Source organism: Nonlabens sp. Hel1_33_55 (assembly GCF_900101765.1).
Classification (GTDB): domain Bacteria; phylum Bacteroidota; class Bacteroidia; order Flavobacteriales; family Flavobacteriaceae; genus Nonlabens.
The window spans coordinates 2,135,172-2,596,544 of sequence record NZ_LT627735.1; the positions used below are offsets into that span (position 1 = coordinate 2,135,172).

A 461,373-nucleotide genomic window follows, 5' to 3' on the forward strand; every position below is an offset into this window, starting at 1 on the left:
CATGTGATGATAGTATTGATCGTATTTATCTAAGTCAATAGACTTATTTGTTCCTTCTCCTATCTGTCTGAAAGTAATCTCACGCAGTCGCCCTAGTTCCCTTAGAATGTTGGGGATTTTATCTGCCTTAGCAAGAAAGATTTCATAGTTTTTTGAAACTAGAAGTCTTTTTTCATCGGCGCGCAGTTGATCAACTTCTTTGATCATTTTAGAAGCATCACCAGTATCTATAATTTTTTTAGGTGGCGCTTTAGGTAATTTTATGTTTTTGGGAAGATCCCTTAAACTCACAGTTTCCTTATCGTATGCCTTTGATAATAAGTAGGTTTTCTTTCTTAGAAATTCTGTAAACTCATCCAACGTAGGATGCTCTTTTTGGGAAGCTACATTGATGGGATTACCTATACGAACGATGATAGTTCGGTTTTTTTGAGTGAGAAGTTCTGATGGTAATTTTGCTGTTCTGAACGTGTCAGAGATCTTAGCAAGCCTATAAAATAATTTACTATTCTTTGCATGAAAGTAAATAGGTATGATCGGCACCTCAGCTCGTTGTATCAATTTCATCGCACTTGGTTCCCATGGTTTATCTACCACCAGTTTTCCGTCGCGATAGGTAGACACTTCGCCAGCAGGAAATACTCCAAGTGGTAAATCACTTTTCAAATGGCGCATCGCCTGCATGAATCCAGCCGTGGAAGATTTTGCGTCCTTATGATCTTCAAAGGGATTCACTGGCATCACATAGGGCTTCAAAGGCTCAATGCGATGCAACAGAAAGTTTGCTATGATTTTAAAGTCCGGCCGTCTGTCCAGTAACAGCTTCAATAATAATATTCCATCCACACCACCCAGCGGATGGTTTGATATAGTTACAAAACCTCCAGTTTTAGGTATACGTTTGAGGTCATCCTCAGGAATTTCAAAATCAATTTTGAGATCGTCAAGAATTGCATCCAGGAATGCCGTTCCCTGTTTATCCTTGTTGCGGTTGTAGATTTTATTGAGCGTGGAAATACGTAGCAACTTCATGAGTGACCAGCCACCCAATCGTCCCAGCATTCCATATTTGTCAATATGGATTGCCTTTGCTACTTCATTTGCATTTACCAGACTCATAAATTAATTGCTAGGTTCTCGAACAAATATAACACAACGCAAATGCATCATTCACTAACGACCAGTTGGAGCGTTTCCTGGGTACGTTGTTTCAAAAGAACATTCTTGCCATCTTCCATTTCTTTGATGGTGTCACCTGCATAGTGACGAATTGTGTAAAGCGACACACCACTAACGTGGCTTACCTTAAAGTCTTTTTGAAGACCTTCCAGTAGCTCTTCAATCTTGGCATATTTATCCTCAACACAAAGGGAAAAACTAATCGCACTATTCTGCAATAAGCCTACTTGAATCTTGTTCTCGCTTAGTTCATCAAATATCTTAGAGATGCTTTTCTCACCTATAAAACTAAAATCCCTAGAGGCGATACGTAAGAACACCATGTTTTTCCGTACGATAAAACAAGGCGTTGTAGGTACAAGACTCTCGCTGGAAGTAATGGTGGATCCATCTGCTTTGGGATCAATAAATGACTTAACGTTGAGCGGTATGTTTTTTTCCTGCAACGGTTGCAGCGTTTTAGGGTGAATAACGCTGGCACCATAAAAGGCCAATTCAATAGCCTCATCATATGGTATTTGTGACAACAAAACCGTGTCTTTGAACACACGTGGATCTGCGTTGAGAACACCAGGCACGTCCTTCCAGATCGTGACCTCGCTGGCGTTGAGACTATAAGCAAGAATCGCAGCCGTGTAGTCACTACCTTCTCGACCTAAAGTCGTGGTAAAGCCATTCTCATCAGATCCTATAAAACCTTGAGTGATAAAAAGCTCATGGCTACATTCTTTTTTGATCTGCTCTTCAGTATGTTCCCAGTCGACGGTGGCATCACGATATTTGTTATCAGTCATAATGAGCTGGCGCGCATCCTTCCATATCACAGGTATATCGCAAGCGTTGAGGTATGCAGCAACAATTTTGGTGGACATCAATTCACCATGGCTCACCACTTGATCATAAAGAAAACTATAATTGCGGCTTTTGTTGCGCAGCATCTCGCCTTTCAAAGATTCTATAATTGCTTTGAGGTCTTTTTTGATATCGCTTTCGCGAAAGCGAACTACCCAACCATCATCAACTCCATCAACCTTCTTTTCTAGATCTTCAATAATCTCCAGGTGCTGTTCCTGCAAGTGATCGATAAGATTGAGGTATTTGTTGTCGTGTGATTCATAACTAGCAATCACGGCTTCTAGCGCATTGGTGGTTTTCCCCATCGCCGAAACTACAATTCCCAGGTTTTGCGTTCCCATAGTTTTCAAAACCTTGGTCACGTTGCGCACTCCATCAGCATCTTTGACTGATGCTCCTCCAAATTTGTAAATTCTCATTTTCCTAAATATTCTGCTAGTGATCGTCCGTCCATTTGTGCGAGATGCCATCCAGGCACGATCGTGGCACCGGTACTCTCATAAAATTCTACGGCATTCTTATTCCATTCCAGTACAACCCATTCTACTCTTCTAACTTTTTGTTCTTGAGCGTGCGTCAGTACACGGTCGTACAGCGCTTTGCCTAAACCTTTGCCACGCATCTTTTCTGTAACGATTAAATCTTCCAGGTGGATTGTTTTGCCTTTCCATGTAGAAAATCGCGGATAGCACAAGGCAATACCTTCTATCTTACCATCGTATTCTCCAACAAAGCAATTGAACAACGGCGGATTTGATGCTGCGTGTTTTTGTAATTCTTCAACGGTAACTTCAACGGCATCTGGTTCTTTTTCAAAAACGGCTAATTCTGTGATGAGCTCTAAAACTCTGAGATAATCATCACTTCTGGCTGGGCGTACATGTATCATGACCACAAAGAAAAGTCAAAATTTATTAGAGGCCTTAACCTCAACGCAAAAAGTAACATACGATAACGTTATAGTGACCGCTAGCCTATATATTTGTGGAAACCAAAATCTTTCATGGCACGTATCAACCAATCCCTAGGAGAATTCATCATTGAAAATCAAGGTGAGTTTGCCTATAGCAGCGGTGAGCTTTCCAGACTTATAAATTCCATACGCCTAGCGGCAAAAATGGTTAATCATGAGGTCAACAAAGCTGGACTTGTAGATATCACGGGTAGTGCTGGTGAAATCAACACTCAAGGTGAAGACCAGCAAAAGCTTGATGTTTTTGCCAATAATGTATTCATACAAACACTTACCAATCGAGAGATTGTTTGTGGTATTGCTAGTGAAGAAAATGAAGATTTTATAACTATTGCCGGGAGCAATAGTGATCATAAAAATAAATATGTGGTGTTGATCGATCCATTGGACGGCAGCTCTAACATTGATGTGAATGTTTCAGTAGGTACTATTTTTTCTATATACCGTCGAGTTACGCCATTAGGAACACCAGTTACCGTCGATGATTTCCTGCAGCCTGGAAATTTACAGGTCGCTGCTGGTTACATCGTTTATGGAACTTCTACCATGTTAGTTTATACGACTGGCCATGGAGTTAATGGGTTTACACTTAATCCAGCGCTAGGAACGTACTATCTATCACATCCCAACATGAAGTTTCCTGAAGAAGGCCACATTTATAGTGTCAATGAAGGGAACTACGTTCATTTCCCACAAGGTATTAAGGATTACATCAAATATTGCCAGAAGGAAGAAGGTGACAGGCCGTATACTAGCCGTTACATAGGTAGCCTGGTAAGTGACATTCACCGCAACATGATCAAAGGCGGCATTTATATGTATCCCAAAAGTTCCAAAGCAGCAAAAGGGAAACTTAGATTACTTTATGAATGCAATCCTATGGCATTCATCGTGGAGCAAGCTGGCGGAAAAGCCAGTGATGGAAAAACACGCATTATGGAGTTAAAACCAACTGAACTGCACGAACGCGTCCCATTTATTTGCGGCAGCCGTAAAATGGTAGAAAAAGCTGAAGAATTTATCGCGAAAGCAAATCAATAAGACTTGCAATAAGCAAAAACAAAAAGAGCTTTTCCAGTTGAAAAAGCTCTTTTCGTTTTTAATAGGATGGTGTGATTATCGGTTTTTGTTCAAGAGATATCTATAGTCCTCAAGGTTGAGGTGACCGCTAAAGATTTCTATAGAACGTTCCACAAGATATTCTGCATCTGCCTCGTTGAAACCTATAGCCGTTGCGTACTTGCGTAATAATTTGTGCTCTGCTTCATCTAATTGATTATCTGCAAAAACGATTTTGAACAAGTCGTGCAACCACTGGATGCGCTCTTCACTAGTATTAGGTGGCGTCACAGGATAACTATGAGGATTCTTCATTATTTCCTCATAATTAGAATCAGAAATGTCAAGCACACTCTTGAATCGCAGTAACATGACTTTTTCTTCTTCCTTCAATCCAGCAGACTGAGCTAGCGATACGATCGTTGCAAAATGACTTTTATTTCTGGCGCTTTCTCCAGATTCAAATAATGATGAAAATGACATAATTGTAATTTAATAAGAAGGTGTAAATATAATAATATGGTATTGGGTTCGCGCTTTTCTAGGATAGATGTTCCAGCATTTCGCTAACGGTAGCCTCGAGATCATAAGCTGCTTTCCAGTTCCAGTCCTCAAGTGCTGGAGTATCATCTATAGAGCTAGGCCAGCTATCTGCAATTTGTTGTCTTGAATCAGGCTCGTAATTTATAGTGAATTCTGGAATGTGCTGAATTATAGCATCAGCTATATCTTGTGGTGTAAAACTCATACCGCTCAAATTGTAAGAAGAACGCTCCTTTATTTGACTTGCCGGTGCATCCATCAAATCAACCGTCGCTCTAATAGCATCATGCATATACATCATGGGCAAGGCAGTACCTGCAGATAAGAAACAGGTGTAACTTTTATGTTCAATAGCTTTATGAAAGATGTCCACTGCATAATCTGTCGTACCGCCACCTGGTAAAGTCTTCCAGGAAATTAAGCCTGGATAGCGTATGCTGCGCACGTCAACTCCATATTTTTTATGATAGTACTCGCACCAGCGCTCACCGGTTTGTTTACTGATTCCATAAACCGTGGTGGGTTCCATGATCGTATGCTGCGGCGTATTGATCTTAGGAGTTGTTGGGCCAAAAACAGCAATACTCGATGGCCAGAAAATCCTTTGAATAACTTTTTCTTTGGCAAGATCCAGAACAATGAACAATGAATCCATGTTTAGCTTCCAGGCCTTGTCCGGGAATCTTTCCCCAGTGGCACTCAACATCGCCGCCATTAGATAAACGTCTTGTATATCTCGAGTCCTACAAACTTCACCCACTTTTTCTCTGTCTGTGGCGTCAAGAATCTCGAACGGTCCAGACTTAGTTAGTTCCTCACTTCCTTCTCTGATATCTGCAGCAATCACATTCTCACTGCCGTGAATAGACCGCAACTTCATGGTGAGCTCTGCACCTATCTGCCCGCTGGCACCTATGACTAGAATTTTTCCCGACATTCGGTAAGATTAGTTTATTGCAAATATAGTGGACACTAACAAGCCTGCTGTCTATGTTGTGAAGATCCTTTGATATTTCGCTTTCGCGAAAGCGAGAACACATCAAACATCATAACATCCAGTATTAACTTAATTATTCATGATTATATAAATTAAAAGTATAATTCATTAATAATAATTTATGTATTTAACATTTGAAAGTAAAGTACTTTTGGCCTTTCCATTATTAAAAGGAATAATTATGAAAAAGCAAATTTTCATCATGGCTCTAGCTGCAACAGCATTAATAGCCTGTAAAGAGGAAAAGAAAGACATGGATGATGTCATGGATGAAAACGCCATGGAGACAGAAACCGTTGTTGAGGTTGAGGAAGAGCAGCCCATGACCAGAACTGTTTCATACAGTCAGGAAGATGCAGGAACCATGCAGCGTGACTTTGAAGAATCTGTGACTGTCGATCAGGATGGTAATGTTACCAATATTAAAGGCTGGACAGTTTATTCTACAGTTGATAAAGACATTACTTCTCTTGAAAATGCGAATACTGCAAACAAGATGACAGCAGTTCAGAAATTAAGAACTGACTTTAACTCGCTCAAAAACTCGATTCCTGATTACCTGAACTTGAGAAGAGTACGCAGAGCTGTGGATGATGTAGACAGAGAGATAAGTGATTTTGAAGAATTATCTACTGAATCTAATGTGAGCGATAGAAAAATGAATCGTTACTTAAATAACATAGGTGAAGCTTATGATGATCTGGCAGATGAAGTTGCAAGAGCTCGCAAGAAATATGTAGAAAATAAGGAAGACGCCATCGAGGAATATCTTGAAGAAGTGAACGACCTAGACAGTGGCAAAACCACTGAAGAGCGTTACCGCGATGCCCGTGAAGAATACGATGAAGAAATGGATCAAAAATAATATCCCTAGTACACCCTAGAGAACACCGCTGTAAAGCGGTGTTTTTTTGTTTAATTTTGGCTGGTATATGCGTTACTTCATTTTCTTGTTGCTTAGTGTTCTTTTGATTTCCTGTCAGGAAGAAGAACGCAGTGCGCCTGATCAGGAAAAAGTCAAAGTTTCAGAAATTCAGTTTGCAGAAACAGAGATCGCCTTAATAGGTGATGCTCAAAGGCTGGCGTCAGAATGGGAAGCCTACACCACTTTTCAAACAGCATTTGAAAATTACGATCACAGCGTTGAAGCTACCCAGCGATTAGCAACTCTCGCTCATAATTTACGCGAGAATATGAGTCCAGAATTTGACAACCAACCTATTCGCTCAAGAATTTTGGTACTGGAAACCAGATTAAATCGCTATGCGTCCTTTTTAGGTTACACAAACAAACCAGAAGAACTGTACACAGAATATTATGGCGATATCATAAGAGCATTTGATGACCTTAACGGCCAGCTCAATGAAAAGTCTTATGTCGACGATCTTCAAGAGCAATTGATAGAAGAATTAAAGTCAGACCTGCGCGATCTTGACGGTGTTCCCAACGATTCTATTGCACTATAAACTTGTCTTAAACGGTCGGTGAATTCGCACATGCTCCCTAATTTTAGGAAATGAGCAAACCTCTTTTACAATTCACGGACAATGGTATTTATTGTGATGCGGCAGGCGTCTATCTCGATCCTTGGAAACCTGTGGACAAAGCACTCATAACGCATGGCCATGCAGATCATAGCCGCTGGGGACATAAAAAATACATCACGCATCACGACAATGTTCCTATTATTTCTCATCGATTGGGAGATATAAATGTGAGTGGTATCGCTCATGGCGAAAGCTTGCTCATCAACAACGTCAAGTTCTCATTCCATCCTGCGGGACATATACCAGGATCCTGCCAGATTAGAGTGGAACACAAAAACGAAGTTTGGGTATTCACAGGAGATTATAAAACGGAAGATGATGGGATTTCCGTGCCCTACGAACCCATCAAGTGCGACACATTTATAACCGAATGCACCTTTGGATTACCGGCATTCAAATGGCGACCACAAAGCGAAGTGATGCACGATGTCAATGAATGGTGCGCACAAAACCATACAGAAGGAAAAACTTCCATCCTATTTGCCTATTCACTTGGAAAAGCACAACGGCTTATAAAACATCTAGACACAAGCCAAATGAAAATTTACTGTCATGGAGCCGTCTTCAAAATGACCGAGGTGCTGCGTGAACTTATAGATTTCCCACCAACGCATTTAGTAACACGAGAAACTACCAAAGAAGAATTGAAAGGAAATATTGTTGTTGCGCCGCCCAGCGCTCATGGATCTGCATGGATGCGCAAGTTTGTTCCTTATGCTACGGCAAGCGCCAGCGGCTGGATGACCTTTAGAGGCGCACGCCGCAGAAGAGCCATCGACAAAGGCTTTGTATTGTCAGACCATTGCGATTGGGATGGATTGTTAGAAAGCATTGAAGCTACAGGTTGTGAAAATGTGATCACTACGCACGGCTACCAAGATATTTTTGCCAGGTACCTGCGAGAAGAAAAAGGCTTGAACGCTATTAGCGAGCGCACTCAATATGAAGGTGAAACTTTAAATGAATCAGAGCCTGAAACAGATGATGAAACTAAAAAGGAAGCGAGCTAATGGGGATTCTTAAAAACAATGACGACCAATTGGAAGATGAGAATCTCACCTTCTTTTTTGATGGTTCCAGAAAGCTAAATGAGTTTGTGCTCAATAAGAACAAGAGTCATCCACTATCCAGCCGATGTGCTGAGCCTGTCGAAGCAGAAAATCGAGATGTGATTAATACAGATAAAAGTAATCCAGTATCGAGCGACAGTCGAGATATGGATGGTGTAGCTAGCAACAATCCCGTTAGCGAAAACGAGATCCTGAAACAAGTTCAGGATGACAATGGAAAAATGGAAAACGAGAATAGCGAGCCTGACGAGCTTTCCCCTTTAGGGAAATGTCCGTCTCGCACTGAGAATGGCCGGAGTGAGGACAATGGGACTTCAAATTCAAGCGAAGCGCTATGAAACAGTTTGCAGAACTTATTAGAACCATAGACGGCACCAACAAGACAAATCTAAAGGTCGCAGCACTAACCGAATACTTCAACACGGCACCTCAAGAAGATAAATTGTGGACCATTGCCATACTTTCCCATCGCAGACCCAAGCGACCGGTCAACACAACATTGATGCGAGAATGGGCAACCGACATTAGCGGTATTCCCATGTGGTTGTTTGAAGAATCCTACCATATCGTTGGCGATCTTGCAGAGACAATAGCATTAATTCTGCCTACCACCAGCGAACCGTCAGATAAATCATTATCGCAAATCATTCACGAATTGATTGCCTTGCGCAAAAAGACGGATGAAGAGAAGAAAAATTACCTGCAAGAAAACTGGTTGAAGCTTAATTACTACGAGCGATTTGTATTCAATAAAATCATGACAGGTGGTTTTAGAATTGGTGTTTCTCAAAAATTAATGACCCGTGCACTAGCTGCCTCGACAGGAATTGATCAGGACGTATTGGCTCATAAACTCATGGGAAGCTGGACCGGCGAGAATACTACTTTTCAAGAATTGGTTTTTGAAGACAATGAAGTTGCCATGCGCGGTAAACCGTATCCGTTTTATCTAGCCTATGCAGTTGAAGGTGATGTAGCCGATTTGGGCGATGTCAGCAATTGGAGTGCAGAACATAAATGGGACGGCATTAGATCCCAAACCATCATCAGGGCTGGCGAACTTTTCGTCTGGTCTCGCGGTGAAGAGTTGGTAACTGACAAATACCCAGAATTTCAAAAGTTCCTCGATGTGATTCCAAACGGTACTGTAATCGATGGCGAAATTCTACCCTACAAAGACGGCGAAATCATGAATTTCAATGATCTCCAAACCAGAATAGGAAGAAAAACAGTTGGTAAAAAATTACTCGCAGATGTTCCTGTAGTTGTGGTAGCTTATGATTTATTGGAATGGCAAGGAAAGGATATTCGCGACATGGCTTTTATAGAGCGCAGGAAATTGTTGGAGGAATTAGTGGAAGCTGTGAAGGATGGAGTTCCTTTTAATCAATACAATGATAATCCGATATCGAGCGACAGTCGAGATACGGATGGTGAATCAAGCAAAAATTCCGATAGTGATAAGCAGATCCTGAAACAAGTTCAGGATGACAAAGAGAAAGTTTCCCCTTTGGGGAAATCTCCGCAGGAGAATGGGGCTGTTCCCTTAATGCTTTCAGAAACCATGCATTTCAATTCTTGGGAAGAAGTGGCAGCAGAACGCAACAAAGCCGAAGAACGTCGATCAGAAGGATTGATGCTCAAAAAGAAAGACAGTCCATACCTCGTGGGTCGTAAAAAAGGCGATTGGTGGAAATGGAAAGTAGATCCATTCTCCGTTGATGCGGTATTGACCTATGCTATGCGCGGTCATGGTAGAAGAGCCAATCTTTTTACTGACTATACTTTCGGATTGTGGCAAGATGGTGAGTTGGTGACTTTCGCGAAAGCGTACTCTGGACTCACCGATGCAGAATTCAGAAAAGTCGATGCATGGATTAAAAAGAACACCTTAGAACGATTCGGACCCGTTAGATCTGTAACTCCGCATCATGTATTTGAAATTGCCTTTGAAGGTATAGCACCCAGTAAACGACACAAATCTGGAGTTGCTACACGTTTCCCACGAATTGTTAGATGGAGACAAGACAAACCCATTGAAGAGGCCAACACGCTGGATGATTTAAAAGCGCTGATTCCAACGGATGGTGAATTTTTGTAATTCAGAATTCTGAATTGTTGCAAATTCAATCCAGTATCGAGCCGCGGTACTGAGCCTGTCGAAGTTGGTAGTCGAGATATGGTTGGTTTATGTATTAAAACGACCAATAGATCCTGAAACGAGTTCAGGATGACAAGAAATACAGATCTCGCGTCAAGCGCGAGACTATGATGAACAAAAAAGAACTCTTCCATATCGCCGAGGATTTTTTCCAACAACAAGGTTGGGAAGCGTTCCCTTTTCAGAAAAAGACTTGGGAAGCTTTTCTGGCAGGTAAGCATGGACTGCTCAACGCACCTACAGGTAGCGGGAAAACCTATGCGCTTTGGGTGGCGATTGTTCTTAACTACATCAAAAACAATCCAGATTATAAAACTAAACCAACAAAGGGTTTAAAGGCGATATGGATCACGCCGCTGCGTTCTCTTTCTAATGAAATTGCGCAAACTTCCCAACGATTTGTTGACGGCATAGGTTTGCCTTTCACGGTTGGAATTCGCTCTGGAGACACACCTACTAAAGAGCGCGCGGCACAAATGAAAAACATGCCAGACCTGCTCATCACGACTCCTGAAAGTCTGCATTTGTTGCTGGCGTCAAAGGACCATCAAAAGTTTTTCGGTAATCTCAATGCTATTGTTGTGGATGAATGGCACGAACTGCTGGGCACCAAGCGTGGCGTGCAAATGGAACTTGGGATTTCGCGGTTGTTAGGTTTGAGCAAAGAACTTCGGGTTTGGGGAATCAGTGCGACGATTGGCAATCTAGAACAAGCCCGTCAGGTGTTGCTGGGAGTTGATGAAACACGCTTTCGCGAAAGCGTACTTATCAAAGCAAATCTGAAAAAAGAAATTGAAGTCAAGTCGATTATTCCTGAATCCATGGACAAATTCCCGTGGCGTGGACACTTGGGATTGCACTTGATGAAAGAAGTTGTCGAAATCATCAACAGCAGTAAATCCACACTCATTTTCACCAACACGAGAGCGCAATGTGAGCTTTGGTTTCAAGGCCTGATGACTAATTTTCCTGAACTCGCTGGCGAGGTTGCCATGCATCACGGTTCTATCAATAAGGAAACGAGAATATGGGTCGAGAATGCGATTCGCAATGAGAGTTTAAAGGCATGTGTTTGTACTTCTTCCTTAGATCTGGGCGTTGATTTTGCGCCAGTAGAAACCATTATACAAGTTGGCGGACCAAAAGGTGTCGCCAGATTCTTGCAACGTGCCGGTCGTTCTGGTCATAGACCTGGCGAGACGAGTGTGATTCATTTTTTACCTACCCATGCACTGGAATTAATTGAAGCTAGCGCGCTTCAAAAAGCAGTTTCCACACAAGCTGTGGAAGATCGACTGCCCTACATTTTGTGCTTTGATGTCCTCATACAGTATTTATGTACGCTGGCAGTATCAGGCGCATTCTATCCTAAAGAAATTTATCCTGAAGTCAAAAACACTTTTTGCTATGCCAGCATTACAGAGGACGAATGGGACTGGTGTTTGAGATTGATCGTGCATGGTAGTTCATCGCTGCAGTCATATGATGAGTACAAACGCGTAACTGTTGAAGAAGATGGAAAATACGTCATTACAGATCGTAAAGTAGCCATGCGTCACCGCCTGCAAATGGGTACCATTGTCACTGCCACAGATGTCACTGTAAAATATGTAACTGGCGGTTACATAGGTTCTATTGAAGAATATTTTATAAGCAAGCTATCGCGTGGTGATGTTTTTGTATTTGCTGGTAGAACGTTAGAGTTTATAAGATTGAAAGGAATGGTAGCTCAAGTACGCAACTCTTCCCGCAAGCGAGCTCAAGTGTCCAACTGGCAAGGTAGTAAGTTACCATTGAGCGCCCAATTGGGCGAATTGCTACGGGAAGAAATGATCAATTTCCAGACGGGTAAAAAGCGAACTCCAGAGGTAAAGGCACTGCGTGACATTATTATTAGGCAGCAGCGAGAAAGCATCATCCCGCAGCGTGATCAATTCTTAATTGAAACTTTTAAAACCCGCGAAGGTTACCATGCGGTATTTTATCCGTTTGAAGGCCGGTTTGTTCACGAGGCGATGGCTGGCGTGATTGCCTATCGTATTAGTTTATTGAAACCAATCACGTTCTCATTAGCATTCAACGATTATGGTTTTGAAATCTTGAGTGATCAGGAATTTGATATGCAGGAAGTGCTGGACAATAATTTACTCACTCCAGAAATGCTGTCGCAAGACTTGCAATCCAGCATGAATGCTACTGAAATGGCGCGAAGGAAATTCCGGGATATTGCGGTGATTTCTGGTTTGGTATTTACGGGTTATCCCAACAAGCTGATCAAGACCAAACACCTTCAAAACAGCAGCCAGTTGTTGTTTGAAGTATTCCGCGACAATGAACCAGAGAACTTACTGTTCCGTCAGGCGTATACAGAGACGTTTGAACAGGCCATTGAAGAATACCGATTATTTGATGCTTTGGAACGTATCCAGAATCAAGAAATCGTCTGGAAAGCATGTCAAAAACCTACGCCGTTTTCGTTTCCTATTATCACGGATCGATTAAGGGAAAAACTAAGTAGCGAAAAGCTCGCCGACCGTATCAAACGGATGCAGCTGCAATGGGAATGAGCCGCAAAGCGGCAAATACCAAAACACTAAGTTTCAAATCCCAATTGGAATTATGAAAATGCTTGAATGAAAATTTGCGTTAGGGATTGAAATGGAAATCCTTTTATCACGCCAGTAGCGTGATTAGAGATTGAAATGGAAAGCCCGACCATGCCGCTTTTGGCGGGATGGGAATGCCCAGAAAATACGCTCAAAATCAATTGCGATCACTATCACACTCAAAATCTACAATTCATTAATTTATAGTTAATTAGGAATTTGTATGAATTATCCTAAGATATATTTGAGGACTTAAATCACCCATGGAAAATTCCAAACATTTTTACGCAAATCTGAAAGCAGAAAACGCTGCGGTTAGAAAAATACTAAGACGTGAAAGCGCTTTTGTGAATGTGCCTAACGACTGGCACGTGGTGGTAGCAGATGTTCAAAATAGTACGGCTGCGGTAAACAAAGGGTTGCATAACAACGTGAACCTTGCGGCGACCGGTAGTGTAGCTACCGTTATGAATATTGCAAAAGTGAAATTGAAGGATGAGGAAATCCCCTATTTCTTTGGCGGTGATGGCGTGACTTTTTTGACCCATCAAGATATTGTCGAGACTGTTATTACGGCACTTAAAACCTATAAAACACACGTCAAGGAAAACCTACATCTCATTTTGAAAGTAGGAAGTATGCCTGTTTCAGAAATTTATGAAGCTCGCAATAAAATTAGCATTGCAAAATGCGAAATCAATGATTTTCTCAATATTCCGGTACTTATTGGAAATGGACTCAAGTTTGCAGAGCGCCAGATCAAGGATAATTTTGAAACTCTACAGGGTAACACAGATTACCTAAAGAATATTGATTTAAAAGGCATGGAATGCCGCTGGGAAGAAATAGCACCCAGAAATAAAGAAAATCAAGTGGTTTGCCTACTGGCATTATGTTCTGATGAAGCACAACAGGCAACGACCTATGCAGAGATCATGGACATCATTCATTTGGTTTTTGGAGATCTCAAAGAACGCCAGCCCATCACCACTACCCGATTGAAATTGAACGCAACCGTCGATAAAATCAGGAAAGAAATGATGGCACGATTGGGCAAGGAAGATATGGGTTACCTCATGAAAAACTGGTTGATTACCTATTTTGGCACGTTCTACTTCAAGTTTTTCAAAGAAGGAAAACAATACCTGTCTAAAGTGAGCCAGTTATCTGACACCATCATGTTTGACGGTACACTCAACACCGTGATGGAAGGAAGCCCTAGCCAGATCGAATCCCTGCGCAACTATCTGGATATGATGGAGAGAGAAGGTCGCATCACTTATGGGATTCACACAACCTATGCATCTGTAATGAGCTGCTACGTGCAGGATCGCAAGAACAATCACGTTCATTTTGTGGACGGTACTGAAGGTGGTTACACATCTGCCGCGGTGATTTTCAAGAATAAATTGGGTCTAAGCGGCCTGACACCTGCTATAGGCTAGATTTGTAGTGGTATCGCTTTCGCGAAAGCATAATACTCACAATCTCTTACACCACAAACTGTCCTAGCGATAGCAATACATTTCAATTAAAAACTTCCCTTTTTTCCTTACTTTTGCCAGCCTTAAAACAGTGGTGAAATGAGTACTAAATTCAAGGAATACAAAGGGTTGAACCTACCAGAAGTTGATGAACGCATCAAGGCATTTTGGAAGGAAAACGATATTTTCAATAAGTCGGTAACGACTCGTGAGGGAAATGAGCCTTTTATTTTCTTTGAAGGACCACCATCTGCTAACGGCCTTCCTGGTATTCACCACGTAATGGGTCGAACGATTAAGGATCTCTTTTGCCGTTTTAAAACCCAGCAAGGATATCAAGTCAACCGCAAGGCCGGTTGGGATACACACGGTCTTCCTGTAGAATTAGGCGTTGAAAAAGCGCTGGGAATTACTAAGGAAGATATAGGCACTAAAATTAGTGTTGAAGAGTACAACGAGGAATGTAAAAAAGCCGTCCTCAAATACACGGACATCTGGAGCAAACTCACTGATGATATGGGCTACTGGGTAGATATGGAAGATCCATACATTACCTACAAGTCCAAATATATGGAGTCTGTCTGGTGGTTGTTGAAAGAGATCTATTCCAAGGATTTGATCTATAAAGGCTACACGATCCAGCCGTATTCGCCAGCTGCAGGAACAGGTTTGAGTTCGCATGAGTTGAATCAACCTGGAACCTATCAAGATGTTACCGATACTACGGTGACCGCCCAATTTAAAGTCGTGGATCTGTCAACATTACCGTTTGCAGCAAGTGGTGAAGTCTTTTTCCTAGCCTGGACCACAACGCCATGGACGCTGCCTTCTAACGTTGCCTTGACTGTTGGCCCTAAGATTGACTACGTTCTTGTAGAAACTTTCAATCAATATACTGGAGAACCTATGCAGGTCATTCTTGCAGAAAAGCTGGTAAGTTATCAATTCGGTAAGAAATATCACAATGTTGAGGATGAGTCCGCTTTCGCGAAAGCGAAACAAGCCTACCAACTTTCTGATAAGAAAATACCATACAGAATCCTTGGAAGCTGCAAAGGAACTGACCTCATCAACGTGCGCTACGAGCAATTGTTGACCTATGCATTGCCTTATGAAAACGCCCATGATGCCTTTAGAGTCATCGCCGGAGACTTTGTAACTACAGAGGACGGAACTGGAATCGTGCATACCGCGCCAACTTTTGGAGCAGATGATGCGCTGGTTTCCAAGCAAGCAAACCCACCAATACCGCCATTGTTGGTTTTGGATGAATATAAAAACCCAGTGCCGCTGGTAACGCTTCAAGGGAAATTCCGTGATGAGTTGCCGTTTATAGGTGGGAAATATGTGAAGAATGAATATTTCGCAGAAGGTGAAGCTCCAGAGCGATCTGTAGATGTGGATATTGCCATCAAATTAAAAGAGGACAATCGTGCTTTTAAGGTCGAGAAATACGTGCACAGTTACCCACATTGTTGGAGGACTGACAAACCTGTATTATACTATCCGCTGGACAGCTGGTTTATTAAAGTGACCGAGTTCAAGGACCGAATGCACGAGCTGAACAAGTCCATCAACTGGAAGCCTAAATCTACTGGAGAAGGACGTTTTGGCAACTGGCTTGCAAATGCCAATGACTGGAATCTTTCCAGGTCCAGATTCTGGGGAATCCCTTTGCCTATCTGGAGAAATGAGACAGGTACTGAGGTAACGATCATTGGTTCCATTGAAGAATTGATGGCTGAAATCGAGAAATCTATTGCCGCTGGTTTTATGACTGAGAATCCGTTTGAGGGATTCAAGTCTGGTGATATGAGCGAGGCCAATTATGATCTTGTTGACCTGCACAAAAATGTGGTCGATGCGATTTATCTTGTTGGAAAGAATGGAGAAAAACTGACTCGTGAAGCAGATCTGATTGATGTTTGGTTTGACTCTGGTTCAATGCCCTATTCCCAATGGCACTATCCATTCGAGAATAAAGAAGATGTTGAAAACCAACTAAGAAAAGCAGACTTCATTGCTGAAGGTGTGGATCAAACACGCGGCTGGTTCTATACTCTGCATGCCATCGCCACCATGATCAGTGATGATGTGGCTTATAAAAATGTAGTATCCAACGGTCTTGTACTTGACAAAAATGGACAGAAAATGTCTAAACGTCTAGGCAACGCCGCAGATCCTTTTAAGACATTAGGGAAATACGGTGCAGATGCCACGAGATGGTATATGGTGAGCAATGCCAATCCTTGGGACAATCTCAAGTTTGACCTTGATGGAATCACTGAGGTACAGCGCAAGTTCTTCGGGACGCTTTATAATACCTACAGCTTCTTTGCTTTGTACGCTAATGTTGATGGGTTCAGCTTTCGCGAAAGCGAAATACCTCTAGCAGATCGTCCAGAGATTGATCGTTGGGTTCTCTCAGAATTGAACACGTTAATCAAGGACACAACGGCTTTCTACGAAGATTATGAACCCACGAAAGCTGCAAGAGCGATCACGACTTTTGTTACTGAAAACTTGAGCAACTGGTACGTACGTTTGTGTAGAAGGAGATTTTGGAAAGGCGATTATCAGCAGGATAAAATCGCCGCTTACCAAACTCTTTATACTTGTTTGAAAACGGTAGCTCAATTGGGTGCGCCTATTGCACCTTTCTTTATGGATCAATTATATCGAGATCTTACAATTGTTTGTGAAACAGATGCTAGCGAAAGTGTTCATTTATCGAAATTTCCTACATTTGATGAAAATGCTATCGATCCAGAACTAGAAGAAAAGATGCACAAGGCACAAATTATATCAAGCTTGACGCTTTCCCTACGTAAAAAGGAAAGTATTAAAGTGCGTCAACCTTTGCAACGTATCATGATACCAGTTCTGGCACAACACGATAAAGAGCAAATTGAAGCTATTGCAGATCTTGTAAAAAGTGAGGTGAACGTGAAAGAAATTGAACTGATCGATGACGCCAGTGGTATACTTGTCAAAGAGATCAAGCCCAACTTTAAGGCATTGGGGCCGCGATTTGGGAAAGACATGAAACTGGTTGCTGGGTTGATAAATAGTTTTCAACAAGAGGACATCGCTTTGTTAGAAAAAACAGGCGAAAAATCAATTGATGTTGATGGAAAACAAATTACTTTGGGCCTTGATGATGTGGAGATAACCTCCAAGGATATAGAAGGATGGCTCGTGGCAAATCAATCTGGAATCACGGTAGCGCTAGACGTTTCCATATCTCCAGAACTTAAAAAAGAAGGGATTTCCAGAGAGCTGGTCAACAGGATCCAAAACATTAGAAAAGATTCTGGACTTGAGGTTACTGATCGCATCACCATTGAATTACAAGCGCAGGATGAAATTGATGCTGCCGTGCAGAGTAATGAGCAGTATATTAAAGATGAAACGCTTGCAGATAGTATTGAAATAATCAACCAACTTGATAACGGTACGGAAATTGATTTTGACGAATTAACTACGGTTATCCGAATTAAAAAAATATAAATATGAGCAGCTCTACTGACGAAAAAGTAAGATATAGCGATAAAGATCTAGCCTATTTCAAAGAAATAGTCAAGACTAAAATTGCAGAGGCCACTGAACAATATGAATTGATCAAAAGTGCATATATGAACGATGCAGACAATGGTACTGATGATACAGCGCCACAATTCAAAGCATTTGATGAAGGTAGCGCCGTAATGAGTAAAGAGGCCAACAGCGCTCTTGCCATACGTCAGGAAAAATTCATCCGTGATTTAAAAAATGCATTGATTCGCATTGAAAATAAATCATATGGCGTTTGTAGAGTTACTGGTAAACTTATTGCCAAAGCTAGACTAGAATTAGTACCTCACGCAACGCTTAGCATTGAAGCTAAGAATATGCAGGATTAATCCTAATGAAATCAACTAATAGCATCATTAGAACACTTTTTATGTGTTTTATGATGCTATTTACTTTTTTCAGCTATTCACAGAATGATGCAACTACTTTCCATACTGTAGTGGTTGAAATGGTCAACTTTGTGGATTTGCAAATAGATGCAAGCAACGAATCAGATTCGTATTCCATCAATGAAAAGCAATCTGGAGAATACAGTGAAGCTGTAGTTTTCAAATCATACGTTGCTAATGACACTTTATTTTTTGAGGACTCCATCAGTCCGGTGTTTGAATTACCGCAAGACAAGCTTAGTGCTCATAAAATCACAGATTCAAAAGCTCACATCAAGATACCTGCAAATAAGTCCGTTTTCATAAGTATGGATCATACTAACGCTTTGATCACTGGTAGTTTTGAGCAGCTAAGAGTAAATGTTAGGAATGGTGCAATAACCTTTGATTCAATTACTGGAAATACAGAGGTGGTCACCATCAATGCTAATGTATCTGGTGTCAATTTCAAGAATTATAAAGTAAGTGCTACCACCAGAAATGGAGTTGTCGTTTCAAGACACAAAAAAGGCCTTTCACGGTACACGTTTGATGTTGAAAGCGTCAACGGCAATATTGAAATTCAATGACATTTTTAAGTATCTTGCCCCAAAACAGTCCCTATTAATGAAGTTATATAAAGCAATTCTTATCATTGTAGCTGTTCTATTTATAGATCAAGCAAGTAAGATTTACATCAAGTTGAATTATATGCTTCGGGATTCTAGAAATCCTATACTAGATTGGGACAAATTCCAGCTTTTATTTTATGAAAACCCAGGTGCTGCTTGGGGTTTTGAGCTACCAGGAGATTATGGTAAAATAATACTTACTGTTTTTAGAATTTTTGCGATTTGTGGAATAGGGTATTGGCTTTGGAAAAGCGTTAGAGATAAAAGTCATTCTATTCTTATTGTGTGTATCGCTCTCATCTTTGCAGGTGCTTTTGGAAATATCATCGACAGTGTTTTCTATGGTAAAATATTTTCTAGCAGCATGAACAGCGTTGCCACGTTTCTACCAGAAAATGGAGGCTATGGCTCATGGTTTCACGGTGAGGTGGTAGATATGTTGTATTTCCCATTATTTGACGGCACATGGCCTCAATGGGTGCCTAGTGTTGGAGGTCAACAATTCACATTCTTCAATGCAGTATTCAATGTCGCTGATAGCGCCATAACCGTTGGTGTGATATTGCTAATTCTTTTTAGCAAAAAAGCTTTTCCTGATAAGAAGTAATAGCTGAAGAAACTAGTTTAAGAAAGCGCTAGCGATAGCATCTTTTGAAATAGGCTTGGTAATAAAGTTATGGACAATGTCGTGGTTTTCGGCGCGATTGACCTCATCTGGATTGATAGTGGAACTAACTACATTAAGCTTGATATTACGCTCCAACATTTTATTAGCGTAAGGTTCCATTTTCTTTAAAAATTCCCATCCATTCATAATAGGCATATTAAGATCCAATAAAATGATGGTTGGTAAGGTTTCATTAGGATCATCGATGGCTTTTGCAAAATAATCTAGGGCATCCCTACCATTTTGAAATACCAAAAGCTCCTCTGCAAATGAATTTTTTTTGATCATCATGGATACCAGGCTCACATAAAGACGGTCATCATCAATGATACAGACTTTGGGAACTAGTGACTTATTCATACTTACAGTTTGATGGTAAATTTAGCACCTTTATCCTTCTTACTCTTGACAACTATATCACCACCTAGCGCCTCTACTTGATTTTTTGCTAGAAACAGTCCCAATCCTTTCGTTTTACCGTTGGGATGTTCTTTATGATCTATTTTAAATAACTGCGATTGAATGCTATTTATATCCATACCGCAACCATTATCTTTTATCATCAAAAGCTTTTTGCCATCGGTGATTTTTGTACAGATCTTTATTATTAATGGACGATCCTGAGATCGGTTTTCAATGGCATTAGAGATTAATGTATCTAAGATTCCCTGTAAGAAAGATGAAACATATTCTATTGAATTGAAGGCTGTAAAATCTAATTGAACTTCTGCATCAATCCTTTCCAATTCTAGACTGTAGTTTTCTAGAACCTTTTTTACGCATTCATTAATATCGACAAACTTACGATTCGTGGCCTGCGAGTTGAGAGTGACTACTTGATTTAAGTGTTTAAGCGTTGTACTCAGACTAATCGATATTTCCTCTAGATAAGAATAGAAAACGGCAGATCTTTCGTCCTGCTTGATATCATTGAATAGTTCCAAAGTTAAGGCTAGGTTACTACTTTGGGATCGCAAATTGTGGGAGACTATATGTGCAAAGTGTAGTAATCGTTCGTTCTGTGCTTTGATGATCTCACTATGTTGCTTTACCTTTTCTTGATTCCTAATGTATTTATCAATGCTGGTGAAAATACCTCTAACAGCTACAATTTGTCTTGCTCGATTGTACTTAGGCTTTGCGGTAAAACGCATCCATATTTTTTCTTGATTGAAAGAGTTTAGAGCAATATCTGCTTCAAATGGTTTACCACTTAGACAAGTATCTAACATTTCAACAAAATCTTGTTTATTGAAAAATAATTTGGAGGCCTCACTTATGGATGGATTGATTTGGTCGGGAACGTTCAATATGGAACGTCCTATGGCATCCATATAAAACTTATCCTGTTTGAAGTAAATACTGTATACACCGGTTTTAGTTGCTGCCGCAACCTCTTCTAAAAAATAGGACTTATCGTCACGACTTAATTTGAAATAATTAGGGTCTTGTAACATCTTATAGGGAAGTATGTTAGTATAACATTAAGGGTTGTTATGTGAAAATAAGCTAAAATTTACGATTAAAAGACCACTAAGAAAGAATGTCAATTATTTCAATGAATAAATGATTAGAAACTTATGATTCCAGATGGAGTAACTAACTGATTCATAGAAACATCTGATGGATCTGTAGATATTTCAAAATCAATAGGTTCAAATAGTGACACACCAACTTTAACGATGTCTGGTCTGCACTGACTTAAAAACCTATCGTAAAAGCCTTTACCGTATCCTACTCTATTACCTTTTTTATCAATTGCTAAAAGAGGCACAAAAACGACGTCGATATCTTTTGGGCTGACTTCAAACTGATTTCCTTCGGGTTCTGGAATTCCGTAAGTATTGACTTTTATAACTGTTTGATCTGTCAATAAAAAATGAAGCATTTCCATGGTTTGGAAATTGCTTCGGGATAAAATAATGTTCTTATCTCTACCTTGAAGAACATGCATGATATAATCTGTATCAACTTCCTTCTTTCCTTTGATTGATAAGAACAAATGAAAATTTTGCTTTGACCAAACATCCAGTTTGAGAAGATTATTAGCGATTTCAAGACTCATATCTTGAATTTGTTCATCGCTCAAAAGATCTCTTCTTTTTTGGAATTCTCTACGCAGGTTTCTTTTGCTTTGCATCTTTACTGATATGAAATATAGCGTCACCTTGATAAACCAAAGGGCTGTGATTCACATTGAGTATAAAACCCGAATTAGGCGATTTGACCTTGTGACGCATGGTGCCATATGGATCTGTAATTACAGCAAGAAATTCACCTTTTTCGACGCGCTTTCCATGACTGACTTTAGGATGTAGCAATCCGCTGTATTTTGCCCTGAGCCATTTAGATTCCTTAATAACATTCACAGGAAAATCAGGCTCAATCAATAAATCAGGTTGTGAGAGCATTCCCAGGTGATTTAAAACTCTAATAGCTCCATTGACCGCAACTCCTGTGATATTTTTATCACTCTGCTGGGATTTACCACCTTCGAACAAAAGATATTTTTTCCCAAGTTTACCGCAAGTCTCTCTAAACGTCTTATTGATGTTTCTACTATGCACCAAAAAGGGCGGATGAAATATCCTCGCAAGTTCAAGACTTTCCAACTCCATGGGATCTACTCTCATTTGTGGAGCATTGAAACGTTGAGCACCACCAGTATGGAAATCCATAATTAAATCCACGTGTGGCAATATGTTGTTAGTTACTTGATAAGCAAACCTACTGGCTAGTGAGCCGTTTTTAGTTCCAGGAAAAACCCTATTGAGATCACGCCCATCGGGAAATTCCCGTTGCATGTTCAGGAATCCAAAAATATTTACCACAGGCATCGCTATGATCATTCCTTTCTTGGGCTTAGCTACCTTTTTAGATATCAATTGACGTACTGCCTCGACACCATTAAATTCATCGCCGTGAACGCCTCCAGTCAATAAGACTACAGGACCATCTACTTTTGCTCTATGAATGATTACTGGCACATCAACCACCGTTGTGGTATAAAGTCGCGCCATATTAAAATTGAGCGTATGACTGGATCCAGGTTTGATAACCGTATCCAGAATGACAATCTCTTTTTTCATGTTAGGTGCTTTTTTCAATGTACTTGATTATCTCTTTTGCAATGTTATGCTGCGTTGCAGCCTCAATACCTTCTAGACCTGGTGAGCTATTCACTTCAAGAATCAATGGACCACGACTGCTTTGTAATAAGTCTACTCCACAAACACCTAATCCTAAAGATTTTGCTGCTGCTATCGCTGTATATTCTTCTTCTTTTGAAAGCTTGATTTTTGTGGCCGTGCCGCCACGGTGTAGGTTGGATCTAAACTCGCCTTTTTGAGCTTGTCGCTTCATGGCACCCACGACTTTATCGCCTACAACAAAGGCTCTCAAGTCAGCGCCACCAGCTTCCTTAATAAATTCTTGAACGATAACTCTAGATTCTAATGTGTTATAAGCTTCCAGAATAGCCTCAGCATTTTCATAATCTTCTGCGAGATTGACGCCTATACCTTGTGTACCTTCCAATACCTTGATGATACATGGTGGTCCATCGACCATTTGCAGAATGGTAGAAGTATGCTTGCCAAAATTTGTGAATACCGTCTTAGGCATTCCAACTCCAGAGCTGCTCAGTCGTTGCAGACTTTGCAATTTGTCCCGACTGCGCACTAATGCTTGCGAGCTTACCGTGGTAAAACAATGCATCGCCTCGAATTGCCTCACAATCGCCGTCCCATAAAACGTAATGCTGGCACCTATTCTAGGAACAATTGCATCTGGTTTGTCCAGACGCTCGCCCTTATAATAAACAGTGGGTTTTTGTTTTTCAAGTTTGATATCGCATTTAAGTGGGTCAATCACTCTTACCACATGTCCAGCCTTTGCGGCTTCTTCTACCATGCGGGCAGTGCTATAAATATTCTTACTTCTTGAAAGAATGTCAATCTTCATGTTGTGTCTGTAAAAAGGAGATGTCCTGGAGCTCAGGATCTACTATAAATTTTTTGGATAGAAACTTACGTCCCAATAATACCGGGAACCTCATATCTTCCCTATTGTTGAGTGTTAGTGAGATCTTGTAGAGCTTGGTAAAAAGTCTAATGTTGGACTGTACCTCATAACGCTGGTCAAGAATCCCATTACTGCTGCGTACCGTGGTCACCTCATAATCTGAAAATTCGAGTCTCTGGCCGTGAAATTGAGGGTGCGATTCGTCTAGAAAAATAGCGCAGAGTGTACCATCTTTTTCTTCAATATCCTTACAATGAATGCTGGAAGTGTACGCACCTGTATCGATCTTAATATCGATACCTTCAAAGTTGAGCTTGGGAAAATCGGCTTTATCTGTGCGGCCTATGATCGTTTTTTTGCTTTTGATTGCTCTTGTTTTAGAGCCGCAATTTACAAAGGTTTAACGTGCAAGACTGCCTATGTACTATTAAAAGGGATGATGTTTATATCGCTTTCGCGAAAGCGAACTCATTCAAAATCTCATAATAACAACTAGCTTATTTATCTTGAGTTCAAGAAAATGAATACTATTCATCCATGAAATCCCTAACCTCCTGAAATCTATCATTCCATGGCCAGAATAGCTGTGATACCATGGGAATATGCGACTTGTCCAACCATTGAATGCTGACATCTGGCTGGAATTTATTCAATTTTGCCACAAACCTCTCGTTGCTGGTGATGATGGATTTATAGGTTTCACGACCTGTATATATTTTTATTTTGGGAGTTTCACTATCAATGTAATTTATGGGCGAAGTGCTTTTCCAGACCTCTGGATTGTTGGTCCATGTAGCGATATAATCCTGACCTGAAGTTGGCGGGTTGGTCTTAAAATAGGTTTCCATATCCAGTCCAGCCGCATCGTTAAGAATGATTCCCTTAACCTCATCTGGCTGAATTCCATAGTCCGGATTCATCGCAGCTAGGGCGACAAGATGCGCACCAGCGCTGTGTCCAGTGAGATAAATCCTATCTGGATCACCTCCATAATCCTCAATATTGTTGAGTACCCATTTTATACTGGTAGCGATTTGCATTGTCATGGTTTCCACATCCACAATAGGACTTTTTGTGTAATCTGGTAAGACCGTCACCATATCATGTTTAGCAAAGTTCCTTCCTACATAATTATACAAACCTTTTCTACCGCTATTCCAATTGCCGCCATAGACAAATACAAGAACGGGTAATAGTTCATCGCTTGCCTTAGTGCTGGTAAAAACGTTTAGTTTTGGAGTATCTTCTACATTACCGACGTGACTACCGTAATCAATGTTTGAATGCTTTTTTACAGAGCAGGAAGTCATCCCTAAAAACAATATGGAGATCATAGGATAGAGGATCAGGTAACTAAATTTGGGATTCATTAAATATTATTTGTCGACTATCTACGCTTTTAACCGCTGATTGGTTTTGTTCGTATTTAAAGATACCTATAATTATGATGTCATAACCCTTGTTAACTCTGCCTTCACTTAAATAATCTTCATATTAATTACTTTTATCATATGTCATTTTTAACCTCTACATGGAGTTATCTTCCATTTGCAAATTTTAAGGTAGAACCAGCGTTGCTGGAACCATATCTTCCTAAAGGAACTGAACTCGATTTGCGTGGCGCATGTGCAGATATCAGCCTTGTAGGATTGCGTTTTGAAAATACTCGCATCCTAAACCTGCCAGTTCCATTCCATATTAATTTTAGCGAGATAAATCTGCGTTTCTATGTACGGCAGCCAGGTAGTAATCGCCGTGGCGTTGTTTTTATAAAAGAAATTGTGGACAAACCACTAATTACACTGGTTGCCAATAAGCTATACAATGAGCGCTATGAAACTATGCCGCTTGATTTTGCACTCAAAGAGAATGATCAATCCAATAAAGTTACCTACCGGTGGAAACCTAAGGAATGGCAGCAATTAAGTGCCTCATACCTGCCAAAAGCGTTGCCTATTGAACAAGGAAGCAACGAGCAATTTATACTGGAGCGTTACTACGGTTACTCATCCTATGATGCGCAAACTACCTATGAATATGAAGTGTGTCACGCCAGCTGGAAACACTATAAAGTAACCGATTTCGAACTAAGCGTGAATTTTGAACAAACCTATGGAAGTGCTTTTGCCGTTCTGGACACCTTGCAACCAGACAGTGTGATGATGGCACACGGCTCCAGAATTTCCATAGAAAACAAAAGAAAGTTGTAATTAGAAATTGAATGTTATCGCTTTAGCGAAAGCGAAATTTCCCAAAAACAAAAGGCAACATTTAAAAATGTTGCCTTTCAAATTTCAATCATTTATATCTCTACAGATCATACTTCACTTGCAGATACACATATCTAGGTAACACAAAGTTTTGTGTGGTGCTGGAAACTATGAAACCACCGCCAGCAGAAGCACTTACAATAGCCTGCGTATTTGTCAAGTTAGTCGCTGCAACTTTATATTCCCATTTAGAATCTGGTTTATTGTAGTATAAGCTCGTTTCCAAGAAATCATAATTTTGATTTGTCAGGTCACCACTAAATAGATTCAGATCATATTCTGCAACTAATTGTAATGCCTCGCCTATCTGCCAGTCAGCGTCGATAGAAAAAGTATTGGTTGTAAAATTAGTGACCTGTAAACCTTGATCGACATTCTGTAAATTGAGGCTGTAGTTCAGGTCAAAATTGACTCCATCATCCCAGTTACTGCGTAACCCAGCAGAATACGTTTGTGTGAAGTTTTTCAACTCTTGGTTTTGGCCTCTATTGACGTTGTTGAAAGATGAAAAATTCATACTGGCACCTACGCTAGCATTAATTTTACCAAACTCGCGACTGAATCTACCGTTCCCACCAAATGATTCTTGCGCAAACTGTGAATTGATGGGCGTTGATATCTGGTTGATCCCATCTGGTGTGAAGCTGTTCTGAATTGCATCACGTTGCTTTGTATAATTCAAGCCGCCAAAAATGGTGGTGTAATTAAACATATTGAAGTTTCTATAATTAATTCTGAATGCATCATTTATAGCTCCTTCCAATTGATTGTTACCACTACTCAAAGAGTTGTAATTACCAAAAACTAAAGCTTGCGCATAATTATTCACATCTGAGAATGTCAAGGTTTCATTGTAATTGAAGGATAAGCTTTCAGAAGATTTCAAGTCAAATCTTATATCTAAATCAGGTAATATTCTATTGGTTTTGATTTCATTAGTTGAGCCATTCTGCTCATCCTTTGTAGAAATGCTATGATAATTAAAACCTGGAGTAATTGTGAATTTACCGGTGATGACTTTATAGTGCAGGCCGGCATAAACATCATTGTAGTTGTATTGAACATCATTCACCAGATCAGAATCTGTTAGATCATTTCTAGACTGATTGTCTAGAATTTGAAAGATGCTGGAGTTATAATCTTGCTGGGCAAAAATTCCACCAACAGTAACATTAAGATTGCTGATCTTATTTAGGATATACCAATAGTCAACCTTAGCATCAAGTCTGCTGGTTTGAACTAGATTGTTTTGATTGATGTTATAAGGATCTGCTTGAGTAAGACCTAAACGTCCATTAAATGGCTCTGGATCCTGCTGATTTTGAATATCTCTAATGGCGTTATAAAAAGGATCTTCTTCTTGATTGATGTATCGGCTTTCTAAAGAGAAGATACTGCGATCACCTGCGGTATAATAACCATTCAAGCTTTGATCGATCACTACTGGACGCTGAGAGTCAAGTTGACCAATGTTTTCTACTACATTTTCAGTGCCTCCATTTTCAACTGGTTCTATACGAGAAGAGACAAAATTTGAAGTCTCTGTGACATCAGTGATGTTTATCTGACCGTTATAATCTAAAGTAAGGTTTGAATTAGGCTTATAATCTGCCCCTAATTTAAAAATGGCCAGATCGTTTTCTTGAAAAGATACATCCCTGATATCTTCTTGAATACCACCTTCTAGACCATCATCCGGAACATCTGCATACAAGCGATTTTGGATTGTACTATCATCGGTACGAGTTTTAGAGAAAATTGCAAATCCGCTAATGTCTAGACTTTCACTTGCTTTAAAGGCTGCATTAAAGGCCGCAAACTTACTCTCAATGTTGACTGCCTGATTCTGACGGAAGGTTGTAAAACCAGAAGTACCTACACCAGTACCAACATTGGAACCTGCGTCTGAGGTGTTGCTAAAACTTCTTCCAGTAAAACGAGCATAATCTCTAAAGCTAAATGCTGGGATTCCTAAATTATTAAAGTCCGTCAGGATATTAACTGATAAGTCAGGACTGTAGTAAAAAGCTTTTGGTTTGACTTGATATCTTACATCATCATTACCATAACCACCTGCTGCTGTAATCTCACCAAACCAGAATTTCTCTTTTCCTTCTTTTAATCTAATGTTGATGGCAACCCTATCCTGATCATTTCCCACACCTTTGAGCTGGCTCACATTATTGAAGTTTTTGAGAACCTCAACTTTTGAAATAGCATCTGCAGGGATGTTTTTAGTTGCAAGTCGTGTATCTCCTTCAAAGAACTCTTTCCCGTTGATGAAGACACGTTCAACGGCTTTCCCTTCTACCTGGACATCGCCATCTTCGCTGACTTCCATACCAGGTAATTTTTTGAGTACATCTTCTAATCTTCTTTCGGTTCCATTGGTAAAACTATCGGAGTTATAAACGATGGTATCTCCTTTAATGGTAACCGGCATCTCGTATACGATACTTATAGCGTCCAATTGATCTGCTCCATCCAACATGATAAAGTTTTTAGTCATGTCTGACTGTATCTTAGTCACGGTCTCTTCTATAGGTTTTAAACCTAAAAAAGAAACTTTAAGAACGTAAGTGCTGTCTTGTTTAAGATTAAGGAGTTGGTAGCGACCTTCTGTATTTGTGATTCCAAAGGCTCCCAAGGTATTGTTGGATCCATAGGCAATTACATTTGCCATAGGTACTGGTGTGCCTAAACTATCGACAACAACTCCAGTAATTTTTACAGATTGAGCGTTTGCAGCAATAGCCATCAAAAACATTCCTGTAATGAGAAGTAATATTTTATTCATCAGTTTGATTAGTTAGTTAGGTATTAAAAAGCGAGGATATCAATCCTCGCTCATTCTGTTGTTTTATTTGAAACTAATTTTAGTTTCTACCACGACCACCTCTACCACGGAAACGTTGAGCCATCTCTTCCATCTTTTGTTGAAACGTTGTATTGTATTCTTCCAGTTTGATCTCTTCACCTTTCGTGGCTGGTTCAATATCACTACGGCTATCAGGATTGAGAGCGATTTTTGTACATAACATAGTGGTGTTGTTAGCATTCAACTCAAGAATCAATCCTGGCAATCCGCCATATTCAGCTGGGCCGTGTTGCACTGGTATTTGAGGGGTGAACCACGCCGTTACAGTCGTGTTCTCATCCTTTTCAATCATATCAGTCAAACTGGTCTCACCATCTTCTTCTTTCTTCTTCTCATTATCATTACCACGTCTTCTTCTAAAGGCGCTCATATCAAGCGCATCATTCTTTTTCACCGCTGTAGCTTTGATAGCTGTGTAGTTTCCTATTTGCCTGGTTTCACCAGTAATTTGCCAATCCAGTACAGGCAGATCATCTTTTATCAAGAATGTTTTTCCCATCATGTCGCGTTGCTCTGTAAAAGTATTAGAGGTGATGTCCTTATATTTTTCTCCACCCATTGCAGATCCCATAAAATTTCCCCAACCGCCTCTACCTTGACTAGGTGCAGCTAGAGCCACTTCTTCAATCCAAACCGATTCACTTCTATTAAACTTCAAGACAAACGTTTTTTCACTCGCTTTTTTGAGGTTTTCTTCAATACGCTTGCGTTGTTCTGGATTGATGTCCCGATTTCCTTCTAGAAAACTTTTATCAATAGCAGCTTTTGAGAAATAGGTCGCCTCACCATAGATGTCTTGTGCCTGAGCTGTAATTCCCGCAACTAGCAGTATAATTAATCCTAATATCTTATTCATAATGTAGCCTTTTTAATAGTTCAATCGACACGATTGCTTTATAACTATTCTAGGACACACAAAAGCTCCTTAAGTTTCAGGATAGATAGTTTATTAACTTTTTTATAACACTTGAAGCTGAAAGCCAAAATTTAGTTACTCCGTGTTTCAGTTATGAAGAAACCCTTTCCGCCGTTCTTTTTCATACGCTCTTCCATTTTTTTGTCCCGTAGCTCGTCAAAGTCTTTTTCATTGATCTCTTTGCCTGATTTAGGCTGTTTGATATTGAGATCTTCTTCTGGATTGATCTCAATTTTGGTACATAATAAAATTGTATTTGCCTCTTTGACTTCTAAGATCATTCCTGGTAAACCTTGGTACTCTCCAGGACCGTTACTGATAGGTATTTCTGGTGTCCACCACGCTGTAATGGTTTTATCTTCTTCAGGTATCAAAGCAAATAGACTGCCCTCTTTAGCGTCCTTTTCTTTTTTTTCCTTCTCCGTTTGTTCTTCCTCGGTAATTTCAGGAGTGTAGGTCGCCTTATAACAAGTGTAGTTTCCTATTTTTTTACTCTCTTGAGTCAACTGCCAGTCATAAGTTTTCACATCATCAATGATAAGGAACTCCTTACCCATAATCTGATCTTCTCGATAGAACTTTCCTTCCTTCAAGTCTTTATAAACGGTATTGGTTGAGCCATTATTCACCTGAAAACTGACACTTATACCACCAGAAGGTTTTTTGGGTTTTGCTAGTTCGATTACCTTCTCATAGGAGGATTCTGTAGGTGTAAACTTCATGGTATATTCCTGCTTGCTACCTGCAGCTAATGCCGCTTTAATTTGGGCGGTTATTTCGGCTCTGCGTGGGTCTTCAGCGACTTCTTTTGCATCCGTGGAGTCTTCCTTTACATCAAACTTGCTTTGGGCGATGTAGTGTGCGATGGCTTTAAAATCCTGCTGTGCTTGTAGGGAGTTCGCTTTCGCGAAAGCGAGAAAAACAACTACCGCGGCAATCCATTTAAAATTTTTCATGATATTGATTTTTAGTTCGTCCCAAAGATGGGATGATTTTACAGTGATCTGAGTTAACGAGCGTTAACGTGTGTTAACCGATTTTTTATTGCTACCTAAATACAGCACCTTTACCTTATGAATGGGAAAAGATATACGTTAATCCTCATAATGATCAGTGCCGTGGTATTCATCACGATTAGCATTCAATTCTATTGGGTGTTCAAGAATTATGAAGAAAGTGAAAGACAGCTAGAGCGCGATATCAACACATCTTTTGACCTCGCAGTTGAAGATTATTTTACGAATGAATCCAAACGCAATACACTTGGTTTTTATAGCAAGGATGGTGATTTTCCCAAAAGCAAAATGGATAGCATCCTGACCAATATAGGCAAGGTTATTAAAAGTGAAAATGAAGCTCTCAAATTTCCAGAAAAGGAACAAGGAAGTGACAGCTTGAATAATAAGGATTTAAATATAAGCGGAATCCAAGTTTTTAAAGGTCTGGATCGAGATACCGCTGCATTTGAAAAAGAATTAAAAACTCCTTTCAACAGGTTATTCATTGCAAAGGATAGCAGTAAAACAGGAAAAGCCACCATTTCAAACTTAAGGTTTACAGATGATCAAATATCAGGATCAGTCAGAGAGGTTAGTGATCGCATCGTGATTTCTTTTGCTACCAACCAGATGGATCTTGAAAAGGTAGACAGTCTGATGAGCGCGTCGCTAGAATCATATGGTATTAACATTGATCATGGTTTTCTATACAATGATGGTGATGACGATTTTACTCAAGGTACGATTAATGGGACTCAAATTATAGAAAGTGATAGCCCGCAACTGTACCAAAACACAAACCTGAAATTGATCTACTCTGGTGGACAATCTACCCTTCTTAAACGCAATCTAACTAGCATATCTTTGTCTTTCCTACTTATATGTGGAGTTATTTTTTGCCTATTCTATATGCTGTGGATCATTCGCAAACAGAAAGAATTGAGCACCATCAAAAATGATCTAATCTCTAACATTACCCATGAGTTTAAAACACCTATCGCTACAGCAAGCGCTGCACTTGAAGGTGTTCAGAATTTCACAACTACGGGTGACATAGAAAAATCAACACGTTATTTAGGTATAGGAAGAGAACAGCTGGCAAAACTCAACTTAATGGTAGAAAAGCTATTGGAAACAGCTACGATCGACAGCGATAAACTGGCTTTGCAAAAAACCAAGTTTTCATTGAGCGATTCCATCGAGGGTTCTGTCAATCGCTATAAAGATCTTACCCATAAGTCTATCGAACTGATTGTCCCAGATAAAGAAGTTGAATTTTACGGTGATGAATTCCATCTCGAGAATGCCATTAACAATCTTATTGATAATGCGATTAAATATGGCGGCGATGCCATAACTATAAAACTAGAAAAAATCACTTCTAAAATTCATCTGGAAGTAAAGGATGACGGCAGTTTGCTTGAGAAAAAAGACGCCAAATTACTTTTTGACAAGTTCTATCGAGTACCTAGCGGCGATCGTCATACCGTCAAGGGTCACGGTATTGGATTATTTTATACTAAAGCAATCATTGAAAAACATGGCGGTAGCATTTTTCTAGACGTGAAACCAACGACCTTCAAAATAGAATTGCCTTATGAATAAGAAAAAGACTCGCGTACTATTTGCAGAAGACGAGCCAGCACTGGCGATGATTGTAAAGGAAAGCCTGGAAACCAGAGGATTTGACGTTACTCATTGTGCTGATGGTCAAAAAGCGTTGGATACTTTTATCAACAATGAATTTGATATTTTGGTTTTGGATGTGATGATGCCTTTACTTGACGGCTTTGAGTTAGCCAGTAAAGTGCGTGAAAACAATAATGCAATTCCCATTGTCTTCCTTACCGCAAAATCACAAACAGAGGACGTACTCAAAGGTTTTCACGTAGGAGGAAATGATTATCTCAAAAAACCATTTTCCATCGAAGAGCTGATCGTGCGAATGAAAAATCTGCTGGAACGTAAACAAGTACAACAGTCTGCAGATATGTATCAACTTGGGCAATATTCTTTCAATTTCCCACAGCAAAAATTATCATTTAAGGAAAACGACCCAGTAAAACTGACACACCGGGAATCCCATTTGTTGTATCACTTATTACAGAACAAAAATAAGGTTCTCGATCGCAGTTACATTCTACAGAAATTATGGGGCAGCGATGATTTTTTCACGGGAAGAAGCATGGATGTGTTTATCACAAAACTGCGCAAAAAGCTATCTCAAGACGACCAGATAGAAATTGTAAATGTGAGAGGTTATGGGTACAAGCTTTTAACTCCTTAGCTTCAAAATGTAGCGCTATAGCGTATTTGTTGATGTGATCTCGCTTTCGCGAAAGCGGAATCAAAATTTACACGTCTAACCTACTTTGTAACCTCAACACCCTTCCAAAAAGCAACGTGATCCTGAATTTCTTTGGCAGCGTTCTTTGGGTCTGGATAATACCAAGCAGCATCCTGATTCTTCTCACCATCTACTTCTAGCGTGTAATAACTCGCTTTACCTTTCCATGGGCAACCAGTGGTTTTATCGCTCTCCTTGAAAAATTCCTGCTTGATAGCAGTCTTTGGGAAATAGTGATTGTTTTCTACAACGACCGTTTGGTCGCTTTCGGCGATGACTTGATTGTTCCAGATTGCTTTCATGATATTCATTTTCCACTAAATTAACTCGTTGAATGAGGATTCCTCTTGAATTTTTGAAACATTTAAACAGAATCATGTATTTCATCGAATTGATCTTTACAATTGTTAAAGCTTTCCTAACAATTTATGTACATTGAGGCAAACATTTAAAATCTAACTAATGAAAAAAGTAATTTTATCCCTATTTGCTACTGCCCTAATCCTATCATGTAGTGAAAACAGTGAATTTCAAGAAGACCCAATCAATAATGACGGTATTCAAACAGCCGAGCTGCGCAAATGTTATGCAGCAGAAAATTTTGACAAAATGATGCTCAACCCAGAGTTTGCTTTAAACGCAGCAGCTATTGAAGCAAAGGCTAATCAATTTGCTCAAGCGGCATTTGAAAAAGCAAGAAAAAAACCAAGAGGTGGTGGCAATGATGGTGGAGACACTGGTGGCACAGATCCTGGAGATAATATAGGTGTTGTAAACATTCCTGTGATTGTCCATGTTCTTTATAATAATAATTCAGAAAATATTAGCGATGCGCAGATCAACTCACAAATCGCAGTGCTTAACAACGACTTCAGAAAAACAAATAGTGATGCAGGATCAGTTCCATCGGAATTTGCAGGTCTGGCAGCAGATAGCGAAATAACTTTTACTCTTTCCAGCATCACACGCACGTCCTCTACTAGAACTTCTTGGGGAACTAACGACGCGATGAAAAGTTCGGCAAACGGTGGCGTTGATGCAGTAGACCCTGCAAATAATCTTAATATTTGGGTTTGTAATATTGGTGGTGGAATTTTAGGATATGCTCAATTCCCTGGAGGACCAGCTTCCACAGATGGTGTAGTTGTAGCTCCACAATATTTCGGAACAATTGGAAGTGCAACTGCTCCTTTTGATGGCGGTCGTACGGCTACTCATGAAGTAGGTCACTATTTGAACCTAAGACATATTTGGGGAGATGGAAGATGTAACAGAGATGATTTTGTTGCAGATACTCCATCTTCAGATAGAGCAAACTACGGTTGTCCATCATACCCTACGTCTCACTGTCGTTCAAATGATATGACAATGAACTACATGGATTACGTAAATGATGATTGTATGTATATGTTCAGTGCAGGACAAAAAACTCGTATGAGATCCTTATTTGCCGCTGGTGGTGCGAGAGAATCACTTATCAAATAAATTGAATTACCACTAAATATAAAACCCGAGCTTGTGGCTCGGGTTTTTTTATGATAGAGGTGAAATAATAAATGCTTCATTTAGAGTTTAGAACTAAATCGGAGAATTTTTTCAATATCAAAAGATCTAAAACACAAGTTTTTTCCCATCAAATCAGTTAAGAGTGAGCTTCTTGAATTAAGGCATTCCACAAAGGACGCCACCATTACGGCTACTTCCTGCAATCACTTCAAAATCTCCAAATATTGCACCTGGGCCAATTGGTTGAGAGCAGCTGGTATGTATTTCTTCTACTCTACGACCATCAACACTTATAAACACCTTGCTAGATAACGTCTGCTGGTTATCTTGACCTACCAATTGGATCACATCTCCTGGATCCACAGACTGATTGAATATTTCTCCTCCACGTTGTTGTTCCACTTTAACGTCTACCGTTTGTGAACCATTGTACACCAAACTTAAAGAGGTAACCTTTCCATCACAAGTATTGCAAGGCTCTGGTATGTCTGATTCGTCTAGGTCACAAAGTGGACCTCCATTTCTGCTTTCTCCAGCTACAATAATAAAGTCAGAAACCGCATAGCCGATCCCGATTGGAATACTACAACTCGTATGTATTTTGGCCACCTGAGCACCGTCGATAGACATATATATTTCTGTGCTAAGAGTTCCTTTTCTATCTGTACCATCAATAGAGAACTGTTCCTGTGGAGTGACGACTCTGTCAAAAACAATTCCACCTCTTTTTTGTTCAACGGTAATTCTAGCACTTTCAGTTCCCTCATATATAAAAGATAATGCTGTTACTTTTCCATCACAAGGACCACAAGGTATTGGCGGGTTATTCAACCCAATATTTCCTGCTGCGATGATGGTAGACATATCATCCATACTATAGTGTGGACCTACATAATATTCATGATTCTCTGTTAAGTCATAGTAGTCAGTAGAAGTTCCATCATCCTTTTTATCGAAAAAAGTTCTTCCTATTCCAGTATCTCCATCTATAGGGTTTAGAGTGATAACTCTATCACCATTATTCCCAAAAAGGCCTTCGTGAATATGGACTGGGTGCATGATTCCTGGTATCGTATTTTCTAGCTTCATGAAAGATTCCACTCCCATGATACCGGCATCTCGAATAGTTATAAAACCTTGTATACCTTGTACATCGGCCTCAATAAGCTTATAGGTTACTTGATCAGCATTTTGCGGTAATACGGTAAAAAGTTGCTGAGCGTTTTCTGGCGCAGTAATATCGATTCGATTTTCAAGTGAATCATCACATGAGGCTAGTAAAACCGCTAATGCAGTCAATACTAGATATTTGAATTTGTTCATAATGGGATGTGCTATGTTTAAGAAATAAAGTTAGGTTAAGCCATCGCCAACAAATTACCTTTTCGTCATATGGCCAATATATTAGACCAAAAATTATTAGTGTTAAACGAATGCCAACAGAACCTTGAAGTTCTAAGTAAGTAACGCGAACTTGTAAAGCCCTATTACTTAACTTTAAAAAGGTAATCTTTATAAAACTCCCGATCATCCTCATAAAATTTGATGATTTCTAAACCCGCCTTCTGCGCAAGCCACTCCACGATGTCATCATCATATTTCTGACTGATCTCAGTATGGATAGTCTCCCATTTTTTAAAATCTACTTTAAGATCCAGTGCATTGATTTGAACTGTGCAGTCCTTGGTTGCCAGTAAATAGCTTTTGGCAGTTCCCGTTTCTGGATCGTATGCTTCCCAGTGTTCAAAATCCTCAACAGGAAAGTCGGCCTGCATTTCTTTGTTGATCCTGTGTAGCAAATTTCTATTGAATTCCTGCGTCACACCTTGTGGATCAGCATATGCAGTTTGAATCGTCAATGGATCTTTTTTCTGATCAAAACCCATGAACAACAAATCCCGCGGACTCATAATATCCTTAAGCTTTCCTAAAAAGTCAATCGCTTCAGGATGATTTAAATTACCAATGTTTGATCCCAATACTAGAATGACTTTGGGACGCTTATCGTACTGCGCGAGTTCTTGCAATACCTTAAAGTAAGTTCCCTGTTCACCTTGAGCGTCTAGATTGGGAAACAAATCCAAAAGATCCTTTATCAAATAGTCAATCGAGTTTTGACTGATGTCAATTGGCTTATAGGTGAAATCAACGTTGTTATCAACCAGTTCCTTAAGAAGGACTTTTGTTTTTTTACCATCACCAGCGCCCAATTCAATTAGATCAAAATCATTTTCATTAGAAAAAGTTTCTCTCAAATCTTCTTTATAGGTATCAATGATATTGTACTCACAGTCGGTTAAGTAATACTCTGGTAATGCCATGATTTGTTGAAAAAGCTTATCGCCTTTTTCATCATAGATATATTTGGAACTTAGGAATTTGGGATGTGAAGTCAGTCCTTCTTTTACGTGATCCTCAAATTCCTTTTGGAAGGTTTCTTTTTTGGTCATAAAGATTTGGCTAGTCTCAAACCGGTAAATTGCCATCTCAAATAAGGATGGAAAAAGTTGCGGTAAGTTGGTCTGGCGTGATTTGATGCAGTGGCAATGGAGCTACCTCTCAGCACTTTTTGATTCACCATGAATTTCCCATTGTATTCACCTAGGGCTCCGTCAGCTTTTAGGTAATTGGGATATGGTAAATAAGCGCTTTCTGTCCATTCCCAGCGTTTGCCCCATTTAAATTTCTCTTGAGCAATTTCCCATTCAAATTCAGTAGGTAAGCGCATTCCTTTCCATTGTGCGTAGGCAAACGCCTCGTAGTAACAAATGTGGGTTACAGCAGCTTTTGGGTCAATTGTTTTAGATCCTGAAAGTAAATACTGTGTCCACTCGCCATCATCATTGAACCAGTACATAGGTGCATTGATATTATTTTTCTGAACCCAATCCCAACCTTCGGTATGCCAAATCAGCACATTTTCATAACCGCCATCTTCCATAAATTCCATCCACTCGCCATTGGTCACTAACTTATTGGAAATGGAATAAGGCTCTACAAAAACACGGTGTTTAGGCTCCTCATTATCATAACAAAAATCATCAGAATCATGACCTATATGATAGATCCCTTCTTTAATAGGAAGCATTTCAGCCATATGCGACTCTACGAAAACTTCATTTTCTTTGTTCCCGTAAACTGGCTGCAATGGATTGTTACCCAGGATATATTTAATGTCAGTTAGCAGCAATTCTTGATGCTGCTTCTCGTGGTGAATTCCTATCTCAACTACGGCACGCGTTTGTTCATCTAATTCTTCACTTAACAACTTTGTCATTGCGTTTGTTACATGTTCTCGATAGCTGTAAACATCTGCAACGCTAGGTCTGGAAAGGTTGCCACGATCTGTACGTACAACACGTTTTCCCATACTTTCATAATAACTATTGAAAACATAGGCATAACGCTCATCATAGCGTTTATAACCGTCTAAAAATTGAGCAAGTAGAAATTCCTCAAAAAACCAGGTAGTATGGCCCAGATGCCATTTGGGCGGTGATACATCCACTATAGGTTGTACCACATAATCCTCTATGGCAAGCGGCTTGCAAATGGTTTCCGAGTCTGCTCGAGTTTGCTTGAAAAGCTCTAGTAATGATTGGTCTTGATTCACTTCTCAAATTTAAGGTGTTTTTGTAGGAAGAAGATTCACCCACAAGTTAACTTCAAGTTAAACAGCCCAGTAGTAAATCCAAGCTTGAATCGCGACTAAAATTCAAAGATGTCTAGCAGATAGTTGATTATATCGCTTTCGCGAAAGCGTAATAGAATCAAATCTCAAGAACAACAGATTATAATTCCAAGGTATTTCGTGGGTAGTTCGCTTTCGCGAAAGCGGAAACAAAACGCCACTCAAACAATGTAATCTGAATTTAATTACACGGCAACTGCTGCCTTAATCGCAGGATATGGATCGTAATTTTCCAACGTAAAATCCTCAAAATCAAAATCAAATATATCCTTGATTTCAGGATTCAACTTCATGGTAGGTAATTGTCGAGGCGTTCTGGAAAGCTGCAGATCAATCTGCTCGCGGTGGTTGGAATAGATGTGCACATCGCCAAAAGTGTGAACAAAATCACCGTATTGCAATCCGCAAACTTGCGCCATCATCATCGTTAGCAATGCATAGCTCGCGATATTGAACGGCACGCCCAGGAAGACATCTGCGCTGCGCTGGTATAGCTGGCAGCTCAATTTCCCGTCAGTAACATAGAATTGGAAAAAGGCGTGACATGGTGGTAAAGCCGCTTTGCCATTTGCCACATTTTCTGAAAAGCTCTTGCTTGTATCTGGCATCACGCTGGGATTCCAGGCGGTAACCATCATTCTCCTACTATTGGGATTTGTTTTAATAGTATGGATGACATCCTTGATCTGGTCAATGCCTTCACTATTCCAGTTGCGCCACTGATGGCCGTAAACAGGACCTAAATCACCGTTCTCATCTGGCCATTCATTCCAAATGCGCACATTATTGTCTTTTAGGTAGGCAATATTAGTATCACCTTTGAGCAGCCACAACAATTCATAAATAATGCTTTTTAAATGCACCTTCTTGGTAGTCACGAGCGGAAATCCCTCGGCAAGATCAAACCTCATCTGGTAGCCAAAAACACTGCGCGTGCCCGTACCTGTTCGATCACCTTTGTCATTACCGTTATCCAGAATATGTTGTAGAAGCTCGTGGTACTGTTTCATATAATTGCTGACTTTGAATCTTAAGCCATATCGTCAATGACCCAAGATGGAAAAATAAGAAATACTGTATGTAGCAAGGATGAAACAGATGACTGATCCAATTAATTTTTCAACTGCTTATTAAAATCAGTTATCATGCTCAGTTACGAAAGATTGTGCCCATGAGACAGCGCTTTCAATAGAATTAAAGACTCCAAAAGAACCTTTGTAAACCTCTTGTTCCTTAGCTGCCTTTACGACGATTTCTTCTCGTTTACTTGAAACGATAGCGATAGCCACCATTTTTTTGGAATTGACCAATTTATAAATGGAAACATCGACGTCATATCCAAATTCCCTATTGGAAATATAAACCATCTTCTTATTGCCAAAATGGTCTTTCACGGATGTAAGAATAGTTTTGGCGATGGAAGTGGTAACTTGAGTGTTAGGTAAAATACTACTGATAACATAGTTATCGTAATATTCTAATTTACCAAAATCAAATTGTTGTACTTCAACTGGAGACATGTTTTCCTTTTACAAAATTTTAAGTAAATGTATAACGTAAACTTAAATAATGGTTAAAGAGATTCGGTTTTTTAGATCAAAAGCAAATAGACAAGTGATTCAACTAGATAAACACCTTATCCGAAAAGCATACCGGCTATCGTGGCCGTAAGTAATGCCGCACAAGTACCGCCTATCAAGGCTTTAATTCCAAACTTAGCAAGCACGCCACGTTGCGATGGAGCAAGTACGCCAATACCACCAATTTGTATCCCGATGGAGGCAAAATTTGCAAACCCACAAAGTGCGTAAGTAGCAATTACAATGGATCTATAATTGACTAATACACCTGTGTTTTTAAGCGTACTTAACGAGGCATAAGCAAAGAATTCATTAAGAATTGTCTTCTCTCCTAGTAGTTGTCCCACCGCAATGATATCCTCATAAGGAACTCCTATCAACCATGCTACCGGTGCAAATAAATTCCCTAAAATATATTGCATGGAAAAAGATTGATACCTGCCATCAGTCCATTGGACGATCTTATCATTAAGACCCGTAGGATCACCTATCAAATCTCCAAGCATCCAATTCACTACCGCCATGATGGCTGTGAATACTAAAAGCATGGCTCCAACATTCACGGCTAGTTTTAAACCGTCAGTAGTACCTCGTGAAATGGCATCCAGTACGTTAGATCCTATTTTTTCTTGAGAGATATCTAAGTCCGTATTGATATCATCTTTGTTTTCTTCTGGGAAAAGGATTTTAGCAATAATGATTGCGGCCGGCGCACTCATGATCGATGCGGTCAGCAAGTGTTTTGTAAAAATGATCTTTTCTGCATCGCTATCACCACCTAAAAATGCTATAAAAGCCGCAAGAACGCCACCAGCAATAGTCGCCATTCCTCCAACCATAAGGCACAACATCTCAGACTTGGTCATTTTATCTAGGTATGGTTTTACCACCAAAGGAGCCTCAGTCTGACCTATGAAAATATTTGCAGCTGCAGCAAGAGATTCAGAACCACTCAAGCGCATTGTTTTGCTCATCACCCACGCAAATCCATAAACGATCTTCTGAAGAATTCCCAGATAGTAAAGCAGTGAAGTAAAAGCCGAAAAGAACACAATTGTAGGCAACACCTTAAAAGCAAAAATGTACCCTAAACTAGAATTGACATCAATCAATCCGCCAAAAACAAAGTCTGCACCAGCTTCAGAAACATTTAGAAAGTCTACTACTTTATTTGAAATCCAGTCAAAAACGAATGCCACTGCCGGAACCTTCAATACCAGAACTGCAAACAAAACCTGTAATCCTAATCCGGTAGCTACCAGCTTCCAATCGATCTTTCTTTTATTGGCACTTAGAATAAAACACAATCCAATAATGAACACAATCCCTATCAAACCACGATAGAAGCTTGTAAACGTAAAACCAAATCCTTTTGATGGATCCACCGCAAAATCCTGCTCGGCAGGAGTTTCTTCGAGCGTGTCTAACGGTTCCGTAGTTCTGGTAAAATCAAATGATTCCGTAGCGTTGGAATAAACCAGTAGATCGTTTGTCAAATTGTCTAACGTATAACGTTTAGCGTCTGCTGTTGGTTCTACAAAATATAACGTGAGTTCGTTCTGGTCGTAAAAATAATTTCCAGCTACCTGGTCGAGTGAATCTGTCGATATGTAATAGGTAAAATTACTCTTCCCAAATACCACAGAATCTATCGCAGCGCCTTGAAAGGTTGATTGTTTGTAATTCTGGTCTGCACTATTAATATTCCAGGTTCCTTCCAGAGAGATCTGGTCAGTCTGTGCGCTGGATATAGAAGTTATAAATAAAGAGATGAAAAGTAAAATACCGGTCAGTGCAGGACTAAAAATCTTCATGTGGAATGCTGGATTATCTTTTTGATATCTCATCTCTAATACTGGCAGCCAGCTCATAATTCTCATTACTAACGGCTTCCTTAAGCATCTTGTTCAGCTCGTCCATGGATAGGTTGCTGTAATCATTTTGTTCGTCTAGTGGTGTGTTGATCAACTCTTCAATCAGGTCATCACTATCATCGTCTTCATCCACGAGATCCTTATCTGAGGTAATCTGCTGCTGGATTCCAGCTTCATCCAGAATATTCTCATAAGTAAAAACTGGCGCCTTGAATCGTACAGCAAGAGCAATAGCATCGCTGGTGCGAGCATCAATTATTTCTTCAATTTTATCCTTTTCACAAATCAAACTGCTATAAAAAACACCATCAACCAATTTATGAATGATGACCTGTTTAACAACAATTCCATAACGCTCTGCAAAGCTTTTGAAAAGATCATGGGTCAACGGTCGCGGTGGACTAATCTCTTTTTCAAGGGCGATGGCAATACTTTGAGCCTCAAACGCACCAATAACAATGGGCAATTGCCTATTGCCTCCAGATTCTTTAAGAATCAAAGCATACGCACCATTTTGAGTCTGGCTGTAAGAAATTCCGCGAATGTTAAGTCGTTTTAGACTCATTGTGTAGGGTGAACTTGTAATGAAAAAGGCTGTGCAAAAATGAGCATTTTCTCATATTGCACAGCCTTAAATTTAATATTTCTTTGGGTTTTAGGCGTTAGCTGCCTTGAAAGCCTTTAATTTCTCTATAAGAGCAGGCACAACTTCAAAAGCATCACCTACCACTCCATAGTCTGCAGCCTTGAAAAAAGGCGCTTCTGGATCTGTATTGATTACTACTTTTATTTTGGAAGAATTGATACCAGCAAGGTGTTGGATCGCTCCAGAAATTCCAATAGCAATGTATAGGTTGGACGCTACTGGCTTTCCTGTTTGACCTACGTGCTCGCCGTGAGGTCTCCATCCCATATCACTAACAGGTTTGGAACAAGCGGTTGCTGCACCTAGTACATCTGCCAGTTCTTCAATCATTCCCCAGTTTTCTGGTCCTTTCATACCACGACCGGCACTGACAACGATCTCTGCATCTGCGATGGTTACCTTATCGGTTGCCTTGTCGACAGACTGTACTTCTACTTTGAAATCGTCATCATTCAATGAAGGTGCAAAATCTGCAACGGTACAATCGGTTGGGTTTTCTTTTAAGCCGTAGGCGTTTTTAGACAATCCAATTAACTTGCGATCTGTTGAAATCTGCGTGTTACTAAATGCTTTGTTTGTAAAGACAGATCTTTTTACCGTGAATGGATCTGCGCTGGATGGTAATGCTACCACGTTAGAAACATAACCTGCATCTAAATGTACACTCACTAGAGATCCCAGATATTTAGAATCTGCACTAGAGCTAATTACGATCACCTTTGCATCTTCTGCCTTGGCTGCTTGAGCGATGGCATCTGCATAGGCACCTGCGTTGAATTTATCTAATTTGGCGTCCTTGACATTGTGTAGTTTACTGACGCCATAGGTTCCCAATTCACCAGCATCTGCCGCGTGAAATGCAATCGCTGCGACATCTGTTCCTAGCATGTCTGCAATTCCCTTGGCATAACTCGCCACTTCATAAGCCGTCTTTTTGAAGGCTCCGTTTTCTGATTCTGTATATACTAAAACTGACATAGTCTTTTAATTTTTGATGTGAACCTAATCATTGAAAGATCCACTGATGTTGTTGTTATCTCGCTTTCGCGAAAGCGAAATTCTTATTAATCAATCTACTATCGACAATCCCTAGATCGCCTTTGCCTCATTGTGCAAGAGATCGATTAGTTTATCAAGATTATCTGCATCTACTAAAGTTACGGCACCTTTAGGCGCTGGCTTTTCAAAAGATACGGCGCTTGTCTCACTATTTGCACCAACAGAGGCTTTGACATCCAGCGGCTTTTTACGAGCCATCATGATCCCACGCATATTGGGGATTCTCAAATCGCTTTCTTCCACGAGGCCTTTTTGACCACCTATAACTAGTGGCAAACTTGCCTTCACAGTTTCCTTACCGCCATCAATCTCACGTGTCGCAGTGGCACTATCACCATCTACTTCAAGAGAAATACAAGTGTTTACAAAACTAGCTCCTATCATGGCAGCCACCATTCCTGGTACCATTCCACCATTGTAGTCAATGGATTCACGACCAGCGATAACTAAATCATAACCGCCGTTTTTCACAACGTCTGCAAGTTCTTTTGCAACAGCATAACCGTCCACTGCTGGAGTGTCTACTCGTATCGCCTGGTCTGCACCTATGGCAAGAGCTTTTCTAAGTGTAGGCTCTACCTCTGCACCACCAACGGTGACTACGTCAACGCTAGCGTTTTGTTTTTCCTTAAACCACATCGCTCTGGTGAGTCCAAACTCATCATTGGGATTGATCACGAACTGTACGCCATTTGTATCAAACTGCGTGTCATTGTCTGTGAAGTTGATTTTTGAGGTTGTATCTGGCACATGGCTGATGCAAACTAATATCTTCATTTTATGAGGTGTTTTATTATCAATAATTCAATGTCCACGAAATTAATTAAAAATCACACAATAAGCTATGCGTGCATAATAAAATTTTGTTAGACTTTTTGAGCAGATAGTTCTTTAAGACCTATTTTTGTTCGAAGTACAACATCACTATTTTATGAAGACAATACAATTCCGCGAGGCAATTTGCGAGGCGATGAGTGAAGAAATGAGACGCGATGAGTCTGTCTATTTGATGGGTGAAGAAGTGGCCGAATACAATGGAGCTTACAAGGCCTCTAAAGGTATGCTGGATGAATTTGGCGCTAAAAGGGTTATCGACACTCCTATTTCTGAGCTTGGATTTGCTGGTGTTGCCATAGGTTCTACCATGACTGGTAACAGACCTATCGTTGAATACATGACTTTCAACTTCTCACTAGTTGGGATTGACCAAATCATAAACAACGCGGCGAAAATTCGTCAAATGAGTGGTGGACAATTGAAGTGTCCTATTGTATTTAGAGGACCTACCGGTAGTGCTGGTCAACTGGCCGCAACACACTCGCAAGCTTTTGAAAGCTGGTTTGCAAACACACCTGGACTTAAAGTAATTGTACCGTCAAATCCATATGATGCAAAAGGATTGCTTAAAGCAGCCATAAGAGATGATGATCCCGTTATTTTCATGGAATCTGAGCAAATGTATGGTGATAAAGGTGAAGTGCCAGAAGATGAGTACATCCTACCTATAGGTGTTGCCGAACTTAAAAGAGAAGGTGACGATGTTACTATCGTTTCCTTTGGAAAAATTATCAAGGAAGCCTACAAGGCCGCCGAAGAATTAGAAAAAGAAGGTATCTCTTGTGAGATCATCGATTTAAGAACGGTACGTCCTTATGATAAGGAAGCGATTTTGAAATCGGTTAAGAAAACGAATAGATTGGTGATTCTGGAAGAAGCATGGCCATTTGGTAATGTATCTACTGAAATCTCACACATGGTACAGGCAGAAGCTTTTGACTATCTTGATGCTCCTATCTACAAAATCAACACCGCAGATACTCCAGCACCTTATTCTCCAGTGTTATTGGAAGAATGGTTGCCTAACAGTAAAGATGTGGTGGAAGGTGTAAAGAAAGTGATGTATAGAAAGTAAAAAACTTTCAATTTTAATATTTAAAATCCCAACTCTCGCGAGTTGGAATTTTTGTTTTAAAGGTTTCTGAAGAAATAAATCATACGCTTCAGCACGTATATAGAGAAAATGCTAAGACTAAAAATTAGTGTCACTATTACTTTGATAGGAAATGAAATAACAAATACTGGACAGGATTTTAATTAGTTACCGTACAGTATATTTTAGTTCACTCAGGATTCTATATCAATTCTTTTTAAGAAAAAAAGGGTCCAATAATTTGTAGAATGTTCTTTTAAATCGAAGTTCCAACGCGTAACAAAACTGCATAGCCAATAAATACGTTTGTTACTTTACTAATCAGGTTTTAAGTCTGATTAATAATCGGGTTGGCTCTTAGGGAAGTTGGCTCGATTTTTTGTTTTCATAACATAATCTTAGTAGCAGTCGTTATATCTTCGGCGCTTGTAATTTTCACAATGACAGATAATTCCAGTGTATATCATTTGAGGTCGATTCTTTCGGCTTTTGCTTTGATATTTATTTCCATCATTTCAACCGCTCAGACTAAAGTAGGTGGAGTTGTTTATGATAGCGATGGCGTGACAGTTCCTTTCGCAAATGTTGTTTTCCCAGGTACTTATGAAGGTACCATCACTAATGATGATGGGCGTTTTTATTTACAATCTGATGAAAATTATAACCAGATTGAAATCTCATTTGTTGGCTACAAAACAAAAACCATTGATCTAGAAGGTCGTGTTAAACTTGACTTCAACATCACCTTAGAAAGCGATGAGGCACAACTTGATGCTGTTGTGGTTTACACCGGTAAGACATCTAAGAAAAACAATCCGGCACTGGATATTTTACGCAAGGTCTGGGAAAATCGCCGCAAGAATGGACTCCAACAATTTGATCAATATCAATACGAGAAGTACGAAAAACTAGAATTTGACCTCAACACTATAGATAGTTCCATGATCAATTCCAACCTTTTTGAAGGAATGGAATTCATATTTGACTACACAGACACAAGTGCTGTAACTGGTAAGACCTATCTACCCATATTTATTAATGAAGCGCTCTCTACCGTTTATGGCGATAATACCATCAACAAAGAAAAGCAGAACGTAAAGGCAAATAAAAACTCTGGATTTTCTGACAATCAAACCCTTATTGCTTTAGTAAAGGATTTATATACAGACATTGACATCTATGATAGGCACCTTAAATTCTTTGACAAGAGTTTTGTAAGTCCCATAGGTAGAGCTGGAATTGACACTTATAACTACGTACTGCGTGATACAGCAGATGTAGATGGAACACGATCCTTCAATATTGTTTACTATCCGCGTCGTGTAGGTGGTCTTACGTTTAAGGGAGATTTCTGGGTGGCAGACTCCACTTATGCTATCAAGCAAATCAACATGCAGGCTACTAAAAGTGCCAATGTAAACTGGGTTAAGGATATTTATATTGAGCAGGAATATCAAGTGCTGGGTGATAGCCTATTCCTGATTACAAGAGACTTTTTTCAGAGTGATTTTTCCCTGCGTAAAAAGGAAGAAGCTAGCGGCGTTTATGGTAAGCGCACCACTTTGTTTGCAGACTATCAATTTGACATAGAAAAGCCAGAGGATTTTTACCGTCGTCGCGTTAATGACTATGATCCAGATACCTATAATCGTAGCGAGGAATATTGGGATGAGAACCGACTGGAAAAACTTAACGAGGATGAGAAGCAGATTTACACCATGCTCGACACACTCAAGCAGAATAAAAAATTCAAACGACTATATAATATAGGAACCATTTTATCATCTGGTTATTATGAGGTAGACAACTTTGATATAGGACCCGTTTTTTCCATATTCGGATTTAATGATGTTGAGGGATTGCGATTGCGTGGTGGTGGACGTACTTATTTCACCGCAAACGATCCTTGGCGACTGGAAGGCTATCTAGCCTATGGTTTCAGGGATGATCAGGTCAAATATGGTATATCAGGGAAATATCTATTGGACAAGCGCAGCCGCTTGACTATTCAGGCAGGAAACCGTCGAGATATTGAACAGCTTGCTGCCAGCTTGACGAATACTAATGATGTTTTGGGTCGTAGTCTTGCGTCTAGCGCCTTGATCAGTACTGGAAATAATGGCCGACTGTCTTCCATCAACCTTTCCACGGTAAGCCTCAGTTTTGAGCCGCTTTACAATTTGGAATTCCGTTTGGGAGGAAGTTATAGAACCATCAAATCTGCAAACCCAGATTTCTTCAGTTTGGATTATCTCGCAGATGACGGAACAATCAATAGCCAGCTGAATCAGAGCGATATAGGTTTATCGATGACATTCACGCCAGGTCGTAAAACTGCCAACTATGGTGTGGATAGAACGATTATTAACTCTTACCAATATCCGATTCTCTACGCTAATTATACCAGAGGCTTAGAAGGCGTTCTCAATGCCGAATTTGATTACGACAAGTTCCAGTTTTACTATGAGCATCCGCTGCAGATAGGTGGATTTGGGAGGTTGCGTGCTCGTGTTGAAGCAGGAAAAACCTTTGGCGAGGTCCCACTGGCATTGCTTAATGTGGTTCCAGGAAACCAGACCCTATTCAACATCGCTGGATCTTTCAACACCATGAATTTCTATGAATTTGTGACTGATGAATACGTCACGCTACACCTGGATCACAATTTTAATGGCCGCATCTTTTCCCGTATTCCTGGATTACAGCAATTGGACTTGCGTGAACTGGTTGGTTTCAAGGCAGTTTATGGAACCATAAGTGATCAAAATATTGCCATTAACCGCAGTAATATTGATTATCTCGCTCCAGAGGATGTCTACTATGAGTACAGCTTTGGCGTTGGTAACATCTTCCGCATTTTGAGGATCGATGCTAGTTTTAGAGGGAACTACCGAGATTTACCTGACGCGCGCACCTTTGCAATTACGGGAAGCTTCGGTTTTAGTTTTTAGACTCATCGTGCAACTTGGATCTTGACTTGTTACGCTTTCGCGAAAGCGAACTACAAAATCATCTACTTTACATCCAGCTGCATATCAACTACTAAATAGCTGAATTACAACATACCACCGAATTATATAATGGAGACTTTATTAAGGACTCCGATTACAGTATTCCCATTTTTTATAGATAAAAAGCACCATTTTTCCAGAATCCTCTGTACATAATTATCGTTAACAGAATTTTATTACTTTAGCGACACTTTAAAATCAATTGAAAAAAACATGGAAGAATTAGTTATTTATCTGCCACTCGTACTGGCAGCTTTGGGGTTTGTATTTATGCTGACCAAAAGATCGTGGGTAATGAAGCAAGATGCTGGCGACGGTAAAATGAAGGAGATTGCAGACCACATCTATGAAGGAGCCCTAGCGTTCTTGAAAGCAGAATATAAACTACTTACCATATTTGTTATCGTTGTAGCGGTGTTGTTGGGAATCGTATCTCTTGTAGTACCTACCACGCACTGGATGATCTTGATCGCGTTTATTTTTGGAGCATTGTTCTCTGCCTATGCAGGAAACATCGGGATGAAAATTGCTACACAAACCAATGTTAGAACCACTCAAGCTGCAAAAACCAGTTTGCCAAAAGCCCTGAAGGTTTCCTTTGGCGGTGGAACGGTAATGGGATTAGGTGTTGCGGTACTTGCCGTATTGGGACTGACGTTGTTCTTTATTATTTTCTTCCATTTATTCATGAATGGTGAATGGGCTCCAGCCGAATTCGGCGGAGTGATGAAAACTCCAGGTGAGTTAATGACGATCGTTCTTGAAACGCTTGCCGGTTTCTCCCTAGGAGCAGAGAGTATTGCACTTTTTGCGAGAGTTGGTGGTGGTATTTACACTAAAGCTGCCGATGTAGGCGCTGACCTTGTAGGTAAAGTAGAAGCTGGAATCCCAGAAGATGATCCTCGCAACCCTGCAACCATTGCAGATAACGTAGGTGATAACGTAGGTGATGTTGCCGGTATGGGCGCTGACTTGTTCGGCTCTTATGTGGCGACCGTTCTAGCGGCCATGGTATTGGGTAACTATGTGATACGTGATATGGGTGGTGATATCATCAACCAAGGTTTTGGCGGGATAGGTCCTATCCTATTGCCTATGTCCATTGCTGGAGTTGGAATCATCATATCTGTCATAGGAACATTATTGGTAAAAATTAGCAGCAATGACGCCAAGGAATCTCAAGTTATGGGAGCGCTCAACGTGGGTAACTGGACATCAATTGTTCTTGTGGCACTTTCTTGTTTTGGATTGTGTTACTGGTTATTACCGGACACGATGACTATGAGCTTTTACGGTGAAGGAATGATTACAATTTCTTGGATCAATGTTTTCTACGCAACGCTAGTAGGTCTTGTAGTAGGAGCAGTCATCTCATCCGTAACGGAATACTATACAGGATTGGGTAAAAAACCTATTCTTAAAATTGTACAACAATCCTCTACTGGTGCAGGAACAAATATTATTGCCGGTCTTGCTACAGGTATGATATCAACTTTCCCATCTGTAATTCTTTTTGCTGCCGCGATCTGGGCATCCTATGCTTTTGCAGGATTCTATGGTGTGGCGCTTGCTGCAAGTGCGATGATGGCTACTACAGCTATGCAATTAGCGATTGACGCGTTTGGACCTATATCTGATAATGCCGGTGGTATTGCAGAGATGAGTGAACAAGAACCTATCGTACGTGAGCGTACGGATATTCTGGATTCTGTTGGAAACACGACGGCAGCAACTGGTAAAGGATTTGCCATCGCATCTGCAGCATTGACTTCGCTAGCACTTTTTGCAGCTTATGTAACGTTTACTGGAATTGACGGTATCAACATTTTCAAAGCGCCAGTACTGGCAATGCTATTCATTGGTGGAATGGTTCCCGTTGTATTTAGCGCACTTGCGATGAATGCTGTTGGTAAAGCTGCTATGGAAATGGTACAGGAAGTAAGAAGACAATTCCGTGAAATTCCAGGAATTATGGAAGGAACCGGAAAGCCAGAATACGATAAGTGTGTGGATATTTCTACCAAGGCATCGCTGAAAGAAATGATGTTGCCTGGAGTATTGACCATTGGATTCCCATTGGTGATTGCTTTTGTTCCAATGATTTTTGGAATGGATTCATTAGCCATTGCAGAAATGTTAGGTGGTTATATGGCTGGAGTTACCGTTAGTGGTGTTCTATGGGCGATCTTCCAGAACAATGCTGGTGGCGCCTGGGATAATGCCAAAAAGTCCTTTGAAGCTGGTGTGATGATCAACGGTGAAATGACTTATAAAGGTAGTGACGCTCATAAAGCAGCGGTTACCGGTGATACGGTTGGTGATCCATTCAAGGATACTTCTGGTCCATCCATGAATATCTTGATCAAATTGACTTGTTTGATAGGTCTAGTGATAGCTCCAATTCTAGGTGGTCACAGCGAGGAAGTTGGTACAGCCACAATCCCAACTGAGATCATCATTGAGTCTGAAACAGAAACAGAAACTGCACAAAACGAAGAGCTTTTAGTTGCTTGTGATGCTGGAATGTATTATTTCAAACCTGCAAATGCAGCAGAACGCGCTCTTAATCCTTTGGCAGAGAGATAAATTCAAAACCTAAAAATGCAACAAAGCCGTTCTATAAACAGAACGGCTTTTCTATTTTAAGATATTGATTCATGGGATGATTTTGATAGATTGTATCTTTCAGATTCAATCTAATAAATGGGAATTTTCAAGCGCGATCCGTGGATCATCGATGTCTTTAGAACCTACAGCGGCGAGTTTCATTTGTATGTGCGTGGACGCGCCTTACAGGACCAGCCGTTAAAGCTGTACGAGCATCAAACCATCTACCAGACGTTGCGCAATACCTGGCGCACCTTCCAGACAGATGAGATCAGACGCATACCAGTAGTACTCACCTTGCCTAACGGCGAGCAATACAAATCGGTTACTGATAGTGAAGGCTACTTTCTCTTTGACATAGATACCAAACACGACTTGCAAAACCTCGCAGATGAAGAAGGTTATTTGCCTATCACGATTTCTTTTGATGAGAACAATCCCGCTTCCCATTCGACAGGCTCAGGACGCGTCGCGAAAGCGAAATCACAACAACGCATCTCATTAAACAAATTCACTGGCGAGACACTCGTGCCACCTACCACAACCGCTTACGGGATTATTAGCGACATTGACGACACCATCATGAAAACCGGAGTGACCAGCTTTCTCAAGTTGCGTGTAGCTTTCAATACGTTTTTTAGAAACTACGACCGTAGGATACCATTTAAAAATGCGGCCAACTTCTATCAATTGCTACATCGCGGCGCTTCAGGAAAAGATCAAAACCCGATGTTCTATTTGAGCAACAGCCCATGGAATTTGTACCGTTATCTAGAGAAGTTTGTGGATTTTCATGGCTTTCCAAAAGGACCTATTCTTTTGCGCGATTTTCCAACACCATGGGATCGCACGCCCAAACGAGAGCGACCGCACAAGGAACACGAACTCATCAATATTTTAAAGCACTATCCAGATCAGAAATTCATCTTGATAGGCGATGCTGGAGAACACGACACCACCTATTATACGAATGCAGCCACATTATATCCAGAGCGCATCAAAGCGATCTATATAAGAGCTGTAAACCACCGCAAAAAAGAAGCCGCCATCAAAGAAATGGCAGATGCTTTTAAGGTATGTCCAGTTTTACTAGTCAAAGAATCACGAGAAGCGATCGAGCATGCAAGGGAAATGGGTTGGATTGTTTAAAAAACCAATCGACTAGATATATGTAACCTTTTGTCGAGCAGAACCAAGCCAGACTGCTTTAAGGTTTGTAAATAAATAGAGCATTGAAAATGCAATCTATTTGAATATCAGTATACTCTCAATACTTCCTTTTATATATTAGTAAAGCCTTTAAGCAACACACATATGAATAGAATCCTAATTTTAGCATGCTTAATCCTTATCGTTGGTTGCAAAAAAGATCAAGAACCAATTGAAGAAAACCTATTGGACCTCAACCTATACTTGACTACTGAAGAAAAAATTGACAGTGTCTGGATAAATGATATTACTCAAAACCGAGAAAGACTTTCCATGGTATATAGTGATACCATGCGCTTCAAGTTTAAAGACAGCATCAATGATTTGTATAATATTTGGTTTTGGAGAAACGGAGAAATCGTATCGAGTCCCAATCCAGATTCTCAATTGTGGTTAAAAGGGGATAAAATTCAAATAAAAGGGAAAATTGAAAAAAAACTTATTGTCGATACGTTATTAAATTCTCCCATGTATTACTCTTCCAAAGATTTTAGGCAGGAGTATCGGGAACTTTTTAAAAATGAGACCAGTGCTGGAGAAAAAAATAAGTTTATTATTCAGCAGATTAAGGATAATAAAAACGGTGCTCTTTCTCTTGAAATGGCAGGCTACTATTATAGATTGAATGAAAACAATCCCGAAAACCTGAGAATCTTAAATCAGATTTTACTCCAGCAGAATGTTACTTTACGGAATCATCCTACATTCAATGTGTTTGAACAAGTAAATACGAAACTAAATGACTACCCTATAGACCTTTCGAAATATTCATTTCTTGATGTAGAGAATAAGCCAATTGAATTAAACCTTGATGCAAGTGATAAATATTTGATTGATGCTTGGTTTGTAGCTTGCCCACCATGTGTGACTGACCATAAGATAATGGCTGAAGAACTAGAGCTTTTAGAATCTAAAGGAGTAAAAGTTATAGGAATCTCTATTGATCAGGAATATGATGTCTGGAAAGAATATCTAGTAAAAAATAAATATAATTGGCAGAACTATAGGGTCAATCCAGATAAGCCAAGAGATGAACTGGATAAGGATCTTAGGCTTGGCGCCTACCCAAATTATTTCCTTTTGAATGGAAACAGAAATATTCTAATCTCAACCAATTCATATGATGAGATCAAAGAATATTTAAAAATCAATAGCTAATTACTTGTAAAAGGATTTTGAGTAAAATTTCTTTATGAAATAAGTTTATTCTTGAGAGACAATAATAAGATCATCTTAGATTACCTATTTAGTACTCGTGGAAAATAGAATGGTATATAGCATAACTCAAAAACTACATCTTTACAGTCACATAATATTTAGTTGAACCTATACCCTACCGATAGTTGGATAATTGTATTTCTCGGTTTAAATCCATCTGAGCTCTGTGTTTCTTCTAACTCAATTAAGGTGGCAAAACCTTGTTGAATGTTAAGCTCTGTAAAGAAGTTCTGAATATTAAAGCCTACTCCCAGATTAAAGCCATAATCAACTTTACTTTCTAATTCTCCAAAATCTTGATTGTACCTTTCCTCACTTATTACAAAACCAGCATAAGGTCCTGCGATCAAATACGGTTGATTGAAAAATTTAAATTGTAGCGGAATATTTAAATAGTCCAGCTTATACCTAAAATCAACCGACGAAAAGGAACCATTATCTCTGCGATCTTTTTCGGCATCAGATTTTGTGGTGCCTTGCTGAGAATAGGCAATTCTTGGACTGAATATTATAGCATTTGTAATTGGTAAATCATAACTGAGCCCTAGATGTATACCAATACCATTTTGTGATCCTTAAAATGGATAATTCTCTGCTTCGGTTACATTTATATGATTGATCCCGCCAAAAAAAGCAAGGCTTTTTTGAGCATGACAAGCAAATAGACATAATAGTAAAGTGGAACAAAAAAGAAAATACTTCATTCGTGAATCAAATTTAAGTCAGTATGATACTATAAAACCTTAAAGAAATTACGCCTCTAGAACTCGAATGTAAATTCAAACAAATTTCTTAAGCAAACAACCCAGTCATCTCTGCATCAATCCTATTGATGATGTCTCCTAGATCTTCTGGATTATTGACAAAGTCGATGTTGTCCACGTCGATGATAAGCATATTGCCTTTATCGTAACCATGAACCCAGGCTTCATAACGCTCGTTCAACCGGCTGAGGTAGTCGATGGAGATGGTGTTCTCATAATCACGACCGCGTTTGTGGATCTGGTTCACGAGATTAGGGATAGAACTGCGCAGATAGATCAATAGATCTGGAGCTGCTACTAGTTTTTCCATCAGGTTAAAGAGTCTACTGTAATTATCAAAGTCTCGTTGTGATAGCAATCCCATCGCATGTAAGTTAGGTGCAAAAATGCTAGCGTCCTCATAGATCGTACGATCCTGAATGATTTTCTTACCGCTTTCACGTATTTCCAGCACTTGGCTAAATCTTGAATTCAAGAAATACACCTGCAAATTAAACGACCATCGCTCCATGTCCTGATAAAAATCTTCTAGGTATGGGTTTTCAAGAACGTCCTCAAATTGTGGCGTCCATTTGTAGTGTTTGGCGAGTAGTTTGGTTAAGGTTGTCTTTCCTGCTCCTATGTTTCCGGCGACGGCAATGTGCATGTTAGTTCTTGTTCTGGTTAGTCGTGTAGGCGCTCAATCCAGCGCGGCTGTAAATATAGAGTTTTCCATTCTTTAGGTAAAGGGATTTTGGCGGGTCTTGAGTATCAACTTCAAGATCATTTTCAACCTCTACAAATTGGTAATCCTTTGTAAAACGATATTTTTTGTAGGCGGAATCCTGCTTTATAATAAGTTGTTCAAAATCATAATCGGCTAGTTGGATGTTAGTTAGTGGCAGCTCGCTGGTCTTGCTGGCATAGTTATTATAACTCGCGACTCCGCGATCAGTCACCAGATGGCTGTAGTTATAATCAGTTAGCATTTTTGTAACTCGGTCTTTGATGACTGGCGATGCTACGACCAGTTTATCATTGATATAATCATACAACTCTAACCGCTGTAAATCGATGTTATACAACCACAAACGTCGCTCACCGGCAAGACCGGCAAACTCAAAATAGCGATAAGGTTTAAGCAAATCCAATTCAAACCGCTGGGTTTCATTTAGCCTGTTATCCAGCAGCACAACCGTTTGTGTGTCTTTATAGAATAGCAAGATCTTTAATGGATTGATCAAATCGACGCTTGTCAAATCGCCCAACTGCACGTCGTAGAATTGAAGGACGTTCGATTTAGATTCCAACGTGCCTCTATAAAATACATTTTCCTTACCGTAATATATATTGTTGAAATCATCCACACCATAGAAAGCATCTGCTACCAACTTTGATGGCTGGTTGCTGGATGGTTGTGGTGATTGCGCTTTCGCGAAAGCGAAAAAACAAATACATCCCAACAAGGTAAAAATCAACTTCATAGTATCCCTATATTTGCAGCCGTTATTGCAATGCTTTAAAAATACGACTTCCCGAAGTCGTGGGTATCATGCCACCTGTAAATAAGTTGTGTAAAATTATTTGCTAGGGCTTGTCAATCAAATTTTTAATAGTACATTTGCAGCCCGATTTTAGTTAGTAAAATCGTCAAAGAAATTAAAACTATTTCACAGTGAATACTTTAAGTTATAAAACCGTATCAGCTAACAGCGCTACCGTAAACAAGGAATGGGTACTGATAGATGCTGCTGATCAACCGTTAGGCCGTATGGCTTCCATCGCTGCTAAATTCCTAAGAGGAAAGTATAAAACTAACTTTACTCCACACGTTGACTGTGGTGATAATGTTATTATTATCAATGCTGCTGGAGTACAATTGAGCGGTAACAAGTGGGATGATAAGAGTTACATACGCCACACGGGCTACCCAGGTGGACAACGTAGTCTTACCGCAAGAGAGCTTTATGACAAAGATCCTGCAAGAGTAGTAGAGAATGCCGTAAAAGGTATGTTGCCTAAAAACAAATTAGGTGCTACTATCTATCGCAATCTTAAAGTATATGCTGGAGCTGAGCATGAGCAAGGCGCACAACAACCTAGAACAATCAATCTTAACGAGGTAAAGTAAACCTATGGAGACAGTACACAAAATAGGTAGAAGAAAAACTGCCGTAGCTCGAGTATACCTTACAGAAGGTAAAGGAGAAGTAACGATCAACAATAAACCACTAGATAAGTATTTCACAACTGGAATGCTTCAATACAAAGTGAAGCAGCCGTTTATGTTGACTGACGATGTAGATGGTTATGATGTTAGAGTTAATGTTTTTGGTGGTGGTATCACTGGCCAGGCAGAAGCTGTACGTTTAGCGATCTCAAGAGCACTTGTTGAAATCGATGCAGACAAGAAAACATTATTGAAAGCTGAAGGTCTTATGACTCGTGACCCTAGAATGGTTGAGCGTAAGAAATTTGGTCAAAAGAAAGCGAGAAAGAAATTCCAATTCTCAAAACGTTAATACAATACAATCCTTATCGTCCCGCAATCGCGGGACGGTATTTTTGTTCTTTATTTATTATTTTAATTTGCTGTCAACTCGATTGCCGTCGAGTGCTAGTTTAGCATCTAAATGGGTCAGGCGCGTCACGATCATCGGGACAACCACTAATCCATTGCTATCTGACAGAACGTAAACTATTTAAGAAATGGCAAATACAATTGAAGTCAAGGATCTACTTGACGCTGGTGTACACTTTGGACACCTAACCCGCAAATGGGATCCCAACATGGCACCATATATCTATATGGAGCGCAACGGGATTCACATCATCAACCTTTACAAAACCAGTGCAAAACTGGATGAAGCTAACGCTGCATTGCGCAAAATCGCTGCATCTGGACGCAAGATCCTTTTTGTTGCTACTAAGAAGCAAGCTAAAGACATCGTCGCAGAACATGCAAAAGATGCTGGCATGCCTTACATCACAGAAAGATGGCCTGGTGGAATGTTGACCAACTTTGTAACTATCCGTAAGGCAGTTAAGAAGATGGCTACTGTTGACCGTATGAAAAAAGATGGTCGTTATGAAACTCTTTCTAAGAAAGAACGTCTTCAAGTTGACCGTATGCGTGCAAAGTTAGAAAAGAACTTAGGTTCTATCTCTGACATGTCTCGTATGCCTGCTGCCCTTTTTATCGTTGACACGGTACGTGAGCACATCGCCGTTGCAGAAGCATTGAATCTAGGAATACCAATCTTTGGTATGATTGATACTAATGCAAATCCACGTGATATCGATTATGTGATTCCATCTAATGATGATGCATCCAGATCTATCGAGATCATCATCAAGTCTGTTACTGATGCTGTTAAAGCTGGACTGGAAGATCGCAAGACTGAAAAGTCAGAAGATGATCAACCTAAGCCAAAGAAAGCTGCAAAAGCTGACAAGAAGGATGACAAGCCTAAAAAGGCCGCAGCTAAGAAAGCTGACAAATCTGAAGAAGAAGAATAAATAACTCTGTAAATACAGAATTAAAAAACGTACAAAATGGCAAAAATAACCGCCGCTGAAGTAGGTAAACTAAGAAACACCACCGGTGCTGGTATGATGGACTGTAAAAAGGCCCTTGTAGAAGCAGAAGGTGATTTCGATAAAGCAATTGAAATCCTTAGAAAGAAAGGTCAAAAGGTAGCTGCAAAGCGCGCCGACCGTGATTCTTCTGAAGGTGTTGTTGTTGCAAAGATCAATGATGATGAAACTAGAGGTATTCTTCTTTCATTGAATTGTGAAACTGACTTTGTAGCTAAGAACGATTCTTACGTAGAGCTTGCAAACAAGGTTGCAGACATTGCACTTGATAAAAATTCTAAGGAGGAAGTTCTTGCAGCAGACTTTGACGGTATGACCGTTGAAGAAAAACTAGTAGAGCAAACTGGAGTTATAGGTGAGAAACTAGAAATAGGTGGCTTTGAAGTATTTGAAGCTCCATTTGTAGGCGCTTATGTACATGGTGGAAAAATTGGTGCGTTGACTGGTCTTTCAACTGAAAGTAAGAACAAGGAAGAAGTAGCAAAATCTGTAAGTATGCAAGTAGCTTCCATGGGAGCAACAACGCTTTCTTATAAAGACTTCACTCCAGAATTCGTACAATCAGAAACTGAAGCTCGTATCGCTGTGATCGAGAAGGACAATATTGAATTAGGACGTTTAGGCAAGCCGCTTAAAAATATTCCTAAGTTCATCTCAAGATCACAAGTAACTGATGAAGCTCTTGCAGATGCAAAAGCTGAATATGAAGCTGAATTGAAAGAGCAAGGCAAACCAGAAGCTATTTGGGATAAAATCATCCCAGGTAAACTAGAGCGTTTCATCTCTGACAACGTTTCTCTTGATAAAGAATTGGCTCTATTGGACCAGAACTTTATCATGGATGACAAACTTACCGTTGCAGAATATGTAAGTTCAAAAGACGCTGATGTTGTAGGATTCAAGAGAGTTTCTCTAGCCTAATCAACACTTTTCAAATATTAAGAATCCCGTTCCATTAATTTGGAACGGGATTTTTTATTTCTTGCTTTTTAAGCTTTGGAGTTAAATTAACATGGGTTGTGATTCGTCATTATATATTGCGGCATGATCTACAAAACATTCCTTTTTATTGCTCTAGTGGCTAGTTGTGAGTCTGGTGATCAAGCCACAGAAACTGTCGCAGAACAGATTTTTGAGATCAATACAATCGCCGGTCTCGACCCAAGCATTACAGAATCCTCTGGAATCATCGCCATCGACGGTTCCTTATATACACATAGCGATATGAGAGGTAAGGCAGAGCTTCTGGAAATTGATCTAGATGGCTCTATAAAAAACACTCAAGAATTCCAGAATATTGAAATTCGAGATTGGGAAGATATCACCGCTGACGACAACTCCTTATACATAGGTGATATAGGAAACAACCTTGGTAACAAAACAGATCTTAAGGTTTTTAAGATCAGTAAAGACGCGATTAACACGTCCAATCCTGATGTTGAAACCATTACGTTTTCATTTGCAGATCAAACTGACTTTGACAATACAGAACTCAACCAGACCAGCTATGACGTCGAGGCACTCGTCTCTAGAGGCAACGACCTGTTTGTGCTTACTAAAGACTGGCTCAATCTCAACAGTAATATTTATAGATTGAATAAGCAGCCTGGAACCTATGCGTTGGAGCCTTTGGCAACCTTAAATATTGGAGGATTGGTGACCGGTGCTACCAGCAGTCCTGAAGGTGATATCATCATTTGTGGTTACAGCCCTACCTTATCGCCGTTTGTAGCTCGTATCAAGTTCAATGAAGGAGTTCCGATTTTGGATCGCAAGGTAGATCTTGGTAGTTTAATCGGTAATGGTTCCCAGATTGAGGGAATCACATATTTTGACATCATTGATGGAGCCGCGACCTACTACCTTACCAGTGAGAAATTCACCAGAAATTTTGCTGGCAACGAGATTGTATTGCCTGCAAATCTTTATGAATTGAAATGGAATGAGTAGGATAAGCAGGCTTTCGCGGAAGCGTAACACACTAAATCATCACAACAAATCAACGAATCCATATTCATGAGAAACTTTTTACAACTTAAGATTTCCATTCTACTTATATTGCTCACCACTGCATCGTGTGTGACGCAACGACAAGTTCCAAAAATCCCTAGAAACGCAACGATTTTAAAAGGTTTTAAAGTGATTGCTGATCTTGATCTTGAAATCACAGAAACTTCTGGACTTGAAACCTATAAGGGTCAACTTATCACCCATAATGACAGTGATGCAAAACCTATCATTTACATCATGGGGACTGACGGCAACATAACCGCTCAAACCGAATTCAAGAACATGAACAATGTGGATTGGGAAGACATTGCAAAGAGTGAAACCGATCTATTTATTGCAGATATAGGTAACAATTACGGTGATCGTACAGATTTGAAACTTTATAAAATTCCGTTGGATCAAATCTACAATTCTCAAGTACGACCTGATCTTATAGAATTGGAATATGGAGCTCAAAAGAGTTTCAAACGACAGAATCAAAAACACTCTTTTGATGGCGAGGCCATCGTTTATGCAAAAGACAGGTTGCTTTTGTTTTCTAAAGATTGGAGCAATTTTAATACAGATGTTTACGAACTGGCCTTAACAAATGAAAAGCAAAAGCTTTTGAGTATTCAAAATATAGGAATCAATGGTCTAGTTACTGGTGCGACATTCAATGGGAAAAATCGTATTGTGCTTTGTGGATACAACAGCGCGCTTCAACCTTTTGCTGCTGTTCTTAAACTGAACAACAATGGAGATATCGCATTAGTGGAAAGAATAACATTACCAATCGATAATGGAGCTCAAATTGAAGCTATTACCTATTTTGAAACCGTAAATAATCAAGAAGTCTATTACTTATCCAGCGAAGCTGTGAATTTGAGGTTAGGCGAAGATGAAGCCAAAACCAATGGACAACTTTACAAGATGACTCTAAAAATTGAATAAGCTCAGGTAGATTTGATTCTGCTTGATTAAATTATATTTGCAGCGCACACAACACATTCTATGAAATACAAACGCATATTACTCAAATTATCTGGAGAAGCCCTGATGGGAAATCGCCAATACGGGATCGATCCAGAACGCCTCGCAGACTATGCCAGTGAGATCAAAGAAGTGGTCGATCAAGGTGTCGAGGTAGCGATAGTAATAGGTGGTGGTAATATTTTTAGAGGTGTTGCAGGAGCAAGCAATGGCATGGATCGCGTTCAAGGTGATCATATGGGAATGCTAGCTACAGTAATTAACGGTCTCGCTTTACAAAGTGCCTGTGAGGATGCTGGTATACCAACAAGATTGCAGACAGCTATTCAGATTAATGAAGTGGCAGAGCCTTTCATTAGAAGAAAAGCGATGCGTCATCTTGAAAAGGGACGTGTAGTAATCTTTGGCGGCGGAACAGGTAATCCGTATTTCACCACAGATAGCGCAGCGGTATTGAGAGCCATAGAAATTGAGGCAGATGTCATACTTAAAGGAACACGTGTAGATGGTATCTACACGGCAGATCCAGAAAAAGACAGCTCTGCAACTAAATTTGATTTCATATCCTTTGATGATGTATTGACCAAAGGTCTAAAAGTTATGGATACCACAGCGTTTACGTTGAGTCAGGAAAATGAGTTGCCAATTATAGTATTTGACATGAATACACCAGGTAACCTTATCAAGCTGATCAAGGGCGAATCCATAGGAACTAAAGTACAGATGTAAAATTGGCAAGCGATTTGCCACAGGTTTTTTAAAAAGAATAACATGAACGAAGAAGTAGATTTTGTTTTAGATAGCGCCAAAGAAGACATGGATAAAGCTATCGCTCACTTAGAAAAATCATTATTGAATATACGTGCCGGTAAAGCTAGTCCAGCAATGCTGGGTGGCGTTATGGTTGATTACTATGGTAGTCAGACACCTTTGACAAGAGTAGCAAATGTCAACACACCAGATGCACGCACGATCACTGTCCAACCTTGGGAGAAAGGATTGATTCCAGAAATTGAAAAAGGGATCATGATTGCCAACTTAGGATTGAATCCCATGAATAATGGCGAAAGTGTCATTATCAACGTTCCCGTGTTAACTGAAGAACGACGCGTCCAACTTGCAAAGCAAGCCAAAGCAGAAAGCGAAGAAGCAAAAATAGGTGTACGCAACGATCGCAAAGTGGCCATGAATGAACTTAAGAAATTGGATATATCTGAGGATCTTCTTAAAAATGCCGAGGATGATGTTCAACAACTAACTGATAAGTACATTGCTCAGGTGGAAGAAATGTTTGTCGCTAAAGAAAAAGAGATCATGACCGTGTGATCTTCAAATTTGAAACTAGAAAAGCTGGCTATCGCCAGCTTTTTTTTGGCCCGTTCACATCACAATATCTTCCTATAATAAGCGACTGATTCTTAACGTTTAATTAGCTTTGGCAACATTTCTACATTTCCCTATGAGGTTCCTTTTTTTATTCTACATTTTTCTAGCGAGCTTTTTTGGTTATGGTCAACAAGATTCTATTTCAAATTCTGAGACCCAACTTGTAAATGATATTATCAAAGCGGAAGCATCGAATAATCCGCAGTTGAAATTTTCTCAATTTGAATATGAAAGTTACGAAAACTTAAAAATTACTGGAGACCCAGAAGCCATTACTGGTCCAGGCTACAAAAAAACCGAGTTGCGCAAAACCATCAAGCAAACACAGGTTTTCTATGCAGAAAAGACGTCCAACTACATTTATTCTGACCAATACGGCTTAAAAGAACAAATCACAGCTGCAGATATGCCTGGCTTTAACGAACCTGTATATCCTATTTATAACATCAATTTCCAGTCTTCCAGCGCCTATCAATCGCCCTACATTATTTTTGATAACAAATACATCAACCCTGTCTCAATGCAGGGTTTGAATAATTATTTATACGCAAAAGGAGCAGATTCATTGATCAATGGACGCGAGGTGGTCAAGCTCAATTTCATGCCAATTAAGGAGAATAATCCAGCAGCGTTGGAAGGTCAACTATTCATAGATAAGGAAACCCTGGCTATTGCAAGAGCTGTTTACACAACTACCGGTGATTTAAATGTGCAGGCCATACATAATTTTGAGTATCAAGATGAATTAGACATCTGGTTCAATACAGAACGATTTCTTTCCATTAAAAAGGAAAAAGATAAAAAGGAACTGGAGCTGTTTGGTGCTAGGTTCCAAGTTGGTATTGAGAAAACAGATAAGAAGAAAACGACTAATGAAGATCTTTATGTATTTCTGAAGGCTATCAATTACAACTTTACAGATAACTTAAAAACAGAATACGGTCGTCGCGGTCTCACAAAAGAAGTCCTCGATGAAGCCATTAAAAAACCTGCGGAATATTGGGAACCTTACAGAACAAGGTCTAACAATACAGACGACGAGTTTGCGTCTTACAAGAATATTGATAGCGTCGTCGTTGCTACCAATATCACCAAAAAACTGGAAACTCTGGACAAATTCAAAGTGGGTTATTATCCTGTCGGGTTCTTTGATATTGACCTGAAATATTTGATCAAGTACAATAACTACGAGGCATTCAGATTGGGAATAGGCGGTACTACAAATGAGAAATTATCTGAACATTACCGGTTAGGTGGTTACGTTGCTTATGGAACTAAAGACCGTAAATTGAAATACAATGTAAACGCTGGTTACAGACTCAATAAAGAAAAAAACACATGGCTCAATGTTTATCACACAGATGATATCAATGAATTTGCTGCAGAATCCTTCTTGACTGACGCTCGAGTTTATTCCCTCTTTGAACCTCGTTTGGTCAATATCCCAACATTTTATTTGTACCGCGAGTATGGTCTATCACTCCAGGAACGACTGGTACCATCAGTGATTAGTGAAGTTTCGCTTTCGCGAAAGCGAATTGATCAAACAACACCTTACATATTTCAATTAGGTGATACCTCTTATTCAGATTACGTTTTAACCGAGCTGAAACTAGGTGTTAGATGGAGCCCATACAGCGAGTTTATGCGCACACCAAATGGGTATGAAGAAAGTATCAAGGGTTTTCCTGTCTTAAGCGCACAACTTACCAAAGGGTTTAGTGATGTAATAGATTCTGACTTTAACTATGTCAAAGTCTCTGCAAAAGCATCTTACACGAGACTGCATTCCAACAAATCAAGCACAGAATTTTCTTTAGAAGGTCATTATGCAAGTGGTGAGGTTCCTTTAACACATTTATTTCATGCCTATCCCAATGCTCCTAATAAGGACAGAGTTTTACAACGCTTTTCTGTAGCAGGTCGTCGCAGTTTTGAAACCATGTACTTTAATGAGTTTTTCTCTGATAAGATAGCCGTAGGTCAAGTGAAGCATGAGTTTGCGCCCTTTATAATTGCACCTTATCTACAACCAGAATTGGTTTTAATCACTAGATATGCCTTAGGCGATCTAGATGATCAACAGCAACACCTCAATATTGAATTTGACACCTTGGACAAAGGTTACCTAGAAAGTGGTTTTGAACTTAACAAATTAATCTATGGGTTTGGCTTAAGCGCTGCTTACAGATATGGTGCCTATCATTTACCGCAGTTCGAAGATAACCTTTCCATCAAATTTACTTTTTACCTAGAGCTCTAGTAGTAATTGGAAGCCTCATAAATATAGCAGTACCTTTGCATACTGTTTGACCTTATGCATAAGTTATTGAGCTTTGATTTTTGGAATTATGTTGCGCGATTGATCCTGCGCAATAGAGTTTTGATCTTGATCGTATTGGCGCTAGCCACTATCGCCCTAGCCACACAATGGAAAAATTTACAATTCACTCACACAGAAGCTAATCTACTACCAGACGATCATCCTGTAAATGTTGAATACAATAGGTTCCTGGACCAATTTGGTGAAGAAGGTAACTTGATCATATTGGGAATTGAGGATTCTCAACTCGATACCTATGGGAAATTTAATGCTTGGAATAAACTAGCAGATAGCATTGCTACTTTTCCAGAGATTGATCTGGTACTTTCCACTGCAAATCTTCCAGAACTGATAAAATCTGAAGATGGTTCCGTATTTGAAATCAAGCCTTTTGTAGAGCGTGAAATCGCTTCCAATCAGGAGTTGGACACCATTAAAAAGAGGTTGTACAGCGATTTACCGTTTTACAAAAACCTTATTTATTCAGAAAAGGATAGCGTACTAAGAACTGCGATCTATTTAAAGAAGGATATTGTAAACACACAGGCTCGCAAAGATTTCGTACTTAACAATCTACAGCCACTCATAGATTCTCAAGATCTTGACATCAAGGTCTCGGGAATGCCCTACATACGCACGCTGAATGCTAAAAATATTGTCGATGAAATAGGCATCTTTTTGCTGGCTGCGCTTCTAATCACTTCGGGTATTTTTTTCTTTTTCTTTAGATCATGGCGCGCGACGTTTATTTCCATTGTAACCGTGGTCATTGGGGTAATGTGGGCATTTGGGATTCTAGGTCTGTTTGAATATGAAATTACGGTACTTACAGCTTTGATTCCGCCGTTGATTATTGTGATCGGTATTCCCAACTGTATATTCTTGATCAATAAGTACCAGCAGGAAATAAAGAAACACGGTAATCAAGCCAAATCACTACAAAGAGTTATTACCAAAATTGGTAATGCTACCCTGATGACCAACATCACGACAGCCAGTGGTTTTGCCACATTCATTTTTACAGAAAGTACACTTCTCAAAGAATTTGGTATTGTCGCATCTATTTGCATCATTTCCATTTTCCTGATCAGTTTGATGTTGATTCCCATCATCTACAGCTACCTACCATTACCTAAAGAGCGTCACCTGGAGCATCTTAGAAAAAGATGGATAGGCGCCTTTGTGAACTGGATGGAAAACATGGTGCGCAACCATAGAATCGCTATTTATATTTCTAGTGTGGTTGTTTTGATCGCCAGTTTTATAGGAATGTATCAAATACGTATTTCGGGTAGTTTGATTGAGGACATGCCCAAGGGCGCTCAATTTTACAAAGACATCAAGTTTTTTGAAGAAAGTTTTGACGGGATAATGCCTGTAGAAATTCTGGTAGATATGAAGTCTAAAGAAGGCGTCACTAAATCCAAAAACCTCAAGAGACTAGAACGCCTGGAAGAACATATTATCGAGACCCCAGAACTTTCAAGACCACTTTCAGTAGTGAGTCTAGTCAAATATTCCAAGCAGGCATTTTATGGTGGTGATCCAGAGTTCTACGATCTACCTACTAGTAATGAGCGCATGTTTATGGCGCCATTGATGCAAAATAGCGGTACCGACATAGGCTTGATGTCCAGCTATGTGGATAGTACAGGCCAGATTGCTAGAGTCACAACTTTCATGAAAGACATGGGAACCGACCGCATGGAACGTGTGGAAGAGAATCTGATCGCTCAGGTAAACACCATTTTCCCAGCAGAGAATTATGACACGCTGGTAACAGGAAAAGCACTGGTCTTTCAAAAGGGAACCAACTATTTGATCAATAATCTGATCATCTCGCTGTCATTAGCCATCATTTTGATTGCCATATTCATGGCGTTTATGTTCCGCTCTTATAAGATGATTCTGGTATCACTTATTCCCAACTTATTACCATTACTTATTACAGCTGGATTGATGGGCTTCATTGGCGTTCCCATAAAACCATCTACGATTCTGGTATTTTCTATCGCCTTCGGGATATCTGTGGATGATACGATCCACTTTCTGGCCAAATACCGTCAGGAACTCATAGCAAACGATTGGAAGATCAAGAAATCTGTTTATGGTGCGCTGCGGGAAACTGGCGTGAGCATGTTTTACACATCCATCGTGCTGTTTTTTGGATTTAGCACGTTTACTATATCCAGTTTTGGCGGTACGGTCGCGCTGGGAGCACTCGTGAGTGCCACGCTCCTATTTGCCATGCTTGCAAATCTTCTGCTACTTCCTAGCATGTTGTTGTCGTTTGAAGGTGAATTTACCAATAAGGAAACCATTAAGAAACCGGCGTTTCCTATTATCGCAAAAGATATTGATGAAGAAGAGTAGATTATAGTTTAGTTCGCTTTCGCGAAAGCGAATACATGAATAACCTTAGAACTACCAAACATCGTAAAGGATTTATTTCCATCTTCATTGATAATAGCTTTCATAAAATTTATATTTGTCGGCACGAGAAAAACCAACCATGAAGAGAATAGACGCGCTACTTAAATCAGATCCATCATTGCACGAGACCACCGTAAAAGGTTGGGTGCGCAGTTTTAGAAACGATCGTTTCATTGCATTAAATGACGGTTCTTGTCTGGCAAATCTTCAATGTGTGATTGAACCAGAGAATTTTGACAGAGAATTGCTGGATCAGATCAATATTGCCGCTGCTGTTGAAGTGACTGGAACCTTAGTAGAAAGTGCTGGTAGTGGTCAAAAAGTAGAGCTGCAAACCACTAAAGTGAAAGTTCTCGCACCTGCAGATCCAGAGGATGTAAAGAAAACAGTGCTCTCGCCAAAACGCCACAATCTAGAAACATTGCGTGAGCAGGCGCACTTGAGAGTCCGCACCAATACCTTTGGCGCCGTGATGCGCGTGCGTGCAGCATTATCTTTTGCTGTTCATAGATACTTTCAGGAAAAAGGATTCTATCAGGCACACACACCTATTCTAACTGGTAGTGATGCAGAAGGTGCTGGTGAGATGTTTCGTGTGTCTACTCTAGATCCTAAAAACATACCGCTTACAGAAGATGGCAAAGTGGATTATAAGAAAGACTTTTTTGGCAAGGAATCTAATCTTACAGTTTCTGGACAACTAGAGGCTGAGACTTATGCCATAGGTTTGGGTCAAGTTTATACATTCGGACCAACATTTAGAGCTGAAAACTCAAACACCTCTCGTCACCTCGCCGAATTCTGGATGATTGAACCAGAGGTTGCCTTCAATGATCTAAACGATAACATGGATCTTGCCGAAGAGTTCATCAAAGATGTGATCGAGTATACCATGAAAAATTGTGCTGAGGATATTGAGTTTTTAGAAAACCGATTGACTCAGGAAGAAAAGTCAAAACCAGAAGCAGATCGCAGCCCAATGCCACTGCGCGAAAAACTAGAATTTGTTCTAAAGAATAATTTCAAACGAGTCTCTTACACAGAGGCGATTGAGATATTGAAAAGCTCTAAGCCTAATAAAAAGAAAAAATTCCAATACCTCATTGAAGAATGGGGCGCAGACCTACAGTCAGAACATGAGCGTTTTCTAGTAGAGAAGCACTTCAAATGTCCTGTCATTTTATTTGATTACCCTGCTAAAATCAAAGCGTTTTATATGCGCTTGAATGAAAAGGATAAAGATGGTCGTGAGACTGTACGCGCGATGGATATCCTTTTCCCAGGAATAGGTGAAATCGTTGGTGGATCGCAGCGTGAAGAGCGTTATGATGTACTAAAACAAAAGATGGAAACCATGGGAATCCCAGAAGAGGAACTGTGGTGGTACCTAGAGATGCGCAAATTTGGTAGTGTAACACACAGTGGTTTTGGGCTTGGGTTTGAGAGACTGGTATTGTTTGTTACAGGTATGACCAACATTAGAGACGTGATTCCTTATCCGCGTACGCCTGGTAGTGCGGCTTTTTAAAAAGTCATCGCCATCATAATTAATTAAAAAGCCTGTTCATTGACAGGCTTTTTCTATGCTGTGCGATTCTTGAAATGCGTTAAGCCGTCATTGTTGGAGAACATTTATAATTTCAATGGCAGTATAACTGTTGGCTTTTTCTATTTTTACTTGACAAGTTAAATTATCATGCTTAAACAGTCGTTAAATTTCAAGCTTTCGCAAAAGCTATCGCCGCAACAGATTCAGCTCATGAAGTTGATCCAGTTGCCCACGCAGGCTTTTGAACAGCGCGTCAAATCAGAGCTGGAAGAGAATCCAGCACTTGATAATGGCAAAGAAAAAAGCGAAGATGACTACGACGAATTCAGCAATGAAGATGACTATGATGATGCACCAGAACCAGATATCAATGTAGATGATTATTTGAGTGACGACGAAATACCGGAATATCGCACGAGAGCTAATAATTACAGCGCTGACGATGAAGAAACCAGTATTCCATATGCTTCTGGAAAATCATTTACTCAATCCTTAAAGGATCAACTCAACACGAGAAGATTGACTGAAGAAGATCAAGGAATAGCTGAATTTCTTGTGGGAAGCATTGACAGCAGCGGTTACATCAGGAGAAGTCTTGAAGACATCACGGACGATCTTGCCTTTACCATGAATATATACACCACGGTGGAACAGGTCAAAAAGGTACTCAAGATTGTACACCAGCTAGATCCTGCCGGTGTAGGTGCGAGAGATTTGCAAGAGTGTCTGGTAATTCAGCTTTCGCGAAAGCGTAACAACCCTTCTACAGAACTTGCTCTTAAAATCGTACGGGATTCCTTTGATGCATTTAGCAAGAAACACTACAAAAAGCTGATCGCAAAATATCATATTACAGAGGATGACTTGCGTGATGTGATTGATGAGGTGAGCCATTTAAATCCCAAGCCTGGAAGTTCCTATGCTGGCGGTTCCACTCGTATTGTTGAACAGGTAGTTCCTGACTTTACAATACGCATAAAGGATGGTGAACTGGAACTGACCTTAAACGGTCGCAATACACCAGAACTACACGTGAGCCGTGATTATTCGAACATGCTCAAGGGTTACAAAGAAGCAAAAGAAAAAACCAAATCCCAAAAGGATGCGGTGATGTTTATCAAGCAGAAACTGGATGGTGCCAAATGGTTTATAGAAGCCATTAAACAGCGCCAGGAAACGCTATTCATGACCATGTCGTCGATAATGAATTATCAGAAGGAATATTTCATTACTGGCGATGAGCGAAACTTGCGCCCAATGATCCTGAAAGATATTGCTGACGAGATCCAGATGGATGTATCAACCGTTTCTCGCGTAGCAAATAGCAAGTATGTCGATACACCTTACGGTACGAAGCTGATCAAAGTCTTCTTCTCTGAATCTATGACTAATACTGATGGTGAAGAAGTTTCTACTAGAGAGATTAAAAAAATCCTAGAAACTGTTATTCAAAACGAGAGCAAGAAGAAACCTCAAACGGATCAAAAACTAGCGGAAATCCTTAAGGAAAAAGGATATCCTATCGCACGTAGAACGGTTGCTAAATATCGTGAGCAACTTGATATTCCCGTAGCAAGATTGCGCAAACAAATCTAATTACCAATGAATGTATTCTTGAGGATATGGAGCTTCATTTCAAGTCCATTACTGGTTCCTCTTGCGATTTCTCTTTGGTTTTTGAGCTATGCTGGTAACTTTTCAGATCCTATTATTCGTTTGAAAATATATGTCATCGCGTTGTTGACTGTAGGCGTTCCATTGCTCATGTATGCAGTTTTATACACCTTCAAATTAGCTGACAGCATTCATTTGTCGACGACTAAAGAACGTCTGATTCCGTTGATGGTTTATGGACTATTTATAATTGCCATCATTAGGCTAGCATTTGATGATGGAATGTTCATGCCGTTGTACTTCTTCTTCATTGGCATACTGATGTCCACTATTATTGCTTTAATCCTAGCATTGTTTCAGTTTAAAATAAGTCTGCACATGATGAGCATCGCTGGCGCGCTCTCATTCGTGATACTACTAGGCTTTTATCTCAATGTAGATTTAATTTATTACGTAATAGGATTATCTATAGCGACTGGCCTTACTGCGACATCTAGGTTATCTATGAAGGCTCACACACCTGCAGAATTGATTTTTGGCACTGTAATGGGAATTGCGGTTCAAGTAGTTGTGGCCGCCTATTATATTTAGAGAAAATAGAACTCGATCCCGAATTTGATAGGCTGTAAACCTATTTCGTCACCATCTACAGTTACTGCATTTTGGTCAAACAAGCTATTTAAGCTATAATTAACAAAAGCATTGAAACTTCCATTACCAATGGATAGAGTGGCGTTATAACGTAGCCTGTTGAGTTCAGGAAGATCCGTTTGCTTTACGGATATATCTCCATCCCTAAAGGTCGATCTAAAAAGGTATATGTAACCCACTTTAAATCCCGGATAGATACGCCAGAAATTAAAGGTTGTAGGTGTAGATGTTCTCCACCTGAACTGTATAGGTAGTTCTACCAAATTCGTACTAAATCGGTTGGTATCTGAATTGTCTTGAATGTCTTCAATGATTCTAAAAACGGTTTGATTATCATTGCTTTCACCTATAAACAGGTTGGAATTATAAGTGTTTGAGGATAAACCGAGCCCTACACCTAATGCAACATTTCGTCTTTGATTCACTGGCATATCACGAATAAATCCGAACTGTAAACCTCCAGAAAATCCATTTTGCGAAAAGTCAGAAGGTTGATTTACTATCAAATTGAAGGACAATCCCAAATAGAACTGATCCTCTCGATAAAGACTGTCAACTACCTCAGGAATTGCGTTCTCATCGCTTGGTAGATCTGCTGGCTGAGACCATAAAGGAATAGTCAAAAGAAAGGCTATTAAAAATAATACGGTCTTCATGATCTAAAGATAGGTTATGTAAAATGTAGATAAAACAAAAAACCATCCTGAAAAGTCAGGATGGTTTTAAATAATATAGTTTGAAAATTACTTCTTAACGTTACGCATTGGATCACCATTTTTAGCAGTGTAGTTAATCTTCAAGGCCATTGCCTCACGTAACTCTTGCTTAACATCAGTAAGAGCACCTACTTTTGAACCGCTATCTACTTTAAGAGACACCATCATTTCATCTTGAATATCCTCAGGCATGTCATTACGTTTTGTATTGACATACGTCTGAACTTCTTCAACAGTTGAAATCTTATCTCCTAATTGAATAACATCAGTAACACCGTAAGTCTTCTGATATTGAGCACTAGGCTTACCAATATAGATGTAAATCAACTTATTCTTGCTTTCCAATTTTTCAACCTGGTTAGCATTAGGTAATTTATTTTCAATCTTAAGCTCATCTTCCCTCATCACGGTTGCTACCATGAAAAAGAACAAAAGCATAAAAACGATATCTGGCAACGATGCTGTTGAGATCGCTGGTAAATCACCACTCTTTTGTTTTTTAAACTTTGACATAATTAAGATTCTTGAGGTTCAGCTTCAGACAACTTCAAAGGATATAAATCGCGAACTAGATTCACTTGCTCTTCAAGTTTTTCGTATTCTGGAGTTTCCTTCTCTGTTTCTGGCCATTCCTTGTATCGCAAATACATATCTTCATAAGATTCATTGTATCTCTTATTGGATTCACGATTACGCAGAATAGTATAAGCTCTAACTAGTTCGTTATAAACAGTAACGTAATAATTGTAAGTAGCCTGACGGTCATTTACAAGAGATATTACAGCTTTATCTGGATTGTCAGAACTTTCTGGATCACGAGCGCCTTCACAATAAGCACATCCAGCAGGTCCTTCACCACCACCGTTATCCAAGAAAGCAATAGCAGCTTCAGTCAAATCTGAAATAACCATGTCTTCGTTTTCAACTAAAAGGCGGTTATCCTGATTCACTAGAACCTGAAATATATTCTTCTGCTTAATCTTAGGCGGCTGAACATCATCTGGCACTGGCGGCGGCAATTTACTTTGAATACCACTATCAACTTCAATGGTTGTAGTAACCAGGAAGAATATCAATAGAAGGAATGCTATATCTGCCATAGATCCAGCATTAACTTCAGGTGCAGATCTTTTAGCCATAATTTATTTCTTTATAAGTTTAGATGCTCCAGCCCATAATATGGATAGTATCGAAAGGATACCAACAATATAGAACGTCCAAAGCGCGGCACCAATCCATTGTGAATCAGCTGCTGTTAGTGCTTCACCATCATCCAACATTACTTGTTGACCAGTAGCTGGATCAAGTGTGCTGTTATCAGCAAAGACAAAGTATGCCAACAATATGATAACAAGCATTATGCCAACTGAAACGGCTGCACTCTTAAGAGCTCCAGGTTTTGTAAATAGATTAATAACTACAAACACCAATACAAGCCCTAGTATAATAGCCATTATAGCATAGGCAATGTACATCATTGGAACAACAGTCATACCTTGAATGCCATCTTCATCCATTTGAATGGGATCATCACCTACACTAAGAGCGTAGATAAAGAATATGGCTGCGATAAGACACAGACCCATTACTAAATATTTTAATACTTTATGTGCAATCATGATTAAGTATTGATTTAAGGGTTAATTACAGCTTACCATTCTTGTAGTCTACAAGAATATCGATAAGAGTAATAGAAGCATCTTCCATATCGTTCACGATACTATCGATCTTAGCAACGATATAGTTATAGAAAATCTGCAGAATGATCGCAACGATCAAACCAAATACAGTTGTCAAAAGTGCTACCTTAATACCAGTTGCAACAAGAGCTGGCTCCATTGTTCCAGCCTCTGCAATACTATCAAAAGACTTGATCATACCTATTACTGTTCCCATAAACCCAAGCATAGGAGCAAGAGCGATAAATAAGGAAACCCATGATACGTTCTTCTCCAATTGTCCCATTTGAACACCACCATAAGCAACGACTGCTTTTTCAGCAGCTTCTACGCTTTCGTCGGCTCTATCAAGACCTTGGTAGTAGATAGAAGCAACAGGACCTTTTGTATTACGACAAACATCCTTTGCAGCTTCAATACCACCACTTTTAAGAGCTTCTTCTACATCTGCAGCAAGCTTCTTAGAGTTTGTAGTAGAAAGGTTTAAGTAAATAATTCTTTCTATTGCGATTGCAAGACCTAAAATCAAACAAACTAGTACGATAGACATAAATAATGGTCCACCTTCTATAAATCGTTTTTTAAGTTCTTGATGAAAACTAACTGTTTCCACAGTTTCTGGTTCATCCTGAGCAGCTACGAGTGCAGTAACCGTCGTGTTAGTTGTTGTAGTTGCCGTTGCAGTAGTTGACATTCCTAATATCATTACAACTGCCATGAACAAAATTGAAAGTGATCGTTTCATTTGAAGATTTATTGATTATGTGATTTTTCTAATAAAGGGCTAAATATATAATTTATTGCGGTAAAACCGAACCTCAAACCTATTTCTATAAGATTTTAACCAATATTTATTTTGACCGCCAACTTCCTAGAGGGATACCAAGAAATGCTTATAAACTTACTAATACATCAATCCTGAATTACCAAACGATCATAGATGGCTACATATCAATCCGTAATGAGCCTAGCTGTAATTTTGTTTATTAGGTTTGAAACTGTTTCGCTTTCGCGAAAGCGTACTCCATACAATCCCATTACATTAAAAGTAAAGGTGATTTAAAAAATATGATATCACTATTTATGACAGAAGTGAACTCAATTTTGATTTCTCACAACTATCTAAAGCGACCCTATTTCAATTCTGATGTTAATCCAATAGACCTAGAGATGAGATTGAATAGTGTAAAATCAATTAGAAAACATGTTATAGATTATCCATAATTTTCCATGTGGACTTTTGAATGCTCTCTAGCTGTTGCGCTATTTTCAAAATAGCAATTTGGCACGCCCTTAGATGTAATCTCGCTCAACAAGGATTCTACATTACTTTTAGGAGAGCCTCCAACTTGACGTAGATATACTGCTAGAATCCGATTGGGAAATTGTTTTGTAATATCTCTATAAATAAAAGGATCCTGCTGTGTATCATCTCCCAGCAATACAAAAAATCGATCAGGATAAAATTCCAATATTTCTTGAATTCTATGAAGCTTATGATCATGATTGCCTCCACCAGATGCGAGCAGGTCAAACACGCCACTCTTTATTGATTTGAGAAAAAAAACGGCTTTGGGAAACTGGTGTAGAATGGTGAATTTTTCAATGAAATTATAAAGGTTCCATTCACTACTGGAAACATAGAAAAACAGCGCGGGTTGTAACTCAGGTCGATCTACATGTGCTAGCTCTCTATAATGCTGGACGACATCATGAAAGATTTTGCGTTTATTGATGTTTCTGGTAAGCAGGATGTAGATTTTTTTTAAGATGCTAGAAGAATGTGAGACTAAAAAAGTATCATCAATGTCTGATATGATACCATAGCCTGATGCCGCTTTTAATAGCGATCCTTTCTCCATTACTTGATCAGAATCCTTCACAACGGTGCACGTCAACTCATGCCATCCTGATTCAATTTGCAGCTCATGTTCCAATTCAAATTTGAAAAACCCATTTTCATCAGTCACTACGGTTTCTTGCAAGTCCCTAAACTTTAAATTTACGGCAACACCAGGCAGTGTTTTGATACTAAATGTGCGCCACATATAGTAGGCATACCTTAACCAGCTATTCTCAAGATTAAAATTCGAAGGATCTGTTTTTTTAAAGACATGCCCACTTATATATAGACGATGATCACTCGCAAAACCTCTATATACTTTAAGCTTTAATTTCATTCTGGATGGTTTATAATATCTAATTTTAAATATAAGTACTCTTCAAATGAACACTCTTTCCTCTAACGATAAATTATTAATGGTTGTCAACCCTATCGCTGGCGGTACCAATAAAGATCCATATGTCGATCAAGTAAAGAAAGCTGCAAATGATAATTATCAGCTTAAAACCTACTTTACCACTGGTGAGAATGACGAACAGTCTATCAAAGATTCTATAGATGAGTTCGAGCCAGATCGTATTCTAGTTATGGGTGGTGATGGTACGATAAAGTTAGTAGCAGGGATCGTTTCCAACAAAATCCCTATAGCTGTTTTACCAGCAGGATCTGCTAATGGTCTTGCCACAGATTTAGAAATTCCAATGAAAGAAAGTGAAGCTATTGAAGTAGCAATTGGAACTAATTCTATGTTGATCGATACTCTATTTATTAATGGTGAACTAGGCCTGCACATCAGCGATATAGGACTCAATGCAGAATTGATAAGAGAATATGATGGTGGCACTATTCGAGGTCATTTGGGATATGCGATCAAAGTGATTCCTACCTTATGGAAGAGCGACACACCATGTAAATTTAATATTACAACCACAGAGAAAACGCAAGAGATTGAAGCTGTGATGGTAGCTTTTGCTAACAGTAAAAAGTTTGGCACAGGCGTTACGGTAAATCCCGATGGTGAAATGAACGATGGGTATTTTGAAGTAATTATCTTCAAAAATCTAAACGCTATTGATGTAGTAAAAACATTAATGGGTAGCATACCACTAGATTCCGAATTTGTCGAAATTATCAAAACCCAAGAAGTGATCGTCAAAGCAGATCGACCCGTTAGCTTTCAAATTGACGGTGAATATTGTGATCAACAAAGCGAAGTGAAAGCTTCTATACTTCCAGACAACTTGTGTATTGTAGTGCCATAAAACTATCTCCTTTTATACCAAAAAGAAAATCCTTTGCACTGTTTGCATAGGGTTCGTGCTTTAAACAGTGGAAACGGAATAAATGCTTTGATCCCGAATTAGAATCCAGCGCGAGCATGGAAATCCCCTTATGCTGTGCTTGAGTGAATTTTTATTTTTAGGCCCTACAATTCTGCCTAATCAACGATAAAGAAACAAAAATTCCCGCAACTCTCGTTGCGGGAATTTCTTTTGCAGTGAGGAAGGGATTCGAACCCTCGAAACGTTGCCGTTTACACGCTTTCCAGGCGTGCGCCTTCGACCGCTCGGCCACCTCACTAATTTAGGATTGCAAGATTACGACTTTATGTCGCTTCTTGCAAGAAGCTTTTATATCGATAATTCGCCTCGCAATGATTTCTCAAAATAGTATTTGAAATCTTCCAGGGTATTAGTATAGTTGAGCAGATACATCATTTTGGCCAGCGCAGATTCTGTGGTAATATCCTTGCCAGACACCATTCCAATAGACTTAAGTTGGATACTGGTTTCATATTTACCCATATCTACAGCACCACCACGACATTGGGTAACATTAACGATGTAAACGCCGCGATCAAGAGTCTTTTTCAAAATTTCTATAAACCATGACTCGCTAGGTGCATTCCCGCTACCATAGGTTTCTAATACGATACCACGCAAACCTTGGATAGAGCAAATGGCCTCCACAACTTCCTTTGTTATGGCAGGAAACAGTTTGAGAACCACCACTTCCTTGACAAAATCTGGCCGGTAGTTCATACGCTGGATCGTTGCAATTTGATTCGATTTTTTCGCTTTCGCGAAAGCGTGCTTATCATCCATCACCGCGGCAAACTCATCATAATCATGGTGCCACAACAGATTCTGTTCGATTTTCAAGTGCACTCCACTCACCGCTAGAGGCGGATAATTAGGCGAAGTGAAAGCCTCAAAGCGATCTGCACTTACCTTAACCGTACGGTTAGCGCGATACAACTGGTATTCAAAATAGATACAAACTTCTTGAATAATAGGTCTACCAGCATTCCTTTGAGCGGCCAGTTCTATTGTGGTAATAAGATTCTCCTTAGCATCTGTACGTAAATCACCGATGGGTAATTGCGAGCCGGTCAAGATAATGGGTTTAGTAAGATGTTCAAACATAAAACTAAGAGCACTACCGGTATAGGCCATGGTATCACTACCGTGTAGGATTACAAAGCCATCATAGTTGTCGTAATTCTCATTGATCGTACTACCCATTTCCTGCCAGTGGGATAAATTCATATTTGATGAATCTATGGGACTATCGTAGGATAGCGTTGTAATCTCACACTCTAGGTGACGTAGCTCTGGAATATGTAGTAATAGTTCCTTGAAGTTGAAAGCCTTAAGCGCTTTGGTGGCTGGGTCTTTGATCATCCCAATGGTACCACCAGTATAAATAAGAAGTATTTTAGGCTTCATAAGCAAGCTCGAGTTGTTCCTTATTGATGACCGGTCTGGCATACATACTCAGGAAACTCTTTAACGCTTCAGGATCTTTGATATCCACACGCAGGCGTAATCTACGCTCAAACTGTGCCTGATCTTTTTTACTGTAGAACTTCTCATATTCTCTAGTCTCATGCAAAAGGTCGTAGGCAATGTAATTGGTAGGCCACAACTTATAATTGCGCTGGATAATAGCATTTAGCTGTGTAACCAATTGTTGAAGCACGTGATTAGTTGCTTCATCACTGCATTCATCAAGTGACAATGGCTTGGAAGCGGTGATATGGATGTGTTTTTTCTGTCCCAAAGCTCCTTTCAAAATGCTATTGAAGTCTTCGTTCTCAGATTTGATGTATTCTGTTTGCGCTTTTTTGGCAAGAAGCTCTGGAACTTTAAGTATATCCGTAGGGTCGTATTCGTAAGATATGGAAACGGGTACGATTTTGAGTGAGTTCAAATATTCACCAACAGATCTTTTCCCAGCGGCAAGCGCGATCATTTTGAGAACGCCTTGTTCCGTCACATCATTTCCATCTTTAGTACGTCCCTGACGCTGGGCAATCCATACGCTTCGATCTTGTTCTTTGAGTAGGTATTCTATGTACTCGCTCAAGGTTTTACTACTCATTAAGGTTTCCCGTGGTGTGCCACCGCGCTTCACAATAAAATTGCGGGTCAATTTACTTAATGCATTTACAAACGGTCGCTGCACCAGATTATCACCTATCGCACTAGCGGTTCGAATCAGATCATGTTTGAATAAGGTCAAATTGATCAAGCAGGTATCCAGGACAATATCTCGATGGTTTGAGATGTATAAATAGGTCTGCGCACTGTCAAGATCTTCAAATCCTGACGTGGTTAAACCAGCACTCGTTTCATCCAGTATACGCTCCACAGTAACTGATATTACATCACGCTGGAAGTCATTGATAGAATTACAGGACAGCACTATTTCCTTAATCTCCTCTTCAGACTTATCTGGAAAAGTATATTTGAAAAGAGTTTTTATCATAGGATGACGCACTGCACTTTGCAGCGCAATGGAAACCTCTTCATCATTGAAAAATCGTATGTCGTCGTAAATCGCCAAATCTCAGAATTCTAGTATTTCAAAAATAAGCATCTTCTCCACTAGACACCGAACACTTCACACGAATTTGACGTTGTGACCTCTGCTATTTCAGCTAGGGTCTTGTCATATATAGTGGCCACCTTTTCGGCTACCAATTTCAAATAGGCACTCTCATTACGTTTGCCGCGATATGGCGTGGGCGATAAGTAAGGCGCATCTGTTTCAAGAACAATATGTTTTAGGTCAATTTCATGCAGGAATTGATCAATCTTACCATTTTTGAAGGTAACGACTCCGCCTATTCCAAGTTTCATTCCGCATTTAATGGCGCGTTGCGCCTGTTCTAAAGTTCCTGTAAAGCAATGGAATATTCCTTTTAGACCTTGACCGTCAAATCGTTCCAAAACCTCAAAAACCTCGTCAAAAGCATCTCTGCAGTGAATTACAATAGGCAAATCACGCTCCAGTGCCCATTCAATCTGCTCATGAAATGCCTGCATCTGGATCTCTTTAGTAGACTTATCCCAATAAAGGTCTACTCCTATCTCACCTATAGCGACATAGTTTCCATTTTCCAAAAGCTGGGCTACATGATCTAATTCTTCTCGATAATTTTCCTTGACATGAGTAGGATGCAGTCCTGCCATCAAATGAATATGATCTGGAAATTCACGCTGCAGTTGCACCATGGCATCCGTAGTTTCAGAATCAATCGCGGGCAGGAAAAACCGCTTCACACCAGCATCCATCGCTCGCTGGACCATTGCCGTGCGATCTTCATCAAATTGGTCGCTATATAAATGAGTATGTGTATCTGTCAAAATCATGAGGCAAAGGTAGCAAGCTCATTATTAAAATGATTGTGGTTTTGTTTCCGTGGTATATAAATGAGTTTAAACTTCTTTTTCATTTCGCTTTCGCGAAAGCAAAACAAAGCAAACTTATCTTTGAACCCTTAAATATCTACATGGCATCAATCAAGAAAATACTTTTGGAACAAGGTTACATTGCGCATCGCTTGCGCTTGTCAAAAAAAAGTGGCCACATTGTTACCAAAGTTTTGTTGAATGGATATTCTGGGAGATTTATCATCGATACTGGCGCCAGCGCAACCTGTGTGGATCAAGAACTCTATAAGGAGTTCCAACTTACCACAGAGTTTATGGATAAGCAAATAGGAACTGCCAGCGGTTCTTTGCGGCCAAGAATATCTCACAAAAATACGTTGGAGTTGGGTGAATGGAATGATGAGGATATCACCGTGCTTTCTATGGATATGAGCTTTGTCAATAGTGCCCTAAAGGCAGAAAACATGCGCTCTATTCAAGGATTATTAGGCGCAGATTTCCTAATCGCCAGCAACGCTATTATTGATTATCGAGGGAAGTGGATCTTTTTGAAACTATAGCGTTACGGTGAACGAACCTTGGGTGACGGTAATGTTAGATGGTGGTCCCGTCTCAAAACTAAAAATACCACTGTACTGACCTCTAGCCGCATTTACAATTGTAATATCCATAGTGCCAGTAATAGCATCTGCTGTAGTTCCATTATTGCTGATACTTGCGCGATAATTACCAGTAGGCGTAATATCATAACTTCCAACGGCAACATCTTGAGGGAAACTCAACAATAACGTAGTATTGGAATTGTTAGCATTTATGATCACAACATCAGATCCAGCGTTAGTAGTAACGGTTGTTGGATTTAGTGCCGTACCATTAATCATCGCGCGTACCGTATTGACAAAATCAGAACCTACCTCAGTACCAAAAGGGACTTGATAAATAACTCCTTTGCGCATCGTCAATGTATCCTGAGCATTAGGAGTGTAACTCACAAAACTAAAATCTCCAGTAACGGTTCCTTCAGGTGTGTTTGCAGACAATACTACGGTTCCATTACTATCACCTGTTCTAGTGCTGAATTGCTGTTGGTTATTGAATGTATAAACAGCTTCGTTAGGTGATCCTTGACCTAATTCATAAATACCAGGATTGGAAGATGTGAGCACAAATCGCAACTTCTCTAGCGGATTCTCACCTGCTATCGTTACCGTACCATCCGTATTGTTGGTAACGCTCACTTGATCACTTCCAAAAAACTCTCCATTGCGTGATGCCTGCAATGCTGGGACATTGTCCCTATCCAGATTTTCCTCACAGGAAATAAATAGACCCAAAGCCATCATCAATAATAGGTACGTTTTTCTCATAGCTCTCCACGTGTTGTTCAAGGTAATAACTCAAAAGTAAATAAAATAGTACGCCTCGTTGCTGATAATTAAAATAATAGTATTTTTGCAACCTCAAATTAATAATCAGGGTCGGGAACCCACAAATTTAATGTTATGCCTGTAAAAATCAGACTTCAAAGACACGGTAAGAAAGGAAAACCTTTTTACTGGATCGTCGCTGCAGATTCACGTTCAAAAAGAGATGGTAAATATCTTGACAAATTAGGAACGTACAACCCTAATACTAACCCTGCAACTATCAACCTAGATGTTGATGGCGCTGTACAGTGGTTGGAAAATGGTGCTCAACCTACAGACACTGCTCGTGCTATCCTAGGGTACAAAGGAGTAATGATGAAGAAACACCTTAAAGGTGGTGTGAAGAAAGGTGCTTTCACTGAAGAGCAGATGGAAGAGAAATTCAACGCATGGATGGAAGAGAAAGAAGGAAAGATTGCTGCAAAAGCATCTGGTCTTTCTAAAGAAGAAGAAAAGAAAGCTGCTGAAGCGCTTGCTGCAGAAAAAGCTGTTAACGAGGCTCGTATCGCTGCAAATGCTCCAGAACCAGAAGCGGTTGAAGAGCCAGCTGCTGAGGAGGCTCCAGCTACTGATGCTGATGCTTCTAAAGAAGAGGAATAAATCGTTGAGCCATGCGTAAAGAAGATTGTTTCTACGTAGGCACGATTGTCAATAAATTTAGTTTCAAGGGTGAACTGTTAGTCAAACTAGACACAGATGAACCGGAACTTTTTCTAGAAATGGAATCAGTTTTTATCGAAATCGGTAAAAACTTGGTTCCATTTTTTGTGGAACGTAGTCAGCTTCATAAATCACTTTTATTGCGCGTTAAGTTTGAAGATGTAGATGATGAGCCTATGGCAGACAGCTTGATGAAAAGAGAGTTGTATTTACCGTTGACTGTTCTACCTAAATTGGAAGGCACTCAGTTCTACTTTCATGAAGTTGTAGGTTATGAGATCATAGACACAGAATATGGAAGCGTTGGCACCATCACAGGTGTAAACGACACCACCTCACAAGCCTTATTTGAAGTTGATCATAATGGCGATGAAGTTCTTATTCCCATCAATGACGAGTTTATTGAAAAGGTAGATCGTGAGAATAAAATCATTACCGTCAATACACCTGAGGGATTGATTGACCTTTACATTTCCTAAATTCTATCGTAATTATGAGCACCTTTAAATTCAAGCAATTTGAAGTCGCTCAAGATCAATGTGCACAAAAAATAGGCACTGATGCTGTATTGCTGGGCGCATGGACAGATCCAAATGAAAAGCCTTATTCCATACTTGACATAGGAACAGGAACTGGTGTGATTGCGCTCATGATGGCACAGCGATTTTCTAATGCTCAGGTTGACGCCATTGAGATTGATGATGCAGCTTTTGAGCAAGCGACGGCGAATTTTGAGAATAGTCCTTATGGTGATCGTTTATTCTGTTATCATGCTGCCTTTCAGGAATTCTATAAGGAGGTTGAAGATCGTTATGATTTAATCGTTTCAAACCCACCATTTTTTGATGGCCGGCTTGAAAGAGATGATGATTTAGTGGATGAAAAGCGGCAACAAGCTCGCTTTGATGATGCGCTACCATTTGAAGAGTTGGTCTATGGCGTTTATCAATTACTGGAAACTGACGGGACTTTTGCTTGTGTCATCCCTTCAAATCGTGAAGAAAAGTTCTTGAAAATTACAGATCACTTTCAGCTAACACCAGTCCGCAAAACCTATGTACGTGGTATTGCAGATAGTCCTGTAAAAAGAGTTTTGATGGAGTTCCGCTTTCGCGAAAGCGATATCTCAACAGCCACTTCTACAAATAACCCTGTCGCTGATTGTAAAGTCGAACATCTTGTAATAGAAAAATCGCGTCACGACTACACTAAGGAGTACATTGAACTTACTAAGGATTTCTATCTGAAAATGTAGCAGGAGTTTTAAGGAGCTGCATAGGAATCTTATATTTACAGAGGTCTGCACTTTGCGACCATCGCTAAAAAAACACCTATGAAACCTGACTTATTTGAAGCACCGGATTATTATCAGTTAGACGATTTGCTGACTGAGGAGCACAAGATGATACGTGATGCGGCACGTGAATGGGTAAAGCGTGATGTGTCTCCTATTATTGAAGAGGCAGCGCAAAAAGCCGAATTTCCTAAAAGTATTATTCCTGGGCTGGCATCTATAGGCGCTTTTGGCCCTTATATTCCAGAAGAATATGGCGGTCCTGGACTGGATCAGATTTCTTACGGATTGATCATGCAGGAACTGGAACGCGGTGATAGCGGTGTACGTTCCACGGCATCTGTTCAATCCTCATTGGTGATGTATCCTATCTGGAAATATGGTAGCGAGGAGCAGAAAACCAAGTTCTTACCTAAGCTTGCCAGCGGCGAATTTATGGGATCCTTTGGGTTGACTGAACCTGATCACGGTTCTGATCCTGGAAGCATGGTTACCCGATTCAAAGATGCTGGCGATCACGTGATTTTAAATGGTGCAAAGCTTTGGATCTCGAACAGTCCGTTTTGTGATGTGGCTGTGGTCTGGGCAAAAGATGAAAACAACCGTATCCATGGAGTGATCGTGGAGCGTGGCATGGAAGGATTTACTACTCCAGAAACGCATAACAAATGGTCGTTGCGTGCAAGTGCTACCGGCGAACTGATTTTTCAGGATGTAAAAGTTCCCAAGGCTAATATTCTGCCGGGTCGCTCTGGATTGGGAGCGCCGTTGAGCTGTTTGGACAGCGCTCGTTTTGGTATTGCTTGGGGCGCGATAGGTGCTGCCATGGATTGCTATGATACGGCGTTGCGGTATGCTAAGGAAAGAAAGCAATTTGGCAAACCCATTGCTGGATTCCAGCTACAACAAAAAAAACTAGCCGAGATGATTACCGAAATCACCAAAGCACAACTGCTCGCATGGCGATTAGGTGTATTGCGTGAAGAAGGTAAAGCCACCAGTGCACAAATCTCCATGGCTAAAAGAAACAACGTTGAAATTGCGATCAACATCGCTCGCGAAGCCCGACAGATTCTAGGCGGCATGGGAATAACTGGTGAGTACAGCATTATGCGCCACAGCATGAATCTTGAAAGTGTTATTACCTATGAAGGAACGCACGATATTCATTTATTGATTACTGGTCTGGATATCACCGGTGAGAATGCTTTTAATTAAGACTTTGCCTTAAATTTTTTTAATACTCACAAATCCCTTTCTTTATTTAAAGGGATTTTATGTTTATTTGAAAATCTAAAAACACTACATGAAAAATTTGAAAGTATTTGGTCTAGTAATTCTATCCTTATTTATATTCTCGTGCACAGAGGAAGATGATGATGGTGGGACTACAGATCCCAATGAATTGACTATGGCAAACCTAGCAGGCACATATAATGTGACTGCCTTGAGTGCGAGTGGTTCAGAGACCGATACATTTAATGGTCAAACGACGGTTGAAACATTTACTCTTGATGGTAGTGATTTCAACAATGTTACCATTTCATTTACAGAGGATGGTCGTATTTCCTCAAGTGGGACATTTACAACCACTGCAGTATATACTGAGAATGGCACAATGTATACAGAAGTTGAAACATCTGACCTGGATATTAGCGGTCGTTATTCTATTGATGGAAGCTCCTTAATTTTATCCGAAAGTGATGGTGCGGTAACCACAATTAATAACTTCTCCAGCAACGGGTTTGATTTGTTTTTTGAAATAATTGAAGCCGAAACAGACTACCGCTATGAGGCACAAGGAACTTATACGTTAGAACGCCAATAAATCTAGTATTTCTAGATCCTCAGCTGATTCAAATGAATCAGCTTTTTGACTTTCCTAGAATAGTTCAAGATAATCCTTCAGCAAAGGCATCATGTTTGATGAGAATTCTGTCAACCAAACAAATTTCTCAATGAAATCTATAATTATTCCAGCGATAGCAATAATGCTATCCACAATTTCCTTTGCACAAGATCTAGATCAAAACCTTTCAAGATCTGATTTTCAAGATGAGACTATTTATCGGTTGCAAATTTTACCGCTAGGTATAGAGGTTGAGAAAGACGTTTATAAAGATCTTTCAGTTTTGGCAAACCTTGGTGGTGTTCCACTATACTTGGGTAGAGAAACAGAATTCAATAGTGGAACAAGCGGTTTCACAGTGATTCCATTCATAGACCTCCAAGCCAGATACTATACCAACTTCAAAAGAAGATTGGAATTAGGGAAATCAATTAAGTATAATAGCGGCAATTTCATTGGGATAAAAACTACTCAATATTTCAGTGATTTTGGTAATTTAAATAGTAATGAGGCCAACTTAACTGGATTCATATATGGACTGCAACGTACTTATGGTGATCATTGGCACCTTAATTTTGAAGCTGGAATATTTTATGGTAAAAATGAATTCGATCAAGAATTCGTATTGCCATTACCTACATTTCAAATAGGCTACACGTTCTAGTTAATCCTATCCTAAACGATATTTTAGATCGCTCTTTCTTGCAACCAGCGATTATTTTTGCAAAAAAGAATCATGCAAGAGACATTGAATGAGGCGATCTCGCTTTCGCGAAAGCGGTTACTTCAACATCCACTTTATACGTCCATAAAAAATACAGAGCATTTACAGGCGTTTATGCAATCGCACGTCTATGCTGTATGGGATTTTATGTCTCTCCTTAAGGCTTTGCAGCAACAACTGACTTGTACAACACTACCTTGGCAACCGGTTGGGAACACGCAGTTGAGATACTTGATTAATGAAATAGTACTCGCCGAAGAAACCGACCAAGATGCAGATGGTGATCGCATGAGCCATTACGAAATGTATCTGGATGCCATGCAAGCCGCTGGAATTGACACTAAAGATGTAGAACAGCAAATCAATAGTTGGGCTTCCATAGGCAAGGTTCTAGCGATTACAAAAACTGATCAGTTGTCTGCTCACGTTAGCCAGTTTCTTGCCACTACTTTTGAGGTCATTCAGCGTGGTAAGTCTCACGAAATTGCGGCTGCGTTCACCTATGGTCGTGAGGACCTGATTCCAGAAATGTTTACAGAAATCATTGGCGGATTAGAAAAATCTGAAGTATCCATCGACTTGTCTAAAATCAAATATTATTTTGATCGACATATCGAGCTGGATGGTGATGAGCATGGACCCATGGCCCACAAAATGGTCGCTCTTTTATGTGGCGATGATGAAAAGAAATGGAATGAAGCTACCACTGTAAGTAAACAAGCACTTGAAAGCAGATACAAATTATTTACTGGTATTTTGGAAGAGCTAGCTTAGTAAAAAGGCTACTAATTTTGTGTGTCGATGTGATCGCGGTAATCTTCTTTTTCTACCATATTAGATATATCAACCACCGTTTTGATTTGGGGTGCGTGTTTTTTAACCGTTAATTCCACTCCAGATTTGAGTGTCATCTGGTTCACGTGACAACCTACACAAGTTCCCAATAACCGAACCTTCACATCAGTCCCATTCTCGATGGAAACCAATTCTATATCACCACCATCACGCTGGAGAAATGGTCTGATTTCCTCAAGTCCTGCTTCTACTGCTGCTTTTAATTCGGTATCGTTCATTATTGTTTTTTATTAACGGGACTACAACCTGCCATTGTTGTGATTTTGACAGCCTCAGTAGGTGGCATTTGGTCGTTGCGTCGCACGGTTTCTGTCACCACATTTCTGGTAATATCGATAAAGGATTTCTCTATCTCAGTTCCATCCTGTAATGCTGCTGGTCTACCAACATCGCCAGCTTCACGTATGCTCTGGATCAAAGGAAGTTCTCCTAAAAATGGTATGTCAAGATCTTCCGCAAGGTGTTTTGCACCATGTTGACCGAAGATATGGTATTTTTTTTCTGGTAATTCTGGTGGCGTGAAATATGCCATGTTCTCAATAATTCCCAACACAGGTACATTGATGCTTTCCTGCTGGAACATCGCAACACCCTTGCGAGCATCTGCCAGTGCAACGGTTTGTGGTGTACTGACTACAACAGCTCCAGTCAATGGCAATGCCTGCATAATGCTCAAGTGAATATCTCCAGTTCCTGGAGGTAGATCTACTAGCAAGAAGTCAAGTTTTCCCCAATCTGCATCAAATATCATTTGGTTCAAGGCTTTGCTAGCCATCGGTCCACGCCATACAACGGCTTGATCCAATTTTGTAAAAAAGCCAATGCTAAGAACTTTTACACCATAGCTTTCTACGGGTTTCATTTTTGACTTGCCATCAACATTAACAGACAACGGTCTCTCATTGACTACATCAAACATAATCGTAGCAGATGGGCCATAAATATCTGCATCCAGCAAACCTACTTTGAAACCCATTTTTGCAAGAGTCACAGCTAGATTTGCGGTAACCGTAGATTTCCCAACGCCACCTTTTCCAGAAGCGATAGCGATAATATTGTCAATCCCTGGAATAGGTTTTCCTTTAATTTCTGGGGCATTGTTGGCCTTTACTGGTGCCTCAACTTTCAAGTTCACCTTGACCTGAGCCTTATCAGAAATATTCTCTTTAATAACTTGTTGAATGGAGCTTTCCGTTTTCTTTTTTGCCTGTAATGCAGGGTTGGTAATGGTAATATCAACAATGACCTCATCGCCAAAAACCAGTACATTTTTCACCGCACCACTCTCTACCATATTTTGACCTTCGCCAGGTACGCTTATGGTTTCTAACACTTTAAGGACGGCACTTTTTTCTATCTTCATATCTCGTTTCAATTACTACAAATATAAGGTGTGCAGCGACGTATTGAAAATGATTCTAAATTATAATCAAGACCGATTGTTGTAGATAATTTGTGTGGTTATTGCGCTTTCGCGAAAGCGAACTCCTTAAAATCTATCCTAATAAAAAAGAGATAACGTAATTATTTTACAATATGTCTACAAATTTCTTAACTTACTGGTTCTGTTTTTAAACAATTCGTTATGGGTATCAAAAGTTTTATGGGCCGCAGGTCTGAGGTTAAAGAAGATAAAAGGGAATCCATACGTGTAAAGGATTATATGAAGCGCAAGCTTATCACGTTTTCTCCAGACCAGAGTATCAATGAAGTGATGGAAATCATTCTTAAACAAAGGATTACTGGTGGTCCCGTGACAGATGAAGCTGGCAACCTTATAGGTATCATTAGCGATACAGATTTGATGCAGGTGATAGGCGATAGTCGTTACCACAATATGCCGGTAGGCGATAAAACGGTTCAAGATTATATGAGCAGCCAGGTCGCTACCATAGATGCAGAAGCTGATATATTTGACGCCGCTGGCCGATTCTTAAAATCAGGTCACCGTCGCTTTCCAGTTATTGAAAACGGTAAATTGATAGGTCAGATCTCGAGAATGGATGTCATTATCGCCGCTACTAATTTGAAGAAAAATCACTGGAGGTAACTGATCTCCAGCACCTCTAATTTTCTGACTTCATTCCCTAGTTTGAAATCTACAACCTCGCTTTTATGAGCTCCTGCCAGTGCGCGAGCAATAGGTGTGTTAAATGCTATTTTACCTTGTGAAACATCTGCTTCATCTACTCCAACAATGGTGATTGTTTGCTTGGATTTTAACGCTTGATTTTTAAACACTACTGTTGCGCCAAATCTAACTTCGTCTTGAGCCTGATCTTCTGGTTTCAAGATTCTAACGCTAGCGATCCTTTCTTTTAGTAATTTAATTTTACCATGAATCAAGGTTTGGGATCTGCGCAGATCAGTTTCATTTTCATTGCTTAATTCGCCCAATTCCTTTTCCAATTCTTCCAGCTCATTTGATAGTTGCTCATAGCCTTGAGGTGTTACATAATTAATTACACCATCAGGCAGGATCGCTCTTTGTGGTATAACTACTGGTTCTTCCTGATCGCCTTCTTTTACAAATCCGCGGCTCATTCTGCATAGGTTTTAAGGACGTGAATATTTGTGTATTCCAATGCTTTTTCATCCGTTGCATCTAGATCAATTAGCGGTGCAACACCAGCTTTTTCTGCCTCTAGCCAGCGGCTTATACACAGACACCATTTATCGTCAGGTTTCAATCCCGGAAATCGATATTCGGGAATGGGTGTGGAAAGATCGTTGCCTTTGGATTTAGTATATTCCAAAAATTCTTTAGTCATTATAGCGCAAACCACGTGTGTGCCAGTATCGGCATTTGAGGTTCTACAATAACCATCTCTATAAAATCCCGTCATTGGATCTGTACAACAACCCATCAACGGTTTCCCGAAAACATTCTTTTTACCATTCATAATTATGCGTTTTGAATCTGGTGTCTCAAATCACTAATGGGCTGGACACCACCGCCACGCCAGACTTGCTTGCCATTCTTAAATATCAAAAAGGCAGGAACGCCACGTACATTAAATTGTGTCGCTAGTGGTTTGTTTTTATCTACATCAACTTTGATAATCTTGACCTCATCGCCCAGTTCTTTTTTGAGTTGTTCCAATACCGGCATCATGGTCTGACATGGACCACACCAGGTTGCAAAAAAGTCTACAAGTACCGGTACTTCATCATTTACTATTTCGCTAAACTTTGCCATCTTTTCCATTTTACTCTAAAATACGATAAGGGATTTTCAAGGCACAACAACTCACATTTCTTTAAGAATCCTGACGTCATAAGATGAAGAATCAATCGTATTTGCAGTCATTGAATTAGGAAATCCTTTAAAAAGCAATCCACTTTAATCAATACCTTTACATTGCTATGGAAGTACCACCATTAGAGGTTCAAATAAAAACACTGCCACTCTCGCCAGGCGTCTATCTCTATTTTGATAAAACCGACAGATTGCTCTATGTAGGAAAGGCCAAAAAGATCAAGAAAAGAGTCTCCTCCTATTTTACCAAAAGTCATGATAGTTTCCGCATCAGGACTATGGTCAAGAAGATTGCACGAATCGAACACATCGTCGTGCAAACGGAAACAGATGCGCTCTTACTTGAAAACAGTCTTATAAAATCCAGAAATCCCAAGTTCAATATCATGCTTAGGGATGATAAGACGTATCCATGGTTATGCATTAAAAATGAGCGATTCCCGCGTATTTTTCTAACTCGAAAAATGATTAAGGATGGTAGCGAATATTATGGGCCATACACGAGCGTAAGGACAGTGCGAACACTCATGGAGTTGGTTAAAAGTCTATACCCGATAAGAACTTGTAAATACGATTTGCAGGAAGATAAGATTCAGGCTGGCAAGTACAAATTGTGCCTTGAATATCACATAGGCAACTGCAAAGGTCCATGTGTAGGACTGCAAAGTGAAGCAGCTTACAACAGAAATATTGAAGCCATACGCAACATAGTCAAGGGAGATTTCAAGGATGCCGTGAATCATTTTCACAATTCCATGAAAGAACATGCAGAAAAAATGGAGTTTGAAGATGCCCAGCGTATCAAAGATAAATTGGACATTCTCACCAGATACCAGACAAAATCCACCGTAGTAAATCCCAACATTTCCAATGTCGATATTTTTACCATCGTGAGTGATGAGGCTGCTGGCTATGTTAATTACCTGCAGATCAACCATGGTTCCATCACCAGATCACATACTATGGAACTCAAAAAACAACTGGACGAGACTGATAAAGAATTACTGGAGCTCGCTATTGTAGAATTACGCACACGATTTGATTCCCAGAGCAACGAAATTTACGCGCAGTTTCCTGTGGATTTAGGTGATTTGATAAAGGTCACGGTACCCAAACTGGGCGATAAAAAACGAGTGGTTGAATTATCAGAACGCAACGCAAAATTCTTCCGTCAGGAACAATTCAAGACGATTAAGATTGTTGATCCAGACCGCCATGTGAACAGATTAATGGCACAAATGAAAGCCGATTTGCGTCTGGATGAAGAACCTAGACACATGGAATGCTTTGACAATTCAAACATACAGGGAACCAATCCTGTTGCAGCTTGCGTGGTTTTCAAGAACGGCAAACCCAGCAAAAATGATTACCGCCATTTCAACATAAAAACGGTTGATGGTCCAGATGATTTTGCCAGTATGGAAGAGGTTGTTTATCGGCGCTACCGCAGACTGCTGGAAGAAGATGAACCATTGCCGCAATTGGTAATAGTGGATGGTGGTAAAGGTCAATTATCCAGCGGTGTGACCGCACTAGAACGATTGGGATTGAGAGGTAAAGTTCCTATCATAGGTATTGCAAAACGACTGGAAGAGCTGTTTTATCCCAACGATCCCGTACCTTTATATCTGGACAAACGCTCTGAAACCTTGAAGGTTATACAACAAATGCGTAATGAGGCGCACCGTTTTGGGATCAATCATCACAGGAATAAACGCAGTAAGCAGGCCATAGAAACAGAGTTGGATGAAATCCCTGGAATTGGTGAAAAAACCACGGTAGAATTATTGAGGCACTTTAGATCTGTAAAACGCGTTAAGGAAGCGACTAAACAAGAGCTGGAATCTATTGTAGGCACCAGCAGGGCACAAAAAATAATTGACTTCTATAGTGAAGAAGAATAGGATATTGGTGGTGTTGATGGTTCTCGCTTTCGCGAAAGCGAACTACTTACAAGCGCAACAATCCCAACTTCCCAAAAAACAAAAAATAGGCGTCGTGCTATCTGGTGGTGGCGCAAAAGGTCTTGCCCACATTGGAGCCTTAAAAGTCATTGATTCATTGGGAATCAAAGTGGATTACATTGCTGGCACCAGCATGGGTGCGATCATAGGATCGCTTTATGCGAGTGGTTATACCGGTCATCAAATCGACTCCATTTTTGAGGTGACCAATTTTAACCAGCTCATTGTAGACGAGATACCTCGCAGTGCCAAAACCTACTACGAACGCAAACAAAATGAGCGCTATGCGGTGACTCTACCATTTAAGGATTTTAAGGTAAGTCTGCCCAGCTCGCTCAGTAAAGGTCAAAATGTTTACAATCTGATGTCTCAATTACTATCACATGTAAATGACGTCGAGGATTTTTCTGAATTGCCTATTCCTTTCTTTTGTATTGCAACAAATATTGCAAACGGCGAAGAAGTGGTCCTAGATTCCGGTTACCTGCCCAGAGCAGTCAATGCTAGCGGTGCTCTTCCTTCATTGCTGGGACCAGTCCAAATAGGCGATATGATATTGATTGATGGCGGCGTGACTGATAATTATCCAGTAGAGAAATTAAGAGCCAAAGGCATGGACATCATCATAGGCGTCGATGTTCAGGATGATCTAAAATCACTCGATGAACTCAATAGCGCTTTTGGGATTCTAACACAGATCAATAATTTTAGGACGATCAACGATATGAAGATTAAAGCTCCTAAAACAGATATCTACATCACGCCTAAAATTGATGATTATAGCGTGATATCATTTGACCAAGGCGCCGGTATTATTGAAGAAGGTGCTATCGCCACCAGAAAATTTAGTGATAGCATAGTAAATTATGCGACGGACGATTATCAGCGACCGCCGCTTAAAGTACAATCACAGGATCGATTGTATTTATCTGGAATTACCATTGAGGGAAATGAACGATACAGTAGATCTTTTATCATAGGCAAATTCAAGCTGACGACGCCAGGATTTACTACTTATGAGAATATTAAAAATGGAGTGAACAACTTACAGGCGACCAATAATTTCTCTAAAATTAATTATGAATTAAAACCAGGTGAAAACGGTATACAACTAGATGTTAGTGTTGAAGAATCTACAGTGCGCAATTACTTGCGATTTGGTCTACACTATGATGAATTGTTACGTAGTGCCGCGCTCGTCAACCTGAGCCGTAAGAGTATTCTATTCAATAATGATCAGGTGTCGTTTGATGTGATTCTAGGTGACAATGTGAGGTATGCTGCAGATTATTATATCGATAAAGGAAACTACTGGTCCATAGGACTGCACAGTGAATTTACCCAATTTGAAAAAGCGATTCCCACCAGCTTCCTGCGCGCTATAGGTGGCACTTTTCCGCCAAATATTAATAGTTTAGAGCTGGAGTATGATGACTGGACCCAGCAATTCTATTTACAAACCAGGCTGGATCGTGGCTTTAATGTTACTGCTGGAGCAGAACTCAAATCTCTTGATATTTTTACCAACACGCTTACCACTGAAGATGCACTGACCACGCGCACTGATTTTGAAAACAGTACTACCGGTAGCGTTTACGGAAAGTTATTGCTGGATACCTATGACAATGCATTCTTCCCATCATCTGGATGGTATGTGGATGGCGACTTTCACCTTTATCTATATAATGATGTTTTCCAGGAAAATTTTGATGAATACTCTATCGCACAGTTGCAGGTAGGACATGCAAGATCCTTTGGAAAGTTGAGCCTTCAGGCGCTGGCTCATGTAGGTGTATCCATTGGGAACCCGCAGACTTCTTCACTGGATTTTGTACTAGGTGGTTATGGCGCAAAACGCATCAATAACATTTTACCTTTTTACGGTTATGATTTTATTAGTTTGAGCGGCAATACGATGATCAGGACTGTCTTTGATGTCGATTATGAGATATTCCGTAAGAATCATGTAAACTTCAGTGCCAACTTTGCCAGTATTGATGATGATCTGTTTGAGTTGGATGACTGGTTTAGTAACGCCAGATATTCTGGGTTTGCGGTAGGATACGGTATTGAAACCTTTTTAGGTCCTGTGGAGCTCAAATACAGCTTTAGCCCGCAACAGGATGATGGAGAATTTTACGTGAGACTAGGTTTTGATTTTTGATATTTTGTAGCTGTTACGCTTTCGCGAAAGCGATATACTTCAAATCATCGTAACAATTCAAAGAATTTTGCATCTTATTAGCAGTAATTTCTATGGAATGGTCTGTGGAATTTCCGAAATTTACGAGTAAAACAATATTCTATGCCTTTCTATCACAAAATGGGATCCATACCGCACAAGCGCCACACGGTTTTTAGAAAGCCAGATGGATCGCTATATTATGAGCAGCTTTTTGGAACCATAGGATTTGATGGAATGTACACCAACTCCTATCACGAGGATCGTCCAACGATGGTTAAGGAAATTCAAGGAAGTTATTCTGTAAAGCCAGAAATCGCACTGGAAAACCATCTCAAATCCTACCGATTAAAAGGCTTTCAAGTGCCACCACAACCCGATTATCTGGATAGTAGAACTTGTATCTTGATGAACAGCGATGTCCAGATATTACTCGCTGCACCACAGGAATCATTACGCGATTACTTCTACAAAAATGCAGATAGTGATGAACTGCTATTTGTTCATCAAGGGTCTGGCGTGTTGCGCACACACTTAGGGAATCTTAAATTTTCCTATGGCGATTACCTTTTGATACCTCGTGGTGTGATTTATCAAATTGATTTTGACACGGCCGTGAATCGGTTATTTATTGTTGAAAGTCGCAGACCTATTTACACGCCTAAGCGTTATCGCAACTGGTTCGGGCAATTGTTGGAGCATTCTCCGTTTTGTGAGCGCGACTTGCGCAGGCCAGAAGAATTGGAAACCCATGATGAAAAAGGAGAGTTTCTGATAAAAATCAAAAAACAAGATGAGATTTTCAATATGGTTTATGCCTCGCATCCTTTTGATGTAGTAGGATATGATGGATATAATTATCCATATGCTTTTTCAATCCATGATTTTGAACCCATAACAGGACGCATTCACCAGCCGCCACCAGTACATCAGACTTTTGAAACGGATGCGTTTGTAGTATGTAGTTTTGTTCCCAGAAAATACGATTACCATCCGGACAGTATACCAGCGCCGTATAATCACAGTAATATTGACAGTGATGAAGTGTTATATTATGTAGATGGAGATTTTATGAGCCGCAACGACATTGAGAAAGGCCATATTTCTTTACATCCTGCAGGAATACCACATGGACCACACCCAGGAGCCGTTGAACGCAGCATAGGTCAGACGGAAACTGAGGAGCTTGCCGTAATGGTTGACACTTTCAAACCGTTAAAAGTGACTAAAGCAGGTCTAGCAATCGCAGATGATACCTACCATAAGAGTTGGTTGGATCATTAAAAGACTAAACGATTAACCAAACAACAAACCAACCCGAAAATATAATGGAAGAAAACTTACACAATACTTCAGTTAACCAGACGATAAGTAAACTATCAGCAGATCCAGGAGCATTAGTTATAGGTATTATATCAGTTGTCGTTGTGATCACTGGATGCTGTTGCGGTGTTCTTGCGATACCGGTATTGATCTTGAGTCTAATTGGGTGGATTTGGGCAGCAAAAAGTAAGAAAGCCTACCTAAATAACCCTGAAGCATATCTCGCTAAAAGTTATAGCAATGTAAATACCGGTCTAATAATGAATATGATTTGTACTATTCTGGTGGGTATTTTATTGATTATAGGCCTATTTATATTTGGAGCGAGTCTGTTCAATCCAGAAACTTATTTTGACGAGTGGGAAAAAAGGCAAATAGAACAATTTGAAAACGAAGATGCAATGGATTCTTCTGACGAAATAGACACTTGGAAATATGAAGATGCAGTGGACAGCACAGCCACTGGTGATCAAGTTATTGAAGTCGAAGAATACGATCAATACAACGATTCAATTTAACGCTTGATTTATATGAAAGAAATTCTTTTTGTTCACGGTAGAGCGATGTGGTAATGTGATAATGATATTCTGGCCAGTTTAACCACATGTTGAAAACAAGACCAGAATAGTCTAGCGTTAGGGATAGAAATGAAGATCCTTTTTAATGCCGCAACAGGCGCTATTAAAAAGATCGTAATGAATAGCCCGACCGAGGCCTAAGCCGAGGAAACGCCCAAATGCTTATCATCAATCTCACGACCTTAATTATCAAAAAAGAAAATTCATTATGCCAGCAGAAATAAAAAACCTCAAAGACCTAGGAAATACAGAATACAGCCTAAAAAAACTATTCAAGGAAGCCGAAGATTTTCTGCCGCTTCTGGGAACTGACTACGTGGAATTATACGTTGGGAATGCAAAACAGGCAGCTCATTTTTACAAAACGGCTTTTGGCTTTCAATCGCTTGCCTATGCAGGTCTTGAAACTGGAATCAAGGATAGAGTTTCCTATGTGTTGCAACAGGGAAAAATAAGATTGGTTTTGACCACGCCGCTGCAAAAAGGTGGCGACATCAATCGACACATTGATGAGCATGGTGATGGTGTAAAGTTCGTAGCATTATGGGTAGAAGATGCAACCAAAGCATTTGAAGAAACCACCAAACGTGGCGCAAAGCCCTATCAAGAACCAACAAAAGAAACCGATGAGCACGGCGAGGTAATTAGATCTGGAATCTATACCTACGGTGAGACGGTTCATATGTTTGTTGAACGTAAAAACTACAATGGCACCTTTTTGCCAGGTTTCAAAAAATGGGAAAGTCACTACAATCCAGAACCAGTTGGTCTGAAATTCATTGACCACATGGTGGGTAATGTAGGTTGGGATGAAATGAATACCTGGTGTAAATTTTATGGCGAGGTGATGGGGTTTGCCCAAATCATCTCTTTTGCAGACGACGATATTGCTACTGAGTACACGGCGTTGATGAGCAAGGTGATGAGCAACGGCAATGGCCGTGTCAAATTTCCCATCAATGAACCTGCTAAAGGAAAAAAGAAATCACAGATAGAAGAATACCTTGACTTTTATAATGGTCCTGGAGTGCAGCATATCGCTGTGGCCACAGACGATATTGTAAAAACGGTAAGCGCTATGCGTGATCGTGGTGTTGAATTTCTCTACGTTCCTGATGAGTACTATGATGACTTGTTGGATCGCGTGGGCGAGATTGATGAAGATGTTGAAGTACTTAAAAAACATGGCATTTTGATCGACCGCGATGAAGAAGGCTACCTACTTCAATTATTTACCAAAACCATCGTGGATCGTCCAACCATGTTCTTTGAGGTCATACAGAGAAAGGGAGCACAGTCATTTGGCGTTGGGAATTTCAAAGCATTGTTTGAGGCAATCGAACGCGAGCAGGCATTACGTGGCACGTTGTAATCATTTTGGAATGGCATTTGTAATTGATAACTTGTAACACCATAAATGGTTAGTTGCAAAAAACGATGAAGAAACTAATACTCTTATTGCTAGCAGTCACTTTAGTGAGTGTTGCTTACATACCGCCTACTTCAAATACAAAAATTGAACAGGCTTATAAATCTGGTGAATGGTTCAAATTTCGTATTCATTATGGTATGTTCAATGCCAGTTATGCAACGCTGCAGGTTGAGGATAAAAAACTCAATGGCAAGGATGTGTATCATTTAAAGGGAAAAGGTGAATCTACAGGTTTAATGCATCTTTTCTTTAAGGTGGATGATCGCTATGAAAGTTACGTAGATCGCAAATCAGGAAAACCGTATAGATTCATTCGCGATATTGATGAAGGTGGACATACCAAGGATATCCAGATTGATTTTAACCACGATACAGGCAAGGCCGTGGTTAACAATAAAAAGAAAAATAGAGTGAATACCATGGACATCAAACCTGGTACTCAGGATATGATTTCTTCATTTTATCACCTTCGAAATATCGTTGATCATAACAATCTTCAAAATGGAGATGAATTCATTTTACCTATGTTTTTTGACAATGAGAACTATGATTTCAAAATGAAGTTTTTGGAACGCGAGATCGTGAAGACGAAATTTGGCAAAATCAAAGCATTGAAATTCAGACCCTATGTTCAATCTGGTCGTGTGTTTGAAGAAGAAGAGAGTCTCACCGTATGGATTAGTGATGACGAAAATAAAATACCATTGAAAATTGAGGCAAAACTTGCTGTTGGATCCTTGACAGCTGACCTTGATGCTTTTAAAGGTTTGAGTCACTCCTTCATGAAAATCGCCGAATAACATTAACAGCTTCAAAATTCACGATTAAACGACAACTTATGGACCCAAATCCCATAGGTTGTTTACATTTGCTAGCTTACAATGCCCCTAAATGCCGGAAAAGATCTCTCCAGAAATCGCAGAACGCATCCAACTGCTAGAAAAAAAGTTCAAAAATTCAGGGCAGGACATGCTTTCCTATCTTGATGGCCTTCTTTACGATCAATACATTACTTATTGGGATTACATTAGGCTAGATACTTTGTTGAGCCTGCAGGTTCCATCAACCTCTTTTCCTGATGAGATGATTTTCATAGGATATCATCAAATTACAGAGCTTTATTTCAAGCTGGTGATTCATGAGCAAATGCAAGTTATTGAGCAAGAGCAATTGACAGGAACCTATTTTTTAGAAAAGATCAAGCGCATCAACCGCTATTTTACGGTCATGATCAACAGTTTTGAGGTCATGATAAAAGGCATGGAGCGCGAGCAATTTCTCAAATTTAGAATGTCTTTGTTGCCAGCAAGTGGTTTCCAGAGTGCGCAGTTCCGTATGATAGAATTGTATGCTACAAATGTGGAACATTTAGTGAATTATGATGATCGAACGCGCTTTCGCGAAAGCGAAACATCGACCACCATACCTGATCTTTTCCAACATATTTACTGGAAAAAAGGCGGGATTGATAAATCTACTGGTGAAAAAACACTTACACTAAAACAGTTTGAAAAACGTTACACACCTAGGTTCCTTAGAATTGCTGAGCAAGTTGAGCATAGCAATATCTATCAACGTTACCTAGGACTTCCAGATTCTGAAAAATTACCAGAATTGAAGGAAGAGTTACGTAAAATGGACCAAAACGTCAATATTAATTGGTTACTCATGCATATGGGAGCAGCGCACCGCTATCTGCGTAAGGAAGGCGGTACGGTTCAAGCTACCGGCGGGACCAACTGGAAAGAGTTTTTACCACCTAGTTTCCAGCGTATCTCATTTTTCCCAAAGCTATGGTCTCAAGAAGAGCATGCCAACTGGGGCAAACAATGGGTTGACCACACTTTTAATACCTCTACTATAGAATGAATAAATTAATTGCTCTAGTAACCGCTTGTATTTGCCTACTTTCTTGTACTCAGGATAATCAAAATGTAGAATTGGCTATCGCTACGCCTATCAAAATCGTTCCTAAGATTTTATACGGCTATGACTTGAACAACTATACTGTAATAGAAGATACTGTACAATCTGGAGATACATTCAACGACCTTATTGCATCGCATTTGGTTCAAGGTCAAAGTGCCTATGAAGCTGCGATGACTATGGATAGTATTTATGAGTTACGTAAGATTCAGGCTGGAAAGCCATTTAAAATATTAAAGCGTAAAGACGTAGCAAACACTCCTGCAGCCTTCATCTATGAACCTAACCGTGAAGACTTTATCATTTTAAAGTTAACCGACGGTATGAGCGCTTTCAAAGATGCTCATCCAGTTACCATAAAGCGTAAAACCGCTACAGGTGTGGTAAATTCTACTTTATCAGAAGCAATGGAAGAAGAAGGTCTTGGAATGAGCGCTATCTGGGAATTAAGCGATATCTACAAATGGACGATTGACTTTTTCAAATTACAGCAAGGCGACAGATTCAAAATGATTTATCAGGAACGTTTTATCAATGACACCATATATGATGGGATTGAGAAAATTGACGTTGCCATTTTTGAAACTAGAGGAAAGCCTTACTATGCTTTTGACTATGTAACTGATTCTATTAAAGGAGTACACGATTATTATGATGATGAAGGGAAAACTTTACGTAATTTCTTCTTGAAAGCTCCCGTAAATTATACCCGTATATCCAGTAGATATAGCGGCAATAGATTTCATCCAGTTCAAAAACGATGGAAAGCACATTTAGGAACAGATTATGCCGCAGGTTATGGAACACCTATCGTATCCACTGCAAACGGAGTTGTGACTAAATCTGGATACACACGTGGTAATGGTAATTATGTAAAGGTGCGTCACAATGCTACCTATGAAACCCAATATTTACACATGACCAAAAGATTGGTCAAGGTTGGTCAACGAGTGGATCAAGGGCAAACCATTGGTACCGTAGGAAGTACTGGACTGGCAACTGGCCCACATGTATGTTATAGATTTTGGGTAAATGGAAAGCAGGTAGATCCTTATGGTCAAAAGCTTCCTAGCGCAGATCCATTACCTAAAGATCAAATGGGTATGTATCAAGATTATATCGCTCCCTTAAAAACTGAAATCGACAACCTGCCCTACAAAGAAGAATCCGTTTTATGAAAAACATCAATCCAACCACAACCTCTGCCTGGAAGATCCTTGAAGAACATTATAAAAACCTCAAAGATTTTGACCTAAAGGATTCTTTCAATAAAAATCCAACAAGGGCAGAGAACTTTACTATTATTGATGATGATTTTTATGTGGATATGTCAAAGAACCTTTTGACTCGCGCCACAAAAGACGCATTGACGCAGCTAGCCAGAGAGTGTGAGTTAGAAGCAGCAATTTCTTCTTATTATAGTAGTGAATGCATCAACTTTACTGAGGATCGTGAGGTACTTCATACCGCATTACGCACACCTCTTGAAAAGGCAACGGGTAGTGTAAAGCCATATGTCAAAGATGCACTTGCCAGTAAAAAATTAATGTTTGAGTACGTTGACAAAATTGTCGACGGTACATTAACTACTCACAGTGGAGAAGCTTTTGACACTGTTGTAAGTATAGGAATAGGCGGTAGCGATCTGGGACCTACCATGGTATATCAAGCGCTAGAAGCATATCATAATCATATTAAGGTCCATTACATTTCTAATGTAGATGGGGACCATGTGTATGAAAGCCTGAAAAAGATAAATCCTGCAACGACGTTATTTGTTATTGTATCAAAGTCGTTTACCACACAAGAAACGCTTACAAATTCTACCACCATTAGGAAATGGTTCGTGGATAAATTTTCTGAAGAAGCGGTAGGTAAGCATTTCATTGCTGTAAGCAGTAATATTGATAAGGCTGTAGAATTTGGCGTAGAGAAAGAGAACATTTTTCCCATGTTTGATTGGGTAGGCGGTCGCTTTTCACTTTGGAGCACCGTTGGAATCTCTGTTGCATTAGGAATAGGTACTTCAAATTTTCAATCCTTGCTCGATGGCGCCCATGAGATGGATGAACATTTCAGGCACACACCTCTGGATAATAATATCCCAGTGCAGTTGGCTTTACTTACGACATGGTACAATAACTTTTTTGACGCTCAAAGCGAGGCGATCATTCCATACACTCAATACCTACAAAAACTACCATCCTACCTGCAGCAGGCCATGATGGAAAGTAATGGTAAAGGTGTCGATAGAAATGGAGAACTTGTAGATTATCAGACTGGCAATATCATTTGGGGAGAACCTGGAACCAACTCGCAACATGCTTTTTTCCAATTATTCCATCAGGGAACTAAACTGATACCTATATATTTTATCGCTTTCGCGAAAGCGAAACACAACCTACCAGAACACCATCAAAAGCTCATGGCAAATTTCTTTGCACAGACCGAAGCTTTAATGAATGGCAAGTCTGCAGAAGAAGTTCAAGCAGATCTGGATAAAAGCAACATGAGCACTGAAGAAAAGAAAAAACTGAAACCTTTCAAGGTATTTCAGGGCAATCGTCCCTCAACAACCTTACTTATCGACGAGCTTACCCCAAGAAGTTTAGGTAAACTAATCGCTATGTTTGAGCACAAGATATTTGTAGAAGGTGTGATCTGGAATATTTATAGCTATGACCAATGGGGTGTTCAACTGGGAAAAGTTCTTGCAGATCGCATACTCGACGACTTAAAAACCAAAAGGTTTAATGAACATGACGCCTCGACTACAGCACTTCTTAAACGTTTTGATTCTAAATTAATGTAACTTCAAGTTTATCAACATGTTAAGGTTGATAAGTTATTGAATTCTTAATGTTAGCTTAATATTGGAAATGTTTTAATCGGATTACTTTTGCCGCATCTAAACTAAAACGTTTCAATAATGAACAAATCTTTACAGATTTTCCTTTTTCTAGGAATTATTTTAAGCTCGCTGGCCTCCATGGGACAAGGTGTAACCACATCTTCCATTAATGGTCGCGTTCTTGAAGGAGAAAACGAACCTCTTTTGGGAGCCACTATCGTTGCAATACATACACCTACAGGTACTACCTATGGGTCTGTAACAGACATTGAAGGATATTACCGCATCAACAACATGCGTGTAGGTGGTCCTTACAACATCACAATTACCTATGTAGGTAAGCAAGATCTTGCACTAACTAATATTTTCCTACAATTAGGAGAATCAGAGCAAATCAACGCAAACCTAGCTGACTCAACTAACGCTCTTGATGAGATCGTTATTCAAGCACAGCGTAACGGTATTTTTGATAGTGGTAAGACTGGTCCAGAGACTAATATCTCAACTCGTGAGATCAACACCCTTCCAACTACTACTCGTAACATAGCTGACCTTTTGAGAAAAACTCCTGAGGCAGATGTTAGTGAAGGTGGAGCTATTACTCTTGCTGGTCAAAACAACAGATATAACTCTTTCTATATCGACGGTACAGTACAGAATGATGCATTTGGTCTTTCCGGAAGCGGAACCAATGGTGGTCAAGTAGGTGTAAACCCTATTTCACTGGATGCTATTGAATCTTTCTCTGTAAACTTAGCACCATTTGACGTACGTCAATCTGGTTTTGCAGGTGGAACGATAAATGCCATCACAAGATCAGGAACAAACGAATTTTCAGGTAGTGCTTATGGTTACTACCGTAATGAAAATCTAGCTGGTAAAACACCAGGAGGTTTTGACGTTGATGACCGTGAAAAACTTGATGAGTTCACTGCTACTTTAGTAGGAGCTAGAATTGGTGGTCCAATTATCGAAAACAAGTTGTTCTTCTTTGTAAACTATGAAAGACAAGACGAAGAAACTCCTAGATTCTTTAATTTTGACGACTACCTAGGAAACGCTACACTAGCTGATATTCAAGGACTACGTCAAGGTTTGATCAATACTTATGGTTATGATCCAGGAACTTTTGGTAATAGTTCAGAAACATTGACATCTGACAAATTCACGATCCGTCTTGACTTTAACCTTGATGACCAAAATACTTTTACACTAAAGCATAATTATGTAAACGCAGAAAACGCAAGCCCAAGCCTGAGTAGCCCGCGTGGTATTAACTTTAGTAACGCTGGTATTTTCTTCCCATCAGAAACTAATTCTTCAACTCTTGAATGGAGAACTACTAACGGTTCTAATCTGTCTAATAACTTGGTTATTGGTTATACTACAGTTAATGACAACCGTGATCCACTTGGAAACCCATTCCCACGTGTATCGTTAGGTGACGGACCTGGAGGAATCACCTTTGGTTCTGAGGCTTTCTCAACTGGTAACATTCTTGAACAAGAAGTATTTACAGTAACCAACAATTTTGAAATTCAGTCAGGTGCTCACAACATTACCTTAGGAGCTAACTTTGAAAACTTTGATGTACGTAACGTATTCGTTCGTCAAAACTTTGGACAATATAACTTTAGAAGTTTAGCAGACTTCAACACTTATCTGGATGGAACTCCAGGAAATGAGGTAGATGCTAGATTCTATGACTACAGTTACTCTTTCCTTGATCCTGTAGGAACTTCTGGTGATGATATTCAGGCCGCTGCAGCAGCCTTTAATTATTCTCAAATAGGTGTTTACGCACAAGATGCATGGAGTTTGACTGATAACTTTACCATGACTTACGGAGTTCGTTTTGATGTACCATTCTTCTCTGATGGAACAGTTAACGAAGACTTCAATAATAATTCAGTAGCTGTACTTGAAGCTGCTGGAAAAGACTTGCAAGGCGCTAGAGTAGGTAAACCAATTAAGAGCCAAATACACGTAGCTCCTCGTTTAGGAATCAACTGGGATGTTAATGGAGATAGATCAACGCAAATACGTGGTGGAATTGGAGTGTTTACTTCAAGAATACCTTTAGTATGGCCAGGTGGAACTTACAACAACAATGGTGTTTCTATTGGAGGTGTTGATGAAAGAAATTTCCCAGGTGGTGTACAATTTGTAGGAGATCCTGCAAACCAGCCTATCGGTAACGGCGCAGCTCCAGGTAGTGGTGAGCTAGGTGGTCAGATTGACCTCTTCGCTCCAGATTTCAAACTACCTCAAGTATTAAAATACAATCTTGGAGTTGATCAAGAGTTAGGTGTTTGGGGATTGATTGCATCTGCAGACTTCTTGTATAACGATGTTTTGAGCAACGTACAATATGAAAACGTCAACATAGGTGCGCCAGTTGGTACACTAAATGGTGCCGACAATCGTCCATTCTACAGCCGAAATAGAATTGTTGGAGATTATACAGCAATCTACCTAGGAACTAATACGAATAAGGGTTATTCCTATAACGCTACATTTACTTTGACTAAACCAGTACAAAATGGTTTCGGAGCTAGTGCGGCTTATACTTATGGAGATGGTAAGGAGTTGTTTGACAACACTTCTTCTCAAAACTCAAGCCAGTGGAGAAACTTGGTTACCGTAAATGGTAAAAATCAAGCGAGCCTTACAAATTCTCAATTTGCAACAGGTCACCGTATAACTGCAAGTGCCACTTATGAGCTAGATTGGAATGAGAATATCCGTACTCAATTTGGACTGTTCTATACAGGACAGAATGGAGCTCGTATCTCTTACATCTATGATCAAGAAAACACTTTATTGCTAGGTGATGACTCTAGAGATAATGCTTCAATTTACGTTCCTGCAAATGCAAGTGAGATAAATTTAGTTCCATTGGTATCTGGTGGTCAATTATTCACAGCAGCAGATCAATATGCTGCGCTTGATGCATTCATTGAAAATGATGAATATTTGAGAGGACGTCGTGGTCAGTACGCAGAACGTAACGGTAGCCGTGCTTCATGGAATCACTCTATTGACCTGAAAGTTTTACAAGACTTCTCTATCTATACTGGAGCAAACAGAGAAAAGAGAAACACTTTACAACTTTCTGTTGACATTTTTAACGTAGCAAACTTGATCAACAAAGATTGGGGCGAGATTACTCAAGTACCTAACTTTAATGAGGTTGAGTTGATCAGAACTGAATCTGGAGGTCCTAACCCAACGTTTACATTCGATCCTAATATCACAAATAATGATGTTGAGCAGATCGATGACTTTGGTACAAGATCTTCAAGATGGCAAATGCAAATAGGTGCTAGATATATTTTCAACTAGTAGCTATTTCAAATAAAAGTTTGGAACCCGATGCTCACGCATCGGGTTCTTTGTTTTTGGACTATTTTTGTGGCTTCAAATTCTATTTATGTATAACATTCTCAAGGCAGCTCACTCAGGTTGGGCGTATTTATTATTACTGGTCCTATTTATTGCTACTGTCAATGCGCTGATTGGATATTTCGGTAAAAGGGAATTTGGCAATAGGGACTTTAGTTTTGCTCTTGTTGGACTTATCGTTACACACATCCAGCTTTTGATAGGGTTAACTTTATGGGCTTTATCTCCTTATTCAAGTGCTCTTTTTTCAAATACTTCTGAAGTTATGAGCAATCCAGAGTTGCGTTTACTTGCTCTAGAGCATCCTTTAATGATGATTATCGCGGTCGCGCTATTAACCATAGGTTATTCTAAACACAAAAAGAAAATCGTAAGCCATGGCAAGTTCAAAATGCTATCTATATTTTACACATTGGCTTTTATCGTTGTCCTGAGCAGGTTGCCGTGGAGCCAGTGGATGTAAGCATCTAGGTATAATTTTATAAATCAACATCAAAAGGTGCGGAATTGCTTCCGCACCTTTTTATGTTTATAATGATTGTTGTTTGTTATGCTTTCGCGAAAGCGAGATCCTCTAAAATCTATTCCTGCTCCACAGCAGGTTCCTCTAGCGGTAGGACTTCGTTCATGATCTGGAAAGCTTTATCAACACTATTGATATGTTCCATTTTAAGGAGCAACCTCAAACCAGATCGGGTTTGTTTTTCTTTCATCTGCATCTTACTACCGCGCTGGCTCATGGATTGGATCAAATAATTGAACGTATCGCTTTGGTAGAATTTGCTTTGTTGATCTGCAATAAAATAACCGACAAATTTCCCTTGCTTCATGACGATTTTCTCAAGACCCATGCGGCTTGCGATCCATTTGAGCTTGATACTGGTCAATAGATCTTCTGCCGGATCAGGCAGCTCGCCAAAACGGTCTACCAGCTCCTTTCTAAACACATCGAGTCCTGCTTGATCTTCCACATCGTTGAGTTTAGAATACAATGCCAATCGCTCTGTAACGCTATTGATATAGTCATCAGGGAATAACAATTCAAAATCGGTATCGATGGTCACATCACTCACGTGTTTCTTATTGATCACGTCTGTATTATAAAGGTCAGAAAACTCATTTTCCTTGAGCTCTTCTATGGCCTCGCTCAGGATTTTTTGGTACGTATCAAAACCTATCTCGTTGATGAATCCGCTTTGCTCGCCACCTAGAATATCTCCGGCACCACGTATCTCCAGATCCTTCATGGCAATGTTGAAACCGCTACCCAATTCAGAAAAACTCTCGATGGCCTGCATTCTCTTTCTAGCATCGTCCGTCATCATATCGTAGGGTGGCGTGATGAAATAACAAAACGCCTTTTTATTGCTACGTCCTACCCGACCACGCATCTGGTGCAAGTCTGATAGACCAAAATTATTGGCGTTATTAATGAAAATGGTATTGGCATTGGGAACATCGAGTCCACTTTCTATAATAGTCGTACTCACTAAAACATCAAACTCTCCATTCATAAAGGCAAGCATCAATTCTTCAAGCTTCTTACCATCCATCTGTCCGTGACCTATTCCAACACGCGCATCAGGAATGGATCGCTGGATCATCCCAGCAACTTCTTTAATGTTTTCAATGCGATTGTGGACAAAAAATACCTGACCACCACGTGAGATCTCATAGCTAATCGCATCCCTAATAGTCTCTTCAGAAAAGCGAACGATTTGTGTTTCTATGGGATGCCTGTTGGGTGGTGCCGTTTTTATGACACTTAAATCACGAGCGGCCATGAGCGAGAATTGCAGCGTTCGCGGTATAGGTGTCGCCGTCAGCGTCAATGTATCGATATTTTCTTTAAGCGTTTTGAGTTTGTCCTTTACCGCCACACCAAATTTCTGTTCCTCATCAATAATCAACAATCCAATATCCTTGAACTTTACAGACTTGTTGACCAATTGGTGCGTCCCAATAACAATATCAATCGAACCATCTGCAAGTCCTTCTAATACACCACGGCGTTCTTTAGCCGTGCGGAAACGGTTCAAATAATCCACTTTCACCGGCATATCTGCCAGTCGTTCTTTAAAGGTTTTGGCGTGTTGAAATGCCAGTATGGTTGTTGGCACTAACACAGCTACCTGTTTACCGTTTACGGCCGCTTTGAACGCGGCACGAATGGCGACTTCAGTCTTTCCAAATCCTACATCACCACAAACCAGTCGATCCATGGGTCGCTCGCTTTCCATGTCATTTTTCACATCCTGCGTCGCTGTACTTTGATCTGGCGTGTCTTCGTATATAAAACTTGCCTCTAACTCATTCTGTAAATAGCCATCTGGTGCATATTGAAACCCTTTATTAGCTCTACGTTTTGCGTATAACTTGATTAGGTCAAATGCAATTTGCTTGACTCTTGTTTTGGTTTTTGCCTTAAGTTTTTTCCAGGCTGGACTTCCCAGTTTATAGATTTTGGGAGTTTTCCCATCTTTAGCGGAATAACGCGTGATCTTGTGCAGCGAGTGAATGGAAACGTATAAAATGTCTCTTTCACCATAAAACAGCTTGATGGCTTCTTGCATCTTACCGTTCACATCAATCTTTTGTAATCCACCAAATTTCCCTATTCCATGATCGATGTGCGTTACATAATCACCTTTCTCCAGTGTATTTAATTCCTTGAGCGTGATGGCCTGCTTTTTAGCATAGCCATTCTTCAGTTGGAATTTATGGTAACGATCAAAAATCTCATGATCGGTATAACAGGCGATGCGTAGGTCGTGATCAATAAAACCACGATACAAGGTCATGATGACGGTTTCATAGGCGACATTTGCGCCCATATCGTCAAAGATATCCTTGAATCTTTTGGCCTGCTGTGCCGTACTACAGAACAAATAGGTCTTGTATCCATCAGCTTCATTCTGCTTCAGGTTTTCAATCAGCAATTCAAACTGCTTATTGAAAGACGGCTGTGGTACTGTCTTGAAGGTAATATCTGCATTATTGCCAGATAGCTCCACCAGATTGAAATCGGCTAGTTGTTCTTTTAAGAGCGCCGACTTGCTAAAAATATCTTCAGGTTCCAATTGCTTTATTTCTCCCTGCAATTCGTTGTAGGCTTGTTCCGCTTTCGCGAAAAGCGAATCTATTCTACCATACATCATCTCGACATTCCTCGCGATCACAACGGTCTTGGATGACAAATACTTTAAGAAACTCTCACGCTTCTCTGAAGATTGCTTGTTCTCAACATTGGGAATGATAGACAGCTTTTTGATCTGGTCTTTTGAAAGCTGAGTCTCCACATCAAACACACGGATCGAATCAATCTCGTTGCCAAAAAACTCAATGCGATATGGCTCATCATTAGAAAATGAAAAGACATCCAGAATACCACCACGAACCGAAAACTCGCCAGGCTCTGTTACAAAATCAACTCTTTTGAAGGCGTATTCAAAAAGCACCTCATTTGCAAAATCAATAGAGATCTGATCACCAACGCTAATCTTAAGCGTATTGCGATCCAGTTCTTTTTTGGTGACGACTTTTTCAAAAAGTGCGTCTGGATAGGTAACAATTACTGCAGGTTTTTTGCGAGAGTTTATACGATTGAGAACCTCTGCACGCAACAATATATTTGCGTTGTCTGTCTTTTCAATCTGGTAAGGTCTGCGATAACTGCCGGGATAAAATAATACATGGTCCTCACCTATCATTTTTTCCAGATCGTTCAAATAGTAGGCAGCTTCTTCCTTATCGTTGAGTACAAATAGAACTGGCTTATTGATCGCCTCAAACGCGTTAGTCAGAACCATGGAAAGGGCACTACCCAGCAGGCCTTTGACCTCGCAACGGCCTTGAGATAGCAACATATGTTCCCGAAGTTTTTCGGAAGCACTTGTTTTACTATAAGATTCTAAAATTTGTGGGTAGGACACACGCAATGTAGTTAGCTGCAAAGATAGACCGCGACAGTATCTGTTCCCAAATATTGAGAATTCTTTCACAGCCTCAAGATTCAAACCACTTACTTTTAGAACATGGAGAAATATGATGTTTTTGTTTTGGGAACCGGAACTGCTGGAAAATTGGTTGCCAATAGATGTAAGGATGCAGGTTTGAAAGTTGGAATCATAGATAATAGAGAATATGGAGGCACCTGTTCCCAACGTGGATGTGACCCCAAGAAACTACTGCTTGCCAGTAGCGAGGCCGTGGATTTTGCCAGAAATATGAAAGGTGATGGTTTTGAAGGCGATGCAAATATCAATTGGAGAGATGCCTACAATTATATAAGACGATACACTCAGAACATTCCAGACAATACAGAAAAAAGTCTGAAGAAGAATAACATCGACTGTTATCATGGAGATGGAAAATTCATCGATGAAAAGACGTTTACGTTTGATGACACCACAATCACGGCAGACATTTTTGTAATTGCAACAGGTATGCAGCCTAGACCATTGTCTATTCCAGGAGCAGATCACATGCTTACTAGCGAGGACTTTTTCAAAATGAAGGATCTACCAGAAAAAATGGTGTTTGCCGGCGGCGGCTACATAGGGATGGAATTTAGCCATATGATGGCTCGGGCAGGAGTCAAGGTCACCGTGATTGAACAGAGCAACCAAATCTTATCACCATTTGAAAAGTACGTTGCTGACTATTTGATGGAAGATTCCATCAAGCTAGGAATTGATATAAAATTAGACTCTACCTTATCCTCTGTAGAGAAAAATGGAGATCGATTTGTGGTTCATTATGGTCATGAAGGTTCCGTTCATCAAGTCACAACTGATATGGTGTACAATACCACTGGCCGTGTTCCATCCACTAAAACGTTGGATCTTGACAAGGCTGGCGTCGTTACAGATGGCGGTAGTGTCGTAGTGAACGATTGTTTACAAAGTACCACAAACAAAAGGTTCTACGCTTGCGGTGATGTTTCCAGCATGAATTTACCACTAACACCATTAAGTGGACTAGAAGCAAACATTGCAGCAAAAAATATAACTGAAGGTAAACACCCGATGGTTCCCATTGATATTCCCAGTGTGGCATTCACCATTCCACAGGTGGCCAGCATAGGTTTAACTGAAGAACAGGCTACAGAACAAAACAAAAAGTTCAAGGTCTTAAAGGATGACGCCAGTGGCTGGTTCAACACTAGACGTATGAACGCGGGTGCCTATGCCTATAAAGTCATAATCGAAGAAGAAACAGGAATGGTATTAGGCGCTCATATCGTCTCTCATGAGGCTGGAGAAACCATCAATCTATTTTCTGTAGCGATGAATCATAACATCACATTCCAGCATTTACAGCAAACGATTTTTACCTATCCCAGCTGGGCAAATGACCTTAAAAGTTTTTAGGCCTTACTCGCTCGCCACTGCTTGAATTTGAGCATGGGATTGGTAGCTCTATTTTGATAACCATGTACCATGGTATTTAAAAACAAGACTATAGCTGCGCCTAAAGCGAGGTATGCTATATCATCCATCGTTCCCGTATGGCGCACATATATTGCAACAAGCGCCCATACAGCGACTGCAGCATATTCACGCATATTACGGTACCAGATCATCAATAAATTAATAACTGTAGCAATCACGATCAAGCATATGGTCGCAAGAATCTGCTGGTTTTCTGGTATTTCAAACATACCATTCAAAAAACTGGCGACGTTAGCAATGATCGCCACACTTATCCATCCAGAATAGAGACACAAAGGCCACCATACAAAAGCGATCACGGGAAATGGAGCGTCCCATAATTCCATATCCAGTTGCTTAATACACATTAATAAACAAGCTAGAATCCCTACCATACACATTACTGAAGCGCCTATCATTTCTTGCAACCACAAGGCAACCCAGACGGAGCAAAAGATATTTGCCAGTAAAAAATAAGGGAAAGTCGATACGACAAAGTTGGTTCTATAGCTGCGAGGTTGTAGTGATTTCGCTTTCGCGAAAGCAGCATACACACCATATCCAGCAAACACCAACAACATCAGGAAAATCAATCCCCAAATGGAAAATGCATAACTCGCTGGCGTGAAAAGATTGTTGTACTCTGCACTTAGATCACCAACAGTTTTGCCGTTAAAATTACCAGTGTTTGCGTAACCGTTCCAGGCGATGAGAATGATGACGATCAATAGGTTAAGAATGCTGATCAAACGTTTATACATGGGTGGTTTTTGTGGGAATAAATATACAGTAGTTTTAGGATAACTCTAGTACCTCATTCTCAACACAAACAAATATACGGTTGCCTTTTTGTGGCTTCATCGCATATGTTCCCGTGAAATCGCCAAAAGCTGGTAAGATCATCCCATAATCCGTACAAAAGAAGCAGGGCATTTTCAAACGTTGCCTACCTACACCCGTCAATTTAACTGATGGATGGATATGTCCCGCAATATTGAAAATCCCGTCTTTCTCTAAAGGATGATGCGTTAATAGGACATCACCCATCTGTATGTGCTGTATCGTTTTTATTCCCAGCATATTGAAATAGTTGCTGGAAATAAGGTCATGGTTGCCCATTACCAATGATATTTCTACGGTTTGCATGCGCGACCACTGTTCAAAGAAATGCCACTCGGCATTTTTATAGGAATGAAATAAATCTCCCAAGAACCAAAGCCTCGACGGCTCAAAATCTGCAATAACCGCATTGAGTTTATCGTACTCAAAATCATCTGCCTGAGAAGGAACCGCCATTCCATGCTTTCTAAAATGGGCACTTTTACCAAGGTGAACATCTGCTAGGAGAACGACGTCTTGTTCTTCCCAATAGCAGGCGCCAGTGGCATGTAAATAAAATGTCTGGTTGTGAAGTTTTACTTTAAGACTCAAAGCTTTTTATTTATCCAGGTAACAGTTGGCGTTTGAGATTTTTCCCGTGAAGCCTGACGATTTCATTTTCTATAAATTTTAATACCTCAGGACAATTGCGTTTAAAATCTTCTGACTGCACACTCTTTTTACGGCCCTTATAATCTACGGTGACTTTAAGAAAACTATTGTCTGATGTAGGACTTTTATAAGCATCTCTAAGTTCAAAAAACCCTTTATCTATGATCTGTTTGAAAAGCATGTCATGCTCTTTCTGTGAAATTCTGGTTTGAGAGGCCACGGTGTATTGAGGAAATTCTTCTATAATGGCATTGTCAGAAGGAACAAATTCAACAATAGAATCTTGCAGTACAAATGTATCGTTATGAAATGCGCCACGTTCTACGATGATTTTAGAAACTGAATGATCAGAATGTTCTACACGCTGTGCTTCTTTATTTTCCTTGCAAGAAATACTGAAAACAGCTAAAATTAATAACAAACAAATCGACCTATTCTTCATGACCAATTTTAAAATGAATAATTGAGTGCCAGTATCAAATTGCGGCCTGCAGCAGCGATACCTGAAGAATAAGTTCTATAACGCTGGTCGGTTATATTTTCAAGAGTGGCGATACCACTTAGGCTGTCTGTAAATTGATATTGAGACCTCAAGTTAATCGTATACCATGATGGAGAAAACGGATTTCCGTTTTCATCAATTGCATATAAATAGTCACGATCCTGTTGCTCTGGAGCCAGCTCATCAAAATCAAATTGGCCATTAAATAAAGTAAACGCATCCAGCTTCAACTTACCTTGATTATAAACTAAATGAGCATCACCAAATGCTGGTGCCACATGCCTTACAGCAACCTCACTGCCATCTTCTTCTTCCTGCTTCCCATCTAACCAAGTGTAATGTCCATAGAGTTTGAAACGATCAGATATTTTATAATCCAGACCTATTTCAACACCATAAACCTTAGAGGTTTCAGCATTTTGAATAGCTTGTACTTGACTCAATTCACCTTGATATACGATCATATCTTCACCATTGAGTGTAAAATCCCTAGCCACTAATGCATCGTTGAGAATAGTATAATAGCCAGCGACATCTATGGTAAGGTCGCTTGTAATTCTTTTCTTGAAACCAACTTCGGCATTATAGGAATATTCAGACTCGATATCAGGATTGGGAACAATTACTGTTTCTGGACTAGGATCAAAAATCTTCCCGATGTCATCAATATTGGGAGCTCTAAAAGCCGTACTTAAATTGGCTCGCAATTCCAGCGTTGGATCTGGTAAATACGTTGCGCCCAATCCTCCAGTAAGTGCTCCAGTATTTACTGTGGCAGTTTCAAAAGGAAAATTGAAAAAGGTATTGTCGAATGTGGCATCCAACCAAATGTGGTTGTATCTGGCTCCGGACTGAATGGTAAAGTTGGAGGCAACCTTCCATTGATAGCTTATATATGCTGCAAGCGACTGCCATGTAGAACCATCAGGATATCTCGTGGCAGCATCTTCACGCTCACCAGTTTCAATATCAAAAATACTGCCTGTGGACTTCACCTTATTGTGAACATATTCTGCGCCATAGAATAAGATATTATCCTCACGATTACGACGTTCAAAATCAATCGCCGTACTCCACGCATCTACCTGTTCATCATTCTCAAACAAATCTGGTGATTGAAAATCCCGCACATTACGGCTTTCATCAAATCGCTGGAACGCTTGTGTGATAATTACCTTATCGTACCACTTTCCATTACCACGATGTTGCGCTTTGGCATTGAGCATCAACCACTTCTGCGGCCCGTAATGCCACTCAGAATTTCTTGGGTTTCCGCTTTCGCGAAAGCGATCTAAAGCATCATAACGACTGTAATCTGAAGTTGCCGTATAAATCAAGCCTAGGTCAAACTTCCAATTCATGCTGGGTTTATAGCTGAATTTTTGAAGCAGATTGATCTGGTCAAAACCGGTAGGCACCTGTACTTCTGGATCATCATTTTGCAATACGACGTCCTCACCATTGCGTCTCGCGGCATATTGTTCTCGCAAATAATCATCAGGCCCGTGAGAACCCATTTTTAAATCGTCAAAAGAATTGATGCTTATACTGGTCGTACTTGCAAAATTGGTGGTCCCATAATTGAAATCTACGTGACCCGTTTTTTCATTATTGGCGGTTGAATAACGCAGAATGCTGTTTCCATTAAAGCTTTCACCTTCATCAGAAAATTGTGGTGATAACGTGAAAAAATTCATTACTCCACCTATCGCATCACTACCATAAACGACGCTACCAGGACCTAGAATGACCTCAGTACGCTCCACACTAAGCGGATCAATGGAAATAATATTCTGAAGATTACCTCCACGAAAAATGGCCGTGTTCATACGTACTCCATCAACAGTAAGCAGCAACCTATTTGTTGAAAAACCCCTAATCAGTGGACTGCCGCCACCTTGCTGAGATTTTTGAACATACACTTGACCGGTCTGTTGCAGTAAGTCTGCACTGGTCTGCGGATTTTGAAATAGAATTTCCTTTTTACTGGTGCTGACAATTGATTGCGGAATATCCTGTTGCCGTTGCTGGAATTTAGAAACAGAAAGCACGACTGGATTCATCGCCTCTGAATTAGGCTTTAATTTTACTATTGAACCTCCAGCAATAACTTGTTGCCTGGTGGTTTTGATTGTATTAAATGCAAAGCTTTGGAAATAAATACGCTCTGTATTACCAAACTTTTCAAGACTGGCTTTACCGTCAAAGTCAGTGATCACAGATTTTTGCTTATCCTTATTGTAGATCGCAACACTTGCTACAGGCTCACCAGAAACAGCATCCAACACTTGAATTTGTTGTGCAGTAAGAGTAAAAAAGGTTCCAAGACAAAATAAAATGAGTAAGGTAAATTTTCTCACGAATCGAAAAGCTGTTTCAGGATATCCAAAGAATTAGGTTTTTTAAATGTGTGCAGGTGGATTTTAAAATAATCCAACACTAAATTTAAAAGCGCCGTACGTTGGTTTCGGTTAATCTTAATGGTGTGGATAGCATCAATTTTTGTACCAATGAACGCCTTCATCAAAGAACTTTCCTCTTGATTTAGATGATGTGGTTGCAAGCCATTATTATCAAAACTACCATCCAACATATTTAAATACGGAAAACCAATCGTTGATTTATCGATACCAAAACCCATTAATTCGCTCATATCCAATAGCGCTTTGAGCGTAAAGTTTGCGGTATGATCTGTCTGATCAAGGTATTCAAATATGGTACTTAGGTAATCATAGAGCTGTTCGTCCGGTTGCTGTTCAGTCAGCAATTGGGATAGTACCTCACCAAAGAAAAGCGCCACGCAACTTTTTGCAATATCCACAGGTATATTGACATAAGTGAAGCTAGTGGTAGCTTCTTTAATATACTCTAGTGATCCTTTGCCTTTATGCTGTGTCTGTATCTCTAATTGCGTCAAAGGTTGGAACAAAGAAACTCGCAATTTTCCCTTACGCGACTTACGTATGCCTTTGAGCATATAACTTTGCGTACCCAACTTCTTAGTGTAGATTCTGGCAATAAGATCTGCCTCACCATATTTGATGGTAGACAGCACGATGGCTGGCGTATTAACGATCATTTAGCGTATGATCATTATTTTGGAAACTGTGGTTTCTACATTATCATCAGTAGAAATGAGCAGCATGTAAACACCAGATGAAACCCTGCTACCACTAAAATTGGTAGTATCCCATTGAACGCTTCCACCTTGAGACACGACTTCAAAAACCAAGTTCCCTTCTATATCGGTAATTTTAATACGAGCACGATCTGTCAGTCCGTCGATGGTTACATTTCCATCAAATTCTGGTTTAACAGGGTTTGGGAAAGCAAACACATTTTCTAAATCTTCAGAAGGTGGACTTGAGCGATCACCTTGGAAAGCAACAATTCCATTATTTGTAGCAAAATAAACTTGTCCTGTAGTATTGTCAATAGCGATATCATTCACCCCATTTGAAGGCAGCGGCGAATTATCCTTAGTAAATTGAAAGATTGTTTCCTGACCAGAAGGTGAGAAAAGAAATGCACCAGAACTTGCCGTCGCTATCCATTTTCTATTATTACCATCTACCTCAATATCCAAAATAGCTTCGTCCTTTAATAACTCTCTGGGAATTCCATTTTGATCCTCAATAATTATTGCTCTAGCATCGTTTGGATTTTCTGAAAGGATGCTATTGGCATTAAAGAAAACGCGTAAGCCTCTATTACTTCCTATCCACAACTGCTCGTTCTGATCTAAGGTTACCTCACTAACATAATTACCGGTAAGATTTCCTTCTTGGATCTCTTCTCTAAGATTTCCAAACCTGTTTTCATTGGGATCAAAAGCTATCACGCCGTTATCAACTGTACCAAAAATGATATTCCCTGCATTAGTGATAGCCAATTTTGTCGTGCTTGATCCATCGATAGTAGGAATGAATTCTGACACATCAAATGAGGTCCATTGTCCAGCAGGTGTCCTGCGATTGATAGGATCTTCCACCAGACTACTTAATACCCAAAGATTTCCTTGTCTATCAAACTCACTTGCAGGAATACGCACAAAATCTGGACCTGTGTAACCAGGCACATCAATCTGTGATAGAGAACTATTATCGATTCCGTATAAAGTTTCTGCGATTCCATCCACAAATTCCAATACTCCATTGTGCATACTATTCAAGTAAACCTCATCTGTAATATCTGGATTAATTGCGATACTTGAAATACTGTTGATATTCAGAACATCATCTGGAGTAAAATTGGTCCACTCATCTTCAATCAATCTGCTAACACCAAACTGCTCTAATGGAAACGGGTTATACAAAAGGCTGTAATCACCGTATCCAACCCATAATGTGTTGGGTGCGGTCGTTAGCGAAAAGGCGCGATTTCTAGTTGGACCATCTGCAACAATGAATTCTGGAGTCACAGTATTCTGTCTATTCAATCGTATCATTCCATTTTCTAAAGTACCTACATAAATACTGTTAGAATTAGAATTGCCCGCGGTAAACCTATAAGGACCTCCATCAATGTTTCTAATGTCATTCAGAAGATTTTCATTAGCATCTAAAATTTGTAAGTAACCAGCTCCTGTAACGCTTAGCTCGTTTCCTGATACAGTTGCATCCACAGTTCTGGATGGAAATCTATATCCTGTGTTTGTAAAGATGTCTCCTGTTAGTCTAAATAACGTACCACCAGTATCAATTGCAAATATTTGAGTTTCTAGTGCCGTTACCTCATCATAGGCGCCCATATTAAGTTGGTTCCAGTTTGTAAAATCGATAAGGAATGGGTCTGAAATATCTGCTCTTCTAATACCAGCATCATTTGTTGCGGCATATAAAAATCCATCAAAAATCTCAATTGATCGCACGCGTAACTGCGCACCATTTTCACCTATAAAATAAGTGTCGTTAAACTCCAACCTATCCAAATCATATATCGCAATACCAAAATCTGTTGCGATATACAAAAGCTCACCATTAGCCTTAAATTCATTAATGCGTTTACGGTCAGGATCAATAACTTGTTTATCTCTTATCGCCACTACATCTAGCACCTCGTCATCCTGAACGATTTGCAGCAAACCGTTTTCATAACCTATCACTAACTGGTCATCGCTTTCTCGATAAATTATTTGTGAGATCTCATCACCACTTAAACCGTTGACTGTTGTGATAGTGTTGAAAGTGCGAGATGCTATTTCATAGACAAACACGGCATTTTCACTAGCTGCATAGATTCGTTGATCTGTTTGCTCTATGTCAATAATTTGATTGAATGAGAAAAGCCCAGTCCACTGATTGGTGAAATCTTGAGCATTTGCCATTCCTGCTATCAATAAAAATAAAATGAGTTTGAACTTCATAAAATGATAACGCAAATTTCTCGAGTATCTGATAAAGATGCAAAAATAGGTGGAATAACGTGATATTAAAAAAGCCTCTGAATTTGATCAGAGGCTTTCGTTTTGTGACGCTTTCGCGAAAGCGAAATAATTATAATCTATATGCTACTAGACGATTCCTTGTGCAAGCATGGCATCTGCAACCTTTACAAATCCAGCAATATTGGCACCTTTCACATAGTCAGTAAATCCATCTTCATCAGTTCCATATTTTACACAAGCCTCGTGAATGTCGTTCATGATGCTGTGTAGTCTGTTGTCAACCTCTTCTGCAGTCCAGCTGTATCTCAATGAATTTTGAGACATTTCAAGTCCTGAGGTAGCCACACCACCAGCATTACTCGCCTTTCCTGGGCTAAACAAGATTTTCTTATCAAGGAAGTGCTCGATGGCCTCTGGTGTACATGGCATGTTTGCGCCTTCTCCTACACACATACATCCATTATCTAAAAGAGTTTTTGCCTCTTCACCATTGAGTTCGTTTTGAGTAGCACATGGCAATGCGATATCACATTTAATGGACCATGGTCGCTCGTCTGCATGAAATTTAGCATCTGGATATTTATCAAGATATTCTTTGATACGTCCACGTTGCTCATTTTTGATATACATAATATGAGCAAGCTTGTCTGCATCTATTCCAGCCTCGTCATAGATAAAACCATCAGAATCAGACATGGTAACTACTTTACCACCTTTCTGTATAATTTTTTCTGCAGCATACTGGGCTACATTTCCAGATCCTGAAATGACCACCGTTTTACCTTCAATGGTTTCATCCTTGGTCTTGAGCATATTCTCTGTGAAATACACATTTCCATATCCAGTAGCTTCTGGACGTATCAATGAGCCACCATAGGATCTACCTTTACCGGTAAGAATTCCAGTGAACTCATTTCTGATTTTTTTGTATTGACCAAAAAGATATCCTATCTCACGACCACCTACACCTATATCACCTGCAGGAACATCTGTATCTGGACCTATAATGCGTTGTAGTTCTGTCATAAATGACTGGCAAAAACGCATTACCTCGCGATCAGATTTTCCTTTAGGATTGAAATCAGATCCACCTTTACCACCACCCATTGGCAATGTCGTCAAACTGTTCTTGAAGGTTTGTTCAAAGGCTAAGAACTTAAGAATACTCAAGTTAACAGATGGGTGAAAACGCAATCCACCTTTATAAGGTCCTATAGCGCTATTCATTTGTATACGGTATCCACGGTTCACGTGAACCTCGTTGTTATCGTCTGTCCACGGCACTCTAAACATGGTAACGCGTTCTGGTTCTGCGATGCGTTCCAGTAATTTGTCTTCACCGTATTCTGGATTTTCTTTAATGAAAGGGATAACCACTTCTGCCACTTCTGTGACGGCCTGAATGAATTCTGGCTCGTTAGGATTCCTCTTTTCTACTAAATCGATAAAATCTTGGATGTTTTTTTCCATTATCTATAAAATAAGCGTTTCAAAAAACGTTTTTGTTAAGGCTGCAAAGATAAAATTATCCCATGCACTTAACTTTTAATTACCAATAATTTAAGGATGAGGAATAATCAAATAGTCTTGATGCCGTTAAAAGGTAGACTAAATCTGATTTTTGTGCGTTTCATCGTAGCGCTGCATGGGTATTTCGTTATATTTGGCGGTGCATCAAAGTACATTTGAATGAATAGCAGGATTGCTGGATTTTTATTTTGGATCTTTTTAGGCGCGAGTTTAAATTTATCGCAGGCGCAGCTAGGCTTCTCTCATGAAGTAGGCGTTATCACAGGTCCAGTGGCTTTTCAAAGCGACTATGGTGAACGCTATGATTTTGATACCAATAAGGGAAATGTAGGAATAGGTATAGGTATTATTCATTATATAAATTTTGCCTATCGTGCAGACTGTAACTGTTACAGTCGCGATACCTATTGGAACGACCATTTTAAAATACGCTCACAATTAGCTTATCACGTAACGACTCTCAATCATTTGAGCGAGCTGGCGGAACGTAATAGTATAGGTGGCCTTCAATTAAGGTCAATGGAAGGAAAAGCCAAGGTTCTCGAACTGGGAGCGCATCTAGAGTATTACCCTTTAAGCATACGCGATTTCCAGAATGGCGGAAGTAAATGGGCACCATATATTGGGTTAGGCTTACATTACGTAAATTATAAACCAGAAGCCGAAAGTTCTTTAGGGCCGCTAGGAAATTCAGTTACCACCTTTCCCACATTTATTGATCGTATTGATACGGATAGAGGCAGCACACTTGCTTACGTTGCAGATCTAGGAGTGCGTTATAAATTAACGCCTTTGAGTGATCTTCTAGTATCGTCTACATGGCATTATTACAATGACAATTATGTAGATGGATTGAGTCCTAACAATGTCAACAATCGTAATGATGACTGGATCTGGTGGTTCAATGTTGGTTTCATCTATTATTTATAGACAGGACTTGTAGTTTTCTTTGATAATTCCGCTTTCGCGAAAGCGAGATCAAAAACAACATTTCAACACATCAAGATACCCGATCAAATCAAGGCTTGCTCTAGGTCTGCGATCAAATCATCGATATCCTCAATACCAACCGATAAACGTATCAAGGAGTCGACGACACCTGTTTTCTCGCGCTCTTCTTTGGGAATGCTTGCGTGTGTCATGGTTGCTGGATGACCAGCGAGAGATTCCACACCGCCGAGGCTTTCTGCCAGTGTGAATACCTTTAATCTTTCCACAACATTCACGGCGCTGTCCATAGTACCCTTTTTTGTAGTGAAAGAAACCATTCCACCATAATCAGTCATTTGTTTCGTGGCTATTTGATGGCTGGGATGGTCATCAAAACCAGGCCAATAAACACGCTCAACGTTTGCATGAGATTTGAGAAAATGGGCAATGGATTTCCCATTCTCACAGTGTCGCTGCATCCTTACGTGTAAGGTCTTGACGCCTCGCAAAGCCAAGAAACAATCTTGCGGTCCAGGAACAGCGCCACTGGCATTTTGAATGAAGTATAATTTTTTAGCAAGTGATTCTTCCTTTACAACAAGCGCACCCATCACAACATCGCTGTGGCCGCCTAAGTATTTAGTAGCGCTGTGCATGACGATATCAGCGCCTAGACCGAGTGGCCTTTGTAAATAGGGAGTTGCAAAAGTGTTGTCTACCGCAAGTAAAATTTTGTGGCTCTTAGAAATCCCAGCTACAGCTTGAACATCAATGATATTCATCATTGGGTTCGTAGGCGTCTCTACCCAGATGAGCTTCGTATCCTCATTGATATATTGCTCAATTTTTGCAGCTTCACTCATATCTATGAACCGAAACTTGATTCCAAAATCCTCGTAGATTTTTGTGAATAGCCGGTATGAGCCGCCATATAAATCACTGGTACAAACAACCTCATCACCAGGTTTTAATAATTTGAGTACCGCATCAATAGCTGCAAGTCCAGAACCGAAAGCGAGTCCGTAAGTACCATTTTCCAAGCTAGCGATGGATTTTTCAAAGGCAGCTCTTGTTGGGTTACCGCTACGGGAATATTCAAATTCTGGATGGTTTCCTATTTTATCCTGTTTAAAGGTACTGGTCTGATAAATAGGTGGCATAACGCTATTGTATGCTGGATCAATATTCTCTTGACCACCATGAATCGCCTTTGTGTTGAATTTCATTTTCTTGTTGTCCATAAAATAAATCTGAATCTAAGGTGTACTATTGCTATTTACAGGACTGCTTTTCTCAATGCCATCGAATATCCCAAATGGATACCTTCATGAATATTAACCAAGCTTATGGAGTCTTCTATCGAGGTAAGCTCATAACCTGTACTTGTGGTGTATTCCTTGAAATCGGTAAAGCTTCCAGATTCATAATCTTTAGATGCCGTTTCAATCATGGGCAATAATTGATTTTTAAAATCTGAGATTTCTTTATCACTTAGATCTCGCTCTGGTCTGGTTCCATGTTTGTACTGTAAAATGGTTTCCTTAGATAGCAATTGCTCCTTACCAGCCAGCCCATACATAAGACCTTGCTGAGTCACCATGCAGTGAATGATATTCCAAATGATGTTATTTGAAAAGCCATCAGGTATTTTGTTGAGCTGCTCCGTACTCAAATTCTCGATGAGAGATATAAAATGTTTACGCGTGGTAATAAGGTGTTCAAATCGTTGATCCATGGGATTCGTTTTTATAAAGGTATCATTTAAGGATGTGCTGTCGTAATTTTGCGATATGGAAAATCTATTTATCTATCTGGACAGTTGCAATACGTGCCAGCGTATTTTAAAAGAACTGGAATTACCAGAATCTGTCAAGCTTCAAAATACTAAGGAAGATCCTGTAACTATCAAGCAGATTGAATATTTGAAAGAGCAAAGCGGTTCCTATGAATCACTTTTCAATCGACGCGCCCAGCTGTATCGCGGTCGCAATCTGCATGAAAAAGATCTCAATGAGGATGATTACAAAGAATTGTTGCTGGATCATTATACCTTTCTAAAGCGACCAATTTTAATTTACAAGGATCAAGCCTATATAGGTAATTCAAAAAAGGTGGTTGCCGCTGCTAAAAGTGCGCTAGCAAATGACTAAGCGGCAAGTAGCGCTCATCTGTGCTACATTTGTCGCCTTATTTTATGCGATCAACTTCTCGTCTGCAAAAGAAGTAACACCAGAACATATAGGGCCATTCGGTTTGACCTGGTATCGCGTGGTGTTTACCTGTGCTATATTTTGGATTATTTCAATATTTGCTGGCCCTAAAGAAAAAGTACCTTTCAAAGAATTACCGCTCATAGCGCTGGCAGCTTTTTGTGGTGTGGGCTTCAATATGATCACCTTTATGTGGGGTTTGTCACTAACAACTCCAATTACAGCATCTGTTTTAATGGTTACCACACCGATTATAGTAGCCGTTTTGAGCGCTATATTTCTCAAAGAACGTCTCCATTTTTGGAAGGTCTTAGGTATAGGTCTTGGTTTTAGCGGAGCCGCATTTTTAATATTACTTTCCTCAAATCCCAATCAGGTAGGTGCAGATCCTTTGATGGGAAATATCTTGATTTTCTTAAACGCGTTGTCCTATTCGTTTTACATATTGTTAGCTAAAAAGCTAACGGCAAAATACCATGTTTTCACTTTAATGAAGTGGCTCTATTTTTTTGGAGTACTATTCATAACACCATTTGGCATACAACAAGGACTAGGTTTTGATGTGGCAAACGCCTCCAGTCACGTCATTCTCAATATTGCTTATGTTGTTATTTTTGCGACGTTCGGGACCTATATGCTCAACATCATCGCAATACGAACACTTAAACCTAGCGTTGTTGCTGTATTTGTTTATCTGCAACCTTTGCTGGCCGCATTGATCGCCGTTGGTTTGGGCACTGACCAAATGACTTGGGTTAAAGCTGGCGCAGGAATGGTGATATTTTTGGGAGTTTATCTAGCTGGGAAAAAGTCAAAAAAAGAACTAGCTAGAATAGAGTCTTCTAAGTAAAAGGTATTTCGCGATTTGGCTTTTATCTCAAAATTAAGCACATATGAAAGAAAAATGGGTTCTGAATGTTGAGGATCTCTAGATCACAACATCAACTTTGCTTGAGTCATAGCAGTCCACTTGACAGCTTCTTCAAGAGTATTTACAGATTTAAAATTGATAGGTACAAATCTTGATTCCAATAAGGCCGTTCTCAATCCACTTTTAGAATCATCTACAACGCAGTAACCGCAAAGGTATTTAAGAGCAAGGTGTCTTAATCGTATCCACTCTACAGGTTTGACAGAATATTTTTCAGTACGATTTGCGATCCATACTCGTTTTTTGACCACATCGTGCTCTTCATAATATTCCAAGGCTTTTTCCAGGACTTGATAAACCTCTTCTGCACCGCCCACGACTCCTTTATTGAGTTCAGAAACGAAAGAGTCTTCCAGTAAAAAGATATTACCAAAATCAAACTCAAGCTTTTTCAAAATAAGAGGCCGAAATGAGGAGTTTTCTATGGAGGTCATGGATAATATGAGATAAGGAAGGTCACCTACCAGAATAATTTAAAAATAGTTATTTAATAGGTTATTCAACTTTTGACAACAACTATGCCCCATTATTATTTAGTTCTTTATTCCAATCAAATGCCTCATCTAGACTTTTGACATTTTTAAAGTTTACAGGAACAAATTTTGATTCCAATAAAGCATTTACCAATCCTGATGGTGTGTCGTCAACTACACAAAATCCAGTAAAATATTCTAGCGCAACCGCTCTTAATTGTATCCATCCTATGAGTTTAGTAGAATAGATTTCTGTCTTGTTTGCTATCCAAAGACGTTTTTTAATCACATGATTGACTTCATAGAAATTCAACACTTCTTCCAAAGCAATTAGTGCTTTATCTGTATCTAAAACTTCTCCACGATAAAGCTCTGATAAAATGATATCCTCTAAAAGATATACCACACCAAAATCAAATACCAGCTTCTCTAATATCAGATCCTTGTAAACAGAATGCTCTATCGAAATCATAATATAAATGTAACAAATGATAAGTAAACTATAGAAAAAACAATTTCTATTTTTTTTACCTATGATAGATCGAACATTATGATTTAGAGCTCTCTGCCCATGAAATAGCATCTTCTAGCGTAGTAACTGATTTGAAACCAATTGGGACAAATTTTGATTCTAAAATGGCGCTCATAAGCCCATGTTTTGAATCATCCACTACGCAATAACCGTATAGATACTTGCGCAAATGTCCAAACTTAAGCCAGCCTGTAGGCTTGACAGAATACTTATTGATACAGTTAGCGATGTAGAGTTTTTTATGGTTCATTTCCATTTTCTCGTAATACGCCACGGCTTCATCCACCACTTGACTAGCTTCTTCCACACCAAAAACCCGATCCTCAAAAACTTCTGACACGATAAAATCCTTGCACAAATAAAACTCTCCAAAGTGAAAGTCGAGCTTCTTTAAAATCTTATTGCGATATAGGGAATCAGCGATGGAGATCATGAAATACTATTTACGAGATAATTACGAATTAAGATTTTCTGGTCTCTGACCATGCGATCTGGTCTCGCTCAAATGAATCTCCTTAAAATCGTCAGACTTAGGTAAATCCTCAATCATCTTGTAAAGATCCTCATGCAAGGCAGTTATGCGTCGTTCCTTTAGGTTCATCCAGGCGCCGGTCATCACACCTCGTGCAAGATTCCTACCTTCATGATCATAAAAATTATGTCTAAAACTAAATAGGCTACCATCATCGCTCGTACCGGTTAATTCACAGCTAACGGTAATGGGATGACCTTGATGAATCTCTTTGAAATAGTAAATATTCTCATTGAAAATTACAGGTCCAGTTTGATATTCCTGCATCTGCTCCTGGCCAAAACCGTTTTCTATCAAATACGCCATACGCGTGTGGCTCATAAAATTCTGGTAGGCACTGTTTGCCATGTGACGGTTGGCATCCAGATCACTCCATCGCACGTCAAATTTTTTAGTATACATAAAAATAAATAATAGCGCAATTTAGAGAAGCAGATTCTATGAAGCCGTTACTTTTAAATAAGCTTATGATAATTACGCTTTCGCGAAAGCGAACTAACATCCATCTTAAACCTCTTGATTAGGCATATCCTTTTCAGGAGCATCGTACAATTTTTGCATGGCCTTCCATAAGAAATAGGCAGTCACGATCGTACTGGAAACATCTGCAATGGGAAAGCTGATCCAGACGCCATCGATTCCATAAAAATGACTAAGCACCAACAATAGCGGTATCAAAATGATTCCTGTGCGCAGTGTAGTTAACAGCAACGCTGGCAATGCTCTACCTATGGCCTGATAATATGCAGCACCTATGAGTTGAATCGCGATAATGGGAACTGCAAAGAACACGATGCGTATGGCAACAGCGGTCTGGTCAATGACAGCCTGGTTATCGATAAATACATCTGCGATTTCGCTGGCGAAAACATACAATAAAACGAAAATGACAACCCCAAGTATGCACGCATATTTGATAGATGTAAAGATAACTTCACGCACGCGTTTCCATTGTTGAGCGCCATAATTGTAACCCGCAATAGGCAAGAAACCTTGTGTGATACCTAAAACTGGAAAGATCGCAAACATCATCAATCGACCAATAATACCAAAAGCAGATACACTATCCTCACCGCCCAATTCAAATAGAATATTATTCAGTATTAGATACAAAACACTGGTGGTGGCTTGTCTACCTAAGGTCACAAATCCCAGACTTCCTATTTCCTTTAAGATTATCCAATCCGGCAATAATTGCTTTAGTGAAGGCATCAACTCACTGCGTCCAGATAGAAAGAACCATGCGATATACAGGAAACACAAGCCATAACTAATGGTCGTCGCCCATGCGGCACCTTCCATTCCCATGTCCATCTGATTGATCAAAATGTAATCCAATACCAAGTTTCCTACGGACGGAATCAACATCGCGATCATGGCATGTTTGGGAGAACCTTCGGCTCTTATCACGTTGTTTCCCATCATACATAGCGCTAGAATGGGAACACCATAGAGGACGATGCGGTAATAGATTTTGGCTGGTTCAAAAATGTCTCCTTTCCCACCAAAAGCTGGAACCAATTCATTGATAAAGATCAATCCTAAAATCACCATGACAACGGTGATCATAACAGTCAACGATAGCTGATTCCCAAACGTTCGCTTAGCTTTAGCATGATCGTTTGCGCCTAGCGCTCTAGAGATAATACTTGCGCCACCTATTCCTATCGCCATACCTAGAGCAGCGATAAAAAAAGAAACAGGCAATACCACATTGATCGCAGCAATGGCAACTGCTCCTATCCAGTTACCCACAAAAATGGTGTCTACTAAGATATTGAGTGACATCACTAGGATGCCTATCGATGCTGGAACGGCTTGTTTAATCAATAAACTGGGAATGGATTCTGTTCCCAGCAGCGCGCTTTTTTCTCTAGAAAGATTTTGTTTTGCCAACGCCTGATGCTTTCCACAAATCTAATTACAAATACTACAGCAAATAAGGATTAACGCTTCTTTAAAAAGAGTGCTTTTCAAAAATCAATACCTTGAAAATAAAAACATGAAAAATAAAAGCGAGCTACAGGGAATTCAACTTACCTATGAATATAATGACAAGGAATATGTAGGCTATCTATCGTTACCTGACGATCCTGTAGCGCCAAAACCTGGTATTATGTTGTGCCCAGAATTCTGGGGAATGACAGATTATATCAAATGGCGGGCAGATGAATATGCAGCCCTAGGATATGCGGCATTAGTAGTTGATTTCTACGGAGATGGAATGGTTGCAAAAAATGCAGAACAAGCCACAAACCTATCAGGTAATGTAAAAGATAAACCTCAACACGCCGTTGGTGTTTTTCAGGCAGCGATGGATGCTTTTCATAGAGAATCCATAGTCGATGCAGCAAATACTGCTGCCGTAGGCTATTGTTTTGGAGGTGCGCTGGCACTAAGTATGGCAAATGCAGGATTACCGCTCAAAGCAGTAATGGCATTTCATTCCCAAGTGGAACTTCCCATCATGCCCAATGAAAAATGTACCGCCAAAATCGTGGTAGCAAATGGCGATGAAGATCCATTTGTATCAAAAGAGAGTATTGAGACGTGGACTAATGCTATGGATGCGATAGATGTGAGCTATGAATACGTTACTTATCCTGGAGTAAAACACGCCTACACCAATAAAAACGCAAATGCCAAAGCAGAAAAGTATGACCTGCCTCTAGATTATGATGCAGAAGCAGACAAAGATTCCTGGAACCGAGTTCAAGATTTATTAGCCGAGGTTTTTTCTAAGAATTAAACCGCAGCCATCTCGCTCATTGCCCATTCATCGATCCAGCGGCTTAGGACTTTTACCCAATCCTCGCGTGTGTTCAAACATGGAATAACGTGGAATTCCTTACCGCCTACTTCATGAAAGATTTCCTCGCCTTCCATAGCGATTTCTTCCAGGGTTTCAAGGCAATCACTTACAAAGGCTGGCGTTACAATCGCCAGCTTTTTAGTACCGCCTAGTCCCATACGCTCGATGGTACGGTCTGTGTAAGGCGTTAACCAAGGATCAAAACCTAATCTAGATTGAAACGAGGTAGAAAAAGTACCATCTTCCATTTCTAGATATTCACCTACTAATCTTGTGACTTCTTTGCACTGGTGGCTGTAACAAAATTGATGTGCTGGTGATGGCGTGGCACAACATTTACCGTCCATTTTACAGTGGCCGTTGGTAATATCACTCTTTCTAATATGTCTTTTGGGAACGCCGTGATAGGAAAACAGCAAGTGCTCATAATCCTTTCCTTCCAGCGATTCTTTGATAGATTCTGACAAAACTCGTATGTAGTCGGGATGATTGTAAAATGGTGGCATCTGAGTGAAACTCATGTGCGGGAATTTCTCTTGGCGCAACTCATCTGCTTTCACGACGATAGTTTCAGTAGTAGCCATGGCAAATTGAGGATATAACGGCACCAGCAAAACCTCGGTCACACCTTTATCGCTCAATTCCTGCATGCCTTTTTCAATGGTCATGCTTCCGTAACGCATCGCCAGCGCAATTGGCACACTGGTGAATTCATCAATCTTCTCCTGCAATCGTTCTGATAAGACGATAAGTGGGCTTCCTTCATCCCACCAGATTTTTTGATAGGCTTCTGCACTTTTTTTGGGTCTTGTATTGAGAACAATTCCTTTAACTAATATCGCTCTCAATATATAAGGCAGATCAATCACACGCTCATCCATCAGGAATTCATCCAGATAGGTTTTTACATCTTTGGGCTGTGGCGTTTCTGGCGATCCTAGATTGACGAGAAGAACTCCTTTTTTCATTGAGAAATATTTGTGCAAAAATAACGGTTTTATAGTCGACGATTTTTGGGATTCATTACCTTGAAACTATACAGATATTGGTTGTTGTTATCGCTTTCGCGAAAGCGGAATCTAAATTCTCATAATCACAGTCTAAGTCTCTGATTGTATTTTCAAACTGAAAATCAAATTCAATTCAATTTTTATAAAAAGAGATTTGGAGAGAATTTCTACAGTATAAATCTATAACCCCAAATCTGATTTTGTCAGAATTATTTTTCTTGGAATTTGGAACTTGAGATTTGGGTTTTGAGCGTCAGCGCCTATCCATTTACAAATAGTTACCTACTTTTAGCAAAACACAAAGCAATGGCCGTAAGGAAATGTCCAGAATGTGGTGATGAGGTACGCGGTCGTGCTGACAAGCGCTTTTGCAGCGACTACTGCCGTAATTTGGCCAACAATAAGCTCAACCGTGATAGCAGCGCGTTGATGCGCAACATCAATAACAGGTTGAGGAAAAACTGGCGGGTTCTCAATGGCTTGAATCCTTCTGGAAAAACGAAAATCACGCGCAACAAACTCCTTTCCAAAGGCTTTGATTTCAATTTCTTTACCAGCATTTACACTACCAAAAAAGGTGCGGTCTACTACTTTATCTACGACCAAGGCTACCTGCCTATGGATGATGATAATTACCTGATTGTTAAGCGAGACACCTAAAACCTACCTGATACTATGAGAGCTAAATCCCATGTGACTTCTGCTTTTTCCTTTTTGATATTAATAGCCATGATCTGGTACGCGTTTGAAAGCCAGACGCCCAGCAGCAGTGTCAAGAATAACCTGCCTGAAAATGAATGGTCCACAGCGAGAGCCTTAACTCACGTGAGAGAGCTTTCCAAAGAACCACATTATGTAGGTAGCCCAACTCATGAAACCAACCGAATCTACATCAAACGTGAGCTTGAAAAAATGGGCCTCAAAGTAGAAATCCAGACAGGTTTCACCATAGATGAGTATGGCAACCTGGCACGACCCAGCAATATCATTTCCCGCATTCCAGGTACTGGAAACACAGGTAATGCTATTGCTCTAATGACGCACTATGATAGTGATCCGCATAGCTCGTTGGGTGCTAGTGATGCGGCATCTGGAGTGGCAACTATATTAGAAGGAGTTCGCGCATACCTAACCGATAATAAGCCTGTCAACGATATCATCATCCTTATCACAGATGCAGAGGAAATAGGCCTAAACGGCGCCGATTATTTTGTCAACAATCATCGCTATACAGACGATATCAAAATGATTCTCAATTTTGAATCTCGCGGTAGTGGTGGTCCTAGTTATATGCTGGTAGAAACCAATGGCGGCAACCGGGAGATTATAAATGCTTTCAAAGAGGCAGATGTTGATTATCCAGTAGCCAACTCGCTCGCTTACAGCATCTACAAAAAACTGCCTAATGACACAGATCTTACTGTGATGCGTGAAGATGGCGATATCAACGGTCTCAACTTTGCATTCATAGGCGATCATATTGATTACCATACTCAACTGGATAATTACGAAAATCTGGACCGTAATACACTTGCCCATCAAGGCAGTTATTTGATGCCATTACTAAGTTATTTCGCAAGCACAGATTTATCAGACGGTTATAAAACAGAAGTAGGTACAGACGATATTTATTTCCCTTTACCTATTCTTGGAATGGTCAGTTATCCTTTTAGTTGGATGTCGATCCTAATCATTGTTAGTGGCATCGTTTTACTTGCTCTGATTATTTATGGGTTTGTAAAAAAACGCATTTCGGTAGGGCAAATGTTACTAGGATTTGTACCATTTCTGGGCAGTTTGGCACTAGCTTATTTGGTTCCTACGTTTACTTGGCAGACACTTAGAACGCTCCCATTTTATTTGGAACAACCCAATGTTTTTCCAGCCACCGGCTATTTATGGATTGCAGCTGCTGCCTTTTTCGGCATAGCCGTGGCTTTTTTACTCTATCATTTATTTTATAAAAAGACCCGAGTTGCGAGTCATAGCGTGGCACCGTTGATTCTGCTATGGATCATTTGTTTGATCGTTGCTTTTCCCGTGGGAGATTCTGGATTGATTCCCGCGGCCTACCTTCCAGGTGCAGGATTTTTCATCGTTCCGTTAATTTCTGGCTTGTTTTTATTGTGGCTCAACATCTATCAAAAACGTCCCAGCTACATCATCATGCTGCTCCTCGCCATTCCCGTTATCTTTATTTTTGTCCCTTTTATTGCGGCCTTTCCGGTTGCTCTAGGAATGAATATTCTTTTTGTAGCAGCAGTATTGACCGTGCTTGTCTTTGGGTTGCTTGTACCTATTTTGGGACATTATCGCAAGAAGAATGTGCTGGCATTCCTGTCTTTCATTCTGTGCGGAGTTTTTGTTGTTCTCGCTTTCACGAAAGCGGAATTCTCTACAACATCACCACAAAAAACGAGCTTAGTCTATCTATTTGATGCCGATTCACAAACGGCACAATGGGCAACCTACGACAACAATTTAAGCGACTGGACCAAACAAAAACTAGGCGACAAACCACAAACCGCCGATGAGGTCAACGAGAATACAGTGGACTCAAAATATAACGGCAGGTTTACCTATGTCAACAGAGCTCAACCAGTAAATCTACCAGAAATAGAAAACCAGATCACGGCAGATTCCACCGTTAACGGTTTGAGGACGATTAAGTTATTGATACGCAGCGATAGAAAAGTGGAGCGTTGGGAAGTATTTCGCGATCCAAAATTCCAATTTACCAACGCCATAGTCAATGGTGTTGAAGTTCCCAAAGATGAAAATGGAGTGCCGTTCTCAAACCGTCGCAACAGTAGGATCATATCTTATTATGTATCTAATAAATCTCCATTGGTCATGGAACTTACTTTTGACGCCTCACAATCTCCAGAATTTGATGTCTATGCAGCAAGTTTTGATCTTTTGGAACAACCGGCATTTGGAGTATCGGCTAGACCAGAAAATGCGATGCCTATGCCATTTGTATTGAATGACGCTGTTGTAGTTCAAAAACATATCACCACAAACCCAACATTTAATGAGTAATACCATAGGCATTATGGGCTGCGGCTGGTTGGGAAAACCACTCGCCGTCCAGCTTTTAAAACACGGATTCAATATCAAGGGCACCACGACCCAGATCTCTAAACTAAATGAACTGCGCAAAGCTGGAATCGATCCATATGTGGTTGAACTGCAAGAGAACTTTATCGATGGCGGTATTGAGGAGTTTTTGGAAGGGCTTAATATGTTAGTGCTGAACATACCGCCAGGGTTGAGGTCAAATCCGCAAAGTGATTATGAGGGTCGTATTAAGTTATTGATGAGAAATGTAGAAGCACATTCCAATATTGAGCAGCTTATCTACATCTCAACCACATCAGTTTTTGAAGATACCGGCGACATCCCAACCTATACAGAAAACGACCTGCCTAACGCAACAGATACTAAAGGCAAAAAACTCATCGCTGCAGAAGAGGCTATTAAAAATGCTAACGCAAAAACTACCATAATACGTCCCGGAGGATTGATAGGCATCGATCGTCATCCTGTAAAATATCTCGCTGGAAAGAAAGATTTATCAAATCCCGATGCTCCCGTAAATCTCACAAGTCGAGACTATTTGATTGAAACTATATCTGGTGTGATTGCAGGACATATTGACAAGCCTATAATCCATGCGATAAGCGAGCCGCATAAATCACGTAAAACCTATTACGTTCAAAAAGCCAGAGAAATGGATCTTGAGCTGCCTAAATTTGAAAGCGGGAATTCTGTTGGGAAGAGGATTGTTTCGACCATTATTTAAAGCTGATAGCCTAAAGTTGCTGTTAAAACAGAATGTCTAAAGTTATCAAATGAGAATGTACGTCCAGCATCCTGCGGGAACTGTTCGTCCTTAAATATGTCATATAAACCAACTTCATACTGAGCTTTAATGAAGAAGTTGCTATATAAAAAAGCTTTAGCCCCTAAGGTTATGGATAAGTACGATTTTTGAATGTTCTCTGGTTCAAGTTCAAAATTTTGACCTGTCGTACCAAAAGCATCCTCAACCAATTCATATTTCTCTGAATTATCAATTAAAAACCCAACTTGCGGACCTAGAAATATAGAATAGTTAGGAATAACCTCATATTCTACTAATAGAGGAACCACTAAATAGTCAAGCTGTAAAGTTGCTTCATAATCTATATTGGGACCGTCTGCAGGATTAGGAAAAGACCCATTTCTTTTAGCTCCTAGCTGAGAATAGGATAGACCGGTTGTAAAACTAAATTTTGGATTTGAAAATTTGAAGGAAGCAAGAAGTGCCGCATTCATTCCAATTCTATTTTGAAAGTCTTGGCCTTCGGTAAGATTTGCTAGGTTGATTCCCGCTTGAACTGAAAAATTAGTTGTTTGTTCAGTCGTCCTATAGTCATATGGCAGTGATTGTTCTTGAGCAGCCACGAGGGTTATACTCGTTAAAAACAATAAGGATACCAGTAAATTTTTCATAATAGCGTTGATTAGTTTTAACTAGATGCTCCAAGCTGCAAAAGGTTGCGTGGATAAGTATGAATTATAATACCTTACATCACCAGTAACTTCATCACCTAGCCATTCTGGCTTCTCAAAAGCTTCATCTTCAGACTTTAGCTCAACCTCTGCGATGATGAGACCTTTGTTTTCGCCTTCAAAAATGTCTACTTCAAAAGTGTGATCACCTGAGGCAATTTCATATCGGGTTTTCTCAATAACACCAGGAAGACACAACTTAAGAAGTTCTTCAGCTTCTTTAACATCAATTTCTTTTTCCCATTCAAATCGGCTTAAACCTGATTCGTTAGACATTCCTTTTATAGTTATAAACGCCAGGTCGCCTTTGATGCGAACTCGTACATTACGCTTTGGGTCGTTGCTCAAATAGCCCTGAACGATTTTAAAGCCATTCATATCCTCAAGGAATTCTGTATTCTTGATTAAGAATTTGCGTTCTATTTCTTGCATCATTTTTTAAATAAATCCTTTTCACCAGCTTCATAACCTTCATCAACTAAATGATTTTCTTTATTCTTTGCAGCATATACCGCGAGCTGGTCACAACGCTCATTTTGAGGATGATCATTGTGGCCTTTGATCCAGACAAATCTAGCTGGTGCTTTATTAAAAGCTTTTATAAAACGTTTCCATAGATCAACGTTCTTAACATTTTTCCATTTGCGACGTATCCAGCCGTCAATCCATTTTTTATTGACCGCATCACTTACATATTTACTGTCGGTAAAAACAGTGATAGGAATTTCTGGTTTCTTTATTTTCTCTAGTGCAACAATGACTGCGAGTAATTCCATACGGTTATTGGTCGTTTTGCGGTAACCTTGGGCAAACTCCTTTTTGAAATTTTTGCCTACCTGTTCCATCACAATCCCATAACCTCCAGGTCCTGGATTGCCTCGTGAGCTGCCGTCCGTATATATATGCACTTGATCCATCAGCTTAAAAGACTTTCTATGATTTTAGGGAAATGCTCGTGCTCTAACTGCAATACTTTGCGGGCTACGTCTTCTGCAGTATCAGTAGTATTCAGCTTGCGACTGACTTGGTGGATGACACCACCTTCATCATAATTTTCATTCACGTAGTGGATGGTAATGCCGCTTTCTTGCTCTCCATTTTCCACCACGGCTTTATGAACATTCATACCGTACATTCCTTTACCTCCATATTTAGGTAATAATGCGGGATGGATATTGATGATCTTGTTTGGGAAATCTGCGATCAAGAAATCTGGAAACTTCCATAAAAATCCAGCGAGGACGATCAGGTCTGGATCTATACTTTTAAGGAGATGATGAATGGAGTTCGCTTTCGCGAAAGCGTACTTGTTAAAACTCATCCCAGCAACACCAGCTTTCTTTACACGTTCCAACACTCCTGCATTAGCGTTATTTGTTAAAATCAACACTACAGAAATATTTACGGAATCCTCAAAATAATCAAGGATTGCTTGAGCATTACTGCCACCACCACTTGCAAAAATCACTATTTTCTTCATAAATCAAATATAACCATGCACTATCCACGACTTGTCATAAACCCCAAAATCATCTTCACATAAATTTAATAAATGCGGTTTTGTCGCAAAGTTTGTTATTTTTGCCATTCATTAAAAATTAAAACAAGATTATTATGTCTGACATTGCATCAAGAGTAAAAGCGATTATCGTTGACAAACTAGGCGTTGACGAGAATGAGGTGGTAACTGAAGCGAGCTTCACAAATGACCTGGGCGCTGACTCACTTGACACCGTTGAGCTAATCATGGAATTTGAAAAGGAATTTGATATTCAAATCCCAGATGATCAAGCAGAAAACATCGCTACTGTAGGTCAAGCTGTTTCCTATATAGAAGAAGCAAAAGCTTAAACAAGAGTACATGGAATTAAAGCGAGTTGTCATTACAGGAATGGGCGCCCTAACACCTATAGGTAATAACCTAGAGGAGTACTGGGAAGCATTGAAAGCAGGAAAGAGCGGCTGTGCCGATATTACCTATTTTGATACGGAACATTTCAAGACAAAATTCGCTTGTGAACTCAAAGACTTCAAAGTCGAAGATTTCATAGACCGTAAGGAAGCTAGACGCATGGACCGGTTTGCACAGTACGCTGTGGTTGCTGGTGACGAGGCGATAGCTGACTCCGGACTTGATACCGACTCTATTGATAAGAATAGAGTCGGTGTTATCTGGGGCGCCGGTATAGGCGGCCTGGAAACTTTTCAGGAAGAGGTTAAGGCGTTTGCCAACGGTAACGGTACGCCGCGATTCAACCCTTTCTTTATACCTAAAATGATTGCAGACATCGCGCCGGCTCATATTTCCATCAAGTATGGTTTTATGGGACCTAACTATACGACGGTTTCTGCCTGTGCATCGAGTGCAAATGCGATGCTCGACGCCATGAATTATATACGCTTGGGACACTGTGATGTTATTGTCACTGGTGGTTCTGAAGCTGCGGTAACTCAAGCTGGAATGGGTGGTTTCAACGCCATGCATGCGCTTTCTACCCGCAACGAGAGTCCAGAAACTGCAAGTAGACCTTTTGACGCAACCAGAGACGGTTTTGTTCTAGGTGAAGGTGCAGGAGCGCTGGTTCTTGAAAGTTATGAATACGCAAAAGCTCGCGGAGCAAGAATCTATGCCGAAGTTATAGGCGGTGGATTCTCCAGCGATGCATACCACATTACCGCTCCAGATCCAGAAGGAAAAGGAGTCATTGCAGTAATGAAAAACACATTGGAGAATTCTGGAATCAATCCCGAAGATGTAGATCACATCAATACTCACGGTACCTCAACACCACTGGGTGATGTTGCAGAACTTAAAGCGATTAAAGCCGTTTTTGGTGATCACGCTCCCAACATTAGTATCAACTCCACAAAATCCATGACCGGTCACCTTTTAGGTGCTGCCGGCGCCATTGAATCTATTGCTAGTGTAATGGCTATTAATCATGGAATAGTACCACCAACCATCAACCACTCCACAGTAGACGAAAACATTGACCCTAGTTTGCATCTTGTTTTAAACAATGCAGAAAAACGTGAGGTCAAAGTTGCTTTGAGCAACACCTTCGGTTTTGGAGGTCACAACTGCTGTATAGCCTTTAGAAAAATCTAGATTCTGAAAATGATCAGATGAATAGAATCAAAAGCCTTTTCTCCTCTCGCAAGCCATCATCGTTAGAAGTAGATTCAGAGGTATTGCTTAAAGGCATGAAAGCGATTACTGGGCTTACTCCCAAGAATATCAACATTTATCACACGGCATTTACACACAAGTCCATGGGACTTAAATGTGAAGATGGCAATGTAATTAGTTATGAGCGCCTAGAATTTTTAGGCGATGCCATTCTAGGAGCCATCATTGCGGAATATATCTACAATGAAGTACCCAGCGGCGATGAAGGATATTTGACTAAGATGCGTTCAAAAATTGTTAGTCGGGAACACCTTAATGAGTTGGGTCAAGATTTTGGACTGCTCAACTTTGCTAAAACTCAAGTGCCGCCTCAACATTTTGGTAATAATATCTACGGGAATCTTTTTGAAGCACTAGTTGGAGCTGTATATCTCGATAGAGGTTATTCAGCTTGTAAAAAATTCATTTGTAGCAAAGTCGTTGAGCCTTACGTGGACATTCAAAAACTGGAAGGAAAAGTTATTTCCTATAAGAGTTTATTGATCGAGTGGTGTCAAAAAAACAAGAAGGTCTTTGATTTTGATGTTTATGAGGACACTGGTTTCAATGAGGTGAGACATTTTGCTGTGAAGTTTTCCATTGATAAAAAGGTAATTGCAAAAGCTCGTGCTACATCAAAGAAAAAGGCAGAGGAGAAAGCGAGTAAACGTGCGTTTTTTGCATTGCAGGATAAAATTTCTTCAAAAGCGTAATCTATAGTTGTGTTTAGGATGGTCGTTTATTTCGCTTTCGCGAAAGCGAAAACCTTATAAATCAGTACTTAATTATCAACGATAACGTTTGCGTAAATAAACTTGTAGCCTTCAAACACTGCTCAACAAACAGTAGTAGGTTACTTTTGTAGATTGATTTCTTATGGGTGTTCATAAATTAGTAGACTGGGATATGGAAGAAGAGCCATTTGTGCTCATAGGAATCCATTCCACAACAGAACCCTATAGAATGGCTTATTTTATAAATAAGTATCTCAAGGTTTGCTTTAAACGACAGTTAAAGGATCAAGACATTACTTTGCAGGATTATATTGCCAGGTATCCTGTTTATCATTATAGGGATGTTGATCAAAATGCTTCATTATATTTGATTCCCAATCATTGCAAAGCGCAAATCAAATCGATCTCAAGCGCTGGTTTGTTTGCCACCAATCAAGTAGATGAAATCAAATCAACTTTAATAAAAGAATATCGCACAGTGGATTATTTCTTGAAAATCGAGAAGGATCCAGAACATTTCCCGCTCAAAAAATTATTGAGCGATTTAAACCAAATACCGCAGGTGATATCTGTATATCAAACAGATACTGCCACTATAAAAAATACGGATTATTTAATTTTTGAATAATGAATAGCAATCTTAAGAAGACCAAAATAGTTGCCACTCTAGGGCCGGCAACATCAACAAAAGAAGTTTTACTAGAAATGATACGCGCAGGTGTGAATGTTTTTAGAATCAACTTTTCGCATGCAGATCACGAGGCTGTAAAAGAACGCGTTCAGATGATACGTGATCTCAATAAAGAACATGGCTTTGCTACTGGTATCCTAGGAGACCTTCAAGGCCCTAAGCTGCGTGTAGGAGTGATGTCTGAAGAGGTTGTCGTAAAACCTGGTGATCAGATCACATTTTCTACCGGTAAACCATTCAAGGGAACGGCAGAGCGTGTTTATATGAACTACGATCAATTTCCTAAAGACGTACAAGCCGGTGAGCGCATATTATTGGATGACGGTAAACTTATGTTTGAGGTCATCTCTACAGATCGTGAGAGTAATGTTGTGACTAAAGTTATTCAAGGTGGTCCACTACGTTCTAAAAAAGGAGTGAACTTGCCACAGACTAACGTTTCTCTTCCTGCATTGACTGAAAAGGATATCGTTGATGCAAAATTTGCCTGTGAATTGCAGGTAGATTGGATGGCACTTTCTTTTGTGCGCCACAGTCGTGATTTGATCCAATTGCAAGATTTGATTAAAGAACATTCTGAGCACAAGATTCCTATCGTTGCTAAAATCGAAAAACCAGAAGCAGTTAGAAACATCGACAAGATTGTGGCTTATTGTGATGGTCTTATGGTCGCTCGTGGTGATCTAGGTGTTGAAATCCCTGCGCATGAAGTTCCATTGATTCAAAAGCAACTGGTACTTAAAGCTAAAAACGCAAGAATTCCAGTGATCATCGCAACGCAAATGATGGAAACGATGATTACCAGCCTTACTCCTACCAGAGCAGAAGTGAATGATGTAGCCAACTCCGTTATGGATGGTGCCGATGCTGTGATGCTTTCAGGAGAAACATCTGTGGGACAATACCCAGTTCAGGTGATTGAGAAAATGGCGAGTATTTGCCGTGCTGTTGAGGACAGTGAATTGATCAAAGTACCTCACGATGCACCGCATATCAAAACCAAACGTTACATCACAAAATCAATTTGTTACCACGCTGCAAAAATGGCTGATGAGATCAATGCCAAGGCGATTACCACAATGACTAATTCTGGTTATACCGCGTTCCAGATAAGCGCCTGGAGACCAGCTGCCCATATCTTGACATTTACAAGCAATAGCCGCATATTGACACAACTTAGTTTGCTTTGGGGTGTTCAAGCATTCAACTACGATCGTTTTGTGAGTACAGATGAGACGATTGAAGACGTAAATAAATTTGCAAAAGACAAGAAGTTTGTAGAAAAAGGAGATTTCCTTATTAATCTAGCTGCTATGCCAGTAACTGAAAAAGGGATGGTAAATACCCTAAGAGTTAGCGAGGTAGATTAGATTACAAATTTTTGAATAATAGCAAAGCTGGAAAATCATGAAGTGTTTTCCAGCTTTTTTAGTTTGCACTGACAGCAATCAAAACTCAAACTCTAGTTGCACTTCGACAGGTTCTTCCTCTTCTTTGTCCTCTGTATTTAAATTGCTCAGTGAAAGTCCCAGAAGACGCACACTTTCGCGAAAGGATTCCTGACGTACCAGCTCTGTAGCGATTTCTAGGATTTCTTCTTTTTTGTTGATGTAATTCGCAATGGTTTTACTGCGCGTCTGCATCTTGAAATCACTGTATTTAATTTTGAGAGTGACCGTTTTCCCAGCGACATTATTTTTTGCGAGTCGGCGTTCGATTTCTTCGGCGATCTGGTTGAGTCGCTCCATCATGAAAATCTCACTGGAGATGTTGTCAGAGAACGTACGCTCTGCTCCCAGCGATTTTCGAATTCGGTCAGGTTTTACGGCGCTTTTGTGAATACCTCGTACAATGTTGTAATAGTGCAAACCGCTTTTGCCATAGTGCTCTGCGAGAAATTCTTTGGTTTTTAGTTTTAAGTCGGCGCCATTGAAGATACCGTGCTGATACATTTTCTCAGCGGTTACTTTTCCTATTCCGTGAAATTTCCGGATTTCCAGCTCTTCCAAAAACTCGAGAACCTCATCTGGAGTGATGGTTTTTTGGCCGTTAGGTTTGTTGTAATCGCTGGCAACCTTTGCAATAAACTTGTTGACGGAAATCCCGGCGCTAGCGGTAAGTCCTGTGGTTTCATAGATCCTGCGCCTAATATCGTAAGCGATGATGGTAGCGCTGGGATAATTAAGCTTGTTTTCAGTGACATCTAGATACGCCTCGTCAAGAGATAACGGCTCGACCAGATCTGTATAGTCCAAGAAGATTTCTCTGATTTGTTGTGAAACCTCTCGATATCTCTCAAATCGTGCTTTGACAAAAATCAAATCGGGACACAGTCGAGCTGCAGTAACACTAGGCATTGCACTGCGTACACCATATTTTCTAGCTTCATAACTCGCTGCCGCCACAACGCCACGCTTGCTGCTACCACCAACGGCAAGTGGTTTCCCTTTTAATTCTGGAGCATCCAGCTGTTCAACAGATGCATAAAAGGCATCCATATCCACATGTATGATTTTGCGATCTTCCAGATTCATGGTGCAAAATTAGTCGTTTGACAGAAGGTGTTCTCTTAAAATCTTGGCTAAAATCTAAGAAACAAATCCTAAGATCTGTGCTAATTTGCAACAATGAAAAAACAAGGATTGAAAGCCATTATCATAGGTGCAACAGGACTTACTGGATCTACATTGTTACAACAATTGCTGGAAGATAGCAGGTATAATGTGGTGATTACGCTTTCGCGAAAGCGAGTTCAAAAACAGCATTCCAAGCTACTAAGTTTTGAAGCAGACCTTTTCAAACCAGTGACTTTTGAGCATCACTTAAAGGGTGATCACTTATTTATTTGTACGGGAACAACTAAAGCGAAAACTCCTGATCCAAAGGAGTACTATCGCATCGAGCACGACTTACCAATAACCGTGGCAAGAGTTGCCCTTAAGAATGGCGTCAACACGATGGTAGCAGTATCTGCACTGGGCGCAGACCCAGATAGCAGATTCTCCTACAATAAAGGAAAAGGTGAAATGGAGCGCGATCTAGAACAACTAGGATTTGAGAACGCCTATTTTGTACAACCTGCGCTAATAGGTGGCGAGCGCGATGAAAAACGCACATTTGAAGCATTATGGAAGAAATTCCAAAAATTAATTGATCCACTACTAGTCGGCGGTCTTAAAAAATATCGAACTATTGAGCCCGAAGTTATTTCCCAAGCTATGATTGAGGTTGCGGTAAATGGTTACTCGAAGTCCCGAATCGAAAGTGATGAGTTGAAGCAAATTGTTGCCAACAAGTCATAAATCCTTATGATTAGCGCACTAAATATTGCCAACTAAATGGCGTATTTTTGCATCAAAATTGATCTTCATGAGTAAGTTGGTAGTAGTAGGAACTGTTGCATTTGATGCCATTGAAACACCTTTTGGCAAGACCGATAAAATTCTAGGTGGCGCCGCGACCTTTATAGGACTGGCCGCATCCCATTTTAATACTGAAGTTGGACTGGTAAGCGTCGTTGGTGGCGATTTTCCCGATAACTATTTAACCATGTTAAAAGATCGTGGTATGAACATAGAAGGAATAGAGATCGTTGCAGACGGCAAGACCTTTTTCTGGAGTGGTAAATACCATAATGACATGAACACTCGTGACACGCTCGCGACTGAATTGAATGTTCTTGCAGATTTTAATCCAGTGGTACCTGAGCATTTCAAGGATGCTAATGTAGTAATGTTGGGTAACCTTCATCCAGGTGTACAGTTGGGCGTTATCGAACAAACTAAAGATGCAGACTTGCATATTCTGGATACGATGAATTTCTGGATGGACAGTGCCTTAGACATGTTGAAAGATGTCATTGCTAAAGTTGACGTTATCACTATTAACGATGAAGAAGCACGTCAGCTTTCTGGAGAATACAGCCTTGTTGCCGCAGCTAGAAAGATCCATGAAATGGGTCCTAAGTATGTTGTGATCAAAAAAGGAGAACATGGCGCACTATTGTTCCACAATGAAGAAATCTTCTTTGCACCGGCATTGCCTCTTGAAGAAGTTTTTGATCCAACTGGTGCCGGAGACACCTTTGCAGGTGGCTTTGCAGGCTTTTTAGCAGCAAGCCGTGATTACAGTTTTGAAAATATGAAACGCGCGATCATCTATGGATCCAACTTTGCTTCCTTTGCTGTGGAGAAATTCGGAACCGAGAGAATGCAAACCGTTACCAACGATGAGATAAGCAAACGACTAGAGCAATTTAAAGCGCTCACAAAATTTGAACTAACTAACTAAAACATAACGCCCGGGAAATTCTCGGGCTTTTTTTATACCCATTTTGCCCTAGAAATAATATGAGCGACCAGTTAAAACATGAGTGTGGAATTGCCTTGATCAGGTTATTGAAGCCGTTGGAATATTATAAGGAAAAGTATGGTACCGCTTTTTATGGTATCAACAAAATGTACCTTATGATGGAAAAGCAGCACAACCGTGGTCAGGACGGCGCTGGTTTTGCCAGTATCAAACTAGATGTAAAACCAGGTCAGCGTTACATCTCAAGAGTACGTAGCAATGCGGCACAGCCCATTCAAGACATCTTTGCACAAATCAACAGTCGCATCAATGAAGAAATGGCTGCCAATCCTAAACTCAAAGATGATGTTGCCGGTCAAAAGACTAGCATTCCCTATGTAGGTGAACTATTGATGGGTCACGTGCGTTATGGAACTTTTGGAAAGAATTCCATTGAATCTGTTCACCCTTTCTTACGTCAAAACAACTGGATGCACCGTAACCTGATTATGGCTGGGAATTTCAATATGACCAACGTATTCAAGCTTTTCAATAAGCTGGTAGAGTTAGGTCAGCATCCTAAGGACATGGCAGACACCGTCACGGTCATGGAAAAAGTAGGTCATTTCCAAGATAACGAGGTGCGTAAACTATACAAGAAGTTTAAAAACGCAGGGCTTTCCAAAATGGAGGCCTCACCTAAGATTGCTGCAGAAATAAATGTCGCAAAAATCTTGCGCAAAAGTGCTCGCGACTGGGATGGTGGTTACGCGATGGGAGGTTTGATGGGTCATGGTGATGCCTTTTTACTGCGCGATCCGGCCGGAATACGCCCAGCTTATTACTATCAGGATGATGAAGTAGTTGTAGTAGCGAGCGAGCGACCTGTAATCCAGACAGCATTCAATGCAAAGTTTGAAGATGTACATGAGTTGGATCCTGGTAAAGCGATCATCATCAAGAAAAACGGTAGCGTTTCTTTAGAGCAGATAAGCGAGCCATTGGAGCGCAAAGCCTGCTCTTTTGAGCGCATCTATTTCTCTCGTGGTAGCGACGCAGAAATTTATCAAGAGCGCAAGATGCTGGGAAGATTATTGTTCCCTAAGATCATGGAAAAGATCGATAACGACATCGACAATAGCGTTTTCTCTTACATCCCAAACACCGCTGAAACCTCATTCTACGGAATGATTGAAGCTGCGCATCAGGTTTTGAACGAGCAAAAAAGAGATGCCATCATCGCAGGTGAAGGCAATCTAACTGCAGAGCAAGTGGAGCAAACGCTTTCGCGAAAGCTGCGTACCGAAAAGATAGCGATCAAAGATGCCAAATTGAGAACCTTCATCACTGAGGATTCCTCACGCGACGATCTTGTAGCGCACGTATATGATGTAACCTACGGTGTTGTAAAACCTACCGACCATTTAGTGATTATCGACGATTCCATCGTACGTGGTACAACACTGAAAAAATCTATTCTGAAAATGATGGATCGGTTGAATCCTAAAAGTATTGTGGTCGTCTCTAGCGCACCGCAAATACGTTATCCAGATTGTTATGGAATCGACATGGCAAGACTGGAAGGATTGATTGCATTTCAAGCAGCACTTCATCTACACAAAGATCGCGGCACCGAAAAGATCATTAAAGATATTTATGAAAAGTGCAAACTTCAATTAGAATATGAAGATCGCGATGTCATCAATTACGTTCAAGAATTCTACGCGCCATTTACAGATGAAGAGATCTCTGATAAAATAGCAGAATTACTTTCTGAAGAAGGCCTCAACGCCAAAGTAGAAATCATCTACCAAAAAGTAGAAGACCTTCATAAAGCATGTCCTAAAAATCTTGGCGACTGGTATTTTACAGGTGATTACCCAACAGATGGTGGTAACCGTGTTGTTAATCGCGCCTTTATCAATTTCTATGAAGGAAATGATGAGAGGGCTTATTAAAGTTCAATTATGTTATTTTTTGCTATTTATCTATTAGAATCAATTCTTAAAAGGAACTGAAAAACTGTATCTGACATTGGATCAATAATTGATGAAGACTAGTTAATCATCGCAATTATGAAAAACTATTTACCACTCATATTTCTTTTCTTTTCATTTTTTTCTACTGCCTGCAGCTGTGTTGTACCAACTATTACAACGAAATATGCTCAATCTGACTTTGTTGCAAACATTACAATTATTAAAAAGTATCCAAATACAGGAAGTGAGGAATTTTACAGAGCAGATGTAAGAATCAAGGAGCTATTTAAAGGAGAAAAGGTAAAATCGATTTACGTATCTGGAAGAAGCGACGGGAAAATTGGATCTTCTTGTAGTATTTACATACCAGAAGGCACTAATCTTATTGCTTACTCTCAGAGAAACAAAGGTGGATTTCTTAAAATTGGTATGTGCTCTGGCTTACTTTATCTAGATAAGGCAAGCAAATCTGATAGAGAAATTGAAATTTTAGAAGAGTTTAAGGCAAAAAATATAAGCTTCATAGATAAAATTAATTACCGTGAGAAATCTGATTTGAGAGGAAAGTTAAAGCAATTTGATGGTATCGAATTGGACAAAAAATTTGGGCTATTTCAGATTATATTGAATTCTAATTTATCTATTAAATCAGTAGAAGAAATCCATGGTTTCGCAAACACAATAGATGATGAACTAATTGTTGTTCTCAAGGAATCGAAGTGGATTGATGCCAGAAATCGGTCAAGAATTAATATCGCCCAAGACAGTAAAATATTGGTTGGATTTTACTATCATCCTAAAGCAAATGACAAATCTAGCTTTCTAACCTACTTTTAAATTGTACAAAAAATCCCTTCAACTAACGTTGAAGGGATTTTCAAATTTTATAAAGCTACAGACTACTTATTCTGAGCATATAATTTAGAAACTTCTTCCCAATTGATCACATTGAAGAATGCTTCAACATAATCTGGTCTTCTGTTTTGGTAATTTAGGTAGTAAGCGTGTTCCCATACATCTAATCCTAAAATAGGAGTTCCACCGCAGCCAGTATTTGGCATCAATGGGTTGTCTTGATTAGGACAGCCGCATACATCTAGTTTTCCACCTTCATGCACACATAAAAATGCCCATCCTGAACCAAATTGTCCTTTGGCAGTTTCAGAGAATTTTGTTTTGAAATCTGCAAAACTTCCAAATTTCTTGTCAATCGCGGTTGCTAGCTCGCCAGATGGCTCGCCACCACCATTTGGAGACATGATATTCCAGAACAATTTGTGATTATAGAAACCACCACCGTTATTTCTAACTGCTTTGTTTTCCATATCCAGTGAATTCAGGATATTCTCGATAGTTTTTCCTTCATGATCCGTGCCTTTGATGGCATTGTTCAATTTATCGGTATATCCTTGGTGATGCTTTGTATGGTGTATTTCCATAGTTTTAGCATCTATATGTGGTTCTAATGCATCGTATGCATAATCTAACTTCGGTAATTCAAAAGCCATTATATTAAGTTTTTAGTTAGTAATTCAGTAAGTCATAAAGTTAGTGTAGGAATGGGCTGCAATAAAATCGCGCGTGTTATAATATACTTAAAGATGAGCCTATGAATATACATCATAAGGTGCGGAATTAATTCCGTACCTTATGATGTGGCGATCAATATGGGTTTTTTAAAACGACTCTAATAAGTTCGCTTTCGCGAAAGCGAGATAGCTACCATCATCACGCATATCAAAGCCATTTTGCTAACTTTGAGCATGGCACATCAACCCACCACATTTTATAGTGCGAGCGCAGGCTCTGGCAAAACCTACACGCTGGCAAGAGATTACCTGACGCTGCTTTTCAAAAGCGATTTCAACAATGGTTACCGAGAGATTCTCGCCATTACGTTTACCAACAAAGCTGTTGCAGAAATGAAACAGCGCATCCTAGAAAACCTACACGCTTTCACACAGGTAGATCTCCCACAAAACCTAATTGCAATTAGGGACCATATCAAAGCAGAAACTGGTCTGGACAACGCCGGCATTCAAAAAAAGGCAAGAAAGATCGAGCAGAAGCTGCTCCACGATTATGCCGCATTTGATATTGTTACCATTGATAGCTTTAATCACAGGATCCTTAGAACTTTTGCGCGTGAGGTAGAATTACCCGATGGTTTTGAGATTGAGTTGGACAGTGGCCGCCTGATTTCTAAAGCCATACACAACCTTATCGCAAGAGCTGGAAAGGAAAAACAACTCACTGATTTACTGGTTGACTTTTCACTCTCGAAAATTGATGACGGCAAAAGCTGGGACATCGAGTTCGATCTGCACAACATCGCCGTACTCATATTGAGCGAATCACACTACAACTACATCCAGCAACTCAAGGAAAAATCAATTGAAGATTTTCTTGAACTGCGCAAGCAACTACGTTCCTACATCAAAACTGCCCAAACCGATATCATTTCAAAAGGCAAGAAGCTACTCGACTATTATACTTCAAATGGCTTGACTCAAAACGATTTCTCAGGAAAATCTCGTGGGATTTATGGCTGGATTCAAAAGATAGGAACGGGCAATATCCCAGCAAATGGCCAACAAAAATATCTAGAAAAAGCCCTTACAGATTCCATTGCAGGATCGACCAGTGCCGGCAACCAATCAACTATAGATGCCGTTCAAAGTGACCTTGTAGACTTGATTCAGACATTTCAAGAGAACTCTGGAACCATCGCGCTTCATCAAAATGCTCTTTCTTCCATAACCGCATTATCACTACTTAATGAATTAATGCATGAGGTGGACAACATCAAACAGGACGAGCAGATCGTTCCCATCTATGAATTCAATGGGATTCTTTCCAAACAGATCAAGGATCAACCAGCACCGTTTATTTATGAGCGGTTGGGTGAACGATACCGTCATTATTTTATAGATGAGTTTCAGGATACCAGCAAGATGCAATGGGAAAACTTGATGCCATTGATTGAGAATCCGTTGGTGCAGATGCGGGATGATGGAACTAAAGGTAGTTTGATGCTGGTAGGCGATGCTAAACAATCCATTTATCGCTGGCGCGGCGGTGATGCAGATCAGTTTTTGGGGATTTTAGGAAGTGGTCAATTGTTCCTTCAAGAAAAACAAAACGAGACCCTGGATACCAACTGGCGCAGTTTTGACACGATTATCAAGTTCAACAATGAGCTTTTCAAACATTACGGCAGCTATTTGAACAGTGATTTATATAAAGAACTATACGAGAACTTCCTGCATCAGGAATCCACCGATAAAACAGGTGGTTATGTCCAGATCGACTTTTTGGATAGTGATGAAAACGAAAATTTAGAGGCCGATCTTGAACTAAATAGCGTCTATCCTATTCACGTCAAGCGCCAGATTGATCAGGCGCTGACAAATGGTTTTGGGCCTAGCGAGATTTGTGTTTTAGTGCGTAAGAAAAAACAGGGCGATGAGATCGCGCGCTATCTGGTGCGTCAGGACATGAGTGTCGTGTCTGCAGACAGTTTGTTGGTCGCTGCATCGCCACGCGTGCAGTTGCTGGTGCAGTTTATGCACATGTGCATGTATACAGAGCAGCAACAGCCACGCTATGAGTTTTTGTTGCAATATGCTGTTCTCAAAAACCAACCGCTCATCCATCAATTCATTCAGTCACACTTGCAGTCTGACATTGATGTGTTGACTAGAGATCTTTTAAGCGGTGATGATGATGTGTATCTCGCTTTCGCGAAAGCGCCATTATTTCAAGCCACAGAAAAAGCAGCGGACGCATTGGGACTTTTTGAAGATCATGACATGAGGCTGCAGGCGTTTTTAGAACACGTATTTGAATTTGGAACTGGCTACGATAAAACAGCATCAGGATTTCTGGAATCGTGGGAAAACAAACAAACTGGCTTGAGCGTACCAGCCGCAGAGGATCCTAGCGCCATACAGATCATGACCATACACAAATCCAAAGGATTGGAATTTCCCGTGGTCATCGTTCCCTACTGTGATGTTTTATTAGAAGAAATGCGAGATGCAGCAGGATGGATGCCCATAAATGCTGAGAATTACTTAGGATTTGAACATTTATACATATCACTTAAAAAAGAGTGCTTGCTCTATCCAGAACCAGCGCCAGCGATGTACAATGAGCAGCTTGCCAAAGCGCAAATGGATCAGATCAACACCTTATATGTAGCATTTACAAGAGCCAAAGAACAGTTGTTTATAAGCTGTTTTGAGAATAAAAAGGAAAAAAATAATTACAGCAAAGTCCTCATGGAGTTTGTGGAAAATTCAAAATGGAGTTTAGAACAGAAAACAGAATACAAAACAAGTAATCATGGATCTCCAGCAAGAATTACAGAAGCTGAAGCAACTACAGCAAGTATCTTGATGGAGGATTATTTTGTTAGCGAACGAGTGGATCGTATTGATATTTCTACCAGAAAGGGAATGTTATGGGCCAGTGAAGCCATGGAAGCCATTGATGCGGGAACGCAATTGCACGATTACTTATCGATGATTCAAGATGTAAATGATCTTGATCGTGTTGAAAAGGCTATAGGTCTGGACAGGTCTCTGGATGATAATGAAGGAAAAAAACTATATGAAAAAATTCAAAGGATAGTAAGTGATTCAAAACTTGCTGAATATTATAAAGATGGTATTCAAGCAATTAATGAGCGAGCTATTCTTACTAGCGATGGCAGCAAATCCATTCCGGACAGACTGGTTTTTGATGATAAAAAGGTTACGGTGATTGACTACAAAACTGGAAACGAAAGTCCAAAACATAAAACTCAAGTAAATCGTTATGCAGATTTACTTTCATCAATGGGTTACAGCATTGAACATAAAATACTGATCTATACGGACGATCTGCACATCGTCAAGTGGAGCTAGAACCTACAGAGTTCTTACCTTTGAGAAAAAGAAGAAAACTATGTACGGAGCAATAGGAGATTATCTAAAAAAAGAACTTGAAGAAATCAAAGATGCAGGACTTTATAAAAAGGAACGCATTATTACATCACCACAAGATGCAGTCATCACATTAGATGATGGTAGTGAGGTGATTAACTTCTGTGCTAATAATTATTTAGGATTAAGCTCGCATCCTGAAGTTATTCAAGCCGCAAAAGATACGTTGGACTCTCATGGTTTTGGAATGAGTTCGGTTCGCTTTATATGTGGAACTCAAGACATCCATAAAGAATTGGAACAAAAACTCGCCGAATTCTATGGTATGGAAGACACCATACTATATGCGGCATGTTTTGATGCGAATGGTGGCGTTTTTGAACCGTTATTAGGTAAAGAGGATGCAATTATTTCTGATTCCTTAAATCATGCTTCTATCATTGATGGTGTTCGTTTGTGTAAAGCAATGCGTTACCGATATGCCAGCGCAGACATGGCAGATTTAGAGAAGCAGTTGCAAAAAGCCAATGACGACGGAGCCAGACATAAAGTGATTGTAACCGATGGTGTTTTCTCCATGGATGGAATTTTGGCACCATTAGACAAAATCTGTGATCTCGCAGATAAGTATGATGCATTAGTTATGGTAGATGAATGCCATGCCGCAGGATTTCTAGGCGACACTGGTCGCGGATCTTTAGAAGCAAAAGGTGTTTTAGGTAGAATAGATATCGTTACAGGAACTTTAGGAAAAGCATTAGGCGGCGCCATGGGCGGTTACACTTGTGCAAAGAAAGAAGTTATTGAAATATTGCGTCAGCGTTCAAGGCCTTACTTGTTTTCCAATTCCCTAGCGCCTTCGATTGTTGGCGCCTCGATAAAGGCGTTAGAATTGATAGATTCTAGTACAGACTTGATTGAGAAAGTACAGTCTAACACGGCATACTTTAAAAAAGGAATGAAAGAATTAGGCTTTGATTTTATTGATGGCGAGAGTGCTATTGTACCAGTCATGTTATATGAAGCAAAACTGTCTCAGCAGATGGCAGATATGCTTTTAGAAGAAGGAATTTATGTCATTGGATTCTTTTTTCCTGTTGTTCCAAAGGAAAAAGCAAGAATAAGAGTGCAATTAAGTGCGGCACATTCTCAAAAATATTTAGATAAAGCTATAAAAGCCTTTGAAAAAGTAGGGAAATCATTAGGAATTATCAAAAATTAACATTTAATTCAAGCTTGAATTGACGTATTAGGATAATTTTATTGTTTAAGCCTTGCAAATGTTTAAGAACCAATTAATTTTGCGACGTTGTAAATCTAAAAAACCCAACATGAAAAACTTTATTAAAATCTTTATTGCCAGTGCAGTTTTACTTTCTGCTTCATTGGTACAAGCACAAGACGAGACCAATCGATGGTCTGTTGCATTAGGAATTAACGCTATTGACTTTTATTCAATCGACGGTGGAGATGATAACCTTGGAGGATATTTCGAGGAACTTGTTGATGTAAGTGATTACAATATTTTACCTGCTCCATCAAGACTAGAGATAGGTTACTATGTAGGTGATGGAATTGTTGCTACCATCGCAGGTTCTGCTAACTCTATAGACAATGTTTATGAAATGGACGTTGAGGATTTATTTTACGTTAGCGTTGATGGAGGATTGAGATATAACTTAAGAGAAATCTATAACGGTAGCGATTTTTTCAATCCTTACTTAGGTATAGGTGGATCATATCAATTCATTGAAGACATTTCTTTTGGTACATTTAATGGAACTATAGGTTTCGACGTCAAAGTTGCTGAGAATATTTATTTTAATCTTCAGACTACTTACAAGCATCCTTTTGAGGATCAAAATGGTGTATTTGCAGCTGAAGGTCCAAGACACTTCCAACATGTTGCGGGTGTGAAATTTGTATGGGGAGCTGTTGATACTGATGGTGACGGAATTCCAGATAGTAAAGATGATTGTCCAGAGACTCCAGGTCTTGAGCAATTTAACGGTTGTCCAGATTCTGATGGTGATGGTATTAAAGACAGTGAAGACGAATGTCCTTACGTAGCAGGCCCAGCAGAAACCAATGGTTGTCCAGATTCTGACGGTGATACTGTTCTTGACAAAGATGACAAATGTCCAGAGACTCCAGGTCTTGTTGCTTTGATGGGTTGTCCTGATAGCGACGGTGACGGTATTGCAGATGGTGATGATGAGTGTCCTAATGAGGCTGGTCTAGCTAAATTCAATGGATGTCCTGATACTGACGGTGATGGTATTGCTGATAAAGATGATGAATGTCCAAATGAGGCTGGTGTAGCTGAATTAAACGGATGTCCTCGTCCTGCAGTTCCAACTGTACAAGAACAAGAGCAATTGAATGCTTATGCTAAAACAATATTGTTTGAATTGAACAAATCAGACATTCAAGCTCAATCAGCTCAAACTTTATCTGATATCATTGATATCTTGAAAAAATATCCAGAGTCTGAATTCTCTATCGATGGTCATACTGATAGTCAAGGTTCTGAAGCTTACAACCAAAAACTTTCTGAGGAAAGAGCTAACTCTGTACTTAGGTACTTAGTGAATGGTGGAATTGAAGCTAATAGATTATCTGCAGAAGGTTTTGGAGAATCTAAGCCTATCGCTACTAACAGCACTGCCGCAGGTAGACAACAAAACAGACGTACTGAAATCAACTTGAAAAAGTAATTGATTAACGTCTTTCTAAATAGAAACGTCATCCATACGGATGGCGTTTTTTTATGCCTTATTTTTAATAGTCTCAAACCATACCCATGCAGGAAACCTTTATCGGCAAAACACTTGATAGCCTTGTTTCTAAAGGATTTCATTTAGATGAGCTAAGCTATATCGTTCCTAGTAGAAGGGTTGGTGTTTTTCTAAATAAAGAAATATCACAGCGCTATAACAAGCCTATTCTAGCGCCTGTCACACTTAGTATAGAAGACTACATTCAAGAACTTTCTGGACTTCACATCCTGTCCGACCTTGATACCTTACCCTATTTCTACCAAGCATATTGTAATATTGAGCCCATTGAAAAGAGAGACAGTTTTGACGCTTTCATTGGTTGGGCACCTACAATTTTGAAGGATTTTAATGAGGTAGACCGGTATTTAGTCGACCCAGAGCAGTTTTTTGAATACTTGGGTAACTATAAAGCGTTAGATACAGATAGGCATTGGTCCCTAGAGGCCAATCCTACACAAATGGTTACCCAATATCTTGATTTTTGGAAGAAGCTTTTTCTTTATTATAAAGCGCTTCACAAGGTATTGGAACAAAATGAAGTTGCATATCAGGGAATGGCGTATCAAATCGCTTTCGCGAAAGCGAACTCATCGAAATCCATTTCAAAACCAAAAAATCCATTGGTATTTTTAGGCCTCAATGCACTGAATACCGCAGAGTCTAAAATCATCCAGCAATTATTGGAGAATGACGGCGCAGTGATTTATTGGGATACCGATAGCTACTTCTTAGAAAACTCCTACCACGAGGCGGGAAAGTTTATAAGAAATCATCAAGAGGAATGGAAATACTATCAAGATCGAAAAATCGATATTATAGGATCGGGTTACAGGCAAAGTAAATCCATAGAAATAATAAGTGCTACTGGAAATTTAGGCATGGTTCAAGCGGCACGCAAGTATCTTACTAAGATTAGTGAGGAAGATCTGCTGGATACCGCTGTAATTCTAGCAGATGAACAATTGCTTTTACCGCTGTTAAATGCCTTGCCGGATAACATTGATGCTTTCAATGTGACTATGGGATTGAGCTTGGACCAGTTACCTATCAGTTCCTTCTTCATGGATCTGTTTCAGTTACACAAGGAATCTACTGATGGTACTTTTTACTACAAGAATGTAACAAAACTACTAGAATCATCGATTGTCAACCTTATCGCTCCAGATGAATCAATAAAAGCGTTGCAACAGATAAGGGAACATAATCTTATTCAAATCAAACCTAATGATTTTACAGGTAGAACATTTCCTTTTTTAAATAGTGTTTTACTAAATATAAAGCAACCTAACGAAATCGTTGAACTCTCCAACAAACTACTAAAACAACTGAAAGATGTTCTTATAAAAAAACGGGATAGTCGTCTTGAACTAGAACAGTTGCTGGGAATGACAGAGGTCATCGACGAACTTTCTGATCTTATACGGGATAATTCAAGTATAAAAGATTTAAGGACTTTGGAATATCTACTCAGACAACTATTACCACTTAAAAAGCTAGATTTTATAGGCGAGCCTGTTCAGGGATTACAGATTATGGGTTTGCTGGAAACGAGAGCGCTGGATTTCAAGAACATACTTATGCTGTCTGTCAACGAAGGTACGCTACCGGCAGGAAAGTCATTTGGTTCGTACATACCTCATGAAATGAAAAGGGCTTTTGATTTGCCTACTTATACCGAGAAGGACAGCATTTACGCTTATCACTTTTATCGCCTATTACATCGTTGCGAGAACGCCACTTTTATATACAATGCCGAATCGGATACATTAGGTGGCGGCGAAAAAAGTCGTTTTCTTTTGCAGCTGGAACGCGATGAAAACATCCAGCACAAATTGACGCATACCAGTTATTACCACAAAATAAATGCCGTCACAAACGAATTGCTGGAGATCAAAAAAGAGCTCATCTACTTTGACCGATTAATAGAAATAGCCTCCAAAGGATTTTCACCATCTGCATTGACCAGTTATGTGCGCAATCCCATAGATTTCTTCTCCAGTAAAATCTTACGCATTTCAGATTTAGAAGATGTAGAAGAAGACATTGCTCTCAATACGATGGGATCCATTATTCACGAGGCGCTTGATAAATTATATCAGCCCTACCAGAATAAGATTCTGATAACAGAAGATTATAAAAAGATTGAAAGCCAGATAAAAACAGAACTGGATCTTGCGTACGCTAGCTGCTACACTTCTGCTTCAAACCCATTGGGAAAGAATAAGATCATTTACGAAGTCTCGCATCACTACATAAAGAAGATGATTGCCTTTGACAAAAAAACCGTACAGCAGTCAGATGAGTTTATTATCAAAAGCGTTGAGCAGGACCTATCAACTATTGTTAAAGTACCCAACATTGGCAATGTGAAATTTCACGGAAAAGTGGATCGCGTTGATATTGTCAATGGCGTCCTAAGAATCATTGACTATAAAACTGGAAGCGTATCAAAAGGCAACGTAGGTATTGAAGTGGATGGCTATGAGGCTATCATTACAGACTACCAAAAATCAAAGGCTTTTCAAGTCCTCATGTACGCATATCTATACATGAAGAATAACCCATTGGTCACACTACAAGCTGGTATTATAAGTTTTAAAAACTTTGGTGAAGGTTTTATCTCATTCGGGATTAAGAATGGTCGCAGTTACGAGCCAGTTGTTATTGATCTGGATATCTTGGAGCAATTTGAAATCCAACTTGTCGACCTAATAACCGAACTATTTGATCCAGAAATTCCGTTAAAAGAAAAGGAAGTATGAAAAAGAGTAACATTCAAATACCCGCCGAAAATAATAAAGTAATACTATTGGACTATGAGTTCATTGATGGCGCCTCCAATCTACCTGTGGTAATATTTTGTCATGGGCTCAAAGGATTCAAAGATTGGGGCGCGTGGGATTTGATGGGTTCCGCTTTCGCGAAAGCGAACTACCTATTCATCAAATTCAACTTCTCACACAATGGCGGCACACCTGAAGAGCCCATCGATTTTCCTGATCTAGAAGCTTTTGGAAATAACAATTATAGTCTCGAAGTAAGAGACCTAAAGCGAGTGTTGGACTGGTTAGAAACTTCTGACCTACCAGCAGATCTTTCAAACATCAATCTTATGGGTCATTCCAGAGCTGGCGGAATCACAACCATCACATCAGCAAAAGATCAGCGCATAACTCGATTAATCACCATGGCTGGAGTAGCGGATTATGAAGAGCGATTCCCTACAGGTAAAAAATTAGAGCAATGGAAAAAGGACGGCGTCTATTATGTGAAAAATGGACGCACCCATCAGGACATGCCTTTCTATTACCAGCTATATGAAGACTTTCAGGAAAGCAGGGACGACCTCCACATTTTAAGCGCTGCAGCTCAACTCAGCATCCCTCATTTGATTGTTCATGGAACTTCAGACCCTACGGTTGATGTTCAGGATGCCCATCGATTAAAAAACAAAAGCACGCACAGTCAACTTGCTTTGATACGAGGAGCTGACCACGTTTTTGGAGCATCCCATCCATGGAAATCTGACCTAATGCCTAATGATTTGCGACAGGTGGTGCAGTGTTGCGTTAATTTTTTGAATGCATGTCCTGCCTGAACGGTTTAAAATTTGAGGATCACCATAAACGAAAAAACGCAACCTAACAAGGTTGCGTTCTTCAGTGGAGAATACCGGATTCGAACCGGTCACCTCTTGCCTGCCAGGCAAGCGCTCTAGCCAAATGAGCTAATCCCCCAAAAATTGTGACGGCAAATATACACTTTCCAGCCTTTTCATTGCGATAAATCAAATTCTTAACCAGTAAGTTTGCAGCGTGAAACCTGTCGTCAACATATCTACTAACGATATTCTCAAACTCGCCTTTCCAGCGATTATTGCGGGAATAGCAGAGCCCGTTATCAGCATCACAGATATTGCTATCATAGGCAATATGGAGAACAATAGTGTGGATGCACTGGCAGCAGTAGGACTTGCGGGCGCCTTCTTGAGCACCATTATCTGGACACTCGCACAAACCAAAACCTCTATCTCCAGCATCGTTTCAAATGCTTTGGGAAATAAGTCACTGGAAAAAATCAATGATCTCATCCCACAAGTCATATGGATCAATATAGTATTGGGATTCCTTATTTATGCCATTACTGCTCCGCTCGCGTCCTTCATTTTTGATCTTTACAGCGCACAAGGTGAAGTCCTCAACCTCACGGCTTCCTACTACCAGATACGCGCTTTAGGCTTTCCATTGACGCTCAGTGCTTTTGCAATATTCGGAATATTTAGGGGTCTTCAAAATACAAGTTGGGCGATGATTGCCAGCATCTCTGGTGCGATCGTGAATATTGGATTGGACTATCTTTTGGTTTACGGTGTTGATGGATGGTTTGATGGCTTGGGACTGACCGGCGCCGCCATTGCGAGCCTAGTGGCACAAACAACGATGCTTATCATTGCCTTGTTTTACTTTTTTACCAAAACACCATTCAGGATTTTCATCAATCAGTGGAAACCTCATTTCCTATTGGGTCAACACATCAAACTGACTGCAAACTTTTTCCTGCGCACGCTAGCCATCAACGTGTGCATCTATCTATCCTACCGCTATGCAAATAGTTATGGCGTTGAAGAAGCTGCGACCCACGCCATTCTTATGAACATCTGGCTGTTCTTTTCCTTCTTTATCGATGGTTTTGCAAATGCAGGAAATGCCATAGGCGGCAAACTACTGGGTGCTCGAGATCGTGAATCTCTCAAGTATCTAGCGCTTAAAACAAATACGTTCGGTATAGGTGTTTCCATTGCGCTGGCCTTGATCTGTGCGCTGTTTTACAACTATATAGGTGGCTGGTTTACAGACGATTCACAGGTTGATCTGCTCTTCATCAACACCTTTTTTATCATTCTTCTCATGCAGCCCATCAACGCCGTGGCGTTCGTTTATGACGGTATTTTCAAAGGCTGGGGCGAGGCACCTTACCTGCGCAACCTGCTACTAGTCGTGACCTTAGCTTTTTTCATTCCAGTGCTGCTGGTATTGGATTATTTCGGTTTTGAACTCAAGGCCATCTGGCTGGCATTTTTTGCATGGATGATAGGTAGAGCCGTCTTATTGCACCTAAAATTCAGGAAAAGGCTGGAGAAAATGGTTTGATGATTTTGGGACTTTATGCTTTCGCGAAAGCGAACTAATATCTCATTTTTCACATTTGGACGTTGCCTGCGGCCGCGCTATCCGTTGCAATCTTTTTATGCTGCTCGCGCATCGATAAAAAGGATTTCCACTTCTATCCCTAACGCGACCTCTGTGCTAGACAATTGGTATCTTTGCATCAAACTTACAGGCATGCTTGCTCTACTTCAAGAAGAAAACTGGTTTATCCAACTTTCCCGATTCATGGGTGGCGTTGGGATCTTTCTAGTGATTGGGATTATTCTCATAGTCGTGGTTGTTTACAAGAAATTTTTTAAGAATCGCTAATGGGAAGTGTGCGCATTACTAAGGAGTTCACGTTTGAAACCGGTCATGCCTTATACGGTTATGACGGCAAATGTCGCAATGTTCACGGGCATAGTTATAAGCTGGCGGTGACGGTTATAGGCGAACCCATCATGGATTCTGACAACGTGAAATATGGGATGGTGATCGATTTTGGCGATTTGAAGAAAATAGTCAAAGAGGAAATTGTGGATCCATTTGATCACGCGACCGTTTTCAATAAGAACTCGCCACATGTGGAACTCGCCAAAGAACTTGAATCCCGCGGTCACGAAGTCATCCTAGCCGATTACCAACCTACCAGCGAAATGATGATTCAGGACTTCGCAAAAAAAATAGGCGACCGCTTACCTAAAAACATCAAACTATTCTCCCTACGACTACGCGAGACCGAAACCAGCTATGCAGAATGGTTTGCGAGTGATAATAATTAGTGGAGTTAGGAGTTAGGAGTTAGGAGTTAGGAAAATGCTTATTCCAATCCGATCTAGCGCTATATCTAAGCGAGAAATCAATTTTTTATCTCTAAAATTTCGCAGAAATAAGTCTGGTAGCCGGACTTTGAAAAGACTGTACACCTTTGATTTACCAATAGTTGACCTTGCTTATTTAAAAAATAAATTTTTTAATAATTCAACAATTGGCAATTTTGGAACTTGGACTCTGAACTCTGAACTCTGAACTCTGAACTCAAAAATTAACGATTAACTCATAATCCAATCCCGCGGGTTCTCCAACACCTCAACTAATTCGGCTTCTTTGGATCCAGGTTCTGGATGATGGTCGTATTTCCATTGGACTATTGGTGGTAGACTCATTAATATACTCTCAATACGTCCATTAGTCCTCAAGCCGAATAGCGTTCCCTTATCATGAACAAGGTTGAACTCTACGTAGCGACCGCGGCGTATTTCTTGCCATTCTATGTTTTCTGTAGAAAATGGTAGATCCTTTCTTTTGTTTACAATTGGTACATAAGCATCTAGGAAATGGGAAGCCATATCCTTCTGGAATTCTAGCCAGTCTGCCATAGAGTGATTTTCATCTGCACGGCAATAGTCGTAGAAAAGACCACCTATGCCTCGCGCTTCATTCCTGTGCGCGTTATGAAAGTAGGTATCGCATCTTTCCTTGAAATTTTGATAATCTGCAACATCATGTCTATCACAGGCATCCTTACAAACCTGATGGAAATGTCGAGCATCTTCTTCAAAAAGATAATACGGCGTTAGATCCAGACCACCACCAAACCAACAGTCGACAAGTGATCCAGTTTTATCATACATTTCAAAATACCTGAAGTTGGCATGGACGGTAGGTACCATTGGGTTGACTGGATGAATCACGAGACTGATTCCAGTTGCATAGAAATCGGCATCCTGAACGTTGAAATACTTTTGCATGGCCAGCGGCAAAGCTCCATGGACCGCACTAATGTTCACACCACCTTTTGCAAAAACATCGCCATCCTGAATAATTCGGGAAAAACCGCCGCCACCTTCCTCACGATGCCATTCGTCTTCTTGGAATTTGGAGTTGCCGTCCAGACTTTCGAGTTTAGATGTAATGATGTTTTGGAGTTCTTTGATAAAAGAAAAGAAAGCGTCTTTTTGGGAATCCATAAGGTTAAAGTCTACTTACAAAGGTACTTTATATAGCAGCGTCAATCGAAGAGTCTGAAAGCAATTTTTGACCGCGTAGCAACTCTAAAGTGGTTTTGCTGGCAGCGGTAACGGATACCGGCAGCACCAAAATAATTCCCACAATAGGTATCAATAACATGGCATTGAAAACAATCCCGTTACCTATAGCGCAACCACGATGGCTTTTTACAAAATCAATGCTTTGGCGGTATTTGTAGTGACGTTCCAGCGTGTAGTCCATATTCCCAAATCCAGCATAATAGGATTGTACCAAAAATCCGATCACCCAGAATAGAATCCCAACTACTGGAATTAGACTTAATATCAATAACGGTATGGTAAGCAGCAATTCAAAAAACAAATTGCGCACGTTAATGCGTATGCCGCGAGAAAGTTGAGAGGCATTTGAGGTGTTTCTGTGAGTGATGGCCTCGTGAATTTCTGGATACAAATGCTTTTCAATCTTTTCAGATACCGGAGACATGAATGGTGCGCTCAACGCCATTACAAAGTGTTTATACACCAGCAATCCTAATATGACTATAATGATAGCGCTAAGAACTTCCGCGAAAGCGAAAAAAGTCTCTGCTCCAGTTTCCCAGACCCAAAGCCTAGTCAGTGGTCCGGCAAGATTGTCTGACAATCCGTAGGCTGCAAAACCTATGGTGATAGCAAACAATATACTGATCGCCATGGGAACCATGAAATATTTCCACAAGCCCAGTTGCGACATTAATTTGAAGCTACCAGCGTAATCTTTTAAGGCTTTTAAAATGTTTTTGATCATAACTATACGGCTATATCTTCTTCAATAACGTGGCCGTTATCAATATAGGTTTTACTTATGGCAAGCCCAAATGTCAATACGCCCAACCTACCAATAAACATCAAACAAATAATTACGATTTTACCGAACATCGTCAAACTTCCCGTAATTCCCATCGATAAGCCGACTGTTCCCAAGGCAGATAATACTTCAAATGAGATCATTTCCAAAGAGATGGTTTCAGAAAATGTCAGGAGAAAAATACCTGCAAAACTGAGCATGAAATAGAAGATAAAAGTGGATACAGCTACACTAACGCGCTCATCAGGAATTTGTCTGTTGAAGAACATCACTTCTACCGAGTTTTTTAATTTACTGCGCAAATAGGCCACCGTGGCGACAAAAGTGGTGATCTTCAAACCACCAGAGGTTCCTGATGGTGAAGCTCCTATGTACATTAAAAGGATAGTTACCATTGCTGTTGGTAATATGAATCCGCCGAAATCTATGGTGTTGAATCCCACAGTTGTCATAGCACTCATACTTTGAAAGAAAGCAGCATAAAATCGTGGCGCTCCATCAAGAGATATAATTTCAGGCTCTGCAAAGTATAGTGTAGTCGTTCCTGCGGTAAGTAATATCAAAAAGCCAGACATAATGAGCTTTGAAGTAAAACTTACACGATGGCCTTTCTTAGTTAGCTTAAGCCAGAAATCTGTGAACACTATAAAACCTAGTGATCCCGCTATGGCCAGAAACGAAATGGTGAAGTTGATCCAGCCATCGCTCACATAGTCCGTAAATCCAGAGTTGAAAAGGCTAAAACCTGCGGTACAGAATGCGCTGACACTATGGAATAAACTGTTCCACAACCGTTCCCAGAATCCCCAATCTTCATCAGCAAAACCAATAAAGAAAAATATAGTCCCTATTATTTCAAATAGGACGGTATAAATAATAACCGACTTTAAGAAAGGTCTTAATTTGAGCGTGTCTGGTATGGAGAATGCAGCGCTCAATATACGTTCCCGCCATTGTGAAGCGCGCCGGCTGGTGTTCAATAGTATATATGTGGTAAAGGTCATGTAACCTATACCACCTATCTGAAATAGCAACATGATTACCAGCTGACCAAAAAAGGTAAAGTCATCTGACATACTCAACGTCAACAACCCTGTGGTTGATATTGCAGATGTTGAAGCAAACAGAGCATCGATAATGGAAAGATCACTTTTACGCGCAAACGGCAGGCATAGCAATAAAAATCCAATCAGATTGTACATGAAAAACCCATAGACCAGATTGCGTTGTGGCGATTGGGTTAACAAGAACCGATTGTACTTGCGTAAAAATGTTTTCACATTAGTATTCCTTAACGGCATCCACAAATGCCTGTGCGTTTTCTACTGGGATATTAGGTAAAATTCCATGACCCAGATTAGCCACAAATTTATCTTTACCGAATTCATCAATCATCTGCTTTACCATTTTTTTAATGGTGGCTGGTGGTGAGAATAACCTAGATGGATCAAAGTTTCCCTGAAGGGTAATATTACCACCAGAAAGGTAGCGTGCATTACGCGCACTGCAGGTCCAGTCAACACCTAGCGCAGCAGCACCACTTTTTGACATTTCATTCAAGGCAAACCAACATCCTTTTCCAAAAACGATAACTTCTGTCACTGGTCTCAAGGAATTGATAATTTGCTGTATGTATTTCCAAGAAAATTCCTGATAATCTACCGGTGAAAGCATGCCGCCCCAAGAGTCAAATACCTGCACAGCATTGACACCGTGTTTTACTTTTTTATGCAAGTAAGCAATGGTGGTATCTGTAATGCGTTGCAAAAGTTCATGAGCAGCTTCTGGTTGTGTGAAACAAAACTCTTTTGCCTTGTCAAAATTCTTGCTTCCCTGACCTTGTACGCAATAACATAAAATGGTCCATGGCGACCCAGCAAAACCTATGAGCGGCACACGGTTAGCAAGAGCATCCTTAGTCATATCAATAGCTTCCATGACATAACTTAGTGAATCCGCAACGTCTGGAACCACTACCCTATTGAGGTCTGCGGCAGATCTAATGGGATTAGGCAGCCATGGTCCTACACCTGGCTTCATTTCTACCTCGATATTCATAGCTTGTGGAATTACCAAAATATCTGAAAATAAAATCGCAGCATCTGGTCCTATCTGATCGATGGGCATTACTGTAATTTCTGTAGCTAGTTCTGGCGTCTGGCAACGCGTGAAGAAATCATATTTAGCTTTGAGCTTCATAAAGTCTGGTAGGTATCTTCCTGCCTGACGCATCATCCATACTGGTGGACGCTCCACGGTTTCTCCTCTTAAAGCTCTAAGAAATAAGTCATTTTTTATCATCTCGCAATATTTTTATCGCTGTAACCAGCACATTTTCAATTGTTTGTTTGTTAGCTACATGAACGTTCTCAAAATGTTCCTTTGCAGCCGCTGCAGTAGTCTCACCTATACAAATGGAGCATTTAGGTTGATGTTTGTTCGCTTTCGCGAAAGCGTAAACACCACGAGGACTGTAAAACAAAACCGCTTCAAAAATACGATCAAAGCTTTTGTGCACGATGGAAGACTCATAAACAATCACCTCATTTAACGAGACCTTATGGCTTTTGAATATATCAGGCAACTCGTCACGGCGGTTGTCGCTACATAAATATGTGAATTTCTTATCTGGAAACCGAGCCACAAGTTGCAAAGCCAGCTCCCGTGCATTTTTGGCAATAATTTTTGGTTCAAATTCCAACTCTTTCAAAGCATCAGCGGTGACGGAGCCTACACAGTAAATGGATTTGATTTGCTCTTTATAATCTGTGATAGGATGCGTCGCATTTTTACTGGTTATAATCACATGCTCTAATGGATAAGAGCTAAGATCAGCCTTTAAGTTATCTGTTCTTAGAATGTCATAATGCACCAATCCTATATCGCTATTCAAAACCAATTGCTGTTGAGGCAAAGTCAATAGTTTAGTAGATAATAAGGTGGCTGACATTCTCAAAATTGTAGGTAAAGTTACAAAGCTATCGCGTTAATGAGATACTAATTAGAAGCACTACCTGAGAATCATCTATCTGACCTAAATCATCACCAATTTATTGATAGGCAATTTGAGTAATAACACATGAGTGTTTTTCCTACAAAAATTAGGTTTAGAGCGCCTTTTTCAGGATAATAAAGGGTTGATTAACAACTAAAAAATTACTTATATCGTAGATAATACACCTCAATTACGAAAATTTAATAGGCCGAATCTATTGGCTATTTGGAAAATCGAAGCTTCTTATTGAAACTACCAGTATAGAAATGTGAAAATTATCATTAAATGCCTCGTTTTGTTGCATATACATCAATGAATTACGATCTTTACCTTGAAAAGAGTAACAAAATGGAGCTACCAGAATTCCTACACGATTTAACTGGTGGTGGCGATAGGCCATCACTGAAGTATGCTAGTGAGATATTTAGCATGCTTGAAGTTATTAAAGTCAAGAAAAAGCAAGTGCTTCTTCATTTAGGCGAGGTGTGCGACAATATTTATTTTATAAAATCAGGAATTGTCAAGGGTTCCATTATCGATGAATACGGTGACCTTCATACCATCAGATTTGTTGCAGAAAATGATGTAATGACCTCAATGTACAGTTTTGTGGATCAGACACCTTCAAACATTCAATTACAATGTGTTGAAGCAGGTGAAGTCATGTGCTTTAACCATCAGGATTTTATGTACATCAATAAACTTTATCCAGGTCTGCTACCAGCGTTTCAAAAACTTATGTTGAAACGTTATCATGATCAGCTTGATGAAAAGTCACGTATGATTACAAACGATGCAACCACGCGTTATTTGAAATTTATGGAGCGCTATAAAAACATTGAGGAACGCTTACCTCTAAAAGACATAGCATCCTATCTAGGAATTAGACAACAATCCTTAAGTCGTTTACGTAGTAAAATGGATCCTGAGAGTGTTGACATGCACTGAGCATTTTCATTCGTTATCTTTGCCAGCCTAAAACGAGCTCATGATTATTTCCATGACAGGATATGGCAAATCTGTCCAGCAATTACCTCAACGAAAGATTACTGTTGAAATACGCACTTTAAACAGCAAAAATCTAGATCTTAATCTAAGAATTCCCAGCGCTTATCGTGAGAAGGAATTGGATATTAGAAAAATTGCAGCTGCTCAATTATCAAGAGGTAAAATAGATCTAGCGCTTCACGTAGAAAACACCAGCGGCAAAACTGGGCAAAAACTTAATATTGATCAAATAGAGCAATATATAGATCAACTTTCCCAAATCCAAAATCTAGATGCTAGCGACAAGTTAAAGCTAGTTGAAATAGCAACTTCATTTCCCGATGTATTTCAAAATATTGAAGAGGAAATTGAAGATTCAGAATTTCAAATAGTTCTGAAAACTGTTAATGAAGCTCTTGATGCGGTAAATGATTACCGTGAAACAGAAGGTTCCATTCTCCAAGAAGAATTTACAAACCGCATTAATAACATTGCTCAACTTCTCGATGATGTTATCGTTGATGATAAAAATAGACTTGATGGGATAAGAACTAGACTTGAAAAAGCGGTAGCCGACTTAAAAGAAAAAGTTGATGAGAATAGATTTGAACAAGAATTGATCTATTACCTAGAGAAATACGACATTACGGAAGAAAAAGTGCGTCTCAATAATCACCTCAACTATTTTAAGCAAACGATGAGCGCTTCTACCTCTCAAGGTAAAAAGTTAGCCTTTATCTCCCAAGAAATAGGTCGTGAAATCAATACCATTGGTAGTAAGGCAAACCATGCAGCAATGCAGCAAAAGGTGGTACAGATGAAGGATGAGTTGGAAAAGATCAAAGAACAAATGCTGAACGTATTGTAATGAAGATTGAGCCAAAATTAATCGTATTTAGTGCGCCATCTGGAGCAGGTAAAACAACACTTGTCCGGCATCTCTTAAAGCAAAAAGAATTGAACCTAGCCTTTTCCATAAGTGCCGCTTCCAGAGATCCTCGGGACGGTGAGATTGACGGGAAAGATTACTATTTTTTAGGAGTTAAAGAATTCAAGAATAGAATAAGACACGAGGATTTTCTTGAGTTTGAAGAAGTTTACAGAGACCAGTTCTATGGAACTCTCAAAGCCGAAGTCGAGCGCATTTGGGCATTAGGCAAACACGTAATCTTTGATATAGACGTGGTAGGAGGTTTGAGACTCAAGAAAAAATTCCCAGAACATACGCTTGCCATATTTGTTAAACCACCTTCCATAAACGAGTTACAAATACGTCTCAAAAAGCGCAAAACAGAAACTCCAGAAAAAATCGCAATGCGCGTGGCAAAAGCCAGCACTGAAATGGCAACCGCTCCACAATTTGATGTCATCATTAAAAATGATGATCTAGCACTTGCAAAGGCACGCGCCATTCAAGTAGTCAAAGACTTCATTAGTCAACCAGTACCTCGAGATGAAGAAGAATAAAGTTGGGCTCTATTTTGGAACCTTTAATCCTATTCACATAGGTCATCTTGCCATTGCAAACTATCTTGTAGAAAACAGCGATCTCAAAGAAATCTGGATGGTGGTCACGCCACACAACCCACTGAAGAAGAAAAATACGCTGTTAGAAGATTACCAGCGTTTGCATATGGTGCATCTTGCAACTGATGATTATCCAAAAATCAAACCCAGCAACGTCGAATTTTCTTTGCCACAGCCCAATTATACAGTTAACACACTTGCGCATCTCAAGGAAAAACATCCTGAAACAGATTTTGTTCTGATCATGGGAGAAGACAATTTAAAAAGTCTGCCTAAGTGGAAAAATTATCAGGTACTATTGGAAGAGTATGAAATTATAGTATATCCTCGAATCTCTGCTGGCGAGGTTCCGTTAGAATTAGTGAATCATTCCAGCATCACAAAAATTGAGGCACCTATCATGGAGATTTCCTCTACCATGATTAGAAATGGGATCTCACAAGGCAAGGACCTTAGATACTTTCTTCATCAAGATGTGAATACGTATCTGACTGAAATGAATTTCTACAAGTAAAAAACCGCCTGCAACCATTTATAGGTGTACAAGCGGCTTCCAACCAACCAAATCTTAAGTTTCTTCATCAGAAACTATAATGTCTATTTTCTTGCTCTCTCCACGTCCAGCATTCTGGATTTTGAAGTAGTCGTACTTTTCAGCTGGATAAAATTTCTACCCTTGAATTCGTAGGTAGTTCCAGATGACACATGATACAGTTCAATTGTCGCATCATCAATAACGTAAAGGTCGAAATAATCATTGCCTAAAAAATCATAATCGAGCGTTAAATGCTTGTTAAGTGAACCAGGAGACGCATCTTCTACCCAATATTCTCCAGTATAATCCCAATAAAGGCTGCCTGTACTCAAACCATTACGGTCTTGTGAGCTTTGGAAGATATCGGCATCTGTTGCAGGTCTAAATCTTAGGTGATTTTCAGCATCAAATTCATTGATCGCACCTTCATTACTGGTATAGACTTTTTCCCATGCACCATACTCCTGTAAAAAATACTGGATGTTGTTATAAAACAATTGATCATAGTCAAAACCATTGATGCTATATCCATCAAGAAAGTAACGGTCACCATTAAAAGTATCCCTAAGTTCTATACGTCTAAAACTATGTACAATTACGTCAAACTCATGAACGCCATCAATATCATGATTGATCGTAACGGTATCAAAAAATGTATCATAGCTTCCCACATCGATCCCTATTCCAGAACCAGCACGACCTATACCCACTAAGTTGTTATTGGCATAAAGAGTTCCAAAATCAAATGACATCGTAAATGCTCGAGTCATGAACGGCACATCCAGATTACCTTGAGAACTATTCAAGTCCAGATACCAGACATCGTGAGATGAAAGAACCTCATTCAATGTAGGTTCCACTATTGGATCGCCTATAATAATTTCTGCATCACAACTAACAAGAGTGATGGCAAGGGCAAATCCGCCTAAGAGAGTAGTTATTGATTTCATATCGGTATCATTTAAAGTTCACTACAACGTTTTCGAAAATCGTGCCATTTTTGTAACGCGCTAAATTATAGTTAGTTATGAATATTTGTTACGCTTTCGCGAAAGCGAACTCATCAAAAGTCATCGTGCAACCATATGACTTAACATATTCTCAAAAAAACGTACTATCAAAAATGGTATCTTTACAAATACACTCTATTCTATGGAAAAAACACTCAAAATAGCCGTCCTAGGTGGTGGTAGCTGGGCTACCGCAATTGTAAAAATGCTTGCTGAAAGCATGGATGAAGTTGGGTGGTACATGCGTAGTGTTTATGCCATTGAGCACATTAAGCGTAATGATCACAATCCAAGCTATCTAAGTAGTGTAGAATTTGATGTAAGCAAGCTCAAATTATCAAACGATATCAATGAAATAGTAGCGTATGCAGATGTCTGTATTTTTGCTATTCCCAGTGCATTTCTTCATTCAGAGTTGTCTGCATTGACGGTTTCTTTTGATGGTAAGCGAGTGGTATCTGCCATAAAGGGAATCGTTCCTGAAACGGGTTTGATCGTTGGTGAATACTTCAATCAGCACTACAATGTGGCTATGGAAGATATAGGTGTGTTAACCGGTCCATGCCATGCAGAAGAAGTGGCTTTAGAGCGTCTCTCCTATCTTACCGTAGCTTTTGCAGATGAGCAAAAAGCAAAAGAACTCGCTGAATATTTTGAAAATGATTACATCAATTGTAAAATAAGTGATGACATCATAGGTACAGAATATGCTGCCGTTCTCAAGAACATTTACGCAATTGCAGCTGGAATCGCCCATGGATTGGGTTACGGTGATAACTTCCAGAGCGTCTTGATGTCAAACGCGATAAGAGAAATGAAGCGTTATATCAAAAAAGTCCACAAGATGAAGCGCAACATCAATGATAGCGCCTATCTGGGTGACTTATTGGTAACTGGATATTCCGTCTTTTCACGTAACCGATTATTCGGTAATATGCTGGGTAAAGGTTACACGGTACGTAGTGCCCAACTAGAAATGAGCATGATTGCCGAAGGTTATTATGCCACTAAAAGTGCCTTTGAACTGAATCAAAAACAAGGCGCTAAAACTCCTATTCTCGATGCAGTTTACGCAGTGCTTTACGAGAATAAGAACCCAAAAAAAATCTTTCAAAAACTAGCTGAAAAGCTGGATTAATTTTTAAATCATAGTACATGTCACACATAGCCAAAGATTTTGGTATAGATGAAGCGCTCCAACAATTGGGTGTTTCAAAAAATAATAAAGGAACTTCAACTGGAAACAACCATTTTGGAAGCGGTGAAGAAATCATTTCTTCCTCGCCAGTTGATGGTGCTGAAATAGCATCTGTTTCTACAACAACTGCCGCTGATTATGACAAAGTAGTCACTACGGCGCAAAAAGCCTTCAAGGACTGGAGATTGAAGCCTGCACCATTGCGTGGCGAGATCGTAAGGCAGTTTGGAGATGAACTACGCAGATTGAAGGAACCGCTAGGAAAGCTGGTTTCTTACGAAATGGGTAAGTCTTATCAAGAAGGTCTTGGCGAGGTTCAAGAGATGATAGACATATGCGATTTTGCAGTTGGTCTTTCCAGACAATTGCATGGACTTACCATGCATAGTGAGCGTCCTGGACATAGAATGTATGAGCAATATCATCCTTTAGGAATTGTAGGTATTATCAGTGCTTTTAATTTTCCCGTTGCGGTTTGGGCTTGGAATACAGCACTCGCTTGGGTTTGTGGAGACGTTTGTATTTGGAAACCAAGTGAAAAAACTCCTATCACTGGAATCGCCTGTCAAAATATCATCGCCAAAGTCCTCAAAGACAACAACCTTCCAGAAGGTATTTCTTGTCTAGTAAACGGCGATTACAAGGTAGGCGAGATAATGACTACTGATAAGCGCGTGCCGTTAATCAGCGCGACTGGTTCAACTCGTATGGGTAAGATCGTTGCAAGCAAAGTTGGTGAGCGATTAGGTAAATCATTATTGGAGTTAGGTGGTAATAATGCCATCATTGTAACTCCAGATGCCGATATTAAAATGACTGTGATTGGTGCTGTTTTTGGCGCAGTAGGAACGGCTGGACAGCGTTGTACCTCAACGCGTCGTTTGATCATTCATGAATCCATGTATGATAAAGTGAAAAATGCAGTCGTCGATGCTTACAAGCAATTGAAAATTGGGAATCCGCTGGATGAGAATAATCATGTGGGTCCATTGATTGATAAAGATGCTGTAAAAGGCTATCAAAATGCTTTGACTAAAGTGGTCGAAGAAGGTGGTAAAATCATCGTTGAAGGTGGCGTCTTAGAAGGTAAAGGCTACGAAAGTGGTTGCTATGTAAAACCAGCCATCGCCGAAGCCGAAAACTCTTTTGAAATCGTGCAGCACGAGACTTTTGCTCCTGTTCTGTATTTACTGAAATACAGCGGTGATGTAGAAAATGCTTTAGAACTTCAAAATGGCGTTAATCAAGGATTGTCCAGCGCAATCATGACAAACAACCTACGTGAGGCAGAACGTTTCTTGAGCGTGGCTGGATCTGATTGCGGTATTGCAAATGTGAATATAGGAACCAGTGGAGCCGAAATAGGCGGCGCCTTTGGTGGAGAAAAGGACACTGGCGGCGGCCGTGAATCTGGTAGTGATGCTTGGAAAGTTTATATGAGAAGACAAACGAACACGATTAACTACACGACGGAATTACCACTCGCGCAGGGAATCAAATTTGATTTGTAATCAAGTAGAGTTTATAAATAAAAACCGCCTCGTTGAGGCGGTTTTTTTGTGTGATGATTTTTGAAGTTATTACGCTTTCGCGAAAGCGAACTCATTCCATCATTGCTGCAAATTCACAAAATATACAATGATTGCAATTAGGATCAATCCTGCGAGAATTGCCAAAAATATCTTCCAAAACGAGTACGGTCGATCGCCGTAGATGGTTCCAGTCTGACCATTAACGTAGAAGTTGTATCGCTTGCCATTATAATTATAAGAACTGATATAAAGCGGCAATAAAATTTGCTTAAACGTCTCGTCACTCAGGTTCATATCCATGTTACTGATGCGTTGCTCATCACCACCTATGTCACGACGTATCCAGTTTTTAGCTATTTCCTCTGCCTTGTCAGTAGCTTTTAAGTGACCATCTTTAAGTGGAATAGTATATTTTTCTGTCACGTAACCCGCTAGATAACTGGTATCAAAAGTTTTGAGACCTTCTAATTTCCAGCTGGCAATGGAAATTGGAATTTTTATCTTTTGATTATTGGTTCCCTTTACTAAGGTATCATCCACAAAGCCACTCACATTTCCCGAAGCATTAGACCATCTGGTACGGCGTTCTTGCACGGTACGCTTGTTTTTACCAGAACCTCGCGTGACCGTGACATAATAATAGTCGCCTCGCTCACCAGAATAACTGGATTCCAATTGTGCATCAAAGGTCCAATAGGGAACATACAAACCTTTAGTATACTCAGGACTTAAACTAGCACGCTGTAGATTGTTGGGCGCCCACCACAATCCATCGACCCATTTCTTAAAGATCTGGTGCGCCTTATCTACCTTAAAAGAAAACGGTAACACCGCACCTGGCAAAATCCACTCTTCTTTATATTGATCTTCTATAATCAATGGCATCGTACAATACACACAATGCAGCGATTTGTAGTTATCCTCTACATGTTGAGTAGCGCCACAATTATCGCACTGCAACATGGTCAATTCCATCGAGTGCGATTGCGCACCCATAGACTCTAGATATTTATGTAATTCCAGTTCCTGAAACGGCTGGACTTCTTGATCAATCTGTTCTACATGACCACAATAATCACACGTGATCGTGTCTGTGCCTGGTTCATAAGTAAGCTCTGCACCGCAATTGACACAGGATTTTTTTCTTTCTGAATTAGTGGTTGGGTTCAATTGTAGTTAGTCATTAGATTCTTTTACCAATTCCTGATTTGCGTCGCAAATCATAATTACCAATTGCCCATTTGATTCTGCAGCGCCAAAATGGATTGCCTATTAAAATGCTCGTACTTTAATTATTTTAATGACTCTAAAATTATAATTGGCAATCGGCAATCGGCAATACGAGATTTGCGCAGCAAATCGAGAATAAGCAATAATTTGAAGAGCTTTTAGGTTATCGCGATAGTTCTCGACTGCACTCAAACAAGCATTTCATTGCAATTTAGAGCGCAGCGACAAAATTATGGCAACGGTGGTGGTGTGTTACCGCCTAAAAAGGTTTTCAGCTCTTCAATTTCATTGAGTGGTTTCCAGGTTTCCATTCCGCTTTTCCAGATGAGCGTATCGCGGTTTACGGTTCTTCCTGCAAATAAGGCGCGTAATTGTTCAAACGGAACTGGTCCTGTCTGCGATCCATTACTTGCATAGAAATATTGAACGGCTTGAGGCATAGGTGGCGGCATTGCTGCGGCCTGATTTTGGGGCGCAGCTTGCTGTCCGCCCATTTGAGGTGTCATCATGCCGCCCATTTGCTGTGCCAGCACAAATCCCATACCCATTCCCATTCCTGCACCAGCAGTTCCACCTTCATTTTTAGCTGCTGCTTCAATGGCTTTGGCAGTTTTGAATTTGGTTAATTTGTCTAGGTCGATCTTGTCAATACGACTGTATTCAAAAATCTCTTTCTTGAGATCTTCTGGCATCGATACATTCTCGATGTAAAATTTCTCTAGCGAAATCCCAACACTTAAGAATTCTGGCTTCATCACTTCCTGACAAGTCTCGGAAAGTTCTGAAGTATTTGCCGCATACAATTCAATAGGCAAATTTGCCTCACCTACGGTATCTGTAAATCGTGTTGCGATAAGGCTTTTGAGATGTTCATTGATCTCAAAGTTGGTGAAGTTATTGTCGGTTCCAACGATGTCCACGATGAATTTACCGGCATCGGCTATTTTGAAGGCGTAGGTTCCGAAGGCTCGTATTTCTACCAATCCAAAACGTTCATCGCTTAGTGTAATTGGGTTTTTGGTTCCCCATTTCTCGTCTGTAAATAAGTGGGTATTGACAAAATAAACCTCTGCTTTGAATGGCGAGTTGAACCCGTATTTCCATCCTTTCAATGTGGAAAGAATTGGAAGATTTTGAGTCGTTAAGTCGTAAGTCCCAGGTTTGAACACATCTGCCAGCTGGCCTTCATTGACAAAAACAGCCGTCTGCCCTTCACGAACAATGAGTTTTGCACCGTTTTTGATTTCGTTTTGATAACGCTCAAATCGGTGAGCAATGGTGTCATCTGTATAGTCCAGCCACTCAACGATGTCGATAAATTCATGACTGAGCTTTTCTTTTATTTTATCAAAGATTCCCATAATGGTTGATTTTTAGGATTGTACAATTCAATTTACATTTGTTAGTAGAAAATTATAAGAAAGTGTTACGCTTTCGCGAAAGCGTAATTATTTGAAGCCCATTAATTGCGACCATCCTCATCTGGATACAAATCAACTAATGGATCGCTTTGCCAGATTTCTTTGGTCTCTACGCAAAGCGCCGTCAGCGGTCCTGTGAAGGCCGCGCCGGTGTCGACATTCCAGATATTGGCAGCATGAATAGGTTTTGTGGAGTCCAGCCGTGTGGTAGGTGTGTGACCTATAAAAATTTCTTTGTAGAGTTTAAGTCTATTGGGAAATCTAGGGTTGTCTTGTGAAAGGTTTGGATCTATGCATAAAGCCATTTCCCATAACGATCGATCCCAATACGGTAGGTTTTTGTAATACTCGTGATGCGGCCCATTAAGGTTGTGGAAACCGGCATGGAAAAAACCGTTACCATCCAATTCCAAAAAGTCAACCAAATTCTCAGTAAAAAATTTAATATGTCTCGCAATATCGTCTTTTGACTTTCCCTCATAACTCTCGACGGTACTGGAACCACCGTGATACAACCATTGCTCGTTCCGTTGATCTTTGACCAGAAAGTTGAGTACGAGCTCGTCGTGATTACCTCTTAGATAGATAGGTGCAGTATGATTGTTTTGTTTACGCTTTCGCGCAAGCGATATCAATTCTTCTATGACCTCATAGCTTTCTGACCATCCATCTACATAATCTCCCAGAAAGATAAGTTGGTCCTGTGGTTGTGGATCGACTCGATCCAGTAATTGTGTTAGTGCCTTGTGGCCGCCGTGTATATCGCCTATTGCTAATGTTCTCAAGAGTTGTATTTTACTTTTCTCAAGATACGCAACGACTCTTTATAAGCCTTATAGGTGTCAGGAAAATTTTTAAGATGGGTGCGTGCAGCCTTCATTTTTTCTATGGGTTCACCCACGTTGTTGAAATGGCAAATAAGCATGGTTTCTGGCAGATTGCGCAGGTCGATCAGTGCTTGTTCCTTAAGTTTTATGCCATTGCTGATCCTGTGTAAAAGCGACAGATTTGCGTTATAAATATGGTGTAGCGTACGCCTATCGTAAAATGGTGGGTTGAACAAGATCTTATTTTCCAATTTGTAGGTACCATTAGGAAAAAACCGAAACGTTTGCCGCTCCAACGGATGATAAGCGTGTCTATCGCCCAATCCCAGTTCCACAAATTCCAGAATGCTAAAGCTGTCCTCATCATAGGAAATCTGTACCTCATCCAGTGCGCTGTAAAATAGCCGCACCTGCTCGTTGACCATTTCAATATCGACTCGATAATAGTATTCCTGATTCTTTTTGCGCTTTACTTTTCCTGACCAGCATATCACAAACTGCTCTTTGAAAACTTTATAAAATGATTCTAAACCATTCTCGCGACGGTTCATAAAGTCCTGCACGCGGTCCAGCGTCAGTTCAATATTGTTGCTTGCATTTTTCTCGATCTCATTGACTATAGGCGAATTGACATCGTCCGTTCTTATACCAAAATCCTTAGGCATAGAAATACTACCATCCCTGAAAAAAACGGCACCGCCATAATATTTCCAGATATTTTTGCGCAACGCAACAATGCCATTCTGGGCACGAATGGTAACCAGGCCTACTACCTTATCAATAGGTAAATGCGGGAACGGTACATTTTCATACATCACCAGCGGTGCATTATCCAGATAGGCGTTGATCAAATTTTGCAGTTTTGAATCATCAAAAAAATCCACGCCTACGATCTCGTTCTTACGGTCATCGACGCCCACAACGATGTAGCTATTGTTTGCGGGATTCGAATTGGAAAGTGCGCAAATGTGCTTGAGAAACTTCGCTTTTCCTTCTTTATTCGATAAATCCACGCGCAACTTTTTGTCATAAAAGCTGTTCTCATCGTTGTGTGCGAGCAGATTTTTAACAAGAAGCCGTTTATTGATCATGGACTTAAAGGTACGCAATCAGTATGCAGTCACAGCAACAGTTTGAAGCCGCAGTCTTAGTTTGTTTTACGCTTTCGCGAAAGCGAATTCACTATAATCCAAATTGCAATTTAAATCGAACCTGAAATTTGTAAATGACTTCAAAATTATATCCAACAACAGCTGAACTGTACGTCAATAGTAATAGAACATTAACCGAAATTGAGACTGCAAACTGACAACTGATACCTGAATCATTATCTTTGAACCCATGCAGATTCCCGAAGGCAAAAAAATCTATTTTTCCAGTGACAATCACCTAGGTGCGCCTACGGCAGAGCTTAGCAAACCGCGCGAGAAAAAATTCTTGCGATGGCTGGACATGGTCAAGGAAGATGCCGCAGCTATTTTCCTGCTGGGCGATTTATTTGATTTCTGGTTTGAGTACAAAACCGTGGTACCTAAAGGACAGGTGCGCGTACTGGGCAAACTTGCCGAAATACGTGACAGTGGTATTCCCATCTACTTTTTTGTAGGCAATCATGATTTATGGATGTTTGGCTACTTTGAAGATGAGCTGGACATTCCCGTTTATCACGAGCCCAAGATGTTCGAATTCAGCGGTAAGAAATTCTTTATTGGACACGGCGATGGAAAAGGTCCCGGCGACAAAGGCTATAAGCGAATGAAGAAGGTTTTTACAAATCCTTTTTTTCAGTGGTGCTTCAAGTGGATCCATCCAGATCTAGGCGTGCGGCTAGCGCGGCATTTATCGGTCAAGAACAAATTAATTTCTGGTGATGAGGATGCTATTTATTTAGGCGAGGAACAAGAATGGCTGGCCCAATATTCCAAGCGCAAGCTGGAAGATCTACATTATGATTACTTCATTTTTGGTCATCGCCATTTGCCGATGAAAATCGACATTAATCCAGAATCGACGTACTACAACTTAGGCGACTGGATAACTCACTACACCTACGGTGTTTACGACGGGAACTCTTTTACACTTATGAAATTTGAGGAATAGATCATCGACGAAATACACTTGTTAACTTTAAATTAACTCTTTTCGTCGGTTTTATTTACCTTTAGTCTAATAAATAGTAGTGAGCATCGTATGAAGACATCTCTCACCATCATAAACTCGTAATTTTATTAGTCCCTAAAGAGTTGCTCATGGATCGATCCCTACAAAAAAACCCTATTTACCAAGCCCCAATAGCCATTGCGTATCTAGATACTGATCTTAAATATGTGGCTCATTCAAAAAAGTGGTGTACCGATTATGGTTTAGAGTGCCTTGATTTGGTAGGTAAACATCATTACGATGTTTTTCCAGCGGTAGAAGCGGCATATGGTGAGCAACATCAAAGAATTTTAAAGGAAGGTCTTGAAGAATCCCACGACGCAGAAAAGTTCGTACGTGAAGATGGAACGGTTCACTGGCTCAAATGGAGCCACGGTCCTACAAGAGATGAGAACAATACTATCACCGGTATTGTAATGATGACTGAGGATGTCTCAGAGAGTATTAATAAAAGGTCCAAACTGGATCGCGAGCACCAACTATTGCTTGATGCTGCAAATAAGGCGAAAATAGGGTCGTGGGAAATGAATCATTTAACTAATGAACTCTACTGGTCGAGAGTCACTAAGAAAATCCACCAAGTCAGTGAAGATTTTATTCCAGATGTAGCCACTGGTATCAATTTTTATAAACCAGGAGTCAATCAAGAAATTGTTACCGATCTATTCACCAGATCCTATGAAACAGGAGAACGCTTGGAAGCTGAACTCCAAATTATAACTGCAAAAGGAAAAGAACGTTGGGTACGCAGCGTGATGAAAGCAGAAATTGTTGACGGTAGATGCATACGACAGTACGGTACTTTTGAAGACATTACTGAGAAGGTAGAGTCTGAGATGAATTACAAACTCGCTCTACGTAAATTTCACGACGTATTTGAAGCGTCTGGAATAGGTAAAATTGTAGTTGATCCTATTGATCTAAGTATTACAGAGGTAAATCCCAAGATGTGTGAATTGCTCAACTATGAGGCAAGTCACGTCAAAACTTCATCCCTGGAAAAATATGTATTGAAATCTGATTTCCCCAGACTTTTCAATGCGGTAACTGATCTTTTAAATAAGAAGATTGAAGGTATAGACATTACTATTAATCTTAAAAAATCCACTGGAAGATTCATTATTTGTTCGGTCATTGGTACTTTGATAGAAGATGATAATGGAGATCCTGTAGATCTTGTAATCCAGGTAATTGATATTTCTGCTATCAAAAAGAAAGAAGATGAGGTTAACGCATTTACAAAGTATGTAGAGCAACAGAATGAAAGACTGCTAAATTTTGCCCACATTGTCTCTCATAACTTAAGATCCCATTCCAGTAATTTTGAGGTGTTACTCAATTTGTATAAACAGGAGACTGAAGTCGAGGACCAACAAAATATTATCAAACTACTCTCATCATCCAGTTCCCAACTTGCGGAAACTATAGGCCATTTAAATGACGTTGTAGCGGTAAATACCCAAAAAATAGAGTTGACCAATATCTACTTGAAGGAAAATATCTTTAAGGTAATGGAGAACATTTCTTCACAAATCAAAGAATACCATATTAATGTACATGTAGAAATAGACGATGATTTTACTGTGGCTGCATCACCTGCTTATCTGGAAAGCATACTACTCAACTTACTTACCAATAGTATTAAGTATAGGAAAAAAGAGGAGCCTACCAAGATCACAATTAAGGCTTTCAAACATGAAGGAAAGTCCAGGATTATTTTTGAAGACAACGGTATAGGAATCGACATGAAACTTAATGGCCATAAGATTTTTGGCATGTATAAAACATTTCATGGGAATAAGGATGCACGTGGCATAGGTCTTTACATGACCAAGAATCAAGTGGAAGCCATGGGTGGTACCATCAGAGTGGAGAGCGAGAAAAACGTTGGTACAAAATTTAAAATTACCTTATAGGATATGACATTAGATTATACTTGGATTATTGACGATGATGCCATATTTACTTTCACGGTAAAAAAGATGCTGCAGTTACATAACCTGACGCATAGGATAGACACGTTTCCAAACGGAATGGAAGCCAAACTACAATTAGATAATCTTAGAGAACATAAACTTTCTTATCCTAATGTAATTCTTCTTGACATCAACATGCCCATTCTTGATGGTTGGCAGTTTATGGATGAGTTTGCTCAGTTTCCTGATAAAGAAAACATCATTGTCTATTTAGTGAGTTCTTCAATTGATCCCAATGATAGGCTCAAAGCTGATAGATATGAAGATATTGAAGATTTTGTAGTGAAACCAGTGACGCTTAAAGCCTTATCAAGTTTAATATCTGATGCTAGAACTTTAATGGATATCTCTTAACCTAAGCTGTAAACTTGTCTGATTATTCCAGGTATTCTCATCTATGGAATAAGCAATATCAAACGATTGGTCGTTATTGATAGAATTCAATTTATCTCCCATATTAAAACCAATCGCGTTGAATCGATCCGTGGAAGTTTTATCTGAGGTAATGCATGCTTTAAGATGTTTATCATCCTGTCCTACTGGTCTAGCATAACCAGTATCTACAACGTTTTTAGTTAAAAATATGGGTGACATATTTCCAGGTCCAAAAGGTTCCATTTGCTTTAAAATCCTGTAGAATTTAGGAGAAATGGAGTTCAATGGCAGCTGTAGATCGATTGTAATTTCTTCCGTTCGATCTTGATTTTTTATGGTAGCGCAGACGACTTCTTCAAATCGGTTTTTGAAGGATTCATAATTCTCTTCTTTCAGAGTGAGTCCAGCAGCATATTTGTGGCCACCATATTGCTCAATAAACTCAGAACATTGTTCAATGGCATTGTACACATCAAAGCCTTTAACACTGCGTACACTTGCCGCTAGTTTGTCACCGCTTTTTGTAAAAACAACCGTTGGCCTGTAATAGGTTTCAATTAACCTAGAGGCAACGATCCCAATGACTCCTTTATGCCATTCTGGATCATAGACAACAGTTGAAAATCCTTCTACCTCATCATTGCAAATAATCTGTTCCAGCGCCGCATCTGTAATCCATTTGTCGGTCTCTTTACGGTCCGTGTTGTTTTGTTCAATGGCTTTGGCGAGTGTGACTGCCGTTTCAAGATCTTCTGCCGTTAACAATTCGACAGCATATAAGCCGTGCTTCATTCTTCCTGCCGCATTGATACGAGGTGCGATGGTAAAAACTACATCTGTAGAAGTTAGACTAGGTTTATTAAGCTGTGAGATAATCGCTTGAAATCCTGGTCGCGGGCACGTATTGATTACATGAAGGCCGTGATAGGCCAGTATCCTATTCTCATCCACCATGGGAACAATATCTGCACCTATGGCAGTTGCAACAAGATCCAAATATGGAATCAACACCTCAAAATCCCAGCCTTTAGTTATAGTGATGGCCTGACACAGTTTGAAGCCTACACCACAACCACACAACTCGTCAAATGGGTAGTCGCAGTCAAGCCTTTTAGGGTCTAAAACCGCAACGGCATCTGGTAGATGTTTTCCTGGTCTGTGGTGATCACATATGATGAAATCGATTCCTTTTTCATTTGCATAGGCCACCTTATCAATAGCCTTGACACCACAATCCAATGCTATGATCAGGGAAAAATCATTGTCTGCCGCATAGTCGATCCCTTGAAAACTCACCCCATAACCTTCTTCATAACGGTCTGGTATATAAGTAGAAACCTGAGGATAAAAACTCTTCAAGAAGGTTGACATTAATGCCACACTGGTAGTGCCATCTACATCATAATCACCGTAGACTAAGATGTTTTCGCCGTGCTCCACAGCTTTCAAAATACGTTCTACGGCCACTTGCATGTCTGCCATTAAGAATGGATCGTGAAGTTCTTTTAGAGATGGCCTGAAGAAGGATTTCGCTTTCGCGAAAGCGTCAATACCACGTTGCACCAACAAACCAGCCAGCACCGGATCTATATTAAGATCTGCTGCAAGTTGCTGCTGTTTGTTACTATCAGGAATTGGTTTAAGAGTCCAGCGCAAAGATTAGTTTTTAAAATTTTGATTCTGATCAGCCTGCGATCCATCATCCTTTTTTGAATCTTTTTCATTCAACTCAATCCTGGTTCTAGAGAAACTATCGGGATAATTTGCCTGTATAAATGTGATCATCTTTTCACGCACAAGAACGCGCAAATCCCAAGCTGTTGGCGAATTAATAGCGCTAACAAGAATCCTGGATTCCACAGAAAATTCCTTGGAATCAGTCACCTGTAGAACGTTTACTTTTCCATCCCATAAATCGGTAGATTCAAGCACTCTAGTCAATTCTGAACGCAATTCTTCAAACGGAATACTATAATCTGTATAAAGAAAAACGGTTCCTATAATGTCTGAGCTATTCTTAGTCCAGTTCTGGAATGGTTTCTCAAGAAAATAACTAGAAGGTAATACCAGACGTCTTTTATCCCAGATTCTGACCACTACATATGTCAGATTGATTTCTTCAATCCAGCCCCATTCGCCTTCAACCACAACGGCATCACCTAATCTAAAAGGCTGCGTTATCGCAATCTGAATTCCTGCGAGTAGCGCACCAACCATTTTTTGGGCAGAAAGGCCTATGATTATTCCAGCAACACCAGCTGATGCAAACAATCCAATACCTATGTCCCTTATACTTTCAAATGAGATAAGAATTAATCCTGTGGCAACAAGAAACGTGACAAAAATCAAGATCTTTTCAAGGATCGCGACTTGAGTGTGGACTTTTCGTGCTCTTAGATTATCGTCTTCAGTGACATCAAATCTCTTCAAAAAGCGTCGTTTGAGTTTCCTGATAACGAATATGAACAGAAAGGCCAGACCAACGATTATAAAGTTCCTGCTTTGGGAGGCAAGAAAAGAAATGTCATTCTCAAAAAAGGAGTTGAGCCAGGCAATGATAGGCTTGATCAATATTCCTATAATAAAAAAGAACAAGCCAGCTGTTAGGGCTAGACGGTTGCGCATAGATAATTTTTAAAAAGTATAAAGATAACAGACCTATAAGGAAACCTATAATTTATCTAACTTTCAATAATTCAATATGCCAAAAATATGCCTTTAGTAACACCATTATCGCCTGAACACGATCCAGAAACCAAAGAACTTGCAGCGTTCTTTAATGAAACGTTGGGCTTTTGCCCTAACTCTGTTCTTACCATGCAACGCAGGCCAGCCATTTCAAAAGCTTTTATCAACCTGAACAAAGCTGTGATGGCAAATGAAGGTCGTGTTACAAGTGCACTTAAAAGAATGATCGCATGGGTTTCCAGTAATGCTACTGGTTGTAGGTATTGTCAGGCACATGCGATAAGAGCTGCAGAACGCTATGGCGCAGAACAAGAACAATTAGATAATATCTGGGAATACAGAACGCATCCCGCATTTTCTGAGGCAGAGCGTGCCGCGCTGGATTTTTCTCTAGCCGCAAGTCAGGTTCCTAATGCTGTTGATGATTCCATCAAAAAACGCCTACACCAATATTGGGATGAAGGTGAGATCGTAGAAATGTTGGGAGTTATTTCTCTTTTCGGCTATTTAAATAGATGGAATGATAGCATGGCAACTACTCTGGAAGATGATGCTATTCATAGTGGCAATCAGTTTCTAGGTAAACATGGCTTTGAAGTTGGGAAGCATCAGTAGTTATTTAGTCATCACTACACGCTGGGTGCTACCATTAACATCATACTCAATGATAAAATTCTCACCTTCAACAAACCCTATTCCAGTGAAAGAATCTGTAGTGATTAGATAAACACCCGCGGCCGTTTTACGACCAGTACCTATTAAAACTTCTTCTTTAAAAATTTCAAAGTTATCTTTTGAATCATCAAACTTTAGAGCGTATCCTGTACTTGAAGTGTCTTTGAAGTCTATATCTGTTTTAGATTCTGGTAAAGAGTTTGAAGATCCTTTTAGATCATCTGTAGTTATTTCTATGCTCTCCTCTATTATTTCATTCGTTGAATCTATATCAGTCTCGACACCAATGTTTTTTGATACATTCGATTCTTTAACTTTATTCTTTTTTTCCAATTCTCGTTCCTGCGCGATCGTCAATAATTGTGTAGGAAACTCTTCTTCATCACTATCACCATTGTACTTATAATTGAGATTTTCAAAGGATTTAAAAGCTTCTCTCACTCCGCTGAAGTAAGCCTTATCAAAAGTTTTTTGTCTTGCTCTTGCAACCTCAGTTGTAAACAATACTTGTCCACTACAGTTTTCCAGTCTTGCTTCAATATCTGTCCATAGCATTCCCGATTTATCAACCTTTAATTGCAAGGCATTACAACTACCTCTATTAAGATCAGCCGGTAAGCGCTCAGAATTTCTATAAGCATTGAAACCATACTTTTTCAATTCAAATACCATTAACTCGTTTAATCTAAATTCATTAGCGTCATTTTGAAAGTCATATTGATTATTTACAATAACATATTTATAATCATTTACAGACTGTGCCCCTGAAAAGTAGAAACAGGATAACACAACCAACAGAATATATTTTTTCATAATGAGTTTTATAATAAAGGATTAAAGATAATAGATAACGGTTCACCAGTTATCAGAAGTCGGATAAACCAATCTTCAATTTTTGTGCCGTTTGACTACCTTTATATCTTTGCCTTCCAGCAACGCCATTTTTACTAATTCACGCCATGAAAAAACTACAATTACTCAAAAAGCATTTTGGGTACGACAGCTTTAGACCTCTACAGGAACAAATAATTGACCAAGTTCTTGAGGGTAAGGACCTGATGGTCGTGATGCCTACTGGCGGTGGTAAATCCATGTGTTTTCAATTACCATCACTCATTCTTCCAGGAGTCACGTTGGTCATTTCGCCGCTTATCGCTTTAATGAAAGATCAAGTTGATGCTTTGAATGCTAATGGGATCTCTGCTGGGTTTTTCAATAGCTCACAAGAGACGGCAGACCAGAATCATTTGATTCGCAAATTGCAGAGTAACGAACTACAATTACTCTACGTCGCTCCAGAAAGTATATCACTTTTACAAAACCATTTGAGCGAGATCAAAGTCTCTCTCATCGCGGTGGACGAGGCGCATTGTATCTCCACTTGGGGACATGATTTTAGACCTGCCTACACCCAACTTTCCTATCTTAAGAATTCCTTCCCTGATGCCAGTTTGATTGCGCTAACAGCAACAGCTGACCGTGCCACGCGAGCCGATATTAAAAAACAACTCTCGATCGTTCATGCAGAGGAGTTCGTCGCTTCATTTGATAGGCCCAATATAATGTTGGAAGTCCGACCAGGCACCAACCGAATGACTCAGGTTTTTCGTTTTTTGAATAAGCATAAGGACAGTTCTGGAATCATCTATTGTTTGAGCCGCAAGAGCTGTGAAAACATTGCAGCAAAATTGAAAGGACAAGGATACTCTGCCGCTGCTTACCATGCTGGATTGGAAAACCGCTTTCGCGAAAGCGTACAAGAACAATTCATCAAAGATGAGATCAAGATTGTGGTGGCCACCATCGCTTTTGGAATGGGGATCGACAAGTCAAATGTGCGTTTTGTGATCCATTACAACATGCCTAAAAATGTTGAGGGTTATTATCAAGAAATAGGTCGTGCCGGTCGTGATGGGATGGAATCGCAAGCACTGCTGTTCCACAGTTATGCGGACGTGATCCAGCTGCGAAAGTTTGCAGAAGGTAGCGGCAATAGTGAGGTGCAGATTGCAAAACTCGAGCGCATGAAACAGTTTGCAGAGGCACTGACTTGCCGCAGACGCATGCTACTTTCCTATTTTAATGAGTTCCTCCCAGAAGATTGCGGCAATTGTGATGTTTGCCTGAACAAGCCAGACTTTATGGACGGTACACGTCTTGCCCAGATGGCTTTGAGTGCCGTCTATCGCATGGATCAACGCGCACCGCTCAATCTATTGGTAGATGTGTTGCGCGGAGCCAATAATGCTGGTGTTATGGAAAGTGGTTATGATAGCATCAAAACTTATGGTGCTGGACGCGAAACTTCCTGGAATGATTGGCAACAATATATTATCCAGCTTATCAATCAAGGTTTGCTGGAAATTGCCTTTCATGAAAACAACCAACTGAAATTGACCGCAGAGTCAGAAAAAGTGTTGTTTGAAAATAAACCGGTACGTCTAGCTATCATCCCAAAACCTGAGGAAAGAGCCGCTGCGGCGCAATTACAAGAACTTCCTGAAGAGGTGAATAAGGATTTATTCAAAGAGTTGAAAGAGCTGCGCTTGAGCCTTGCTAAAGAGGAAAATCTTGCTCCTTACATGGTCTTTAGCGATGCGACGCTTAAAGATATTTCTGCACGCATACCGCTGGACGATAATGAGTTTGCAGATATTAGTGGTGTAGGCGTTCATAAACATGATAAATATGGTCAGCAATTTTTGAAGGTCGTTGAATCGTACAAGGAAACGAGACCCGATGGTTTTGTATATCGCACTGCCACAAAAAAGAAAAAAAAGAAACGCTCTAAAATCAGCGGCCTATCAGATACAGTGATGGAGAGCGTTGAGGCTTTCTGGGATGGAAAAACCATTGAAGAAATAGCAGAGGATCGTTCTCTCAAAGCAGATACTATCCTATCGCATTTAGGAAAAAGATATGCCTCTCACCGTGATGTTGAAGTGGATCCTTTGTTAGATGGTGTGGATCTACAAAAGCTGGAAAATATGCTTCCCAACTTCAAAAAAGACCGATCCATGAAACCGGTTTTTGATCATTTTGATGGGAAAATAGGATATGGTAAACTACATCTAGGAATGGCTGTAGTGGAAACAAGAATGATGGCTCAATAAATTGAATGGACTCCTTAGAAAATAACTTTTTTGGAATTGGGATCGAGAATGGAAAGACTCCTGAAAATCTGGGTGTCCTATGGCGCAGCGCGCAGAATTTTGGTGCTAGTTTTATTTTTACCATTGGCAATCGATATGCAAAACAGGCCAGTGATACCCATAATGCCGTGAACTCCATTCCCTATTTTCACTATAAAACTTTTGATGAATTTTACAAACATCTACCTAAAGGCGCGATGCTCATAGGCATCGAACTTTCACCTGAAGCTACATTGCTTAGCGACTTTCAGCATCCACGTAATGCCGTTTATTTACTGGGTGCAGAAGATCATGGTTTGAGCAAAAAAGCGGTGGATAAGTCACATCATTTAGTGAAGTTTGAGACCCCAAGGAGCCTTAATGTATCTGTCGCCGGCAGCATCGTTATGTACGACCGAAGTGTCAAAGGAACAACGATTTACATTGACGGCGCACCAAAAAATACATCCTAAAAGCCCGTCATTACTGAAAAAATTAAATTAATTAAGTTATTAACAATTTGGTTAACTGAAACTTATTATTTTTGAAACTTAATTATTACAATTTATTACAATGAAAGAAGGTACCGTAAAATTTTTCAATGAATCAAAAGGCTTCGGTTTTATCGTTGAAGATGGAACAAATCAAGACTGCTTCGTGCACGTAACTGGACTAATCGATGAGGTTAGAGAAGGTGACAAAGTGGAATACGAAGAAAAAGAAGGAAAAAAAGGAATGAACGCTGTAAACGTTAGAGTAATACAGTAATTCATATTTATAATTCTTACTAACTAGAGCCTGTTCATTTTGAACAGGCTTTTTTATTTACTCACCTTTTTAGATCGTTGTTGTTTTTGTTGTGGAGTTACCATCCCGCTATTTGCGCGATGGTCGGGCTTTACGTTACAATTCCTCGTCCCGCTTGTGGCGGTCCTGTGGGATTTTCACTGCAATCCCTAACTCAAATAACCCATACAACTCAAAAAGTTCTGTAATTACCGACATTACATACATAAAGACTCTTAACTATTCTAGAGAGACATTTTGAAACGCGTTAGGGATTGTAGTGTAAATCATATTTGAGCCTGTTGGGTCTCCAGCTTTGGCTCAAATAGATTGTAGCGCAAAGCCTGACCTCGCCTTAAGCGAGGGAACGCCCACACAAGAAAAATAATAAAAATAATCTAGTGACAACCACAGTCGCCGTCACCGCAATTTTTTGAATTATATCTGGAAGGAAACAGTCGTTTTCTAAATAACCAGCCTATCGCGGTAATCACTATTACCGCAACAATGATATATTGAATAAGAATCGTGAAGTCCATTTATTGAAGAATTTGAAAGGCTCCTAGTGCGGCAAAATAAGCAATAAGCGTCATCGCACCGAATTGTACCGCAGGCCACTTCCAACCATTGGTTTCTCGTTTGACGATCGCCAGCGTACTCATACATTGCATCGCAAAAGCATAGAATAGCAACAACGATATACCACTGGCAAAGGTAAATAATGGACCGCCCAAAATCGGATTCGTCTCTGCCTGCATTCGGTTTTTGATGGTTTCTTCCTCGCTGCTTTCCACACTGTAAATCGTCGCCAGGGTACCAACAAATACCTCGCGGGCTGCAAATGAACTTACTATCGCAATACCTATTTTCCAGTCATATCCCAAAGGTCGCACTGCAGGCTCGATGGCTTTACCTAGGTATCCTATAAAGCTATGCTCCAATTGGTGCGACGCTATTTTTTGGTCGAGTTCGGTTTGTGTGAGATCTTGATTTGCATATTGCTCGGTGACAATTTCTTCTGCATTGGTGAATTGGTCTCCCAATCCATAACTGGCCAGCACCCATAGAACGATACTAATCGCCATGATGATTTTACCAGCACCTAGCACAAAACTTTTGGTTTTTTCAATCACCGTAATGGCTACATTCTTACCCATTGGCAATTTGTAGGCAGGCATTTCCATGACAAAAAATGTCTTTCTATTTATTGGAAGTATTTTGTTGAGCACCCATGCAGAAAAAATTGCGGCGCCAAATCCCAAAAGGTATAAAAGCATTAACGTCAATCCTTGCAAATTAAAAATCCACCATAGATCTTGATCTGGAATGACTAAAGCAATGATGATTAGATATACAGGCAATCTGGCACTACAGGTCGTAAATGGTACCACCAATATGGTAATCAATCGCTCTTTCCAGTCCTCAATATTACGTGTTGCCATAACTGCTGGAATGGCACAGGCCGTTCCTGAAACTAGAGGTACAACACTCTTACCACTTAAACCAAACTTTTTCATGATGTGATCCATGAGAAATACCACACGACTCATATAACCGCTTTCTTCCAATAACGAAATGAAGAAAAACAGAAATGCAATTTGTGGTATAAAAATGACTATACCACCTAATCCTGGAATGATACCTTCCGCGATCAAGCTAGTTAGCGGTCCTTCTGGTAGACTTGATGCAGTAATAGAACTAAGTGAGGCAAACATTTGATCTATCCAGTCCATAGGATACGATGACCAGTCATAAATCGCTTGAAAAATAACTAACAGAATCACAAAGAAGATGAGGTAACCCCAAACCTTGTGCAGTAATACGCGATCCAACTTGCTGCGCAAATCCTTGGCATTAGTTTGGTCGACATGAAGTACTTTTTTGAGTAATCCGTTAATAAATTGATATCTAACCACAGTCTCCTTATGCTGCAAACGTTTCAAATCTTCTTCTGACTTGATATCAAAGGTTCCTGTTTTGAGTTTTTCAAAATCACGGTTGCGCTCTACCTTACCAAAGTTGACGTCTTGGGTGATAACCAACCATAACTTATAAACCAACTGTTGCGGATACGCCTTGCGCAGTCGTTCAAAATATTCAGGATCGATGACACTTGCGTTTACGCAAGGATCTACCTTAAGCGTTTTGTATTGAGTGATAGCCTCCTTTAAATTATCAATCCCGATATTTTTGCGAGCACTAATCAATACTACCTTGGTATTGAGCTCTTCTTCCATCATTTCAATGTCCAGAGTGATAGCCTTACGTTCCATACGATCTGCCATGTTGATGACCAGGATCGTTGGTATTTCAAGATTTTTAATCTGTGTAAAAAGTAGAAGGTTGCGCTTTATATTTTCAATATCACTAACGACAACTGCTACATCAGGAAAATCTCTTGAGTTTCTATTGAGTAAGGTTTCTACCACTACACTCTCATCCAGTGATGAAGTGTTGAGACTATAGGTTCCTGGCAAATCAAGAATATGAGCCTTTAAGCCACGGTCTAGCTTGCAAACACCTTCTTTTTTCTCAACCGTAATTCCAGGGTAGTTACCTACTTTTTGGTTAAGTCCTGTTAACCTATTGAATAACGAAGTCTTTCCCGTGTTTGGGTTTCCTATAAGGGCAACATTGATCGATCTAGACATAAGGATCGACATTTATTTTAGAAGCTGTTTCCCTGCGTATGGCAAGGTGCGTTCCATTAATATTCAAATAAATAGGATCTTGAAAAGGAGCACTTTGCATCATAGTCACCAGATTTCCAGGCAGGCAACCCATTTCTAATAACTTCAAAGGAACATCGGTTTCCTTGAAGTTCTTGATAACAGCAACTTCTCCTCGCTTTAAATGTGCAATCGTCTTTTCCAACCCTTATTTAGAATTATTTTGAATAAGCAAAAGTACTACGCAACAAGGGAATAGGAAAGTATTAACCGCTAAATCTTGAGTTTCCAAGTGTTAAACGTTGACCTGCATCTCTAGCAATTCATCTAAGTAGATTCTAGTATTGGAAAGTCTAGGTATTTTATGCTGACCGCCTAATTTACCTTTCGATTTTAGCCAATTGTAAAACAAATCTTCTTGAGCAAAATGGATGCTGGGTTCACGCAAGGTGGTGTTGAGATATCGCTTTGCAGCATAATCACTATTCACTTCTTGTAAATGCTTATCTAGCAGCTCTTTGAAGGTTTCCTTATTCTCAGGTTCTTGTTCAAACTCAATGAGCCATTCGTGAGCACCTTTTTCTTTGTCTTTCATGAATATAGGTGCTACTGTATAATCCTTAATAACGCAAGGTATTTTCTGAATCGTTTTCTTAAGGGCTTGTTCAGCATTTTCTATGATCAATTCCTCACCAAAGACATTAATATGATGCTTGGTACGACCCGTTACTTTGATGCGATAAGGCGAGGTGCTGGTAAACCTGACCGTGTCTCCTATTTTATGTCGCCACAATCCAGCATTAGTAGTAATGATAATGGCATAATTCTCACCCATTTTAACCTGTTCCAATGGTATCGCCATCTCATCTGGTGTTCCATAGGTTTTCATGGGAATGAACTCGTAGAAAATCCCATAATCCAGCATCAGTAATAATTCTTTGCTGTCATTGCGATCTTGAATGGCAAAAAATCCTTCGCTGGCATTATAGGTCTCGTAGTATTTGATGTCGCTGCTGGGTAATAACTTCTTGAATGGTTCTTGATAAGGTTCAAAGCTAACGCCACCATGAAAAAATACCTCCATATGTGGCCAGACTTCAAGAATATTGTTTTTACCTGTTTTTTCTAGTACGTTATTCAGCAGTACCATCATCCATGAAGGAACACCAGCTAGACTGGTGACATCTTCATGAATCGTTTCGGCAACGATGGCCGGCATTTTAGTTTCCCAATCTGCCATTAAAGCAACTTCATTAGTCGGTGTGGAACTATAATCTGCCCAGAAAGGCATGTTATCAATCAAGATAGAACTTAAATCACCTGCAGAAGTTCCTGAACTTTTATCCAACGTCTTACTACCGCCCAATCGCAAACCACGTCCTGTAAAAAGTCTAGATTCTGGGTTGTTATTGAGGTACATGCAAAGCAAATCCTTTGCTGCGGCATAATGACAATCCTGTAACGATTGCTGACTTACCGGTATGTATTTACTGCGTGAGCTTGTTGTACCACTAGACATGGCAAAAAATTTAATTTCTTCTGGCCAGAAGATATTGCTCTCACCGCGACGTGTGCGCTCTAGATCTTCCTGAACGTCACTATAATCTGTAATGGGTACTTGATCCCTAAATCTCTCGTAGGTTGTGATAGAGCCAAAACCATATTTCCTACCTACTTCAGTATTTTTAGCTTGTTGCAGCAGTTCCAATAATAGATTACTCTGCATTTCCTGCGGGTACCGCATGAACAATTCCATATCGTGGATGCGCTTCTTTAAGAACCAAGAAACTACAGAATTGACTAAAGGGATGGCCACGCTCTACTGGGTTTAGGGTATTTTTGGGGCAATATAATTCAATTTATCTCAATAAAACCCCAAAATGATAGTAAGCGGCACCATACGTAAAATGCAAACTGAACTTCAGGAAACCGTTCAATACTACATGGTTTTCAGGGATGAATTTGTACATGCCAACCAACTACTTAACCACACCATCACGCTCAAACACGTTGCAAATGAGTGTCTCAATTGCGGCCTGGATAAAAAGATATGGCGTCAGGGTTTTTGTTACGATTGCTTTTCCAGCATACCGCAGGCTGGCGACTGGATCATGAAACCAGAGTTGAGTCGTGCACATCTAGATGAAGAAGATCGCGATCTGGAATATGAAAAGCGTGTACAGCTCAAACCACACATCGTTTATCTGGCTAATTCCAGCAACGTCAAAGTAGGTGTGACCCGTCAAACCCAAATCCCAACCCGGTGGATTGATCAAGGTGCACACGAGGCTGTTGCCATTCTTGAAGCGCCTAATCGCTACCTAGCAGGAATTACGGAAGTCGCCCTAAAAGAGAAGGTTGCAGACAAGACCAATTGGAGAAAGATGCTCACTAATGATATTGAGGATGTTGATTTGTTACGCTTTCGCGAAAGCGTACTCGACCTCATCCCAGAAGAAGCCAAGGAATTCGTTCTACCTGTAAAAGATGAAACGCATATCAATTTCCCTGTACTACAATATCCAAAAAAAGTAACCAGCGTCAATCTTGCCAAAACTCCCGAACACACAGGAAAACTGATGGGAATTAAAGGTCAATACTTCCTATTTGAGGATGGAAAAGTCATGAATATACGCAGCCATGAAGGTCTTGTTGTAGAACTCAAGGTGGATTGATGCATCGCAAAGTGATCACATTTAAATGACGCCAGAGATTCTGATTAATTAATACTATTGTATTGAAAATCAAAAGTTCAACTAGTTGGTGATGCCTTTTTTTATCCAAACTCAAGTAAAAACGACGCTCCTGTTCCCAAATATCTATATTAAAGATATTTACATCTAATATATGGCTGATCAAGCAGCCATCTGGTTTATTCTATTTAACTTGCTATCAGCTCATTAACGCTCGCTCATAATTATTTATTTAAGGCTCATTTGTATGGAAACTACACTAACCACTAAATATTTTATTTATGAAAAGCAATCACGGACTACACAGTTTCTACGGCAAGAACAAACTGTGCACACTTGCATCCTACGACGTTGAATCCATCGGCAAATTTGGGAGAATGTTTAGAGATGTCTCACCTCTTTACAATAATCCACAAGAACTCAATAAACTAGGAGCTAAAGGTGGACCCATGGACATCAACGGTTCACCACAATTTACTTCAAACGTACCGCTAGGCATGATCTTTTTTGGTCAATTCATTGATCATGATATCACTTTTGATACGACCACTAGTTTTACAAGTATTAACGATCCATCCAACGTTGAGAATACCCGTACGGCCACACTGGATCTTGACAGCATATTTGGTGGCGGTCCAGAGGATGAGCCTTTTCTATATGACAAACCTAATGGTAGAGGACTTTACCTATTAACTGGAAAAACAAACCAAAACCAAGGTCAAGGAGCCGCTCTTGAAAAGCACGACCTAGCTAGAACAGGAACCGAAACAGCCATTATTGGGGATCCTAGGAATGATGAGAATAGGGTCATCTCGCAAATGCAGCTTGCCTTTATAAGGTTCTACAATGCGCTGTATGATGAAAAAAAGCAGGCAGATCCACACAAATCGGCAGCTGAAATTTATGAAGAGGCAAGAGAAGAGGTAACTCTACACTACCAGTGGATTGTCGTGAATGAATTTTTACCACTTATGTGTGGCTCAAAGATCGTGAACGAAGTCTTAGGCTCTGGTCGCAAGTTCTACAAACCATGCCATCAGGCATTCATACCAGTAGAGTTTTCAGTGGCGGCATATCGTTTTGGCCATTCCATGATCAATCAAGACATGAAGTTGCAACCCAGCGGGACCATGCGCAATATTTTTTCTAAGGAGTTCGGTCGTGGATTTGAAAAAATAAAGAATCAAGGACAAGTTATTGAATGGGAAACCCTATTTGACTTTGATGGCAGCTATCAAAGGTCTGAGACGCTGGATACAAAAATGGCTTCCATCCTACTCGAATTGCCCTTCATACAATCAAGCAATCCAGCAGATAAATCCCTAGCAACTAGAAACCTTAGAAGAGGCCAGAGTTTCCTACTTCCATCTGGAGAAACTATTGCAAAATGTATGGAACGTGACGCTGCAGAAGTTGACAATGTCAAAAACCTTATTGAGAATCTGGCAAACAATCATTCCATCGGTCTTGATAACGGCACACCGCTATGGTTTTATATACTTGCAGAGGCAGAAGTGATAGGCCGTATGGATAAAAACAACAACCTGCCAGGTGAAGGTCTAGGACCTGTAGGCGCCACCATCGTTGCAGAAACGATCATTGGAATTCTAGAAATGGACGAGAGGTCTTATTTGGGTAGCAATAGAGATTGGGCACCACATTTAGGAACCAATGGTGTCTTCACCATGAAAGATTTATTAAATATCGCAGATACGGCGGTAGAGCTATAACATAAAACCGCCTTAGGAATATCTTGAGGCGGCTTTAATTATCTTCTATAAATTGATTCGTTTTCCGCTTTCGCGAAAGCGTAGTCGACCTCATCCCAGAAGAGGCTAAGGAGATCGTTCTTACTGTAAAGGATGAATTACATATCAACTTACCAAAAACCTTAAATACTTTGGCAAGCTGATGGTGGATTAAATGTAAGGTTAATTGGTTTCTAGTAGTAACTATATGTCATCGTTTCACTTCCATCTGTTCTAGATGTTGCATACCCATCACTATCGTAAGTATAGGCGAAATTACTAGTTGAAACGTTATTATTATTAGAAGGATTTCTTGAAACTTCGGAAGTAATATTATTTTGAAATGATTTGAAATCATCTATCAAAACGATGTTTGGTTCAAAATTATTCAACGGGTTTTTCTTGTCATCATATGAATATGTTACTACTACGTCAGAATTAGAATTATTGACATTATTGATGGTTTGAGCAGTAAGATTTTGATTAGCGTTATATTCCAAGAGAATTCTCCTTGAAAAAGATGTTTCATTGAATCCAAAATATCTTATTTCGCCAACGACACCGTTAGAAAATTCATATTCATATTTTTCATCTAGAGTGGTATTATTAAAGTAATCCTCTCTGCCAACCAGCTCTCCATTCTCATAAATAAACCTTTCAACGGTACCGTTTGAAACACCATTTATATCTTGAAACTCGGCACGATCAATATTACCATTCTGATAAAAAAACTGCTTGATAAAATCATCACCCGTACCAGAGCTTTGAATTCGGTCAATTGTTTTATCTAAATTATAGAAAAAAGTTAGAGAATAGCTAGAGCTTCCAGAAAATGAGATTGTTCTCAGTAATTTATCAGATTGTGGTACAACTTGGTCACCATCATCAGATGTACAGGATAAAATCAGAATAGGTATTGATAGAAAAGCAATCAGTTTTTTCATAGCAGAGGAATTATGGATTTTAAAAGCAAAAGAAGTGCAAAATAACTCTCAAGTCTCAAAAAACATTGATGACATGATTAATTATGACCTAGTCGTGTCCTTCTTTTTCTTTAATAATCCATTCAAAAGATTTCTTGCGGTTTCTTTAGCTTGATCTTTAACTACTGGCTTTGTAACAGAATCAGCTGGTTTTTTAATCGCTGTAGTATCCGTAGTTGTTGGTTTTTTACCAGACAATACATCCTTAATTCCAATAAGTGGGTTTTTACCTGAGGTAATGTCGTTGATCGCTCCACCTAGGGCATCTTCACCACGATCTTTTAGTTTCTGCTTTTGAATCTCAACGATTTGATTGGTAAGGTTTGTCACTGCAGATTCCAAGTTTACCTGAACATTAGGCGCCGCAAAGGATCCTGAAAAACGTACAGGAACCGGCACAGTCAAATTTGCTATCTCACTATCTTGAAGTTTTGACAGCAACGCAGCACCTTCTTTACCTAGATATCTAGCAGGAACTTTTAAGTCCATGGTGTAATCCATTTCGTTAGTTAAACTGTGTCGTCCACTAGCAGTTACCACAATATCCTTAATCTTAAAGTCAAATGGACTGACTTGAACTGCCCCATCTTGGAATTTGAGTTTGGTTTTGAGATCACTTAGATCAATATCCTTCAAGCTTATGAAACTCAACTTTTCATCGAGCTTAGCCAGCAATGGTGCTGCATTTGGTGATATTTCCTTAGTCAACAATTCAGCTAGAGCGTCACCGTTGATAGAAGTCAATATAGGCGACAGGTCATCAGTTAAATTTCCTTTGATGTCGATGTTGGTATTGATCTTTCCTTGTAGTGCCTGAATGATAGGCACGTATTGCTGGAACATTTCAAAACCTTGGAAAGATTGTGCAATATCAAGATTTGCCATATTTAGATTCATGTTGAATTGTGGCGTGGCTCCTTTGGTACTTACTGATCCAGAGACTCCAATGGCACCTCCAAAAATGTCCGTACTCGTATTGTTCAACGTCAACGTCTCATCGCGTACCAACGCTATTCCTTTTACATTCTTAAGTGTAAGGCCATCGTAACGAACCTGTCCTAAATTGAAATCCAATTGCGCATCAAGAAAAGCCGGGATTTTTACAGCCTCGCTGGTAGAAGCTGTTGAAGTCTGATTGGAACTCGCCACTTCAGTAGTTTCTTCCATGAAATCTGCTACATCAAAGTTATTGGATCTCAAATTGAAATTTCCTTTGAGACCTTGGTCTTGCAATAAGAAACCTATCAAGTTATTGATGGTTCCTGTGGCGTTGATATCAGTATTTCCAGTAATCGCATCAAAAGCATTAAGCTTTATGGTTGAAGTATTCAAATCAAGGTCTGCACGATTGATTAAAAACGGATTCTCAAAAGCGGTTCCTATATATTTGAAGTCAGTTAGTGACGCGGTTCCATTAGTTCTAACGCGCTCATAACGTTCTTTTTCTATGCTTTCCATATCAAATTGAGCTGCCATGTCCAGTGCCAGTCTACCATCTAGATCCATATCTTCTGGTAATGGAAAGGATTGTGATAGATTACCTAGATCAAGATTTCCTTTGGCATTCAAGTCGATATTCATATTTGAAGTCAACTGTGTGATCATCGCATTTCCCTGCAGGCGATCCTTACCTATATTGAAAGAAGTGTTGGCAATATTTAAGTAGGTATCATCAACCTTTCCCGTAGTATTGATAAGCTGTGCATCGATATATATGTTGGTTACTTTCTGTGGCAAATCTGGATACTGGAAGGAAGCATTATCTGACTTCACTTTGATGTCCAGCATTGGGATCAACTCATCAGTGACCTGACCTTTTATCATTCCATCAACGGTGAAATCACCTGTTGTTGTGATGCCGTCAAGATTAGATCTGTAGGTTTCTGGAATTATCGCAAAGAAATTTTTGAAGTCTGACGATGGCGCATTAAAAGTTAAGTCTACGATGGTTGATTCTTCCTCTAAGTCAATAAATCCTTGAAGCTCCAACTCAAGATCGTTAACAAGCGCCTTGTTATCCTTAAGCGTGTATTTTTGATTGTCCAGATCCATGAGGATATCAGCATCCAGTTGCACTCTTTGACCGGACAAGTACTCGATATCGTCCAGGCTGTAAATTACTAATGCAGATGTCTCTGTATCTAGCGTGCTGTTTTCTAATGAAAAATCACCGTTACCGCTGTGTTGCAAGTCGGTTAGAATGAGTCTGTTTTTGGTACTCACATCTTCGTATGAAAGTTCAGAATCTGTGATTTCGTAATGTTTGATATCAATAGTAAAGCCTGCTGTCGTGGTGTCTTGAGGTTGTTGTGAGTCAGCTTTCGCGGAAGCGATATCCCAATTTGCCTTTTCCTCTTCATTGACTTTTAACCTCATAACGGCCTCGTTAACAATAAGCTCGTTGATGCGTATGGGCTCGTCTGCCTTGTTGAATACGTCAAACAATGGCATGTCCAGATAGGTTTGCTGCGCAAAAAACAAAGTGTCACCAGCAAATGGTTCCTTATTAATAATGGACAGATCCTCAATGTTCAACCGCGCGTCTGGAAATGCTTTTATAAAGCTCAAATCCACATCGCCAAATTCAATCTGCGCATCCATGGAAGCATTGAGCTTGTCCTTTACGGCCTGCGCAATCTGGTCTTGAAACAAAAAAGGTGCAGCGATTACAGCTATGATTAGCACTATAATCACGATTCCTAATATTTTAAAAAACTTCTTCATATCCCTATAATGTATTAATCAATTTTAATTTCCTCTGCGGGTTGCAGATGGAACAATTTTCTAAAAATATAAACACCAGCATAGAGCAATGGTGTATCAAATAAGGCAACCAGCACTTTAAAGAAAAAACCAGCACCTAATAACGGCCAGAATTTATCCCAAGGTAGTATGCCAGCGTAACATAGCAATAATAGTACCGCCATCGTATCTACAAACTGTGAGAAAAAAGTACTGAGGTTGTTACGCAACCAGAGCATTTTACCTTTAGTAACGCGTTTCCAAAAATGGTAGATCTGGATATCGACAAATTGTGCAAACAGATAAGCCAGCATGCTGGAAATTACCGCCAGCGTTGTCGCACCAAAAACCCTATTGAAAACACCATCCTGTATCGCGCTTTCTGGAATCGCTGGTGCCATGTCTGCCACATAAATAATTCCTAAACTAAAAACCGATGCAAAAATTCCAGCCAGTACCAGGTCGTTTGCCTTGCGCCTACCATAGATCTCACTGACTAAATCTGTAATCAAAAAAGTGATGGGATAAGGCAGCAAACCAACTGATATCTCAAACCTGAACCACCCAAACGGGTTCCAAAAAAAGAACTTCTGGAAAATCAAGTTAGAAACTACCAAAGAACAAATAAATAGACTCGCCAGCACTAAATAAATACGGTGCGCCAGTCGTAAATCCTTGCCTGTGAGCTGTTTCATATAGATGCAAAAGTACCAAAGCAGTTCCCCATTATTCCTTAATTTGCTGCAAAAGTAATAACCATCACGCTACACCATAATCATAAGATTTTCATTGCTTTAGGAAGTAATCTGGGCGACAGGTTTGAGAACCTTTGCACGGCGGTTGACTATATTGAGCAACAACTTGGGCTCATCATAAAGGTCGCGCCAGTCTATGAGGTTCCTGCGATGGGTTTTGACGGTGATGATTTTTTGAATAGTTGTATTCTGGTTCACACGGCTAAAACTCCAACCGAATCCCTAGAGATCCTTCAAGGCATTGAACAATCCATGGGCCGGCAGCCAAAAACTGGAAAAGACTATGAAAATAGGGTGATCGACCTAGATATATTGCTGTTTGATGACTTGATCCTTAATGAGGATCGATTGATAATACCGCATCCGCACATGGTCGATCGCGATTTTGTTATGAAGCCGTTAAGCGTTATTGCCGCTGATGTTGAGCATCCAGTTTTGAAGAAATCCATTGCGTCGCTTGGCTTTTCAAAGGAGCTGGAACATGTGGTTGAGGAAAGTGGAATATCGCTTTCGCGAAAGGTAACTTCAGAAGAGGCCATTGTAGAATCCGAAGAGAGTTTAAATAGCAACCTACTTGCGCTGAACAGATTTCCTATTGATAAACTTAACTTCATAGCGATTGAAGGGAATATAGGTTCTGGTAAAACCAGTCTGGCACATAAAATAAGCGAGGATTTTAAAGGGAAATGTGTTTTGGAACGTTTTGCTGACAATCCGTTTTTGCCGCTGTTCTATGAAGATAAGGAGCGTTACAGCTTCCCGCTAGAGATGTCTTTTCTTGCAGATCGCTACCAGCAACTAAGCGATGATGTGGCGCAACACGATCTATTTGCCAACTTCACAGTAGCCGATTATTACGTGATAAAGTCCTTGATATTTAGCAAGATCACTTTACAAGCGGAAGAGTACGCGCTCTACAAGCGACTTTTCAATATGATGTATAAAGAACTTGTCAAACCAGATCTTTACGTTTACCTATATCAAACTGAAAAGCGACTGCTTGAAAACATCAAAACACGTGGACGCGACTATGAACAAAATATTGAGGCGAGTTATTTGGCTCAAATTCAGCAAGGCTATTCAGACTTTATAAGATCACAGAAAGATCTCAAAATTAAAGTCATCGACGTGACTGATCTGGACTTTGTGAATAATCAGGCAGATTATATTAAGGTGTTAGAGCAGATTAGTGCTGCTATCGCAACGGACTGATCTTATTGAAGATATCATAGATTACAATCCCTGCACAAACGGCAATATTCAAGCTATGCTTGGTGCCGAATTGGTCCAACTCAATTACTTCTTTACAAACATCTACCACTTCCTGCTGTACGCCTTTGACCTCATTACCTAGAACAATAGCTACTTTTTCATTTTTTGAAGGTGAGAAATGAAAGAGATTTTGGGAGCGCTCTGCTTGCTCGATGGCGCATGTCGTGTAACCATTCTGATTTAGTTTATGGACCACATCAATAGTTTCTTCCGCATATTCCCATGCGACAGATTCTGTAGCACCTAGCGCGGTTTTGCGTATCTCACGATGTGGTGGTTGCGCTGTTATACCGCATAAGTAGATTTTCTCAACACGATAGGCATCTGCACTGCGAAAAACGCTACCCACATTATTCAAACTACGGACATTGTCTAGAACGATGATGAGTGGTGTTTTTTCGCTTTCGCGAAAGCGGTCTGGTGACAATCTATCCAGCTCGTCGTTCAGAAGTTTTCTGGTTTCAGACAAAATGATACGTCTTATAGATTGACAGCAGGACAGTTACAACTCCAGCGATCCTTAGTACATAAGAAATCGATCCCAAGAGTGATCTGGTGGAAACCACCACTGGCAAATTGCACATCACCGAATTGCTGGCTGTAGGTATATCCAACGGTGAAACTGTCAAACTTGGCTCCAATAAATGGTGACAACAAAGAAAGGTTTTGTTGCTGGATATCAGTTCCATCCTGAAATTCTGCACCTTCAAAACTTTGACGGTAAGAAAGACCCATGTAAAGCGTGGTTCCTTCATTCAGGTCATAAAATGCTTTTGCATTAAGGTCTACGAATTGCTCCTTAGTACGGTCTGTACGCTGGTACAATACAGATGGCTCAAACTGCCAGTCAGACTTGCGCGGCGCGATTAGGTAACCAGCGTTCACAACGTAGCGCAGCTGATTTGTACTTTCAAAACCTTCAGAGTAGATCTCGCGGTTTTGGAAAATAGGGTTCTTCAATGTAGCATGGATAAAGAAGTCTTTGTATAAGTAAGACATTCCAAAATCAATATTGAAGTAAGAGTCACTGACTAAAACACCTGTGATGATCGGGTCAAAATTTGTTCGATCAAAATTAGTTTCATCAAGTCTACTCTGCACCAGACCGACATTTGCTCCAAAGGAAAGTCTGTTCAAATCTTCATAGCCACCACCTACTTGCAAGTGGTACGCATACGATAAGTAAGCGCCAGTCTGTGAGTGGTAACCATTCTTGTCGTTAAATACAATTGCACCTATACCACTATTCTGACCTATGGCAGTATTGAAACTAAGCGTCTGTAAGTTGGGAGCATCTTCCTGATCAAACCACTGTTGTCTTGCTGTAGCTCTTACCTTACCGCAATTTGCGGCACCTGCCATGGATGGATGTAATAGATATAAATTATCCATCAAGTAATCCTGATATACGGGAATACCTTCCTGAGCGGCGCTCAAGTTGAAAAAACAGACGAAAGAAAGGAAAAATAAAAAATGCTTCATCAAGTAGATTCTGTAGAAATAACGTCACCTAATTGTAATTGTTTCATTTCAACCATCACATTTAGGACTCTATTTCTATTGGTTCAAATATATCATATAATGAGAACAAAACTGCATCAGGTACGATCACCCTTGACGATTGTATTTGACCATTGAGCCATAAATGAATGCATTTGTAATTAACCCTTTTTGACAACAGATGCCACTATCTTTGTAAACAGTAAAAATTAAGCTATGAGTACACATACCATTAAAGTTGTTTCCACCTCAAATGAATCCATTGTTAAATTTGAAAGCAATCAGTTTCTTGTAAAGAACCACAGCTACGAGTTTAAAAATATCGATGAGGCAAAGCCATCGCCGCTGGCACAGCAGTTATTTTATCTGCCGTTTGTGAAAACCGTATATATAGCTCAGAATTTTATCGCGATTGAACGCTACGATATAGTTGAGTGGAGCGATGTTCAGGATGAAGTGGCGCAACAAATAGAGCAATATCTCAATGGTGACAAACCATTGCTACCTGAAGAAGGTGAAGTCAAAAAGGTTCCGGTAACTGTTTACGCAGAGGCAACGCCAAATCCTTCGGTTATGAAATATGTGGCCAACAAAAAATTAACGGTAACTACTCAAGAGTTCAAAACGATTGAGGATACTGAATCTGGTTCGCTTTCGCGAAAGCTGTACTCCTTTCCTTTTATTAAGGAATTATTTGTCGATGAGAACTACATTTCCGTCACAAAACATGATATCGTGGAATGGCCTGAAATTACCAATGAGATTAGATCATTCATTAAAGAATCCATTGAAAACGGAAGTGAAGTAGGTGTTTCAAAATATAGTGCAGGAACATCTAAAGAAAAAGGTGAGGAAATGAGTTTGCCTAAATTTGAAAACTTAAGCGAGGTTTCCAAAAAGATCGTTGAGATTCTTGATGAATATATCAGACCAGCAGTAGCCAGCGATGGCGGTAATATTGCTTTTGAAAGCTACAATGAGGAATCACAGGAAGTGAATGTGATATTACAAGGTGCCTGTAGCGGTTGCCCTAGTTCTACAATGACTTTAAAAAACGGTATTGAGACCATGCTTAAAGAGATGATTCCCGGTAAGATAGAGCGAGTGATTGCTGTTAATGGGTAGTTAAATGAACTTGCCTTGGCATGATTTATGTTTAATATTCCTATATAAAATTCGAGATATTATGAAAACAAAGATCATACTTTTAACTAGTGTAGCAATTTTAGGTTCTTTGATACTTCATGCGCAAACAGCGTCAGGTGCAACGACTGGTTTTAGTCAAGGTATAAGTTCCAATGGGGTTCAAGTAGATTTACAAACATTTCAAAATTCACAGTTGACTTCTAAAGATGCCACCGAACCTGTAGGTGTTGATGGAACTCCTTTCCTTTTTGAAACTTACATGCCTGCAGAAATTTATTTCCTCAATTCTGATCAGGAGCCAATAAGGTATAATTTGAATTATAATATTTATGCTGACTTGATGAAAATGTCAGATAGCAACGAGGATACTGGCGAAGTCAAGGCACTTCCTAAAGGAGCAAATTATGAAGTGGTAATGGGCAACAAAAACTTTAGATATATGAGCTTTGAAGCTGATGGCGAAGTTTTTAATAATTATGTAGAAATTTTAGACGTTTATGAAAATGGCGATGCCTTAGTTTTACGCCGTTCCCAAGAGATTCAACAAGCTCAATCTTCAGGTTCTACTTATTCAACGCCTAAAAATGCTCGGTTGAAATCAAATGATGTCTTTTATTATATTGACAGGGATGGCTATGCTTTTGAAATGGAAAATCACAAAAGAAAAGTGATGGATGAAATGTCTGGGGCTGCAGAGAAAAAAGTTAAGAATTACATCAAGGAAAATAATATACGCTTTGATGATGATTTACGAGGGTTGAAAGGTGTTGCTAAATATTATAGCAGTATCAAATAAGTATTGCTCATCGATATTATTTTATTGTAATAAATATTAACCAGAGGCGGATCATTTGAGGTTCTTTCCATTAAAATAAACAATTATGAAAAATCTATTAAGTTTAAGTTTTTTGATCCTTTTCGCGAGTTCTCATGAATTAATTGCCCAAGTTTTTACTAAAGGTCAATTTCCCGCTGGCTCAAGAACAAACACCATCTGGCACTCGGGAAACAATTTAGGGAATTCAAACTCAACCTTAAAAGAAATTACAGAGCCAGAAAATATTAATGGTTCTCCTTTTCTTTTTCAAGAAGCTATCAAAGCGCAACTTATATTTAACGATCCTGAAGAAGATGCGATAGAGCTCAATCTCAATTATAATGCTTTTGCAGATTTTATGAAGATTGTAGATGATACGAAAGCAAATAATGCGGAAATTGAATTACTGCCAAGAGCATGGAATTTTGATGTGTTAATGGATGGTAAAAGATTCAGATACATAAATTTTACTCATAATAAAGAAGAGATCAATTCTTACGTTGAAATATTAGAATCTTTTGAAAATAATAGTTTCTTAGCCTTAAGGAGATCAAAAGAAGTTAGCAATCCTAGTTCAAGTCGAAAAAGTTATACCGATGTCAATAACTTTTACCTTATTAATGCAAATGGTATAGCTATAAAACTAGAAAACGATGACAAACGAATTCTGAATGATATACCTCAAGATAAAAAGTCAATTCTTTCATCTTTCATTTCAGATAAGAATGTTGAATTTGATGATACTTATCGAGGAGTGAAAGGAGTCGCTAGATATTACGCAAGTTTGGACTAATTATTTTCTATTAAATAAAAAACCTGCCTAAGGCAGGTTTTTTTGTAACTTACTGTTAATCATTGCTTATCTAAGTTTAATTACTTTATCTTAAAGTATAATAATCAAAAATAAAATATCATGGCAGTTTTAAAGGTAATAGAAGTATTAGCAAATAGCGAAAAAAGCTGGGAAGATGCAGCACAAAAAGCGGTATCTCATGCAGCAAAAAGCGTAAAGAATATTAAGTCTGTATACATTAATGAGCAAAGCGCGCATGTGAAGGACGATAAGATAACAGATTACAGAGTTAACGTAAAAATTACCTTTGAAGTAAACTAAGAATTATAACTTCATATTATAAAATAGTACTCTAAATTTATTACTATAAAATAATACGATATGAAAAACATCGAAATCAAAAACATCCTAATATTTACAATGTTGGTATTGTTTTGTCAATCCCAAATTTGCACCGCACAACTATCAACTCCAATGAATGGCGGTTGGGCGAGCAATATGCATTGGTCAAAAGAGCCTTTGTTGATTCACATTATTGATCCACAAGATATTAAAGGTAATCCGTATCTCTATAAAGACTTTCAGAAAGCAATTGTAGTTGAGGGAAGTTCAATGAAAGAAAAAGAATACTCTCTCAATTATAATTTACTCACAGACTTGATGATTTTAGAGTACAATGATGTAAATGATATAAAGTATTTAGAACGCTCTGCGCGATATGATATATTAATCGATGGTCGTAGATTTAGATGGATTGAATTTGAGCATGAGAAAGATAAAATAGAGTCCTATGCAGAGATTTTAGAATCCTATCAAAATGATTCATTTTTGGTGCGATTGCATAAAATTAAGGTTTTGAAACCTGGTGCTTACAATGCTAACCGGTTTTCAACATTCAATCAGTATTATTTAATTTATAAAAATGGGAGTTCAATTGAATTAAAAAACAATAAAAAAGAAATAACTGGTGTCATGTCTGAAGAATTTTCAGATGAGGTTAAAGATTATATAGATACTAAAAATATAAAATTTGAAAACGATCTTAGAGGTCTCAAAGGAGTTGCGAGGTATTACACTGGACTGACTGACGTAAATTACCTCAACGAATGATCTAATTAGATTTAAACTCTTTCAAATAATAAGGTTCAAAATAGGCGATGTCATTAACGACATCGCTTTTTTTATAGGCTTGAATAGCTAGGTCGCACATCGTTAAAGCACTTGGCAAACAGTCTATATATATGTTGGTATGATCCTCGTTGAGTTCTTGGAACTTATTAGCACCGGAGCCAATAACAGTTACATTTCCTGCGCTTAGAAGCTCATCAAAGCTTTCTTCTTCCAAAATTTTAGCAGAGGTATCTACTGTCTTTTCCTGATTTTGAAACACGGCGGTATAAACTTCCATCCTACGAGCATCGATCATAGGAATAATTGTATTTGTTGGTTTTGGGACTTGCAAAGTAAGAGACTGCAAAGTATCTATAGCAATCAATGGTATGTCTAATGCAAAACACAATCCTTTAGCACTAGCAACTCCTATCCGTAATCCTGTATAAGAACCTGGACCTTTACTAATCGCTACGGCATTAAGATCTTTTGTGGTTAGTTGATTGCGTTCTAATATTTCTTCTATAAATACATGAAGACGCTCACCATGACCATAAGAGTCACTTTGATCCTCTTTGAGATCCAAACAATATTTGATGTTTAATGAGTTTTCAAAACCAGCTTCAAAAGCAGCAAGTGCTACTGAACAATTAGTAGAAGTGGTTTCCAGACAAAGAATGATAGCCATTTAAGATTTATTCAGTCTCTGTAGGTTTTACGGTATCAGTTGTAGTTTTACTGTTAACCGTTTTGCCGCTTTTGAGCACATCAGTTACGGTGCGATATGGACCCGTGATAACTGTTTCTCCAGATTTTAATCCTGAAGTAATCACGATATTCTTGTCATCCTGAATTCCCGTTTTTACAACTTTTAATTGTGCTTTTCCGTTTTTTTCTACGAACACACATTCAAATTTTTCTGCATTAGCAGAAACCTCAGTCTTTTTGAAAGAACTGGTGGTATCGGTTTTTACTACAATGGCACTAATTGGAACAGCGATAGCATCCTTTCTTTCTTTGGTAATAATATCTACTGTGGCGGTCATTCCTGGTTTGAAAGGGCTGTAGTTTTCTGGTTTACCTTCAAGTAAATCTTTATAAGAATCTGCGACAATTCTAACCTTTACTTTGAAATTCGTCACTTGATCTGCAGTTAAAGTTCCTGTCGCTGTGTTTGCAATTTCAGTTACTTGACCTTCAAATTCTTTTTTCAAATAAGCATCAACTTCTACAATAGCCTTATCGCCCACATTTATTTTAACAATATCGTTCTCATTAACGTCTACCTCAACTTCCATTTGAGATAGATCTGCTACTCGTAGCAACTCTGTACCTGCCATTTGCTGAGTCCCGACCACACGCTCTCCTAACTCTACCGCAAGAAGTGAAACTGTACCAGTCATAGGTGCATAAATACTTGTACGACCTAAATTATCGGCTGCTTCATTTACTGTAGCTGCTGCACTTTGCACATTAAAATAAGCAGATCTTTCTGATGCTTTGGCGTGATCAAAGTTTGCTAAAGCTGTGTCATATTCGGATTGCGATATCACGCCTTTCTTGAATAATTGTGAACTACGATCAAAATTGGCTTTTGCTTCGGTGAGGCTGGCTTGAGCCTGTGCATAATTCGATCTAGAATTAGATAAACCTGCTCGCGATCTATTCACGCTGGATTCTAAAAGATCTGGATTAATCATAACAAGCAATTGACCTTTCTCTACGGCTTCACCTTCCTTGACATTAAGTTCGATGATTTCTCCTGGAACTTCAGGAGAGATACTTACTTCTATCTCTGGTTTGATCTTACCGGTAGCGCTCACAGTCTCTGTGACGTCCATTTGCTCGACAATCATTGTCTCTACCTTAGTGCCTTCATCAGAAGACCCAATCACGCCCAAAAGGTTCAAGGCGACAAATCCAACGACCAGTACTCCAACAATAATAAGTGCTATGAGTAATTTTCTATTCATGTTTATAATTTTAATTCGCTAGGATCAATACCAAAATATAGTTCCAGAACCTTCAGTCTAAAGATGTAATCGTATTTAGCTTGATTCAAACTAATTACGGAATTGTCGTAACGCAACTTACTCTGACTAAAATCAAAAGCATTTATAAGTCCAACATCATAACGTTCCCTTGCGTATTCATAAGCAAGTTCCTGTGATTCTAAAGAGGTCTGTGCTGCTTCAAAGGCTCTTTTAGATCCTTGTACATCAACATATGCTTGATACACATTGCTTTCTAAATCTAATCTTGCCTGCTCTAATTGAAATTCAGCGCGATCAACATTGATCTTGTTACGCTCAATATTAGATCTCGTGCTGAAACCGTTGAGGATAGGGATGTTCAATTGTAGACCATAAGAAATACCATCATTTTGATATAATTGATCAAAAAATGGATCAGCACCAGTGATCACTGCCGTTGTGTTAGGAATCTCACTGATTACAGCTTGGCCAGTTTCCTGAACAACACCTATTTGTTCAATTCTCACTGGATCGTCTGGATCGACAATCTGGGAAAATGATGTAGCATCAGTATATCTCGTGTCGTAGCTAAAGAATGCAGATATAGTAGGATAATTAGCTGCCTTTGCGATCTGCAAATCTTTCTTTGCTAATTCTACGTCCTGTTCTGCAATGCGCACTTCACTACGAGTAGCTTCTGCTGCACCAATGATATCATTGACCGGTTTTTCTGCAATTTCCTCATCAATGACCTCAAATTCACTATCGACGATGTCAAAATTCTCGTAGTCCTTAATGAGCAGTAATTGTGCAAGACTAATCTTACTAATAGTCACCGCATTTTGAGCAAGAATAATTTGCTGCTGTTCTGATGCGTTGGTTGCCTGTATTTCCAATAAATCACCACGTGGCAATTGACCGCCATCTACTAGTTGTTGAGTACGATCAATTTGTTCTTTGGTAACAAGGTTTTGGGCAGTAAGGCTTTTTAGGTTTGCCTTATTATTCAATATTTCCAGATAATTATTTGCAACAAATAAAGAAATATCATCCTTCATCTTATCTAGTCTGTAGCGGCTGGCTAATTGCGACATTTTTGCACGCTGCAACTGCTTGACATTTCTCAACCCATCAAAAAGGGTATAACCTACATTGATACGTCCAGAAACTGATAGAAATGTAGTGGTCTGAGCATTATTGGTTACCGGGTTGAAACTCAATCCAGTATTTTCTGAAATGCTGGAGTTGGCATTCAAGCTAGGAATAAAATTTCCTACTGCGCTTAATTTTTCAACCTCAGCAGCGTCAATATCCAACTCACTTAACTTTACGGAGATATTGTTTTCAAGTGCATATTGGATGCATTCCTGTAGCGTCCATACTTGAGGTGTTTGCGCTTTCGCGAAAGCGAAACAACCAAAAACTGCTATGCATAAAAATAAATTCTTCATAATCTGATAATGTCTATAGGTAGCCGAATAATAGGAATTGTTACAAGGAAATTTTAACCGCCGTAATTTGCAGCAGCAATGGGAGCTTTAAGGGCATTCCACACCTTAACTCGATCTGTCTTATTGATACCATTTTTGACTTCTACAAATATTCCATTGCTCAAGCCTAACTCTATTTCACGACGCTCAAACTCCTGATCGCCAGTTTCTACTTCAACAAATGGTTTTTTAGTCTCTGGATCGTATTGCACCAATGCTTCCTTGATTGATAGCACATCTGTAACCTTATCGAGTATTATACTCGCATTTGCACTAAGTCCTGCACGTACGAAAGAAGTGTCCCCAGTATTTTTCAAGGTTCCTTTTATAGCAAACTGGATAGCGCCATTTTCTGCAATTCCCTTGGGAGCTATATAGTCAAGAATAGCATCGAACCTTTTGTTATCATAGGCTCCAACAGTAATCTCCAATGGCAAACCTTCTTTGATTTTTCCAACTTCAGATTCGTCAACGGTTCCCTCAAAGATCATCTTATTGACATCTGCAATAAGTGCGATGGCTGTTCCTTCATTGAAATTGTTAGCTTCTATAACCTGGTTTCCAACTTTCACTGGTACGTCAAGGACCATTCCTGCAACTGTAGCTCTTACATTGGTATTAGCATATTCTCCAAGACCTGCCGTGGTTCCTGTACGTATGATATCATAATTCTGACTGGCACCTCTTAAAGCTACTTGCTCCTGGCTATAACGCTGTCTAGCATTGTTATAGTTGTTTTGAGCTAAATCAAAATCATTTGCAGCAATCACACCTTTGTCAAAAAGTTCTTTTTGTCTGTTATATATCGCAGTCTGATTGTCAAAAGCCAGCTTTGCAGTCTCTACAGCATTACGTTGAGAAGCGATGCTGTTCTTGGCACTAGTTAGCGAACTAACATTTGGAACCACTTTTATATCTGCGATAAGGTCACCTGCCTCAACATATTCTCCAGCTTCTACATGTATCGTTTCTATAACTCCTGAAATGTTAGGTTTTATATTAACTTCCTCTTTAGGCACAATACTTCCTGTAGCGACAGTCTCTTTTACAATCGTGCGCTGCTCTGGCATCTCTGTAGAGTATTCTACTGGATCTTCCAGGTCTTTTACAACGATGTACCATATTCCAGCGATAACTGAGATCACGATAACGGACAGTAGTATGATGGTTCCTTTACGTTTCATTCTATATTTAGTTTAGTCTTCTATTATTTTATTCTGTTCTAAGTGCATCCACAGGCTTCATTTGCGTCGCTCTTGAAGCTGGAATAAATCCAGCCAATAAACCAGCAATTACTAAAATGAGCAATGCGATGAAAATCACGTTGATATTTACTGTTGGGTTTGCAAAATTCTCTACGGGACCACTACTATCGAGTATGGTATTCATGATCCATATCACTCCTGCAGAAAAAGCTATTCCTGCAAATCCAGCGGCTAGAGTCAATACGACGCTTTCTTGTAATATTTGTGCTTTGATATCCCAAGGCGTTGCACCTAAGGCTCTTCGTACTCCTATTTCGTTCGTTCTTTCCTTTACCACGATCAACATAATGTTGCTGATTCCAATACCACCAGAGATCAAGATCAATCCGCCAACAAAGAAGCCTACAAATGAAAGAATGTTGAACAGACCATTGACTTTGGCAAATTGTTCTGCAATATCATAATTACCTAAAGCGCGTTCATCATTGGGATGGACGCTGCGCTGTTCTTTTATAGTTGCGAGAATTTGTGGTTTGAGTTCTGTGATGCTATAGCCATCGTAAGCGGTTAACGCCATGAATCCTACGTTGTCACCAGAGTTGAATGATTTGGCAAACGTGGTAAAAGGTAAATAAATGGTATTGGCATCTTCTTCTGTGTCCCCAGAACTATTTGGGTTTTGGAATACTCCAACCACTTTGAAGTTCACACCATTAATGGAAATATAAGTGCCAATAGGATCTACACCGACATCGTACAATGTTTTTACAACGTCAACGCCTATTACCGCTGACTTTAAATTATTGTCAATATCTGAATAGCTAATAAACCTGCCCTTGATAATATCCATGGGCTGCTGGTTGATGAATTCTGGATAATCACCGCTTATTTCAAAGGCTCCTGTTTTTTCATTGCGTGTGACGTTGTTGGCACCACGATAACCGCCTAATCGAAATCTAGGGGAAACATATTTAAGTTGTGGAAATTTCTGTTTGAGGACATCTACATCACCTATCTTCAAATCAAAGCGGCGGCCTTTTTCAAAACCTTTATAAGGCATGGAGGTACTCTGTGCCCACATGAACATGGAATTAGTAGCAAAGTCACCAAAGTCTTTACTTACTCCAGTTTTCAAACCATTTGTCATGGCGAGTAGCAAAACCAAAATAAGGATACCCCAAAAAACACCAAACGCAGTCAAAAAGGTTCTAAACCTATTTGCGTTAAGCGCTTCTAATATTTCATTCCAACGATCTTTGCTAAACATATTATTCGTCTCTTAAGGCTTCGATGGGTTTTATGTTTGCCGCTCTACGCGCTGGAATATATCCAGCAATAGCTCCAGCAACAATTAAAAGTATCACGGTGGTTAGTGATGTTCTTAAATCTGCTTTAGGATATTTAAGAAAGTCAGTTTCCACTAGTGGACTTATAGCTTCCATGGCTAGGACACCGGCGAACAATCCTATAAACCCTGCGATCGCGGTGATGAAAATAGCTTCTTGAAGAATCATTCCAGTAATTTGTGAAGGTAGTGCTCCCAACGCCTTGCGGATTCCTATTTCCTTTGTTCTCTCTTTTACTATGATGAGCATAATATTACTTACTCCTACAATTCCAGCAATGATTGTTCCTATACCGATGAACCAAAAAACGGCTCTTATCGTATCGATAAGACCGTAAATTTTCTGCGCCTGTTCCAATGTATTATCGACTCGCACTGCAGCACGATCATCTGGCGCTACTGCAAATCTTGATCTCAAATCCTGATCGATCGCTTGTGACATGGCCATACTCAAATCAACAGCCTCGTCAAAGTTATCGCTCATCTTAACGGTGTATGCAATGCTTCTTATATCATCACCAGCGTTGAAAACCTGCTGCGCTGTACTTAACGGTATGAACAACCTAGATTCCTCACGATTACCGCCTGGATCTGTATAAACGCCTACAACCTGAAAGTTGATATTATTATTTAATAGAATGGTTTTATTGATAGGATTTTCATCCTTAAAAAGGTCAAGCTTCATCTGGTTACCTATCACGGCGACCTTTTTCTTCTCATCAATATCTGTCTGATTAAGAAAGCGACCTGAAACCATAGATTGGTTCTCTATAAATTGCTGATCTGCATTAGCGCCTTCAATACGGTAATTACCTTGTTGTTGCTGGTAATTTACTTGTCCGCCCCATGTAGAATAAGTCCCAGTTTTATATTCAATCTGCTCATCGTATTTCTGACTCAGATTATCATAATCACCGTTGCGCAATTGCAACCTGCGCCCTGGGTTGAGTCCGTTGTAGCTTTTGGTAGTGATTCCGGTTCGGATGGATATCCTATTGGTGGCATCACTTTCAAATTCTGACTTTACACCGTTCTCGATTCCGTTGGAGAAACCCATTAGGATCACTAGAATAAAAATTCCGAGAAATACAGAAAATGCAGTTAAAAACGTACGTAGTTTATTCTTACGAATGGTTTCAAAAATCTCTTGCCAGCTTTCTATATTAAACATGACTCATGGCTTTTACTTGATCCACCAGCGTATCATCGATAATACGACCATCTTTGAGATTGACAATACGTTTTGTCATTTGAGCAATATCTGGTTCGTGTGTAACGACCAGAATGGTACGGCCTTCATCGTTGATGCCTTGAATAAGGTCCATCACTTCATAAGAAGTTTTGGTATCCAGTGCACCTGTTGGCTCATCTGCCAGTAATACTTTTGGGTCACTGGCAAGCGCTCTTGCAATAGCTACACGCTGTTTTTGTCCACCAGATAGTTGATTAGGCAAGTGATCTGCCCAGTCTGCAAGTCCTACCTTTTCTAGATAGTGCATGGCGCGTTCTTCACGTTCCTTTCTGGGAAGTTTTTGATAATACAACGGTAAAGCCACATTATCAATGGCATTTTTGTAACTGATAAGATTGAACGACTGAAAAATAAATCCCAAGAACTTGTTGCGATACTTTGCAGCAATCTTTTCATTGAGGTTTTTGATGGGTGTGCCGTCTAGTGTATAGCTGCCTTCATCTGCCTCATCCAGCATTCCCAATATGTTGAGTAGCGTCGATTTTCCTGAACCTGAAGACCCCATGATAGAGACCAACTCACCTTCTTTTACATTAAAATTGATTCCCTTGAGAACGTGTAGCGAGTTGCTACCCGTTTTATATGACTTGTGTAGGTCTTTTATTTCAATCATGGATCAATTTTTCAGCGCACGAGAGTGCAGCTATATAGACTCCAAAAAAACCTAATAGTTACACTATAGCTGTTAAGAATCCGTTAATTCAATTTTTTACGTGTGGTACTGCGATAAATCATGTAGATAATACCTCCAACTAGCAAATATGGAAAGATCATTAAATAAGTAATCCCATTGTTCAGACCTTCAGCTTCGGCATTGCTACCGTCACTTTCTATAACGGCGCGGCACATGGCACATTGCGCTTTCGCGAAAGCGGAATAAAGAAGAACTACAGTAAATATGACAATCTTTTTCACCTGATCTAATAATAGGGTTGCATGAATACGTAAACCAAAACTCCTGTGATGGCGATATAAAGCCATATAGGAAAGGTCCATCGTGCTATTTTCTTATGTCGTTCAAACCTCTTATTCCATGCAAAATACATGGTATAAAGTACTAACGGCAATATTATGGCAGAGAGTAAAATATGTGAGACAAGTATAAAAAGATAGAGAACTCGCAGTGGCGCGTCTTCTGGATAGGGAACCGGCTCGTTGCTGATTTTTGATATGACATAGCTCACTAAAAAAATCGCACTGATGACAAAAGCCGTGGTCATAACGGCACGGTGTGCGGTACGGTTTCCATTTTTTATTAAGGTGAATCCAGTAATTAACAACAATGCTGTACTACCGTTGAGTAAGGCATGAAATAAAGGGAACAAACCAGAATCCACACCTAGGAAGTTGTAACGTTCTGGCATAAACATAAGAACCACTACCACTAATGGAACTACTATTGAAATCGCGATAATGATGGCTGGGCCGCGTTTTTCTAACATGTTTATTTATTTAAAAGGGTTTCTGCATCTTCAGTAATCTCTTTAAGCATTGCAGGAAAATCATTTTCTTCAATACCACTGTAAACTTTTATCCAGTTGCCATAAGCGTCTTTTCTAGATCTTATGTAACCTTCTTGATCCACAAGAGCAAAATTACCACTATGCTCAAATCGTATGGCTGGATCATCACTTTCTCCAACGAATGAACTAAAGCCCTCACGAGCTAATTTATAGGTGTCTAATTTATCGCCTGTTAAAAATTGCCAGATAGAATCATTTGCCTGGTAACGTGCTGCATATTCCTTCAACACTTCTGGCGTGTCGTTAGCTGGATCAATGCTTATCGACACTGACATATAATCATCATATTTAGAGAGTTTGTCTGTGACGATGGACAGATTGCGGCTCATAGGTGTACAAATCGTAGGGCAGGTTGTGAAGAAAAAATCTAGGATGTACACTTTTCCTAAAAGCGTTTCATTAGTTACTGTATCTCCATTTTGGTTCACAAATTCAAAGTCTGGAACCTTATTAAATTTATAGAGAAATTTGTCTGCTACTGGATCACGATCTTCACTGCGGTTGCTATCCACGACTTTATCCTTCTGGATGTAGTCAACAATGTTGGTAACCGCAAAATATCCAAAGATCAAAATGATGATCCCTAATCCTATATAATAAGGTGTGTTATTCTCTCTACTCATCGTCCTTTATTTGATCGTCACGATTTTTCTTGAAGGCAAATCTATATTCTGCTAGCAAGACGCGCATGTCATCGATCATTGTTTTTTGCAATGCGGCTACACTTTCTGTGTCGTACCCATAAAGTTCTGGGTCTTCATCATCTGCCTCACGACCTCTTAAGGAGGCGTCTTTGTCAAAGATGAAGGCAAAATTGGAAGAAAGATCTGGATTGAGCTGCAAATCAGAATCAAGCGTGTTGAAAAACTCCTTGATCTGAGCATCAGTGGCAGTAATAAAATGCCAGTCTTCAATATCTGTAGTGCCACGCATTTGTGAACGCATCTCTTCTATATCTGCAATACCAGCTTGCGGAATGATCGAAATCATCTGGAACGTATCAAACTCATGAAATTCCTTATAGATCTTCTCATTGATATTAGAAACATATCCCAATCTATCATAAGGCTTACTTCCCAAGAAGGTAATTACACTAACGCTATCCAGTAGTTGAACTTGATCTCCTTCTAACGTTCTAAAACTTTCTAGAGATCCAACCGATTCCTTCATTACCGGCAGCGTATCAAAGTGATGTTTGCCACCTAAAAAGAATAGATAAGCAACTAATGGCAGAGCAAACAAGACTACCAAAACAAAATACTTGGCAACCTTATTCGTTTTTTTGATCTCGTAAGAATCTTTCTTTTCTGACATCTTTAGGTATAAAAAAGGACGGAAAAACCGTCCTTAATATGTTTGTAGTTAGTATCGCCTAGAAGTCAAAACTTACAGCGGCGTTCTTGTAAACCTCATAGATATAATCACCTTCTACTAAAAGAATAGCGATCAGATAAATGATCAAGAAAACAGCGGTCCAGACGACGGCTCTTCTCAATCCACTTACCTCGTCACGCATGTGCATGAAGTCCCAAGTAATGTAGTATGCTTTAACTAATGTAAGAATGATGAAAATCCAGTTGAGAAATTTCAAAGCTAGAAATTCGCCATTAAGAAAATTAGGCTTAATAACACCTAATGCTACTTCAACAATAGTTATGAGAGAAAGAAAAATAAGAACTCCCCAAATTTTCTGGACGTTGTTCTTGAACTTCAACTTGCCTCTAAAGATTGCTAGTTTATGTTCATTATGTTCTGCGTGTGATGCGTGATCTGCCATCTTGATTTCTTAAAAAATTAAACGAGGTAGAAGAATGTAAATACAAATACCCAAACAAGGTCTACAAAGTGCCAGTATAAACCGACCTTCTCTACCATCTCATAGCTTCCTCTACGCTCATAAGTTCCCAAAAGAACGTTGAAGAAAATAATCAAGTTGAAGATAACTCCAGAAAATACGTGGAAACCGTGGAATCCAGTAATGAAGAAAAAGAAGTCTGCAAATAATGGTGCTCCATATTCATTTTCAGTCAGATTAGCACCTTCCACAACACTTACTGCTTGATTATCTAATTTGAAAAGCGATTCTTCTCTAGACAAAATAGTCTTTTCAGACGCTCCAGTTTCTTCATTAACTTGAAGAAGTTGGGTACGAATTAATAGGTCTGGTCTCGCTGCAAAGCCTTGTTGTACTTCAGATAGTGTGTAGGTAGCATTTTCATATCCAGAAGATTCATACCATATCCCTTCGCTTTGACCATATGGTTGCACCTGTCTAGGTCCAACGGTAACAAACTCTTCAAGTGCTACTCTTTCGCCTTGAGCGTCAACAAACTGCAATATTTTACCACCTTTTGTTTTGACTGCTCCATATTCACCAGCGATAAAATTCTTCCATTCCCAAGCTTGAGAACCAACGAATATCAAACCACCTATAACTGTAAGTAAGAGATAAAAAGCAACCTTTTTGCGGTTCATATAATGCCCAGCATCTACAGCTAGTACCATAGTAACTGACGACCCAATAAGTATAAACGTCATCAATGCTACATAGAACATCGGCGCATCTACACCATGCATAAATGGGAAGTGATTAAACACCTCATCTGCTATAGGCCATTCCTCGATAAACTTGAATCGGGAAAATCCATAGGCAGCAAGAAAACCAGAAAACGTAAGCGCATCTGACAAGATGAAGAACCACATCATCAACTTTCCATAACTCGCGTTGAGTGGTCGTGTGCCGCCACCCCATTTTTGGCCTTCTGTACCAGTAGCAGCTACCGTCGTATCCATATCTTGAGATTAGTTGTAATAAGTCGCAAAAATAGGTCTAAAAAATATCTTTAGCAAAAACTAAAAACAATAGTAAATAGATCCATAATATATCTACAAAGTGCCAGAACATTGAGCCCAGCTCAAAACCCAATAGGTTTTCACTTGTATATTTTCCTCTTATCGTTTGTACCGTCATTACGGTAAGTGCGATCAAGCCAGCAACAATGTGGGCAAGGTGCGCCACGACTATGACATAAATAAAGGAAGCATTCACATTGCTGGCCGCACCAGTAAAGCGGTATCCCATTTCAATAATAGAATTGAAACCCATGAACTGCATAATGACAAAAATAGTTCCCAATACAAAAGTGATCACGGTAAAAATCATCGCGGCACCTTTATCTCCTTTTTTAATCAAGCTCTTTGCAAGCCATAATGTCAAACTACTCAATAAAATCACTCCAGTACTATAGAAAAACTCTGATGGCATATCAATATCCACCCAATCTCTTCTACTACTACTCACCACATAAGCACTCGTCAATCCAGCAAACATCATGACAAGGCTGGCAATGGCAAACCACATCATCTGTTTTTTGGATCGAGCTAACTTTTGCTCAATGGGTAATTCCGTTACATCTGTCATTATCTTATAAATTTATCTATCACGTAGATGATCTGTATTAATGTTATATAACTCACACTAACCAGCATGAGTTTGCGCGCTACCGCATTCGTTCTTTCCCTAAATAATTTGACTGAATAATATAAAAACCAAAGTCCCAACAGTAAGATCACCGCAGCACTCCATAAGGTCATGTATAAAGAACCAGTCACGCCAAAAGCTGGGATCAACGACACCGCAATCGTCCATATCGTATAAAGAACAATCTGAATCGCCGTACCACGATCTGCATTTCCTGTGGGCAACATTTCAAAGCCACCAGCTTTGTAGTCGCTTTCCAGCATCCATCCTATCGCCCAAAAATGCGGAAATTGCCAGAAAAACTGCAACATAAATAATGTTCCAGGCTCAATGCCAAAACTACCACTCGCTGCTACCCAACCCAACATATACGGAATCGCTCCAGGAAAGGCACCCACAAAAACGCATAGCGGAGTTCTCGTCTTCAACGGCGTATATACCGCAGCATATAGAATAATACTCAGCGCACCGAAGAAAGCCGTAGGCCAGTTGATCAAGTACAATAAGTAAACACCTGTCAAGGCCATGGTCAGGCCAAAAATCCAAGCATGGTTCACCGCTATTCTTCCGGTAGGAATAGGCCGGTTCATCGTGCGTTTCATGAGCGCATCGCGATCCTGTTCAATGATTTGGTTGAAAACGTTTGAGGATCCTACGAGAAAGTAACCACCTATACATAGCAAAACGACCGTTAACCAGTCATAAGTGACAGCACCTAAAAAGTATCCGGCGATAGAAGAAAACACGACAACGATAGACAGGCGCGGCTTTGTGATTTCCACATAATTGGCCAGCATTCCGGGAGATTTCGCTATGGCTTGTGCCTCACTCAAAAGTGTCGTTTTTAAGGGTTTGCAAAGATACCCTACAACGCCTTTGTAGCAAAGCAAATAACAGCCTTTCAAGAAGTATGTTAAAGATGAGTCCGCTTTCGCGAAAGTGAGGAGTAAATAAGCTTATTTGCAAGTGAAATGCATTTCTTAAAAACGCTCCTTCTCGACTGCCGCTCGAAGCGGCTTGCAAAAGTTTAAAACCACAATTGCCCATAAACCAATGTCGAGCGACAGCGCTGCGCTGAGTTTACCGAAGCGTCGAGACATGGTTCTTGCACAAATTACAGTACTACCTGTCATCCTGAACTCGTTTCAGGATCTGCTAGATTATTGTTCCCAGGACATGTTCACTCAAGATCAACGAGACGCTGAAATGAATTCAGCGTGAAAGTTTGATGAGAGCAAACACACTTAAATACTATCCCACCACAAAATTCACAATCTTTCCAGGCACGATAATCGTCTTGCGTACTACCTTTCCTTCCAACTGCTCTTGAACTTTCTCGTTTTCCAAAACCATTTGTTCCAGTTCATCTTTTGAAACATCTACTGGTAGGTCCAGTGTAAATTTCATTTTACCGTTAAACGAAATAGGGTACGTCTTGCTGCTTTCTACCAGATATTTCTCTTCAAATACTGGAAACTCAGCCTCGCTGATGGATTCATTGTGACCTAGTAATGACCACAATTCTTCTGCGATGTGTGGCGCATATGGCGACACCAATATCGCAAGTGGTTCCAATACTCCACGGTTATTGCATTTTTGAGCGGTCAATTCATTCACTGCGATCATAAAGCTACTCACGCTGGTATTAAATGAGAAGTTCTCAATATCCTCGCGAGTTTTCTTGATGGTTTTATGCAAGGTTTTCATGCTGTCTGGCGAGGCTTTCTCATCGCTCACATTAAAACCGTTTTCATCGTGATACAGTTTCCACAGCTTTTTGATAAAACCATAAACTCCCGTAATTCCTGCGGTATTCCAAGGCTTGGCCTGCTCTAGCGGACCTAGAAACATTTCATACAAACGCAACGTATCTGCTCCATATTGATCGCAGATATCGTCTGGATTAACGACGTTGTATTTGGACTTAGACATTTTTTCAACCTCTCGGGAGACCTTCCAGTCAGTAGTGTTAGGTGAATTAAAAAGCTTTCCGTTTTGGAATTCCAGAAAAACACTATTCACATATTCTTGGTGATTGTTGTGTGATCTGAAATCATCGGTATTCATTTTATCATTATGGACAATTGAAACGTCAACCCTAATTTTACTTAAACTAAAGCTTGGTTCTTCTGGAATATCAGACACCGCATTTTTTACGATATAGTCCTGTAATAGATAATCAACGTCTGTGTAAAGCAATGAGTCTGGACCTTCTTTGCTTTCACAAGATTTTGAAAAGACATCTAAGCTGACAAATGTCGGGTTCTGCATTGAAATCCCATGAATTTCATTTCGTAATTGGTAATAAGGATTCAGTCGATAAGCAAAAGCACTTTCACCTAAAATCATCCCTTGATTGATCATCTTTTGGAATGGCTCATTGACCGTGACTTTTCCAAGATCATGCAACAACTTCACCCAGAATCTGCTGTACAACAAGTGACCTGTTGCGTGCTCGCTTCCTCCTATATATAGATCGACGTTTTGCCAGTATTCTTGAGCCTCGCTCGAGAACATTTCGTTCTCATTGTTGGCATCCATGTATCTAAACATGTACCATGAACTTCCTGCCCAGCCTGGCATGGTGTTTAATTCTAAGGGATATACACAATCACGGTCGTCATCGTTGGAAACGACTTTGTTTTCTTTGGTACACCAACTCCAATGCGTGGCACGTCCCAAAGGTGGTGCGCCATCTTCGGTAGGTAGATATTCATCTACCTCTGGTAATTCCAGTGGCAAATATTTGCGGTCAATCATTTGTGGCAAACCATCTTTGAAATACACTGGAAATGGCTCACCCCAATAACGTTGTCTGGAGAATACCGCATCGCGCAATCTGTAGTTGGTCTTTCCTTTACCAGCACCAACTTCTTCCAGCTTTTCAATAGCTGCTGCCATCGCGCCAGATTTATAACTCATTCCGTTAAGGGACTCGCTGTTGGTGATTTTTGTATCGTCTTTTGCGGCATAGGCTTCCTCACTCACGTCCACATCCTTGAAGATGTTTTTGATTTCGGGCATTCCTTTCTGACCTGCAAAGAAGTTGGCAAAAGCATGATCACGCTCATCACCACATGGTACTGCCATTACAGCTCCAGTTCCATAACCTGCCAATACATAATCGCCTATCCATACCGGTATCTTTTCACCGCTCAATGGATGTAGCGCATAGGCTCCCGTGAATACACCTGATATGGTTTTCACATCTGCCATGCGCTCTCGCTCTGATCTCGCCGCGGTAGCTTTTTTGTACGCCTCAACCGCTTGTTTTTGATCTTCTGTGGTTATGATATCGACCAACTCATGTTCTGGTGCCAGCGTCATGAAGGTCACTCCATAGATAGTATCAGGTCGTGTGGTGAAGACGTCTATTTTCAAATCTTTTTCGGAAACATCTGCCCCATTGCCTGCGGCATTTCCCCTAAGGGGAAAATTGTCATCGCTTCGATCCAGCTTAAAGGTTACCATCGATCCTATCGATTTTCCAATCCAGTTGCGCTGGATTTCTTTGATGGATTCGCTCCAGTCGAGACCTTCCAAATCATTCAATAAACGCTCTGCAAATGCGCTAATACGCATCATCCACTGGCGCATTTTTTTGCGCACTACTGGATGACCACCACGTTCTGAAACGCCGTTGACTATTTCATCATTGGCCAGTACGGTTCCTAATGCTGGACACCAGTTGACTTCGGTATCTGCAAGGAAAGTCAAACGATATTCGAGTAGAATTTCTTGTTGTTCTTGTTCTGTAAAAGCGTTCCATTCTGCTGCTGTGAACTGTCGCAAATCTTCATCTGTTGCAGCGTTGATGGAAGTTGTTCCGCTTTCGCGAAAGCAAAACTCCAACTCACTTATAGGGCGTGCTTTGTTTGCAATGTTATCGTACCAGCTGTCAAACAACATGATGAAGATCTCCTGCGTGTATTTGTAATAATCTGGAGAGGAGGTTTTTACCTCACGCGACCAGTCAAAACTAAACCCGATGCGGTCCATCTGCTCGCGGTACCTCGCAATGTTGTCCTTTGTAGTAATCGCAGGATGCTGACCAGTTTGTATCGCGTACTGTTCTGCCGGCAATCCAAAGCTATCATAACCCATGGGGTGTAACACGTTAAAGCCAGTGTGGCGCTTATAACGAGAGACAATGTCGCTGGCGATGTAGCCCAATGGATGACCCACATGCAGACCAGCGCCACTAGGATATGGGAACATATCTAGCGCGTAGAATTTTGGCTTTTCAGAATGATTCTGAGCGTGGAACGTGCCGTTCTGGGCCCAGTAATTCTGCCATTTCTTTTCAATTTCCTTGTGGTCGTACAGTAACATTCGATGGATTTGTAAGCCGCAAAAATAGGCAGTTTGCAACAAGTAATAAACTTATGACGTTGTAAACCCGGACACCACAGGAACTTTGTTATTTTTGTTCTCTTAATCCATTGCAACAGCGATTTATGGCATCATCTTCTTCCTATCAAAAGCGCCGCTTGTTCAGCTCCTATTTTTGGGTGGTGATCAGTGTTTTCTTGGTACTTTTTATGTTGGGCCTACAGGGCTTTTTCTTGCTGAATAGCCAGAAACTAGCCGATTACTTCCGCGAGCAGGTGCCTATGTCCATCTATTTTAAGGACAGCGCCAAGGATGTAGAAATGCAACAGTTGGAGAAATCATTACAAATGGCAGACTATACCAAAAGTGCTGTGTTTGTGAGTAGTGAAGAAGGCGCCAAACAAACGATTGACGATCTGGGCGAGGATTTTGTAGCAAAATTGGACGGTTTTAACCCAATACCTAATTCTATTGATGTGCGATTGAACGCAAGTTTTGTGGATGATAGCCAGATCCAGCAAATTGCAGATGATCTTGCCGCAAAGGATTTTGTTCAGGAAGTGAGTTATGACAAGCCGCTAGTTTCCCTATTGAACGAGAACGTAAAACGTATCTCTTTCTGGATGTTGATCGTGAGCGGTGTCTTTATTTTTATTGCCTTCCTATTGATTAACAGCTCTATTCGACTATCGATTTACGCCAAACGTTTTACCATCAAAACCATGCAAATGGTAGGTGCGACCAAAGGTTTTATACGCAAACCATTTATCACGACCAGCATCAAACTGGGCGTCATCGGTGCATTGCTAGCACTAGTAGCCTTAGGCGGCGTGGTCTATTGGATGGATGGTTACGTACCCGAATTAGAAATTTTACAGAACTATAAAATGCTGGCAATTTTGTTTGTGGGCGTTTTAGTTTTTGGAGTCTTGATCAGTTTGATAAGTACATTTTTTGCAACGACTCGTTATCTTAATTTAAGAACGGATCAGCTTTACTATTAAAGACAAAAGATCGCTGCACTCAACGACGAAAGACGAAAGACTATTCTGGTTGCGTAGAATTGATGATGAGTTCGCTTTCGCGAAAGCGGAATTATAAAAGAAATTATGAGTAAAAAAGTCAAAAAGAACGAACCAGTCCAAAGCAACGAGCCTGATTATGTCAAGCCGGTTTTTGGATTTGTTTTTAAGAAGAAAAATTACACGTGGATGATCATAGGTCTTGCCGTGATTGCGTTAGGTTTTATCCTGATGATAGGTGGCGGTAGTGACGATCCCAGCGTATTCAACCCAGAGATATTCTCGTGGAGACGTATTAGACTTGCGCCAGCTTTAGTTATCATAGGTTTTGGGATTCAGGTATATGCCATCCTTCTAGATCCAGATAAATAATGGATGCATTTGATGCCGCCATCCTGGGCGTAGTTCAAGGTCTCACCGAATTTCTTCCTGTTTCTTCCAGTGGACATTTGGAATTGGGAAAAGCCATTTTAGGAGACACTTCTGTTCCTGAAGAAAGTTTAATGTTTACAGTGGTGCTTCATTTTGCCACTGCGTTGAGCACCATTGTTGTTTTTAGAAAAGACATTATGGAACTGCTTAAAGGGATCTTTGCGTTCCAATGGAATGAGGAAACCCAGTTTGCAGCCAAGATTGTCCTATCCATGATTCCAGCAGTATTCGTCGGTTTACTATTTGAAGAAGAATTGGAATCACTTTTTGGCGGCAATGTGCTGCTTGTTGGATTTATGTTGATCGTTACAGGCCTTTTACTTTTCCTCGCTGGCCGTGCCAAGAATACTGGTAAATCGGTAAGTTGGAAGGATGCTATCATCATAGGTGTTTCTCAAGCAATCGCAATATTACCAGGAGTTTCACGTAGCGGTGCTACTATTTCAACGTCCGTTTTGTTAGGTAATGATCGTACTAAAGCGGCTCGCTTTTCCTTTTTGATGGTAGTTCCGTTAATTCTAGGAAAAATAGCCAAAGACGTCATGAGTGGCGATTTGAATGTAGAATCTAGTTCTAGCTTGCCATTGCTTATAGGTTTTATAGCTGCATTTGTAACTGGGTTGGTGGCTTGTACGTGGATGATTTCGCTCGTGAAAAAAGCCAAGTTGCATTACTTCTCTTATTACTGTTTTGCGGTTGGGATTGTAGCAATAATTGCAGGCAGTCTCGCAGCGTAAACTTTTTATATTCATTCCCAGAAAATCACAAATTGAATCAGCAAGTTCCCGACAACCCATATTCTCCAGGTAACGTCCTACTTTTTGACAAACCTTTAAACTGGACATCGTTCCAAGTGGTTAACAAAGTTCGCTGGATGATTAAGCAGCGTTATGGATTGAAGAAAATCAAGGTAGGTCATGCGGGAACATTGGATCCGCTAGCTACGGGATTACTGATCATTTGCACAGGAAAAAAAACCAAGAACATTGATTCCTACCAAGCCCAAAAAAAGGAATATACTGGAACTATAACATTAGGAGCCACGACACCTAGCTATGATCTAGAAACCGAGATCGATCAAAATTTTCCAACAGATCATTTAACAAAAGAATTACTTCAAAAAACCACTGAACAGTTCACTGGCGAAATCCAGCAGCGACCACCTATTTTTAGCGCCATAAAACAAGACGGCAAACGTCTGTATGAACTTGCTCGAGAGGGAAAAACTACAGAGATACCAACCAGATCGGTAACCGTAATAGATTTTGAATTGACTAGAATCAATCTGCCAGAAGTTGATTTTAGAATCAGCTGCAGTAAAGGAACCTATATTAGATCATTGGCTCATGATTTTGGAGCAGCGCTGGACAATGGTGGTCATTTAAGCGCACTGCGCAGGACTAAGATTGGTGATTATAGCGTTGAAGATGCTATAAGTATTGAGGAGTTTGAGGAAATATTGGAGGTCAATTAAAAACTCAGATGCATTTCAATGCAACGATCTTCTTTTTTATTCTTCATTGAGTAACTTTTCCATAAAGCCGACAATCAGCGGCTTTATCAATTCTGGTCGCGCCCACGCTATCTCGTGTCCAGTATCTGGAATAGTTATGATTTCTATATTCTCAAAAACACCTCTCGTATAATTGACGTTATCGTAAGGTACGATGTCATCAACATCGCCATGTATGTGAAGCACTGGAACCTTGATTTGATCCCATTCCGCAGCGATCAAATCCAATTCCTTTGAATGAACGGTTTTTTCATCGCCTGCGACACGGTAACCAGTGGGAACCAACCAACGCGTCAGCCACCATTGGGTAAATTTTGATTGCCATATATACTTCTCGTTATTAGGATCAATCGCTGGTGAAATCATGATGACTCCTTTGACACGGCTGTTTTCATAAGCTAATCTAGCTGCTAGTGGTCCGCCATAGGATGAACCAACTGCAATCACATTTTCCAACTCGAAATGATCTAATAGACCGCTCATCAATTTGGCTTGTAAATCGATGGAAGTCATTTCCTTTCCAAAATTGGAATATCCATAACCTGGTCGATCTACAGCATGTAAGTTGGCATTCGTAACAAAAGTACTATCACTTAAATATCTGTTCCATGCCGAAAGTGAACTGGGCGATCCATGAAAAAACACAAAGTTGACGGTAGCATTTTGCCTCTTTACACTTTGAATACGAATATTGAGGTCGAGACTATCGATAGCAAAGTAATCAATCTGATTTTGGATTTTTTTAGCGCTGAAATGTTCCTGTAATTCAGCATCTGTGGAGCGGTATTGCAGAACGGTGCAGGATTGTAATACAGCAAATGAAATCGCTATAAAAAAAAAGGTGACCAATCGCCTGATTAGATTAAACGAGATATTTTGGTCTAAAATTTTTATCACCTGATTATCAAATTATAAAGTAAAAACTAGCTGGTCAATTTACGCAGTTCTTCCATTTGTTGTTGAAGAGCATTCATTTTACTAGAAATATCGTTTGCAATCTCAGGCAAACGACGGTAGAAGACATATCTCGCGCGCCATAGTTCTTTAATTTGTGTAAGCTCGAGTGTCACATCCTCTATTTTTTTATGATCTGCTCTCAAGATCAATTTTTTGCCTGTGATGTACATCCTGCGTAATATGAATTGATCTGCAGTGATCGCTAGCACCATGGTACCTGCATTTAATTTGGGGATTACTGCAGTAGGAACACGCTCTGATATAACGATGTCCTTGGGAAACAAACCTTCATCACGGCTCGTCATTTCTAAACTATCTACTGTGTAAGCAATGAATTCTTTCTCAAGATTGATAGGCAGACTCAATTGAGGCATGTCTTCAATAAACTGGTCGTTCTCTCTGTATTGAAGATATTCACTAGCATTATTAGGAGTAATACAGGGCACACAGGCAAATTTTTCTCTTTCTAAATCATCAGGAGAGATCGTCAGTTCATCATTAAATCTTAGCAATTGATTCACCGTTAATTCTGCAGTGAGCATATGGTCAATAGAAATGCTAAAATAATTAGCAATCATAATGATTGTTTCAATTTTTGGTTCACTACGTCCTTCTTCATAAGCGCCTAATGTACCACGCTTTAAATTAAACAAGTCGGCAAATGCTTGCTGTGACAAACCCTTAACTCCACGTATCTTTTTGATGTTTTTTCCGAAAAAGGACATTATTTTGCTAATTTTATTTGCAATTAAAACTTTTTGCTTATATTTACACTAACAATATTAGCAATATCAATTCATAATTGCTAATTTTTTGAACATTAATACCTCTAGTATTTATGATTAACATTCAAATTAGAACGATGCAGTAGGCCGTTGCAGAGTTCGCTTTCGCGAAAGCGAAATAACCATCAACCTTAAAACAACTATTATGACGACGTTTATTCTTCTCTATATTCAGGAATGCTTAACTATTTTCCTGTGATCACGAAGCAGCTTTTTGTAATATTAAACCTCTAAAAAATGCCAATGGACAATTATTTTAATACCATTAAGGACTTCCTACAAGAACTTAATTTTGAGATTACCAGAGAAAATCGTGCTGACGGCATTCTTGTCATTGAAAAAGAAAGTGTAGGTGTAAAGAACCTGATATTAGGGATTGCACCTCCTATTTTAATCATGGAGCAATATATTTTCAAAATCAATAACAAAAATGAAGAGGTTTTTAAAAGCCTACTTCAAAAAAATAGAGATATCATTCACGGCGCTTTTGTACTGGATGAGAGTGGATCTAAAGTCATCTTTAGAGACACCCTGCAAATTGAGAACATCGACTTGAATGAACTAGAAGGTACACTTAATTCCTTAAGCTTGCTTTTAAGTGAATACTCTGACCACATTATTAAATTTTCTAAATACTAAAAAAACAATATCATGAACATATTCAAACGACTTTTCAAAATAGGACAGGCAGAAGCAAACGCAGCTGTCAACAACATGGAAGACCCAATCAAAATGACCGAACAAGGAATTCTTGATATGAAGGAAGACCTGAATAAAAGCGTAGAGGCAATGGCTCAAGTAAAAGCACTAGCTATACGCTCCAAAAATGACAAGGAAGAACATGCTGCTACCGCAAAGGATTATGAGCAAAAGGCTATAATTATTCTAAAGAAAGCCCATAGTGGCGAGATGGATACTACAGCAGCAGATCGACTTGCTAAAGAAGCGCTAGCCAAAAAAGAGGCAGCACAACTTAATGTAGAGCGTGCCCAGAAGGAAAGTGAGAAATTTGAGAATAACGTGGCTCAATTGAAGTCAACTATTGACACGATCAAATCTAATATCACCAACTGGGAGAATGAATTAAAGACATTGAAAGCGCGTGTCAAAGTAAGCGATGCAACCAAAAATGTCAATAAACAAATGGCAGAACTTGACAGCACTGGCACTGTGAGCATGCTTGAGCGTATGAAGGAAAAGGTAGCTCAAGACGAAGCACTTGCTGAAGCCTACAGCGACATGGCTGGATCAAGAACAAGTGTTGATGACGAAATCGACGCTGCGGCAGACACCAAACAAGCTAAAGTGGATGACGACCTTGCCAAATTAAAAGCACAATTGGGCATCAAGAAGGATGAAGCATAAAATGCTTTTGAAGGGATTGGCAACAATGTCAGTCTAAGCGTGTAAAAACCTAACCATTAACAACCAACCATTGGAAAACTATTTCAACATTCTATTTTCTGAAGTCAACATCACGCTTACCGTGCTGCTGCTCATCCTTATTGTTTATTGGATTTTTACCATGATCAGCGGTATTGATTTTGACCTGGATGTAGATGTGGACATCGATGTTGATGTGGATGCAGACCTAGACATGGATTTTGACAGCATTGAAGGTGGCAACCTTGATTTTGAAGATGTTGCCAATGCAGAAGTGGATCGCGAGCACGTGGTCAACAAACGAACTCGACAGCTCAAATGGTGGCAAATCATATTGATTTACTTCAATTTTGTGGGTTTGCCGTTCATGTTCACCTTCACGTTTTGGATTTTCTTATGGTGGCTCATGAGCGTTTTAACAACAGCAGTAACAGGAAGCTATGATAATGTTTTTGGCTTCATTATCGTGCTGGCAGCTCTCATTCCAGCGCTATTTGTGACAAAAATCGTAACCACACCATTTAAAGCGTTTTTCAAAAACTTGAATAAAGATGGCGACAAGGCAGTAGACTTTCTAGGCCGCAGCGCTATCTTGATGTCCTCCATTTCAGGAGATAAGTTGGGCAATGCAGAAGTGCTTGCCGATGGAAATCCCATGAGTATTTACGTCAAGTCGTTGGATGGATCAGAATTACGCTTTCGTGAAAGCGTGCTCATCATCAAGCAATCGGACGATAAAAATTATTTTTTAGTGAGTAAGGCGTAATCCATAAAGATGTCAGTCTGAGCTTGTCGAAGACGTGTCACTAAATAAAAAGATTAATAAATAATAACAACCGCAGAAACCATTCTGCACAACCATTAATAAAACCAAACTATGGACGGAATTTTAGGAATTATTGTAACAGGACTGGGAATTCTCCTTTTCCTAGTCATCGTTTACTTCGCGATCATCGCGATGTTTTACAAAAAAGTACATCAAGGACAGGCGCTGGTGCGTACTGGTTTTGGAGGTACTAAAGTCGCGACAGACAAAGGTTTGTATGTAGTGCCGGTTTTCCACCGTGTGGAGACCATGGATATTTCAGTTAAGAAAATCCAGATTGAGCGTATGGGCGTGGAAGGATTGATATGTAAGGATAACATGCGAGCCGATATCAAAGTAGCCTTTTTTGTACGCGTTAATAATGAGGTTGAATACATCAAGAAAGTAGCACAGACTATAGGTGTGCAGCGCGCTTCTCGCATTGAAACGCTAGAAGATCTTTTTGAAGCCAAATTCTCTGAAGCGCTCAAAACTGTAGGTAAGAAATTCCAATTCATTGATTTGTACGAGGCTCGTCGGGAATTTCGCGATGAGATTGTGGATATCATTGGAACAGACTTGAATGGTTACACGCTGGAAGACTGTGCGATTGACTTTCTAGAGCAAACAAGTGTTGAATTTTTAAAGAAAGACAACATTCTGGATGCAGAAGGTATCAAGAAGATTACCGAATTGACCGCTGCGCAAAATATCAAGGCCAACTTGATCACTCGTGATGAAGAAAAAACAATTCGCAAGCAAGATGTTGAGGCTCGGGAAGCAATTCTCGAACTGGACAAACAACTCGCCGAAAAAGAAGAGCAACAAAAACGTGAGATTGCTAACATCAAATCTCGCGAAGACGCAGAAACTCTCAAAGTCGCCGAAGAAGAAAGACTCAAGTCTGAAACGGCACGCATAGCAACTGAGGAAAAAGTGAAAGTTGCCGAAGAAAACATGCAACGTCAGATTATTGTTGCAGAGAAAAACAAGCAACGTACCGATGCTGTAGAAACAGAACGCGTAGAAAAAGATCGACTATTAGAAGCAACAGAACGGGAAAGAGTCGTGACTCTGGCACAAATCGAGAAAGAGAAAGTAGTTGAAGTTGAGAAAAAGAACATCCAGGATGTCATTAGAGATCGCGTGGTTCTTGAAAAAGGAGTAGTTCAGGAGCAGGAAAACATGAAAGACATTGAAGCTTTCAAATCTGCCGATCGTGCTAAACAAGTAGCCATTACAAATGCTGAGGCAAAAGCACAAGACGACTTGATCCGTATCACAATTGCTGCAGAGGCCTCTAAACAAGCAGCTGTTCAAAAAGCAGAGGAAATCAATATCGAAGCTCTTGCTCATAAAGAAGCCAGTGAAAAAGAAGCTGATGCACGTAAAATTCTTGCAGAAGCTACCGCTAAAGAAGAAGCAACCGTTGGTTTATCTGAAGCACAAGTAATGCATGCAAAAGCTGAGGCTAGTGAACGTCAAGGAATTGTTGACGCACTGATCATCCAGAAAAAAGCTGAAGCAGAGGCAAGCGGAATCACCGCAAAAGCGGCTGCAAAACGTCAAGATGGACTTGCTGAAGCCGAGGTTATCAAAGAAAAAGCCCTTGCAGATGCTGCTGGAATTGAAGAGAAAGCCAATGCGATGAAGAAACTCGATGGTGTAGGTAAAGATCACGAAGAGTTCAAACTACGTCTGGACAAAGAACTTCAAGTAGACCTGGCGCAAATCAACATCCAGAAAGATATTGCAGATGCACAAGCACAAGTGATAGGAGATGCATTGAGAGCGGCTAAGATTGATATCGTTGGTGGTGAGACCATGTTCTTTGAACAAATCATCGGTCAGATCACTAAAGCCAAAGGTTATGATAGACTCGTGAATCATTCAGAAACGGTTACTGAAGTAAAAGATGCGATTCTAGGAAGTGGTGACGTGAAAGGGAATTTGCTTGATAAAGTCAAGGACTTTGCAGACCGCTACAACATCAGTTCTGAAGACATTAAAAACCTAACGATTGCCAATCTATTGATTGATTTACAGGCAAGAGTTGACAATAATGAAGACCAGAACATCTTGACCAACCTTATGAATCTGGCTAAAGGAATGGGGTTGTCCAATAAGAAGTTGGGTAATATCTAGGTTGATTTCTAGGGCGCTACACGGTTCTTTCTTTAGAAAGAATCGTGTCGGGCTATCCGCTATATCTTTTAAGCCTTATAGCCTTAAAAGGATACCGCTGCTATCCCTAGCGCGAGAAGCCAAAATATAATATTGACTGTCAGTCTGAGCTTGTCGAAGACGGAATCATTAATCACTAAACCATCTATGAAATTCTATTTTGTCTACATCTTAAAATGCAGCGATGATAGTTTTTACGCAGGTTTTACTTCTAATCTTGACCAAAGACTTGCAGAACATCAAATGGGTAAATCCGCTGGATATACATCTAAAAGATTACCCTTAGAATTGGTCTGGTTTGAGCAGTTTTTGGATTATCCAGAACAAGCAATTCAATGGGAAAAGCGAATCAAAGGCTGGTCAAGGAGAAAGAAACAGGCATTAATCGATGGAAATTGGGACAATTTGATTTTGTTTTCAAAAAACTACGCTGAGTATGGAAATAAGATTAAAAGAGTTGAAGATTGATTCAAATTGAATTGTCAGTCTGAGCTACACCTGTGCTGAGTTTATCGAAGTATCGAAGACGTTGTAGAAACTAATAAAGATGGTGCAGTCGCACTTCGACAAGCTCAGTGTGACACAAACATTGAAAAATGAATATTGATACAACGAGATGTCAGTCTGAGCTTGTCGAAGACGATATAGGGACTAACAAAGCTTTTTAGAAGTCGCACTTCGACAGGCTCAGTGTGACACGAGCATATAAAAAAGAGAAATGAAATCGCAATGTCAGTCTGAGCCTGTCGAAGACGATTCGAACCAATAAAACTAACTACCATTTCAATGGCAGATAAAGAACTAAAAGACACCACACAACTGGACTCTGGAACTTACGAGATCATCCAGAGTCGATTGCTCAAGCAAAAAAATGACTTGCAGCAACGACTCCATGCGCTCAACGAAGAGCGCAAGAAAGTCTTCGGCTCGCTGGAAACTAGGTTGATTGCAAACGACCGTGTGAATACAGAGAATAACTGTATCGCTCGTGATATTGTGACCATCGGCAAGAACAGCATCTTTGGTTATAACGTGCACTTTGGATTACGTACAGAGATCAATCTGAGTGATGTTTTTAGTATTTATGAATTTGATCGGGAAGGGAAAGATGGTGATGCATTACGCTTTCGCGACCTGCCTGCCGGCAGGCAGGAAGCTGGGTCAAGTTTAGAACTCATTGAAGACCCAATCTTTCAAACCGACTTTGAAAATCTTTACAAGTACTATCGCAATACCATTTTTTCCAAGTTTGCGATCATAGGGAATTACCTGCACATGGTTTTCCAGCTGAGTGATTCAGTGACGGATATCAAGACCTTTAAGTGGTTGATAAAAGAAAACGAATTGCAGTATGTGGACAACCGCAGTGAACACGAGTACCGTTTCCCAGCGCAATATGGATTTCAATGGAAAGAAGCTGGACGTGATAACCAGCGTGCAGGAAAGCACGGCCATGTATCGATTTTAGACAAAGTTTTTGTAGAAACTATAGGTGGTGATTTAACCATTAAAGTAGAAGATAATACAGACGATGGTCAAGGAATCTATCGGGAAGATGTAGAGCACCGCGACCAGACACTCGATGATGGTCAATACCGATATGCAGATTTAGGGAACCTCATCGTTCTAGAAATCAAACCATTTCAAGAAGAACCGCGTCATTTTGTGTACAACCACAAGATCAAGGAAGTAGAAAAAATTGACAGTATTGCTCAAGCTGCAGTGCTGTTACCAGACGAGCAAGGAATCATTTTCCCTAGCGGTTATTACTTGCAAACTGGTGAGTACAACGTGTTTCCAAGCGATGCTGGAAAACTAAAATTTCAGCAAAAAATTGCCTCGCCTAATGGTGAAGATCATTTATACGTTTTCTATAATGCTGCACAAGGATTGTACGTTCTCATGTCGTACAACGTGATTGATCAATCGGTAAAGACACCTATCGTTTGTAATGGATTTACAATTTTGGAACAAGGTGAGCTGTGCTACTTCCGTAATGGAGATGAGCAGACGAAGCACCACATGATGCAAATATGGCAAACCCCTTATTTGAAAGGTGATATTGTACCGTCAGAGCATCAAGATACCATGCTCTATAAAATAGGTAACAAGGACATTGTAAAAGCAATGGCCGAAGCAAACGAGCTACTGACTCTTTTAAATAAAGAAGACAGCTACGGCGGTTTATATGATGATATCGCTCGTGCCTCAAAAGATATCCTAGACGCATACTATTGGCTGCCAGAAGAGGAAACCAAGCAGATCAATCTGCCTCTTGGCGAAATCAACAAAGCATCTAATGCTGCGATTGACGAGTTTGAGAAAGTCAAGCAAATGCGCAAACAAGCAGCTGCAGAGACTAAGGATATTTCTAAAAAGGCTGAGACGCTATTCAGCAAAATAAAAAGCACGTCGTTCAAATCTATTAATGATTTTGTAGAGCTGTTAACTCAACTGCGCAGTTTGCGTGGTGAAGCGATAGGTTTGTATGAAATACGTTATGTAGATACCGATTTCATAAAAGGAATCGAGGATCAAATCGTGGAGCAAAACGAAGTGATTTCTCGTCGTGCGGTTACCTTTTTGTTAGATGATAAGGCTCTAGCACCTTATCATGAGGCTGTTGCCGAAAAGCAAAAAGCTCTCGATGCTACTAAAAAGGTTATCGAGATTAAAAACCTTGAAAAGGAGGTCAATCAGATTGCAGAAGATCTGGAGTTACTAATAGAAATCGTTTCTAATCTGGATATTGAGGACACGTCGCATTCCACTAAAATTATTGAGAACATCTCCTTGATATTTGCGACCATCAATCAGGTAAAAGCGGCGATTAAAAACAAGGTGAAAATTGTAGGTAAAAAAGAAGCTCAAGCCGATTTTGCCGCACAGCTGAAGTTGATTGATCAGAGCATTATCAATTACCTAGACATTGCCAACACGCCAGAAAAGTGTGATGAATTCTTAACTAAAATCTCCATACAGCTAGAAGAGCTAGAAGGAAAGTTTGCGGATTATGATGAGTACATCACAGAAATTATTGCCAAGCGTGAAGAAGTGTATGCCGCTTTTGATAATCGCAAAAGCAGTCTGATAGAAGCGCGTAATAAAAAGGCAATATCCTACCAAAACGCTGCAGAACGTATTATCAAAGGGGTTCAAAAAAGAGCACAATCACTGGATAGCGCGACAGAAATCAACGGCTATTTTGCCAGTGATTTAATGATTAATAAAGTGCGAGACATCATCGCACAATTAAAAGATCTGGAGGACGCTGGAAAAGCCGAAGCCATTGAAACAGCCCTCAAAGTAGCTCGAGAAGATGCCTTGAGAAAACTCAAGGATAAGAACGAGCTTTATGAGGATGGTGATAACATCATCAAGCTGGGCAAGCATAAATTTGGCGTTAATAAACAACAGCTGGACTTAACCATAGTCTTCAAGGATAATGCGCTGTTTTATCATCTTACAGGGACCGATTTCTATCAGGAATTACACAATGAGATCCTGACGCAATCCAAAGGAATCTGGAATCAAGAATTGGTTTCAGAAAACTCTGAAGTCTATCGGGCGGCTTATCTCGCCTACTCTATCTTTAAAACTGGAGACAAAGAAGCTTTGAGAATGATGAGTCCTACAGATTTGCTATTGCGCGTGCAGGAAATAGCGAGCGGCAACTATTCTGGCGGTTATGTGAAAGGTGTTCACGATCACGACACAGCACAGATTTTAAGCGTTTTATTACACAAACATCATGATCTAGGCTTGCTCACATATGATCCAAACACGAGAGCAAAAGCGCAGTTTTTTTGGAACAGTTTAGAGCAGTCGCAACGTTCCAACCTCAACCGTATTTTAAAAAGTGCTGGCGAGGTGTTATCTGTTTTTCCAGATAGTAAAGAGTATGATTTTATTGTGGAGGAATTGGCTGATGAGATTTTTAAAGCCAATAGTGCAAACAAGACCGACTTCGACAAGCTCAGTCTGACAAAGGAAAAAACACCAAGCGATGTCACGTTGAGCCTGTCGAAACGGAGTTTAGATTCTATAAAGCATAATTCCAACTCGACTGCTGGAAACGAACACCAAATCGCTGAATATCTATTCAATGAACTAAAAGACAACGATCATTTTACTGTAAGTACGAGTGCTATTCAGTTAAAGGAAGCTTTTGAGAAAAAAATAAAATCTCAAAATGCCGATTTGAAATTCAAGAAAAGTCTAGAAGCCTGTGAGGACGAGAAGTCTAAAGTAGAACTGGTGAGACATTGGGTTTCTGCTTTCGCGAAAGCGGAATCAAAACAAGCTTTATTGCCCTATACAAACGAATGTGTTGCTAACATCCTCTACGGAAAACTGACTGCCGATAAAACGGTAGCAATATCGCCTGTGGAAACAATTACAGGATTAAAAGGATCGCATGGAACGATCAACGAAAGTGAATTTGTATTCAATTACCACGAGTTTGTGAACGTTTTGGAGCATTTTACTACTGTAAAAGTGCCAGCTTATGAAACCTTTAGAAAAGCAAAACATCAAGTAACTGAAGAGTTAAAAGAATCGTTGCGATTGGAAGAATTCAAGCCACGAGTGCTAAGCTCATTTGTGCGTAACAAATTGATCGACCAAGTATATTTCCCATTGATAGGCGATAATCTGGCCAAACAATTAGGAACCGTAGGCGATACGAAACGTACCGACCGAATGGGATTGTTGCTCTTGATATCACCACCAGGTTATGGTAAAACCACCTTGATGGAATACATGGCTAACCGGTTGGGCTTGATTTTTATGAAAATCAACGGTCCAGCTATAGGTCACGATATTACCTCTGTAGATCCAGAAGCTGCTTCTAATGCGGCAACTCGTGAAGAACTCAAAAAGCTGAATCTTGCTTTTGAAATGGGTGATAACGTGATGTTATATCTGGATGATATCCAGCACTGTAATCCCGAGTTTTTACAAAAGTTCATCAGTCTGTCTGATGGAACACGTAAGATTGAAGGAGTTTATAATGGCAAGCCTAAAACCTATGATCTACGTAGTAAGAAATTCTGCGTGATCATGGCTGGTAATCCTTATACAGAAAGCGGAGATAAATTCCAGATTCCAGACATGCTTGCCAACCGTGCAGATATTTATAATCTTGGAGATATCATAGGCGATACGGCTCATTTGTTTGAACTAAGTCTGGTTGAAAATGCATTAACGAGCAATCCAGTATTACAACAGTTAAGTAACAAGCACTTTGATGATGTATATGCCTTAATCGATCGAGTTCAAAATGGCGCCAGCGATAACGAACTCAAAGGAAACCACAGCAACCAAGAAATAGCCGACTATGTCGCTGTCCTAGAAAAGGTATTGAAGATACGGGATACGGTTCTTAAAGTAAATGAAGCGTACATCGCCAGCGCAGGAATGGAAGATGCTTATCGTACGGAGCCTTCTTTCAAACTACAAGGTTCTTATCGTGATATGAATAAACTGGTCGCTAAAGTTGTTCCTATCATGGATGATAAAGAGTTACAAACTCTCCTATCATCACACTATGAAAGTGAATCACAAACCTTAACCAGCGCTGCAGAAGCAAACTTGTTGAAATACAAAGAACTGGTAAGCACCATAAAACCAAAAGAGCAAGAACGATGGACAGCCATCAAAGAAATTTTTGCAAAAAATAACAAGCTGAACGGTCTAGGTGGGCAAAATCAAATGTCTCAAGTATTGAATCAGATGATGGATTTTACTGAAAATCTAGAGGGAATAAAAGAGGTGTTGAAGAAAGGGTTAGCTAAGTAAATATTGGTCTAATTTGATCATTATCACTTTAGAAATTAAAAAAGCCATCACAATTCAGTTGTGATGGCTTTTTCTTTTATATCCTCTATACATCTTAAAGAGACTCAATCGCCTTAGTCGCTTTTTTTATACTCGCTTCTTTAGATTGACTAGTAAGATCAGCGGCAATAATTTTGACATCGTTAGTTATTTAAGAGCCGAGAAAAAGGCTTCACATAACAAGCTATTAATCAACATTACTTCCAACTGACGCGCACTTATAAAATATACGCAATCAATTAAACAAGCGATCATCAAATCATTTTCACAATTTTTTAGCCTTGTCTAAAAAAAGATTTATACAAACCAAATTAATATTTTACCTTTGTCGTATGCATTCAGTATCAGAGGAAAACTATATTAAGGCCATCTATCATCTTCAAAAAGGAACTGCGCTAGTTTCTACTAATGAGATTGCTGGAGAAATGAATACTAAGGCTTCCTCGGTTACGGATATGCTTAAAAGGCTGGCAGATAAAAATCTAGCAGAATACATTCCTTATAAAGGCTCGCGACTCACAAAGAGCGGCATCGATTGTGCCAACCAGATCGTTAGAAAGCATCGGCTTTGGGAGGTTTTTCTGGTAGAAAAGCTAGATTTCACTTGGGATGAGGTTCATGATGTGGCAGAACAGCTGGAACATATCCAGTCTCGCAAACTCATTGATGAACTGGATAAGCACTTGGGCTTTCCCAGAAAGGATCCGCATGGCGATCCTATTCCTGACCGAGATGGGAATTATGAAGAGGTCCAACAAATCCAATTATCAAAACTTACCAAGGGTGATCAGGGAACCATCACTGGCGTTATCGATACGTCCAGTAGTTTTTTAAAATATTTGGATAAGCACCAGATAGAGTTGGGCAGTCATATCGAGGTCTTGGAACGTGAAGAATTTGACGGGTCCTTCGTTATTAAAACCGATTATAAAACTCTACACATTTCACAGGCGATCGCAAACAATATTTATTTAAACTCCCAATCATGAAAAAGTGGGCGTATTTCATGATGACTAGCTTTACGGCCTCAGGTTTTGCGCAAGAACTCATAGAGCCTGCGACAACCATGAATACTGGTGAATTTCAAGCACAGATTGCTGTGATCTATACAGAAAATAGTGAGTTCCGCTTTCGCGAAAGCGTACTAACCTACAACAATACCCTACTACTTTATGGCATTTTTCCTCATATGGAATTGCGTCTGGGAATTGATGTCAACTCCTCAGAAACCACGGATGGCGGCGCTAGGATAGGTGATAGAACTAGCGGTACAACGCCTTTACAGATAGGTGCTAAATATCGCTTTTTCCAGCAGACTGAATCCACTCCGGAGATATCAGTCATGAGTCACGTATTTCTGCCACTTACGGCTAGTTCTGACAACAAACCAAACTATACTGGATATGATCTCTGGGTTCTAGGATTACATCAAATCAACGATCAACATGCCGTCCGTGTTAATATAGGAGCGGCTACTGGTGGAGATTCAAGAGGTATTTTGCCATTATATATTCTGGCCCACAACTGGCTACCCTTTGGGAAATGGGGTTTGAATACTGAAGTATATGGCGAATTTCCATCAAATGAATCATCCAAACATTTCTTTGACGTTGGTATTAGCTACTTTTTTAGACCTACGGTTCAGCTAGACCTCAACGCTGGTCGTGGCATCAACAATAACCAATCGATTCTCGCCAGCATGAGACTCACTTATACTATTATTTGAATATGAAACATGGAATTTTAATTATCATAACCTTAATACTAGTATCCTGTGGTGGTCCCAAGGCAAGTGATGGAAAGTTACAAGTTGTTACCACAACAACCATGATTACTGATATGGTCAAAAACATAGGCGGCGACAAAATTGATGTCCAAGGATTGATGGGTAGCGGCGTCGATCCACACTTATATAAGGCAAGTGAAGGTGATGTATCTAAGCTCTTCAACGCAGACCTCATCATTTATAACGGGCTGCATCTAGAAGGAAAATTGGTCGAAGTGTTCGAAAAAATGAATGCGCAGGGAAAAAACACATTGGCGATTAGTGATGCGCTTGATAAAAGCACGTTGATAGGTAGCGAGTATTTTGCCAGTAGCTACGATCCGCATATTTGGTTTGATGTAGATTACTGGAAGTCAATGACAATCTATATTACCCAACAATTGTCAGACCTAGACCCAGAAAATGCGGAAACCTATAAAGCCAACAACGATGCCTACTTAGCAACTATTGATCAATTGGAAAATGATCTCAAAGCAACCATAGAGCAATTACCAGCAGAGAAGAGAATCCTTGTAACCGCCCATGATGCATTTAATTACTTTGGTAGAAAATTTGGTTTTGAGGTGGTTGGATTACAAGGACTTTCTACAGCAACCGAAGCTGGTGTGCAAGATGTCCAGCGCATTACTCAATTCATTATCGATAATCAAGTCAAAGCCGTTTTTATAGAAAGTAGCGTACCGCGACGTACGGTTGAAGCATTGCAGGCAGCGGTACGTGCCCAAAGTCAAGAGGTACAAATAGGTGGAGAGTTATATAGCGATGCCTTAGGAAGTGCTGGCACACCTGAAGGCACCTACGTTGGAATGTATCGCCATAACGTAGAAACCATAGTTAACGCACTGAAATAATGGAAGAAAAGATAGCAGTAGCGGTAGATGATTTAACGGTAGCCTACAATTATAAGCCTGTGTTATGGGACATAGATTTATCCATCCCAGAAGGCGTTCTTATGGCCATCGTTGGTCCGAATGGTGCAGGAAAATCGACGCTGATAAAATCCATTTTGGGAATCATTGATCCTATTGCTGGGTCTGTGGCAATTTATGGGAAACCCTATAGCAAACAACGCGATAAAGTAGCCTACGTACCACAAAAAGGTAGCGTGGATTGGGATTTCCCTACGACAGCGCTGGATGTGGTAATGATGGGAACTTATGGCTCTCTGGGCTGGATCAAGCGCCCAGGTGCCAAAGAAAAAAAACAGGCGCTGGAAGCATTGGAAAAAGTTGGAATGCTGGCATTTAAAAGTAGACAAATCAGCCAATTGAGTGGTGGACAGCAACAGCGTATTTTCCTTGCCAGAGCATTAGTGCAGAACGCTGCGATCTATTTCATGGACGAACCTTTCCAAGGTGTGGATGCAACCACTGAAATCGCCATTATCAACATCCTCAAAGAATTACGTAAGGCAGGAAAAACGGTCATCGTCGTACATCATGATTTACAGACCGTTCCGGAATATTTTGACTGGGTGACTTTTTTAAATGTAAAACACATTGCTACGGGACCAGTGAAAGATATTTTCAACGATGATAACCTGACTAAAACTTATGGTATTAATTATAAAGTAGCAGTGCAGCAATAATATCGCTTTCGCGAAAGCGGAAAAACTCAAGAAATAATAAAGAGCAGATGCTGAAATGAATTCAGCATGACAGAAACGGGAACTTGGAACTTTAAAACCAACAATTAGTGGACATTACGCAATACTTTACGGATTACACTTTACGTACCATTACGCTGGGAACAGCCGTGCTGGGTGCGATCTGTGGTATGCTGGGAAGTTTTGCGGTGTTACGCAAACAAAGCTTATTGGGTGATGCGATTTCGCACGCTGCCTTACCAGGAATAGCGATTGCGTTTCTCATCACTGGTGCTAAAGATTCCAATGTATTGTTATTAGGTGCCCTCGTCAGCGGTTTAATAGGTGTCTGGTGGATTCGTGGGATCACCACTAAAACACATTTAAAAACCGATACCGCTTTGGGCTTAATTTTAAGTCTGTTTTTTGGGTTTGGGATGTTGTTGTTGACCTACATCCAAAAACAGCCCAATGCCAATCAAGCTGGATTGGACAAATATTTATTTGGTCAAGCGGCAACCTTAGTGGAAAGTGATGTCATCATGATGAGCATTGTTACTGGTATCAGTTTATTAGTGATGCTGCTGTTTTGGAAGGAGTTTAAGCTATTACTGTTTGATAAAAACTATGCCATGACTTTGGGTTTCAATACCAAGTTTATTGATGGCTTGATCAGCTTCTTTATTGTTTTGGCGATTGTCATAGGATTACAAACCGTTGGTGTTGTTTTGATGAGTGCGATGCTGCTCGCGCCTGCAGCTGCAGCAAGACAGTGGACCAATAGTTTGAGTGTGATGGTGTTGCTTGCGGCGATTTTCGGAATGTTTTCTGGTGTATTTGGTACTGCTATTAGTGCAAGTCAGCCTAATGTTTCAACGGGTCCGGTAATTGTTCTGGTAGCAGCCGTATTTGTCGCTGTTTCATTTATATTTTCTCCTGGTCGTGGAATACTATTTAAACAATTACGATTGCTGCGCAATCGTCGTGAGCTTGAGCTACAAAAAACGTTGTACTTCATGTACACAATTGTAAGAGAACATGAAGATATCTCAAGACCTCACGCCATTAGAATTTTAAATAATTTTCAGGGATTTACTAAAAATACGTTGTCCCAATTAGAACACAAGCATTGGATTGAAATCAGCGGTAACCAATGGTCACTAACCAATTCTGGATTTGAAACCGCTTCTAATTTGTATAATACCAATATCCCAGAATCATGAATCCGTCGATAGAGATACAGCTTATTGCCGCCGTCACTGCTGCTGCCTGTGCGATTCCAGGTGTGTTCTTGGTATTGCGTAAAATGGCACTTATCAGTGATGCGATCAGTCATTCCATTTTGCCTGGAATCGTGATTGGTTTCATGATTACTCAAGATCTCGCGTCGCCGTGGTTGATCCTTCTCGCAGCTGTCAGCGGAATTATCACAGTAGTTCTAGTAGAAATGATTCAGAAAACAGGACTGGTCAAAGAGGATACCGCAATAGGCCTAGTATTTCCCGCACTGTTTAGTATAGGTGTAATACTGATCGCGCAAAATGCTAATGATGTTCACCTTGATGTGGATGCGGTATTGTTAGGCGAATTAGCTTTTGCACCTTTTGATCGACTTTATATAGACAGTATTGACGCTGGACCTAAAGCACTATGGGTAATTTCTACCATTCTAGTGATCACCATAGGTTTATTACTAGCCTTTTATAAAGAATTAAAGTTGAGCACCTTTGACATCGGGCTTTCTTCGGCGTTAGGATTCTCGCCTGTAATATTACATTATGGATTGATGAGTGTAGCTTCTGTAACTACCGTAGCTGCTTTTGATGCCGTTGGTGCTATTCTGGTGGTTGCCCTTATGATAACTCCAGCGGCAGCCGCATATTTATTGACAACAGACTTGAAAAAGATGCTGGTGCTGTCACTTCTTTTTGGAGTTGGTAGTGCCATAGGTGGATATTGGTTTGCAAGATGGTTGGATGCCTCTATATCGGGATCTATTACAACTGTTTTGGGATTATTATTTCTTGCGATCTATCTTTTTGCTCCCAGTAAAGGTCTGATCGCTGTACTGTTACGTCAGAATCGTCAACGCAAAGAAGTTTCCCTGCTCACTTTTTTATTACACCTCAATAATCATGATAGTTTAGAAGAACGTAACGTGGCTCACTTACAAGAACATATCAACTGGCATCATGTAAGAGCCAAATCCGTTCTAGATCTTGCAGTCCAAAATAACCTGATCACGATTGAAAATCAATTGGTTTCTCTGACCAATAAAGGCCTTGAGTTCACGGAAAAAGCTTTGGAATATATTATCACCAACAAGGACGAAAAAATCGAAGACATGAAAAATGACTTCTTCCTATTTAGGGGTTGATGGCAGTAACGCTTTCGCGAAAGCGGACTAGAATTCTGCCTTACGCTTTTCTAAAAAGGCCGTCGTTCCCTCGACAAATTCCTCAGTTCCAAAACAGCTTCCGAAATTATCGATCTCTACTTGATAACCGTCCGTTCCATCAGTGTAGCCGGCATTGACGGCATCGATGGCAGCAGCTACGGCCATTGGGCTATTTTTAATGACCTTTCTGGCGAGATCATAGGTGAAGTCGAGCAATTCTTCTTGAGCAACCACGTGGTTGACTAATCCATAAGTCAATGCCTGATTGGCATCAATCATTCCTGCCGTCATGATCATTTCCATGGCGCGACCTTTTCCAACCAATTGCGGCAAACGCTGCGTTCCACCATAACCTGGAATGACACCTAACGAGGTTTCTGGCAATCCCAATCGAGCATTATCGCTAGCAACTCTAAAGTGTGCCGCCATGGCAAGCTCTAAACCACCACCTAATGCAAAACCGTTCACAGCTGCTATAACTGGAGTGGCGCAATTTTCAACGACATCAAATAATTCCTGCTGTCCTCTTCCAGCCAACTTCTTTCCTTCCATCTCGTCATAGTCTGCGAATTCTGAAATATCTGCACCTGCAACGAAGGCCTTTTCACCAGATCCTGTGATCACGATTACTCGCACATCCTCATTTTCCTCCAAATCTGCAAACGCGGTTCCTAATTCTTCAATGGTTTCCCTATTAAGCGCATTCAGCTTTTTGGGTCTGTCGATGGTGATTGTTGCGATGCGATTATCTATGTCTACTTGGATGTTGTTCATGGCTTGGGTATTTGATTATGCTCAAAGTTACAGAGAATCTGTGAGTTTAAACGTTAGCAAAAAATGAAGAAAATTACTTAGACCTGCACATCACAAGGCGCAGAATGAATTCCGCATCTTATGATTGAGATCCACTTAGTTGATGACTTTCACCGAACTGATTTGGAAATTGAGGTTTGGAGCTTGGAGCTTTAAGTTTAGAGTATGGAACTTACTTGATCCGTGGCAAACAAACAGTAAAGGTGGTACCTGATCCATATTCCGTTTGCATGGTGATATTCCCGTTAAAATTTTCTACGATCTGTTTTACCATGGCCAGTCCTAATCCCATGCCGCTATTCTTAGTGGTAAATTTAGGTTCGAAGATTTTAAATTCATTTTCTGGTGCAACACCGGTGCCGTTATCAGTGACCTTTAAATAGATATTAGATTCATCGTGAGTTACTGATACAGTTATTTCAGGATCACGATCATCATGCGCCGCTTGCATCGCGTTTTTAACGAGATTTGTTACCACACGTATCAATTGGGTACGATCAAATATGGCCGTGAGCTCCTCAGAATCTTCATAATACTCTATATGAGAATCATTGAAAATATCTAGTGCAAGCTGAGTAATCTTAGGTACATTGGTTTCTTCAGATTGCTGTGCTGGCATGGTAGCGTAGGTTGAAAATGCACTAGCTATATTACTCATGACATCGATTTGCTCAATGAGCGAGTTGGAGTATTCGGCAAGTTTTTCTTTTGCCTCTGGATCTTGCGGGTCAAAACGTCTTTCAAAACTTTGCACCGTCAATCGCATGGGCGTTAGCGGGTTTTTGATTTCATGCGCCACCTGTTTAGCCATCTCGCGCCAGGCTTGTTCGCGCTCATTAGTAGCTAGTTTCACGGCACTTTCTTCCAGCTCATCCACCATGCCGTTATAGGATTCTACAAGAGTGTTGATCTCTTCAGTTCCTGATACGTCCACGTTGATCTTTTTGTTGCGTTTGGCGATATTCAAGCTCTTGATTCCGTCACTAATCAAGCGTATAGATCTAGTCACGTATTTAGAAAGTAAATAAGCAATCAAGATCGAGAACAAAATCATGAGGATGTAAACGATCCCTATTCTATATAGAAATTCCCGCAACTCATAATTAATAAACCCATCATTCTCGAGATAAGGCAAATGAATAATCGCGATATTCTTGAACTGGTCGTCTTTTAAATAGGTATAACTCGCACGGTAATGCTTGCCGTGCTCATCAAACTGCACCACGTAACGACCGGTATCAGAATCGCGCAGGTTATTGAGGACATCATCGTCCAGTCGTCTGGTCTTGCTATCGGTCAATTTTTTACTACTGGTCTTGATCAGGCGACCGCGCAGATCGTACATACGAACCGGCAACGCATGAATGTCACTGATATCAAAAATGACATCCCTAAAGATGATGGGCAAATTTGCTGTGGTAATCGCAAAATCAGTCCTGTTGAGCTCGTACTTAAAGCTCTCTAGAATAGCTTCTTCCTTACGTTCCAGCCGCTCGTTATGGTAATCCTTTCCCTGTTCAGAATACTGGTAAATGGACATCCCAGCAATAAGAATACTGGAGATAAGAGTCAGCAGGATCATGGAGAAAAATATCCTGTTGCGCAGACTGTTTCGGTACAATTTCATGGCATTAAATGTAGCAATTATTAAGCCAGTCGTATCGCGATGATGGATTTGAAAATTTAAGATGGGTTTAGTTACGCTTTCGCGAAAGCGCCATTATCTTCAACATCAAAACAAGATTATGGCTTTGGAGAGATATTACACATTGGGAAATACCGGGTTGCGCGTGAGTCGTCTGGCGCTGGGAACCATGACCTTTGGTGAAGAATGGGGTTGGGGAAATGATAAGAAAGTTGCCCAGCAAATATTTGATTACTATCTGGATCACGGCGGGAATTTTGTGGACACCGCAGACATGTATACGGAAGGCACCAGTGAGGAACTGCTAGGCGAATTCATGCAGCAGCGCGGGAATCGCGAGGAAATTGTGCTGGCTACCAAGTTCACTTTCAACACGAGCAAAAACAAGCACGTCAACGGTGGTGGAAACTCTCGCAAGAACATACGCCGTACGGTAGAAGAATCTCTCAAGCGACTGAAAACAGATTACATCGATCTCTACATCATGCACGTTTGGGATCGCATGACTCCAGCCGAAGAAGTGATGCGCACCCTAAACGATCTTGTTGCAGAAGGTAAAATATTGCACTACGCGCTATCCAATGTTCCGTCGTGGTACGCCAGCAAAGCACAGATGATAGCACGCTACAATAATTACGAACCAGTAAGCGCCCTGCAGCTGGAATATTCACTTACCCAGCGTAATATTGAACATGAGTATATTGATTTGTGTCAGCAAACAAACACCGGCATCATGGCGTGGTCACCGCTAGGTGGCGGTTTACTTTCTGGTAAGTACAAACCAGGAATTGATGAGCAGGAAGATGTAGAAGGCCGACTCAAGCATATCGTCGATAATGGTGGAGAGGTCAGTTCCAAGGACAATGAGCGCAACTGGAACATCGTGAAAACTCTGCATGAAGTAAGTGAGGAAATCAACCAGCCTATGGCGAGTATCGCACTCAACTGGACCGCTAATAGACCTAGTGTTGCTAGCGTTCTTGTAGGTGCCACTAAAATGAGCCAGATAGAAGCCAACATGAAGGCATTGGATTTTGAAATCCCTACGGATCTACTTCAAAAATTGAATGATGTTAGTGCACCACCTGTAGAATATCCTTATTCCTTTTTCCAGCCAAAAACACAGCAACGTATCTATCCTGATACTAAGGTTGGTTTAAAGCCTGATAGTTACTGGAAGGATTTGAGGATTGGGTAGTGGTGTGATCACTTCGACTTCGCTCAGGGACCTTAAACTTTTATATAAATGAGTTAAGCAAAAACTCCCATCAAGGCTGGCCTTGATGGGAGTTTTTGAATTGCATCTAAAATTATAAATCGTCTAGATAAAACATACTGTCGTAACTGCAATACATATCTGAACAAGAGCGCTTTCCTTCCTCCATTACCTGATAGGTATGCTCACCATTCTTTAAGTCATGGTTAGTAACGTAGACTGTTAATTGATGAGAAACCCCTTCATTTGCCTCATTCTCTTCTGTTTCAATGCCTTTAAGAGGTCTACTATCTGCAAAATAAAGTGTTGAAGTCAAAATACACTCTTTGAATGCATGTTGCTGAAAGACCTTAACGATCTCATCACCTTTTTTCCAGATTTTGGTAATTGAGGTTTCAGTGGAATCTACACTCTTGGAAAATGAAGATAGATTTTCATTTATCTCTATAATTTGCCTGTCAATTATCTCTGCATTTTGAGCAACAGCAATTGACGCAGCACCCGATAAAAACAAGAAAAGAACAAAAGATTTCATCAATTTAACTTTGATTAAAAATAAAAAAAGTCCTTGAAAATTTTCAAGGACTTTTTTATTACGATACCAATGCCGGCTGCACCCATTTGAATTTATGGGATTCTGCAGGGATTTTCATGCGTTGAGCGATGCGTTCCATGCGTGATGGTAGTTTCATCAAATAATCACGGGCTTTTTCAGCATCTTCTGTAAGATCGTTCATGTTGGAAATATCCCAAGTGTCGATCAAGTTTTGAAGGATGTCAATATAATCTTGTGCTGTGTAAACACCTATGCGCTGTGCGCTGTTAGAAAAGTCTTCAAATGCTGCTCCTATCGTCTGGCCTGATTCACGTAAAAAGTGTGCAGGCATTACGATCTTGTGTACCATCATTTCTTTGAAGGCGATCATCATGTTGCTAGGATCTACCTTAAAAATCTCATCCACAAATGTGGAGTAAGCTTTATGGTGACGCATCTCGTCTCCAGAGATAATACGACACATGCGTGATAGTGCTGTGTTCCCGTATTCACGAGCCATTTTTGCCACACGGTTATGTGATATGTATGTAGCCAATTCCTGGAAACTGGTATAGACGAAATTCTTATAAGGATCACGATCTGTTCCTATATCAAAACCATCTGCGATCAAGTGCTGTGTCGTTATTTCTACCTCACGCATGTTCACGCGTCCTGACAAATAAAGGTATTTATTGAGGACATCACCGTGGCGATTCTCTTCAGACGTCCATTGACGCACCCATTTTGACCAGGCATTTCCTTTTCCTTCCATCTGATTAATACCTTCCACATCCATTAACCAGGATTCGTAAGTTGGTAGTGCTTCTTCAGTAATTGTGTCACCTACAAGGGTTACCCAAAAGTCATAAGGCAATTCTTTAGCCAGCTCTCTCATCTCCTTCAATTTATCCAAAAATCCATCTGCTTGGGAATCAGGAAGAAAATCTGTAGGCTGCCATATTTTTTCCACAGGAATAAGGAATTTATCCATGAAGGACTCCACTTTGGACTCCAGCGATTGCATAACTTCTATGCGAATATTTTTAAGAGGTGTTATCATTTAAAAACTTTGATTTATAAAGGTAAGATTTTGAGCTTAGTACGCTTTCGCGAAAGCGAAACATTAACAACTTTTCCGCATTTAAACGGCAGTTGAAGTGATACTATTATGTACCACAGATTGTGCCGCTTCTATAATTTCGTTGGGATCCTTACTCGCGATAGGCATAGGTTTGTGAACCGTCACGCTTATGTGATTCCCTATCCCAAAGGGAAACTTACCATATCTGTCGACTTTCCAGCTATTGTTTACAGTCACGGGCACCACAATAGCATCAGGAACCTGACTAAATATAGTCAACAAACCACCACGCTGGAAGGGTTTAGGCACGCCGGTCCGGCTGCGTGTACCTTCTGCAAAAATTACGACGCTGCGGTTTTTCTCATGAACGTTTTTTGCAAAAGCCGTCAATGCTTTTAGGGATTGCAGGCGATCCTTGCGGTCAATAGCGCAGTTCTCGCCTATTCTAAGGTTGAGCGATATGCTGGGAATATTTTTTGCCAGCTCCTTTTTTGCCACAAACTTGGGGTAATATTTCCTTAGGTAATAGATCAACGGTGGTATGTCAAACATACTCTGGTGATTGCTCACAAAAATATAAGACGGCCCAATAGGTAAATCCTGCTCGTATTTAATGCTAAATGTATTGAATAGCGGTAGTTGCGTTCCCATCAAACACAAGTTGAGGATTGCCACACTTTTTTGATGCAAGTCATGTCCACCTATCCAGTGACAAATCAACTGAATAGGATGAAAGATCAACAACATCAGGAAAAAAAGCACCAGATGTATGACCGACAGCGGATAGGAAAGAATTTTCTGCATCCTGCAAAGATAGGATGCTTTGCGATGTGTGATTGCGATTGGGTCAGGAATCAGTATGCGTGCATAGTAAATTGCCGAGTTCCGAGTTCCGAGTTCCGAGTTCCAAGTTCCAAGTTCCAAGTTCCAAGTTCCAAGTTCCAAGTTCCAAGTTCCAAGTTCCAAGTTCCAAGTTCCAAGTTCCAAGTTCCAAGTTCCAAGTTCCAAGTTTATAAAATATTTACTCGCAAATTAGAATGTGCTTCTTCACACCCAAACTTTTCAAACCTTTGTAACAAACTATCACAAAATAAAAACGCATCCCTTTTTGGAATGCGTTTCTGATATTTAAACGATTACTATTTCTAGCAGTTCTCGTTGTAGGCTCCTTTGAGGTTTTCTGCAATCATTTCTGCTGGGCGACCTTCAATGTGGTGACGCTCTAGCATGTGCACCAGTTCACCATTTTTAAACAATGCCATACTAGGTGAACTAGGAGGAAATGGGACCATCGCGCTTCTTGCTGCATCAACCGCCTCGCGATCTACACCTGCAAAAACCGTTACGATATTATCTGGCTTCTTGGAATTATCAAGAGACATCTTTGCTCCTGGACGTGCATTTGCTGCAGCACAACCACAAACGGAATTCACAACTACTAAAGTTGTTCCCTCTTGATTGATGGCTTTGTTTACTGCGTCTGCTGTATATAAATGTTCAAAACCTGCGTTACCTAAATCGTCGCGCATGGGTTGAACTAATTCTGCTGGGTACATAATTTAAATTTTTTCAAAGTTATGGATTGCTTGACTTCCTGCTATTACCGTACCATCGTTTTAAACTATGACACATTAGCATTTGACTTATTCCTCTTCTTCAAGGAGTTCGTCTAGTTCTTTTTTGTAGAGCGTTTCTGCAAGATCTTCTGCGGTGCGCTCATATAGGTTTTCAATTTCTGGATCTGCACCGTGTTCTACAAGAAGACGCACTAATTTGAAGTCGCCTTTTGAATTCATGAGCGCCACCCACAATGGACCATTCTCATGCTCGTCCAATAGATTGGGATCTGCAAAATTATTGAGTAAAAGCTGTGCGGTACCTGTTTGCTTGTTCAAACTGCAATGGTGCAGCGCACTGTATCCTATCTTGTCCTGGTGGTTGGTGTCTGCTCCTTTTTTAATAAGTTCTGCCATGAGGTCTTCCTTACCAAAAAAAGCGGCGTGCATCAATGCCGTCCTGCCATCAGAATCCTTAGCATCCACACCGTGGTCATCTAATAATTTGTTTAATTCTTCTGTCGCATCGCGATCCACAAGACTGCGCATACGTCTCAACGCATCGAAGGGAACCAATGGTTGTTTTTCTTTTGCCATTTTATTTATAACTGTTATTAAATCTTTCTTGAATTTTATCTGCAAGTTCCTGCATCTCAGTATTTTCGAGCGTTACTTTATTGTTAAATCGCATGTCTTCCATGTCTCGCAGCGGTATCAAGTGCACATGAACATGCGGCACTTCCAATCCTATGACAGACATGCCTATACGTTTACAGGTCACTTCTTCACGCAAACACAACGCTACCTGTCGGGAAAATTGCATGAGCCTGGTGTAAATGTCTTCCTCTAGGTCAAAAAGTTTATTGACCTCAACCTTTGGGACGCAAAGTGTGTGTCCAGGTGCGTTGGGATTGATGTCGAGAAAAGCGTAGAAATCATCAGTTTCTGCAACCTTATAAGACGGTATTTCTCCAGAAATGATTTTAGTGAATATGCTCATGATTAATCTCTGCTTATTTCCAGAATTTCTAGCTTGATAGTTCCTACGGGTACAGTAACCTCTGCCGTGTCACCTACTTCCTTTCCTAGCAATCCTTGACCAATTGGAGAATCGACACTTATGTGACCTTTAGAAAGATCTGCCTCGCTTTGTGCCACAAGTTTGTAGTTCATCACCATGTTATTGTTATGGTTTTTGATCTTGACAGTACTATGAATCAACGCTTTTGATAAATCAAGCGTATTCTCGTCAATAATACGTGCATTAGACACAATAGCTTCCAACTTTGAAATGCGCATCTCGAGCATTCCTTGAGCTTCTTTTGCAGCATCATATTCTGCGTTTTCACTCAGGTCACCTTTGTCTCGCGCTTCGCCAATTGCCTGCGACGCCGCAGGTCTCTCGACGTCCTTCAATTGCTTCAGTTCGTCCTTTAATTTCTTAAGTCCTTCTTCTGTATAGTATGAAACGTTACTCATGATAAATAATGTTTAGTTGTTTGTAGGATAAGGTCACATTCGTTCTTCAAATGCACTCAGTATGAACTTGTTTTGATATCGCTTTCGCGAAAGCGAAACAATCATTCCAACTTCCCTTTACAGAGACACAGGTCTCTACAAAACAGAAAATCCCACGATTGCTGCGGGATTTCTATGCAAATATACGAAATATGGAAATGAACGTTATACTTTTAGCATCTTAGCACCATTCCTTTATGAAAAAGATATTGCTTGTTTTATCTGTTTTGGCACTTTTTGCCTGTCAAAGTGATGACGATATCAGACGCAATCCATTTCTTGTCGATATATCTTTCCAAATAGCGCTCAACACAGATTTACCACAATATTCCAGTCTTAATTTTGCCAATAATTTTGTGGTTGTCAATAGTCAAGGAATACGCGGTCTTGTGGTATTTCATTTAGGTAATGATCAGTTCGTCGCCTATGAATTGAGTGATCCCAATCACTCGCCCAGTTCCTGTTCTGCCATGAATATTGAAGGTATTATTGCCACCTGTCCATGTACAGATGATGACAACACCTACAACATCATCGACGGGCGCCATCAAACCGATCCCAATTTATTTCCCATGAAACCTTATCGTGTCAGTCGCCAGGGAACTAATGTGGTGGTTTCTAATTAATGGGTAGTTGCTTCTAATTTTATTATATAATTAGCCATCACCATTCTCAGTATTACCTTGACTTAAGATCACTACAAGACCACACTATTATCCACCAAATTATTACAAGAAAAAACCGATCATCAGCGTGGCTAATAATCGGTTTGGGATTGGATAATTTGTTTTTGTAATTAGCTCTTAGAAAGTTAATGTTACTCCAGTCAAAAAGTTAATTCCAGCCTGTGGGAACAAGAAACTACCAAATCCTGGGAAAACATAACCGTTGGAAATGTATTCTTCATCCAGAATATTATTGACCAGCAAACTCAGGGTAACTTCCTTGACCAGATTGTTCGGCTTCCAGATGTATTGTGCGTTGAAATCGTTGACAAAATAACTATCCAATCTTGCCGTATCACTATCCGTATTATCCAATTGCTGCTCGCCCACATATTTAGACAATAGCGATACTTCAAAATTATCACGAATGCTATAGGTGATCGCATTACCAGCAACAACTGATGGTGAGTAAGCAATTTCAGTATCGCCTAGATTGTTGGGCGTACCATTATCGTCTATTATAAAGTCTTGGTTTCGGTTTTGGGAAATTGCAAAATTGGGTTGCAGGAATAACTTGTCGGTTATTCTGAATCTTGCATCGATCTCAAGTCCCAACCGATAGCTATTACCACTATTGGCTCTCAATGGCACACCTTGATTATCAATTTCACCAGTCAACACCAGTTGATCCTTGTAATCCATATAATAAAGGTTGACATTGACGTTCATGGAAGGTTTGGCAAAGCGGTAGCCCAATTCATAATCGATCAAATCCTCTGCTTCTGGAGAGCCGTTCTGGAAATCTGCACGGCTGGGTTCTCTTTGTGCGCGAGCGACACTACCGTACAGCTGGTTACTTGGGTTGAACCTGTAAACAGCACCTGCTTTTGGGTTGAAAAAATCGTAACGCTCATCAGTTAAAAATTGGTCTACTGCAAAATCACTTCCCGTAGTGTTGTAATCCACACGACGTTGCTGCAAGTCAATGAATGCTGTTAGTTCAGAGGATATTTTGAAGTTCGCTTTCGCGAAAGCGTTAAAATCATTCTTCACGCTATTACCGGTATAAAATCGCTGCAACGGTTCGTTGAGCTGTATAAAACTGCCCGCGATAATCTCACCATAATGCTCACCGTCATACTGATTGATTCCAGCACCAAAACTTGCGTCTATCCAGTCATTCTTGTAGTTAAGGTTAGTCACAACACCATAAAACTCATTGTCCAACCAGCGGCGTGTCTCCAGATCACTACTGGTCACCGTCATTCCATTCGCCTGAAAAGCATCCAACCCATAGACGTCAAATTGGGTTCTTCCAGCAGCATCAAAGAAAAAATCACTCTCTTGATATTCCTGGAAGTAGCCACGTCCTTTTGTGTAATGCAAAGTGGCACTGGCACTCCAGTTGTTATTGAATCTATGGCTCAATAGCAACTGGTAGTGATCTTGATTGTAGTTATCTACCTGCGCGTCATAGAATTGAGTGTTACCATTTTCATCTATGTACAATCCTGCGCTATTGAAGGTGCGATCAGTTTCGAGCGTAACTGGATCAATACCATAATATGCTTGATACGTGCGTTCCTGACCTCCAAAGATGATGGCTTTGACCAATGTTTTATCACCTACATAAGAACCGGAAACATAATAGGATTTCAGGTCGCTATCTGCGCGATCGATGTAACCATCGCTATAGATCTGTGAAGCGCGGCCGTTAAATTCCCAGCGGTCATCCAGCAACCCTGTGGTGAACTGGATGTTATGCTTGCGTGAGTTAAAAGAGCCAATGGAATTGGCCACTTTAACCTCAGCTTCATCGCTGTAGTCCGTGGTTTTTATGTTGAGACTTGCGCCAAAAGCACCGCTACCATTAGTACTGGTACCAACGCCGCGTTGCAGCTGCACACTTTCTACACTGCTGGAAAAGTCAGGTAAATTGACCCAGAAGGTTCCCTGGGATTCTGCATCATTGTAGGGAACACCGTTGAGTGTCACGTTGACTCTTGTGGCATCACTACCTCGCACGCGTATTCCCGTATAACCTATTCCAGCACCGGCATCACTTGTAGTAACCACGTTAGGCAAATAATTGAGTAAAATAGGTAGGTCCTGACCTAGATTTCTCGACTTGAGATCCTCTGCCGTGACGTTAGAAAAGGTTACTGGATTTTCTGTAGTTACTCGTGTGGCTTTGAGAACAATTTGGTTGAGCTTTTCAGCTTTAGTGGTGTCTTGTTCCTGCGCGTTTTGTGCTGTTACCGTGCTGGATAGTGTTAATGCAACGGCAATTACAGCGACTGATAAATGTTTCATGTGAACTTGTTTTAAGTTCGAATGAAAGGGGCATTCAATCGGTCGTGATTAAAATTAAAAATGTTTGAGAGGATTCTCTTTTTTACGCCACAAACCAATCTCGACTGTCGCTCGAATCGGTTTGTCGCATCAAATCCCTTGGCAGCATTACCTGCCCAGGTTCCTCGGGTATAATCTCAGCCTTCGATTAAAAAAGCACCCCTTGAGATGGAGCAAAAGTAGTGTGTAAAATCAAAACCTAAATCAAAATGAAAAATAATTTTGAGGAATGTTTCGCTTTCGCGAAAGCGAAATAGAGACATTCCATAAGTGAAAGGAATCTAGCAGGTTAAATGTTGTGGCAAACGTTAATTGCTGCTGTAGATATGAGCCGTGGTGTAATTTTACAGCAACCGAATAAATTATGTATTCTTCTCCTATTTATTATCTCGCGCCACTGCTTGTTGCCTTATGGTTTTACTGTATCTATGATATCGTACAGGGTAAATTTGATACAGGAAAAGAAAAGTTGACTTATTTCCTGCTCCTTCTTATCCTACCAATTATTGGAATACCAGTGTACCTGATTGTGGGTAAGAGACATAAACGTGGGAAACTGGACAAGTCGCTTTTTTAGATTCTGCTAAAATTTCTATCTTTCAATATATGTGATACGCCTATTAAGGCATTTCACGTTTTATCTATTTTACTATTTTAAAGATGTCCAATACTGGTTTAATTATAGAAGAACGCAGTCGCGATATAGGTGACTTTCTCGTAGGTCGATTGATACCATTTCGTAAGAAGCGCATGGTTGGTCCGTTTATTTTTATAGATCACATGGGTCCAGAAGCTTTGGGACCTGACCAATATATGGATATTGATCAGCATCCGCATATTGGGTTATCGACCTTGACTTATTTGATGGAAGGTGAAATCACACATCAGGACGGTATAGGCACGAACCAAATTATCAAACCAGGATCTGTCAACTGGATGGTTGGTGGTAAAGGCGTCACGCACACAGAGCGTACACCTCAACACCTGCGAGATTCCGCAGCCGAATTTACCATGCACGGTTACCAGATTTGGGTGGCGTTGCCCAAAGACCTTGAAGATTGTGAGCCAGAATTTCACCACATCGATGCAGATGCGTTGCCTGTATGGGAAGATGCAGGAGCTACCTTCAAGCTGGTCGCTGGAAAAGGCTATGGTAAGGAATCGCCAGTTCCGGTTCATTCTGAACTTTTTATGATTGATATAAAAACTGAAAGCGATTATCATCTAAACGTAGCTGGCAATCTAAAAGGCGAGATAGGAATCACCATTGTTACCGGTAACGTGACGGCTTGTGGCGACTTGATTGAAGCAGGAAATATGCTAGTCAGTAAAACGGAAGATATTTGCAATATCACCATCAAGGCTGGAAGCCATATTTTGATATTTGGCGGTGAGCCGTTCCCTGAAGAGCGCCACATCTATTGGAATTTTGTAAGCCATTCCAAAGACAAGATTGAAGCTGCAAAACAAGCCTGGAAAGACAAGACCTTTCCCATGATGAAAAATGATGATAGTTATGTGGCGATGCCGGAATAGCAATTCACAATTTTATCTAAAAAACCTATATTTAAAAAAGTTTCTTCATGGACGGATTTTTTCCTGCTAGCTTATTTGTGTTTTTAGGTCTTTTTTTAATGGGCTTATGGGTCTACTGCATTATAGACATTGCTCGCAGCACATTTCGAAAAGATGACAATAAATTGATCTATATTCTAGTAGTAGTTCTTGCGCCAGTAATTGGAATTTTACTTTACTTAGCTATTTGGCAAAAGGAAAAGGTGACATTACCAAGAGATATTTAAAACATGTGCCTCACTAAGAAGTGCTACTTTGCCTTATTTCTATTCATCTCATTTTTGGCCTTTCCACAAGAATCTCAAACAGACGATAGTTACTACGATTCAATTAATATTCAGGCTGGTTATCAGCTGAATTTTGAAGGACCCAACGATCGTAACTTCCATCTTCTAGATGTAGGTATCCATAAATTAAGGTATGGCGGTCGCCACGGTAGCGGATTTCAATACGGCATCAGTACAGAAATAGGTCTTAATACAGAATCCTTTATCCTAGGCCCAAAAGTTACTGGCTTGATCTATTATCAGATTCTAGTCTTGGGTAACGAACTTGTCACCTATACCGATTTTGATTCTTGGTCTTTGAGGTATGTTCCTATTTTTGGAATAGGTGGAAATGGTTTTTCATTAACCTTAAGACCTCAAGTGATTTTGACCAACGACAACTTCAAACCAGTAAATAAAATAGGCGCTCACTTAAGTGCAGTGATACCTCTTTTCAAAGAAAAGATGACGAGGAATTGAGTTTACTGATGGTAAAGTATTGTTAGCAACAGTTGTTGCGAGTCATACATTGCTTAACTTGTAGGAAATCGCTTTAAAGCGATGAATTAATTTAAAAAGAAAACTATGAAAACGCCAAACTTCGAAGAAACTAAAGGAAAACACCCAATACCTCACGCAAAAGGAATCGCTAAAGACGACAACCTACAGCCAAATTCCATGGAAAAAGGAGAAGCTGCAAAAAACAGTAGCGAGGAAGAGTAGGTTTTAGAATAATTCTACTGAAAAATCAAAAGGTGCGGAATTAATTCCGCACCTTTTGATTTTTATTATGTTACGCTATCGTTGCACCATTCACAATCGTATCATCTGGATTGACAAAAACTAGTTTTCCGTCGGGATCCTCGGCAAGTAGGATCATTCCTTGAGATTCTACGCCCATCAACTTTCTAGGTGCAAGGTTTGCTAGGACGGTTACTTTTCTGCCTACCAATTCTTCAGCCGTGTAGTGTTTTGCGATTCCTGAAACGATAGTACGCTTATCAATACCTGTATCGACTGTCATTACCATCAATTTGTTGGACTTGGGCAATTTTTCTGCAGTGAGGATTTCTGCGACGCGTAGGTCCATTTTCATGAAATCGTCGTAGTTGGTTTCTTCTTTCTGTGGCATAAGATTAGGTGTTGTGGATTTGTTGGCAGCTTTGGTAGCTTCTAGTTTGGCGAGCTGCGCTTCTATTTGTTCGTCTTCGATTTTAGAGAAGAGCAATTCGGCTGGATTGATTTTGTAGCCGTGGTGCAACAGCTCTTGTTTTTCAGCAATATCATTCCATTCGATCTTGACCAGATCTGCACGCAATCTGGCAGCAGGATTTGAAGCGATGTTAAGCATGTTTTGTAATTTCTTAGCCGTATGAGGCAAGAACGGTTCTGCAAGAACGGCAAGAGCTGCAGCAATTTGCAAGCCGACGAACATGATCGTTTTTACACGTTCTGGATCGGTTTTGATGATTTTCCAAGGCTCTTCATCGGCTAGGTATTTGTTTCCTAATCGTGCAAGGTTCATGAACTCGTTGGCGCTTTCGCGAAAGCGATATCTCTCCAAACTACTTTCTATACTGGCTGGAAAAGCATTGACCGCATCCAGTGTTTCTTGATCAATGGCGGTAAATGCGCCAGGTTCTGGCACTACTCCATCGTAATATTTATGGGTCAATACCAGCGCCCGATTGATGAAATTACCAAGGATGGCCACCAACTCATTGTTGTTGCGCGCCTGGAAATCTTTCCAAGTGAAATTGTTGTCCTTAGTTTCCGGTGAGTTTGCCGTTAATACATAGCGCAACACATCTTGTTGTCCCGGGAAATCCTCGAGGTATTCATGCAACCAAACCGCCCAATTGCGCGAGGTCGAAATTTTATCGTCTTCTAGATTCAAGAATTCGTTTGCTGGAACATTGTCCGGCAAAATGAACTCGCCATGCGCCTTCAACATCGCAGGGAAAATGATGCAATGAAAAACGATGTTGTCCTTGCCTATAAAATGAAGCAGTTTAGTGTCGTCCTTCTTCCAGTAATCCTCCCAATTCTTGCCTTCTCGATCTGCCCATTCCTTAGTGGACGATATATAACCGATGGGTGCGTCGAACCAAACGTAAAGCACTTTACCATCGGCTCCTTCAACGGGAACAGGAATTCCCCAATCCAGATCGCGCGTTACTGCGCGAGGTTTGAGACCGTCAGTCACCCAACCTTTTACTTGGCCCAACACGTTAGTTTTCCAGTCGGCAGCATGGCCTTCTACTATCCATTCATTCAACCAGTCGCTGTATTGATCCAGCGGCAGGAACCAGTGTTTGGTCTCGCGCAATTCTGGAACATTGCCGGTGATGGCGCTTTTTGGCTCTATTAAATCAGTAGCGTTGTGGGACGTACCGCAGCGCTCGCATTGATCGCCGTATGATTCTGGGTTGCCGCATTTAGGACAAGTTCCTACCACAAAACGGTCGGCTAGAAATTGGTTGGCTTCTGCATCATACAGCTGCTCTGTAACTTGTTCTATAAACTTGCCGTCGTCATATAATTTGATGAAAAAGGCACTTGCAGTTTCGTGGTGAATAGGCGCACTGGTACGGCTGTAATTGTCAAACGAAATTCCAAATTCTTCAAAAGAATCACCAATAATTTTATGGTAGCGATCCACAATTTCTTGTGGCGATACACCTTCTTTTTTGGCCTTTAAAGTAATGGGCACACCATGCTCATCACTACCGCAAATAAAGGCTACATCGTTGCCTTTCAACCGCTGGTAACGCGCATAGATATCTGCTGGGACGTAAACTCCAGCCAGGTGACCTATGTGCACAGGTCCATTTGTATACGGCAATGCCGCTGTAATCGTATATCGTTGTTGATCGCTCATGAAATCTCTAAAAGGCCACAAATTTACAATATCTGTGGCAGCTTTAATGTTCTGTTGGGAGCAGTAATGAATGTAATGAATTAGCTTTCGCGAAAGCGAGTTCCTTAGCATTCCTCATGAAAAACTTCATCCTTCTTCTTACCGTGATCTTGATTGCAATAAGTTGCAAAGATAAAGAGCCGCAAATATTGGAAACTAGCATTCCCGCTGCTGAGAATGCTCAAGAAGCAGCTTACTGGACTCTCGAGAATCTCGGCACTGAAATACGTAATGGATCCTACAAAAACACGTATCATGATCTTGATATGAATGAGGCCAGTATGAATTTTGAGGAAGGAACGGTAACGCGTAAAGTTCTTTTCCTGGGAGAAGGAACGTCTGACGAGCTATTGATATCTTTTGAGGATGGTGCAGCCTATAAAATTTATGTGTCCAATCGCGGCAGATGGCGCCTTGAAAATGGCATCCAAATAGGCACTTCACTTGAAAAGCTGAATGAAATCAATGGTACCAACGTGAAATTTGCGGGTTTTGAATGGGACAATAGTGGCTATGTGTTGTTTGAAAACGGTGCTATCGATAAGGATCGATATTCCATTTCATTGTCTCCCAACTATGACGATATCCCGCAAGATGCTGTGACTGAGTTTCTAGGCAGTACTATCTATGATTCTGCCAGCCCTAATGTTGAAAACCTTCAGCTTTATGTAGATCGTATGATATATAAATTTTAAAATGCACCGCTATATTTGTAGCTGGTAAAATGATTTCATGAAAAAGATATTGCTCCTATTTGTTGCTATTGCCATAGCTTCCTGTCAAAAAGATAAAGAACCTATTGACCCATGGGATGCTCCATCTCTTGTGGAGCAAATTGCTACCAATCAAAATTGGGAAGATGAGTACAGCGACGCAAATATTACTGAAGAAACCAAATTTGTCGATGAATACGGTGGTGTAAGAACCGTAATGACACTGTATCCTGGTACACTGGATGAATTAACCGTCATATATAATGATTCCCTACCACAAGAATTATATTGGAACAAGTCTGGACAATGGACAACACCCTATGGCAAAGTGGGCGACCCTATCGAGGTCTTACAGAAAGCAAATAACGCTCCTATCTCATTTTATGGTTTGGGATATGACCTACCCGGAAAGGTCAAAATCGATAGTGGCCAAATCGCTGACAAGAAAATCACCTATACGGTCAGACCTACATCTGACGTGATCCCATCAGAATATTACAGTTATAATAGTTTTGATTTGTCCTCCAAAGAATCCCAAGATTTGAAACTCTTTATAAACAGGATTCAGATTGAGATTCCTAAGACAGCCACTACTACTCAGTAGCTCTATTAATCCTATTTAAGAGAGCAGCTATCAAACGATTGATAGCATTTGCGATAGAATCATATAAGGTTTTGATTTACTTCATAACTTCCATTCTTCTATAGTACCAATTATTTTCTAGTATTTTTAATCTAAAGACTGCTGGTCTAATAAAATTTGCTGTTTTTTAAGGGCAATCTATCTCATGAAAGAATATCAATCGTATCCATTACTTAAGAAAGGTGACCACATTCGCATTTTATGTACCGCAAGATCTGTTGAAGCAAAAGATTTGAACCTTGCTACGCAATGGGTGGAATCCTTAGGCTACCAAGTAAGTCTAGGAAATACTATTGGAAAACAGCACCATCAATATGGTGGTTCCAATAAAGAACGCCTCGAGGATTTTATGGACGCGCTAAAAGATGATTCTGTAAATGCAATCTGGATCGCTCGTGGTGGCTATGGCACAGTAAAGATTGTAGATAGTATTGATATGGATGTCTTGAAGGGTAGCAATAAGCTATTAATAGGCTATTCTGATGTCACACATTTACATGGATTATGGCAGCAACATGGTTTACGAAGCTTGCATACGTTCATGCCTAGAGAACTGGAAGAGAAAGCTGATGAAGTGAAAATCAGTTGGAAAAAAGCGGTAGAAGGAAGTCGGCAGGAGTTTGTAATTCCAAATCACCAAAATTTAAAATCTGAAACCATTAATGCACCCGTTGTAGGTGGTAACCTTTCTGTACTGGTGAGTATGTTGGGATCTCCAACTTTTCCAAATGTCGATGGGCACTTTCTATTCTTGGAAGATCTGGATGAATTACGCTATCACATAGACCGCATGATGACCGTTTTGAAACGTGCAGGAAAACTAGCCCATTTAAAAGGCTTGATTATTGGAGGTTTTACAGATATCAGGGATCATGAAACTCCGTTTGGCAAGACCGTTGAAGAAATCATTAATGAACACACTACTGACTATGACTATCCTGTCATTTATAATTTCCCAGCAGGTCATGTGGTTGATAACTATAGTTTTGTTCTAGGTAAACAAACTAATGTTATCATTGAAACAGATAAAATCTTTATCTCACAATAATCGTTTCAAATGGCAGAACATAATGATTTAGGTTCCACAGGTGAAGATCTTGCCGCCGCGCATCTACTGAAAAAAGGGTATCAAATACTTACCAGAAATTACACCTACTTAAAAGGCGAGATTGATATCATTGCTAGAATGAAAGATGTTATTGTCATTGTTGAGGTAAAGACTAGATCTACTCCAGACTTTGGAGATCCTCAAGACTTTTTAAAGCCCTTACAAATCAAAAGACTCGTTGAAACAGCCCACCATTTTGTGGAGGAACTAGGAGAAAATGATGTAGAAGTTCGTTTTGATATTGTGGCCATCATAAAAAATAAGGCTGGAACTAACATCGAGCATTTAGAAGATGCCTTCTACCACTTTTAAACCAAAAATGCGCTCGTTGAGCGCATTCTTATAATTCTTAGAATACTTTAATTATCAGTTTTGAGCTCATTAACGGTTTCCTTTGCTTCTTCTATTGCTTCATTTACGTTGTCTTGCTCTGTAATCTCTTTTACAAGGTAAACGTACACTGGGAAGTGATCGCTGTAACCACCTGTGAAAGTACTGCCTAGAAAGCTTCTGTAAGGATATCCTTTGTATTGGCCAGTTTTATTACTCATAAAACTTGGATTGTAAATATGAGATTGCCAGTACTGGTAGCCGGTTTGATTGGCTTCAGTCAGCATAGGGTAAGTAAACATAATCTGGTCAAATACATTACCTGCATCTCTATAAAATAAAGTGCTGTAACCATCCTTATGCATTTGCATGTATGGATTGTAGATCATCTGTGAACTTACATCTTCTCTATCCTTTTGGGCGTTGAGAATATCCTTGACACTTTCATTAGTAGGATCATCATTTAAATCACCCATGACAAATATTTTAGACATTGAATCAATGCTGTGAAGACTATCAATGATTGTTTTGTTTAGTGCGGCTGCAGCATTACGCTTGCTACGGCTCTTTTGCTCACCACCACTTCTCGATGGCCAGTGATTCACAATAAAAGTCATTTTATCACCATTCAATTCACCAGTTACAACAATGGGGTCTCTTGTATAGATGCGATCACCATCAACTGGATCATAAATCAGTAGTTCCTTGTGAGTACTATTTAAAACTTTAAATTCTCTTTTCTTATATAAAAAGCCTGTATCAATACCGCGACGATCTGGTGAGTTGAAATGCTCAATTCCATAATCATATTCAAGAAGTAATGGATGATTGACAAGATCTTCAAGCACTTTACGGTTTTCTATCTCGCAAACACCTAAGATAGTTGGCGCGGACTGTGATTTTTCTGCTCCTATCTTGCGAATTACTCTCGCCATGTTAGCCAACTTCTTTTGATATATCTCTTCTCGTATGCCTGGATCCATTTCCATCATAGGACTTGCCTCGTCATTAATGGTCGTGTCATCTTCGGTATCATAGAGGTTTTCCAGGTTGTAAAATGCTACGGTCTGAACCTTATATTGTTTTGCTTCTGCGGTTTGTGCTGTTCCCGCTTTCGCGAAAGCGAAATAAAACAAAACACTGAAAATCAAATATTTATACATGGTAAAAGTTCTTCTAAGTTTATGTTTATGTAAAATTTTTAGCAAACGCCAAGCCAAAGGTACGTTAGCCAATATAATTCTGTAGTTTTGCCCGACCATAGATAACGTTATAATAATATTAACAACGAATGAATCAATTTTACTCTAGGCTTTTACTGGCTCTAATCATGCTTATTTCCGCTTTAGGAATGGCGCAGGAGCTCCTTAAAGGTCGTGTCATTGACGAGACTACAGAAGAACCCATTCCTGGTGCGATTATAATCATAAGAGGTTCAAGCCTTCAAGCAACTACTGATGCACAGGGATATTTTATTTTTGAACAAGACCTTGAAGAAGGAGATCAAATGCTCATCATCGAGTCCAATGAATACCTTACAAGGAACATACCGGTGGTTATCGTTACCGGCTCTACAGTGAACCTTGATCCTCTCTATCTTAAGGTGGATAATATACAGCAGGAACAAGCTCAAGGGATTGTTTCCTTAACAGAAAACGATCTTGCAGACGATGATAATGCTGCAAATAATGTTTCTGGATTGTTACAGGCGACCAGAGATCAGTTTTTGAGAGCTGCTGCATTTGATTTTAGCGCGACATTTTTTAGACCTAGAGGTCTTAATAGTGAAGACGGTAAGATCTTGATCAACGGTCTTGAAATGAACAAGCAATTCTCAGGTAGACCACAATGGTCCAATTGGGGCGGCATCAATGACCTGCAGCGCAACCAGACCTTTACGATGGGTCTTGCACCCGCAGATGACACCTTTGGTGGTTATGGTGGAGTTCAAAGTATTAATATGAGAGCTTCCCAGCAACGTGCTGGTTCCCAGATATCTTATGCATCTGCAAACAGAAGTTACCGCGCCCGTTTCATGGGAACTTACAAAAGTGGTTTGTTGAGTAGCGGTTGGGCATATGCCATTACAGCTTCCAGACGATCTGGTGAAGAAGGCTTTGTGGATGGAACCTTATATGATGCCAATTCTTTGAGCATCAACGTAGAAAAGAAATTGAACGAGAATCACTCTTTAAATTTCACAGGAATATACGCATCAAATAGACGTGGTCGTAGAACTGCTATTACTGATGAGATTAAAGATCTTAAAGGTATTGAGTATAATCCTTTCTGGGGAATACAGGATAACACACAGCGCAATTCTCGTATACGTGAGATTGATGAGCCTATCCTGATGTTAAACCACTATTGGAATATTTCTCCTAAAGTGGAGCTACAGACAAATGTTTCGTATCAATTCGGGAAGATTGGTAATACAAGAATTGATAATGGTGGGACAAGGTTAGCTATCCTAGATGGACAAAGTGCCTATATTGGTGGTGCTACAAACCCTAACCCTGATTACTACCAGAATCTTCCAAGTTTCTTCTTGAGAAACGGCACTGACCCTCAAAATCTAGCATCTGCATTTTTAGCAGAGCAGGAATTCATCAATGATGGACAACTAGACTGGCCACAATTATATGATGCCAATAGAATTGTACGCAACGCTGGAGGGAATTCTATCTACATTATTCAAAATGATCGCATAGATGACAATCAAATACAAGCAAGTTCCATTCTTACTGCAGATCTTGCTGACAATATATTGTTGACAGCTGGATTAAATTATCGTAATCTGAAAAGCGACAACTACGCAGAGGTTCAGGATCTACTAGGCGGTACTGGTTATTTAGATGTAGATTTCTTTGCAGAAGAGACGACTCAAATTACTCAGGATCTAGCAGCGCAATCTGACGTTAGAAATCCAAATCGCATTGCAACAGAAGGTGATCGTTATAAATATAATTATGTTATCGATGCTGATGTAGCGGGTGCCTTTGCACAAACCCAGTTTAAGACCAACAAGGTAGATTTCTATATGGCTGGTAGTGTTACCAGAACTGAATATCAGCGTGATGGTAAATATGAAAACGGTAATTATTTAGGAAATCTATCTTTTGGTAAAAGTGAGAAAGTAGATTTCACAGATTTTGGTGTGAAAGGTGGAGCAACTTATAAAATTAATGGGTTAAACCTATTGAACTTCAATGCAGCCTATTTAACTAAAGCTCCTTATATAAGAAACACCTTTTCTAATGCCAGACAGAATAACGAAATCGTCGATGGTATTGAATCTAGCAAAAGCTATAGTCTTGATGCAGGATATATCTATCGCTCACCTATAGTGAAATTCCGTTTGACGGGTTATTACTTGAAGTTCGAAGATGAAAACGATCTAGGCTTCTATTTTACCGAAGATCTTACAGGATTACCTAGTGATGATGGTGCCGCATTTGTCCAAGAAGTATTGACAAATGTAGATCGTCGTAATGTAGGTGTTGAAATGGGTGTTGAATATCAAGTAACACCTACCATCAATTTGAAAGCTGCGGCAGCGGTTGGTCAAAACGTATATACCAACAACCCTAATCTATATCTCACCAGTGATGACTTTCCTGGACGTCAGCTCACCTTTGGTGACGGAACAACCAAACTGAAAAACTACCACGTGGCTGGCGGACCAGAAACAGCGATGCAAATAGGTTTTGAATACCGTGATCCAGAGTATTGGAACATAGGTGTTACTGCAAACTATTTTGCAAATGCTTATTCAGACATAAGTAACCTACGTAGGTCAGACAATTTTGCCCTTGATTTTGATGGCCAGCCATTAACAGACTATGATGAAGATCTTGCAAAACAGTTATTGCAACAAGAGCAATTTGAAGATTATGCCTTAGTCAATGTGATAGGTGGAAAGTCGTGGAGAATTGACAATAAGTATGTAGGCTTCTTTGCAACCATTAATAATGTATTTGATGTAGAGTACAAAACCGGTGGTTTTGAGCAATCTCGTAACTCCAACTTCCGTTCTGTGAGAGACGATAGCAACAACCCAACAGAGGTATTTGCGCCTCGATACTTCTTTGGTAATGGAACGACCTATTACCTCAACGTTTACCTAAGATTCTAAAAAATAGCTATAATGAAATTTATAAATAACAGAGAAATGAAAAATTTAAACAACCTCTTTGCTTTGCTAGCAGTAGTTACCTTCACTTTTTCCTGTGTGGAAGACGATGATTTTGCAGTACCAGACACCAGTCAGGTAGTTATTGATGCACCAGCGGGAACCATCAATCTTCAAGCGATAGTTAATCAATACGAATCCACATTTGGTGGTAACGATCCTGAGCCTATTACATTTGATGAGAACGCAGGTTTTGTGGAAGGATATGTAATCTCCAGCGATGAAGGAGGAAACTTCTTCAAGGAACTTGTTATACAAAATGCTCCAGAAAGTCCTACAGTTGGAGTAAACGTACAAATAGATGTGACTCCGCTTTTTACAAGATTTGAATTTGGTAGAAGAGTTTATGTGAAGTTGGACGGACTAACTTTAGGAGAATCCAATGGTGTTTACACGTTAGGTATAGGCGAGGATCTAGATAGAATTCAGGCTTCAAGAGTTGATGAGTATATACTACGTGATGAAGAAACTGTAGCGATTGTACCTAAACAAATTTTACTTTCTGAAATTAATGACTCGCAAGAAAATCAATGGGTAAGAGTGAGCAATGTTCAATTTCTGGATTCAGAATTAGGAAAGACATTTGCTTCAGAGCAAGGCGATACTTTTGACGGTGACAGACTTATACAAACTTGTGATGACTTCTTTGCAGCTCCGGTCGTTTTCCAAACCTCAACTTTTGCTGATTTTAAAACTTTGAGAGTTCCTAATGGTAGCGGTTCTATTGATGCGATTGTCTCTAGAGACTTTGCAGATGATTTCTTCGTTTTGAATACTAATAGTCCAGAGAATTTCAACTTTGATCCAAATGTAAGATGTGAGTTTGACGTAGTTTCTTGTGGGACCGTAAATGGACCAGGAGCGAATAGCATACTTAATCAAGACTTTAATTCTGGAATCAACAACACAGCTACCATGCCGGCAGGTTGGACCAATTATGTTGAAGAAGGAACCGTAAGATGGAAAACCTACTTTGATGGTGATAGAAATAGCCCAGCAACTAGAGCCACGAACTTTAATAGCGGTGATGATACTTCCATAGCGTGGTTGATTACTCCACAAATTAATTTTGATGCTCAAGATGGAGAGGTATTGAACTTCTTTACCTCAAATGATTTTGCAGATGCTTCTACTCTTGAGGTTCTTTTCTCTAACGATTGGGATGGTACGCCAGCTGGTGTTGAAACTGCAACCTGGAGCCCATTAGCAGACGCGAGAGTTGTTCCTAATAGTGAATTTTTTAGAAACTTTGTATCCTCAGGTAATGTCTCACTAGAATGTGTAGACGGTACGGGATCCATTGCTTTTAAATTTACAGGTAGTGAAGCTGATGGTGGCGGTACCGGTGGCGCAACTAATGGTGGTTACCAATTGGATGATGTAACTATTACAAGCAACTAGGATGAGATAAATAACGCTTTCGCGAAAGCGTAACTAAACACAAAAACCACTGCTTCAAAAGGCAGTGGTTTTTTTAATATAATTGATTGCGCCTTAATACGGCATACACCGGAAAATGGTCGCTGTAACCACCAGCATATCTTCCACCGGCAAAGGTTCTGGCAGGTTGACCACGGTATTTCCCTTTCCACTGTCGTAACATGATATCGTCAAAAATATCCGCTTTGTGCACATACAGATCTCCCGGAATATCATTGTACAAATTCTCACTTACCATAATCTGATCAAAAAGATTCCATTTAAAACGGTGATTCAATGAACCACGATGGAAGTTCTTCAACGGTGCCGTGATGTTATCAAAGCCATAGGGCAAAATTCCCTTTTTGATACTGTCATTTTCAGGATCATCGTTAAAATCGCCCATGATCATGATAAAAGTATTGTCCTTTTCAAGTCGTTTGGTACGGTTGCCATCTACATCAATTTGCTCAATATGTTTCAATAACGTTTGAGCCGCAAGAGCTCTCTTATATTCTGTGGTTCCAGATCCATCACGCCTAGATGGCCAGTGATTGACATAGATATGCAGCATAGTACCGGCGAGTTTACCTTTTACATAAAGAATATCCCGTGTAGTATCGCGCACGCCTTGATCATTATGGATAAGTAGCGATAACGGCTTTGACTCGAGAAGTTCGAACACATCAGCGCGATAAAGTAAGGCTACATCAATACCACGCTCATCAGGACTGTTGAAGTGGACGTATTTGTAGTCATGATTTTTAAGTTTGGGTTGATTGACAAGATCATTAAGAACCTTTTTGTTTTCCACCTCAGCAACGCCCAAAACTGCAGGTAGCTTGCCTGTAAAGTCTGCACCTATCTGGCTAATAGCGTCACTAATCTTTTGCAGTTTTTTAAAATATCGAGTTTCGTTCCATTCGTTTCTACCCAATGCGGTAAAATCATCATCGAGAATATGTTTGTCATTTTGGTAATCAAATAGATTCTCCAGATTGTAAAATGCTACGGTGTACTGTTCAAAGGCTTGTGATGGTATGCTCAAAAAATGTTCTTTAAAATCAAAGCTACGGATTATGATTGAAGAGCCACAAGCTTCAGAATAAACCCACATATCTTTGCAGCATGGATCCCAAGAATCTACTTTCTTACCAATTACTGCCTAAAAACGCACCAACCATCCTTTTTCTTCATGGGTTTTTGGGAAGCGCTGCTCAATGGGATCCTATAATTGATCACTACAAAAAGTCCTTTCAGATCTTGCTTTTAGAGCTTCCTAATCATGGTGCCAATGAGTGCGAGACTTCTTACTCGATCGAGGATTTGGCTACTGATATCAATATGGTTTTAATGCAATGCGGCATCAAGGCAGTTCACTTTGTAGGTCACAGTATGGGCGGTTATGTGGGTTGCGCTTTCGCGAAAGCGTACTCAGACAAACTTCTTTCACTTACTCTAATCAATAGTTGTGCGACCGCAGATGCTACAGACAGGCAAAAGCAACGTAACAGAGCTTTGAAGTTAGTTGAGAAATATCCCAAGGCCTTTACTAGCATGGCTATAACCAACCTTTTTACATCTGTTGAAAGAGAACATTTTACTACTGAAATCGAGCTAATGAAATCTCAGGCAATGCATATGTCAACATCTGGGATAAGCAACGCCATCAAAGCTATGCGGGATCGAGCGTCGCAATTGAACGCGCTTAAAAATGCAGGATTTCCTATTCAATACATTTACGGTTCTCGCGATGAAGTCATCTCTAAGGAAGTAATTGAAGAAGAAATTGAACTTTTAAATGTAGAATTTGCCGAGCTTGATTCTGGTCACATGAGTTTGATCACCCATCCAAATAAAATCGTTGAACTGCACTTTATCTAAAAAGTTTTACGTTAATCGTTGATTTGTGAATAACTTTTTATAAATTTAACAATCCTTTTCATACTGAATAGCGTATAGAACAAAATTTTATAGCATGCGAAACCCCTTAAAACGCCTGGCTTGCTCAATCACCGGGCACCAAATGGAAATATCCCACGTCGTCAACGATCGCGTGAATGAAATGTGCTGCAAAAAGTGCAACAAGCAAGTTACCAACAATATTTATGGTGAAACGGTTCCCCTAAATGATCTTTATACACGTATCAACAGATCGCTGGGACAACTTGCCCGCAAGAAGCAACAACAACGTCCGCGAGTTGCCATTTCAAAAGCAAAAGCCGCTTAATTATCAAAACTATTCCAGCCCATTGCCTTTATGGCAACCTGCTGACCTCCGCGAGTAACTAAATGTATACCATCACTTTGCGGCAACACATGACCAATTATTGACAAATTCGGGTTTGCTTTGATTTTAGGGAAATCTTCCTGCTTTACAGTAAATAGCAATTCATAGTCTTCACCACCGCTCAAAGCTACTGTGGTACTATCTAGATCAAATTCTTCACAAGAACTAATTACCGTAGGATCCAGCGGGATCTTTTCCTCATACAACTTCATCCCAACTCCAGACTGCTTACATAAGTGAATCACTTCAGAACTTAATCCATCAGATACATCGATCATACTGGTTGGCATGACTTCTAATTCTTCCAATAATTTAGGGATGTCTTTTCTAGCTTCTGGCTTTAACTGGCGTTCTATCAAATAGCTATATGCTTCAATATCTGGTTGACTGTTTGGGTTTGCCTTGAAAACCGCTTTTTCTCGTTCCAGAATCTGCAATCCCATATAAGCCGCACCTACATCACCAGAAACCACCAGCAAGTCTCCATCGCTAGCTCCAGATCTATAAACGACCTTTTCTTTTTCCTGCTCGCCCAGCGCAGTGACTGAAATGATCAAGCCGCTAGTACTCGCGGTCGTATCACCACCTATAAGATCAACCCCATAATTCTTACAGGCCATCGCTATTCCTTCATACAATTCTTCTACAGCCTCTACGGGAAACCGGTTGGAAATGGCTATGGAAACGGTGACTTGTGTCGCAATGGCATTCATCGCATACACATCTGACAGATTGACCATGATTGATTTGTATCCCAAATGCTTGAGAGGCACATAACTCAAATCAAAATGAATTCCCTCAACCAGCATGTCAGTTGTCACAATCGTATGGTGATCGTGCTTGATCACGGCAGCATCATCGCCTATGGCCTTGATGGTTCCTTTGTTTTGGATAGCAAAACCTTGCGTTATATGTTCTATCAAACCGAATTCGCCCAGTTGCTCAATCGGTGTTCTTAGTGGATTTTTATCTTCAATCATGCTACAAAATTACGATTATGAACAGTCACCCACTAATCATACCCAACTATCCTTTATAGGCATAGACTTTGCACATACTACCATATGAGATTAACATTACATCCTAGCGTTTGCCGCTGCTTGTATTGTATCTTTGTACACATTTATTTAATCACACAGAACTATGATTAATGTTTCTGAAACTGCAAAAAACAAGCTTACCTCGCTCATGAGTGAGGAAGGTTATTCTATTGATAAAGATTTTGTTAGAGTAGGCGTCAAAAGCGGCGGTTGCAGCGGTTTATCTTATGATCTTACTTTTGATAAAGCGACCGTGGATACAGACAAGGTCTTTGAAGACAATCAGGTGCGCATCGTTGTAGATAAGCGCAGCTTCCTTTATTTGGTGGGAACCACACTGGAATTCAGTGGTGGTTTGAACGGCAAGGGATTTGTTTTCAATAACCCTAATGCACAACGCACGTGCGGTTGCGGCGAGAGTTTCTCTTTGTAACGATTATTGAAATTAGTTCGCTTTCGCGAAAGCGTAACAACACCTTAGGCTATCAGGTAATTTAAGTATAGCAGAATGGTTCAAGATTTCGGTTTTGAGCTTCAAATTAAGAAAATACCATGGCAAAATATACTGAAGAAGAATTAGAAAAGGAACTCGAGACAAAAGAATACAAGTACGGATTCTATACAGATATTGAGTCTGATACGATTCCAATAGGCCTGAGTGAAGATGTGGTGCGCATGATCAGCGCAAAGAAAAACGAGCCCCAATGGATGACAGAATGGAGACTGGAAGCATACCGCCATTTTGTGAGCCAGCATGAGCCCGACTGGGCAAATGTGAATTACGAGAAGCCAGACCTACAGGCGATTTCATATTATTCTGCACCTAGCAACAAACCTAAATACGATAGCCTTGACGAGGTAGATCCAGAATTACTGGAGACTTTTAAAAAATTAGGTATCTCCATCGATGAGCAAAAGAAGCTTGCTGGAGTTGCCGTAGATATCGTGATGGATTCTGTATCTGTTGCCACAACTTTCAAGAAAACCCTAGCCGAAAAAGGCATCATCTTTTGCTCTATTTCTGAAGCAATTCAAGAACACCCAGAATTGGTGAAGAAATATTTGGGAACTGTAATCCCACAAAAGGATAATTACTATGCCACATTGAATGCTGCGGTATTCTCTGATGGATCATTCTGTTACATTCCTAGAGGTGTACGTTGCCCTATGGAATTAAGCACCTACTTCCGTATCAACCAGGCTGGAACCGGTCAGTTCGAGAGAACACTGGTAGTTGCAGATGAAGGAAGTTATGTTTCTTATCTGGAAGGTTGTACCGCACCATCACGTGACGAGAACCAGTTGCACGCTGCTTGTGTGGAATTGATCGCACTTGATGATGCAGAGATAAAATATTCTACCGTACAAAACTGGTATCCAGGTAACAAAGAAGGAAAAGGTGGTGTTTATAATTTTGTGACTAAACGTGCGATTTGCGAGAAAAACGCAAAAGTATCCTGGACGCAAGTAGAGACTGGTAGTGCCATCACTTGGAAATACCCTAGTTGTATCTTAAAAGGTGATAATAGTGTTGGTGAATTTTACTCAATCGCCGTAACCAACAACTTCCAACAAGCTGATACAGGAACCAAAATGACGCATATTGGTAAAAACACCAAGTCCACCATTATTTCTAAAGGAATCAGTGCGGGAAAATCCCAGAATTCCTACCGCGGCCTGGTACAAATCAACTCAAGAGCAAGCAATGCCCGTAACTTTTCACAGTGTGATAGTTTGTTGATGGGTAACGAGTGTGGAGCGCATACGTTCCCATACATAGAGACGAAGAATAACAGCGCCAAAGTAGAACACGAGGCAACCACCAGTAAAATTGGTGAAGACCAGATTTTCTATTGCAACCAGCGCGGTATCGATACAGAAAAAGCGATTGCATTGATTGTGAATGGATTTTCAAAAGAAGTCCTGAACAAGCTACCTATGGAATTTGCGGTAGAAGCTCAAAAGCTACTGGAAATAAGCCTTGAAGGATCTGTAGGATAATCCCAACATATTATTTTATTAACCAAAAATCGAAAATCATGAAAAACTTAATATACCTACTAGCGACAGTCCTAATTCTGACTTCTTGCAAAAATCTTGAGCAAGACAACAATGATGCAATGTCAGAAACTGAAGCACAGGCTGCTATGCAGGACAGTCTTGCGGCACTTCCAGAAGTGAAACTTCACATCTTTGATGGTGGTAGTGTTCTCGCAAAACAAAAAGTCATGTTTTCTGAAGGCGATCGCTATGAAGGTGAGTCTATACAACTAGCGGCTCCATTTTATGTGATTCAGCATCCAGAAGGCACATTGTTGTGGGACACTGGTCTTCCAGAAGGTCTCGTAGGTCAAGGTGATGTCACACCAGAAGGTGATGCTTTCACTATTTCACGTAGCGAGAAAATTGTAGATCAATTGGCAAGTGTTGGCTTGACTCCAGCAGATATAGATATGATCGCATTCTCTCATGTACATTTTGACCACACCGGTGGCGCGAATAACTTCGCAAATGCAAAATGGTTGGTTCAAGATACTGAAATGGATTTCATCAATAGCGACGCTATAAAAGGCAATGCATTTTATGCCCCAGATTCTTTCAGCAAGTTGAGTAATTCACAGATTTTGAATGGTGATTATGACATTTTTAGCGATGGTAGCGTCGTTATCAAATCCTTCCCTGGACATACTGCTGGACACCAGGCTTTATACTTAAGCTTAAAGGAATCAGGTCCAACACTACTATCTGGAGATACCTATCACTTTGAGCAAAACCGCGAGGACGCAGTGGTACCACAGTTCAATTATGATATTCCAGAGAGTAAGACGAGTATTGAAGAATTTGAAGCTTTCGCGAAAGCGAAAAATGCCACAGTCATTATCCAACACGACCTAGAGGATTTCAAAAGTACAGTCGCTAAAACACCAATGAAGTAATGAAAGCTTTTTTTCTTTCCATACTATTTTTATGTTTATTGACCGGCTGTAAGAGCGATACTGAAAAAAGTGATGCTCCAGATGGAACAGAGATGTCTAACGATGAACCTCAATTTAAAGGTGAGTTCATTTACCTGGCAGATGCAGCGGTTCTATCCACCAGTAATGATATTTATGCCGTCAAGATTGACGATAAACTCACAGAACTAGCTGAAAAAGCAAAAGAATTTCAAAGAACACCATACGATATGGTGCAAGTAACGGTCACGGGAGAATTAGTTCCCAATCCAGTCAAAGCTGAAACAGGCGAAGGTTGGGACCAGATGATCGTAATTGATAAAATTATAGAAGTGCGCAAGTCTGGATCATCTAGTGTGATTTCAGCACCGGCGCAAGAACAAGAAGATAACTAACAGATATGTTGAAAGTAAAAAACCTGCACGCCACTATTGACGGCAAGGAAATATTAAGAGGAATCAATCTAGAGGTAAAAGCTGGAGAAGTTCACGCGATCATGGGACCTAACGGTTCAGGAAAATCCACATTGGCAAACGTCATCGCTGGTCGTGAGGAATATGAAATGAGTGAAGGCGAGATCTCCATGAACGATGAAGATATTACAGAGCTTGATCCAGAAGAAAGAGCACATAGAGGTGTATTTCTATCCTTTCAATATCCGGTAGAGATTCCTGGTGTTAGCGTGACTAACTTCATGAAAACAGCCATCAATGAGACTCGCAAGGCTCAAGGTAAGGATGAAATGCCTGCAAAGGACATGCTTAAAATGATACGTGAGAAATCTGAATTATTAGAAATCGACCGCAAATTTTTGTCTAGATCCTTGAATGAAGGTTTTTCTGGTGGTGAGAAGAAGCGTAACGAGATCTTCCAGATGGCGATGCTAGAACCTAAACTTGCCATTCTTGATGAGACTGATTCTGGTCTTGATATCGATGCTTTGCGCATCGTAGCAAATGGCGTGAACAAATTGCGTAGCAAGGATAACGCTACCATCGTGATTACTCACTATCAGCGTTTGTTGGATCACATAGTTCCAGATTATGTACACGTTTTATTCAACGGTCGCATCGTTAAATCTGGCGGTAAGGAGTTGGCTCATCAATTGGAGGAGCGCGGTTACGACTGGATTAAAGAAGAGGTTGAAGCGTAGTATTGAAGCCGGATGGATGTGAAATCCGTCTGTAGTTTTTTCGCTTTCGCGAAAGCGTGCTAACCTTCAAACTTCAAAACAAAATTAAAATGAGTTTTAAAGACAACATATTATCATCCTTTCTCGCTCTTGAAAACGAGGTCGATACCGATAGTTATGTGCATGAACTGCGCAGCAAGGCATTGACAGATTTTGAAGAAAAAGGATTGCCATTGCGCAAGGATGAAGCTTATAAATACACTTCCCTCAAAGCACTTTTCAATAAGGATTACAGCTTGTTCCCCAATAAGGAAGCCTCGCTGGATTATGCAGATATCAAGAAGTATTTGATTCATCAAATCGATGCGTATCGCGTGATCTTTATTGATGGAGTTTACAGCTCACATCTTTCTCAAACAACGCACGACAAGTTTGACGTTTGTTTGATGTCCAGTGTGTTGAATAACCCAAAATATGCTGCGGTAATTGAAGCCTATTACAACAAGCTTGCTGGAAAGGACAGTCTGACGTCTCTCAATACAGCTTTTGCTAGAGAAGGCGCCTACATCCATATTCCAAAGAATATTGCCGTCAACAAACCTATAGAGATCGTTTACTTCTCAACTGGTAGTGAAGCTGCCATGATGGTACAGCCGCGCAATCTCGTTGTGGTTGACGAGAATTCACAGGTTCAAATCATAGAGCGTCATCAAAGTCTAACGGAAAATACCGTGTTGACTAACAGCGTTACCGAGATCTTTGCTGATAAGCGTGCATTAGTTGATTATTACAAGATCCAGAACGACAAGCAATCTGCATCGTTGATTGATCATACTAATGTTCAACAACAAACCAATAGTGAAGTGCGATTGCACACGTTCTCTTTTGGCGGTGCATTGACTCGTAACAACTTGAACTTTTTCCAGCGTGGCGAACACTGTAACTCGTTACTTAATGGTGTAACCATTATAGGCAACAAGCAACATGTGGATCATTCTACCTTAGTTCACCATACAGCTCCTAACTGTGAAAGTTATCAGGAATACAAGCAGATTTTTGACGATCGCGCCGTTGGAGTATTTAATGGAAAAGTATTAGTAGACAAGATTGCTCAAAAGATCAATGCCTTCCAGCAGAACAACAACATTCTGGTAAGTGACAAATCAACCATCAATGCAAAACCTCAGCTTGAGATTTTTGCTGATGATGTGCGTTGTTCGCACGGTTGTACGATAGGCCAACTGGACGAGCAGGCCTTGTTCTACATGCAGTCCCGTGGAATAGGTAAAAAAGAAGCTAGAGCCCTATTGATGTTTGCATTTGCCAACTCAGTATTGGAAAGCGTCAAAATTCCAGAGATTAAATCACGCATTACAAAACTCATCGCGACCAAGTTAGGAGTCGAGATTGGATTTGATCTGTAAATGAAATTAAAATAATATTTGAAAGCCCGATCTGTTGATCGGGCTTTTGTTTTTGAGGAATTCAATTTCCCACATCGTACCTTTGTAAACATGCTAGACATCAAAAAAATACGTGCCGATTTCCCCATTCTTAACCGTGAGGTAAACGGTAAGCCATTGGTTTATTTTGACAACGCAGCGACTTCTCAAAAGCCATTGCAAGTGATTGAAAAAATCACTGAATACTATACACTTTACAATGCAAACATCCATCGCGGTGTTCATGCATTGAGTCAGGAAGCCACAGATCTTTTTGAAGCGTCAAGAGAAAAGTGTCGTGCCTTTTTCAATATACCAGAAGCTAGGCTTTGCATTTTCACTTCAGGAAATACGCATAGTATTAACGCAGTAGCTAGTGGAGCCCATGTTTTTGTAAAGAAAGGTGATGAAGTCATTGTAAGTGCCGTAGAGCATCATTCTAACATTGTTCCATGGCAGATGTTGTGTGAGCGCGTTGGGGCTTTTCTTAAGGTGATTCCGGTAATGGATAATGGTGAGTTGGATATGAAAGCATATCACGATCTGCTGAATCCCAAAACAGCCTTTGTTGTTGTCAATCATATTTCAAATGCTTTGGGTGTTACCAATCCTGTAAAGGAAATCATAGCTGGCGCACACAAGCATCAAGCGAAAGTCTTGATCGATGGTGCACAATCCTGTGGTCACATGAAAGTAGATGTTCAAGACCTCAACGCAGATTTCTATACCATGGCAGGACATAAAATGTGTGGCCCAACGGGAATTGGTTTGCTTTATGGAAAAGAAGAAGCGCTCAATGAATTGCCGCCTTATCAAGGTGGTGGCGAGATGATCGACCAAGTAAGTTTTGAAAGAACCACTTACGCAGGATTACCACATAAATTTGAAGCTGGAACGCCTAACATTGCTGGTGGGATTGCACTAGGAGCAGCGGTAGATTACCTCAACAGTATAGGCATGGATAACATTGCCGAATATGAGCATGAACTACTGGTTTATGGAACAGAGCAAATCAAAACCATTCCAGGAGCTATCATCTATGGCGATGTAGCTGACAAAGCGGCGGTCATTTCGTTCAATATAGAAGGCCTGCATCCCTATGACATTGGAACTATAGTAGACAAGTTGGGAATTGCCGTTCGTACCGGTCATCACTGTGCCCAGCCTGTTATGGAGCGCTACCAGATCGCTGGAACCATCAGGGCTAGCTTTGCTTTTTACAATACCAAACAGGAGATTGATGTTATGGTACAAGCTTTGCATCGTGCAGTAAAGATGTTATCTTAACATCACTAATCACATAATTATGAAAGCTAATTTTCTATTATTCGGGATGATGATTTTGACACTTGTTGCTTGCAATGAGTTGGAAGATATCAATGGATCCTATGAGGTAATCACCGTCGATGGCCAGGACATGGAAGGACAAGGGATTACGGTCAATATACAAATGTCTGAAGAAGGTAATCGCATTTCTGGTAACAATGGCTGTAATGAATATGGCGGCTCTTTTGAAAATCCAGAAGCTAATAGAGTAGAACCAGGAATGATGATGTCTACTAAAATGTATTGCGTGGAAAAAGCCAAAATTGAAAAGCTCTACATGAATCAACTATCCCAAGTCAAAAAAGCAGAGTACAAAAACAACTATTTGAAATTGATGGATGAAGATGGAATCGTTCTGATCAAGGCAAAACGAATCGATGAGTAATATTAAAAAAATACAGGAAGAAATTGTTGATGAGTTCGGCATGTTTGACGACTGGATGCAGCGTTATGAATACATGATCGATCTTGGCAAAAGCTTACCCATTATTGACGAACAATACAAAGATGATGACCATATCATAAAAGGATGTCAGTCAAAAGTGTGGGTTCATGCAGGTCTAGAAAATGATAAAGTGATTTTCACTGCAGATAGTGATGCCATCATCACAAAAGGAATTATTGCCATCTTGATTCGTGCATGGTCCAACCAGAAACCACAAGATATTCTCGATGCAAATACAGATTTCATAGATGAGATAGGTCTCAAAGAACATTTGTCACCCACACGTGCTAACGGCCTTGTTTCTATGATCAAACAACTTAAAATGTACGCCGTGGCGTATCAATCACAACTCAATTAACCATGGAAGAAATCAACGGACAAGAACTAGGCGAGAAAGTCATACGCGTTATCAAAACCATTTATGACCCAGAGATTCCCGTAGACATCTACGAATTGGGATTGATTTATGACGTCATGGTCAGTGAAGAAGCTGAAGTTAAGGTTTTAATGACATTAACTTCTCCCAACTGCCCTGTGGCAGAATCATTACCCAAAGAGGTTGAGGATAAAATCAAGTCTCTAAAAGACGTGAAAGATGCAGAGGTGGAAATCACTTTTGACCCACCATGGAACAAGGATCTAATGAGTGAAGAGGCAAAACTAGAACTGGGAATGCTCTAAAAAATGAGAGAAGAAATCATCAATCGTGTTGCAAATTCCAAGCTCAAGAATTTTGACCTTGAGGATTACTACGTGGCAGGACCTCGCACAGAGATTGATATCGCTCAATGGTTGATGGAAGGTTTAGTGCTGGTGGAATCTCGCTTTCGCCAAAGCGTAAAAACTACAGACTTCACTGCTTATGAAAATCATCATGTTGCCTTAAAATGCAGTACTGATGCCATTGTACCGCCATGGGCATGGATGCTTTTACAATCACAATTGACTGATGTCGCAAAAACAGTAGTTGTAGGTTCACTGGAAGATCTAGAAACCGTTTTATACCGTAATGTCATTGCAGACATCGATCTTTCCAACTTTAAAGACTTGCCAGTAATTGTAAAAGGTTGTTCCAAAAAACCTGTTCCAGTTGCTGCTTACCTAATGATTACTGAAAAGCTTCAACGTATCGCCAGTAGCGTTATGTACGGTGAGGCTTGCTCTTCAGTTCCCGTTTACAAAAGACCTCGTTAAACATTCTCTCATTAAGCCTTTGAGGGAAACTATACTGATTTTCTTTACCCTTTTCTAAAAGAGCCCTAATTTTGTGGCGTTTTAAAACACAATCTTATGAAGAAGCTTTTACTCTCTGCTCTACTTGTATCCATGGCAGCGATCTCACAAGCACAAGATGCAGATCCTGATGAGCAACCACAAGGATGGACCAAAGGCGGCACGTTCCAAATACTTTTCAATCAGTCTGCATTTAATGCAGAATGGACTGGTGGTGGCACATCTAGTATCGCAGGAAACGCTGGTATCAATTATGACTTTAATTATCTACAAGGACGAACCACGTGGGACAATAAATTGATTGCTGAATATGGTATTACAAAGCAGGACGGCGATGAATTCACCCGCAAGACTAATGACAGGCTAGAATTCAATTCGGTTTATGGATATAAGGTGAAAGAAGACAGCAACTGGTCTTATTCCTTCTTTTTCAATGCGTTGACTCAATTTACTAAAGGATATACTTTTAGTGAAGATCCTGATACTGGAGAAACTATACGTACAGAACGTACTCACATACTTTCTCCTGGTTACTTCCAGGCTGGTCCAGGTATGCTTTACAAAAAGGATGAGAATTTCTCTGTAAATATTGCACCAGCAACTGCTAGATTAATTGTTGTTGACGATCAGTTTACTACAATTGCAGGTTATGAAGATGGCGACTACTTTGGGGTTGATGCAGGTGAGAGTTCCAGATTTGAATTTGGAGCGTCTGTGAACGCTTTGTACAAGTTCACTATTGCAGAAAATATTACAATGGACAACGTACTGCTTTTATACTCTAATTACTTAGACAAGCCGGGTAATGTTGACATCAACTACTCTGCTGCAGTAAACATGAAAGTAAACGAATGGTTGAGTGCTAATCTAATTTTCCAAGCAATCTATGACGATAACGCTGTTGGTGCTTTTCAAATACGTGAAGTGTTTGGAGTTGGCTTAAATTATAAGTTATAAAACCAATTCATTAAAGTTTCAAAGCACCCAACTTGGGTGCTTTTTTTATGAATTAAGATCCTATACAAGATCCTGCAAATGTCACCGTTTTATTAAAAAGGGATAAGATTATATCTTTGCCAAAATCGACTGAACAATGCTTATGAAAATATGGATGTGCCTCTTATTGACTTTAACCTCAATAACTCTTATAAAAGCGCAGGATGCTGGTGATAAAGACGTGACAGAAAATGGTTGGGCCAATACGGGAAAATTCCAGTTTTTATTCAATCAATCTGCTTTTAATGCAGACTGGACAGGTGGCGGTACATCCAGCATCGCTGGTAGCCTAGCTGTAGATGTTGATCTTGTTTATACTGAAGATCGCATCGCATGGGAAAATTCCATTAGCGCAGAATATGGTTTGACCATCCAGGAAGATGAACGTTTTACACGCAAAACAAACGATAGAATAGAGCTCAACAGCGTTGTAGGTTATGAGGTTCGTGAAAATGATGACACAGCCTATTATTCCTTTTTCATCAACGCAATGACCCAAGCCACAAAAGGTTATGTCTATTCAAAGAATGATGATGGCGAGGTTACTAGAACTGAGCGCACAAATATGTTCTCACCAGGCTACTTTCAAGCAGGACCTGGATTCCTATACAAGAAAAACAAAATGCTAACCTTGAATGTGGCTCCATCCACGGCAAGGTTGATCCTGGTGGATGATATGTTTACCAGCGGTGAGGATTATGAAGATGGCAGTTATTTTGGCGTCGATGCTGGAGAAACTAAACGTTACGAGTTGGGCGCTTCCATTAATGCCATGTACAAATTCAAAATCATGGACAATATTACCATGGACAACAAACTATTGATCTACTCTAATTATCTGGATAAGCCCGGTAATGTAGATATCAATTATGCCACTAACATCAATATGAAAGTCAATGATTACATCAGTGCAAAATTGATTTTCCAGGCGATTTATGATGATAATGCTGTTGGTGCTTTCCAGATACGAGAAGTCTCGGGATTAGGGTTGAATTACACGTTGTAGGGAAGTTTTAGAATGACTTCGCTTTCGCGAAAGCGTAACTACACTAAGTCATCGTTTTTATCAAGGCAGATAGGATGCTTACCCACACAAAATTGAAAACAGATTGGGTTTTATTGCGCTCAGCCTCGCCTTTTCCCTCACGGTATCGATCTCCATTTTTCTCACTGTCTTTAGGTATAAAAATGTTTGCAATACCTGAAAGGAACTTATTAATTCCCTTACCATCCTTTCTCATCACGTCAATCTTGAAATCGTCGTAAGCCATTTTCATGGACGTTTGGGAGGTATTGTTATTACCAGAAATATCAAAGTAAATTTCTTCTAGCGTTCCCGTAAATCCTATGTTAAGATTGGGTTGTGTGAACGAGTTGATATTAGCCGCAGGCATGCGCCCTATATTACCGCTAAACCGGAACGCATCATTGGTATTGTGAACATCAAAAGACCAATCTACATGCAATTTGCTTTGCTGGAATAGACCATTCGCAGTGATTTTGGTAAGCTCGCCTTTAGGTTGGGTATTTCCTACCGTACTCATGGTCAGATCCAGATCAGTAAATTTTATAGAGCCTGCTGGCTGATCAGATTTGAGCTTCTCTTCATAAGTGATCGAGCTATTTTCTACCAGAATGCTATCTACCATAAGATCCATGGATAAATCTCTCAACATTTTACTATAAAGTGGTTTGAAGGTAGGATCATCTGCCACACGTTTATCTCTATATACACCCAGCACCGGCGCGTCTAACTGAATTTTATCCACTGTCGTGAACAATTTAGAATTACTGAACCCGAAATCATATCCCATAACATTTACTACAGGAACCACAAGATCTGTGTAATCATGTTCTCTAGAGATCTGACGTGTGTATTCCTCTTTAGAATATTTTGGCTTGATTGTGAGATCTTGAATGGTAATATCTTTATTGGATAGCTCAATGTGTCCAACTGTCATCACATCTCGCGGACTGATCCTCAAAAACACCGAATCACTAACCAGATGAATATCTCCATAAGTTAGCGGTATACGCTTGCGTATGGTAGAGTCATCTGTACGCACATCCCTCGCGGAAAAAGCGGCTTTAGCAACTCTAAGAACAACCGAATCTCTTGCAGAATCATAAATAGTGAATGACGTTTTGCCTATGTCGATCGCTTTTATTAAAACCGTTTTTTGTAAAGTCGCTAACGGATTTTGTTTGATCGTATCAGACTTTGATGCAGATTTAAACTTATCCTTGAAGTAGGTGATGTTGTTCTTGTCAATCTCAATCTTTTCAAACTGGATTTGATCCTGCACAAAATATTTCCAGTACCCAAAACCCGATAATGAAAGTTTATCAACGGTGGCTCTAGTATGAACCAGTGTATCCATTTGATTAGAAAGCTTGATCTTAATATCACTTATGGCAATGGCACCAGTGATGGCGGTCATGTCGAGATCACCATAGGTGAAATCCAGCTCTGGAGAGAGTTGTTCTGCTAGAAAAGATTCCAGCTTGCTCTTAACTAAGTAGTTGGCATAAAAATATCCACCAATTGTCAATAGCACTAAACCCAAAAAAATGTAGAGTATGATTTTTTTCATGTGCTATATATCGATGGCATTATACATTTAAAAGGCTATTCTTCTTCACCCATGATGTCTGGATATAAGAATGCATTGTATGGGAATCTTGATACATGAATTTCTCTTACTTTATCATATACCTTCTTACGGAATTCCTCCATATTTTCCTTTTCGATAGCACTGATGAAAATAACATCATCACCTGATCTTGACATCCAGGTTCTCTTCCACTCTTCCAAAGAATAGTGAACTGATGAACGTTCTACCATAAGGTCTGTTTCATCATAATCTTCTGGTTGATACTTGTCAATCTTATTGAAGACCATGATAGTGGGCTTATCAATAGCATCAATTTCGTCCAGTATTTTATTTACGGAAGCGATATGATCTTCAAAGGACTCATGTGAAATATCAACTACATGCAACAACAAATCTGATTCACGAACCTCATCCAAAGTAGACTTAAAAGATTCAACCAGTTGAGTAGGTAGTTTACGAATAAAACCAACGGTATCTGTTAATAGAAATGGCAAGTTCCCAACTACCACTTTACGAACGGTAGTATCTAGTGTTGCAAAGAGTTTGTTTTCTGCAAAGACATCACTTTTGGAAACCACATTCATCAATGTACTTTTTCCAACATTCGTATACCCAACAAGTGCGACTCTGACCAGTTGGCCGCGATTACCACGTTGAGTTGCCATTTGCTTATCGATTTTGACAAGTTTTGCTTTTAACAAGGTGATTCTGTCCCTTACAATACGTCTATCTGTCTCGATCTCAGTCTCACCAGGTCCACGCATTCCTATACCACCTTTTTGTCGTTCCAGGTGTGTCCACAACCCTACCAATCTAGGTAGCAGATATTCATATTGAGCAAGTTCAACTTGTGTTCTTGCGTAGCTTGTTTGAGCGCGTTGGGCAAATATGTCTAGAATCAGATAAGTTCTATCAATGATCTTTGCTTCTAGCGCTTTTTCAATATTGCGCTGTTGAGCTGGTGACAATTCATCATCAAATATGACCGTATCGATATCATGAACCTTTACAAAGGCTTGGATTTCCTCTATTTTACCAGTTCCAATAAAGGTCTTTGGATTGGGCTTCGCCATTTTCTGGCTGAACCTTTTACGAACGGTAGCACCTGCCGTAAAAGCGAGGAATTCTAGTTCGTCCATGTATTCATTGAGCTTTTCCTCATCCTGTGATTGGGTGATCACACCTATAAGAATAGCTTTTTCGTACTCGTGATTGTCAGTTTCTAGCATATGTATAAAACAACTTATCTCAAAGATACCTTTATATAGAAGCTTAAAGGTGTCTTTGAGATAAGGTTAAGAATTCGACTCGTTAGTTACGAATTGGCAAGCAGCTCTTCTGCGTTTTGAATCGCTGTTTCAGTTTTGCTTTGTACTCTTTTTATTTCCTCGTATGAAGATTGCAGTACAGGCATCATCTCTTCCATTTCTTCTTGAGTAGATGGAAGATCTGCTTCGTAAGGAAACTTTTCTGTGTAGTCCTTCATCCAGTCCATCATCGCATCGTGAGAATCGTCAAGCTCCACCTGTGCATCAAACAACTGTTGCACTTGATCATCATCCAACTCTGCGCTTTCTAGTTTTTGATCAATCTCCATGGAAAGTTCCATAAGATGACTCATTTCTGGCATGACCTCATCGTGAACTTCCATAGTCTGTTCAGTCAGCTGATCAAACTTATTCATTTCAGTATCGAGCTCTGCAGTCGTTTCTTCCTTACAGGCTGTAACCATTAAAAGTACAGCACATATCCATATCAATTTTTTCATATCTTATTATCTTGAAAATTATTATCCTTAATTAATTGAATGACTTTTAGTTACCAATAAAATTCCATTTATTAATCATGAAACTAAAGGTACTGTCTAAATCAATACAGTTTAGAATTTCTGGTGGTAAGATATTCTGGGCTCATTTGACAAATTGATTAGCAGTTTACTTTAAAAATTCTTTGACTGATTTAGAACCATGGTATAATCCGCGTTAGTTAGATATCTTAATATTTACGACCACGTAAGACGGCTATCAATACTGATTCTTTTATACTAATATTGGACACATGCTTCCCATTGCCTTCCATCCCATTTACAAACATTCATTACCAGATGGTCATCGTTTTCCAATGATCAAATATGAACTCTTGCCAGAACAATTGAAACTAGAGGGAATTGTTAGTGAACAGGATTTTTTTGAGCCTACAAAATTGTGTGACGATATTGATGTACTGCGTGTTCATACCACAGATTATCTAGACGATCTCAAAAACCTAACACTGGACAAGCGAGCTGCTCGCAAGTTAGGTTTCCCATTGAGTGAGCAATTGGTAGAAAGAGAATTACGTATCGCTCAAGGCACTATTGAGGGCTGTATCAAATCCTTAAAAACCAAAGTAGCCATGAATATTGCTGGCGGTACACATCATGCTTACACAGACCACGGCGAGGCATTTTGCCTACTAAATGATCAAGCCATTGCCGCGCGACACCTTCAACATCATGGCCATGCCGATAAGATCCTGATTGTAGATCTGGATGTTCACCAGGGCAATGGCACGGCAGAAATTTTTGCAGGTGACGATAGTGTTTTCACCTTTTCCATGCATGGTGCGGGCAACTATCCCTTTAAAAAGGAACAGTCAGATCTGGACATTGCACTTCCTGATGGTACAGATGATGCCACGTTTCTCAAGGAATTAAAGCAAACCTTACCGGACCTTATCGCAGATCAAAAGCCTGATTTTATTTTCTATCTGGCTGGTGTTGATGTTTTGGCAACAGATAAACTAGGAAGATTGGGCCTAACACCTCAAGGTTGTAGGATGCGTGATGAGTATAGTTTTTCCGCTTTCGCGAAAGCGGAACACATATCAAAACCCTTCATACCTATACAATGCAGCATGGGCGGCGGCTACTCTCCAGAAATCAAAGTGATCATCGATGCACATGTCAATACCTACCGTGCGGCTAGAGACATCCTTCTGTAAGTTAAAGTAGCCAGCGCTTTTGTTTGCTGTAAAAGCTGAAAAACACCAATAAGATATCCAAAAATAATACGGTAAATAGTAAGCTCCAATCGTAATTCTGTTCCATCGATACCGTGATGAATAGTTGAGAATAGGAAGTGTCAATTAATGCAGCAATGAAGGCTAGAATGGCAAATAAGTAAGCCGATTTCCTGCGCCACAAAAGACAAATACTAGATAACGTACTTAGCAACACTGAAAATGCAAGAACGATAACGTACCATCGAGGCATGTTCATGCCCGAACTTGAGGTGTTATTGACAAAAACGTCCAAAACAAATACTACCAAATCTGCAAGGCTCCAAAGCATTAAAAATGCTGCAAGCATCCAGAATATGGCAGGTGTCGCTGTTTGTGATTTCATTGTTTTGTAATCAATAGTTTAACTAGGAACATCATTAAAGAAAATTGGTTTCCAATCTAGCTTGCGAGTAACCCATATTTATCAGGCTATCCATCGTTTTTTGGCAGCATACATCGCAAAAAGTACCAAGATTAAATCCAAGACCAACACTAAGTAAAAGAGTACTTTATCTGATATTCCCACGAGATCTAAAGCTCCCGAATAAACGGTATAACCTGTGCTGATCAATACCGCCAAAAATGAAAATATAGCTAGTGTAACCGCAAATTTCTTGCGCGCCAGTAACATGATACAAGAAAATGTTCCCGCAAATACGGCTATGGCAAAATTATACATGTACCAAACTGGCCGATTGTTATACAGGTCCATTTGCTCCTGATTGAAGGATTCAGTAAAGAGTTCTGGAGCGATTGCCTCAGTCAAGAAAGCGATGAGGCCCATGATATTCCACAAAAGAAGTATTACAGCAAGGATCCAGAACCATACGGCTGGTTTGTTTTTTAAAGTCATGTTGAAATTGGTTTGGTTTATCTAAAGCTACTATTTTTTTTCAATTCGCATATTTCTGGGATTATTTGCGTTGAAGGTTTGGCATCCTTTTAGCTTAATAGCTTCTATTATATTTGAACCCTATGAAGTACCTATTCATTATTCTATTCTCCATCGCTGGTCAAATGGCAACTGCACAAGGCCGTGTTTCCATGAACATTGATGAGCCGCAAGGTTGTAGTGAGTTGCAAAACCAATACATGACATTTCTAATTGATGGTTCTCTACAAAATGCTGCTGTTGTAAAACGTGAGGTTGCCAGACTCAAGCCTTGTGGACTGGACGATTATGATGTGCGGTTTTTTGGTAGGATGGAATCCTTGTCCAGTCTATTAAAAAAGCTAACCCAAGACACTATCATTGACCAGATCACTTATGGCGATCTACTTACAGCCATTAATGACATGAAGCAAACGGCTAATTATATAGATCTTAAAAATATTGCTCTCTTGAGTCAAAAATTAGCTGAAATAAAAGGCAATATCAGAACCTGGGAAAGCGATGTGCAATTATTCAAAGATTTAGGCGCATCCCAACAAGTGATCGATAAAGTGTACCGATATTTAAGAGAACATCCAGAAAATGAAATGACTTATCAGGAATTGCTGATGAAGATGAAGAAGTAAGATTCCAAAAACTATATTTGGCATCATAACGCTCAATAATTATGTCTTCATTTATTTCTTTATCTCTTTCTCGCGGTTTATTTCTATCTCTGATAATTATTTCTTTTTGCGCTAACACCATTCAAGCACAACCCAATGAGGGTAGATTTATTGAAGGATCTATAGGTTTTGGTTTAACGTCACCCAATGAAGAAGACATTGATGTTTTAGGTAGAGGTGTTTTCATTCAAGGCGAGTACGTCATTGCTTTAAAGTCCTGGTTCGGTTTAAGGCCTTATGCAGGGTTTGTCTATACCAATACAGGAGAAAATTCAACAGTAGATGCATTACGAGGATATAAAGCAAATACAACCGCGCTACTTGTAGGAGGTAAAATTAGACTTGCTGCTCCAATTCCTTATGTTGCACCTTATCTAGAAGTGGGTTATGGTGCTTCTATAGGTAAATTTGAAACAGAAACACGCAGATTTGACATTGACAAAACCGGGATTGTAGGTCACATTCCATTCACAATAGGTTTAGCCATAGGTAGAGATCATGAAGTGGAAATTGAATTCACTTACTTCTATCAAGATTCTGTGGAGCAATTTACGGGTGCTGCAGCCATAGGCTTAAGTTTTCCTTTAAACAATACCAAAGCTGAAAACTAAGCTTGATTCATCTCTAGAAACCACATCTACGCTTTATTTCTGCTTACTTTTAAGTAGTGAAATATTTTCGACTAAAATTATGGTTTGCAGTGAGAGTAGCTTTCTTCTCTGCAGTTATATCGTTCCCTACACTGGCTAGCGCCGTGCCGCAAATCACACTAGTAACGTTTGCCACATTTGGTATTCCCATCGGTATTCTTGCATATCATTATTTCTATAAACCAGAGCGTTTTGTCTTTCAAAACTTGGGAATTAGAAAGAGAGAACTATATGTTTTTGCAATAGGTTTTATTTGGCTAATCACAATTCCCTTACTCATTCTTGCAATTCTAGCCATTGGATAAGAATGTGTTCCATATCAATAGCCTTAGCCTTTCTTACGGTAGTAAAACTATCCTGAATGATATTGACCTCACCTTGAAAGCCGGTGAGATTCATGGACTGCTAGGATTGAACGGAGCGGGAAAATCTTCTCTCATGCAAAGTCTGTCTGGCAGTAATAGAAAAGCGAGTTGCTATGCGTTTATAAACGATAATGCTATAAATCTGAAAGCGCAGCATTTGCAATACGTTGCTTTTTTACCTCAAGATCCATTTGTGATGAAAGGCGTGAAGGTTACTGATGTAGTCCAATACTGGTATCCAGATCCCGAGGATCAGGACAAAATCCTATATGAGCCTATGTTGCATTCTATGCACAATAAAAAAGTTGGGGTTTTATCTATGGGCGAACGCCGTTTTCTAGAATTTTTACTGGTTTTCTATTTGCCGCATCCATTTCTAATGCTGGACGAGCCATTTTCAGGATTGGCGCCGTTACAAATCCAGCGCGTGCAAGAACTCATCAAAGAAAAAGGATCCCAAAAAGGAATCCTGATTTCTGATCATTATTTTGACAATATCCTGCAAATTACTTCGCAAAATTGGATGTTGCATCATGCAAAGTTGACTTCTATTGAAGCGAGTGAAGTTCATAATGCTTATCGCAAGCGCTAAATTTTATCTTATAATCACCTGATTTGCCATTTCAATATTTTCATCAGTTTTGGTAATAATTTTTATCAATGCAATATCAGTACTGTTTGGTGATTTAATTTTGCTTTTTACAATCTTAAGAATAAAGTTCTCGTCAATTATATAATCGGTATAATCCTGATCAACGACTTTATCATCTATTTGAAATACCAAAATTTCAGAATTGATTGTCAAATATTTTTTTGCAAGATCACCAAGACTTATTATTTCTGGCCTAAAATCGTTTTTCGTTTTGATATAAACTCTTCCAGGATAATCTTTTCGACTGTGTAGCGACTTTCCTTTTACGACATTGACACTTTCTACATTTAGCGGATCCAATTGTCTGAAAATAGTTTCAGATACTAAAATATCGTTGATGTAAAAGGCAATGTCATCGTTGTGAGAAGTATTATTTAACGGATTTTCTTCAAAAACCTTTATTTCTGAATCTTTTGAATACAGCTCAACAGTTGTATCTGGTGTGAGAAATCGCTGGCCAAAAGTCGGTAGTGCTGCTAGAATTACAATGGATAAAATGATGCACTTTTTCATACTATTCTATTTTTAATTTTAATAAACGTGTAATCAATCCGCAGTCACATATTTCTTAGGTGTGGTCCCATACTTCTTTTTGAAAGCACTTATAAAGTGACTACCAGTGCTGTAACCTACTTTTAGACCTACTTCATTGACATTGTGCTGGCCGCTATCGAGTAATTGTCTCGCATATTCTAGCTTATGGTCCAGTAGGAATCCATAGACCGTATCGCCATAAACTTCCTTAAAACCTTCCTTGAGTTTCTTAAGGGATAAACCTATTTCTAACGCAAGATCTGGTAATGACGGTGGATCAGTCATGCGCTCGATGATGATGTCTTTAGCCATTTTAATTTTGGCCATGTTTTTTTCATCCACTAGAAACGGACAAGATTCGGTATCTGGGTCGTCTTTTGTATTAAAGTAAAGCGACAACAATTCATAGGATTTTCCTTTGAAATACAATCGCTTGATCGCATCATTCAGGTTATAATTCATCAATTGGTGCAGCGCCACTGCCATAGAAGGTGAGACCTTTCCATCCACGTAATATTTCTTATCCCGATTTTCAGCACTTAAAAAACTCACGTGATCTGCATCTGGAGAGAACAGCGAGTGGAATTTCTTGATGGAAACCAGCACCACAACCACCCAGCTATTGGACGCGACATCGATATTCACGGGCAAATCTCTGGTCGGGTTATATAGCAAATAGGAGTTTTGTTCCATCAATGGCAGTTGATAACTACCTTCATTGAACGCCAGCTGTACGCTACCTTTCAAGCAAAAGTGAAATTGAATAAAAGTACGATCTACAGCGTGCTCAAACTTTACATTTTCAGCTGTTTCGTTCTTAATGCGAACGACTTGGAATCCATCTTCTATATGCGTTACCTCAGCAGCTCCTTTAGCGGTATTTTTCATGAATTTATTTATTTGTAATGATTATAAATAGTTCGCTTTCGCAAAAGCGATATCAACGAAAACCTCTATAACCATTGATATCTGACTATTTCAGGTCAAAATTAGCACATCGCGACGAAAATGAAACCTCTAGCGTTATTTTTAACGAAATACTACGATTAATTTTGCGACCAAGTGCAAAAGAGTTCCATGCCGCAAGTTTCGGGAAAATCTTATAAGTTCTATGCCATCGGGATCAGCTATCGCAAAGCTGATGCAGAGATGCGAGGATCGTTTGCCTTGAGCGATACGGGAATTTCCAATTTACTGGAACAAGCCAAAGCAGAAAAAATCCCCTCATTAGCCGTGATCTCTACCTGCAATCGTACAGAGTTGTACGGGTTTGCTCAAGATCCTGACGATTTGATTCAGTTGCTTTGTGCGCACTCGCATGGCACCATGGAAGAGTTTGAAAACATCGCCTATATCCACGAAGAAGATGCAGCCATAAAGCATTTGTTTATGGTAGGTACTGGGCTTGACAGCCAGATCTTAGGTGATTTTGAAATTATTGGCCAGCTTAAACTTGCCTTCAAAAAGTCTAAGAAAATTGGTTTACTCAATGCCTACATGGAGCGCCTGATCAATGCTGTGATCCAGTCAAGTAAGCGCATCAAAACCGAAACCCAATTGAGCAGTGGCGCTACATCTGTTTCTTTTGCCAGCGTTCAGTACATTTTGAATGAAGTGGAGAATGCTCAAGAAAAGAAAATCTTGCTTTTTGGTACTGGAAAAATAGGACGCAATACTTGTGAAAATCTAATCAAACACACACAAAACAAGCAAATCACACTTATCAATAGAACCAAGGATCGCGCAGAGCGCATCGCTGGTAAATTTGATCTAGTAGTACGTGACTATGCAGAATTAGAAGAAGAAATCGCTGGAACCGACATTATGATCGTCGCTACGGGTGCTCAAAATCCTACAGTTTCCAAAAACCTTATCGTTACCAATAGACCTTTGTTATTGCTGGATCTTTCCATACCTCGCAATGTGGATCCTGACGTGAGCGAGTTGGAAAATGTTACTTTGATTCATCTTGACGAACTTTCCCAAATCACAGAAAGCACCCTAGAAAACAGAGAACATTTTATACCACAGGCACAGGAAATTATTTCACAAATCATAGCCGAATTTGACACGTGGCGCGAGTCCCGCAAGTTTGCGCCTACCATGTTTGCGCTCAAGAACAAGTTGTCCATTCTCAAAGATGCAGAGATCAAAAGCAACCGTACCAAAATCAATAATTTCAATCAAGAACAAGCAGATGTTCTTGCAGATCGTATCATTCAGAAAATTGCAGGTCATTTTGCAAATCATTTGCGCGATGAGGATGAAAACACTCAGCAAGCCATTGAATTGCTCAATAAGGTTTTCAAACTAGACGCACAGACTATACCGCATGAGTAAACAGATACGTATAGGAACTCGCGATAGTGAGCTAGCCATGTGGCAGGCGCGCACCGTTCAAAATGAACTGGAATCTCGAGGTCATCAAACCTTATTAGTACCCGTAAAATCTCAAGGCGATCTCAACCTTGACGAGCCTTTGTATGAAATGGGAATTACGGGAATCTTTACCAAAACACTGGATGTTGCACTCGTCAAAGGTGAAATTGATATTGCGGTTCATAGCCTTAAAGATGTGCCTACACAACTACCTAAAGGAATGGTTCAAGCCGCCGTGCTAGAACGTGCTGACCAGCGTGACATTCTAGTTTACAAATCCAGCTTCAATCCAGACGATCACATGACCATCGCGACGGGAAGCTTGCGTCGCAAGTCGCAGTGGTTGAATATGTATCCGTTACATAACGTGGTGGATTTACGTGGTAACGTCAACACAAGACTAGCCAAACTCCAGAACAACACCGACTGGCATGCCGCAATTTTTGCCAAAGCTGGTCTGGAACGCATTAATATTCTCAAGAATTTACGTGGTTCTTATGGTCTGGAATACTCACATCTCGATAGCTTTATTCCTGCACCAGCACAAGGTGCTATGATGGTTGCTGCTATGGAAAATAACGCTGAGGTCGTAGAAGCCGTCAAAGAATTGAACCACCTGGACACGCAAAAATGTGTGGATATAGAGCGCTTATTCCTGCGCCGTTTGGAAGGTGGTTGTACCGCACCTATAGGTGGTTTTGCCCAGATAAAACAAGGCAGACTGCATTTTACCGGCTGCCTATTATCGCTGGATGGCAAGCAACGCATTCAAACCAATGGCATTTCAGAAAGCTTGGATTGGAAAGATTTAGAAGAGTTCGCTTTCGCGAAAGCGGAACACATCTTCAACAACGGTGGACTTCAACTCATGGCAAGTATCAAAGAGGCTCTGAAGTAGATCTCAAGTAATTGCGTAACTCCTGTCAAAAAAAGATTTTCAGAAGCCATTGTCACATTGAGCTTGTCGAAATGTTTTTTCCAATGAAGTTTTTAAATAACGACTCTGCTTCAACAAGCTCAGCCTGACAGTTGCATTAGTAAATCTTATCTCTTTTATCTTCCAGCGCAGCGGTCTTTTGTCTTGAGCGCAGCTAACTTCTTATCTTAGCACTATGAATTGGTTAGACATTGCATTATTGATTTTTTTGTTGGTTGGTTTCTGGAAAGGCTATCTCAATGGCTTTTTTGTAGAATTGACATCCTTAATAGCTCTTGTTGCAGCTATTTACGGCTCCATTCACTTTTCGAATTTTGCTGGGGACTGGTTAATGTCTAATACGGAATGGGACGATTCTACCATTACTATAGCTAGTTTTATCATCACTTTCATTGTCATTATTCTAGTTGTTACCTATGCTGGTAAACTCGTGACTAAACTGGTTAAAACGGTACAGCTAAGCTTTTTGAATAAGATTGCTGGTGGTGCCTTTGGCTTGGTGAAGCTTGCTTTTATAGCTAGCGTTATTTTGATGTTCGTCAATAGTGCCGCTGGTGAGATTGAGATTGTTGATCGCGAGATCAAAGAAGAAAGTATCGTATATCCCTACGTAGAACCCGTAGCTCCATACTTATTGCCTAAAATTTTAGAAGAAGCCGATGAGTTAGACCGAAGGATACGTGGTGTAGAGGATGATGCAGATTCTGAAAAGGAAACTGTTGAGCGAGATACGATTTATTAGAAATCATTATCTATCATTTACTGACCATCACAAGGTGCGGAATTAATTCTGCACCTTGTGATGGTATATGATTATTATATACCTGTGAGAAAAAGGAATTGGCGCTAATTTCTTTCCTATAAGTCCTAAATTAGGATAGCATTTAAATTGCCGAATCTTTAATGAGATTGTACAAATTCAATTGATATCGATATTGGTTCTGATAATGTTTTCAAATCATTTTATGTGGTGATTTTTATCGTGAAGAAACTCTCATCATAAGGTGCGGAATTAATTCCGCACCTTGTGATGTTAATGATGAACTGAAATTACAATTCTATAACTCGAATTCTTTGATTGTGGAGTCATTTCCATGATGCTCCTTCTGATTATGGATATAATGTGAGATCTTAGGAATATCTACAGGACTTACCGTAAATAATCCGTAACCGCGCTGCCAGGCAAACCCTTCTTCAAATTTATAAGTTGTGTTAAGCCATCTGGAGCTTGATCCTTTGATGTCCTTCACAGTTTTGGCGATGGAAAGGTTTGCATTTGCATTGACTAATAAATGAATGTGATCCTCTATTCCGTTAATTATTATAGGAATACAATTTATTTCTATGCACTTATTCCAAATCATTTTGTACAAAGGTGACTGCAGGTCCGAACACAACAATGGTTCTCTATGTTTCGTAGAAAACACGATGTGGTAATATGCGTGGATGTTGTTTTTAGACATTTAGAAATTAGAATGAATTAGAATATTTCATACCTCAAGACCTTGAGTAAGATATAGTTTTGTTACACGAATGCGGTGGTGAGTTATATCCCTATTTATTTCGACATTGATTTTGATAATGATTTAAAAATTAATATTGGCGATCTACCTAAACGTAACGACATCATAAGGTGCGGAATTAATTCCGCACCTTGTGATGCATTTGATTTTCAAGAACTTAATTGAACATTTTAAAAGTTCTCCTAGAAATCTCTTTAAACCTCATCAGGTCCAACGGTATCTTCAACATTCTGTGAAACCCAACCTACACATTCTGCATAGCTTTTAAACAGGTGCTCTTCCTTAATTAAGTCTGGGATGATGTCGATGGCTTCTAATCGGTATTGAGGTTGTTCTTTCAATCCGGCGATTAAAGGTGTAACGCCTTGTTTTACAAGAGCTGTTGCAACGTCCTCAAAAGCAAACAATCCCGATTGATCCATGAAGGGTACTTTTTCCATCCTGATGATTACATGAGTAGCTTTTGCTGGAATGTGTTGAGACATGGCCTGAAAATCCTTGGTAGAACCAAAAAACAACGGACCGTCCAGTTCTTTAATAAAGACTTCTTCGCGTAGATCAAGTGGTACTAAGGAGTAATCTTCGTCTCCGTAATCATCCTTTCGCGAAAGCGTTTTTACCTTACTTTTTGAGGCATTGGCATCACCCATTTTCTTCATGAAGATTAAGCTAGCAATGACCAAACCTATTCCAACGGCATATACCAGATCCCAAGTTACCGTCAAAATCAATACGGTAAACATAATGATGACGTCACTTTTAGGAATGGATCTTATGGCTTTCAATCCTTTATAATCCATCACGCCTATACCAACAGTGATAAGTATTCCTGCAAGTACTGCGTTGGGAATCTCGCTGGCAAAACCTCCTAATGCAACCACAATAATTAGCAACAAAATGGCAGCGATCATTCCCGATAGTTTCGTTTTACCGCCAGAATTGATGTTCACCACTGTTCTAATAGTGGCTCCAGCACCTGGAATCCCACCAAATAATGAGGCAATGCTGTTCCCTATTCCTTGTCCCATCAGTTCCCGATTGGGATTGTGAGATGTCTTGGTCATATTGTCTGCCACGACACTGGTCAATAGCGAGTCAATGGCTCCCAACAGTGCCAGTGTCAATGCGGTAAAAATGTAAGGAGAAACCTCTGCAAAGCTGAATCCAGTGACGATTTCAAAATTGGGCATCGGGAAACCAGATGGGATTTCACCCAACTTAAAAGCATCTACATCCAGCAAATACACTCCAGCGGAAACACCCAACAGCGCAATCAACGTGGATGGTATAGCAGTGGTGATCTTCTTGAAACCGAATATGATTACAATCGTAATGAGAGCTATAATCAATTCGGTCCAGTTGATGTTTTGAATGGCTCGAGGCAAAGTTTTGATGGTGCCTATCACACCTTTACTTGAGGCTTGGGCAAGAGACTTTGCTTCGGCAGCTACTTCTTCATCTGTTGTGTTTTGTGCTCTTGCAATGGTTGATGTAAAGTCATCAATGACTAGAACATCTTCTTGAACTTCGTCAGCAAGGATTCCGTTCAGGATGGATTCCTGAGCTACTGGCTCAAATGTTCTTACATATTCTTCATCTGCACCAGCGTTATATCCCATGGCAGGTAATAGTTGGGTAATGAGTATAATCACACCAATTCCTGTCATAAACCCAGAAACTACAGGATAGGGAATGTACTTGATGTACTTACCCAGTTTTAATGCTCCCAAGGTGATTTGGAAGATTCCTGCCATTAAAAAGACCGCAAGAATAGCTGGAAGCGCATCTTCCAGACTGCCTTCATTCAATTGCAAAATTCCTGCAATTACCACCATACTGACGGCAGTCATAGGTGCGGTAGGTCCAGATATCTGCGTATTAGTTCCTCCAAAAAGGGATGCAAAAAACCCAATGAATATGGCACCATATAAACCTGCAACAGCACCCAACCCTGACTGAACCCCAAATGCCAGTGCGAGTGGCAAGGCCACGATACCCGCAGTAAGTCCACCGAATAAATCTCCCTTGAGATGCTTGAAAAGTTGTGCCATTTTGATTGTTGTTAGTTAGTGTTACTTGATTCCTGCTTAGGCAGAAAATAAAAATAAATGAAAAAGAGCAGAACCATTGAAGCGCTGCTCTTCTCTAAGATTTAATTATAAGTTTCTATTGTTCTATTAAGATACCTGGTTATGCTTTTTGAGCGGATATATTTTCTCTTGTTTAAAGAATTGGAAATAATTCTCTGGATTCTTAAGTGTCCCTCGCTGTGAAACAAGTGTTATATCGATGTTTCGACTTTCTGCTTTTTGCTTGAAATCCTGTAATATTTCAATAATATCATAATCCATATAGGTTGTCTTGGTGATATTTAATTCTAGCTGAGTTCCCTCTGGAAGTTCGTCAAGCTCTCTTTTAACCGCTGCTTTATTAAAGAAAGTGACCTCTTCAGCCAAAGTCATTCTTACTTTAGGGCCGCCATGATCAGGATCTTCCTTATGAAGGAAGTGACTGTTTTTGTAGCTCTGGTATAATGTCATAATGATTCCCAAAACCAGACCAATACCTATTCCCCAAAGCAAATCCTTGAATACTATTATAATGACGGTAACTATAAAAGGCACAAATTGCTTTAAACCTGCATCCCACATTGCCTTGAAGGTTGATGGTTTGGCAAGCTTATAACCTACCACGAACAATACAGCAGCAAGAACTGATAATGGGATCATGTTTAGTACTACGGGAATCGCTACAACAGAAATAAGCAAGAGAAAACCATGGAAAATGGCGCTCATTTTAGTCTTACCGCCAGATTGGATGTTGGCACTACTACGAACGATTACTTGAGTAATAGGTATACCACCTATAAGACCTGAAAGAATATTTCCTGTTCCTTGAGCGTATAATTCACGATTAGTAGGAGTAATTCTTTTTTCCGGATCTAGTTTATCCGTGGCTTCTACACAAAGTAAGGTTTCTAAGCTGGCCACTAACGCTATAGTAAATGCTGTGATCCATATTTCAGGCAACCATATCACACTAAAATCTGGAAATATGAATTGGCCTTTAAAAGATTCAAAACTATCTGGTACAGGAACATCTACTAAATGTAAATCTGATATTTCCAGAGATGAACCAGTTGTTAGAGCGTAAAAAACAATCCCTAAAACAACAGCTACTAAAGGACCCTGAATCAATGTAAATAGCTTCCCTTTTTTACTAAGAAATTCTGACCAAAGAATTAAAACCAGTAGGGCAATAACTGCAATGATGGTGCTTCCCCAACCTATACTACCTGCAATATTCAATATTTCTGTAAACGTGTTTTCCCCATCAGGTTGGATAAAACTAAAATCACCATTTGGATCTTTATCAACCCCAAAAAAGTGTGGAATCTGTTTGAGAATAATAATGATACCTATTCCTGTCAGCATTCCCTTTATAACAGATGATGGAAAATAATACCCAATTACACCAGCACGAGCAATCCCAAAAACAATTTGAATTACACCTCCTAAAACAACAGCCACAAGGAATTTCTCATATCCCAGAGAAGCTATCGCAGCAAGAACAATCGCTGCAAGACCAGCAGCAGGTCCACTCACTCCTACTTGAGAACCACTGATCGCACCTACAACAATACCACCTATAATACCTGCGATAAGACCAGCAAATGGCGGTGCATCACTGGCTACAGCTATACCTAGACATAGCGGTAAGGCTACAAAGAAAACTACAATACTAGCTGGGAGATCCTTGGCAAGATGTTTAAACATAACGATGGCTTTTAAAAATTGATAGTAATACTATTAGGTGCTTACCTAAAAATATTAAGAAAATTTAAACATTCGCAAGAAAAGGGGAAAACTTTAAGGCGCGCTATAGTTTTTTCAAATCTGATAGTGGCATCCAGGACTCTGAACCATTAGCTACTTTGATCTTTGCCCAGTTCTCATATTCCTCAAGGATGGTGACCTTTGTTCCCTCGTGAATTGAAAAACTGGACTCTGCACTGGCTCTAGGTTCTGATTTTGTGATGGTTTCCGCACTGTAAACGATCGCCTGCTGGTTGTCGTCCATCAATTGTTGGCTATAACTCGCAGCTACGATGGCAAAAATAGTAGCCAGTAGAAAAATCATTGAGATCACAAACATCAGGCGCTTTTTTCCAGCCGTGGCAGCATAGTGATATAGGATGAAAAACAGTACGGTCAACAATGCCAGAATAATACTCAAATAAGCCCAATTGTCCACAGATAAAGAGGTGAAAATACCAGTCACAAACTCATTGAATGGATTGCTCTGGACTTCTTCCACGCTGTCCACACGCAACTGCTGTGCAAATTTCAGGTTGTTCTGGAAATCATCGTTTGAAGGTTCCATCTGCAGAGCCTTTTCATAATTGTAGATCGCTGGTCCTACCTGATTCATTTTGTAGTAGGAGTTACCCAGATTGTAGTATAACTCTGCGCTGTGCTGGCCAGACTGCAATATGGATTCATAGGAATCGATGGCTTCTTGATAATTTTCTGCGGTGTAGGATGAGTTCGCTTTCGCGAAAGCGGAACTTTCATCTTGCCCTACAGCAACTTGAATCAGACTAACAAATAATAGGAATATCCAGAATCTCATGATGTTAGTTTAGTTGTTTGTCCAGTTGATTGATCACCTTGCTCGCCTTGTCGTAATCTTCCTGCATTGCCGTGGCGGTTGATGGTGCATATCGAGCCATTTCTGCTGTAGAAAGAAGCGAGATGAACTCTGTGCGCGCTTCATCCTGAACACGTCGCTGTTGCAGCAATTCATCCACGCGCTGCTTGGTCATTTCGGCAGCGGTGATTTTAAGTTTTGATTTGAGGAAGTTATGCAGGGCGCGTTCCAGACTTTCATAGAAAGCCTCTGCATTACCTATATTTCTGCGGGCTTCAGAAAGGTATTTCTTGCTCAATTTGTTGGCCTTTTTGACCTTTCTACCTTGCACGTCTGATGCCACCACCTCGCGGCGTTTCTTAAACAATAGCACTAATGGAATAAGCAGAAACATTGCTCCTACGATACTCCAATAGACCGTGGTTCCATAAAATCTCTTCTGCTGGATTGGTTCAAGATCTGTGCTGGTTTTTATGAATGCAAACGTATCACCAGCGCTCAAAACATTGGTGCCGCTATTGCTGTTTGCCGTTACAGCTGGGCCACTGACTTCAATGCGATTCTCACCGCTGTTGATAGTTTTATATTGACGCGCCGCAGGATCAAAATAGCTGAATTCCACATCTGGCAACGTGAAGGTCCCGCCAGATTGCGGTACGATCGTATAGTTATCTGCGATGCTACCGCGCACGCCGCTGTAGGTAGTTTGGGTTTTATCAACGCGTTCTGGCTCATAAACCTCAAGTCGTTCTGGTACATCCAGTTTAGGCAGCTGCATCAATTGCAGGTTCCCTGTTCCTTTTGCCTCGACCGTTGCCACAAGACTTTCACCAGATTCCAATTGCGCCCGAGTCAAACTCACGCCAAAATCAAATTGTCCAACCGCACCAGTAAAACTCGCTGGTCGTCCTTCTTGCGGTAAATCTTTTACATTAATGGCACGTGCACCTGCGGTAACACGCAATTTCTCTGTCGTCATAAACGATCTACCGAAAAAATCTCTTCTACCAGATGGCACCTGAACGTTCACATCCAGTACCAGCGGTTCAATCGTCAAACTTCCCGTTTTCTGCGGATATAAAATGGCTTCTCGTAGAACTAGGTAACGGTATTCCTGACCTTGATAAGTTCCTGTGCGCACTTGTTGATCACGGTTATCGATATTCTGAGACCAGAAATCGGCATACTTGGGGCTATCGGTTTCTGTCCAGCCGTTGATTCCAGAGTTGTTGGAAACGTAGAGTTTGTAGACTACTCTGATGGCTTCATTTAAATAAGGTGATGCGTTGGAAACCTCAGCGACTAAGTGAATGTTCTGTTCTGCGATTTCCCGGACGGGTTCATTACTCGTAGTCGCTCGTGGATCTGCAATGGACTTTGTAATACTTACCGTGAATGGCGTGGTTGAAAATTCCTCGCCTTGGTAATTCATGGTCGCGCGACCTATGGTTTTGGGTCCCGTACTTTCTGGCGCAAGGATGTATGTGTAGGATTTGGTGAAGGTTCCTTTGCCGTTGACATAGCTCTGCGAGATTCCCTGAATAGGTCCACTAGCGATACTAAACCCAGCAAAATTAGGTGGCCTGAAACTATCGCCATCAACGTTCATCTTGAATTCTACACGCAGGCGTTCATTGAGCGCAATCGCATCTCTGGTCGCGGTTCCCGTAAAGGAAACCTGCGCCTGAGCCACAATGCCTAAAAACAATATGAATAGAAACGCAATTCTTTTCATCTACCAGTCCTTCTCCGTTTTCTTTTTGGTTCCTTTTACTTTCTGAGCGTTGATCTTGTCCTGAATCTTTTGCTCTTCATTATTCATGGCTTCCAGAATTTGGCGTATTTGCTGTGGCGTCATTTGACCTTCCACGCGTTGTTGTGGTTGCTGGCCTTCTTGCTCTTTGGGCTTACCTTCGCCGTCTTTGCCTTCTTGGTTTTCACCTTTGGGATCATCCTTGCCTTCACCTTGATCGCCTTTATCCTTATCGCCTTCCTTCTCTTTGTCTCCTTCATTATTGCCGCCAGACTTATCATCCTGATCGCCATCCTTGCTGTCGCTCTCGTCTTCGTTGTCGCCTTTGTCCTTCTTATCCTGATCATCGCCGCCACCGCCGCCGCCTTGTTTTTCTTCTTCCTGTTTGGCGAGTGCTAGATTGTATCGCGTTTCATCATCTGTTGGGTCGTTACGTAGGGCGTTTTTGTAGGCTTCTACGGCCTCTGGGAACTTTTTGTTCTCCATAAAAGTGTTGCCCATATTGTGAAATGCCTTGTGCTTTTCGGCTTTGGTTTTTGCTGTGGTGGCTGCCGCGCGGTAGCTTTCTGCCGCGTTGTAGCCCTTTTTATTCTTGTAGTATACGTTTCCCAGATTGTAGGACGCCTCAGTGCTTTCTGGCTGCAATGCCTTTGCCTTGCGGTAGGATGCTTCTGCTTTTGAAAAATTATTGTCTGCTGCATAGTCCACACCTTGTGCCATTGCAGATTCATAAGCTGTGTTATCAGGTTGTTGTAATTGCGCTTTCGCGAAAGCGGAACACATCAAAAACACCACTATAAAACCAATATGTTGTATCCTTTTATTCATTGAATAAGTTGAGTTTTTTAATCCAGCCTGTCTTGCGGTTGCTGTAGATCATCTCGAGTACCAAAAAGAACAAACCTATGCCCAGAAACCACTGGAATTGCGAGGCAAAATCTGCATATTGTTGAGACTCAAACGCCACTTTATCAATACCTGATAGTTCTTCCTGCAACGCCTCGATAGCATCTGCAGTAATCGTACCATCGATGTAAACGCCATTGCCGGCGTCTGCGATTTCTGACAAAGTTTCAGTGTTCAATTTTGTGATGACCGTGTTGCCATCGTTGTCCTTTTTCAAGGATTGCGTGACGCCGTTGCGCTTCTCTGGGATGGTGCCGCCTTTCTCTGTACCGACGCCTATGGTGATGATGCGCACGCCGTTGTCTGCGGCATCCTCTGCCATTGCTATCGCTTCACCTTCATGATCTTCTCCATCGCTGATGATGACCAGAACCTTGGCAGCCTCGCTGTTGTCGCCGTAATAACTTTCCGCCAGTTGGATCGCCTCTGCAATGGCGGTTCCTTGACTGGAAATCAGGTCTGTGTTGAGTGCTTGAAGAAACATTTTGGCACTTCCATAATCGGTCGTGATGGGCAGTTGCGGCACGGCACTACCTGCGTAAGCGATTAAACCAATTCTATCACTGGCTAAGCTATTGACGATTTGCGTGACTAGTTGCTGTGATTTTTGCAGCCTGTTGGGCGCGATATCTTCAGCCAACATAGATTTTGAAACATCCACGGCAAAAACAATATCCACACCTTCGCGATCAACGGTTTCCAGCTTAGTTCCTGCTTTAGGGTTCACCATCGCGATTGTAATAAAAAGGATCGCCACACAGATTGTTACCAATTTCAAAATAGGCTTGAACCAAGACCTGTCCGGAATCAAATGGTCCAGCATCGCCTTTTCTGCAAACTTGCGCTGCGCCCGAACCTTCCAAAACGAAAGCCCTAAAAACAGCACAACGATCACAGGGATTATGAGAAGCAACCAGAAATATATTTTTTGTTCTAGGATCATTTATTATTTTGTTTCCTTTTCAAATTTTTTCCAAACCTGCTTGAAACGTTTTTCAGAGGTTCTAATTACAATTATACCATTCAGTGACTTCCCGTAAATTGCGGCAGTTTGCCTACTTGTTAAAAAAGAGATGTCACTTGTCTCTACCAGTAATAACTCTTTTAAGAGCTTTTTATCTTTAACTACGTAGCCATTAATAATAATTAAAGGCTCAATTTCGATTATTTCCTTGTTACTTAAATTAGATAAAGTTGTATCGACGCTAATTGAATTTGACTCATCTAAATGCTCATTAAAATTATCCCTAACAACTTTCTTAGCTAAAGAATCGACATAATTGTAGAGCTTATTATCTGTTAATTTATCGAAACGCATCAGCTTGAGATTTGCCTCATCAACATTTTCAAATTCAATTACCTTGTATTTTTCACGAACTTTATCTCTTACATGATGTTCAATAACTTGACCATAATCCGTATTGATAAGTTTTAATTTCTCTTCCTTATCGGATCTATATCCTACAATATATGGAGAGGAAAATATTTCCTCAGAACGGCTTTTAAATTTTCCCTTATTATAATTCCAAATTACTCTAGGATAGCTGACACCGGTTTTTATAAATGTTATAGTGTCTGCATAGTAATATAAGTTCTCTGTATTATCGGTTTTCCAATCGCCATATATATCTTTTTCATCTATTTGAGCAAAAGAGATACTCGATAAAATGAAAGTGAAAAATATGATCAATCTAGGTTTCATGATTTCTTTGCTAAACAAACTGTTCTCGACTGTACTTCGGCTGCGCTCAGCAACCACGCTCGAACTGATATCGTAACTTCTTTTATCTTTTCTATTTCTTCTACTCCTAAAGTCAGACTTCCGTTTTCAATTTTGTCTCTTGTTTCTCATCTCTTGCTTCTCCTTTAAGCCGCTGTCCTAAACAACGTATATCGCAACAACAATTCCAGTCCCAATAATCCCAAGGCAATCAGCACCAATGGCCGGAACATTTCCTGCACATTATAGAACTTGAATTCTTCAATTTCTGTTTTTTCCAGTTGATCAATCTCGTCGTAGATCTCGGCCAATTTGCTATCGTTGGTCGCTCTGTAATATTTCCCGCCAGTATCCGCCGCGATTTGTTTCATGAGCGCTTCATCAATTTCAACTGGTGCCATTGCAAAACGAAAAGCTCCAGTACGCTGGTCCTGACCTACTGGCGACATAGCGTTGCCGTTGGTTCCTATTCCGATGGTGTACACTTTGATGCCAAATTCAATAGCCAGTTCCGTTGCGATTTTTGGGTCTATGAATCCGCTGTTGTTGACACCATCAGTCATTAAGATGATGACCTTGCTGTCGCTGGTGCTTTCTTTCAATCGGTTGACTGATGTGGCAAGTCCCATTCCTATGGCAGTTCCGTTTTCTAGAACACTACTGTACTCAATACCTTCAACCGCGCGCAGCGTGATGCTTTGATCTGTGGTGATGGGTGTTTTGGTATAGCTTTCGGCTGCGTACACCACGACACCTATTCTATCACTAGGTCGTCCTTCTATAAAATCCAACGCCACGCGTTTGGTAGCTTCCAGCCGGTCTGGTTTGAAATCTCGAGCGAGCATACTGGCACTCACATCTACTGCGAGAACGATATCAATACCTTCCGTAGAGCTGGTTCTCGTGTTGACGTCTGTGGTTTGTGGTCTTGCCAGCGCGACGATGATAAATGCCAATGCCAACAGTCGCAGGACCAACAATAACGGTCGCAATCTAGACAAGAGAGAATCAGATCCATCAAAACCACGTAGAGATGAGATGCGCACATCTGCATTTTGCTTCTTACCACGCCAGATGTAATAACCTATGATCAATGGCAACAGCAGCAATAGCCAGAAAAATTCTGGGTCCACAAACTCCATTCTATTCCACCACTGTATCATTCTTGATCTTCTTTAGCGGTTTGTGGTTGGTTCAATTGTATCGAACTAATGATTTGCTCTTTCAATAATCTACCGTATTCTTTTTCTGGTTCAAGACCTGCATCATCCTGGACGACGGCAACAAGAATCTGCTGGATGGAACCACCATTCACATACACTTGCGCTTCATAATCATAGGTATCGCCATCACTTTCAAAGGTTCCGTTGAGTTTGATTCCTTTGAGACCGTTGCGCTCTATGGGTTCGTCCAGCATCAGGATATTAGTTGCTCCTTGTTGTTCAAGGCTTTGATAGATCGGTTCGGTGACCATTTCTTGCGGTATTTCCTGACCTTCAGGCAATCCTTCACCGCTCAATTGGAATGTAGTAGCAATCACAAACAAATCATCTTCAATGGTATTTAGCGCAAACGCATCCATACTCGCCATTGCGGCTTTGAACTGATCACTAACGGGTAAGTCTTGTCGTCGTTCCAAAATTTCCGGAGTCGTCAAGGTGATCTCTGGAACTCCATAGCGGCTGGTCAATCGCTCGCCCTCGTAATATTCGCGCAACTCATTGCCCAAAATCTGATCCCTAACATTGTCATACCCAACTATAACGATCCAAGCTGCGATAGCAATCGCAAGTCCCAGAATCACTCCCAAAACATACATCAACACCTTGCGGATTTTTGCCTTGCGCGCCTGTTCCTTACGGTACTTCACATCTAGCAACAACTCTTCCTCGCTAGGTGGCGGCAACACTTGGTGGATGTTGTAAATAATATCATTGATCGCTTCCCGATCTTCCTTGGCACTGATGCCATCACCAGACATTCCTGCAAACTTGATCAAATCTGCCTTTTGAAGCACAGCCTGTAAACGCTGTTTGGTTTTATCGGTGATGGAAACACCTTTTGCAGCGGTTTCGTTCTCGATATTTTGAATCAGCTCTGCCGTGGTACTTTCCATGGCGTGACCGTACACTTTGTTATCAATATAGCGGCGTACGATATAAGACAGCTCTGTATAGTAGGTTTTCCAAGCACGGTCTTCGACAAGATTGCTTTCGGCCAGCTTGTTCAAACGATATTTTGACCACTCATAAGGTGGTAGTGTTTGCTCGTAGGTTTTTTGAGTTCGCTTTCGCGAAAGCCACCAAAACAAAATCCCCAGCGGTATCCACAATAGTAGTAATAGCAACCCTTTCCAGTTGAATGGTCGCTCGTAATCATTGGGAATATCAGCCTTGATATCATACATTCCCTGCACGGTGGTGTCTGTCTGCACCTCGCGGACTTTTACCAGCAAACTGTCTGTAAATTGCTCCTTATTGTTGATGAACAACTTGAGTCGCGGCACATAATAATCGCCGCTGTCAAACTGCGTGATGCCGTATTGCTTGAACAACTGGTATTTATCGTTCTCGCGTATGGTATCCACCGGATAATCCTCGATCACTTCCAGCACACCAACGGCCTGCTGGATAGGGAAAATCACCAAATCTTCTGGCGTGGCATCAACGGTAATCTGTAGTTTGATTTCCTCGCCCATCATGATGGAATCGCGATCTACTTTTGTAGTCACGTTGCTCGCAGTCTGCGCTATTGCTGGAATAGCAGCAAGGAAAAATAATATGTAGGATAGCTGTTTGATCATCTTCTTTTAAAGTATCCCAATAATTTAGTAGTGTAATTATCTCTGGTTTCTAAATCGATGGCGCCAGAATCTGCCTTTGTAAATGAGGTCTTGAAATAGGCGACATTTTCTTTGTGATAAGCCGCATATTTAGTCCTAACCGATCGCGAACTGGTGTTGATAATACGCTGCTTGCCAGTTTCCTGATCCACAAACGGCACCAATCCCATCGCTGGAATTTCTTCCTCACGTTTGTCGTAAACTCTAATACCCGTAACATCGTGTTTGCGTCCCACGATTTGCAAGGCTTTTTGATAGCCAGTGCTCATAAAGTCAGACATTACAAAAACGATGGCTTTCTTCTTTAAAACGCCGCCTATATATTCCATCGCTGCGCCTATATCAGTCGTGTTTTTCTGTGGTTTGAATTCCAGCAATTCCCGGATGATTCTTAGGATGTGGAACTTCCCTTTTTTAGGCGGAATGAATAATTCGACCTGGTCAGAGAACAACAGCAAACCTACCTTATCGTTATTCTGCAAGGCACTAAAGGCCAGCGTCGCGCTGATTTCGGTAATGATTTCACGCTTTAATTGTTCCTGCGTTCCAAATAAGGTCGATCCACTCACATCTGCCACCAGCATCAACGTCAGCTCGCGTTCTTCTTCAAAGACTTTAATGAATGGCTCATGATATCTAGCCGTTACATTCCAATCAATGTTACGTACATCATCGCCATACTGATACTGCCGCACTTCACTAAATGTCATCCCACGACCCTTGAAGGCACTGTGATATTCACCTCCAAAAACGGCATCGCTCAACCGCCGAGTCTTGATCTCGATCTTGCGTACTTTTTTTAAAAGCTCTTTAGTGTCCATTGCTCGCTGCGCTTTGCAGTATTTAGTAGTTGGTATTTAGTATTTAGACTCTCTGCTGCTCGCTTCGCTTCGCAGTGGTTTGTTAGTTATTGTCATTCCGCACTTGATGCGGAATCGGCTTATGTTTTACGTAGTGACTGTTGAAATTTTTGTTTCTAGCTTTTATGCAAACCGCTTCTCGACTGTCGCTCGAAGTGGTTATAAGCTTTTTGAGATTTGAAATTTGGAATTTTGGGACTTGGAGCGCAGCGACCTACGGTACCTCAATCGTATTCACGATCTTGTTCACGATGTCTTCTGTGGTGTAGTTCTCTGCTTCGGCCTCGTAGGTGATTCCTATACGGTGACGTAGAACGTCAAGAACAACGGCACGTACATCTTCTGGGATGACGTAACCGCGGCGTTTTATAAATGCATAACATTTCGCCGATTTTGCTAAACTAATCGATCCACGTGGTGAGGCACCAAAACTGATCAATGGTTTCAAGTCTGGTAAATTGTATTTCTCTGGATATCTGGTTGCAAAAACGATGTCCAAAATATATTTCTCAATCTTCTCATCCATGTAAACCATCTCCACGGCATCTTGTGCACGTAGAATTTGCTCTGGAGAAACTACTGGATTTGGTTTTGGGAACTCTTTTTTCAAGTTGGCTCGCATGATGTATTGCTCATCAGCGATTGTTGGGTAATCAATGACTGTTTTAAGCATGAAACGGTCCATTTGCGCTTCAGGCAATGGGTAAGTTCCTTCTTGATCTACTGGGTTTTGAGTCGCCATTACTAAAAATGGTCGCTCTAATGGGAACGTAGTATCACCAATGGTTACCTGCTTTTCTTGCATCGCCTCTAGGAGTGCAGATTGTACTTTGGCGGGCGCACGGTTGATCTCATCTGCAAGGACGAAGTTTGCAAAAATCGGTCCTTTACGTATAGAGAAATCAGCATCCTTCATGTTGTAGATTAAGGTTCCTACAACATCTGCTGGTAAAAGGTCTGGTGTAAATTGAATTCTTGAAAAACTTGCACTCACGGCTTGTGAAAGCGTTGTAATGGCAAGTGTTTTGGCCAGTCCTGGAACTCCTTCCAGCAATATGTGGCCACGTCCCAACAAACCGATCAACAAACGGTCGATCATGTATTGCTGTCCCACAATAACCTTATTCATCTCTGCCACCAGCGGCGCTATAAACGCACTTTCTGCTTGGACCTTGTCATTGATACTGGCGATATCGACCGCCGTATTCTCCTGATTCATATGTTCCACTTTTATACTCGTTTCAACTCCTAAAAATACTTTTTCTTGTATGGTTGCACCCTAAAATGGGCATAAAATTAAAAATCACTTATAGATCTAACAACCTATAAATGAAGTTCGTTTAATGCCTGATGACGGTGTTGTTCTCGCTTTCGTACTTCGACTACGCTCAGCATAAACCTGTTTTGTTATAGTTCGCTTTCGCGAAAGCGAAACACAACGAATACCGCGTTGCACTTAACCATCTATTTAGTGAGACAAAAAACTGTGCCAAAAGTTTAATCAGAACTATTGCAAAACTCTTCTCTTTATCTTTACCAAAAAACGAGTCATGAAAACTGTATTGATTACGGGCGCCACTAGCGGCATAGGCCTTGCAACCGCTCAATTACTTGCCAAAAACAACTGCCGATTGATCCTATGCGGACGCAACACTGAAAAATTGGCAGAATTGCAGCGCGACTTGAGCTCAAAAACTGACGTCACGACTCTTGAATTTGACATACGCGATAAGAAAGCCGTAGCTGATAAAATCAATGGTCTAGCTTCTGATTTTGCCACCATTGATGTGCTTATCAATAACGCTGGTAACGCGCATGGATTAGACCCAATTCAAACAGGAGATCTTGAGGATTGGGATGCGATGATGGATATCAATGTGAAGGGTTTGTTGTATGTGAGTCACGCAGTGATCCCGCAAATGCAGGAACGAGAGTCTGGTCACATCATCAATATAGGTTCCACCGCAGGAAAGGAAGTTTATCCTAAGGGAAATGTGTATTGCGGTAGTAAACACGCCGTGGATGCCATCACGACTGGAATGCGCCTTGATTTGAATCCGTTTAAAATCAGAGTAGGTGCTGTGAATCCAGGATTGGTACATACCAATTTTAGCGAGGTGCGTTTTAAGGGCGACAGCGATCGCGCCGATAAAGTTTATCAGGGCTTCCAACCATTATTACCGCAGGACGTTGCAGATGTCATCCTTTTTGCGATAAGCCGTCCGGCGCATGTTAACATTGCAGATTTAACGATGATGTGTACGGCGCAGGCGAGTAGTACGATTGTGAATAAGGATTGATGAGTTGATGGTTTGATATGGTGACTTGAGGATTATCCTAACTTCACTCTTACCTCAAACATCACAAGGTGCGGAATTAATTCCGCACCTTGTGATGATAATGATCGTAAATTGATTCTATGAAAAAATTATTTCTTTTATCAATAGTTTTCCTAGCGACATCCTGCCAGCAGCAGCTGGATCCCAGCGTGGAAAACATCAACTCCATTTTTGATACGCAGGATTTTCAAATTAGATATACATTAGAGAACGGCGATGAATACCGAATGGGTTTTCTTAATAATGAAATCGCCTTTTTTAGTCCTAACGAAACCATAAGACGTGAGCTTTCCTATGAAGATGTGCGCTTGATCAATACCTTTGTGGCTTCGACAACGCTCAGCTACCTGCAAACAGGCGATAATACTACGGTGACCGAGCTAAGCCGAGGTTACCAAATCGAGATCTATAATGACAGTAAAAAAGTTACTGTTGAAACAGATGATTATCAAAACGAGTTTGAGATATTACTCACAAAACTGAATTTACCTTATGTATCCACTACGACGAAATAGAAGATTACGCACCAGTGAAGCCATTAGATCATTGGTTCGCGAGACGACCATCACGCCGAGTGATTTTATCGTGCCCTTATTTGTAGTGGAAGGCAAAGGAATACAAGAAGAGATTGCGAGCATGCCTAATTATTACAGGTTCAGTTTGGATCTGCTGGCAGATGAAGTTCGCTTGCTATGGAAAATGGGATTGAAAAGCGTCCTGCTTTTTGTCAAAGTTCCCGATAACTTGAAAGATAATAAGGGAACCGAAGCACTTAATAAAGACGGCTTAATGCAACGAGCGATCAAAACCGTCAAAGATGCCGCTCCAGATATGTATGTGATGACAGACGTTGCTCTGGATCCTTATTCCAGCTACGGTCACGATGGTATTGTAGAAGATGGCAAGATTATCAATGATGCCACGAGCGAGGTTTTGGCACAGATGAGCGTTTCCCACGCACATGCAGGTGCCGATATGGTCGCGCCCAGCGATATGATGGACGGCCGCATTCTTTATATAAGAGAAGCGCTGGAAGAAAACGGATTTACAGACACTGGCATCATGAGTTACAGTGCAAAATATGCCAGTGCGTTTTATGGTCCATTTAGGGATGCGCTGGACAGTGCACCCGGTTTTGGCGATAAGAAAACCTATCAAATGGATCCTGCAAACAGGTCTGAAGCCATCAAAGAATCCTTGATGGACATCGATGAAGGCGCTGATATTTTAATGGTAAAACCAGGGTTGTGTTATCTGGACATTGTACGCGATTTACGCAACGAGATTGAACTGCCTATCGCGGTTTATCAGGTAAGCGGCGAGTACGCCATGCTAAAAGCCGCAGCAGAAAAAGGCTGGCTAGATCACGATGCCGTAATGATGGAACAAGTCACTGCCATCAAACGCGCAGGCGCTGATTTGATCGCGAGTTATTTTGCTAAGGATGTGGTGAGGTTGCTGTCTTAATAGCTATTTCCCAAAAACTTAACGACCACCACGACAAGGTTTTCCTATTTTTACTAAAAACCAACTTTCATGGGATTATTGATCCTTTACGCAATCGTATCTATTTTTTTCTCTTTTGTATGTTCGATACTAGAGGCCGTACTGCTTTCCATTACGCCTACTTTTTTAAAAATGAAAAAGACAGAAGGCGCGACTTATACTGATGCGTTGACGCAACTCAAAAATGATGTTGACAAGCCGCTTATCGCAATTTTGACACTCAATACGCTGGCACATACGGTAGGTGCCATTCTAGTTGGAGTTCAAGCCGAAAGTATGGTGTCGCAAGGTTTTCAAGCGGCTGTGTTGGGCATACCACTTGTTGGTGTCGTTTCTGGTATCATGACGGTTTTGATATTGGTGGTTTCTGAGATTATTCCTAAAACTATCGGTGCTACTTACTGGCAAAATCTTGCGGGCATTTCCACAAGAGTACTCGTTGGTATGGTTGCCGTTTTAAAATACACTGGAATTCTTTGGGTGTTGCAGTTGACCACAAGAGCGATAGGTAAAAGTGCACATATGAACACGATGACACGCGAGGAGTTTCTCTCCATAACAGAAACTGCCGAAGAAGAAGGTGTCTTTCACCCATCTGAAGGTCAGTACATTAAAAGCTTGATGAATTTCAACAAGATCAAGGTGAAGGATGTCATGACACCGCGATCAGTTATGTATATGGCGCCACAATCCATGCTCATCAAAGAGTTTTTTGAGGCAGACAAGGATCTTAGATTTTCACGAATTCCTATTTATAATAAGAATCGGGATGATGTCACGGGTTACGTTCTAAAAGATGCTATTCTGGAAGATATCATACACGACAAGCCCGCTGAAACTCTGGGTGACCTGCATCGTGAGATTGCTTTGGTACGTCTAGATATGCCTATTACACAACTATTTGATCAAATGATCTCTAGTAAGGAGCACATCGCGCTGGTACTGGACGATTACGGCAGCGTTCAAGGCCTTGTCACCATGGAAGATGTGATAGAAACCATGCTGGGACTTGAGATCATGGATGAAAGCGATAATGTAGAAGACATGCAAATGCTCGCTCGCAAGAATTGGGAAAAAAGAAGTAAACAATTAGGGCTTGAGAAACCGCCAGAAGATCAGGAGCAGGATGCCTAATTACCTGTAAGGTCGTTTGATTTTAGTTCGCTTTCGCGAAAGCGGAACTATCCATAAATCTCTCTGCATTTTTAGCACTAATGAATAACAATAAGCAATTCTGCTATCAGTTATTCGATAACTCCAGCGTCCATCATATAATTCACGATCGCCTCTTTCATGAGTAGCGATTGTTCACCAGCCTTAAGCGCTGGCAACTTTTGAACAACGGCATAATGTGGCCATTTTTCTTCGTCAAAATGGGAAAATTCGTAATAACCGTAAGGCTCTAACACACGGCAAATTGCAATGTGCATCAATTGGTACTTCTCATCTTTCCTGAACTTGCGATGTAGTTGCCCCAATTCCTGAACGCCTATTAGAAATAGAATGGAGTCAAGGTCCATCGCCTCGCCATCGCTAAAACGCTCCTGAAAAAAAGCGGTTGTACGGTTCCATCGTTCCTTAAGTTGTTCATCTCTCGCCATGGCTACAAAGGTAAGCCGCTTGAAAGGCCGCACCGGCATGAAGTGATGCTCTTTTTGCAGCAAAATGTCTAAAAGTTACCGAGTATTTCTACATTTGGTAAAACAATTCAAATGAAAAATTTACGCTTATTTCCCATATTGATGTTGCTCGTCTTGAGCGGCTGTAAAAAGGATAGCTCTACCAATATTGATGAGACCATATCAACTGAAACCAGCGAAAACGTAGGGAACAATGATGCTTCTAATAGAAATGTTGATTCTGATGGAGCTCAAAAAAAGAACATTGACCCTAACTCTAGGGCAAATAATAGTGCGACGAATAGCGCTAAAAGCGTGAGTTATCAATCTGCTGTCTTAACGCCTACTTCTATAAATTTTGTAAAGAGTGATGGGACTCAAGACATCATCATGTTCGGTAGGAATGAGGCGATGATTCTAGAAAAGATGAAAGGTTTAGTAGGCAGTCCTAGTTCCACAAAAATCAACGAAGATTGTAATAGTCGCCAGGTAAAAAGCATTTATTGGGAAGAGCATATCACGTTAGAATTCAATCAGAGAGATGATGACTGGATTTTAGGAGGCTGGAACCTACAGTCACGTGATGATAATGCACCCAATTATAAACTTGCAAGCGGTCTTACCGTGAACCTTAAACGCAATGAATTGAGTAAGCCATTAAGCGTTAAGCCTAAAAAAACAAACTTGGGATATTCTCTTAATCTAGATGGTGTCACTGCGGTTTTAGATAGTGATGCAGACGATGCCACTGTTACCTATGTTTATTCTGGAGTCAACTGTAACCAGTTGAAAGCCGGTGAAACTCCTCAAGGTGAGACCAACTAAGCTTTTAATTTGACCAAATAAAAAAGCCAGTGCTTAACAGCACTGGCTTTTTTGTGATTTCTTGAATCTCTATTTATTCATCAATTCTTCAATCTCATCTGCCTCAATAGGAATGTCGCCCATTAGATTTTTAGGGCTTCCGGTGTCTTGTATGACAACGTCGTCTTCCAATCGTATTCCGAAACCTTCTTCTGGAATATAGATACCTGGTTCTACCGTGAATACATTATTAGCTTGCATAGGTTCCCACAACAATCCATAATCGTGCGTGTCCAATCCTATGTGGTGAGAAGTACCATGCATGAAGTATTTCTTATAAGCTGGCCAATCTTTGTCCTCGTTTTGAACATCTGCTTTATCGAGTAGTCCTAGGTCAATAAGTTTACCGGTCATGATCTTTCCTACCTCAACGTGAAATTCCTTCCACAGGGTTCCAGGTACAAGCATCTCTGTAGCTTGATTTTTCACACCATTGACAGCATTGTAAACTTCCTTCTGGCGCTTGGAAAATTTCCCGCCAACGGGAATCGTTCTGGTCATATCTGCAGAATAGTTTGCATAAGTCGCTCCTACATCCATTAAAATTAAATCGCCATCCTTACATTTTTGGTTGTTCTCGATATAATGTAAAACATTAGCATTGTTACCGCTTGCGATAATGGGTGTGTACGCAAAGCCATCGCTACGACTCTTGATGAACTCGTGCAGGTATTCTGCCTCAATTTCATATTCCATCACGCCGGGCTTTACAAAATTCAGCACTCTGCGGAAACCAGCATTAGTGATATCACAAGCCTTTTGCATCAAGTCAATCTCAATCTGGTGTTTGACAGATCTTAAGCGCTGCATAATAGGAGCACTCTTAGCATAATTATGTGCTGGGAATTGCGCTTTGGTTTTGAGAATAAATCTGTCCTCACGCGTTTGCATCTCAACAGACTGACGGTAGTGCTCATTAGTGTTGAAATAGATAGTTTCTGCCTGTACCATCATCTCAAAGAATTTCTTGTCAAAATCCTTGAGCCAGTACACAGTTTCAATCCCTGAAATTTCTTTCGCCTTTTCCTTAGTTAACTTCTCGCCTTCCCATACAGCAATGTGGTCGTTGGTTTCGGTTACAAAAAGGACCTCGCGATGTGCGGGATCTGGACAATCTGGGAACAATACTAAAATAGTGTCTTCCTGATCTGCACCACTTAAAAAGAATATATCGCGATGCTGTTTGAACGGCATCGTACTATCTGCACCGGTTTTAAAAATATCGTTGGAGTTGAAAACCGCAAGACTATTGGGCTTCATTTGAGCCATAAAATTCTTTCGGTTGGTCTTGAAAAGTGTATTGTCGATGGGATCGTACTTCATTGAAATTTTTATTTTTTATGGTTATTGTTGGTGTGGTTGTTACGCTTTCGCGAAAGCGAAACTCTCAAAATTAAGAATCTGAGCAAGTTTATCGTGTTATAGTATTTGTAAATGACCATGTTTCCATAAGTATGGCGTCTTGCGTATCTTCACGAGATTAAAGTTCTTTCCATGAAATATACCATACTACTTGCATCATTGTTATTATCAGCTGGTGCTGCAGCACAGCAGCCAACTAGCGCCCAAAAGGTCGTTACAGACCTACAAATGCAGCAGGAAACCGCAGAGAATTCTCGTTATAAGAACCTCAAGTTTGAAAATATAGGGCCAACCATTATGTCTGGTCGTGTAGTTGATGTTGATGTAAACCCAGAAAATCCAACAGAGATGCTGGTCGCTTATGCGAGTGGCGGTTTGTGGCATACCAATAATAACGGGACCAGTTTCACGCCTATAATGGACAATGCGTTGACTATTAACCTGGGCGATATCGCTGTTGATTGGGATTCTGAAACCATCTGGGCAGGAACAGGCGAGAATAATTCTAGCCGCAGTAGTTATGCTGGAGTAGGGTTGCTAAAGTCGACAGATTGGGGTAAAACGTGGAGTAAACCCATGTTGCCAGGATCACACCACATAGGTCGCATCTTGATCGATCCCGCAAACAAGGATCATCTAGTGGTTGCCGTTACTGGACCGTTGTACACCTTGAGCGACGAGCGCGGTATCTACACCACGATGGATGGTGGAACCACTTGGAATAAAACATTATTTGCTACCAATATGGCTGGATTTATTGATCTAGCGTATGTTCCAGATAATTTCAATACCATGTTTGCCGCGAGTTGGGAGAAAGATCGCAAGGCATGGAATTTTGACGGTGATGGTGAGGCAAGTGCGATTTACAAAAGCACTGATGCTGGTCAAACCTGGAATAAAATCACAACTGCAGCCAGCGGTTTCCCAACAGGTTCTGGAGTAGGTAGAATAGGTCTTGCGGTTTATGATGAGAATACGGTTTATGCCATTCATGACTCGCAGTTCAGAAGGGAAAAGAGTGATGATGATGCTTCCGCGAAAGCGAGTTCTTCCAAAAAATTGAGCAAAGACGATTTTCAAGGAATGACCATGGATGCCTTTACTGCACTTGAAGATGACACGCTGAATGAGTATTTGAAAGAAAATGGTTTTCAAGAAAAATACAGAGCGCAAAATGTCAAAAATATGATACGTAGCGGCGCTGCAAAACCAGCAGATCTGGCTTTATATCTTGAAGATGCCAATACCCAACTATTTGACACACCCGTAAAAGGCGCAGAACTGTACAGATCTGATGATGGTGGTGCGACATGGAAAAAAACACATGAAGATCAAATTGACGATGTATTTTTTAGCTACGGTTATTATTTCGCTCAAGTACGCGTTGACCCAAGTGATGTCAACAAGGTTTACGTCATGGGTGTTCCCATCATAAAATCTGCTGATGGTGGTAAGACTTGGACCAATATTTCAAGAGAAAATGTACATGCAGACCATCACGCGCTTTGGGTAGATCCTAACGATAGCGGTCACCTAATTAACGGTAACGACGGTGGTTTGAATATTTCTTATGATGACGGTGAGACATGGATCAAGAACAATTCACCTAGCGTTGGTCAGTTCTATGCAATCAATTATGATATGGAAGAACCTTACAATGTCTATGGTGGCTTGCAGGATAACGGTGTTTGGGTAGGAGCAAACAATGCTCGCGAGAATCGTTCCTGGCAGCAGCAAGGTCAATATCCATGGGAATCCATAATGGGCGGCGACGGTATGCAGGTACAGATCGATTCCAGAAATAGCGATATCGTTTATACAGGTTTCCAATTTGGGAATTATTATAGAATCAACAGAGAAACTGGTGATAGAGAATACATTCAACCAAAACATGAATTAGGAGAATCACCATACCGTTTCAACTGGCAAACGCCCATTTTACTAAGTCCGCACAATCAAGATATCTTGTATTTAGGTGGTAATAAATTGCACCGCAGTTTTAATCAAGGCGATGAATGGACCGCTATATCACCAGATTTGACTCAAGGCCCCAAAGAAGGTAATGTTGCTTATGGAACGTTGACCACTATAAGCGAGTCGCCATTTCAATTTGGAATGATCTATACTGGTTCTGATGATGGATTAGTCCAATTAACTAAAGATGGTGGCGCCACCTGGACAAAACTTAATGGTGGCTGGCCAGCAGATTTATGGGTAAGTCGGGTTGTAGCCTCACAACACAAAAAAGATCGCGTTTATGTCACCCTAAACGGATACAGATCTGATGACTTCACACCTTATGTGTACATGAGCGATGATGCTGGAAAAACTTGGAGCGACATAGGAGCTTCACTTCCAGTTTCTCCAGTAAATGTGATTGTTGAGCACCCAACAGACGAGAACATGGTTTTTGTAGGAACAGATAATACAGTTTGGGTAGCAGAACAAACTGGCGCTTGGTCTGTGTTGAATTCAGATATGCCGCCAGTAGCGGTTCATGATCTAAAGATCCAACCGAAAACAAAGGATCTTTTAGTTGGTACACACGGTCGATCTATCTACAAGGCTAATCTTGAATCAGTTTCTTTGACAAAAGCTGAATCCAATGAAAATGCCATGGGATATTATAGCAAAAAACTGAAGCTTTCTACTATTGACGGATTTAGAGCTAGCTCGCGCTACGGAGCTACAAGATTTCTAAGTGATAGTAGTCCAGAGCCAAGCGTTGCGATTTCCTATTACAGTCCAGAAAATGGTAAAATAAAAATGGAAGTCATGAATGCTGAAGGTAAAACCATTCAAGAGATGGAGCTTACAGCAGATGAAGGCTTGAATTTCTATGAATATAATGGATCAGTTTCTGAATCTGGCGTGAAGCGATTTGATAAAAAAGACGCTCCCAATAAAGCCGATAATGGAATGTATTATTTACCAGTAGGAACTTATACGGTCAAGCTTTCTGGAAAAGGTGGAAATGCGAGTGAGAAGTTAGAGGTGAAGTAATATAATTTTCAATAATTATAAGGTGCGGAATTAATTCCGCACCTTATGAAGGTTTGATGCATGAAAGAACGTGATCTAGACTTCTTGAATCACAAAGAAACCATCATTGCCTTGACCTTGATATAACGGCATGAAGATGTAAGCATCCCATGTGCTTTTGAGCTCGCTTCCATTATTGTGGGCCAGTAATTCACCCGTAGATATTTTCTGGAAATTGTCAAAACCTGGTTTCATTTTGAAATCATCGTCAGGCATGATCTCGTGCCTATGTATAATCTCAAAGGTCTTTTGATCTGGAGCATCATTCTGCAAACTTTCCACGCATTTAGGATATGTTGCAATGGTCGTTAGATCTAGGTTACAAGCTTCTTTTAGCATCAACCAAATCATACTCTGATGATGTTTTGCAGATGATGGATCATCGTGTTGTCCTGCCTCAAAGGTGAAGCCAGTCAAACCTCGATCTGTGAAATAATGGTCAATGCTACCATTGACAATATCGCTAAAACCTCGAACAATATAAGTTGGGAAACGATGTGCCCATTCATCGTTGTCATTCTTAACTTGAACGGACATATAGGGTGCGCTCTGGGAAGATGTGGTGTGGCAATCAAGAAAGTACATTTTTTTCCCTCTATGATGTGCCATTTCCATATCGAGAATCTCAATGATTTCTTCCATTTCAAGTTCCTCGTGAGTGTCCTTTATTTGTTTTGCGATTTTTGATTCTTTCCAGGTGCGGTTCAAATCCTCATCGATAAATCGGACTGCTTTTTTAAGTGCGCAGCGATTCCCGCGCAGTCCAATCAAAGTTCCTTTTATGCTGGCTTTTGCAGCTCTTAATTGCTTGAAAACTTCCTGGAGCGCTTCAACTCCGCTAGGTTCATTCCCATGTACCGCAGCAGTTACAAAAACGAGTGGTCCTTCTAATCCACTAGTATATCTATCGATAATTCTTTCCATAATTCAAATGAGTTTTGATTGTAATGAGGTTTTCAATGATCTCGCTTTCGCGGAGGCGGAACACTAATCCAACATTACCTAATCCATCGATGCAAGTGTTTTATTGCTCAACTCACCTTTGTATTTATCCCTGTAATGGATCTTGCGCTCGATGGCTTCAATAACATTTGAAGAGAAGTCTGGCAGGCCAACCTCTTCAAAATAATCCAACCCGCCGGGACTTAATAAATTGATCTCAATGAGCTTATCGTCGATAATGTCCAGTCCAACAAAGAACAATCCATCCTTGATGATTTTAGGTGAAACGATGTCCACAATATCCTGCATTGCTTGAGTAAGTTCTGTCGTGGCAGCGGTTGCGCCCACCGACATATTGCTACGAAACTCTCCTTCACTAGGGACACGTCGCAGGATTCCCTTGACGCCATCTTTTTCCATAATCTTCCCGTTGAGTAATAGTACACGCACGTCGCCATGTTTGACATCTGGTAAAAATTGTTGAGCGATGATATATCCTTCTTGGGAGATGGTCTCAATGATCTGATTGAGGTTTTTCTCGTGCTTATCGATCATAAAAACATTTTGACCACCAGAACCTTCTAGTGGTTTTAGAACCATTTGCTGTCCCATTTCTTCATAGAACTCCATCAGTTTGTCTATATCACGTGTAATAATACTTTTAGGTTTGATGTATTCTGGTAAGGATTCAAAATAGAGCTTGTCTATAAAAGCATTTGCTAGTGTGTGTGCATCGTTGAGTACGAGCACTCCAGAGTCCTGAATCAATTGTCCAAAACCAATTCCCGAAAATTCTGCCCATTGTCTGTTGTCCTCTTCTTCTGTTGGGTTGTTTCTTAGAAATAGCACGTCAAGGTCTGTGGAGTTAATGATTTCCGTTTCTTTTTGCTGCATGTATTCCAACATCTCTTGAGCAGATCGTTCTTTGGAGTTTTTGGCGATGTGAACCACTTCTATATCTATAGGTTTATCACTATGAAACGTGAATCCACCAACGCCACAAGCGTAAACATCGTGATTGCGATTGTGAGCTTCAGTTATCATTCGTACGCTGGTACCGCATCCTTCTGTGGCTATGGCACTCAATACAAAACAGATCTTCATTATTTTATCATTTGGGCAAGATAAGTTCCTGCATTAATTTCTTTCATTTGATCCTCAAAGCAATCCATATTCAAATATCTGGGCTTGATTTTAGGAGCTACCAACACGTCACGATCAATCAGTTCTCTAATAATGTTTACGTGATGCAAGGCAAACTTTCCAGCGAGCAAAACTTCTAAATCACCACCAGAATTCAGGTAGTGGCGCAATTGTACAAAACCCTTAAGATAGATAATGTCTTTGAGAAAACCACCACCTTGGAACATTCTGGAAACTATATTAAAGGCTCTATCCTTGCTAAATCCATACGTATTCTTCAATAGGTCAAACATCTCCTTGAAATCGCAACCTTGGACTAATGCATCACCAGCAATAACTCGTCCTGCTAGGGTACGCAAGCGGTTGGGCGTTAATGAACCACTTAAATATTCTGCCATGACGGCGATTCCTTCTTGTAGGGTGTCATAATCTGCAAGACCAGCTTTAAGTTGAGTCAACGGTTGCTGGGATCCATTATAATAAGTCAATACGTGTGTGCCTATCTCGTGCTGGAGCAGCGCTTGTGCTTCTTTATGCGTTAATCTGTATTGTTCAGGCAAGTAGAACTCGCCCTGAGAAACCATCATAATATTTAGGTCTTTCTTTATATGCACATGACTGCTAAAGTTGGGATCCTGTTTTCTGAAAAAATCAAACTCATCTTCTGCCATTTTCTTAAATTCCATGGCGTCCATCATTTCTGAAGGATCGACTTCTTGTTCTTCACCTAGCACTGAAAGTATGCTTTCTGCTTCTTTTTTCAAATCTTTTTCTACGCCATGAAACAATCGTATGCTGCTGTAGAAAAAGTTTCTGGTGCCACGTTCTTTAAGCATGGAGAGTTGCTTTTCTAGTTCTTCCCGTTTTTCACTGTACAAATAAGCCAGCGCCGGGTCATCGATCTCATCGATGCGCAGGTTAAATAACTTACGTTTCAATTTGTCTGGGTCAACAGGTAATAACCGGTAATGGTAATCGAGAACATCCTTGAATCCACTATCAAAAAAAGTGTCTCTGATCTGATTAATATTTACTGGTGCTACAAGCATCAATAGACTGAAGGACGATTCGATATTAGTCAGCTCCTGATCCAGTTTATATAGGGATTCATGAACGTTGCGCTTACCTATTGCGGTAAAACTAGGAATACCAGATGTTGTCTGTACCCGTACAAATTCAAATATGGCCTTTTGTAAGGCTCTAGAGAGATGATCTCGAAACCTTCTAAAGAATACTGGAAACAATACTCCTTTTGCATTACGATATACTGGAGGGACTTTGATATGAATTAAGGCAGCGCCACATTCCAATATCTCATCCTGTGAACACGGCATCACTTGTACACCATCCATTACAATGTCTTCATCGACCACCTCAACACCTAAATACGGCCCATTATCACTTACCTTTATTTTATGTAACTCATGTTTGAGAGCTTCTACTGATGCTGGCAATCTAGAGGCTGGCGCATGGATCTTGAAATTGTTATTTCCTCGCTCACCAGCCAGTACATCTATAAGTAGGAAGGCATGATGTTTAGCTATCATTGCTTTACTAAGCTCTGTAATCAATTGACTGTAATCAAATTCTAGTGGGTCATCAATTAGTAAAAAAGAAGCGCCGCTTTTCGCCAATCTTTTGGTTCCTGCATCATTAGGCTGGGAACGATAGATAAGCAAAAATGGTAACGAAGGTTCTAAATGAATAAATCCATTTCCTTTTAATTTACTCATGGTACGCAAACCTTGCGAAACATTTTCGATCAAACCGTGGATGGTATCATTTTGCTGTGCTTTAGTAAATGTTTGGGAAGCCAAGGCTTTTCAATTTTAGTTGATTTCCCAAAGTACTTATTTTAAACAGGAGTTTTCCTGCCGTTTAAAATACTTTAATATAATGAGCTGTAAGTTGAGATAATACCACCATTATTGTGGATGAGTTCGCTTTCGCGAAAGCGTAAAAAGAAAAGGCTGTTTGATTTGACAAGTCTCTAACGGTTGTAATGTGAATTTCATAAATATAGAGTGGTTTGGAAAAGCCTATTCTTATGATCGCAACGCAAATATTGACATATTCTCGATGAAGCCGCTTGGTTCAATACCGTGTTAAAGATGATGTATATGATAAAACACCTATACAAAACCTCATCATTGTGAGTTTTCATTCATTCACTCAAAATTTCAATTACCCTTAAATCGCTGATTTTATGTTATTTACTAGTATTCATTGGACTCTACAGTTTGTAGCATTAAATTATAGGTTGATCAGTGCAGATTCTTAATATAATCTTAATATTTTTATCAAACAGAACTACAACTTTGTAGCTTACCTATAGTTAACAAACCAAATTCTCATGAAAAAATTAACTTTTTTACTAATTTATCTTTTAGCAACCGTAGGTTTTGCCCAAGGAAATATGATTTCTGGAAAGGTTGTAGAGCAATCTACCGGAGAAGTTTTACTGGGAGCGACCGTACAGAATTTGAATAATAACAGTGCCACTACCACTGACTTTGATGGCCTATTCACCATTCCAGGTTCTGATGGTGATGTTTTAAGAATCTCCTATATAGGCAAGGTGGCAAAACAGGTCACGATAGCGAACTCATCATTTTTAACGATCAGCCTACTTGACGATGTAGCCTCTCTTGATGAAATCGTTGTAGTAGGTTATGGTACACAAGCAGTAAGAGAAATTACTGGAGCTGTAAGTATTGTTGATAGCGAGGTAATTGAAAACTTGAAGCCTACTAGAGTAGAAGAAGCTTTGCAAGGTCAAGTGCCTGGAGTGAATGTAACTTCTTCATCCGGATCACCAGGAGCTGGATTGAATATCAGAATACGTGGAATCTCTACCAATGGAGATAACAGACCTTTGATTTTAGTAGATGGTAACATAATCGAGGATCTAAGTGTAATTAACCCTGGAGATATTGAAAGTATTTCAGTACTAAAAGATGCCACAGCAGGTATCTATGGTGTGCGAGCTGCTAACGGTGTTATCATTATAACAACAAAAGGTGGTCGTAAAAATCAAGACCTAACCGTTGAGTTCAATTCATGGGGTGGATTTCAAGAAACCTCTAGAAAGTTACCAACTTTAAATGCTCAACAATACGCCTTATTAAAGAATGAAGCTTTTGCAAATAATGGTCAAGCATTACCATTTACAGATATTTCAAACCTTACCGATACGGATTATCAAGATGAAGTTTTTGATAATGCCCTAATACTTAACAATGATGTGTCTGTTAGAGGTGGAACTGAAAAGTCTGTTTATGCTTTTGGAATGGCTGCTTTACTTCAGGACGGAATAGTAGGAAGCGATAAGTCTGATTTTGATCGATTTACATTACGTGGAAACTTTGACCACGATTGGACCGATAATCTGAAAATGAAAACAGGATTTTTATATTCTCATACCAGCAATAAAGGTATTAATGACGGTGGCTTAGGTTCTGTACTATTTAACGCTTTGAACATGGCGCCAACCATTCCAGTGCGTGATGAAAATGGAGACTTTTCTATCGCTGAAGGTTTAGGTAATGAGGTCATCAATCCAGAAGCACAACTGGCAAATACCTATAACAGAAATTATGTAGGGAAGATTAGTGGAAACTTTGGATTGACTTATTCCTTTCTAGAAAATTTTGAGGCTACTGCTAGAATACAAGCTAATTATTCTGAAGCGTCTGGAAACAACTTTAATCCCAGAGCATTTTACGGATCTGGTAAGGTTTTCAACTTGACTGAGAATGTGTATAGCGAGTATGAAAACTTCTTTAGTGATTATACTTATGATGCTTTTGTTAAGTACGATAACACTTTCAATGATGTTCATAATGTTGAGGCTACTCTAGGTATGAGTGCTTTTAGAACACGTGGAGATTTTAATGGATTTACAGGTTTTGGTAATGAGAGTAATGAATATAATGAAGTGAGCTTAGAAGGTGCTGATCGTATCATTGATGGCGACGAGAATGGCGCCAGAAGATTTGATCAACGTTTGCTTTCACATTTTGTAAGGGTTCAGTACGACTATGATGGAAAGTATTTATTTTCTGCTGTCATAAGACGTGATGGTAGTACCATATTTGGTCCAGAAAACAGGTTTGGATATTTCCCATCAGCAAGTATAGGTTGGGTAGCATCTGATGAAGAGTTTTTAGCAGATAGCGAAATTTTTGACTTTCTAAAGTTCAGAGCATCGGCTGGTTTGATTGGTAACGATAGAATACCAGCATTTGGTTATGTGTCCTTATTGACTGGTGAAGGTCAATATGTTTTCAATGGTCAGATTATCAACGGAACTGCAAGTGGAGCACTAAGCAATCCAGAAATTAAATGGGAAGAGCAATTCACGACCAACTTTGGAGTGGATATGCAATTTTTCTCAAACAAAATGAATGTCACCCTAGATTATTATAGAAGAGAGACTCGAGATCTGCTAATTGCTCCTGCAGTATCTGGTATATTAGGTTCAGGTGCTCCTGGATCTAGCGCGCCTTTTATCAATGGAGGTGATATTAGAAACACAGGTATTGAATTTTTGATAGGCTATTCTGATGATTTGACTGACGACTTTAGCTTTAATGCTAGTTACAATTTTGCGACACTAGATAACGAAGTTCTTTTTGTAAATAATGATAATGGCTTTATAGAGGCTGGTGGATTTGGTGTGGGTCAACCGCCAATAACTAGATTTGAAGAAGGCTTCCCGATAGGTTATTTCTATGGTTTCCAAACGGACGGTATTTTTCAAAATGCTGATGAGGTAGCTGCGCACCCTTCACAAAGTGCCCTGGGAGCAAACGCTCAACCTGGAGATTTTAGGTACCTAGATACAAACAACGATGGTGAGATCAACCTGGATGACCGTGTTGAATTAGGTAATCCACTGCCAGACGTAACTATGGGACTTAATTTGAGCTTTAATTACAAGAATTGGGATTTCCAGAGCTACTTCTTTGCCTCCATTGGTAACGATATGGTGCGTAACTATGAACGTAACCAACCTTTAACTAATTTAACTACAAATGCATTGAACAGATGGACTGGTGAAGGATCAACAAATTCCTTCCCTAGAGTCACAACTGGTGCGACTGCAAATCAAGTATTCTCTGACTTCTTTGTAGAAGATGCTTCTTTTGTAAGGGCACAAAATTTGCAGCTAGGTTATACTCTTGGAGAAAATGCGTTAAGTAACGTTCAGCTTAGCAGTTTGAGAATATATGGATCTGTTAGAAATGCCTTTACCTTGACTGAATATAGAGGTTTTGATCCTAGTGCTAGTTCTGGAGATCCATTAGCAAGTGGTATTGACAATGGATTCTATCCGGTTGCTAGAACATTTTTAGTAGGAGTAAACGCGAAATTTTAAAAAATAGAAAAATGGAAAGATATAAGATTTACATTCTTTTGTTTCTCGCTGCTATAGGGTTTAATGCCTGTAGCGAGGAATATCTAGAAATCGAAAGTGAAGATCCCAATTCTGAGAATTTTTTCAATTCTCAAGCAGATTATGAAAACGCACTAGTTGCTGCCTATGATTTGTTACAATCCACGTATTTGAATGTAATGTTAGGCGATATTGCTTCTGACAATACTCTTGCAGGTGGAGAAAGTGCAACAGATGTTATAGGGATACAGCAAATTGACGATATGATTCACACACCAGTGAATGATCAATTATCCGATATTTGGAGATGGATGTTTGCAGGTGTTAATAGAGCTAATTATATCCTAGAATTTCAGGATAAGACAGATTTCCCTGACAAACCAAGAGTTTTAGGAGAAGCACGTTTCTTGAGAGCCTATTATTACTTTGAATTAGTAAAGTTTTTTGGAGATGTTCCATTGGTTGTAGATCAACGATTTTTATTTGGGGATCAATTTGATGTTGATCGAACTCCTAAAGAAGAAGTTTACGCTCAGATTGAATTAGATCTTTTGTATGCTATTGAAAATCTTCAGTATACAACACCTGATGTAGGACGTGCTACAAGAGGAAGTGCACAAGCTCTTCTTGGTAAAGTGTATCTTTTTCAAGAAAAGTTTGGTGACGCAGCTAATGTTCTAGATGATCTCATTGCTTCCAATCAATATTCACTAGTAGATGATTATTCTACCATCTTTGAAAATGACAATGAAAACAACTCAGAATCAGTCTTTGAGATTCAATACTCTGACTTAGAAGGTGCCGGTTTTGGTTGCTTGCAATGTAGTGAAGGTAATGTCGCAGTTGGATTCAATGGAATCAGAAATTATGACGGGCCCGTATATGATTCAGGGTTTAGTTTCAATGTTCCTACTCAGGAAGTAGTGGACTTATTCCCACCCAATGATGTAAGAAAAGATGTGGCAATTCTGGATATTGATGAGTTTGCCGCTGCAAATAATGCAACCTTTAGAGTTGGTTTTGAGCACACTGGTTATTACAATAGAAAATATATTGCTCGTCAAGGTGACTTAAATACGGGTGATGCCAATTTGACTAACCCTAATAATTATAGAGCCATACGTCTCGCAGACGTGTATCTTATGGCTGCAGAAGCGTATAACAGTGGTAATCTAGGAGATGGTCCTGCACGCGATTACCTAAACATTGTTCGTAGAAGAGCCAATTTAGGCGATCTAGATCTTTCTGGAAGTGCGTTGCGCGATGCCATATTTCAAGATCGCAGACTGGAATTAGTAGGTGAAGGCCACCATTTCTTTGATTTAGTAAGAACTGGACGCGCCGCTGCAGAAATAGATGGATTTACACCAAACAAAAACGAAGTATTTCCTATTCCGCTTCAAGAAATATTACTCGCAGGAAATCGCTGGGAGCAAAATCCTAATTACTAAAAAATACTGAAATGAAAAATATAAAAATTTTCTTGCTTGCTTTTATTGCCGGAAGTACTATGCTTTTTCAAAGCTGTGAAAGTGATGATGTAAAGGATTTAACGGCTGCAATTGAAGCTCCATCTGAAGTAGATGTTATATTCAGTATCACGCAAGATAATACTGGCTTAGTAACCCTATCACCATCTGGAAAGAGTGTTTCTTCCTTTGAAGTTTTCTTTGAAGATGGAACTGGAGAATCTGCAGTATTAGCCTTAGGTGAAAATGCAGAACGTAACTATCCAGAAGGATCATTTCCTGTAAGGGTAGTGGCTACTAATCTTAGCGGTCAAACCACTGAGGTTGTGAAAAATCTCACAGTTTCCTTTAGAGCTCCAGAAAATCTGAATGTCACGGTAACTAGAAGCGCTTCATCAAACTTTGGAGTTACGGTAACAGCAACGGCAGATTTTGAAACTGCGTTTGAGGTTACTTTTGGTGAAGATCCCAACATGACGCCAGTAACCTTTATGGAGAATGATGTAGTGACCTATGAGTATTCTGAAATTGGTAGTTATACGATTACTGTAAGAGCATTAAGTGGTGGTAACGCGATTACCGAGAGTGCCGAAGAGGTAATAATAGAAAATCCAGCAGAACCAGTTATGTTGCCTCTTGATTATGAATCTACTACTATAGATTACAATCTAGGCTCTTTTGAAGCAATTGCATCAATTGTAGATAATCCAGATATGAGTGCTGGAAATAATAGTACTAAAGTGGTAAGTATTGAAAAAACAGGTAATCAAGTATTTGGTGGTGTTGGCACCCCTTTAACTGACCCGATTGATTTTTCTGGACCTCAAAACTTTAGAATGAAAACTTGGTCTCCTATGCCTATTGGAACCAAAGTGACCATGAAATTTGAAAACGCTGATCGTAGTTACGAATCACCTGATTTTGATTCTTTTACAACAAAAAGTAGTGATTGGGAAACGTTATTTTTTGACACAACAGGTCTTGATCTCGATCAGGCTATAACGCGTGTTGTAGTGTTCTTTGATCTAGGGAATACTACTACTGGCGACGTTAACTACTTTGATGATATCCAATTAGCTGATGGACCACCGGTACTCTTGCCGCTGACTTTTGAAGATGATAGAAGACAGTACGACATAGGAACGAATAATGGAGGATTTTCAATAGTTGAGAATCCAGTATCTGGACCAGGGAACATGTCTGGTACAGTGGGGCAATTTGATAGACCAGCTATTGGTGGGAACAATTTTGCTCTTGTAGCGATAGTCGTTGACGAACCACTTTCATTTGATGCCTCCACCAGCTACACCTTGAAGGTGTATTCTCCAAGAGCAGGATTGCCAATTTGGCTCAAGTTTGAACAAGTAGGCAACAATAGCCAGTTTCAAGAGGTGACTACTGTAACAACTACCGTAGCAAATCAATGGGAGACACTTACATTTGAAAATTTCACTGGGAACGCCACAGAGAATCTGCGTAACGTTGTCATCTTTTTTGATCCTTTAGGAGCGACCGACAATCCTGAAACGATTTATATTGACGATTTGATAAAAACGAATTAAAATAATTGCTATGAAATACTATTATAAACTTTTGATATTGGCTCTAGCAGTGTCGATTCACTCTTGTCAAGATGACGACACAGAGTTTGGTGATATTATCACACCAAGCAATTTGACTATCAATGCTGATTTACAGGGACAAAGCGTTGCAGATCCTAATGGAGATGGAACTGGGATTGTCGTTTTTAGCGCGAGCTCAGACAATACCTTGAACTATACGTATGACTTTGGAGATGGCCGTACCGGTACAACTTTTAATGGGGTAATTGAACACCGTTTTGTTGAGCTTGGCGTGATTAGTTATAATGTGACCGTAACTGCTACAGGAACTGGTGGTGCTGCAACTACTCAAACTATAGTTATTGACGTCTTGAGTACGTTTGACGATGCAGAGGCAAAACAGTTTTTGACTGGAGGAACAAGTAAAACATGGTACTGGTCCGTTGCAGAAAATGGTCATTGGGGTGTAGGACCCAGCAGCCCTGATCAAATACCTGGTCAAGCTCCTGAAGCTTATTACACACCAGCTTTTTTCCCGGTACCGGCCTTCGGTAGGTATTGCAATGATTTAACCGAGTGTTTTTATGAAGACGAGATGGTATTCACAATGGATGGAAATAACGTCAGTTATGAATTGAAAAACTTTGGCGCCACATATTTTCATAATACCTATTTAAGTGAATTTGGTGGCCCGTCTGCAGATAATCCTAATAATGCAGATGAATGTTTGCCGTTTACTGCACCTGCTCCAGGTGTGATCACTTTTGTTCCTACAACAGACACCGTAGTTCCAGCAGATCAATCTAGAAAGACGACTATGTTGCTACCTAATGACAATTTTATTAGTTGGTATGTAGGAGCTACTGAATATGAAATTTTGGAAATTACAGAAAATAGAATGGTGTTGCGATGTGTACAGGCAAACGATCCAGCATTGGCCTGGTATCATACACTTACCACAGATGTGCCAGTCAATCCTAACCCTACTTGTTCATAAGCTATTATTAATGTTGTTTAAAAAGCCGCTACTCATACTAGCGGCTTTTTTATTTACGCTTTCGCGAAAGCGAACTAATACAAATAAGAATCACAAGATTCAATCAGTAATTAATACTACACAATTACGACCAAATTAGCCGAAGAAATATCAGTGCAATCGATTAGATTATTAAGATCGAGTCCAAATAATACTGATATTTATCATATTGCAAATAGCAGAATTGAAAATGGCGGCTTTCACAGCTATCTTTGCGACAATTTAAAAATCGATACATGAGCGCATTAGTTAAATCTTCTCTTGCACGTAAATGGGTAATGGCACTTTCAGGATTATTTCTGGTAGTTTTTCTTACTCAACACTTTACCATAAATATTACATCGGTCATCGCTCCTGATACCTTTAATGAGTGGTCTCATTTTATGGGATACAATCCGTTGGTTCAGTTTGTTTTACAACCTATTTTGATCGCTGGTGTGGTGGTCCACTTTGTAATGGGAATCATTCTAGAGATTAGAAACAGTAAGGCAAGACCTGTTAAATACAAAAAATTTGATGGTAATGCCAACTCTTCATGGGTATCTAGAAACATGATTTTGACTGGTGCTGTGGTACTTGCGTTCTTAGGATTGCACTTTTACGATTTCTGGATTCACGAAATTAATTATAAATACATAGCAGTAGGCGTTGAGGATTCAACTAGATACCTGCCAGAACTTAAAGAAAAGTTTGTTGATCCTGTTAGAACATGGATTTACGTAGGTTCATTTATTTTATTGGCTTTACACTTATGGCACGGCTTCAACAGCTCGTTCCAGTCTATGGGTGTGAAAAGCGTTAAGACAGGTGATGGGCTGAGAAAGTTCACTTACGCATGGGCAGTGGTAATTCCGGCTGGATTTATCTTCATCGCTCTTTATCACCACTTTAATCATTTAGCAGCATAATTATGGCAGTTTTCAATTCAAATGTACCTGAAGGACCATTAGAAGAAAAATGGGTCAATCATAAGAATAATATCAACCTGGTCAACCCAGCAAACAAACGTAACATTGACGTTATAGTTGTGGGAACTGGACTTGCAGGGAGTTCTGCTGCTGCAACTCTAGGAGAGCTAGGTTACAATGTCAAAACATTTTGCTACAATGATTCACCACGTCGTGCGCACTCGATTGCTGCACAAGGTGGTATCAATGCTGCAAAAAACTATCAAGGTGATGGTGACTCCAACTACCGCCTATTCTATGACACGATCAAAGGTGGTGACTACAGATCTAGAGAAGCTAACACATACCGCCTAGCGGAGGTTTCTGGAAATATCATTGACCAGTGTGTGGCGCAAGGAGTTCCATTTGCACGCGAGTATGGTGGTCTATTAGATAACCGCTCGTTTGGTGGAGTTCTAGTATCCAGAACATTTTATGCTGCTGGACAGACTGGACAACAATTATTATTGGGTGCCTATTCTTCTTTAAATAGACAAATCAACCGTGGTAAAGTGCAACCATTTAACCGTCACGAGATGTTAGATCTTGTGGTTGTGGATGGAAAAGCTCGTGGTATCATTGCTCGTAACCTTGTTACAGGAGAAATTGAACGTCACGGTGCACATGCCGTAGTGATCGCATCAGGTGGATATGGAAATGTATTCTTCCTTTCCACAAACGCGATGGGAAGTAATGTAATGGCAGCGTGGAGAACTCACCGTCGTGGTGCATACTTCGCAAATCCATGTTATACTCAGATTCACCCAACCTGTATCCCAGTAAGTGGTGAGCACCAGTCTAAACTGACGTTAATGTCAGAATCTTTACGTAATGATGGACGTATCTGGGTTCCTAAGAAGAAAGAAGATGCCGAGGCAATCCGCGAAGGAAAACTTAAGGGTGTCAATATTCCAGAAGAAGATAGAGATTACTACCTAGAGCGTCGTTATCCAGCCTTTGGTAACCTAGTGCCACGTGATGTGGCATCCAGAGCTGCCAAGGAGCGTTGTGATGCGGGATTTGGTGTTAATAAAACCGGTCAAGCTGTTTACCTAGACTTTGAAGCAGCCTTCAAACGCTACGGTAAAGTGGAAGCTTTAACACATGGTCACAAGAATCCAACTGAGGAAGAAATGATCAAGTTAGGTAAAGAAGTCATCAAGAAGAAGTATGGTAACCTATTTGATATGTATCAGAATATTTCTGACGACAATCCTTATGAGGTTCCTATGAAGATTTTCCCAGCAGTTCACTACACTATGGGTGGACTTTGGGTGGACTACAATCTCCAAACTTCAATCCCTGGTTGTTTTGCAGCTGGTGAAGCTAACTTCTCTGACCACGGTGCCAACCGTTTAGGAGCAAGTGCGTTGATGCAAGGTCTTGCAGATGGATATTTTGTGTTGCCTTACACCATAGGTGATTATCTAGCTGATGAGATTCGTACGGGAGAGATTTCAACAGATACTCCAGAATTTGATCAAGCCGAAAAGGAAACTAGAGGTCGCATCGAGAAATTGTTAAATGCATCAGGTAAGCATTCCGTAGATTATTATCACAAGAAACTAGGTCTTATCATGTGGAACAAATGTGGGATGTCTCGTAACGCGACAGATCTACAAGCAGCCATGGATGAAATTAGTGAGCTTAGAGCAGACTTCTGGGCAAACGTGAGAGTGACTGGTAGTGCAGATACTAAAAACCAAGAGCTAGAGAAGGCAGGCCGCGTGGCAGACTTTCTGGAATTAGGTGAGTTGTTTGCAAAGGATGCGTTGGATCGTAATGAGAGCTGTGGTGGACACTTCCGTGAAGAGTATCAGACGCCAGAAGGTGAAGCCTTACGGGATGATGAGAACTATGCCTACGTTGCCGCATGGGGTTACAATGAGAATCCGCGTCATTCTGAATTGCACAAAGAAGAACTTGTGTTTGAAAACGTAGAACTTAAGACTCGTTCTTATAAATAAGATTTTAATGAGTTCGCTTTCGCGAAAGCGGACTACTCTAAATAATACTGTGGTTTCAACAGCAGTTGCACACCACGACTAACAGACAGCAGATATGAAATTAAACTTAAAAATCTGGAGACAAGAAGGGCCTAAAGCCAAAGGTAAACTGGTGGATTACCCGCTAGATGGCGTCGATGGCGACATGTCCTTTCTTGAAATGATGGATATCCTCAACGAGGAATTGATCAATAAAGGTGATATTCCTGTGGAATTTGACCATGATTGTCGTGAGGGAATTTGTGGTTCTTGTAACATGATGATCAACGGCGAGCCACACGGGCCGCAAAAGTTGACCACGACCTGTCAACTACACATGCGCAAGTTTAAAGATGGTGACACAATTACTATTGAGCCATGGAGAGCAAAGGCATTCCCTATTGTAAAGGACTTGATCGTTGACCGTTCTTCTTTTGATAGAATCCAACAAGCTGGTGGTTATATTTCTGTAAACACATCTGGAAATACTCAGGATGCAAACGCAACTCCTATTGAGAAAAGCAAAGCAGACGAGGCATTCTGGTCAGCAACCTGTATAGGTTGTGGGGCCTGTGTAGCAGCCTGTAAAAATGCAAGTGCGATGCTATTTACCAGTGCTAAGATCTCACAGTTTGCATTATTGCCTCAAGGTGAGCTAGAAGCAACAGAGCGCGTAGAAGCAATGGTGCGCCAGATGGACGAAGAAGGTTTTGGAAACTGTTCCAATACTGGTGCCTGTATGGTAGAATGTCCTAAAGGAATCAAGCTAGAAAACATCGCAAGAATGAATCGTGAATACCTTAAGGCTGAAGTTCTAGGTTAAACCATCATTCAAATCATTTAAAAAACCCGATTCATAAAGAATCGGGTTTTTTGATTTTAGGATTTTTCTGCTCTTTAATTATTCATTGTACATTTCTCCTCTTTTAAATAACAATTGATGCAAAGAGCTTATTACAGCGATTCTATAGAAAAGTTTCTACAAACCGATTCGGTCAAAATTTATGGTGAATTGAGTTCAAATCATGAAAATAAAACTCTAGATGAATTACAAAAGAATGCTTGGAAAGCTCAGATTGAGATATTGAAGGAGCAATTAAAAACTATAGAAGGTAAAATATATTTTGAGTTTGCTATTCCCAGAATGGGGAAACGAGTTGACAATATTCTTATAATTAAAAATATCGCGTTTGTTGTTGAATTTAAAATCGGTTCCAACAAATACGATAAAAATGCACTGGAACAAGTTATAGATTATTCGATCGATTTAAAAAACTTTCATGAAGGCAGCCATAACCTCACCCTAATTCCTTTATTAATTGCGACTGAGGCGGAAATAGTTGAAGAAGATTTGCATTCTGTTAAAAAATTACAGATGGCGGCAAAAGCAAATAAACACAATATTAGTTCAATTATTAAATCATTTTTGACGCTTGGTAGCGCTACAATTGATCACGTTTATTGGGAGAATTCAATCTATAAGCCTACCCCAACTATCGTAGAAGCAGCACAAGCTCTTTATAAAGGTCATAATGTCAAAGAGATAACAAGGTCTGATTCTGGGGCCATCAACTTATCACGAACTTCCAGTTATATTAACTCAATAATTGAATTTTCAAAACAAAACTCAAAAAAATCGATTTGCTTTATCACTGGAGTTCCTGGCGCTGGAAAAACGTTAGCAGGTTTGAATATAGCTGTGGATAGAATGAAAACTGATGAAGATGAACACGCGGTTTTTTTGTCTGGTAATGGTCCTTTAGTGGAGGTTTTGAGAGAAGCATTAACAAGAGATGAAGTCAAAACTGCTAAAGCTAAAAATTTAAAAATAACGAAAAAGCAAGCCGCTATTAAGGCAAATGCTTTTATCCAAAATATTCATCATTTCAGAGATGATAATCTGAAATCATCTAGAGCACCGATTGAAAAAGTAGTCGTTTTTGATGAAGCTCAGAGAGCCTGGACCTTGGATCAAACCAGTTCATTCATGAAAAGAAAAAAAGGAAAAGATGACTTTAATATGTCCGAGCCAGAATTCCTGATAGACGTTATGGATCGACATATTGATTGGTGCGTTATCATTTGTCTTATTGGTGGCGGTCAAGAAATCAATACTGGTGAGGCCGGTCTTGAAGAATGGGTTGTATCTCTATCACGTAGCTTTCCTGACTGGAGTGTTCATTATTCCACTTCTATCATTTCAGATAAAAATTATTTACGATCAGCTAAGAGTAAATTATTTCTTGAAAACAATGGAACTAGTAATAAGGATTTACACCTAGCTGTTTCCGTACGCTCATTTCGCTCAGAATTACTCTCAAAATTCATCCAAGAGTTATTGGATCTCAATTTAAAAAATGCAAAGCTTCTTTATGAAAAAATACATGAGCTATATCCAATCGTACTGACTAGGAATCTTGAAATTGCAAAATCTTGGCTTAAAGATCAATCTAAAGGTACCGAGAGAATTGGTATAATTGCGTCCTCTGGAGCTCGTAGATTAAGGCCACTAGGGATCGATGTGAAAAATGAGATTTCAGCCTCAAATTGGTTTCTAAATAATAAAGAAGACATTAGGTCTTCCTATTTTTTGGAGGATGTCGCAACTGAATTTGATATTCAAGGTTTGGAAATAGACTGGAGCTGCGTGGCTTGGGGTGCAAACTTTTATGTTGAAAACATGCAATGGCGTCATCAAAAACTTAAAGGAACTAAATGGCAGAATATCAACTTAGAAATCCATCATGAATACTTGAAAAACACTTACCGAGTTCTTTTAACTCGAGCTCGACAAGGTATGGTGATTTACCTTCCTAAGGGTGATGCAGAGGACCACACTAGACTACATTCTTATTATGATGAAACTTATCAATATTTAAAAAACGTTGGATTGGTAGAAATATAAAATTCCAGTCCTTCTGACATCAAAAGTCGACTGGAATCTCACTTGTTAAATCTAACCCCTCAAAAACTCCTGCGCATCTACTACATTATATCTAGGGCTATTCTTCATAAACTCATGGAAGAATGCCACGTGTGCGCCGCCGTTCAATACTAGAACACGATCTTCTGGAGTGATCTCAAGTCGGTTAATATTTGCAAAAATCCTTAGGTTTCTTTTATAGAAATCTGCTGCGGTATCTGCGCCTTCAAAGTTGTCGTCTGTATTGACATAAGTCATGAGATCTGCATTCACATTTTTAAGAAAGCTTAAATATTCTGGTGTGTTGCTAAAGCGATACAACTGTTTAGTACTAGCTGTTTTTTCTAATTGCTGTGCTTGTCCTAATACAGGCATGAGCTGCCCATAATAATCCTGCATAATGGTGTTTCCAGTAGCCGCTGCTAGTTGGGCGATACTATTGTAGTCATAGCCCATTTTGTGATCTATGGCATGCAGCGTTGCATCGCTAGCTCTGGCGATTTGAAATGCTAGAAGGCCAACCTCGCCATGATAAGTGCTTATTTCCTTGGGATTTTTGACGTACGCTGCATATAAAGAATCCATAGTTTGCTGCTCTTCAGGAGTTACCTCAACTAGAATCTTTGTAGGCTTGAACTCTGTGGCAAGTTGGACCGCCAGCTCGCTTATCTCAATGCGTCGTTCTGGTAGGCTGGCGTCGTAACTTGATTTATTAGCATCGCTGGTGTAGCCCATATGCCAGGTTCCTAATAGTAGGACATCAGCGCCGTCAAACTGGAAAGCTTTTTTACTTTGTTGTAAAAATTGCTCCTCATTAAAATCTTGAGCATAAGTTGTGAAAGTTGCGATAGCGATAAGTGCGATGGATAGAATAAATGTTCTCATGATATATTGTTTTTGTTTATTGAGCCAAATCTAAAACGACAATCCAGCTCACGAATAGTCCAATCGATCAGCCATTAAATTGTCTCGATAAGCGCCTTAAAATGGGCTGTACCCATTTCATAGATACAATCTGCGAGTTCGTAGATACATGCCTGGGCATTCCCTAGCAGTTTGCTAACTTCACTTCATGAAATTAAGACTGGGCCGTTTTGTTGCATCATTTTTTGGGTTCTTCCTTGTTATGGAAGTGCTGCGCGACTTGATGCGCTCGCCAGAATATTGGGAACAATTCCAGGATCAACCGCTGGAATTCTCTTTGGGAACCTTGCAATCTGCTTTGTTGTTTATTTGCTATGCGCTTTTTTCCTATCTGTTTCTATTCTATCGTTATAAGAAACAGCCTAAATGGATTTCAGCTATTGGTATTGTTTTTATTGCTTTCACGGTCATTGGATTCCGCTATTTAGTGGAAGAAGTTATTATCAAGGCTATTACCGGTTACGGCAATTATTACGAGGGTACGACCGCCCTTTACTACATCAGTGACAATTTATATTATGCGATTTTGTACACCGCTTTTGGTGTTTGCTGGTTCTTTGTCAATTATGCCGTGATACGCGATCAGCAGCAACAAGAATTGGTGTTGGAGAATAAGAAATCAGAGTTGGCCTTTCTCAAATCGCAAATCAATCCGCACTTTTTGTTCAACATGCTCAACAATATCTATGCGTTGATCAATATGGGATCTGATAAGGCGCTGGCCGCCACCGAAAAGCTAAGTCAACTATTACGCTACAGCCTTTATGAGACCGACAAGTTGGTGACCGTTGGTGAGGAACTGGATGCTGTAAACGGGTACATTGATTTGGAGAAGTTACGCTTTCGCGAAAGCGTACAAACCACCATCCAATGCGATCCACAAGCTCTGCATCTTCAGTTAGCACCTTTCCTGCTCATGCCACTCGTGGAAAATGCGTTCAAACATGGCGTGGTCACTAATTCCGATTTGCCGATTCAAATCAACATTAGCCTAGAGGAGAAAACTCTTGCAATTAAAGTCTCAAATACGATTGCTAAGCGTGAAAAAGATAGTGTGGGCGGCATAGGTATTGAAAACCTGCAAAAACGCCTGAAGCTAACTTATGGCACTAATTACAGCTTTGAAAAGACCATTGTTGATCAGGTTTATACCGTCGTTATTAAAATACATTTCCCGTCATGATAAAATGCATTCTTATTGATGATGAGCCGCTCGCGCTAGAATTGCTGGAATCACACATCAATCGTACTGATAGCGTTGAATTGTTGCAATCCTTTACCAATCCTATCGAGGCGATGCAGCAACTGGATCAATACCAACCAGATCTTATTTTCTGCGATATTCAAATGCCAGAATTGACTGGAGTTCAATTCTCAAAAATTGCGGGCGCCAAGTTCCCAATCATATTTACAACCGCTTATGATCAATATGCCGTGCAAGGCTATGAACTGGATGTAATCGATTATTTATTGAAGCCTATATCGCTAGAACGTTTTCAGAAATCGGTCCTTAAATTCCAGGATAGAAACACGACGAAAATCAGCAATCCAGAGACCAATGTACCCGATTACATTTTTGTCAAAAGCGAATACAAAACCCTCAAAATCAATCTTGCCGATATCCATTATATTAAAGGAATGGCAGATTATGTAACCATCGTAACAGCCGATAAGAAGATCCATACGCTTGAAAATCTTAAGTACTACGAGAAAACGTTGCCATCGTCCAATTTTATGCGAGTGCATAAAAGCTACATTCTTGCCATGGATAAAATTGAGTTCATCGAGCGCAACCGTGCAGTAATTTTGGGCGATTATATTCCCATAAGTGACACCTATAAGAAAGCTTTCTTTGATAGGGTGAATGGCTGATAATCTCTTATTTTTATAGGATGACACGCTCAAAACTACCAGAAATACCAACTTCCATTTTTGCCGAAATGACGCAGCTTGCTAATCAGCACGGTGCGATCAATATGTCGCAGGGATTTCCCAGTTTTCCAGCAAGTCAGGAATTAAAAGAACTGGCGTCACAAGCCATTCTCGAGAATCATAATCAGTATGCACCCATGATGGGATTACCGGCATTGCGGCTTGCAATCAGCCAGATGTTTGAATCGCAACACCATACTTTTTATCATCCCGATGAAGAAATTTGTGTAACTGCAGGTGCTACGCAGGCCATTTTTACCGCCATTCAAGCGACGATATTTAAGGACGACGAGGTTATCCTTTTTACTCCAGCTTATGATTGTTATGAACCATCTATAAAAGTGGCTGGTGGAGTTCCTATAAAGATTCCCATGCAGCTGCCTGAATTCACCATCGATTGGGATCAAGTGCGTGACGCCATCAACCCTAAAACCAAAATGATTATCGTCAACTCGCCACACAATCCTAGTGGAAAATTGTTGACTCACGATGATATGTTGAAACTGGAAACTATTGCAGTAGAGAATGATCTATTGGTGATGAGTGATGAAGTCTATGAGTTTATGATATTTGACGACAATGAGCATCGCAGTGCTGCTCGTTACGCTGGACTGAAAGAGCGTAGTTTTGTGATGGGCAGTTTTGGCAAGACCTTTCACGTGACTGGTTGGAAAACAGGGTTTTGTCTAGCACCACCAGCTTTGATGAAAGAATTTTTAAAAGTGCATCAACAAGTGGTTTTTTGTGTCAATCAACCCATGCAACGAGCGATTGCCACCTATTTGCAGCAACCTCAGCATTATTTGGATTTGGGTAAATTTTATCAGCGCAAGCGGGATCTATTTCTTAATCTTATAAACGATAGCAGGTTCAAATTCACGCCATCAGAAAGCACCTATTTCCAATTGCTGGACTATTCTGATATAACAGATGAAAATGATCTCGCTTTCGCGAAAGCGTTAACTATCGACCACAAGATTGCATCCATTCCAATTTCGGTTTTTATGGAAGGCCGAGATCCCAAAATGCTGCGATTTTGCTTTGCAAAGGAAGATGAAGAACTCGTTGCTGCTGCCAAGATTTTAAATGAATTGTAAACTAAGTTCTACTATTTATGAAAAAATGGGTTTTTCGTATATCAATTGCTTTTAATATCATTTTTATTCTGCTATGGTTTTGGAGCTATCTTAATAGCCCATCACGCGAATTGGGTAGATTAGAAAAGGAAATTGCTATAGGTCATTTTCAATCAGAAGATCCAATTTTTACACTTCCAAAAGGGTTAACAGTTAGAAATGTCTCTGAAAGAGGATTGAATGCCATAGGTCAATTCGAAAACAATAGATTTTCTATTATAATTACAGCAGATGATCCAAGTCTGATTAACTATGACCTACCAAAAGACAGTTTAAATATGTTTAGCAATTTTTATTCAGCGGAGATTTTAAGAAACACGTTTTGGAAAGATGATTCTGATAAATAGCCGTCAACGTCCGATGTTATTCAACAAATCAACACCGATAGTCTTTACAAAGAAAAGCAAATGCCCCAAAAACTAAAAGTTTCCCTCATTCAAACCCAGCTCATCTGGGAAGAACCACTGAAAAACATGCACGCTTTTGATCAAAAGTTGGAAGCGCTCTACGGTAAAACAGATCTTGTCATTCTACCTGAGATGTTTACAACGGGTTTTTCCATGAATCCAAAAGAAATTGCTTCATCTTACTCTATTTATGACTGGATGAAAGATCATGCAATGGCTGGCGACTTTGCCATTTACGGTAGTGTCATGTTTGAAAAGGATACTGGTGATCACTGCAATCGTGGTGTATTCATGAAACCCGACGGCGATTTTATGGTGTATGATAAGCGCCACACATTCACACTCGCTGGCGAGCATGAAGTGTATGATCGCGGTGAAAAGCCGGTGATTGCAGAATACAAGGACTGGACATTCAACCTGCAGATTTGTTATGACTTACGATTCCCTGTTTATTCTAGAAATACGCAGGATTATGATGTGCTGATTTATGTGGCGAACTGGCCTGTACCGCGTGTCAATGCTTGGGATGCTTTATTGAAGGCTCGCGCTATAGAAAATATGGCCTATTGTATAGGTGTCAATCGCGTGGGAACTGATGGAACGGGCATGGATTACAGCGGTCATTCTCAAGTTTATGATGTTTTGGGTCATGAACTATTAGAACAAGCTTGGGAAACTGAAGGAACTCAAACCGTCGAACTGGACAAAGAAAACATCCATTTAAACCGCAAGAAATTAAGGTTTTTGGAAGATCGTGATACCTTTACTCTAACTTAACAGTGGTGATATAATCCCAGTTGGCCTGCAGCGGGATTAATTCTGGATAATATACCACCTTTTCGGGTTGGCGGTTCAACAGCCAGTTTCCTGGATCGTACCTACCGTTATTATTACGATCATAGATCACTCTAATATAATAGTTCCCTGGATCGAGATATTCAAAATTATACTCGCCATTAGAATTTGCGACCTGGCTGGCAACAACTTCTAGATTTTCCATGGTAATCTGGATAATTACTGGAAAATCAGTTCCACCCTCGAGAGTTACGGGAATGTTCCCAAGGTCTGATGTGGCTCTAGTGGTAAATACATTGGTAATGGTATCTGTAGTATAGCCGTAAAAGTCTGTGATAGCGCCTGGCAACAATTTCAAATTATAGCGCTGCTCTGGCTGCACGTTAAAAGAATACGTCAATATATTTTTAAGTGAGTCCAGTCGTATTGCAAAATCCTGTGGTACAGAATCCTTGTCTATTAAGTTCATCAAAAGCGGATCGGTATCCACTATGGGCGTATTAGCAGTAAGTTGCAGTGGAGTACTAAGTGAGAACTGCCCATACTTTGCAATCTCAAGACTATCAATATCTAGATCTTCTTTTAATCGCGTAGTAAGTGTATCCTTAAAGGTTCCATAAGTAGTAGTTAATATCAAACTGTCCTGCTCAATAATGGGCTTGTACCAGTATTCTAGCGTGTCCTTCTTGTCTAGTTTGGTTGTTCTGCTCTCGCTTATAAGCGATTTATCTAGCGGTTCGATATTCAAACTATCCAGTTCGCCAAAAATCCCTACTTGAATTCGGCTTTGACCTATGTGTCTGGCTCGATCCACGCCTACATCCTGGATAGGTTGAAACATTTGGATTTCAAAGATCTCATCAGTTGGTACTTTAATGGGTTCACTAATAAAACCAATCTTATCTACTTTAGGGTCAAACTTTAAATTGCTGGATTTCTCCTTTAAAGCCAATAATCTGTAGGTACCAGCCTTAAGGTTTTCCATCGTAAAAGTGGTCAAGCTATCTAGTGTGTTTACCACGTACCTAGGTGTTTCTTTATAAATGATAGAATCGCTATAGGTGCTATCTACTTCATAGAGCATCACATTCACATAATCGTCTGCTTCCACATTGAGTGCATCGCTTATACTACCGCTAATACTCAAAGAGTCAATGTATGAACCGGTACTAAAAACATACTTAAAAAAAGGGTATGGATTACCTTCTGTATTATCGACAATACTCTGGCCAAAGTTCAACACATACGTCGTATTATCCCTCAACGTATCTGTGATCTCAATGGTCAACTTTTTAGAAACACCACCTTGTGGTTTAATCAATGGTCTGTACTCCAACGGTGGTGAAATCACCAGCTGTTTCTGGAGCTCATTGAGCTTGATGTATTCATTGAAGGTGATCTCAATCCTTTGGTTCTCAAAATTTACACTATAGTTATCTGGAAATGAGCGCAGAATCTCAGGTGGCGCCTCATCAATGGGACCACCAGTAGGTGATCCACGTTTTGCACATTGCACCAACAAAACTGCAATGACAATGGTCAATAAATAATGGCTATACTTCTTTATCACGATATTCTAAACGCTTGCAAGTTAAAGGATATTTTACACCGATATTCCCATCGTCGCCATAGAAATGCGAGTACCCTCAATTTTCAGTAATTCTCTAGCACATAAAGTCAAAGTAGTTCCCGTGGTGACGACATCATCTACCAACAAAACATGCTGGTTTTCCACAATGTTTTCATTCATGGAATAGGGTGATTTACTCTCGTCACTGCGATGCCTTTGATCCAATTGTGCCTGTTTCATTGTGTTGCGATTTTTGGTGAGCACGCTTTCGCGAAAGCGGACTCCTAATCCATCTGCAATGCATTCACCAAACTTTGTGACTTGATTATATCCTCTTTCACGCAATCTTATTGGGTGAACAGGAACTGCAACCACCAGATCAATATCTTCAAAACGTTGGTCCTGAGACATGAGACTGCCCATCCATTTACCTAAAAAGACACCTATTTCTTCCTGCTTTTGATATTTGAGCGCATGAATCAAACGCTGCACAGTTCCTATTTTTTCATAATACAACAGACTAGTTAGATGTTCTAAAGGAATACGGGCATAAAATAATTCCCGCATTTTATCGTTATGGCGCAAGTCGTTGAAAGCCAATGGTAATAGCATGCGGCACTGGGTACACAAGGTCTCCTCGCCGCTTGAAAGTGATAAATCACAACCTGTACATGTTACCGGATAAAATAGATTAACAAAATCCCGAACTAACGACTGCATAAAAATTTATAGTTTAGTATTCCTAAAGATAGAAAAGCTTATGGCAACCACACAAGACAATCGTTTTCTCAAGATCTTTTTTGCAGTCATCGTACTGTTACTCGTCCTGCTTGCTTACTGGTCATACACCACCTATCAAGAAAATGAGCAGATCAAGGGCAGTCTTACTACAGAGAAAGAAAAAATTGAGGAAGAACTCAAAAACATTTCCCTAGAATACACGGCAGAAATTGAGAAGGGAAACATGCTAAGCAACGACTTGATCGATGCCAGAGAGCGCATTACAAGACTGCGAGATAGCGTCATCAATCTTGAAGGTAGCGTTGCGGTGATGTCAAGATTGCGTCAGGAATTGGGCCGCATAAAAGAAGAGCGTGTCAAATTAAACAATCGCATTGAAGAATTAGAAGAGAGCAATAATTACCTAGTACGCGTGAACGACAGTACCATCGCGGCACTCAATAAAGAGATCATAAAAAGCGAGTTGCAGGAAGAAACCGTAAACAACCTCAACGAAAACATCAAAAAGGCATCCACACTGATTCCAACCAACCTAAAAACCGAAGGTGTCATCGTACGTAGATCAGGAAAACAAGTCGTCAACGATCGCGCTAGCCGTGTTGATGATATGAAGATATGCTTCACCTTGCCAGAAAATTCACTAGCTCCCAAAGGTGTCAATAAGCTTTACATTCAAGTGATCAACCCGCAAAATAACGTGATGGGTGCTCTTAAAACCGTGGACTTTGAAACGCAAACGCTCAAATATTCCAAAGCTGTAGAATATATTTATACCGGTGCAGAACTCGATATCTGTGAAGTCATAGGTGCAGACGTTGAAAAGATTATCCCTGGTGTTTATAGAATCAATATCTACAATGGCCCTATACGAGTAGGGAATAGCGAGATTAGTTTTAGATAGGTTTTTAAGTCTGGTAGGTTTCTAGAAAATGTTTTCGCTTTCGCGAAAGCGAAATAATCCACATCCAACTACTTCAATCCAAGCCTTTTTATAACTTTGCTAGCTATGGCAAACAACGATCAAGATCAGTTCAAGAAAGTACTCTCGCATGCAAAAGAGTATGGTTATGTATTCCAATCCAGTGAGATTTACGACGGCTTACAGGCCGTTTATGACTACGGTCAAAATGGCGCGGAATTAAAGAAAAACATACGCGAGTACTGGTGGCAAGCGATGACGCAGCTCAATCAAGACATTGTCGGGATTGATGCAGCGATTTTTATGCACCCAACGACTTGGAAAGCTTCTGGTCACGTTGATGCCTTTAACGATCCTTTGATCGACAACAAAGATTCTAAAAAGCGCTACCGCGCAGACGTTCTAATTGAGGATTATTGCGAGAAACACCTTCAAAAAGCCAATAAAGAGATTGAAAAAGCTGCCAAAAGATTTGGTGAAGATTTTGACGCTAAGCTTTACAGCGAGACCAATCCGCGAGTGGTTGGATATTTGAAAAAGTCAAAAGAACCAGTGGAGCGATTAGCAAAGCTATTGCAAGCTGAGGATCTCGCTGGAGTTAAAGCTTTGATTGAAGAACTGGATATCGCAGATCCTGATACCGGTTCAAAAAACTGGACGGATGTACGCCAATTCAACCTCATGTTTGGTACTAAAATAGGTGCCAGCGCAGACACCGCAACAGATTTGTACTTACGTCCAGAAACAGCTCAAGGGATTTTTGTCAACTTCTTAAACGTTCAAAAATCGGGTCGCATGAAGATTCCGTTTGGGATCGCACAGACTGGAAAAGCCTTTAGAAACGAGATTGTTGCACGTCAGTTCATATTCCGCCAGCGAGAATTTGAGCAGATGGAAATGCAATACTTTGTCAAGCCAGGAACTGAACTGGAATGGTTTGAGGTATGGAAAGAGAAACGCATGGCGTGGCACAATTCATTAGGATTGGGAGCTGAAAGCTACCGTTTCCATGACCATGAAAAACTAGCGCATTATGCTAATGCCGCTACTGACATTGAATTTGATTTCCCTTTTGGATTTAAGGAACTGGAAGGAATTCACTCCAGAACAGACTTTGACTTGAAGGCACATGAAGAACACAGCGGTAAAAAGCTGCAGTTCTTTGATCACGAAGAGAACAAAAACTATGTTCCATACGTGATTGAAACATCCATAGGACTTGACAGAATGTTCCTTGCGGTATTCTCTAACTCACTAATGGATGAAACTCTAGAAGATGGATCTGAACGTACAGTTCTTAAAATCCCTGCGGTTTTAGCTCCTGTAAAAGCAGCAATCCTACCATTACTTAAAAAAGACGGTCTTCCTGAAATCGCAGAAGAAATCATTGAAGATCTCAAATGGTCGATGAAAGTCCAGTATGATGAAAAGGACGCCATAGGGCGTCGTTACAGACGCCAGGACGCCAACGGGACGCCTTTTTGTATAACTATTGATCACGATACCAAAGAAGACAACGCAGTAACCGTGCGCGATCGTGATACGATGGAACAAGAACGTATTGCGATAAAAGATTTGAAATCTTACTTAGAGAAGCGTGTGGCGATGAGTGAGTGGTTGAGGAAGATATAGTGCAGGTTTTCTGAAGCAATAATTCTTCACAAAGGTTATATTTAGGTATACTTCCAAAAAATAAAGCATGCGTTTTTTCAAAAATGTAGACTCAAATCATCAACATAAATTAGCTGTCGAAGAATTAAATCGTGGAAGAGTTAATAATGCTTTAGAACTGTTAAATCAATCGTTAGAGAAACATGGCGATCATTTAGCAAGTCTGCAGTTAAGAGCGAATATCTATTCGAATTTGAATATCTGGGACAAAACATTATTAGACTATTTGAAAATTAAATCACTGGAATCGAACTTTTCCAATATAAACTTATGGATAGGCAATAGTTATTTTTTCATTAGGAATTACAAACTCGCAATAGAATATCTGTCATTGCACATTAATGTATATTCTGGTTATTTTGAAGCCTATTTAAACAGAGGCTACTCTTTCATGGCACTTGGAAAAAACAATGATGCACTTGAAGATTTTGATTGTGCGATAAATATTGTTCCCAGAAATATCCAACTTCACGTTGCCAAAGCAAACATCTTAGAGGAATTACATGAATACGAAAAAGCTTTGCAGAGTTTTGATAAAGCAATAAAACTAGAGTCAGAAGAATCATCAACTTTTAGCTCATTGTTAAATAAAATTGATTTTTTACAGAGAATCAATGAAATAGATAAAGCAATTTCAATTTTATCTGACGTAATAAATGATAATCCGTATAACCCAAGTTTATATTTAAAACGTGGAAATTTGAATAAAGCAATTGATGAATTTGAGCTAGCTAAAAAAGATTATCAAATTGTATTAAATTATGGTGTCTTTGAGGTAAAGAATTTAATAAGAACATTATCCCAGCAATAACAACTGAATCAGTAGAGAAGTCATTGAGATAATTAATTTAGAATTCTAGGGTTTGCAGAAAGCGCCTCATAGCTCATAGAGCTAAAAATAAGCCTTCAACTGCACGCTTCCCGTATGCACCGTTCTTGCCGTTTCTGAGTTACGTCCTTGATAGCTCAAGTTTAAATCAATAAAGTTGGTAACTTTTTTCTGCACCAATAGATTCCAAGTCAGGTTTTGTCCTACCTGTAATCCTTCCAGCATCTGGAAACCTACTGGTGAGAATGCCTGACCGTTGAAATCATTGTTAATATAGCGCAGCTCGCCATTGACGGCGTATTTCTGACCATTATTAAAACTCCATCCCAAACCTAAATTTTGCTGATCCAGCGTGGCCGCATTATTAATCTGATTATCCTTATTCTGGTATTCGTAAAACAGATCAATTCTATTGCTTTCGCCGAATAAGTAGGAAATCTGCGGTTTCACTAGATTCTCATTTATCTCAAAATTGCGGTTGGCAAAATTCTCACTACGGCTAGCGTTGAAACCCGTTTGTCCATTAAAAGTAAACAACCAACTCTCACCTATTTTATGAAGGAAATTGATTTGGTGGCTTTCCACTTCTGACTCAATGCTTCCTATACTTTGCAAATTCTCTGAAGTTGTGCTCAAGTAGGTATAGTTGGTGGTATAGCGTTGTTTACCACGATTGAAAAATAGGCTGTTTCTAAAACTCAGATTCAAGCCCAGTTGATCGCCACGATCATCAAACGGATTCAGATCAAATCGCTCGCCTTCACGTTCCACCATTCTATCAATTAAGTAACTGGTCTGATTATAGAATTGCGACAGGACTTTTTTGTAACCATCTTCTCCAGACCATGAAATAGGGTTGAGCGTGATGGTCTGGCTAAACTTATTCTGGTGAATAGGTAGAAAAACCTGATTGGGCAGCAAGATCCTTACATAACGCGCCTGATCCTGAAATTGTGCCACCTCAAATTCATTCAAATCTTGAATTCCATCGTTATTGTAATCGATCCATGTAAACGTTCCCTGACCAGGGTTAACCTCTAGATAGGTAAAATCCTGACGTGGTATCGTACCACTATTGGTCTCATAGGTAGTATTCCATAGGACTTTATTGCCGTAAAATTTACGGCTGTAAAGTACTCGACTGTTGAGTGAAACTTCGTTATCAATGTTGGAGTCCTCACTTTTCAGAACCCGATAATTAGCAAAAACCACAAGACTTTGAACCTCATCCTTAATGGGTTGTGACCGTACGTAATAATTATTGCTATTATTGACGCGCTGCAGGTTTCCAGACCGCAAACTATCATTCACTCTATGCCTGTAGCCTATTTCAACAAAAGTTGCCGTAGAATCACCGCGACCTGTATAGACCTCATATTCCGTAAACCGTTGTGACAGCGCTGTGAATTGTTGCGTGGCTTTATCCAGTTGTTCATTATCCTCAAGATTGAGTCGCGCTCCAACCCAATTTTTTTTAAACCACTTGAGGATCGATGCTTCGGCTCTATTGAATGTGGATTGTTGAGTGGTGGAGTTTGTAGAGAGCACGCTTCCGCGAAAGCGTGACAGCCATCCATCATTGCGCCATCTACCAGCAATATTATGTCGATTACCATTATAACGATCTGAAAATTCAAGATGCTGAAACGCATAGGTCGCAGCTATGGTTGTATCGCGCACATATTCAACACCAGTAGTGGTAAATAGTTGATCGCCTAAAGTGCTGTCCAGATTCCAATCACGATTGAACTCGATGTTATAAACACGCTCCACATTACGGAAATCTGACTGAATAAAATCTGTGTCTGCGATGATTTTGAGGGTTTGGGTGGAGTCTTGTTTGAATAAAACCTGCTCCAGACCCAACTTTGCCGCAACACCTGAATTATTGTTGTCATCTAGTCCAGAAAATCTGTTGAGGTCGTTGTTACTGGCGGCAATTTCAGTACGTATTTGAGTGGAGTTTGTTGGGTTGTATCTTGCCTTGAGACCTGCAATGGTCAAAGTTTCTGGAGCAAAAAGCTGTATGACTGGTTCAAAACTACCTTGTGGAATACCATTGATAGGATCTCGATATTCATAAATATTTGCGATCGCTTGACTGTCGATCAAGACATAATTTCCTTGATTTTCTCCCACAAAACTGAACCGCACGTTAAATAATTCCGCTTGCGGATTTTGAGAAAAAACAAATCGCGGAACTCCATTGATTACCTGCTTTACGTACTGAATTCGGTTTTCTGAAAAGTCTGCTCTTACGGCGCTAGGTGCGATAGCTAGATTAGGATCATCACCAGCAGCCACTAGAATATTGACCTGATCATCATTGAGATCTTGTTGCAACGGCTGATTTTTGGCATCACTTTCTGTGTAAGCATACGTGTCAATTTTTAGGTTTTCGCTTTCAAAACCACCTGTAACGTATCCTATAAATCGAGTGAAGTTGCGCTCACTATATTGATATTCTATGGAAATACGCATTTCACTGGTGATGGGAAACGTAGGGTTGAACCTTACCTCACCAGCATTGTAATCGATGATATAGTCAGCGTTTTCACCTCTCGTAAGCAGTATGCCGTTCACATAGACACGTTCACTTCCAGAAATCACAAGAATGAAAAGTTCACCTTGTTGTCCTACCAATTTATAAGGTCCCTGATTTCCTTCTTGGCCAGTGAACCTACTCGTGTTAAACGTACCGCGTACCAATGCGCCAGCTGCACCTGCGTATCCTGCAGATTCGTCACCAATAAGCTTAATCTGTCCAGAAATACCTTGAACGCGTTTCGTAAAATTATTGAATTGATAATCGGATTGTTGTAAATCAACATCACCAGCTCTTATGTTCCAGTTATCGCTCAAAATCTCGATAAATATTTGATCAAATTCATCCAGTCGCTGCGAATAGCCATTCTGGGTTTGCGGGACGTTGGCATCTTGAATTGATGCACGTAAAGAAACTTTATCAGAAAGCTGTCCCGTGATGCGCAAATCCAACTCAGAATCCACAACACTATTCTGATTGTTGCCAACCCGTATGCCGCGAGTAATACTTCCAGAAACCTGCAAACCATCAAAGGGTACAAACGTAGGTTTGTAGGTAGGTTTGCTTAACTCTACCAATTGTTCCTGACGGCTGTTCTTACCTAGAATAATAGAAGTATCGTATAATTTATAAGATCTAGTCAATAGCTCGTTAAGCGGTAAGTATTGTACATCAACACTATCAGTTGCTATTGCAGCTCTATCATTTAATATCAATAAAGCATTTGAATAGTCAACTGAATATTTAGTGGTGTCTATGCTTATGCCGGTTTTATCTCTCAACCTAAAAAAATTAGGGTTGACACTGATTTCATGAAAAGCTATGGTATCACTTACTTGTAGTCGTTTTTTGACAACACCGCTGTAATCCTGAGCACTCATAAGCCAGCTACTTGCAATGAATAAAAAAAGTAGCTTCCACTTCATGTGTTGATAGAACAGTTTATGCCCAAAAATATTTTAAATGATTGGGTTAATGATGGTGATACTAAGGTTTTACCGTCAGCAGCCCTTAAATTTGGTTATCAAATACAATTACAGATAACTCCATGGTTCACAAATCGCGTATTCTAGTTATAGTCCTGCTAGTCATTTCTTTCAGTTCTTGTAATAATTCAGAACAAGTGAAATCAATATATTTAGACGGTATGGAATTATCACAATTCCGCAATATTGATTTTGAGCAACTTCAAAAATCCATCGACGCAAGCGATGGTGTTGATAAGCCTATGGATGTGTTGGAAATGTATCCGCATATAGTTTTAGAATCTGGCCCAGAAACGATGACTACAACAAAGTCTTATAAAAGCCAATTCGCGGATAGTTTTCTGTTGTATACGCGTGAAGATTTAAAAGACGACTCCTATAAAGGAATCGCTATATGGATGAAATACACCACTTCCTTTACAGGTGATTTTGAAATAATTGAATTGAAAGAATCATATTTATGTTATGGAGATGATGAAAGACAAGAGTGGTCAAGTGAACCATGTCTGTAATTAACTTAAAATCTCTTTAAGTCTTGCTACAACTAGAGCACAGTCAATTGTATCCAATACATCTTCATATCCTGCAGGAACTTTATTTCCATAAATAGAAGTTGGAATTAGTGGAAACTGTTCCCGATCAACGGTAATCTGATTCTCATTAGGTTGTGAAAAGGGTGTAAATCCAGCATAAGGATGCGTGTTTCCCCAAAGCGTAATTACGGGCACACCATACATCGCTGCTAGATGACCATTCCCGGTATCTACAGCAATCATCGCGTCTAAGTTGGATATCATAGCAAGTTCCTCTTCAAAACTCATAAATCCTGCAAGATTGAAAACGTTGGAATGTGTGCCGGCAACAATCTCTAGCTTTTTGCATTCCGTAGCGCCACCACCAAAGAGAACTAGTTTTATATTACCTATTTCCAGCAGTTTACTAACTAGCTCTTTAGCTTTGTTGAGCGATAAAGATTTAGATTTGTGAGCCGCAAATGGCGCTATGCCAATCCATTTATAATTGTGGTCGCCCACTAGGCTATGTACTTTTTCTGGAATACTTAATTGTGGCAATACATCAGTAGGATTCAATTCAACCGGTAATTGCAACTTATCAAGAACATCTTGATAACGTCCTATGATCGACTTGAGCGGCTGGAAAAATTCAGGATCGCTGACTAATTTCTTTTTATCGGCGCGGCCTTTATCGATGACGGCTTTGATAGGTTTCCGAATCAATGCACGTAGTATTTTGGTACGCAGCACGTTATGGAAATCGGCAACGGCATCTGGTTGGTGCTTGCTAAGTTCTTTGGCAAGTCTTGTTAATCCTAAAACGCCTTTGTGCGCGCCGTTAACATCTGCTTCTACTAGCTCGATGTCTGGTACTTGCTGTATGATGGAGAAAAACCGCTTTCGCGAAAGCGATATCACTTCAACCTCTGGATACAATCTGCGTAAAGCCAGGAGCACGGGAACGGTCATTGCCACGTCGCCCATAGCGCTTAAACGTATCGTCAATAGTCGCTGTGGCTTCATTATTTTCTAGAGCGCAGCACTGGGTTGAGTTCATCGTCGTTGTACATCTTCATTTGCTTGTAGACTTTCATGTACTTATTGCCATGTTCAATATCGGCTAATAATTGATCTAATGCTGTGGATAGATCGACACGCTGTTCAAGTAGAATATCAAGTTTGTTCTGGCAAGCTGCTTTGTGGGCATCGCTAGCGTTACTACGATTTGCCTCTTCTTCCATATGGTAGATTTTGAGTGCAAGAATGGAAAGTCGGTCTACGGCCCATGCAGGACTTTCTGTATTGATGGTCGCGCCATCTTTAGGATTCACATCTTTATACTTTTCCAAAAAATAGCTATCAATATATTCCACCATATCTGTACGATCCTGATTGCTGGCATCTATCTGTCTTTTTAAAGTGAGTGCAGCTACGGGCTCAATATTTGGGTCACGTATGATGTCTTCATAGTGCCATTGAACGGTATCAATCCAACACTTGTGATATAATAAATGCTCGATTAATTGAGTGGATCTATCATACGGGTTTTCAAACGGCTGATCTACTGTGTTGACTGTGTGATATTTATCAATAGCTTCCTGAAAAATGGAATTGGCTTTTTTGGAGAACATAATAGCAATTTATATAGCAAATATAGAATTTCTATACCGACTGTCTACCGCAATAGCAACGCTAGAATCATCAACAGTACTGGTAAAACGAAAAGAAACTCACGTCCCATCTTATGTTTGATTACCTCAATAGATCGCACTAAAAAAATGGCTAGGGATGGAATTAAAAGCAAGACATAATTGAATTGCAATAGTAGAGTTACCGCAAGTGCACAAATACCGGAAAACACCAAAACTGAGAATCGCGGCCGTACACGCTGCTGGATGTCTACCAGTTTGAAAATATAGATCAAAAGACCCAAAGTGGCAGCTACTGCAATAAGCCAATAAATCGTGTATATGGGCGCCCATTCATCCCATAGAAATGCTAGTTTGTAATAAGAGGAGCTCCATAGTGATGAAACAAAAGGTAGTGTGACATATAGCTCTATAGTATATGCAAGCAATGCTACGCAGGATATGGCGACAAAAGGTATTACCCAGTGGTTCCACTTATTTCTAGCAAAAAGAAAAACTGCAGCAAACACAACAATGAAAAAAGCTAGCATGAGTGGCTCAATCAATACGGCAATGCTAATCCAGAAACTGCCGTCAAAAATCTTGCGTATGCTATCAATTCCTTTCTTAAGGCTTAATAGCCGTCTCAAAGAGAGCAATAGTAAAAATAGACAGGCTACCATTTGCCATTGAATTCCCGTGATTACCATGGTGAGCAACAGCATTGTAGTGGCAAACAAGCCATAGGAATTTTGTCCCGTGAGTTCATTTTTGACAATGATAAATTGGACAAGTAGCAATATCAAAGGAAGTATGGCGGCATAGATCAGAAACTCCCATTTCCACTGCGATTCAATAAAGACCAACAGAAAGACACTGCCTAAACTCAATAGCAAGATTCCCATGAGATAATGGAAAGGTTGCGATGTGCTAAAAAATCTAGAAAGCATATGGTTTTTTCACTATTTTTGTCCCCTTAAAGCAAGTTACTGCAATGAAAGATTTATTTGAGGCCATCGCCTATTTATTCGAAAATATCCTAATGGTGCCATTCAATTGGTTGCGTGAACTAGAACTTGAAAGTTGGTGGCTCGCAAATGCTTTTACCTGGGTAGCGATCATCGTACTAATATTAGCTGTAGGTTACTGGATGAAGCAACTGCGCATTTTTGACCAGAATAACGAAGAAGATCGTTCACAAACAGCGCATTCATTTTTGAAATAAGCCTATAGGTCAAAACCTATATCGGTTCTATAATACATCCTATCAAAACCTAGCTTGTCTATGTTTTCATAGGATTTTTTTGTGGCTTCATGGAAGTTCTCGCCAAAGCTGGTTACCGCAATCACACGACCACCGGCAGTGAGCGTTTTCCCATTGCTTTCTTTGGTTCCAGCATGGAATACTATACTGTCTTTTACCTCATCCAATCCTGTGATTTCCATTCCCTTTTCATAGACTTCTGGGTAGCCACCAGATACCAGCATGACCGTTGCAGCACTACGCAGGTCGAATGTAAGTTCTTCTTTGTGGAGTTCCGCTTTCGCGAAAGCGTGCAAATGAGACAGTAAATCACTGGAAACAAGCGGCAGAACCACCTCAGTCTCTGGATCGCCCATTCTAACGTTGTATTCAATGACCAAAGGCTCTCCATCCACAATCATCAACCCTATGAAGATGAAACCTTTGTAGGTAATGTTCTCTTTTTTCAAACCATCAACCGTAGGTTTGATAATGCGATCCTCGACTTTCTTCATCAGTACTTCATCTGCAAATGGCACTGGAGAAATGGCGCCCATACCTCCAGTATTTAGGCCTGTGTCGCCTTCACCTATGCGCTTGTAGTCTTTGGCAGTTGGTAATGTTTTGTAACTGTTTCCATCAGTCATGACAAACACGCTCATTTCTATACCGTCTAGAAATTCCTCGATCACAACTTTGTTAGATGCCGCGCCAAATTTCTCGCCCACTAACATTTGCTCTAGGGATTCTTTAGCTTCATCTGCATCTGCTATGATCAATACTCCTTTGCCACCTGCCAGGCCATCTGCCTTGAGAACATATGGTGGTTTAAGTGTATCTATAAATTGCATGCCTTCCTTGAGAGTATCTGCCGTAAAACTTTCATAAGCCGCTGTTGGGACATTGTTGCGCATCATGAATTCTTTTGCAAACTCTTTTGAGCCTTCCAACACCGCACCTTTTTTTGACGGCCCAATTACATTCACATGATTGAGCTGCTCATCCTGCTGGAAAAAGTCATAGATTCCTTCAACCAATGGTGCCTCTGGACCAACGACTACGATTGAAATATCCAGTTCCAGCACTTTAGTTTTGATTGCGGCAAAATCAGTAACTGGTAGGTCTAGGTTTGTTGCCAATTGTGATGTACCAGCATTACCTGGTGCGACATATAACTTTTTGAGTAAAGAACTGGCAGCAATGGATCTAGCAAAAGCATGCTCGCGACCGCCGCTACCCAAAATCAAAACATTCATAGGATGGTTGTTGAAAGAGCAAAAATAAAAGTTTTACTTTGCTAACACGCTTGATTCACAGTTTAAATGGCTCTTCCCTTATTTAGAAAATCACTACAATGGCAAGGCTATGATTTGAAGATGGCCACAGCCGTTTTTAAGGCTAATTTAAATAAGAATGAACAAGAACAATTGGTGCAAAGAGAGCTTATTCTCAAACACCATTTTAAGTCAAAAGCCTTTTACAATACACACGTAAAAGACAAAAACGCAACTTGGGAAAACCTTCCCATAATAACCAAATCAGATCTACAGCAACCATTGCACCAGCGATTGAGCAAAGGTTTCTCTACCAGAAATGTTTTCAAAGGATCCACTAGTGGTTCTAGCGGTCACCCGTTTTCTTTTGCTAAGGATAAATTTTGCCACGCCATGACATGGGCAGCTTTTGATCACGCTTATAAACAACATGGCATTGATCTCGATCATTCCCTTGAGGCTAGATTTTATGGCATACCGGCAACCGGCACCAGCCGATTCATAGAGCAATTGAAGGATTTTGTAGGGAACAGACACCGGTTTCCAATATTCAATATGAGTGATGCTATTTTGAAGGGATATTTAGATCGCTTTCGCGAAAGCAAATATCATTACATCAACGGCTACACCAGCAGCATTGTTTTGTTTGCCAATTATTGTCGTGCGCAACAAGTCATTCTTAAAGACATTTGCCCTACACTCAAGGCTTGTATAGTGACCAGCGAAATGCTTTTTAAGGATGATCGCGAGTTGTTAGAATCTGTACTAGGAATACCTGTGATCAATGAATATGGTAGCAGCGAGACTGGATTGATCGCGATGGAAAACCCAGATGGCACAATGATACTTAACACAGCGACTCTTTTTATTGAAGTCGTAGATGAGCAAAACCAACCCGTTGTAGATGGGACGGTTGGCAGAATTCTTATCACAGATCTGTATAATAAGGCACATCCATTCATTAGATATGAGATAGGTGATCTGGGAAGTATTGCTAACAAAAAAGGGGTGAAAATCCTGGAAAAATTACAAGGTAGAACCAGCGATATTGCACGATTACCAAACGGTAAAGTAATTCCCGGTCTGACCTTTTATTATGTTACAAAGAGTGTTATTTCAGAATCCAATAATGTTGTTGAATTCGTCATTATACAAAAAGAGCCTTTAGTTTTTGAGATTCGATATGTGGCGTCAACAGAGTTGAGCTTCAAAGAAAAAGAAAAGGTAAAAACAGCTATGGCTACTTATGCCGACGCCTCTATAGAAGTGATTTTCCGAAAAAAGGATAGGCTAGATCGCAGTAAAAATGGAAAGCTCAAGCAGTTCGTCACAGAAGTTTTAGGTTAGAGCCGTTTCTTCATCGTATTCTTCACAAAAAATTGCTCGTAAAAGAATTGTACCATACACCAGCAACTTTTCAGAAATCCGTATCCTAAATGGCTTCTATAAACCGCAAAATTATATTTAATCAGATCGATTTTTGAGGCAGATAGTCCAGCTCCTAATCTGTAACTGGCCAGAGGTTCTTGGATACCTATTGCTGGACCACCTTTTTTGAGTACATCCAGCCACATCGCCCAATCCTGTCGTTTGCGCATACTGGAAATTGAGATTTTACCAATGACGCTCGCATCATAGATACCTGTTAGGTTTCCTAGATAGTTAGTATTGTGTAGCTTATTAAAAGTCAATTCTGAAAAAACCTGCTGTACAGCTACTGGATTATTTGAATCATCCTTAAAAATCTCATAAGCTGAATAGCAAACCTTCCTTCCGCTGGAGTTCATAGCCTCTATTTGCGTGTTTAGCTTGTAGGGCCTCCACAGGTCGTCTGCGTCTAGAAAAGCTATGTAACGGCCCGTAGATAACCCCAATGCTTTATTTCGAGTATATCCAGCGCCCATGTTCTCCTCATTGCGCTGAATAACAAAGTTGATGTTTTGTTTATGATGTTGTTGAGAATACGCTTTCGCGAAAGCGTGACTATTATCATTGCTGCAATCGTCGACGACTATAATTTCAATAGGGCGATAGTTTTGAGCTAAGATACTATCCAGCGTATCTTTTAAAGTCGCAGCACTATTGTAAACTGGGACGATCACTGAAACCAAATCCATTAATAGGCTTTTTTATCGCCCACTAGAATGTTGAGTACGGTTTTGAAGATGATACGTATGTCCATGACGGTACTCCAGTTTTCTATGTAGTCGATGTCGTTGCGCACGCGGCCCACGATGTCATCATCTGATTCTACCTCACCACGATAACCGCTTACCTGGGCAAGACCGGTAATACCTGGTTTTACAAAGTGCCGTACCATGAACTTATCGATACGCTCTGCATACATATGGGTGTGGCTCACCATATGTGGTCGCGGTCCAACCACACTCATGTCACCTTTTAAAACGTTGAAAAACTGTGGTAGCTCATCAATGCTGGTTTTACGCAGCAGTTTTCCCAATCCAGTGATACGTGTGTCATTGCGAGACACTTGGTGTAAATGTGCGGTCTTGTTGGGCACCATGGATCTGAACTTGTAACATTCGAATTCCTGATAGTCCAATCCATTTCTCTTTTGCTTAAAAAAGATGGGGCCATTTGATTCCAACTTGATCAGAATAGCAATAAGAGGTGTAAGCCAGGACAGAAAACCAATGATGACTAGAAGTGAAAATATGATATCAAAAGCTCTTTTGGCCAACTGATTCAAAGGATCGTCCAGAGGTATTTCCCTTAGGGAAAGTATAGGTGTTTGTCCATAGTAGTCATATTTGAGGTGCTTGGAAAGTATGGTTTCTGGATTGGGAATGAATTTGAGCGTACGCAGATTATTGTCTGCATAATCTGTCAGCTCTAAAAGTTCATCGTTGTCAAGCTCCTTAACGGAGCAGAATATCTCATCAATTCCATTTTCAAGTACAAATTCTTTTATGCGATCTAGATCATATCCAGTAGAATTAACGTCGTACAAATGTTGGAGTCTATAACCATAATCTGGATGAGCTTCTAAAAATGTTTCTAACTCCCGAGTTTCCTTATTATCTCCTATCACCACAATATTGCGAAAGTTACCTCCCAAATAACTACGATAGTTTTTAAAAATGAAATAAACCGTGATCTTGAAAATGGCGATAAGCGTGTAAATCACCGCGATGTACTTGAGAATATACCCACTAGTGCTGTCGATTTGATAGTAGTAACCGAAAAATGCAAAGACAACAAGAGTAAAAAACACAGCCTGTTTGAAAATGAGCCCAAGCAATTTTGTGACGGCTGTATTCCTGTGAATTTGGTAAAAGCCTATTTGCATGGACATGATAATCCAACAAATTCCAATGAAAATAGAAAAAGAGAGTGTGTCAAAATTAGATTCAAAGAAAAATGCAGAACCATAAATCACAATAGCAAGGTCAACCACATAAGAAATAGGTCTTATGAGGCTAGAATACCGTCCATCACGATAGCTAAGGCTAGCGTCTGCTGTGCTTTCTAAAGTTTTTGTGTTCACTTTTTTTCAATTCTTCTAGGGACAATTGTTTAAAGTATTCGTAGGTAAGTTTCATTCCTTCCTTTCGATCTATTTTAGGTTCCCAACCCAATACTTCTTTAGCTCTGGTTATGTCTGGTTGACGTTGCATAGGGTCATCCTGTGGCAATGGTTGGTATACTATTTTCTGTTCCGTACCTGTCAAGTCAATAATCTCTTGCGCAAAATCTTTGATAGAGATTTCATGAGGATTCCCAATGTTGACTGGATCAGAATAGTCACTAAGCAATAACCTATAAATTCCTTCTACCTGATCATCTACATAACAAAAAGATCTAGTCTGTGAACCATCACCAAATATAGTAATGTCTTCACCGCGTAATGCTTGTCCCATAAAAGCAGGTATGACACGGCCATCATTCAACCGCATTCGTGGTCCATAGGTATTGAATATGCGCACAATTCTAGTTTCCAATCCATGATATCTGTGATAAGCCATCGTCATGGATTCCTGAAATCTTTTGGCCTCGTCATAGACACCACGTGGGCCTATGGTATTTACATTACCGTAGTACTCCTCAGTTTGTGGGTGCACTAAGGGATCACCGTAGATCTCTGAAGTAGAAGCTATCAGCAATCTTGCTTTTTTAGCCATTGCAAGGCCCAACAAATTGTGTGTTCCCAACGAACCGACTTTCAGTGTCTGGATAGGGATCTTTAAATAGTCTATGGGACTAGCGGGAGAAGCAAAGTGTAAGATGTAATCTAAATCTCCAGCGACATGAACAAAAGTAGACACATCGTGATTGTAGAATTCAAAGTCTTCTCTAGGAAAAAGGTGTTCAATATTCTTAAGATCGCCAGTAATCAAATTATCCATCCCAATGACATGAAAGCCTTCCTTTAAAAAACGGTCACAAAGATGAGATCCCAAAAAACCTGCGGCGCCAGTAATGAGTACTCTTTTTTTCATAGAACAATTGTCAAGATTGTAAATATAAATACTATTCTACCAGTGAGGCGAGTTTGTCGACCCAACGGTCAAGAATCTTTGATCTTGAGAAATTAGTGATAACATAAGATTTGGCCTGCTTGCCCATGTGTTCGCAGATGGCTTGGTCAGATTCCCATTGCTTAATTATTTCTACAGCATCATTCACACTGTAATTGGATAGATATTTTCCGCCTTCAGAATCTTCAATCACATTCCTAACTTCTGAAGCTGGGTTTCCTAGAACCAGTGATGGCTTACCGCTGGCCATCATTCCTAATAGCTTCGATGGCATCACTGTATCCACCACATCATATTTTTGAAATAAGATGTGTGCATCTGCACTGGATAATAATTGCGGTAGTTGGTCATAGGGAACTGGATCGTGAAAATGAATGTTTTCATAATCCGTATTTTGTTTAAGCCAATTCATTTTTGATCCTGCACCTACAACGATAATATCCAAGTCTTTTTGGGGTATCGCTTTCGCGAAAGCGAGGAAAAATTCCCAATCCTGCTTATCTCCAACATTACCACTATAAAGAAGCTTGAATTTTTCACTCGTCAAGAATGAATGTGGATCCGTATAGGGAATATCAAACTTTGCCGGTTCGATCCAGTTAGGTAGATAGTAGGTTAGGGTATTCGTTTTGGAAGCCAACTTATCGATCATCAAGTGACTTATGGTACTAATAATTGATGCTTTTTTCAGGATTTTTGATTCTATCCTAAAAAGTTGTTCAAAAACCCACTTTTTACTGCTGCCAGAAACACCAGATTGCAGGGCAGCATCAAACTCAAAATCCTGAATGTGGATCCAATGTGGAGTCTTGCGCTTTTTAGCGTGTCGATTTCCTAGGTACGCGGATGTGGTAAATGGAATGATAGAAATTACCAAATCGCAACAGTCAATTTTCTTCAAATTGTGCCAACTCCCGTAAGTGAAACTTAAAATGTGAAGGACTCGCTTTAAAAATGACGGAGACTCAGGAACATATTGTTTGTACCGGTAGACCGTAACACTCTTAGAATCTTCTTTAACGTATGAAGAATGCTTATCGTAAGGTTCTTGAATCTTCCACTGTGGATAATAGGGCATCGCAGTAACGACATTAACATGGGCGCCGGCAGTGATTAATGCTTCTACCATTTGAGTGGAGTATAGTCCTATGGCTGTATCCTCAGGCGCATAATTGAGACTTATGAAGGTGATGGTTTTTGAATGCAGCTCCTCCAATATGCTTTAATTTGAGTTGATGATATCTAAAAAACGTGCTCTAAACATAGACTGACTAAAGTTTTTACAGTAATTCCTATTGGTGTTTTCTACATCTACTAAAGTCTCTGGACTATTGAGTATTTTCAAAATGGAGTCTATCAGATTTTCATCAATTGGTTCAATCAAATCACCATTTTTGGAAGAGAGCACGTCAGAAATTCCTGAAACATTTGATGCAATAATGAAACAACCATGACTCAATGCCTCTAGAATCACCAATGGCTGGCCTTCCAGTTTATTTAATGTAGGCATGCAAAAAACGTCTGCCCAATCGTATAGCTCTGATTTTTTACCGCCAGCCACAACGCCACAATACTCTATCTGTTTATTATTCGCAATACGCCCCAGTATATCCAATCGATCTGTGGATGGTACCCCAGCTATTTTTATTTTGACCTTATGACCAGTTGCAATTAATTCATCCATTGCATCAAGGAAAACTTCTATCCCTTTAGCTGGCAATAGGTTACTCAGAAACAATATATTAATACCTATATGTTGTCGGTCTTTCGGTTTTGTAGCCTCTGTTTGAGAAAAGTTCCAGCAGACAAAGACCCTTTTCATTGGTAAAAACAGATTGAAGTTGGCCTTCATAGATTCTGATAGAACAATGGCTTTATCAAAACGAGAAAGCAGCCATTTAGAAATTATCTGTTGCCATTTGCTAAACTTTAAATAATTGCTATTCAATGCATTACCATGTAGATGTACTATTTTTTCCTTCCCTAGAATTGTAGCTAATATTATGAATGGCGCATACTTTACAATACCTAGAAAAGATTGACCTATGCTACAGTAAATAACGTTTCCTGAAAAAACATAATGTAATTTTAAATAGGTTTTAAAGATGGCGAGTTTGTATAAGGTAACCTTGCCAATGCTCTGGTCTAGACCCCTCTTGATTTCCATATCGATAGGCCTTACAACCCAACCATCGGACTCCATGACTGCGTCGACCTCAACGTTTGCAATATTATTACCCGTCAATGGCGGCGGGAAAGGCCCGATCAAAACAAATTTTTTACTTTTGACCATTAATCTTGTGAGAAAAATGTTTTACAATATACATTCAGAAATGGCAAGGTAAGAAAATAGGTAGGTCATTGTGTAAAACTAAGCGTCTATTGACCTTTGGGTGATCAATAATACTTTAAGTTATAGATTTAAAAGAAAACAGTTGAATATAGTAACCTCAATTTGCGTGGATGTCGCTACCATCAATCAGATTACCACATCAAAAAGTCCACAGATCAAAAACAAAAAGGATCACCGATCCATTTATTGGAAATGTGTGACGGCTTTCTGTCTTACTTCTCTACGATGCAATTCTAACTTATCTCACCTTGTATTTACTAACGATGCCCATGAAGTAATCATAGACGGTATCAACATCAAGACACTATTGGAAAGCAAAGGCGTCAATATTATATCACTGCCATTTCTTAACTATGATCCTAAAGAGAATTCTAATTATTTTAGAAATGCCTTTTATAAACTTGAAGTGATAGAAGCGCTGGGAAAATTAGAAAATCCATCATTACTACTTGATAGCGACTGCATCTGGACGCGACCAGCAAGTGATGTTTATAAATTGATAACGCAAGACGATAAGGTTGTGTTGATGGATATCTATCAGCGATCAAATACGCCATTTATTAAGGAACCGCACGACCTAAGTATGGAAGATATGAAGCAGATTTATGATCAAATTAAGGTTTCCAACCTTACCTGCAAACGTGATTTTCCTATCTGGTATGGTGGCGAGATCATAGGTGCTCAACCTTATATTTTTAAGGAAATAAGCGAAAAAATCAGACTGGTGTTTGATTTCTGCTTGGAACAAGCACAAAGTGGCAATCCGCTTGTTTTTGCTAATGGTAGGACTGTTTTTGATGGTGATGAGCTCATTACTTCACATGTTTTCAATTGTATGGATGATCATGATATTTATGACGCTTTCGCGAAAGCGATAAAACGAATATGGAATGGAATAGGCCACAACAATGTTGAGGACGAAGATCTGAATCTACCTATCTGGCACCTACCAGCAGCAAAAGAGAATGGCTTAAAGCGAATTTTTGAAGAATTAGTGCAGCCTCATAGTCCTTTTTACGAGCTAAATACTGACCCTGCTTTATTTTTGGGTCGGTTTGTAGGGATACCATACAACAACCTGTCGTCTCGATCAAAATTGGAAAGACAATTAAAAATCTGGTTGAGAAAGCTTGTCAGATAATTCTTGATGTGCCACAACGCACAATCAATTAATGTGTAAGCTCTATAGGTTACTTTTTAAATCCAGTAAAGGCAACAAAAAGAAAAGCAGATAAATAGCTGAAATACACCACTCCATTCTCTCGCTCCAGAATATTTTCTGAAAACATCACAAGCAGATAAAATACAATGATGGAAACGGCGATGTGACCATTTACTTTTATAAGACCAAAAAGCAAATAGATCATGTAAATGGCAAAAAATATTAACCCAATGAATCCGGCACGCAGTATAATGCTCAAGTATTGATTGTGGGAATTGTATTTGTATAAAGCTAAGTTCCCGTTTGTTTCCTGATAGCAGTCCAATAACTTCTCCCTTGCATCACCAACACCAAAACCTAACATACCAGCCTGCGGAATAATTCCCTTACCGCACTTATAAATCTCCATTCTTATATTGGTCGAGCTCATCTCGATATTATCTTCTGCGCCAATTCTAAGAAGCTCTGAGAATTTACTGTTCACTTTAGGGTGCATGATAATTGCTGATGCAAACATCACCCCAACGATGCCTAGAACCGTCCATGTTTTAGTGTTTCCAGCAGAAATAACGTAATAAAAGCCAGCAATAACAAGTGATAGAATGGGGCCCTTTTTTATCAAAATGAGCATGAATGCAGCGATAATTATATTACAAATGATCAAAAAGGCAATCTCTTTTGCAGACTTAGTATGGGTGAGCAAGTGTAATGACATGAGAATAGCGATCGCACCGTGCATGCTCAAATAAATGGGGTGGATATTGTACGGTCCCAAATCCTTATCAATTACAGTAGGGAAGTGTTGAAAGAGCGAAACCCCATAATGTTCCCAGAATATGCAAAAGAAAATTATGAAAGCTAAAGCAACTGAAGTAATAAATATGGAGAAGAAAACGGGAATTCTTGATCGGAGGGAATTCTTGACCTTATCTGGCATGCCACTGAAAAATAGCGGCAATAGAATTAGTGATGCTGCTGTTTCAAGCTTTTTAATGCCTAAATCTAAGTTTTCAGTATAAAACAAGCTGATACCGTAGAGCAGGTATAGCGCTGATCCCATAATGGCAAGCTTGAAGTTGATAGTAATCTTAGTTCTTTTATCAAAAAAACATAGAATTGTCATCACGGCGATACCCACAATAATTATGTTACGCAATAAACTGGGAAGAATAGGCATGGCAAATCCTGCCGTACAGATATAAAAATAAATTTTTTCTAATCTATTCAATTTCATTTGCTGATTGCTAATTTTTTATTGGAAAACATGAAGGTGTTCAAAAGGGCCTGTGCTAAAGTAGGTAGTAAATAAAGGCTAAGGAGAGCACCGCCCATGTATGCCATACCATTTGTAAAATCACCTCTTAAAAACATGAGTAGATGTAGTGAGAAATAAATAGCAGTACATTGTTTAAATAAATTCCCAGACCTGAGCCATTTCATGAATAAAATTATGACGCAGACCAGAAAAAAAGAAAAAAAGATGACTCCAAAAAAACCAAAATTATGATATGCTTCTGACACAAAAGGATTAGAAACATTCGTAAAGCTGAATCCGTAATCATTGTCAAGCGTATTCCCAACGATTAAACCTGAAGAAGGTGGTTTTCCAGTCCATATGGCTCGCGGCACAAAAAATAAAATGCCACTTAGCATTTGATAACCCAAACTGAGGCCATGGTTTGAAACGTGTTCAATAACTACTCCTATATTTAGGAAAGCATCATAATTAAGACTGTAATAACCGTTTGTCAAAGCTCCCTTTTCTACCTCAACAAGCAATAAACTTGGATTGTAAAGTAGCTCTTGTGCACCATAATCCACATGTGTCAAAAGCTGTGCTAATGGGAAACCTATCAACATTGCTACGAATATCATCCCACATACCTTTAGGTTTGTGTTTATCATTTTAGGTGCGTATAAAAATAGAAGTATAAAGAATATAGGACCCAACTCATGTCGCTTAGTCAATAAAGGATTTTTAAAAACCAATAAAAGCACAAAAAATAAAATTAGAACAATGTAAAGAACCCATTTATTAGACACACTAGTTTTTAACCTTATGGCCTTGGTTGTAATTACTATTCCTGATAGAGGGACTACAAATAAAATCTTGGTTTTAAACAAACCTTCAACAACACTAATCTCTAGTGCTTGCCACGAAGGGCGATTCAACTCATAAATTATAAATTCAAAGTTTGCAAATAGAATAATTAACCCCATTAATAACCATATTATAGATAAGATGGGTAAGCTTCTATTTCCAGTTGTTTGCTTTGTCTTGAAACTGACACTTCTTTTAAAAACTAAAGTTTTGAACTTGAGATAAAATGCGAAAAAACTACCGTTGAAGATTAAAACTAAAATCAACGTTTTTATCACAAGGTCTTCTTTTAACGGGAACTTATTTACAAAAATCATTTGCTCTGACCCTACCATCTGCGTAATCTGTGTCATAGGTGCTACCAAAAAAAACAAATAATTGAAAACAATAAAGGTAGATAAGAATGGACTGTATGATCTCTCAATATATAAATGATAAATCACCATAAGCGTAATCACAACAAAATTTGCCGCAAATAACATATAGATATATGCGTTTTCAGGTTGGAAATTCCAAAAATGAAACAGACTCACCAATAGGTAAACCACTACGAATAAGTCTCTCCACTTAATCATTTAGGACAGCTATAAAGGGCTCACACATTCTTTCTATACTATAATTTCCTTTGCAAAATTCATGAATAGGTCTACGCTTTGAAATCCAATAATCCTGATTTTCAAATACTTTTAGAATGGTTTTTTCTAAAGCTTTATTGTTATTTGTTTCATAGTAAATAGCATTTTCATTTTCTTGAGCGGCCTCGATTTCTGGACTGTGTGGTTCTTGTTTTGAAATGATCATTGGTACACCATAGCCAAAACTTTGAATAATATTTAAACCAATATACCCTGGAGAGACGCTGAATAAAGAACTAGCATACAACTTAGATAATATTTTATTGTCAAAAATCACATCGAGAATTTCAACCCTAGATTCTAATTGGTCAACTGCAACGGCTTGCACTAGCTCTTTTTTTTGCGGTCCTGTTCCAACTATAATAAGCTTTGTGTCGTCAGGTAAAGCTTTATAGATAGACTTAAAGGCCTCATACAAATTCATAACTTTTTTTGAAGTCACTAGTCTACCTACATAAATAATGTTTAAGGCTTTATTGTTCTGTAAGGTATAGCGCATCTCACTTTTATTAAGTAGTGCATTTGAAGATGCTCTTATTATTTGATGAGGTGTTTTAATTTTCAGCTCATCCTTTTGACGTTGTGTATAAGTAATGATTTCGGTAGCCATCAATCGCATAAGGTACCTTAAAGGTTCCGTTCTTGATGAACTGCCTTTTCTAGACCACGCATGTCCCCATAAAATAGTCTTGCGATTAAGAAGCTTGCGAACTATCAAAAGCAACCATGTAGTAATAATTCTGGGGTTAAGTTCTAGAACAACTATATCCTGTGTGGTATATATTTCGAAATCAAGTGATTGCGTCATAACTCTGCGACCACAATAAAATGTTTGTCCTATTGACTTATCAGTTTCTAACACTGTAGAGTGTTTTATTGTTTGATCAAAGGTCTGATCGCCTGAGTAAAGTTTAAAGCTTTCCCCTAACTCTGTTTTCAAATGATTGAAGAACTTGATCCGATACTCAGGAATTAGATTCTGAACGATAATAATGCCTTTAGTCTTCATTCGTCTACTTGATTTCTTGCCGCCGGCATGTCTCTAAAATAGTAAAAGAAAGCACTCATTCCCAGCAGAAGAATCTCAACAGACGTAAATATATAAGCGGTTGCCTCTATCCCAAAAGTTGGAGTAAATAACAGGCCTAGAGCAATTGTTATAATGGCACCTGTCGTTAAGACCTGAAGGCGTCTTTTGAATAGTCTTTGCGATGGTGCATATAAAGTTGCATATAGCATGGTTAGAGAGGACGTGAAAGCTACAATAGTCATTATCTTGAATAAATGGATATACTCATAAGTCGCTGGATTAGAAAATAATAACTTTATCAGCCACTCGCCTAGAAAAAATAAATTGGCAAAAAGAACCAACCCAATAGAACCAATGATTGGAATCATTTTTTTCATAAATCTAATGGTCTGTTGCGCAGTTTTTCTCGAGACAAAAGGGTATAAAACTTGATATATTGGCATGAAAACAGTCTTTGATGCAATGACTAGCTTCTCAAATATGCTATAAACTCCAACTATGGCATTTCCTTGAAAGAATCCCAAGATCAAACCATTAGCAATAATCACACTAGAGGATGACACATTAGAAAGAGTGACACTCATGCTGTCCATGTAAAACGACTTAAATCCTTTGGATATGTGCCATCTTAGTTTCACATATTTCAAACTAATAACCACGCTTACAACCCCAGCTATTATGAAACCTATTGAATTGAATATTGGTACCAATAAGTAATCGCCGGTATTTTTTACAAACAGGACAATCAAGATTGTGAAAATACATTTTGCTATAACATGAATTATCGTGATGATCTGCATTTTTTCTATGCCTTGGAAAAACCATACGGGAAACACTGCCTGACCAGCAACAACACCATAACTAAGCAGATAAACTTTCCATTCTACAGAGAGTCGTTCTATTGAAAATACCGCACCACATAGGACAACAAATACTGTTATTATCAGCAGTATCCTAGACCAAAATACAGAAGAATAAAAATCTGATAAACACCTACTTTCTTTTTTAAGTACCGCAACCTCTCTTGTAGCCGTAATATTGAATCCAAAATCAGTAAATACGATACAAAAACTCATTACATACTGAGCATACATTATTAGACCAAACTTATCCTCGTCTAATTGATGCTCTAGAATAGGGAGGATAAGTAGAGGTAATAGAAAATTTAAGCCTTGCAAAATTGAAACGTAGAAATAATTTTTTACAACCCTTTTTTTATCAGTTGAGAATTTTTGAAAAATAAACTTCATTGCGTTTTTGGTAAATTCTTAAAGAACTGATGATCTGAAGGTCTCTTGATCACATAAGCTGTTTACAAAACATTTACATCAACTTTCCTCAAAGTTAGAAGAAAGTAGTGGTTATGGTTTTACTGCTATAGCGAGTTCAAATAACCATAATTTTTAGAATACACCAACGAGACAAACTTGTCGCCGTAATAAGTAGCTGTACCATGCTTAATACTCATTTTTTCAAGTTTTTTGATGATGGCTTTAAACGTTTGATACTCTCCTAGCCTGTCAGTATCGTCAAATATGATTATAAAGTTTTCAAAATCTATAAGCGTTTCAAGATACTGGAGTACATCATTTCTGGAATGATTTTTTGTTCCTAAAGGTCCATCAATAACAATTAATTGAAATTTACCGTGCTGTGCGATCTTACCAAAATCGACATAATTATAAGATCGATATTTATTAAGATACTTCCCTTCTTTTGCCGCGATCAATTCAATCTTAGAACATTCTGAAAGCTGAAACTTAGAAAAATGTTTTATCCAGTTCTTATCATGTTCTACAATAATATGATTACATGTATTGTATTCCTGACCTAGAAAGGTAGATATAAACTTTGTTGACTCACCCAGTCCCAATTCCAATAACTGTTTAGGTTTAGAAATAGAAATAACCCTATGCAGCAAATACAAAAGAGTATAACTTGCAGAAAACCTTCCCACATTAAGTGATAAGCGATCTAAGTAAGAATATTGTTTTATGCTATCATGAAATACGTTTGCCCATACGGATTCATTAACCTTGCGCACAATAGGAAATTGATAATAGCATCTTTTGATAAACTTTCTCATGAACGCAAATTTTCATATTGGATGATAACATTGTCTAAAGCCATTTTTACTTTTTGAATTTCAAAATTGAATGTAGTTATTGTCAGGCTACAGTCCATAACACTATAAGCCGGTCGCTGCGCCAGTGTGGGAAATTCACTAACGGGAAATATCTTTTTATGCATCGAGGCCTTTTCTATAATCGCTTTCGCGAAAGCATACCAAGTCATACTATCCTTATTGCAAAAGTGATAAGTTCCATATTTTTTAGGGTCATTTTCAATCACATGCTTGACAAAACTGGCAACGTCCAGAGCACTTGTAGGACAGCCTGTTTGTGTGTTTACAACCTCCATTTCTTCAAGATCATTCTCTATTACCCACTTGAAAAAATTCTTTCCGTGTGGTGCGTAGAGCCAAGAAATCCTAAAAATGTAGTGTTTCGCTGCAGAGCGCTTTATCAGTTTTTCCCCCAATAATTTACTGTGCCCATAAACATTTATAGGATTTACAGGGTCAGTAGGCTTATAAGGTTCAGTCGAATTACCATCGAACACATAGTCCGTTGAAAAATGAATGATTGTGGCACTAATTTGTTTTGCAAGAGAAGCGAGCATTCCAACAGCGCTGCCATTAATCTTGTGGGCTTTTTCTGGCTCCTTTTCCGCCAGATCTACGGCAGTATATGCCGCACAATTGATAATAAATTCTGGTTGGTGTTTTAAAAGCTGTTGTCTAACTTTTGAATAACAGGTAATATCGAGGTCCTCTTTGTCCAAAGCCACTATATCAAACCCTGCAAATTCATGAACCATACTAATGCCCAGCATGCCACCTGCGCCTATGATCATTACCTTTTTCAACTCAATTTGTTTTAAGGGTTCTTAGCAGAATAAGTATTTAAAAACCTCCATAAGAGAGGTATGCTTGCAACAATGACTCCCAAAACAAAAAACACAAATATCAGCTTCAACTTTATGTGTTCATTCTTTACATTTCCTTTTACAATGTATTCAGAGACAACATTCACGACATTTTCCGATGCATATTTATCGTCTCTTAAATCTTGCAAATCTTCTAACAAGGATTGTTTTTGATAAAACAAACTGCTTAGGTTGTCAGATGAGCGCTGATCTCCTACAAAAAGATTGGTGTTGCCACTAGAAGATTGATTTGTAGAAATCATTTTTTGATAGGCTGCTATTAAAGAATCAATTTCAGACAATTGATATTTCTTTGCTGTAATGTCAAACTCTGTATTCTCAAGATATGAGAGTCTAGCAGCTTTAATTCCAGAGTTTTCCTTTATGTCAATAACCTTAGGTATGACCTTTTCAAGTATTGCCCTGGTTTCCGCCTTGGCAATAATTTCGTAAAATTCATAATCAATTTCTCTTTTGGCTTCTTTAAAACCTTCAAAAGTGAAATTGTCAAGAGCCATAGTGTCTGAATCCCTTGCCAATCGATCATATTCCGCAAGTAATTCTGTATCGTTATAACTTTCTTCAATAGAAAAAGACTTCAGCTTCTTTGCCTCTTCTACAGAGAGTCCAAGAGCATTAGCAAGTCTATCATAATCGCCTTCACCAGTAAGCGAGTTGTAGTATTTTATATTTGAAATAAGCTGCGAGGAACTATTAAAGTTAGGTTGCACTCGCAATTGTGCCGTGTAGTTAGATTTCCCTGCAGAATCAAAGTAATATCCTAGCCCAATTCCCACTAAAATAAACAGGCCAACGAGAATGATGTTTTTCTGTAAAAAGATCAAGAAAAGAATAATCGCGTGACCTATCGCCTTAAAGAAATTCCCGATCGCTCTAAAAAACCCCTTAATTCCATCGCCTATCCAGACAAAAACAGGAACCAGGTCTACTTCCTGCTCCTCTTGTTTTTGATTTTCGTTTTGATTCATAATGACTTTGTTAATGAAAACCCAAATATAACGTAAGTGAAAGCTATTTTATTGGTTGACTTTTTGATCCTCAACTTTAGGTAGACTTTCCTTCAGGATTTGCTCCAGAATCTTTTCAGTGATGACATAAACAGGTTTGACACCGGTAAGTCCCAGGCCACCACTGGCAAGTGTATGACCCGTTTTAAGTGGATTGTCACTCGCATAATAAGCGTATCGCACGCGCACCTTCTTTGAGATGCTACGGCGCACCTTAGAGGCTGCCTGGATTGCTTTCTGGTAATGAGCACCTTCCATTTCTAATCCAATAACGCGCCAGCTGGAATTGTAGAAGTATTCTAGGACGTCTTTATTTTGGAGCGATGTACCTAGAACAGTAACCATAGATCCAGAAACTACGTTCAGACCTACTGTGGCGAGATCTTTTTTGGACAGTCTGTTTTTAAAAGGATAATTATCTGCCGTTCCCTCAAATACGTGCGCGTCTGGTACCATGATGTCGCCCTTTTCACCTTCCAATATTCCAGCCTTTCCCATAATACTCACACTCTTGATGTTCATATGTCTGGGCACAATTCCATCTTTATAAGGTTTGAGCAATTCGTCCAGTGTTTCATACGCCTGCTCGCCAAAAGCATAGTCCATCACTATTAGAACGGGTTTGTTGTTGTTATCGCTTTCGCGAAAGCGGTCTTCACAAAAACCAACGTGCTCAAACGAAGTCTTAGAAGTATCAAATACCTGTACATCTATGTTGGTACCACTTTGATCTTTAAGCTCTTGCATACCATGCTGCAAGGCATACTTTTTAATGGCATCGCGGTTCTTCTTCCCACTAGGTTCACTAAGCGAGGCAAAGGTCTCCATACGTCCCTTTTTACCGATCTGCGCGGCAAGAACCTTAGGCCCGTAAACCGAATTCATAACAGAATGCAGGTTGGCACTTATGATGTGCAGTGGCCTGTCAAAAAGGTTATGATCTATCAGGTGTTTCTTGATGCGCATCGCCCATCGATCACCATGAATATGGTGCCCTAATCGTTCTCGCAAGACTGGAGAAAAGGTGATGATGCGCTTTTGCTCATCAAGGATCTCGTGTTTGCCCAGCAATCCTAAATAATAAATCGTGCTTAAAAACTGATTGGGATTATCTGGTGTTGCAAATGAGCGATACACTTGCATCACCTCATCAAAGGTCCTACCCAGAATGTTGGCTGTATGAATGACTGCTACTTCTTTTTCCTCTTGGGTTAGCTCATCTTTTTCAACGGCATCTTCAAGACATTTCCAGTCTCTTGTGGTGCTACCATCATCATTAATGATGACTCGTTTCATGATTTTGTGAGACTCCACCATCAAGAAAGTAAGGTGCGTCAGGATATCATAGATCTCTGACCGGCCGCGAGTGATCTCAATATTCATCTGTTGCTTATCGATACGATAGCAGTTGCGACGGCGCTTTTTAGGGATAATAGGCTTAAAGTGTGAACCGCTGTAGCCTTCATCACTGGTTAAATTGATGTAGGTACACTCCTCGATGCCCATGGGCAATCTGTCCATAACATAAAGCAAACCGCTTAACTCGATCTTATCCTCTGCAATGGAGCCGTAAATCTCAGGTCTAATCGTTAATAACGATTCTCTTAAAGATTCACCGCTCACGCCCATAGGCTTATAAAAACCTCGATTGAATAAATGTCGCATGGTGATGTACATGCGTTCAATGGCATTGGTGCTTTCTTGTGCTCTCGTTCTAGGTTCTACGTTGATTATAGGCATAAAAGGTAATTTCTATGCAAAGATAGGTTTATAGCTCTATTTACGAAGATTAGGGTATGTCAAGAAATTGCAATAAGAATGATTGTCTAACCGTGATTTTTACTTTCAAAGAATCCTGCAATCTTTCTATCATTAGAAAGCCGTGGCAATTTATTCTGGCCACCTAATTTACCAATGCTTTTCATGTATTGTTGAAAAGCTCCCGTTTTCAGAATTTTGATCTGTAGCGGTTGCAGAACTTTTCCTCTAATAAGATCATCGTAGTAGCTGTTTTGCTGGCGCATTTCTTGATCTAAGGTTGACTTGAATGACTCCAGTTGATCTGCGCTAATAGGATCATCCATTTCTACAAACCATTCATGATAGGGCAACTCTCCAGTTGGCGGGTCCAATTGCGGTGCTACTGTGAATTCGTTTATAACCACTTTTAATTTACTGATTGTAGATTTCATGGCCTCTTCTACTTCTTTGCCTATAACATGTTCACCACTGGCGCTTATATAATGCTTGACACGACCTGTAACGATAACTCGGTATGGTTTTGTGCTGGTGAATGCGACGGTATCACCAATATTGTAAGCCCATAAGCCAGCGTTAGTAGAAATGATCATCACGTAGTTGATCCCAGTTTTTACTTGGCCTATGGTCAATCTAGGCGGATTTTCATCATGGAACTTGTCCGCAGGGATGAATTCATAGAAAATCCCAGCATCGAGAAGAAGCAACATCCCTTTTTCAGATTGTTTGTCTTGATACGCAAAGAATCCTTCACTAGCTGGAAAAAGCTCGATGCTATCTATGGGTCTTCCCAATAGTGCATCAAATTTCGATTTGTATGGCTCAAAATTGACACCACCATATATAAGCAGATCAAGCTCTGGAAAAACCTCGCCTACCTTCTTTCCCGTGCGCTTAACGATGCGTTCAAAATACATTTGCAGCCAGCTAGGAATCCCAGAAATGACCGTCATGTTTTCTTTTAACGTCTCGTCTATTACCGCTTCAACTTTAGTTTCCCAGTCTTCAATACAATTGGTTTCCCAACTGGGCATTCTATTTCTTTGTAAGTATTCTGGTACATAGTGAGCCACGATACCACTTAACCTACCTAGTTGGATTCCGTTTTTTTCTTCTAACTCTGGACTGCCCTGGAGGAAAATCATTTTGCCGTCCACAAATTGGGATTTACCAGTTTCATGAATGTAACTCAAGATGGCATTGCGCGCAGCCTTGATATGCTCTGGCATGGACTCTTTAGTCAGCGGGATGTATTTGGCGCCGCTGGTAGTTCCAGAGGTTTTGGCAAAATAGAGTGGTTTACAGGGCCATAAAACATCAGGCTCACCCGCCACGACTCTATCCACGAACGGTTTTAACTCCTCGTAATCCCGAACGGGCACTTGATTTGCAAAGTCTTGTGGTGTTTTGATGGTGGAGAATGAGTGCGCTTTCGCGAAAGCGGTATTTCCAGCCATTTTTAATAACTGTCGAAATACTTTTTCCTGAGACTTAATTGGATTCTGTGCCCATTTATTCGTTTTCGCATGGACAGCGGCAGCAAATACTTTTGCCGAGATTGACTTAATCGACATCACTCAAAGTTTATAAAATTGATGGGATCCAAGGCATAGCCATCGCTCCATAGTTCAAAATGAAGGTGTGGCCCATTAGTGAGCTCACCGGTATTACCTACACTGGCGATGACCTCGCCGGCAAGGACTTGATCGTTTTGAGATTTAGTCAAAGTGCCGCAATGTTTGTAAACGGTAATGAGTCCATAGGAATGCTCCAGAAGTATGGTGTATCCAGTCTCTGCACTCCAGCCAGAAAAGACTACTGTTCCTGCTGCTGCTGCTTTTACCGGAGTGTTAACTGCAGTAGTAACATCAACGCCATAGTGTTTGTCCTTTGTGCTGTACCCATTGGAAATCTTACCCACTACTGGTTTGAAGAACACAAAATTTGTCCGGGCTTTTGCTCCTTCAATTAGATTGAATTTGTCCTCACGTGCGACCTCTTCCCGCAACAGACTATCTTCTCTACTAGGTGTAAAGTCAGAAAGTGATATGGTAGTTTCTGCTTGAGCGACACTATCAATACGGGCATATTCCTCGCTGGTAATATCGCCGCTCAATACCATCTTAATGCGATCGTATTGTTGTTCATTAAGTGCTAATCGTGCCTTGAGAGAGTCTGTTTCCTGAAGTAATGCCGTTGTCTCGTTGCGCACCTTGCTATCTGAATATCCAGGAATAAATTCCCGTACTGGTGTAAAAGCAATAAAGAAGGTTGTTAAACCTACTAAAAGAACGGCGCTCACTAATGTTACCGTGAATACATTGAGACGTGTGAGCTTAAGGCTGAAACGTTCTTCAAAAGTGTCATCGTTGAGCACGACCAGCCGGTACTGGTTCCTCCACTTGCCTTTATATTTCTTCTTAGGTTGTTCCATGTTTCCTTACAAATATAGCAAACGCAACTCTTGATAATGGATTGCACACGGCACCGATTAATGATTGTTAATGCCATGCGTTAGATGAAACCCATTTTGTATCTTTGAAGGATAAAATATATGTTATGATTGCTAACAATTTTCTAGCTATTCCAGGTGTATGGAGCATCGTGCTGATCGTCGTAGTCGTTCTATTACTTTTTGGCGGTAAAAAAATACCTGAGTTGATGCGCGGTCTAGGCGGCGGTATCAAAGAATTTAAGGATGCCACTAAGGAAGATGATAAAGATGATTCTGCTAAAGGGATTAATTCCAAATAGCTTATTCCTTTTACAAATAACAAACAGCCCCAGAAAACATTTTCTGGGGCTGTTTTGTTTGTTCTATTTTCTAATTAAATTCTAGTCTACGAATTCAATGCTTTTCAAAATGGCCTCTAGCTCAAACAGGTAGTTGCGCTGTTCTGCATTAGGAGCAGAAACATAGCCTTCAATAATGAGCCAGTTCTTCTTAGCCTCATTATAAACTGCATAGTTTACAAAAGGCCCAGCCATAAATTTATTCTTGACGTACCAGGTTCCTTTAGTTTCAAAAGCAAACTTGCCATCAATCTGAGTCTCATTTACAAAGGGTGAAAATGCTGGCTCTGTAAGGAATGTACCGTTATCTACTGGAATTTTACGGCTACCTATGGAGTCTCGTACTCTCACTATATCTTGGACAACAGTGCTGTCTCGAGTGATCTCTTCTAATGGAACTTCATAGATCATTATGTCCATGGTTCCCTCAACGATATCGCGGCGTAACCAGGTAAAATCAGGATCGTCAGTTGCTGCATAACGATATGCCTGCGGAACATTAATTTTAATACCGAATCTGTCTGCAATACCATCAGTATTCAGTTTAATGTTACCTATGAGTCGTTGCTTTTCTGCGATCTCGCTATCATTGAAAATGTTGATGATATCATTTGCGTTATCGCTAATGGCCTTGGCAATCGCAGCCGTATTTGGGCCTCGTAAAATGACTCCTAGCTGCGGCAATGCATACTTATCTTTTCTAATAGCAACACCAGTACTGTCTGACTGCTGGATAAAAAGATAATTACGAGACTTCTTAAGCATCCCGCTGAAGGATTCTGGTTTCACCTGATTAAGAGTAAACATAGGTTCCTCCCGAACAATCCCGTCAATAGGTCTTGCGAGTACAGCTCTTATGCTATCTCCTATCTGTCCATCCCAATTGTCGCTATCAACAACTACCAAAATATCATTCAGTTTACCGGCACTGTCATTAATCCTTACTGATTTCTCATTACAAGAAATCATGATTAACGAGAGTAATAAAAACGTATAGTATTTCATATTGCTACTTTAAGTTGAGTGTCATTCCTGGCTTTAGAACCGACGCCTTGTCTGGATTTAGCTTCTTGAGTTGTGCCACGCTCACACCATGCTTTTTCCCTATTTCCCAAAGACTATCGCCTGATTTCACTTTATAAGTGCTGCTTACAGATGTAGTAGGCGCCATTGAGCCGCGAGTCATAATTTTGAGTCGCTGCCCTATTCTGAGGTTATTACTGCGCAAACCGTTCCATCTTTTCAATTGGCTCACATTCACCTTATAGCGATTGGCAATTTTCCCTAAATAATCACCGCTGCGCACCTTGTAGGTAATGCTGGTTTGAGGTACCAAAAGCTTAGGATCTGGTTTTTCAATTTTGTCGGATTCCGCTTTCGCGAAAGCGTAAATTTTCTCCTCATTCCCAACAAACGAAGCAATTTGTGGAGTAGGAAGCCTTAAATAATGCGGTTTTCCCTCAATTAGAGGTATAATGTCCAGTTTATAGCTAGGGTTGTAATACTGAATCATTTCAGTATCCACATCCAGCGCCTGCGCAATGTGGTCAAAATGAATTTTTTTCTTGACGAGTACCGTGTCTGTTCCCATCATCAACCTAGACGGTCGTTGCGGTTTAAAACCATGCTCTGAAGCATACGTGTACAAATACATCATCGCCTGAAATTGCGGTACATAATCTGCCGTCTCGCGAGGCAGGTATGGCCTTAAATTCCAGTAATTCTTGCGACCACCACTACGTCGTATCGCTTTATTTACATTTCCCGCACCTGAATTGTAGGCGGCCAGTGCCAGGTCCCAATCTTCATAGATATCGTAAAGTTCATTGAGGTATTTACAAGCCGCAATGGTTGCTTTCATGGGGTCCATGCGTTCATCCACATAAGAATCCACTTCAAGACCCATAATTCTGCCAGTTGGCAGCATGAATTGCCACAAACCTGTAGCACCAACCCGACTTTTAATCTTTGGGTCCAGAGCACTTTCTACAATAGCAAGATATTTCATCTCTAGAGGGACGTCAAAACGGTCCAATTGCTCCTCAAACATTGGGAAATAATAATCGCTCAATGTCATGATGCGCTCAAGATAAACCCTGCTGTATTTGAGCTTTTTCTTTATGAGAGTTTCTAAAACGGGATTGTAATCAATCTGGAATGGCGTTCCTTGATTCATACGCTTTAAACGTGCCTTGAGCGTGTCTGTAGAAAGTTCAACATCTGTCAGATCAAAATCTTTCAGTTCGTTTTCTCTTTCAAACATGTAATCAAAGCCGTCATGACTATACAACAACTCCTGAAAGCGCTCGTCATAAACATCTGCATCAGGATAAGAAGCCATTCCTAGCGTGTCACTAACCTTTACGGGTTTTATCTCAACATTTCCTTCCAGGGTTTGGATCTGGATGGTGTCGTTCAATACAGGTTCAATCGATGGTTGTTGAGCCACCGCTATGGATAAAGAACCACCTAGAACGAATAACAGACCTTTTTTGATTCTATTCATGATTCTGAATTGATCAATGTTCTTGCCATTCTCAATCTTGGATTGCTTTAATTCCAGGCAGTGTCTTTCCTTCCAACATCTCCAGCATCGCACCACCACCAGTAGACACATAGCTAACCTTATCCTCAAAACCGAATTGCTTTACCGCGCTGACAGAATCGCCACCACCAACTAGTGAGAAAGCGCCGTTTTCTGTAGCCTCTGCAACTGCGTTTCCTAAGGCTATTGTACCATGAGAAAATGGTTCCATTTCAAAAACACCAGCAGGCCCATTCCATAGAATGGTTTTACATTTTTTAATGACTTCAGCAAACTGCTTTCTTGATTCTTCACCTATATCCAGTCCCATCCAGCCATCAGGTATTTCATCTATAGGAGCTACATCACGAGTCGCCTGCTCAGAAAAAGAAGCTGCAGTAATAGAGTCTACGGGTAAATGAATTTGTGTGTTTAGCTTTTTGGCCTTTTCAAGAATTTCCAGTGCAAGTTCCTGTTTGTCATCTTCTACTAGAGATTCTCCTGTTTTGCCGCCTTGAGCTTTGATAAAGGTGTACGCCATACCACCAGCAAGAATAAGGTGGTCTACCTTTTCAAGAATGTTTTCTATTACGGTAATCTTAGAGGAGACTTTTGCTCCGCCTAAAATCGCTACGACTGGCTCTGTAGGTGTTTCTAATACTTTTTTGAGGCTTTCAATTTCTTTGGACATAAGCTTCCCGTAGCATTTTTCCTCAAAGAATTGTGCTACTACCGTTGTTGAAGCGTGCGCTCTATGTGCAGTACCAAAAGCATCGTTGATATATACATCTCCTAATGCAGCAAGTTCTTTTGCAAAACCTTCATCACCATCTGTTTCTTCTTTGTGAAAACGTAGGTTTTCAATCATCAAAACCTCGCCTGCTTGCAGGTTTTTAGCCTTTTCCTTTACGGCTTCACCAGTACTTTCTGCAATGAATTGAACTTGAACTCCCAAGATATCTGAAACAGTGTCTACTATATGTTTCAAGGAATATTTATCCTGTACCGTACCGTCTGGTCTACCTAAGTGTGACATAAGCACAACATCGCCGCCATATTCTAAAACATGTATAATCGTGTCCTTTGCAGCTTGTATGCGAGTTGTATCTGTAACCTCCAATTTTTCATTGAGTGGCACATTAAAATCTACTCTTATGAGAGCCGTTTTATTTTCAAATGATATTTGATCTAAATTCATGTAAAGTCTTATTTAAGGTCTCACAAATATAACCGATATGGCTCAACCTCCTTTCCAGACTTCTATATTTGCATTATGCAGGAGCACCAAATCATAGGGCTAGATCACCTCAAAAAACACTTACAAACTACGGTTGCAAATAATCGCATCGCGCATGCACAATTATTTGTGGGCCCATCTGGAAGCGGAGCATTGCCGCTCGCTCACTATTACGCAAACCTAATTTTATGTGGAAAAAGTGATGATAGCTGTAATAGAAGGGTTCAAGATTTATCACATCCAGACCTTCACTTTGCATATCCTGTTGCAAGCACCTCAAAATCTTCTACCAAACCAGTTTCAGATGATTTTGCGGCTGACTGGAGACAATTTATCCAGACCAATCCTTATGGTGCTATGGAAGATTGGTATCAGCTTGCAGATATTGAGAAAAAGTCCTGCGAGATTCGGGTTCATGAAGCAACTGATATAAGCCGTAAGCTAAGCTTGAAATCCTATGAAGGTGGTGCTAAAGTCTGCATCATTTGGGGTGCTGAGTTTCTAAATACAGCCGCGTCAAATAAACTGTTGAAGCTAATTGAAGAGCCACCATCAGGAACTGTGTTGATTCTCTTGACAGAAAATGAAAATTTGATCTTAAACACCATAAGATCCAGGTGCCAAGTGCTTCACGTGCCTAAACTTGCTACTACCGCTATTGCGAAAGCGTTACAAAACGAAAAGCAGATTACCGAAAATCAAGCTTTCATCGCCGCAAGACAAGCCAACGGAAGTTATGGCCGCGCGTTAAAATTAGTAGATAATAAAAGTGAAGATGTGTTGTTTGAAGAATGGTTTGTCCATTGGGTACGCACCGCATTTAGCGCCAAAGGAAAACCGAGCGCGATCACTGGATTGATTGAATGGGCAGAAACCATTGCAGCCGTTAATAGAGAAACACAGAAACGCTTTTTAAATTTTGCCCTAGAACTTTTTAGACAGGCGATGTTGTTGAACTATAAAGCTGATAGCGCCGTTTATTTCGAAACTAAAACTGGTTTTGACCTTTCTAAATTCGCTGCGTTCATCGATGGACACCGATTGACAGAAATCAACGAAAGCCTAGAAACTGCCTTGATGCATATTGATAGAAATGCCAATGCAAAAATTGTGTTTACTGATTTAAGTATTGGAATGACTAAAACGCTACACAAAAAGGGTTAATGTCGACAAACGGTGATATTTCGAATGGATATCACTGATATTCCATTTAACTGAATAGATTTGCCCGAATAAAATCAAGAATGGATCTTTCATACGTTGGCCCTATCATTATTTTGATCTTCTTGCTGATCACTTATATTATTTCAGCTTTTGAAAAGATTCATGATTGGAAAGTTACCGAGGAGAGTTTCAAAAAAATGTATTCTGAAACGATCCTAGCAAAAATGATTGTTCCAGTCATTACTCTAATTGTCGCTTTTGAAATAATAATTGTTACTCTGGCCGCTTTAGGAATTTGGGACATTATAATTGAACAGAATTTTGAAGTCGCTACATTTTCCTTTTTGGCTTCTAGCATTCTGTGTTTATTTCTTCTGATAGGCTTACGACTCATCAATGATTATAGCGGCACATCCAGAATTGGGATTTACTTCTTAATTTCCATTTTCGGGCTATATTGGGTACAATCAATAGTTTCTATAGCTTAATTCAATACGATAAGCCTTGTTTATTAAAATTGGTGCGTTTTAAGCAATTCTGAAAGCGTTTTAAAGCAGATTGTTACTTATACCTAATTCTCACCTAAAAACCCTTGTCAAGCCGTTTATTTGAGCTTTTTGAGGATATAGATCCTCGAAGATGGCTCTGAAGTGATCAGAGCAGAAATATTTGAAACAAATCCAAGCCCTAATCCAGTAAGAAAAGGAATAGCCCATTTTTTGTAGCGTGCAGAAAGAATGGATACGTAAAAGCTGTCAAACCACATGGGTTTATTTTCCAACAGCTGAAATTTTTCCTTCGTTATATTTATTACGCCGTTTTTATTGAAATGAAATAGATGTCTAGGGACATCATATCCTGCCCAGTAGTTCTTGAAAAGTCTTGCATCAAGGCTTTTAAAATTGGGTAAAGCAATTATTAAAATTCCATCATCTTCCAACATGGAATGAATCTCATCTAAATACTCCTTAGGATTTCGAACGTGTTCCAAAACATGGAACATCTGAATGACTTTATAAAAACTTTTATTCCGTACAGGTAAATGATCTAATAATCGAACTCCTTTTTGATAAGCGATTTTTCTTGCTTGCTCATTAGGTTCAAAACCTTGAGCATCTAACCGTTCTTCAACTAAGTATTTAACAAGTTCTCCATTTCCTGCACCAATATCCAACACTTTTCCGCCTTGATCATATTTGGAAATGAGTTTGAATTTAGATTTGATGTTTAGCTTTCGCGCAAAGCGATATAATTTGGCGAACAGAGAATTGTTAGAATCGTCGTGAGATAAGTATTCCTCTGAATCGTAATATTTATCCAACTCTTGCGGTTGCGGTGTCGTAATTAAAACGCCATGAATCGATGTTTTACTAATATCAAACCGATGTTTGGTAAGAAAGTAATCGCGAGTTTCTAGATGTAAGTCGGCTTTTTTAATCATTGTTTCACGTGAAACTATCGGCCCATATGCACCAATAAAACAGAAATATCGTTAGGGTTAACTCCAGAAATTCTAGAAGCTTGAGATATAGTAACCGGCTGAACCGCTTTTAGCTTCTGCCTTGCTTCAATAGATATCGATTGTATTTTACTAAAATCGAAGTTCTCAGGAATTTTTATGTCTTCAAGGCGATTAAGCTTATCTGCGTTTTCTTTTTCCTTATTGATATATCCAGAATATTTTACCTGGACTTCTACCTGTTCCAGAATATCCTCATTAAGATTATTATCCTGAATATACTTTTCAACTTCATCAAACCTGCGTAGATCTTCCATGCCTATTTGAGGTCTAGCAAACACCTTAAATAATTTATCATCTTGAGTTACTGTAGCAGAATTCTTCTCTTCCAAAAGCTCATTCATTTCTGGATAACTATAACTAGTATTCCTGAAAAACTGAATCATCTTCTCAGTCTCTTCTTTCTTGCGTTCCACTTTCTTCAGGCGATCCTCACCTACTATTCCTAGTTCAAAGGCGGCTGGTGTAAGACGTAAATCTGCATTATCTTGTCTCAAAAGAGTTCGATATTCTGCTCTAGAGGTAAACATTCGGTAAGGCTCTTCAGTTCCTTTGGTGATGAGGTCATCTATAAGAACGCCAATGTAAGCATCGTCTCTGCGAAGTATGAAAGCTTCTTCTTCGTTGATTTTTCTAACCGCATTAATACCGGCCATCATTCCTTGAGAAGCAGCTTCTTCATAACCTGTTGTTCCATTTATCTGGCCAGCAAAATATAAGTTCTCCACAAGCTTCGTTTCCAACGTATGTTTTAATTGTGTAGGCGGAAAATAATCATACTCAATGGCGTATCCTGGACGGAAAAATTTCACTTTCTCAAATCCAACTACAGATCTCAACGCCTTGAACTGGACATCTTCCGGTAGCGATGTGCTAAAGCCATTCACATAAACCTCGACGGTATCCCAACCTTCTGGCTCAATGAACATCTGGTGACGGTCCTTAGTGGCAAAACGGTCAATTTTATCTTCTATGGATGGACAATAGCGAGGCCCAACTGACTTAATTCTACCATTAAACATAGGGCTGCGGTCAAATCCTTCACGCAATAAATCGTGAACTAAAGGACTCGTATAAGTCATGTGACAATCCCGCTGATGGCTCAACTTACTTGAACGATTTGTATAACTGAATTTAGAAACCTCATCATCGCCAGGTTGAGGCATCATTTTAGAATAGTCTAAAGAACGACCGTCCACTCGTGGTGGAGTTCCGGTTTTCATTCTTCCTGATTCAAAACCTAGATCTATCAGTTGTTCTGTAATTCCTGTACTATTTCTTTCTCCTGCTCTACCGCCGCCAAATTGTTTTTCACCAATATGAATTAATCCGTTTAGAAAAGTTCCGTTAGTTAATACAACAGCCTTGGCCCTAATCTCTAAACCTAACGAAGATTTGACGCCAGCTATTTTACCGTTTTCAACGATAAGACCGCTTATCATTTCCTGATAAAAATCCAGCGTTGGAATCGCTTCTAGTTCCTTTCTCCACTCTTCTGCAAAGCGCATGCGATCATTCTGTGTTCTAGGCGACCACATTGCGGGACCTTTGGATTTATTAAGCATCTTGAACTGGATAGCGCTTTTGTCGCTTACGATACCGCTCAAACCGCCCAAGGCGTCGATTTCTCTTACAATCTGACCTTTTGCAATACCACCCATAGCAGGATTACAAGACATTTGACCAATTGTTTGTAGATTCATGGTGACCAATAACGTTGATGCTCCCATATGGGCCGCAACGGCAGCAGCCTCGCTACCAGCGTGACCCGCACCAACTACTATTACATCATATTTATCTTGGAACATATCTATTGTTTCACGTGAAACATTTCGAGAGACTGATCTTCTAGACCTCTCATTATTTGCTTTTCTTCGTCGGTTTGATCACCAAAACCCATCATATGTAATAAACCATGACTCATAACACGCCGTAATTCAACTTGAAAATCTTGGTCTAAATCGGCAGCGTTTTCCTTTACACGATCAATGCTTATATAAATTTCACCCTCTAAAACGGAATCAGTACCATAATCAAAGGTGATAATATCGGTATATGTATCATGATCCAAATGCTTCAGATTTATCGAATGAACATAATCATCATCACAAAATACATAGCCCAAGGAATCGATAGTTGCATCGTAGTGATCAGCTAAACGAGATAACCAATCGACATACACTACTTCGTTATCCAAATCGAATTCAGTCTGAAAAGAAAATTCAATCATCTGTCTTAAAGTATTCCTTAACCTTAGTGCGGTATTGAGGCTGCAAAGGTAATACTTGTCTATTGAGAATTTCTTTATTATTGAAGTAACGTTTGATCAGCTCTGGATCCATGTTCAACGGATTGTTGAACTGATTAAAATTGGTTTCTGATTGTCGTTGTTGTTCTTCACCTTGTTCTGCATTAGCATCTTTCAATTTAAGAAGATCATGAATAATTTCGCTCATTTGTTGTTGCACTTCTCTATTAAAACCTTGGTCTAGAAGCTTGCGCTCCACACCTTTCATGGCACCACTTATTTCATCCACCTTTTGTTGCATGCCTTCCTTGATAAGCATATCCTCTAACTGATTGCGTAATTCTTGTTGTTGCTTGAAGATGTCATAGATACGACGGCTTTCCTCTTCACTTTCCCGATAAGAATTCTCTTCATTACCATCTCCATCATTGGAACCATTGCCAGGACTTTGACCATTGCCGGACTTACCCTTGTTGCCTTGATTTCCTGATTCACCATTGTTGCCGTCCTTGCCGGCTTTACCATTTTCTCCATCGCCATCATTACCTTGGCCTGATTGACCATTCTGACCAGACTTACCGTTGGCACCTTGTTGTCCTGAGCTGCCTCGTTTTCCGTTCTTACCAGATTCGCCAGCTTCACCACTTTCACCAGGCTTTCCTGCACCTGGCTTCTGGCCTTGTTGACCGGACTTACCTTCTTTTCCTTCCTTTCCTTCGTCACCGTCTTCGCCTTCCTCGCCGTCTTTTTTCAAACTTTCCTGCTTTTTGATTAAGTCTGGAAGTTGAAAACCTGCGCCTTGGCCTGATTTATTAGGCTTACCAGAGGAAATATCAGGGTTATTTGCACTATCCAATGCACTACTTAGCAATAACGCCAATTTGTTAGCGCCACCCAATGTTGTTTGTTGGGATACCTGTCCTTGGTTCAAATTGAACTCTGCTAGTTGTTCCATCGATTTCTCCATGAAATAATAAATGTCAACTACTTCTTCATTGATTTCTTTCCCTAAATCTGCATTGCGAGAAGAAAGAGCAAATAAACTATCGTCCACATGCTTGAAGGCAAGTTCTAACTCTTTTTGTGATCTTAAACTTTTTCCCAGTTTAGGACTATTGGTCTTCATGGCCTTGACAGACTCCAACACCGTTTCCTGCGACTGAGAGAATAACACCAAATTATCGAGAATTTGACGAAGCATCTCCAAATCTTCCTCCATTTGCTCGCCTTCCATGGATTGCATATTCTGTTCCATCGCGGCAGCCTGCTTCTTCATTTTATCAGCCGCTGACTTTTGCTTAGGTTTAGCTTGTTTAGAATCATTATTCATAAGTGACTCACTAGCTTGTTCTTGCTCTGATTTTATGTCGTCACTCTCTTGAGGATCAAAATCAAGATCCATGGGTTTTTTCAAGTCATTGTTCTCCTTTTCTAGATCACGTAATTCCTTTTCCCAATTCATATAATCTTCATTGAGCTTCTTCTGATCCTCTTGTTTGTTGTCTATACCATCTTTTTGCGATTGTTCCTCTTGCTCTGCGGCGATCTCTTGGAGCTTACGGCCTAATTGCTCATATTTTTGCGAGACATAATACCGCTTTGTCAATTCCAGAAGCTGTTTAAGGCTGCGTTGTTGTTCTCTGGTTTTATTTTGTGATTTCTCTAATTGCTCCTGAAGTTCTTCCTTTGAAATCTTGTCTTGGTATTCTTCAATTTGCTTAAGTAATTCTTCATTCTTCTTGGACTCTGCTGCAGTTTCCTGCAAACGTTCTTGAAGTTTGGCTTTCTTAGGATCATCCTGAGGAGCAGTTTTGTCCAGTTGGTTTTCCAATCGGTTTAGTTGCTTGCGTATTTCCTGCTCTTTTTTTTGCTGATTCTTTACCGCTTGATCCAGTTTGCGCTTATCATTAAAACTGCGAGCATCCTTCTCGATTTGATCTTGAGATAATTCCTTGATAAGATTTTGTTCCTTCTGTTGCTCTTTCAATGCTTTTTCAAGGTTAGAAAGTGATTCCTTTTGTTCTTTCAGCTGCAGGTCTTCCTCTTCATCAACAGATGCTTTATTATAGGAATAAACCTCTGATTTAGTCGATTTGAATGCATTTACCGCATCATTATCAATGACTTCAAAGTAAAAGCTATAACTGTTTCCAGGTTCTAAAAGTAGATTGGAAGGAAATGCTCTTACAAACTGCTGATAAGTACCGCCAGTATTAGGTAAAGCAACTACAGTTTTGTTAGTAGTGTCCTCGTTCTTGTAGTAGACCAATTGTAGCTTGCGTATACCATAGTCGTCCGCTGCCTGACCTTTAAAATACATGATGCGATCATCAATAGAATCACGCTTCATCTCCATAGAAAGTTCAGGAAACTCGTCTGCGATCACCTCAATTTTGAAATCCAATTGTTCGTGATCTCTGACGTTATTATTGGAAGTCACAATGGAGTAAGGAAGTGGTTGAGATATCGCTTTCGCGAAAGCGAACAATCCACCAGCCTCACTACTAAAATTAGTATTCTTATCCGCAGTTCTAAATTGAACCAAATCAGTCGCAGATGTATTGACTTTCCACGTAATATTGGTTCCCTGCGGTACAAGCGCATTTCCCGTACTCTTTAAAACCTCGTCCCTCTTACCCGTATATGCTGGATAGTCCAGTTCCAACTCAAACCCTTGTATGGTGGGAACTTTATCTACATTGAGGATGTAATCGACGCTACGCACCTCATTGGCAACTAGATAAAATGGAATGTTAGTAACTGGTCTCTCAAATGTATAGGTGTAAGTCTCTAGATCTTGTTGATTGAGATACATCGTTTGCCCGTCGACCACAATAGAGGCATTTTCTGGCAAACGATTGCCACTTACCTTGATATTCAACTCAAACGGTGCATTTTCAAGAGCATTTAAATCGTTATTAATAACCTCAAAGAAAAAAGGAGCCGGCGGAATGTAATCTGTCTTATAATCTGCTACTCTAGAGGCACTTTCAATAACATCATTGTTCCCTGTAGCGATGAGCGCACCAATAATCAGAACAGGAATCGCTAGGTATTTAAGGTATTGCTTATTGTTCTTGAAATCAATCGCCATACTAAAAGGTATAGGCTTCAAGTCTTCACTTTTCTGATTAATACTGGCCCAGGTCAACTCATCATCACCGCCAGTGGCGTGCAATTGCAACACATTGACCAACTTATCTGAAACCTCTGGAAAATGATTCCCAATGATCTCGCTCGCATCTCTAAAATCAATTCCAGAAAAGAGTTTTACAAGCCTAGCCACAGGAATCGCCACAAACTTGAAAAGCAATCCTAACTCTACCGCGATAAATGACCAGAACAAAATCGTGCGTCCCAACTTACTAAGCCAGAAAAAATATTCAATCACAGAAACGGTAATGAAATACAGCAACCCAATCGCCAAAAACAGAATAACGCCACGAATCAATTCATTCACATAGTATTTGCGAATGAAGCGGTTCAGCTTTTGTTCTATGATTTGGAAATTGGTCATTGACAGATATCTAGCTTATAATTAGAAACGACTAAAAATACTATTTATTTGAGCGTGACCCTTAGGGGTCGCGCTATTCGCTTCAATCTTTTCTTGACATGCTAAAGGCAATCTCAAAAAAAGGATTTCCGCTACTATCGCTCACGCGTTTACCCAGTTTCGGATTTACGGGAATTAGAGCGGGAATTCGGGAAGTATCATCACAAAGACAATACCGTTTCGTTAACTCACTTATGAAATTACCTTAACAAATAAGACGAAGACATTTTTCTCAAAACGCCGTAAATTTTTTTGACGTGAATATTTAGTAACTCTAACAATACCCTAACATCAATCACTGCTTATAACTTCTTCACACCACAAGCAATCCCTATCTTTGCCACCTCAAAAATTGCCTAAGTTATGAGTGAAAATGTTCGTGTAAGATTTGCTCCTAGTCCAACAGGACCATTACATATAGGTGGTGTGCGCACTGCTCTATTCAACTATTTGTTTGCCAAAAAACACAATGGAACTTTTATCCTGCGTATTGAGGATACAGACCAGAATAGATACGTACCAGGTGCAGAAGATTATATCATAGAATCACTCAACTGGTGCAACATACCTTATGATGAAGGACCAGGAAAAGATGGTGGTCATGGGCCATACCGTCAGAGCGAGCGCAAGGATCGTTACAAGAAATATGCGTTACAACTCATTAAAAATGGCGCTGCGTACTACGCTTTTGACACCGCAGAAGAACTAGCAGACGCGCGTACCACTGCTGAAGCGAATAAAGAAACATTTATTTACAACCATCACAACAGAAAACAATTTACCAACTCGCTAACGCTTACTGAAAACGAAGTTCAAGAAAGAATAGATAGAGGTGATGAATATGTGATCCGGTTCAAACCTGAAATCAAAACTTTATTCATGTTTGACGAGATCCGTAAAGGGATTGAAATTGATACGAGTTTATTGGATGACAAGGTGCTATTCAAAAGTGACGGCATGCCTACCTATCACCTAGCAAACATCGTTGATGATCACGAGATGGAAATATCGCACGTGATACGTGGTGAGGAATGGTTGCCCAGTATGGCGCTGCACGTATTGCTATATGAGAGTTTGAACTGGCAAGCTCCTAAGTTTGCACATTTACCACTTATCCTAAAGCCTACCGGTAAAGGGAAGTTGAGTAAGCGAGATGGTGACAAAATGGGCTTCCCTGTGTTCCCGCTGGAATGGAATCCAGAGAATGGTGAAATCAGCAGCGGTTATCGCGAGGATGGCTACTTGCCGGAAGCGGTAGTCAACATGCTCGCATTTCTAGGATGGAACCCTGGAACTGAGCAGGAAATATTTTCTTTGGAAGAGTTGGTTCAGGCCTTCTCACTGGAACACGTCAATAATTCAGGTGCAAAGTTTGATCCTGAAAAAACTAAATGGTTCCAACAACAATGGTTTGTACAGCAGGATGATGCCGTTGTGGGTGACGCTTTCGCGAAAGCGCTACAATCCAAAGGCATTGAATATGGCTCCCAAGATTACGTCAACATCGTCGTTGGTCTGATTAAGGAGCGCGCTGTTTTTGTAGAAGACTTGTTTGCATTGGCTGGATTTTTCTTTGTCGCTCCTACTGATTTTGATGAGAAAGCAGCTTCCAAATCATGGAAGGCTGATACCTCAGAAATCATGAAAAATGTAATCACCGTCATTCAGAATACAAATGATGATAGTGCCGTTGGTTTAAGCGATGCGGTCAAAGGATGGATCAAGGAACAGGAAATGGGATTTGGTAAAGTGATGATGCCTTTGCGACTTTCTCTTGTGGGAAGCCTTATGGGACCTGATGTTTTTGAGATTGCTAGTTTGATTGGAAAGCAGGAAACGGTAAATAGAATCCAATTTGCCATCGATCAATTAGACGCAGCTCAGTAAAGAGACTTCACTTAAAACTTTGAGTTAAACACTTTCCTACGAGCTTTGAGCATGAGGTTAGCAAGAGTTTTCTCAAAGCAAAAGCTATTAATATTTCAGCGGCAAGCGCGTGAAGGATAGCAACGGAAAGCCCACAGTGACGCCATAAGCGGCACGAGGACTTGTAGCGTATAGCCTGACGGCTACCGCGAGCCTAAGCGAACGGTTGTGGTCACGCCCAGAATAAATAATATTTAAAGATACAACCTGAGCCCTGCGCTCACATAACTTAGCTTCCCTTCCAATTCATTGCCTAACGTGTCAACACCATCTAGCACATCGATGAAATTATAATGGTAATGCGCCATGATCCTAAAATTATCTATACCTACCGAAAGTCCACCAACGGCGCCAAAATTGAAGCTCGTGGTTTTCTTGAACTCTTCAACGGTTACAGGATTCACGCTACCTACCAATAGATTTTCTTGAGATTCATCAAACTTGAACTCACCATTGAGTGTGGCTGATGGGCCTGCCTCCAGCGTTAATATTGGAGTTCCAAATGGTCTGTAAGCGAGAAGAAATTTAATTTTGGCGCCCAGCAGACTAGTTTCCAATTGCTGATCACTGGCAAACTCTTCTACTTCTAGATTGTGATTGAAAATTGCTATGGAGTAAATCATATCCAGACTGCGATTGAACTCGCCACGCGTCTCGAGATATCCAGCATAACCTAGAGCGGTTGCAGTGTTCACTTGATCGCTATCCAATTGCAAAAAAGTAACGTCTGCACCTATTCCTAACCGGTTGATATTTGCTCTATACTTTTGTGAATGTGCTTGCACCAGGCAAAAGATAAACACGATTGATACTATTAGGGACCTCATATTTTGTAACTGAACGGGCAAACTTAAGACTAATGGTTTGTATCTTAACCTAATCAAATAAAACAACATGGAGTTATTCATTCTACCGGTCATAGTAGTCATCGGTATATTTTTATTATTCAGTGTATTCTTTACAGTGAAACAGCAGACATCTGCCATTATAGAACGGTTCGGTAGGTTTACCAGCATACGTAATTCTGGTCTCCAATTAAAGGTCCCGTTAATCGATAAGGTGGCTGGACGCATCAACTTGAAGATTCAGCAATTGGATGTAATCGTCGAGACAAAAACGAAAGATGACGTGTTTGTGCGTCTTAAAATTTCTGTTCAATTCCAGGTACGTCGTGAGAAAGTGTATGATGCATTCTACAGATTGCAGAATCCGCATGATCAGATCACCGCTTATGTTTTTGACGTGGTACGTGCAGAGGTTCCAAAAATGAAGCTTGATTACGTTTTTGAAAAGAAAGATGACATCGCCATTGCTGTAAAACGTGAATTGAACGAAGCTATGATGGATTATGGTTATGATATCATCAAGACGCTTGTAACAGACATTGATCCTGATGTACAGGTAAAGGCTGCTATGAACCGTATCAATGCATCAGAGCGTGAGAAAACCGCCGCAGAATACGAAGCTGAAGCTGAACGTATCAAAATCGTAGCAAAAGCACGCGCTGAAGCAGAATCCAAACGCCTACAAGGTCAAGGTATCGCAGACCAGCGTCGTGAGATCGCTCGTGGTCTTGAAGAGTCTGTAGATGTGTTGAACAACGTTGGTATCAATTCACAGGAAGCGAGTGCGCTTATTGTAGTAACCCAACACTATGATACATTACAATCCATAGGTGAACACACCAACTCTAACTTGATTCTTTTACCTAACTCACCACAAGCTGGTAGTGATATGTTGAATAACATGATCGCAAGTTTTACCGCTAGTGCACGCATAGGTGAAGAGATGAAGAAGGAGAATAAGAACAAAGGCATCGAACCAAAACCTCGCAAGCGCATCCCGCCAACTGAGGAATCTAATTATGACGATGATAACTTTGACTCATAATCCAGAAGATTATTAAACAAAAAAAGCGCTGATTAAACGATCAGCGCTTTTTTTATGTATTAGTACAAGCTAGTTGCCCAATAGTTTTTGAGCCATGTGGATCGCTCCATCAGACACATTGTGCCATGCTTTGCTAACGATGTGTGAAGGAGAGATGCTGCGTTTTACGTCTTCAATATCAATCTTCATCTTCTCAAAAGCTATCTTCTTTTCTAATTCAAGAATCTGTAGATCTCTATTTATATCGCTAAAACTGCTATATATCTTTTTATCATTCATCAGTCTCGATTTCATTTTTGTCATTAAAATAAGACTTGCTGGCTCGCTGTAGAATAATTTTTCTCAACACGGGTTTCAGCGTTAATGCAGAAACAACTACCAGTATTAAATAAAAACCTCCCATGATCAAATAACCAGCAGAAAGACTACCTACTAAATTACCAATATAAATACTGGCCGCTACGCTTATAAACAATAAGCCTATCAGCAAGAAAAAAGCAAGTATAAGTTTATGAGAAGCATCAATAGTGATCTTCATCATCTTTTTGAAGAAGTCTAACTTATAATAAGCAATCGACGACTCAAGGTAACCCTTGGCCGTCGATGATAAATCTTCAAAATTTTCTTTAATGCTTTTGCTCAAATCCTTGAATTATGCTTTTACTTTTGCCTTCACTGTATCTACCGCTTCAGTTACTGAACCTGGCTTTTGCAGTTTTGCATTTTTAGAACGTAGTTGCTCTAATTTATCTTCTAGTGCAACGATAGCGTCATCTGCTTTGTAAGAAGCACTTGATAAAGCGCTGTCAAGACGCTCACTGATGGTTCCTTTTAATTCGTTTGCTCTTCCAGCAAGGTTGTTGTAAGTCTCACGTGTAGAACGCTCGATGTCTCCTTGTGTTTTCTTTGCCTGTTTAGACAATTTTTTTCTAGTTTGCTCACCACTTTCTGGTGCGTATAACAATGCTGCTGCTGCTCCTACTGCTGCACCTGCTAATAATGCTATAAGTCCTGTTCCTTTATTTGCCATTTTTGATAATTATTTTGATTAATTGTATGGTACAAAGATACGTGAGGAAAAACCCACGTTCGTTAATGGGTCGTTAACCTTACGGTGGAAAACTATTAAATCAATCCCAAAATTGGGAATCACCTAAATTTCATGTTAAAAACCAACAGATTTTATCACAGGTTATAACAAATGATATTTTGGTTAGTTCATAAGTTGAAAGGCTGTTGTACTACCTATTCATAGTTCGCTTTCGCGAAAGCGAACCTATTCTAATCTATCTGCAATTAATCGGCATTCTCGACCTTAGCCCAAGTATCGCGTAGGGTCACCGTGCGATTGAAAACCATGTGGTCTGCTGTCGTATCTGGATCCACGCAGAAATATCCTAAACGCTGGAACTGCACCGTATCGCCTACTCTTAGTTTTTTCATCTCTGGTTCTGCCATTGCAGTAATGACTTCTAAGGAATCCTTGTTCACAAATTCCATGAAATCCTTATCCTTATCTGTATCAGGCGATGGAACGGTGAATAAGCGATCGTACAATCGCACCTCAACCGGTACGGCATGTTCTTTACTAACCCAGTGAAGTGTTCCCTTCACACGTCGCATGCTGGCCTCTGTACCACTACCACTTTTAGAATCTGGATCATAGGTAGCGTGGATTTCAGTAATGTTACCATCAGCATCCTTGATGCAGGATTCACCTTTGATGATATAAGCGTTCTTTAAGCGGACTTCCTTTCCTATAGTAAGTCTGAAGTATTTTTTATTGGCACTTTCCTTAAAATCTTCACGCTCGATGTATAGCTCTTTGGAAAATGGTACCTCGCGATAGCCACGAGATTCATCTTCCTGACTGTTTTCTGCTTCCAGCATTTCGGTTTTTCCTTCTGGATAGTTGGTGATGACCAGTTTTACTGGGTCAAGCACACACATGACACGATCTGCTTTTTTGTTGAGATCCTCACGCAGGTGGAATTCTAGGTGATTCATATCCACTAGATTCTCACGTCTTGCAATCCCGACCGATTCTGCAAAATTCTTGATGGCGTCTGCGGTATAACCGCGACGTCTCAAACCACTGATGGTTGTCATTCTGGGATCGTCCCAGCCGGTTACCACGCCTTGCTCCACTAACTGCTGCAATTTGCGCTTACTGGTGACGGTATGCGATACGTTACGTCTTGCAAACTCGCGTTGCTTAGGTCTAATCTTTTCTGGATCTACAATTTGATCCAGGAACCAGTTGTATAATTCTCTATGTGGTAAAAATTCCAGCGTACAGAATGAATGACTGATCTGCTCGATGTAATCACTTTCTCCATGTGTCCAGTCGTACATAGGATAAATCTTCCAATCAGTTCCTGTACGATGGTGTGCACGATCTACCACTCGATAAATAATAGGATCACGCATAAGCATGTTGGTGGATTTCATATCGATTTTAGCACGTAGAACATGCTCTGACTCGCCAAAATCACCGTTTTTCATTCCTTCAAATAACTCCAGATTTTCCTCAACGGTTCTATTTCTGAATGGACTATCAACGCCAGGCTCTGTAGGTGTTCCCTTTTGTTCTGCAATTAAAACACTGGATTGAGAATCAACATAAGCCTTTCCATCCTTGATCAATTGGATCGCCCAGTCATACAATTGTTGGAAATAATCTGACGCATAGCATAGATTATCCCATTTGTAACCCAACCATTCCACGTCATTCTTTATGGCGTCTACAAATTTGGCTTCTTCCTTTGCAGGATTGGTATCGTCAAATCTAAGGTTGACCGGCTGGTTATATCTCTCACCTAGTCCAAAGTTTAAACATATCGCACTGGCATGTCCTATGTGCAAGAAACCATTAGGCTCTGGCGGGAATCTAAATCGCAACTTCTGTTGATCCAGACCTTGTTCTAGATCCTCATCAATAATATCTTCTATAAAATTGTTGCGCTTTACCGTATCGCTCATAACCGTTGGATTTAACCCACAAAGTTAGTGATTAGGTTGTTGATAATGTAGATAAACTGGATTGTAGGTTCAGTTACGGCTACTAAATTGTAGCGATGGATTATGTTTATTTCGCTTTCGCGAAAGCGAAATATCTACAATCATGATCCCTTCAATCATACTTCTTGATTCTCATTTCTTGATTCTATCTTTACCACATGCATAAAATTATCCTGAATAACGTACGTGTCTATACCAATCACGGCTGCCTGACCGAGGAAGAACTCATAGGTAGTGAATACCGCGTGGATCTTGAGGTCACCACAGATTTGACCAAAAGCTCCAAAACCGATGACTTGAGTGATACCGTGGATTATGTCTATCTCAATAAAGTGATCAAGGAAGAAATGGCGGTGCGTTCCAAACTGCTGGAACATGTAGCGCAACGCATTATTGATCGTGTTTTTGTTGAGGAAGAAATGGTACAGGAAATTCAGGTGAAAGTTTCAAAACTCAATCCACCATTAGGCGGCGATGTAGAAATGGTGACCATCCAGATGGAACAATCACGATAAGCCGATCGTTGCCATCAAATATCTATGGTGGTCAAACGTAGTTAAGAAAGAATATTTGTTATTTTTGCAGTCCCAATAATTTAGGGCGTCATGGCCGAGTGGCTAGGCAAAGGTCTGCAAAACCTTGTACAGCGGTTCGAATCCGCTTGACGCCTCTACAGCAAATCCCTAGTTCTATGGCTAGGGATTTTGCATTGTTGAATCTATCAGTTTCAAGAGACTGTCTTCTTGCGTATCAATCTCTGGCTTATTAGTTTGTTTGGAAGGATCAAAATCAGGAACAGTAATAGGATCTTTCTTTGGAACTTGTCTCACTGGCGTTTGTTTTCTCTTACGCTCTTCTTCTATGACTTTGAGTAGACTGTCTTGGTAGGATTCTGCATCAGTTGGATCTACTAGCTCTGGCATAATGTGTATGCGCTCTTCAAATTGCTCAGATGTTTCTGGAAACAATCCTTTGAAAATCAATACTGCACCACAAACCATCATGATAATAGCAATAAGTCGCTTTAACCAAAAGATACGCAATGGTGTGAGGTATCTATTGAGGCTTTTGGCGAGCATGATTTTAAAAATGTCTACTATAAAGTAGACCAATAAAGTCGTCGAGAAAAAGATCAAGATTCTATTACCATCACCTTCCATCTGCGGACTAAAAACAACGATCAATCCCAACCAAAATCCAAGAACGCCAACATTGATAAAATTGAGTAAAAAGCCTTTGATGGCTAGTTTCAAATAGTTATTGTTCTGTACGATCAGTACATTAGGATCGACTTCTTTAAGATAGGATTTACGGGTTTGAGCAAATGAAATAACTCCATATGCGGCTAAAATACCACCTCCAAAAACAAATAAGCTAGGATCATCTTTGAGCTTCTCCAGTATGGAAGAAGTCATAAAATAGGCAACCATTAAAAAGATAATGTCTGCTACTATAACGCCTATATCAAAAGCAAGCGCTGCCCTAAAACCTTTAATGGCACTGGTTTCAAGTAATGCGAAAAATACGGGACCTATAAGAAATGCAATGACAAATCCTAAAGGGATAGCGCTAATAATATCTTCTACCATGTAGTCATAAGGCTAGACTACCAAAGGTATGCAATAGGATTTGAAAAGAATAAGGCAAATAGGTGTTATCTATTTGATAACAATATCACCACCAAATAAAGATTTCTGGTTCACATTTTTAGGATTGCCGTAAACAATGATATCGCCACCGGCACGAACTCTTGCGTCCACAGATTTGCTCGCATAGACCTCAACCTCGCCACCAGCTTGTACTTTTACCTCTGTAGTTTCTGATTTAAGTTCTCTATTCTCAACGATGCCGCCAGTATTAACGGTAACATTTTGCTTGATGACTTTACCATGAAGTTCTACAATACCACCAGTCACAGCGCGAACATCTATTTTATTTAGATCAACGCCAGCAACAACCCGTGCGCCTTCTTGAGTTTTTATCTCGACAGAATCTTGTCCAGAGATATCTTTAGCATAAATCTCTGCACCTTCATTAGCGTCTATCGTTTTTAAATCGGTGTAAAACACGGTCACGTACGTGTTGTTACCATCAAAGATCTTGTTGGTATCCATGCGCAGTTTTAACAAACCATCCTTAAATACATAAGTGACATTATCTGAGTCTTTTCCCTTGATCTCTAATTTATTCACATCAGACTTTACCAATTGCACATTGATAAGATCATAAGCTTTAATAGTGTGGAAATTGTCAATGTTTACCTCTTTATCGCCTTGTGCGGCAACAGCTAGTGACAATGAGAATGCGATGATAGATAGTATGTTTTTCATGAGTTGTGTTTTGTTAAAGATGTCGTTGTTGGAGAATTGTTACAGTCAACGCTAATAATTCATGAGAAGTATATCCTATCGCTTCACAAAGCTAAATTCAATCTTCTCTCCATCGTTACCAACAGAAGCTCTAAGCGTATCATCCTGGATCCAATAATGAATCTCCTTCGGAAAATCGTGCATGGGATTGTAAACACTGAGTTTGTCATCCTGTAGTTCTTGAGAAATAAAAGCCACATCACCATTTTCTGCACCTGAAACCACGAGCATCCATTGGCCTGTATCAGTTAGCCTCATTTCTTCCTTGAAAATCGTATCGTTATTTTGGAGTGTATATCCTATTCCAACATAATCGTCACCGTTTTTTTCCCACACTTCATAACTGGTACGGTCAGAACGACCATCTACTCTAACCCAACTTCCCAACATCCAATCGATAGATTGTGGCTCATAATTGTCTTTATCTGATTTACAGGAAATGAATATAAGCGCTACTACTAAAAAAGAATACTTCATACTCTAATGTCTATGACCTTTCCAGGTGCCACCATATCTATAATCTGGTAAGACTTGATGTCGTTCTGTGCATTGTTTACAGCAGAATATCCAATCGCCACCTTTCTGGATCTGTACGCGATATAAGGTCGTATGTTCTTGATTACAGGTATGGCAAATCTTAGTTTTCAAACTACTATTTCTCTTTTAAACGTACTAAATCGAATTTATGAACTCCAAATTTGTTTTTCAATGTTCCAAAGAGACTGTCTTCTTGATTTGAGAGTTTATATTTAATCAAAATCTCATCATTATCATCGATAATCCTACCTAAAGTATCCCAGTAAAAAATTGGATAATCAAAATGTATACTTGTCTGAGTTGCTTTCCAATCCAACTTTCCAGAATCAGCATTAATTATTTCTAAATAATCGCGATTGAAATGCCACGTTACACTATCAACCTCAGTTTCTTTCCAATATCCGTTCAATATTTTCTCATGTCTATTTTGTCCGCATGAAACTAAAAGTATGATGATGCATAAAACAGATAGATAGTTCAGTTTTTCAAAAGTTGAAATCATAAAACTTTTAATCTACTTCTCTACCTCAGCTCGTGCGCCTACCATCCAGAAATCCAGATGTTTCTTCACTAGATCTGCATTTTTGACTTTCACATAAACTTCATCACCTAAGCGGTAAGCGTTTTTAGTACGTCTTCCTATCACGGCATATTCTTCTTCCACAAACTCGTAAGAATCATCATCTAGGTCGCCAAGACGTATCATTCCCTCACATTTGTTAGATAGGATCTCCACATAAATTCCCCAATCGGTCACACCAGAAATTACACCTAGGAATTCCTCATCTGCGTGATCTTTCATGAACTTGACCTGCATGTATTTGATGCTGTCTCGTTCTGCTTTAGTGGCAAGAATCTCCATCTCAGTAGAATGCTGGCATTTTTCCTCATATTGCTCTTCACTAACCGATTTCCCACCATCCAGGTAGTGTTGTAATAATCTGTGGACCATCACGTCAGGATAACGACGTATAGGACTTGTAAAATGTGAGTAATAATCAAAAGCAAGACCATAATGACCTATATTATCTGTGGAATAAACAGCTTTGGACATAGTTCTAATCGCTAGTGTATCGATCATATTTTGCTCCTTTTGACCTTTTACATCATCCAATAATTTGTTCAAGGATGAGGTAATCGTCTTACGATCCCGAAGGTCTAATCGGTGGCCAAAACGTGTGACAAACTTAGACAAAGCACCTAATTTCTCATCATTAGGCTCATCGTGAATCCTATAAATAAAGGTCTGTTTAGGATTGCGTTTCCCAATGAATGCCGCTACTTTTCTGTTAGCGAGCAACATGAATTCTTCAATAAGTTTGTTGGCATCTTTTGAGGTCTTGAAATAGACTCCAGTTGGTACCGCATTCTCATTGAGTTCAAACTTCACTTCCGTTTTATCAAAACTTAGAGCACCATCACTCATACGCTGGTTGCGCATTTTCTTTGCGATGGAATCCAGCGTTAACGTGGCATCTACAATATCAGGATTGATGGTAGTCTGCTTTCGCGAAAGCGATATATATCCAGGAATTTCCCCTTTACCTGTTTCAATAATATGTTGCGCCTCTTCATAAGCAAAACGCTGGTCTGAATGCATGATCGTACGACCAAACCATTCTTTATAAACTTTACCATTACCGTCCATGATAAAGACAGCAGAAAAAGTCAATTTATCCTCATGCGGGTTCAGCGAACAAACACCGTTGGATAGTACTTCTGGTAGCATGGGAACCACGCGGTCCACTAGGTAAACCGATGTGGCGCGATCGTAAGCTTCTTGATCCAACACAGTATCTTTCTCCACATAATGAGAAACATCTGCGATGTGAATTCCTATTTCAAACTTGCCATCTTCCATGCGTTTGAAGGAAAGTGCATCGTCAAAATCCTTAGCATCTGCAGGGTCGATCGTATAAGTAAGCGTGTCCCGCATGTCGCGGCGCTTTGAAATCTCTTGTTCAGAAATGGAAGTGTCCAGCTTTTCTGCGTGCTCCTCAACTTCTGGTGGGAATTCGTATGGCAAACCGTACTGCGCTAGGATAGCGTGAATCTCTGTATTGTGCTCGCCTGGATCACCTAAAATGGACTTCACTTTTCCCGTTGGTGAATCCTGCTTGTCATTCCAATCAATAAATTCAACTAGAACTACCTGACCGTCTTTGGCACCATTGATATATTTCTTGGGAACAAAAAAGTCCGTCTGGATTTTATGGTCGGTAACGTTTACAAAAGCAAACTTTTCGTGAATCTGGATGGTTCCTACAAATTCGGTTTTGGCGCGTTTTATAATTCTGGTTATCTCACCTTCTGGTTGCTGGCCACGACGTCTATGATAGACATAGACCTCAACCTCATCACCGTTAAGCGCCTGGCCCAGCGACTTGCGCGGCACCATGATGTCTTCCTGCAGTTCATTGGTAATTACATAACCTGTACCTCTAGAACTCACATCAATTTTACCAGTATAGTGATCAATAGCCTTGATCAGCTTAAATTTTCCACGGTCGATTTCTTCAATCTTCCCTTTTGATTTGAGCTGGTGTAGTTTTTTTATGACTTGGTTGCGAGTACTGCTATCTGTTATTCCTAATCTGGAACAAATCTGTTTGTAGTTGTAGGTCGTATTCTCATCAGACTTTAAAACATTGATGATCGACTGGGTAAGGTTTTGAAACTTAGTCTTACCGCTCTTTTTCTTCTTGTTATTCATACGGTCGCAAAGTTAATCTATTCAAACTGTCGTACTTAATAAGAAGATCTTAATGCAATTTGATAAGCTCTACTTTACCTTTTATTAACTTGATTTTATGAAAATCGATTATATTTGTTAAACTTTTGTATGCGTTTAAAGTCAAAGCGTAAATATTATGAGAATGAAAAAGCTTATTAATCTTTCTAACGTCGCAATCCTTCTATTTGTAGGAATCTTACTTTTAGGAGTTCTTGCGTTTTATTACGTTAGTTTAGGTCCCATTTCATAGATCATATCGCTTTCGCGAAAGCTTGATATCCATCATCTCTTCTACTTTTACTATCTGCAGATATATCGACATGCCTTTTTGCAACGTGTCCATGTTTACCTGAGTTATATCTAACTCATTTAATCTTAACATACAGCACCAAAGCTGCGTTAGGGAAAGGAGTGAAAATCCTTTTTGAGCCTTTTCACCATATAGTACTACTCAAAAATATTGTAACGTACTGCCCGACCATGGCGCCTTTTGGCGGGATGGGAACATCCAAAAACATCTTCACCTTAAAAAACTCTTTTCCTGTTATCAACAATAAATACTATCATATTTTTCTTTTTCTAATTATTTAAAAAAAAATGATGATGATGATGTAGTGTGGATAGCGGTATAATATGATGAACAGTTTTTTGCATTTGTATATTAAGGGAGTTTATAAGCAGTTATACACGGCTTATTAGAATGCCATTTTTTTAGAAACCAATGATTTACTGTATTTCATCCACAGTTGTGCATAACTGCTATTCACTAAAGAATGTTTAAAAGACAACGCTAGGTCAATTGTTGATTACCTATCGTTAGACTCTCAAAACTTGCTGGAAAAAAGCAATGTTATCTTAAGGTTATCCCGATGTAAATTTTCATATGCTTTTTTAATTGGATAAAGCAAGAACTTTCTTTTAGATCTTTTTAACAGGTAATGCATAGGTTATTGAATCCTGTTAATCATTCGTTGTTGATAAGTACATAATGCGCTGAACCCATTATTTTTGAAGTCTAAAATTGACGAATTATGAATATTTCCATAGGAAACGATCACGCAGGACCTGAATATAAGAAGGCTATCGTTGAATTTCTAGAAGAAAAAGGTCACAAGGTTACCAATCATGGTACAGATAGATCAGATAGTGTAGATTATCCAGATTTTGCCCATCCAGTAGCACAAGATATAGTGAATGGTACAGCAGATCTTGCAGTAGTTATTTGTGGAAGCGCTCAAGGTGTTTCCATGACGGTAAACAAGTATGCAGAAGTTCGTGGTGCAACCTGTTGGTCTAAAGAGATTGCATTTTTAGCAAGGCAGCACAACGATGCTAACATCATCTGTATTCCAGCGCGCTTTACTTCTATCCCGCAAGCTGTAGGACTGGTAGAGACTTTTATAAATACACCTTTTGAAGGTGGACGTCATGATCGACGTGTGAAAAAGATCTCCTGTTAGAGTATGAATCGCAGTGATTTGGAAAAGCAGTATTTAGAGTTGGGAAACCAACTTCCTACTGTATATCCAGATTTTCATTTTAAGAATCATTGCTACTGGCGCATTGCGCTGGATCAAGTTGTAGGAGACCAGTGGAACAGACGACTTAAAAGTCCAGCCTATAAAAATCTAAGTGACGAGCAATTGTTGACAACGGTGAATTATATGAAGGCCTATCAATCTGATGAGGTTTTATTGAAACAGCATAATCAAGAATCGTTGTCGTGGCGTGGGAAGCTTTAGCTTTTAAAAAGGTGGAAAATCCTCCAAAAAGAATTGAATTAATAACAGATTGATTTTCGCATCAGCGGAAACAAAATAAGATCTCTGCCTTAGTGGAGAATGCTATGAAAAAAGAAGCTTCCATAATAATCCACCAGTTGCGCACGGCCGTTCATCCAGAGAAGAAACTCATGGAAATATGGCGGGAACTCGAGTTGTATGAAGATGACGAAAAAGAAGAAACCCTAGCCGATCTGGATACCAAACGCCAAGAGTTCATGGCTCAAGGTGATGAGGAATTTGGCAACATGCTGGAAAAAATCATTACAGATATACGGATTGGTATCAAGCCGCCGCAGCCTAAAAACGTTCCCAAACGCTTCTAATTTATGGAAATACGTATCAAATCTTTTGAAGAACTATCCATAAAAGAGCTGTATGCGTTACTACAGTTGCGCAGTGAGGTATTTGTGGTAGAGCAGGATTGTGTGTATCAAGATGTAGACGGCAAGGATCAAAAAGCGATGCATGTTCTGGGTTACGATGATGAGGAATTAGCTGCTTATACAAGGCTTTTTAAAGCAGGTGATTATTTTGATGCAGCAAGTATCGGCCGTGTTGTTGTGAGCCCAAAACACCGACGCAAGGATTATGGGAAGGAAATAATGAAGGCAAGTATGGAGTTTGCCTTTGATAAGCAAAAAGACAAAAACACCATTGCCTTCGCAAAAGTGGAACCTTTAATCAAAATCTCTGCACAAGTCTACCTTAAGAAATTCTATGAAGACTTAGGTTTTAAAGAAACGGGTAAGCGCTATCTAGAAGATGGTATTCCACACATGGAGATGATGGCAAATCGCTGAAAGTTATCTTTCATAAATTACTGATTTGTTACAAATCATCATTCGGCAACTTGCACGCTACAATCTGAAGAATCTAGTTCGATCTCAATAGTCAAATGCTCAAAATCATAGGATTCGAGAGTGGTATTGATCTTCTTTTTAACGCGTGACAATTGATCAAGAGCATCAATATTTTCAAGCTTTACGTGTGTACTAAAGACATGGTGCTCGCCATCCTGTGACCAGATATGGGTGTGATGTAAAGAACACACATGATCCAATTGCAGCAGCTCGCTCTTGATTTTATCCAGATCAATATCAGCAGGAATTCCCTGTAGAAATAAAAACATAGTTTCTCTCAATCTCTTGAAAGCGTTGAATAGGATATATGCCGTTATCAATAGTGATAGTACGGGATCGATATACTGATTATCATAGAAATAAAGAATTATCGCTGCCACCAGAATAGCTGCCCAGCCCAACACATCTTCTATCATGTGCCAAGACATCACTTTTTCATTCATGGATTTGCCGTGAGTTAGTTTGTAAGCTGCATAACCATTTACAGCAACTCCTATGATAGCAAAAATGATCATTCCTTGAGCATCGCTGGGCTCTGGATTCTGCAAACGTTTGATCGCTTCGTAAATCACGTAAGCGCTACCCAAAACCAAAACTACTCCATTGATGAGTGCCCCAAGAAGGGACAATCTGCGATACCCATAACTGAATTTCTTATCAGATTTCTTTTCGCTTTTGTGTTGTAGATACCAGCTGCTACCTAAGGATAAAGTGTCACCCAGATCATGAATTGCATCACTGACGATGGCGATACTGTTGGTATAGATGCCACCAATAATTTCAAGAATCGTAAAACCAAGGTTCAGGAAAAAGGCAAACTTGATGTTGCCGGTAGAACTATGATCGTGAGAGTGGTTGTGACCCATGAATTAAAGGTACTATTTCAGGAATACTTCTACTTATGCTTTGTGATTAGTATAATATTTCCCTTTCAGCCAAAACGACAAACGCACCAGTAAAATCAACGCAGGAACTTCTACCAGCGGTCCAATCACACCGGTAAACGCCTGACCAGAATTGATACCAAAAACAGCTATGGCAACAGCAATTGCCAGTTCAAAATTATTACCTGCGGCAGTAAAGGAAATAGCAGCATTCTGATCATAAGTCGCGCCGTTCCATTTACTCACAAAGAACCCGATCAAGAACATGATAGCAAAATAAATAATCAACGGTACCGCAATCAACAACACATCAAACGGAATTTCAACGATCATTTTTCCCTTGAGCGAGAACATAATGATAATGGTGAATAACAGAGCGATGAGCGTAATTGGACTTATCAATGGCAGGAATTTATTCTCATACCAATTCTTAGAAAATATGGGAACCAAAATCAATCTACTCAAAAAACCTAGCGCAAACGGAATCCCTAAATAGATAGCAACACTTATCGCAATAGTAGAAAGTTCAATGTCTACAATGGCTCCTTCCATCCCAAAATAGGGTGGTAAAACTGTGATAAACAACCAAGCATAAAATGAATAAGCAAATACCTGAAATATACTATTGAGCGCTACAAGCGCTGCGCCGTATTCTTTGTTACCATCGGCGAGATCGTTCCATACGAGTACCATGGCAATACAGCGAGCAAGACCTATCAAAATCAAACCAATTGAGTATTCTGGATGATCCTGCAAAAAAATCATGGCTAGGATAAACATAAGAACCGGACCGATGATCCAATTGAGTAAAAGCGATATGCTCAATATTTTGACATTAGTAAACACCTTAGGAAGCAACGAATAATTAACCTTTGCCAGCGGCGGATACATCATTAAGATCAACCCAATAGCTATGGGAATATTCGTCGTTCCATAAGAGAACCGATCAATAGTAGCCTCAATATTTGGAATAATGTTTCCCAGAAATACTCCAATGAGCATTGCTACAAAAATCCAAAGCGTCAGGTACCGACTTAGAAAATCCAGTTTTTTGGTTTTTGACATCTTTTTTAATTATTCAGGAACTTGATAGTCAAGCAATTCAAAATCCAGTTGATTGTTATTGTTTAAGCTAAACTTATAAATAGCTTTTCCTAAAATATGGCCATCATCAAATTCTGCAATTAACCATTCACTACTTAAAACTTGAATATTACCGAAACCCATTTTTCCACCTAGAGCTGCATTGATAGGAATCAATTCTTCATTTTTACGAAGACTATTTTCAATGAATCCTTCTGGATTACTAATACCATTTTTGACCAACTTGTTTCCATCAAATTCATAATCAAACCAATAATTTGATTGTGCTTTTTCAGATATCAATTTTAAGGAGTCAACTTGTTCTTTTAGGATTTCGATGTCGGCTTGATACGTTTCGGCCTGCTCAACTTCTTTACAGCTGGAAAAGCATATCAAAATCAGGAATATGACCTTAGCTGTTCTCATTCTTTAGATTTCTTTAAATGTTAGAGAAAACGTATTTCATTTCCGTAGCGATCTGGGTGCTTCTTTCCAGATAGGTTGCTTCCTGCTGTTCAGTTCCATCAGAAACCTTAGGATCTTCATAAGTGAGCGCAATCCTTTTGTCGGTTCCTGCAATGAATGGACAACCTTCATCTGCTTGTGAGCAGGTCATAATAGCTGCAAAATTTTCATCAGGATTGCTTTCATCATCATAGATCTTAGAAAACAAGTACACGGCATCATCTTCCCCATAAGCCGCCTCATACAGCGGATTCTCTGACTCATCCACTATATCAATCCTAAAGCCTTGCGACTGCAATGTTTTGATGATCATTGGAAAAACGGCTGTTGTTTCTGTACCACCTGAAAAAGTAAGAACATCAGAAATTTCGAAATAGGAAGCCATAGCAGCAGCCCAGATCTGCCCTAAATGACTACGGCGCGAGTTATGCGTACAGATAAAGTTGAGGTTAATAGGCTGATTCTCTTTTTTCTTGAATGAAATATAAGCAGTCAGTTCATCCAATAATGCTTTGCGGTCTTCTGCAATGGTATTTACATCGAGCTCTTCGATATGCTGTTTTAGTTTTTGAAACATGTCTATGTTTTTTAGCAACATCCAGAACCAGGTGCACAGGAATTTCCCTGCAGGTCTGAAAACTTGATTTTTGGTTTTTCACTGCGAGTACGCTCTACGCTAACGGATTCCTTTTGCGGGATACCGCAGGCGTCTTCAGCGAGGCAAGCGGTTTGTTTGTTGGTCAGGATGAATGTTCCTTCATGCAACTCCAATCCATATTTCCCTATAGTACCAGCTTGATATTCTACTTCAATCTCTGCATCGGGAAGATTTAGGTGTTCTTTTGAAAGAGTTACTATGTGAGCCAGTTTTTCTGGGTGTAACCTATGGTCATAATCGTCCGCATTCCACAATTGGAAGTTGACCACGGTTTCCTCGCGTTCCTTACCACCACAGTCGATAAAATGGCGGTGTACTTTTCCTACTTCAGTGACGTGAAAGTGTCCTGGAACTTCGGTTCCATCTTCCAGCTGAAAGCTGATGCGATTGAGGTTTTTAAGTTGTTCTGTAAATTGTGATAGTTTCATAAGTATATTGTTGTCAATTGCCTTGACTTTAATTAAGATCTTTCCCTGTTTTGATAAAGTTTTATTGCCTGCAAATAATCTATGCCACCTTGCATCGTCAAGTCATTGATAAACCCATCCAACTCTGGATGATGGATCGCTATCCAACCGATTAGTGCTTCTTTTTGAGCCGTCCATTGTTGCCAATCTGTCCCAATAAACCCAACATTTTCAATACGATTAATCTGACCCGATTTAAAGTAGAATCGTTGCTTAGAAACTAGAGGATTATTTTTTAAAAACTTAAATCTGGAAGAACTCACAGAAATTTCCGCAACGTATTGATCTTCTTTGGGTTCTATTTTAACCACTTGGTAAGAAGGATTAAATACAGAATCCCATTTGAAATGTTCATGAAAACCTTCTTTGGAATAAGCCATTTTATAAGAGCCTTCTACTAATGTGATACTGTCTGCTATGGTTTCCTTGATTTGATTGAAATCCGAATCTTGAAAACCTTTGTAGTAGGCTGTGATCTGTTCGATTTCACTTGCAGTATGGTCTTCACAACCTGTGAAAATCAAAACCGTAAGAAGTAAGATTATTTTATACATAACTTAAATCCTAACAGCAATCAGTTGAACAATGAGCAATACCGAGCAACTGTGATTCCAATTGGTTCCTAAGTTCATTCCAGCGCTCCATGTTCATACAGTAACAGGTGCTGGTACCTTCTACGGTTCCTTTGAGAATACCTATTTGTTTCAGCGCTTTTAAATGTTGCGAGATCGTCGCTTGTGCAAGACCTATCTCGTCCACAAGATCACCACAAACACAAGTTTCCCGATTCAACAAATGCTGAATAATAGCAACTCTGGCTGGATGAGATATTGCTTTCGCGAAAGCGGAAACCTCGTTTACCTCACGCGAAAAAATGGATGTTTTAGTTGTTCCCATATTCATCGCAATATTACGATGAATAGATTCAAAAAAAGGGAATTATTCGACTTTTGTAATAAAAAGTTCCACGCGACGGTCATCGCGATCGCTACCGCCTAAGGGTTTCTTACGGCCGTATCCTTCAAATGACATGCGGTTGGGATCCACGCCATAGTCAGACAATATATTGAAGATTAATTTTGCACGCGCATAAGAAAGATCAGACCGCATAGAGTTGCGATCCAGCGCATCATCAAACATCGCGTTGATGCAGCACACATGACCACGTATTTGAAAATGGATGTTAGGTCGAGCGACAAGAATCTCAATGACGCGTCGCATCATGGGAATAGATTCAGGATTCATAGTGGATCTGCCTCTCAAGAAATGGATGTCTTTGAGAATAATAATTTCATCCTTCTCAATGTTTTTGCGCAGCAATGATTTAAAGGGCTCTTCCCTATTATTAACCGGCGGGCTGATGCTGGTAGGAACATCGATGTATTCTTCCAGATCGTCTATAGTAATAAGTTCATCACTGGTCACTTTTTTGCGCACTTGATAGATTACTTTTTCTTCATATTCATCGATCACGGCATTTTGGTCAGGTGTCAATTTACTCTTCTGTAGTGTGCGCATCGCGAGCCTACTGGCAGCAGGTTCTTGAAGTGTGAAACGCACATCGACACGACGGTTGCGCGCTCGGGTGCGGATGATTTCTAGTCGGTCATCTTGAGAGGCGAGTGCCACTTCACCCTTTCCTGCAACTTGCTTGAAAATGTTCATGTTGTTGATATCATGATCAAGCAACCAGGTAGCTACAGTTTCAACCCTGTTTTCAGAAAGTGTTTGATTGTATTCCAGCGTACCGCGATCATCACAATAGCCTAGAATTTCAACTTCAAGAATAGAAAGGTAGATCAAGTCGTTAAAAAAAGCTTCAAAAGATTGGAGCTCACTGCTCTTGAAATTGTACTTATCCAGATCAAAGTAAATACTATGCTCAACGGTAATCTGAGCCGTAGATGTTGCCACAAAACATATTAGAAACAGGTATGTGACAAGTCTTTTCATTAGTTCAAGATCTTACGGTATTTGGCATTGTCATTAAGCACTTTGATGGCTTCTTGAATTTCAGGACTGTATTTAAGTTGATAGTTGTACAAGCCTTCACGGTAGAAATAGCGCTTTACGATCTCGTCTGTCAATAGCGACATCAGCTCCTCTTTTTTATCGCGCATGTCTTTCTTTTTGGCGTTCTGGATGGATTGCATCATGCCTTTGTAACTGGTGGCAATATCGTCGTCTAGTTCTTCATTGATGGCGGTTTTGTACGCTTTCGCGAAAGCGGTTTCCGTAACCGTCTCAAAATCAAATCCACGAACTTCTACCCAATCGATGAAGTCATTGAAATCCTTATCATTGAGCTGTATTTTATCAAGACCCTCATATTGATGCGCATAGTAGTACTGAGTTGCATAGTCAAAAATGGCGTTCTCGCGCAGTAACGATGTAGTAATTGGCGAGTAGGCTGCGCTAGCCAGTTTGATGTCTGGATCCACGCCACCACCATCATAAACCGTTCGACCGCTATTGACGGTTTTAAAGGCTTTGTAATCTTCTTTCAAGGTTCTTACAGCGTTACCATCGTCATCACGGTTCCAATAATCCAATGCTTGAATACAACGGCCACTAGGCGTGTAGTATCTTGATATTGTGATCTTGACCTGTGTTCCATAGCTCAATGGCTTAGGACGTTGAACAAGCCCTTTCCCAAAACTTCTGGCACCTATCACAACGCCACGATCATAATCCTGTACGCTACCACTCACAATCTCACTTGCGCTGGCACTGCGACCATTGATCAACACCGCTAACGGAATATCAGCATCAAAGGCATTGCGCTTAGTAAGATAGGTCCTATTGAATTTCTCAACGCTAGATTGTGTGCTGGTAATGAGTTTATCCTTTTCTATAAAAAGGTTGGAAACGTTTACTGCTTCACTCAACAAACCACCTGGATTACCGCGCAAGTCTAGAATGATTTTAGTAGCACCTTGCTCCTTAAGTTGTTTAATGGCTTCTTTAGTTTCTCTGGAAGCTTTCTCGTTGAATTTGGATAACACCACATAACCTATCTCTGGAGTGGCCATTTCAAAAAACGGAACGGCTTTGATTTCAACCGCTGCTCTCTTGAGTGTTGCGGTCATTTCCTTTCCCTGTCTCAAATAGGTAATATCAACTTGACTATCTGCAGATCCTTCTAAAAGTTGGCCAGCATTTTCATCGTAGTCAGAAATTTTTACGCCATCAATTATGATGATTTCGTCGCCCGCTTTGAGTCCAGCTTTATCTGCTGGATAGTCTTTCCACGGCTCCACGATGATCAGCTTATCTGCTCTAGAGCTAACGTTGGCACCTATTCCTGTGAATTCACCGCGGGAATTAATTTTGGCGCGTTCCACTTCTTGTTCAGTCCAGTATCTAGTGTATGGATCTAGATCTGACAGCATCCCATTGATTGCGTTATCCATGAGCTGTGCAGGGTTTGTTTCATCCACATAGTTCATATTGAGTTGCTTATACATCTCAGTAAAGATTTCAATCTGTTTTGCGATCTCAAAAAAATCGTTTTTGAAACTGGCCAGCGAAAGAAAAAATACGGCGCCCAAAATAGGAGCTATAAGTTGTCTTTTGATTTTATGTGGTACGGATGCCATAAAGGTTTGTGTGCTAAAATGTTATACTAATATACTGAAAACGGAATTATCCTAGAATTAGTGCAATTATGATTCCGTAGTTGAGTTGTTTTGCAGTTTGTTCAACTGCTTGATGATTCCTTCCAATAAGTGCTTAACGTGATCTTGATCTGGAAGTTTATGCGATTGATAAATCCACATGAAATGAAAGTGCTGGTTTTCAAGTTGTGGCAGGTCATTTTGTTGCAATCTATAGGCTTCTCGCAGCAATCTTTTTACTCTATTACGATCCACAGCATGTTTGAAGAACCGTTTAGGCACGCTAAAACCTGATTTGTGCAAACCTGCTTCTGGTTTAACTCGATACTTGAGTAGCATAGCACCTTTCCTTATGGAACTACCGTTTTGGAAAAGCTCTGTAATAGCTTTTTGACTTTTAAGTTTTTTGTCTTTGCCTAAGGTGTAGCGCATGATGCAAAGGTAGTGGAGATAATAACAATCGATAATCAAAAAGCCAGCTCTGTTGGGAGCTGGCTTTGAAGATTTGAAATGATGTTGGCTTACATCGTTTTCATGTTGTTCTCACGATTAACATCTGCCATAAAACCTTTAGGGTCTATAGTAACGCTTGCAATATTGCTGGCATCAATACCTGGCAATTCTAAATCATAGGTAGGATAGGCCCAGGCCCAATCTCCAGCTGTGGTCCAGTCTGATGGTACTTTCTTTTGATTGTACATAAATTCAAGTGGCACATAATACATTTTACTACTACCATCATTCATGGTTACTTGGATGTCAAGCGGCATGGGCATTTGTCCCTTTCGCGAAAGCGAAACCACAGCATTGCCACCAGTTGTACTTACTCCATCAACCGCATAATCAATGGTATTTGTAGTTTGAGTCCAATCGATTAGGTACCAATCCAGTTCAAAACCGCTCACACGCTCTGCGACACGCTTTAAATCATTAGGATTTGGATGTTTGAATTTCCAGGTGTTGAAGTATTCCTTGATAATCTGGTCGCGCACGTCATCGCCCACGATATAGCCCAATTGCGACATAAAGACGGCACCTTTAGAATAGGCGCTGGTACCATAGGCACCATTCAAATTATAACGATCTGCATGGGTAGTTTGTGGTTGTTCCACACCAGAGTTTGCGAGTTGTGCATATCCTCTAAAAGAGCCTGCATTAGGGTTTTCTTTGCCCTCATTATAGATTTCATTCATGGCTAGGTTGGAGATGTAGGTAGTGAAACCTTCATCCATCCATTCGTGTTTTGCCTCGTTGGTAGCCAGGACATGGTTGAACCAGGAGTGTGCAAATTCATGTGCTGTAACACCTGCAAGGCTGCCAAAATTTCGTTCTCCAGTAATTAAAGTACACATGGCATATTCCATACCACCATCGCCACCTTGAATTACAGAGTATTGTTGGTAAGGATACTGTCCTACGTTTTCATTGAAAAACTGCAACATCTTGTTGGTGTCTGGCTGTAATTTCTTCCAGTTTGCTTTGATGGCCTCATTATCCTTGTAGAAAAAGTGAAGATCCACACCATTTGCGCCTGGATAAATATCATGGATGTAATCAGGATCTGCACCCCAAGCGAAATCATGAACCATAGGCGCTTTAAAGTGCCAGGTTAGCTTTCCATTAGTTCCAGCGGCAGGACCAGAATTAGGCTTGTCATAACCATGACCTATCTCATTTGGGTTTTGAAGGTAGCCAGTACCACCAATGGTATATTCTTTATCGAGAGTTAGTTTCACATCAAAATCTCCCCAAACGCCGTGAAATTCACGACCTACGTATGGAGTTGCATTCCAACCATCACGATCAAATTCTGCCATTTTAGGGAACCATTGCGTCATGGAAAGCGCCACACCTTCTGCATTGTTGCGGCCGCTGCGACGTATTTGTACGGGAACCTGACCATTGAAGTCCAATTCAAAAGTCGTGGATTGTCCAGGTTTTAAGGCCTTGGCAAGAGGTACGATCAAAATAGTTCCTTCTTCCATAGGGTTCAGTGCAACACCATCCTGCTTCATGTTTGAGACATGTAGCTGCCCTTGCTCGTTAGGTTTTAAAGCTTCAATTCTTGCGCCTACACGACGATCTGGATCTGCAATAGTGCGGGAACGAACGTCCATCTGGCTACCAGGCTGGAACGCATTGAAGAATAAGTGGTAGTATACACGATCCAGCGTTTCTGGAGAATTGTTGGTGTACACTAATTTTTGTTTACCGGTATACTGGTAATTATCCACGTTCATATCCACGTCCATGGTATAATCCACATGTTGCTGCCAGTAACCAGGTACCGATGAGACAGTAGTTTTAGCGGGTTTTGTGTTTTGGGTAGAGCTACAACTGGCTAGAAAAACGCCAACGGTAAGCATTAGAAAAATCCTTTTCATGTATAATTTTTTGTAAGATCTAAAGATACAAATTTGGAAATACTGTTTTTATAGAATTTTGACAACTCGTTTTTGGGCGTTCCCTGCGGTCAGGCTTTACACTGCAATCTTTTTGAGCCTGAATAGCCTAACTCCACAAGGCTCAAAAAGGATTTCCGTTTCAATCCTTAACGCTGTACGGCTGCAACGTTTATTTGAAGTAGTAAAAGCACGATTTGAGCAAGTATTCCTGCAACCTGTTTTTAAATCATGAATCTAAATTTCTGAATGCTCCTTTTGGAATCTTACATTTACCATAAAGAAAGAGTGATGTTAGGAAAAATCGAACATATAGGAATCGCCGTCAAAGACCTAACGGCATCGAACGAATTGTACAAGAAGCTGCTGGGAACGGCAGCCTACAAACAAGAAGAAGTAACCAGCGAAAACGTAATCACTAGTTTTTTCAAAGCTGGAGAGAACAAAATTGAATTACTTGCCGCTACTGATCCAGATAGTTCGATCGCAAAATTTATAGATAAAAGAGGTGAAGGCATTCATCACATAGCTTTTGCCGTTGAGGACATCAAAATTGAATTGGCAAGATTGGAAAAAGAAGGTTTTACCATTCTAAATAAGGAACCCAAACGAGGCGCTGACAATAAATGGATCGCGTTCCTGCATCCCAAAGGCACCAATGGTGTTCTTGTAGAACTATGTCAGGAAATCAAGGAATAGTTTGGTTAAAAGCGCATATAGTTTAAATTTGCAGACTTTTTAATCAGTAAATCGCGCTGCGATTTTTTGAGGGCCTATAACTCAGCTGGTTAGAGTATCTGACTCATAATCAGAAAGTCCCTGGTTCGAGCCCAGGTGGGCCCACATCAAGACCTTAGAATATTCTAAGGTCTTTTTTTATGCATTTGAGTTTCGTATCGACATATATTTATTGGCACCTGGGCGAGAAGTATACTGAGCCCAGCCGAAGTAAGCCCAGGTGGGCCCACAACAAGCATAAACCTTAGTGAACGCTAAGGTCTTTTTTTATGCACTCAAGTTTCGTATCAATATTTAGTTATTTGCACCTGGGTGAGAAGTTTATACTGAGCGCAGCCGAAGTAAGCCCAGATGGGCCCACGACAAAACCTCAGTAAACGCTAAGTTTTTTGTTCTCAAACCTTTGGTCGTGTTGCGTTAGGGGTAGAAGTGAAAATCCTTTTCAAGCCATTTGCACCATATTATGTGCTTGAAAAGATTGTAACGGATAGCCTGACTGCAATCTTGAGTCAGAGCGAAAGTTTGCAGGAACGCCCAAACAATAATTATTATAATATCTAAGTTACCTTTGTAGCATGGAAGAAACTCAACGTCAGAAGAAAATTGCCGGTATCCTTCAAGAGGACATCTCAAATGTGCTGCAGGAGAAAATGCGAGAGAACGCGGTGAAGAATCTGCTGGTATCGGTTACAAAGGTGACGGTGACGCCAGATTTGGGATATGCCAAAGCGTTTATTTCTGTCTTCCCGCCAGAAAAGGCTGATGCCGTGGTGAAGGAAATCGTAGAGATGACTGGCGACATACGCTATGAGGTAGCTGCAAAGGTGCGCCACCAGTTCCGTCGCATGCCAGAGCTTCAGTTTTTTAACGACGACAGTCTGGAATACATGGATCAGATTGACCAAGAATTAAAGGGCAAAAACAACCCGATCGAGAATCCAGATATCCTGCCACGCCGCAAGAAGTCATAGGTGAATTTCCCGTTCTACATAGCGCGACGTTATCTGATCTCAAAGAATGGCAAGAACGCCATCAACATCATCAATATCCTAAGTTTTATCATCACGATCGTGGGAACGACCGCGCTTTTTATCGTGCTGTCTGGTTTTAGCGGTTTGAAGGAATTCAGCACTAATTTCTCGGGATATTTTGATCCAGATTTGCAGGTTACTGCTGTGCAGGGAAAGACTTTGAATGTTCCGCTCAAGCGAAAGCGTGCTCTCGAAAACATTGAAGGAATTCAAGTACTCTCTGAAGTGATTGAAGAAAAAGCGTTCCTGAGCTATGCGGAAAAAAATGACATCGCTTTTATCAAAGGCGTGCCAGACAATTATGACCAAATCGTCGCACCTGATTCCATACTTATGTATGGTAGCTGGTTAACAGATAACGACCCTCAAGTTGTTATAGGTGCCGGAATAAAAGATGATTTAAGCATAGGGATTAATGACTACTCTACTTTTATTCAAATCATGGTTCCAAGACCTGGAACTAACGCGATTAACGCAATGAACCTGAGCCGATCTTTTAGCACGCTGGATGCGATTGCTACTGGGATGTTTAGTGTCAATGAGGATCTAGATAACAAGTATATATTTATGCGATTAAGCGCTGCGCGCACACTGCTTAATTATAGCGACTCTACGGTTACCGCGCTCGAATTAAAACTCACAGATCCTGATCTTGAAAATGATGTGCGCGACGATATCACTGCGTTATTTGATGTGGATCTTGAAATCAAGAACAAACTGCAGCTCAACGGCGCTCTCTACAAAATGCTGAATAGCGAGAACCTCGCTGTGTATTTAATTTTTACGTTGGTATTGATCATTGCTCTTTTCAATGTAGTGGGATCGATAATCATGATGATTCTAGACAAGAAGAAAAACCTGAAAACCCTCGCAGATTTGGGCGCTGAGGTTGGTCAGCTACGCCTTATCTTTTTCCTTCAAGGAACGTTGATGACACTTTCTGGCGGTATCATAGGACTGCTGATAGGAATGGGTTTTGTTTATGGTCAGATCGCGTATAAGTGGATCTATATTGCTCCTGGTATTCCTTATCCTTTCTCGATGGAATTTTTGAATGTGGCGGTGTCTTTATTGACGATTGCTGTTCTAGGAATTATAGCAAGCTACATAGGCAGCCGCAGGATCAATGATCGTTTGCTTTCTCAAGCGAAGTTGTAATTCAGTTATTAATAAATCGCGCTGATTCAGATAATTCCAAAAGCCATCATACCACTTAGGCTTGCTTAGTTTGATTTAAACTTTCGCTACTTTTTCCATTGCCGAAAAAGTAACCAAAAAGGCTAGGCTGTGGCACACCTGTCTAAAAATATCAGAGCCTCCGCCAAAGAAATTAAAACGCTTTCGGTTGAAAAAGTTATCGCGATCCTAAAATTCTTCAACGGAAGCCTATCACGAAATATACACCGATAAATTTCTTTCAAATGGCTCCAACTCTTTCATTTTTCACGACAAACTTGCCAAGGCCGTTTTAAATCAAGCTTCAATGAAGAAACACCAACATATAAAGGTGAATTTTAAGAGGTGAAGAAGAACTTAAATTCTAAGCGAAACTGTAATCGCCAAACTCTTGCATCACGTCTTCAAAGGCTGCAAAAACTGCAGCACTATCATCGCTGGTGACCATTTTTAAGCGATGTTCCTTGAAGTTGGGAACGCCTTTGAAGTAATTGGTATAATGACGGCGGGTTTCAAAAACGCCTAATTTTTCTCCTTTCCAGGCTATAGCCATTTCCAAATGACGTCGCGCGACTTCAACACGCTCTTGCATGGTTGGTGGTGCAAGGTGCTCGCCTGTATTGAAAAAGTGTTTTACTTCTCTAAAAAACCATGGGTAACCTATACTAGCTCGACCTATCATCGCACCATCGAGTCCGTATTCATCACGCATTTCTACAGCACGTTCTGGTGTGTTGACATCGCCGTTCCCAAAAACAGGAATATGCATACGCGGATTGTTCTTTACAGCAGCAATAGGTTTCCAATCGGCATCGCCTTTGTACATCTGTGCTCTAGTACGGCCGTGAATACTGATGGCTTTAATCCCAACATCCTGCAGCCTTTCTGCCACCTCAACAATCTTGATGGAGTCGTGGTCCCAACCCAATCGGGTTTTTACGGTAATGGGCAAGTTGGTATGTTTGACCATGGCGCTGGTCAATTCTACCATTAAATCAATGTCTTTTAGAATCCCTGCGCCAGCGCCTTTGGAAACTACTTTTTTCACGGGACAACCAAAGTTGATATCAATCATATCAGGTTTGGTACGCTCTACGATTTCTACAGATTGTAGCATGGATTCCATATTAGCTCCAAAAATCTGGATGCCAACTGGACGCTCCGTTTCATAGATGTCCAGTTTCATGGTGCTTTTTGCGGCATCACGAATCAAACCTTCACTGGAAATAAATTCGGTAAAAACGACGTCTGCACCATTTTCCTTACACAACGTACGGAAAGGTGGATCACTCACATCTTCCATAGGTGCGAGTAATAGAGGGAAATCAGGAAGTTCTATGTCGCCTATCTTAACCATGGTGCAAAGATAGGGCAGTTGTTTGACAATTTATGGAGTGCACGGCGATGGTGGAATCACGCTTTCGCGAAAGCGTACTTCTAAAAGCTATTGTCACGAGTATTGATGCGCTCTTGATCTTCTGGAGTAGAAACATCATTGTTGCTTAATCTGAAATTTCCGAAATTGTAGATAAAACCTAAAGTCAGAAGGTTAGTTTCTGGAAGTCCCAAGTATTCATTATCCTGATTCAAATAACGAGATTTCAACGGCTGATTCTGACTCAAGAATATGTCATCGTAGTCCAGCGTGAGAACAGCACGGTCATTCCAGATGCTTTTTCTCAATCCTATACCTGATGTGAATTGGTTTTTGAATTCGTAGGAACCTATTAGAATATTAGATAGATATCCCAATTCAACCGTAGCACTAAAAGTCCGGTCTTCAGAAAGGTTGATACTACTAATCGAATTTACATAAAGTCCAGTCACATCATTCTTTTGCTTCACACCGCCAGATTGAATTGCTGTAAATTCATTTTCCATGTAGAAAAGACTGGTCTGCGCCTGAAATACGATACTACTCCCTAAAAATGTATAGAACAGAAAATCCAGACTGTACTGCAACTCATAGTCCATGTTGAAATTCTGCGAATTCAAAACATTGGTTTGATTGTTTTGAAAGGGAAGAATGGCTAATGCATTGTCTGTTCTGGTGTAGTATGCATCAAAAAAGTATTGGTTCTTTATATTCCAGTTGAGGTTAATCTTGTTGGTAAACGCAGGTTGCAGATTTGGGTTACCTGTATTCACATTATTGTCATTAATAAAGTAGCTAAAAGGATTCAAACTTTCATATCGTGGTCGCTCAATGGAACGACGGTAACTTAATGTCAAGGCATTATTATCGTTAACCTGATTTGTCAAGGAAACATTAGGGAATAACTCAAAATATTCTTGAGTGTTTACTTGACCTAGTGACCGACTGTCGCCTTCTACATCAGTTTGTTCTGCGCGCAGGCCTAGTGCGATCGCCCATTTTTCCCAATCGCGATCCAATTGGAAATATGCGGCATAGATTTTTTCATCGTATAGAAAACGATCAGAGAGCGCTGCGTTGAATTGTCGGGACCCAGCATCAGTATCAAAGAAGTCCAACTGGCTTGTGGAGCTTACATCAGAGAATTTGGCTCCTGCTTTGAGAATGTAGTTTCCTAAGGTGTTTTCGTAGTCCGCTTTCGCGACAGCGATATCAATGGTTTGTGCAGCATCAGTAAAGAAACTGTTCGTTCCTACTGTGTTGCCATCAGTGCCAAAAAAGGTGCTCAATAGATCTTGTGTCTTGTCACGATCTGTAAAGATATAGTTTCCTTCCAGTGAGAACCTACCAGAGCCTTCATTGAAAGTATTTATCCATGCACCGTTGACGAAGCCTGTGGTACGGTCGATAGCAAGATCACTATCTGTATCAAATCCATCAAAATCCATCGCGCCATTAGGTAGAATCAATGTTCTAACATCTGTACGAACGTCTTGATTATTGTTAGCACTATAATTTCCTGAAATGCTAATGTCGTTATTGTCGTTGAGTGTGAAGTCGATGGCAGTATTGAAGTTGTGCGCATCACTGTCAGTTACTTTTTCAAAGTCTGTAAACCAGCGGGAACTGCGCGTGCCGTCTGGATTGAAAAAGCCTACTTGGGCTTCATCCAATTTTAAATCTTTGCGCGGGTTGTAACTGTAGTTTGCATAAATATTCACCCAATCATTCTTGTAGAATTGAGAGGTTCCTATTTGATATTTGGCGAGTTCATCAATAGAATAACTACCATTAATAGATCCTTTGTACCCTAAAGAAACGCCTTTGCTGGTGTTTATATTGATGACAGCGACACCTTCTGCATCATAATTGGCAGATGGGTTTGTGATGACCTCGACACTTTTAATATTATCGCCGCTTTGGCTTTGTAAGAAGTCGTTAAGTTCGTCTTGGGTAATATAGACACGCCTATCGTTGATATAAATTACCGCAGTTGCATTTTGCACCATGTAGGAACCGTTCATTTCAAAAACTCCTGGCGTATTTTTCAAAATGTTGGCTGCATTGCTAGTGCTAAGCGATGTGTTTTCCACATTGAAGATCAAGCGATCGGGACGCTTTTCTATGGTGGGACGCCTTGCGGTGACCACAACACCAGCTAGAGATTCGGTTGAAGATAAAAGAGTCAGATCATCAAGATTAGTGGGTTTGTCGATAGTCAGCTTTCGCGAAAGCGTAACATATCCCACATAACTCGCTGCAAAAGAATAGTCACCCGTTGCAATGTTTTCCATCTGGAACCGACCATTCTCATCTGTGGTCGTGCCTTTGTAGAAAGTACTGTCGGGCATTTTGAACAAGAGCGCGTTTGCAAATGCTACGGGCGTTTTTTGTTCATCTACTAAATTTCCTTGTATGGAATGTTGGGCTGTGATTTGAAGGCTCACAAGTACCGCTAAAAGCGTAATAAATTTCATACAGAAAAGGAGTTCTAGGTAAAAATAACAAAACCGACATGTAATAAGTAGGTTTATAGAGCATAACCTTTTAGATTATATTTGTACCGATAAATTTTCTATGAAAAACATACGCAACTTTTGTATCATCGCTCACATTGACCACGGTAAAAGCACGCTGGCAGACCGCCTGCTGGATGCTACCCAAACGGTTACCAAACGCGAGTCAAAGGCGCAGTTGCTCGATAATATGGATCTAGAACGGGAACGTGGTATCACCATTAAATCCCATGCGATCCAGATGGATTATGTCGCACCTGACGGCGAGAAGTACATATTGAACTTAATCGATACTCCTGGACATGTGGATTTTTCTTATGAGGTTTCCCGTTCCATTGCCGCTTGTGAAGGCGCATTATTAATTGTCGATGCCGCGCAAAGTATCCAGGCACAAACCATTTCCAATTTATATCTAGCGCTGGAGAATGATCTTGAGATTATACCGGTACTGAATAAAGTGGACCTTCCATCTGCCAATATAGAAGAAGTGACAGATGATATTGTTGATTTACTGGGTTGTGATCCAAGCGAGGTGATTCCTGCAAGTGCCAAAACTGGTCTGGGAATCCAAGATATTCTCGATGCTATCATTGAGCGCGTACCACCACCAAAAGGAAATGTGGATGAACCATTACAGGCGCTGGTTTTTGACTCGCAGTACAATCAATTTAGAGGTGTTGAGACGATTTTTAGGGTAATTAACGGCTCTATTAAAAAAGGACAGCACATCAAATTTGTCGCGACAGGCGAGAGCTATTATGCTGACGAGATAGGAACCTTGAAACTAAACCAGGTTCCCAAACAAGAAATAAAAGCTGGTGATGTAGGATACCTGATTACAGGAATCAAAGAGGCCAAAGAAGTTAAAGTAGGTGATACCATCACAGATCATGACAACCCAACGACAAATCCTATAGGTGGTTTTGAAGATGTGAAGCCCATGGTTTTTGCAGGAATCTATCCGGTAGATACTGAGGACTATGAAGACCTGCGGTCCAGTATGGAGAAACTACAGCTCAACGATGCATCACTTGTTTTTCAAGCAGAAAGTAGTGCGGCACTAGGTTTTGGTTTTAGATGTGGATTCCTTGGAATGCTACACTTAGAAATTATCCAAGAAAGATTGGAACGTGAGTTTGATATGACCGTTATTACCACGGTACCTAACGTTTCTTATCATGCGTTTACTAATAAGAATCCTGATGAGGTTTTGATTGTCAACAACCCATCAGATTTACCTGAACCATCAACACTCAATAGAGTAGAGGAACCATACATTAAGGCCACGATTATCACAAAATCTGATTTTGTAGGGAATGTGATGTCACTTTGTATTGAAAAACGTGGAGTGGTCACTAACCAGACCTATCTTACTACAGAACGTGTAGAGCTAATGTTTGATATGCCACTGGCCGAAATTGTTTTTGACTTCTATGACCGTTTAAAAACCGTATCAAAAGGATACGCATCTTTTGATTACGCACCTATAGGGTTGCGTGTTTCAAAGCTAGTTCGTGTGGATGTATTACTTAATGGACAATCTGTGGATGCATTGAGTGCTTTGATTCACTTTGACAATGCATATACGATAGGAAAAAAAATGGTGGAGAAACTGCGAGAATTGATACCGCGTCAGCAATTTGATATTCCTGTACAGGCAGCTATTGGTGCAAAAATCATTGCTCGTGAAACGATCAAAGCCTTGCGTAAGGATGTAACCGCAAAATGTTATGGTGGTGATATTTCCCGTAAACGTAAACTTCTTGAAAAGCAGAAAAAAGGTAAAAAGCGTATGCGTCAAGTAGGGAATGTTGAAATACCGCAAGAAGCGTTTATGGCGGTATTGAAGTTAAATGATTAAGAATAATTACGCTTTCGCGAAAGCGTAACACTAAAAAAGCCCTTCAAATCTGAAGGGCTTTTTTTATTCTATAACATCTTCCATGGTAACCTCACCGCTGGCTTGCTCAACGATTTGTTTACCCATATAAACCAGCAAACTTCCTTCCTCGATCTCAATCTCTACAGAGTTTGAAGGAATTAGGTCGATTTTTTTGCCGTTTCTAATGAATAAAGGAACGATGTCTGAATCTGTTTTTGTAATCTCGATCAGCCCACGGAAATGTTGTGTAGAATCAAGTTCTATTTCATGAATATCACCGTGGTGACGAGCGACTTCCATTAAGTTGACATAATCATCAGTAGCAGAAAACAAGCCCGCATCTGGATTCTCATTTGGATTACTAATTTCGCTAGAGTGTACGATTCTAAACGCTCCGTTTTCTCCATATAATTTACCGAATCTTTCAATCGCATAATCATTGATTTGCGAGTTTCCTGTTAGTGCTAAAAGATATCCTACATTATTAAATTCAATGTCATCAGTAAGCGCATCGCTGTAGATATCTGCTACCTGTGCGTCTAGACCTCTTTCTTTTGCTGCGCGTATATTATTAGTGTTAGTATCTATAAGGACGACACTTCTACCATGTTCCTTAAGGTATTGAGCAATAAGTCTACTGAATTTTGAAGCACCAACGATCATGATACCTTCAGACTGCTTGAGGAACACACCAACTATCTTTGCAAACAATCGAGCCGTAGTAGCATTAAGAAGTACCGTTCCTAATACAATCATGAACACCAATGGTGTTATATATTCTGCTCCAGGGATTCCTTGACTTACCAACTTAGAACCAAAAAGAGAAGCTATACCAGCGGCAACAATACCTCGCGGTCCTACCCAAGAGATAAATAGCTTTTCGTTCAAATTGAGACCGCTATTTATACTACTTGCAAAAACACCCAATGGCCGTATAATCAAAACAACAATACCAAACAGCAGAGCAGTTCGCCAGTTGTAGAGCAATTCTAGATTAACGATGTCAATATTAGCTGCGAGAAGGATAAAAAGTATCGATATCAAAAGAACACTTAGCGATTCCTTGAAATAAAGAAGCTCTTTAATATTAGGTAAGTTGATGTTACCTAGAACCATTCCCATCACTACAACCGCAAGAAGTCCAGATTCATGAGCAAAAGAATCGCTCAAAACAAAAACACCTAGAACGGTCGCTAGTGTAAACACATTCAGCAAATAGTGAGGTACTTGTTTTGCTTTGATAATAAAGGCAAGCCCGTGCGCAAAAGAGAATCCAAAAGAGAACCCAAAGAGTACAATCTTTCCAAACTCCTGCAACGCGACCACAGTAAACTCACCGCCAGCGTTAGCACTGATAAATTCAAAAACCAAAACGGCAAAAAGCGCACCTATAGGATCGATCAAAATTCCTTCCCATTTGAGAATGGAACTGATGTCTTTCTTTAGCGGAATATTACGCAGAATAGGAGTGATCACCGTTGGACCAGTAACTATAATAAGTGCACTGAACAACAAAGAAATTTCCCAAGACAACCCAAATATGAAATGAGTAGCAACACCAGCACCTAAAAATGTAATGATAACAGCTACTGAGATTAGCTTACCTATAACGGGTCCGGTATTTAGAATTTCTGCACGTTTGAGAGTCAAACCGCCTTCAAAAAGTATGATACTTATCGCCAGCGAGACAAAATAATACAAACTGTCGCCAGGGAAAAGACCTAATTCTGACTCAATGTCAAATACAGGTTGGATGAGTTTGGAATGCTCAGGAGTGAATAGAGTAGCAAGTGGACCTACCAATAGGCCAATAATGATCAAGGGCAGAATAGCAGGAATCTTAAATTTCCACGCCATCCATTGCGCAAATATCCCTAATATGATTATTCCAGAAAGTTCTAACATGTGTTGGTTCTATAAATTGAAATTACAACCTTTTGATGAGGTTGAAAAGTTAGCTCGCTTTCGCGAAAGCGCAATAAACATACAATAAACGGCATATAGAGCTCTTTAACAAAAAAATTGCTGCCATTTGAACCGCTCATACCTATTTTAAATAAGAGCCAGACCATATTTGGCTTTTCTCAAAAATATCAAGCTTAATTCAATAGATCTGATAAGTCATTCTTTGAAAATATACCCTGAATAGGGTATTGGAAAAAACCTCATCAATTATTAAATTTAGAGGACTAAATCAATCAACATGAAACAGTTACTACAACTCTCCATCCTTGCGATTCTGTTTTCAACTACTTCAATGATCGCTCAGAATATTACAGCAGTCAAATATTCCTTATTTGAGAAAACCACCAATGATCACCGGCTTAGGGTAACACCTAGTGGTTATGATGGTAATGCAGCAGAAACTACAAAAACATCTGGAGTTTATGCGGTGATGATATGTTACACATATAACGATAGGGAAAAGTCAGTCTATCAGGATATTACTTCAAAGTTTGTAAACGGTGAGGATTACATATTTACGTTCTCCTTCGGTACGGCTAGTCTGGACAAACTCAAGCTTAATAATGTCACCTTTTTTAGAAGAGACAAACCTAAAGAAACATGGCCTAGTAAAGAGGGTTGTAATAGCGGTCAGGCGCTGACTAGTGCAAATACTTTTGCCATAAGCAGCCTCTACAATCTCTAGAATATTAAACAACTCATAATATTAAGGCCTGTCTCAACGACAACCTGACCTATTTTGTATTTTGCGGGTGTATGAAAATCTATCCTGTAGAAGCTGGGAATTTTAAGTTGGATGGTGGCGCTATGTTTGGCGTGGTGCCCAAATCTTTGTGGTCTCGCACGAACCCTGCAGACTCCAACAATATGATTGATATGGCGGCTAGATGCCTATTAGTTGAAAATGGTGACCGGCTTACACTTATTGATACGGGAATGGGACATAAGCAGTCAGAAAAGTTCTTCGGCTATTATTATATGGACCACAAGTTTGATCTGGACAGTTCGCTCAACGATTTAGGTTTTTCTAAAGATGATATTACTGATGTGTTTTTGACGCATTTGCACTTTGATCATTGCGGTGGTGCAATTGTCCGTAATGAAAAAGGAGGTTATATGGAGCCCGCTTTCGCGAAAGCGAAATTCCACACCAACCGCAATCACTGGCAATGGGCAACGGAACCTAATGAAAGAGAGAAAGCAAGTTTTCTTAAGGAGAACATCAAACCCATCGAGGAAAGTGGACAGCTTCAATTCATTAAGCAAGAGTCAGATTATCACGAGAGTGACGAGATGGATTTTGGCATCTTGTTTGTCGATGGACATACAGAAAAAATGATGATCCCGCATCTTGAAATAGGTGGAAAGACATTTGTTTACATGGCAGATCTTTTGCCTACAGCAGGTCATTTGCCGTTACCTTATGTCATGGGATATGATACAAGACCATTGTTGACTCTTGATGAAAAAGCAAAGTTTCTGGATCGAGCAGCAACCAATAACTATTATTTGATTCTGGAACACGATCCACATCATGAGATCATTACAGTAAAACATACAGAAAAAGGTGTACGACTAGACAAGGTTTTTACCTTTAAAGAACTATTTGATAATTAATTAAACCCAATACAAATGAATAAGAATTTTTTAAAATACGCTTTCATAGCAGTAGCATCTACAGGGATGTTAGTAGGTTGCGGCGGCAGTAGCTTGAACATTGCATCACCGCCTATTGAAAATATTGATCAACAACCCCTCAAGGTTGCAGAGCTATCAGAAACTCAAGCCAAAAATTGGAAGGACCTTGATCTTGTTATGGATACTGTGCCTGGTATGTCAGTAGATCGTGCCTACAACGAGTTATTGACGACCATGGTAAATGGGAAAGAAACCGTTCGTAAGGGCGAGCCAGTTATTGTTGCTATTATCGACTCTGGTGTAGATATTGATCATGAAGATCTTGATGGAGTAATCTGGACCAATGAAGATGAAATTCCAGGAAATGGGATTGATGATGACAACAACGGCTACATCGATGATATTCATGGCTGGAATTTCTTAGGCGATATCGTCGATGAGAATCTAGAATATGAAAGAATTGTAAGAGACAAAGCCAAGTTACCTGCTGATGTTGTCGCCAAAGCACAAAAAGAATACGATGAGAAAGTTGCTGAGGCTGGACAGACTAAAATGGTATATGAGCAAATCTTACAGCAGATTAATCAGGTAGATGCAACGCTTGAACAATTTTCAGGAAACGATGATTATACTGAAGAAGATATTGAAAAAGCAGCCAAGTCTGACGACCCACAGGTTCAGCAAGCTGCGGCTACTATAAAGGCTTATATGAGTCAAGGTCTGGAGTCTGCAGATCAAGCCAAAGAAGAATTGACAAAACTGATTAATGACGCTACCAGCTTAATGAATGGTGATAAATTGAAAACCAACTATCGTCGTGACATTTTAGGAGACGACCCTTACGTATGGGATACTGGTGTTTATGGAAATAACGAATACTCTGGACCAGATCCTAAAAAAGCAGATGCTTTTCACGGCACACACGTTGCGGGTATTGTTGCGGCAGAAAGAAATAATGGGTTAGGAGTTAACGGTGTAGCAAATAATGCACAAATCATGGTTTTGAGAGCTGTATCTCAAGCTGATGAATATGATAAAGATGTAGCTAAAGCAATACGTTATGCGGCAGATAATGGCGCTAAGGTCATCAATACTAGTTTTGGTAAATACCATTCTCCAAATCCGGAATGGGTTTGGGATGCAATCAAATACGCAGCAAGTAAAGATGTATTGATTGTAAATGCAGCGGGGAACGAGTCTCTAGACACTGACTCTACCCAAGTTTATCCACAGGATCAAGAAGGAATAGGTAGTAATATATCAGATAATTTCCTAACCGTTGGAGCTCTTGCTCCTACTTATGGACCTAAAATGGTTGCTAATTTCTCTAACTATGGAAAGTCGTCTGTAGACGTATTTGCTCCTGGTGTTGCTGTTTATTCTACAGCACCATTGAATGAATACAGAAATGCAGGAGGAACTAGTATGGCTTCACCAGCTGTTGCAGGAGTAGCAGCCGTCATTAGATCTCAGTTTCCAAAATTAACTGCAGCACAAACTAAGCAAATAATCATGGACAGTGGTTTAACAACAAGTATTGATGTTGTTTTAGGTGATGAAAGTAAGAAAAGCTTTAATCAAATAACTTCCTCTGGAAAAATGGCTAACCTTTATAATGCATTAGTATTGGCTTCCAAAATGTAGTCTGAAAATGATATTATAGGAAAAACCTCGAAATATAATATTTCGAGGTTTTTTTTGTTATTTATGTAATAAACGTCAATCAGTTAATCGCTATTATGGATTGATTGTTGATAAATAGTGGATAACAACAGTTAAAAAAATCGACGTATAGCACAATAATACCGTTATCTGAACCAATAATCGACTTTTAGCGTATTTAACTAACAGAACGCCCTACTTTTGCTACTAGTTATCTATTTCATGCCCCTACAACTCTACTCTATGTTCATGGCTTTGCTTATGCAGGGATCTGCAAGCGCACCGCCAGTGCCTAAAATGGGTCCAGCACCGCCAGTTGGTGATCAAGTACCTATCGATGGATCTATTTGGATATTGATAATAGCAGCAATTATTATTGGGGTATATCATTTTCACACTCTCAAAAAGAAAATGCAAAAAGCAGATTAAAGAGACATAAGTCTCTTCACATACTTCCCTATTACATCAAATTCTAAATTTACCTTGTCATCCACCTGAAGATATTTAAAACCAGTATGTTCATAGGTATAAGGAATTATAGCTACTGAAAAGGAATCTGTTTTTGAGTTAACAACGGTTAAACTAACACCGTTAATACAAATACTACCTTTTTCAATGGTCACATTGTTGGAGTCAGGATTATATCTAAAGCTAAACACCCAAGAACCATCTTGTTGACTTTTCTCAATGCATGTAGCTATTTGGTCCACATGGCCTTGAACTATATGTCCATCTAATCGGGCATTCATCAACATGGCTCGTTCCATATTCACTAAGCCTCCAGCTTTCCAAGTGCTGAGGTTCGTTTTCTCCAATGTTTCTTTAATTGCGGTTACCTTATATTGATTTCCATTAAGTTCAACAACAGTTAGGCATACACCATCGTGGCTAACACTTTGATCGACTTTGAACTCAGCAGCCAGTTTGTTCTCTAGAGTAAAATGAATATTAGACTGATCTTTCTCAATAGCAATGATTTTTGAAGTAGACTCTATGATTCCTGTGAACATAAGTAGTTGAAAACCGTTATTTTTAGACTTTCAAAAATACAGCGAAAAATCGCTTCATTCATGGATAAACAAAAGAACATCAAGGTAGGAATAAGCATCGGAGACCCCAATGGGGTAGGTGGCGAGATCGTGTTGAAGGCATTTGAGGATCCGATGATGCTTGAGATGTACACACCAGTGATTTTTGCGAGCACTAGACTTTTTTCGTTCTATTTGAAAGAGTTTAGTTTATCAAACAAAATTCACGGAATCAAATCCTTAGATAACATTGTTATTGGTAAAATAAATGTTGTTCGGTTATTGGAGGATGACTTTAAAGTGGAATGGGGAACAGTAAGCCCAAAAGCTGGCGAGATCGCTATTAAAAGCTTGCGAGCCGCAGTCCTGGCGTTGAAAGATGATAAAATCAGCGTATTAGTTACAGCGCCCATTCATAAGGAAGCTATACAGTCTCAGGATTTTAATTTTCCTGGCCATACTGACTTCTTAAATCAAGAACTAGAGGGCGAGAGCTTGATGTTTATGATTTCTGAAAGTCTGAGAGTTGGACTTATAACAGACCATGTGCCTATCAGCGAGGTGTCAAATCAAATAACTGGTAAACTTATCAAAACCAAAATCGGTACAATCAAGAAGTCTTTGAAAAGAGATTTTGGTATCACAAAGCCAAAGATTGCTGTTTTAGGGATTAACCCACACGTAGGAGATAATGGCGTTATAGGAACTGATGATCAAGAAAAACTGATTCCAGCTTTGGAAGATTTACGGGAAGATGGTAATATAATTTTTGGACCTTATGCAGCAGATGCGTTTTTTGGAAGTGGGAATTACAAAAACTTTGACGCCATCCTAGCTAGCTATCATGATCAAGGACTTATTCCATTTAAAACCTTGAGCTTCGGTTCTGGTGTTAATTATACTGCTGGGCTCAGCCATGTGAGAACTAGTCCAGACCACGGGACAGGCTTTGATATCGCTGGTAAGAACGAGGCAAATCCAAGTTCAATGATAGCTGCTATTCATGCAGCAGTGGCTATTTATCGCAAAAGAAAAAGCTACGATAAATTGACTTCAAATCCATTGAAATCTCAAGCAAGAAAACGTAGAGAATATTAACAAGGCGTTTTAATAACTTTTATTATCTTTGCCCGCTCTTTGAAAGAGAATATTATGGAACTCAAAGAATTCAAAATAGCCTTTGCTGGACTTAAGCAAGGTAAGCATGAGTTTTCCTTTGAGCTTGATAATGAGTTTTTTGAAAGTTTTGGATATGATGAGTTTAATTCAGCAGCAGTAATTGCTAACGTTGAATTAGACAAAAGATCAACTTTAATGGATCTTCATCTATTAGGGTCTGGTAGCGTCAATGTTAATTGTGATGTTACTAATGAGCCTTTTGATATGCCAGTCGAGGCTATGATGGATATTGTAGTGAAATTTGGAGACAGGTTTAATGATGAAAATGAAGATATATTGATCTTGCCTCATGGAGAGTATGAGCTTAATGTTGCTCAATATCTTTATGAAATGGTTGCCTTATCCATACCGCTTAAAAAAACACATCCAGGGTTGGAGGATGGTTCTTTAGAATCAGATGTTCTGGATAAATTGGAAGAATTGAAACTGTCAAGTTCAGATGAAATAGAAGATGGAATTGACACTGATCCCAGATGGGACGCATTAAAGAAATTAAAAACGGATAATAATTAATAGCCATGGCGCATCCTAAGAGAAAAATCTCGAAAACGAGAAGAGACAAAAGAAGAACGCACTACAAAGCTTCAGTACCTCAAATAGCAACTGATAGCACAACTGGTGAGGCTCACCTATATCACCGTGCACACTGGCATGAAGGTAAATTGTACTACAGAGGTAATGTTCTTATAGACAAAACTGAAGTAGCAGAAGCATAATCTAAAACCTTAGGTTACACTGCTTTCAGACAGTATTTTAACGATATTCACAAAAAATGACACGTTTTTGAGAGAAAACGTGTCATTTTTTGTTGTTTTTTAGTAGCTTTCAAAGTTGAAGCAATCCTTCTAGAAATCGAGGTATGATAGATATGAAAGCGGCCATAACTGCCGTAGGCGCTTATGTCCCTGAATATAGACTTACCAACTCCATATTGGAAACTCTGGTAGAAACTAATGATGAGTGGATTACCACTCGCACAGGTATAAAGGAGCGACGTATACTTAAAGATCCTGACAAAGGAACATCTTACTTAGCCATAATGGCCGCTCAGGATTTATTGGAAAAATCCAATACAGACCCTTCCACAATTGATTTAGTCATTGTTGCGACAGTAACTCCAGATTTACCTGTTGCGTCAACAGCAGCGTATGTTGCTACTGAAATAGGTGCAAACAATGCTTTTTCATACGATTTGATGGCTGCTTGCTCTGGTTTTTTATACGGTATGAGTACCGCAGCTGCTTATGTGGAGTCAGGAAGATATAAAAAAGTACTGCTTATAGGAGCAGATAAAATGTCCAGCATTATTGATTATAAAGACCGCGCTACGTGTATCATCTTTGGAGATGGAGGTGGCGCGGTTTTGTTTGAGCCTAATAATGAAGGATTAGGCTTGCAAGATGAAATTTTGAGATCAGATGGATCTGGTAGGGATTTCTTGCGCATTGAGGCTGGCGGTTCATTATTACCCGCGAGTCAGGAGACGGTAAAAAACAAACAACACTTTGTGTATCAAGATGGAAAGAATGTTTTCAAGCACGCGGTTTCTAATATGGCAGATGTTTCAGAACAGATTGTGAAAAGAAACAACCTCACTAATGAGGATATAGACTGGCTGGTACCACATCAGGCAAATAAGCGTATTATAGATGCGACCGCAAAGCGCGTCAACCTTCCTGACGATCAGGTGATGATCAATATTCACAAGTACGGTAATACGACCAGTGCTACTTTACCGCTTTGCCTAAACGATTACGAAAAACAACTCAAAAAAGGAGATACTCTTGTTTTTGCTGCCTTTGGTGGTGGATTTACTTGGGGATCTATTCTTTTAAAATGGGCTTACAATACTAATTAATAATAACCATTAACCCTATGGAACTTAAGGAAATACAAAACCTCATCAAATTCGTAGCAAAATCTGGCGCTAGCGAGGTAAAGCTTGAAATGGATGATATTAAGATCACGATCAAAACGGGATCTGACGAGCCTAATATTACCTACATGCAACAGCCAATGGCTCAAGCTGCTCCGGCACCTGCACCAGCCGCTGCAGCTGCTGCGGCACCATCTGCATCAGGTGAAGGGACTGCATCAGCCGCTGCGCAATCTGCTGGAGATGATAAATACATCACGGTTAAATCTCCAATTATTGGAACTTTCTATAGAAAGCCATCACCAGAGAAGGACACTTTTGTTGAGGTAGGCGATAGCGTCAAGGTAGGCGATACTCTATGTATTATTGAGGCGATGAAACTTTTCAACGAGATTGAAAGCGAGGTTTCTGGAACTATCGTTAAGGTTCTTATCGACGATATGTCTCCTGTAGAATTTGACCAGCCATTATTTTTAGTAGATCCTTCCTAGTTCTAAGCTAGATTAGATCGTAAATGTTGTGGTGATGACGCTTTCGCGAAAGCGATATCTCCATAAACACACTCACTAAAAACAAACATTATGTTTAAAAAAATATTGATTGCAAATCGTGGTGAGATCGCATTGCGTGTTATTCGTACCTGTAAAGAAATGGGTATCAAAACCGTTGCGGTTTATTCTACAGCAGATGCTGATAGCCTTCACGTGAAATTTGCAGACGAGGCCGTTTGTATTGGGCCACCACCCAGCAACCTGTCCTACCTCAAAATGTCAAATATCATTAGCGCTGCAGAAATTACTAATGCAGATGCAATACATCCAGGGTACGGTTTTTTATCTGAGAATGCAGACTTTTCTCGCATCTGTGAGGAGCACAAGATTAAATTTATAGGAGCAGGTCCAGAGATGATTGCAAAAATGGGAGATAAGGCAACTGCCAAAGCTACCATGAAAGCAGCAGGAGTTCCTTGCGTACCAGGATCAGAAGGAATTATTCCAGATTTTGAAACCTGTAAAAAGGTAGCATTGGAAACCGGCTATCCAGTTATGCTTAAAGCTACCGCTGGTGGTGGTGGTAAAGGGATGAGAGCTGTCTGGTCTGAAGATAAATTACTTACCGCATGGGAAAGTGCCCGCCAGGAAAGTAAAGCCGCCTTTGGCAATGATGATATGTACATGGAAAAACTCATTGAAGAGCCACGTCATATTGAAATCCAGATTGTAGGAGATAGCTATGGTAAAGCATGTCATTTAAGTGAACGTGACTGTAGTGTACAACGACGTCACCAGAAGCTTACTGAGGAAGTTCCATCACCTTTCATGACTAAAAAGTTACGTAAGGAAATGGGTGAAGCGGCCGTTAGAGCAGCAGAATATATTGCCTATGAAGGAGCAGGAACGGTCGAATTTCTTGTAGATAAGCACCGCAATTTCTACTTCATGGAAATGAATACTCGTATTCAGGTAGAGCACCCTATAACGGAACAGGTGATTGACTTTGACCTCATACGCGAGCAAATACTTGTTGCTAGTGGTGTAAAGATTTCTGGTAAGAATTATGAGCCAGCATTGCACTCTATTGAGTGCCGCATAAATGCAGAGGATCCTTATAATGGCTTTAGACCTTCTCCAGGAAAGATCACCACACTACATGCCCCAGGTGGTCATGGAGTAAGACTTGACACGCACGTTTATGCGGGTTATTCCATACCGCCTAACTATGATAGTATGATCGCAAAATTGATTACTACCGCGCGTACAAGACAAGAAGCGATTGATAAAATGAAGCGTGCTCTAGATGAGTTTGTCATAGAAGGTGTGAAAACAACCATTCCTTTCCATAGACAACTAATGGATGAGCCTGCTTATGTAAAAGGTGATTACACAACAGCTTTCATGGACACCTTTGTCATGAAACCGCTAGAAGACTAGTTCTTTAATTCAATAAATAGTAAGCGCCAGGTCAATTTGATGTGGCGCTTTTTTTATTTACAATCCTGCTGTGCTTTTGCAGCACCTTCTAATCCCCAAGAAGGCATAAAACCATCAGCTTTCTCCTGCTTAAATAAGCTTATGGCAGTTTCCAATTGACCGCAGTATGGTGTCACATCTTTGCCAAAAAATCGAGCGCTACCCATCAACCACTTTGCACGACTGCTCACGACTCTAGGATTTTTAGGAGCCATGGCTAGAGCTTTTTCATAAATTGCAGTGGTTGATCCAGAGAGCTTCATGCCGTAAATACTACTGTCATACTGGATGTAACAGGTATTGAGTAATCCTTGCAGCACCATGATTTCAGGATTGTTTAATGAAAGCGATTCAGTTTTGTTGATGAACTCTTGAGCTTTTTTCATTGATGCCAGCGTCTGTTCTTTTGGATTTTGACCCCACGAACTATTGACGTACGCGAGAGCAGCGTAATATGGCGGCAGCCAATTTTCTTTTTCTGCTGCCGTGATGCGTTCAAACTGCTGCCCTGCCGCGTTCAAATCGGTTTGCATGGTTTCTAAACCTTTAGTCATGGCTTTTTCATAATTGGACTGTGCCATACAAAATGTTGCGATGAATAGAAGTAGAGTAGTGGTTAGAGCTTTCATAATAGATTGAATTTTAGTTTGTTTAGTTCAAATGTCTAGGTAATCTCGCTTTCGCGAAAGCGGAACAATCCCAACTGTCATTTTGCATATCTGAACTGTATTATAAATTGTCCAGCTGATTATCACTGCCGCCAATGGTCCAAAAGAAACCGACAAAAATGAAGCGGTCTGCTGCCTGCCCTATAGCTCTTCTATCAAACTGACCCTGAACGTCTGGTGCATTGCTGTATTGATAGCCAAAAATGTTATCTCGACCCATCACATTGCTCACAGATAAATAAAGGATCTTACTATCGTCTAGCAGATAGGCCCAATTGAAATCCAAACTCTGAAAATCTGTGGTCTTATCGTTCAAAAACCCTTCTTGGTTTGCATTGGTAAAAGGTCTGCCGCTGGCATAATTGTATGTGAACCCTATCTGTGATTGTAGGTCATCTACCCAGTATTTTGTCACGATACTTAGGTTATGATCAGTTGCAAATTGAGGTGTTGCGGTTTGTGGATAGTTTCTATACAATCTTTCAGTATCTAGGAAGGAATAGCTCACCCAATACTCTAGATTTTTTATGGACTGCTCGTCTCTCCAGAAAATATCGAGACCTGTAGCGTATCCATCACCACCGTTTTCATAATTTGAGTTGAATGCTGGCCTGCTGGTGTCGTAGGTCAATAGGTTATCGTATTTTTTGTAGTAAGCTTCTGCCCGTAACATTCTATTGTTCTTTTTATGTAAAAAGTTGAGTATAAAATGTTCTGCTTTTTCGGTTTCAAGGCTGGAATCGTATTGAAGAATACTGTTATCGATTTGCTGATGAAACATTCCGTAAGCTGCAGAGATCTGCGTGTTGTCGCTTATGCTTATCGCCGCGCTCAATCTAGGAGAAAATCTAATTTGCTGTGTTGTATTATAGTAGTCTGCACGGCCGCCTATTTTGAATGCCAGATCTTTTGAAGCAAATAATTCTGATTCGACAAATGCTCCAGTATTGTATTGACTTATGGTATTATTGAAGTTTTCCTGTTCAAATAGGATACTCTCTTTACTATCGATGACAAACTGTTCTGCACCGTAGTGCATCTTAAAGTAATTATTATATCGCTTTGAGACTTTGACTTTACCATTCACTGCAGTTTCGGAATTGTCAATTTTAGTTGTTGTCAAATTCAAATCAGTATGATCCTTTGAAAGACTGACGCCTGATTGAATTTCCCAGCTTTCAGAAAGCTCGCCTGTGTAGTTGAGGTTACCATAATAATTGCGATTGCGCAGTCCGAAGAAGAAACCGTCCTCTACATTGATATCTTCTTGAATCAAACTAAAATCACTATATGAAAAAGCACCATAGGCTTTAAACAAGCCCTTATTTGTTTTATGTCTGTAGACAGCTTCACCGCTGGCGCTTTGAAATGGATCTATAAACTGATTGTTTTGGGGTATGATTTCATTGTACGGTGCGAGATTGATGTAAGTAGCATTCACGCTCAAACTGTTCTCTTCCCATATTTGGGTGTTTCCTGCCCCAACGCCAACGGTCATTAACTGCACTTCAGTCTTTTCTTCTATGGGAAAGTTGGTGGTGTTGAGCAGTAAAACTGATGAAAGCGCATCACCATATTCTGCGCTGTAGCCACCAGTGGAAAAAGTGATACCGTCAAAAAGAAACGGCGAAAAGCGTCCTCTAGTAGGAATGTTACCGGTAGATGGTGTGTAAGGACTAAATACTCTGTTTCCATCTACGAAGATTTGGGTTTCATCTGCTGTACCGCCGCGAACGAACAAGCGTCCATCATCTGGGTTTGCCGTTGTACCAGGTAAGGTTTGCAATGCTCCCAGAAAGTCACCAGCTGCTCCAGCTGTAGTAACGATATCCAAAGGTTTAAGAACGCTAGCCTTTGAACTATCTCCGGCGCTAAAACTACCAGCACTTAAAACTACAGTATTCAATGCGTTCATGCTTTCTCTCAAAGAGATTGCAACCTTACTTAAAGTAGCTACGGAAGTCTCTCTTCTAAATTCTTCATATCCTATAAAGCTGGCAATAAGAATTACAGGGCCAGTTTCTGAAGTTGTAAATACGAATTTGCCATCCACATCAGACATAGCTCCATCATAAGTACCTTCCAGATAAACATTCACGCCCATTAAAGGCTGGTTTTTAGAATCTGTAATGGTTCCCGATATTTTTGTTTGTGCTGAGGAAATAGACGAGAAAAGAAGGAGAAAAAGAAGAAGAGCTTTCATGATTGTCGGTTTGATGAGACAAACATGAGGTGGAATAACACCTAAATAAATTTGAACCTACCCAGTTGTAGAATCAAGATGCTGAAACGTAAAAATTAAAACCTTGCGAGAAATACGTTGGAGGAAACTGGCACAAAATCGGCTGAATTGACCCAGAACATTTGATTCTTTGCTTCACACTTTAATAAATAATAATCACCTTTAAAGTAGGAATTCTTTACAACTGCTGGTACTCCAGAATCTGCGATCATTAATTGATGTGGATAAAATAACATCTCTTGATCATTATTAAAAAATCCAGCCCCAACTACGTTTATGTCATCAAATAGTGATGCTACGTAAAAGTCTTTAGGTTTGTTGTAAATCTCTATTGTTGGTCTATGATCTACAATCTCACCAGCTTTCATCACAATAGTTTCATCAGTGAAAGAAAGAACGTCACCACGATCATGAGTGGCAATGAGACAACTGATATTTTCTTCTCTCAAATACTTGAAAAGCTGACGCCTTAAATTGTTTTTTCTAAAATTATCGACATGGCTAAAAGGCTCGTCCAATAGAAGGAGCTTGGGTTGTTGCGCCAAAGCTTTGGCAATTGCCACACGCTGTTTTTGACCTCCAGACAATGTCTTGACCTTGCGATCTGAAAAGGACTCCATTTCTACTACTCGTAGTAGTTGCTGTATGGTTTGACTACGATCATCTAATTGAATCGATAAATGTTCGCCTACGTTTTCAAACACAGTAGTGTAGGGCATCAAATCAAATTCTTGAGGCACATACTTCATCATGGGATGTCCTGGAACAAGATGATGGTCTGCGCCTAGGAGTTCTTCATCATTCCATGTAACAGTCCCAGAATCTTGTTCAAGCAACCCGTAGATCAGATTGAGCAGCGTGCTTTTACCGCAGCCGCTTTCGCCCATAACCGCTGCAATGCAGCCTTGCTCTAATTCAAGAGAGATGTCTTTGAGAGTTCTCGCTTTCGCGAAAGCGAAATTTATATCAGTCAACTGCAGCATCTAACAAAGGTACTGACCATTGAGTGAGTCCAATTGAAACGCACATAAAAAAACCGCCATCTTCTTAGATGGCGGTTTAAGAGAAATACTATCCTTAAATTACATTTTCACATCACTAACAGGCTGCGGTAATTCTTTGTAACCCATATTATAAAGAGTAAATCCATAAATATCAGTTTGTTCTTCAATGATTTTGCTGGTAGGTTTTCCAGCACCATGACCAGCATCAGTTTCAATGCGGATTAATGTTGGTTTGTCACCAGCTTGTTTGGATTGAAGCTCTGCCGCAAACTTAAAGGAATGTGCAGGTACAACGCGATCATCATGGTCACCAGTTGTAACTAAAGTTGCTGGATAATTGGTTCCTTCCTTGATGTTATGTAGCGGAGAATAATTCTTTAAGTAATTGAACATTTCGGTATTATCCTCTGCTGTTCCATAGTCGTATGCCCAACCAGCACCAGCTGTAAATTTGTTGTAGCGCAACATATCAAGAACACCTACTTGAGGTATAGCGACGGCAGCAAGGTCTGGCCGTTGTGTCATGGTAGCGCCAACTAACAAACCACCATTGGATCCACCTTGAATCGCCAGCTTTTCTGTTGAGGTGTACTTTTCTTTTTTGAGATATTCTGCGGCAGCAATAAAGTCGTCAAAAACATTTTGCTTCTGCATTTTAGTTCCTGCATCATGCCATTTTTTACCATATTCTCCACCACCACGCAGGTTGGCTACCGCATAGACGCCACCCATTTCCATCCATGCAGCTCTGGAAACAGAGAATCCTGGATTAAGCGAGATATTAAAACCTCCATAACCGTAAAGAATAGTTGGGTTGGTACCATCTTGCTTCATTCCTTTTTTATAGGAAATGATCATCGGGATCTGGGTGCCATCTTTTGAATTATAGAAAACCTGCTTACTCTCGTAGTTATCTGGATCAAACTTGATATCTGGCTTGCGGTATAATTCAGAGGTTCCTTTTTCTATATTGTAGAGATACGTACTTCCAGGGGTCACGTAATTTGTGAAGGAGTAATAAAGTGTCTTGTCTTCATCCTTTGCGCCAAAACCGCCCACATTACCAACTCCAGGTAATTCTACATCACGCACTAACGTTCCATCAAGATTGAACTGTTTGATTTGCGATACAGCATCAACCATATATTCTGCAAAGATGTAACCACCACCAGTTGATGGAGAAAGCACATTCTCTGTTTCTGGAATAAGATCAACCCAGTTGTCTGGTGTTGGATTAGAGATATTTGTTGTAACCACACGTTTATTGGGAGCATTATAGTCGGTTACCAGCCATAACAAATCACCTTCATTGTGAAGTACATAACTGTTGGTATCGAAATTATCCAAGATCGTCACTAACGGAGCATTGGGTTGATCCAATCGTTTCATGAACAATTTGCCGCCATTGGTACTCGTACTGGCAGATATGATTAATAACCGCTGGTCGTCAGTCACGTTACCGCCTATGTATCTATATTTTTGATCTGGAGTACCGCCAAAAATGATCTTATCAGAACTTTGTGGCGTTCCCAGTTTGTGATAATACAACTTGTGTTGATCTGTCATGGCGCTGAGCTCGCTGCCCTTAGGCTTATCATAACTAGAGTAATAGATGCCTTCATCCTTATACCAGGAAAGGCCAGAGAACTTCACATCCTGAATAGTGTCACCTATAATTTCTTTAGAAGCTGAGTCCATAACAATGATCTTGCGCCAGTCGCTACCACCGGTAGAAATAGAGTAGGCTAGTTTTGAACCATCTTCTGTAAAACTAAGGCCGCCTAATGATATAGTGCCGTCAGCAGCAAATGTGTTGGGATCCAAGAACACTGTAGCAGTAGATGGGTCTGCATTTTTCTCATATCTGTAAAGGACAGATTGATTTTGCAAGCCGTCATTCTTTGAGTAATAAGCGTAGTCACCTTCAATGAATGGAGCGCCTATTTTTTCATAATTCCATAATTCCGTGAGGCGTTTGTTGATTTTATCACGGTACGGGATCTGGGACAGATAGTCTTGAGTCACCTTATTTTGGGCTTTGACCCATTCACCGGTTTCTGCACTGCGGTCATCTTCTAACCAACGGTATGGATCTGCGACTTCATTGCCAAAATAAACATCAGTTGTGTCAACCTTCTTAGTTTCTGGATAGGTCATCGCCATAGCCGTTTCTTCATTTTTTTCATCCTTACAAGCTGCAAGAGCCAGAAAACCTAGCGCTGCTACATAAATATTCTTTGTTTTCATAATCAATTTTTAAGTACTGGAAGCGATTCACTTCCCTGTGGTGTCGTGATTTTCAAAAGATAGGTGCCAGTTGGTAAATCGTCAAGTGATAAATCGTTTAATGGCTGGAAAACCCTGAGGCTTTGGCCGCTTAAGTTAAACAATTCCACCTTGTTAATGACGCCTGCTCCATAGATGTGAATCTGGTTTTTAGTTGGGTTGGGATAAAGGGATATCGCTTTCGCGAAAGCGAACTCATCACCAGCACTAAGCACATCACCGGCATATTTAAATACACCAGATGTATCTTCATTATTTGTAAAACCGCCGCTGTAGCCAGTGTTCTGGTTCAAAAATGCAACGTCAACATGCTGCACATTGTCAATATTTGTCCAGGTCAAACCGTCGTTAGTTGAGTAAGAACTACCTTGAAAATTAGGATCAGAACCCACACTGACTATCAAACTGCTGGACGGTATGTATGCAATATTATCGCCATAGGGACCAGCAGTACCGCTTGTCACAATCTCTGTCCAGGTTTGACCAGAGTTCGTAGTGCTGTAGATAGCGCCAGCATTTGTCTGTAAAATCCCCTTTGAGCCATTTGCAAAACTGAGATCTCCAGATATATCCTCACCGCCAAAATCACTTATGGGCGACTGATATACATTCCAATTCAATCCACGATTTGCCGAGTGAAACACTCTTCCAGCACTTGTCGTAAACCATATGGAATCTCCTGATGCTGTATTTTGGGCGAGGTAACCAGTTTCATTATTTTGTGGTGCAGGTATGTTTGCAGTGGCCACTTGTGTAAAATTTGTACCGCCATCAGTTGTAATATAGATTTCCCAATTGCCATTGATTGGATCACCTGTTACTACACCGTTATTGGCATCAAAAAAATGGATGGTATTGGCAAAACTGTTCGCTGAAGAAAATGCAGTCTGGCTGGCTTTATTCCAAGAAGCGCCGCCATCTTCGGTTTTCCAAATGCCGCCTTGTTGGTCTGCAATTCTAGGATAAACCGCTATAAAAGCAACCTGATCATCGATGGCAGCGATATCGCCTATGCCAAGATTCGTATTGCCGACAGCTATGATACCCGCATTCCAAGTAAGACCAGCATCAGTCGTTCTTGAAAACTGCTGGATGTTGTTATTGGGATTGATACCATTGTAGCCTATTCCCCAAGCTACATTTTCATCCACGATGGTAAATCTAGAAATACCGGTAGATTCTGTCGGAAAATCAGAATCTACCTCATTCCAAAATTGTGCCTGTGAACTTAAAGTGAATAAGACAGATAGGCTTAGAAGTAATAATCTATTCATAAGAAATTCTCTAAAGTTATAAATGTAGAGAAAATCCGACTGCAGGGCTCGCAATTAGGCTTTAACGAGTTTGTTTTTGATCAAATACTCGGCTATCTGCACCGCATTAGTAGCAGCACCTTTTCTCAAGTTGTCAGACACGATCCACATGTTAAGGGCATTTGCCGCAGAATGATCTCTTCTTATACGACCCACAAAAACGTCATCTTTCCCATGAGCCATGAGTGGCATAGGGTACAAGTTCACATCTGTATTGTCTTGAACGGTTACGCCATCCGTATCTGCAAGTATCGCACGTACTTCAGACTCTGTAAAGTCATTGTGGAACTCTACATTCACAGACTCTGAATGTCCACCAACAACAGGAATTCTAACAGCGGTTGCAGTAACTGCTATGGTCTTATCGTCTAATATTTTTTGAGTCTCACGAACTAATTTGAGCTCCTCTTTAGTGTATCCATTTTCTTCAAAGACATCACAATGAGGCAATGCATTCCTGTGGATCTGGTATGGATATGCCATCTCGCCTTTAGTGTCAGTATATTCATTTTCTAATTGCTTGACAGCCTTAACACCAGTACCGGTTATGGATTGATAGGTTGAGATCACCAGTCTTTTTATCCCATATTTTTTGTGAAGAGGTGCAAGTGCCATTACTAACTGTATCGTGGAGCAGTTAGGATTTGCAATAATTTTGTCAGTTACAGTAAGCTGGTCTGCATTGATTTCTGGAACGACCAATCTTTTTTCGGCATCCATGCGCCATGCGCTGGAATTATCAATTACTGTTGTACCTACCGCAGCAAATTTGGGAGCATGTTCTAGACTCACGCCACCACCAGCAGAAAATAAAGCAATTGCTGGCTTCATATCAATGGCATCCTGCATGCTTACAACCTTATAGGATTTGCCTTTGAAAGATACTTCAGTACCAACAGATTTTTCTGAAGCTACTGGGATCAACTCAGTTATATCAAGATTACGTTCTTCAAGAACTTTGAGCATCACCTGACCTACCATGCCAGTAACGCCTACAACAGCTATTTTCATTAGTTCAAAATTTAAGTTCGCAAATGTAAGTGTCAATGATTTATAAACCCAATAGTTACGGTTTTTAAGAATCGAAAAAGCCGCTTCTGGAAGAAACGGCTTTTAAACTATGATAGGAATATGGGATTAGTTTTTTGCTCTAATCGCATCTCTAATTTCTACAAGTAGCTCTTCTTGAGTTGGACCTTTTGGAGCTGCAGGAGCAGGCTCCTCTTTTTTCTTGGTTTTGTTGTAGGCACGAACGATCATAAATAGTACAAATCCTACAATGATCAAGTTGATAATCGTGTTGATCCATTCTCCATAAAGAATAGCGTTTTCTGCAACTTCAACAGTACCGTCAGCAGCAACTACGGCCTCGCTCAATACAACCTTGAACTCAGAGAAATCTGTACCACCTGTAAAGTGCCCTACAATAGGCATCATGATCAACTTCACAAATCCGTTTACTACAAGTGCTGTAGCACCGGCAAGCAATACAGCTACCGCTAGATCGATGACGTTACCTGTCATGATAAAATTCTTAAATTCTTTAAGCATAATTAATTTGGTTTAATGGTTAAGCTGCTAAAAATAATTCATTAACAGATATTTAAGAAAACATAATTGTAAGAATGTAGCTGCTATTAGATAATCTGTAAGAAATAATCGCTGTAGTTATCCCATATAATAACGTGGCACCCTATTCTGAATACCGGTCAATAATTCATAAGAGATCGTACCGGCTTTTTCTGCCATATCTCTGGCTGGATGGTCTTTATCAAATAGAACCACCTCATCACCAATTTTGCAATCAATGCCTGTAATGTCAATCATAAACATGTCCATGCATATAATTCCCAACGCAGGCGCCCATTTCCCGTTGACCCTAACGCTGGACTTCCCATAACCATATATGCGGTTGATACCATCACCATGACCTAACGGTATAACGGCATAATCCATATCTGTTTCTGCTATATGACTGCGATTGTAGCTCACACTTTCACCTTTTTTGATATGCCTTATTTGTGAAATGTTTGATTTGAGTGACCCTATTGGGCGCAAATCAGCATCAAATTTTAGATCATTTCCATAACCATAAAGCCCTATTCCAGAACGCACCATATTATAATGGCCGTCGTTATAATTGAGAATTCCACTTGTGTTATCTGTATGACGTAAGCATTTGTAACCCAAAAGTTCTTCAAATTGATTTGATAGATGCTCAAAACTTTTGATCTGACCCATTGTGAAATCCCTCTCATTTAAATCCTCACTCGCAGCTAGGTGAGACTGTAGGCCACGTACTTTGACAACTGCTGTACCGTTTAGTAATTCTATGCATTTTGGCACGTCGTTAGGGTCTATACCTAAACGGTTCATTCCTGTGTTGAACTCTAGATGGATGGGATATGATTTTTGGGAGTTCGCTTTCGCGAAAGCGATAAAGGCTTCCAGCATCTCCACACTATAAATTACCGGTTCCAAGCAACGATCTATGCAAGTCTGTAACGTATGTTGTTGTGCATGTAAAACCAAAATAGGTTTTGTAATTCCAGCATCACGTAGCACAACGCCTTCTTCCACATAGGCAACGGCAAAATAATCCGTTCCCAACTCTTGAAGCTTCTGGGCAACTGGAACAACGCCATGGCCATAAGCATTTGCTTTGACAACGCTCATAAATAGCGTGTCCTCTGGAATTTTAGATTTTAAATATTGAAAATTATGCGCGAGTGCGGTTAGGTCAACTTCAAGTCTAGTGCCTGTAAGTGCCATTTAGGAGCCGGTTTTATTCTTTATTTCTTGAGCGTCATTCACGGCGATATCTTTTACCTTACTTGTAAGCATCGCTTTGTAGTAGGCGCCGCGACTTAAAGGTTCATATTCCTGATGTTCACCCAGGACGACCACACTTTCATCATTTGACTTACGGTAGCTGTATTGTGCGAGATTGCCTGTGCGCGTGCATACGGCATGGACTTTAGTAACATATTCTGCTGTTGCCATAAGGGCAGGCATGGGACCAAAAGGGTTGCCTTTAAAATCCATATCCAGACCTGCTACAATGACTCTTATACCACGATTAGCGAGGTTATTACAAACGGCAACAATTTCATCATCAAAAAACTGGGCTTCATCTATTCCTACAACCTGGCAGCCTGTTGCTAGCAATGGGATGTTAGCCGCTGCAGGTACTGGTGTAGAGTGAATTTCGTTAGAATCATGAGAGACTACTTTCTCTTCATCATACCTTATATCGATAGCCGGCTTAAAGATTTCAACCTTCTGGTTGGCAAATTGAGCTCGCCTTAACCTGCGTATTAATTCCTCAGTTTTTCCTGAAAACATGGACCCACAAATGACCTCGATCCAGCCGAATTGCTCTTCATGATTAACCGTATTTTCTAGAAACATTTTGTAATTTACAGGCTCTAGCAGGATGCCGTTTGTTCCTGCTAGGATTCCAAAAATACAAAGAAACACACGGCATAGAAACCCATTATGAAAAAGAAAATAGCCGCAGACCTCACTAGCCTCGCACATCGAGTATTACAAATCAAGGACAAGGATAATGTGCAAGAACTACAAGCGATTGCCAAAGATTTATATGAAAAGCTTACCGTACTGGTATTTACTGAAAAGCACTTCTCTGACATAAAACCTACCGCAGGCAATCGTGAGGTACAAGAGAAGATGAATCTAGCATTTGAAGATGCTCAAAAGGATATCCAGAATGTTGCAAATGATGTGGAGCAAGTCATGGAAGAGGCGCAACAGGAAGCTAGAGAAACCTTTTCTACAAACGACCTTAGCGACCTTTTTGTTCCAGAACAGGACAACCGTGAAATCATGGATCTACCAGGAATTTCTACCATTAGTAAAATGGTTACAGAAATGCCTGAAGAAGAGCCGCAAGCACCACAACAAGACTCATCTAAAGAGGGCGATTATAGATCCACGGGTAAATTGCCTAATAGATATAGAGATTCATTCACTACCAACAGCTTAAACGATCTTGAAGTGCCAGAAGATGATGATCGTGAAGAGATGGATTTACCAGGAATTGCGACAATCAATAAAATGATTACAGAAATGCCTGACGATTCATCGCAAGCAACTCAGCCAAAGCAACCTAGTTCTTCAAAAACAACGGATCTAGAACAGCTCACGGCAGATTTCCAGACTATGCCCGTATTTGAGCGCAAGTCAGATTTAAAAGATCCAGACAAGCCACAATCCCTTAACTCAAAACTAAATAAAGGGCTCAAAATAGGAATGAATGACCGCATGGGTTTTGAAAAGCATTTATTCAATGGAAATAGTCAGGATTTTAATAGGGTCTTATCGCAGCTCAACACGATCACATCATATGATCAGGCTCAAAATTTTATTCAAACTATGATCAAGCCGGACTATAATAACTGGGAAGGCAAAGAAAGTTATGAGAACCGATTCCTTGAACTTATAGAGCGCAAGTTCCAATAAAGTGATCTTAATGAAATACGCCTATTGGATTATCACAGGATTATTATGTCTCATGCTCACTGTTTCGGCGGGATTCTATATTTTTCAAAATGCTGAGGTCGCCTCAGAGTTTGTGAAGTTGGGGTTTCCAACTTGGGTGATCTATCCATTAGCGGCTGCCAAACTCTCTGCTGTTGCAGTCATTCTTCTAAGAAAGAATAGAGTACTTGTAGAATGGGCGTACGCAGGTTTGTTTTTTAATATTCTACTGGCAGCGATTGCCCACATAACTATAGCAGATGGCGAGCAATGGAGTGCAGTCGTGGCATTGATCCTATTGATGTCTTCTTATTTCTTGGGGAAGAAGGTGAGGCCTTTTTAACATTTCGCTTTCGCGAAGCGAACTTTTCTAAACTTCAATGTATAAAAAAACCTTCTAGAATTCCTAGAAGGTTTTTTGTTTCGTTTAGATGCTGAATCGAGTCAGCATAACAAAAAGTTTATTTTTAATTATTCAAAGCCTCTGCACCACCTACGATCTCAAGGATCTCGTTTGTAATGGCTGCTTGACGTGCTTTATTGTAAGTCAGTTTCAATTGATCTCTCAATTCGGTTGCGTTGTCTGTTGCTTTGTGCATTGCAGTCATACGAGCACCGTGCTCACTTGCCCAAGAATCACGAACTCCTTTGTAGAGTTGCATTTTAAGCGATTTAGGAATCAATTGCTCTATGATTTCTTCTTTTGAAGGCTCATAAATGTATTCTGTAGCATTTGTAGGTGCTTCTCCTTCAGTTTGCGCTAGAGGCTTCAATGGCAAAAAGTCTTCACTCATTACTTCTTGAGTGGCAGCATTTTTAAAGCTATTGTATACAATAACAATCTTGTCAAATTCACCATTTACAAATAGCTCCATCAGTTCTTCTGCAATAGCAGATACCTTTTCAAAAGAGATATCGTCAAACAAGTCACTCTTGTTGGATTGGATCGTAGACCCTTTCTTTGCAAAATCATTAGCTTTTTTACCTATCGTCATGTAAGACACAGCTGCACCATTCAAGTCTTCCTTATTCAAGCGAATAAGCTCCTTGATAATATTGGAGTTAAAAGCACCAGCAAGACCACGATTGGAAGTGATCGCAACAACTAGCGCTCTCTTTACCTCACGTTGTTCAGCGTACTTACTACCAGCATCGCCTTCCATTGAGGCGCTTAGGTTTTGAAGCAATTCCGTTAGCTTATCAGAATACGGGCGCATTGCTGTAATAGCATCTTGTGCCTTTTTAAGCTTTGCGGCACTCACCATCTTCATAGCAGATGTAATCTGCATCGTAGAGGATACTGAGGTTATTCTATTACGTATTTCCTTAAGATTCGCCATTTGTTTATGAGGTTAGAGTATGGAGTATAGAATATGGATCTCCATATTCTATACTCTAAAATCTATGTTCTTAATAACGAGAAGATAAATCCTTAGCAACTGATGTCAATGTATCAATCACTTCATCAGTTAATTTACCAGCTTTCAACGTATCCAAAGTTCCTCGATGCTTAGCATTAAGAAGCTCTAGATAATCTCTTTCAAATTCTTTTACTTTCTCAATCGGCACGTTTCTTAGAAGGTTTTTAGAACCTGCATAGATAATGGCGATTTGGTTTTCTACTGGATAAGGATTGTTTTGAGCTTGTTTCAAGATCTCCACGTTTCTTCTTCCTTTTTCAATAACGCTTAATGTAGCAGCATCTAGGTCAGAACCAAATTTTGCAAAAGCTTCCAGTTCACGGAAAGCCGCTTGATCCAGTTTCAAGGTACCAGCAACTTTCTTCATCGATTTGATCTGTGCGTTACCACCTACACGAGATACCGAGATACCTACGTTAATAGCTGGACGTACACCAGAGTTAAACAAGTCACCATCTAGGAAGATTTGACCGTCAGTAATCGAGATTACATTTGTTGGAATATAAGCAGAAACGTCACCTGCTTGTGTTTCGATAATAGGCAATGCAGTAAGTGATCCACCACCTTTAACGATAGGCTTCAAACTTTCAGGAAGGTCATTCATCTCTGCAGCAATAGCATCATCATTGATCACCTTTGCAGCACGCTCCAACAATCTTGAGTGCAAGAAGAAAACGTCACCTGGGTACGCCTCACGTCCTGGTGGACGACGTAACAAAAGGGAAACTTCACGGTAAGCAACAGCTTGCTTAGACAAGTCATCATAAACAATCAATGCAGGACGACCTGTATCACGGAAGTATTCTCCAATCGCTGCTCCAGCAAACGGTGCATAAACCTGCATAGGTGCAGGATCTGATGCATTTGCAGCAACAATAGTAGTATAAGCAAGTGCTCCAGCTTCTTCAAGAACCTTTGCGATCAATGCAACCGTAGATGCTTTTTGACCTATAGCTACATATATACAATATACTGGCTCGCCAGCATCGTAAAATTCTTTTTGGTTGATGATCGTATCGATACAAACAGTAGACTTACCTGTTTGACGGTCACCAATAACCAACTCACGCTGGCCACGACCTACAGGGATCATCGCATCAATAGATTTGATACCAGTTTGCATAGGTTCAGTTACCGGCTCCCGATAGATAACTCCAGGAGCTTTACGCTCAAGTGGCATCTCATAAAGATCACCTTCAATAGCACCTTTACCATCGATAGGTTGTCCTAGTGTATTTACTACACGACCCACGATTCCTTCACCTACTTTAAGGGAAGCAATGCGTTCTGTACGTTTAACCGTATCACCTTCTTTGATCTCGATGGATGGACCTAAAAGTACCACACCAACGTTATCTTCCTCAAGGTTCAATACGATACCTTCCATACCACTCGCAAAGGAAACAAGTTCTCCATATTGTGCGTTTGAAAGACCATAAACACGTGCGATACCATCACCTACGGTAAGAACGGTTCCCACTTCATCAAGCGATGCCGTAGCATCAAAACCTGAAAGTTGTTGCTTAAGTATTGCAGATACTTCTGCTGGATTTACTTCTGCCATGTTGTTCTATTTAATCTATTGCTGCGGTCTTTGAAGACCTATATTGTTATTGTTGTTATCGCTTTCGCGAAAGCGAGATACTTCACCAGCTTACTTACCAGCGAATTCTCTTCTCAATTCTCCCAAAGTGCTGTGCACGCTGGCATTAATTTCTTTATCGCCAACTCTTAGAATAAACCCACCTACAATACTAGGATCTATTTTCTTTTCAAGAGTTACCTCAGTTCCTGCTAATTCTTTTGCCTTTGCAAGAACTTTTGCTTCTAATTCTGGAGTGATTTCTACCGCTGTAGTTACCGTAGCAACCTCGCGTTTGTTCATCTCTTCAAAAAGAAGGATGTATTTTGTAGCTATATCGCCTAGAATATCTGCACGTTGATTGTCAACGATCAAATCAAAGGCTCCCATCGTGATGCCACCAGCCTTGCTAAAAATCTGACGTAAAGCTCCTCTTTTTTGATCTGACTTCACCACTGGGCTTTTCAAGAAATCCTGCAGCTCTTTATTACCGTGAACGGTCGTGAGCACAGATTTCATTTCATCATTCACGGCAGCCGCTTCCTTTTTCTCTATAGCGAGATCGAGGATGGCTTTTGCGTATCGGGATGCTGCTCTTGAAAGTTTCATAATCGTTTTCTAGATATTGGCTTCAGCTAGCATTTTGTCAATAAGGGCAAGCTGTGCATCTTTTTCAGAAAGTTCCTTTCGGGTAACTTTCTCTGCGATTTGAACAGAAAGTTCTGCTACCTGTGCTTTGATATCTGCAAGCGCCACTTTCTTTTCTGATTCTATTGCTGCTTGAGCGTTTGCAATGATCTTGTCAGCTTTGGCTTGTGCCTCGCCAGATGCATCTGCAATCATTTGCTCTTTGATCTCACGAGCTTCTTTCATCATAGCATCACGCTCTTCACGAGCTTGTTGTGCTGCTGCTTGATTGGAAGCTTCAAGGTTTGCCATTTCAGTTTTGGCATTCTCTGCTGCTTTCAACGCATTTTCAATTCCTTGCTCACGCTCGTCTAGGCTTCCTAAAATAGGCTTCCATGCAAATTTCCCTACAAGAAAAACGATCAGTAGGAAAATAACGATCTGCCAGATGAATAGACCTATCGAAAAATCATTAATTAATTGCTCCATGATTAAATGGTGTTTTTTTAAATTTTAATAATCACGGCCTAACAACCAACCGTTGCACGGCCGTGAATTAAATTGTGCTTTGTTACTCTTCTTCTTATCCTAGAAGAAGTGCAGCAAAAGCAAAACCTTCCAAAAGTGCTGCGATGATAATCATCGCTGTTTGGATTTTACCGGCAGCCTCAGGCTGACGTGCAATTGCTTCCATTGCTTTTCCACCGATCTGTCCTAGACCGATACCAGCTCCGATTGCAATAAGTCCTGCACCTACAATAGTTGGGATTTCCATAAACTAAAATTTAAAAATTAAACAAAACGTTCTCTAACTTCATCTACATCGTCTTCTTCTGCATGAGCATGTTCTGGATGATCATGCTCTGCTACCGCCATACCAATAAATAAGGCAGATAACAAGGTGAAGATATACGCTTGTAGAAAAGCTACTAGTAATTCAATGAGTGTGATAAAGATGGCAAGGACAAAATAGAATATCCCAAATCCTGTTGTTGCTCCAGCACCTATTGCCATATCTGTTTTTGCAACGGTGATTGCTCCTAATAATGTGAACAATACAACGTGACCAGCAGTAATGTTTGCATACAAACGTACAAGCAGTGCAAAAGGCTTAGTTAGGGTTCCCAATAATTCGATTGGGATAAAGAATATTTTCATGATCCAATGAACGCCTGGCATCCAGAAGATGTGCTTCCAATAATCTGCATTAGCGCTAAAGGTTGTAATCAAGTAAGTAATCAATGCTAAACTTACGGTTACCGCTATATTACCTGTAAGGTTCGTTCCTAGCGGAGTCAATCCCAAAAGGTTGGCAATCCAGATAAAGAAGAACACGGTAAGTAAGTAACCTATAAACTTCTTGTATTTCTTCTCTCCAATGTTAGGCTTAGCAATCTCGTCACGTACATAAATAACCAATGGTTCTAATACACGGCCAAAACCTTTAGGAATAGAGCGTGTTTTGTATTGTTTAGCAAGACCTCTAAAGATGAAGAAGATGATTAAACCTACCAGTAGAGCGACAAGTACGTTTTTAGTAATAGAAATGTCAAAGGGCTTTGCATTATCTGGGTGATGATTTTCCTGTGGTATGAAATCTTCAGGACCATTGACCTTGTAGATCTTACTGTGGAATAGTTGGTAATAATTCCCATTTACCTCTGCAATCTCTTCACCGTGATGAAACTTTGAAGACATAAAGACTTGCAAACCATTGTCCCAAAGGATTACAGGCAATGGAAGGCTTACAAAAAAGTGCTCTTCGGCAATTTCAAAAAGGGTGAAGTAATGAGAATCCTGTAAGTGGTGTGCTATAAAATTCTCGACCTCGTTTTTAGTATTTACGGCATCACCTTCACCATATTCTCCACCATCAACTTCATCAAAGACGATTTTCTCACCTTCAGTTAATGGGTGTTGGTGTTCTTGGGCGTTCGCTTTCGCGAAAGCGATAAAAACCAAAGCAAAAAAAGCTGTTTTTAAGTAAGCTCTAAACATGTAAATCACCTTAAAAAGTTAGGTCCTTTAATTCGGGTGCAAATGTATGACAAAAAACTATGTTAACCTTAGCAAGAAAAAGGCTTTTTTTTGATCCACAACGGCTGGTGGTTGTATTGTATAATTAGGTCTTATTGAGCCACTTGACAACCAGTGCTGTTTCAACTCCCAAAAAGATAAAATAAGGAATAAGAAAGGATAGAATCTCACCTCTGGAAAGATCTGGATCGTCACCTATCAATTGCGGAAAAAGCAGTAGCGCTGCACCGAACTTTACAAAGACCGTCACTAGAAAAGCATATCCCAACTGGTTAGGTACCAGCGAGTATAAATAATGCATCCCAGAAACAGACAGCAAAGTTGCTATGCCTAAAAAGGCATAGAGTTTCACCAGATTAAAAACAGGGTCTGCTTGCAAATAACCGTGAAGGAAAAATCCAACAACAGCCATGATCGCGATAAAGAGAAATGATTTAAGGTAGAAGTTCACTAAGAATGGGATTAATTAATCAACAGGTTACTTACTGTTGTCTTCATATTTATTAATGCGTTTTAACTGGATAAGAACCACATAAAGCGATAAGCCTACACCTAGTAAAACACCTATTGCTGTAAAGAGTTTGTCATACCCATAGCGATCATCCAGCCAGGTTCCCAGCCATGCCAGTCCACCTATGATTGCAAGCATCTGGATTGCAATCCCAGAAAAAATCGCATAAGCCCTAAGCGGATTTTCCCTGCTGGCCATTATCGTTGAGTGATTTGACACCGCTATTCATAGAACAAGATGCGTTGAAAGTAGCTCCAGGTTCTACAGCAAGTTTGTTGGTAACAACATCACCTTCAATATGAGCTGAAGATTTTAGCGATAACAAGCCGCTCACTTTGAGATTGCCAGAAAAGGCTCCTTCAATATCTGCATTGGAACATTCTAGTGTCCCATCGATTTTACCGTCTTTGCCTATGACCACTTTTGCAGGTGTGGTGAGTGTTCCTATGACTTCACCATCGATTCTAAAACCAGCCTCGCTGTTGATATCACCCTTGATGGTGGTACCTTTTGCGATTCTATTTTGGGAATTTCCTAATATCTCGTTTGCTTTGTTGGACTTCATAGGGGTTGTAATTAAAGTGTCTTGATCATGTAATCATTTAAACTTTTGTAGACCTGGACAATTTTATAGTTATCAGATGATATGGCTACAGGCATTGATGGTAACTCCACATTATTATCTGGATCATCAAGGTAGGTCGCTACTTGCGCCGCTTTTTCCTTAGAGTTCATACCGTGAATGACCAGTAGTGATTGCTCTGGAGTATATACATCAATGGAATAGCTAATGTTGTTACCCAATGATTCAATTGGTTGAGCAAGACCAGTCTTTAGGTCACTGATAAGCTGGTCGTTTGTTGCATCAATTTGATAAACCAACTTAAAATTAGTGCTGTTTTCCTCTGGAGCAAACTCGCTGGGTATAGCCAGTTTTTCTGCATCTGCAGCTAGGGTTGCGGCCTCTTGGCCTACTTCGCTACTAGGATAATTTAAGGCGATAAAATCCAGCCCATCTTTGTAAGCCTGGAAACCGTACAATCTACCAGAAGCATAGGTCTTTAAAAGTTCCAGCTTAGGAATAATGGGATCACCAGCAAACCGAATGATCTGATTGTTTGCCTGCTCAATCACGGTTGCAAAATTCTCTTGCTCGTACTGTTTGAAGATTATGTTATAAACACCTTCGGCAGTCTCGCTATTGTCAAAGGTTCCGGTAGGATTTTGAAGAATCTGCGCATATCTCGTTTCAGGATATTGCGATATGATAGTGGATTTGTATTGTTCCGCTTTCGCGAAAGCGAGATCATTTCCATCACCTGAACCATCGCGACCCATCAGGTATAGATTATACAACGTAGGAAGCAATAATTTTTCTTCTGGTTCAAAAGTCAATAGCTTTTCAAACCTGTTAATAGCAAGATCATTGCGTTTGAATTTCTCCTTATAAAGTACGCCCAGCTGGTAGTAGGCAAAATCACGAGAGTCTGCAATGCTGTCCAATGCCACTTGTCCCTGCGGCAATTGGTCGATGTAATAGGAAGCGAGATATTCTGGAGCCACTGAATTATTGATGGCGGTCACATTACCTTCTGTCGCTTCATCAATTAGATTGCTGCTCAAACTGGTAAGATTCCAATTGTCCTTAAGCGCCCGATTTCCCCATACCGCACGGAACTGCAACTTACCTCTAGCAACGGTCGCTGGTATATAAAAGTAGAAACCGCTGTTAGTGCTGCTTGAAGGTCCCAGATCATCAATTCCCGCGCCGCTAGGTGGTCCCAATCTATTTCTGTTGACAGCATTGTTGGTTTGCACAGTGGCGAGTGCTGTTTTTTGTTGGGCAAGATTTGCCTCTTCAATGGCGGCCTGTTCTGCTAGTTGTGCCTCGCGAGCCTTAATTTCTTCAATGTAGTTGCTGTAGTAGCTTTCTCTTTCAATGTCGCTCAATGCTAGAATTCCCAAAACGCTATCTGCACTGCGGCGATTGTTCTCGTATAGAATAATGTCTGCTAGGTTCTCTCGCTTCTTTAAAACGGCGCGCTGCTCTCTGGACTTGTCCTCATATCTTGTGGAAGCACTATCAAAATATTTTCCAGCGGTTTCAAAACGAGCGTCGTCAAAACTGATCCGCCCTAAAGCATCATAAGTATTTCCCTGTAGGTAAGGATCTCGATTACCAGCCTTTAACGATCGATTGTAATAGGCAATGGCTCCATCCACGCTATCTTTTGATTCCAGATAAATCGCTTTGCGATAGTTGATAATATCCAACCACGGTCTGTTCTCGCGGTTTTCTTCCAGCTCGTTGAGTACTTCTAGAAATTCCTCATCAGATTGTTCTATGGTGTCTCTAAGCTTAATTTTCTCAATAAACGCGTTGACATAATAATTACGAGGAATTTTTCTATGCAACTCTATTACTTCATCAAAATGAGCGATGGCGCTGTCGCGCTGTCCAGCCTTTGCAAATAACTGTCCTGCAATGTATTTGTAACGACCTTCTGTCGCTCTGACTTTTGTTTTTTGAGCCGCTCGGTTCATGTAGATGAGCGCACTGTCTACTTTGTCGACATTGAGGTAGGCTTGTGCCAGTGTAGCGTTAGCAAGAATCAATTCTTCACGTTTGATATCAAGACTGTCTTCCTTTATAAGTTCTTGCAGATTTTCAATAGCGATCTCATTGTTTTCTAATCGCATGTTGGTTTTCTCGCGCCAGATTTTAGCCATTCTGATCTCATCAGATTCTGGCATAAACTGTAAAACGTAGTTGAATGCTTCTAGCGATGGAATAAAACGCTGGTCATAGTAGCGCGCTTTTCCCAGTAACATATAGGCTTCATCGATTTGAGGATTTACCTCTTCACCATCGATAAGCATGCTGTGTTTTTGAACTGCCTTCACTGCTTTTTCTTCAGCTAGTTCAAAATTGGGATCAGATTGATCGTCTGCACTTACTCGTATGGCTTCCTTCACTGTCAGCCTTTCAACGGGTAGAATGTCCCAATAGTTATCTCTATAGCTAGCCTCAATATTATCAAGTCCAGCCTGCAGGGCAAGATTACCATTATAGAGAACATTATATTCAGTTCCTACGGCATGCAGATTTCGGCTAATAAAAGAGTCATTCTTGCGGCTACAACTGGCAAGTATGAGCAGCAGGCAAAAAATGATGGTAGTAAAAGCAAAAATGTTTTTCAAACGAGCTTCTTTTTTCTAGCTATCATAACTGTAGGGAAGTGATGATATTGTGAATCGTTCAAAAATAAGGAATTATGTAACGAGCCAGCAAATGGCACTATCGACTTATTTAATAGGGATGGTTTTCTTAGAGAAAATACTTTTTAAGCCATATTGATTTCCAGACTGGGTTTTCTCGATGTGTGGTTTAGGAATCAATAGCATAATGACAGCTACAGGAAAAAATATTCTAAAGTAAGTTGGCACAGGAAAAAATTGTAACACAATTAAAGTCAATGTCAAAAGGGAAAACGCAATCAAAAAATATATAAGGTAAGTTTTGAACTTTGCGGTCACGGCATTTTCTACTTAATGTAAATAATCCGCTTAGAAAAGATACTTTTCAAGCCATACTGTCTTCCTGATTGCGTTTGTTCAATATGTGGTTTTGGTGAGAGGATCATGCCAATGGCTAGAGGTACAAATGTCAACCAGATGCTAGGCTCAGGATAAAACTGAACCATGATAAACCTTGCAATAAGGAATACAACCATGAAACTTAGGCCGTAAATGAGGAATACTTTGATTTTAGGTGACATAATTACTCTTCTTCAGTAGTTGTCATGGGAGCAGCTTCTTGCGCTGGAACTATGTGTAGTTCACTAATTCCCATGAAATATTTTTCCAGCTGGCCAAAGGTAGCTGCATCTTTCACTTGATCCATCACCACTTTCCCTTTTTCTAACAATACGACGCGTTGTGCAACCTCAGTCACGTGAATCAAGTCGTGGCTAGAGATAAGCATCGTCACATTGGGATCGTCAGAAAGATCCTTGATAATGGCTTTCAATCTAATCTGCGTGGATGGATCTAGGTTTGCAAAAGGCTCATCAAGAATAATCACTTCTGGACTACCTATCAATGCGGCAATGATTCCGACTTTTTTCTGGTTACCCTTAGAAAGGTCGCGCAAGTATTTTTTCTGGCCTATCGCTTCACCGTTAAAAAAGTCTGCATGTTTTACCATGAGCGCATCAATATCTGCTTTGTTCTGACCGCGCAACTCACCTATAAAATAGAAGTACTCCTCAGGTGTTAGATAACCTATAAGGAAGCTCTCATCGACAAAAGCACTAGTAAACGGCTTCCAGTCCTCGCTCTCATTTACTTGAATTCCGTTAGATAAAATGTGTCCGGTTGTAGGCTCAATAAGATCCAATAATAGAGAAAAAAGTGTGGTTTTACCAGCACCATTATTTCCTACCAGCCCAACAGACTGCCCACGTTCTAACTGCAAACTGTCGATGTCCAATACGGTGGTGTCGTTATATTTTTTGGAGAGGTTCTGTATGTTGATCATTTTGATGTTCTTTAAAATTGGTTGGTAAGTGTATTTTGAGTTCGCTTTCGCGAAAGCGAACTACTTCAAGCATTCCTTCTATTAATCTTTCTGCGAGTAAGCAGCAATCGTATCGTACTTCTCATTCTTGTAAATATTTTCTACAAGAGTCAAAATCTTATCGCGGAACAATAGTCCCAGCAATCCAGTCACCGCTATCGCTATAAACCCAGCTTCCATACTTATGGTTAATGCAAACGCATAATATATAAGGACAGGCAGCACCATCTTAGGAATGATCAATAAGACCGTTTTGATATTAAACGCTTTACTATCACCAAAGGCTTTTTTATTGCTCGTCAAATCAATGGGTGTTTTTACAAACGCTCCACCTAACAAGGTCACCGATGCGTTCAAGCCTATGTTGTAAACGGCACCAGCGAGAATTGCATAAAGCCACTCAATACCAAAGTAGACATAAAAACAGCTCAATAACGTACTTATGGCAGTCATCACAACCATAAGCCACCATTTACTAAGCAGGAATTCGCGGTACGGTATATTTTGGGACATCATCAGTTTATAATAACTGCTATCCCAAGAAGGTACCAGTCCGCCAAAACTAAATAGGAAACCACCAGTACAAAAAAGCGCGGCAAACACTTTCCCAAAATCATTACCCGCATACATGTCTGACATGAAGAAGAGACCGTAAAAAACGAACAGGAAACCCATGATGAAAGTCGTACGTGCTCGCTTGTTGCGTTTGATAAGCTTGATGTCATTCTTTAAATAGGTAGATATCTTACCGAATCGATTTAGAAAATCAAGGTTTTCTGTTTTGGCTGTTTCTTGTTTGGTTTGAAGTCCAGCGTCAAGATATAGCTGACCTTTAAAGTAGATGTAGGCATATTGAGCCGTTGCTGCAGCTAGTGCCAGCGGCAATATAAAACTCCACGGCTGACTGTAGAAAAAGTCAAACATAGGTTGCGTGTAGCTAGTGATATCAAAATAGCCATAGAATTGAGTTGTTGCCAGCCCAACAATAATGATGACAACTGGATAAAACACTTTATCCAAGTTATTGAGAAAAATGTTCAAAAAATTGAGTAACAACGTGATGGATAGCATGGCGAGATGCCAACTTATAACGCCCACCGGATCATAGCCTTCAATCAGCAACACCACAGAAAATGGAATAAAAAAGAATGCTGGCATGATATTGAAAAAAGAAATAATCGTTTTACCCATGGCATACTTCACGATCTTTCCTTTTGTGAACGGCAGGTAGAGTAGTGGTTTGATATTGGCCACTGGCATCTTTTGAAAGAAGTATCTAAAAATAAGGTCGGCCGCAAACCAATAAATCAAAAATTTGTTGATCAATGAAAAAGGATCTGTGGCATTCAGCTTACCATCTTCTATAAAACCTTCAATGGCGTAGTAAATGAAAGCACCAGCACCAGCAAACTCTAGAAGAATGATTACTGCAAAAAAACCAATAAATATTTTGAAGAAGAGATTTTGCTTGAAAGCAGCAGATCTAGTAAAGCTTTTCCATTCTAGATTAGCAAAGATTTTGAACATGATCGATTTGGTTAGGTGCTACATTAGTGAAGATAAAATTAAAAATGTTACAACTCTTTTTGCGTTTCTTACTTTTGCAACCCAATTATTTGACTCATGATTTTCCACGAATTGCGCATTAAACAAGTCACCAAGGTTACCTCCAGAGCCGTTGAAATTATTTTTGATATTCCAGAGGATCTCAAAGAGAATTTTAAATATGATGCTGGACAATATTTGACGCTCAAGGCAAACATCGATGGGAACGAGGTACGCCGTGCATATTCTATTAGCAGTGCACCCAAAGATCCAGAGTTAATGGTGGTGGTAAAAGCGGTCGATAAAGGTGTTTTCTCTAACCACGCGATGAAATTGCGTGCTGGTGATATGCTGGAAGTAGCAGCACCAGATGGGCTTTTCATCCATGAGAAAGAGGAAAAAGGAAACTTTTTAATGGTAGCCGCCGGTAGTGGTATTACACCCATTATGTCCATTTTGAAAACGGCATTGATCAGTCATTCTGAGAATAAAGTAGCGTTGATTTATGGGAATCAGTCAGAAAGTCAAGCAATCTATCTAGAGCAGCTCAATGACCTGAAAGATGAATATGGAGACCGTCTGGTACTGAAATATTGTTATAGCCGCGAGGAGCGTCAGGATGCGTTGTTCGGTAGGATTACTAAGGGAAATCTCAATTATTTTTTGAAGCAGGATTGTGATGAGTTCGCTTTCGCGAAAGCGTACTTATGCGGCCCTGAAGAGATGATCCAGATGGCGCAGCTCAACCTGATAGAAAAGGGCTTGTTGAAGGAAGAAAACATCAAGTTTGAGTTATTCACATCAACCGAAAGTGATGTGGAAATCACAGAGGACAGTCACCTTTCAGAAATTTCAGTAACACTGGATGACGAGACACATACCTTCACTATGCGACGTGATGAGGTGATGCTGGACGTGATGCTCAAGAATGATATCGATGCGCCATATTCCTGTCAAGGCGGTATTTGTTCCAGTTGTATTGCCCTAGTAGAAGACGGCGATGTAAAAATGCGTAAGAACTCCATTCTTACAGATGAAGAAGTCAACGACGGTTTCACACTTACTTGTCAAGCCTGTCCAACAAGTGCTAAGGTTGCCGTGAACTTTGATGAGGTGTAAAAGAGATTACAGCCAGCAGTCACAGGTTTCAGCTATTTTAATACTTACAATAACCAAGCATAATAATTTGTTCATAGTTCATGTACCAAATTTTATGGCCATAACTGCATCATCACCTCAGATCAAGTTTCTTATCACTCCGAACTCCGAACTCCGAACTCCGAACTCCGAACTCCGAACTCCGAACTCCGAACTCCGAACTCCGAACTCCGAACTCCGAACTCCGAACTCCGAACTCCGAACTCCGAACTCCGAACTCCGAACTCCGAACTCCGAACTCTGAACTCTGAACTCTCAAACTATTTCGTATTTTCATAGCAAAGAATTTATTGCATGATTAATAGAACAGTGGCTGGTGTTAAAGAAGCACTCGCTGGAGTAAAAAGCGGTATGACGTTGATGGTAGGCGGTTTTGGCCTGTCTGGAATCCCAGAGAACAGCATCGCACAATTGGTGGAAATAGGCGCTACAGATTTAACCTGTATTTCAAATAATGCAGGTGTAGATGATTTTGGATTGGGTCTATTGCTCCAAGGCAAGCAAATCAAAAAAATGATCTCTTCTTATGTAGGAGAAAACGACGAGTTTGAACGCCAGATGTTGAGTGGTGAATTGGAAGTAGAACTTATCCCACAAGGAACCCTAGCCGAGCGTTGCCGCGCAGCACAAGCAGGAATTCCAGCTTTCTACACACCTGCAGGCTACGGCACAGAGGTCGCCGAAGGAAAGGAAGAAAGAGAATTCAATGGCAAGCCTCATATTCTAGAGCACGCTTTCAAAGCAGATTTTGCTCTTGTAAAAGCATGGAAAGGCGACACCGCAGGAAACCTAATATTTAAAGGAACGGCAAGAAACTTCAATCCAGTCATGTGCGGCGCTGCTATCATCACCGTTGCTGAAGTAGAAGAATTAGTGCCAGCAGGAGAACTGGATCCCAATCAGATCCACATACCGGGAATATTTGTCAAGCGTATTTTTCAAGGAGAAAAGTATGAGAAGCGTATTGAACAAAGGACCGTTAGAACTAAAAACTAATTTAAACATCAATTCTGGTCAAGGCTTAGCTCAGATCTAGAAGAGAACAAATTATATATGTTAGACAAAATAGGCATAGCAAAAAGAATCGCCCAAGAAGTTAAGGACGGCTATTATGTAAATTTAGGAATCGGTATTCCAACTTTGGTGGCAAACTACGTTCCTGATGGCATTGATGTAGAATTTCAGTCAGAGAACGGCGTTTTGGGAATGGGACCTTTCCCATTTGAAGGAGAAGAAGATGCAGACGTGATCAACGCAGGAAAGCAAACCATCACCACATTACCGGGCGCTAGCTTTTTTGATAGTGCGACCAGTTTTGGGATGATACGTGGTCAACATGTGGATCTTACCATTTTGGGCGCTATGGAAGTAGCAGAAAACGGTGATATCGCCAACTGGAAAATTCCAGGCAAAATGGTAAAGGGCATGGGCGGCGCCATGGACCTTGTCGCCAGTGCCGAGAATATTATTGTAGCCATGATGCATACCAATCGCGCTGGAGAATCCAAGCTTTTGAAAGAATGCAGTTTACCGCTCACTGGAGTGAATTGCATCACAAAAGTAGTTTCCAATATGGCCGTGATTGAAATAACAGACAAAGGCTTCAAGCTTTTGGAACGAGCACCTGGTGTTACTGTTGAAGAAATTCAAGCCGCAACAGAAGGCACACTTATAGTGGAAGGCGAGATTCCTGAAATGGTTATTTGATGAAGTTTAGATACATCATTGATCCACAATACCAATCGCAGGATTATTTCCCAATCGACCTTTCCATTCACAATTCATTTTGGGATAAAAATGACGTGAGCGACATTCTAACCATGGAAAATTTTCTGGAAGAACAGCGCAATACATCAGGAAAGTTTGTGGCGCATGGCGGTTACAAGGAGCAGCGCGCTTTGTATAGGAAATCGGCGAGATTTCAGGACGGTGCTGTTCGTGATGTACATATGGGCATCGACTTATGGGCTCCAGCGGGCACTAATGTTCATGCGATTATGGATGGAAAAGTTCACTCATTTGCAGACAATGATGATGCAGGCAATTATGGACCTACGATTATTCTGGAACACGATTATCAGGGCGACAAACTCTACAGTCTCTACGGTCATCTCTCTAAATCTGATATGCAGCGATGGGAAATAGGAGCTCGCTTTCGCGAAAGCGAACAAATTGCAACCCTAGGAACACCTCAAGAAAATGGTGGTTATTCGCCTCATTTGCATTTTCAATTAATGACGACCATGCAGGACTACGCTGGTGATTTCCCAGGAGTAATTGCCGAAAATGATCTTGAAAAATATTCAGAAATTATACTTGATCCCAATCCATTTATCTTCGGGTGATGGATCAACAGGAATTGCTGTCACTTCTCGCTTTAAAAAAGGCACCGCTTATAGGCGATATCATGGCCAAAAAGTTGATCAGAACCTTTGGCAGCGCAACAGCAGTTTTTGAACAACCTTATCGAGAGATTGCCGCCATTGAGGGAATAGGAGAGAAGAAAGCCCAATTCATCAGAGCAAAAGACCTTTTCAAAAAGGCAGAAGACGAGCTCAAATTCGTTGAGGAGAATAACCTCAAATACCGAATTTATTATAATGATGATTATCCAGAGCGATTAAAATATTGCGTCGATGGACCTATCCTTTTCTTTGAAAATGGATCCATTAACTGGAGCAATCCCTACACGTTAAGTATTGTAGGAACCAGACAAATTACTAGTCAAGGCAGCGCGTTTCTAGAAAAATTCATGGCAGAAATTGCGCCACTCAAACCTACCATCATCAGTGGTTATGCTTATGGAGTAGATATTCTTGCTCACAAGCTGGCGATAGAACACGGTTTACAAACAATTGCGGTGATGGCGCATGGATTGAATCAGACGTATCCGCGTAATCATGCAGCTCATAATATTGATGTCAAAAAGAATGGTGGCTTTATCACCGATTTCTGGAGCTCAGATACTTTTGATCGCAATAATTTTTTAGGAAGAAATCGCATCATTGCAGGTTTGAGCGAGGCAACCATCGTCATTGAAAGCGCTGATAAAGGCGGCTCGCTAGTAACGGCAGATCTTGCAGTTGGCTATAATCGAGAGGTTTTTGCAGTTCCTGGCCGTGTCAACGACAAATATTCTTCAGGCTGTAATAGTTTGATCAAACAAGCCAAGGCACACATGCTTACCACAGCAGCAGACATTCCATATATCTTGGGCTGGCAGAAAAATGAGGTTTCCATTCAAAAACAATTGTTTGTAGAACTGGATAAAGATGAACGAGCGATCTACACATTCTTGCAAGGTCAGGATAAAGAGCTGCTCGATATCATTGCCTTGAATACAAAGATGCCTGTACACAAGGTGGCATCCATTTTAATGTCTATGGAATTGAAAGGTGTGGTGAAACCGTTGCCAGGTAAATTATTTATGTTGTCGTAATTAGATAATACTGGCTATCGTGTTGGTAATTGTTACGCTTTCGCGAAAGCGGAATTCCCTACAGACCTCAATAAAAATATGGAGCAAAAAAAAGAGACCCTAGTTGGGTCTCTCTCTTTTCTACAATCTACTCTACAAATTGTACTATAAAATCGTTGTGTATTACTCTACGTTAAGGTAGATGCTGGAGATACCAGATACGGACTGTTGCATCATGGGCTTCATGTTTCCAGTGGTGTTCATGTCAAAGGCAAGTGCCATGCCACCGTTGGTAGCGCGCTCTGCCGTGTAAAGGACCTTTCCAATGTTGTCGTACTCAAGATCAACTGGGTTACCTAGCATGCTTTCTGCACCGCTTACCGTGTTTACCTCGCTTATCGTACCGTAAGCCTCAAGACCGCTGTAGATGACAGAGAAGTTCTTGATCGTGTGGATCGCACCGTCGCTGTCGTCCAATGGGTTTCTAACATCTGCAAGGAAGAGTTGGTCCTCAACCTCGTCATAGGTGATTCCTCTTAAGGACTGTGCACCTTCAATGGTGATCTGGTCGTCTGCAGTAAGCTCACCACTAGGCTTTGAGAAGAAGTCGTTGTAGACTGCTATCCTACCGCTGTTGTCGATGGCTGCATATAAGGTGTTACCCGCAAGGAAGATTCCCCAGTGTTGGTTACCGGTCTCATATACGTTTACCAGTCTAACACTGTTTGATGTGGACTCATATACATAGAACTTGTTGCTGTCGCGTGGTCCCGTAGCATCAGAGGATACCACGATACGGTCTCCAGAGATGGCAATGTCTCTTGGGTTCTCTACCTGTACGTCAGACATGATGGATGGTGCAAGTGCCGCACCGGACTCGTTGTTGTTGAGGTTCTCAAATACCAAGACGTTACGCTCTGATCTTGACGCCTCAAAAAGACAGTCGTTGATTGGATCGTAGTGGATACCGTTACCGTCTGTACTTGCAGACTTGAATGATTTGTTGGTGATGTTCTTTCTATCAGTCATATCAAACATGTTGATCTTGCCTGATGTGTTGCTGCCTGTAAATAAGGTTACCTTGGGACCGTTTACCAGTGCGCTGGTATCGTCGATACTATCCATGCCCTCAGAGTCAGTGGAGCAGGAAACAAAGGTTGCTGCTGTAAAAAGGATGGCTGCGGTGAGTGTAAATTTTTTCATTGTGTAGAGATTTAGATTGTTATCGTTTTATTGATGATCCAAATATGCGACACATTTACACGATAAACAAACACAAAACATCGATAAAGTGTAATTTATGCATTTAACTATCTAATAAACAGTATAATAAATCAATATCATAAAATGACCTTAAACTACACTTAAACAGATAATCGTGTATTTGAACTGATATTTTACTAAAAATATTGAGAACTTAAAATCTCGAAACAACGGAAATTGTAACAAAAGACACCTGTTTTGAAGTTATCGGTGCATAAATTGAAGCGAAAACCTGTCCATAGAAGAAAGTTAGATTGCTTACGTTTCTACAACCACAGATGATTCAGGAATTTTAAAAAGTAAGAAATTTTTCTTTCAAGGTCTTTGTAGAAGAAAAATCATGGATTAAGAAAGAAGTTGACTAGTATCCCAGCTTTTCACGAACTCTCGCCAAAACATCATCTGCAACCAACTTAGCTTTCGCTGCACCTTCATTAAGAGCAGCATCAATTTCATGCTTATTGCTCATGAAGTGTTCAAAACGCTCGCGGGTTTCACTAAATCTTGAAAGTATCAATTCCAGCAAGGCCTTCTTTGCATGTCCATAGCCGTAATTGCCTGCTTCATAATTACTGCGCATTTCTGCAGTTTGTTGGGCTGTTGCTAGCAATTTATAGATTGCAAAAACGTTGCAGGTGTCTGGATCTTTGGGTTCTTCCAGCGGCGTGCTGTCCGTTTCAATGGACATGACTTGTTTTTTCAATTGCTTTTCTGGAAGGAAAATATTGATCAGGTTATCGCGAGATTTACTCATCTTCTCTCCGTCAGTTCCTGGAACGTACATGGTACCTTCTTGAATTTTGGCTTGAGGTTCGATTAGTGTATCGCCCATTTGATTATTGAAGCGACCTGCAACATCACGCGCCATTTCCAGATGTTGCAATTGATCCTTACCCACTGGAACGACTTGAGCATCGTACAACAGGATATCTGCTGCCATCAACATAGGATACGTGAATAAACCAGCATTTACATCATTCAATCGGTCTGATTTGTCCTTGAAGCTGTGAGCAAGCGTTAAGCGTTGATAAGGATAGAAGCAATTGAGGTACCAATTAAGCTCAGTCACTTGTGGCACATCGCTCTGTCTATAAAATGTAGTACGACTCGAGTCCAGACCGCAGGCCATCCATGTGGCAGCAGTTGCATAAGTATTCTCACGCATGGTCTCACCATCCTTGATTTGCGTCAAGGAATGAAAGTCTGCTATAAAAAGAAAGGAATCATTATCTGGTTTTGAGGCCATCTTGATGGCAGGCAGTATAGCGCCCAGCAAGTTTCCTAAATGAGGTATTCCAGTTGATTGTATTCCCGTAAGTACTCTAGCCATTGCTTATAATTGAGCGACAAAGATAATTGCTTACAACGTGAAAGCACAAGAACTGGATCAAGGT

432 protein-coding genes, 4 tRNA genes and 1 riboswitch (2 of these 437 running past the window's edge) are annotated in these 461,373 nt (G+C 40.1%); of the genes, 213 read left to right on the top strand and 223 right to left on the bottom strand.

The window, feature by feature from the left end:
- The 3 genes in view from BLO34_RS09505 to BLO34_RS09515 are tightly spaced (at most 47 nt apart) and all read right to left on the bottom strand, a layout consistent with a single transcriptional unit that may run on beyond the window.
- Positions 1–1,119 carry the 5' portion of a GNAT family N-acyltransferase gene (locus tag BLO34_RS09505; RefSeq protein WP_090754780.1) on the bottom strand. It extends 711 nt beyond the left edge of the window, so 1,119 of the gene's 1,830 nt are visible here — the first part of the coding sequence; the start codon lies at positions 1,117–1,119; its stop codon lies off the left edge, out of view.
- 47 nt (positions 1,120–1,166) lie between these two features.
- Positions 1,167–2,453: an aspartate kinase gene (locus BLO34_RS09510; RefSeq protein WP_090754783.1), complete on the bottom strand. Its 1,287-nt coding sequence runs from the start codon at positions 2,451–2,453 to the stop codon at positions 1,167–1,169.
- On the bottom strand, positions 2,450–2,923 hold the full coding sequence (locus BLO34_RS09515; protein WP_090754785.1) for a GNAT family N-acetyltransferase: 474 nt from the start codon (positions 2,921–2,923) through the stop codon (positions 2,450–2,452). The genes BLO34_RS09510 and BLO34_RS09515 overlap by 4 nt, the downstream gene beginning before the upstream one ends.
- A 114-nt stretch (positions 2,924–3,037) precedes the next feature.
- On the opposite strand from BLO34_RS09515, the gene fbp reads away from it, so the two are divergent.
- Positions 3,038–4,048 carry a class 1 fructose-bisphosphatase gene (gene fbp, locus BLO34_RS09520; RefSeq protein ID WP_090754787.1) on the top strand — a complete coding sequence of 337 codons (1,011 nt, stop codon included), beginning with the start codon at positions 3,038–3,040 and terminating at the stop codon, positions 4,046–4,048.
- 75 nt (positions 4,049–4,123) lie between these two features.
- On the opposite strand, the gene BLO34_RS09525 is transcribed toward fbp, so the two are convergent.
- Complete coding sequence (locus BLO34_RS09525; RefSeq protein ID WP_090754789.1) at positions 4,124–4,549, bottom strand: TerB family tellurite resistance protein; 426 nt, start codon at positions 4,547–4,549, stop codon at positions 4,124–4,126.
- A 58-nt stretch (positions 4,550–4,607) separates the two neighbouring features.
- Positions 4,608–5,546, bottom strand: a complete 939-nt coding sequence (locus tag BLO34_RS09530) for an NAD-dependent epimerase/dehydratase family protein (RefSeq protein ID WP_090754791.1) — start codon at positions 5,544–5,546, stop codon at positions 4,608–4,610.
- A gap of 241 nt (positions 5,547–5,787) precedes the next feature.
- Between BLO34_RS09530 and BLO34_RS09535 the strand changes: the two genes are divergently transcribed.
- The 11 genes from BLO34_RS09535 to BLO34_RS09585 all read left to right on the top strand — a co-directional run bounded on the left by BLO34_RS09535 (position 5,788) and on the right by BLO34_RS09585 (position 19,654).
- On the top strand, positions 5,788–6,471 hold the full coding sequence (locus BLO34_RS09535) for a hypothetical protein (RefSeq protein ID WP_090754794.1): 684 nt from the start codon (positions 5,788–5,790) through the stop codon (positions 6,469–6,471).
- Positions 6,472–6,538: 67 nt separating this feature from the next.
- Positions 6,539–7,072 carry a hypothetical protein gene (locus BLO34_RS09540; RefSeq protein ID WP_090754796.1) on the top strand — a complete coding sequence of 178 codons (534 nt, stop codon included), beginning with the start codon at positions 6,539–6,541 and terminating at the stop codon, positions 7,070–7,072.
- A 50-nt stretch (positions 7,073–7,122) separates the two neighbouring features.
- On the top strand, positions 7,123–8,163 hold the full coding sequence (locus BLO34_RS09545) for a ligase-associated DNA damage response exonuclease (RefSeq protein WP_090754798.1): 1,041 nt from the start codon (positions 7,123–7,125) through the stop codon (positions 8,161–8,163).
- Positions 8,163–8,561, top strand: a complete 399-nt coding sequence (locus tag BLO34_RS09550; RefSeq protein WP_090754800.1) for a hypothetical protein — start codon at positions 8,163–8,165, stop codon at positions 8,559–8,561. The genes BLO34_RS09545 and BLO34_RS09550 overlap by 1 nt, the downstream gene beginning before the upstream one ends.
- Positions 8,558–10,324 (top strand): ATP-dependent DNA ligase, encoded by a 1,767-nt coding sequence (locus BLO34_RS09555; protein ID WP_090754801.1) that lies wholly within the window; start codon positions 8,558–8,560, stop codon positions 10,322–10,324. The genes BLO34_RS09550 and BLO34_RS09555 overlap by 4 nt, the downstream gene beginning before the upstream one ends.
- Positions 10,325–10,494: 170 nt before the next feature.
- Positions 10,495–12,951 (top strand): ligase-associated DNA damage response DEXH box helicase, encoded by a 2,457-nt coding sequence (locus BLO34_RS09560; RefSeq protein WP_090756582.1) that lies wholly within the window; start codon positions 10,495–10,497, stop codon positions 12,949–12,951.
- Positions 12,952–13,253: 302 nt separating this feature from the next.
- On the top strand, positions 13,254–14,435 hold the full coding sequence (locus BLO34_RS09565) for a DUF3095 family protein (RefSeq protein ID WP_090754803.1): 1,182 nt from the start codon (positions 13,254–13,256) through the stop codon (positions 14,433–14,435).
- Positions 14,436–14,573: 138 nt separating this feature from the next.
- A complete protein-coding gene (ileS, locus tag BLO34_RS09570; RefSeq protein WP_090754805.1) occupies positions 14,574–17,984 on the top strand; it encodes an isoleucine--tRNA ligase in 3,411 nt (1,136 codons plus the stop codon).
- Between the two features lie 2 nt (positions 17,985–17,986).
- A complete protein-coding gene (locus tag BLO34_RS09575; protein WP_090754807.1) occupies positions 17,987–18,376 on the top strand; it encodes a TraR/DksA family transcriptional regulator in 390 nt (129 codons plus the stop codon).
- A 5-nt stretch (positions 18,377–18,381) separates the two neighbouring features.
- Positions 18,382–19,005, top strand: a complete 624-nt coding sequence (locus tag BLO34_RS09580) for a hypothetical protein (RefSeq protein ID WP_157686760.1) — start codon at positions 18,382–18,384, stop codon at positions 19,003–19,005.
- A 37-nt stretch (positions 19,006–19,042) separates the two neighbouring features.
- Positions 19,043–19,654, top strand: coding sequence for a lipoprotein signal peptidase (locus BLO34_RS09585; RefSeq protein WP_090754811.1), 612 nt, complete (start codon positions 19,043–19,045; stop codon positions 19,652–19,654).
- A 12-nt stretch (positions 19,655–19,666) separates the two neighbouring features.
- On the opposite strand, the gene BLO34_RS09590 is transcribed toward BLO34_RS09585, so the two are convergent.
- The 7 genes from BLO34_RS09590 to BLO34_RS09620 form a co-directional block, all read right to left on the bottom strand.
- Positions 19,667–20,074: a response regulator gene (locus BLO34_RS09590; RefSeq protein WP_090754813.1), complete on the bottom strand. Its 408-nt coding sequence runs from the start codon at positions 20,072–20,074 to the stop codon at positions 19,667–19,669.
- A gap of 2 nt (positions 20,075–20,076) precedes the next feature.
- Complete coding sequence (locus BLO34_RS09595; protein WP_090754814.1) at positions 20,077–21,171, bottom strand: ATP-binding protein; 1,095 nt, start codon at positions 21,169–21,171, stop codon at positions 20,077–20,079.
- Positions 21,172–21,284: 113 nt separating this feature from the next.
- Positions 21,285–21,854, bottom strand: a complete 570-nt coding sequence (locus BLO34_RS09600) for a 5-formyltetrahydrofolate cyclo-ligase (RefSeq protein ID WP_090754816.1) — start codon at positions 21,852–21,854, stop codon at positions 21,285–21,287.
- Complete coding sequence (locus BLO34_RS09605; RefSeq protein ID WP_231959456.1) at positions 21,829–22,803, bottom strand: succinylglutamate desuccinylase/aspartoacylase family protein; 975 nt, start codon at positions 22,801–22,803, stop codon at positions 21,829–21,831. The genes BLO34_RS09600 and BLO34_RS09605 overlap by 26 nt, the downstream gene beginning before the upstream one ends.
- A gap of 1 nt (position 22,804) precedes the next feature.
- Positions 22,805–23,677 (bottom strand): 30S ribosomal protein S6--L-glutamate ligase, encoded by an 873-nt coding sequence (gene rimK / locus BLO34_RS09610; protein ID WP_090754818.1) that lies wholly within the window; start codon positions 23,675–23,677, stop codon positions 22,805–22,807.
- Positions 23,667–24,104, bottom strand: coding sequence for an ATP-dependent zinc protease (locus BLO34_RS09615; RefSeq protein WP_090754821.1), 438 nt, complete (start codon positions 24,102–24,104; stop codon positions 23,667–23,669). The genes rimK and BLO34_RS09615 overlap by 11 nt, the downstream gene beginning before the upstream one ends.
- Positions 24,105–24,264: 160 nt before the next feature.
- Positions 24,265–25,107, bottom strand: coding sequence for an alpha/beta hydrolase (locus BLO34_RS09620; protein ID WP_090754825.1), 843 nt, complete (start codon positions 25,105–25,107; stop codon positions 24,265–24,267).
- Positions 25,108–25,248: 141 nt separating this feature from the next.
- Here BLO34_RS09620 and BLO34_RS09625 point away from each other — a divergent pair, with 141 nt between their 5' ends.
- On the top strand, positions 25,249–25,947 hold the full coding sequence (locus BLO34_RS09625) for a YqjF family protein (RefSeq protein ID WP_090754826.1): 699 nt from the start codon (positions 25,249–25,251) through the stop codon (positions 25,945–25,947).
- A 100-nt stretch (positions 25,948–26,047) separates the two neighbouring features.
- Here BLO34_RS09625 and BLO34_RS09630 read toward each other — a convergent pair whose 3' ends face one another.
- The 3 genes from BLO34_RS09630 to BLO34_RS09640 all read right to left on the bottom strand — a co-directional run bounded on the left by BLO34_RS09630 (position 26,048) and on the right by BLO34_RS09640 (position 30,757).
- Positions 26,048–28,804 (bottom strand): carboxypeptidase regulatory-like domain-containing protein, encoded by a 2,757-nt coding sequence (locus BLO34_RS09630; protein ID WP_090754828.1) that lies wholly within the window; start codon positions 28,802–28,804, stop codon positions 26,048–26,050.
- A 79-nt stretch (positions 28,805–28,883) separates the two neighbouring features.
- On the bottom strand, positions 28,884–29,741 hold the full coding sequence (locus BLO34_RS09635; protein WP_090754831.1) for a GLPGLI family protein: 858 nt from the start codon (positions 29,739–29,741) through the stop codon (positions 28,884–28,886).
- Positions 29,742–29,872: 131 nt separating this feature from the next.
- Entirely contained in the window at positions 29,873–30,757 is an 885-nt protein-coding gene (locus tag BLO34_RS09640; protein WP_090754833.1) for a GLPGLI family protein, read from the bottom strand.
- 150 nt (positions 30,758–30,907) lie between these two features.
- Between BLO34_RS09640 and BLO34_RS09645 the strand changes: the two genes are divergently transcribed.
- Positions 30,908–32,404 (top strand): sensor histidine kinase, encoded by a 1,497-nt coding sequence (locus BLO34_RS09645; RefSeq protein WP_172823967.1) that lies wholly within the window; start codon positions 30,908–30,910, stop codon positions 32,402–32,404.
- Positions 32,397–33,086 (top strand): response regulator transcription factor, encoded by a 690-nt coding sequence (locus tag BLO34_RS09650; protein WP_090754836.1) that lies wholly within the window; start codon positions 32,397–32,399, stop codon positions 33,084–33,086. Before BLO34_RS09645 ends, BLO34_RS09650 begins: the two co-directional genes overlap by 8 nt.
- An 80-nt stretch (positions 33,087–33,166) precedes the next feature.
- Here the strand turns inward: BLO34_RS09650 and BLO34_RS09655 are convergent, their stop codons facing one another.
- The gene (locus BLO34_RS09655) at positions 33,167–33,448 is read right to left on the bottom strand and encodes a DUF427 domain-containing protein (RefSeq protein ID WP_090756586.1); all 282 of its coding nucleotides are present in this window, start codon (positions 33,446–33,448) and stop codon (positions 33,167–33,169) included.
- Positions 33,449–33,608: 160 nt separating this feature from the next.
- Here BLO34_RS09655 and BLO34_RS09660 point away from each other — a divergent pair, with 160 nt between their 5' ends.
- Complete coding sequence (locus BLO34_RS09660; protein ID WP_090754838.1) at positions 33,609–34,631, top strand: zinc metalloprotease; 1,023 nt, start codon at positions 33,609–33,611, stop codon at positions 34,629–34,631.
- A 177-nt stretch (positions 34,632–34,808) separates the two neighbouring features.
- Here BLO34_RS09660 and BLO34_RS09665 read toward each other — a convergent pair whose 3' ends face one another.
- The 9 genes from BLO34_RS09665 to BLO34_RS09705 all read right to left on the bottom strand — a co-directional run bounded on the left by BLO34_RS09665 (position 34,809) and on the right by BLO34_RS09705 (position 44,279).
- Positions 34,809–35,975, bottom strand: coding sequence for a hypothetical protein (locus BLO34_RS09665; RefSeq protein ID WP_090754841.1), 1,167 nt, complete (start codon positions 35,973–35,975; stop codon positions 34,809–34,811).
- Between the two features lie 164 nt (positions 35,976–36,139).
- A complete protein-coding gene (locus BLO34_RS09670) occupies positions 36,140–37,102 on the bottom strand; it encodes an L-histidine N(alpha)-methyltransferase (protein ID WP_090754842.1) in 963 nt (320 codons plus the stop codon).
- Positions 37,099–38,265, bottom strand: coding sequence for an ergothioneine biosynthesis protein EgtB (gene egtB / locus BLO34_RS09675; RefSeq protein WP_090754844.1), 1,167 nt, complete (start codon positions 38,263–38,265; stop codon positions 37,099–37,101). The genes BLO34_RS09670 and egtB overlap by 4 nt, the downstream gene beginning before the upstream one ends.
- Before the next feature lie 263 nt (positions 38,266–38,528).
- Positions 38,529–39,353 (bottom strand): thymidylate synthase, encoded by an 825-nt coding sequence (locus BLO34_RS09680; protein WP_090754845.1) that lies wholly within the window; start codon positions 39,351–39,353, stop codon positions 38,529–38,531.
- 126 nt (positions 39,354–39,479) lie between these two features.
- Positions 39,480–39,863 carry a hypothetical protein gene (locus BLO34_RS09685; RefSeq protein ID WP_090754848.1) on the bottom strand — a complete coding sequence of 128 codons (384 nt, stop codon included), beginning with the start codon at positions 39,861–39,863 and terminating at the stop codon, positions 39,480–39,482.
- 116 nt (positions 39,864–39,979) lie between these two features.
- Complete coding sequence (locus BLO34_RS09690; RefSeq protein ID WP_231959457.1) at positions 39,980–41,794, bottom strand: NupC/NupG family nucleoside CNT transporter; 1,815 nt, start codon at positions 41,792–41,794, stop codon at positions 39,980–39,982.
- Positions 41,751–42,362 carry a bifunctional nuclease family protein gene (locus BLO34_RS09695; RefSeq protein WP_090754849.1) on the bottom strand — a complete coding sequence of 204 codons (612 nt, stop codon included), beginning with the start codon at positions 42,360–42,362 and terminating at the stop codon, positions 41,751–41,753. Before BLO34_RS09695 ends, BLO34_RS09690 begins: the two co-directional genes overlap by 44 nt.
- Positions 42,363–42,452: 90 nt before the next feature.
- Positions 42,453–43,421 (bottom strand): electron transfer flavoprotein subunit alpha/FixB family protein, encoded by a 969-nt coding sequence (locus tag BLO34_RS09700; protein WP_090754851.1) that lies wholly within the window; start codon positions 43,419–43,421, stop codon positions 42,453–42,455.
- Positions 43,422–43,532: 111 nt separating this feature from the next.
- Positions 43,533–44,279 (bottom strand): electron transfer flavoprotein subunit beta/FixA family protein, encoded by a 747-nt coding sequence (locus BLO34_RS09705; protein ID WP_090754853.1) that lies wholly within the window; start codon positions 44,277–44,279, stop codon positions 43,533–43,535.
- Positions 44,280–44,433: 154 nt separating this feature from the next.
- On the opposite strand from BLO34_RS09705, the gene BLO34_RS09710 reads away from it, so the two are divergent.
- The 5 genes from BLO34_RS09710 (at position 44,434) to BLO34_RS09730 (ending at position 53,417) form a co-directional block, all read left to right on the top strand.
- Entirely contained in the window at positions 44,434–45,414 is a 981-nt protein-coding gene (locus tag BLO34_RS09710; protein ID WP_090754855.1) for a pyruvate dehydrogenase complex E1 component subunit beta, read from the top strand.
- Positions 45,415–45,872: 458 nt separating this feature from the next.
- A complete protein-coding gene (locus BLO34_RS09715; RefSeq protein WP_090754857.1) occupies positions 45,873–48,383 on the top strand; it encodes a DUF5686 and carboxypeptidase-like regulatory domain-containing protein in 2,511 nt (836 codons plus the stop codon).
- A gap of 273 nt (positions 48,384–48,656) precedes the next feature.
- The gene (locus BLO34_RS09720) at positions 48,657–51,029 is read left to right on the top strand and encodes a sodium-translocating pyrophosphatase (protein ID WP_090754859.1); all 2,373 of its coding nucleotides are present in this window, start codon (positions 48,657–48,659) and stop codon (positions 51,027–51,029) included.
- 117 nt (positions 51,030–51,146) lie between these two features.
- Positions 51,147–52,199, top strand: coding sequence for an App1 family protein (locus tag BLO34_RS09725; protein WP_090754861.1), 1,053 nt, complete (start codon positions 51,147–51,149; stop codon positions 52,197–52,199).
- A 165-nt stretch (positions 52,200–52,364) separates the two neighbouring features.
- On the top strand, positions 52,365–53,417 hold the full coding sequence (locus BLO34_RS09730; protein WP_090754863.1) for a TlpA family protein disulfide reductase: 1,053 nt from the start codon (positions 52,365–52,367) through the stop codon (positions 53,415–53,417).
- A gap of 158 nt (positions 53,418–53,575) precedes the next feature.
- On the opposite strand, the gene BLO34_RS09735 is transcribed toward BLO34_RS09730, so the two are convergent.
- The 3 genes from BLO34_RS09735 to BLO34_RS09745 form a co-directional block, all read right to left on the bottom strand.
- The gene (locus tag BLO34_RS09735; RefSeq protein WP_090754865.1) at positions 53,576–54,037 is read right to left on the bottom strand and encodes an outer membrane beta-barrel protein; all 462 of its coding nucleotides are present in this window, start codon (positions 54,035–54,037) and stop codon (positions 53,576–53,578) included.
- Between the two features lie 232 nt (positions 54,038–54,269).
- Positions 54,270–54,887, bottom strand: a complete 618-nt coding sequence (locus BLO34_RS09740) for a deoxynucleoside kinase (RefSeq protein ID WP_090754867.1) — start codon at positions 54,885–54,887, stop codon at positions 54,270–54,272.
- Position 54,888: 1 nt separating this feature from the next.
- On the bottom strand, positions 54,889–55,704 hold the full coding sequence (locus tag BLO34_RS09745; protein WP_090754869.1) for a hypothetical protein: 816 nt from the start codon (positions 55,702–55,704) through the stop codon (positions 54,889–54,891).
- Positions 55,705–55,895: 191 nt separating this feature from the next.
- Here BLO34_RS09745 and rplM point away from each other — a divergent pair, with 191 nt between their 5' ends.
- From rplM to BLO34_RS09810, 13 genes are all read left to right on the top strand, one after another.
- Entirely contained in the window at positions 55,896–56,351 is a 456-nt protein-coding gene (gene rplM, locus BLO34_RS09750; RefSeq protein ID WP_090754871.1) for a 50S ribosomal protein L13, read from the top strand.
- A 4-nt stretch (positions 56,352–56,355) separates the two neighbouring features.
- On the top strand, positions 56,356–56,742 hold the full coding sequence (gene rpsI, locus BLO34_RS09755) for a 30S ribosomal protein S9 (RefSeq protein WP_090754873.1): 387 nt from the start codon (positions 56,356–56,358) through the stop codon (positions 56,740–56,742).
- 187 nt (positions 56,743–56,929) lie between these two features.
- Positions 56,930–57,739 carry a 30S ribosomal protein S2 gene (gene rpsB / locus BLO34_RS09760; RefSeq protein ID WP_090754874.1) on the top strand — a complete coding sequence of 270 codons (810 nt, stop codon included), beginning with the start codon at positions 56,930–56,932 and terminating at the stop codon, positions 57,737–57,739.
- 36 nt (positions 57,740–57,775) lie between these two features.
- Positions 57,776–58,738 (top strand): translation elongation factor Ts, encoded by a 963-nt coding sequence (gene tsf / locus BLO34_RS09765; protein ID WP_090754875.1) that lies wholly within the window; start codon positions 57,776–57,778, stop codon positions 58,736–58,738.
- Between the two features lie 123 nt (positions 58,739–58,861).
- Positions 58,862–59,767 carry a hypothetical protein gene (locus BLO34_RS09770; protein WP_090754877.1) on the top strand — a complete coding sequence of 302 codons (906 nt, stop codon included), beginning with the start codon at positions 58,862–58,864 and terminating at the stop codon, positions 59,765–59,767.
- A 66-nt stretch (positions 59,768–59,833) separates the two neighbouring features.
- A complete protein-coding gene (locus tag BLO34_RS09775) occupies positions 59,834–60,760 on the top strand; it encodes a hypothetical protein (RefSeq protein WP_157686762.1) in 927 nt (308 codons plus the stop codon).
- A gap of 60 nt (positions 60,761–60,820) precedes the next feature.
- The gene (pyrH, locus tag BLO34_RS09780) at positions 60,821–61,528 is read left to right on the top strand and encodes a UMP kinase (RefSeq protein ID WP_090754881.1); all 708 of its coding nucleotides are present in this window, start codon (positions 60,821–60,823) and stop codon (positions 61,526–61,528) included.
- 42 nt (positions 61,529–61,570) lie between these two features.
- A complete protein-coding gene (frr, locus tag BLO34_RS09785) occupies positions 61,571–62,125 on the top strand; it encodes a ribosome recycling factor (RefSeq protein ID WP_090754883.1) in 555 nt (184 codons plus the stop codon).
- A gap of 133 nt (positions 62,126–62,258) precedes the next feature.
- Positions 62,259–64,448, top strand: coding sequence for a DUF5686 family protein (locus BLO34_RS09790; protein ID WP_090754885.1), 2,190 nt, complete (start codon positions 62,259–62,261; stop codon positions 64,446–64,448).
- A 54-nt stretch (positions 64,449–64,502) separates the two neighbouring features.
- Positions 64,503–66,881, top strand: coding sequence for an efflux RND transporter permease subunit (locus BLO34_RS09795; protein WP_090754887.1), 2,379 nt, complete (start codon positions 64,503–64,505; stop codon positions 66,879–66,881).
- 139 nt (positions 66,882–67,020) lie between these two features.
- The gene (asnS, locus tag BLO34_RS09800; RefSeq protein ID WP_090754889.1) at positions 67,021–68,469 is read left to right on the top strand and encodes an asparagine--tRNA ligase; all 1,449 of its coding nucleotides are present in this window, start codon (positions 67,021–67,023) and stop codon (positions 68,467–68,469) included.
- A gap of 168 nt (positions 68,470–68,637) precedes the next feature.
- Positions 68,638–70,086, top strand: a complete 1,449-nt coding sequence (gene rpoN / locus BLO34_RS09805) for an RNA polymerase factor sigma-54 (protein WP_090754891.1) — start codon at positions 68,638–68,640, stop codon at positions 70,084–70,086.
- Positions 70,087–70,092: 6 nt separating this feature from the next.
- The gene (locus BLO34_RS09810) at positions 70,093–70,695 is read left to right on the top strand and encodes a hypothetical protein (protein WP_090754892.1); all 603 of its coding nucleotides are present in this window, start codon (positions 70,093–70,095) and stop codon (positions 70,693–70,695) included.
- Here BLO34_RS09810 and BLO34_RS09815 read toward each other — a convergent pair.
- The 6 genes from BLO34_RS09815 to BLO34_RS09840 all read right to left on the bottom strand — a co-directional run bounded on the left by BLO34_RS09815 (position 70,692) and on the right by BLO34_RS09840 (position 75,330).
- A complete protein-coding gene (locus BLO34_RS09815; RefSeq protein ID WP_090754894.1) occupies positions 70,692–71,411 on the bottom strand; it encodes a porin family protein in 720 nt (239 codons plus the stop codon). The genes BLO34_RS09810 and BLO34_RS09815 overlap by 4 nt on opposite strands.
- 87 nt (positions 71,412–71,498) lie before the next feature.
- Positions 71,499–71,984 (bottom strand): ExbD/TolR family protein, encoded by a 486-nt coding sequence (locus tag BLO34_RS09820; protein WP_090754896.1) that lies wholly within the window; start codon positions 71,982–71,984, stop codon positions 71,499–71,501.
- Between the two features lie 2 nt (positions 71,985–71,986).
- The gene (locus tag BLO34_RS09825) at positions 71,987–72,610 is read right to left on the bottom strand and encodes an ExbD/TolR family protein (protein WP_090754898.1); all 624 of its coding nucleotides are present in this window, start codon (positions 72,608–72,610) and stop codon (positions 71,987–71,989) included.
- 3 nt (positions 72,611–72,613) lie between these two features.
- Positions 72,614–73,057 (bottom strand): hypothetical protein, encoded by a 444-nt coding sequence (locus BLO34_RS09830; protein WP_090754899.1) that lies wholly within the window; start codon positions 73,055–73,057, stop codon positions 72,614–72,616.
- Positions 73,058–73,115: 58 nt separating this feature from the next.
- Positions 73,116–73,895, bottom strand: a complete 780-nt coding sequence (locus BLO34_RS09835; protein ID WP_090754901.1) for a MotA/TolQ/ExbB proton channel family protein — start codon at positions 73,893–73,895, stop codon at positions 73,116–73,118.
- A 469-nt stretch (positions 73,896–74,364) separates the two neighbouring features.
- Positions 74,365–75,330, bottom strand: a complete 966-nt coding sequence (locus BLO34_RS09840) for an App1 family protein (RefSeq protein ID WP_090754903.1) — start codon at positions 75,328–75,330, stop codon at positions 74,365–74,367.
- Positions 75,331–75,376: 46 nt separating this feature from the next.
- Here BLO34_RS09840 and BLO34_RS09845 point away from each other — a divergent pair, with 46 nt between their 5' ends.
- On the top strand, positions 75,377–76,255 hold the full coding sequence (locus BLO34_RS09845) for a diacylglycerol/lipid kinase family protein (protein WP_090754905.1): 879 nt from the start codon (positions 75,377–75,379) through the stop codon (positions 76,253–76,255).
- Positions 76,256–76,489: 234 nt separating this feature from the next.
- Here the strand turns inward: BLO34_RS09845 and BLO34_RS09850 are convergent.
- The 4 genes from BLO34_RS09850 to BLO34_RS09865 form a co-directional block, all read right to left on the bottom strand.
- A tRNA-Ser gene (locus BLO34_RS09850) sits at positions 76,490–76,574 on the bottom strand.
- 50 nt (positions 76,575–76,624) lie between these two features.
- Positions 76,625–77,728, bottom strand: a complete 1,104-nt coding sequence (locus BLO34_RS09855; RefSeq protein ID WP_172823968.1) for an asparaginase — start codon at positions 77,726–77,728, stop codon at positions 76,625–76,627.
- The gene (locus BLO34_RS09860) at positions 77,712–78,842 is read right to left on the bottom strand and encodes a 1-acyl-sn-glycerol-3-phosphate acyltransferase (protein ID WP_090754909.1); all 1,131 of its coding nucleotides are present in this window, start codon (positions 78,840–78,842) and stop codon (positions 77,712–77,714) included. The genes BLO34_RS09855 and BLO34_RS09860 overlap by 17 nt, the downstream gene beginning before the upstream one ends.
- A gap of 41 nt (positions 78,843–78,883) precedes the next feature.
- On the bottom strand, positions 78,884–79,651 hold the full coding sequence (locus tag BLO34_RS09865; RefSeq protein ID WP_090754911.1) for a TatD family hydrolase: 768 nt from the start codon (positions 79,649–79,651) through the stop codon (positions 78,884–78,886).
- Positions 79,652–79,791: 140 nt separating this feature from the next.
- Here BLO34_RS09865 and BLO34_RS09870 point away from each other — a divergent pair, with 140 nt between their 5' ends.
- Positions 79,792–80,232, top strand: a complete 441-nt coding sequence (locus BLO34_RS09870; RefSeq protein ID WP_090754913.1) for a retropepsin-like aspartic protease — start codon at positions 79,792–79,794, stop codon at positions 80,230–80,232.
- Here the strand turns inward: BLO34_RS09870 and BLO34_RS09875 are convergent.
- Positions 80,227–81,039 (bottom strand): DUF6252 family protein, encoded by an 813-nt coding sequence (locus BLO34_RS09875; protein WP_090754916.1) that lies wholly within the window; start codon positions 81,037–81,039, stop codon positions 80,227–80,229. The two genes, BLO34_RS09870 and BLO34_RS09875, sit on opposite strands and share 6 nt — an antisense overlap.
- A gap of 135 nt (positions 81,040–81,174) precedes the next feature.
- Here BLO34_RS09875 and BLO34_RS09880 point away from each other — a divergent pair, with 135 nt between their 5' ends.
- From BLO34_RS09880 to BLO34_RS09910, 7 genes are all read left to right on the top strand, one after another.
- Positions 81,175–81,699 (top strand): 30S ribosomal protein S16, encoded by a 525-nt coding sequence (locus tag BLO34_RS09880; RefSeq protein ID WP_090754917.1) that lies wholly within the window; start codon positions 81,175–81,177, stop codon positions 81,697–81,699.
- Positions 81,700–81,710: 11 nt separating this feature from the next.
- Positions 81,711–82,238, top strand: coding sequence for a ribosome maturation factor RimM (gene rimM / locus BLO34_RS09885; RefSeq protein ID WP_090754919.1), 528 nt, complete (start codon positions 81,711–81,713; stop codon positions 82,236–82,238).
- 14 nt (positions 82,239–82,252) lie between these two features.
- Positions 82,253–83,014 carry a tRNA1(Val) (adenine(37)-N6)-methyltransferase gene (locus BLO34_RS09890; protein WP_090754921.1) on the top strand — a complete coding sequence of 254 codons (762 nt, stop codon included), beginning with the start codon at positions 82,253–82,255 and terminating at the stop codon, positions 83,012–83,014.
- A gap of 78 nt (positions 83,015–83,092) precedes the next feature.
- The gene (locus tag BLO34_RS09895; protein ID WP_090754923.1) at positions 83,093–84,271 is read left to right on the top strand and encodes an acyl-CoA dehydrogenase family protein; all 1,179 of its coding nucleotides are present in this window, start codon (positions 83,093–83,095) and stop codon (positions 84,269–84,271) included.
- An 88-nt stretch (positions 84,272–84,359) separates the two neighbouring features.
- Complete coding sequence (locus BLO34_RS09900) at positions 84,360–84,881, top strand: hypothetical protein (RefSeq protein ID WP_090754925.1); 522 nt, start codon at positions 84,360–84,362, stop codon at positions 84,879–84,881.
- 130 nt (positions 84,882–85,011) lie between these two features.
- Entirely contained in the window at positions 85,012–85,566 is a 555-nt protein-coding gene (locus BLO34_RS09905; RefSeq protein WP_090754927.1) for a hypothetical protein, read from the top strand.
- 69 nt (positions 85,567–85,635) lie between these two features.
- Positions 85,636–86,400 carry a DUF3050 domain-containing protein gene (locus BLO34_RS09910; protein ID WP_410503930.1) on the top strand — a complete coding sequence of 255 codons (765 nt, stop codon included), beginning with the start codon at positions 85,636–85,638 and terminating at the stop codon, positions 86,398–86,400.
- Positions 86,401–86,411: 11 nt separating this feature from the next.
- Here BLO34_RS09910 and BLO34_RS09915 read toward each other — a convergent pair whose 3' ends face one another.
- Positions 86,412–86,699: a NifU family protein gene (locus BLO34_RS09915; RefSeq protein ID WP_090754930.1), complete on the bottom strand. Its 288-nt coding sequence runs from the start codon at positions 86,697–86,699 to the stop codon at positions 86,412–86,414.
- Complete coding sequence (locus BLO34_RS09920; protein WP_090754931.1) at positions 86,699–87,844, bottom strand: Mrp/NBP35 family ATP-binding protein; 1,146 nt, start codon at positions 87,842–87,844, stop codon at positions 86,699–86,701. The genes BLO34_RS09915 and BLO34_RS09920 overlap by 1 nt, the downstream gene beginning before the upstream one ends.
- Before the next feature lie 222 nt (positions 87,845–88,066).
- Between BLO34_RS09920 and BLO34_RS09925 the strand changes: the two genes are divergently transcribed.
- Entirely contained in the window at positions 88,067–88,531 is a 465-nt protein-coding gene (locus BLO34_RS09925; RefSeq protein WP_090754933.1) for a CBS domain-containing protein, read from the top strand.
- Here the strand turns inward: BLO34_RS09925 and BLO34_RS09930 are convergent.
- The 3 genes from BLO34_RS09930 to trxA are packed head-to-tail and all read right to left on the bottom strand — an operon-like array spanning position 88,519 to position 89,680.
- Positions 88,519–89,025 (bottom strand): GreA/GreB family elongation factor, encoded by a 507-nt coding sequence (locus BLO34_RS09930; RefSeq protein WP_090754934.1) that lies wholly within the window; start codon positions 89,023–89,025, stop codon positions 88,519–88,521. The genes BLO34_RS09925 and BLO34_RS09930 overlap by 13 nt on opposite strands.
- Entirely contained in the window at positions 89,022–89,384 is a 363-nt protein-coding gene (locus tag BLO34_RS09935; protein WP_090754937.1) for a DUF2237 family protein, read from the bottom strand. The genes BLO34_RS09930 and BLO34_RS09935 overlap by 4 nt, the downstream gene beginning before the upstream one ends.
- Positions 89,385–89,386: 2 nt before the next feature.
- On the bottom strand, positions 89,387–89,680 hold the full coding sequence (gene trxA / locus BLO34_RS09940; protein WP_090756591.1) for a thioredoxin: 294 nt from the start codon (positions 89,678–89,680) through the stop codon (positions 89,387–89,389).
- A 167-nt stretch (positions 89,681–89,847) separates the two neighbouring features.
- Between trxA and uvrC the strand changes: the two genes are divergently transcribed.
- The 11 genes from uvrC (at position 89,848) to BLO34_RS09995 (ending at position 105,864) form a co-directional block, all read left to right on the top strand.
- Entirely contained in the window at positions 89,848–91,644 is a 1,797-nt protein-coding gene (gene uvrC, locus BLO34_RS09945; RefSeq protein ID WP_090754938.1) for an excinuclease ABC subunit UvrC, read from the top strand.
- A complete protein-coding gene (locus BLO34_RS09950) occupies positions 91,631–93,868 on the top strand; it encodes a patatin-like phospholipase family protein (RefSeq protein ID WP_231959458.1) in 2,238 nt (745 codons plus the stop codon). The genes uvrC and BLO34_RS09950 overlap by 14 nt, the downstream gene beginning before the upstream one ends.
- Before the next feature lie 141 nt (positions 93,869–94,009).
- Entirely contained in the window at positions 94,010–95,170 is a 1,161-nt protein-coding gene (locus tag BLO34_RS09955) for a homogentisate 1,2-dioxygenase (RefSeq protein WP_090754940.1), read from the top strand.
- A gap of 44 nt (positions 95,171–95,214) precedes the next feature.
- Entirely contained in the window at positions 95,215–95,727 is a 513-nt protein-coding gene (locus tag BLO34_RS09960) for a hypothetical protein (RefSeq protein ID WP_090754942.1), read from the top strand.
- A gap of 268 nt (positions 95,728–95,995) precedes the next feature.
- On the top strand, positions 95,996–97,159 hold the full coding sequence (gene hppD / locus BLO34_RS09965) for a 4-hydroxyphenylpyruvate dioxygenase (RefSeq protein WP_090754944.1): 1,164 nt from the start codon (positions 95,996–95,998) through the stop codon (positions 97,157–97,159).
- Between the two features lie 65 nt (positions 97,160–97,224).
- Positions 97,225–98,019, top strand: coding sequence for a DUF3108 domain-containing protein (locus BLO34_RS09970; RefSeq protein WP_090756595.1), 795 nt, complete (start codon positions 97,225–97,227; stop codon positions 98,017–98,019).
- Between the two features lie 91 nt (positions 98,020–98,110).
- Entirely contained in the window at positions 98,111–99,088 is a 978-nt protein-coding gene (locus BLO34_RS09975) for a tryptophan 2,3-dioxygenase family protein (protein ID WP_090754945.1), read from the top strand.
- Positions 99,085–100,323, top strand: a complete 1,239-nt coding sequence (locus BLO34_RS09980; RefSeq protein ID WP_090754947.1) for a peptidoglycan DD-metalloendopeptidase family protein — start codon at positions 99,085–99,087, stop codon at positions 100,321–100,323. The genes BLO34_RS09975 and BLO34_RS09980 overlap by 4 nt, the downstream gene beginning before the upstream one ends.
- Entirely contained in the window at positions 100,320–101,957 is a 1,638-nt protein-coding gene (gene pgi / locus BLO34_RS09985) for a glucose-6-phosphate isomerase (RefSeq protein ID WP_090754949.1), read from the top strand. The genes BLO34_RS09980 and pgi overlap by 4 nt, the downstream gene beginning before the upstream one ends.
- 117 nt (positions 101,958–102,074) lie before the next feature.
- Positions 102,075–105,341 (top strand): carboxypeptidase regulatory-like domain-containing protein, encoded by a 3,267-nt coding sequence (locus BLO34_RS09990; RefSeq protein ID WP_090754951.1) that lies wholly within the window; start codon positions 102,075–102,077, stop codon positions 105,339–105,341.
- A gap of 88 nt (positions 105,342–105,429) precedes the next feature.
- Positions 105,430–105,864: a hypothetical protein gene (locus BLO34_RS09995; RefSeq protein WP_090754953.1), complete on the top strand. Its 435-nt coding sequence runs from the start codon at positions 105,430–105,432 to the stop codon at positions 105,862–105,864.
- A gap of 118 nt (positions 105,865–105,982) precedes the next feature.
- Here BLO34_RS09995 and mfd read toward each other — a convergent pair whose 3' ends face one another.
- On the bottom strand, positions 105,983–109,333 hold the full coding sequence (gene mfd / locus BLO34_RS10000; RefSeq protein WP_090754955.1) for a transcription-repair coupling factor: 3,351 nt from the start codon (positions 109,331–109,333) through the stop codon (positions 105,983–105,985).
- Between the two features lie 102 nt (positions 109,334–109,435).
- Between mfd and BLO34_RS10005 the strand changes: the two genes are divergently transcribed.
- Entirely contained in the window at positions 109,436–110,773 is a 1,338-nt protein-coding gene (locus tag BLO34_RS10005; RefSeq protein ID WP_090754957.1) for a dihydrolipoyl dehydrogenase family protein, read from the top strand.
- On the opposite strand, the gene BLO34_RS10010 is transcribed toward BLO34_RS10005, so the two are convergent.
- From BLO34_RS10010 to gdhA, 7 genes are all read right to left on the bottom strand, one after another.
- Positions 110,770–111,594, bottom strand: coding sequence for a hypothetical protein (locus BLO34_RS10010; protein ID WP_090754959.1), 825 nt, complete (start codon positions 111,592–111,594; stop codon positions 110,770–110,772). The two genes, BLO34_RS10005 and BLO34_RS10010, sit on opposite strands and share 4 nt — an antisense overlap.
- 34 nt (positions 111,595–111,628) lie before the next feature.
- Entirely contained in the window at positions 111,629–112,264 is a 636-nt protein-coding gene (pdeM, locus tag BLO34_RS10015) for a ligase-associated DNA damage response endonuclease PdeM (protein ID WP_090754961.1), read from the bottom strand.
- 10 nt (positions 112,265–112,274) lie between these two features.
- Positions 112,275–112,766: a hypothetical protein gene (locus BLO34_RS10020; RefSeq protein ID WP_090754962.1), complete on the bottom strand. Its 492-nt coding sequence runs from the start codon at positions 112,764–112,766 to the stop codon at positions 112,275–112,277.
- Positions 112,767–112,774: 8 nt separating this feature from the next.
- Positions 112,775–115,186 (bottom strand): TonB-dependent receptor plug domain-containing protein, encoded by a 2,412-nt coding sequence (locus tag BLO34_RS10025; RefSeq protein WP_231959460.1) that lies wholly within the window; start codon positions 115,184–115,186, stop codon positions 112,775–112,777.
- Positions 115,183–115,905, bottom strand: coding sequence for a DNA repair protein RecO (gene recO, locus BLO34_RS10030; RefSeq protein WP_090754964.1), 723 nt, complete (start codon positions 115,903–115,905; stop codon positions 115,183–115,185). Before recO ends, BLO34_RS10025 begins: the two co-directional genes overlap by 4 nt.
- Positions 115,906–118,191: a T9SS type A sorting domain-containing protein gene (locus BLO34_RS10035; protein ID WP_090754966.1), complete on the bottom strand. Its 2,286-nt coding sequence runs from the start codon at positions 118,189–118,191 to the stop codon at positions 115,906–115,908.
- A gap of 147 nt (positions 118,192–118,338) precedes the next feature.
- Entirely contained in the window at positions 118,339–119,682 is a 1,344-nt protein-coding gene (gene gdhA, locus BLO34_RS10040; RefSeq protein WP_090754968.1) for an NADP-specific glutamate dehydrogenase, read from the bottom strand.
- A gap of 219 nt (positions 119,683–119,901) precedes the next feature.
- On the opposite strand from gdhA, the gene BLO34_RS10045 reads away from it, so the two are divergent.
- Positions 119,902–120,672 carry a THC0290_0291 family protein gene (locus BLO34_RS10045; protein WP_090754970.1) on the top strand — a complete coding sequence of 257 codons (771 nt, stop codon included), beginning with the start codon at positions 119,902–119,904 and terminating at the stop codon, positions 120,670–120,672.
- Between the two features lie 83 nt (positions 120,673–120,755).
- On the opposite strand, the gene BLO34_RS10050 is transcribed toward BLO34_RS10045, so the two are convergent.
- Together BLO34_RS10050 and BLO34_RS10055 are read right to left on the bottom strand one after the other, a co-directional pair.
- Positions 120,756–121,898 carry a cystathionine gamma-synthase gene (locus tag BLO34_RS10050; protein WP_090756599.1) on the bottom strand — a complete coding sequence of 381 codons (1,143 nt, stop codon included), beginning with the start codon at positions 121,896–121,898 and terminating at the stop codon, positions 120,756–120,758.
- A 50-nt stretch (positions 121,899–121,948) separates the two neighbouring features.
- Positions 121,949–122,407, bottom strand: coding sequence for a DinB family protein (locus BLO34_RS10055; RefSeq protein WP_090754972.1), 459 nt, complete (start codon positions 122,405–122,407; stop codon positions 121,949–121,951).
- A gap of 55 nt (positions 122,408–122,462) precedes the next feature.
- On the opposite strand from BLO34_RS10055, the gene BLO34_RS10060 reads away from it, so the two are divergent.
- Complete coding sequence (locus BLO34_RS10060; protein ID WP_090754974.1) at positions 122,463–122,822, top strand: arsenate reductase family protein; 360 nt, start codon at positions 122,463–122,465, stop codon at positions 122,820–122,822.
- Positions 122,815–123,732, top strand: a complete 918-nt coding sequence (locus BLO34_RS10065; RefSeq protein ID WP_090754976.1) for a DMT family transporter — start codon at positions 122,815–122,817, stop codon at positions 123,730–123,732. Before BLO34_RS10060 ends, BLO34_RS10065 begins: the two co-directional genes overlap by 8 nt.
- Positions 123,733–123,815: 83 nt before the next feature.
- Here the strand turns inward: BLO34_RS10065 and BLO34_RS10070 are convergent, their stop codons facing one another.
- The 5 genes from BLO34_RS10070 to BLO34_RS10090 all read right to left on the bottom strand — a co-directional run bounded on the left by BLO34_RS10070 (position 123,816) and on the right by BLO34_RS10090 (position 127,246).
- On the bottom strand, positions 123,816–124,208 hold the full coding sequence (locus tag BLO34_RS10070; RefSeq protein WP_157686764.1) for a hypothetical protein: 393 nt from the start codon (positions 124,206–124,208) through the stop codon (positions 123,816–123,818).
- 121 nt (positions 124,209–124,329) lie between these two features.
- Positions 124,330–124,758, bottom strand: coding sequence for a hypothetical protein (locus BLO34_RS10075; protein WP_090754980.1), 429 nt, complete (start codon positions 124,756–124,758; stop codon positions 124,330–124,332).
- Between the two features lie 76 nt (positions 124,759–124,834).
- The gene (locus BLO34_RS10080) at positions 124,835–125,251 is read right to left on the bottom strand and encodes a hypothetical protein (protein ID WP_090754982.1); all 417 of its coding nucleotides are present in this window, start codon (positions 125,249–125,251) and stop codon (positions 124,835–124,837) included.
- 21 nt (positions 125,252–125,272) lie between these two features.
- Positions 125,273–125,752 (bottom strand): acyl-CoA thioesterase, encoded by a 480-nt coding sequence (locus BLO34_RS10085; RefSeq protein ID WP_090754984.1) that lies wholly within the window; start codon positions 125,750–125,752, stop codon positions 125,273–125,275.
- Between the two features lie 105 nt (positions 125,753–125,857).
- Positions 125,858–127,246, bottom strand: coding sequence for an MATE family efflux transporter (locus tag BLO34_RS10090; RefSeq protein WP_090754986.1), 1,389 nt, complete (start codon positions 127,244–127,246; stop codon positions 125,858–125,860).
- 106 nt (positions 127,247–127,352) lie between these two features.
- Here BLO34_RS10090 and BLO34_RS10095 point away from each other — a divergent pair, with 106 nt between their 5' ends.
- Positions 127,353–128,099, top strand: a complete 747-nt coding sequence (locus BLO34_RS10095) for a dienelactone hydrolase family protein (protein ID WP_090754987.1) — start codon at positions 127,353–127,355, stop codon at positions 128,097–128,099.
- On the opposite strand, the gene hemH is transcribed toward BLO34_RS10095, so the two are convergent.
- Positions 128,096–129,130 (bottom strand): ferrochelatase, encoded by a 1,035-nt coding sequence (gene hemH / locus BLO34_RS10100; protein WP_090754989.1) that lies wholly within the window; start codon positions 129,128–129,130, stop codon positions 128,096–128,098. The genes BLO34_RS10095 and hemH overlap by 4 nt on opposite strands.
- A 348-nt stretch (positions 129,131–129,478) precedes the next feature.
- Here hemH and BLO34_RS10105 point away from each other — a divergent pair, with 348 nt between their 5' ends.
- The 3 genes from BLO34_RS10105 to BLO34_RS10115 are packed head-to-tail and all read left to right on the top strand — an operon-like array spanning position 129,479 to position 132,977.
- Positions 129,479–129,832 carry a hypothetical protein gene (locus BLO34_RS10105; RefSeq protein ID WP_090756601.1) on the top strand — a complete coding sequence of 118 codons (354 nt, stop codon included), beginning with the start codon at positions 129,479–129,481 and terminating at the stop codon, positions 129,830–129,832.
- Between the two features lie 15 nt (positions 129,833–129,847).
- Complete coding sequence (locus tag BLO34_RS10110) at positions 129,848–132,214, top strand: M28 family peptidase (protein ID WP_090754991.1); 2,367 nt, start codon at positions 129,848–129,850, stop codon at positions 132,212–132,214.
- Positions 132,207–132,977 carry an NAD(P)H-binding protein gene (locus BLO34_RS10115; RefSeq protein ID WP_090754993.1) on the top strand — a complete coding sequence of 257 codons (771 nt, stop codon included), beginning with the start codon at positions 132,207–132,209 and terminating at the stop codon, positions 132,975–132,977. The genes BLO34_RS10110 and BLO34_RS10115 overlap by 8 nt, the downstream gene beginning before the upstream one ends.
- Here BLO34_RS10115 and BLO34_RS10120 read toward each other — a convergent pair.
- The 4 genes from BLO34_RS10120 to BLO34_RS10135 are packed head-to-tail and all read right to left on the bottom strand — an operon-like array spanning position 132,974 to position 135,209.
- On the bottom strand, positions 132,974–133,669 hold the full coding sequence (locus tag BLO34_RS10120) for a porin family protein (RefSeq protein ID WP_090754995.1): 696 nt from the start codon (positions 133,667–133,669) through the stop codon (positions 132,974–132,976). The genes BLO34_RS10115 and BLO34_RS10120 overlap by 4 nt on opposite strands.
- A gap of 21 nt (positions 133,670–133,690) precedes the next feature.
- Complete coding sequence (locus tag BLO34_RS10125; RefSeq protein ID WP_090756603.1) at positions 133,691–134,161, bottom strand: CYTH domain-containing protein; 471 nt, start codon at positions 134,159–134,161, stop codon at positions 133,691–133,693.
- Complete coding sequence (gene rnhA, locus BLO34_RS10130) at positions 134,161–134,646, bottom strand: ribonuclease HI (protein ID WP_090754997.1); 486 nt, start codon at positions 134,644–134,646, stop codon at positions 134,161–134,163. Before rnhA ends, BLO34_RS10125 begins: the two co-directional genes overlap by 1 nt.
- Entirely contained in the window at positions 134,646–135,209 is a 564-nt protein-coding gene (locus BLO34_RS10135; protein ID WP_090754999.1) for a phosphoribosylglycinamide formyltransferase, read from the bottom strand. Before BLO34_RS10135 ends, rnhA begins: the two co-directional genes overlap by 1 nt.
- A 134-nt stretch (positions 135,210–135,343) precedes the next feature.
- On the opposite strand from BLO34_RS10135, the gene BLO34_RS10140 reads away from it, so the two are divergent.
- The 5 genes from BLO34_RS10140 (at position 135,344) to pyk (ending at position 139,693) form a co-directional block, all read left to right on the top strand.
- Complete coding sequence (locus BLO34_RS10140; RefSeq protein ID WP_015361896.1) at positions 135,344–135,580, top strand: acyl carrier protein; 237 nt, start codon at positions 135,344–135,346, stop codon at positions 135,578–135,580.
- Positions 135,581–135,590: 10 nt separating this feature from the next.
- Positions 135,591–136,838 (top strand): beta-ketoacyl-ACP synthase II, encoded by a 1,248-nt coding sequence (fabF, locus tag BLO34_RS10145; protein ID WP_090755001.1) that lies wholly within the window; start codon positions 135,591–135,593, stop codon positions 136,836–136,838.
- Between the two features lie 17 nt (positions 136,839–136,855).
- Entirely contained in the window at positions 136,856–137,611 is a 756-nt protein-coding gene (gene rnc, locus BLO34_RS10150) for a ribonuclease III (RefSeq protein ID WP_090755003.1), read from the top strand.
- A gap of 163 nt (positions 137,612–137,774) precedes the next feature.
- Complete coding sequence (locus tag BLO34_RS10155; protein WP_090755006.1) at positions 137,775–138,260, top strand: IPExxxVDY family protein; 486 nt, start codon at positions 137,775–137,777, stop codon at positions 138,258–138,260.
- A complete protein-coding gene (gene pyk, locus BLO34_RS10160; protein WP_090755008.1) occupies positions 138,260–139,693 on the top strand; it encodes a pyruvate kinase in 1,434 nt (477 codons plus the stop codon). Before BLO34_RS10155 ends, pyk begins: the two co-directional genes overlap by 1 nt.
- Positions 139,694–139,771: 78 nt before the next feature.
- Here the strand turns inward: pyk and dinB are convergent, their stop codons facing one another.
- The gene (gene dinB, locus BLO34_RS10165) at positions 139,772–140,857 is read right to left on the bottom strand and encodes a DNA polymerase IV (protein ID WP_090755010.1); all 1,086 of its coding nucleotides are present in this window, start codon (positions 140,855–140,857) and stop codon (positions 139,772–139,774) included.
- Between the two features lie 93 nt (positions 140,858–140,950).
- Between dinB and BLO34_RS10170 the strand changes: the two genes are divergently transcribed.
- The 4 genes from BLO34_RS10170 (at position 140,951) to BLO34_RS10185 (ending at position 145,429) form a co-directional block, all read left to right on the top strand.
- A complete protein-coding gene (locus tag BLO34_RS10170; RefSeq protein ID WP_090755012.1) occupies positions 140,951–141,625 on the top strand; it encodes an NAD(P)H-binding protein in 675 nt (224 codons plus the stop codon).
- 67 nt (positions 141,626–141,692) lie between these two features.
- The gene (locus tag BLO34_RS10175; protein WP_090755014.1) at positions 141,693–142,613 is read left to right on the top strand and encodes a PfkB family carbohydrate kinase; all 921 of its coding nucleotides are present in this window, start codon (positions 141,693–141,695) and stop codon (positions 142,611–142,613) included.
- Positions 142,614–142,672: 59 nt separating this feature from the next.
- Complete coding sequence (locus tag BLO34_RS10180; RefSeq protein WP_090755016.1) at positions 142,673–144,571, top strand: amidophosphoribosyltransferase; 1,899 nt, start codon at positions 142,673–142,675, stop codon at positions 144,569–144,571.
- Positions 144,572–144,688: 117 nt separating this feature from the next.
- Positions 144,689–145,429 (top strand): hypothetical protein, encoded by a 741-nt coding sequence (locus BLO34_RS10185; RefSeq protein WP_090755018.1) that lies wholly within the window; start codon positions 144,689–144,691, stop codon positions 145,427–145,429.
- Between the two features lie 62 nt (positions 145,430–145,491).
- Here BLO34_RS10185 and BLO34_RS10190 read toward each other — a convergent pair whose 3' ends face one another.
- Entirely contained in the window at positions 145,492–146,100 is a 609-nt protein-coding gene (locus BLO34_RS10190) for a superoxide dismutase (RefSeq protein WP_090755020.1), read from the bottom strand.
- 255 nt (positions 146,101–146,355) lie between these two features.
- On the opposite strand from BLO34_RS10190, the gene BLO34_RS10195 reads away from it, so the two are divergent.
- The 5 genes from BLO34_RS10195 to BLO34_RS10215 all read left to right on the top strand — a co-directional run bounded on the left by BLO34_RS10195 (position 146,356) and on the right by BLO34_RS10215 (position 155,898).
- Entirely contained in the window at positions 146,356–149,502 is a 3,147-nt protein-coding gene (locus tag BLO34_RS10195; protein WP_090755022.1) for a UvrD-helicase domain-containing protein, read from the top strand.
- Positions 149,503–149,542: 40 nt separating this feature from the next.
- Positions 149,543–150,742 carry a glycine C-acetyltransferase gene (gene kbl, locus BLO34_RS10200; RefSeq protein ID WP_090755024.1) on the top strand — a complete coding sequence of 400 codons (1,200 nt, stop codon included), beginning with the start codon at positions 149,543–149,545 and terminating at the stop codon, positions 150,740–150,742.
- 109 nt (positions 150,743–150,851) lie between these two features.
- Entirely contained in the window at positions 150,852–152,237 is a 1,386-nt protein-coding gene (locus tag BLO34_RS10205) for an OmpA family protein (RefSeq protein WP_090755027.1), read from the top strand.
- Positions 152,238–152,323: 86 nt separating this feature from the next.
- Positions 152,324–155,062: a PD-(D/E)XK nuclease family protein gene (locus tag BLO34_RS10210; protein ID WP_090755029.1), complete on the top strand. Its 2,739-nt coding sequence runs from the start codon at positions 152,324–152,326 to the stop codon at positions 155,060–155,062.
- Positions 155,059–155,898: an alpha/beta hydrolase family protein gene (locus tag BLO34_RS10215; protein WP_090755030.1), complete on the top strand. Its 840-nt coding sequence runs from the start codon at positions 155,059–155,061 to the stop codon at positions 155,896–155,898. The genes BLO34_RS10210 and BLO34_RS10215 overlap by 4 nt, the downstream gene beginning before the upstream one ends.
- A gap of 65 nt (positions 155,899–155,963) precedes the next feature.
- Here the strand turns inward: BLO34_RS10215 and BLO34_RS10220 are convergent.
- Positions 155,964–156,037: transfer RNA gene (locus BLO34_RS10220), tRNA-Ala, on the bottom strand.
- A 78-nt stretch (positions 156,038–156,115) separates the two neighbouring features.
- On the opposite strand from BLO34_RS10220, the gene BLO34_RS10225 reads away from it, so the two are divergent.
- From BLO34_RS10225 to BLO34_RS10230, 3 genes are all read left to right on the top strand, one after another.
- The gene (locus BLO34_RS10225; protein ID WP_090755033.1) at positions 156,116–157,450 is read left to right on the top strand and encodes an MATE family efflux transporter; all 1,335 of its coding nucleotides are present in this window, start codon (positions 156,116–156,118) and stop codon (positions 157,448–157,450) included.
- A 192-nt stretch (positions 157,451–157,642) separates the two neighbouring features.
- Positions 157,643–157,777 (top strand): hypothetical protein, encoded by a 135-nt coding sequence (locus tag BLO34_RS14780; RefSeq protein ID WP_262492262.1) that lies wholly within the window; start codon positions 157,643–157,645, stop codon positions 157,775–157,777.
- Positions 157,777–158,229 carry a 6-pyruvoyl trahydropterin synthase family protein gene (locus BLO34_RS10230; protein WP_090755035.1) on the top strand — a complete coding sequence of 151 codons (453 nt, stop codon included), beginning with the start codon at positions 157,777–157,779 and terminating at the stop codon, positions 158,227–158,229. The genes BLO34_RS14780 and BLO34_RS10230 overlap by 1 nt, the downstream gene beginning before the upstream one ends.
- A gap of 270 nt (positions 158,230–158,499) precedes the next feature.
- On the opposite strand, the gene hemF is transcribed toward BLO34_RS10230, so the two are convergent.
- From hemF to BLO34_RS10255, 5 genes are read right to left on the bottom strand one after another with little or no spacing between them, the layout of a single operon-like run.
- Positions 158,500–159,417 (bottom strand): oxygen-dependent coproporphyrinogen oxidase, encoded by a 918-nt coding sequence (gene hemF / locus BLO34_RS10235; protein ID WP_090755037.1) that lies wholly within the window; start codon positions 159,415–159,417, stop codon positions 158,500–158,502.
- A gap of 28 nt (positions 159,418–159,445) precedes the next feature.
- Positions 159,446–160,225 (bottom strand): EI24 domain-containing protein, encoded by a 780-nt coding sequence (locus BLO34_RS10240; protein WP_090755040.1) that lies wholly within the window; start codon positions 160,223–160,225, stop codon positions 159,446–159,448.
- A 2-nt stretch (positions 160,226–160,227) separates the two neighbouring features.
- Positions 160,228–161,565: a TrkH family potassium uptake protein gene (locus tag BLO34_RS10245; RefSeq protein WP_231959463.1), complete on the bottom strand. Its 1,338-nt coding sequence runs from the start codon at positions 161,563–161,565 to the stop codon at positions 160,228–160,230.
- Between the two features lies 1 nt (position 161,566).
- Positions 161,567–162,586 (bottom strand): uroporphyrinogen decarboxylase, encoded by a 1,020-nt coding sequence (gene hemE / locus BLO34_RS10250; protein ID WP_090755044.1) that lies wholly within the window; start codon positions 162,584–162,586, stop codon positions 161,567–161,569.
- The gene (locus BLO34_RS10255) at positions 162,573–163,235 is read right to left on the bottom strand and encodes a uroporphyrinogen-III synthase (RefSeq protein WP_090755046.1); all 663 of its coding nucleotides are present in this window, start codon (positions 163,233–163,235) and stop codon (positions 162,573–162,575) included. The genes hemE and BLO34_RS10255 overlap by 14 nt, the downstream gene beginning before the upstream one ends.
- 357 nt (positions 163,236–163,592) lie before the next feature.
- Here BLO34_RS10255 and BLO34_RS10260 point away from each other — a divergent pair, with 357 nt between their 5' ends.
- Genes BLO34_RS10260 through nadD form a run of 4 tightly spaced genes read left to right on the top strand, consistent with a single transcriptional unit; the run spans position 163,593 to position 166,308 of the window.
- Positions 163,593–164,228: a Crp/Fnr family transcriptional regulator gene (locus tag BLO34_RS10260; RefSeq protein ID WP_231959465.1), complete on the top strand. Its 636-nt coding sequence runs from the start codon at positions 163,593–163,595 to the stop codon at positions 164,226–164,228.
- 40 nt (positions 164,229–164,268) lie between these two features.
- Positions 164,269–165,135 carry a YicC family protein gene (locus BLO34_RS10265; RefSeq protein ID WP_090755048.1) on the top strand — a complete coding sequence of 289 codons (867 nt, stop codon included), beginning with the start codon at positions 164,269–164,271 and terminating at the stop codon, positions 165,133–165,135.
- Entirely contained in the window at positions 165,135–165,734 is a 600-nt protein-coding gene (gene gmk, locus BLO34_RS10270; RefSeq protein WP_090755050.1) for a guanylate kinase, read from the top strand. The genes BLO34_RS10265 and gmk overlap by 1 nt, the downstream gene beginning before the upstream one ends.
- Positions 165,721–166,308, top strand: a complete 588-nt coding sequence (nadD, locus tag BLO34_RS10275) for a nicotinate (nicotinamide) nucleotide adenylyltransferase (RefSeq protein WP_090755052.1) — start codon at positions 165,721–165,723, stop codon at positions 166,306–166,308. The genes gmk and nadD overlap by 14 nt, the downstream gene beginning before the upstream one ends.
- A gap of 83 nt (positions 166,309–166,391) precedes the next feature.
- Here the strand turns inward: nadD and BLO34_RS10280 are convergent, their stop codons facing one another.
- Positions 166,392–167,279: a nicotinic acid mononucleotide adenyltransferase gene (locus BLO34_RS10280; RefSeq protein ID WP_090755054.1), complete on the bottom strand. Its 888-nt coding sequence runs from the start codon at positions 167,277–167,279 to the stop codon at positions 166,392–166,394.
- A gap of 202 nt (positions 167,280–167,481) precedes the next feature.
- Here BLO34_RS10280 and BLO34_RS10285 point away from each other — a divergent pair, with 202 nt between their 5' ends.
- Together BLO34_RS10285 and BLO34_RS10290 are read left to right on the top strand one after the other, a co-directional pair.
- Positions 167,482–168,477: an NAD(P)H-dependent glycerol-3-phosphate dehydrogenase gene (locus BLO34_RS10285; RefSeq protein WP_090755056.1), complete on the top strand. Its 996-nt coding sequence runs from the start codon at positions 167,482–167,484 to the stop codon at positions 168,475–168,477.
- 17 nt (positions 168,478–168,494) lie between these two features.
- Positions 168,495–170,048, top strand: a complete 1,554-nt coding sequence (locus BLO34_RS10290; RefSeq protein WP_090755058.1) for an aldehyde dehydrogenase family protein — start codon at positions 168,495–168,497, stop codon at positions 170,046–170,048.
- A 99-nt stretch (positions 170,049–170,147) separates the two neighbouring features.
- On the opposite strand, the gene BLO34_RS10295 is transcribed toward BLO34_RS10290, so the two are convergent.
- The 4 genes from BLO34_RS10295 to BLO34_RS10310 form a co-directional block, all read right to left on the bottom strand.
- Entirely contained in the window at positions 170,148–171,239 is a 1,092-nt protein-coding gene (locus BLO34_RS10295; protein ID WP_090755060.1) for a DNA helicase PriA, read from the bottom strand.
- A 290-nt stretch (positions 171,240–171,529) separates the two neighbouring features.
- Positions 171,530–172,660 carry an SPFH domain-containing protein gene (locus BLO34_RS10300; RefSeq protein WP_090755062.1) on the bottom strand — a complete coding sequence of 377 codons (1,131 nt, stop codon included), beginning with the start codon at positions 172,658–172,660 and terminating at the stop codon, positions 171,530–171,532.
- A 101-nt stretch (positions 172,661–172,761) separates the two neighbouring features.
- On the bottom strand, positions 172,762–173,505 hold the full coding sequence (locus BLO34_RS10305; RefSeq protein WP_090755064.1) for a metallophosphoesterase: 744 nt from the start codon (positions 173,503–173,505) through the stop codon (positions 172,762–172,764).
- A complete protein-coding gene (locus tag BLO34_RS10310) occupies positions 173,502–174,638 on the bottom strand; it encodes an ATP-binding protein (RefSeq protein WP_090755066.1) in 1,137 nt (378 codons plus the stop codon). Before BLO34_RS10310 ends, BLO34_RS10305 begins: the two co-directional genes overlap by 4 nt.
- Before the next feature lie 250 nt (positions 174,639–174,888).
- Between BLO34_RS10310 and BLO34_RS10315 the strand changes: the two genes are divergently transcribed.
- From BLO34_RS10315 to BLO34_RS10325, 3 genes are all read left to right on the top strand, one after another.
- On the top strand, positions 174,889–175,647 hold the full coding sequence (locus BLO34_RS10315; protein WP_090755068.1) for a UDP-2,3-diacylglucosamine diphosphatase: 759 nt from the start codon (positions 174,889–174,891) through the stop codon (positions 175,645–175,647).
- A 149-nt stretch (positions 175,648–175,796) separates the two neighbouring features.
- The gene (locus BLO34_RS10320) at positions 175,797–177,623 is read left to right on the top strand and encodes a PAS domain-containing sensor histidine kinase (protein WP_090755070.1); all 1,827 of its coding nucleotides are present in this window, start codon (positions 175,797–175,799) and stop codon (positions 177,621–177,623) included.
- Positions 177,624–177,626: 3 nt separating this feature from the next.
- Entirely contained in the window at positions 177,627–178,037 is a 411-nt protein-coding gene (locus BLO34_RS10325; RefSeq protein WP_090755072.1) for a two-component system response regulator, read from the top strand.
- On the opposite strand, the gene recJ is transcribed toward BLO34_RS10325, so the two are convergent.
- Together recJ and BLO34_RS10335 are read right to left on the bottom strand one after the other, a co-directional pair.
- Positions 178,020–179,714 (bottom strand): single-stranded-DNA-specific exonuclease RecJ, encoded by a 1,695-nt coding sequence (recJ, locus tag BLO34_RS10330; protein ID WP_090755074.1) that lies wholly within the window; start codon positions 179,712–179,714, stop codon positions 178,020–178,022. The genes BLO34_RS10325 and recJ overlap by 18 nt on opposite strands.
- Positions 179,715–179,717: 3 nt before the next feature.
- Entirely contained in the window at positions 179,718–180,683 is a 966-nt protein-coding gene (locus BLO34_RS10335; RefSeq protein WP_090755076.1) for a mechanosensitive ion channel family protein, read from the bottom strand.
- An 87-nt stretch (positions 180,684–180,770) separates the two neighbouring features.
- Between BLO34_RS10335 and BLO34_RS10340 the strand changes: the two genes are divergently transcribed.
- Positions 180,771–181,361, top strand: coding sequence for a carboxymuconolactone decarboxylase family protein (locus BLO34_RS10340; RefSeq protein ID WP_090755079.1), 591 nt, complete (start codon positions 180,771–180,773; stop codon positions 181,359–181,361).
- On the opposite strand, the gene BLO34_RS10345 is transcribed toward BLO34_RS10340, so the two are convergent.
- Positions 181,362–182,234: a hypothetical protein gene (locus tag BLO34_RS10345; protein ID WP_090755081.1), complete on the bottom strand. Its 873-nt coding sequence runs from the start codon at positions 182,232–182,234 to the stop codon at positions 181,362–181,364. It lies immediately after the preceding gene.
- Between the two features lie 146 nt (positions 182,235–182,380).
- Here BLO34_RS10345 and recQ point away from each other — a divergent pair, with 146 nt between their 5' ends.
- The 3 genes from recQ (at position 182,381) to BLO34_RS10360 (ending at position 185,320) form a co-directional block, all read left to right on the top strand.
- Positions 182,381–184,534, top strand: a complete 2,154-nt coding sequence (gene recQ, locus BLO34_RS10350) for a DNA helicase RecQ (RefSeq protein WP_090755083.1) — start codon at positions 182,381–182,383, stop codon at positions 184,532–184,534.
- Positions 184,535–184,539: 5 nt separating this feature from the next.
- Positions 184,540–185,025 (top strand): RNA methyltransferase, encoded by a 486-nt coding sequence (locus BLO34_RS10355; protein ID WP_090755084.1) that lies wholly within the window; start codon positions 184,540–184,542, stop codon positions 185,023–185,025.
- A gap of 100 nt (positions 185,026–185,125) precedes the next feature.
- On the top strand, positions 185,126–185,320 hold the full coding sequence (locus tag BLO34_RS10360; RefSeq protein ID WP_085766969.1) for a cold-shock protein: 195 nt from the start codon (positions 185,126–185,128) through the stop codon (positions 185,318–185,320).
- 416 nt (positions 185,321–185,736) lie between these two features.
- Here BLO34_RS10360 and BLO34_RS10365 read toward each other — a convergent pair whose 3' ends face one another.
- The 4 genes from BLO34_RS10365 to BLO34_RS10380 form a co-directional block, all read right to left on the bottom strand.
- On the bottom strand, positions 185,737–185,877 hold the full coding sequence (locus BLO34_RS10365; RefSeq protein ID WP_090755086.1) for a FeoB-associated Cys-rich membrane protein: 141 nt from the start codon (positions 185,875–185,877) through the stop codon (positions 185,737–185,739).
- Positions 185,878–187,989 carry a ferrous iron transport protein B gene (gene feoB, locus BLO34_RS10370; protein ID WP_090755088.1) on the bottom strand — a complete coding sequence of 704 codons (2,112 nt, stop codon included), beginning with the start codon at positions 187,987–187,989 and terminating at the stop codon, positions 185,878–185,880.
- Complete coding sequence (locus BLO34_RS10375) at positions 187,982–188,212, bottom strand: ferrous iron transport protein A (protein ID WP_090755090.1); 231 nt, start codon at positions 188,210–188,212, stop codon at positions 187,982–187,984. The genes feoB and BLO34_RS10375 overlap by 8 nt, the downstream gene beginning before the upstream one ends.
- A gap of 90 nt (positions 188,213–188,302) precedes the next feature.
- A complete protein-coding gene (locus BLO34_RS10380) occupies positions 188,303–189,823 on the bottom strand; it encodes a GH3 auxin-responsive promoter family protein (RefSeq protein WP_090755092.1) in 1,521 nt (506 codons plus the stop codon).
- A gap of 64 nt (positions 189,824–189,887) precedes the next feature.
- Here BLO34_RS10380 and BLO34_RS10385 point away from each other — a divergent pair, with 64 nt between their 5' ends.
- Complete coding sequence (locus BLO34_RS10385; protein ID WP_090755093.1) at positions 189,888–190,682, top strand: DUF2797 domain-containing protein; 795 nt, start codon at positions 189,888–189,890, stop codon at positions 190,680–190,682.
- Between the two features lie 299 nt (positions 190,683–190,981).
- The gene (locus tag BLO34_RS10390) at positions 190,982–192,430 is read left to right on the top strand and encodes a peroxidase family protein (RefSeq protein WP_090755095.1); all 1,449 of its coding nucleotides are present in this window, start codon (positions 190,982–190,984) and stop codon (positions 192,428–192,430) included.
- A gap of 212 nt (positions 192,431–192,642) precedes the next feature.
- Here BLO34_RS10390 and BLO34_RS10395 read toward each other — a convergent pair whose 3' ends face one another.
- The 3 genes from BLO34_RS10395 to BLO34_RS10405 all read right to left on the bottom strand — a co-directional run bounded on the left by BLO34_RS10395 (position 192,643) and on the right by BLO34_RS10405 (position 196,868).
- Entirely contained in the window at positions 192,643–193,392 is a 750-nt protein-coding gene (locus BLO34_RS10395) for a hypothetical protein (protein WP_090755097.1), read from the bottom strand.
- An 81-nt stretch (positions 193,393–193,473) separates the two neighbouring features.
- Positions 193,474–196,155, bottom strand: a complete 2,682-nt coding sequence (locus BLO34_RS10400; RefSeq protein ID WP_090755099.1) for an AsmA-like C-terminal region-containing protein — start codon at positions 196,153–196,155, stop codon at positions 193,474–193,476.
- Positions 196,156–196,169: 14 nt separating this feature from the next.
- Positions 196,170–196,868 carry a queuosine precursor transporter gene (locus BLO34_RS10405; protein ID WP_090755101.1) on the bottom strand — a complete coding sequence of 233 codons (699 nt, stop codon included), beginning with the start codon at positions 196,866–196,868 and terminating at the stop codon, positions 196,170–196,172.
- Between the two features lie 63 nt (positions 196,869–196,931).
- Here BLO34_RS10405 and folK point away from each other — a divergent pair, with 63 nt between their 5' ends.
- Positions 196,932–198,140 carry a 2-amino-4-hydroxy-6-hydroxymethyldihydropteridine diphosphokinase gene (gene folK / locus BLO34_RS10410; protein WP_090755103.1) on the top strand — a complete coding sequence of 403 codons (1,209 nt, stop codon included), beginning with the start codon at positions 196,932–196,934 and terminating at the stop codon, positions 198,138–198,140.
- Here folK and BLO34_RS10415 read toward each other — a convergent pair.
- Together BLO34_RS10415 and BLO34_RS10420 are read right to left on the bottom strand one after the other, a co-directional pair.
- Positions 198,124–198,669, bottom strand: coding sequence for an RNA methyltransferase (locus BLO34_RS10415; protein ID WP_172823969.1), 546 nt, complete (start codon positions 198,667–198,669; stop codon positions 198,124–198,126). The two genes, folK and BLO34_RS10415, sit on opposite strands and share 17 nt — an antisense overlap.
- A gap of 11 nt (positions 198,670–198,680) precedes the next feature.
- Positions 198,681–199,682 carry a type IX secretion system membrane protein PorP/SprF gene (locus BLO34_RS10420; RefSeq protein ID WP_090755105.1) on the bottom strand — a complete coding sequence of 334 codons (1,002 nt, stop codon included), beginning with the start codon at positions 199,680–199,682 and terminating at the stop codon, positions 198,681–198,683.
- 234 nt (positions 199,683–199,916) lie between these two features.
- Between BLO34_RS10420 and BLO34_RS10425 the strand changes: the two genes are divergently transcribed.
- The 5 genes from BLO34_RS10425 (at position 199,917) to BLO34_RS10445 (ending at position 203,566) form a co-directional block, all read left to right on the top strand.
- Positions 199,917–200,825, top strand: a complete 909-nt coding sequence (locus BLO34_RS10425; RefSeq protein ID WP_090755107.1) for a NifU family protein — start codon at positions 199,917–199,919, stop codon at positions 200,823–200,825.
- 61 nt (positions 200,826–200,886) lie between these two features.
- Positions 200,887–201,642 (top strand): hypothetical protein, encoded by a 756-nt coding sequence (locus tag BLO34_RS10430; RefSeq protein WP_090755108.1) that lies wholly within the window; start codon positions 200,887–200,889, stop codon positions 201,640–201,642.
- Positions 201,643–201,727: 85 nt separating this feature from the next.
- Complete coding sequence (locus BLO34_RS10435) at positions 201,728–202,456, top strand: hypothetical protein (protein WP_090755110.1); 729 nt, start codon at positions 201,728–201,730, stop codon at positions 202,454–202,456.
- A 120-nt stretch (positions 202,457–202,576) separates the two neighbouring features.
- On the top strand, positions 202,577–202,777 hold the full coding sequence (locus tag BLO34_RS10440; protein WP_090755113.1) for a dodecin family protein: 201 nt from the start codon (positions 202,577–202,579) through the stop codon (positions 202,775–202,777).
- Between the two features lie 60 nt (positions 202,778–202,837).
- Positions 202,838–203,566, top strand: a complete 729-nt coding sequence (locus BLO34_RS10445; protein WP_157686766.1) for a hypothetical protein — start codon at positions 202,838–202,840, stop codon at positions 203,564–203,566.
- A gap of 1 nt (position 203,567) precedes the next feature.
- On the opposite strand, the gene tsaB is transcribed toward BLO34_RS10445, so the two are convergent.
- The 16 genes from tsaB to BLO34_RS10525 all read right to left on the bottom strand — a co-directional run bounded on the left by tsaB (position 203,568) and on the right by BLO34_RS10525 (position 220,167).
- Complete coding sequence (gene tsaB, locus BLO34_RS10450; RefSeq protein WP_090755116.1) at positions 203,568–204,254, bottom strand: tRNA (adenosine(37)-N6)-threonylcarbamoyltransferase complex dimerization subunit type 1 TsaB; 687 nt, start codon at positions 204,252–204,254, stop codon at positions 203,568–203,570.
- Between the two features lie 7 nt (positions 204,255–204,261).
- Positions 204,262–205,539, bottom strand: coding sequence for an efflux RND transporter periplasmic adaptor subunit (locus tag BLO34_RS10455; RefSeq protein WP_090755119.1), 1,278 nt, complete (start codon positions 205,537–205,539; stop codon positions 204,262–204,264).
- A gap of 2 nt (positions 205,540–205,541) precedes the next feature.
- Entirely contained in the window at positions 205,542–206,990 is a 1,449-nt protein-coding gene (locus tag BLO34_RS10460) for a TolC family protein (protein ID WP_090755121.1), read from the bottom strand.
- A gap of 53 nt (positions 206,991–207,043) precedes the next feature.
- On the bottom strand, positions 207,044–208,213 hold the full coding sequence (locus BLO34_RS10465; protein WP_090755123.1) for an efflux RND transporter periplasmic adaptor subunit: 1,170 nt from the start codon (positions 208,211–208,213) through the stop codon (positions 207,044–207,046).
- Positions 208,214–208,241: 28 nt separating this feature from the next.
- Positions 208,242–209,501 carry an ABC transporter permease gene (locus BLO34_RS10470; RefSeq protein WP_090755125.1) on the bottom strand — a complete coding sequence of 420 codons (1,260 nt, stop codon included), beginning with the start codon at positions 209,499–209,501 and terminating at the stop codon, positions 208,242–208,244.
- 1 nt (position 209,502) lies between these two features.
- Entirely contained in the window at positions 209,503–210,750 is a 1,248-nt protein-coding gene (locus BLO34_RS10475) for an ABC transporter permease (RefSeq protein WP_090755127.1), read from the bottom strand.
- On the bottom strand, positions 210,743–211,444 hold the full coding sequence (locus BLO34_RS10480) for an ABC transporter ATP-binding protein (protein WP_090755129.1): 702 nt from the start codon (positions 211,442–211,444) through the stop codon (positions 210,743–210,745). The genes BLO34_RS10475 and BLO34_RS10480 overlap by 8 nt, the downstream gene beginning before the upstream one ends.
- Positions 211,445–211,527: 83 nt before the next feature.
- Positions 211,528–211,746: a hypothetical protein gene (locus BLO34_RS10485; protein WP_090755131.1), complete on the bottom strand. Its 219-nt coding sequence runs from the start codon at positions 211,744–211,746 to the stop codon at positions 211,528–211,530.
- A gap of 5 nt (positions 211,747–211,751) precedes the next feature.
- Positions 211,752–212,273, bottom strand: coding sequence for a DUF420 domain-containing protein (locus BLO34_RS10490; RefSeq protein WP_090755133.1), 522 nt, complete (start codon positions 212,271–212,273; stop codon positions 211,752–211,754).
- A 2-nt stretch (positions 212,274–212,275) separates the two neighbouring features.
- Entirely contained in the window at positions 212,276–212,977 is a 702-nt protein-coding gene (locus BLO34_RS10495) for an SCO family protein (RefSeq protein ID WP_090755135.1), read from the bottom strand.
- Positions 212,970–213,668 carry a membrane or secreted protein gene (locus BLO34_RS10500; RefSeq protein WP_090755137.1) on the bottom strand — a complete coding sequence of 233 codons (699 nt, stop codon included), beginning with the start codon at positions 213,666–213,668 and terminating at the stop codon, positions 212,970–212,972. The genes BLO34_RS10495 and BLO34_RS10500 overlap by 8 nt, the downstream gene beginning before the upstream one ends.
- A 58-nt stretch (positions 213,669–213,726) precedes the next feature.
- Entirely contained in the window at positions 213,727–214,131 is a 405-nt protein-coding gene (locus BLO34_RS10505; protein WP_090755139.1) for a cytochrome C oxidase subunit IV family protein, read from the bottom strand.
- A gap of 17 nt (positions 214,132–214,148) precedes the next feature.
- Positions 214,149–215,147, bottom strand: coding sequence for a cytochrome c oxidase subunit 3 (locus BLO34_RS10510; RefSeq protein WP_090755141.1), 999 nt, complete (start codon positions 215,145–215,147; stop codon positions 214,149–214,151).
- Between the two features lie 37 nt (positions 215,148–215,184).
- Positions 215,185–215,775 carry a heme-copper oxidase subunit III gene (locus BLO34_RS10515; RefSeq protein ID WP_231959467.1) on the bottom strand — a complete coding sequence of 197 codons (591 nt, stop codon included), beginning with the start codon at positions 215,773–215,775 and terminating at the stop codon, positions 215,185–215,187.
- Complete coding sequence (gene cyoE / locus BLO34_RS10520; protein WP_090755143.1) at positions 215,775–216,668, bottom strand: heme o synthase; 894 nt, start codon at positions 216,666–216,668, stop codon at positions 215,775–215,777. The genes BLO34_RS10515 and cyoE overlap by 1 nt, the downstream gene beginning before the upstream one ends.
- A 418-nt stretch (positions 216,669–217,086) precedes the next feature.
- Complete coding sequence (locus BLO34_RS10525) at positions 217,087–220,167, bottom strand: leucine--tRNA ligase (protein WP_090755145.1); 3,081 nt, start codon at positions 220,165–220,167, stop codon at positions 217,087–217,089.
- A 125-nt stretch (positions 220,168–220,292) separates the two neighbouring features.
- Here BLO34_RS10525 and BLO34_RS10530 point away from each other — a divergent pair, with 125 nt between their 5' ends.
- The 4 genes from BLO34_RS10530 to truB all read left to right on the top strand — a co-directional run bounded on the left by BLO34_RS10530 (position 220,293) and on the right by truB (position 223,095).
- Positions 220,293–221,171 (top strand): cell division protein FtsX, encoded by an 879-nt coding sequence (locus BLO34_RS10530; protein ID WP_090755147.1) that lies wholly within the window; start codon positions 220,293–220,295, stop codon positions 221,169–221,171.
- Between the two features lie 105 nt (positions 221,172–221,276).
- Positions 221,277–221,561, top strand: coding sequence for a DUF3098 domain-containing protein (locus BLO34_RS10535; RefSeq protein ID WP_090755149.1), 285 nt, complete (start codon positions 221,277–221,279; stop codon positions 221,559–221,561).
- Positions 221,561–222,358 (top strand): undecaprenyl-diphosphatase UppP, encoded by a 798-nt coding sequence (gene uppP, locus BLO34_RS10540; protein WP_090755151.1) that lies wholly within the window; start codon positions 221,561–221,563, stop codon positions 222,356–222,358. The genes BLO34_RS10535 and uppP overlap by 1 nt, the downstream gene beginning before the upstream one ends.
- A 32-nt stretch (positions 222,359–222,390) precedes the next feature.
- Positions 222,391–223,095 carry a tRNA pseudouridine(55) synthase TruB gene (gene truB / locus BLO34_RS10545; protein WP_090755152.1) on the top strand — a complete coding sequence of 235 codons (705 nt, stop codon included), beginning with the start codon at positions 222,391–222,393 and terminating at the stop codon, positions 223,093–223,095.
- 36 nt (positions 223,096–223,131) lie between these two features.
- Here the strand turns inward: truB and BLO34_RS10550 are convergent, their stop codons facing one another.
- Both BLO34_RS10550 and BLO34_RS10555 read right to left on the bottom strand, forming a co-directional pair.
- Positions 223,132–224,031 carry an alpha/beta fold hydrolase gene (locus BLO34_RS10550; RefSeq protein WP_231959469.1) on the bottom strand — a complete coding sequence of 300 codons (900 nt, stop codon included), beginning with the start codon at positions 224,029–224,031 and terminating at the stop codon, positions 223,132–223,134.
- 26 nt (positions 224,032–224,057) lie between these two features.
- Entirely contained in the window at positions 224,058–224,816 is a 759-nt protein-coding gene (locus tag BLO34_RS10555) for a helix-turn-helix domain-containing protein (RefSeq protein ID WP_090755155.1), read from the bottom strand.
- Between the two features lie 303 nt (positions 224,817–225,119).
- On the opposite strand from BLO34_RS10555, the gene BLO34_RS10560 reads away from it, so the two are divergent.
- The 12 genes from BLO34_RS10560 to BLO34_RS10615 all read left to right on the top strand — a co-directional run bounded on the left by BLO34_RS10560 (position 225,120) and on the right by BLO34_RS10615 (position 240,834).
- Positions 225,120–225,515 (top strand): YbjN domain-containing protein, encoded by a 396-nt coding sequence (locus BLO34_RS10560; RefSeq protein WP_090756610.1) that lies wholly within the window; start codon positions 225,120–225,122, stop codon positions 225,513–225,515.
- Between the two features lie 12 nt (positions 225,516–225,527).
- Positions 225,528–226,241 carry a PspA/IM30 family protein gene (locus BLO34_RS10565; RefSeq protein ID WP_090755157.1) on the top strand — a complete coding sequence of 238 codons (714 nt, stop codon included), beginning with the start codon at positions 225,528–225,530 and terminating at the stop codon, positions 226,239–226,241.
- Between the two features lie 70 nt (positions 226,242–226,311).
- Positions 226,312–227,025 (top strand): OB-fold-containig protein, encoded by a 714-nt coding sequence (locus BLO34_RS10570; protein WP_090755159.1) that lies wholly within the window; start codon positions 226,312–226,314, stop codon positions 227,023–227,025.
- Between the two features lie 111 nt (positions 227,026–227,136).
- Positions 227,137–229,209, top strand: coding sequence for a flotillin family protein (locus BLO34_RS10575; RefSeq protein WP_090755161.1), 2,073 nt, complete (start codon positions 227,137–227,139; stop codon positions 229,207–229,209).
- Between the two features lie 186 nt (positions 229,210–229,395).
- A complete protein-coding gene (locus BLO34_RS10580; protein ID WP_090755163.1) occupies positions 229,396–229,716 on the top strand; it encodes a GIY-YIG nuclease family protein in 321 nt (106 codons plus the stop codon).
- A gap of 318 nt (positions 229,717–230,034) precedes the next feature.
- Positions 230,035–235,047, top strand: a complete 5,013-nt coding sequence (locus BLO34_RS10585) for a DNA repair ATPase (RefSeq protein WP_090755165.1) — start codon at positions 230,035–230,037, stop codon at positions 235,045–235,047.
- A 371-nt stretch (positions 235,048–235,418) separates the two neighbouring features.
- A complete protein-coding gene (locus BLO34_RS10590; protein WP_090755167.1) occupies positions 235,419–236,075 on the top strand; it encodes a metal-dependent transcriptional regulator in 657 nt (218 codons plus the stop codon).
- Positions 236,072–236,812: a transporter gene (locus BLO34_RS10595; protein ID WP_090755169.1), complete on the top strand. Its 741-nt coding sequence runs from the start codon at positions 236,072–236,074 to the stop codon at positions 236,810–236,812. The genes BLO34_RS10590 and BLO34_RS10595 overlap by 4 nt, the downstream gene beginning before the upstream one ends.
- A 2-nt stretch (positions 236,813–236,814) precedes the next feature.
- Positions 236,815–237,723 carry a metal ABC transporter solute-binding protein, Zn/Mn family gene (locus tag BLO34_RS10600; protein ID WP_090755171.1) on the top strand — a complete coding sequence of 303 codons (909 nt, stop codon included), beginning with the start codon at positions 236,815–236,817 and terminating at the stop codon, positions 237,721–237,723.
- The gene (locus BLO34_RS10605) at positions 237,723–238,460 is read left to right on the top strand and encodes a metal ABC transporter ATP-binding protein (RefSeq protein WP_090755173.1); all 738 of its coding nucleotides are present in this window, start codon (positions 237,723–237,725) and stop codon (positions 238,458–238,460) included. The genes BLO34_RS10600 and BLO34_RS10605 overlap by 1 nt, the downstream gene beginning before the upstream one ends.
- A gap of 107 nt (positions 238,461–238,567) precedes the next feature.
- Positions 238,568–239,680, top strand: a complete 1,113-nt coding sequence (locus BLO34_RS10610) for a metal ABC transporter permease (RefSeq protein WP_090755175.1) — start codon at positions 238,568–238,570, stop codon at positions 239,678–239,680.
- Entirely contained in the window at positions 239,677–240,834 is a 1,158-nt protein-coding gene (locus tag BLO34_RS10615; protein WP_090755177.1) for a metal ABC transporter permease, read from the top strand. The genes BLO34_RS10610 and BLO34_RS10615 overlap by 4 nt, the downstream gene beginning before the upstream one ends.
- A gap of 27 nt (positions 240,835–240,861) precedes the next feature.
- Here the strand turns inward: BLO34_RS10615 and BLO34_RS10620 are convergent, their stop codons facing one another.
- Positions 240,862–241,629 (bottom strand): enoyl-CoA hydratase/isomerase family protein, encoded by a 768-nt coding sequence (locus tag BLO34_RS10620; protein WP_090755179.1) that lies wholly within the window; start codon positions 241,627–241,629, stop codon positions 240,862–240,864.
- A gap of 211 nt (positions 241,630–241,840) precedes the next feature.
- Positions 241,841–243,295: a sensor histidine kinase gene (locus tag BLO34_RS10625; protein ID WP_090755181.1), complete on the bottom strand. Its 1,455-nt coding sequence runs from the start codon at positions 243,293–243,295 to the stop codon at positions 241,841–241,843.
- A gap of 118 nt (positions 243,296–243,413) precedes the next feature.
- On the opposite strand from BLO34_RS10625, the gene BLO34_RS10630 reads away from it, so the two are divergent.
- Positions 243,414–244,511, top strand: a complete 1,098-nt coding sequence (locus tag BLO34_RS10630) for an aldo/keto reductase (protein ID WP_090756612.1) — start codon at positions 243,414–243,416, stop codon at positions 244,509–244,511.
- 112 nt (positions 244,512–244,623) lie between these two features.
- On the opposite strand, the gene BLO34_RS10635 is transcribed toward BLO34_RS10630, so the two are convergent.
- The 7 genes from BLO34_RS10635 to greA form a co-directional block, all read right to left on the bottom strand.
- Positions 244,624–245,064, bottom strand: coding sequence for a hypothetical protein (locus BLO34_RS10635; protein WP_090755183.1), 441 nt, complete (start codon positions 245,062–245,064; stop codon positions 244,624–244,626).
- 58 nt (positions 245,065–245,122) lie between these two features.
- The gene (locus tag BLO34_RS10640) at positions 245,123–246,124 is read right to left on the bottom strand and encodes an acyl-ACP desaturase (protein ID WP_090755185.1); all 1,002 of its coding nucleotides are present in this window, start codon (positions 246,122–246,124) and stop codon (positions 245,123–245,125) included.
- An 81-nt stretch (positions 246,125–246,205) separates the two neighbouring features.
- Positions 246,206–246,949: a lysophospholipid acyltransferase family protein gene (locus BLO34_RS10645; RefSeq protein ID WP_090756614.1), complete on the bottom strand. Its 744-nt coding sequence runs from the start codon at positions 246,947–246,949 to the stop codon at positions 246,206–246,208.
- A gap of 341 nt (positions 246,950–247,290) precedes the next feature.
- The gene (locus BLO34_RS10650) at positions 247,291–247,701 is read right to left on the bottom strand and encodes a BrxA/BrxB family bacilliredoxin (protein WP_090755187.1); all 411 of its coding nucleotides are present in this window, start codon (positions 247,699–247,701) and stop codon (positions 247,291–247,293) included.
- Positions 247,702–247,788: 87 nt separating this feature from the next.
- Entirely contained in the window at positions 247,789–248,298 is a 510-nt protein-coding gene (locus BLO34_RS10655) for an ankyrin repeat domain-containing protein (protein WP_090755188.1), read from the bottom strand.
- A gap of 1 nt (position 248,299) precedes the next feature.
- The gene (locus BLO34_RS10660) at positions 248,300–248,704 is read right to left on the bottom strand and encodes an HIT family protein (protein ID WP_172823986.1); all 405 of its coding nucleotides are present in this window, start codon (positions 248,702–248,704) and stop codon (positions 248,300–248,302) included.
- Positions 248,704–249,180 carry a transcription elongation factor GreA gene (greA, locus tag BLO34_RS10665; RefSeq protein ID WP_090755192.1) on the bottom strand — a complete coding sequence of 159 codons (477 nt, stop codon included), beginning with the start codon at positions 249,178–249,180 and terminating at the stop codon, positions 248,704–248,706. Before greA ends, BLO34_RS10660 begins: the two co-directional genes overlap by 1 nt.
- A gap of 236 nt (positions 249,181–249,416) precedes the next feature.
- Here greA and BLO34_RS10670 point away from each other — a divergent pair, with 236 nt between their 5' ends.
- Positions 249,417–249,845 (top strand): hypothetical protein, encoded by a 429-nt coding sequence (locus BLO34_RS10670; protein ID WP_090755195.1) that lies wholly within the window; start codon positions 249,417–249,419, stop codon positions 249,843–249,845.
- Positions 249,846–250,022: 177 nt separating this feature from the next.
- Here the strand turns inward: BLO34_RS10670 and BLO34_RS10675 are convergent, their stop codons facing one another.
- Positions 250,023–252,197: a TonB-dependent receptor gene (locus tag BLO34_RS10675; RefSeq protein ID WP_090755197.1), complete on the bottom strand. Its 2,175-nt coding sequence runs from the start codon at positions 252,195–252,197 to the stop codon at positions 250,023–250,025.
- A 117-nt stretch (positions 252,198–252,314) separates the two neighbouring features.
- Positions 252,315–252,410, bottom strand: a riboswitch (TPP riboswitch).
- A 190-nt stretch (positions 252,411–252,600) separates the two neighbouring features.
- On the opposite strand from BLO34_RS10675, the gene BLO34_RS10680 reads away from it, so the two are divergent.
- The 5 genes from BLO34_RS10680 (at position 252,601) to BLO34_RS14675 (ending at position 254,800) form a co-directional block, all read left to right on the top strand.
- A complete protein-coding gene (locus tag BLO34_RS10680) occupies positions 252,601–252,813 on the top strand; it encodes a PLDc N-terminal domain-containing protein (RefSeq protein WP_090755199.1) in 213 nt (70 codons plus the stop codon).
- 83 nt (positions 252,814–252,896) lie between these two features.
- Positions 252,897–253,772: a pirin family protein gene (locus BLO34_RS10685; protein ID WP_090755201.1), complete on the top strand. Its 876-nt coding sequence runs from the start codon at positions 252,897–252,899 to the stop codon at positions 253,770–253,772.
- 47 nt (positions 253,773–253,819) lie between these two features.
- Positions 253,820–254,038, top strand: coding sequence for a PLDc N-terminal domain-containing protein (locus BLO34_RS10690; RefSeq protein ID WP_090755203.1), 219 nt, complete (start codon positions 253,820–253,822; stop codon positions 254,036–254,038).
- Positions 254,039–254,092: 54 nt separating this feature from the next.
- Complete coding sequence (locus BLO34_RS10695; protein ID WP_231959471.1) at positions 254,093–254,557, top strand: hypothetical protein; 465 nt, start codon at positions 254,093–254,095, stop codon at positions 254,555–254,557.
- 105 nt (positions 254,558–254,662) lie between these two features.
- Positions 254,663–254,800: a hypothetical protein gene (locus BLO34_RS14675; protein ID WP_172823970.1), complete on the top strand. Its 138-nt coding sequence runs from the start codon at positions 254,663–254,665 to the stop codon at positions 254,798–254,800.
- 70 nt (positions 254,801–254,870) lie between these two features.
- Here BLO34_RS14675 and metG read toward each other — a convergent pair whose 3' ends face one another.
- Positions 254,871–256,958, bottom strand: a complete 2,088-nt coding sequence (gene metG / locus BLO34_RS10700; RefSeq protein WP_090755207.1) for a methionine--tRNA ligase — start codon at positions 256,956–256,958, stop codon at positions 254,871–254,873.
- 116 nt (positions 256,959–257,074) lie between these two features.
- Here metG and BLO34_RS10705 point away from each other — a divergent pair, with 116 nt between their 5' ends.
- The 4 genes from BLO34_RS10705 (at position 257,075) to BLO34_RS10720 (ending at position 259,773) form a co-directional block, all read left to right on the top strand.
- Entirely contained in the window at positions 257,075–257,692 is a 618-nt protein-coding gene (locus BLO34_RS10705; protein ID WP_090755209.1) for a hypothetical protein, read from the top strand.
- A gap of 37 nt (positions 257,693–257,729) precedes the next feature.
- Positions 257,730–258,314, top strand: coding sequence for a hypothetical protein (locus BLO34_RS10710; RefSeq protein WP_090755211.1), 585 nt, complete (start codon positions 257,730–257,732; stop codon positions 258,312–258,314).
- A 184-nt stretch (positions 258,315–258,498) separates the two neighbouring features.
- Positions 258,499–259,401, top strand: a complete 903-nt coding sequence (locus BLO34_RS10715) for an LD-carboxypeptidase (protein WP_090755213.1) — start codon at positions 258,499–258,501, stop codon at positions 259,399–259,401.
- Positions 259,402–259,410: 9 nt separating this feature from the next.
- Positions 259,411–259,773 (top strand): YraN family protein, encoded by a 363-nt coding sequence (locus BLO34_RS10720; RefSeq protein ID WP_090755214.1) that lies wholly within the window; start codon positions 259,411–259,413, stop codon positions 259,771–259,773.
- Positions 259,774–259,820: 47 nt separating this feature from the next.
- On the opposite strand, the gene BLO34_RS10725 is transcribed toward BLO34_RS10720, so the two are convergent.
- Positions 259,821–260,954: an endonuclease/exonuclease/phosphatase family protein gene (locus BLO34_RS10725; RefSeq protein WP_197672886.1), complete on the bottom strand. Its 1,134-nt coding sequence runs from the start codon at positions 260,952–260,954 to the stop codon at positions 259,821–259,823.
- 128 nt (positions 260,955–261,082) lie between these two features.
- On the opposite strand from BLO34_RS10725, the gene BLO34_RS10730 reads away from it, so the two are divergent.
- Positions 261,083–263,926, top strand: a complete 2,844-nt coding sequence (locus tag BLO34_RS10730) for a TonB-dependent receptor (RefSeq protein ID WP_090755216.1) — start codon at positions 261,083–261,085, stop codon at positions 263,924–263,926.
- Between the two features lie 36 nt (positions 263,927–263,962).
- Positions 263,963–265,384, top strand: a complete 1,422-nt coding sequence (locus BLO34_RS10735; RefSeq protein WP_231959473.1) for a DUF5689 domain-containing protein — start codon at positions 263,963–263,965, stop codon at positions 265,382–265,384.
- Between the two features lie 73 nt (positions 265,385–265,457).
- On the opposite strand, the gene BLO34_RS10740 is transcribed toward BLO34_RS10735, so the two are convergent.
- Positions 265,458–266,450 (bottom strand): endonuclease/exonuclease/phosphatase, encoded by a 993-nt coding sequence (locus BLO34_RS10740; RefSeq protein WP_090756616.1) that lies wholly within the window; start codon positions 266,448–266,450, stop codon positions 265,458–265,460.
- Between the two features lie 80 nt (positions 266,451–266,530).
- Here BLO34_RS10740 and BLO34_RS10745 point away from each other — a divergent pair, with 80 nt between their 5' ends.
- Both BLO34_RS10745 and BLO34_RS10750 read left to right on the top strand, forming a co-directional pair.
- A complete protein-coding gene (locus BLO34_RS10745) occupies positions 266,531–267,286 on the top strand; it encodes an alpha/beta fold hydrolase (protein ID WP_090755220.1) in 756 nt (251 codons plus the stop codon).
- Between the two features lie 142 nt (positions 267,287–267,428).
- The gene (locus tag BLO34_RS10750) at positions 267,429–267,632 is read left to right on the top strand and encodes a hypothetical protein (RefSeq protein WP_157686768.1); all 204 of its coding nucleotides are present in this window, start codon (positions 267,429–267,431) and stop codon (positions 267,630–267,632) included.
- Here the strand turns inward: BLO34_RS10750 and thiL are convergent.
- Positions 267,629–268,672, bottom strand: coding sequence for a thiamine-phosphate kinase (gene thiL / locus BLO34_RS10755; protein ID WP_090755224.1), 1,044 nt, complete (start codon positions 268,670–268,672; stop codon positions 267,629–267,631). The genes BLO34_RS10750 and thiL overlap by 4 nt on opposite strands.
- A gap of 163 nt (positions 268,673–268,835) precedes the next feature.
- Here thiL and BLO34_RS10760 point away from each other — a divergent pair, with 163 nt between their 5' ends.
- From BLO34_RS10760 to BLO34_RS10820, 13 genes are all read left to right on the top strand, one after another.
- Positions 268,836–269,165, top strand: coding sequence for a HesB/IscA family protein (locus tag BLO34_RS10760; RefSeq protein ID WP_090755226.1), 330 nt, complete (start codon positions 268,836–268,838; stop codon positions 269,163–269,165).
- A gap of 119 nt (positions 269,166–269,284) precedes the next feature.
- Positions 269,285–270,733 carry a Fe-S cluster assembly protein SufB gene (gene sufB, locus BLO34_RS10765; RefSeq protein ID WP_090755228.1) on the top strand — a complete coding sequence of 483 codons (1,449 nt, stop codon included), beginning with the start codon at positions 269,285–269,287 and terminating at the stop codon, positions 270,731–270,733.
- A 38-nt stretch (positions 270,734–270,771) separates the two neighbouring features.
- Complete coding sequence (locus BLO34_RS10770) at positions 270,772–271,668, top strand: N-acyl homoserine lactonase family protein (protein WP_090755230.1); 897 nt, start codon at positions 270,772–270,774, stop codon at positions 271,666–271,668.
- A complete protein-coding gene (locus BLO34_RS10775) occupies positions 271,668–272,081 on the top strand; it encodes a hypothetical protein (protein WP_090755232.1) in 414 nt (137 codons plus the stop codon). Before BLO34_RS10770 ends, BLO34_RS10775 begins: the two co-directional genes overlap by 1 nt.
- A gap of 5 nt (positions 272,082–272,086) precedes the next feature.
- Positions 272,087–272,839, top strand: a complete 753-nt coding sequence (gene sufC / locus BLO34_RS10780) for a Fe-S cluster assembly ATPase SufC (RefSeq protein ID WP_090755233.1) — start codon at positions 272,087–272,089, stop codon at positions 272,837–272,839.
- 89 nt (positions 272,840–272,928) lie between these two features.
- Positions 272,929–274,242: a Fe-S cluster assembly protein SufD gene (sufD, locus tag BLO34_RS10785; RefSeq protein WP_090756618.1), complete on the top strand. Its 1,314-nt coding sequence runs from the start codon at positions 272,929–272,931 to the stop codon at positions 274,240–274,242.
- Between the two features lie 90 nt (positions 274,243–274,332).
- Complete coding sequence (locus tag BLO34_RS10790) at positions 274,333–275,547, top strand: aminotransferase class V-fold PLP-dependent enzyme (RefSeq protein WP_090755235.1); 1,215 nt, start codon at positions 274,333–274,335, stop codon at positions 275,545–275,547.
- Positions 275,548–275,566: 19 nt separating this feature from the next.
- Positions 275,567–275,971: an META domain-containing protein gene (locus tag BLO34_RS10795; RefSeq protein WP_090755237.1), complete on the top strand. Its 405-nt coding sequence runs from the start codon at positions 275,567–275,569 to the stop codon at positions 275,969–275,971.
- Positions 275,964–276,389 carry a SufE family protein gene (locus tag BLO34_RS10800; RefSeq protein WP_090755239.1) on the top strand — a complete coding sequence of 142 codons (426 nt, stop codon included), beginning with the start codon at positions 275,964–275,966 and terminating at the stop codon, positions 276,387–276,389. The genes BLO34_RS10795 and BLO34_RS10800 overlap by 8 nt, the downstream gene beginning before the upstream one ends.
- A gap of 2 nt (positions 276,390–276,391) precedes the next feature.
- Entirely contained in the window at positions 276,392–276,712 is a 321-nt protein-coding gene (locus BLO34_RS10805; protein WP_090755241.1) for an SUF system Fe-S cluster assembly protein, read from the top strand.
- 3 nt (positions 276,713–276,715) lie between these two features.
- Complete coding sequence (locus tag BLO34_RS10810; RefSeq protein ID WP_090755244.1) at positions 276,716–277,225, top strand: DUF2480 family protein; 510 nt, start codon at positions 276,716–276,718, stop codon at positions 277,223–277,225.
- Positions 277,226–277,321: 96 nt separating this feature from the next.
- Positions 277,322–278,221: a DUF3078 domain-containing protein gene (locus BLO34_RS10815; protein WP_090755246.1), complete on the top strand. Its 900-nt coding sequence runs from the start codon at positions 277,322–277,324 to the stop codon at positions 278,219–278,221.
- 136 nt (positions 278,222–278,357) lie between these two features.
- Positions 278,358–279,266, top strand: a complete 909-nt coding sequence (locus BLO34_RS10820) for a DUF3078 domain-containing protein (protein ID WP_090755248.1) — start codon at positions 278,358–278,360, stop codon at positions 279,264–279,266.
- Between the two features lie 43 nt (positions 279,267–279,309).
- On the opposite strand, the gene BLO34_RS10825 is transcribed toward BLO34_RS10820, so the two are convergent.
- From BLO34_RS10825 to BLO34_RS10835, 3 genes are all read right to left on the bottom strand, one after another.
- Positions 279,310–280,854 carry a hypothetical protein gene (locus tag BLO34_RS10825; protein ID WP_090755250.1) on the bottom strand — a complete coding sequence of 515 codons (1,545 nt, stop codon included), beginning with the start codon at positions 280,852–280,854 and terminating at the stop codon, positions 279,310–279,312.
- Positions 280,855–280,889: 35 nt separating this feature from the next.
- The gene (hflX, locus tag BLO34_RS10830) at positions 280,890–282,104 is read right to left on the bottom strand and encodes a GTPase HflX (protein ID WP_090755252.1); all 1,215 of its coding nucleotides are present in this window, start codon (positions 282,102–282,104) and stop codon (positions 280,890–280,892) included.
- Between the two features lie 86 nt (positions 282,105–282,190).
- Complete coding sequence (locus BLO34_RS10835) at positions 282,191–282,643, bottom strand: hypothetical protein (RefSeq protein WP_090755254.1); 453 nt, start codon at positions 282,641–282,643, stop codon at positions 282,191–282,193.
- A gap of 290 nt (positions 282,644–282,933) precedes the next feature.
- Here BLO34_RS10835 and BLO34_RS10840 point away from each other — a divergent pair, with 290 nt between their 5' ends.
- Positions 282,934–283,857 carry a histone deacetylase gene (locus tag BLO34_RS10840; RefSeq protein ID WP_090755255.1) on the top strand — a complete coding sequence of 308 codons (924 nt, stop codon included), beginning with the start codon at positions 282,934–282,936 and terminating at the stop codon, positions 283,855–283,857.
- 1 nt (position 283,858) lies between these two features.
- On the opposite strand, the gene BLO34_RS10845 is transcribed toward BLO34_RS10840, so the two are convergent.
- Together BLO34_RS10845 and BLO34_RS10850 are read right to left on the bottom strand one after the other, a co-directional pair.
- The gene (locus tag BLO34_RS10845; RefSeq protein WP_090755256.1) at positions 283,859–284,260 is read right to left on the bottom strand and encodes a hypothetical protein; all 402 of its coding nucleotides are present in this window, start codon (positions 284,258–284,260) and stop codon (positions 283,859–283,861) included.
- A gap of 81 nt (positions 284,261–284,341) precedes the next feature.
- Positions 284,342–284,770, bottom strand: a complete 429-nt coding sequence (locus tag BLO34_RS10850) for a hypothetical protein (protein ID WP_090755258.1) — start codon at positions 284,768–284,770, stop codon at positions 284,342–284,344.
- Between the two features lie 122 nt (positions 284,771–284,892).
- Here BLO34_RS10850 and BLO34_RS10855 point away from each other — a divergent pair, with 122 nt between their 5' ends.
- The 4 genes from BLO34_RS10855 (at position 284,893) to BLO34_RS10870 (ending at position 287,081) form a co-directional block, all read left to right on the top strand.
- Complete coding sequence (locus BLO34_RS10855; RefSeq protein ID WP_090755260.1) at positions 284,893–285,435, top strand: hypothetical protein; 543 nt, start codon at positions 284,893–284,895, stop codon at positions 285,433–285,435.
- Between the two features lie 41 nt (positions 285,436–285,476).
- A complete protein-coding gene (locus BLO34_RS10860; RefSeq protein ID WP_090755262.1) occupies positions 285,477–286,085 on the top strand; it encodes an outer membrane beta-barrel protein in 609 nt (202 codons plus the stop codon).
- An 89-nt stretch (positions 286,086–286,174) separates the two neighbouring features.
- Entirely contained in the window at positions 286,175–286,429 is a 255-nt protein-coding gene (locus tag BLO34_RS10865) for a hypothetical protein (protein ID WP_157686770.1), read from the top strand.
- A complete protein-coding gene (locus BLO34_RS10870) occupies positions 286,422–287,081 on the top strand; it encodes an ATP-binding cassette domain-containing protein (RefSeq protein WP_090755266.1) in 660 nt (219 codons plus the stop codon). Before BLO34_RS10865 ends, BLO34_RS10870 begins: the two co-directional genes overlap by 8 nt.
- Before the next feature lie 3 nt (positions 287,082–287,084).
- Here BLO34_RS10870 and BLO34_RS10875 read toward each other — a convergent pair whose 3' ends face one another.
- Positions 287,085–287,654 carry a hypothetical protein gene (locus BLO34_RS10875; RefSeq protein WP_090755268.1) on the bottom strand — a complete coding sequence of 190 codons (570 nt, stop codon included), beginning with the start codon at positions 287,652–287,654 and terminating at the stop codon, positions 287,085–287,087.
- 33 nt (positions 287,655–287,687) lie between these two features.
- Positions 287,688–288,563 carry a helix-turn-helix transcriptional regulator gene (locus tag BLO34_RS10880; protein WP_090755270.1) on the bottom strand — a complete coding sequence of 292 codons (876 nt, stop codon included), beginning with the start codon at positions 288,561–288,563 and terminating at the stop codon, positions 287,688–287,690.
- Between the two features lie 189 nt (positions 288,564–288,752).
- Here BLO34_RS10880 and hemA point away from each other — a divergent pair, with 189 nt between their 5' ends.
- The 3 genes from hemA (at position 288,753) to BLO34_RS10895 (ending at position 291,733) form a co-directional block, all read left to right on the top strand.
- Complete coding sequence (gene hemA, locus BLO34_RS10885) at positions 288,753–290,015, top strand: glutamyl-tRNA reductase (protein WP_090755272.1); 1,263 nt, start codon at positions 288,753–288,755, stop codon at positions 290,013–290,015.
- Positions 290,008–290,952, top strand: coding sequence for a hydroxymethylbilane synthase (gene hemC / locus BLO34_RS10890; protein WP_090755274.1), 945 nt, complete (start codon positions 290,008–290,010; stop codon positions 290,950–290,952). Before hemA ends, hemC begins: the two co-directional genes overlap by 8 nt.
- Before the next feature lie 214 nt (positions 290,953–291,166).
- A complete protein-coding gene (locus tag BLO34_RS10895) occupies positions 291,167–291,733 on the top strand; it encodes a CvpA family protein (protein ID WP_090755276.1) in 567 nt (188 codons plus the stop codon).
- A 316-nt stretch (positions 291,734–292,049) separates the two neighbouring features.
- Here BLO34_RS10895 and tnpA read toward each other — a convergent pair whose 3' ends face one another.
- From tnpA to BLO34_RS10955, 12 genes are all read right to left on the bottom strand, one after another.
- Positions 292,050–292,454: an IS200/IS605 family transposase gene (tnpA, locus tag BLO34_RS10900; protein ID WP_090755278.1), complete on the bottom strand. Its 405-nt coding sequence runs from the start codon at positions 292,452–292,454 to the stop codon at positions 292,050–292,052.
- Between the two features lie 254 nt (positions 292,455–292,708).
- Positions 292,709–294,565, bottom strand: a complete 1,857-nt coding sequence (locus tag BLO34_RS10905) for a SulP family inorganic anion transporter (protein WP_090755280.1) — start codon at positions 294,563–294,565, stop codon at positions 292,709–292,711.
- A 126-nt stretch (positions 294,566–294,691) separates the two neighbouring features.
- The gene (locus tag BLO34_RS10910) at positions 294,692–296,290 is read right to left on the bottom strand and encodes a SulP family inorganic anion transporter (RefSeq protein WP_090755282.1); all 1,599 of its coding nucleotides are present in this window, start codon (positions 296,288–296,290) and stop codon (positions 294,692–294,694) included.
- A gap of 103 nt (positions 296,291–296,393) precedes the next feature.
- Positions 296,394–297,146, bottom strand: coding sequence for a tetratricopeptide repeat protein (locus BLO34_RS10915; RefSeq protein ID WP_090755284.1), 753 nt, complete (start codon positions 297,144–297,146; stop codon positions 296,394–296,396).
- Positions 297,147–297,150: 4 nt separating this feature from the next.
- Positions 297,151–298,899: a BatD family protein gene (locus BLO34_RS10920; protein ID WP_090755286.1), complete on the bottom strand. Its 1,749-nt coding sequence runs from the start codon at positions 298,897–298,899 to the stop codon at positions 297,151–297,153.
- A complete protein-coding gene (locus BLO34_RS10925; RefSeq protein ID WP_090755288.1) occupies positions 298,900–299,745 on the bottom strand; it encodes a tetratricopeptide repeat protein in 846 nt (281 codons plus the stop codon). It lies immediately after the preceding gene.
- The gene (locus BLO34_RS10930; RefSeq protein WP_090755290.1) at positions 299,738–300,766 is read right to left on the bottom strand and encodes a vWA domain-containing protein; all 1,029 of its coding nucleotides are present in this window, start codon (positions 300,764–300,766) and stop codon (positions 299,738–299,740) included. Before BLO34_RS10930 ends, BLO34_RS10925 begins: the two co-directional genes overlap by 8 nt.
- Positions 300,767–300,769: 3 nt before the next feature.
- Positions 300,770–301,525, bottom strand: a complete 756-nt coding sequence (locus BLO34_RS10935) for a hypothetical protein (RefSeq protein WP_090755292.1) — start codon at positions 301,523–301,525, stop codon at positions 300,770–300,772.
- Positions 301,526–301,689: 164 nt separating this feature from the next.
- Positions 301,690–302,706 (bottom strand): VWA domain-containing protein, encoded by a 1,017-nt coding sequence (locus BLO34_RS10940; RefSeq protein WP_090755294.1) that lies wholly within the window; start codon positions 302,704–302,706, stop codon positions 301,690–301,692.
- The gene (locus BLO34_RS10945; protein ID WP_090755296.1) at positions 302,703–304,346 is read right to left on the bottom strand and encodes a hypothetical protein; all 1,644 of its coding nucleotides are present in this window, start codon (positions 304,344–304,346) and stop codon (positions 302,703–302,705) included. The genes BLO34_RS10940 and BLO34_RS10945 overlap by 4 nt, the downstream gene beginning before the upstream one ends.
- Positions 304,343–305,206, bottom strand: a complete 864-nt coding sequence (locus BLO34_RS10950) for a DUF58 domain-containing protein (RefSeq protein WP_090755298.1) — start codon at positions 305,204–305,206, stop codon at positions 304,343–304,345. Before BLO34_RS10950 ends, BLO34_RS10945 begins: the two co-directional genes overlap by 4 nt.
- A gap of 253 nt (positions 305,207–305,459) precedes the next feature.
- Positions 305,460–306,464 (bottom strand): AAA family ATPase, encoded by a 1,005-nt coding sequence (locus BLO34_RS10955; protein WP_090755300.1) that lies wholly within the window; start codon positions 306,462–306,464, stop codon positions 305,460–305,462.
- Between the two features lie 331 nt (positions 306,465–306,795).
- Here BLO34_RS10955 and BLO34_RS10960 point away from each other — a divergent pair, with 331 nt between their 5' ends.
- From BLO34_RS10960 to BLO34_RS10975, 4 genes are all read left to right on the top strand, one after another.
- Positions 306,796–307,545 (top strand): SDR family NAD(P)-dependent oxidoreductase, encoded by a 750-nt coding sequence (locus BLO34_RS10960; RefSeq protein ID WP_090755302.1) that lies wholly within the window; start codon positions 306,796–306,798, stop codon positions 307,543–307,545.
- Positions 307,546–307,664: 119 nt separating this feature from the next.
- Positions 307,665–308,099: a hypothetical protein gene (locus BLO34_RS10965; protein ID WP_090755305.1), complete on the top strand. Its 435-nt coding sequence runs from the start codon at positions 307,665–307,667 to the stop codon at positions 308,097–308,099.
- Complete coding sequence (gene hemB, locus BLO34_RS10970) at positions 308,077–309,051, top strand: porphobilinogen synthase (protein WP_090755306.1); 975 nt, start codon at positions 308,077–308,079, stop codon at positions 309,049–309,051. Before BLO34_RS10965 ends, hemB begins: the two co-directional genes overlap by 23 nt.
- Positions 309,052–309,120: 69 nt before the next feature.
- The gene (locus BLO34_RS10975) at positions 309,121–310,224 is read left to right on the top strand and encodes a CNNM domain-containing protein (protein ID WP_090755308.1); all 1,104 of its coding nucleotides are present in this window, start codon (positions 309,121–309,123) and stop codon (positions 310,222–310,224) included.
- Between the two features lie 110 nt (positions 310,225–310,334).
- Here the strand turns inward: BLO34_RS10975 and BLO34_RS10980 are convergent, their stop codons facing one another.
- Positions 310,335–310,691: a hypothetical protein gene (locus tag BLO34_RS10980; RefSeq protein ID WP_090756620.1), complete on the bottom strand. Its 357-nt coding sequence runs from the start codon at positions 310,689–310,691 to the stop codon at positions 310,335–310,337.
- Between the two features lie 111 nt (positions 310,692–310,802).
- Between BLO34_RS10980 and BLO34_RS10985 the strand changes: the two genes are divergently transcribed.
- Positions 310,803–311,534 carry a hypothetical protein gene (locus tag BLO34_RS10985; protein ID WP_157686772.1) on the top strand — a complete coding sequence of 244 codons (732 nt, stop codon included), beginning with the start codon at positions 310,803–310,805 and terminating at the stop codon, positions 311,532–311,534.
- 69 nt (positions 311,535–311,603) lie between these two features.
- Here BLO34_RS10985 and BLO34_RS10990 read toward each other — a convergent pair whose 3' ends face one another.
- Positions 311,604–312,896: an aminopeptidase P family protein gene (locus BLO34_RS10990; RefSeq protein ID WP_090755312.1), complete on the bottom strand. Its 1,293-nt coding sequence runs from the start codon at positions 312,894–312,896 to the stop codon at positions 311,604–311,606.
- Positions 312,897–313,067: 171 nt separating this feature from the next.
- Between BLO34_RS10990 and BLO34_RS10995 the strand changes: the two genes are divergently transcribed.
- The gene (locus tag BLO34_RS10995) at positions 313,068–315,938 is read left to right on the top strand and encodes a WD40/YVTN/BNR-like repeat-containing protein (protein ID WP_090755313.1); all 2,871 of its coding nucleotides are present in this window, start codon (positions 313,068–313,070) and stop codon (positions 315,936–315,938) included.
- Between the two features lie 75 nt (positions 315,939–316,013).
- On the opposite strand, the gene BLO34_RS11000 is transcribed toward BLO34_RS10995, so the two are convergent.
- From BLO34_RS11000 to BLO34_RS11010, 3 genes are all read right to left on the bottom strand, one after another.
- Positions 316,014–316,901, bottom strand: a complete 888-nt coding sequence (locus BLO34_RS11000; RefSeq protein ID WP_090755315.1) for a succinylglutamate desuccinylase/aspartoacylase family protein — start codon at positions 316,899–316,901, stop codon at positions 316,014–316,016.
- A gap of 78 nt (positions 316,902–316,979) precedes the next feature.
- Complete coding sequence (locus BLO34_RS11005; protein ID WP_090755317.1) at positions 316,980–318,023, bottom strand: glutathione synthetase; 1,044 nt, start codon at positions 318,021–318,023, stop codon at positions 316,980–316,982.
- Positions 318,023–319,879 (bottom strand): flavohemoglobin expression-modulating QEGLA motif protein, encoded by a 1,857-nt coding sequence (locus BLO34_RS11010; protein ID WP_231959475.1) that lies wholly within the window; start codon positions 319,877–319,879, stop codon positions 318,023–318,025. The genes BLO34_RS11005 and BLO34_RS11010 overlap by 1 nt, the downstream gene beginning before the upstream one ends.
- A gap of 536 nt (positions 319,880–320,415) precedes the next feature.
- On the opposite strand from BLO34_RS11010, the gene BLO34_RS11015 reads away from it, so the two are divergent.
- The 8 genes from BLO34_RS11015 (at position 320,416) to BLO34_RS11050 (ending at position 333,364) form a co-directional block, all read left to right on the top strand.
- Positions 320,416–323,442 (top strand): SusC/RagA family TonB-linked outer membrane protein, encoded by a 3,027-nt coding sequence (locus BLO34_RS11015; RefSeq protein ID WP_090755319.1) that lies wholly within the window; start codon positions 320,416–320,418, stop codon positions 323,440–323,442.
- Positions 323,443–323,453: 11 nt separating this feature from the next.
- Positions 323,454–324,911, top strand: a complete 1,458-nt coding sequence (locus BLO34_RS11020) for a RagB/SusD family nutrient uptake outer membrane protein (protein WP_090755321.1) — start codon at positions 323,454–323,456, stop codon at positions 324,909–324,911.
- 11 nt (positions 324,912–324,922) lie between these two features.
- A complete protein-coding gene (locus BLO34_RS11025) occupies positions 324,923–326,491 on the top strand; it encodes a hypothetical protein (RefSeq protein ID WP_090755322.1) in 1,569 nt (522 codons plus the stop codon).
- A 10-nt stretch (positions 326,492–326,501) separates the two neighbouring features.
- Positions 326,502–327,488: a PKD domain-containing protein gene (locus BLO34_RS11030; protein ID WP_090755324.1), complete on the top strand. Its 987-nt coding sequence runs from the start codon at positions 326,502–326,504 to the stop codon at positions 327,486–327,488.
- 275 nt (positions 327,489–327,763) lie between these two features.
- Entirely contained in the window at positions 327,764–328,435 is a 672-nt protein-coding gene (locus tag BLO34_RS11035; RefSeq protein ID WP_090755326.1) for a succinate dehydrogenase cytochrome b subunit, read from the top strand.
- 2 nt (positions 328,436–328,437) lie between these two features.
- Complete coding sequence (locus BLO34_RS11040) at positions 328,438–330,441, top strand: fumarate reductase/succinate dehydrogenase flavoprotein subunit (protein WP_090755327.1); 2,004 nt, start codon at positions 328,438–328,440, stop codon at positions 330,439–330,441.
- A 94-nt stretch (positions 330,442–330,535) separates the two neighbouring features.
- A complete protein-coding gene (locus BLO34_RS11045; RefSeq protein ID WP_090755329.1) occupies positions 330,536–331,282 on the top strand; it encodes a succinate dehydrogenase/fumarate reductase iron-sulfur subunit in 747 nt (248 codons plus the stop codon).
- Positions 331,283–331,399: 117 nt separating this feature from the next.
- Entirely contained in the window at positions 331,400–333,364 is a 1,965-nt protein-coding gene (locus BLO34_RS11050; protein WP_090755331.1) for a DUF2075 domain-containing protein, read from the top strand.
- Positions 333,365–333,415: 51 nt separating this feature from the next.
- Here the strand turns inward: BLO34_RS11050 and BLO34_RS11055 are convergent, their stop codons facing one another.
- Complete coding sequence (locus BLO34_RS11055) at positions 333,416–334,267, bottom strand: DUF5694 domain-containing protein (protein ID WP_090755333.1); 852 nt, start codon at positions 334,265–334,267, stop codon at positions 333,416–333,418.
- Between the two features lie 187 nt (positions 334,268–334,454).
- Here BLO34_RS11055 and BLO34_RS11060 point away from each other — a divergent pair, with 187 nt between their 5' ends.
- The 5 genes from BLO34_RS11060 to BLO34_RS11080 are packed head-to-tail and all read left to right on the top strand — an operon-like array spanning position 334,455 to position 338,558.
- Positions 334,455–335,489: a sensor histidine kinase gene (locus BLO34_RS11060; RefSeq protein ID WP_090755334.1), complete on the top strand. Its 1,035-nt coding sequence runs from the start codon at positions 334,455–334,457 to the stop codon at positions 335,487–335,489.
- Complete coding sequence (locus tag BLO34_RS11065) at positions 335,486–336,178, top strand: LytR/AlgR family response regulator transcription factor (RefSeq protein WP_090755336.1); 693 nt, start codon at positions 335,486–335,488, stop codon at positions 336,176–336,178. The genes BLO34_RS11060 and BLO34_RS11065 overlap by 4 nt, the downstream gene beginning before the upstream one ends.
- 20 nt (positions 336,179–336,198) lie before the next feature.
- On the top strand, positions 336,199–337,335 hold the full coding sequence (locus BLO34_RS11070) for a methionine aminotransferase (protein ID WP_090755337.1): 1,137 nt from the start codon (positions 336,199–336,201) through the stop codon (positions 337,333–337,335).
- Between the two features lie 17 nt (positions 337,336–337,352).
- Positions 337,353–337,721: a hypothetical protein gene (locus tag BLO34_RS11075; protein WP_090755339.1), complete on the top strand. Its 369-nt coding sequence runs from the start codon at positions 337,353–337,355 to the stop codon at positions 337,719–337,721.
- 60 nt (positions 337,722–337,781) lie between these two features.
- Positions 337,782–338,558: a nitrilase family protein gene (locus BLO34_RS11080; protein WP_090755340.1), complete on the top strand. Its 777-nt coding sequence runs from the start codon at positions 337,782–337,784 to the stop codon at positions 338,556–338,558.
- Here BLO34_RS11080 and BLO34_RS11085 read toward each other — a convergent pair.
- Together BLO34_RS11085 and BLO34_RS11090 are read right to left on the bottom strand one after the other, a co-directional pair.
- On the bottom strand, positions 338,545–340,146 hold the full coding sequence (locus BLO34_RS11085; protein ID WP_231959477.1) for an Ig-like domain-containing protein: 1,602 nt from the start codon (positions 340,144–340,146) through the stop codon (positions 338,545–338,547). The two genes, BLO34_RS11080 and BLO34_RS11085, sit on opposite strands and share 14 nt — an antisense overlap.
- A gap of 33 nt (positions 340,147–340,179) precedes the next feature.
- The gene (locus tag BLO34_RS11090) at positions 340,180–340,866 is read right to left on the bottom strand and encodes a ComF family protein (RefSeq protein ID WP_090755342.1); all 687 of its coding nucleotides are present in this window, start codon (positions 340,864–340,866) and stop codon (positions 340,180–340,182) included.
- A gap of 40 nt (positions 340,867–340,906) precedes the next feature.
- On the opposite strand from BLO34_RS11090, the gene BLO34_RS11095 reads away from it, so the two are divergent.
- The 3 genes from BLO34_RS11095 (at position 340,907) to BLO34_RS11105 (ending at position 344,288) form a co-directional block, all read left to right on the top strand.
- Entirely contained in the window at positions 340,907–341,788 is an 882-nt protein-coding gene (locus BLO34_RS11095) for a hypothetical protein (protein WP_090755344.1), read from the top strand.
- Between the two features lie 105 nt (positions 341,789–341,893).
- Positions 341,894–343,438: a glycine--tRNA ligase gene (locus BLO34_RS11100; protein ID WP_090755345.1), complete on the top strand. Its 1,545-nt coding sequence runs from the start codon at positions 341,894–341,896 to the stop codon at positions 343,436–343,438.
- A gap of 67 nt (positions 343,439–343,505) precedes the next feature.
- Positions 343,506–344,288: a tetratricopeptide repeat protein gene (locus BLO34_RS11105; protein ID WP_090755347.1), complete on the top strand. Its 783-nt coding sequence runs from the start codon at positions 343,506–343,508 to the stop codon at positions 344,286–344,288.
- 81 nt (positions 344,289–344,369) lie between these two features.
- Here BLO34_RS11105 and BLO34_RS11110 read toward each other — a convergent pair whose 3' ends face one another.
- The gene (locus tag BLO34_RS11110; RefSeq protein ID WP_090755348.1) at positions 344,370–347,777 is read right to left on the bottom strand and encodes a hypothetical protein; all 3,408 of its coding nucleotides are present in this window, start codon (positions 347,775–347,777) and stop codon (positions 344,370–344,372) included.
- Between the two features lie 197 nt (positions 347,778–347,974).
- On the opposite strand from BLO34_RS11110, the gene BLO34_RS11115 reads away from it, so the two are divergent.
- Complete coding sequence (locus tag BLO34_RS11115; RefSeq protein ID WP_157686774.1) at positions 347,975–348,349, top strand: hypothetical protein; 375 nt, start codon at positions 347,975–347,977, stop codon at positions 348,347–348,349.
- On the opposite strand, the gene BLO34_RS11120 is transcribed toward BLO34_RS11115, so the two are convergent.
- The 3 genes from BLO34_RS11120 to BLO34_RS11130 are packed head-to-tail and all read right to left on the bottom strand — an operon-like array spanning position 348,350 to position 350,930.
- A complete protein-coding gene (locus BLO34_RS11120; protein WP_231959479.1) occupies positions 348,350–349,375 on the bottom strand; it encodes a glycosyltransferase family 9 protein in 1,026 nt (341 codons plus the stop codon).
- Complete coding sequence (locus BLO34_RS11125; protein ID WP_090755353.1) at positions 349,375–349,983, bottom strand: DUF4254 domain-containing protein; 609 nt, start codon at positions 349,981–349,983, stop codon at positions 349,375–349,377. The genes BLO34_RS11120 and BLO34_RS11125 overlap by 1 nt, the downstream gene beginning before the upstream one ends.
- A gap of 44 nt (positions 349,984–350,027) precedes the next feature.
- A complete protein-coding gene (locus BLO34_RS11130; protein ID WP_157686776.1) occupies positions 350,028–350,930 on the bottom strand; it encodes a hypothetical protein in 903 nt (300 codons plus the stop codon).
- A gap of 44 nt (positions 350,931–350,974) precedes the next feature.
- Between BLO34_RS11130 and BLO34_RS11135 the strand changes: the two genes are divergently transcribed.
- A complete protein-coding gene (locus BLO34_RS11135; RefSeq protein WP_090755356.1) occupies positions 350,975–351,205 on the top strand; it encodes a DUF6341 family protein in 231 nt (76 codons plus the stop codon).
- A 2-nt stretch (positions 351,206–351,207) separates the two neighbouring features.
- Here BLO34_RS11135 and purD read toward each other — a convergent pair whose 3' ends face one another.
- Positions 351,208–352,479 carry a phosphoribosylamine--glycine ligase gene (purD, locus tag BLO34_RS11140; protein WP_090755358.1) on the bottom strand — a complete coding sequence of 424 codons (1,272 nt, stop codon included), beginning with the start codon at positions 352,477–352,479 and terminating at the stop codon, positions 351,208–351,210.
- A gap of 66 nt (positions 352,480–352,545) precedes the next feature.
- Between purD and BLO34_RS11145 the strand changes: the two genes are divergently transcribed.
- Positions 352,546–353,844: a phenylacetate--CoA ligase family protein gene (locus tag BLO34_RS11145; RefSeq protein WP_090755360.1), complete on the top strand. Its 1,299-nt coding sequence runs from the start codon at positions 352,546–352,548 to the stop codon at positions 353,842–353,844.
- Here the strand turns inward: BLO34_RS11145 and BLO34_RS11150 are convergent.
- The 5 genes from BLO34_RS11150 to BLO34_RS11170 are packed head-to-tail and all read right to left on the bottom strand — an operon-like array spanning position 353,841 to position 359,265.
- Positions 353,841–354,614 (bottom strand): glycosyltransferase family 2 protein, encoded by a 774-nt coding sequence (locus tag BLO34_RS11150; protein WP_090755362.1) that lies wholly within the window; start codon positions 354,612–354,614, stop codon positions 353,841–353,843. The two genes, BLO34_RS11145 and BLO34_RS11150, sit on opposite strands and share 4 nt — an antisense overlap.
- Positions 354,614–356,005, bottom strand: coding sequence for an undecaprenyl-phosphate glucose phosphotransferase (locus tag BLO34_RS11155; protein ID WP_090755363.1), 1,392 nt, complete (start codon positions 356,003–356,005; stop codon positions 354,614–354,616). The genes BLO34_RS11150 and BLO34_RS11155 overlap by 1 nt, the downstream gene beginning before the upstream one ends.
- Positions 355,968–356,957, bottom strand: coding sequence for a UDP-glucuronic acid decarboxylase family protein (locus BLO34_RS11160; protein ID WP_090755365.1), 990 nt, complete (start codon positions 356,955–356,957; stop codon positions 355,968–355,970). Before BLO34_RS11160 ends, BLO34_RS11155 begins: the two co-directional genes overlap by 38 nt.
- A gap of 31 nt (positions 356,958–356,988) precedes the next feature.
- Positions 356,989–358,212 carry a WcaI family glycosyltransferase gene (locus tag BLO34_RS11165; RefSeq protein ID WP_197672887.1) on the bottom strand — a complete coding sequence of 408 codons (1,224 nt, stop codon included), beginning with the start codon at positions 358,210–358,212 and terminating at the stop codon, positions 356,989–356,991.
- A gap of 6 nt (positions 358,213–358,218) precedes the next feature.
- The gene (locus BLO34_RS11170; protein WP_157686778.1) at positions 358,219–359,265 is read right to left on the bottom strand and encodes a glycosyltransferase family 4 protein; all 1,047 of its coding nucleotides are present in this window, start codon (positions 359,263–359,265) and stop codon (positions 358,219–358,221) included.
- Positions 359,266–359,431: 166 nt separating this feature from the next.
- On the opposite strand from BLO34_RS11170, the gene BLO34_RS11175 reads away from it, so the two are divergent.
- Positions 359,432–360,490: a hypothetical protein gene (locus BLO34_RS11175; RefSeq protein WP_157686780.1), complete on the top strand. Its 1,059-nt coding sequence runs from the start codon at positions 359,432–359,434 to the stop codon at positions 360,488–360,490.
- 49 nt (positions 360,491–360,539) lie between these two features.
- On the opposite strand, the gene BLO34_RS11180 is transcribed toward BLO34_RS11175, so the two are convergent.
- The 10 genes from BLO34_RS11180 to BLO34_RS11225 all read right to left on the bottom strand — a co-directional run bounded on the left by BLO34_RS11180 (position 360,540) and on the right by BLO34_RS11225 (position 372,485).
- Positions 360,540–361,745 carry an O-antigen ligase family protein gene (locus BLO34_RS11180; RefSeq protein WP_090755370.1) on the bottom strand — a complete coding sequence of 402 codons (1,206 nt, stop codon included), beginning with the start codon at positions 361,743–361,745 and terminating at the stop codon, positions 360,540–360,542.
- Positions 361,742–363,187, bottom strand: coding sequence for an O-antigen polysaccharide polymerase Wzy (locus tag BLO34_RS11185; protein WP_090755372.1), 1,446 nt, complete (start codon positions 363,185–363,187; stop codon positions 361,742–361,744). Before BLO34_RS11185 ends, BLO34_RS11180 begins: the two co-directional genes overlap by 4 nt.
- The gene (locus BLO34_RS11190) at positions 363,180–364,256 is read right to left on the bottom strand and encodes a glycosyltransferase (RefSeq protein WP_090755373.1); all 1,077 of its coding nucleotides are present in this window, start codon (positions 364,254–364,256) and stop codon (positions 363,180–363,182) included. The genes BLO34_RS11185 and BLO34_RS11190 overlap by 8 nt, the downstream gene beginning before the upstream one ends.
- The gene (locus BLO34_RS11195) at positions 364,253–365,527 is read right to left on the bottom strand and encodes an oligosaccharide flippase family protein (RefSeq protein ID WP_090755375.1); all 1,275 of its coding nucleotides are present in this window, start codon (positions 365,525–365,527) and stop codon (positions 364,253–364,255) included. Before BLO34_RS11195 ends, BLO34_RS11190 begins: the two co-directional genes overlap by 4 nt.
- A gap of 125 nt (positions 365,528–365,652) precedes the next feature.
- The gene (locus BLO34_RS11200; RefSeq protein ID WP_090755376.1) at positions 365,653–366,363 is read right to left on the bottom strand and encodes a hypothetical protein; all 711 of its coding nucleotides are present in this window, start codon (positions 366,361–366,363) and stop codon (positions 365,653–365,655) included.
- Positions 366,360–367,205 (bottom strand): dTDP-4-dehydrorhamnose reductase, encoded by an 846-nt coding sequence (gene rfbD, locus BLO34_RS11205; RefSeq protein WP_231959483.1) that lies wholly within the window; start codon positions 367,203–367,205, stop codon positions 366,360–366,362. Before rfbD ends, BLO34_RS11200 begins: the two co-directional genes overlap by 4 nt.
- Before the next feature lie 11 nt (positions 367,206–367,216).
- Positions 367,217–368,254: a hypothetical protein gene (locus tag BLO34_RS11210; RefSeq protein ID WP_090755380.1), complete on the bottom strand. Its 1,038-nt coding sequence runs from the start codon at positions 368,252–368,254 to the stop codon at positions 367,217–367,219.
- A gap of 48 nt (positions 368,255–368,302) precedes the next feature.
- Complete coding sequence (locus BLO34_RS11215) at positions 368,303–370,033, bottom strand: DUF6909 family protein (RefSeq protein ID WP_090755381.1); 1,731 nt, start codon at positions 370,031–370,033, stop codon at positions 368,303–368,305.
- Positions 370,034–370,119: 86 nt separating this feature from the next.
- On the bottom strand, positions 370,120–371,625 hold the full coding sequence (locus BLO34_RS11220; protein ID WP_090755383.1) for a GH3 auxin-responsive promoter family protein: 1,506 nt from the start codon (positions 371,623–371,625) through the stop codon (positions 370,120–370,122).
- A complete protein-coding gene (locus BLO34_RS11225; protein WP_090755385.1) occupies positions 371,625–372,485 on the bottom strand; it encodes a M23 family metallopeptidase in 861 nt (286 codons plus the stop codon). The genes BLO34_RS11220 and BLO34_RS11225 overlap by 1 nt, the downstream gene beginning before the upstream one ends.
- Before the next feature lie 125 nt (positions 372,486–372,610).
- Between BLO34_RS11225 and BLO34_RS11230 the strand changes: the two genes are divergently transcribed.
- Entirely contained in the window at positions 372,611–372,805 is a 195-nt protein-coding gene (locus tag BLO34_RS11230; protein ID WP_090755386.1) for a twin-arginine translocase TatA/TatE family subunit, read from the top strand.
- A gap of 81 nt (positions 372,806–372,886) precedes the next feature.
- Here the strand turns inward: BLO34_RS11230 and BLO34_RS11235 are convergent, their stop codons facing one another.
- From BLO34_RS11235 to BLO34_RS11245, 3 genes are read right to left on the bottom strand one after another with little or no spacing between them, the layout of a single operon-like run.
- Positions 372,887–373,849 (bottom strand): DUF4837 family protein, encoded by a 963-nt coding sequence (locus tag BLO34_RS11235; protein ID WP_090755388.1) that lies wholly within the window; start codon positions 373,847–373,849, stop codon positions 372,887–372,889.
- 4 nt (positions 373,850–373,853) lie between these two features.
- A complete protein-coding gene (locus BLO34_RS11240) occupies positions 373,854–375,350 on the bottom strand; it encodes a LysM peptidoglycan-binding domain-containing protein (RefSeq protein WP_090755389.1) in 1,497 nt (498 codons plus the stop codon).
- A gap of 31 nt (positions 375,351–375,381) precedes the next feature.
- Entirely contained in the window at positions 375,382–376,566 is a 1,185-nt protein-coding gene (locus tag BLO34_RS11245) for a phosphoglycerate kinase (RefSeq protein WP_090755391.1), read from the bottom strand.
- 75 nt (positions 376,567–376,641) lie between these two features.
- Here BLO34_RS11245 and BLO34_RS11250 point away from each other — a divergent pair, with 75 nt between their 5' ends.
- Both BLO34_RS11250 and BLO34_RS11255 read left to right on the top strand, forming a co-directional pair.
- The gene (locus tag BLO34_RS11250; protein WP_090755393.1) at positions 376,642–377,769 is read left to right on the top strand and encodes an ATP-binding protein; all 1,128 of its coding nucleotides are present in this window, start codon (positions 376,642–376,644) and stop codon (positions 377,767–377,769) included.
- An 80-nt stretch (positions 377,770–377,849) separates the two neighbouring features.
- The gene (locus BLO34_RS11255) at positions 377,850–378,257 is read left to right on the top strand and encodes a hypothetical protein (RefSeq protein ID WP_090755394.1); all 408 of its coding nucleotides are present in this window, start codon (positions 377,850–377,852) and stop codon (positions 378,255–378,257) included.
- A 116-nt stretch (positions 378,258–378,373) separates the two neighbouring features.
- Here BLO34_RS11255 and BLO34_RS11260 read toward each other — a convergent pair whose 3' ends face one another.
- The 4 genes from BLO34_RS11260 to BLO34_RS11275 are packed head-to-tail and all read right to left on the bottom strand — an operon-like array spanning position 378,374 to position 385,053.
- A complete protein-coding gene (locus BLO34_RS11260; RefSeq protein WP_090755396.1) occupies positions 378,374–379,210 on the bottom strand; it encodes a class I SAM-dependent methyltransferase in 837 nt (278 codons plus the stop codon).
- Between the two features lie 14 nt (positions 379,211–379,224).
- The gene (gene mnmG / locus BLO34_RS11265; RefSeq protein WP_090755397.1) at positions 379,225–381,096 is read right to left on the bottom strand and encodes a tRNA uridine-5-carboxymethylaminomethyl(34) synthesis enzyme MnmG; all 1,872 of its coding nucleotides are present in this window, start codon (positions 381,094–381,096) and stop codon (positions 379,225–379,227) included.
- 2 nt (positions 381,097–381,098) lie between these two features.
- Positions 381,099–381,518: an rRNA maturation RNase YbeY gene (gene ybeY, locus BLO34_RS11270; RefSeq protein ID WP_090755399.1), complete on the bottom strand. Its 420-nt coding sequence runs from the start codon at positions 381,516–381,518 to the stop codon at positions 381,099–381,101.
- Positions 381,511–385,053 carry a DUF4175 family protein gene (locus BLO34_RS11275; protein ID WP_090755401.1) on the bottom strand — a complete coding sequence of 1,181 codons (3,543 nt, stop codon included), beginning with the start codon at positions 385,051–385,053 and terminating at the stop codon, positions 381,511–381,513. The genes ybeY and BLO34_RS11275 overlap by 8 nt, the downstream gene beginning before the upstream one ends.
- A 402-nt stretch (positions 385,054–385,455) precedes the next feature.
- Between BLO34_RS11275 and gltX the strand changes: the two genes are divergently transcribed.
- Complete coding sequence (gene gltX, locus BLO34_RS11280) at positions 385,456–386,979, top strand: glutamate--tRNA ligase (RefSeq protein WP_090755402.1); 1,524 nt, start codon at positions 385,456–385,458, stop codon at positions 386,977–386,979.
- A gap of 233 nt (positions 386,980–387,212) precedes the next feature.
- Here gltX and BLO34_RS11285 read toward each other — a convergent pair whose 3' ends face one another.
- The gene (locus BLO34_RS11285; RefSeq protein ID WP_157686782.1) at positions 387,213–387,845 is read right to left on the bottom strand and encodes a hypothetical protein; all 633 of its coding nucleotides are present in this window, start codon (positions 387,843–387,845) and stop codon (positions 387,213–387,215) included.
- Between the two features lie 67 nt (positions 387,846–387,912).
- Between BLO34_RS11285 and BLO34_RS11290 the strand changes: the two genes are divergently transcribed.
- Positions 387,913–388,908 carry an SPFH domain-containing protein gene (locus BLO34_RS11290; RefSeq protein ID WP_090755405.1) on the top strand — a complete coding sequence of 332 codons (996 nt, stop codon included), beginning with the start codon at positions 387,913–387,915 and terminating at the stop codon, positions 388,906–388,908.
- A 69-nt stretch (positions 388,909–388,977) separates the two neighbouring features.
- Here BLO34_RS11290 and BLO34_RS11295 read toward each other — a convergent pair whose 3' ends face one another.
- From BLO34_RS11295 to BLO34_RS11310, 4 genes are all read right to left on the bottom strand, one after another.
- Complete coding sequence (locus tag BLO34_RS11295) at positions 388,978–389,187, bottom strand: DUF6327 family protein (protein WP_090755407.1); 210 nt, start codon at positions 389,185–389,187, stop codon at positions 388,978–388,980.
- Positions 389,180–389,551, bottom strand: coding sequence for a phage holin family protein (locus BLO34_RS11300; RefSeq protein WP_157686783.1), 372 nt, complete (start codon positions 389,549–389,551; stop codon positions 389,180–389,182). Before BLO34_RS11300 ends, BLO34_RS11295 begins: the two co-directional genes overlap by 8 nt.
- 9 nt (positions 389,552–389,560) lie before the next feature.
- The gene (locus BLO34_RS11305; protein ID WP_090755410.1) at positions 389,561–389,938 is read right to left on the bottom strand and encodes a YtxH domain-containing protein; all 378 of its coding nucleotides are present in this window, start codon (positions 389,936–389,938) and stop codon (positions 389,561–389,563) included.
- 266 nt (positions 389,939–390,204) lie between these two features.
- Positions 390,205–391,890 (bottom strand): glutamine--tRNA ligase/YqeY domain fusion protein, encoded by a 1,686-nt coding sequence (locus tag BLO34_RS11310; RefSeq protein WP_090755412.1) that lies wholly within the window; start codon positions 391,888–391,890, stop codon positions 390,205–390,207.
- Between the two features lie 197 nt (positions 391,891–392,087).
- Between BLO34_RS11310 and folB the strand changes: the two genes are divergently transcribed.
- Together folB and BLO34_RS11320 are read left to right on the top strand one after the other, a co-directional pair.
- Positions 392,088–392,444, top strand: coding sequence for a dihydroneopterin aldolase (gene folB, locus BLO34_RS11315; RefSeq protein ID WP_090755414.1), 357 nt, complete (start codon positions 392,088–392,090; stop codon positions 392,442–392,444).
- An 84-nt stretch (positions 392,445–392,528) separates the two neighbouring features.
- Positions 392,529–392,599 (top strand) — tRNA-Cys (locus tag BLO34_RS11320).
- 25 nt (positions 392,600–392,624) lie between these two features.
- Here BLO34_RS11320 and BLO34_RS11325 read toward each other — a convergent pair.
- The 5 genes from BLO34_RS11325 to rnr form a co-directional block, all read right to left on the bottom strand.
- Complete coding sequence (locus BLO34_RS11325; protein WP_090755415.1) at positions 392,625–393,518, bottom strand: LysE family translocator; 894 nt, start codon at positions 393,516–393,518, stop codon at positions 392,625–392,627.
- 69 nt (positions 393,519–393,587) lie between these two features.
- Positions 393,588–394,259 (bottom strand): head GIN domain-containing protein, encoded by a 672-nt coding sequence (locus tag BLO34_RS11330; RefSeq protein ID WP_090755417.1) that lies wholly within the window; start codon positions 394,257–394,259, stop codon positions 393,588–393,590.
- Between the two features lie 75 nt (positions 394,260–394,334).
- Complete coding sequence (locus tag BLO34_RS11335) at positions 394,335–394,775, bottom strand: DUF6265 family protein (RefSeq protein WP_090755418.1); 441 nt, start codon at positions 394,773–394,775, stop codon at positions 394,335–394,337.
- A gap of 175 nt (positions 394,776–394,950) precedes the next feature.
- Complete coding sequence (locus BLO34_RS11340) at positions 394,951–395,337, bottom strand: hypothetical protein (RefSeq protein ID WP_090755420.1); 387 nt, start codon at positions 395,335–395,337, stop codon at positions 394,951–394,953.
- A gap of 12 nt (positions 395,338–395,349) precedes the next feature.
- Positions 395,350–397,548, bottom strand: a complete 2,199-nt coding sequence (gene rnr, locus BLO34_RS11345) for a ribonuclease R (protein WP_090755421.1) — start codon at positions 397,546–397,548, stop codon at positions 395,350–395,352.
- Positions 397,549–398,600: 1,052 nt separating this feature from the next.
- Between rnr and rpiB the strand changes: the two genes are divergently transcribed.
- The 4 genes from rpiB to BLO34_RS11365 all read left to right on the top strand — a co-directional run bounded on the left by rpiB (position 398,601) and on the right by BLO34_RS11365 (position 400,153).
- On the top strand, positions 398,601–399,029 hold the full coding sequence (gene rpiB, locus BLO34_RS11350) for a ribose 5-phosphate isomerase B (protein WP_090755423.1): 429 nt from the start codon (positions 398,601–398,603) through the stop codon (positions 399,027–399,029).
- A 3-nt stretch (positions 399,030–399,032) separates the two neighbouring features.
- Complete coding sequence (locus BLO34_RS11355; protein WP_090755425.1) at positions 399,033–399,311, top strand: hypothetical protein; 279 nt, start codon at positions 399,033–399,035, stop codon at positions 399,309–399,311.
- 104 nt (positions 399,312–399,415) lie between these two features.
- Positions 399,416–399,676 (top strand): hypothetical protein, encoded by a 261-nt coding sequence (locus tag BLO34_RS11360; RefSeq protein WP_055411458.1) that lies wholly within the window; start codon positions 399,416–399,418, stop codon positions 399,674–399,676.
- Positions 399,677–399,679: 3 nt separating this feature from the next.
- Positions 399,680–400,153 carry a GNAT family N-acetyltransferase gene (locus BLO34_RS11365; RefSeq protein ID WP_090755429.1) on the top strand — a complete coding sequence of 158 codons (474 nt, stop codon included), beginning with the start codon at positions 399,680–399,682 and terminating at the stop codon, positions 400,151–400,153.
- A 38-nt stretch (positions 400,154–400,191) separates the two neighbouring features.
- Here BLO34_RS11365 and BLO34_RS11370 read toward each other — a convergent pair whose 3' ends face one another.
- The 11 genes from BLO34_RS11370 to BLO34_RS11420 form a co-directional block, all read right to left on the bottom strand.
- Positions 400,192–401,079 carry a cation diffusion facilitator family transporter gene (locus tag BLO34_RS11370; protein ID WP_090755430.1) on the bottom strand — a complete coding sequence of 296 codons (888 nt, stop codon included), beginning with the start codon at positions 401,077–401,079 and terminating at the stop codon, positions 400,192–400,194.
- A gap of 33 nt (positions 401,080–401,112) precedes the next feature.
- On the bottom strand, positions 401,113–402,162 hold the full coding sequence (gene arsB / locus BLO34_RS11375) for an ACR3 family arsenite efflux transporter (protein ID WP_090755432.1): 1,050 nt from the start codon (positions 402,160–402,162) through the stop codon (positions 401,113–401,115).
- A gap of 9 nt (positions 402,163–402,171) precedes the next feature.
- Positions 402,172–402,606 (bottom strand): hypothetical protein, encoded by a 435-nt coding sequence (locus BLO34_RS11380; protein WP_090755433.1) that lies wholly within the window; start codon positions 402,604–402,606, stop codon positions 402,172–402,174.
- Positions 402,607–402,619: 13 nt separating this feature from the next.
- Positions 402,620–403,222, bottom strand: a complete 603-nt coding sequence (locus BLO34_RS11385) for a protein-tyrosine-phosphatase (RefSeq protein WP_090756627.1) — start codon at positions 403,220–403,222, stop codon at positions 402,620–402,622.
- An 11-nt stretch (positions 403,223–403,233) separates the two neighbouring features.
- Positions 403,234–403,731, bottom strand: coding sequence for a DUF6428 family protein (locus BLO34_RS11390; RefSeq protein ID WP_090755435.1), 498 nt, complete (start codon positions 403,729–403,731; stop codon positions 403,234–403,236).
- Positions 403,732–403,763: 32 nt separating this feature from the next.
- Positions 403,764–404,324 (bottom strand): hypothetical protein, encoded by a 561-nt coding sequence (locus BLO34_RS11395; protein WP_090755437.1) that lies wholly within the window; start codon positions 404,322–404,324, stop codon positions 403,764–403,766.
- Between the two features lie 10 nt (positions 404,325–404,334).
- Positions 404,335–404,667 (bottom strand): ArsR/SmtB family transcription factor, encoded by a 333-nt coding sequence (locus BLO34_RS11400; protein WP_090756629.1) that lies wholly within the window; start codon positions 404,665–404,667, stop codon positions 404,335–404,337.
- Positions 404,668–404,709: 42 nt separating this feature from the next.
- Positions 404,710–405,723 carry an OmpA family protein gene (locus tag BLO34_RS11405; protein ID WP_090755439.1) on the bottom strand — a complete coding sequence of 338 codons (1,014 nt, stop codon included), beginning with the start codon at positions 405,721–405,723 and terminating at the stop codon, positions 404,710–404,712.
- Positions 405,723–407,369, bottom strand: coding sequence for a S41 family peptidase (locus tag BLO34_RS11410; RefSeq protein WP_090755441.1), 1,647 nt, complete (start codon positions 407,367–407,369; stop codon positions 405,723–405,725). Before BLO34_RS11410 ends, BLO34_RS11405 begins: the two co-directional genes overlap by 1 nt.
- A gap of 66 nt (positions 407,370–407,435) precedes the next feature.
- Positions 407,436–407,819, bottom strand: a complete 384-nt coding sequence (gene rnpA / locus BLO34_RS11415; protein WP_090755442.1) for a ribonuclease P protein component — start codon at positions 407,817–407,819, stop codon at positions 407,436–407,438.
- Between the two features lie 89 nt (positions 407,820–407,908).
- Positions 407,909–409,771, bottom strand: coding sequence for a M1 family metallopeptidase (locus BLO34_RS11420; RefSeq protein WP_090755443.1), 1,863 nt, complete (start codon positions 409,769–409,771; stop codon positions 407,909–407,911).
- 309 nt (positions 409,772–410,080) lie between these two features.
- Between BLO34_RS11420 and mce the strand changes: the two genes are divergently transcribed.
- From mce to BLO34_RS11440, 4 genes are all read left to right on the top strand, one after another.
- Positions 410,081–410,488, top strand: coding sequence for a methylmalonyl-CoA epimerase (gene mce, locus BLO34_RS11425; protein WP_090756632.1), 408 nt, complete (start codon positions 410,081–410,083; stop codon positions 410,486–410,488).
- Positions 410,489–410,558: 70 nt separating this feature from the next.
- A tRNA-Ile gene (locus BLO34_RS11430) sits at positions 410,559–410,632 on the top strand.
- 470 nt (positions 410,633–411,102) lie between these two features.
- The gene (gene rbfA, locus BLO34_RS11435) at positions 411,103–411,498 is read left to right on the top strand and encodes a 30S ribosome-binding factor RbfA (protein WP_090755445.1); all 396 of its coding nucleotides are present in this window, start codon (positions 411,103–411,105) and stop codon (positions 411,496–411,498) included.
- On the top strand, positions 411,499–412,716 hold the full coding sequence (locus tag BLO34_RS11440) for an ABC transporter permease (protein WP_090755447.1): 1,218 nt from the start codon (positions 411,499–411,501) through the stop codon (positions 412,714–412,716).
- A gap of 382 nt (positions 412,717–413,098) precedes the next feature.
- Here the strand turns inward: BLO34_RS11440 and dusB are convergent, their stop codons facing one another.
- Positions 413,099–414,091 carry a tRNA dihydrouridine synthase DusB gene (dusB, locus tag BLO34_RS11445; RefSeq protein WP_090755448.1) on the bottom strand — a complete coding sequence of 331 codons (993 nt, stop codon included), beginning with the start codon at positions 414,089–414,091 and terminating at the stop codon, positions 413,099–413,101.
- Positions 414,092–414,171: 80 nt separating this feature from the next.
- A complete protein-coding gene (locus BLO34_RS11450) occupies positions 414,172–416,586 on the bottom strand; it encodes an outer membrane beta-barrel protein (protein ID WP_090755450.1) in 2,415 nt (804 codons plus the stop codon).
- A gap of 100 nt (positions 416,587–416,686) precedes the next feature.
- Here BLO34_RS11450 and lepA point away from each other — a divergent pair, with 100 nt between their 5' ends.
- The gene (lepA, locus tag BLO34_RS11455; protein ID WP_090755451.1) at positions 416,687–418,486 is read left to right on the top strand and encodes a translation elongation factor 4; all 1,800 of its coding nucleotides are present in this window, start codon (positions 416,687–416,689) and stop codon (positions 418,484–418,486) included.
- A gap of 63 nt (positions 418,487–418,549) precedes the next feature.
- Here lepA and BLO34_RS11460 read toward each other — a convergent pair whose 3' ends face one another.
- On the bottom strand, positions 418,550–420,412 hold the full coding sequence (locus BLO34_RS11460; RefSeq protein ID WP_090755453.1) for a cation:proton antiporter: 1,863 nt from the start codon (positions 420,410–420,412) through the stop codon (positions 418,550–418,552).
- Positions 420,413–420,710: 298 nt separating this feature from the next.
- On the opposite strand from BLO34_RS11460, the gene BLO34_RS11465 reads away from it, so the two are divergent.
- The 4 genes from BLO34_RS11465 (at position 420,711) to BLO34_RS11480 (ending at position 424,201) form a co-directional block, all read left to right on the top strand.
- On the top strand, positions 420,711–421,157 hold the full coding sequence (locus tag BLO34_RS11465) for a hypothetical protein (protein ID WP_157686787.1): 447 nt from the start codon (positions 420,711–420,713) through the stop codon (positions 421,155–421,157).
- 71 nt (positions 421,158–421,228) lie between these two features.
- Positions 421,229–422,089, top strand: coding sequence for an MBL fold metallo-hydrolase (locus BLO34_RS11470; protein WP_090755455.1), 861 nt, complete (start codon positions 421,229–421,231; stop codon positions 422,087–422,089).
- 15 nt (positions 422,090–422,104) lie between these two features.
- Positions 422,105–423,754 carry a S8 family peptidase gene (locus BLO34_RS11475; RefSeq protein WP_090755456.1) on the top strand — a complete coding sequence of 550 codons (1,650 nt, stop codon included), beginning with the start codon at positions 422,105–422,107 and terminating at the stop codon, positions 423,752–423,754.
- A gap of 261 nt (positions 423,755–424,015) precedes the next feature.
- The gene (locus BLO34_RS11480; protein ID WP_157686789.1) at positions 424,016–424,201 is read left to right on the top strand and encodes a PID-CTERM protein-sorting domain-containing protein; all 186 of its coding nucleotides are present in this window, start codon (positions 424,016–424,018) and stop codon (positions 424,199–424,201) included.
- Here the strand turns inward: BLO34_RS11480 and BLO34_RS11485 are convergent.
- Positions 424,198–424,782: a riboflavin synthase gene (locus BLO34_RS11485; RefSeq protein WP_090755459.1), complete on the bottom strand. Its 585-nt coding sequence runs from the start codon at positions 424,780–424,782 to the stop codon at positions 424,198–424,200. The two genes, BLO34_RS11480 and BLO34_RS11485, sit on opposite strands and share 4 nt — an antisense overlap.
- A gap of 60 nt (positions 424,783–424,842) precedes the next feature.
- On the opposite strand from BLO34_RS11485, the gene pdxA reads away from it, so the two are divergent.
- The 6 genes from pdxA to accC all read left to right on the top strand — a co-directional run bounded on the left by pdxA (position 424,843) and on the right by accC (position 429,786).
- Positions 424,843–425,898, top strand: coding sequence for a 4-hydroxythreonine-4-phosphate dehydrogenase PdxA (pdxA, locus tag BLO34_RS11490; protein WP_090756634.1), 1,056 nt, complete (start codon positions 424,843–424,845; stop codon positions 425,896–425,898).
- A gap of 54 nt (positions 425,899–425,952) precedes the next feature.
- Positions 425,953–426,492, top strand: coding sequence for a YceD family protein (locus tag BLO34_RS11495; RefSeq protein ID WP_090755461.1), 540 nt, complete (start codon positions 425,953–425,955; stop codon positions 426,490–426,492).
- A 5-nt stretch (positions 426,493–426,497) separates the two neighbouring features.
- Positions 426,498–426,695, top strand: coding sequence for a 50S ribosomal protein L32 (gene rpmF / locus BLO34_RS11500; RefSeq protein ID WP_015361852.1), 198 nt, complete (start codon positions 426,498–426,500; stop codon positions 426,693–426,695).
- A gap of 143 nt (positions 426,696–426,838) precedes the next feature.
- Positions 426,839–427,837 (top strand): beta-ketoacyl-ACP synthase III, encoded by a 999-nt coding sequence (locus BLO34_RS11505; RefSeq protein ID WP_090755462.1) that lies wholly within the window; start codon positions 426,839–426,841, stop codon positions 427,835–427,837.
- Between the two features lie 17 nt (positions 427,838–427,854).
- Positions 427,855–428,346: an acetyl-CoA carboxylase biotin carboxyl carrier protein gene (gene accB / locus BLO34_RS11510; protein WP_090755464.1), complete on the top strand. Its 492-nt coding sequence runs from the start codon at positions 427,855–427,857 to the stop codon at positions 428,344–428,346.
- Positions 428,347–428,436: 90 nt separating this feature from the next.
- A complete protein-coding gene (gene accC / locus BLO34_RS11515; RefSeq protein WP_090755466.1) occupies positions 428,437–429,786 on the top strand; it encodes an acetyl-CoA carboxylase biotin carboxylase subunit in 1,350 nt (449 codons plus the stop codon).
- A gap of 53 nt (positions 429,787–429,839) precedes the next feature.
- On the opposite strand, the gene BLO34_RS11520 is transcribed toward accC, so the two are convergent.
- The 9 genes from BLO34_RS11520 to BLO34_RS11560 all read right to left on the bottom strand — a co-directional run bounded on the left by BLO34_RS11520 (position 429,840) and on the right by BLO34_RS11560 (position 440,749).
- Positions 429,840–430,454: a hypothetical protein gene (locus BLO34_RS11520; RefSeq protein WP_090755467.1), complete on the bottom strand. Its 615-nt coding sequence runs from the start codon at positions 430,452–430,454 to the stop codon at positions 429,840–429,842.
- A gap of 100 nt (positions 430,455–430,554) precedes the next feature.
- Complete coding sequence (locus BLO34_RS11525) at positions 430,555–432,696, bottom strand: TonB-dependent receptor (protein ID WP_090755469.1); 2,142 nt, start codon at positions 432,694–432,696, stop codon at positions 430,555–430,557.
- Positions 432,697–432,791: 95 nt separating this feature from the next.
- Positions 432,792–433,718, bottom strand: coding sequence for an ABC transporter ATP-binding protein (locus BLO34_RS11530; protein WP_090755472.1), 927 nt, complete (start codon positions 433,716–433,718; stop codon positions 432,792–432,794).
- Positions 433,719–433,817: 99 nt separating this feature from the next.
- Positions 433,818–435,986: a prolyl oligopeptidase family serine peptidase gene (locus BLO34_RS11535; RefSeq protein WP_090755474.1), complete on the bottom strand. Its 2,169-nt coding sequence runs from the start codon at positions 435,984–435,986 to the stop codon at positions 433,818–433,820.
- 2 nt (positions 435,987–435,988) lie between these two features.
- Complete coding sequence (locus tag BLO34_RS11540) at positions 435,989–437,299, bottom strand: T9SS type A sorting domain-containing protein (RefSeq protein ID WP_090755475.1); 1,311 nt, start codon at positions 437,297–437,299, stop codon at positions 435,989–435,991.
- Positions 437,300–437,353: 54 nt separating this feature from the next.
- The gene (locus BLO34_RS11545; protein WP_090755477.1) at positions 437,354–438,349 is read right to left on the bottom strand and encodes an aspartate-semialdehyde dehydrogenase; all 996 of its coding nucleotides are present in this window, start codon (positions 438,347–438,349) and stop codon (positions 437,354–437,356) included.
- Between the two features lie 126 nt (positions 438,350–438,475).
- On the bottom strand, positions 438,476–438,889 hold the full coding sequence (mscL, locus tag BLO34_RS11550; protein ID WP_090755478.1) for a large conductance mechanosensitive channel protein MscL: 414 nt from the start codon (positions 438,887–438,889) through the stop codon (positions 438,476–438,478).
- A gap of 117 nt (positions 438,890–439,006) precedes the next feature.
- Positions 439,007–440,110 (bottom strand): alanine racemase, encoded by a 1,104-nt coding sequence (gene alr / locus BLO34_RS11555; protein ID WP_090755480.1) that lies wholly within the window; start codon positions 440,108–440,110, stop codon positions 439,007–439,009.
- On the bottom strand, positions 440,111–440,749 hold the full coding sequence (locus BLO34_RS11560; RefSeq protein WP_090756637.1) for a thymidine kinase: 639 nt from the start codon (positions 440,747–440,749) through the stop codon (positions 440,111–440,113).
- Positions 440,750–440,836: 87 nt separating this feature from the next.
- On the opposite strand from BLO34_RS11560, the gene BLO34_RS11565 reads away from it, so the two are divergent.
- Entirely contained in the window at positions 440,837–441,820 is a 984-nt protein-coding gene (locus tag BLO34_RS11565) for a hypothetical protein (RefSeq protein WP_090755481.1), read from the top strand.
- A gap of 10 nt (positions 441,821–441,830) precedes the next feature.
- Positions 441,831–442,181, top strand: coding sequence for a DoxX family protein (locus BLO34_RS11570; RefSeq protein ID WP_090755483.1), 351 nt, complete (start codon positions 441,831–441,833; stop codon positions 442,179–442,181).
- 124 nt (positions 442,182–442,305) lie between these two features.
- Here BLO34_RS11570 and atpG read toward each other — a convergent pair whose 3' ends face one another.
- The 12 genes from atpG to BLO34_RS11635 all read right to left on the bottom strand — a co-directional run bounded on the left by atpG (position 442,306) and on the right by BLO34_RS11635 (position 454,122).
- Positions 442,306–443,178 (bottom strand): ATP synthase F1 subunit gamma, encoded by an 873-nt coding sequence (atpG, locus tag BLO34_RS11575; protein ID WP_090755484.1) that lies wholly within the window; start codon positions 443,176–443,178, stop codon positions 442,306–442,308.
- A gap of 70 nt (positions 443,179–443,248) precedes the next feature.
- A complete protein-coding gene (gene atpA / locus BLO34_RS11580) occupies positions 443,249–444,823 on the bottom strand; it encodes a F0F1 ATP synthase subunit alpha (RefSeq protein WP_090755486.1) in 1,575 nt (524 codons plus the stop codon).
- Between the two features lie 90 nt (positions 444,824–444,913).
- Entirely contained in the window at positions 444,914–445,450 is a 537-nt protein-coding gene (atpH, locus tag BLO34_RS11585) for an ATP synthase F1 subunit delta (RefSeq protein ID WP_090755487.1), read from the bottom strand.
- Positions 445,451–445,459: 9 nt separating this feature from the next.
- Positions 445,460–445,957 carry a F0F1 ATP synthase subunit B gene (locus BLO34_RS11590; RefSeq protein ID WP_090755489.1) on the bottom strand — a complete coding sequence of 166 codons (498 nt, stop codon included), beginning with the start codon at positions 445,955–445,957 and terminating at the stop codon, positions 445,460–445,462.
- 94 nt (positions 445,958–446,051) lie between these two features.
- Entirely contained in the window at positions 446,052–446,243 is a 192-nt protein-coding gene (gene atpE / locus BLO34_RS11595) for an ATP synthase F0 subunit C (RefSeq protein WP_015361972.1), read from the bottom strand.
- Between the two features lie 17 nt (positions 446,244–446,260).
- Entirely contained in the window at positions 446,261–447,466 is a 1,206-nt protein-coding gene (gene atpB / locus BLO34_RS11600) for a F0F1 ATP synthase subunit A (protein ID WP_090755491.1), read from the bottom strand.
- Positions 447,467–447,590: 124 nt separating this feature from the next.
- Positions 447,591–447,956 carry a DUF6168 family protein gene (locus BLO34_RS11605; protein WP_090755492.1) on the bottom strand — a complete coding sequence of 122 codons (366 nt, stop codon included), beginning with the start codon at positions 447,954–447,956 and terminating at the stop codon, positions 447,591–447,593.
- Positions 447,957–447,983: 27 nt separating this feature from the next.
- On the bottom strand, positions 447,984–448,214 hold the full coding sequence (locus tag BLO34_RS11610) for an AtpZ/AtpI family protein (RefSeq protein ID WP_090755494.1): 231 nt from the start codon (positions 448,212–448,214) through the stop codon (positions 447,984–447,986).
- Entirely contained in the window at positions 448,189–448,581 is a 393-nt protein-coding gene (locus tag BLO34_RS11615) for a polymer-forming cytoskeletal protein (protein ID WP_090755495.1), read from the bottom strand. The genes BLO34_RS11610 and BLO34_RS11615 overlap by 26 nt, the downstream gene beginning before the upstream one ends.
- Before the next feature lie 11 nt (positions 448,582–448,592).
- Positions 448,593–451,217: a tetratricopeptide repeat protein gene (locus BLO34_RS11620; protein ID WP_090755497.1), complete on the bottom strand. Its 2,625-nt coding sequence runs from the start codon at positions 451,215–451,217 to the stop codon at positions 448,593–448,595.
- Positions 451,218–451,797: 580 nt separating this feature from the next.
- A complete protein-coding gene (locus BLO34_RS11630) occupies positions 451,798–452,556 on the bottom strand; it encodes an ABC transporter ATP-binding protein (RefSeq protein WP_090755500.1) in 759 nt (252 codons plus the stop codon).
- 81 nt (positions 452,557–452,637) lie between these two features.
- Positions 452,638–454,122 carry a DUF5687 family protein gene (locus BLO34_RS11635; protein WP_090755502.1) on the bottom strand — a complete coding sequence of 495 codons (1,485 nt, stop codon included), beginning with the start codon at positions 454,120–454,122 and terminating at the stop codon, positions 452,638–452,640.
- Positions 454,123–454,218: 96 nt separating this feature from the next.
- On the opposite strand from BLO34_RS11635, the gene BLO34_RS11640 reads away from it, so the two are divergent.
- From BLO34_RS11640 to BLO34_RS11665, 5 genes are all read left to right on the top strand, one after another.
- Positions 454,219–455,259, top strand: coding sequence for a ferredoxin--NADP reductase (locus BLO34_RS11640; RefSeq protein ID WP_090755504.1), 1,041 nt, complete (start codon positions 454,219–454,221; stop codon positions 455,257–455,259).
- 333 nt (positions 455,260–455,592) lie between these two features.
- Positions 455,593–456,294 carry a CoA transferase subunit A gene (locus BLO34_RS11650; protein WP_090755506.1) on the top strand — a complete coding sequence of 234 codons (702 nt, stop codon included), beginning with the start codon at positions 455,593–455,595 and terminating at the stop codon, positions 456,292–456,294.
- Between the two features lie 57 nt (positions 456,295–456,351).
- Positions 456,352–457,005, top strand: a complete 654-nt coding sequence (locus BLO34_RS11655) for a CoA transferase subunit B (RefSeq protein WP_090755507.1) — start codon at positions 456,352–456,354, stop codon at positions 457,003–457,005.
- Positions 457,005–457,643: a peptidoglycan DD-metalloendopeptidase family protein gene (locus BLO34_RS11660; protein ID WP_197672888.1), complete on the top strand. Its 639-nt coding sequence runs from the start codon at positions 457,005–457,007 to the stop codon at positions 457,641–457,643. The genes BLO34_RS11655 and BLO34_RS11660 overlap by 1 nt, the downstream gene beginning before the upstream one ends.
- Positions 457,643–458,737: a DNA-processing protein DprA gene (locus tag BLO34_RS11665; protein WP_090755510.1), complete on the top strand. Its 1,095-nt coding sequence runs from the start codon at positions 457,643–457,645 to the stop codon at positions 458,735–458,737. The genes BLO34_RS11660 and BLO34_RS11665 overlap by 1 nt, the downstream gene beginning before the upstream one ends.
- Positions 458,738–458,899: 162 nt before the next feature.
- On the opposite strand, the gene BLO34_RS11670 is transcribed toward BLO34_RS11665, so the two are convergent.
- Both BLO34_RS11670 and trpS read right to left on the bottom strand, forming a co-directional pair.
- Positions 458,900–459,919, bottom strand: coding sequence for a hypothetical protein (locus BLO34_RS11670; RefSeq protein ID WP_157686793.1), 1,020 nt, complete (start codon positions 459,917–459,919; stop codon positions 458,900–458,902).
- Positions 459,920–460,340: 421 nt separating this feature from the next.
- Positions 460,341–461,309 (bottom strand): tryptophan--tRNA ligase, encoded by a 969-nt coding sequence (gene trpS, locus BLO34_RS11675; RefSeq protein WP_090755514.1) that lies wholly within the window; start codon positions 461,307–461,309, stop codon positions 460,341–460,343.
- Positions 461,310–461,346: 37 nt separating this feature from the next.
- Between trpS and BLO34_RS14725 the strand changes: the two genes are divergently transcribed.
- Positions 461,347–461,373, top strand: partial view of a hypothetical protein gene (locus tag BLO34_RS14725; RefSeq protein ID WP_231959484.1) — the 5' end (the start) only. 150 nt of this gene lie beyond the right edge of the window; the window shows 27 of its 177 coding nt (coding positions 1–27); the start codon lies at positions 461,347–461,349; the stop codon falls past the right edge of the window.

What these genes read in the sequence shown, in the direction of transcription:
- BLO34_RS11005 (WP_090755317.1), bottom strand. Translation starts at nt 318,023, where the DNA reads ATGAAGATCTGTTTTGTATTGAGTGCCATAGCCACAGAAGGATGCGGT.
- BLO34_RS10910 (WP_090755282.1), bottom strand. Translation starts at nt 296,290, where the DNA reads ATGTTTAAACATCTTGCCAAGGATCTCCCAGCTAGTATTGTAGTTTTC.
- hemB (WP_090755306.1), top strand. Translation starts at nt 308,077, where the DNA reads ATGTATCCACTACGACGAAATAGAAGATTACGCACCAGTGAAGCCATT.
- BLO34_RS10210 (WP_090755029.1), top strand. Translation starts at nt 152,324, where the DNA reads ATGCAGGAAACCTTTATCGGCAAAACACTTGATAGCCTTGTTTCTAAA.
- BLO34_RS11075 (WP_090755339.1), top strand. Translation starts at nt 337,353, where the DNA reads ATGAAAAAATGGGTTTTTCGTATATCAATTGCTTTTAATATCATTTTT.
- BLO34_RS11055 (WP_090755333.1), bottom strand. Translation starts at nt 334,267, where the DNA reads ATGAGAACATTTATTCTATCCATCGCACTTATCGCTATCGCAACTTTC.
- BLO34_RS11570 (WP_090755483.1), top strand. Translation starts at nt 441,831, where the DNA reads ATGAAATACGCCTATTGGATTATCACAGGATTATTATGTCTCATGCTC.
- BLO34_RS11475 (WP_090755456.1), top strand. Translation starts at nt 422,105, where the DNA reads ATGAATAAGAATTTTTTAAAATACGCTTTCATAGCAGTAGCATCTACA.
- BLO34_RS10080 (WP_090754982.1), bottom strand. Translation starts at nt 125,251, where the DNA reads ATGATCTCCATCGCTGATTCCCTATATCGCAATAAGATTTTAAAGAAG.
- BLO34_RS10855 (WP_090755260.1), top strand. Translation starts at nt 284,893, where the DNA reads ATGAAGTACCTATTCATTATTCTATTCTCCATCGCTGGTCAAATGGCA.
- BLO34_RS10255 (WP_090755046.1), bottom strand. Translation starts at nt 163,235, where the DNA reads ATGTCAGCCACCTTATTATCTACTAAACTATTGACTTTGCCTCAACAG.
- BLO34_RS09970 (WP_090756595.1), top strand. Translation starts at nt 97,225, where the DNA reads ATGAAGAAACTAATACTCTTATTGCTAGCAGTCACTTTAGTGAGTGTT.
- rpoN (WP_090754891.1), top strand. Translation starts at nt 68,638, where the DNA reads ATGCTTAAACAGTCGTTAAATTTCAAGCTTTCGCAAAAGCTATCGCCG.
- BLO34_RS09625 (WP_090754826.1), top strand. Translation starts at nt 25,249, where the DNA reads ATGTCATTTTTAACCTCTACATGGAGTTATCTTCCATTTGCAAATTTT.
- pyk (WP_090755008.1), top strand. Translation starts at nt 138,260, where the DNA reads ATGAATAGCAATCTTAAGAAGACCAAAATAGTTGCCACTCTAGGGCCG.
- thiL (WP_090755224.1), bottom strand. Translation starts at nt 268,672, where the DNA reads ATGATTGAAGATAAAAATCCACTAAGAACACCGATTGAGCAACTGGGC.
- BLO34_RS11460 (WP_090755453.1), bottom strand. Translation starts at nt 420,412, where the DNA reads ATGTTAGAACTTTCTGGAATAATCATATTAGGGATATTTGCGCAATGG.
- BLO34_RS11090 (WP_090755342.1), bottom strand. Translation starts at nt 340,866, where the DNA reads ATGCAGTCGTTAGTTCGGGATTTTGTTAATCTATTTTATCCGGTAACA.
- BLO34_RS11025 (WP_090755322.1), top strand. Translation starts at nt 324,923, where the DNA reads ATGAAAAATATAAAAATTTTCTTGCTTGCTTTTATTGCCGGAAGTACT.
- rbfA (WP_090755445.1), top strand. Translation starts at nt 411,103, where the DNA reads ATGGAAGAAACTCAACGTCAGAAGAAAATTGCCGGTATCCTTCAAGAG.
- BLO34_RS10730 (WP_090755216.1), top strand. Translation starts at nt 261,083, where the DNA reads ATGAATCAATTTTACTCTAGGCTTTTACTGGCTCTAATCATGCTTATT.
- asnS (WP_090754889.1), top strand. Translation starts at nt 67,021, where the DNA reads ATGAAGAGAATAGACGCGCTACTTAAATCAGATCCATCATTGCACGAG.
- trpS (WP_090755514.1), bottom strand. Translation starts at nt 461,309, where the DNA reads ATGGCTAGAGTACTTACGGGAATACAATCAACTGGAATACCTCATTTA.
- BLO34_RS10085 (WP_090754984.1), bottom strand. Translation starts at nt 125,752, where the DNA reads ATGTATACTAAAAAATTTGACGTGCGATGGAGTGATCTGGATGCCAAC.
- BLO34_RS10675 (WP_090755197.1), bottom strand. Translation starts at nt 252,197, where the DNA reads ATGAAACATTTATCAGTCGCTGTAATTGCCGTTGCATTAACACTATCC.
- BLO34_RS11450 (WP_090755450.1), bottom strand. Translation starts at nt 416,586, where the DNA reads ATGAAATTTATTACGCTTTTAGCGGTACTTGTGAGCCTTCAAATCACA.
- hemF (WP_090755037.1), bottom strand. Translation starts at nt 159,417, where the DNA reads ATGGATTCCCAAAAAGACGCTTTCTTTTCTTTTATCAAAGAACTCCAA.
- BLO34_RS10750 (WP_157686768.1), top strand. Translation starts at nt 267,429, where the DNA reads ATGGAAATATCCCACGTCGTCAACGATCGCGTGAATGAAATGTGCTGC.
- BLO34_RS09665 (WP_090754841.1), bottom strand. Translation starts at nt 35,975, where the DNA reads ATGAACAAATTCAAATATCTAGTATTGACTGCATTAGCGGTTTTACTA.
- feoB (WP_090755088.1), bottom strand. Translation starts at nt 187,989, where the DNA reads ATGTCTAGATCGATCAATGTTGCCCTTATAGGAAACCCAAACACGGGA.
- rnhA (WP_090754997.1), bottom strand. Translation starts at nt 134,646, where the DNA reads ATGGATCAAGTGCATATATATACGGACGGCAGCTCACGAGGCAATCCA.
- BLO34_RS10325 (WP_090755072.1), top strand. Translation starts at nt 177,627, where the DNA reads ATGACATTAGATTATACTTGGATTATTGACGATGATGCCATATTTACT.
- BLO34_RS09875 (WP_090754916.1), bottom strand. Translation starts at nt 81,039, where the DNA reads ATGAGAAAAACGTACCTATTATTGATGATGGCTTTGGGTCTATTTATT.
- BLO34_RS10995 (WP_090755313.1), top strand. Translation starts at nt 313,068, where the DNA reads ATGAAATATACCATACTACTTGCATCATTGTTATTATCAGCTGGTGCT.
- BLO34_RS10560 (WP_090756610.1), top strand. Translation starts at nt 225,120, where the DNA reads ATGGACAATTATTTTAATACCATTAAGGACTTCCTACAAGAACTTAAT.
- BLO34_RS10500 (WP_090755137.1), bottom strand. Translation starts at nt 213,668, where the DNA reads ATGTCAGAAAAGAAAGATTCTTACGAGATCAAAAAAACGAATAAGGTT.
- rimK (WP_090754818.1), bottom strand. Translation starts at nt 23,677, where the DNA reads ATGAAGATTGACATTCTTTCAAGAAGTAAGAATATTTATAGCACTGCC.
- BLO34_RS11420 (WP_090755443.1), bottom strand. Translation starts at nt 409,771, where the DNA reads ATGAAAAGGATTTTTCTAATGCTTACCGTTGGCGTTTTTCTAGCCAGT.
- rpsB (WP_090754874.1), top strand. Translation starts at nt 56,930, where the DNA reads ATGGCAAATACAATTGAAGTCAAGGATCTACTTGACGCTGGTGTACAC.
- BLO34_RS10230 (WP_090755035.1), top strand. Translation starts at nt 157,777, where the DNA reads ATGGGAAGTGTGCGCATTACTAAGGAGTTCACGTTTGAAACCGGTCAT.
- BLO34_RS10930 (WP_090755290.1), bottom strand. Translation starts at nt 300,766, where the DNA reads ATGATCCTAGAACAAAAAATATATTTCTGGTTGCTTCTCATAATCCCT.
- BLO34_RS10535 (WP_090755149.1), top strand. Translation starts at nt 221,277, where the DNA reads ATGAGTAAAAAAGTCAAAAAGAACGAACCAGTCCAAAGCAACGAGCCT.
- BLO34_RS11525 (WP_090755469.1), bottom strand. Translation starts at nt 432,696, where the DNA reads ATGAAAGCTCTTCTTCTTTTTCTCCTTCTTTTCTCGTCTATTTCCTCA.
- BLO34_RS10135 (WP_090754999.1), bottom strand. Translation starts at nt 135,209, where the DNA reads ATGAAGAAAATAGTGATTTTTGCAAGTGGTGGTGGCAGTAATGCTCAA.
- hemA (WP_090755272.1), top strand. Translation starts at nt 288,753, where the DNA reads ATGCCGCAAGTTTCGGGAAAATCTTATAAGTTCTATGCCATCGGGATC.
- BLO34_RS10815 (WP_090755246.1), top strand. Translation starts at nt 277,322, where the DNA reads ATGAAGAAGCTTTTACTCTCTGCTCTACTTGTATCCATGGCAGCGATC.
- BLO34_RS11240 (WP_090755389.1), bottom strand. Translation starts at nt 375,350, where the DNA reads ATGAATAGAATCAAAAAAGGTCTGTTATTCGTTCTAGGTGGTTCTTTA.
- BLO34_RS10115 (WP_090754993.1), top strand. Translation starts at nt 132,207, where the DNA reads ATGAGTAATACCATAGGCATTATGGGCTGCGGCTGGTTGGGAAAACCA.
- BLO34_RS10745 (WP_090755220.1), top strand. Translation starts at nt 266,531, where the DNA reads ATGGATCCCAAGAATCTACTTTCTTACCAATTACTGCCTAAAAACGCA.
- BLO34_RS09930 (WP_090754934.1), bottom strand. Translation starts at nt 89,025, where the DNA reads ATGAGCCGCGGATTTGTAAAAGAAGGCGATCAGGAAGAACCAGTAGTT.
- BLO34_RS10155 (WP_090755006.1), top strand. Translation starts at nt 137,775, where the DNA reads ATGGGTGTTCATAAATTAGTAGACTGGGATATGGAAGAAGAGCCATTT.
- BLO34_RS09915 (WP_090754930.1), bottom strand. Translation starts at nt 86,699, where the DNA reads ATGAACGATACCGAATTAAAAGCAGCAGTAGAAGCAGGACTTGAGGAA.
- BLO34_RS09605 (WP_231959456.1), bottom strand. Translation starts at nt 22,803, where the DNA reads ATGAAAAAAGAGATTGTCATTCTGGATACGGTTATCAAACCTGGATCC.
- BLO34_RS09670 (WP_090754842.1), bottom strand. Translation starts at nt 37,102, where the DNA reads ATGACCAAAAAAGAAACCTTCCAAAAGGAATTTGAGGATCACGTAAAA.
- BLO34_RS10525 (WP_090755145.1), bottom strand. Translation starts at nt 220,167, where the DNA reads ATGTTACTGTACGACCACAAGGAAATTGAAAAGAAATGGCAGAATTAC.
- BLO34_RS09535 (WP_090754794.1), top strand. Translation starts at nt 5,788, where the DNA reads ATGAAAAAGCAAATTTTCATCATGGCTCTAGCTGCAACAGCATTAATA.
- BLO34_RS10045 (WP_090754970.1), top strand. Translation starts at nt 119,902, where the DNA reads ATGAATAGCAGGATTGCTGGATTTTTATTTTGGATCTTTTTAGGCGCG.
- BLO34_RS09810 (WP_090754892.1), top strand. Translation starts at nt 70,093, where the DNA reads ATGAATGTATTCTTGAGGATATGGAGCTTCATTTCAAGTCCATTACTG.
- fbp (WP_090754787.1), top strand. Translation starts at nt 3,038, where the DNA reads ATGGCACGTATCAACCAATCCCTAGGAGAATTCATCATTGAAAATCAA.
- BLO34_RS09700 (WP_090754851.1), bottom strand. Translation starts at nt 43,421, where the DNA reads ATGTCAGTTTTAGTATATACAGAATCAGAAAACGGAGCCTTCAAAAAG.
- BLO34_RS11225 (WP_090755385.1), bottom strand. Translation starts at nt 372,485, where the DNA reads ATGGAACAACCTAAGAAGAAATATAAAGGCAAGTGGAGGAACCAGTAC.
- hflX (WP_090755252.1), bottom strand. Translation starts at nt 282,104, where the DNA reads ATGCTAGAAACTGACAATCACGAGTACGAAAAAGCTATTCTTATAGGT.
- BLO34_RS09720 (WP_090754859.1), top strand. Translation starts at nt 48,657, where the DNA reads ATGGAAGAATTAGTTATTTATCTGCCACTCGTACTGGCAGCTTTGGGG.
- hemE (WP_090755044.1), bottom strand. Translation starts at nt 162,586, where the DNA reads ATGATAAAAAATGACTTATTTCTTAGAGCTTTAAGAGGAGAAACCGTG.
- BLO34_RS10140 (WP_015361896.1), top strand. Translation starts at nt 135,344, where the DNA reads ATGTCTGACATTGCATCAAGAGTAAAAGCGATTATCGTTGACAAACTA.
- BLO34_RS10285 (WP_090755056.1), top strand. Translation starts at nt 167,482, where the DNA reads ATGGAAAAAACACTCAAAATAGCCGTCCTAGGTGGTGGTAGCTGGGCT.
- BLO34_RS11275 (WP_090755401.1), bottom strand. Translation starts at nt 385,053, where the DNA reads ATGACCAATTTCCAAATCATAGAACAAAAGCTGAACCGCTTCATTCGC.
- BLO34_RS10420 (WP_090755105.1), bottom strand. Translation starts at nt 199,682, where the DNA reads ATGAAGCATTTTTTATTTTTCCTTTCTTTCGTCTGTTTTTTCAACTTG.
- BLO34_RS09900 (WP_090754925.1), top strand. Translation starts at nt 84,360, where the DNA reads ATGAAAAATTTGAAAGTATTTGGTCTAGTAATTCTATCCTTATTTATA.
- BLO34_RS11530 (WP_090755472.1), bottom strand. Translation starts at nt 433,718, where the DNA reads ATGCTGCAGTTGACTGATATAAATTTCGCTTTCGCGAAAGCGAGAACT.
- BLO34_RS09565 (WP_090754803.1), top strand. Translation starts at nt 13,254, where the DNA reads ATGGAAAATTCCAAACATTTTTACGCAAATCTGAAAGCAGAAAACGCT.
- BLO34_RS09695 (WP_090754849.1), bottom strand. Translation starts at nt 42,362, where the DNA reads ATGAGTCTAAAACGACTTAACATTCGCGGAATTTCTTACAGCCAGACT.
- BLO34_RS11495 (WP_090755461.1), top strand. Translation starts at nt 425,953, where the DNA reads ATGGAACTCAAAGAATTCAAAATAGCCTTTGCTGGACTTAAGCAAGGT.
- BLO34_RS09890 (WP_090754921.1), top strand. Translation starts at nt 82,253, where the DNA reads ATGAGCACCTTTAAATTCAAGCAATTTGAAGTCGCTCAAGATCAATGT.
- BLO34_RS10005 (WP_090754957.1), top strand. Translation starts at nt 109,436, where the DNA reads ATGGAGAAATATGATGTTTTTGTTTTGGGAACCGGAACTGCTGGAAAA.
- BLO34_RS10775 (WP_090755232.1), top strand. Translation starts at nt 271,668, where the DNA reads ATGAAAGCTTTTTTTCTTTCCATACTATTTTTATGTTTATTGACCGGC.
- rpsI (WP_090754873.1), top strand. Translation starts at nt 56,356, where the DNA reads ATGGAGACAGTACACAAAATAGGTAGAAGAAAAACTGCCGTAGCTCGA.
- BLO34_RS10095 (WP_090754987.1), top strand. Translation starts at nt 127,353, where the DNA reads ATGAAAAATAAAAGCGAGCTACAGGGAATTCAACTTACCTATGAATAT.
- atpH (WP_090755487.1), bottom strand. Translation starts at nt 445,450, where the DNA reads ATGAAACTTTCAAGAGCAGCATCCCGATACGCAAAAGCCATCCTCGAT.
- BLO34_RS10985 (WP_157686772.1), top strand. Translation starts at nt 310,803, where the DNA reads ATGAAAAATTTACGCTTATTTCCCATATTGATGTTGCTCGTCTTGAGC.
- BLO34_RS10950 (WP_090755298.1), bottom strand. Translation starts at nt 305,206, where the DNA reads ATGGACACTAAAGAGCTTTTAAAAAAAGTACGCAAGATCGAGATCAAG.
- BLO34_RS10195 (WP_090755022.1), top strand. Translation starts at nt 146,356, where the DNA reads ATGGCACATCAACCCACCACATTTTATAGTGCGAGCGCAGGCTCTGGC.
- BLO34_RS09825 (WP_090754898.1), bottom strand. Translation starts at nt 72,610, where the DNA reads ATGGCTAAAAGATCTGCACCTGAAGTTAATGCTGGATCTATGGCAGAT.
- BLO34_RS10945 (WP_090755296.1), bottom strand. Translation starts at nt 304,346, where the DNA reads ATGATCAAACAGCTATCCTACATATTATTTTTCCTTGCTGCTATTCCA.
- BLO34_RS11190 (WP_090755373.1), bottom strand. Translation starts at nt 364,256, where the DNA reads ATGAAGACTAAAGGCATTATTATCGTTCAGAATCTAATTCCTGAGTAT.
- BLO34_RS11220 (WP_090755383.1), bottom strand. Translation starts at nt 371,625, where the DNA reads ATGTCGATTAAGTCAATCTCGGCAAAAGTATTTGCTGCCGCTGTCCAT.
- BLO34_RS10845 (WP_090755256.1), bottom strand. Translation starts at nt 284,260, where the DNA reads ATGAAATCACAAACAGCGACACCTGCCATATTCTGGATGCTTGCAGCA.
- BLO34_RS10075 (WP_090754980.1), bottom strand. Translation starts at nt 124,758, where the DNA reads ATGATTTCGATAGAGCATTCTGTTTACAAGGATCTGATATTAGAGAAG.
- BLO34_RS09895 (WP_090754923.1), top strand. Translation starts at nt 83,093, where the DNA reads ATGAAACCTGACTTATTTGAAGCACCGGATTATTATCAGTTAGACGAT.
- BLO34_RS09880 (WP_090754917.1), top strand. Translation starts at nt 81,175, where the DNA reads ATGCCTGTAAAAATCAGACTTCAAAGACACGGTAAGAAAGGAAAACCT.
- BLO34_RS10705 (WP_090755209.1), top strand. Translation starts at nt 257,075, where the DNA reads ATGAAAAACTTCATCCTTCTTCTTACCGTGATCTTGATTGCAATAAGT.
- BLO34_RS11390 (WP_090755435.1), bottom strand. Translation starts at nt 403,731, where the DNA reads ATGAAACTATCACAATTTACAGAACAACTTAAAAACCTCAATCGCATC.
- BLO34_RS11210 (WP_090755380.1), bottom strand. Translation starts at nt 368,254, where the DNA reads ATGAATCAAAACGAAAATCAAAAACAAGAGGAGCAGGAAGTAGACCTG.
- BLO34_RS10615 (WP_090755177.1), top strand. Translation starts at nt 239,677, where the DNA reads ATGAATCCGTCGATAGAGATACAGCTTATTGCCGCCGTCACTGCTGCT.
- BLO34_RS11395 (WP_090755437.1), bottom strand. Translation starts at nt 404,324, where the DNA reads ATGTATAAAATAATCTTACTTCTTACGGTTTTGATTTTCACAGGTTGT.
- BLO34_RS10395 (WP_090755097.1), bottom strand. Translation starts at nt 193,392, where the DNA reads ATGAAAAAACTGATTGCTTTTCTATCAATACCTATTCTGATTTTATCC.
- BLO34_RS09655 (WP_090756586.1), bottom strand. Translation starts at nt 33,448, where the DNA reads ATGAAAGCAATCTGGAACAATCAAGTCATCGCCGAAAGCGACCAAACG.
- BLO34_RS09870 (WP_090754913.1), top strand. Translation starts at nt 79,792, where the DNA reads ATGGCATCAATCAAGAAAATACTTTTGGAACAAGGTTACATTGCGCAT.
- BLO34_RS10020 (WP_090754962.1), bottom strand. Translation starts at nt 112,766, where the DNA reads ATGAAGAATAGGTCGATTTGTTTGTTATTAATTTTAGCTGTTTTCAGT.
- BLO34_RS11030 (WP_090755324.1), top strand. Translation starts at nt 326,502, where the DNA reads ATGAAATACTATTATAAACTTTTGATATTGGCTCTAGCAGTGTCGATT.
- BLO34_RS10605 (WP_090755173.1), top strand. Translation starts at nt 237,723, where the DNA reads ATGGAAGAAAAGATAGCAGTAGCGGTAGATGATTTAACGGTAGCCTAC.
- gmk (WP_090755050.1), top strand. Translation starts at nt 165,135, where the DNA reads ATGAAGATTGAGCCAAAATTAATCGTATTTAGTGCGCCATCTGGAGCA.
- BLO34_RS09635 (WP_090754831.1), bottom strand. Translation starts at nt 29,741, where the DNA reads ATGAATAAGATATTAGGATTAATTATACTGCTAGTTGCGGGAATTACA.
- BLO34_RS10265 (WP_090755048.1), top strand. Translation starts at nt 164,269, where the DNA reads ATGATTATTTCCATGACAGGATATGGCAAATCTGTCCAGCAATTACCT.
- BLO34_RS09590 (WP_090754813.1), bottom strand. Translation starts at nt 20,074, where the DNA reads ATGAATAAGTCACTAGTTCCCAAAGTCTGTATCATTGATGATGACCGT.
- BLO34_RS10180 (WP_090755016.1), top strand. Translation starts at nt 142,673, where the DNA reads ATGAGCGACCAGTTAAAACATGAGTGTGGAATTGCCTTGATCAGGTTA.
- BLO34_RS09845 (WP_090754905.1), top strand. Translation starts at nt 75,377, where the DNA reads ATGAACACTCTTTCCTCTAACGATAAATTATTAATGGTTGTCAACCCT.
- BLO34_RS10580 (WP_090755163.1), top strand. Translation starts at nt 229,396, where the DNA reads ATGAAATTCTATTTTGTCTACATCTTAAAATGCAGCGATGATAGTTTT.
- BLO34_RS10445 (WP_157686766.1), top strand. Translation starts at nt 202,838, where the DNA reads ATGAAAAACATCGAAATCAAAAACATCCTAATATTTACAATGTTGGTA.
- gltX (WP_090755402.1), top strand. Translation starts at nt 385,456, where the DNA reads ATGAGTGAAAATGTTCGTGTAAGATTTGCTCCTAGTCCAACAGGACCA.
- BLO34_RS11480 (WP_157686789.1), top strand. Translation starts at nt 424,016, where the DNA reads ATGTTCATGGCTTTGCTTATGCAGGGATCTGCAAGCGCACCGCCAGTG.
- BLO34_RS11650 (WP_090755506.1), top strand. Translation starts at nt 455,593, where the DNA reads ATGATTAATAGAACAGTGGCTGGTGTTAAAGAAGCACTCGCTGGAGTA.
- BLO34_RS11065 (WP_090755336.1), top strand. Translation starts at nt 335,486, where the DNA reads ATGATAAAATGCATTCTTATTGATGATGAGCCGCTCGCGCTAGAATTG.
- rnpA (WP_090755442.1), bottom strand. Translation starts at nt 407,819, where the DNA reads ATGCGCTACACCTTAGGCAAAGACAAAAAACTTAAAAGTCAAAAAGCT.
- BLO34_RS10795 (WP_090755237.1), top strand. Translation starts at nt 275,567, where the DNA reads ATGAAAGCTAATTTTCTATTATTCGGGATGATGATTTTGACACTTGTT.
- BLO34_RS10530 (WP_090755147.1), top strand. Translation starts at nt 220,293, where the DNA reads ATGGCATCATCTTCTTCCTATCAAAAGCGCCGCTTGTTCAGCTCCTAT.
- BLO34_RS10680 (WP_090755199.1), top strand. Translation starts at nt 252,601, where the DNA reads ATGTATTCTTCTCCTATTTATTATCTCGCGCCACTGCTTGTTGCCTTA.
- BLO34_RS10360 (WP_085766969.1), top strand. Translation starts at nt 185,126, where the DNA reads ATGAAAGAAGGTACCGTAAAATTTTTCAATGAATCAAAAGGCTTCGGT.
- BLO34_RS11405 (WP_090755439.1), bottom strand. Translation starts at nt 405,723, where the DNA reads ATGAAAAGACTTGTCACATACCTGTTTCTAATATGTTTTGTGGCAACA.
- hemC (WP_090755274.1), top strand. Translation starts at nt 290,008, where the DNA reads ATGAGTAAACAGATACGTATAGGAACTCGCGATAGTGAGCTAGCCATG.
- metG (WP_090755207.1), bottom strand. Translation starts at nt 256,958, where the DNA reads ATGAGCGATCAACAACGATATACGATTACAGCGGCATTGCCGTATACA.
- mnmG (WP_090755397.1), bottom strand. Translation starts at nt 381,096, where the DNA reads ATGTTCCAAGATAAATATGATGTAATAGTAGTTGGTGCGGGTCACGCT.
- atpG (WP_090755484.1), bottom strand. Translation starts at nt 443,178, where the DNA reads ATGGCGAATCTTAAGGAAATACGTAATAGAATAACCTCAGTATCCTCT.
- BLO34_RS10895 (WP_090755276.1), top strand. Translation starts at nt 291,167, where the DNA reads ATGAATTGGTTAGACATTGCATTATTGATTTTTTTGTTGGTTGGTTTC.
- BLO34_RS11015 (WP_090755319.1), top strand. Translation starts at nt 320,416, where the DNA reads ATGAAAAAATTAACTTTTTTACTAATTTATCTTTTAGCAACCGTAGGT.
- BLO34_RS11100 (WP_090755345.1), top strand. Translation starts at nt 341,894, where the DNA reads ATGGCAAACAACGATCAAGATCAGTTCAAGAAAGTACTCTCGCATGCA.
- BLO34_RS10035 (WP_090754966.1), bottom strand. Translation starts at nt 118,191, where the DNA reads ATGAAGTTCAAACTCATTTTATTTTTATTGATAGCAGGAATGGCAAAT.
- BLO34_RS09630 (WP_090754828.1), bottom strand. Translation starts at nt 28,804, where the DNA reads ATGAATAAAATATTACTTCTCATTACAGGAATGTTTTTGATGGCTATT.
- BLO34_RS10175 (WP_090755014.1), top strand. Translation starts at nt 141,693, where the DNA reads ATGAGTAAGTTGGTAGTAGTAGGAACTGTTGCATTTGATGCCATTGAA.
- rpmF (WP_015361852.1), top strand. Translation starts at nt 426,498, where the DNA reads ATGGCGCATCCTAAGAGAAAAATCTCGAAAACGAGAAGAGACAAAAGA.
- BLO34_RS10260 (WP_231959465.1), top strand. Translation starts at nt 163,593, where the DNA reads ATGAATTACGATCTTTACCTTGAAAAGAGTAACAAAATGGAGCTACCA.
- BLO34_RS10475 (WP_090755127.1), bottom strand. Translation starts at nt 210,750, where the DNA reads ATGTTTAATATAGAAAGCTGGCAAGAGATTTTTGAAACCATTCGTAAG.
- BLO34_RS09555 (WP_090754801.1), top strand. Translation starts at nt 8,558, where the DNA reads ATGAAACAGTTTGCAGAACTTATTAGAACCATAGACGGCACCAACAAG.
- hppD (WP_090754944.1), top strand. Translation starts at nt 95,996, where the DNA reads ATGCCAGCAGAAATAAAAAACCTCAAAGACCTAGGAAATACAGAATAC.
- uvrC (WP_090754938.1), top strand. Translation starts at nt 89,848, where the DNA reads ATGGAAGTACCACCATTAGAGGTTCAAATAAAAACACTGCCACTCTCG.
- BLO34_RS10490 (WP_090755133.1), bottom strand. Translation starts at nt 212,273, where the DNA reads ATGTTAGAAAAACGCGGCCCAGCCATCATTATCGCGATTTCAATAGTA.
- BLO34_RS10810 (WP_090755244.1), top strand. Translation starts at nt 276,716, where the DNA reads ATGAGAGAAGAAATCATCAATCGTGTTGCAAATTCCAAGCTCAAGAAT.
- BLO34_RS11125 (WP_090755353.1), bottom strand. Translation starts at nt 349,983, where the DNA reads ATGTTCTCCAAAAAAGCCAATTCCATTTTTCAGGAAGCTATTGATAAA.
- BLO34_RS11060 (WP_090755334.1), top strand. Translation starts at nt 334,455, where the DNA reads ATGAAATTAAGACTGGGCCGTTTTGTTGCATCATTTTTTGGGTTCTTC.
- BLO34_RS10635 (WP_090755183.1), bottom strand. Translation starts at nt 245,064, where the DNA reads ATGAAATCTTTTGTTCTTTTCTTGTTTTTATCGGGTGCTGCGTCAATT.
- BLO34_RS10400 (WP_090755099.1), bottom strand. Translation starts at nt 196,155, where the DNA reads ATGAAGAAGTTTTTTAAAATATTAGGAATCGTGATTATAGTGCTAATC.
- BLO34_RS10925 (WP_090755288.1), bottom strand. Translation starts at nt 299,745, where the DNA reads ATGAATAAAAGGATACAACATATTGGTTTTATAGTGGTGTTTTTGATG.
- BLO34_RS10965 (WP_090755305.1), top strand. Translation starts at nt 307,665, where the DNA reads ATGAAAAAATTATTTCTTTTATCAATAGTTTTCCTAGCGACATCCTGC.
- BLO34_RS09645 (WP_172823967.1), top strand. Translation starts at nt 30,908, where the DNA reads ATGATCAGTGCCGTGGTATTCATCACGATTAGCATTCAATTCTATTGG.
- BLO34_RS10600 (WP_090755171.1), top strand. Translation starts at nt 236,815, where the DNA reads ATGAAACATGGAATTTTAATTATCATAACCTTAATACTAGTATCCTGT.
- BLO34_RS10480 (WP_090755129.1), bottom strand. Translation starts at nt 211,444, where the DNA reads ATGATTGAAATAAAAGACCTACACAAGTCATATAAAACGGGTAGCAAC.
- BLO34_RS09540 (WP_090754796.1), top strand. Translation starts at nt 6,539, where the DNA reads ATGCGTTACTTCATTTTCTTGTTGCTTAGTGTTCTTTTGATTTCCTGT.
- BLO34_RS11050 (WP_090755331.1), top strand. Translation starts at nt 331,400, where the DNA reads ATGCAAAGAGCTTATTACAGCGATTCTATAGAAAAGTTTCTACAAACC.
- BLO34_RS10280 (WP_090755054.1), bottom strand. Translation starts at nt 167,279, where the DNA reads ATGAAATCAATAACTACTCTCTTAGGCGGATTTGCCCTTGCCATCACT.
- BLO34_RS14780 (WP_262492262.1), top strand. Translation starts at nt 157,643, where the DNA reads ATGCTTGCTCTACTTCAAGAAGAAAACTGGTTTATCCAACTTTCCCGA.
- BLO34_RS14675 (WP_172823970.1), top strand. Translation starts at nt 254,663, where the DNA reads ATGAAAACGCCAAACTTCGAAGAAACTAAAGGAAAACACCCAATACCT.
- BLO34_RS10205 (WP_090755027.1), top strand. Translation starts at nt 150,852, where the DNA reads ATGAAAAACTTTATTAAAATCTTTATTGCCAGTGCAGTTTTACTTTCT.
- lepA (WP_090755451.1), top strand. Translation starts at nt 416,687, where the DNA reads ATGAAAAACATACGCAACTTTTGTATCATCGCTCACATTGACCACGGT.
- BLO34_RS11520 (WP_090755467.1), bottom strand. Translation starts at nt 430,454, where the DNA reads ATGAAAGCTCTAACCACTACTCTACTTCTATTCATCGCAACATTTTGT.
- BLO34_RS11385 (WP_090756627.1), bottom strand. Translation starts at nt 403,222, where the DNA reads ATGTTTCAAAAACTAAAACAGCATATCGAAGAGCTCGATGTAAATACC.
- BLO34_RS10735 (WP_231959473.1), top strand. Translation starts at nt 263,963, where the DNA reads ATGAAAAATTTAAACAACCTCTTTGCTTTGCTAGCAGTAGTTACCTTC.
- sufD (WP_090756618.1), top strand. Translation starts at nt 272,929, where the DNA reads ATGAGTTTTAAAGACAACATATTATCATCCTTTCTCGCTCTTGAAAAC.
- BLO34_RS10065 (WP_090754976.1), top strand. Translation starts at nt 122,815, where the DNA reads ATGACTAAGCGGCAAGTAGCGCTCATCTGTGCTACATTTGTCGCCTTA.
- BLO34_RS11540 (WP_090755475.1), bottom strand. Translation starts at nt 437,299, where the DNA reads ATGAATAGATTATTACTTCTAAGCCTATCTGTCTTATTCACTTTAAGT.
- pgi (WP_090754949.1), top strand. Translation starts at nt 100,320, where the DNA reads ATGAAAAACATCAATCCAACCACAACCTCTGCCTGGAAGATCCTTGAA.
- BLO34_RS10105 (WP_090756601.1), top strand. Translation starts at nt 129,479, where the DNA reads ATGGCCGTAAGGAAATGTCCAGAATGTGGTGATGAGGTACGCGGTCGT.
- BLO34_RS09920 (WP_090754931.1), bottom strand. Translation starts at nt 87,844, where the DNA reads ATGAAGATAGAAAAAAGTGCCGTCCTTAAAGTGTTAGAAACCATAAGC.
- BLO34_RS10470 (WP_090755125.1), bottom strand. Translation starts at nt 209,501, where the DNA reads ATGTTTAGCAAAGATCGTTGGAATGAAATATTAGAAGCGCTTAACGCA.
- BLO34_RS11465 (WP_157686787.1), top strand. Translation starts at nt 420,711, where the DNA reads ATGAAACAGTTACTACAACTCTCCATCCTTGCGATTCTGTTTTCAACT.
- BLO34_RS11255 (WP_090755394.1), top strand. Translation starts at nt 377,850, where the DNA reads ATGGATCTTTCATACGTTGGCCCTATCATTATTTTGATCTTCTTGCTG.
- purD (WP_090755358.1), bottom strand. Translation starts at nt 352,479, where the DNA reads ATGAATGTTTTGATTTTGGGTAGCGGCGGTCGCGAGCATGCTTTTGCT.
- BLO34_RS11185 (WP_090755372.1), bottom strand. Translation starts at nt 363,187, where the DNA reads ATGATTAAGTGGAGAGACTTATTCGTAGTGGTTTACCTATTGGTGAGT.
- BLO34_RS09515 (WP_090754785.1), bottom strand. Translation starts at nt 2,923, where the DNA reads ATGATACATGTACGCCCAGCCAGAAGTGATGATTATCTCAGAGTTTTA.
- BLO34_RS10240 (WP_090755040.1), bottom strand. Translation starts at nt 160,225, where the DNA reads ATGATCAAAAACATTTTAAAAGCCTTAAAAGATTACGCTGGTAGCTTC.
- BLO34_RS11080 (WP_090755340.1), top strand. Translation starts at nt 337,782, where the DNA reads ATGCCCCAAAAACTAAAAGTTTCCCTCATTCAAACCCAGCTCATCTGG.
- rpiB (WP_090755423.1), top strand. Translation starts at nt 398,601, where the DNA reads ATGAATATTTCCATAGGAAACGATCACGCAGGACCTGAATATAAGAAG.
- BLO34_RS10595 (WP_090755169.1), top strand. Translation starts at nt 236,072, where the DNA reads ATGAAAAAGTGGGCGTATTTCATGATGACTAGCTTTACGGCCTCAGGT.
- BLO34_RS10820 (WP_090755248.1), top strand. Translation starts at nt 278,358, where the DNA reads ATGCTTATGAAAATATGGATGTGCCTCTTATTGACTTTAACCTCAATA.
- ileS (WP_090754805.1), top strand. Translation starts at nt 14,574, where the DNA reads ATGAGTACTAAATTCAAGGAATACAAAGGGTTGAACCTACCAGAAGTT.
- arsB (WP_090755432.1), bottom strand. Translation starts at nt 402,162, where the DNA reads ATGTCAAAAACCAAAAAACTGGATTTTCTAAGTCGGTACCTGACGCTT.
- BLO34_RS11360 (WP_055411458.1), top strand. Translation starts at nt 399,416, where the DNA reads ATGAAAAAAGAAGCTTCCATAATAATCCACCAGTTGCGCACGGCCGTT.
- BLO34_RS10510 (WP_090755141.1), bottom strand. Translation starts at nt 215,147, where the DNA reads ATGGATACGACGGTAGCTGCTACTGGTACAGAAGGCCAAAAATGGGGT.
- BLO34_RS10345 (WP_090755081.1), bottom strand. Translation starts at nt 182,234, where the DNA reads ATGAAAAAATATATTCTGTTGGTTGTGTTATCCTGTTTCTACTTTTCA.
- mce (WP_090756632.1), top strand. Translation starts at nt 410,081, where the DNA reads ATGTTAGGAAAAATCGAACATATAGGAATCGCCGTCAAAGACCTAACG.
- atpA (WP_090755486.1), bottom strand. Translation starts at nt 444,823, where the DNA reads ATGGCAGAAGTAAATCCAGCAGAAGTATCTGCAATACTTAAGCAACAA.
- BLO34_RS09955 (WP_090754940.1), top strand. Translation starts at nt 94,010, where the DNA reads ATGCCTTTCTATCACAAAATGGGATCCATACCGCACAAGCGCCACACG.
- BLO34_RS10655 (WP_090755188.1), bottom strand. Translation starts at nt 248,298, where the DNA reads ATGGCAAAAGAAAAACAACCATTGGTTCCCTTCGATGCGTTGAGACGT.
- BLO34_RS09525 (WP_090754789.1), bottom strand. Translation starts at nt 4,549, where the DNA reads ATGTCATTTTCATCATTATTTGAATCTGGAGAAAGCGCCAGAAATAAA.
- accB (WP_090755464.1), top strand. Translation starts at nt 427,855, where the DNA reads ATGGAACTTAAGGAAATACAAAACCTCATCAAATTCGTAGCAAAATCT.
- uppP (WP_090755151.1), top strand. Translation starts at nt 221,561, where the DNA reads ATGGATGCATTTGATGCCGCCATCCTGGGCGTAGTTCAAGGTCTCACC.
- BLO34_RS10825 (WP_090755250.1), bottom strand. Translation starts at nt 280,854, where the DNA reads ATGAAAAAAATCATACTCTACATTTTTTTGGGTTTAGTGCTATTGACA.
- BLO34_RS10630 (WP_090756612.1), top strand. Translation starts at nt 243,414, where the DNA reads ATGGCTTTGGAGAGATATTACACATTGGGAAATACCGGGTTGCGCGTG.
- BLO34_RS10760 (WP_090755226.1), top strand. Translation starts at nt 268,836, where the DNA reads ATGATTAATGTTTCTGAAACTGCAAAAAACAAGCTTACCTCGCTCATG.
- BLO34_RS10010 (WP_090754959.1), bottom strand. Translation starts at nt 111,594, where the DNA reads ATGTATAAACGTTTGATCAGCATTCTTAACCTATTGATCGTCATCATT.
- BLO34_RS11290 (WP_090755405.1), top strand. Translation starts at nt 387,913, where the DNA reads ATGGAGTTATTCATTCTACCGGTCATAGTAGTCATCGGTATATTTTTA.
- BLO34_RS09770 (WP_090754877.1), top strand. Translation starts at nt 58,862, where the DNA reads ATGATCTACAAAACATTCCTTTTTATTGCTCTAGTGGCTAGTTGTGAG.
- BLO34_RS09620 (WP_090754825.1), bottom strand. Translation starts at nt 25,107, where the DNA reads ATGAATCCCAAATTTAGTTACCTGATCCTCTATCCTATGATCTCCATA.
- BLO34_RS11640 (WP_090755504.1), top strand. Translation starts at nt 454,219, where the DNA reads ATGATTTTCCACGAATTGCGCATTAAACAAGTCACCAAGGTTACCTCC.
- BLO34_RS10860 (WP_090755262.1), top strand. Translation starts at nt 285,477, where the DNA reads ATGTCTTCATTTATTTCTTTATCTCTTTCTCGCGGTTTATTTCTATCT.
- BLO34_RS09510 (WP_090754783.1), bottom strand. Translation starts at nt 2,453, where the DNA reads ATGAGAATTTACAAATTTGGAGGAGCATCAGTCAAAGATGCTGATGGA.
- BLO34_RS11295 (WP_090755407.1), bottom strand. Translation starts at nt 389,187, where the DNA reads ATGAATGATAAAAAGATATATAGCAGTTTTAGCGATATAAATAGAGAT.
- BLO34_RS11310 (WP_090755412.1), bottom strand. Translation starts at nt 391,890, where the DNA reads ATGAGCGATACGGTAAAGCGCAACAATTTTATAGAAGATATTATTGAT.
- BLO34_RS10055 (WP_090754972.1), bottom strand. Translation starts at nt 122,407, where the DNA reads ATGGATCAACGATTTGAACACCTTATTACCACGCGTAAACATTTTATA.
- BLO34_RS10915 (WP_090755284.1), bottom strand. Translation starts at nt 297,146, where the DNA reads ATGAGATTCTGGATATTCCTATTATTTGTTAGTCTGATTCAAGTTGCT.
- BLO34_RS10300 (WP_090755062.1), bottom strand. Translation starts at nt 172,660, where the DNA reads ATGGGAATCTTTGATAAAATAAAAGAAAAGCTCAGTCATGAATTTATC.
- BLO34_RS10715 (WP_090755213.1), top strand. Translation starts at nt 258,499, where the DNA reads ATGAAAGAATATCAATCGTATCCATTACTTAAGAAAGGTGACCACATT.
- BLO34_RS10315 (WP_090755068.1), top strand. Translation starts at nt 174,889, where the DNA reads ATGCAGATTCCCGAAGGCAAAAAAATCTATTTTTCCAGTGACAATCAC.
- mscL (WP_090755478.1), bottom strand. Translation starts at nt 438,889, where the DNA reads ATGCTTAAAGAATTTAAGAATTTTATCATGACAGGTAACGTCATCGAT.
- BLO34_RS09585 (WP_090754811.1), top strand. Translation starts at nt 19,043, where the DNA reads ATGAAGTTATATAAAGCAATTCTTATCATTGTAGCTGTTCTATTTATA.
- BLO34_RS09550 (WP_090754800.1), top strand. Translation starts at nt 8,163, where the DNA reads ATGGGGATTCTTAAAAACAATGACGACCAATTGGAAGATGAGAATCTC.
- BLO34_RS10770 (WP_090755230.1), top strand. Translation starts at nt 270,772, where the DNA reads ATGAAAAACTTAATATACCTACTAGCGACAGTCCTAATTCTGACTTCT.
- BLO34_RS11285 (WP_157686782.1), bottom strand. Translation starts at nt 387,845, where the DNA reads ATGAGGTCCCTAATAGTATCAATCGTGTTTATCTTTTGCCTGGTGCAA.
- tsaB (WP_090755116.1), bottom strand. Translation starts at nt 204,254, where the DNA reads ATGGCTATCATTCTTTGTCTGGAAACCACTTCTACTAATTGTTCAGTA.
- BLO34_RS10955 (WP_090755300.1), bottom strand. Translation starts at nt 306,464, where the DNA reads ATGAATCAGGAGAATACGGCGGTCGATATCGCCAGTATCAATGACAAG.
- BLO34_RS09640 (WP_090754833.1), bottom strand. Translation starts at nt 30,757, where the DNA reads ATGAAAAATTTTAAATGGATTGCCGCGGTAGTTGTTTTTCTCGCTTTC.
- BLO34_RS11400 (WP_090756629.1), bottom strand. Translation starts at nt 404,667, where the DNA reads ATGGGAACAACTAAAACATCCATTTTTTCGCGTGAGGTAAACGAGGTT.
- BLO34_RS10650 (WP_090755187.1), bottom strand. Translation starts at nt 247,701, where the DNA reads ATGTACCCAGCAGAATTAGTTCAACCCATGCGCGACGATTTAGGTAAC.
- BLO34_RS10365 (WP_090755086.1), bottom strand. Translation starts at nt 185,877, where the DNA reads ATGGACTTCACGATTCTTATTCAATATATCATTGTTGCGGTAATAGTG.
- BLO34_RS09660 (WP_090754838.1), top strand. Translation starts at nt 33,609, where the DNA reads ATGAAAAAAGTAATTTTATCCCTATTTGCTACTGCCCTAATCCTATCA.
- pyrH (WP_090754881.1), top strand. Translation starts at nt 60,821, where the DNA reads ATGAAATACAAACGCATATTACTCAAATTATCTGGAGAAGCCCTGATG.
- BLO34_RS09595 (WP_090754814.1), bottom strand. Translation starts at nt 21,171, where the DNA reads ATGTTACAAGACCCTAATTATTTCAAATTAAGTCGTGACGATAAGTCC.
- BLO34_RS11560 (WP_090756637.1), bottom strand. Translation starts at nt 440,749, where the DNA reads ATGTTTCTAGAAAATACGGTTAATCATGAAGAGCAATTCGGCTGGATC.
- BLO34_RS10455 (WP_090755119.1), bottom strand. Translation starts at nt 205,539, where the DNA reads ATGAATAGAAAATTACTCATAGCACTTATTATTGTTGGAGTACTGGTC.
- BLO34_RS11370 (WP_090755430.1), bottom strand. Translation starts at nt 401,079, where the DNA reads ATGGGTCACAACCACTCTCACGATCATAGTTCTACCGGCAACATCAAG.
- BLO34_RS10905 (WP_090755280.1), bottom strand. Translation starts at nt 294,565, where the DNA reads ATGGCACAACTTTTCAAGCATCTCAAGGGAGATTTATTCGGTGGACTT.
- BLO34_RS09690 (WP_231959457.1), bottom strand. Translation starts at nt 41,794, where the DNA reads ATGAGCTGGCTGCCAGTATTAGAGATGAGATATCAAAAAGATAATCCA.
- BLO34_RS10390 (WP_090755095.1), top strand. Translation starts at nt 190,982, where the DNA reads ATGAAAAGCAATCACGGACTACACAGTTTCTACGGCAAGAACAAACTG.
- BLO34_RS09865 (WP_090754911.1), bottom strand. Translation starts at nt 79,651, where the DNA reads ATGATTTTGACAGATACACATACTCATTTATATAGCGACCAATTTGAT.
- BLO34_RS11200 (WP_090755376.1), bottom strand. Translation starts at nt 366,363, where the DNA reads ATGAGAAAGTTTATCAAAAGATGCTATTATCAATTTCCTATTGTGCGC.
- gdhA (WP_090754968.1), bottom strand. Translation starts at nt 119,682, where the DNA reads ATGGAAAAAAACATCCAAGATTTTATCGATTTAGTAGAAAAGAGGAAT.
- BLO34_RS09840 (WP_090754903.1), bottom strand. Translation starts at nt 75,330, where the DNA reads ATGAAATTAAAGCTTAAAGTATATAGAGGTTTTGCGAGTGATCATCGT.
- BLO34_RS10125 (WP_090756603.1), bottom strand. Translation starts at nt 134,161, where the DNA reads ATGCAAGAAATAGAACGCAAATTCTTAATCAAGAATACAGAATTCCTT.
- BLO34_RS11535 (WP_090755474.1), bottom strand. Translation starts at nt 435,986, where the DNA reads ATGAAAACAAAGAATATTTATGTAGCAGCGCTAGGTTTTCTGGCTCTT.
- BLO34_RS09740 (WP_090754867.1), bottom strand. Translation starts at nt 54,887, where the DNA reads ATGCACATTGCCGTCGCCGGAAACATAGGAGCAGGAAAGACAACCTTA.
- BLO34_RS11630 (WP_090755500.1), bottom strand. Translation starts at nt 452,556, where the DNA reads ATGATCAACATACAGAACCTCTCCAAAAAATATAACGACACCACCGTA.
- BLO34_RS10340 (WP_090755079.1), top strand. Translation starts at nt 180,771, where the DNA reads ATGCCTTTAGTAACACCATTATCGCCTGAACACGATCCAGAAACCAAA.
- BLO34_RS10840 (WP_090755255.1), top strand. Translation starts at nt 282,934, where the DNA reads ATGCTTCCCATTGCCTTCCATCCCATTTACAAACATTCATTACCAGAT.
- BLO34_RS10575 (WP_090755161.1), top strand. Translation starts at nt 227,137, where the DNA reads ATGGACGGAATTTTAGGAATTATTGTAACAGGACTGGGAATTCTCCTT.
- BLO34_RS09835 (WP_090754901.1), bottom strand. Translation starts at nt 73,895, where the DNA reads ATGAAACGATCACTTTCAATTTTGTTCATGGCAGTTGTAATGATATTA.
- atpE (WP_015361972.1), bottom strand. Translation starts at nt 446,243, where the DNA reads ATGGAAATCCCAACTATTGTAGGTGCAGGACTTATTGCAATCGGAGCT.
- BLO34_RS11565 (WP_090755481.1), top strand. Translation starts at nt 440,837, where the DNA reads ATGAAAAAGAAAATAGCCGCAGACCTCACTAGCCTCGCACATCGAGTA.
- BLO34_RS11635 (WP_090755502.1), bottom strand. Translation starts at nt 454,122, where the DNA reads ATGTTCAAAATCTTTGCTAATCTAGAATGGAAAAGCTTTACTAGATCT.
- BLO34_RS11610 (WP_090755494.1), bottom strand. Translation starts at nt 448,214, where the DNA reads ATGGCCAGCAGGGAAAATCCGCTTAGGGCTTATGCGATTTTTTCTGGG.
- BLO34_RS09685 (WP_090754848.1), bottom strand. Translation starts at nt 39,863, where the DNA reads ATGTCTCCAGTTGAAGTACAACAATTTGATTTTGGTAAATTAGAATAT.
- BLO34_RS11095 (WP_090755344.1), top strand. Translation starts at nt 340,907, where the DNA reads ATGGCAACCACACAAGACAATCGTTTTCTCAAGATCTTTTTTGCAGTC.
- BLO34_RS10050 (WP_090756599.1), bottom strand. Translation starts at nt 121,898, where the DNA reads ATGAAATTCAACACAAAGGCGATTCATGGTGGTCAAGAGAATATTGAT.
- BLO34_RS09775 (WP_157686762.1), top strand. Translation starts at nt 59,834, where the DNA reads ATGAGAAACTTTTTACAACTTAAGATTTCCATTCTACTTATATTGCTC.
- folB (WP_090755414.1), top strand. Translation starts at nt 392,088, where the DNA reads ATGCATAAAATTATCCTGAATAACGTACGTGTCTATACCAATCACGGC.
- BLO34_RS09560 (WP_090756582.1), top strand. Translation starts at nt 10,495, where the DNA reads ATGAACAAAAAAGAACTCTTCCATATCGCCGAGGATTTTTTCCAACAA.
- BLO34_RS10990 (WP_090755312.1), bottom strand. Translation starts at nt 312,896, where the DNA reads ATGAAGTACGATCCCATCGACAATACACTTTTCAAGACCAACCGAAAG.
- BLO34_RS11105 (WP_090755347.1), top strand. Translation starts at nt 343,506, where the DNA reads ATGCGTTTTTTCAAAAATGTAGACTCAAATCATCAACATAAATTAGCT.
- rnr (WP_090755421.1), bottom strand. Translation starts at nt 397,548, where the DNA reads ATGAATAACAAGAAGAAAAAGAGCGGTAAGACTAAGTTTCAAAACCTT.
- recO (WP_090754964.1), bottom strand. Translation starts at nt 115,905, where the DNA reads ATGATCGTTAATACGCCAGCCATCGTGCTGTCTACCATCAAATATGGT.
- BLO34_RS09820 (WP_090754896.1), bottom strand. Translation starts at nt 71,984, where the DNA reads ATGTCAAAGTTTAAAAAACAAAAGAGTGGTGATTTACCAGCGATCTCA.
- BLO34_RS10640 (WP_090755185.1), bottom strand. Translation starts at nt 246,124, where the DNA reads ATGATAACACCTCTTAAAAATATTCGCATAGAAGTTATGCAATCGCTG.
- BLO34_RS10170 (WP_090755012.1), top strand. Translation starts at nt 140,951, where the DNA reads ATGAAAAAACAAGGATTGAAAGCCATTATCATAGGTGCAACAGGACTT.
- BLO34_RS09830 (WP_090754899.1), bottom strand. Translation starts at nt 73,057, where the DNA reads ATGGGTCTGTGTCTTATCGCAGCCATATTCTTTATCTACGCTCTTAGT.
- pdxA (WP_090756634.1), top strand. Translation starts at nt 424,843, where the DNA reads ATGGATAAACAAAAGAACATCAAGGTAGGAATAAGCATCGGAGACCCC.
- hemH (WP_090754989.1), bottom strand. Translation starts at nt 129,130, where the DNA reads ATGAAAAAAGGAGTTCTTCTCGTCAATCTAGGATCGCCAGAAACGCCA.
- BLO34_RS11070 (WP_090755337.1), top strand. Translation starts at nt 336,199, where the DNA reads ATGACACGCTCAAAACTACCAGAAATACCAACTTCCATTTTTGCCGAA.
- BLO34_RS11215 (WP_090755381.1), bottom strand. Translation starts at nt 370,033, where the DNA reads ATGCCTATAATCAACGTAGAACCTAGAACGAGAGCACAAGAAAGCACC.
- BLO34_RS09600 (WP_090754816.1), bottom strand. Translation starts at nt 21,854, where the DNA reads ATGCAAAGCAAAAGAAACCTGCGTAGAGAATTCCAAAAAAGAAGAGAT.
- BLO34_RS11130 (WP_157686776.1), bottom strand. Translation starts at nt 350,930, where the DNA reads ATGCTTTCTAGATTTTTTAGCACATCGCAACCTTTCCATTATCTCATG.
- BLO34_RS09725 (WP_090754861.1), top strand. Translation starts at nt 51,147, where the DNA reads ATGGGAATTTTCAAGCGCGATCCGTGGATCATCGATGTCTTTAGAACC.
- BLO34_RS10215 (WP_090755030.1), top strand. Translation starts at nt 155,059, where the DNA reads ATGAAAAAGAGTAACATTCAAATACCCGCCGAAAATAATAAAGTAATA.
- atpB (WP_090755491.1), bottom strand. Translation starts at nt 447,466, where the DNA reads ATGTTTAGAGCTTACTTAAAAACAGCTTTTTTTGCTTTGGTTTTTATC.
- BLO34_RS09715 (WP_090754857.1), top strand. Translation starts at nt 45,873, where the DNA reads ATGACAGATAATTCCAGTGTATATCATTTGAGGTCGATTCTTTCGGCT.
- BLO34_RS11250 (WP_090755393.1), top strand. Translation starts at nt 376,642, where the DNA reads ATGCAGGAGCACCAAATCATAGGGCTAGATCACCTCAAAAAACACTTA.
- BLO34_RS10670 (WP_090755195.1), top strand. Translation starts at nt 249,417, where the DNA reads ATGAAAAAGATATTGCTTGTTTTATCTGTTTTGGCACTTTTTGCCTGT.
- BLO34_RS11410 (WP_090755441.1), bottom strand. Translation starts at nt 407,369, where the DNA reads ATGGCATCCGTACCACATAAAATCAAAAGACAACTTATAGCTCCTATT.
- BLO34_RS11355 (WP_090755425.1), top strand. Translation starts at nt 399,033, where the DNA reads ATGAATCGCAGTGATTTGGAAAAGCAGTATTTAGAGTTGGGAAACCAA.
- BLO34_RS10975 (WP_090755308.1), top strand. Translation starts at nt 309,121, where the DNA reads ATGGGATTATTGATCCTTTACGCAATCGTATCTATTTTTTTCTCTTTT.
- BLO34_RS10060 (WP_090754974.1), top strand. Translation starts at nt 122,463, where the DNA reads ATGGAAAATCTATTTATCTATCTGGACAGTTGCAATACGTGCCAGCGT.
- kbl (WP_090755024.1), top strand. Translation starts at nt 149,543, where the DNA reads ATGTACGGAGCAATAGGAGATTATCTAAAAAAAGAACTTGAAGAAATC.
- fabF (WP_090755001.1), top strand. Translation starts at nt 135,591, where the DNA reads ATGGAATTAAAGCGAGTTGTCATTACAGGAATGGGCGCCCTAACACCT.
- BLO34_RS10110 (WP_090754991.1), top strand. Translation starts at nt 129,848, where the DNA reads ATGAGAGCTAAATCCCATGTGACTTCTGCTTTTTCCTTTTTGATATTA.
- BLO34_RS11110 (WP_090755348.1), bottom strand. Translation starts at nt 347,777, where the DNA reads ATGAAGTGGAAGCTACTTTTTTTATTCATTGCAAGTAGCTGGCTTATG.
- nadD (WP_090755052.1), top strand. Translation starts at nt 165,721, where the DNA reads ATGAAGAAGAATAAAGTTGGGCTCTATTTTGGAACCTTTAATCCTATT.
- BLO34_RS10425 (WP_090755107.1), top strand. Translation starts at nt 199,917, where the DNA reads ATGAGTACACATACCATTAAAGTTGTTTCCACCTCAAATGAATCCATT.
- BLO34_RS10690 (WP_090755203.1), top strand. Translation starts at nt 253,820, where the DNA reads ATGGACGGATTTTTTCCTGCTAGCTTATTTGTGTTTTTAGGTCTTTTT.
- accC (WP_090755466.1), top strand. Translation starts at nt 428,437, where the DNA reads ATGTTTAAAAAAATATTGATTGCAAATCGTGGTGAGATCGCATTGCGT.
- ybeY (WP_090755399.1), bottom strand. Translation starts at nt 381,518, where the DNA reads ATGATTGAATTTTCTTTTCAGACTGAATTCGATTTGGATAACGAAGTA.
- BLO34_RS11195 (WP_090755375.1), bottom strand. Translation starts at nt 365,527, where the DNA reads ATGAAGTTTATTTTTCAAAAATTCTCAACTGATAAAAAAAGGGTTGTA.
- BLO34_RS10430 (WP_090755108.1), top strand. Translation starts at nt 200,887, where the DNA reads ATGAAAACAAAGATCATACTTTTAACTAGTGTAGCAATTTTAGGTTCT.
- BLO34_RS09705 (WP_090754853.1), bottom strand. Translation starts at nt 44,279, where the DNA reads ATGAAGATATTAGTTTGCATCAGCCATGTGCCAGATACAACCTCAAAA.
- BLO34_RS09905 (WP_090754927.1), top strand. Translation starts at nt 85,012, where the DNA reads ATGAAATCTATAATTATTCCAGCGATAGCAATAATGCTATCCACAATT.
- BLO34_RS11335 (WP_090755418.1), bottom strand. Translation starts at nt 394,775, where the DNA reads ATGAAGTATTCTTTTTTAGTAGTAGCGCTTATATTCATTTCCTGTAAA.
- BLO34_RS10190 (WP_090755020.1), bottom strand. Translation starts at nt 146,100, where the DNA reads ATGGCTTTTGAATTACCGAAGTTAGATTATGCATACGATGCATTAGAA.
- BLO34_RS11505 (WP_090755462.1), top strand. Translation starts at nt 426,839, where the DNA reads ATGATAGATATGAAAGCGGCCATAACTGCCGTAGGCGCTTATGTCCCT.
- tnpA (WP_090755278.1), bottom strand. Translation starts at nt 292,454, where the DNA reads ATGTCTAAAAACAACATCCACGCATATTACCACATCGTGTTTTCTACG.
- sufB (WP_090755228.1), top strand. Translation starts at nt 269,285, where the DNA reads ATGGCAAAATATACTGAAGAAGAATTAGAAAAGGAACTCGAGACAAAA.
- BLO34_RS11040 (WP_090755327.1), top strand. Translation starts at nt 328,438, where the DNA reads ATGGCAGTTTTCAATTCAAATGTACCTGAAGGACCATTAGAAGAAAAA.
- BLO34_RS11180 (WP_090755370.1), bottom strand. Translation starts at nt 361,745, where the DNA reads ATGAAATTGAATAGATTAGAAAAAATTTATTTTTATATCTGTACGGCA.
- BLO34_RS09710 (WP_090754855.1), top strand. Translation starts at nt 44,434, where the DNA reads ATGAAGACAATACAATTCCGCGAGGCAATTTGCGAGGCGATGAGTGAA.
- BLO34_RS11365 (WP_090755429.1), top strand. Translation starts at nt 399,680, where the DNA reads ATGGAAATACGTATCAAATCTTTTGAAGAACTATCCATAAAAGAGCTG.
- BLO34_RS11615 (WP_090755495.1), bottom strand. Translation starts at nt 448,581, where the DNA reads ATGAAGTCCAACAAAGCAAACGAGATATTAGGAAATTCCCAAAATAGA.
- BLO34_RS10320 (WP_090755070.1), top strand. Translation starts at nt 175,797, where the DNA reads ATGGATCGATCCCTACAAAAAAACCCTATTTACCAAGCCCCAATAGCC.
- BLO34_RS11305 (WP_090755410.1), bottom strand. Translation starts at nt 389,938, where the DNA reads ATGGCAAATAAAGGAACAGGACTTATAGCATTATTAGCAGGTGCAGCA.
- BLO34_RS10435 (WP_090755110.1), top strand. Translation starts at nt 201,728, where the DNA reads ATGAAAAATCTATTAAGTTTAAGTTTTTTGATCCTTTTCGCGAGTTCT.
- BLO34_RS09545 (WP_090754798.1), top strand. Translation starts at nt 7,123, where the DNA reads ATGAGCAAACCTCTTTTACAATTCACGGACAATGGTATTTATTGTGAT.
- BLO34_RS09745 (WP_090754869.1), bottom strand. Translation starts at nt 55,704, where the DNA reads ATGAAGTTGATTTTTACCTTGTTGGGATGTATTTGTTTTTTCGCTTTC.
- BLO34_RS10555 (WP_090755155.1), bottom strand. Translation starts at nt 224,816, where the DNA reads ATGTCCTTTTTCGGAAAAAACATCAAAAAGATACGTGGAGTTAAGGGT.
- BLO34_RS11245 (WP_090755391.1), bottom strand. Translation starts at nt 376,566, where the DNA reads ATGAATTTAGATCAAATATCATTTGAAAATAAAACGGCTCTCATAAGA.
- BLO34_RS09650 (WP_090754836.1), top strand. Translation starts at nt 32,397, where the DNA reads ATGAATAAGAAAAAGACTCGCGTACTATTTGCAGAAGACGAGCCAGCA.
- BLO34_RS10790 (WP_090755235.1), top strand. Translation starts at nt 274,333, where the DNA reads ATGCTAGACATCAAAAAAATACGTGCCGATTTCCCCATTCTTAACCGT.
- BLO34_RS10290 (WP_090755058.1), top strand. Translation starts at nt 168,495, where the DNA reads ATGTCACACATAGCCAAAGATTTTGGTATAGATGAAGCGCTCCAACAA.
- BLO34_RS10460 (WP_090755121.1), bottom strand. Translation starts at nt 206,990, where the DNA reads ATGAAGAATTTATTTTTATGCATAGCAGTTTTTGGTTGTTTCGCTTTC.
- BLO34_RS11160 (WP_090755365.1), bottom strand. Translation starts at nt 356,957, where the DNA reads ATGAAAAAAAGAGTACTCATTACTGGCGCCGCAGGTTTTTTGGGATCT.
- BLO34_RS11380 (WP_090755433.1), bottom strand. Translation starts at nt 402,606, where the DNA reads ATGAGAACAGCTAAGGTCATATTCCTGATTTTGATATGCTTTTCCAGC.
- BLO34_RS10805 (WP_090755241.1), top strand. Translation starts at nt 276,392, where the DNA reads ATGGAAGAAATCAACGGACAAGAACTAGGCGAGAAAGTCATACGCGTT.
- BLO34_RS09795 (WP_090754887.1), top strand. Translation starts at nt 64,503, where the DNA reads ATGCATAAGTTATTGAGCTTTGATTTTTGGAATTATGTTGCGCGATTG.
- BLO34_RS11150 (WP_090755362.1), bottom strand. Translation starts at nt 354,614, where the DNA reads ATGGATTTGGTTTCAGTGATCGTCCCAGTTTACAATAGTGCTGCGACT.
- BLO34_RS10800 (WP_090755239.1), top strand. Translation starts at nt 275,964, where the DNA reads ATGAGTAATATTAAAAAAATACAGGAAGAAATTGTTGATGAGTTCGGC.
- BLO34_RS11545 (WP_090755477.1), bottom strand. Translation starts at nt 438,349, where the DNA reads ATGAAAATAGCTGTTGTAGGCGTTACTGGCATGGTAGGTCAGGTGATG.
- BLO34_RS10590 (WP_090755167.1), top strand. Translation starts at nt 235,419, where the DNA reads ATGCATTCAGTATCAGAGGAAAACTATATTAAGGCCATCTATCATCTT.
- BLO34_RS10120 (WP_090754995.1), bottom strand. Translation starts at nt 133,669, where the DNA reads ATGAAAAATTTACTGGTATCCTTATTGTTTTTAACGAGTATAACCCTC.
- trxA (WP_090756591.1), bottom strand. Translation starts at nt 89,680, where the DNA reads ATGGCAAAGTTTAGCGAAATAGTAAATGATGAAGTACCGGTACTTGTA.
- BLO34_RS10645 (WP_090756614.1), bottom strand. Translation starts at nt 246,949, where the DNA reads ATGCAGAAAATTCTTTCCTATCCGCTGTCGGTCATACATCTGGTGCTT.
- BLO34_RS09980 (WP_090754947.1), top strand. Translation starts at nt 99,085, where the DNA reads ATGAATAAATTAATTGCTCTAGTAACCGCTTGTATTTGCCTACTTTCT.
- BLO34_RS10185 (WP_090755018.1), top strand. Translation starts at nt 144,689, where the DNA reads ATGAAAAACTATTTACCACTCATATTTCTTTTCTTTTCATTTTTTTCT.
- BLO34_RS10725 (WP_197672886.1), bottom strand. Translation starts at nt 260,954, where the DNA reads ATGTATAAATATTTGATTTTCAGTGTTTTGTTTTATTTCGCTTTCGCG.
- BLO34_RS11045 (WP_090755329.1), top strand. Translation starts at nt 330,536, where the DNA reads ATGAAATTAAACTTAAAAATCTGGAGACAAGAAGGGCCTAAAGCCAAA.
- BLO34_RS10935 (WP_090755292.1), bottom strand. Translation starts at nt 301,525, where the DNA reads ATGAAACCTAGATTGATCATATTTTTCACTTTCATTTTATCGAGTATC.
- BLO34_RS11485 (WP_090755459.1), bottom strand. Translation starts at nt 424,782, where the DNA reads ATGTTCACAGGAATCATAGAGTCTACTTCAAAAATCATTGCTATTGAG.
- BLO34_RS10710 (WP_090755211.1), top strand. Translation starts at nt 257,730, where the DNA reads ATGAAAAAGATATTGCTCCTATTTGTTGCTATTGCCATAGCTTCCTGT.
- tsf (WP_090754875.1), top strand. Translation starts at nt 57,776, where the DNA reads ATGGCAAAAATAACCGCCGCTGAAGTAGGTAAACTAAGAAACACCACC.
- BLO34_RS11145 (WP_090755360.1), top strand. Translation starts at nt 352,546, where the DNA reads ATGGCTCTTCCCTTATTTAGAAAATCACTACAATGGCAAGGCTATGAT.
- rnc (WP_090755003.1), top strand. Translation starts at nt 136,856, where the DNA reads ATGAATAGAATCAAAAGCCTTTTCTCCTCTCGCAAGCCATCATCGTTA.
- BLO34_RS10980 (WP_090756620.1), bottom strand. Translation starts at nt 310,691, where the DNA reads ATGGCGAGAGATGAACAACTTAAGGAACGATGGAACCGTACAACCGCT.
- frr (WP_090754883.1), top strand. Translation starts at nt 61,571, where the DNA reads ATGAACGAAGAAGTAGATTTTGTTTTAGATAGCGCCAAAGAAGACATG.
- BLO34_RS11020 (WP_090755321.1), top strand. Translation starts at nt 323,454, where the DNA reads ATGGAAAGATATAAGATTTACATTCTTTTGTTTCTCGCTGCTATAGGG.
- BLO34_RS10355 (WP_090755084.1), top strand. Translation starts at nt 184,540, where the DNA reads ATGGACTCCTTAGAAAATAACTTTTTTGGAATTGGGATCGAGAATGGA.
- BLO34_RS11340 (WP_090755420.1), bottom strand. Translation starts at nt 395,337, where the DNA reads ATGATTTCAACTTTTGAAAAACTGAACTATCTATCTGTTTTATGCATC.
- BLO34_RS11235 (WP_090755388.1), bottom strand. Translation starts at nt 373,849, where the DNA reads ATGAAATACTATACGTTTTTATTACTCTCGTTAATCATGATTTCTTGT.
- BLO34_RS11325 (WP_090755415.1), bottom strand. Translation starts at nt 393,518, where the DNA reads ATGGTAGAAGATATTATTAGCGCTATCCCTTTAGGATTTGTCATTGCA.
- BLO34_RS09575 (WP_090754807.1), top strand. Translation starts at nt 17,987, where the DNA reads ATGAGCAGCTCTACTGACGAAAAAGTAAGATATAGCGATAAAGATCTA.
- BLO34_RS10515 (WP_231959467.1), bottom strand. Translation starts at nt 215,775, where the DNA reads ATGACAGATGTAACGGAATTACCCATTGAGCAAAAGTTAGCTCGATCC.
- BLO34_RS11660 (WP_197672888.1), top strand. Translation starts at nt 457,005, where the DNA reads ATGAAGTTTAGATACATCATTGATCCACAATACCAATCGCAGGATTAT.
- BLO34_RS10920 (WP_090755286.1), bottom strand. Translation starts at nt 298,899, where the DNA reads ATGAAAAGAATTGCGTTTCTATTCATATTGTTTTTAGGCATTGTGGCT.
- BLO34_RS10835 (WP_090755254.1), bottom strand. Translation starts at nt 282,643, where the DNA reads ATGAAAAAATTGATATGGATATGTGCTGTACTTTTAATGGTTACAGCC.
- BLO34_RS10960 (WP_090755302.1), top strand. Translation starts at nt 306,796, where the DNA reads ATGAAAACTGTATTGATTACGGGCGCCACTAGCGGCATAGGCCTTGCA.
- greA (WP_090755192.1), bottom strand. Translation starts at nt 249,180, where the DNA reads ATGAGTAACGTTTCATACTATACAGAAGAAGGACTTAAGAAATTAAAG.
- BLO34_RS11330 (WP_090755417.1), bottom strand. Translation starts at nt 394,259, where the DNA reads ATGAAAAACATACTATCTATCATCGCATTCTCATTGTCACTAGCTGTT.
- BLO34_RS09730 (WP_090754863.1), top strand. Translation starts at nt 52,365, where the DNA reads ATGAATAGAATCCTAATTTTAGCATGCTTAATCCTTATCGTTGGTTGC.
- BLO34_RS10940 (WP_090755294.1), bottom strand. Translation starts at nt 302,706, where the DNA reads ATGATACAGTGGTGGAATAGAATGGAGTTTGTGGACCCAGAATTTTTC.
- BLO34_RS09935 (WP_090754937.1), bottom strand. Translation starts at nt 89,384, where the DNA reads ATGAATGGTAAAAAGAATGTTTTCGGGAAACCGTTGATGGGTTGTTGT.
- BLO34_RS10385 (WP_090755093.1), top strand. Translation starts at nt 189,888, where the DNA reads ATGATAGTAAGCGGCACCATACGTAAAATGCAAACTGAACTTCAGGAA.
- BLO34_RS10875 (WP_090755268.1), bottom strand. Translation starts at nt 287,654, where the DNA reads ATGAAAAAGTGCATCATTTTATCCATTGTAATTCTAGCAGCACTACCG.
- BLO34_RS10720 (WP_090755214.1), top strand. Translation starts at nt 259,411, where the DNA reads ATGGCAGAACATAATGATTTAGGTTCCACAGGTGAAGATCTTGCCGCC.
- BLO34_RS11260 (WP_090755396.1), bottom strand. Translation starts at nt 379,210, where the DNA reads ATGATTAAAAAAGCCGACTTACATCTAGAAACTCGCGATTACTTTCTT.
- BLO34_RS10465 (WP_090755123.1), bottom strand. Translation starts at nt 208,213, where the DNA reads ATGAAACGTAAAGGAACCATCATACTACTGTCCGTTATCGTGATCTCA.
- BLO34_RS11590 (WP_090755489.1), bottom strand. Translation starts at nt 445,957, where the DNA reads ATGGAGCAATTAATTAATGATTTTTCGATAGGTCTATTCATCTGGCAG.
- dusB (WP_090755448.1), bottom strand. Translation starts at nt 414,091, where the DNA reads ATGGTTAAGATAGGCGACATAGAACTTCCTGATTTCCCTCTATTACTC.
- BLO34_RS09990 (WP_090754951.1), top strand. Translation starts at nt 102,075, where the DNA reads ATGAACAAATCTTTACAGATTTTCCTTTTTCTAGGAATTATTTTAAGC.
- BLO34_RS11670 (WP_157686793.1), bottom strand. Translation starts at nt 459,919, where the DNA reads ATGAAAAAATTTACACTCACCGCAGCCATCCTTTTTACAGCAGCAACC.
- BLO34_RS09995 (WP_090754953.1), top strand. Translation starts at nt 105,430, where the DNA reads ATGTATAACATTCTCAAGGCAGCTCACTCAGGTTGGGCGTATTTATTA.
- BLO34_RS10685 (WP_090755201.1), top strand. Translation starts at nt 252,897, where the DNA reads ATGTCCAATACTGGTTTAATTATAGAAGAACGCAGTCGCGATATAGGT.
- BLO34_RS10405 (WP_090755101.1), bottom strand. Translation starts at nt 196,868, where the DNA reads ATGAAACAGCTCACAGGCAAGGATTTACGACTGGCGCACCGTATTTAT.
- BLO34_RS10440 (WP_090755113.1), top strand. Translation starts at nt 202,577, where the DNA reads ATGGCAGTTTTAAAGGTAATAGAAGTATTAGCAAATAGCGAAAAAAGC.
- BLO34_RS09960 (WP_090754942.1), top strand. Translation starts at nt 95,215, where the DNA reads ATGGAAGAAAACTTACACAATACTTCAGTTAACCAGACGATAAGTAAA.
- BLO34_RS09975 (WP_090754945.1), top strand. Translation starts at nt 98,111, where the DNA reads ATGCCGGAAAAGATCTCTCCAGAAATCGCAGAACGCATCCAACTGCTA.
- dinB (WP_090755010.1), bottom strand. Translation starts at nt 140,857, where the DNA reads ATGAATCTGGAAGATCGCAAAATCATACATGTGGATATGGATGCCTTT.
- BLO34_RS11000 (WP_090755315.1), bottom strand. Translation starts at nt 316,901, where the DNA reads ATGGAAAGAATTATCGATAGATATACTAGTGGATTAGAAGGACCACTC.
- BLO34_RS10880 (WP_090755270.1), bottom strand. Translation starts at nt 288,563, where the DNA reads ATGAAAAATACCGCTAAAGGAGCTGCTGAGGTAACGCATATAGAAGAT.
- BLO34_RS10310 (WP_090755066.1), bottom strand. Translation starts at nt 174,638, where the DNA reads ATGATCAATAAACGGCTTCTTGTTAAAAATCTGCTCGCACACAACGAT.
- BLO34_RS10585 (WP_090755165.1), top strand. Translation starts at nt 230,035, where the DNA reads ATGGCAGATAAAGAACTAAAAGACACCACACAACTGGACTCTGGAACT.
- BLO34_RS11665 (WP_090755510.1), top strand. Translation starts at nt 457,643, where the DNA reads ATGGATCAACAGGAATTGCTGTCACTTCTCGCTTTAAAAAAGGCACCG.
- BLO34_RS11035 (WP_090755326.1), top strand. Translation starts at nt 327,764, where the DNA reads ATGAGCGCATTAGTTAAATCTTCTCTTGCACGTAAATGGGTAATGGCA.
- BLO34_RS10565 (WP_090755157.1), top strand. Translation starts at nt 225,528, where the DNA reads ATGAACATATTCAAACGACTTTTCAAAATAGGACAGGCAGAAGCAAAC.
- BLO34_RS09815 (WP_090754894.1), bottom strand. Translation starts at nt 71,411, where the DNA reads ATGAAGACCGTATTATTTTTAATAGCCTTTCTTTTGACTATTCCTTTA.
- BLO34_RS09680 (WP_090754845.1), bottom strand. Translation starts at nt 39,353, where the DNA reads ATGAAACAGTACCACGAGCTTCTACAACATATTCTGGATAACGGTAAT.
- BLO34_RS09925 (WP_090754933.1), top strand. Translation starts at nt 88,067, where the DNA reads ATGGGTATCAAAAGTTTTATGGGCCGCAGGTCTGAGGTTAAAGAAGAT.
- BLO34_RS10850 (WP_090755258.1), bottom strand. Translation starts at nt 284,770, where the DNA reads ATGACTTTAAAAAACAAACCAGCCGTATGGTTCTGGATCCTTGCTGTA.
- BLO34_RS11470 (WP_090755455.1), top strand. Translation starts at nt 421,229, where the DNA reads ATGAAAATCTATCCTGTAGAAGCTGGGAATTTTAAGTTGGATGGTGGC.
- BLO34_RS10620 (WP_090755179.1), bottom strand. Translation starts at nt 241,629, where the DNA reads ATGAACAACATCCAAGTAGACATAGATAATCGCATCGCAACAATCACC.
- BLO34_RS11230 (WP_090755386.1), top strand. Translation starts at nt 372,611, where the DNA reads ATGATTGCTAACAATTTTCTAGCTATTCCAGGTGTATGGAGCATCGTG.
- BLO34_RS09580 (WP_157686760.1), top strand. Translation starts at nt 18,382, where the DNA reads ATGAAATCAACTAATAGCATCATTAGAACACTTTTTATGTGTTTTATG.
- BLO34_RS11135 (WP_090755356.1), top strand. Translation starts at nt 350,975, where the DNA reads ATGAAAGATTTATTTGAGGCCATCGCCTATTTATTCGAAAATATCCTA.
- rimM (WP_090754919.1), top strand. Translation starts at nt 81,711, where the DNA reads ATGCGTAAAGAAGATTGTTTCTACGTAGGCACGATTGTCAATAAATTT.
- alr (WP_090755480.1), bottom strand. Translation starts at nt 440,110, where the DNA reads ATGGCACTTACAGGCACTAGACTTGAAGTTGACCTAACCGCACTCGCG.
- BLO34_RS11655 (WP_090755507.1), top strand. Translation starts at nt 456,352, where the DNA reads ATGTTAGACAAAATAGGCATAGCAAAAAGAATCGCCCAAGAAGTTAAG.
- BLO34_RS09790 (WP_090754885.1), top strand. Translation starts at nt 62,259, where the DNA reads ATGAGGTTCCTTTTTTTATTCTACATTTTTCTAGCGAGCTTTTTTGGT.
- recQ (WP_090755083.1), top strand. Translation starts at nt 182,381, where the DNA reads ATGAAAAAACTACAATTACTCAAAAAGCATTTTGGGTACGACAGCTTT.
- BLO34_RS11120 (WP_231959479.1), bottom strand. Translation starts at nt 349,375, where the DNA reads ATGAAGCCACAGCGACTATTGACGATACGTTTAAGCGCTATGGGCGAC.
- BLO34_RS10335 (WP_090755076.1), bottom strand. Translation starts at nt 180,683, where the DNA reads ATGCGCAACCGTCTAGCCCTAACAGCTGGCTTGTTCTTTTTTATTATA.
- sufC (WP_090755233.1), top strand. Translation starts at nt 272,087, where the DNA reads ATGTTGAAAGTAAAAAACCTGCACGCCACTATTGACGGCAAGGAAATA.
- BLO34_RS09530 (WP_090754791.1), bottom strand. Translation starts at nt 5,546, where the DNA reads ATGTCGGGAAAAATTCTAGTCATAGGTGCCAGCGGGCAGATAGGTGCA.
- BLO34_RS10495 (WP_090755135.1), bottom strand. Translation starts at nt 212,977, where the DNA reads ATGAGTAGAGAGAATAACACACCTTATTATATAGGATTAGGGATCATC.
- BLO34_RS10625 (WP_090755181.1), bottom strand. Translation starts at nt 243,295, where the DNA reads ATGAAATTGTACCGAAACAGTCTGCGCAACAGGATATTTTTCTCCATG.
- BLO34_RS10505 (WP_090755139.1), bottom strand. Translation starts at nt 214,131, where the DNA reads ATGGCAGATCACGCATCACACGCAGAACATAATGAACATAAACTAGCA.